Origin of the sequence: Maribacter sp. Asnod2-G09 (assembly GCF_045063795.1) — a bacterium.
Classification (GTDB): Bacteria; Bacteroidota; Bacteroidia; order Flavobacteriales; family Flavobacteriaceae; genus Maribacter.
In genome coordinates, this window is sequence record NZ_JBEFOA010000004.1 from 403,700 (window position 1) to 865,072 (window position 461,373).

A 461,373-nucleotide genomic window follows, 5' to 3' on the forward strand; every position below is an offset into this window, starting at 1 on the left:
CTAGAGCAATCTTTGCCATGTTTTTCCAACGTTGTGGTTTGTTATCTGTTACCGAAGCTTCCTTACCTAAAAAAATATTTCGTTTCAACCTTGAAACATTTTTTACAAAGAAACCAATACCTACTATTAGCAGGACTACAAAAATAATATTAGGGAGATATTGCATATAAATTAATCTTCTTTACTTCTCAATTGAATTTGCCGCTGGATCATCTTCTGGTACTTCGTAATCTTTCTGCTTTTTACCAAAAACGGAAACATTTACATACCTCTTCGGATTTAAACGAAAATCTTGTAACAGCAAATCTAACTCACGTGATGCACTATTTAAGTTACCATACAGTTCCTTATCATTCATAAGTAAACCAAGTGACCCATCGCCATTTTCGATTTTCTCTGTAACCTTGTCTAAGCTAGCCATAGTAGATTCTAAACTTGCTAAGGTTCTACCTAAGCCTGCAGAATTTAATGAATCTGAAAGTTTTGCAAAATTAGCGGTTAGTTGTTCAAAGTTCTCGAACGAGCTATTTAGCTTTTCTTTATTACCATCTAAAACAGAATTAAGTTGCGTTGCGCTACCGTTCAGTGTTGTAATCAAAGTATTTAAACCGCCAATTACCTCTTTAAGTTCTTTTTTGGTCTTTTCATCTAAAACAGAGTTTACATTAACCAAAACAGAGTCTGCACCAGAGATGGCAGATTCTACTTTACGTACTAACGGATTTAGTTTTTGCTGTGCCAAATCTGTAATACCAGGTCTGGTTTCTGTACGTAGTGTATCGCCTGATTGTGCAAAAGCTTCATCAAATATGGGTTTAATCTGTAGCCCTTTACCACCTATTATACCAGTATCGTACAATTCAACGGTACTATTTTTAGAAAATTTAAATTTATTACCAACCGTAAAAGTCACTAACAGATTTCCTTTATCGTCTAAAAATTTGATATCGTTAACCTTACCTACGCTAAAGCCGTTAATAGATACAGTAGTACCTGATTGTAAACCGCCAACATTTGGGTATACGGCAAAAAATGTTTTACTATTATCAAAAAGTGGAGTCGACTTTAAATAGCTGAATCCCATGATGAACAGTAATATGCCACCAATAACAATAATTCCTGTTTTTAATTCTCTAGATAGTTTCAAGCAATTATATTTTTAGTACTCTCAAAATTATGAATAATATTTACACTTTATGGTGTAAAATTAGAAACCTCGTCAATAGCATCTTGAATCGGAATTCTCTCGCCTAATTTATAGGCAACAATATATGCGGTTGCATAGCCTTTTTCTTGAGCTTGAGACTGCATCATTTTTGCTTCTCTATACGATCTTGTTTCACCATACATATAACGATACAAGTTCTTAAAAGGTTCTTGAGAAAGATTCGAAAGTCCTTTAAAATTACTAGAACTAAGCGGAACATTCTTACTACTTGCCATCAATTGAATTTTAAAGACAATAGAATTCGCAACTTCTTTTTCATTAATTGCCTCTTTAACCTTCACAACAGGTACTTCTGCTACAACTTCTTTAACTTCTTCAACCTTAGGTGTCGAAATAATTTCTTTAGGCTGCTCTACTTCAGCGACTACCTCTTTTACAGGTTCAAGAACTACTTCCTTTTTTTCTTCAACCTTTTCTATAACCGCTTCTTGTACCGGCGGTGCCTTTGGCTGAGTAACTGTAGTAGCTACAGATTGTGCTGTAGGCTGAACACCTTCTTTATAATGCAATATTGCCTTAGCAATAGCATCGCCCATATCATTCTGGCCCTTAGTGGAGTTTAAATAAGCCCCTTCATCTTTATTGGTTAAGAACCCTGTTTCAACTAAAACGCTTGGCATAAAAGTTTGATGCAATACAATAAAACCTGCTTGCTTTACTTTTCTGTCTGTTCTCTTTAACTGACTAGAGAAATTTTCTTGAATCATTGTCGCCAAAGCCACACTTTGATCTAAAAACTCTTCTTGCATAATCGTTAATCCGATAACAGATTCAGGAGAATTAATATCGTAATCAGCATATCTATTTTCGTAATTATCCTCTAAATATATTACCGAGTTTTCTTTCTTCGCTATTTCAAAATTCTGTTTATTGGCGTGAAGACCCAATACAAAGGTACCTGCACCATGCGCGTCTGAAGTATGAGAATCGCAATGCACAGAAACAAATAAATCTGCATTTGCTTTATTTGCGACCTCTCCCCTAACGTATAAATCAATAAACGTATCGTCTTTACGTGTGTAAATAACTTTAATATCTTTATTCTTAGAAAGTATCTCACCTACTTTCAAAACAATATTTAAAGCTATTTTTTTCTCTAAATAGCCATTTCCTAGGTTACCAGGATCATGACCACCGTGCCCTGCATCAAGCACAACAATAAAAGGATCATCTGATTTTATTTCCTCATCAGACACCGTAAAAGACAGAAGTAATAACGCTGTTGTTAAAACTAAAGAAATGCTAAAGAATTTTATTTTCATATGTGTTAGGGATTATATCGCCCTGATAATGGTTAAATTTATTGTAAGACCCTACATAGGGATTAAAAAATATATGTAAGTTTGACATCTTAAATAACGGCTCATTGGACCGCCAAACCTTTACAAAAATAGGATATATAGCATTGCAATCAAACAAACATTACTTACTTTTCCTATTCTTCGTCTTTGCCAATGCTTTTTACGCTGTTGGTCAAGAAGGTAAAATCACGACTCTTAATATCAAAGAAGAAAGAGAGGCAATAATCGCGCCATTGTTTCCGCCAACCGCCATAAGAGACTCCATTGCCAATGATTCTTTAGTAGCTGATTCTCTTAATCAAAAACCACCTTTATTATTAGATAAGATAAAATATAAAGCAAAAGACTACGTAAAGTTAAGTCAAAAAGAAAATAAAATTTACCTGTACAACGAAGCAGAAATCTATTATCAAGATACCGAACTTAAGGCAGGTATCATCATCATGGATTATATTAAAAATGAAGTCTACGCGGGTAGAATGGTAGATTCTTTAGGCAATTACACCCAATTACCATACTTCAAACAAGGTACAAATATTGTTATACCAGATTCTATACGTTTTAATTTCGATACTCAAAAAGCACTTATTTGGAATTCGAGAACAGAACAACAAGCGGCAGCAGGTGCTTTAGGTAGTGATGCCATGAAAGTTTATGCTGAAATCACCAAAAAGGAGAATGACTCGGTTTATTTTTTAAGTGAAGGAAAGCTGACCACATCTACAGATACTATAAATCCTGATTATTACATACGAGTACGAAAAGCGAAATTTGTTCCTAAAAAGAAGGTAATTGCAGGTTTCAGTAATTTATATATTGCCGACGTACCAACACCAATTGCGATGCCTTTTGCATATTTTCCGCTCTCTCAAGGTAGATCAGCTGGTATTTTAATGCCCTCATTTGGTAATGACCCTAATACAGGATACTTTCTACAGGACATGGGATACTATGTTCCTCTTGGTGACTATGCAGATGTTACACTTTCTGGAGATTTTTACACCAATGGTAGTTACGCATTTAGAACCGCTTCAATTTACACGAAACGATATAAATACCGAGGTAATCTTAACTTAAGATATGAAAACCAAGTAACAAGCCAAAAAGGCTTTAGCGACTATAGCTTATCCAGAAATTATAATATTCAATTTTCGCATTCGCAGGATACAAAATCGAGTCCGAATTCACGATTTTCAGCATCCGTAAACTTGGGTAGTAGTGAGTATTACCGAAATTCTTTACAACAACGAAATTTACCGAATACACAGAATAATACCTTATCGTCATCGATATCGTATTCAAAAACATTCCCAAATTATCCGTCGGTGAATATGAGTTTAACGGCTACACATTCACAATTAACATCAGCAACTGCCACAGAATCTGACACAGATAACATTACCATGACCTTGCCTACATTTCAAGCAAGTGTAGAGCGTATTTACCCTTTCGTAAAACGAGATGGCATAAAAAAGGGAATTATCGATAATATCAATTTTCAGTATAGCGTAAATGCACAAAATAGGCTTACTACTAACGACGATGATTTTTTAACCACCAAAATGTTTGATAATGCTCGCGCAGGTGTAAGTCATAGCATCCCAATTGCAACGAACTTTAAAGTAGCTAAGTTTTTTAGTGTTAGTGTTGGTGGTAATTATGAAGATGTTTGGTCTTTAGAAACCTATAACAGAAGTTATGACAATGAACTAGAAGAAGTCGTAATAGATACAGTTAGCGGATTTGACCGTTACAACACCTACAACTTCAGTGCAAGTGTAGGAACAACCTTATATGGAACATATGTTTTTGGTGAGGATAAAAAATTTCAAGCACTAAGGCACACAGTAAGGCCATCATTAAGTTATGGCTACGCACCATCATTTGAACAGTTTTATGATGAATATCTTATTGGTGATGATGTTGAAGTTCAGTATAGCCGATTTACAGGAACATTAAACGGAGCGCCATCGTTAGGGAAGTCAAACAGCTTAAGCTTCTCTTTAGCCAACACATTAGAGGCAAAAGTAAGAGATAAGGATTCCACCAAAACCGAACCCAAGAAAATATCGCTATTAAGCAATTTTAATATTTCTACAGGATATAATTTTGAATCAGATTCCTTAAAATTGAATCCGGTAAGTATTAACGGGGGAACTAATATTCTTGATAACAAAATGTCGATAAACTTCTCTGCCGGTTTAGACCCCTATGCTATTGATAACAACGGAAGAAGAATAGACACTTGGAATATTGATAACGGCGGAAGTCTTTTTAGATTAACCAGAGCAAACGCCAATGTATCATACTCCATTAGCAGCGAAATGTTCGGTAAAAAAGACGATAAAGACAGAGACGATGAAGAAGAGCTAGACCCCTTCGATTATGTAGCTCAAAGTGGCGGTAGAGATGATGACCTTTTTGGTAGAGCCGATGATTTCAATTCTAATCCCGTTAGAAAAGACGATAAGAATTCTGATGTAGAGAACCCTATATTCGGCACCAAAATACCCTGGAACTTTAGACTTGCCTATTCGGCTAATTATAGCAATTCAGCTCGACAAAGTGAATTTAGTAGTCATTCGCTAATGTTCTCTGGAGATATAGAACTTGCACCACGTTGGTCTGTTGGCGGATCCTCTGGTTACGATTTCAAAAACCAAGGTTTTACCTTAACCCAATTGCGTTTTCAAAGAGATTTAAAGAGTTTTACCATGCGCTTTAACTGGACACCATTCGGAACTTATAAAAGATGGTACTTCTTTATTGGTATAGATTCTTCGATACTTAAAGATCTTAAGTGGGAAAACAGAAGCCAAAACTAACACTAAATTTTATTGAACATGAAAAAAATCATCAATACAGTTAATGCTCCTGCACCTATAGGACCATACAATCAAGCAACTTTAAGTAATGGAACTTTATATATTTCTGGTCAAATTCCTTTAGACCCTATAAGCGGAGAATTAGTTTCTGGAGATATCAAATTAGAGACGAAACAGTCTATGGAAAATTTAAAGGCCATTTTAACCGAAGCTGAAATGACCTTTGAAAATGTTGTGAAGTCGTCTATTTTTCTTAGTGACATGAAACAATTCACTGAAGTCAACGAAGTATATGCTTCTTATTTTAATGCAGAAACTGCACCAGCAAGAGAAACAGTAGAAGTTGCAAATTTACCTAAGTTCGTAAATGTTGAAATTTCTATGATTGCCGTAAAATAAAATCTTACATATTAGATCGGTGAAAATCGACCAAACCTTCAATAGGTCTTTGTCTAATTACACCAACGATTAAATCATTTCTAAGCAATACAGAAGTTAATTCATCTCTTAGATAATGCGCAATACTACCTACAAAATTGATTGGAACCTTCGTCGCCAATTCAAATTGCATTACGTAGTTATTTATAAATTGCTGAAAGCCTTTATCTATAACACCTTTAGCATACGGGTGATCTTTGTTCTCTATTAAAAAACGAGCAAAGGTCGCTAAGTATGTATTTGGGTTAGGCTGCTTGTATAAGTTTTCTTTGATTACATCAGCATCCAAATCATGAGAAGCAGCAAATTTATGTGCTAAATCAGATGGCATTTTATGAAAATAGTAATCACGAATAAGCTTACGCCCAAAGAAGTTTCCACTACCATCATCCATAGGTATATACCCCAATGATGTTACTTTCTGAAATAACTGATTACCATCATAATAACTACAGTTAGAACCCGTACCCAATATACAAACGATACCTTGATGACCAACTTTTGTTGTAGCAAATATGGCAGCATACGTATCTTCTTTTACATCGGCTTTTGCATTAGGGAAATAATCTTTAAAGATTGCCTTTAAAAATAACTTCATACGATCAGTACCACAACCGGCACCATAGAAATAAAGGTGTGACACCTTTTCTCTATTTTTAGAAAGTTCAAAATTATTCGCTAAGCGATCTTCAATAACATCTTTCGTCAACACCTCAGGACTCAACCCTAAAGTTTGCGTTAAAAAAAGTTGTTCGCCACTTTCATCCAAAGCAATCCAATCTGACTTGGTTGCGCCACTATCTACTATTAAAATCATATACCGAATGTCTTTAAAAAATAATCCTGAAAATAAGGAAAAACTGCCTCATTTTCAGGATATATCTTTGTTATACTAAAATGAAGGTTATAAGGTATTAACGTGCTGCATTAAGTCTACCATTTTATTGGAGAAACCAGCTTCGTTATCATACCAAGAAATTAACTTGAAGAAAGTAGAATTTAATTCGATACAAGCACCTGCATCAAAAATACTAGTTCTAGAATCGCCAATAAAATCTTGAGAAACAACGCTCTCTTCTGTATAACCTAATACACCTTTTAATTCACCCTCTGAAGCTGCTTTAAAAGCTTTTTTAATTTCTTCTAAAGAAGTTGATTTTTTAACTTTCACAGTTAAATCTACTACAGAAACATCAGCAGTTGGCACTCTAAAAGCCATACCAGTAAGTTTTCCTTTCAATTCAGGTATTACTTTAGTTACTGCAACAGCAGCACCTGTAGAAGCAGGTATAATGTTCAACATTGCACTTCTACCACCTCTCCAGTCTTTTCTAGAAGGACCATCAACAGTCATTTGCGTAGCAGTAGTTGCATGAACAGTAGTCATCAATGCTTCTTCAATACCAAAGTTATCATTAACAACTTTAGCTAAAGGAGCTAAACAGTTTGTAGTACAAGATGCATTAGAAACAATAGTATCAGTTGCTTTAACATCTTTATGGTTTACCCCGACTACGAACATTGGCGCATCTTTAGAAGGAGCAGATATTACAACTTTCTTAGTACCACCATCAATATGATATTGAGCAGTTTCTAATGTTGTAAAAATACCAGTACATTCTGCAACAGTTGTTGCACCTACTTCATCCCACTTACAATTTTTAGGATCTCTCTCTGCAGTAATACGTACAGTTTTACCGTTTACGATTAAGTGACCATCTTTTACATCAACAGTACCATCGAATTTACCGTGAACAGAATCATATTTCAATAAGTAAGCTAAGTGCTCAACATCTAATAAATCGTTGATAGCTACTACATCTACATCACCACGCTTAATTGTAGTTCTGAAGACCAATCTACCTATTCTACCGAAACCGTTAATTCCTATTTTCAAATTTGACATTTTCTCTATTTTTAATTTTTAAAATTATGTAGTCATTATTTCTGAAACTCTTATGAGCTCCTTATCAATTTTTGTATGCCCTTTAATCGCCTTGTTGATAGGCGTTAATGTAAGTTTGTTATCTTGTATACCCACCATAAGGTTTGTCTTACCTTCTAACAAAGCCTCTACAGCCTTTACTCCCATTCTACTTGCTAGAACGCGGTCGTAACAAGATGGCGCACCACCTCTTTGCATATGCCCTAGTACAGAAACACGCACGTCATATATCGGCAAATGTTCTTCAACATATTCTTTAAGTTCGAATACGTTTTTACCAGATTTATCACCTTCGGCAACAATTACAATACTTGAAGATTTACCAGATTCTTTACTTCTTTTTAAAGATTCAAGCAATCGATCTAAACCTAAATTTTCTTCTGGTATCAAAATTTCCTCAGCACCTGCACCTACACCTGCGTTCAACGCTATATGCCCAACATCTCTACCCATTACTTCTACGAAGAAAAGTCTATTGTGAGAACTTGCCGTATCTCTAATTTTATCAATACACTCTACCACAGTATTTAACGCCGTGTCAAAACCTAAGGTGAATGTTGTACCGAAAATATCATTATCAATTGTACCAGGAATACCGATTACTGGAAAATCATACTCTCTATTGAAGATCATAGCACCTGTAAAACTACCATCACCACCAATTACGACAAATGCATCTATACCTGCCTTTAATAATTGTTCGTGAGCTGTCTTTCTACCTTCCGGTGTTCTAAAGTCGTCACAACGGGCAGATTTCAGTATCGTACCTCCTTTATTAATAATATTATTTACGCTTCGAGCGTCCATAGGTTTAAAATCCCCCTCTATCATACCTTGGTACCCTCTGTAGACTGCAACACAATCTACCTTCATGTAGGCACACGTACGAACAACTGATCTTATGGCTGCATTCATACCTGGTGAATCACCTCCTGAAGTCAGTACCGCTATTTTTTTTATTTCTGAAGACATTGAAAAATTTAAGCCAACGAAAGTAAGAAATCTTAGTCGAAATCGGAACAAAACTCAGTCGCATTTTAAGAAAAAATCAACGAAAAGGATTTCGCTGTAACAGATTAACAGTCAAATTCTTAAAATTTGTTATTTATTCACAAAGAGAGAAGTATTTACCTGTTAATTTAATGATTTTGGCTTATCGTAAAAACGGATTAAGCTATCATTACCCATGACAGAAGATGGGGTTTCAATTTCTTTTACAGGTTCTTCCTTTTCAACCGGCTTAGTGGCCAATATTTTTTGAAAGAGTTCTTTGAAATTATTGAAATCTACTTCATAGGATATACCCGCCCCTTGAGTAGAGCCCTGTTGATCAGATAAATATGCCTGTATTTCACTTTGTCTACTAAAGAAATTAGCACTTAGCGTACCTTCTTCGTTTAATAATACCTGTATTTCAAAATCACCCGCCACCAATGTTTCGCTAGAAGCACCCACCGGTACACCTACTTTACCATTAAATAGTATTCTATCTGATATTTGCGTAGATACCGTAACCCCAATTCTATCGTCGGTTTCTATATCTGCCGATCGATCAAGTATACCTTGTTCGTAAGAAAGTCCTAAATTAAATTTATCATTACCTCCACTCAAAATAGAATTTAGAATACTCGAAGCACTTTGTACTAAGTTACCCGTTATCGCCTGTTGGTTAATTCCACTTTGCGAATTCACAAAAGTACCTTGTGCTAATAAGAATATGGCATTCTTCTCCTCAACCGTTGGATCTTGCAAAGTATATTCTAACTCTGACTTAACTATTGAGCTCGTACCTGGGAATTCGATTCCAAAATCAATATCAGGACTTTGTAATTCACCTGTTAAACTAATAATAACATCTGTTGGTATTCTACGTGTAAATCCGGCATCATCAAGTAATGGCGCAGGGTTGGCATTTAAAGAATATACCGCCTCCATATCTAAGATTGCCTCCAAAGGCTTTTGATCCCAATTTATAGTTCCACCGGGTTTCACCTTAAACCTTTTATCAATTATTCCGCCGAACTTATAATTAAAGTCCCCTGTAACTACAACATAATCTCCATACATTTCAAACTTACCATTCGTATTGATCTGTATTAAAATAATACCTACTCCGGTACCTTTTAAAGAACTTCCTGTTTTAGTGTCCGTCACAATTTCAACCTCGGCATCAGGTGTAATATCTAAATTGAACTCCAACTCCAAGCCTTGATAATCTTTTAATTGACGCTGATTTTCAATTCTTTGCTTATCCTTCTTTTCTAAAAAATTAATGAAGGAGTAATCACCGACACTAGCTACATCACTTAAAGGTATTTTCAATGATGTACCTTTTGCGGTAGACCCATCAACAGTAATATTCAAAGCAGTTGTAGGACCGTAAATACGACCAGTACCATTTAAATACCCTGTACCATAGTACAATTCTCCCTCTTTAAACTCTGTATTCAGAATTAAAAATTTGTCTTTTTTGGTATCTACATTTAAGTCTAAAACCCAATCTTTAAAGAAACTATGTGTAATAGTACCATCTAAATTTGCCCGTGTGCCTTTTGCAACATCTTCTAAGGCTATATTTTCAAAATCAAATGTCTGATCTTTAAGAACTACCCGTGAACGCGGAGCGAAACCGTAATCAACATTTAAATAAGGTACTGCAATACCAGCATTATCTAAAGTCAGCAAACCATTAAAACTCGGATTATCTACATTGCCCTCAATCTTAACCCTACCATCGATATCGCCTCGTATATTATCTATTACCCCTTCGCCTAACGGACTAAATGGCTCTAAACCAAAGTTGTTGAAATTGGCAATTAGGTTTGCTTTAGGTATATCTCCTTTATTCTCTATACTGCCAACTACACTAAATTTTTCAACATTGTTATCAGATAATTGAGAATTTACCTGAAACTCAGATAAATCTTTATTCCCAATAATATTGATTGCTAAATCACCTAACGGAATATTATTAATTCCGAATTGATCGATATTTAAGTTCGATGATGGTAAATAGATTCCGTCTTTCTGTAGAACATTTAAAGTACCATTGACTTCCCCTTGCAGTTTCAAGCTATCAATTACCGGTGTTATTTTATCTAAGGATACAATTTTGAACTGAAGTTGAAGATCTTTGTACGTAGAATCTGCCAACTGCCCTTTTAGCCGTATTTGCTCTTTTTCTTCATTATTCATTACAATTTCTTGAATTGTAATACTATCTAAAGCCCTATTCAGTATAACTTTATTCTTGGTGTCGCCATCTTTGTTCAACACCCATTTATTGCCTTTAAAATTGACATCAGACGTTTTAAGACCAATGACAGACTTATTGTCCTTATTAAAAGTGTGGTAAAAATTCAAGTTATAAGAATCGTCAAAATCACTGCCTCCTTTAAATTCAGACCTAAAGAACAGCGTATCTTTTAATGTGGTATTAATTAGGTTGAAGTCTTTAAAATTATAATAAGGTGTATCTAACTCACCCACAGAAACGAATGTGTTAAACAGCGGATTCTTATTATCAATTCTAACTTCGATATTATCGGCAGCCGTACCAAATGCCTCAATACTAGGTGACTCAAAATTTAACTTAAAATCGCCTTCGTCTGCAACAATATTACCCTTTATGAAAGTATTAGGGTCAAACCGAACTTCAGGAAAAAACACATCTACAATTTTATTATAAATTTTAAAATTGAAAGAAAGATTTTGACCATCAGATATTTGAAACGGCCTGTAGTTTGTATAAATACTACCCAAAGAGTTCTGCACAAGTTTACCCAATTCTCGTACTTTAAAATTACCCTTCATAAAACCGGTAATAATATCTGGAGAATTTATATTAATTGTACGCTCACGATTTTCTCCAAAATTAGAGGTCACCGCAAAGTCTTCAAAATAATAGGTGTCGTTTACATTTTGATAGCTCGTTTGGGTAAAGTTTATATCACCAATGATATTATCTAAGGTGGTACCCGTAATATCCATACTAACATTTCCTTTAAAAATAGAAACGCTGTCATTTATGATATTCAATTTCTTTAGATCGGCATAATCTACCGAGGCAATAAAATTGAAATTATTTCTAGTTTCTGCAACATTCGCAAGACCCTTAAAGTTAAATTTAAAATTCTCGTCATTACTAATCAAAGAACCATCGAACAATTGATCTTTAATTAAACCCGAAACTTTTAAATCTTGATAATTATAGTTATTAAATTCAATAGAATATATTTGACCTATAACCTCTGTATTCAGTTTCTCTTTTACAAAACCCTTACCCTCGACATTAAAATCTAAAGTTGTTTTACCAAGATTTTTATTCTCGGTAAAATCACCTAAATCAAAATCAATTAAAGAGATGAAACCCTTGTAAGTTGCATTATCAATATTATTAAAATCACTTAAAACGATATCGGCATAACTACTACCAACAGCAGTATTTAAGTTCACTTTCGCATCTACCGAAGAATTGGTGATAAAGGCATTACCACGAATAGTAAATTGCCCCAATTTACTGAAAGAAGACGGCAAAGATTTACCGATTAAATTAGGCAACAAAGCATTTAATTGGTAATAACTACTAGTAACATTTTTCATTTCAGCATTTAAACTGAAGGGCTTTTGTTTGCTAAATAAGTTCTTGAAATTAAAATCGCCACGTATGCCAGTGTCATCAGAAAACAAGAAAAGATCATCTGTATTTAAATCATTTAAAACCCCGTTAACGTTAGCATTAAAGGTTACTTCTTTTCCTTTTCCAAATTCATTATACAGTAAATTAACCTCGTCAAAAGCGACTAAAGACTCCTTAAATTCTGCAACAACATTTACTTTATTTAAAAAATCTTTAAAATCTTCACGATTATAATTAAATACGAGATTACCATCTAAAGCAGAAAGCGGTGTTTTTATTTTCAAAGAATCGAAACGCATTTGCTGCTTCGTATACTTAAAATTTGTTGCCAATTTTTCTACTTTTAATCCTCGGTTGCTATAGAAAGACATTTCTTGTATATCTGTAGAAACCTCTGGACCAAGAATTAAAAAATCGGCTGCACCAATATTAAGACTATCAAAATTTAAAATAGTAGTGTTATTTAAATTTTCATCAATATACTTGAACCTACTATTTTCAATATCTACATACGATGAAGAAAGCCTAAAGGGCGGTGTACCAGGCGCCCGAGGTTTGCCATCATCAAGCTTATCTACAAAAACCTCAAGATTGGTATTCGTTTCTCCGAAATATGTCTTTAGCTTAAAGTTTAATTTATCAACCGAAATATCACCAAATTCTAAGTTACCCTGCACCAAATTATTGATACTTAAAATGGATGTTTTAAGCTCATTGACATAGAATAAAGTATCTTGTTTGTAGTCTTCGATAAAAACACCTTCCAAACCTGTATTCCAAGAAATCAACGAAACCTTTAAGCGCTCAATATTAATATGTGTACCGTATTGCTTGTTAATTTTTTTCGTAGCAAACTGCGCCAGTAAGGTCTGTACCACTGGCAACGAAAAAATGATAGTACCCAAAACACATATCAGCAAAAGCACCAATAATGTTCGAACCAATATTTTTCTCAGTTTTTTGATAGGTCTTTATGTTTTACCTTTGTTATTCAAATTTTATTCCAAATATGTCGGAACACGATACAATTTATATACTCGCTATAGAATCTTCTTGTGATGACACTTCTGCGGCAGTTTTAATGAACGATAAAGTGCTCAGTAATGTTGTCGCCACCCAGGCTATTCATAAAGAATATGGAGGGGTTGTACCAGAACTTGCATCAAGAGCACATCAACAAAATATAGTGCCCGTTGTTCATCAAGCCATAGCCAAAGCAAATATCGATAAAAAACAATTATCAGCCATAGCATTTACACGCGGACCTGGACTAATGGGTTCTTTACTTGTAGGCACATCGTTTGCAAAATCTTTATCATTAGGTTTACAGATACCGCTTATTGAAGTTAACCACATGAAAGCCCATATTTTAGCTCATTTTATAGATGACGAAACTATGAAAGCACCGTCATTTCCGTTTTTAGCTTTGACCATAAGTGGAGGTCATACACAGATTGTTCAAGTGAACGATTTCTTTGACATGAAAATTATTGGGCAAACTTTAGATGATGCCGTTGGGGAAGCATTTGACAAGAGTGCAAAAATTTTAGGGCTACCCTACCCTGGCGGACCTTTAATTGACAAATATGCAGCAACAGGTGATCCTCATAAATTTGAATTCACCATACCGAACGTAAAAGATTTAGATTTTAGTTTCAGCGGATTAAAAACGAACATACTCTATTTCATTCAGCGACAAACGAAAGAGAATCCTGATTTTATTAAGAACAACCTAGAAGATATCTGCGCATCAATACAGTATACTATTATTACTATATTGATGAAAAAGCTGAAAAAGGCAGTAAAGCAAACTGGTATAAAAGAAATTGCTATTGGCGGCGGCGTGTCTGCAAACTCTGGTATTCGGAAGGTTTTAACAGAAGCCCAGACAAAATACCAGTGGAAAACATACATACCCAAATTTGAATATTGTACAGATAATGCTGCTATGATTGGTATTGTAGGATATCAGAAATACAAGAACGAACAATTCTCTCAACAAGATGTTACGGCTAAAGCCAGATACATTATATCATAGTCAATAAAATAAACCATATGCAATTATTCTACAATCCTGATATTAAAGAAACTGACACTACTTTCATTTTCGACAGTAATGAAAGTAAGCATATCGTTAAGGTTTTGAGAAAAAAAATTGGCGATGAATTATTTATCACCAATGGCATTGGTTACTTATTTAAAGCTAAAATAATTAGCGACAATATAAAAAAATGTGAAGTTGAGCTTATATCCTCTAAAAAAACACATCCAAAATCTCATTGGTTACATATAGCAGTGGCACCAACTAAAATGAATGATCGCTTTGAGTGGTTCTTAGAAAAAGCTACCGAAATAGGCGTAGATGAAATAACACCTATAATTTGTGAGAGATCAGAACGCAAAGTATTAAAATTGGAGCGAATGCAACGCGTACTAGAGTCTGCCATGAAGCAATCTTTACAGACATATTTACCCAACTTCAACGACCCCATTAGTTTCTCTGAATTTTTAGAAAAACCCGCAGCTGAACTACAATTTATTGCGCATTGCGAAGACACAGAGCGCCATGAACTAAAAAGAAGAGTTGCGGCAGATAAAGATGTTACCATATTAATTGGTCCTGAAGGCGATTTTTCTCCTGAAGAAATTAAAAATGCTATGCAAAAAGGCTATGCACCAGTTGCCATGGGTAAAACAAGATTAAGAACCGAAACAGCAGCAATTGTTGCATGCACTATTATTGCGACGATTAACAACGGGTAAAGAACCTCTAAAAAACAGCTTCAATTTATCACAACCTATTTTTGTAGATTTGAATATGAAAAAAATTATTCTTGCCTTTCTCTTTTTCATATTGTTTTTTAGCATGTCTGTCAACGCCCAAGAAATAGCTATTTTAAAATATCAAGGTGGTGGCGATTGGTATGCCAACCCTACCGCATTACCCAACTTAATTAAATACTGTAATAATAATATTGACACAACTTTAAAAAATAAGCCAGAAACTGTAGAAGTTGGTAGCAGCGCTATTTTTCAATACCCCTTCTTACATATGACAGGGCATGGCAACGTGGTATTTTCTGATGAAGAACTAGAAAACTTAAGAACCTATCTTTTGTCTGGTGGTTTTTTACATATTGATGACAATTATGGTATGAAGCCCTATATCACTAGAGAAATAAAAAGACTTTTTCCGAATACGGAATTAGAAGAATTAGGAGCCGAACATCCTATTTTTTCAAATAAATACAGCTTCCCAAAAGGATTGCCAAAAATACACGAACATGATGGGCAGCGACCACAAGCATTTGCCATATCACATAACAATAGAATTGTCTTGCTATTTACTTCAGAATCAGATTTAGGTGATGGCTGGGAAGACCCTACAGTACATAACGATACAGCAGAGGTTAGAGAAAAAGCACTACAAATGGGTGCAAATATTATAACCTACGTTTTTAAAAATTAATCAATGACCTCAAAAACCATCTCCCAAGGTATACTAAGAGCAATAGGCGTATTAGTCGGTATTGCACTTTTACTCTATTTTTTATATACCATACAATCTGTAATAGCCTATTTAGCAATTGCAGCGGTCACCGCATTAATCGGCAGTCCATTAGTACGTTTTTTCAGGTTACGCCTTAAATTACCTAATATACTTGCAGTAATCATAACCATGCTTTTAATGGTGGGGCTATTGGTAGGTGTAGTCGCACTATTTATTCCATTATTATCAGAGCAAGGCAAAAATTTGTCGCTACTCGATATTGATGAGTTACAGACAAGTCTAAATACTTTATATCATCAAATTACTAATTACTTAGGACTTTCTTCTCACATTGTGGAAGACGTAATTGACGATGCAGGTTTAGAAAAAAATATTTTACAGGGACTAGATATTGGCTTTATACCTAACTTTTTAAATTCCTTTTTAAATGTTTTAAGTACAGCAAGTATCGGCTTGTTTTCCGTTCTTTTTATATCCTTTTTCTTCTTAAAGGACAGTAAATTATTTGAGCACGGTTTATTAATATTTATTCCAATAGATAAAAAAAAAGGCACCACTAATTCAATTGGTAAAATCAATGGGCTATTATCAAGATACTTTGTTGGTTTGTTACTACAAATATTTATTCTCTTCGTCATTTACACCATAGTTCTATTAATTGTAGGTATTGAAAATGCGGTCGTAATAGCATTTCTATGTGCCCTATTCAATATTATACCATATATAGGTCCTATAATTGGTGGTGTAATTATGTTGACCCTAACAATGACTAGCAATTTAGGTTCTGATTTTAGCGAGGTAATATTACCAAAAACAGGATATGTATTTATAGGATTATTAATTGGTCAGCTAGTAGACAACTTTTTCTCTCAACCATTTATATTTTCGAATAGTGTAAAATCTCATCCCTTAGAAATCTTCTTAGTAATAATTATTGCCGGATTATTATTTGGTACCGTAGGTATGATTGTTGCTGTACCTGGGTATACCGCTATTAAGGTTATTCTGAAGGAGTTTCTGTCTGACAATCAAATTGTGAAATCTTTGACCCATAATCTCTAGGCATTCGTGAATTCTAAAATATTAGCTAGTGATGCACAAGAGTTTATCAATGATAATTTAAACACTGATATTCATAAAATCCTTTTATCTAAATCAAAATTTGACGAGGTTTCTTCGAGAGAACTAGTTGAGCAAATAGAATCGAAATTAAAAGCAAAAACGAAATTACCAACTTGGTTTAACGCAGCTAACATCTACTACCCTAACAAATTAAATCTTTCGCAAACATCTTCAGAAATTACAGCGAACTATAAAGCCACATTAGTTCATGGTACTACGATTATTGATCTAACTGCTGGGTTCGGTGTAGATTCATTTGCCTTTAGCAAGAAAATGAAACATGTTATTCATATTGATAAAAATGAGGATTTATCAAAAATTGCACAGCATAACTTTGAACAACTAGACGCTACCAATATAGAGTGTCTTGCGGCTGATGGATTAGAATTCCTTAAAAATGCCAACAACCCTATTGATTGGATATACATTGACCCTTCAAGAAGAGATAAGGATAACAAAAAGGTCTATTACTTATCTGACTGCGAACCAAATGTTGTTAGCAACATGGATCTTTTATTATCAAAGTCATCTAACCTACTTATTAAAACTGGACCATTACTAGACCTTAAAAGCGGTTCAAAAGAATTGTCACATGTAAAAGAAATTCATATTGTAGCAGTAAATAATGATGTAAAAGAAATTCTTTGGTTAATTGAGAAAGATTATGAAGGTGAACCATTAATCAAAACATTAAATTATAAAGCAAAGGCATTACAAGAATTTCAATTCCGTTTAAGTGAAGAGCATATTACCGAATCGCAATATTCAAATCCACTTGGCTATATCTATGAACCAAACGCAGCGATTTTAAAATCTGGAGCATTCAAATTATTAGGAGAACGTTTAGGTGTTAAAAAATTACAGTCCAATTCTCACTTATACACCTCAGATGAATTTATTTCATTTCCTGGTCGAATATTTAAAGTAAAAGGCGTTTATGATTATTCTAAAAAATCGTTAAAAAAAGAAGGTATCATTAAGGCAAATATCACCACTAGAAATTTCCCAGATTCGGTGATTAAAATCAGAAAGAAATTGGGAATTAAAGATGGTGGAGAAAACTATCTTTTTTGCACTACAGATTTAGAGGAAAAATTGATCATAATTTCGTGTTTACAGATCTTTCAAGATCATTAGAAGATCAAAAATTGATTCATACTCATAGAATTTAAGACAAATTAAAAATACCTAAATTCGCAAAACTACAACGTTGTATATTAACTTTTGACGTAAATTTTACCTACATTTTAAATTGAAAATGTTAAAAATTTAACTTGTTAAATTCCAAATTTTTAAACAGCTAAATTATTGATTACTCAATATTTACGCCTATTAATACAGATTATTACAATAACAATACCTCTAAATGGTTTTATGACCTTCGAAAATTAACGTTGTTGAATTATTCATATTTAAAGGAAAAGTGCTATTATTATACCTGATTTTGATTTTTTTAACATTTAAACACTGCAACTAAAAATATTAAAAGGTCAATTTCTACACATTTAATTTAAACTAACAAACAACAACGATTATGAATCAAAAACGTGATTACACGTTGATGAAATCCAGAAAAAGGTCTTCCTTTATTAAGACTGGAGTTTTATCAATGCTTGTTTGCTTAAGTGCCCAATTGGCTCAAGCAAATGAAAACACAAGTACTTCAAACGAAGTTGAAGTAAAAACGCTTCAATCTACCATTACAGGAACCGTTCTTGATGACACTGGCCAACCACTACCTGGAGCTAATGTCGTAGAAAAAGGTACTACTAATGGTACGCAAACAGATTTCGATGGTAACTATAGCTTAAATGTATCTGATGGTGCTACATTAGTATTTAGCTATATAGGATTTAAAAGCACAGAGATTGCCGTAAACGGTCAATCAAGCGTTAATGCAACTTTAGCCGAAGATGCTGCCGCTCTTGATGAAGTTATCGTATTAGGGTATTCTACACAAACCAGAGGAGATTTAACTGGTTCAGTAGCGTCTGTAGATGTATCTGAGGCAACTAAAGCACCAGTTGTAAATGCTGCTTCTGCATTACAAGGTCGTGTAAGTGGTGTAACTGTAGTACAAAATGCAACACCAGGTAGCCCTCCAAAAATTAACATTCGTGGTTTTGGTACAAGTAACAATACCAACCCATTATTTATTATAGATGGTCTTCAAACAGATGATCCATTTGTATTGAATAGTATTAACCCGAACGACATTGACCAAATGAACGTTTTAAAAGATGGTGCTGCTGCTATATATGGTGCAAGAGCATCTAACGGTGTAGTAATTATCACAACAAAAGGTGGTGGTTACAACATGGATAAACCTGTTGTATCTGTTGATACCTATACAGGTTTCTCTACTGTAGCAAACACTCCTGATCTTTTAAACGCACAACAATTAGGTGATGTCTTATATCAAAGTGCCATTAATGATGGTACAGCATTCAATCATCCTCAATATGGTAACGGGTCCTCTGCAGTTGTTCCTTCTACTTTGAATGGCTACACAAGAGTTGTTTCTTATGACCCTATTACTAGAGGTCCTGCTTCTGCAACTGTTAACCCTAATGGTACAGATTGGATCGATGCTATTACAAGAACAGCAGTTATACAAAGTGTTGCGTTCTCTGTAGCAAATGGTGAAGAAAACAGTAAATACAGTCTTTCTGCCAACTACTTGAATAATCCAGGTAACCTTTTAGAAACAGATTATAAAATCGGACAAATTCGTTTGAATTCTGAATTTAAAATCGGAGATAAAGTACGTATCGGAGAACACTTCAGTACTGCTTACAGTAATTCTAAAGGTGGTAGCGGTGCACAATACGAAGAAGCAATAAGAAGTAGCCCGTTAATACCACTATATGATGACAATGGTAATTTTGCAGGTACTGGTGCTCAAGGTACTGGTAACTCTAGAAGCCCATTAGCTCAATTGAATAGACAAAGTGACAACTTTAATAAGACTGTTAGAATTTTAGGTGATGTTTATTTATCTGCACAATTAATGGACGGCCTTACCTTTAAATCAACTATTGGTGGTACTATCAACTCATTTAATACGCGTGGTTTTCAAGCATTAGATCCTGAACATAGTGAGCCATTAGGTGTTAATCAGCTACAAGAACGTAACCAAGATGGTTATTCTTGGACATTTACAAATACTTTAAACTACAAAAAAACATTCAACAACAGTAAAATTGATGCCTTGGTAGGTATTGAATCTGTAAAAGAGGGTGTAAAAGGAAAATTAGTTAGTCGTACAGATTTCTTATTCGAAACTCCTGATTTTTATTTATTAAACAATGGTAGTGGAGTTCCATTAGTGAATGAAGCCTACGATTCTGCATCATCGCTTTACTCTTTATTTGGTTCTGCAACATATTCTTATGGAGATAAATATTTTTTAACAGGTACCTTACGTAATGACACTTCTTCTCGTTTTACAGGAGATAACAAAAGTGCCACTTTCCCTTCACTTAGTGCAGGTTGGGTAGTAAGTAAAGAAGATTTTATATCATCTGATTCAGCTTTAAGTTGGTTGAAATTTAAAGGTTCTTGGGGTCAGTTAGGTAATCAATCACTACCAGCAAATAACCCAACTATCAATATCTCAAATTTAAATGAGCAATACGGTAACTATGCAATTGATGGTAATACTATAGCAACAGGTGCTATATTATCTTCTGTAGGTAACCCTAATTTAAAATGGGAAACTAGTGAAGCAATAAATGCAGGTGTTGAATTAGGTTTTTTCGATGATAAATTTAATGTTGATTTTGAATGGTTTAAAATCACTACTAAAGATTTAATTGTTCAAGATAATAGCTTGATAAGTACTACTGCAATTGATGCAGGTGCACCTTACGTAAATGCAGGTAATGTAGAAAACACTGGTTTTGATGTTACCTTACGTTATAAAGACGAAACAACTTCTGGCTTTAAATATGGTGTTGATGTCAACTTCTCTCACTACAAAAATGAAGTAACCGATTGGATTAGTGAATTTCAAGTTGGTGACGAAAGCTTCCGTGGTGGTGCAGTTTCAAGAACACAAGTTGGTGAAGCTATATCTACATTCTTTGGTAGAGAAGTAATTGGTTTTACAGATACAGGTAGATTTGAATATAGAGATGTTAATAATGATGGTGAGATCAATGATGATGACAGAACTTTTATTGGTTCTCCACACCCAGATTTCACTTACGGACTTAACTTTAACTTAGGTTATAATTCTTTCGATTTATCATTGTTCTTACAAGGATCACAAGGAAACGATATTTACAACTACAATAAAATCTATACAGATTTTCCAACATTTGCTGATGGTAACCGTAGTGTAAGAGTTTTAGATTCTTGGACACCAATTAACACTGATGCTACTTTACCAGCATTAAGTAGTTCTATTCAAAATAGTGAAACACAACCAAATTCATACTTTGTTGAAGATGGTTCTTACTTACGCCTTAAAAACGTACAACTAGGTTATGCTTTCTCTGATAAAGTTGCTAATTCAATTGGTTTAGATTCTTTCAGAGTTTACATACAAGGTACAAACTTACTTACCCTTACTGGATATGACGGATTCGATCCTGAAATTATCTCATCAGTAACCGGTAATAACCTAACAATAGGTGTAGACAGTCAGGTTGTTCCACAATCTAAAATTCTTACACTAGGATTTAATTTAAAATTGTAAAAAAATGAAAAAGAAAATAATATACTTATTCTCACTATTCGCTGCTTTAAGTGCATGTAGTGACGATTTTACCGAGCAACCTGCAATTGGTGCTCTTAGTGATGCTGCCGTGCAAAATGAAGATGGTGTAGAATTGCTTTTAATTGGAGCCTACTCTACATTAGACGGTATACGTAATAACCTATCAGGTAATGGATTTGCTGCAAGTGGAGACAACTGGTGGTTTGATGTTTTAGCTGATGATGCCCATAAAGGTAGTACTGATGGTGATCAAGCTGAACTTTTTGAAATGGAAACCTATAATTGGACTACAGGTAACCCTTATGTATTAGGAAAATGGTCATCTACTTTTGCAGGTGTTAACCGTTCTAATGCAGTTATTGCTTTAATTGCAACTATAGAAGATGCTGATTTAACTGGAAAGTTAGCTGAAGCTCGTTTTCTAAGAGGTCATTTCAATTTTGAATTGCAAAGAATCTACGGTAATGTTCCTTACATTTCTGAAGAGAACTATGCAAATACAGAATTTAATCAGCCAAACCCTGGACCTATCTGGGATCAAATAGAAGCTGATTTTCAATTTGCTGTTGACAATTTACCTGCTACTCAAGCACAATCAGGAAGACCATCTTCTTGGGCTGCTAAAGCTTACTTAGGTAAAGTTCATTTACAGCAATCTGAATGGGCTCCTGCTCTTGCTTTATTCGAAGAAATCATCAATGATGGTCCTTACGCTTTAAATCCTGAATTTGTAGCAAATTGGGAAAGTGCTGGAGAAAATAGTTCTGAAGCTGTTTTTGCTATTCAATTTACTGCGGATGATGCAGTATCATATAATGGAAACATTGGTGGAGTATTAAACTTCCCTAATCCAGGACCATTTGGATCTTGTTGTGGTTTTTACCAACCTTCTCAAGATTTAGTGAATGCATTTCAAACAGATGCATCAGGTCTTCCTTTATTAGATACTTTCAATCAAACTGATGTAGCAAATGATTATGGTAAAGAAGATGATGAGGATTTTACGCTTCACACCGGACCGTTAGATCCTAGATTAGATTATACAGTAGGTAGAAGAGGTATTGATTATAACCGTTACGGAACTTTCCCAGGTCATTCTTGGATTCGTGCAACATTCTCAGATATCTCTGGTCCTTACTTACCAGCTAAAAATGTTTACCAATCAGGTGATACCGACAATCAAGGTTCAGGTGCATGGGGACAACAACACGCTGGTATTAACTATCATATTATTCGTTATGCCGATGTTCTTTTAATGGGTGCTGAAGCAGCTGTTGAAACAAATGATTTAGCATCTGCGTTAACATGGACAAACTTAGTTCGTAACAGAGCTAAAAATATGACGTACATTCAAAATGAAGCTGGTGAAGCTGATGCGGCAAACTATGTAATTGAGCCATATACTGCTTTCGCTAGTCAAGATTTTGCTAGAAAAGCTGTTCGTCATGAGCGTCGTTTAGAACTTAGTATGGAAGGCCACCGTTTATTCGATTTAAGAAGATGGGGTAATGCTGCAAGTGTAATGAACGAATACATTACAAATGAAAGTCGTACGATACCAAACTTTGGTACTAAAGCTAATACGGTTGAAGCAAAGCACGATATCTTGCCAATCCCGTTAAACGCAATAGATTTAAGTGGAGGAATTCTACAACAGAATCCTGGGTATTAAATAAAACAGAATTATAAAATCTTATACTAAATAATTTAGATATGAAAACATTTCGAATATTAAGTATCACATTATCAATGCTTGCCTTAATCGGTTTCAGCTCGTGTGATGATGATGATATAGATGGTAGCGACACCTTAATTGGTCCGGGTACCGTCGACACTAGAATCAATACAATTGGTAGCCTTTCTAACTTAAATGCTGCAATTGAAGCAGCATCTGGTGACATTGCTACAACATTAAACGGTACTGGTCCTTTTACAGTATTTGCACCAAATGATGCAGCGTTTGAAACATTTGCAACTCAAGTAGGGTTTGAAGCTAATGACGATGATGGATCAGCAGCGGCACAGCTATTGTCTGCGGCTGATGCAGATTTACTTGCTCAGATATTAACCTACCATGTAGTTGCAGATAACATAGAAGCATCAGGTTTTTCTGATGGTCAAACATTAACTACAGTGCAAGGAGGTTCACTTTCTGTAGCAGTAGGAGATGATGTTTTTCTTTTGGATGCCTCTAATTTACCTGAGACAAACCCTGTTTCTAAAGTTACACAACCTAACTTTTATGCTGACAATGGTATAGTACATATAATAGACAAGGTTCTTTTACCTCAAGAGGCAATTGATGCCCTAGATTTTGACATCCGACCAACTTTATTGGACTGGGTTACTGGAACTGATGATTTAAGTTCATTAGCTGCAGCTGCAACAAAAGCAGGATTGGTTGACGCTATCGCCGATTTGGAATCAGCTAGAGTTTTAGCTCCAAACAACGAAGCATTTGAAGCTCTTTTCGATGCTCTTGGTGATGATTATAATGATCTTGATGATTTTGATAATTCTGCTGAAATCGAACTTCTTAGTCAGATTTTACTATATCACATTTTATCATCTGATGATGGTTCAACAGACTTAGTAACAGGACCAGCTATGACACTTTTAGAAGATAACACTGTAGATGTTGTAGATAATGCAGGTGCTTTCGAATTTGGAGATGTTACAGCTACCAACGCAACAATTGTTACCGACGGTATTGATTCTAAAAATGGTGTCGTAAGTGTAATTGATAAAGTTCTTTTACCACAAGCAGCTCTAGACTTTATTGCATTGCTTGGATCTGATGATTTAGCAACAACTGTTGTGAACGCACCATCATTAAGTACTTTAGAAGAAGCATTAATTGCAACTGATTTAGTAGATGTATTTGTTGACGCTACCAATATGGAAGATGAAGAGGCAACTAATTTTACATATTCTAGAAATGCAACAGTTTTCGCTCCGTCAAATGACGCCTTCGTAGACTTATTTGATGCATTAGGTGCTGATTATACTAGTATCGCTAGTTTTGATACAGAAGAAGAATTGGAGTTACTAACCAACATACTTTTATATCATGTGGTAGCAGGTAAAATTACTAGTGCAGATTTAGCAGCTGGTACATTGACAACTTTATCTGAAAAAGATTTAGAAGTAATCAGTGTTATTGGCTCAGAAAATTTCGTAATTGGTGATGCAACGAACGATGTAAATGCAAATATTACAACTCCAGATGTTTTAGCAAGAAACGGGGTTGCACATATTGTAGACAAAGTTTTATTACCACAAACGGCAATTACTTTTATTGACTCTTTAGATGACTAAAGCATCAATATAATTTAAATTTGGGTTACGTAAAAAATAACCTTAAAAGCAGGACATTTTTCAATGTCCTGCTTTTTTTTTGAGTAAAATTTAAAAACAATATTTTATAATGTAGTAATACAAGTAATTAGTAAATCATAATAGCATCTGTTCCTCTTTAGATTTAAAAAAACTCACAAAAGATAACAGGTTAAATCTTTAAGTAAGTACACAACTACTTGTGATATTCAGTACAAAAACACTATTTTGGTACTACAGAAATGCAGATCAACATTTGCGAACATAAGACACTTTATCACATTTTTCCTTTTCAATAAACTCACAAAAAATTGAACACTTCTTCTCTAGTAAATAGCACTAAAAATCCGGTTACCAGAATATTTTCGGTCTTAACAATTACATTACTTATAATCAGTATTTTTTCATGTAATCAAAAAGAATCGAACTCACTTTTTAAAGTGGTCTCTGCTTCTGAATCAGGAATTGATTTTAACAATAAAATTGTAGAAACTGACAGTTTCAACATTTTAACCAGTGAATACATATTTAATGGTGGTGGTGTTGCGATTGGCGATTTCAATAATGACAATATGCCCGATATATTTTTTAGTGGAAACCAAGTAGCTAATAAGTTATATTTAAATCAAGGTAATTTCAAATTTAAAGATGTCTCTAAAGAATCTGGTATAGAAGCACTAAACAAATGGAATACCGGTGTTGCTCTTGCAGATATTAATAATGATGGCTTTTTAGATATATATGCATGCTCTGCCATGTTAGACAGCGCTGAAGAAAAGAAGAACATTTTATATATAAATCAAGGTCTAAATAAAGATAACATACCCACATTTATAGATAAAGCTAGTGAATTTGGAGTTGAAGAATCTGCCAATAGTATGGGAGCATCTTTTTTTGATTATAATAAAGATGGGCTCTTAGATTTATACGTTTTAAACAATGTTGACATTCATGTTTTACCATCTAACTACAGAAAGAAAATTACTGATGGCTCTGCGTTGAGCAATGATAAATTATATAAAAATAATGGCGACGGTACTTTTACAGATGTCACCATAGAAGCAGGCATAACTATAGAAGGTTATGGTTTAGGGCTTTCAATTGCCGATTTAAATTACGATGGCTGGTCAGATATCTACGTAAGTAATGACTACCTATCTAATGACATTCTATATATCAACAATCAAGATGGTACCTTTTCAAATAAGATAAAAGAGAACACGAAACACCAAAGTAAGTTCTCTATGGGTAACGACATATCTGATTTTAATAATGATGGTTACCTAGATATCATCACATTAGATATGCTAGGTGAAACCAACGAACGGTTGAAAACAACTTTACCCGGAAACAAATACACCGAATATATATTAAATGACCGCTTTGATTATGAATATCAGCATACCAGAAACATGCTACAGAAAGGTAATGGAAACAATGTACCGTTTAGTGAAATAGGCTTAATGGCAGGCGTACCAAAAACAGATTGGAGCTGGTCTCCCCTATTTGCTGATATGGATAACGATGGTTATCAAGATATATTAATTACAAATGGATTTCCAAGAGACATTACTGACTTAGATTTTGGTGATTTCAAGTTTAACGTAAGTAGATACCTAAGTCCCGCACAAATTTTAGACTCTATTCCTAAAATAAAGATTCCTAATTACGCCTATAAGAATAACAAAAATAACCAGTTTACAGATGCGAGCGAAGAATGGGGAATAGGCATTCCCTCCTTCTCCAATGGTGCAGCATTTGCTGATCTAGATAACGATGGTGATTTAGATTATATCGTAAATAACATAAATGACGAAGCTCTTATTTTTCAAAACAATACGAATCAAAAAGATGGTCAACATAATTACCTAAGTATAGAGTTATTAGATACTTCTTCAAAATCGCTAAAGACAGGAGCAAAAATTGCAATAAAATTTAAAGACGGTACTTTTCAATACCAAGAACACCATACGTATAGAGGCTATATGTCTACCGTGGAAGATATAGCGCATTTTGGACTAGGTAATAAAAAACAAGTAGCATCTGTTGAAGTACTTTGGGCAGATAACAAGTATCAAAAAATAGAGAACGTTGAAGTTAACCAAAGGTTAATCATAAAATACGAGGATGCAATTTCGATATCTTCAGAAAATTTGAATTTTCCATTTGTTGCAAAAAAAGTAGCTCCAATTTTCAAAGAAGTTTCTAATGCTATTGACATCAACTATTTACATGAAGAAAAAGATATTGTAGACTCTAATATTCAACGAACTATACCACATAAATTAACGCAAAATGGTCCTGTCATAGCTACAGGAGACCTTAACGGCGATGGTATAGAAGATTTTATTATTGGTAGCTCTTCAGGTATGTCTCCACAATTATTTTTTCAAAACAAAGAAGGCAGCTTCATACAACAGACATTATTTAGTGATGATGAAAACAATATCTATGAAGAGGAAAGCATTGCTTTATTTGATTTAGAAAATGATGGCGATTTAGATATGTACCTAGTTTCTGGCAGTAATGAATTCAACTTAGAAACTACAAACTATACCGATCGATTATTAGTAAATGATGGTAAAGGAAACTTTACGGTTTCAACCGGTAAAATGCCACAAGTAAATGCAAGCGGCTCAGTCGTTACCATCTCAGATTTTGATAAAGACGGCTTCGTTGACCTCTTCATTGGTGGCAGAACCCCTTATTCAAAATATCCTAATGCTGAAAAAAGCTTCTTATTAAAAAACGAAAACGGCATATTAAAAGATGTAATAGATAGTCTTGCTCCAGAATTAAGAAACATAGGTATGGTTACCGATGCCATTTGGGCAGATATTGATTTAGACGGAAATGATGACTTGATTGTTGTTGGTGAATTCATGCCTATCACTATTTTCAAAAATAATATAACCAGTTTCAATAAACTAGATAAAACCGGAGTAGAAGAACTTTCTGGTTGGTGGGAAAGTATTGTAGAAACTGACATCGACAATGATGGTGATATTGATTTCATAGTAGGTAACTTAGGTATGAACAATTTCTATCAACCATCATCAGAAAGACCAGTTACCGTAATCGCGAAAGATTTTGATAACAATGGTACAATTGACCCTGTCATGTTTGCTTATTTTAAAGAGAGCTTTGATAATCCTACATACAAATCATTTCCAGTAAACTTTTGGGGAGATTTAAATGGTCAAAGCCCCCTATTTAGAGCGAAATTCAGCACTTTTAAAGAATACTCCAAAGCAACCATCTCAAGTTTATTTACCGATGAAGAATTAGAAGAATCAATAACACTAATTGGTAATTTCGACAAGAGTATAGTTCTAGAAAACATGGGCGATGGTACATTTAAATATAATGCATTACCTATAGAAGCACAAGTTGCTCCAATTAATGGAATTACGACATTAGATTATAACAATGATGGCAATGAAGATATATTGTTAGTAGGTAATGATTTTGGAAATGAAGTCTTCATTGGACGATATGAAGCTTTCAACGGTTTGTTATTAAAAAATGATGGTAAAGGCAATTACATAACTATTAATACTAATGAAAGCGGATTTCTTGTGCCAGGTGATGCCAAAAACATCATAAAGGTAAATAGTAATCTAGAAGACCGACCATACTTCATTGTTACTCAAAACAGAGATTCTGTAAGGGTATTTCAGAAGAATTAATTAGCTATTTCTGTTACCTCAACTCTTGATTCATAAACCAATCATATAAAGCTTCTGTTTCGTATGCCTTGATCCATGCGCTATGACCTACATTGGGGTATCTGGTAAATATAACCTCGTAGCCCATTTCTTTTAATTTAGCCACCATGGTCTCTGATTCGGAAAAGGGTATGGATTTATCTTTTTCACCATGAAAAACCCACATAGGCATTTTTTTATTTATCCATGAGGCATAAGGTAAAGGTGCCATACCACAAACCACAGCCATAGCTGCGAAAGTATCTGGGTATTGCACTGCTAATTCCCATGCTGCGCCACCTCCACGGCTTAATCCGGTTAAATAAATTCTACGTTTGTCAATTCTATTATTATCTACAATGGAATCTAGCAGTTGCTTTACTGCTCTCGTATTCCACCATTTTTTGGCGTTAGGGTTCTGCGGAGCCAATATTAAAAACGGAAATTTCTTACCCTGAACTATTAATTTAGGCGGACCATTTCTTTTCACCGTAACCAAGCTATCGCCCGATTCGCCACCGCCATGTAAAAACAATAATATCGGAAAGTCTTTTTCAGGCTCCTCCTCATAATCTTCTGGATAATATAAGTAATAGGCTAGATTCTCTTTTACATTCGTTTCCATTTCTGAATCTATCAGAATAGGTTTAGCTTGAGATGCACAACTTTGAAAAATAACCAGTAAAATAATATATAAAATTGACCTCATCTGTGAATGCAAAATTTTCTATCAAATGTACCTTAAAAACAAGCTCTTTTGAAGTAAAAGTGGTTTTAGGTCCATTTGTGTTCGAAACGTTAGACGAATAAGAATTCAAAAACTTAATCAATACATTCTAAAACAAAAAAAAAGAGGATGCAAAATGCATCCTCTTTTTTTTTGTTCTCTCTTTTAATTATCTGTATAAAGTAAAGTGACCAACATACTTAAGCGAATCGCTATTGGCATTTACTACATACCAATAATCTCCCGTTGGCACTTCTTTACCTTCATAGGTACCGTCCCAACCACTTACTTCATCTAATACAGCCACTACTCTACCGTAACGGTCATAAATTCTAACCTCAACGCCATCAAAAAGGTCTCTATTCTTAGGTGACCAGATATCATTTAAGTTATCTCCATCGGGAGTAAAGAAATTAGGGAATTCTAACATACCCGTAAATTCAAACGGTACACTCAACTCTAGTTCACAACCTCTTGCATCTCTTACACGTACATTCACTATTCCGCTTTCATTGGTTGTAAATGTAGTTTCCTCACCATAAGATTGTCCGTTGAAAAAGAATTCATATTCTCCGTAACCACCTTCGGCAGTCGCAAGAACTTCGTTAGGTCCGGTTTTATCTACTACCAAGCTTAAAGGCTCATATCCATCGATACTAAATTCAACCATATTGGTACAACCATTCTCATGATAAATGTACACGATGTGATCGCCAGCAGGCAAATCTCCCCAAACATATTGATCAGTAGCATTTGCAGTAATTGCATCAGTAGGATCAATAGGATCAAGTGCGAACATTAATTCTGACAACAAGTTGGTATTAGCCAACTGAATAGTAGATGTGCTTGTAGGGAATATACCTTCACAACCATATTGTACTTGAGGCTCTGCTGTTAAATCTACCCCTATATCTATAGTAAACAATTCTGATGCTGTACAAAAATTAGAATCTTGTATGTAAATTATATACGAAGCACCGCCCTGTAAATCTTCAATTATTTCTCCGTTATAAGGTGCAAATACTGCTGTTCCTGTTTCATCAACTGGATCAACCATTTCAATTTTATACTCAAAATACGGAGTAGGATTTACTAAAACATCATCAAAAGGAGTACCACCACTTATATCAAAAACCACTGTTCCATTATTAGCGCCAATACACAATTCATCTGTAGTCTCAATATTAATTACCTCTAACTGATCCGGCTCTTCTACAGTAATAAAATCTTTTTCAAAACAACCGTTGTCATCTTTTATTAAAATTTCATAAGTACCTGCCGCAAGCTCATCAAAAGTATATGTACCTGGATTATCAGAATCACTAAAGAATTCGTTGAAATTAGGTGCAATTGCAAATTGAATTAAGCCAACGCCACCTGCGCTTACAGAAATAGAAATCGACCCATCTTCTTCACCATTACAAGTAACATCAGTTGCTACAGCATCAAATATTATTGGATCAGGCCTAACTATTTCAAACGGACCATCTATAGCCTCACAAGTTAAACCGCTTGTAACACCAACCCAATATTCTGTACCTTCAGGAAGCCCCTCAAAAGTACCTTCCGATTGTGGACCTCTGAATATAGTTGCTGTTCCAATATTAAAACCATCTGTAGGTTGCCCTATATATAATGTAAACAAGTTATTACCTACACCACCACTTGCAAATGACTCTATTCTACCATCTAATTCAGATGCACAAGAAATAGGATCTACTGGGGAGTTTGGTAAAAATTCAAGATCAGAAGCATCTGTCATGGTAATACCATTAGAGCGTATTGCCGGACAAGCACCCGATGCATTAACCTTTCTTACATCATATTGATATGTAATACCCTGTACACCTGTTGCGTTAAAGGAAGTACCTGTCATTGGAATATAAGTACCAATGGTTACTCCGTTTTCAACTCTTAAATACTCATAGGTAAATAAAGGATCAGGATTCTCTACTGTCAATCTTATTTCTCCATCTCCTCCACAACCAGGTACTCTTATTTGAACCAAAACAGGTTGAATTGGTGGTGGTGGATCAACATAGTAGGCATCAGTTACAAATGAACATCCGAAACTTGAAGATACTTCTATTGCATACCAACCAGCGCTAATATAACCGCCACTATCACCAATGAAAGTAGGCGTATTTTGTAATCCACTTTCAGACACAACAGCTGTATTATCATCACCACTTAAATACAATAATGTATAGTTATACCCTGCACCAACAAAACCTCCACTTGCACCTGCAGTAGCTGTTATCGCGTCACCACTTGTAGTATCATAAGCTTCAAGCACTGCATTGTTACCATTAGGGCAATCTAGTGTTTGTGGTTCTCTAATACCGGCTATAATTTGTGGTACTTCTTCCAATTCTATTTCTACCGTATTTGTACAACCTTCAACATCAGTAATTTCTACTTCATAGAATCCGAAAGACAAACCTGTAAATTCATTATTATTTGAGAATGCAGCAATTTCAGTAGTATACGTAGCACCACCATCTGTACTCATTAATAATCTGTACTCATACGGAGTAGTATCCCACCCACCGGTACCGGTAGCTATAATTTCACCTGTATCGTTCGTACAACTTACATTGCCTATAGATTCTGCAGTTACTTGAAGTTCTCCATTCGGAGTTCTAATATTAGTAACATTACTTGTACCAGTACAGAATGGAATATCTGCAGAAACAACATCAACAATCAAGTTACCACCTGGTAAATTATCTATTCTAGCCTCAAATCCATTTACATCAGGGTAGTTAGTTGTATTAAAAATTTGAGAAGCTAAAAGTGTCGTTCTAGTTACATCTGTTGCTTCATAAACAAACACCTCATACTCTCCTGTATAATCACCTACAGTTATGAATAACGCACCATCATCGCCAGGTACTGCACAACTAACAGGTTTAGCCTCGCTAATTAATACCGTTGGTGCTATTGGTGTATTCACCGTATGCACTGGCATTGGGTATGTACAACCCACTGTATTATCGGTTACTTCGAATAAATAATCACCAACATCAGATAAGTAGACATCTACATAATTATTACCAGAAGTATTAGTTACTGCAGCTACCGGAGTAACCGAAACGGTATTCACGGTAAAATCAGTTGTACCTATAACTTGTATACGTACACGTTCGTCATCTCTACAGTTTAAAATATCCACATCAATAATTGTTGGAACTACATCTGTTGGCGGATTAATAGTTGGGACATCAAAAGTAGTCTGACAACCATTACCATCTATAGCATACACCGTAATATCCTGAGCAGAACCATCATCTATAATTTCAAATGTATTACCAGGTTGATAATTCTCAAAACCGGTAATACTGTACTGATATCCTGAACCAACAGTACCTGCATCATCAACAGTCACTGTAATAATCGTTGAACTATATCTATTTGCACCTGGCTCACATGCAAAATCTGCAGCACTAGCAGAAATACTAAATGCATCAGGATTTGTAATGGTATGTACAGCAGATAACACCTCACAATTACGTGCCGTCACTACCTGAACTTGATAATCACCGGCTGGCAAATCTGAAAATGCACCAGTATTATTTCTATCTTGTTCAGAAGATGTAGTTAAGTTATTTAGGATATAGGTAATTGGAGTATCTTGAGATGTGAATGGCACCAATCCATTTGCCGGACCAACTACTATCTCAATAGACCCATCATTTTCATCTCTACAGCTAATATCAATTGCTTCTTCTGAAACAATTGCCGGTTGTGCTGCTTGATTTAAAATAATGTTTGATACCGTTGTTTCACAGAAACCAGCGCCATCATTCACAATACGATCCGTAATTAATACTTCGTAAGTACCAGGCGTTAATCCTGTAAATATTGGATCATTAGTTTGTGTTATCGGTCCTACTGCGCTAGAGGCATAATCTGTACCGGTTAACTCATAAGTAAAATCTCCACTACCTCCAGTTGTTGAAATGGTAATTTCTCCATCTGCATCATTACACGTACTATCTGTTGAAAATCTACCCGTAGCCGATAAGAAATCGTAAACCGTAGCAATACCTTCACTAGTACAACCATTTGCATCTACAACATCTACAACATAATCACCAGGACTACTTACAATATATGTATACTCCCAAAAAGCACCGACTACAGTTGGTAATTGCTCATCACCACCCAAAGTAAATCTTGGCGTGTTTACAGAACTAGGTACTCTTACTGTAATATCAAAAGCAGTTGAAGTAGGATCACATTGATTTACTACTGCAAATGTTGGTACCGGTAAATCTGGATCTAAAGAAATAATCGTAGCAATATCAAATGAAGTACAACCACTTGCATCTCTTACATAAACATCATAGGTACCATCAGGTGCAGAGAATGTTGTATCGGTTGTCCAATCTGTAGCTGCTGGTGCAAAGCCATTATCCATAAAAGCAAAATCATATGGTCCCCCAGAACCACCTCTACCCTGTACGGTAACTTGACCAAAAGCATTACAATTTGCAGGTACCTCCTGTAAAATATCAATATCCGGTAAATTTTGAAGTATCGTAACCGGAGCGGCATCTGTACATGTATCGGTTAAATTTTCAACCAATATTTGATAGTTGCCCGGTAATTCTGCATATGTATCTGAATAAGGCAATGTTGTTGTGATTACAGAATTTTCAAGAATCAAACTTGAGCCATCTGAATTATCTATTAATGTAATTCTTAAAGCATCACCAATGGTATAACCAATAATGTCATAAGCTATTTCTCCATTTCTATTTACATCACATGCGCCAGGTGTTGAAGTTGCCGTAACATCTAAAGTCGAAGGTGCATCTATAGGAGGAATTTCCTGCTCATAAGTACAATTTGTTACCACGTCTAAAACAACCACTGTATATGCAACACCGTATTGAATACCATCTGCAGTATTACTAAACGTATGATCGTTTACGGCTGGCGTATCATTCAAGTTATAAAAACCTGGCTGATCTATTAATCTTATTTGATATGAACCAGAACCTCCAGTTACGGTAACAGCATAAGTAAATGACGTATCATCACAATCTGCTGGTGCTGGTGGCGGTATTGGTGTAATTACTACTTCGTTTGAAGTAATAGAAACAGTATCGATATCCGTACAACCATGAGCATCAATAGTAATAACCGTATAATCTCCCGTTACTAAAAGTGGATCAAAAATTTGTATTGGAAAAGCATTTTGATTTTCTACACGTGTAATTTCTACTCCTGTATTGTCCTCAACTATAATTGTATAATCAGGGGTTCCATCGGTTACAGCATCAATATTAATACCACCACTAACTGGTCCACTACCTCCACAAACTGCCTGTATCTCAGAAACTGTAGTTGCAGGCGGTGGTGTATTATCTAATATAATATCAAAAGTATCAGCTGGGGTTTCACAACCTCTAGCATCTCTTACCAAGTAAGAATACGTACCTACCGTTAAGTTGGAGTATACCGTTTCTGAAGCCCATCCCATTCCATTGACGTTAACTTCGTACGGTGGTACACCGCTTGTAGCATCTGGCGTTATAGTTACTGAACCATTGTTTGTTGAACTACAACTTACTGGTCTTGTCGTGTATGCAGCCGCTGCAATATTCTGAGGCGGATTTAAGGTTATAGAAACAGACTCTGCTACACAACCACTACTTGTAGTGTTATTATCTGTAATTCTGAAAACATAATCTCCAGGTACATTTGTATCATAATCAAACGTATTCGTAGTTAATGGAACCGCTGCTCCAAAAGTAGCTCCTCCATCAGCACTAACTTCATATTGTTTTGCTCCAGCACCAGAAGTATAACCACCGTTAACACTTACTCTAATTGTACCATCAGCTCCACCACAAGGTATTTCTGCCGTAATACTTGTATTTACTCTTAACTGAGGTGCGATAGTAATTGGAAGACTATCTGAACAGTCATTACCATCAACAACTTCAATCGTATAATTACCAGGCGAAAGTCCCGCAAAAGTTGCAGTTGGTTGAAGTGTACCTCCATTTATTCTATATTGATGTGTACCAATTAGCGCAGTACCCGCAGTAGAAGTAACCGCTACAGTAGCACCAGTACCTGCTACAAAACAGAAATCAGAAGATGGTCCGTCCAAAGAAATGCTTGGAGCATCAATAGGATTTAAATCGAACGAAAACGTATCTGTACAACCTTCAGCATCTTCAACAGTTAAAGTATATGTTCCCGCTGCAGAAAGATTACTAAACGTACTTCCTGATTTTGGACCAATTTGTGGTCCTACTGGCTGTGTTAAGGTATATCTGAATGTACCCCAACCACCAGTTGCATTTGCTCTAACAGCACCTAAATTTCCATTTGCACAGCTCATATCGGTAACCGTACTTGTTGCCAAATCTAAAACAGGAGCATCTTGAATATCAAAAGAAGTTGTATCAGTACAACCAGTATCAGCATCAGTAACTGTAATTGTATACGTACCTGCACCTGATAATGGTAAAACTACTTCATTAGTGCTTTGTGGTCCGCCTGTAAACAAGCCTCCGTTAATATCATATGTATAGTTATTCGCAAATCCGTCAATAATAAATGTTCCTGTACCATCGGTAGCTCCATTACAAACTCTTAAATCTCCTCCTGATTTTACACGAGCACGAATAGAACTTATCACTACAGGTCTAAATCCTTCAGTATATGAACAACCGTTAACATCTGTTATTTGAAAAATATATGCTTGAGTTGTTAGTAAACCTATAAACGTATCATTATTACCATTATCAAAATAAGCGGGACTAATAATTTCATATCTATTGATTGCAGCGTTGCTTGTTGGAGTCAACTGAACATCAGATGTACCAGCAGCACAACTAACATTACTTTGTGCAAAATCTAAATTTGTAGGTGGATCAACATCTAAAATGTCAATTGCAGTAAGATCTAAACGACAACCACCTGCATCTTTAATAATTGGGGTATAGGTACCCGCAGCTAAATCGGTATAAGAAGTTATTGCAGAGAAATTGACCCCATCAATACTAAAAACATATCCACTACCAGATCCACCAGAAAACGGACCAACAAAATCAATTTGTCCGCCAGTAGTTCCTGCTCCTGTACAAGTAACATCAGAAATTTTAGTTGCACTACCTGTTAATGAGCCAACAGTATCAACCGTTACAGAAGGTAAATCTAAAGTACATTCGAATGCACCTTGTTGGTATCTTACTTCAATATCATTATAAGTACCCGCAGCTACTGAAATTTGTGGTGTGCTTACCCAAGCGTCAGAAGCACTTTCTCTATAAGAAATATTATAACCTCTACCATTATTTATAGTAAACTCTAATTTTGCCCCACCGTTACTACACGTACCATCAATACCTGCAACTGTAACATCTGGCGGCAATAAATCTTCAACATCAGAAGAAGCATTTATAATACAACCATTACTATCGGTAATTACAAAGTCATAAGTTCCTGCAGATGATACTGTATATGTAGTTGTACCAGAATCTGTAGTCGCATCTCCAAATGCAGGTTGAACAGTGCCACCATTAACTGTAAATGTATAAGGTGCTGAACCTCCTGTTGTGTTTAAAGTAATATCTACACTAGAGATATCTGAACAACCAAAACTACTATTAACTTCAGTTGAGGCATCTAAAGCCGAAGCTCCAGCACCAATAGTTAAAGGGTTTCCGCTAGTATCTACATCTTGTCTTGGAGCGGTAATTCCGTTTAAAGGATCTCCTGTACATTGTTGTGTTTCTACCTGTACGGTATATGTACCAAAACCTACCGCAGAAAACGTATAAGGGTTTGTTGCTATATAAGCAGTAAACTCTTGGGCTACACCACTAGAGTTTAACAAAGTGTATTTATAAGGACCAGGAACATTAGAAGCAGTAACGGTAATACTACCGGTATCTCCGCTACATAATGCATCTACAAAAGTGGCAGAAATCTCAATTTCCCTTTCCTCTATAACAATAGGCTCATAAGGGTATTCACAAGTATTTGCCGTATTTTTTAATCTAGCTAGTATATTATAAGTACCCGGTGTTAGATTAGAAAATATAGCACCTTGCCAAGAAGTACCACCATTAATACTAAATTCATAGGCACTAGATAAATTGGTAATCTGTATTCTACCATCAACACCACATATATAATCTTGTTTTACATATGTTTGGGTAATAGTACTTTTCTTTACTTTAAAGTAATATGGTTGTCCATTTACTTCCACTTTATATTCAGCACCTGAAGTAGCCGGTATTGAACTGGCATCTAAACTAAATGTTTGTCCTGTTCCGACTTCGGTATAACAAGTATCTGTCGTGTTAGGACATTCAACATTTACATCTGCAGAACAAGAACCACCCAGTACCTGCCATGAAACTGAGCTATAAGGACCACCAGTTAAACTTATGATACGATCGTCAAAATCACCACATAAATTAAACCGAGCAATTGTAAACCCATTATCATTACAAGTTACCGTATTGTCTGCACCTACTATTGGTGTAGAAAACATTACCAGAGCCGCTAAGCTAGACTTAGGCGAAACTTTATTTTCTAATGTCGTGTGATTGTTGGTAGAAACCGAAACAGCCTTTTCGATTACATGAGCCACCTCTTCGTATAAAGTAGTTACTTTAGAGTTGGCTAGAGCCGTAGTACCAATTACTGAAAGAACAATCAGAAGAAGTACATACAGCGCATACCGCTGTTGTTTTGGAAGCATAGGTTAAGATTCGTTTTTAAGAACAAAGTTGATTTGGGATCTAATTAGTTCTTTGGTGTAATTTTTATACTTATATTTTATCTTTTAAATAATCATGTGTTCTATAACATAATTCTAACGCTTGTATATGAAAAATAGTATTATAATCAATCTTTTATTCGTTGTATCGCTAAATTTTTCGTGTGCCCAAAACACTGATAACAAAGTAACTACACCAAAAGAGTCTGTATTCACAACTGAGCTGTTCGTCGATGAGGTACAGATTCCATGGGGGTTTACCTTCCTTCCTGATAATAGTATTTTAATCACCGAAAAAGAAGGGGAATTGATTCATTTTGTCAATGGAAAAAAAACAATGATTAGCAATATTCCTGAAGTATATAATCGAGGTCAAGGCGGATTATTGGATATTGCTCTTCACCCGAAGTACAAAGAAAACGGATGGATCTACCTCACTTATGCATCAACGGAAGGAGATGAAAAGGGTGGACATACCGCATTAATGAGGGCAAAATTAAAGAACAATTCTTTGACTGAAACTCAAATACTATACAAGGCAGTACCTAACACTACAAAAGGACAACATTTTGGATCTAGAATTGCTTTCGACAATGACGGATATATCTACTTTTCTATCGGTGAACGTGGCGATAGAGATATTAACCCGCAAGATATTAAAAGAGATGGTGGTAAAATTTACCGTTTACATGACGATGGGCGCATACCGAAAGACAATCCGTTCATAAACGAAAAAGGCGCGAAGACTGCAATTTACAGTTACGGACACAGAAATCCGCAAGGATTGATAAAGCACCCAATAACAGGAGAAATTTGGGATAACGAACACGGACCAAGAGGTGGTGATGAAATAAATATTATTAAAAAAGGTGCTAACTACGGATGGCCTTTAGTTACCTACGGTATCAATTATGGCGGCACCCCAATTACCGATAAAACAGAAATGAGCGGAATGGAGCAACCCATTCACTATTGGGTACCATCTATTGCCCCTAGCGGAATGGAGTTTATAACAACCGATAAATACAAAAATTGGAAAGGGAGTCTTTTAGTAGGGTCTTTAGCTTTTCAATATTTACAAAGATTAGTAATGGATGGAAACAAAGTAACCACGCGTGAAAAATTAATGGACGGTTTAGGTAGAATACGTGCCGTAAAACAAGGTCCCGATGGATTCATCTATGTAGCCGTTGAAGGAAAAGGTATCTATAAACTAATTCCGAAAAAGTAGCATGATAGTAAGCTTACAAAATCAAAAAAGGTCTGTAATCAAATATGATTACAGACCTTTTTTATGCTAACATAAAAATTAGAAAAGCTACTTATCCCCTACCGGCATCAATTGCAAGCTTTACAGAACCATGTTCTTTCAACAATGCTTCAGCTGCGGCGTATTCAATATTCAGCCCTTCCATAATATAACGAGTTCCGCGATCAACTAACTTATCATTACTCAATTGCATGTTTACCATCTTATTCCCTTTAACTCTACCTATTTTAATCATTAAAGCAGTAGATATCATATTTAATACCAGTTTTTGAGACGTACCACTTTTCATTCTAGTACTACCAGTAAGAAATTCTGGACCTACATTTATTTCAATAGGAATATCTGCAATTCTAGCAATCGGTGCACCAGGATTGTTGGTAATTGCTGCTGTGAGGATGCCGTTTTTTTTGGCATCTTCCAAACCACCAATTACATATGGTGTACTACCAGAAGCAGCTATACCTACAACTACGTCATTCGCATTAATATCATGAGCTTTCAAATCTACCCATGCTTGCTTAGTTGCATCTTCTGCATTTTCAACGGCTTTTCTAATGGCAGTATCACCACCAGCGATTAAACCAACTACACGCTCATGCGGCATACCAAAAGTTGGTGGAATTTCAGAAGCATCTAAAATACCCAATCTGCCACTGGTACCAGCACCGATATAAAACAACCTTCCTCCTTTATTAAATCTTTCTGTTAAGGCATCTACAAGTTTCGTTACCTGCGGAATCGTTTTTTCTACGGCATCGGCAATCTTCTTATCTTCCTCATTCATTTTTTGAAGAATAGTAGTGGTATCCATCAACTCTAAATTATCGTGGTTCGACGGAGTCTCAGTAATTTTTTTGTAATCCATATAATTATAAAATTTTTATATCGTGGTTTCTAAAAGCCTTTAACAATGTATCATCAGGCTTTAATTCTGTAATCATCGTATTAATAGAATTAATATCGCACGTTTTATATCTGTGTTGAGAATTTAGTTTTTCTGAAATGGATAAAAGCACAGTCTTCTTTGAAGCTTTAATCACCGCTTTTTTGATTTGTACAATATCCCAATCAAATTCTGTTAATCCGTAGGTAGCATCAACATATCCTGTTCCTATAAAACTATAATCGAATCGTATTTCAGAAATATGGTGAATGGCATTTGCGCCTATAGCAATCTGTGCTTCCTTAGAAATTTGCCCACCAATAGAAATTACATTAATATTCGCCTTATGAGACAATTCCATAGCTACCGGTAAACTGATCGTAAAACAAGTAAGGTTTAGATTCTCAGGTATAATTCTGGCAAGTTCCATACAGGTAGTACCACCATCTAAAAAAATAACCGCACCATCTCGCAACATACTAACTGCCTTTAAAGCAATTGCTGCTTTATCTTCTATCTTATATATATTGGTATTTCTCGCACTATTGGTCATGTAACCCATAGAGATTGCACCACCATGAACTTTACGCAGTTTATTCTCTGCATCAAGTTCTTTGACGTCACGTCTAATAGTATCTATAGACACGTCTAAAGCCTCGGCTATATCAGTTATAAGTATTCTATTGTGTAGGTCAACCTCACTTAAAATAGTCTGTTGACGTTCTTCTTTTAACATTTAAAAGCACCTTTTTTACTTGTGAATGATACAAAGATAGGGATTTTTAACACATGCTGTTTTATGACGTTAATATAATGTAAACAGAATTTAAAGATAAATTAACAGCAAAATACAGCATAATTTATTGCACAAAACTGCAAATATTCAAAATAACGCATATATTTGCATGATTTAAAAATCCAAAAATCTACCACTACCTCATGAAAACAACCGTTAAAAATTCTAAGACCGACATCTCTCACAAGCCTATAGGTCAGTTTGAAGAAACACGATTCGAAAAAATACATAATGTCATTTTCGAAGACTCCAATGAAGCTTCAATAGTAGTAGCTCATGAAATTGCTGCTTTGATAAAAAAAAGACAAGGGCAAAAGAGAAATTGCGTTTTAGGTTTAGCAACTGGTTCTTCACCAATAAGAGTTTATGAAGAACTGGTTCGCATGCACAAAGAAGAAGGTTTGAGCTTCAAAAATGTTATCACCTTCAACTTAGATGAATACTTACCAATGGAGCCGAATAACATACAGAGTTATTTCTACTTCATGCATGAACATCTTTTTAATCATGTAGATATACCTGAAAAGAATATTCACATACCTGATGGTACGGTAAGTAATGAAGAGACCACGGCATACTGCTTAAGCTATGATCGCAAAATAAAAGAGCATGGCGGTTTAGACTTTCAATTACTGGGTATTGGTAGAACTGGGCATGTTGGTTTTAATGAGCCAGGATCACATTTTAATTCTGGAACACGGGTAATTACTTTAGACCATATAACTCGCGTAGATGCAGCACCTTCTTTTTTAGGAATAGCCAATGTACCTAGAAAAGCAATTACCATGGGGATTGCTACAGTACGAAAAGCCAAGAGAATTGTTTTATTGGGCTGGGGTGAAAACAAAGCGGGTATTATAAAAAAGACCATTGAAGGCGATATTTCATCACACGTACCAGCAACCTACTTACAAGAACATGACAATTGTACTTTTGTTTTAGATACTGGTGCAGGTAGCCAATTAACTAGAAATAAAACACCTTGGTTAGTAGATTCTTGCGAATGGAACGAAGAGTTAAAGGCAAAAGCCATGGTTTGGCTTTGTGAAACTACAGGTAAAACTATTTTAAGTTTAACCGACAAAGACTATAATGATAACGGTATGGCCGATCTTCTAGCCTTAGATGATTCTTATGATCTGAATATTGAAATGTTCAATAAATTACAACATACCATTACCGGTTGGCCAGGGGGAAAACCAAATGCTGATGATACCCACAGACCAGAACGTGCTACTCCTGCCAAAAAACGTGTAATCATATTTAGTCCGCATCCTGATGATGATGTTATCTCTATGGGCGGCACTTTTGATAGATTAGTGGAGCAAGGTCATGATGTACATATTGTATATCAAACTTCCGGCAACATTGCGGTTTCAGATACCGATGCTAGAAAATATGCTGAAATAGCCATGCAAATTAATCCGTCTGATGAGGCTAAAAATATTATTAAGTCTATAGCAGATAAAAACGAAACTCGAATTGATGCTCCAGAAGTTAGAAATTTAAAGGGAAAAATAAGAAGAGGAGAATCTTATGCAGCAACCAGGTATATGGGGCTTGATGATAAAAACGTACATTTTTTAGATCTTCCGTTTTATGAAACAGGTACTATTAAGAAGAAAAACTTATCTGAAGAAGATATTAAGATTGTTGTAGATATTATTAAACAGATAAAACCTCATCAAATTTATGCCGCTGGCGATTTAGCCGATCCGCACGGTACACACAAGGTTTGTTTAGATGCTGTATTTGCAGCATGCGAAGAATTGAAATCAGAACCTTTTATGAAAGATTGTTGGGTTTGGTTATACAGAGGTGCTTGGCATGAGTGGGATATTAACGAAATTGAAATGGCAGTACCGATGAGTCCGGGGCAAGTATTGAAAAAGCGATATGCTATTTTCTGTCACCAGTCTCAAAAAGACGGAGTAATGTTTCAAGGTGACGACTCTAGAGAATTCTGGATGCGTGCTGAGGAAAGAAACCGCGATACCGCTAATAAATACAAAGCAATGGGCTTATCATCATACGCAGCTATGGAAGCCTTTGTAAGACATAAATTCAACTAACAACTAAATTGAATTAAAAGGCCTATTTTTAGTTTTAAAATGGGCCTTTTTTACATTTATGACAAAACAACTAACACTACTCACCCTTCTACTTTTACTTCTTAATTCTTGCGGAGTTTTTCAATCGTATGAAAAATACCCAAAGAGAGAATTTAGAGGTGTATGGATTGCTACAGTCGTCAATATCGACTGGCCAAAAAATGGCAATGATACTTCTGAGAAACAAAAAGCGGACTACCTTAAAATTCTAGATTTTTACGAAAAGGAGAATTACAATGCTGTTATCGTTCAGGTTCGAGCGGCGGGAGATGCCTTTTATAAATCTGACTATGCACCATATTCCCGATTTTTAACAGGCAAAGAAGGCACAGCACCAAAATGGAATACAGATGTTCTTGATTGGATGATTAATGAAGCGCACCAACGTGGCATGGAGTTTCACGCATGGCTGAATCCGTACAGAGCAACTTTCGATGAAAATTTCGAAGTACTTTCTGAAACACATGACTACTGCACACACCCAGAATGGATTGTGCATTATGGTAAAAAGAACTACTACAACCCCGGGCTACCAGAGGTGCGCAAGCATTTTTCTAATATCATTGCAGAATTAGTTGCAACATATGATGTAGATGCCATTCATTTCGATGATTATTTTTATCCCTACACCATTAAAGATGCAGTTTTTAATGACTCTTTAGCATTTGAAACCTACGCACAAAAAGATCAAACTATTGATGATTGGCGACGTAGTAATATAGATTCTCTCGTAAGCCAATCTCATAAAACTATAAAATCGATTAAGCCTTGGGTACAGTTTGGTATTAGTCCCTTCGGAGTTTGGAAAAACAATTCGACAGACCCAAAGGGCTCCGATACGAAAGCAGGGCAAACTACCTATGAAGATTTATACGCAGATCCGCTACTTTGGATGGAAAAAGGATGGATAGACTACCTAGCTCCTCAAATATATTGGAGTATGGATTTACCTGTAGCGTCTCACACAAAAATTGTAGACTGGTGGTCTAAAAACAATTATGGCACTAACCTATATGTAGGTAACGGTCCGTATAAAATTAGAAACAACAGCGATAAAGCCTGGGACGATATTAAAGAGATTCCCAACCAACTAGAACTTGCCCGAGAGATTCCTGAAATTCAGGGTAACATCATGTTCAGCGCCAAATCTCTAATGAGTAACAATGATGACGTTGTTGAATATATTCACAAGAAATATTACAAGTTACCCGCTTTGAATCCTGTTTCTTCGTTGGCAAAAAATCATATTTCAATGACACCTAAACTTTTAGATGTTACTTTTGTTGATGATGAAGTTATTCTAGAATACGACGATTTAAGAGGCTTGCGTTACGCACTTCTATATAAGGCTGGCAGAAAAGTAAAAGAGGAATATTCTATTAAGAAATTACTCTCAAAAAATTTAGTAAAACCGAATTCAAATTCCATTCGCATATCAAAATCAGATTACCGTAAATCATTTTACAGTATCAGCTTTATTGATTTTTATGGCGCAGAAACGAAACCAACAGTCATCAACCTAAAGAACAGTCCTAAAAATGATTCAAAAAGATAAAGGCGCCTGGGCATGGGTTCCGGTTTTATATTTCACACAAGGGTTGCCGTATGTTTTGGTAGTTACCGTTTCGGTAATTATGTACAAAAAATTAGGTGTCAGCAACGAAGACATTGGACTATATACCAGTTTATTATATCTACCATGGGTTTTGAAACCATTATGGAGTCCGTTTGTAGATCTTAAAAGCACCAAGCGTAAATGGTTTTTAGCCATGCAACTATTAATTGCAATTTCGTTATTAGGCGTTGGTTTGACTTTACCAACCAATATGTTTTTCATATCATCATTAGCCTGTTTTTGGATGGCAGCTTTTGCATCTGCTACAAATGACATTGCCTCAGATGGGTATTATATGTTGGGCTTGACAGAAAAAAAACAATCTTTCTTTGTAGGTATGCGAAGTACCTTTTACAGACTAGCGATGGTAACCGGTGAAGGGTTAATTGTTGTCTTAGCAGGATTTTTAGAAAACAAATATGGTGACAACACCAAAGCCTGGAGCGTAACCATGTCGGCAGCAGCATTTTTAATGTTGATTATGACAGTTGCCAACTTCTTTGTTACTCCGAAATATGAATCTGAAAATATAGAGGACAAAGAAAAACCTGCTGGGTTCTTAGAGGTATTTACTACTTTTTTCCAAAAACCAGGCATCGGCATTGCGTTAGCGTTTATACTATGCTACCGTTTAGGTGAATCGCAATTGGTAAAAATGACATCTCCGTTTTTATTGGACTCTCCCGATAAAGGCGGATTAGGATATTCAACAGAACAGTTAGGAACCATTTTCGGTACAGCTGGAGTTATTTTTCTTTCTATAGGCGGAATTTTAGGAGGTGTTTTAATTTCTCGGGATGGATTAAAAAAATGGATGCTACCTATGGTACTTTCATTAAACCTACCTAACATCTTATATGCTGTATTGGCAATCACAAATACGACTAATATTTATGCAGTAACGGCAACTGTAATCTTTGAAAAATTTGGATATGGGTTTGGCTTCGCCGCCTTTTTAATGTACCTCATTTACATAGCCGATGGCAAGTCTAAAACATCACACTATGCCATTGCCACGGGTTTTATGGCGCTGGGCATGATGCTACCAGGTATGGTTAGTGGTTATATTCAGCAGTGGCTTGGGTATGACGGCTTTTTCGTTTGGGTAGTTATCGCAGCCTTACCAGCACTATTCTTATTAAAATTCATTTCTTATCCGGCAGATTTCGGTAAAAAAACAACAGCACCCAATGAATAATATGATACCTACAAAAGAAGCCATAGAAAAGCTCTCGTTAACCGAGAAAGTCGGACAGCTTTTTATGCCCGCAGCTTTTATAAATGATACTGAAGAAGAAATTCAGCAATTGGAAAAACTGATTTCTGAGCACCATGTTGGTGGACTCTGTTTCTTCCATTCAAAAGCAAGTGCTGCGACCAATTTTGAAGGCAAGAAGAAAGTAGTGGTAAACGAAAATAGTTTTGACACTTTAAAAAGCCTCATCAAGAGATATCAAAAAGCAGCAACATACCCCCTATTGATTTCTATTGATGCCGAATGGGGTTTGGCTATGCGAATTGAGAATACTCCGCAGTATCCATACGCTATTACTCTCGGTGCAAATATTGATAATGAACCCTTAGTTTTTGAAGTTGGCAAGCAAATTGCCAAAGATTGCAAAGCTGCCGGTATTCATTGGAATCTTTCGCCTGTGGTAGATGTCAACATCAACCCGAATAATCCCGTAATTGGGTATCGTTCTTTTGGTGATGACAAGAGTAATGTAGTTACGATGGCAACTGCATTTGTAAAAGGTACTCAAAGTGAAGGTGTACTTACGAGCATTAAACATTTTCCTGGTCACGGAGACACCGCTACAGATTCGCATTTGGGTTTACCAGTTATAGATAAATCGAAAGAAGAACTTATTGAAAATGAATTGTATCCTTTTCAAAAATTAATAGATGAAGGTGTAGATTCGGTTATGGTGGGTCATTTATCCGTTCCTGCGCTAACCAAAAATGCTAGTCTACCTTCAAGTATCAATAAAGATATTATTACCGGAATACTTCGTACGGAAATGGGCTTTGACGGTATGGTTATTTCAGATGCGTTAAATATGCATGCCGTATCAAAACATTATCCAGTAAAGGGAGAATTAGAATGGTTGGCTTTTGACGCTGGTAATGATGTATTATGTTTTGCCGAACATATAGAAGAAGGTATTCAGCTTATCTTAAAAAATGCCACTGAAGCTCAGATTAACAAAAGCATTGAACGCATTTGGCAGCTGAAAGAAAAAGCGACTACAAAAGAAGATTCAACTCTTGAACTGACCGACCCAAGTTCTTTAAACAGAAAGATAGCAGAGAACTCACTGACTTTACATCATGGTACTGCCGCAGATATCGCAGCATTTAAAACAACAAATTTCTCTACGTTAACCATAAAACGATTTGGCACCGACCAAACGAAGCAAGATATTTTAGATAATATCTTAGAAATGAAAAAAGAAGTTGAACAGGAAACCGAAATCTTACTTCTATTAACTCCGCCACAAATAAAACCGACCAACAAATTCGGGTTCTTTGATGAAGAAATTGATTTTATAAACAACCTGATAACAACTAAAAATGTTGTTCTGTATCACTTTGGTAATCCGTATGCATTAAAGTTTTTCAGTACCGAAAAAACAACTGCTACCGTAATAGCTTATCAGAACTTTAAAGAATTTCAAGATGTGGCAACCGAACATTTTCTAGGTAGTATTGAAGCAAAAGGTAAATTGCCATTTAATATTGAAAAAAGCATATGAATCATAATGGGTGGTTAAGAGTTTTAGCAATCATAATACCCTACTTTCTAATAGTAGGTTTATTTCAAGTTGCGGGTGCTTTACTAGCTGACGTACCTATGGGCGATATAGACTACCAAGAAACAACCATACAATATGTAATTATGACGGCCTTTTCTTTCTTCGGCACATTTCTACTCATTTGGCTATTTATGAAATTTGTAGATGACGAAAAGTTTATAGAAGTAGGACTTCAAATAAAAAACAGAAAAAAGGATATTGCGATTGGCACATTACTCGGGTTAACAATTATGACCATTGCCTATTTTGGTTTAGCAGCTTCAAAAGAGATTGTATTCTCGAAATTCAATTTTAATTTTCAAGAATTGTTTTTAACCGCATTGTTATTTATACTAGTAGCAATTTTAGAAGAAGTATTGTTTAGAGGGTATATTCAAAAAAACCTAATGCTCTCATTTAACAAATATGTTGCATTAATAGTTGCTTCTGCACTTTTCGCCTTAATGCATGGCGCCAACCCCAATATAAGCTTGTTTAGTTTACTTGGGCTTTTCTTGGCCGGTATGGCATTGGGCGCTTCTTATATGTATACAAAAAACTTATGGTACCCAATAGCATTCCATTTTAGCTGGAATCTCTTTCAGTCATTACTAGGCTTCAATGTTAGTGGGCAAGATATTTATAGTATTATTGAATTTACGGTTCCTGAAAACAATAAAATTAATGGAGGTCAATTTGGCTTCGAAGGCTCTATTTTTTCCCTACTCACCGAATTAATTTTAGTACTAGCAATCATCTATTATTATCAAATAAAAAAGAAACCCCAATTAATCGCAAATGAAAATATATAAAATTATCGGTCTTATGTCGGGCACATCATTAGATGGTCTTGATTTAGCCTATTGCCATATTTGGGAGAAAAATGGGGCTTGGGAGTTTGATATAAAAGAAACTAAAAGTGTCAAGTATTCATCAGAGATGTTGAATACCCTTAAAGATGCTATTAGTCTATCCGCAGAAAAACTTATTGAATTACATAACACTTACGGTACTTACCTAGGTGAGCAAACCTCAATATTTATAAACGAGAACAAGTTAGAAGTAGATTACATCGCTAGTCACGGTCATACCACCCATCACCGACCAGAAATGGGTCTTACTTATCAAGTAGGTTCAGGGCAACACTTGGCAAACGCTACAGGCATTAAAGTAATTGCAGATTTCAGAACAAACGATTTAGCACTTGGCGGACAAGGTGCTCCACTAGTACCTATAGGTGACCGCATGTTTTTCAATGAATATGATTATTGCCTAAATCTTGGCGGCATCAGCAATGTGTCTTTTGAAGTAAAGGATAAGAGAATAGCATATGATATCGGTTTGGCAAATATGATTCTAAACTATATCACCAGAAAAGTTGATTTAGAATATGACGAAGATGGTAAACTAGCACGTTCGGGTAAGATTAACACCAAAATGTTAGCGCAATTAAACAATCTAAAATATTACCTATTACCGCATCCAAAATCAATTGGCTATGAATGGTTTTTAGAAGAAGTGGTTCCTATAGTTGAAGATACCGATGACACCATCGAGAATTTACTTCACACAGGTATTCATCATATCTGCGGTAAAGTAGCGCAACAAATCAATCTAAATTTTAAACATAACAAGCAGCAATTGCTGGTTACAGGTGGTGGCGCATTAAATTCATTTTTAATAGAAACTTTACAGCAAAAATTGGGCGACAAAACAAAAGTAGTCGTACCAGAAAAAATAATCATAGAATTTAAAGAAGCATTGGTATTTGCTTTAATGGGGGTATTAAGGGTAGCGCAATTAACAAATGTGCTCTCATCTGTTACCGGAGCAAAAAAAGATTCTTCAAGCGGAGTATTGTTCATACCCAATTAAAGTTTTTTACCTAATTTACTCCATAATCGAGATTTAAAGACTCAGCATTTTATCGCTGAAGCACACTAATTTTTATTTGATATCCTGTGATAAACTCAAGGCTATTCAATTCATAAAAACCGAAATAGACATGTCAGAAAAACAAAAGAAAGCATCGGCTTACTGGAAAGAAAATGTTAGGTACCTATTCATTTTATTGGCTATTTGGTTCGTTGTATCCTTTGGGGCAGGCATTCTATTTAAAGAAGCTTTAGACACTATTAAAATCGGAGGTTTTAAATTAGGCTTTTGGTTTGCGCAACAGGGATCCATTTATGTATTTGTAGTGCTGATTTTTGTTTATGTAAGACTCATGAACAAGTTGGATAAAAAATACGGCTACAACGAATAATAGCACAACCATCAACCACCAAAAAACCACATTATGAGTGTTCAAACCTGGACGTATATTTTAGTAGGACTCACCTTTGCCCTTTATATAGGAATCGCTATTTATTCAAGAGCAGGATCCACAAAGGACTTTTATGTTGCCGGTGGCGGAGTTTCACCCCTTGCAAACGGAATGGCAACTGCAGCTGATTGGATGTCTGCCGCATCTTTCATTTCAATGGCAGGGATCATTTCCTTCGCTGGTTATGACGGCTCAGTATACCTAATGGGTTGGACCGGTGGCTATGTATTACTGGCGTTACTACTAGCTCCGTATCTAAGAAAATTTGGCAAGTTCACCGTTCCTGATTTTATAGGTGATAGATACTATTCAAAAACAGCACGTATTGTGGCCGTAATTTGTGCATTAATCGTATCATTTACTTATGTAGCAGGGCAAATGCGAGGTGTTGGCGTGGTATTCTCAAGATTTCTTCAAGTAGATATTGACACAGGTGTGATTATAGGTATGATTATCGTGCTTTTTTATGCTGTTCTAGGCGGAATGAAAGGCATCACCTATACACAAGTAGCTCAGTACTGTGTCCTGATTTTTGCTTTTATGGTTCCTGCTATCTTCATATCTATTCAAATGACCGGAAACCCTATTCCTCAATTAGGTATGGGATCAACTTTAAATGACGGCTCTGGTGCATTCTTATTAGATAAGTTAGACGGATTATCAACTGAACTCGGATTCAATGAATATACCGACGGCTCTAAATCTGTAACAGATATTTTTGCCATCACTTTAGCTTTAATGGTCGGCACCGCAGGATTACCCCATGTAATCGTTCGATTCTTTACCGTTAAAAAAGTAAAAGATGCTCGTAAATCTGCCGGATTAGCATTGTTGCTTATCGCTATTCTATACACTACGGCACCAGCGGTTTCTGTATTTGCAAAGACCAATCTTATTAATACCGTTAGTAACGAAGAATATTCTAGCATGCCGGTTTGGTTTAAAAATTGGGAAGAAACGGGATTGCTATCTTTTGATGACAAAAATGAAGATGGCAAAATTCAATATGTCGCTGATAAGACCAAAAATGAATTAACCATAGATAATGATATTATGGTATTGGCAAATCCTGAAATTGCAGATTTACCAGCTTGGGTAATTGCCTTGGTAGCAGCTGGTGGTTTAGCGGCAGCGCTTTCAACAGCAGCAGGTCTATTACTAGTAATATCCGCATCAGTTTCTCATGATTTGGTAAAGAAAGTATTTAAACCGAATATTTCAGACAAAGCAGAATTATGGGTGGCTAGAGGCGCAGCAACAGTTGCCGTAGTTATTGCAGGTTATTTTGGCATAAATCCGCCTGGGTTTGTAGCAGCAGTAGTAGCGCTGGCATTCGGTTTGGCAGCAGCCTCCTTCTTCCCCGCAATTGTTCTCGGTATCTTTTATAAAAAAATGAATAAAGAAGGAGCTATCAGCGGTATGGTAGTCGGCATCGTTCTAATGCTGTTCTATATGACCAAGTTTAAATTCGGTTGGTTTGGTGGCGGAACTCCGTCAGATTGGTGGTTCGGTATTTCGCCAGAAGGGTTTGGTAGTATCGCTATGATTGCTAACTTTATTGTAGCAATAATTGTTTTACAATTTACCCCAGAGCCACCTGAAGATGTTCAAGAAATTGTAGAAAATATTAGAATACCCAGTGGTGCAGGTGAAGCCACAGGCCATTAATTGAAACAAATCAACATTCAACAACAACCAAAGGATTTCAACACCCTTTGCATATTAAATTAACGCATACCATGAGTAATTACCACATTAAACATCTGGAGGAGTATTATCAAGTCTATCGAAAATCGGTCCGTAATCCTGAAGCGTTTTGGGAAGAAATTGCAGAAGAACATTTTGTTTGGCGTAAGCGCTGGGACAGTGTTCTTAGTTGGGATTTTAAAAAACCCGAAATAAAATGGTTCGAAGGTGCTAAATTAAACATTACCGAAAACTGTTTAGATCGTCATTTACCAACAAGAGGTGAAAAAACGGCAATCATATTCGAACCTAACAATCCTGAGGAAGAAGCACTTCATATTACCTATAGACAATTACATGAACGTGTTTGCCGTATGGCAAATGTTTTATTGGATCATGGCGTTAAAAAAGGGGATCGTGTATGTATTTATTTACCAATGATTCCTGAATTGTCGGTAGCACTTTTAGCATGTGCTCGTATTGGCGCAATACACTCGGTTGTATTCGCAGGTTTTTCATCTCATGCATTATCAACGCGTATCAATGATTCTGACTGTAAAATTGTATTGACATCAGACGGATCTTTTCGTGGTAATAAAGCAATCGATTTAAAAGGTATTGTAGATAAAGCGCTAGAGGCATGCCCTGGTGTAGCGAATGTTTTGGTCGTAAATCGTACAGGCTCTGATATTCATATGGAGCCAACAAGAGATAAATGGCTACAACCATTACTTGATGAAGCTTATGCAGATTGTGTAGCCGAAATTATGGATGCCGAAGACCCATTGTTTATTCTATACACTTCAGGGTCCACAGGTACTCCTAAAGGAATGGTGCATACCACAGCTGGTTACATGGTGTACACGGCTTATACTTTTAAAAATGTATTTCAATATACAGAGAATGACGTCTATTGGTGTACTGCCGATATTGGATGGATAACGGGTCACTCGTACATAGTGTACGGACCGTTAGCAAACGGAGCAACGACTTTGATGTTTGAAGGAGTACCTTCCTATCCAGATTTCGGTCGTTTTTGGGAAGTTGTAGAAAAACACAAAGTGAATCAGTTTTATACTGCGCCAACAGCAATAAGAGCATTAGCAAAAGAGAATTTAGAATACGTTGAAAAATACGACCTATCGAGTCTTAAGGTTTTAGGATCAGTGGGCGAGCCCATAAATGAAGAAGCTTGGCATTGGTACAATAATAATGTGGGTAAAAAGAACAGCCCAATTGTTGATACGTGGTGGCAAACTGAAACTGGTGGTATAATGATCACCCCAATACCCTATGTAACCCCTACTACTCCGACATACGCAACCCTACCATTTATAGGTATTCAGCCAGCATTAATGGACGAGAATGCAAAAGAAGTAAAAGGCAATCAGGTAGAAGGTAGACTGTGCGTAAAATTCCCATGGCCGTCTATAGCCAGAACTATTTGGGGTAACCACGACCGTTACAGAGACACTTATTTTTCAGCATATGAAAATATGTATTTTACAGGTGATGGCGCATTGAGAGATGCTGTTGGATATTACAGAATTACAGGTCGTGTAGATGATATTATCATCGTATCGGGTCATAATCTAGGTACTGCACCAATAGAAGATTCTATCAACGAACACCCAGCAGTAGCAGAATCGGCAATTGTAGGTTTCCCTCATGATGTAAAAGGAAATGCACTCTACGGATATGTAATTTTAAAGGAAACTGGAGAAAGTAGAGATCGCGATAACCTAAGAAAAGAAATAAACCAGCAGATTACAGAACATGTTGGTCCTATTGCCAAACTAGATAAAATTCAGTTTGTAAACGGACTTCCTAAAACACGTAGCGGTAAAATTATGCGTAGAATCCTACGTAAAATAGCCAGTAACGACACTAGTAACTTAGGTGATACAAGCACATTGTTGAATCCGGAAATTGTACAGGAAATCATGGATAATTCTTTATAGAAGAGTATTCAATTCTTAGGAATAAAAATTAAATCCATCAGAATCATTTAACCATGAATCTGATGGATTTTTATTTTCAAAGAAAAAAAACGACTAAAAATGAGTCTATGTTCTGAGATTTAAAAAAAATAAAATGCTGTGCTTAATTTGAAAATGCACGATTACTAGCAAAAAGAGGTCGCGTTTTAAAGGTCATAAACAGTATTACCGATATGAGTCCGCATACACCTAAACCAGCAAAAAGTGCCCAAACCGAATCTTCAATAAAACTACCCACGAAAATAGAAATCGGTATAGAAAGAATGGTAGAAATGAATCCGGTAATCGCTGCGCCTATACCTGCAATATGCCCAATAGGTTCCATGGCTATTGATCTCATATTTCCCCAAATAAATCCTAAGCACAAAAACTGAAGCGAAAGAAATATTAGTAAAATAGTAATACTAGGATCTTTATATCCGTAAAACAACATACTATATAATAGAGCTATAAACGTAAAAGCTACTAATGCAGTAAATGATAAATTACGCATACCGAAACGCAGTACCAAGGTACCATTCATTAAGGTAGAAAACCCCACAGATAACGCCAGCCCTGCAAATACATAAGGGAATGTTTCTTTGAGTCCATACAGTTCCTCAAAAACATGTTGAGCAGAACTTAAGTATACCAGAAAAGAACCGGTAATAAAGCCTGATATCATGGTACATGAAACCGTTTCTTTATGTCTAAAAATTTCTTTTGTTCCCCTAACAAATACATGAAATGAAAAAGGTACTTTATATTCTGGATGTAATGTTTCTGCCTGTCTTTTATAAAACCAAATTCCCACCACCAAAGCAAAAAATAATTGTAGATAAAAAATTCCTTGCCACCCTGTAATACCCATTACGGCTTTACCGATTGCAGGTGCTACAACAGGAACTAAAATAAAAAATGCGGTTACAAAAGACATAATTTTCGCCATATAATCGCCACGATACGTATCACGTATAATGGAGATACTTATAGTTCTAGGTGCTGATAAACCAATACCTTGTAGCACACGCCCAATAAGCATTATTTCAAGATTCGGAGCTAACAAACAAATGATACTAGCTATCAAGAAAACAGTAAAACCTATGTAAACAATTGGTTTTCTACCAAGACTATCTGAAAGCGGACCAAAGAACAACTGCCCTACTCCCAAACCCAAAAATATCATGGTTACCAGCAATTGATTTTGTGTAGGATCTAGACTGTTGATCGATATGCCAATATCTGCCATTGCCGGTAAAATTGCATCAATAGTTAACGCAACAATTGACATTAAAGAAGCCATTAAGGCGACAAACTCAAAATTCGGTTTTACCTGTTCATTCTGCATCATGCAAAAATAAGGCTTAACAATACAAGCAATGTTATTAAAAGTTGATATTTGAGTTTATGCATTTTTGAAATTCAAATATGTACTTTTGCATTAAATTACAATGTATGCTGATTATAGGTATTGCCGGTGGAACAGGTTGTGGAAAAACCACAGTAGTAAATCAAATTATAAATGAGTTACCAAATGAAGAAGTTGGGGTAATTTCACAAGATTCATACTATAACGACCTATCTCACCTATCTCTTGAAGAAAGACGCAAAACTAACTTTGACCACCCAAGTTCTATAGATTTCGCACTACTTGAAAAGCATTTAATTGCTTTAAAAAATGGAGAGTCTATCGAACAACCTGTATACTCCTTTTTGGAATGCAACAGAACCGCAAAGACTATACTTACACACCCTACTAAGGTTATCATCGTAGAAGGTATTTTAATTATGACCAATTCTGCTATTCGCAAAATGTTCGATATCAAAATATTCGTGCATGCTGACACCGACGAAAGATTGATCAGAAGATTAAAAAGAGACGTCAACGAAAGAGGATGGGATTTAGATGAAACCATAGAAAAATACCAGGCTGTAATTAAGCCAATGCACGAGCAGTTTATTGAGCCAACCAAAGAATATGCAGATATTATTATTCCGAATAATAAATACAATACTGTTGCCGTTGAAATAGTTAAGAGTATTATTAATGAAAAAATAATGCAAGAGTAATGGCATTCAAAGATTTGAAACAAAAAAAATGGTTTAAAATCATGACTAATATGTATGTATTGGTGCTGTCCGTTTTTCTTGTTTGGATGCTTTTTTTTGACACCAACTCCCTTCTAATCCATTTAGAATTAAGAAAAGAGATAAAAAAACTTGAAAAAACTCAAGATTTCTTGAAAGATGAAATTGCTAGGGATAAAAAAATTATAGAAAAATTATCTGACGAAGATGAGCTTGAGCGCTTTGCTCGAGAAGAGTATTATTTAAAGAAAAAGAATGAAGAAATCTATCTTATTGAATACGAGGATAGTTTAAAACTCAAGGATAAAGAATAGTTTTTCATATCATTTTAATAAGTTTTAGTCTTTCTACATACTACACAATAAACAGCGGCTTAACCATTTCATAATTAAAAGTTTAACGCTTTATTAAAGAAAAGTAAGTGCTTATTCACTTAGTGTTAACAAAAAGCTTTCATTAGCCCCATAAATAATTGTATTTTTACCACCTAACTTACTTTGAACATGGGCAAGATTATTGCTATAGCCAATCAAAAAGGAGGCGTAGGTAAAACTACTACCACAGTTAACTTAGCTGCCTCTCTAGGTGTATTGGAAAAAAAGGTTTTATTAATCGATGCTGACCCCCAAGCAAATGCAACTTCTGGGTTAGGTATTGATGTAGATGGTGTAGAACTAGGTTCATACCAGTTGATGGAACATACCAAAACTGCGAGAGAAACTATTATTCCTACAACCTCCCCTAATGTAGACCTCATTCCTGCACACATCGACCTTGTCGCCATTGAAATAGAATTGGTTGATAAAGATGAGCGGGAGTATATGATGAAAAAGGCTATTACAGACCTTAAAAACGATTACGATTATATCTTAATTGATTGCGCTCCATCATTAGGTTTACTAACCTTGAATGCATTAACCGCTGCAGATTCGGTAATTATACCAATTCAATGCGAGTATTTTGCTTTAGAAGGGCTAGGTAAATTATTGAATACGATAAAAAGTGTTCAAAAATTACATAATGCAGATTTAGATATCGAGGGCATGTTATTAACCATGTACGATTCTAGATTGCGATTATCGAACCAAGTAGTTGATGAGGTAAGAAAACATTTCGGCGATATGGTTTTTGAAACTGTAATTCAACGTAATGTCAGATTAAGTGAAGCTCCTAGTTATGGAGAAAGTATAATCAAATATGATGCTGCAAGTAAAGGAGCAACAAACTATTTGAACATGGCTAACGAGATAGTCAAAAAAAATAAGCAGACGGTTTAAGTATGGCAAAAGCGACAAAGAAACAAGCTTTAGGTAGAGGACTTTCGGCTCTTTTAAAAGATCCGGAGAATGATATTAATACAGCATCAGATAAGAATGCAGATAAAGTTGTAGGTAACATTATCGAGCTCGATTTAGAACACATTGAGGTAAATCCGTTTCAACCTCGTTCTAATTTTAATGATGAGTCAATAAAAGAATTAGCCGCTTCAATTAGAGAGCTTGGTGTAATTCAACCAATTACCGTAAGAAAATTAGGCTTTAACGAGTATCAATTAGTATCTGGAGAACGAAGATATCGTGCTTCTAAACTTTTAGGTTTAGACACCATACCTGCATATATACGTATCGCTAATGACCAAGAGTCTTTAGAGATGGCATTGGTCGAAAATATACAACGACAAGATTTAGACCCTATAGAAATCGCACTTTCTTACCAACGTCTAATAGACGAGATTAATCTTACTCAAGAAAGATTAAGTGAGCGTGTTGGTAAAAAACGATCGACAATTGCCAATTATTTACGATTATTAAAATTAGACCCGATTATACAAACGGGTATGCGAGATGGCTTTTTAACTATGGGTCACGGTAGAGCTTTGGTCAATATTGACAAAAAGCAGGATCAAATATCGCTTTACGAAAAAATCATCTTTGACAATCTTTCTGTTAGAGATACCGAAAGTGCCGTAAAAGCATACCATGCTGATGAAGTACCTACTGACGATGTAGTAAAAACAGTAAAAAAAGAAGCTTCTGTTTTTGTTCGTAAGGGCATAAAAGAGCTTACAGATGCCTTATCGGTAAAAGTAGATATAAAATCTGCCGATAATGCCAGAGGAAAAATAACCATACCATTTAAGTCTCAAGAGGAATTTGACCGTATCAAAAAATTGATAACAGGTGCGTAACTATCTTTCATTATTAAGTACTCTATTATTATTCATTAATTTTTCCTTTTCTCAAGAGGAACATGATTCTATTCCTAAAACTGAAATAGATAGTGTACAAACTGACTTGGCTAAAAAAGGAGTTGTTTTAAAAGATTCTGTTTCCTTCAAAAAAGCTAAAAAAGAATTCAAACCATTAGCACCAAGTAAAGCAGCATTTTACTCTGCAGTTCTGCCTGGCATGGGTCAAATTTATAATAAGCGATACTGGAAAACCCCTATTGTCTGGGGAGCTATTGGCGGAAGTGTTTACATGTACATCTATAACAATGATCAATATCAACGTTTTAGAACAGCATTCATAAGAAGGCAAGCCGGTTTTACAAATGATGAATTTAATGGCGAAGGAACATTACCATTATTTGATGTAGAAAGATTAGAATACCAACAAGAACGTTTTCAAAGCGATCGTGATCTTTGGCTAGTCGCTGCAATTGCGTTGTATGCTTTAAATATAGTTGACGCAAATGTTGACGCACATTTGAAACAGTTTAATATTGATGATGACCTTAGTATAGACTTTGAGCCCTATCTTGATTTAAATCAAGTGACCAATAGTCCTAATTACGGAATGGCATTAATTATAAAATTTTAAGAATGAGAATCGCACTTTTCGGATACGGAAAAATGGGGCAAATGATAGAAAAAGTCGCTATAAAGCGTGGTCATCAAATTGTTGCCAAAATTGACGAAAATTCTGAAAATATTGATTTTAGCACGATGGATGTTGCTATAGATTTCAGTATGCCAGAAGCAGCTTTCGGTAATATCACCAAATGTTTACATAACAATGTACCAATAATATCAGGCACCACTGGTTGGCTAGATAAATATGATGATGCTTTAACTCTTTGTAATGAAAAAAAAGGAGCATTTATATATGCTTCTAATTTTAGCTTAGGAGTGAATATTTTTTTCGAGTTGAATAATTACTTGGCAAAAATGATGCAAAATCTTCCTGAGTACAACGTAGAACTTGAAGAAATACATCACACGCAAAAACTAGATGCACCCAGCGGAACAGCAATCACTTTAGCTGAAGGTGTTATTGCAAACTCCAACTATAAGCAATGGAAGTTAGACAGTGCATCTAAAGAAGCTTTGAAAATTACATCAAAAAGAATTGGCACAGTACCAGGCACACACACCGTAGCCTACGATAGTATTGTTGACAGTATTGAGATAAAGCATACTGCTCACAACAGAGAAGGTTTTGCCTTAGGTGCAGTCACAGCTGCAGAATGGATTATTGGTAAAACAGGCGTTTTCTCTATGCGAGATGTGTTAAACCTAGGTTAAAAACGTAACAAAAATCAAACTCAAAGACTTATGAATTATTGATGACTTAATTAGCATCAAAAAATTCATTCTATTTCAATAAAAATTAAAGAATATGAACGGCACTCAATGGATTATTTTTATTCTCATTGTACAAGTAATACATTTTTTAGGTACTTGGAAACTATATGTAAAAGCAGGTAGAAAAGCCTGGGAAGCAGCAATACCTGTTTACAACGCTATAGTGTTAATGCAAATTATCAATAGACCAAAATGGTGGGTTATATTGCTATTCATACCTATAATCAACTTATTGATGTTCCCGGTAATATGGGTAGAAACCATAAGAAGCTTTGGTAGAAATAGTAAATTGGAAACTTGGATTGTTGTATTAACGCTTGGCTTATACATTTACTATGTAAACTATACGCTAGACGTTAAATACATTGAAGACCGATCTCTACACCCAACAACTGCAGCAGGCGAATGGGTAAGTTCAATTTTATTTGCTGTTGTTGCAGCCACACTGGTACATACCTATTTCATACAACCATATGTGATACCTACGGGTTCATTAGAGCGTACTTTAAGAGTTGGTGATTTTCTTTTCGTAAGTAAGTTTCACTATGGCGCCAGAACGCCGATGACGACAGTTGCCGCTCCAATGGTACACGATACGTTACCAGGTTTGGGAGTTCCTTCTTATTTAAAAAAGCCACAACTACCTTACTTTAGGTTACCTGGTTTTACAAAAGTGGAACGAAATGATATCGTAGTTTTCAGTTGGCCTGCAGATACCGTTCGTGTATTTTTCAAAAAAGAAAAAGGTGTTGATAAGCCTATTGACAAAAAATCTAACTATGTAAAACGTTGTGTTGGTGTACCAGGCGATTCTTTAGAGGTACGTAATGGTTATGTTTTTATAAACGGAAAACAATTAGAATTACCAAAAAGCGCAAAGCCACAGTTCGACTACGATATTTACAGCTCAAAGGGAGTATCGTCTAGAACACTTGATAATTTAGGTATTACCGATTTCATTAGAAAATACCAATCAAGTCCACTGACTCAAGATCAAGTAAATGGATTAAGTCCTTATATAATAGGCTTTAATCAAACCGAGAACGGTCTATTAGAGTTAGCCACAAAAGCCTCTGGTATTCCTGCTAAGGTGATATCTAAATATAGATTAGCATTAAAAGAAATAACCGATCGCAAACGTACTGTACCACTAACTGCTGATATGGTAAATTCGCTTAGAAAGGACCCAAATATAGATTCTGTAGTTCAAAAAGTTACGGCAATAGGCAGAAGAGGCATCAACTTATTTCCACAGAGTCCTGATTACCCTTGGAACTATAGTCAACTAGGACCAATTTACATTCCTCAAAAGGGAGCTACAGTAGACCTAAACTTAAAAGTAATTCCACTTTACAAAAAGATAATTAAAGAGTACGAAAAGAACGAAATTTCTGTATCTGGTAATCAAATAAGCATTAATGGTTCGCCAGCCACTACGTATACTTTCAAACAAGATTATTTTTGGATGATGGGTGACAACAGAGATCACTCTGAAGATAGTAGAGCTTGGGGCTATGTGCCAGAAAATCATATTGTCGGTACCCCTATTTTCATTTGGATGAGCTTTGACAATTTCACGGAAGGTATTAGCAACTGGAGACCTAGATGGGATCGAATATTCACTACAGTCAACGGCGACGGAGAACCACAATCTTATTTCAAATATTTTTTAATGTTACTCGTAGCCTATTTCGTAGGAAATTGGTTCTGGAAACGTAAAAAGGAAAAAAAGTGAAATTAATTCATCCCTCTTACTTTCCGAACATTCTTACGTTCAGCTATATTATGCACCACCCAATTTGCTGGGAGGTAAATGATAATTACCAAAAACAGACGTTTAGAAATAGAACCTATATTTCTAATGACCGAGGTAAGCATATATTGAGCATACCAATCATTCATGCTGGCAGGGCAAATGGCAGACAAAAATATAAAGATGTTTTAATAGACAATTCTTATCCGTGGCAACGCCAGCATTGGCGTACCTTAGAAACAGCTTACAGAACATCGCCATTCTTTGAGTTTTATGAAGACGATATTAAACCGCTTTACCATCAAACTTACGATAGCTTACTGGACTTCAATTTAAAGACCATAGAAACGATATTTGAATGTCTTCAGCTAGAAATGCCTACAGAAAAAACTCTTGCCTATGAGACTATTTCTGAGGGCAAAGAAGATTTCAGATTTTTAATAAGTGCTAAGTATAAACCTCAATTAAATATAGAGCCTTATACACAAGTATTTGGAGATAGACATGGGTTTACTCCTAATTTAAGTATACTAGACCTGTTGTTCAATTTAGGACCTAATAGCATACAGTATCTAAAACACGAGTTTATAGCCGCTGACAATGATTAGATTTATAGCGCATTATGGTATACATTTTATTGTACCCATTATAATTGCTATTTATTTCTACAAAGAAAATAAGCTCTGGGCTGCGGTAATATTATTATCTGCAATTGTAATTGATGTTGACCACCTTTTGGCTACACCAATGTTCGACCCTAACCGTTGCAGTGTAAATTTTCATCCGCTACATAGCTATTGGGCAATTGGTATCTATACCCTGTTATTCGCTTATAAGAAAACACGAATTATCGGTTTGGCTTTGCTCCTACATATTCTAGCTGATACCGTAGACTGTTACTTTATTCGCCAGACAATTTAAAAGTTGCCATGATAGGCTCATGGTCCGAAATATCGATTTTGTAATTTTTATGAGATAAGAAAGTAAAACTTGGATCACCCAAAATCATATCTATTCGAAAAGGAAATTTCCAAAACTTGATAGTTTCACCATACCCATGTCCCGATTCTAAAAAGCTATCGTTTAAATCTCCTTTAATATTAAAGTAGACTTTAGAGAATTGCGTATTATTAAAATCACCACCAACTATAACAAGATAAGGACTCGTATTAATGTGATTTCTAACGATATCTGATTGCCGTTGCTGCTTATCAAAAGAATCCCTAAGTCGAACAAACAGCTTGTCTGAACGCTCCTTTTTAAAATAATTTGGTCTTATGCTTAAAGATTCCAAATGCAGATTATAAAATCGAATGGTATCTTTTTTGAATACAATATCAGCATAAATCCCCTCATTATAGGTGTTAGGAAAATCCAACTCACCGTTATTGATTATTTTAAACTTAGAATAAATAGCTAAATCTTTACTAGATTCTTCATCCCCAACTTCAAATTTATTTGCTAAATATGGATAGCTTTTCAACATATCGCCCTTGACGTAATGAGGCTCGAATTCTTGAAAATAAATAATATCAGGATTCACCCCTTCCACAAACTCTATAACCTCGGGGCTTGTAATTTTCTCCCATTCACCATGATATTTACTATGAAAACCAAGTGCATTATAAGTTAATAATGAAATAGTTTCAGAATCAGCAATATTGTTTGACCTCCCATTAAACGCAATAAATGAACCCAAGGTAAAGTAACCGAAAACTAATATGGAAAGAGACAGCAGTAGATATATCTTTTTACCAATTAACCAATACAAGAAAAACAACATATTAATCAGAACCAAAGCAGGCACTGTTAAACTAATAAACGCCAAACTCGCTGAAGATGTATAAGGAACTATACAAGCCAAAAACAAACTAAAAGCAACAATCACATTTAAGAAAAACATGAACTTTTTAAAAAAAGACATTTTCTTCATGCTTAATTCTCTTTACCAGCTTTAAATAGAAAATCCTTCTCTGCTTTTGAAAGACTTTCATAGCCAGACTTGCTTATTTTATCTAGAATAGCATCAATCTTTTTTTGATGTGTCTTCTTATCATAATCTACGGCAGAATTACTATTACTACGAGTAGCACTCTTATTTTTATAAACTGTTTTCATGGGAGCCTTCTTCTCTGAAACTTTAAACAGATTTGCTATACTATCCATAAATTTAGAAAAGCCAGACCCTATATCGTTTCCTTTCGTTAACTGACTAGCATAAAGATATCCTAAAAATGCACCTCCTAAATGCGCTAAATGTCCGCCAGAATTACTCATAGGCAATTGAATTAAATCGCTAAGTACTAATACAGCACCGACCATCCAAAGCTTTACATTGAAAAATATAACCCGAACTTCTTGATTAGGTAAATAAGTACAAATAAATATCAAAACAGCACTAGCTCCCGCTGAAGCTCCTATTAATGATGCATTCGTATCAAAAAATGCAGGAAAAATATTATACCCTAACACAAAGAATAGTCCGCCTAAAATTACTCCGAGTATATAAACATTTAAGAATCGTTTTGCATCAAAGAGATTTAGAAATATTCTACCTACAAAATAAATCATCAACATATTCCAAAACAAGTGTCCGATGCCACCATGAAAAAAGGAATAAGTAACTATAGACCAAGGCTGAAAAGCGATATCGACAATATCATTAGGCAGCTCAAACCATTGAGCAATGGTATCTTTTTGCAGACCAAGTAAGAATGGTATTAAAGCATTTACAATAAACACCACTACATTAACCGCAATGAGCTTCTCTGCAATGTTTAGTCTACTAAATTGATATTTTAAATCTGGTTGAGCCATATTTTAGTTCCACCTATTATTATTAAACTGATTTTTTTTCCAATACCACATCATTAAGAAACCGAACAAAGCTCCACCTACGTGTGCAAAGTGAGCAATACCCTGCCCAAACAAACTGTACCCAGTAACGCCAGAAAACAAATCTAATCCGATTAAAACAGGAATAAAGAATTTTGCTTTAATAGGAACAGGCAGAAAAATAAGAAACAATTCGCTATTAGGATAAGACATACCAAATGCTACCAAAATACCATAAATAGCACCCGATGCACCGACTACCGGAGTATTGAAAGCACCTAAAAAGTTATCTATCGTCGCTTTACCTGCAATGGAATACCACTCTGTATTATACTGTCCGCTATTAATAATCTCTAGAATACTACTTTCAGAAATTCCCGAATCAACTAAAGCGCTCATGCCAGCATTGTAGTAATAATAATTAACACCTATATGAATTAAAGCTGCACCTAAACCCGCTGAGATATAGAAAAACAAAAACTTATTTCTACCCCACATACGCTCTAAAGGTGTACCGAAAGCCCACAGTGCATACATATTAAAAAGTATATGCATAAAACCACCATGCATGAACATATGTGTTATAATCTGCCATAGTTCAAAGTGTTCGTTCTTTGGAAAATACAATGAGAACCACTCGTACATTTGCTCGCCATACATTTGTGTAGCAACAAAAAACAGAACGTTGATAATCAGTAAATGCTTTATAGTATCTGTAATTCTTCCCATTTATATAAATTTTCGTTCAATATCGTTCTCTGTAACAGTAATGTATACTTTTTTGTTAAACGGACTAAGCGTGGTTTCCTTACAAGCGAACAGGTCATTAACGAGCTTTACTTGAGAAACCTCATCTAAGGATTCACCTGTTTTAACCGAAAGGGTTTTTGCCAAAGTTTTCGCCAACATATCACTTTGAGAAAAACTATCACCAGGTACTTCTTGTTGAAAATCTGAAATCAATTGCTCCATTATCATTTGAACTTCGCTTTCTACAACCAATACAGGTACACCAGAAATCTCTACTCCGTCTTCAGTTATTTCTCCGAATACAAAACCCACAGTACATAAATTCTCTTTTATCTCTTTTAAGATATTTATTTCACTTGTTGAAAAAGATAAAGTCAACGGAAAAAGCAATTGTTGACTTACAGCTTCTTTTATTGTAATATTCTTTAAAAAGTTCTCGTAAAGTACGCGTTGATGCGCCCTACTTTGATTAATTACCACCATACCAGATTTTATGGTCGTAATAATATACTTTTTACGCATTTGAAAAGTAGTGGTCGTATGATCAAAAACTTCTCTTTCATCATCAAAAATACTACTATTTACAACCTCTGACTCAAATTCTATATGACTTGCCCCACTATCGACAGTATTCTCTAAACCTACATACAAATTCTCCCAACCATCAACTTTTTGTTTTGAATAACTACCACCAGAAGAATTTCCTTTCGACGGTTGTACAGTTTCAAAAGGGTTAAAAGAAGAATCAACCACAACTTGCGGTATACCGACCTCTTTATTTTTATAAGAATAGGGCGTATCTAAATTTTGATCTTGCTCAAAATCTAAAGCCGGAACTACATTAAATTGCCCCAGACTATGCTTTACCGTAGATTTAAGCATTGCATACAATGTATGCTCGTCGTCAAACTTAACTTCTGTTTTCGTTGGGTGTATGTTTATATCAATAGTACCCGGATCAACTTCTAAATTCAAAAAATAACCTGGATGTGTACCCGGACGAATTAATCCTTCAAAAGCACCCAATATAGCGTGATGTAAATACGGACTCTTTATAAATCTATTATTAGCAAAGAAAAACTGCTCTCCCCTGCTCTTTTTTGCAAATTCAGGTTTTTGAATATAGCCAGATATTTTCACCACCTGAGTTTCTTCTTCAACAGGTACTAACTTCTCATCTGTCTTTCTACCAAAAATATGAACAATACGTTTTCTGAAATCGGTAGCCGGCAATTGAAAAACATCACTACCGTTATTGTAAAAATTAAATGCTACCTGCGGATGCGCTAATGATATTCTATGAAACTCATCTGCTATATGCCGGTATTCAACTTGATCAGATTTTAAAAAATTACGTCTAGCAGGAATATTAAAAAATAAATTCTTTACTAGCATTGAAGTTCCCTTTGGGGCAACAACAACTTCTTGAGTCACTATTTTACTACCTTCTATTTTAATCTTCGTACCAATCTCGTCATCTTCGGTCTTGGTCAGCATTTCTACATGTGCAATCGCTGCAATAGAGGCTAATGCCTCTCCCCTAAAACCTTTAGTATTTAAATTGAAAAGGTCTTCTGCCTTTTGAATTTTAGATGTTGCATGCCGCTCAAAGCTTAAACGAGCATCTGTACCACTCATACCCTTACCATTGTCAACTACTTGAATTAGTGTTTTACCACCATCTTTTATAATCAGTTGAATTTCGGTAGCACCTGCATCAATGGCATTCTCCATTAATTCTTTTACCACAGAAGATGGACGTTGCACCACTTCACCAGCAGCAATTTGGTTTGCTACATGGTCAGGTAATAATCTAATAATATCTGCCATTATGAAGTAAAGAAAATTGTGAGGTCAAAATCAATTATGTAAAGAAAAATAAGAAGCAATACCGCAATTATAATTACCATTCTAATTTTTAAGTTGCGATCTCCTTTTCTTTTGGAGTCTTCAATAGCACTATTAATCTTTCTTTTTAATCCTCGAGATGTATTTAATGTACTACGAAACTGGTCGAATTTAGGTTCCATTTTAAACGGATTCCCTTTTCCTTTGCCATCATAATACCTAGGATTGTATTCAAATGACCTATTTTTTCGTAACCGCGTTATTTTGCTCAACATCCCCATAACCTCAAAGTTACTTAAAATAGAAAAATAGGGCATGTTACCAATGCCAAAATTTGTTAACATCTTACGATACTAACCTAATACCCTTAAACTTATAAGAAAATAGAACTATTAAAAAGGCTGTTAACTACCTAAAACTGCCATTTTAATCGCAGCAATAGCGGCTTCTGTACCTTTATTACCATGCTTACCACCACTACGATCTATAGCTTGTTGCATGTTATTGTCTGTAAGTACACAAAAAATAACAGGCACATTGGTAGTAATATTTAAGTCTTTAATACCTTGAGCGGTAGCATCACAAACAAAATCGAAATGCTTTGTTTCGCCTTGTATTACACTACCAATGGCAATTACGGCATCAACCTTATGTGAATTGATCATTTTTTTTGAACCAAAAGTAAGTTCAAAACTACCAGGCACATCCCAACGGATAATATCTGATTCTTGTGCTCCACAATCAATCAATGCTTCAATTGCACCAGAAAACAAACCTTCTGTTATTTCTGAATTCCATTCTGAAACAACAATCCCAAACCGAAGTCCGTTCGCGTTTGGGATTGTTGCCTTATCGTAAACCGATAAATTTTTATTTACTGTAGCCATTACTCACCACTTTTAGCCATACCTATAAAAGCATCTATAGAATTGGCGTTTTCTGATTTTGGAAACTCGTCTTTTATTTTTTGGAAAAAACCTAAAGCTTTATCCTTATCTCCCATTTCTAAAGCAGTAACTCCCGCTTTATATAAAAATTTAGGAGCAGTATATTCGTTACCACTATGCTTCACTGCAGCTTCATAATAACCTAAAGCATCTGAAGCCTGGTCTAATTGCATAAAAGCATCACCCAAACCACCTTTTGCCAAAGCACCTAAAACAGCATCGTCAGAGCTAAAATCCTCTAAATATGTAATCGCTTCTTGGTAATTGTTCATATTCAAATATGCCATACCTGCACTATAATTTGCAAGGTTAGCAGCTTTTGTACCATTATATTCTTCAATGATATCTAAAAAACCATATTTACCTTCAGCACCTTCTAGTGCCAAAGTAAACAATGAATCTTTAGCAGTTGTAGCAACCAAAGCTTGGTCGAAATATTGTTGCGGGTAGTACAACTCATTTGCTGCACTAGCCTCTTTCGGCTTCTCTACGAATTGGTCGTAAGCTAAATAGCCCAAAACACTGATAGCAATAACACCTATGGCACCTAAAATGATATTCTGATTCTTAGAAACCCACTCTTCTGATCTAGAAGCGCCTTCATCTAAAGAACTAAAAACCTCTGCCGTTGTGCTTTCCTGTTCCTCAAATTCTTGCTGTTCAGCTTTCGTTTCAGGTTTATATCCTCTTTTCTTATATGTTGCCATCTGTAAATTTATTGGTCGCGCAAAAATAATGGTTTTATTGAAATCGCAAAGTGTATTTATTCGTTATTTTTGGATATTTTAAGCGAGTATACATTCTTCCAAATTTAAAATCCGATTTTATTAATGCTGCTGAGACAATTATCATTGATCAATTACAAAAATTTTGAGTCAAAAGAACTGACTTTCGATGCTAAAATAAATTGTATTGTAGGTGATAACGGAATAGGAAAAACAAACATTCTCGACGCTATCTATCACCTGTCATTTGGCAAGAGCTATTTTAATCCGGTATCTTCTCAAAACATTCGTCACGGATCAGATTTTTTTGTGATCGACGGTACTTTTGAAAAAGAAGGTAGAGAAGAAAAAATTGTTTGTAGCCTTAAAAAGAATAACAAGAAGATTATTAAACGTAACGGAAAAGCATACGACCGCTTTGCAGACCACATAGGTCTTCTACCCTTAGTAATAATTTCACCAGCAGATAGAGACCTTATAATAGAAGGTAGCGACACCCGTAGAAAATTCATTGATGGAGTAATCTCTCAATCAGACAAAAGCTATTTACAAAACCTCATTAACTATAATAAGGTAGTTTCTCAAAGAAATGCGCTATTAAAGTATTTTGCAGCCAATAGAACGTTTAATAAAGACAATTTAGCGGTCTACAACGAACAAATGAACACTTATGGCACAGAAATCTTTAAAAAGAGAACATCGTTCTTAGAAGCTTTTATTCCTATTTTTCAAGAACAATATAAATCTATTACTGGCAATACAGAAGATGTTTCGCTTTCTTACGATAGTAAGTTGAAAGATGATGATCTGCTTACGCTTTTAAATAAAAATTTAGACAAAGACCGCGCACTACAATATACCAGCGTTGGTGTTCATAAAGACGATCTTAGCTTTGAAATCAGTAACCACCCTATAAAGAAGTTTGGTAGTCAGGGGCAGCAGAAATCTTTCTTAATAGCTTTGAAATTCGCACAGTTTCATTTTATGAAATCGCAAAGTGGCACTACGCCTATATTAATTTTAGATGATATTTTTGATAAGTTAGATGAGCATCGTGTATCTCATATTATAACTTTGGTAAATGATGAAAATTTCGGTCAGATATTTATTAGTGACACCCATGCGGATAGAACCGAAAGTGTTGTTAAAAAAATTCATCAATCGTATAAAATCTTTAAATTGTAATGATGAAAAAACTACTAATCATTTGCTTCATATTTCTTGCTTCTTGTAGTTCTAAAGTTGACAAAAGTCAATTACATCTATTAAATGGCTATTGGGAAATAAAAGAAGTTACCTTTAAAGACGGAGCAAAAAAAGAGTACTCTATTAATAGTACGGTTGATTATATACAATTAGACTCTTTAAAAGGATTCAGAAAAAAAGTAGACCCAAAATTTAATGGTACTTTCGAAACTTCTGATGATGCAGAGCCTTTTCAAATTAGAATCTCTAACGATTCTATTTTCATGAGTTACACCAATAATTCGAATACTTGGGAAGAAGTCTTGATCAAACTAACTAAAGAAAGTTTCTCTGTAAAAAATAAAGAAGGACTTACCTACGAATACAACAGATTTGAACCTATAAACATAACCCCATAATGGCGAGTAGAGGCAACGATAATACTTCAATGAAAGATGCACTTTCTGCATTTATTCAGAAAAATAAATTAGAAAAAGGAATAGATAAAGTAGATGCAAGAACTGCATGGGCTAAACTTATGGGTAATGGTGTAAATAATTACACCACCGAAATTGAATTAAAGTTCGGCACCCTTTACGTGGCTTTAAGTTCTTCTGTATTACGAGAAGAGTTAAGCTTAGGCAAATCGAAAATAATTCGCATGCTCAACGAAGAAATCGGAAAAGAAGTGATTAAAAAGCTGGTTTTGCGATAGCTGTTGGCTGTTGGCTGTTGGCTGTTGGAAAATACTATAAAAAAAATGCCAGTTCTTTCGAACTGGCATTTTTTTTAACATCTAAACTATCTTACTTAGTAAATTTCTCTACCTGCAAAATGAAATGAACCTTCAATAGCTGCATTCTCATCGCTATCAGAGCCATGTACTGCATTCTCACCAATACTAGTAGCAAACATTTTACGAATAGTACCTTCAGCTGCATCTGCAGGGTTGGTAGCACCGATCAATGCTCTAAAATCTTCAACAGCATTTTCTTTTTCTAAGATAGCTGCTACAATTGTACCACTTGTCATGAATTCAACTAATTCACCAAAAAATGGGCGCTCGCTGTGTACACCATAAAATTCTTGTGCATCTCTTAAGCTCAATTGTGTATATTTCATTGCTACGATTTTAAAACCAGCAGCAGTAATTTTTTCTAAAATAGCCCCAATATGTCCGTTTTTAACGGCATCTGGTTTAATCATCGTAAACGTTCTATTCGTACTCATATCTTAATTTTTGCGCAAAAATACGTTTTTATACATATCTCACAACTATTCGTAGACTTGTTCTAGTTTCTCTAGCACTATTCCGTTATCTCCAACTATTTTAAAATCAACCTTTTTGGCATTAAAATCAAACTCTAAAATTCCGAAACTTTCTGTAAAAACAACTTCCCCTACTCTATATTTATTAGGCTCACCAGTAAAACCTCTATAAGCATGCGTTAGTCCGCTACTTGTAAAATCTACTAACGGATACTGCATACCATCAATAACTGTCTTTGAAAATTCAGAAATATGTCGATCACCAGATAATACAATTACTCCCGCTGCTTTAGAATCTGCTATTACCTTCGCCAATTTATCAACCTCATGCGGAAAATTACCCCAAGCTTCAAATCCGTGATCATCAGACAAGTATTGAACACTACTCACAATAATATTAAAATCTGATTTTGAAGTATTCAATTCATTTTCTAACCATGCCCACTGCACGTCACCCAACACAGTACCATCGCCATATTCATTTGGCTTAACTCTTTTAGAAGTTTCGGTATCAGGTGTTAATTGGGTTCTAAAATATCGGGTATCTAGTATGATAATATTTATAGAATGACCTTTGACTTCATATTTCTTCAAATTATATACTCCTTCCCGTTTACGTAGCGGACTATCATCTGGTACGTTCATAAAATTCAAAAACTCTTGCTGACTGGCATCTTTAGCTTCGAACTCTACTCCGCCATCGTTTAATCCGTAATCGTGATCATCCCAAGTACCTAAAATATCAGTAGTTTCTACTAACTTTTTATACCCTGTTTGCTCCTTTTGCTTATTATACATAGCCCGTAAGGCAACCATATCATCAGTATCGGCATAAATATTATCGCCGCCCCACACCCAAACATCGGGCTTGGTGTTTAATATATCATCCCACAAGAGGTTAGGCAAATCAACTCTATTACAAGAACCAAAAGCTAAAACGAAATCGCTATTCGTAGCTTTATTTTCAACTTGTTTTTTGTTCGACGAACATGACCCTAAAAAGAGTGCGCAAATAAAAAAGTATGTAATTTTCATATGAGATAGTTAAGTCTGGGTAAAATTAAGGCTTTCGCTTTAAAGCCTATATTATTAAATTGTATCTTTGCCGCCATGAATTTAGAGCACCTAAACGAGCTTAAAAAGTTACTTTCTTCATCAAAGAAAATAGCGATTATACCACACAAGAATCCTGATGGAGACGCCATTGGATCAACATTAGCACTTTGGCATTATTTGGTTAATACCGGTCATACGGCTAGTATTGTTGCACCGAACGACTATCCGAAGTTTTTAAAGTGGATGCCAGGATCAGATAAAATTTTGAATTTTGAAAAAGAAAATTCACAATCCAAATCATGCATTAACAATGCTGACATCATATTCACTTTAGACTTTAACCATCTTGGTCGTGTTGGTCAAATGAGCGATATACTAGAATCTGCTAAGGCAACTTTTGTAATGGTAGACCACCATCAAGAGCCATCAGATTATGCTAAAATCATGTACTCTGATGTAAAAATGAGTTCTACTTGTGAAATGGTTTATGTTCTGATCAATCAATTAGGTGATGAGAACAGTATTACCCCAGAAATGGCCAATTGCATATATACCGGTATTATGACAGACACCGGTTCTTTTAAATTTGCGGCAACTACCAGTAATACCCATAGAGTTATTGCCGACCTTATGGACAAAGGTGCTGAAGGTACAGAAATTCATCATCGTATATATGACACTAATTCTCCGAGCAGACTACACTTATTAGGTTGCGCATTGAAGAATATGGTCATATTAGAAGAGTATGCTACGGCATATATTACAATGAGTCAAGACGAATTAGACACCTATAACTATCAAAAAGGAGACACCGAAGGTTTTGTAAACTACGGCCTAACTTTAGATGGTATTAAATTTGCCGTCATATTCATAGAAAATAGAGAAGAAGGCATTTATAAAATTTCTTTTAGATCAGTCGGAGAGTTTTCGGTAAATGATTTCGCAAGAAAACATTTTAGTGGCGGCGGACATACAAATGCTGCAGGCGGAAAAAGTGATGATAACTTAGAAGAAACTATTACAAAATTTACTTCGTTACTACCTTTATATAAGAATCAACTACAGTCATGAGATTAGTTTCATTTTTATTTTTAGCCATTTTGGTCGTTAGTTGTGATGGACCTGAACCAAGAAAACCGATTCAAACAAAAAGCGGAAGTTTCTTTAAGGCATCTATTGAAAGAAGTCGCAAGCTACTTGAAGCTGAAGAAAGTAAAATTCAAGAAATTATAGCATTAGATTCTTTAAAACACTACTCGCACAGTAATTCTGGTTCTTGGTATCATTATTTAACGGTTAATGAAGAAAGTGATTACACACCTAAAACAGGAGATTTAGTAGCACTCAGCTATGACATATTAACTTTGGACAATGACACTATCTACTCAAAAGAAGAAATTGGCGTTTTCACCTATAAAGTTGATAAGCAAGAGCTATTCTTAGGTCTTAGAGATGCGGTTAAAATGTTAAAAGAAAATGAGCGCGCTACATTTCTTTTTCCTTCATCAATTGCCTTTGGTTACCATGGCGATGAAAATAAAATAGGAAGCAATGTTCCTTTAAAATCTACAATTACAATTTTACAAATAGAGAAACAAGAAGACAACACAGTAAATTAAAATGACCATTATGATTAAAAAAATGTACTTGCTTGCAGTTATAACCTTAGTTTTAGCTAGCTGCAAAACCGGCAAAAGAGCCGATTTAGGAGACGGTTTGTTTGCCGATATCAAAACATCTAAAGGCGATATTATCGTTCGTTTAGAGCAAGATAAGACTCCTGTTACAGTTGCGAACTTTATTTCTTTAGCAGAAGGAACAAATACCTTTGTTAGTGAAGAATATAAAGGTAAAAAGTATTATGACGGATTAACATTTCACAGAATTATGAAAGATTTCATGATTCAAGGTGGAGATCCATTAGGTCAAGGTACCGGAAACCCAGGTTATAAGTTTATGGATGAATTCAATGATTCATTAGTTCATGATAAAAAAGGGATTCTTTCAATGGCGAACTCTGGCCCAACCACTAACGGTAGTCAGTTTTTCATCACCCATAAAGAGACACCATGGTTAAACAACAAGCACACCGTTTTTGGTGAGGTTATTGAAGGCATGGATGTTGTTGATTCTATTGCAAATGTTGCAGTAGGCGCTGGCAATAAGCCAGTAGAACCAGTTTTAATGAACACCGTAGAAATCATTAGAAACGGTAAAGAAGCTCGTAAGTTCGATGCTGTTCAAGTAATGACCGATTATTTTGATGGTGAAGAAGATAGACTTGCTGCTATTGAAAAAGAGAAAGCTGAAAAATTAGCTGAAGTACAAAAAATAAAAGCTGAATTTGCTGCTGCTACCGAAGCTCAAAAAGCAAAAGCTCAAACTTTACCTTCTGGTCTTAAGGTATTAACTTTAGAAAGTGGTTCTGGTGACAAACCAAAAGTTGGTCAGAAAGTAAACGTAATGTACGCTGGTTATTTAATGGATGGTACTTTGTTCGATAGTAACTACGAAGAAGTTGCTCAGAAATATGGTATGTTCGATATTAAAAGACAACAAGGTGGCGGTTACATGCCAGTACCGATGGACTATTCTCCTGAATCTCGTTTAATTGCAGGATTTAGAGAAGGACTTTTAACAATGAAAGTTGGCGATAAAGTTCGTTTGTTCATTCCGTCTCATTTAGGTTATGGTCCACAAGGTGGCGGTCCAATTCCACCAGATGCAGATTTAATTTTCGATTTAGAAATTACAGGTATTTCTGAATAACAATCTCAAACAAAAAAGCCCTTTAGTTTTCACTAAAGGGCTTTTTTTATACCTGTAATTCTAATTTGTATTCTTCAAAATTTCTAATAGCAAACTCCAGAATTTCTGCACTGATGAAATACTCACTCTTTCATCTGGTGAATGAGCACCAAGAATAGTAGGTCCGAAACTTACCATATCCACATCCGGATAATTCTGACCTAAAATTCCACATTCCAAACCTGCATGACAAGCAACAACCCTTGGCTGCTCTTTAAACAAATTAATATATGTGTTTTTAGCAACAGTCAATATTTCAGAATTCGGATTCGGATTCCAACCAGGGTAAGAACCACTGAGTTCCACATCAAAACCACTAATCTCAAAAGCAGAACGTAAAGAATTCGCCAAATCTAACTTTGCCGTATCAACCGATGAACGCGTTAAACAACCAATCTTTATTTCTCCTTTTTTGACCTTTACAATAGCTATATTATTCGAAGTTTCTACCAAATCATCAATAGCACCACTCATAGCATAAACTCCGTTATGTGCAGCATAAACAGCCTTAACCAATTTTTCTTGAGCACCAAGTCCCATAACTTTTTTAGCTGGCTTAATATCTTCTATTTCAATTTGTAAATTAGGCTCTTGTACACTCAACTCTTCCTTAATAGCTTCAATAAGCTTATTAACTTCCTTCAAAAACTTATCGGCATGTTTTCTACCAACATTCAATTTACAAACACTCTCTCTTGGTATCGCATTTCTAAGACTACCACCATTCAAAGAACTAATACGAACATTATAATCAAGTCCTAAATAAAGTAATCGGTTCATAATTTTATTGGCATTACCCAATCCTTTATGAATATCCATACCACTATGTCCTCCTTTTAAACCTTTTACGGTAATCGCTACACCGGCATCACCATGTGTACCATCTTTTTCGTTGTAGGTTCTAGTTGCCGTAACATCTATACCACCTGCGCAACCAATATCGATTTCATCATCTTCTTCCGTATCTAAATTTAAAAGAATTTGACCTTGTAGAACTCCCGCTTTCAATTCAAAAGCACCGGTCATACCTGTTTCTTCATCAATAGTAAATAAGGCTTCAAGAGCAGGATGAGGAATATCTGTACTCTCTAAAAGCGCCATAATTGCCGCTACACCCATACCATTATCGGCACCTAATGTAGTACCATTTGCTTTTACCCAATCTTCATCAACATACATCTCTATACCTTGGGTATCAAAATCAAATACGGTATCTGCATTTTTTTGATGCACCATATCTAAATGACTTTGCAGCGTTATCATTTTCTTAGCCTCCATACCATTGGTCGCAGGTTTCCTTATGATAACATTACCAATGGCATCAGAGAAAGTTTCTAAGCCAAGGGCATTGCCAAATTCTAACATAAAGCTAATTACCCTTTCCTCTTTTTTAGAGGGTCTAGGTACCGCGTTCAATTTTGAAAAATTCTTCCAAACAGCCGTTGGCTCCAATTTATTAATATCCATACATTTTTTTTCACGGTTAGTGCTTGCAAAAATACTGATAGAAAAAGGATTTCGCTATTTTTGAGATAATGAAGATATCTTTTAAGAATGCCATTGCAATTTCATTGATTCCCCAAATCATTATTGTAAAATGGCTTGGTACACGTACCGATATAGTTGAGGAATATTACAGTAACGGATTATATCCTGTAATTTCAAAATTCTTTAGACTCCTATTTGGGTGGGTACCCTTCTCTGTTGGTGATATTATCTATTTCATTCTTATACTGCTCGCACTTATTTATGTAATTAAAAACCGAAAATATATTTGGCGCCATAAACTTCAGTTTTTACAGAATGTAGCAATGGTGCTCTCAGTTGCTTATTTTACATTTCATGTCATGTGGGGCATGAACTACTATAGAGAACCGCTATCAAAAAAGTTAGCGTTAGTACCCAACAAAGACTATCAAGATCTATTAGCATTCACAGAACGGTTAATTCTCAAAACCAATGTGTCACAATTTACAATTACAAAAGACTCCACATTAGCTGTTAAGATTCCGTATTCTCAGAAAGAAATTTTTGATAAAACCATTCAGGGTTATAATCATTTAGAAACAATTCATCCGTTTTTGGCTTACGATAGACCAAGTTTAAAAAAATCATTGTTCAGCACCGGATTAACATATATGGGCTACGCCGGATATTTAAATCCGTTTACCAACGAAGCTCAAGTTAATGACCTACTGCCCAACTTTAGATTTCCATTTGTTGCCGGCCATGAAGTGGGGCATCAATTAGGATACTCCGCCGAAAATGAAACAAACTTTATTGGTTACTTAGTAACATCTAACAATGAAGATGTATATTTTAAATATGCCGCCTATGCCTATGCTTTAGGCTATTGCTTAAATGATATAAGACGCACCGACGTTAAAGAATTTGATAGATTGATGCTATCACTTAACCCTGGTGTAAAAAGTAACTTTCAAGAAATGTCGATTTTTTGGAATTCTTACGAAAACCCGATGGAACCTGTCTTTAAAACTATTTTCGATACTTTTCTCAAAGCCAACAACCAAACCGAGGGTATTAAAAGTTATAGCGCAGTAGTATTATTTTTAGTTGCTTACCATAAAGATCATCCTCTTTAAAATAGGTTTAGAACTTCGCAATCTAAAGGCACTATAACCACCCTTCTTACAATATTTTAAGAAAATACTAACTATTCGTAATTACGATCCACTCAACTGTTAAACAAAAGTGAAAGAGACCGTGTTTACTGTAGAATCCGAGTATTTTTAAAACACTAATTCAAACCAAACGTAATGAAAAAACTATTCTTTGCGCTATGCCTACTCGGGTATGGCTCATTTTTAACTGCACAAGATTATTTCCCAGAAAACGCTGGGGTAAAAGTCAACAATAACAGTTACACGGCTTTTACAAATGCAAAAATCTTCGTAACCCCTACACAAGTAATTGAAAAGGGAACATTATTAATTCAACACGGCAAAGTCGTAAGTGCTTCAAACTCTGTAAGCATTCCGAAAAATGCTGTTGTTATCGATTTAGATGGTAAATCTATTTATCCTTCTTTTATAGATGTGTATTCTAAATTTGGCGTAGAACAGGCAAAGAAAAAACCAGGTAGAGGCAGATCTACCCAATATGAACCATCAAGAGAAGGGTATTACTGGAACGATCATATAATGCCAGAAAACAAAGCAATTGAAAAATTCACTTATGATGACAAGGAAGCCAAAATACTTCGTGAAGCTGGTTTCGGTGTCGTTAACTCTCACATTCAAGATGGTATTGCCAGAGGTACTGGTGTTCTTATTGCTTTAAACGGAAACGGAACTAATGCGAATAGAATTTTAGATGACCGTTCTGCGCAATATTTTTCTTTAACTAGAAGTATTGCCAAAGGGCAATCTTACCCAGGTTCATTAATGGGAACATTGGCGCTGTTGAGACAAATGTATAGTGATGCCGACTGGTACGGTAAAGGCAATGCCTCTACTACAGATTTATCATTAGAAGCATTGAACAATAATAAGAACTTAGTTCAAATTTTCGAAGCTAAAGATAAGTCTCATGATTTACGTGCCGATAAAATTGGAGATGCTAACGGAATACAGTACACTATACTAGGTGGTGGTAATGAATTTGAACGTATTGATGAAATAAAGGCTACGAATGCCAAATATATTCTACCGCTAAATTTTCCAGATGCGTATGATGTTTCTAATCCGTATGCTGTTGGCTATGTTTCTTTACAAGATATGCGTTATTGGAACCAGGCTCCATCAAATCCTAAAGTTTTGGCTGATAACGGAATTCAATTCTCTCTTACTACACATGACCTAAAATCAGTTACAAACTTCAAAGAAAAGCTAATGAAAGCCATTGAATACGGTCTTTCATCTACAAAAGCTTTAGAAGCACTGACTACGGTACCTGCTCAGATTTTAGGAAAATCAAATGAAATTGGTTCTTTAAAAACTGGTGCTCTTGCCAACTTCTTAATTACTTCTGGTGATGTTTTTGACAAGTCTACTACACTTTATGAAAACTGGGTTCAAGGCACAAAAAGTGTTGTAAATGCTATGGACTCGAAAGATATTCGTGGAGATTACAATTTAACCGTACAAGGTAAATCGTATGATGTTTCTATAACCGGTGAAATCTCTAAGCCTAAAATTGAGGTAAAACAAGACACTTCAAAATTGTCTTCTAAAATTGCCTATAAAGACAATTGGGTAACTATGTCATTTGCTACAGATAAAGGTGAAAAAACCTATAGAATGATTGGTGCGGTTACTAAAGCATCAGATAATTTATCGGGTCGTTTGGTTTTACCAGATGGCACTGAATCTCAATTCACGGCAACCAAATCTAAATCTTTCACAGAAAAAGAAGCAGAGAAAAGCAAAACTGCAGAAGCAATTAAGGTAATGCCGGTGACTTTCCCTAATGTAGGATACGGATTCGCATCTAAGCCAAAAGCACAAAACACATTGTTCAAAAATGCTACGGTTTGGACAAGTGAAGAAGCAGGAATATTAGAAAATACCGATGTTCTTGTTAAAAACGGAAAGATCGTCAAAATAGGAAAAGAACTAAGTGCTGGTGGCGCAACAGTTATTGATGCTACTGGTAAACATTTAACTGCTGGTATTATTGATGAACATAGTCACATTGCAGCTTTAGCTGTAAACGAAGCTGGTCAAAATAGTTCTGCAGAAGTAAAAATGGAAGATGTAGTTGATCCTGAGCATATGGGAATTTACAGATCTCTTGCTGGTGGTGTTACATCACTTCAATTACTACATGGTTCTGCAAACCCAATTGGTGGTCGATCGGCTATTTTGAAATTAAAATGGGGAGAAGAAGCAGACGGATTAATTTATGACAACTCGCCTAAGTTCATCAAATTCGCCCTTGGTGAAAATGTAAAACAAAGTAACTGGGGAAGCTTCTCTCGTTTTCCGCAAACACGTATGGGTGTTGAACAGATGTACATGAACTATTTTCAAAGAGCTAAGGAATATGACACCAAAAAGAAAAATGGTGAATCATATAGATATGATGAAGAAATGGAAGTATTGGCAGAAATCATAAACGGAGAGCGTTTCATCTCTTGTCACTCTTATGTTCAGAGCGAGATCAATATGATGATGAAAGTAGCCGAGCATTTCGGTTTCAGAATTAATACGTTCACCCATATTTTAGAAGGTTATAAAGTAGCCGATAAAATGGCTGAACATGGTGTTGGCGCTGGTACATTCAGTGACTGGTGGGCATACAAATTTGAAGTAAACGATGCTATACCTTACAATGCTGCAATAATGCAAAAGCAAGGCGTTGTTACCGCAATTAATAGTGATGACCGCGAAATGATTAGAAGGTTAAATCAAGAAGCCGCAAAAACTATTAAGTATGGTGGGATGACGGAACTAGAAGCTTGGAAAATGGTGACCATAAATCCTGCTAAACTTTTACATTTAGAAAATCGTGTGGGTAGCATTAAAGAAGGTAAAGATGCCGATTTAGTTTTATGGTCTGGTAGTCCGCTTTCAATATATACCAAAGCAGAAAAAACGATGATAGAAGGTGTTACTTATTTCGATTTGGAAACCGACAAGAAGAACCGTGAAACCATTAAGAAAGAAAGAAACGAGTTGGTTACGATGATGCTTAAAGAAAAAAGTGGCGGTAAAAAGACACAAGGCCCGAAACAAAGTGTAAAAAGAGATTTCACTTGCGAAAGCCTTTAATTCAATAAGCTATAGTTCAAAAATATAAAACAATACAAATGAAAAAATTTATAACCTTAATCATAGCCTTAGGTCTGGTCATACCAACTATGGCACAACAAACACCCGGTTCTAAACAAACCGAAGCCATTACCATTGAAGGTGCAACTGCACACTTAGGTAACGGCGAAGTAATTGAAAGTTCTTTGATTATGTTCGAAGACGGTAAAATCACTTTCGTGGGCGATTCTAAAATGAAAATTGCTAGAAAAGGTAAAGTAATCGATGCTACCGGAAAACACGTTTACCCAGGTTTCATCGCCCCTGCTAAAACATTAGGATTAGTAGAAATCGATGCCGTAAGAGCATCAAAAGATGAAGATGAAATAGGTGATTTCATTCCGCATGTAAGAAGTTTAATAGCCTACAATGCAGAATCTAAAGTAGTAGAAAGCATGCGCCCGAACGGAGTTTTGATTGGACAAATTGCCCCTTCAGGAGGTCGCATTTCAGGTACATCAAGTATTGTACAATTTGATGCTTGGAACTGGGAAGATGCCGCTATTAAAGTAGATGACGGAATCCATTTAAACTGGCCAAGTACTTTCAAGCAAGGTCGCTGGTGGGCTGGTGAAGACCCAGGATATCACCCAAATAAAGATTACGCAAAACAAACAGAAGCAGTAGTTACATTTTTCAAAAATGCAGCAGCTTATGGCAAATCCACTCCGAAAGAAGTGAATCCGGCTTATGCGGCAATGAAAGGTGTATTTGATGGTAGTCAAAAACTATATGTACATGCAGACGATGAAAAACAGATTATTGATGCTATCAACACTTTAAAGTCTAATGGCGCCAAAGAAGTGGTATTAATTGGTGGTTATCACGCCTATAAAATTCCTGAGTTTTTAAAGAGCAACAACATTCCGGTTTTAGTACAGTACACACACAACCTACCTGTATTTGATGATGATGATTATGACCTACCTTATAAATTACCGAAATTATTGGTAGACGCGGGTTTGTTGGTCGGAATTCAAAATTCAGATGCAGTGAACTTTCAAACTAGAAATTTACCTTTCTATGCAGGTCAAGCTGCGCAACAAGGTCTAGACAAAGAGATAGCTGTTCAATTGTTAACAGGTAATACTGCCAAGATTTTAGGTATCGATGATCTTTACGGAACTTTAGAGAATGGAAAAAGTGCTACACTTTTCATATCTGAAGGTGATGCTTTAGAAATGGCCGGCAATCAATTAACACATGTTTTTATTGATGGCAGAACAGTTTCTCTAGAAACACACCAAACCGAACTTTGGAAACGCTACATGGGTAAGTACGAAGGAAAGTAATACGTTTAAACTATTTATAAAAAGAGGCTGTCCAAAATTTTGGACAGCCTCTTTTTATTTACAATTATGTTGTATTTATTTCTTACCGAGCATGTAACCAACATACGCCATTGGCATGTAAGCCATTATAATATCTAGAGCGGTAAACCACATTGGTCCGCCAAGCATTACAATATTTGCAGTACCACCTATCAAGAAAAACAATCCCACTAATAATGCCATAGTCATTTTTCTGGTCGCTGCAATTTTTGTTGCTATAACTGCACCCACCAAAGTACCCAAAGCATGAGCAAGAAATGGAAAAACAAAATGTTTGGCTTCAAATAAGTGTATAGAAGCCTTTAAACCTTCCATAGTTGTATTATCTGCACCTTCTGGTGGCGGAATAATAGAACCACTGATCATTATAATTCCCATATTAATGATGCTACCAACAACAATTCCGGCTACGACCGCCAAAATATTCTTTACAACAGGATTCATATATAAAAATTTAATTGGTTACTATCTGGTCTTTATAAAAGGTACCACCTCCCCTACTTCATATTCTTCCGTTCTTGGTTCAAGGCAAATAAATCCGTCAGCCTTTGCTAAACTGGTTAAATCTCCAGAACCATTTTCAACAACAGGTGTTGCCCAGAACATACCCTCTTTTACTTCTGTACTAACCTGTATAAATCTGGTTAGCGGCTGTGTTATTTTAATTACTGCACTTAGCTTAATATACGATTTATCTCTTGAAATTCCCCATGAGGTTTGTAACCACGGTAAAAAATACAGGTGATAATTGGCAAATGTAGAAACAGGATTACCAGGAAAAGAAAAAATAACTGTCTTCAATTCCGGGTGAATTCCAAACCAAAATGGCTTACCAGGTCTTTGTAACACTCTATGAAATACTTTTTCAACTCCCAAAGATTCCATTACTTCAGGTATAAAATCAAACTTCCCTTTCGATACTCCGCCACTTAAAAGAAGGACATCATTTTCAGTTAAAGCTTTTTCTAGTTCTCGCTCAATTTCCTTTTTATCATCTAATAAATGAAGTGAACTGGCTTCAATTTTAGAGTTCAATAAGGCAGACTCAATAGTCAGCATATTCGATTTTCGTATTTGATGTGGCTCAGGAGTTTCATTTACAGCAACCAATTCATTACCTGTAGCAATAGTGCAAATTTTAGGATTACCCATAACCTTTACCATTGCTTTACCAACCGTAGCCATAACTCCTATTTCGGCGGGACTGATTTTGTTCCCTTTGGATAACAAAAGCGCACCCACTTTTTCATCGCTGCCTTGATAATGAATATTTTGACCTTTAGTCACTTTCTCATTGATAGTAACCATACCACCGTCAATAGTGATGTGTTCATACATCACAACGGTATCGCAATGTTCTGGCACTACAGCACCCGTCATTACCTCTAAACAATTACCTGTATCTGCCAAAACTTGCTGAACCACACCTGCAGCAGCTTCGCCTTCAATTGTGAAAAGGTGACCATTATTAACGAGAGTTGAATACTGAATTGCAATTCCATCTTTGGTGGCGCGATCAAACGGAGGAAAATCTCTATCGGCATAAATATCTTCTGCCAAAATTCTATTCAAACTATTTAAAAGTGACACATTCTCTGTACCTAAATCTAGAGGATGGGCTAACACTTTTTGGTATGCTTCTTTAAATGTAATCATAGAATTAAAGGTAAAACTATTACAAACTATAGCATTGAAGAATTGTAGCTATTTATTTTAAACTTCTAAAATAACCCGAGTCCGTTTACCAACAAGACTCTAATTCCCACAACAAACACCAATAAAGCTGTAACCCTTTTAATACCATTTGCAGACAATTTTTTAAGACTGATGCGAATACCTAACTGTCCGCCAAGAAGAACCGCTACAACCAAGCAAATAGTTTCTCGCCACGGCAATGACAATGAATCGCTAGTTATCAACCCAAATAATCCCGATACAGAATTTACGAGAATAAAGAAACTTGCAAGTGCTGCTATTTTTATGGCTTTGTTCCATCGCAAATGATTAAGAACGGGAGCTAGAAATATACCTCCACCGATACCTACCAATCCTGATAAGAATCCGATTCCTGCTCCCAACACATAACTTATATAGTTAGGATAGTCTTTCACTTCTTTTTTTGACTTATCAATTTCAAAAGTCTGAACAGCTAAAAACAATGCCGATAGAATAAGTGAGCATCCTAATATTATAAAGAATACACTTTCTTTCAATCGAAATGTAGCACCTAGATACGCTAGAGGAATACTCGCCAAAACAAAGGGTAGAAAATCTTTTAGTTTTGCGTGACCATTTTTAAAATACAGAAATGTACTGCCTGAAACTACCACCAAATTACAAACCAATGCAATAGAGCGAATGGCAAAAAAACTAGTTAAAACAAGCGTCAATAAAGCCAAGTAGCTAGAGCCACCGCCAAAACCTACAGAAGAATACAATGTGGCAATGATAAAAAATCCGATGCATAAAAACACCAATTGCTCAATAGGTATCAACATAATTTTTCATCTGGTTCATACCACCGGTAACATTGACAAAATCTTTACCCGATAATAATTCTTGTAACTTTACGATTGCCTTTTTACTACGAACTCCAGACTGGCAGATAACATAAACGGTAGTTTCTAAATCAACCTCAGCCACTCTACCTGTTAATTCACTTAAAGGAATATGCTTGGCTTCTTTTAAATGTTGCCTCTGAAATTCTTTATCGGTTCGCACATCTATCAGTTCAATAGGTTTACCTGAAAGCAATTGCTGAAGCTCAACAGCATCTATTGATTTTAAAGGAAGTTCACAGTCAAACTCGTAGCTAGAAGCCAGCATTTTTATCTCGTTGTTACCAGCCTGTAATTTAAATTTCATTCGTTGCGTACGTTGGCTCAGTGTATCAAAAAGTAACAAAACACCTGATAACACCTCTCCTATTTCCGCAATAACCTTTACTACTTCTAAAGCTTGCAGATTACCAATAATACCAGGCAAAATACCCAATACGCCATTCTCATTACAATTAGGCACAGCATCTGCCGCAGGCATGGTCGGGAACAAACAACGATATGTTGGTCCGCCTTTATAATTAAACACACTCACCTGACCCTCAAAAGCGTGTAATGCACCATAAACAAAAGGCTTATTTGCTATTACACAGGCATCATTAATTAAATATCTAGTGGGAAAATTATCGGTAGCATCAACAACGATATCATAATCTTTAATAACATCTAGTGCGTTAGCAATCGTTAAATAAGTTTGATAAGTATGTATTTGTGTAGTTGAGTTTTGAGCTAACAATTGTTTTTTTATCGCCTCAACTTTAGGCATACCTACCATAGTTTCGGTAAATAAAACTTGACGATGAAGATTAGATAACGAAACCACATCTGCATCAACAATACCCAACGTACCAATACCCATTGCGTTTAGATATGTCAATACGGGAATTCCGAGTCCGCCAGCACCAACAACAAGTACTTTGGCATTGTTTAGTTTTTGCTGACCTTCGGTTCCAAATCCGTCTAAAGTGATTTGTCTTAGGTAACGTTCCTCGTTCATGGTGCTATTTTTAGTAGCGCTTCTTCATATTCTGCTCTTGAATTTGCATTGAGCAATACTTCTTTTTGTTTCGGAAACACCAAGTTGACATCTGAATTTATGAGAAATTTTCTAGGGCAAGAACCATTACCTGCTTCTAAATATGCAACAGATTGTTTTAATGCTTCTGGTTCCCAAATAGCACAAAGTGGCTCTGGTAAGGGGTCTTCAGCATCTGCAAATGCACTTGCTATCTTATCTGAGTTTCTTGCAGCTATTAATTCTTGCAACGCCTTTTTATCCATTAAAGGTAAATCGCATGCCAGAACTAACCAAGCAGCTTCAGGGTGTGCTTTATGAGCCGATAGCAATCCATTATACGGACCACGATACTCATCTTTATCTATTATAGTTTTAAAAGAATTTGAAATCTCGTTTTCCTGGTCTTTACGAATACTCAAAAATGTTTGATCGCAAACCTCGTTCAACAATTGATATAAATGCTCGCGTTGCGGAAGATTATGATAGGTAATCAAACCTTTATCTTCCCCCATTCTTGTGCTTTTTCCTCCAGAAAGCACCAATCCGTATAACTTAGCGTTGGAAATCATTCTTCCCTCCTGTTTTTTGTTCTAATTGAATTGCACCTATTACAATATCTTGCGAAAGTGCTTTACACATATCATAAATCGTTAATGCTGCAATTGAAACTCCTGTTAAGGCTTCCATTTCAACACCTGTCTTTTCATTACATTTTACTGTACATGAAATCTGAAATGAATCTAAAGCTGGTTCAATTTCAACATTAATTTTAGACAGATTTATTTGATGGCATAACGGAATCAATTCCGCCGTTTTCTTTACTCCTTGTATACCTGCAATGACAGCCGTTTGCACGATGCTACCTTTTTTACCGACAAAATCTTGCTCAGACAAAGATTTGAAAACCTCTGGCGGAAATTTTATCGTTCCACTAGCAATTGCGGTACGTACCGAAGCTATTTTTTGAGAAACATCTACCATAGTAGCATTCCCAGATTCATCTATATGTGATAATTTCTTCTGCATCACCCTCCTATTGAAGTCATTGAATTACTAAAAACGTCTTTATATTTTTCTTGTGCTTCAAAACCTGTTTTAGCACGACTGCCTACAGCCTTTAAAATTTCTTTTTTAATATTTTCTTCCACATCATCAGCTCTCATAATATCTCTAAGGTTTGCACTTGCCTTGGCGTACAAACATGTAATAACATCACCTGTAGCCGAAATTCGTAAACGATTACAACTACCGCAGAAAGTTCTACTGAAGGAAGGAATTACTCCGAAAGTCCCTTTAAAACCAGGAATTTTATAATTTATAGAAGTTGATGTTTTTGGAGAGTCTAACTTATAATAATCTGGGTACTCACTTCTAATATGTTCGAGTATGGTTTTAAAATCCCATTTGATAGTTTGAAATTCTTTTGAACCACCATTAAATGGCATTTCTTCCAAATAACGTACCGACACATTGTAGTGCTTTGTAAGCTCTAGCATAGGCAGAATATCATCTGTATTCTGACCCTCTAAAGCAATAAAATTAATTCGAACATTGAAGCCTTCGGTGATTAAGCGAATCATATTATTATACACCACGTCGTAATGATCACGGCGCGTAATACGCTCAAAAGTCTCACGGTTAATAGCATCCATACTAACATTTATATTCTTAATGCCCAGTTCTTTCAACTCATCTATATGCGGACCAATTAAAGTTGCATTTGTAGTTACTGAAATATCATTTAGTCCGTCTAATTTTGATAAACTGCGCAGTAATACCATTAAGTCTTTCCGAACAAAAGGCTCACCACCCGTAATTCGTATTTTATCTATGCCTTGAGAAACTACAATCTCACTTAATTTCACCAACTCATCTATGGTAAACAATTTGTCATTTTTGGCAAAATTGATTCCCTCCTCTGGCATGCAATAATTACAACGAAGATTGCAACGGTCTGTAACCGCTAACCTCAAATAATTTATTGCTCTATTATGGTTGTCTACTAACATAGTTTCATTACAAATGCAAATTCAAAAATCAAGTTCAAGAGTCAAGTTCAAGTTCAAATACAAACTCAATTTCCTTTATTCTCTATTTTCTCTTTTCTATATTCTATTCTCTCTCTTCTAACTTCTCTTTTCCAAAAAAAAATCAAGGATGCGCCGAAACCCACACCGTCTTATTCTTAAATTTCTCTTTCTTCCAAATAGGAACCGTTTCTTTTAAAGTATCAATAAGAAATCTACAAGCTTCAAAACAAGCATCTCTATGCGCAGATGATGCACCAACAATTACTACTGGTTCTTCAACACCTTTTTCACCAACGGCATGTCTCATGACCACTTTATTCAACGACCATTTTTGCATTGCGGTGTCGGCAATCTTCTCCATTTCTTTTAACGCCATAGCTTTATAGGTTTCAAACTCTAAAGCAACTACTTCTTCATTGTTCGTAAACTCACGTACGGCACCCACAAAAACACAGATTCCGCCACTATTGGCATCGCTTAATTCAGCGTAAACCTTAGCAGTATCAATTACATCAACTATTTCAATTACTTTCTTCATTAGCCTCCGCTTACTGGTGGTATAATGGCAATTTCTTCATTGCCGTTCAATACTACATTATCATCAGCATATTCACTATTTACAGCTACTGCCAATGAATTCAATTTAGAAAATTCAGGATACGATTCAATAAGTTGTTTTTTTAGTTCAGCAACATTTGCAGGCTTAAATTCATCAGAAAAACTGATTTCAGAGCTACCTACAATATCTTTTGTTATGCCAAAAAAAAGTACATTCATATCCCTTTAAAATTAGATAAATTCCAAGTTAGGTATAAAAAATAAGGTGCCATAAAAATGGCACCTATTTTAAAAAAATTATATGATTTTGAGAAATGCCTTACTCTACAATTACGGCATTCTCAGGTTTAGCATAAAACTCCATTGGCTTAGCTTCTGTAAACAAACTAGCATTTTCAAAGTTCACCGTTTTAGCCGCTCCTTTAATTTCGCCTTCTTCTACTTTATGCCATGTAATTGATTTCGGTAACACAACAGCATCAACCTTTACCCAATCATTATAGTTGATCCAGTTAATTTTTGTTGAAGGCTCACCACTAAAATAGGTCATGGTATACCCCAACCATCTCATTTCGTATGTCTTTGCATCATAATGAATATAGTACTCATCTGTAGAAGACGCTCCTACTCCGCTATTATATGAAATCTTATATCCAGGGTATGAAACTCCGTCATAAACCAAAGCATCAACTTCTTCATATTTTATTCCGTCATCAGACAATACAAATGGCATTGCGTAGAAGTAGAACATTAAATTATGATAGAATTTTGGCTTGCCTTCATAGTTACCGGTGTTATCTAAAAGCCAAACTTCTCCGTTATAACCAAGTGTGTAATCTGGTGTAGAAATTTTATCGAATCTTTTATGTAGGTCAATTGTTTGTATTTCATTGAATTTCTCATTTGGCATTTCAAAATTCAATGTTTTATATCCCTTCCAAGCATTTAATCCGCCGTGGGCTTCAAATACTTTATTTAATTCAGTAGGGTATTTATCTAAATTCACCTGTACAGCTACTTCTTCAACAGCATCGGTAATCATTTCTTTTTTAGGCGCTTCTTTACATGAAAATATAGCCAAGGCTAAAACTAAAAGGTAAAATTTACTCATCATCTCAATTGGTTATTTATTGTTTTTTGAAATCGCTTAGTCGATAAAATATAACGGACTTACCAAATTGAACTATTTTTGCAGCTCATGCAAGAAACAAAACACATAAGCAGCCTACAAAACCAACTCATCAAAAAGGTTTTACTCTTAAAAGAAAAATCTAGAGAGCGCAAAAAAACGGGGCTTTTTGTATTAGAAGGTTTGCTTGAACTTCAACTAGCCATTGGTTCGCAGTATAAAATAGAGACTATTTTGTACTGCACAGACATTTTAGAAAACACCGATAACAATGCTATTTTAAAATCATTCAAAACCGAAGAACTGATTTCAGTTAGCTTAGAAGTTTATAAAAAAATAGCCTACAGAGACACTACCGAGGGTGTAATTGCAATAGCAAAAAGCAAAGACCACCAACTGTCTACCTTGAAATTCGAAACTAAAAATCCGCTGATTTTAATCGCCGAGGCTCCTGAAAAACCTGGTAATATTGGTGCATTACTTAGAACTGCAGATGCAGCAAATTTAGATGCTGTTTTGATCGCTAACCCGAAAACAGATTTATACAACCCTAATATTATTCGCTCTAGCGTAGGATGCATTTTTTCTAGAAATGTAAAAATGGGCAGCACTACTGAAATTATATCCTATTTAAAGAAAGAAGGATTTCAAATTTTCTGTGCAGCACTGTCAGCATCTAAAGATTATACGACAGTAGATTTTAAAGAACCTACCGCAATAGTTGTAGGTACTGAGCATTCGGGACTTAGTGATGAATGGCTAGAAAACAGCACTCAGAATATTATTATACCTATGGAAGGTCAAATAGATTCTATGAACGTTTCGGTATCTGCAGCAATACTTATCTTTGAAGCGAAACGACAACGAAAAATAAACAAGTAGTATTTATACTTTTTCTATTACCGTTTTCGTTTGCAACTACACTATATGGATAAAACATTCGTCTTTTATTGTATCCTTTTCATTTTGATCGCAGAATTCATACTTGCTACAGTTATGAATTATTTGAATGCAAAACGATTTAAAGACCCTATTCCAGAAGATTTAAATGATGTTTACAATGCTGAGGAATATGAAAAATCTCAGGCATATAAGTTAACCAATTACAAGTTTGGTGTTTTTACCTCTATTTTTTCGTTAGTATTAATTTTAGCCTTTTTATTTTTCGGTGGATTTTCTTGGGTAGATAATGTAGCCCAAAGTAACAGCGAGAATATTATTATACAGGCATTGATTTTCTTTGGTATTATTATGATCGGAAGCGATATTCTCAACATTCCGTTTTCATACTACCAAACCTTCGTAATCGAAGAAAAATTCGGATTCAATAAAACCACAAAAGGAACCTTTTTTCTTGACAAACTAAAACAATGGGCAATGACCATTATTTTTGGTGGTGCAATTTTATCGTTAGTTATTTGGTTTTTTGAATGGGCAGGCACTAACTTTTGGGTATATACCTGGGCATTTGTAGCGGTATTCACCTTATTCATGAATTTATTCTACAGTAAATTAATTGTGCCTTTGTTCAACAAACAAGAGCCTTTAGAAGCTGGCAGTTTAAAAGAAAAAATAGAAAATTACGCAGCTCAAGTAGGTTTCGATTTACAAAACATTTTTGTTATCAATGGATCTAAACGCTCTACAAAAGCAAATGCTTATTTCTCTGGCTTCGGAAAAGAGAAGCGCGTAACATTATATGACACTCTGATCAACGATTTAGAAGAGGAAGAAATTGTTGCTGTTTTAGCCCATGAAATAGGGCATTATAAAAGAAAACACATCATATTTAATTTAGCCACATCAATAGTACTTACAGGAATAATGCTATTTATACTGTCGTTATTTATAAATAATCCTGAAGTTTCTTTGGCAATCGGTGTAGACAGACCAAGTTTTCATGCGGCATTAATCGGCTTCGGAATCTTATACAGTCCCATTTCAGAAATCACCGGCTTGCTTATGAATCATTTTTCAAGAAAATTTGAATATCAAGCAGATGACTATGCAAAGAACACCTACGCAGCTTTGCCTCTGGTAACATCTTTGAAAAAGCTATCAAAAAACAGTCTAAGCAACTTAACTCCGCATCCAGCATATGTTTTCATGCATTATTCCCATCCGCCGTTAATCGATCGCATACGTAATTTAAAGGCATAATTTTTGTTGCCCATCATATAAGATTATCTTATTTTTAATCTAGTATGACACAGCCAGAAATAGAAGAGGAAAATAAGCTTATAGCTCACGAGTACAAAGAGTTACTTCGAATTAGTTATCAAACCTTGACAGATGAGGATAAAAAACTAATACGAAGCGCTTTTGAGGTTGCTGTTGATGCGCACAAAACCCAACGAAGAAAATCTGGTGAAGCCTACATTTTTCATCCAATCGCGGTAGCAAAAATTGTAGCATCTGAAATTGGTCTAGATGCCGTATCTATTGCATCTGCCCTACTACACGATGTTGTTGAAGATACCGAATACACCTTAGATGATATTGACCGCATGTTCGGTGAAACCGTGGCGCGTATTGTAGACGGACTCACAAAAATATCACACTTAAAGAAAGACATGAATATCTCTCAACAGGCAGAGAATTTCAGAAAAATGCTCTTGACTTTAAATGATGATGTAAGGGTTATCATTATTAAAATTGCCGATCGTTATCACAATATGCTCACCATGGATTCTATGCCAGAGCATAAGCAGGTGAAAATTGCATCTGAAACCTTATACATTTATGCTCCTTTAGCACATAGAATCGGGCTTTACAATATTAAATCAGAATTAGAAGATTTAAGTTTAAAATATACAGAACCCGAGGTTTACAATTCAATTAAGGACAAAATTGAAGAAAGCAAAGAAGAGCAGCAAGCCTATATTGATGCTTTCTCTGATACCATAGATAATTCACTTAAAAAAGAGGGACTCAATTATACGATTAAGGGGAGGATGAAATCTATCTTCTCGATGCGCAAAAAGATGATTGCCCAGAATGTCAGTTTTGAAGAAATCTATGACAAATTTGCCATTAGAATTATCTACAAATCTGATCTACAGAACGAGAAGTTTCTTGCCTGGAAAATATATTCTATTGTAACAGATCACTTTACCCCTAACCCGGTTAGGCTAAGAGATTGGATCTCATCCCCTAAATCTACAGGATACGAAGCATTACACATTACCGTAATGGGACCTCAAGGAAAATGGGTTGAAGTACAAATTAGAAGTGAGCGAATGCACGAAATAGCCGAAAAAGGTTACGCAGCGCACTATAAATACAAGCATGGAAATCAAAAAGAACAAGGTATAGATGTTTGGCTAAATAAGCTTCAAGAAGCTTTAGAAAATGCCAATACCAATGCCGTTGATTTTGTTGAAGAGTTTAAACTCAACCTATATTCAAAAGAGATATTTGTATTTACCCCAAAAGGGGAATTAAAATCACTACCAAAAGGTGCTACACCTTTAGATTTTGCATTTAGTATACACACCGAAGTAGGTATGCGGACAAGAGGCGCAAAAGTCAATGGTAAATTAGTACCCTTAAATACAACACTTTCTAGTGGCGATCAACTTGAAATAATCACCTCTGATCAAGCAAAACCAAATTCAAACTGGTTAGATTATGCTACCACGGCACGTGCAAGGGCAAAGATTAAATCTGTATTAAGGGAAGAGAAAAAATCTGTTGCAGAAGATGGAAAAGAGATTTTACGCCGTAAGCTAAAATCACAAAAAATGACATTAAATGAAGACTCCATTAATAAAATGGTTTCTTTCTTTAAACTTAAAACAAGTCTAGATTTATTTTATAGAATTGGTATTGGATCCATTGACAATACCATGATTAAAGATTTTGCTTCTTCTTACAACAATGCATTCATAAGTTTCTTTAAGAACAGAATGCGCAAAACACCTGTACCAGAAGATATCAACAAAGATGAGATTACGTCTAAGTATGATATGTTGGTTTTTGGTAAGGAAGAAGAAAAATTAGAATATAAACTTTCACAATGTTGCAATCCAATACCTGGTGACGAGGTATTTGGTTTTGTAAGTGTATCTGAAGGTATTAAGGTTCATAAAAAGAACTGCCCTAACGCCATCTCATTACAATCTAATTATGCATACCGTATCATTAGTGCGAAATGGATAGATTCATCTCAACAAGAATACCAAGCTGATATTGTATTGACCGGTATTGACAACTTAGGTCTTGTAAGTGATATTACAGAAGTTATATCTGATATTATGCACGTAAATATGCGTAATTTAAATTTCAGTACCGATGGTGGCACCTTTAAAGGAAAGATTACAGTAGTGGTCAAAAATAAAGCTGTATTGAAAAAGCTGACCGATAATCTTATGAACATCAACGGTATTGATAAAGTTACACGTATTTAGAAAAAGGAAATTAAAATTTAACTGTACCTTTGTGTATTAATGTAGCATATATGTCTTCTGATAAAAATCAAGAAATTGTAAAAAACGTCTTCACAACCTTTTTGGAGGACAAAGGACATAGAAAAACCCCTGAACGTTACGCGATTCTTCAAGAAATTTACGAAAGTGATGAGCATTTTGATATAGAGTCACTCTATATTAAAATGAAGAATAAAAACTATCGCGTTAGTAGGGCTACCTTATACAACACTATAGAACTTCTTTTAGATTGTAAATTGGTACGTAAACACCAGTTTGGAAAAAATCAGGCTCAATATGAAAAGTCATATTTTGACCGTCAGCATGACCACGTTATTCTTACCGATACCGGTGAAGTAATGGAGTTCTGTGATCCTAGAATTCAATCGATAAAGAAAACAATCGAAGAAGTTTTCGATATTACCATAAATACACATTCCCTTTATTTTTACGGGACTAAAAATACTCCTGCAAAAGATGCAGGCAAAAAAGAAATTAAATAGAACTAACCAAGTATATAATATTTAGATGGCAGTAGATTTATTGTTAGGCCTACAATGGGGTGACGAAGGAAAAGGAAAAATTGTTGATGTATTAACTAGAGATTACGACATTATTGCGCGTTTTCAAGGTGGTCCAAATGCTGGTCACACTTTAGAATTCGATGGTATTAAACACGTACTTAGAACTATTCCTTCAGGAATTTTTCATAAAAAAGCAATGAATGTTATTGGTAACGGCGTTGTTATCGATCCCGTTGTTTTTGTAAAAGAACTAGAAGGTTTAGACCAGTTCAACATAGACTACAAAGCAAAACTTATTATTTCTAGAAAAGCACATTTAATATTACCAACTCACCGTTTGTTAGATGCAGCTTCTGAAGCATCTAAAGGAAAAGCAAAAATTGGTTCTACATTAAAAGGTATTGGTCCGACTTATATGGACAAGACTGGTAGAAACGGTATGCGTGTTGGAGATTTAGAATTAGAATCTTGGAAAGAAAAATATCGTCATTTAGCAGATAAGCATGAAACTATGATTAGTTTCTACAATGTAGATGTACAGTATGATTTGGATGAAATGGAAGTAGAATTCTTTGAAGCCGTAGAGCGTTTAAAAGAATTAACCTTTATTGATAGTGAAGAGTATTTAAACCAAGCTATTAAAGCAGGTAAAACTATTTTAGCAGAAGGTGCCCAAGGATCGTTATTAGACATCGATTTTGGCACATACCCGTTTGTTACATCATCTAATACAACAGCAGCAGGTGCCTGTACAGGTTTAGGTATTGCACCTAATAAAGTAAAAGAAGTATATGGTATTTTCAAAGCATATACTACACGTGTAGGTTCTGGTCCTTTCCCAACAGAATTGTTCGATGAAGTTGGTGCAGAAATGGCTAAAGTAGGTCACGAATTTGGTGCGGTAACAGGTAGACCTCGCCGTTGTGGTTGGTTAGACCTTGTGGCATTAAAATACGCTTGTCAAGTTAATGGCGTTACACAATTAAATATGATGAAGGGCGATGTACTTTCAGGTTTTGATAGCCTACAAGTATGTACCGCTTACAAGTATAAAGGTGAAACCATAACTCATTTTCCATATAACATAGAACCAGAGAACTTAACTCCTATTTACACGGAGTTCGCTTGTTGGAAAGAAGATTTAACTAAAATGACTTCAGCAGACCAACTGCCGAAAGAACTTAACGAGTATATTGACTTTCTTGAAAAAGAATTAGAAGTGCCAATTAAGATTGTTTCTGTTGGTCCAGATAGAACTCAAACAATTTCAAGATAAACATCTAACGACCAAGAGCGGTTGTTCGACTTACAGGAATGGCGATATAGGGAAATACCTTTATCGCCATTCTTTTTTTTTGTATTTTCAAGTCTGTGTAAAATATACATTTTTACAATTCAACAACGACTTAAAATACAACTAAACAAATGAAAATAACCTCCTACGCTTCCCTCCTATTTTTTCTTGTTTTAGCAACAGCATGCAAATCTGAAAAAAAAGATAAAACAGGAGAACAAACCGTTACCGAGCAAGAAAACAAAGGGGAATGGTTAACTCTTTTCGACGGAACAACTACTAAAGGTTGGCGCGCTTATAACGGTAAAGAACTACCACCAGGTTGGATTGCCAAAGACGGAGAACTACAGTTTGATACCGAAATAGGTATGGAGCAAGATTACACCGGCGGCACTGATATTATTTATGGTGCAGAAGAGTTTGATAATTTTGAACTTTATGTAGAATGGAAACTACCAAAAGGAGGAAACAGTGGTATTTTCTATCATTTAAAAGAAGGTTATGATAGTCCGCCAGAAGTTTCACCTGAGTATCAATTGATCGATGATGAAAACTATGCCAGCATTCATGATATTACTGATTACAATATAAGTTTAGGTTACACCGAAAAGCCCGAAGAATTAAAGCCACTTCAACAGACCGCGTCTGATTATGCCATGCATGCCGCTAATCCCGAAGGCAAAATATTGCATCCGGTTGGGGAATGGAATACTACAAAAATCATTTTCACACCCGAGCAAGTTGAACATTGGCTGAACGGTAAAAAGGTAGTGTCATTTGTACCTTGGGATGAAGCTTGGTACGCAAAGAAGAATTCAGACAAATGGAAGAACAGTAAAGATTATGGCAAGTTTAAAACTGGCTATATAGGCTTCCAAGATCACTCTAGTCCCATCTGGTTTAGAAATATAAAAATCAAAAAACTTTAAAGACCACACCAATGAATAAAAGAGACTTTTTAAAAAACGCAGCGGCATTATCCACATTTGTATTATTACCATCTGGACTATGGTCTTGTAAAAAAGAGGTAAAAAAATTAACCAGACTTCGTACTGCACATATTGGTGTTGGTAATATGGGCGCAGCAGATTTGGAAGTCATTTCAACACATAGCAAGGTAGACGTAACTGTATTATGCGACGTTGATGCGAACAACTTAGCGGCGGCAAAAGAACTGCATCCAAATGCAAAAACATATACCGACTATAGAGTGATGTTAAAAGAAATGGGAGACGAAATTGATGCAGTGGTTGTATCAACTCCTGATCATACGCACGCACCTGCTTCTATGATGGCTATGGAAATGGATAAGCCAGTGTATTGTCAAAAACCGTTAACGCATTATGTATCTGAGGCTAGAGCAATGAATAAATTGGCTGCAGAAAAAGGCTTAGTTACCCAAATGGGAATTCAGGTACATTCATTCTACGATTATAAACTAGCTACCTTATTAATACAATCTGGCATTATTGGTAAAGTACATACGGTACGCGCATGGTCACCAAAAGATTGGGGCTATGACGGAACCGAACCGACAGGTTCTGACCCAATACCAGAATCATTAGATTGGAATTTATGGTTGGGAACTTCTGCAGAAAGACCATATAAAGAAGGGTTCTATCACCCAGGTAATTGGAGAAAATTAGTTGATTATGGTTGTGGAACTTTAGGTGATATGGGTGTTCATATTTTTGACACTCCGTATAATGCTTTGGACCTTCAAGTTCCTATGACCATTAAAAATGAATGTAGAGAACCAAATGGATTCGGTTTTCCACAAAACAATGTCGTGACTTATGAATTTCCGCAGACCGAATATACTACCGAAACATTAAAATGGGTTTGGTACGATGGTCCGGGTGCACCGCAAGATCATGAAGATTTAATACTTCCTGGAGCTAAGAAAACAAAAGGTTCAGAAGAAACTGCAGAAGATACTATGGAGGATAAAATGTCTCTAGAAACCAAAACTGCAGATAAAGGCACATTGCCTGATCAAGGCGCTATGTTCATTGGTGAAAAAGGAAGATTATTGTTACCTCACTTCATGCAACTACCAACTAAAATAGTAGACGGGGAATATGTAGATATATCTGCAGAAATAGAAGCTATAGAAAAAGCGAATAATATGGGTAAACCAATTCGTAATTATGATACGGAAGGAGCTAAACATTACCATCAATTTGTAGATGCCTGTTTAGGTACAGATGAAACGACCGCACCATTCTCTTACGCATCTAGACTTACCGAAACTATTTTACTAGGTGTCATCGCTGGCAGATTCCCTAATCAAGTTTTACATTGGGACAGTGAAAATGCAAAGTTCTCTGAAGATGAAGCCAACGCCTTCTTAGAAGGCGATTATAGAAATTTCTAATTCCTATTTAAAATAATAAAAACCACTTTCGAGTGGTTTTTTTATATCTATATTTAAAAGAACGAACTGCTATTGACTTGCTTAAAAGGACAACAATCTATACAGACATTTTTAGATTCCACAGTTGGTATTGGTTTCTCATCTAATTAAGTGCTAATCTAAAATTCCAATTAACAGAATATAAAACACGGAACAAAACGCACCACGAAATAAAAATTAGAGATTCAAACAAAAATGCATAAAAATCAAAAACCAGAGCATATACAGTAGTACTTTACTAAATGTATGCTAATAGTTTTATGCGCTCTTTTAAAATGTTCTATTTTTGAAAAAAAAGTAGATTGAAAACCTTTTACTTATCCTTCTTGTTATTTTTAACTTTTTCATTATTGGGATTAGCCCAAGATGCTGCAGCTGAAGAAGAATCAAAACAAATTAATATTGTTTATGGTGCCAACTTCACTAAAAACGAAGCTGAATACCCAGGTGCTTCTATATTCAGTAAAGATGACCGACAAGTACAGTTTGAACATCAAGGTGCCGATTTATGGTGCGATGTTGCTATATACTACCAACTAGAAAATCGATTAGAAGCTATAGGTAATGTTATACTTAAGCAAGGTGATTCGGTCGAAATGACCAGTAAAAAAATCAACTATTTAGGTGATGTAAAATTAGCAAAAGCTTGGGGCAATGTTGTTTTGACAAATTCGGACATGACCTTAAGAACAGATACCCTGCGTTTAGATCGTGAAAAGCAAGAAGCCTTCTACCAAGATAATGGTACTGTAGTAGATTCAGCAAATACCTTGACCAGTAAAAAAGGCAAGTATTTTATCGAGCTTAAAAAGTTACAGTTTTTAGATAGTGTACATATCAAAAACCCTAAATACACGGTAGATTCTGAGCAACTAGACTACTATCAAACATCTAAAAATGCTTATATGTACGGCCCATCTACCATTAACGGAGAAACATATAAACTATATTGCGAAAGAGGATTTTATGACACCAAAGTAGAAACTGGTTACGGAATTAAAAACACGCGTATAGATTATAACAACAGAATTATTGAAGGTGACAGCGTATATTTCAATAAAGTACAAGAATTTGCTTCGGCCACCAATAACATAACCGTAACAGATACTATCAATAACGGTATTATTAGGGCGCATTACGCCGAAGTATACAAGGCAAAAGATTCTGTTTTCGCTACCCGTAGAGCAGTTTCTATCTCGGTACAAGAAAGAGATTCACTTTATGTACATGGCGATACCTTAATGGTAACCGGAAAACCAGAAGATAGAATATTACGAGCCTTTAGAAATGCCAAATTCTACAAAACTGATTTAAGCGGAAAATGTGATAGTATACACTCCGCACAAAAGACTGGTATTACTCAATTAATTAGAAATCCGGTTATTTGGAACGGCGCCAACCAAATGACAGGTGATAGTATTCATCTAAAATCGAATTTAGAAACTGAAAAATTAGACTCTTTAAAAGTATTAAATAATGCCTTTATTATCTCTTTAGACAGTGTTAGCATGACGGGTTACAACCAAGCCAAAGGGATTAATTTGTACGGAAAGTTTATTGAAAACGAATTAAAACTTATTGATCTAGTACAGAATACTGAGGTTGTTTATTACATGTATAATGATGATGACGAACTTATAGGTATAGATAAAACGGTTTGTAGTAAAATTAGAATTACTATGGTGGAAAACGACATAGAAGACCTTACATTTTACACAGATCCTGATGGAGATATTTTCCCTGAAAAAGATTTACCTAAAAATAGCAGAATATTAAAAGGCTTCGTTTGGCGTGGCGATGAACGTATTCTCACTAAAGATGATATTTTCGATGAAGATGATAACAACCTAAAACTCGTTGTTATTAATGGAATTGATAACCCTATTGACATTGATGCCGAAGAACAACAACGTAGTCGAAACGAATCTGACCCTGTCAATAATATTCCTGTACAAAATAAAGCAACGGATCCTAAAAAATCTGTGAAGCCCAAAAAGGTGAAATAGCTTTTCACATGAACAAAGATTTTCTACAATATCAAGCTCAAACTTCTCCCTATCCTTTGGGTATGGAGGTTTCTCATGCCAGCGGTAGTTATATTTATGATACCAATGACAATCCGCATTTAGACTTTGTTGCAGGTGTATCTGCATGCACACTTGGTCATTGTCACCCAGAAGTGGTTGAAGCGATAAAAAATCAAGTAGATAAATATATGCATGTAATGGTGTATGGCGAATATTCGCAATCACCAGCGACTACGTATACCAAATTATTGGCAGACAATTTACCTGCTCCTTTAGAGGTTACCTATTTGGTAAATTCTGGTACAGAAGCTATAGAAGGCGCATTAAAACTTGCAAGAAGATATACAGGTCGTTCAGAAATTATAGCAGCTAAATCTGCCTATCATGGTAATACCATGGGTAGTTTAAGCTTAATGGATTTTGAAGAACGCAAAAGTGTTTTTAGACCCTTGTTACCAGATATTTATCATATTGAATTCAACAACGATAAAGATTTAGAGAAAATTACCACCAAAACTGCATGTGTAATACTGGAGACCATACAAGGTGGCGCAGGTTTTATTCTCCCAAAAAACGATTATCTAAAGAAAGTAAAAGCACGGTGTAAAGAAATGGGTGCTTTACTTATACTAGATGAAATACAGCCAGGTTTCGGTAGAACAGGAAAACTATTCGCCTTTGAACATTTCGAGTGCGTTCCCGATATTTTAGTTATCGGCAAAGGCATGGCATCAGGTTTGCCAGTAGGTGCTTTTACAGCAAGCAAAGAGATTATGCATACGCTGAGCGAGAATCCGAAAATGGGTCACATTACTACATTTGGCGGTAATCCTGTAATCGCAGCATCTAGTTTAGCTACTTTGAATGTATTATTAAACTCGAATTTAATCGCAGAAACTCTAAAGAAAGAAGCACTATTTAAATCGCTATTAAAACATCCGAAGATAAAAGAAATTAGAGGCAAAGGTTTAATGCTTGCTTTGATAATGGATACAGCAGAAACTGCTAATGAATTAGTGCTGCAAGCAAAAGAAAAGAACCTAATTCTCTTCTGGTTATTATTCGAAAATAGGGCCGTCAGAATTTCTCCGCCATTAACTATTTCAGAAAAAGAAATTAAAGAAGGCTGCGCTATAATTTTAGCCCTTCTTAACTCCATGTAAATCAACGTTGTTAACTAATTTGTTAATAATATCGATTCGTACAATGGCTGAAACCCCATACAAACACTTACTTTTAAAATATCTTGTAAAACCAAAAAGTTCCTATGGCGTTAGAATCTAACGAGAGACCGGACAAGCCAATTACAAAATTCGAATCAATGTTGAAGACAGACGATGTCTATTTCTTTGATGCCGAGGATTTTGAAGATATTGTGCACCACTACCTAAATCATGGGAAGGTTTCTTTGGCTAAAAAAGGAATTAAAATTGGTCTAGAGCAACATCCGGCTTCTATAGAATTAAAATTACTTCAGGTAGAAGTCATGGTTTTTGAAAACCAGATGGAAAAAGCTGAGGCACTTTTAGATGATTTACAAAGATTGGATAATTACAACGACGAAATTTATATTCAACGTGCCAATATATTTTCTAAGCGAGATGATCACGAAAGTGCAATAGAATTACTACAAAAGGCATTAAGCTTTACCAACAATAGTTTTGACATTTATAGTCTTTTGGGCATGGAATATTTGTTCATGGACAATTTCGATAATGCCAAAGAAAGCTTTATGAAATGTGTCGAATTCGACGAACAAGATTATTCTTCGCTTTATAATGTGGTGTATTGCTTTGAGTTTCTTGAAGATTACGATGGCGCAATTATTTACTTAAATAGCTATTTAGAAAAAAACCCATATTGCGAAGTAGCATGGCATCAATTGGGTAAGCAATACTATTATAAAGAAATGTTTACAGAAGCCTTGGGCGCTTTTGATTTTGCTGTTATTTCAGATGACACGTTTATAGGTGCATATTTCGAAAAAGCGAAAGTACTTGAGAAATTAGGTAGACATAAAGAGGCCATCGAAAACTACGAAACTACAATTGCTATTGAAGATCCTACATCTCATGCATTTTTAAGAATAGGAAAATGTTATGAAAAACTGAAGGATACCGAAATGGCGAAATACTATTTCTACCAAACAGTTCACGAGGATCCATTATTAGATAAAGGTTGGTTAGCTATAACGAATCTATATTTTAATACTAAAGATTTTGAAAAAGCCATCTTTTACATCAATAAAGCTTTAAACATAGATGGTGAAAATCCGCAGTACTGGAAAAAATGCGCAAATATTCACATGGCATTAAAGAATTATGACCAAGCAGATTTTGCATTTAAACAAGCGGTAGAACTAGGAAATTATGAATTGGACACATGGTTGAATTGGGCTGAAGTAGTTCATATTAATGGTGATGAACCCTCAGCTGTGCAAATTCTATCTCAAGGAAGAGAGTTTTATCCTGAAAGTTTGAAACTTTTGTATAAATCTGTAGGTTATCTACTACTTGCCGAAGACCCCATAAATGCACGTATTATGCTAATGGATGCATTGAAAATTGACAAAAAGCAGAAAAAACTACATTTGTTCACTGAAAACTTTCCGCAATACGGCAAGTCTGAATGGACACAAGAAATTGTAAGAAAATACAATAAAACCTCATAGAATAGGTTCTACATTTCATGGACAATAGAAAACTAAAAGATTATACATTCATATCTCTTAAAGGTATGGCAATGGGTATTGCAGAATTGGTACCAGGCGTATCTGGTGGCACAATAGCTTTTGTAACAGGTATCTACGAAGAATTCATTACTTCGATCAATAACGTTAACCTAACTACTTTAAAAGTTTTAAAAGAAGAAGGCTTTAAAAAGTTCTGGGAGAAATTAAATGGCAACTTTCTATTGTCATTGGTAATTGGTATGATGATCAGTATTTTCTCACTATCAAAAGTTATTGCCTGGTTATTAGAAGAGCACACTATAGTTACATGGTCATTCTTTTTCGGTTTGGTATTGGCAAGTGTCATTTTTGTAGCCAAATCAATTAAAAGATGGAATATTTTATCCGTAGTTTTATTTATAATTGGAACAGTTAGTGCTTTCTATATTACTACCCTACCCCCTTCTGCTAGTTCGGGTAGCCTACCGTTTATATTTTTATCTGGTGCTATAGCCATTTGTGCAATGGTATTACCGGGTATTTCTGGTTCTTTTATATTGGTTTTACTAGGTTCTTATAAAACAGTTTTAGAGGCCGTAAATGAAAAGGATTTTGGCATTATTATCACCTTTGCGTTTGGTGCTGCCTTTGGTATTTTAAGTTTTGCTAGAGTTTTAAAATGGATGTTTACCAATTACAAAGATGCTACGCTTGCTGTTTTAACGGGATTCATCTTAGGATCATTGAACAAAATATGGCCTTGGAAGTATGAAATTGAGGTAATTAAGATTGGTGAAAAAGAAATTGTAATCGACGAGAACATTTCACCTTTCGCTTTTCAAGGCGATAATCAATTAACCTTTGCTATTGTAGCCGCTGTAATAGGTTTTTCTCTTATTTTTATATTAGAAAAATCAGCTTCTAAGAAGTAACGCAAAAACCTACATGAACGAACCCCGATCCTTTACCGATAAATTTTTCTTGGTCGTAAAGGGACTTTGCATGGGTGCTGCCAATAAGGTACCTGGTGTATCTGGTGGTATTGTTGCATTTGTGGGTGGTTTTTACGAAGAATTTATTTATTCACTTCAAAAAATAAATGCTAAAGCTTTTAAGCTTCTTATTAATGGTAGACTTAAAAGTTTCTATCGGTATATAAATGGCACTTTTCTAACACTACTGATTTTCGGTATGCTTGTTAGCTATTTCAGCATTTCGAAAATATTAGACTATTTTTTAGTAACACATGAGCTCTATGTTTGGTCTGCTTTTTTTGGTATGATCCTCGGCTCTATTTATTATATAGGCAAAGATTTTGACTACTGGAAAAAGAAAACATTTACTGCTGCCATTATAGGTTTAAGTGTTGGTGTAGCCATTAGTTTTCTTAGTCCGGCAAAAGAAAACGACAACTTACTATTCATTTTTTTATGTGGTATGATCAGTGTATCGGGAATGACATTACCCGGACTTTCGGGTTCCTTCATATTAATACTTTTAGGTAATTATGTGTTGTTACTGGTAGACTCTGTAAACGCATTATATGATACGTTCTCAGAATTACTAGTAGGTGATTTTAGTTTTACTTCTAATACAGAAAGATTACACACACTTAAAATCTTAGCCGTATTCACCTTAGGATCGGCAACAGGTCTAGTTACTCTTTCACATGTATTGACCTTCGTATTAAAACACTATAAACATGTTACTACGGCAACCATATTGGGATTTATAACAGGATCCCTAGGAGTTGTTTGGCCATGGAAAAAAACTATCTTCAAAACAGGAATAGATGGTGAAAGCATTTTAGATTCTAACGGAAAACAAATAATAATGAACTACGAACGGTTTCCACCAGATATGACCACCGTAGAAAATTGGATAGCTATTATCTGTATTATATTTGGTATTAGTATTTTGCTACTTTTAGATTGGTATGGAAAAAACAGAAAAACAGAAAGCTAATTACGGCTTAATAGGTAAAGATATTTCTTATTCATTTTCAAGAGGATATTTCAAAAAAAAATTCGAAGATATGGGCTTGTACAATTGTTCGTATCAAAACTTTGACCTACAAGCTATTTCAGAATTTCCCACTATCTTCAAAAACACTGAAAATGTACAAGGACTTAATATCACCATTCCTTATAAAGAAGAAGTAATGGCTTTTTTAGACGATATCGATATTGCCGCTAAAAAAATAGGTGCTGTAAATACCATAAAATTTACTGAAAACGGTTTAGTCGGTTTCAATACTGATGCCTACGGATTTCAAAAATCACTAGAACCCCATTTAAAAGAACATCACAAAAAAGCACTAATATTAGGTACTGGCGGAGCATCAAAAGCTGTAGCATTTGTACTTGAAGAACTAGGTATTACATTTTCTTTCGTATCAAGAAGTGGTAAAAATAATGGTTATACATATAATAACTTGACCGATAATATCGTAGCTGAACATACCTTAATCATAAACTGCTCTCCTGTAGGTACATTTCCTAACATTGAAGAAAAACCTGCAATTCCGTATTCTAAAATTGGCAAAAAGCATCTTCTTTTCGACCTAATATATAATCCCGAAGAAACTGCATTTTTATCTACCGGTAAAGCCAATGGGGCTACCATTTGTAACGGACATAGAATGCTAGAGTTTCAGGCTGAAAAATCTTGGGAGATTTGGAACCGTTAAACTCACTACCTACAACTGATCTATAAGCTAGACATTGTAAATTATAGGTTTCCGTTAGATTACTCTTTTACCTTTTAACTAAAAAGACTAATCAATTCTTTGCCAGTCGTAGGGTTGTCACTATCTTGTAAGCATATAATTTAGGAATATGTCTGAGGATAAAGAACAACAATTACCAGAGAATTCAACAGAAGAAAATACTGTAATAGAATCTGCTGAAAATACAACAGCAGAAACAGTAAATACTACTGAAGAATCAACAGAATTACCAACAGCACCTTCAAATGACGCAAATGAAGTTGAAGAAGAGACTGATGTAATGAATGAGATTGACGATTCTAATGCTGAAGACGCTGAAGATACCGATACCGAAAAAAGACATGAAATACCTATGCCAGATTACCATGAAATGAGCATGGAAAATTTGGTGGGTGAATTACAACGCTTAGTTAAGAACGAAAAAGTTCAAGCGATAAGAAAACATGTTGACTCCATTAAAGACGAATTCAATCAGAAATTTGATGAGTTTCTAGAAGAAAAGAAAGAAGAATTTATCGCTAACGGTGGTAATGAGATTGATTTTAGATATAATTCTGTAGATAAACAACAATTCAACGAAGTATACTCAGAATACCGTGACAAGCGTAACCAACATTATAAAAGCTTAGAAAAAAGTCATAAAGAAAATCTTGCCTATAGATTAGATCTTATTGAACAGCTGAAAGCATTGGTGAATGTTGAAGAAGATATAAATACTACATACAACAACTTCAAAGATATACAGGCTAAATGGCGCCATGCTGGTGCTATACCTCGTGCAGATTATAACAATGTTTGGAAAACATACCACCATCACATTGAAATTTTCTATGATTTTTTAAATATTAATAGAGACCTAAGAGATTTAGATTTTAAGCATAATCTTGAAGAAAAAGGTAAAATAGTTGCTAGAGCCGAAGAACTATCAAAAGAACCAGATTTAAATAGAGCCTTTAGAGAGCTACAGGTTTTACACAAAATATGGAAAGAAGATTTGGGACCTGTAGGTAAAGATCACAGAGAAGAAATTTGGGACCGTTTTAGTGCAGCAACCAAAATTATCCACGAAAGAAGACAAGATTACTTTAAGAATCTTGATAAAATAAAAGAGGAAAATTTAGAGCGTAAACATGCAATTATTGCTGAGATAACTACACTTAGTGAAAATGTTTCAAGCAATCATGGTACACTTCAACAACAGATAAAAAAATTAGAAGAACTTAGAGAAGGCTTTTTCAAGGCAGGTCAAGTACCACAAAAAGTAAATTCTAAAACTTGGAACAGTTTTAAAGCAGCAGTTCGTGTATTCAATCAAAATAAAAATGCTTTTTACAAGAACCTTAAAAAAGACCAACAAGAGAATTTAGATAAGAAAAGAGCTTTACTAGAAATTGCAGTTTCAATTAAGGATAGTGACGATTTTGATGCAACTACTTCAGAAATGAAACGCATTCAAGGTCAGTGGAAAAAAATTGGCCATGTTCCAAGAAAGTATTCCGACAAATTATGGAAGGATTTTAAAGCTGCCTGCAATCACTACTTCGACAGATTAAATGCGCTTAAAAATGATGCATTTAAAGAAGAGGAAGCTAATTTCAAACTGAAAGATGAATTCCTTGTCCGTCTTAAGGCATTTGAATTAAGCGGTGACAAAGCTAAAGATTTAGAAGCCATCGAGAAATTTTCTGAAGAATGGAAAACATACGGAAGAGTTCCTTTCAAAAAGAAAAACATCAACCAGAAGTTCGATAAAATTATAGATGCGCTATATGAAAAATGTGGTGTGAGCAAGCAAGAATCTGAACTGTTGAAATACGGTAACAAGATTCAGCAGCTTAGCAATAACGACAATCAAGAACGTGCTATACAGAATGAGCGTGCATTTATCAGAAAAAAGATAGATGAAAGCAAAGACGAAATTAGACAGCTAGAAAATAACTTACAGTTTTTCTCTAACGCATCTGAAACTAATCCGTTAGTACAAGATGTTATCAAAAGAGTTAACCAACACAAAGAATCATTGGCTGCTTGGAAAGCTAAATTGAAAAAATTAAACATCTTAAAAAATACACTTCTCAAAGAAGACGAGGAAACAGAGGTTACAGAAGAGCCTACTACCGAAGAATAAGGATTTTTTAATATTGATGCACATATAACATTTATAACAATAGAGCGTTTAATATGTAAGAAATTACCTACTTAAAAATTAGCGATTAGTTATATCAAATATATGGTTCAGCCAGAAATACCAAAAAACGAACAACAGCGATTAGAAGCATTAAAAAGTTTTAATGTTCTTGATACTCTAGAAGAAAAAGAATACGATGCCATAACACGTATTGCAGCCGATATTTGCAATACGCCAATGGCATTAGTTTCATTAGTCGATGAAGACAGGCAGTGGTTTAAATCTCATCATGGCATAGATGCAACCGAAACTCCAAGAGACTTAGCTTTTTGCGCACATGCTATTAATACACCCGACTCTTTATTATTAGTAAACGATGCAAGTAAAGATGAACGCTTTTCTGATAACCCTCTAGTAACCGGCGGACCATCAGTGCAGTTCTATGCTGGTGCACCATTGAATACTAATGAAGGGGAATCTATTGGCACATTATGCGTAATTGACACAAAACCACGCGCCGAATTTACCGAGAGACAACAGGCTTCTTTAAAAGATTTAGCCGATCAAGTGATGGCACAGCTAGAACTTCGAAGACAACATATAAAGGAAAAGATTATTAATGAAGAATTACGCATAAAAAACAATCAATTAAAGCATTTATCATATCGAATGGCGCATGATATGAAAACGCCTCTTTTAGGCATTAGTTCTGTTATCGGGTTTATTAAAGAAGATTATTCCGATTTTTTTAAAGACACAGAAATCCCAAATTATCTTGGCATTATAAATAATAGAGTTGAGTACATGGAGTCTTTGATCAACGGCATTATTAATTACAACTCGATTACAAATGCTGAAATTAAAATAGAATCCTTTACTATTTCAAAAGAAATACAAGCCGTACTCCAAGATCAAGCTAATAAATCAAAAGTAAATTTAAAATTAGAAGGTTGCGATCAAACCATTAATCACTCCTTAAATAGTTTTCATCAAATATTTAGAGATCTCATATCTAACAGTATAAAATTTACCAATAAATCTGATATTGAAATAGAAGTATCATATAAAGAAAATGAAGATTTTCACTTTTTTGAGTATGAAGATAATGGACCCGGTATATCAGAGAAATATTGGGAAAAAGTTTTTGCTCTTTTCGAGAAATTAAGCATTGAAGATGCTAATGATACTGGAATTGGTTTAACCACCATAAAAGTATTAATAGAGAAGCTTGGAGGCACTATTGAAATTGGAAACCGAAAGGACAAAGAAGAAGGCGTACATTTCAGCTTTACTCTTTCTAAAAATCTCGTTTAATGCTAGTTAGTATATGAAATCAGTAATCTGGATTGTTTTAGTTATTACCACTTTCATTTCTCAACCATCTATAAACGAACAACAAATACCAGCATCTCAAACTAATACTACCAAACAAGATGCATATTCAGTATTAAATACAAAATGTAATTTTTGTCATTCCGTAAAAAAGAATAGAACCGTCTTTTCACTAGAAAATATGGATAACCTAGCAAAAGCGATAGAATATCAAGTTTTTATAAAGAAGAAAATGCCAAAAGGCAGAAAGAACAACTTATCTAGTTTAGAAAAAGAGAAATTATTGAAATGGATTAGTTCTCTCGATAAAACATAAAAAAAGCCTCTATAAATAGAGGCTTTAATTTTATACTATAAACTAAAATTACTTTGCTACATTGACAGCTCTTGTCTCGCGAATTACAGTAACTTTCACCTGACCAGGATAGGTCATATCCGTCTGTATTTTTTGTGAAATCTCAAAAGATAATTGAGCAGCTCTATCATCATTTACTTTTTCGCTCTCAACGATAACACGAAGCTCTCTACCCGCTTGTATAGCGTAAGCCTTCTGTACACCACTAAAACCAAAAGCAACCTCTTCAAGGTCTTTTAAACGCTGAATATAAGAATCTAACACCTGTCTTCTTGCTCCTGGTCTTGCACCACTAATGGCATCACAAACCTGTACGATAGGTGCAATCAAAGTTTTCATTTCAATTTCATCGTGGTGAGCACCGATGGCATTACATACCTCTGGCTTCTCTCCGAACTTCTCAGCCCACTGCATACCTAAGATAGCGTGTGGCGTTTCAATTTCATTTTCAGTATTCGGCACTTTACCTATATCATGTAAAAGTCCGGCACGTTTAGCAATTTTAGGATTCAATCCTAACTCAGCAGCCATAACACCACAAAGCTTTGCTACTTCTCTAGAGTGTTGTAATAGGTTTTGACCGTAAGAAGATCTATACTTCATTCTACCAACTGCACGTATTAACTCTGGGTGTAAACCATGAATACCTAAGTCGATTACAGTACGTTTACCAATTTCAACAATTTCAGCCTCTATTTGCTTTTCTGTCTTCTTAACTATCTCTTCAATTCTTGCTGGGTGAATTCTACCATCTGTCACTAACTTATGAAGTGATAGTCTTGCAACCTCTCGTCTAACAGAATCGAAACAAGAAAGTATAATAGCTTCTGGTGTATCATCAACAATAATCTCAACACCGGTAGCAGCTTCTAGAGCTCTAATATTTCTACCTTCTCTACCAATGATTCTACCTTTAACATCATCAGATTCAATATTAAATACAGACACACAGTTCTCAACTGCTTCTTCTGTACCAATTCTCTGAATGGTGTTAATTATAATTTTTCGTGCTTCTTGTTGTGCTGTAAGTTTAGATTCTTCAACAGTAGATTGAATGTAAGCCATAGCATCAGTCTTGGCAGTTTCTTTCAAACTCTGTACCAATTGATTTTTAGCTTCATCTGCAGAAAGACCAGAAATAACTTCTAATTGTTGAATTTGGCTTTTATGCATTTTATCCAACTCTTCATGACGTTTGTCAAAAAGTTCTTTTTTCTGTTCTACGTCTTTCAGTTTATTATCTAGCTGAGAGTTCATGTTCTTGTTTTTGGCAAGTTCACTACTTACTTGAGACTCTTTATCTCTCGTACGCTTCTCTGCTTCGTTTATTTTTCTGTCTTTACTATTAATAACCTTCTCATGCTCAGCTTTTAATTCTAAAAACTTCTCTTTCGCCTGTAAAATCTTTTCTTTTTTGACACTCTCTCCTTCTACATTTGCATCTTTTAATATGCGTTCAGCGTCTTTCTTTGCGTTTATTATGGTTTTAGAGGCTTTCCCTTTTTCCAAAAATTTTGCTATTGCAAAACCGATTGCCAGCCCAACTATTGCGGCAATAATTATCATTGTACTATCCATAGTGTAATTTATTAATAAAAAAAAAGCCCACATTGGAGAAGTTTTGATCAAACTCCGGTAAACAGGTTTAGGGCTAACAGACTGATCAAGGATCCCTATACAAGTAGGGCTTGCTTTTACAATCTAAACTCACCCTTTTTAAAAAAAATAAATGTTGAGTTTGTCAAAAGGTATTACCAATGTGGGCAGTAACTTAATGTATTTAAAAGAACGTTTTTATTTCAAAGCTAATTTAGATGACACCAAATCTTCTAGCGCTTGTAAACGCTCTTCAGCTTCTTTGGTACCTTCTGTTTGCTCTATGCCATTCTGTTCAATTTTAGACGCAAATTGTAAGGCACACATGGCCAAAACATCTTGTTTGTCTCTAACTGCATAATTCTTCTCAAATTTTTTAGCCAACTCTTCTATATTTTTAGCTGCTTTACGCAAGCCTTCTTCCTGAGCAGGGTCGATAGTCAATGGGTAGACCCTATCAGCAATAGAAAGTTTTATTTTGAGCTTTTCTGACATATTATTATAAACATTACTCCGACAATTGAGCTATACAATGGTCCAACTCTCGTATTAATGTATTTATTTTAAGCTTAGCTTCTGTTTTATTGGTATTACTGCCAAGCATTGAATTAGCAAGTTTGAGTGAATTATATTTTTCTTCCCATTCAGACACCGTCTTACTGGTATTTTCTTGTGAAGATTTTATATTCGTTAATTCTTTTTCCAATTCAATATTAGCATTGTTTAAAACCTCAAGTTTATGCAACAATTTGCTAATTTTATTTTCTAAAGAATCAACAATTTTAATTAACTCGCCCATACATTACAATCAATGCGATTTACACAAAGTTAACATACATTATATGACTTAGCAATAGTTTTTTGAAATATTCGTAAATCTGTTGTTCTTAATTTCAGAATAGATTACAATAAACTCTTTATTATAATTTTAGCGTCCTCAACTTCACGGAATTGTTATTGATTAATTATTTTCGCACTATTGCTGTCTACCTATGAAAAAAATATCCCTTGGTCTGTTATTATTATTTTGTTTTAATCTTTTCGCACAAGAAAATCATCCGAAAGATGCTTTTGGACCACCTATGGATATACCCATTATTCTAGCGGGTACATTTGGCGAGCTACGTTCTAATCATTTTCATTCTGGTGTTGATATTAAAACACAGCAACGCGAAGGTATTCCTATAAACGCTATCGGCGATGGTACTATTACCCGTATTAAGGTTTCTCTTTGGGGCTACGGCAAAGTTCTTTATATCGCTCACCCAAACGGATATACTTCTGTTTATGGGCATCTTCAGAAGTTCTCACCTACTATTGAAGCGTATATTAAAAAATTACAATACAATAAAAAGTCATTTGAAGTAGAGGTTTTTCCTGACTATGGAGAGCTGAAAGTGTCTAAAGGCGAACTAATTGCCTATAGTGGTAATACTGGCGGTTCTGCTGGTCCGCATTTACATTTTGAAATTAGAAGTAGTATTTCTGAAAAACCGACCAACCCTTTAATGTATGGTCTAGATGTTGCCGATGCTACAAATCCTATCCTAGAAAAATTATTTGTTTATCCGCTAACAGATAAATCTCATGTAAATAATAATTATGAACGAACACAGGTAAACTTCAGCAAACAGGCTGATGGTTCTTTTTTAGCAGATAAGGTTACTGCTCTTGGTGATATTGGAGTCGGTTTTATTGGTTTTGATAGGTTAGATATGGCCGCCAATAAAAACGGAGTTTATAGTGTTGAACTTAGTGTAAACGGAAAAATATATTCCCTTTACGATTTTGAGTCATTTTCATTTGGCGAGACTAGATATATAAATACGCTTGTAGATTATGATTACTATGGTAGAAATAGACAGAAAATACAGAAGAGTTTTAAATCGCCCGGCAACAACCTAAGTATTTATAAAGACTTATATAACGACGGTAAAATAAAAATAAACGAAGGTTTAAGTTATACCGCCAAATTATTGATCAAAGATTATGCAGGCAATAAGATCGAACTTAATATACCTGTTGAAGGGGTAAAGAATTTATTAGGCAACAAAAAAGTAATTGCGAAAACAGACAATTACGTGATTGCCAAAAAACCTAATAATTTTGATTTAGGTGGTGCCAAAGTTTATTTTCCAACAAACACTTTTTATGAAGATTTTTATATCGATTTAAAGAAGGGAAAAGACACCGTAACCATTCATCGTAACACAATACCGGCACACAAAAATTTCACGATAACTTTTGATGTTTCTAAATATTCAAAAGAAGAACAAAAACAATTATTTATAGCTCGGTTAGATTCTAAACTTAGACCAAACCATGCGAACACCTATAAACGTGGTAACGAATTTACAACGCGAACACGTAATCTAGGTACCTACACTTTAGCTAAAGATTCTGTTGCGCCCACTATTAGAACCAAGAATTTCAAAGACAAGCAATGGTTAAACAATTATAAATACTTGAGTGTACAAATAGCTGATGACTTAAGTGGTGTAGATAAATATTCTGCTACATTAAATGGCGAATGGATATTAATGGAATACGAACCTAAGCGTAATACTTTGACCTATAATTTTGATGATAAGATTGCAGATCAAACGCAATGTGTACTTGAAGTTACCGTTACAGATAATGTAGGGAATACGAACACCCTAACCACCTCTTTTTATAGAAAATAACATATTTGAAACTACCTAACGTTCTAAGCCTGATACTATTACTATGCAGCGCCATTGGTTTTGCACAGAATGCTACTATTTCAGGTATAGTATTAGGAAATGATAATGAACCCTTACCTAATGTAAATATTACTAGTAAAGATTTAGGGACCACTACAAATACTGACGGTTTTTACATTTTAGAAATTACCTCAGATGAAGAGAACACTATAGTTTTCTCTCATATTGCTTATTTAGATGTTGTTTTAGAAAATATTATATTAAACACGAACGAGACGTTTGAGTTCAATCCTGTCTTAAAAAGTGATGTCACCCAGATAGACGGAGTTACCGTTTCTGCCACTGGCGAAAAAGAAGTCAGCAATATTTTAAACATATCTCCAGAAAAAATCAGAAAGATACCAGGTGCAAATTCCGGAGTAGAAACAATATTGAAGCTATTACCTGGTGTATCGTCTAACAACGAATTAAGTACACAATATGCTGTACGTGGTGGCAACTACGATGAAAATTTGGTTTATGTAAACGAAATAGAAGTATATAGACCCTTTCTAATTCGTTCTGCACAACAAGAAGGGTTGAGCTTTGTAAATAGCGACTTAGTACAAAATGTAAAATTTTCAGCTGGTGGTTTTCAAGCGAAGTATGGCGATAAACTAGCTTCAGTTTTAGATATAAAATATAAAACCCCTACCCTATTTTCTCTTCGGGCTGATGCAAGTTTTCTTGGCGCAAGTGCTAGTTTAGAAACCGTTTCTAAAAATCAAAAGTTGAGTTCTGTATCTGGTGTGCGATATAGAAATAACTCTTTATTGGTTAATAGTCAGCAGACACAAAGCAATTTTAATCCAGCATTTACAGATGTTCAAAGTTATTTGACGTACCGTTTTTCAACTAAGTTTCAACTTAATTTTCTAGGAAACCTAGCTGTCAACGATTATAAAAATGAACCATTAAATAGACAGACTAATTTTGGCACCATAGATAATCCGCAGGCATTGGTTGTCTATTATGAGGGACAAGAAAACAATAAATACACTACCGCCTTAGGTGCTTTAAAAGGAAGTTACTTTTTAAATGATAAGACCACTCTAAAACTTATTACATCTATTTATCATACCATTGAAGAAGAATACTCAGATGTTGTTGCAGCCTATGAACTTGGTGATGTTGATAGCAATTTGGGTAGTGATAAGGCCGGCGAGGTATTAACATCTCGTGGGATCGGTTCTCAATTCAACCGTACAAGAAACGATTTAGATGCCCTAATATTCAATTTAGAACACAAAGGTTCTCACACCATGAATAATTCTATATTGGAATGGGGAGCAAAATATACTCATGAAGATATACGAGATCAGTTGAGAGAATCTGAGTTTATTGACTCTGCCGGATTCTCTATTAGACCACCTCGCCCTGAATTCATTAACAATCAACCTTCTGAACCTTTTGATGCTCCATTAGAAGCCTATACTGGGTTAAATGCTTTAAACTTTGTAAAAACGAATCGGTTTTCTGGTTATGTTCAAGTAGGAACCCAAAAAACATGGAACAACGCAGATGTATACTATAATATAGGTGTACGCTCACATCATTGGACGGTGAGCGGTACGGGTGTAGAGAAAGTATCACAAACTGTATTTAGCCCGCGTGCACAGTTCGCTATAAAGCCCGAATGGAAAAAAGATATGCTCTTTCGACTTTCTGCCGGAGTTTATCATCAACCTCCTTTTTATAGAGAATTACGCGATAATACCGGTACTATAAACCCCAATGTAAAGGCACAAAAAGCTTTTCATATTGTTGCAGGAAATGAATACAGCTTTCTGCTTTGGGACAGGCCTTTTACACTGATTAGCGAAGCATATTACAAGAAATTAGAAAATGTTAATCCGTATACCTTAGAAGATGTTCGCATTCGTTACGCTGCTAATAATGATACAGAAGCTTATGTCTATGGCGCCGAAGTTAGATTAAACGGTGCTTTTGTACCTGGCACAGAATCTTGGGTAAGTCTAGGTTATTTAAAAACTGAAGAGAACAGAAATAATAGAGGCTACATACCTCGCCTTACTGATCAACGCGTAAAATTTGCTATTCTTTTTCAAGATTACATACCTACAATACCAGATGTAAAGATGTATTTAAACCTAGTTTATCAAACTGGTGTTCCTGGTGGTTCGCCAAGTTATGCCGATCCATATATTTTTCAGAATAGATTAAGAGATTATAAACGTGCAGATTTAGGAATTTCCTATATTTTTGCAAATAAGGATAAACAATTTCCAAAAACACATTGGCTTCATAATTTTAAAGAATTGAGTTTAGGTTTTGAAATTTTCAATTTATTCAACAATCAGAATTCAATTACCAATACTTGGGTTAGAGATGCAGATAGCAAGAATGAGTATGCTGTACCAAATTATCTTACTTCTAGAGTGTTAAATTTAAAATTAGGGTTACGCCTTTAAACATTACAAATGAAAAGAATACTTTTCTTACTAGCACTTATTTCTTCTTTCGCCGTTGTGGCTCAGAAAAACATTTATGAAAGTCCGAGTTTTGATGCCTTGAGTGCTGATCATAATATTTTAGCTATTATACCTTTCTTGACCAATTTAGATTTAAATGAAAAAGTCTCTAAATCTGAACAAAAAAGGCTGGAAGAGAACGAAGGTTATGCTGTACAAAATGCTTTAGAGACGTATTTTTCTAAACGTAGTAAAAAGAAAAAGTTACCGGTAACCTTTCAGAACATCGAAAATACGGCTGCTATATTAGCAAAGAAAAATATTAGCTATGACAACATCGATGTCTATACTACCAAAGAGCTAAGTGAAATTTTAGGGGTAGATGGCATTATCAGTGGCACTTTAGATTTGAACATACTACTATCTAACGGCGTACCAACAGAGTTCAGTTTCACCGATTACTTCTCAGGCGGTGCTAATTATGGCCGTATTGGTATTAAGATAAGCGATGGTGGTTCTGGTAAATTACTTTGGAAATACGAAAAGGAAATTAATAAGAAAACTGGCAAAAATACCACCGACCTTATTGATCGTATGATGAAGTTAGCGATTAGAAAATTCCCCTACGAGAGAGAGCGTAAACGCGATCGTAAGAACTAACTACGCTTCTATAATATCTTTTAAAACTCCGATAGTATAATCGATTTCTTCTTTGGTAGTATACGTAGAAAATGAAAAGCGTACAGATGGCTTTTTCATATCTTCAGCAGACAATACTTGTGCAAGTACGTGAGAACCTGCATCGCTACCAGACTGGCAAGCACTACCTTTAGAACAGGCAATACCTTTCATATCTAAATTGAATAAAAGTAGCATTGACTTAGCTTCAGAAATAGGCAAACAAACATTCACTAAAGTATAAGTACTTTTATCTAAATCACCCGAATGTCCATTAAATTTGGCACCTGGTATTTCTTTATTAACCTGCTCGACGAAGTAAGATTTTAATCCCTCAACATATTTCTTGTCTTCCTCTAAATTATCATAAGCATGTTTAAAAGCTTCTTCTAACCCTACGATATTATGAAAAGACTCGGTACCAGCTCTAAGTCCGCGTTCTTGAGTTCCGCCAGATATCATACTGCTTAAACCAGAATTTTTACGAATAAAAGCAAAACCAATTCCTTTTGGACCGTGAAACTTATGCGCTGCGGCGGCTAAGAAATCTATAGGGAATGCTTTTACATCCCAATTAAAATGTCCGAGAGATTGTACCGTATCAGAATGAACTAAAGCTCCGTATTTCTTCGACAAAAGCGTAATCTCTTCTAAGTCTATTTTATTTCCAATTTCATTGTTTACATGCATTAAGCTAACCAACTTCTTAGAATCGTCTTTCTGCAAAAGAGTTTCTAAATGGGCAACATCAGGATTACCAAATGCATCTAAATCCACATATAATAATTGAATTGAGCCCTTTTGCTCTAACTCTTCTACCGTATGTAAAACTGCATGGTGCTCAATTCTAGTAGTAATAATAGTTTTTACATCTAAATCGCGAACAGCACATCTAATAATCATATTATCTGCCTCGGTACCACCAGATGTAAAAATAATTTCTGAAGGCTGTGCATTAATATACTTAGCAATAGTTTTACGAGCACTTTCAATGGCTGTCTTTGCCGTTCTACCAAAACTATGTGTAGAAGAAGGGTTACCATAAGTACCTAAGGCATCTTGCATTTTTGCAATAACATTAGGATGAATTTGCGTAGTGGCTGCATTATCTAAATATACATGTTTCATATAAGCCTACTCTTAAAATAAATAATGAACAAAAATAGTTAATTAACCCATAATTGACAGTGATGCTACAGACAGATTTCCAATTTTTAAATTAAATTTGAATTATGAAAAAATACCTCTTAATTGGTTGTTCGATTTTGTTCTTTGGATGTAATGATGGTGACCTTCAAATAGAAACTGTAGATTTTGATAGTATCGAAACTATTCAAAGCTGTAATGATGTTTTTGCGACGACCGAAAATGTACTGTTCAAGATAAATGGTGATGAGGCATTAATTTTGACCATCCCCAGCGGACTATTAAAAAATGAAGTAACGGTTTCTAGTTTAGAAAGTGCAGTACCTGGTAATTCGCAAATTAGTTATAGAATTTTCTCAGAGACTGTTACTAATGCATATTTCTGCGATTCGCCACCACCACTTACACCAACTGTTTTAGAAGAAATTGAAGCTGAAAGTGGTGATATAATTGTAACGACAACTACTGAAGACAGTATTACATTCACACATACCATTCAACTTAGCGGTATAACCTTTTTAAATGAAAACGGTAGTAGAATTACAGATTTACAAATAAGTGAATTTGGTACTGTAACTACAACTGCAGAGTAATCTAAAAATTCTGAAAAATATAGACTTCGGTAGCCCCTAGCCCATATTTTTGATAATCTGCATCGTAATATTTTACGTTATCGTATTTTCTGAACAAGTAGCCTAATTCTTCTTTTAATACACCTTCGCCAACACCATGTATAAATACAATTTTTTGTATTCGTTTACTAATGGCAAAATCTAACTGACGTTTAGCAGTATCTAACTGTAGGTTGAGCATATCGTACTTACTTACCGATTTAGGGTTTTTCATTAGTTGATTGATATGTAAATCAACTTCCATTTTTGGTGCAGTACGTTCTTTAGCCTTTAAAACTGTTGCCTTTCTACGCTTAGGTATTTCCTTTTCCTTTTTAATTTGAGCGATTTCATAATTAGAAACTCTAATATCGTCTGCAATTAAAACCAGCTCACTAGCAGCGAATGTTAAAGGAAAACCATCGTCACTTAACATGGTAATATTAGTACCATTAATAGATTCAACAACGCCTTTAATAACATCATCAATTGTTTCTACGGTATCGCCAATATTAAAATGAGACATGTTTTTGTTTTGAATACACAAAAATAATGGTAATTTTCGGACTATTAATTTATTTACAGATGCGCCTTAAGGCATTACTTATTTTTCTGGGATTAGAAAGTTTCATGCTACCCTGTTTTACCAAACAGTTATTGGGCGTAGATTGCCCTGGCTGTGGGTTACAGCGCTCACTATTATTTTTAATAAAAGGTGAGTTTATATCCGCTTTTCTAATGTACCCAGCTATTTACCCTATGCTATTACTCTTTGGCTTTTTAGGGCTTAATAAACTATACCCAATTAAACACTCAAATACAATTACAATTACGCTTATGGTAAGCACCGTAGGTTTTATACTAACCAATTATATTTTAAAATTCATCTAATAACTAAACCTTTAAATTATGGAACAACAAAAATTACCCAATGTAACGTTAGCATTAGTACTAGCTATTTTAGGATTTGTATGCTGCTGCTTTGGTGGAGTACCTGGAATTCTATTTGGCGGTATTGCTTATTTTCTAGCGACTAAAGACGAAAAAACATATAAAGAAAACCCTGACAACTATTCTAACTATAGTACTTTAAAAACTACTAAAACAGTTTCAATTATTGTATTAGTTATTGGTATTCTTTATTTAGCATATTCAATCTACGGTATCATGAGTATTGGTGGATGGGAAGCATATATGGAACAAGTTCAAATAATGACTGAACAATACTCTCAATAACTAAATGAACAATTCAGAGTACCAACAAATACCAGGTTCTAGCAACGCATTAACTTTTGGCATTTTATCTATTGTACTAACCCTTTTCTGCTGTGGTCCTTTTGGTGCCATATTCAGTTTTATTGGTTTAAGCAATGCTAAAACAGCAAAGAGACATTACGAGGCTAATCCTGGTAATTATAGAGGATATGAAAATATTAGTACGGGAAGAATTCTCTCTTATGTAGGTCTAGCTTTAGCCCTAATATATCTAGTGTTTTGCATTCTTTATTTCGGATTGATAATGGCTTTCTTTATGACAGCCGATTTTCAATAAGAAAATAATAATCAAAAAAAATCCCCGATTTACATCGGGGATTTTTTATTACTAGTTTTTAAACTCTTTCAGTGTTTTTATAATAATAGAAACACAATCTAAAAGTTGTTCTTTTGTCATCACCAATGGTGGCGCGAATCTTATAATATTACCATGTGTTGGTTTTGCCAGTAATCCGTTTTCTTTTAAGGCCATACAAATATCCCATGCAGTAGAACTATCTTCACTGTCATTAATAAGTATTGCATTTAAAAGACCTTTACCACGAACACTATTTACCAAATCGGTAGTCGGTATAAATTTATTGAGTTCTGCTCTAAAAAGTTCACCTAATTCAAATGCATTTTCTGCAAGCTTCTCGTCTTTTACAACTTCTAAAGCAGCCATACCAACAGCAGCAGCAATTGGGTTACCACCAAACGTACTACCATGATTTCCTGGTCGTATAACATTCATAATGGCATCATTCGCCAAAACAGCAGAAACTGGGTAAGCACCACCAGACAAGGCTTTACCTAATATTAAAATATCTGGTTTAATTTCTGGTGTACCACTACAATGCTTATCTGCACAAGAACAATTACCACAAGTAGCCAGTAAACGACCTGTTCTAGCAATACCTGTTTGTACTTCATCTGCAATAAACAATACATTATACTTTTCACATAATGCTTTAGCTCCGCTTAAATAACCTTCAGAAGGCACATAAACTCCCGCTTCCCCTTGAATAGGTTCTACCAAAAAGCCTGCTACGTTTGAGTTTGATTTTAAAACTTCTTCAAGAGCAGATAAATTATCGTACTCTATTTTAATGAATCCGTCAGTATATGGTCCGAAGTTCTTACGAGCTACAGGATCGTTAGAAAAAGAAATAATTGTAGTTGTACGACCATGAAAATTGTTCTCGCAAACAACAATTTCAGCCGTATTTTCTGCAATACCTTTTTCTTCATATGCCCATTTTCTACAAATTTTCAAAGCCGTCTCTACAGCTTCTGCACCCGTATTCATTGGTAATAACTTATCGAAATGAAAAGTCTCTGTTGCATATTTCTCATACTTACCCAACATATCATTGTAAAATGCTCTAGAGGTCAAAGACAATGTCTTGGCTTGCTCTGTCATTGCATTTACAATTTTTGGGTGACAATGCCCCTGGTTTACTGCAGAGTAAGCAGAAAGAAAGTCATAGTATTTTTTTCCTTCCACATCCCAAACATGAACACCTTCTCCTTTGCTTAATACAACAGGTAATGGGTGATAATTGTGGGCTCCGTGTTTTTCTTCTAATGCAATAGCATCCTTAGAAGTGATGTTTTCTAAAATTGACATGATAAAAATTACTTTAAATAAAACTTTAGCAATTCCTTCTATACCTTTTTCCTTTCAAATCCCGAAAAAGAAATCGGGGCGAAAATTCAGCGTGGGAGAGAAATCATCCTGTAGAATTACAAACATAATAAATATTTTTTTTGAACTACTATAAAATCTAAAAGAACCTATGAACTATGATAAAATGTGACCTTTAACAAAAAATTGTGTCCTAATACATAGAACCAATTTATTATAAAAAGAACACTATGAATTATTTAGAGAACATGATGTCTAGCCTTTCTAACTCAGTCGGCGATTTTTTACCCACCACAATCGGCGCAATACTAATCCTTCTTATAGGATGGTTTATTGCCGGATTCTTGAAAAGACTTATTACCAAACTAATTAAACGGACTAATATCGACAGTAAATTAGGGTCGGGTAAAGTTGTACTTTCTTCATTTATCGGAAAACTTGTATATTTCTTTATCATGATTTTTGTTTTCATGCTAGCCTTAGAAAAACTGGGTATGACAAGTGTTTTAGACCCTGTCAAAAATTTACTAAATGGCTTTACTGATTACATACCTAATATAGTAGGTGCAGGTTTAGTAGGTTATATCGGTTATATGCTAGCTACCATAGTTTCTGAACTAGTAGGTCTTTCTGGAGAAACCATACAAAGCTTTGTACCTAAATTAAAATTACCAGAAAATTTAAATTTAGTCAACATACTTAAAAAAGTCGTTTTCATTTTCATCTTTATACCTTTATTAATTACTGCATTGAATATTTTAAATATGGATGCTATCTCTGTTCCTGCAACTCATATGCTAGAACAGTTCTTTAATGCTATACCTAAAATAATCGTTGCTGTACTTATATTGTTGATATTCGTTATCGGAGGTAAATTTGTTGCTGGCTTGGTTACAGACTTATTAGAGAGTTTAAATTTAGATGGTATTGTTAACAGAATGAATTTAAGTAGCTTATCATCAAATACAAACCTTGCAAAACTTCTAGGTAATGTTGTTTACTTTTTCATTGTTCTTTTCGGAATTACCACTGCATTAGAAAAATTAGAATTTGAAAAACTTACTAATGTACTAGACACTTTAGTAGGTGTTTCTGGAAATATTCTTTTCGGATTAGTAATTTTAATCATAGGAAACTGGATAGCCTCTACAGCTCACAAAGCAATGGCTAAAGATGAAAACAGTCTTTTTGTTGCATCAATTGTTAGAATGTGCATTTTAGCTATTTTCTTGGCAATGGGTCTTAAAACTATGGGTATTGGCGATGAAATTATAAATATGGCTTTTGGTATTACCTTGGGTACCATTGCTGTAACGATTGCTTTATCATTTGGACTTGGAGGTAGAGAAGCTGCTGGTAAGCAAATGGAAAGAATTTTAAATAAATTCAATAAAACTAAATAGTAACAAAAAACTATTTAACTTTTTAGAGTCCGGAAATCTTACATCAAAGGTTTCCGGACTTTTTCATTTATATAAAAACAAATCATTTCTTATCTACTCTAATAAACTATCTTTTTTAACTAAATATAACAGCCCTACTATGTTTATTAGTTATAATAAATGCCAACGGATGCTTACTTTTGCCACATGCGAAAAAAGACAAAGCGAGTAGTTTTTGAAAATGTAATGGTAACCGATGCAGCTGCAAAGGGTAAAACTATTGGTAAAGCCCCAGATGGTAGGGTTATTTTCTTAAACAACAGTGTACCGGGCGACGTGGTAGATGTACAAACTACCAAAAAGAGAAAAGCTTATTTTGAAGGAACTGCTATTAACTTTCATAGTCTTTCAGACAAAAGAGTAGACCCGGTTTGTCAGCATTTTAATGTTTGTGGAGGCTGTAAGTGGCAAGATATGGGCTACGAACACCAACTATTTTATAAACAGAAAGAAGTAGAGAACAATTTAAAAAGAATAGGTCATTTAGATTTACCAGAAATGACACCAATTCTTGGCTCAGAGCAACAATATTTCTACAGAAACAAAATGGAATTTTCTTTTTCTGATAGTCGTTGGTTAACGCTCGAAGAAGTAAAGTCTGATAATCAAATTGAAGATAGAAATGCCCTAGGTTTTCATATACCTGGCATGTGGGACAAGATTTTGGACATCAAAAAATGTCATCTACAAAAAGACCCATCGAACGCTATACGTTTAGAAACCAAAAAATTTGCCGTTGAAAACGGATTAACATTTTTTAATCCAAGAAATCAATATGGCCTGCTACGTACTTTAATGATACGTACGTCATCTATTGGCGAAATCATGCTATTGGTGCAGTTTTTTGAAGACGATAAAGAGAAAAGAGAATTACTCTTAAATCACCTTGCCGTAACTTTTCCTGAGATAACATCTTTATTATACGTTATCAATCCAAAACAGAATGATACCATTTACGATCAAGAAATTATCTGTTTTTCTGGTAGAGACCATATTTTTGAAGAAATGGAAGGGCTAAAATTTAAGATCAATGCCAAGTCTTTTTATCAAACAAATTCAGAGCAAGCATACGAGTTATATAAAATTACCAGAAATTTTGCCGATTTAAAAGGTGATGAGTTGGTATATGATTTGTACACAGGTACTGGTACTATTGCCCAATTTGTTTCTAAAAAAGCAAAAAAAGTAGTGGGTATAGAATCTGTACCTGAAGCAATTTTAGACGCCAAAGAAAATGCTGAACGAAACGAAATTGAAAACGTCGATTTCTTTGTTGGCGATATGAAAAATGTATTCAACGAACAGTTTATTGCTCAAAACGGTGTGCCAGATGTTATTATTACCGATCCTCCGCGTGATGGTATGCATAAAGATGTGGTTCAGCAAATACTAAACATAGCGCCTAAAAAAGTAGTCTACGTGAGCTGCAATAGCGCAACACAGGCAAGAGATTTAGAGCTAATGAAAGAGATGTATGATATTACGAAGGTGCAACCTGTAGATATGTTTCCGCAGACCCATCACGTAGAAAATGTTGTACTTTTAGAAAAGAAAGTTTAAAATGAGAAGATTTCAAATCGGATTATTAATTTTTCTAGGGATTATTATCTCTTTATCATGTGAAAAAGATGATATCTGCGTAGAAGGGGACACTCCCCTACTGGTCATAGAATTTTATGATATTTCAGATACAGCTACCTTGAAAGAAGTACCAACTTTAAGAGTCGTTGGTGTTGGGCAAACGGTTACCGTAAATACCGTTACAGACCGCAGCAATTTAAGTACGATATCCATTCCATTAAAAACTGATGAAGACATAACTAGCTTTATATTAATAAAGAACTCTGCTGCCAATGATGACGGAGCAGAAACAGGTAACCTAGATACCATTAATTTTTCATATTCAAGAATTGAAGACTTTCTATCTCGTGGTTGTGGTTTTGTAGTTAACTATGATGAATTGGATGCCAATGTAACCGCTGATTCTGATAACTGGATTCAAGATATCGAAATAACACAATCGTTAGTCACTAACTCAGATTCTACACATGTCAAGATATTTCATTAATCTTTTATTCATTTTAATTACTTGTTCGGTATTTAGCCAAAGTAAGCCTATTGATCTAAACCCAAAAGATACTGTTGAGTACAAACAGTCATATGGCTTAGGTTTGGGTATTGACTTAAGTAGAATTATAACCGGAGCTTTAGATGATAATTATAAAGGCTTCGAAATAGTAGCTGATTATAGATTGACCCAAAATTTATATTTGGCTGCAGAACTAGGTACAGAAGAAAAAACGAGACAAGAAGATCTATATAATTTCACCACCTCGGGCAATTATATAAAAATAGGTGTCAACAAAAATAATTATGCGAACTGGTACGGTGAGCGCAATTTAATTTATATGGGTGGTCGCTTGGCATTTAGTACTTTCGACAATACGCTTAATAATTATCAATACTTCGATACGAATAGATACTGGAGTCCAGACGGATTTTCTAACGGTTCTGATGTACCTGAAAAATTCTCTGGTCTTAATGCCACATGGATAGAGGGCGTTTTCGGTACTAAAGTAGAACTGCTCTCAAATTTATATATGGGCACCAGCATACGCTTAGGTCTTATTTTGAGTCAAAAAGAAGATGAACGCTTTCCTAATCTTTGGGTACCGGGTTTTAACAAGGTAACTTGGGATAGTAATTTCGGTATCGGATATAATTATAGTATTTCTTATTTCTTACCGCTTTATAAAAAGAAAAATAAGATTAAGAAAAAGATTGAAGAATCTAACGAACCACAAGGTCCTCCAAAACCAAAAGAGCGCTTATAGAATTTTAAAGCCCTTAATAAAAATCCACTTCATCACAATTTTATCGACACCCTCAATTTTTGTTACAGCAAATTTAGGCGCTAAAAAAGAAGCGCTAATGGCAGCAATAGCAGATAAATAAAGAGAGTTCATTGTTACAGTAACGTATAAAATGTAACGAAATAAAACAAAGAGCACAGCGAAACTTAAAAAATTATAGATTAGAACCTTGTATTTTAACTTCATTCTTCAGTGTTTTTTTGATACTTCGCTTTCTTACTACCCTCGTACATCTCGTACTTTACCAAACGAGATTCTAAGTGGCTGTTAAACACTTTAATTTTACGAGAAGGTCTTAAACCTACAAACTTTAAAGCTGGCAGATTACTCGTTATAAACCATGCATTAGTACCTGGGTAACCTTGTTTTAAAGTATCACCGATAGCACTATAAAAATTTTCCAAATCAATATCTAAACGTTCTCCATATGGCGGGTTAAAACACATATGTAACGACCCTGCCGATTCTTTTTCTGTTTTGAAAAAATCTTTTCGCTCTACGGTTATATAATCTTCTAGATTAGCATTCTCGATATTATCTTGAGCTTTTCTTACCGCAGAAGGTGCTTTATCGTATCCGATAATTTTATAATGAAACTCTCTAGTTTTCTTTAAACTTGAATCAATGATTTTCTCAAATAGATCAGCATCAAAATCTGTCCATTTTTCAAAAGCAAAACTCTTTCTATTAATATTTGCCGGTATGTTACAAGCAATCATTGCTGCCTCTGTTAACATCGTACCACTACCACACATAGGATCTAAAAAGTCAGACTGACCATCCCATCCACTCAATAATAACAACCCCGAAGCTAAAACTTCATTTATAGGCGCAATATTGGTTGCCGTACGGTAGCCTCTTTTATGTAATGAATATCCAGAACTATCTAGAGAAACATTACAATCATTATTATGAATATGAATATTTATACGTAGATCAGGATCCTTAACATCTACATCTGGTCTTGTACCATCAGTATCTCTAAACTTATCAACTATCGCATCTTTTGTTTTTTGCGATATATATAATGAATGTGTAAACTGCTCAGAATTAACAGTTGCATCAATAGCAAAGGTTTCGCTGACAGAAAGATATTCTGTCCAATCCATTGCATAAATTTTCTTGTACAAATCATTTTCATCTCTAACTCGAAACGAATGTATAGGCTTAATAATTTTAATTGCTGTTCTTAAACATAGATTAGCTTTGTACATAAAACCAGTATCGCCTTCAAAAGCAACATTTCTAGTTCCCTCTACAACATTACTTGCTCCTAAATTTCTAAGTTCTTTAGAAAGCAGTTCTTCAAAACCAAATAAGGTCTTAGCGACCATTTTAAAATTATTACCCATATTCATCTTTTCTCGTACCGCAAAAATACGCTAATTTTGACGCCTGTTTAATTAATGACCTATTTCCTTTTTTAAAAGGTTTATCAGTATCTACATGATTTATATTTTACCTATTCTGGGAGTGCTTATTAGTTTTCTTTTTGTGGTCATTGCAAAACCACAAAAAAATGAATCGTTTAAACTATTACTAGCATTTAGTGGTGCTTTTCTTTTAGCACTTACCATCTTTGAAATGCTGCCAGAAATATATTCCACTGTCGATTCAAAGTCCATAGGCGTTTTTATAATGTTAGGAATTCTGTTTCAAATATTTTTAGAATTCTTCTCTAAAGGAGCTGAACACGGTCATGTACATATATCAAAAAAGAGTCAAAAATTTCCGTGGTTATTGTTTATAAGCCTTTGTATTCATTCCCTACTTGAAGGACTTCCTATAAGCACTAATGATACAATCATTTATGGCATTCTAATTCACAAGATACCAATCGCAATAATATTAAGCATATTCCTTTTAGCTTCAAACATTAAGCCAGTACAAGCCGGACTCTTTATGATATTATTTTCTATAATGACTCCCTTAGGCACTTATTTATCGCATACAATTGAATTATTTTCTACATACGGAGTATATTTAAACGCCTTAGTAATAGGTGTCTTTTTACATATTTCAACTGTAATATTATTTGAAAGTTCTGAAGGTCATAAATTCAATTTAAGGAAGTTACTAGTTATTATACTAGGTATAACAATCGCATATTTTTTATAAATGTTCAGTAAAGAAGACTCTAGAAAATTACGTGAAGAATTTTGGATCTCTTTTGGAAAATCATTTCCAAATAAATGGACCTTATATAAAACCAAGGTAAAAGGACTATCCTTTAAGTTTCATTTTGATTTAAAAATGGCAATGGTTTCCATTGATGTCGATTCAGATCTCGAACAACGTGTAAAGGTTTGGGATAAACTTGTAGCTCTAAAATCAATACTCATAGATGAATATCTTCCAGAAGCCATTTATGAAGATTTTTTTATACTAGATAACCAGAAAGACATTTCAAGGATTTTTGTTCAACTTAACGATGTTTCTATTCACAATAAAAATAGTTGGAGAGAAACCATGGAGTTCTTAAATAAATCAATGTTAGCTATAGAAACGTTTTACGAGGAATATCAAGATATTATAGATTCGTAGTTCACAAAACCACGAGCACCCTTTATATAACGTCTAAATAGATAAAAAACCAATGACAAATTGCACCAGCTAAAACAAAAAGGTGCCAGATAAAGTGATTGTAAGGTATTCTTCTTACCGCATAGAAAATAATACCAATAGTATAAAAAGCTCCGCCTAACATCAATAATTGAATTCCTAATTCAGATGTATTATCTACTAAATTTTGAAAATCAAATACTATTAGCCATCCCATTGCTAAATAAAGTAGTAATGACACAATTTCAAACTTACCAGTAAAAAACAATTTTAAAATAGTACCAACAGCAGCTATACCCCATACTGCAAAGAAAATCAACCATCCATTTCCATTTATAAGAGTTATTAAAGCTACGGGGGTATACGTTCCTGCTATTAGATAATAAATATTAATATGATCTAGAATTCTCATTCTAAGTTTCCATATTTTATTATCAACTGCATGGTATATCGTAGATATTGATAACATGCTTATTAATGACAAACTATATATGACTATTCCCCATGGTGCATATTCAGATTTATGATTGTTTCCTTGAATCAGCAACACCATACCTACAATAGCTAATAATGCACCTATACCATGAGAAATGGTATTGAACTTTTCTTCTTTCTCTAATGATTTTAAGTAAGACATTTAAATCTGTTCTTTTTAAATCGAACAATTGTTCAATCTATTATTTAATTAAATGATTATCCTTCTGAAGTTTATGGCAAAAATAGAACAAGAGACTAGAACATCAACTCCATCCTTAAATTTATGGTATAAAAAAAGCCCCTTACATTTCTGTAAAGGGCTTTCGAAAAAGGCGGCTACCTACTCTCCCACTTGGTATAGCAGTACCATCGGCGCAAACGGTCTTAACTTCCCTGTTCGGAATGGTTCGTCATCTTGTGCAAGCACAAATGTTACCCCTCGACTTGCATGTGTTAGGCCTGCCGCTAGCGTTCATCCTGAGCCAGGATCAAACTCTTCATCGTTGTTTTGTAAATATTCGTCCCAACGAAGTCCAAATCTCTCCCGGCCCCGACTCTCGATTCAATTCCTTATATATACCTTGCGATATACTAAATTGTATGTTTCCTTAATTCTTGTTCCTCTCATTCAGGTCCTCACCTGAACTCGATTCTTATCTCCACAATATTTCAATGAACTTCTATCCACTCAGCTCCAAATCTCTCGATTTCCCCGCCTCGTTTCCCTTAGGTGTTTCCCTAAGCGGCTGCAAATATACAACTGTTTTTTAACCTGACAACTTTTATCGAAAAAAATATTTTTTCTTTTTTTCGCCAAACCAAAACAACATATCTATGAACCTTTTTCCAACGCCCGATTCCAAATTAATCTTCCTCGTTTGCGGGGTGCAAATGTACACACTATTCTTAAAACTGCAACTATTTATTTAAATAAAATTAAAGAAAAATTTACATCAATATGCAACATCCTAATAAATAACACTTTACCATTTCTGCTAATAATAAACAGATCGAATTTTACTAAAAACAGCTATTCAGATATTTAAAAATGCCCAAAGAATATGATTCAATTACCGACACCCCACTACCCCACATCAACAACAAATAACCAATACTATATGTATACCCTACATTATAACATGAATCTATTGCGGACGTGAATAGTTCATATTATCTTTGACACCCTATAATATGTACACAAATGATTAAAATTACACTTCCCGACGGATCGGTTAAGGAATTTGAAAAAGACACAACCCCTATAGCGGTTGCTAAAAGCATAAGCGAAGGATTAGCACGTAATGTTATTTCTGCAAAATTCAATAATACCATTGTTGAAACAACCACACCATTACAAACTGACGGGAGCTTAATTTTATATACATGGAATGACAAAGAAGGCAAAACCGCTTTTTGGCATTCAACTTCACATATTGTTGCCCAAGCTATAGAAGAACTATACCCAGGAGTAAAGCTAACTATAGGTCCGGCGATTGATAATGGATTCTATTATGACGTTGAACTTCCTACAGGTTCTATTTCTGATAAAGACTTTCCTTCCATAGAAAAGAAAGCATTAGAAATTGCAAGAGGTAAGCATGATTATAAAATGAGAGCTGTTTCAAAAGCAAAAGCTCTTGATTTTTACAAAAACCAAGGTAATGAGTATAAAGTAGAATTGATAGAAAACCTTGAAGACGGTACTATTACATTTTGCGATCATGACACCTTTACAGATTTATGTCGTGGTGGTCATATACCAAATACCGGTATTGTAAAAGCCATTAAGATTTTAAGTGTTGCCGGTGCATATTGGAGAGGGAACGAAAACAACCCGCAACTAACACGTATATATGGTATCTCATTTCCAAAACAAAAAGAGCTTACTGAATATTTAGCACTTTTAGAAGAAGCTAAAAAACGTGACCATAGAAAACTAGGCAAAGAATTAGAGCTATTTACCTTCTCTCAAAAAGTAGGACAAGGTTTACCATTATGGTTACCAAAAGGAGCTGCACTAAGAGAACGCTTAGAGCAATTCTTAAAAAAGGCACAAAAGAAAGCTGGTTATGAAATGGTGGTTACACCACATATTGGTCAAAAGGAATTATATGTCACCTCTGGACATTATGAAAAGTATGGTGCAGATAGTTTTCAACCTATTCATACACCAAAAGAAGACGAGGAGTTTTTATTGAAACCAATGAACTGTCCGCATCACTGTGAAATTTACAACGCTAAACCATTTAGCTATAAAGAACTTCCTAAAAGATTTGCTGAATTTGGCACTGTATATAGGTATGAGCAAAGTGGAGAATTACACGGTCTAACCAGAGTTAGAGGGTTTACTCAAGATGATGCACATATTTTTTGCACACCAGATCAATTAGATGAGGAATTTAAAGAAGTAATAGACCTATCATTATATGTACTTGGTTCTTTAGGCTTTGATGATTTCACAGCTCAAGTATCGGTACGTGATTTAGATACTCCAGAAAAATATATTGGATCGGTAGAAAACTGGGAAAAAGCAGAACAAGCAATTATAAATGCTGCTAAAGAAAAAGGACTTAACTATGTAATAGAAAGTGGTGAAGCTGCTTTTTACGGACCTAAATTAGATTTCATGGTAAAAGATGCTTTAGGCAGGCAATGGCAATTGGGTACAATTCAAGTAGATTACAACCTTCCAGAAAGGTTCGAATTAACATATAAAGGCAGTGACAATGAGCTACACAGACCAGTAATGATACACCGTGCTCCTTTCGGAAGTATGGAACGTTTTATAGCATTATTAATAGAACACACAGGTGGTAATTTCCCTTTATGGTTAACTCCTGAACAAGCTATTATTCTCCCTGTTAGCGAAAAACATGAAAAATATGCTCAAAAAGTTTTAAAATCCCTAGAAAATAACGAAATTCGCGCCCTTATCGATAGTAGAAACGAGACGATTGGTAAGAAAATACGAGAAGCAGAAATGAGTAAAGTTCCATTTATGCTAATTGTAGGGGACAATGATGAAGTGGCAAACACCATTTCTGTGCGTAAGCATGGTGGTGAAGACTTAGGAGCGATAGACGTAACTATGTTTACAGACTTGGTCAACAAAGAAATAAATAGTACCTTAAAGACGTTTAAAGAATAGAAAGTTTAATTAAAATTATTTAGTCATAGCAATACGTAAAAGATTTAGACCACAACCTAGAAGGGAAAATAAGAATCCCCATAATATCAATGAAAAGATAACAGCCCCAAAAGTTAGGTTGGTAGGTGACAATGTTGAAGTAGGTGTATATCCTTTTCCTCAGGCTCTTGAGAAAGCAGAAGAATTAGGTTTGGATTTGGTGGAGATTTCACCAAAGGCTGACCCTCCTGTTTGTAAAATAATGGAGTATAAAAAGTTTTTATACGAGCAGAAGAAAAGAGACAAGGCCATGAAAGCGAAAGCTTCTAAGGTTGTTGTTAAAGAAATAAGATTTGGTCCTAATACAGATGATCATGATTATGACTTTAAAAAGAAACACGCTGAAAAGTTCCTTAAAGAAGGAGCTAAACTAAAAGCGTACGTATTTTTCAAAGGTCGTTCTATTGTCTATAAAGATCAGGGTGAAATTCTATTATTGAAATTAGCTTCTGAATTGGAAGAATTAGGAAAGGTAGAACAGATGCCTAAATTAGAAGGAAAGCGTATGACAATGTTCATTGCGCCTAAGACTAAGGGAAAATAAAATAACACTTCGGCTTCGCATTGCGACCGAATGTATTTATAAAATACTAAACGCTGCTTACAATTGTGGGCAGCGTTTAGCATGCAAAGTGAGATTAATATATAAACTAGGAGAAAATGCCTAAACAAAAAACAAAATCCAGTGCTAAGAAGCGTTTTAAGCTTACAGGTACAGGTAAAATTAAAAGAAAGCACGCTTTTAAGAGTCACATTTTGACTAAAAAATCTAAAAAGCGTAAGCTAAAGTTAACTCATGATGGATTAGTTCATCAAGCAGATGTTAACAGTATTAAAGAGCAATTACGTTTAAAGTAATTAACTCTTTAACAGGTAAAATTATTAACCATGGAGTTAGGCCTTAAAAGTTCCTTTAAATTATAAGGGCGCCTACTACAAAAAATTAGAAAAAAATGCCAAGATCAGTAAATGCAGTAGCTTCAAGAGCCAGAAGAAAAAAGGTAATGAAGCAAGCCAAAGGTTACTTTGGAAGACGTAAAAACGTTTGGACAGTAGCCAAAAATGCGGTTGAAAAAGCAATGTTATATGCTTATAGAGACCGTAGAAACAAGAAAAGAACTTTTCGTTCATTATGGATTACCCGTATTAATGCAGGTGCCAGACAACACGGAATGTCCTACTCTCATTTTATGGGAAAAGTAAAAGCTAATAACATAGAACTTAACAGAAAAGTTCTTGCAGATTTAGCAATGAATCACCCAGATGCCTTTAAGGCAGTTGTAGATCAGGTAAAATAAATTAATAACAATCTCACTTTTTGAAAAATCCGATTCTTACGAATCGGATTTTTTAATTTTAGATATTGCCGTTTTAAACTCTTCCCAATCAATCAACTCATCACCATTGTTATCATAGCCTTCAATTAGCTTTGAAGAAACAATACCTCTAATAAACCCACTTATTTCTGCATCTTTCAAAAGCTTAACAATTTCTGATTTTGTAAGCTTCTGATCATTATCCTTATCAAAAAAATTAAAGGCCATTTCAGGAGTTTGAAAATGATTGGTAATTAATATTTGAATTTTATTTAATATAGATTCTTCTGTTGTCATATTACTTTTGCTTTATATCAAGTTAATCAAAATTCAATTTCCCCACAACGTCAACACTATATTTCTACCAGACGCGTAATTTCTATGCTCACAAAGATAAATTCCCTGCCAGATACCCATATTTAGTTTACCATTAGTTACCGGTATTTGTACCGAAGCTCCCATTAATGATGCTTTAATATGTGCAGGCATATCGTCTGAGCCTTCATAGTCATGTTTGTAATACGGCGCATTTTCAGGAACTAATACATTAATATGAGACTCAAAATCATCACGAACCGTTGGGTCTGCATTCTCATTAATAGTTAAACTTGCAGATGTATGCTTGATAAATACCTGCAAAAACCCGCTATCTATTTGTTTAATTTCGGGGAAACTTTTAACCACAATATCTGTAATTATATGAAACCCTCTTCGATAAGACGGTAACGTAATCTCGTTTTGAAATAATTCCATTTTATATAAATTATTAAATAAAGGTAAAACTTTGCTTTTTAGCCACATTACTAAACTTGGTTGAAATATCTTTGTAGTAAAATACAAATACATGGATTTATCAAAGATTAAAATGGTTGTTTCTGATATGGACGGGACACTTCTAAACTCCGATCACCAGGTTAGCGATCAATTCTTTGACATTTTTAAAGGTCTGAAATCTCAAGGCATCACTTTTGTAGCAGCAAGCGGTAGACAATACAATAGTATTATAGATAAGTTAGCCGCTATAAAAGATGATATAATTGTCATTGCAGAAAATGGAGGTTTTGCCATGAAGCAGAATACCGAAATTCTGGCTACACCTTTAGATAAAAACCACGTACAAGATATTTTAAAAACCCTAAACGAAATACCTAATATACACCCAGTACTTTGTGGTAAACATCAAGCATACCTAACCGGTAAGTCAAATGAGTTTGTAAGCAAGCTCGCTGAATATTATACCGAGTTTGAGATTATAGATGACCTTTTAGCTTTTGATTCTGAAGTCATTAAAATTGCCATTTATCACTTCGAAAGTAGCGAACAATATATTTACCCTTTTGTGAAACACTTCGAAGGTGATTTAAAAGTTAAGGTATCAGGTGAAAATTGGTTAGACATCTCTAATATAAATGCACACAAAGGCTACGCATTAACTAAGGTTATGGAAAGTTATAATTTAAAATCTGATGAAGTAATGGTCTTTGGAGATTATAACAATGATCTAGAAATGCTAGCTTTATCTGATTTCGGATTTGCTATGGAAAACGCTCATCCTAATGTAAAAAAAGTTGCTAAATATAGTACATTAAGTAATGACGAAAATGGCGTCGAGCATATATTAAAAATGCTAATTAAATAAAGTTATAATCCCCAATTATTGCACTGCAGGTTTTAACTCACTTGGCACATACCCCATAGTTCTTTTAAAAGCGGTAGTAAAATGCTGCGGATTTGCATAACCAACTTCATACGCTGCAAAAGCGATGGTTGCCCCATCTTGGGTTATTAAACTCTTAGCAACCTCCATACGTAATGCTGTAATGTATTTAAACACCGTTACGCCATATATTTTTTTAAAATCTCTTTTCAACTTAGTGGCATTAAAACCTGCTATATTCGATAAATCTAAAATTTTCAATGGCTCTTTTAGATTGTTTCTAATGTGAGCTTCTACCTTTACAATAGCCAAATAGTCTGAATTCAACAACTTAATGTTAGTCTTAGAAAGCTTAGAAGTTTGCCTACCTAAAAGAAAATCTATCATTAAAACCGTCAATTTACTTTCTAAATATGTCTTTCTAATCTGCCCTTTATAAGGGCATTGTATTATCTCATTTATTTTGCTTCGAATTTGAGGAGGAATAAATTTGCTTTTATCCCACAAAACAAAAGAGTTTGAGTTAGCTATTGCAGATTTTAATTTTTCAAAAGAGCTTTCAAATTCTGTTCCCAACAAGCTTTGAAGTAAACTAGGTTTTACATAAATCTCAAATAGCTTAGCATTTCCTTTAAAAAAAATATCCCTACCCTCAGTTGTTGGGTAGTAAAACATATTACAGTGGTTTTCTGGAATTTGAACCAAATATTTAATGTGTCTAAGCGGTTGGTAGCAATAAGTTCCCTCTAGAGAAAAGTGAAGTTTTATTAAATGTTTATCGCTGGTTACACATATTTCTGAATCGAATTGATGAATTAGGTTTAGGTCAGAAAAGTCTGCACCTCTAATAAAAGAATTATTATCCTTAGTGGTTACCTCTACTTCATTGAACTGAACAGAGTTATTAATAAATCCGTTTTTAAACAACTCACCTACCCTTAATTCCTTTCGTAAAAACTCGCTATTCATATACTTTTCCTCTCCCTATTCAATACTTCCTTTTGCGTATGTTTAAATTCCTTTCTCGGTACTTGCCTTCTCAATCCTGCTTTAGATTTGCAAAACTAATTTATTTAGACTAAATCTTAATAAAGATAGTGACCTTTTTTAAACCAAATGAAAAATATCTTTTTTACTGTACTTTTCTTCATGTTCTTATTTGTTCAAGGGCAGCAAAATTCAGGTACAATTTCAGGTACTGTGCAAGACAACTCTGGCAAGTCTTTACCATTTGCAAGTGTATTAGTTGAAGGATTAAAACTTGGTGTACTTACCGATGATAATGGTTTCTATACTATCAACAATATTCCAAAAGGAAAATACAACCTAGTAGTTTCATTCGTTGGTTATGGTACGCGTTCGACACCTTTTGAAATATCAGAAAGCAACAATAAAGTTAATCTTGATTTCACACTACAAGAATCTACAGAGAATTTAGATGAAGTTACCATTAACGGTAAATCGCATGAAACGAAACTAGAAACAAAAGGTTTTGCTGTCAGTGCAATAAAAACAGAAGAAGCTAGCCTAAGAAATATACAAACCAATGAATTACTGAACACTACCGTTGGAGTAAAAATTCGTCAAAATGGAGGATTAGGTTCAGATGTTACTTATAGTTTAAATGGATTATCTGGTAACTCGGTACGTATATTTATAGATGGTATTCCGATTTCAACTTACGGTAATTCATTCAACCTAAATAGCATACCGCCTTCAATGATTAAAAATATTGAAGTTTATAAAGGCGTGGTACCTGGTTATTTAGCGGACGATGCGTTGGGTGGAGCTATAAACATAGTACTCCACAATGATGCTAAAACGAATTTAAATGCGTCTGTGTCTTATGGATCATTCAATACTACACAAGCCAGTGTCAATGGCTTATATCGCTTTGACAAATCAGGATTAACCGTTAAGGCATCACTTTTTCATAACTACTCTGATAATGATTATAAGGTATCGGGCAGAAGTGTCGTTGTCACTGGTTTAGGCGGCGTGCAAACACCTATTACAGCAAGAAGATTCAATGATGCTTATCGATCTACTGGTGGTAGAGCAGAAATCGGATACACCGATGTAAAATGGGCTGACCAATTTTTTATTGGTGTTACTGGATCAGATGATTATAAAGAAGTACAGCATGGAGCTTTTATGACCATAACCCCATATAAAGATCGGTTTTTAGAATCTGATGCTTTATTAGGAAGTATCAACTACCAAAAGAAAGATCTTTTTGCAAAAGGGCTTGATGTTAAAGTAAACGGTTTGTACGGTAAAAGAAACCGAGCCGTTAATGACACTGTTTCTTGGGCCTATAGCTGGAACGGAGAAAGAGCAATTGACTTTAGAGGAAATGAATATCAATACACCTGGAGGTCTCAACAAGAAGGAGGACCTACACTTGCTAAAATAAAAAGAAATGTAGCCTCTATTAGAAGTGGTGTTTCTTACGCCATAAACGACGATCATAGTATATCGCTAAATCATGTGTATAGCGGTATCGATCGAGAAGATAGCGATGCCCTAAGATCTGTATTAGAAAACACTTTTGTTGGCACAAGAGAATTGAAAAAGAACATATACTCCTTAACCTACGAGCTAACTGCTTTTGATGAAAAATTAAAGGCAAATTTGTTTGGCAAACATTACCAACAGAAATCTACTAGTGTTGACCCTACAATTGAATCAGATGCTGACGGAAATGATGTGGTCGTAGATGAAGTCGTTAGAAGCAACAAAAGTTATGATGGGTATGGTTTTGCTACTTCCTACGAGATTGTACCCAATATCACATTATTAGCATCCGCAGAAAAAGCAATTAGATTACCAGACGAAACTGAGATTTTTGGTAATGATGGTGATAATGTGGTAGCCAACTCAAGTATTGACCCAGAAAGTAGTGAGAACTTTAACTTAGGCTTCAGATTCGGAAATTTCAATATTAAAAAGCATGCTTTTACAATATCTACTAATGTTTTCACCCGAAATATAAAAGACAGAATTGGTCTACCTATTGAAACATCTTTGAATGTTGATGATGAATTAATAATATATGTGAACCAAGGTAGCGGCACCTCAAAAGGATTTGATGCGCAACTAAATTACGCTTACGATAACAATTTTGGCTTGAACTTCAATATATCCAGATTTGATTTAAAAATTGAAAATCAAGGAATAGAAATCGATGTACCCAATACTCCGTTTTTTACCATGAATGGTGGTTTACGCTATTCTTTCAAAGATTTAATTCAGAAGAAGTCTAGACTTAATGCTTTCTACAATGTGTATTTCACAGATGAGTTTTCTTTTCTTACTGCCCAAGGTAGCAACACCGTTGGTAATGAGTTTTTTACTGTACCCCAACAAATATCACAAGATTTCGGACTTAGCTATGCATTTCCAAATAACAAGTTTATAGTAAGTTTTGATATCAAAAATATATTCGACGAACCTGTTTACGATAATCTTTCTGTTCAAAAACCAGGAAGAGCTTTTTACCTAAAATTGAATTACGCAATTAATAAATTTTAATCTTTTAATTAATACTAAAAATGAAAAGAACGTTTCTAAATCTAAAAACCTTTGCTGCAATTATATTCACGGCTGGTCTTATGACCGCTTGCAGTAATGAAGACGATACTGTAGTAGCACCAGAACCAGATACAGAAGAACCAGATGTTGTTGAAGACCCAAGATGGATTACCGTTGCAGGAGCTAAAATGGGAGAAGAACCAGGTGATGGCAATGGCGGAACTTTAATCTATTCTGTTACAAGTGAAGATGCAAAAGATCCAACTGTTTCAATTGAGCCTTTTGAAAACGGATTTATAGCACCTTCTAACAGAACGGCTAGATTACAATCTTCTGAAGACGGTAATACTATTTTCAATATAAGCTACGCAGGTGATACTGGTGGTAATTATACCAAGTACACTGTTGAAGGTGGACAAACTTTTACCCCTGCAGGTTCAGAGGTTAGTATAGCACCTTACGTTGGTACCGCTCCAAGATGGATTAAATTATTTGACGGAGATCAAACTGGTGCTGCAGTGTATGTGAACAATGAAAATGAATTTGATGAGAATGATGTCTACACTCGTACTGAGGCTACTATTGGTGTAGTAACTTTAGATTTGGTTAATTCTTCTATTAAAGAATTTCAAGAGCATAGTGTAGCTTTAAGTGCTGAAGAAGAAGCTCAAGGATACTATGTTTCTAGAATTGATATGCCTACTTTAAATGCCGCAGGAGACAAGTTATATATTGGCGCTCGTTTAAGCAAAGTTGATCCTGCTACCGCTGAAAGTGATAGCGATTTTGAGATTTTAGGTTCTAAAACCATCATATTAGACTACCCTTCATTATTGAATCCGTCAGTTATTACATCTACTGTTGGTCATGGAAATACGAATGGTTACCGTAGTATCAATTCTTTCGAATACAACGGTAGCGTTTACCAAGCTAATCAAAGCGACCCTGAAGGTTCTCATATTCTAAAAATTGATGCAGATAATGAATATGATGACACCTACGATTTTAATTTAGATGATGCTTTAGGTATTGAAGGTGCATATATTTTAGCATGGAGACCAGCTGCAAATGGTAAAGCAGTATTAGCTTATCGTCATGACGGTTCTGCTGACGGTGTTGCTGGCTTACAAGGATTTTTCGCTTTAGTAGATATAAATGCTAAGACTGCTGTTAAAATTAATGACATTCCTTACGATCCAGATTTCTACCTATTTCAATACCAAGGCTTTGTTGTTGAAGGAACAGAAATTTACCTTACCCAAGGTGCTGTTGGTCAAAACGGAAATATCTATGTTGTAGAAACAGAAACTGGTGCAGTAACTAAAGGTGCTGAATTAGTAAATGTTGCAGGTAGCCACTTTATCGGGGTATTCTAGACCCAAAGAAGAAACTTATATAAAAAACCGTGATCAATACTTTCGTATTGATCACGGTTTTTTTATTTCAATTGAAACATAAAATAAAATCAGGTCTTTTGCTTCTTCTTTCTGGCTGCCGGAAATAATACATTATTCAATATTAAACGATACCCCGGTGAAGTTGGGTGCAACTCTAACTCTGTTTTTGGGTCCCCTACTCTATGTTGATAATCTTCAGGATCATGACCACCGTAGAAAGTAAAGAATCCCTTCCCCTTGATTCCGTGAATATATCTTGCTTCTTCGTTCAACTTATTTTCCCCTAACACTAATACTGTCGGTTTAATTTCAGAACGTGTAAAAGCAGTTGTCTGTCCCATAAATCCTTTTACCAAAGAGGTGTGGTTCTGGCAAAGCATCGTAGGCACCGGATCCCATTTTGCCGAGAAATCCATCAAAGAAAAGTAATCAGATTCCTTTGGTACATTACCTCTTTTATTCGTCATATCAATTGAAGAGAATTCATATTTCAACGGACTACGTTCCAAGATAAAATCGGTAAAGGCAAACGTTTTTCCGTAATCTAAGCTAGCTTGATAGTTAGGATCAGAAGCATCACCATCGAACATAGGCTCCACAATATCAATACCGTCAGCAGCTAAAGCAATATCAAAACTATCGGTTGCAGAACACATGGCAAACATGAAACCGCCACCAATGACATAGTTTCTAATTTTTAAAGCGACTGCTCTTTTTTCTTCAGATACTTTATCGAAACCTAATTTCTTGGCTAACTTTTCTGAATTCTTTTTTCCTTCAATATACCAAGGTGTTGCTCTATATGCTCCATAAAATTTGCCATATTGACCAGTGAAATCCTCATGATGTAAGTGAAGCCAATCATACAACGCTAACTTATCCCCTAATACTTCTTCATCATAAATAGTGGTATAGGGAATCTCGGCATAGGTCAAAGCCATCGTTACCGCATCATCCCAAGGTTGCTTATCTTTTGGGGAATACACTGCAATTCGTGGAGCTTTCTCAAGTATTACAGCATCTTGATTAACAGAAGGACTACTGATTTCATCTAGTATTCCGTTTGCTTGTGCATCAGATAAAATTTCAAAACTGACTCCCCGTATTTGACATTCTTTTCTAATACTTTCCCCATCTGGCAATAAAAAAGAACCACCACGATAGTTCAATAACCATTGTACTTTTTGCTGTTTTGCCAAAACCCAATACGTAATTCCGTATGCTTTTAAATGATTCTTCTGGGTATCAGAATCCATCGGAATCAAAATCGATGATGCGAATAGTTGTACAGAAAGTAAAAGGAAGAAGATTGTTGTTATTAATTTGTACATAAAGTATAATAAAAATATTGACTCAAAGATATAGTAAAATCTTTGGAGCACTATTTAAGGTACAGTTAAAGCTATTGTAATATAAGATAACATGATTAGTTGAAAATAAATTGATCCAAAACAAAAAAGTCTCCCAGAACAGGAGACTTTTTAAACTTATAATTATGCTTTTATTTAGAAAGGAACATCGTTATCCTCATCTAAATCAGGACTACTATTCATACTACTACCAAAAGCATCATCTGCACTTGGTAAGTTTTTCGTTGCAAACGGATTCTCTTCATTTGCATTCATTTTCGATTGGAATTCGAAAGGAGAGTCAAAATCATCAAGGTTATCGAACTTACCTTGATTACCGATAAACTTCAATCTAATATTTTCTAAACCACCATTACGGTGTTTTGCTACAATAAATTCTCCTTGACCTTGAGTTGGCGAACGTTCTTCATCATCCCACTCTTCTATCTTATAATACTCAGGTCTATAGATAAACGATACAATATCGGCATCTTGCTCGATTGCTCCAGATTCCCTCAAATCTGAAAGAATAGGTCTTTTACTACCTCCACGTGTTTCAACAGCACGCGATAGCTGAGATAATGCAATTACAGGAATATTCAATTCCTTTGCAAGCGCTTTTAAGTTTCGAGAAATTGTAGAAATCTCTTGTTCCCTGTTTCCTCCTTTTTGACTACCACCTGCTGTCATTAACTGCAAATAATCGATCATGATCATTTTTATACCATGCTGAGAAGCCAAACGTCTTGCCTTTGCACGCAAATCAAATATGGATAATGACGGAGTATCATCAATGAACAAAGGTGCTTTTTCTAAAGTTTTCACTTTAACATTCAATTGTTCCCACTCGTGTTTTTCAAGCTTACCGGTTCTTAATTTTTCTGAAGACAAACCAGTTTCAGAAGAAATTAGCCTTGTAATTAGCTGTACCGATGACATCTCTAAAGAGAAGAAAGCTACGGGTGTATTTGTATTTACAGCCATATTTCTCGCCATAGATAAGGTAAAAGCCGTTTTACCCATACCAGGACGTGCTGCAACAATAATTAAATCACTCGGCTGCCAACCCGATGTAAGCTTATCTAGTTTATCAAAACCTGAGGCGACACCACTCATACCCTCTTTACCGGCAATCTCTTCAATTCGTTTTTTGGCTTGTATTACCAAATCTTGCGCTGTCTCTGCAGAACGCTTTAAGTTTCCTTGTGTAACATCATATAATTTTGCTTCGGCAGTATCTAACAAGTCAAATACATCGATAGCCTCATCGTATGCCTCCTCAATAATTTCACCAGAAATTTTAATCAAACTACGCTGAATAAACTTCTGCAGAATAATACGGGCATGAAACTCAATATGAGCAGATGATGCTACTTTTTGAGTCAATTTTATCAAGTAAAAATCACCTCCACAAATCTCTAATTTACCAGATTTCTTAAGTTGTGAAGAAACGGTTAATAAATCGATCGGTTGCGACTCTTCAAAGAGAATGAAAATAGCCTCATAAATAAATCTATGCGCGTCTTTGTAGAAAACATCGGGGTGTAAAATATCGATAACTTCATCAACACCTTTTTTATCTATCATCATAGCACCCAACACAACCTCTTCTAAATCAATAGCTTGTGGTGGAATTTTACCTTTTTGAAGGCTTATAATATTAGATTTGTCAATCTTTCGAGCGACAAAAGGTTTCGTGTTCTCCATAGTGCGAAAGTATACAATTAACCTTTAGTTAACGTGAAAAACATCACTTTCGATGTTCACAGTTGACTAACAATTGACTGTTAATAAGTTACGATTTTCTGTTGATAACATAAAAAAACCGAGGAATAAAATCCTCGGTATATTTTTAAGAAGCCTAAAACGTAGATTAGCCGTTAAAAACGCCCATCTGCGCGTATTTATCCATACGCTGATTTACTAATTCTTTTGGTGATAACTTTTGCAAATCTTCAAAATGAGAAGAAATTTTATTTTTTACGGTTTCAAAAGTTTTCGGTCTATTAGCATGAGCACCACCTGCAGGTTCGCGAATGATTTCATCTATAAGTTTCAACTTTTTCATATCGGTAGCTGTCAATTTCAAAGCTTCGGCAGCTCTTTCTTTATACTCCCAGCTTCTCCATAAAATTGAAGAACAAGATTCTGGCGAAATAACAGAATACCATGTATTTTCTAGCATTAACACCTTGTCACCAACACCTATACCCAATGCACCACCAGAAGCACCTTCACCAATAATTACAACAATTACAGGTACTTTAAGGCGAGTCATTTCAAGAATATTTCTTGCAATCGCCTCTCCTTGTCCTCTTTCTTCTGCTTCAATACCTGGGTAAGCACCTGGTGTATCTATTAAGCAAACTACAGGCACTTGGAATTTTTCAGCAGATTTCATTAAACGTAAAGCCTTTCTATACCCTTCTGGGTTGGCCATACCAAAATTTCTATACTGACGAGTTTTAGTATTGTATCCTTTTTGCTGACCAATGAACATATAACTCTGATCACCAATTTTACCTAAACCACCGATCATGGCCTTGTCATCTTTTACAGTACGATCACCGTGTAGTTCCAAGAAGGTATTACCGCAAATAGCTTTGATATAATCTAATGTATAAGGTCTATTTGGATGTCTAGATAACTGTACTCGTTGCCAAGCAGTTAAATTCTTATATATATCTTTTCTGGTTTCGGTAAGTTTCTTTTCAATCTGTTTACAAGTCTCGGTAACATCAACATCGCTTTCCTCCCCGATTACCATGCACTTGTCCAATTGCTCTTCCAATTCTTTAATTGGAAGTTCAAAATCCAAATATTCCATATTTCTATAAAGTTTCTTTAGTTGCGGCTCAAAGATAAAACTTTAATACCTAAATCTTGGGTACCCTTTTTTTAATATTCGCTCTTTGCTTTAAAATACCGTTTGCGATAACCGTACTGAGTATGATTAAGGCGCCAACATAAAACATTGGTTTCATTTTTTCTTCGGACCCAAATATGAACCAAGCCAGCAGAATACCATATACCGGTTCTAAATTTGTTGTAAGCATTACGGTGTATGGTGTTAAAACCCGCATAATCTTCACCGATGCGATAAATGCATATGCTGTACAAATAAGGGCTAATACTATAAGGTAAACCCAATCCATTTGAGGCAGTGTTACCAATGACATATTAAAATCGCCTTTAAATAATAAGACTACAGATAAGAAAACCATACCCACACCTAACTCATAAAAAGAGATAACCGAAGGTTTATGGTTTTGCACCAATTTTCCGTTTATCAACGAAAAAACAGCCGCTAAAAATGCCGATATCAATGCGATTATCATACCGTAGACATACTCTGTCTCCACTTTAAAAATCAAATAGAGTCCTGCTACGACCATTAATCCGAAGAAAATCTCATAACCAATTATCTTTCGCTTGTACCAAAAGGGCTCCATTAAGGCTGTAAAAAAAGCTCCTGTAGACATCATAGCCAATGCCACAGATACGGTAGATACTTTTATGGCCAAAAAGAAGGTGACCCAATGTAATGCTACTACAATACCACCACCAATCAACCACCAAAGTGTTTTTCTTGAAACCCTTATACTGAATTTTGCAAAAAGAATGTAAATAGCAATAAAAAGCGTTGCTAGCCCCATTCTGATCCAAACTAACGGAAGCGAATCTATCGTAATTAACTTTCCTAAAATTGCTGTAAAGCCCCAAATAAAGACAATGAAATGTAAGTGCAGTAAATTAAGGACTCTATCTTTTTGCATTTTGAAGTAGATAAAATGCCAGACATCCAAAAACTACATTAGGTATTATGACAGCAAGCAAAGGCGAAAAGCCCGATTGCTCGGCGAGTACACCGAATACTTTATCAAAAAATATAAATATAAATGCAATCAAAATACCGAATGCCAGGTTAGCCCCCATACCGCCACGTCTTTTAACAGAAGAAACAGAAACAGCTATAATGGTCAAAATAAAGGCTGTTAATGGTAATGCCCAACGCTTGTACTTCACCAAGACATAGGTATTAATATTTGACGCACCCTTTCTTCTTTGATCTTTAATAAAAGTATCTAATTCAAAAAGGTTCTTTGTTTCCGCTACATATGATACGGGCGTTAAATCACCTATATCAAAAGCAAAAATAGTATCTAGTCGGCGTTTGCTTTCAATAATCGCCGTATCACCTAAAACCGTTCGCTTCTTGTACGACGTTAAGCGATAGCTAGAGTCTTTTTCGACCCATCGTATATTAGCTGCAGATATTTTAAAATCAAGCTCATTATTCTCGTCAAAACGCTCAAACGTAAAGTTATGACCTAATTGTCTAGCGGGATCAAAGCTGCTAACGTATATAAAATCGGTTTCATTCAACTGATTGAAAATGTTATTGGTGACCCGATCCTGTTTACCTTTTTTCAGGTATTTGTATTTAAATTCATTGAAGCCCACACTCGCGTTAGGCACAATAAACATGGTCATGAAGAACATTAAAACAGCAACCATTGAAGCCCCTATTATATAAGGTCTTAAAAAGCGCCCATAAGAAACTCCAGAACTCAAAATGGCCACAATTTCGGTATTGTTCGCCAACTTAGAGGTAAAGAATATTACGGAGAGGAATAGAAAAATAGGAAATAATAGATTACCAATGTAAATTGTAAAATTCACATAATACATTACTATTTCATTCAACGGTGCTTCGTTATCGATCATTTTACCGATCTGCTCTGCTAAATTCACCATTATACCGATGGGAATAAACAACAAGAGCATCAACGAAAATGTCGCTAGATACCGTTTTAGAATGTATTTATCTATTATTGATAGCATTATAGCCTTTTATCCATTTGTTTTACCATCATATCTTTCCAAGTTCTAAAATCACCTGCAATAATATGCTTACGAGCTTCTCGCACTAGCCACATATAAAAGCCTAAGTTATGAATTGTTGCAATTTGTTTTCCTAAATATTCATTAGCTGCAAACAAATGTCTTAAATATGCTTTAGAATACTCATGGTCTACAAAGGTAGTTCCCATTTCATCTATAGGTGAAAAATCATCTTCCCACTTTTTGTTCTTAATATTTATGGTACCATGTGCCGTAAACAACATTCCGTTTCTTGCATTTCTGGTAGGCATTACACAATCGAACATATCTATACCTAAGGCAATATTTTCAAGAATATTAATAGGTGTACCTACACCCATTAAATATCGAGGTTTATCTTCTGGTAAAATTTCACATACCACTTCTGTCATACCATACATTTCTTCTGCAGGTTCACCAACAGATAATCCGCCAATGGCATTACCCTCTGCCCCTGCATTAGCAATATACTCCGCAGATTGCCTTCTTAAATCTTTATAGGTAGACCCTTGTACGATAGGAAAAAACGTTTGTTCATAATCGTACTCAAAAGGTGTTTTTTCAAGATGATTTATACATCTATCTAACCACCTATGCGTCATATGCATTGATCTTTTGGCATAATTATATTCGCACGGGTAAGGTGTACACTCATCAAAAGCCATGATAATATCTGCGCCAATTACACGCTGAATTTCCATAACATTCTCAGGTGTAAATAAATGCATAGATCCATCTATATGCGATTTAAATTTCACCCCTTCTTCTTTTATCTTTCTATTCGCCGACAAAGAGTATACTTGGTACCCACCACTATCGGTAAGAATATTTCTATCCCAACCCATAAATTTATGGAGTCCGCCGGCTTTCTTTAAAATCTCTGTTTTCGGTCGAAGAAATAAATGATAGGTATTACCAAGAATAATATCTGGGTTTACCTCTTCTCTTAATTCTTTTTGATGCACTCCTTTTACAGAGGCTACCGTACCCACCGGCATAAAAATTGGGGTTTCAATGGTACCATGGTCAGTAACAATAGTACCTGCCCTAGCCTTTGATTGTAAATCGGTATTATGTAGTGTAAACTTCAAATTTTCTAATTCTAGCTGCAAATATAATGAACTGTGTGGGGGAAAAACTTAATAAAAAGCAAAGATGTTACTGAAAGTATTAAACTTAGATATTGGCAATTATAACTTCATAAAATAGAAATTGACCCAAAAACACCTGTAAACAATAAAGATATTTTACCTCCGTTCTGATGGTATAACGAGAAAGGGAACAATTGGTATTGTATTTGATACCAATTTCACTCAAAACAACAATGATTATGAAAAAAACAATTTTAGTTGCCTTTATGGCGCTCTCTGGGTTTTATGGAATAGCACAGAGTGATTCGGGATTTGGAGTTAAAGGGGGATTAAACTACAACGCTAATGGAGATTATTTTGAATCTGCAGGAGATGCTGCAAGAAATCCGGATAGAAACGTTGGATATCATGTAGGTGTCTTCGGAAAATTCGGAGCTTCTAAAGTATATGTAAGACCAGAGTTGGTGTACACCAAAACAAAGTCTGACTATGACGGAGCAGATTTTGACATGAGCAAATTAGACGTACCTGTACTATTAGGTATTAACCTAATTGGTCCACTACATGTTTTTGCTGGTCCTAGTTTTCAATATATCTTAGATACCGAATTTGATGGTGTTACTATTGATGACGTAGAAAATGATTTTTCAGTAGGGATGAATATTGGCGCCGGAGTTAACCTTGGTAAACTAGGGATAGATTTACGCTACGAAAGAGGATTTAGCGATAATGAAGCTTCTTTTATCAATACCAATATTACAAATCTAGGTCCGAGTAGAATCGACACAAGACCAGATCAACTAATATTGAGTCTGTCTTTAGCACTATAAACGAAACAACAAGAAATAAAAAACCTCTTAAGAATTCTTAAGAGGTTTTTTTTATGCTTTAAAATGAAATACTATAAATCATTATCAAGATGATCAGGTGTACCGTCACCATCGGTATCTAAGAAACCAACAAAATTACCATCTGCATCTAGTTCAATTTCATCAATCGTTAAAATACCATCGCCGTCATCGTCAGGATCCAAATAATTTGCAACATAGGTTCTAACATCAGCTTCTGCCTCTTCATTTGTATTATCGTCATTTAGAAATCCATTACCGTTTAAATCTTCCAAAATTGAAGGTATACCATCACCGTCTAAGTCTGAGTCAGGCTCATATGCAAATGCATCTACCTTAAAAATCAAAGGTGAATAAGTTGGTACATCAGCATTTGGCGATTCATCAAAATATGCTAAAGCCGCTGGAATAAAAATAGCTCCAATACCATAATTCTCATAACTAACAGTTCCATCACCATTTTCAATAGGTCCTGTGCCAGTTTGAAAATTTTTCATCCCATTACCAAAACCTCTTACCACAGAAGATAAATTAAAACGTATTGGTTGATTTGTTGAAGCATCGAAAAGTGTACCGTCTAACAATAAACCTTCATATCTAAGAATGGAAAAATCACCAATTGTAGGTGTACCATCTACAACACCTTGTCTAACTACAAGAGTATATAAAGTTTGATTAATTATCTCATCATCATCAGCTCTACCTAAATCTTCTGAATTAACAGAAATAGTTTGGGTAATTAAATTCGGACTATCAAAAAGCGATTGTTTTGAACTATTGTCACCAGCAATAGTATCAAACTTTATTTTAAAATCGAATCCTTCAGGTGGTGTTTCGAACTCATCTTCATTATAGAAGTGCGTCTTTAAAAATTCTATAATTTCTGCATCATCCTCAATGGTTACTTCACTTAATAACCTTGGCGGTACAACTTCACCGATAGCATCATCGTCATTCTTACAAGAACTTATTATTAGTAAACCAGCTATTAGCAAATAGGCATTTTTCAATTTCATCAATAATTTATTTTGAACGCGCAAGATACAATTTTCCCTTATTTTTGTTTGGAAGTTAACAAAGAAATACAACCCGTAATGCGCATAGATAAATTCTTGTGGAGCACACGTTATTTTAAAACCCGTAACATAGCATCTACAGCTTGTAAAAAAGGGCATGCAAAAATTAATGGTATTACCGCTAAACCTGGTAAAGAAGTTTTTCCGATGGATGAAGTTGTGGTACGCAAAAATCAAATAGATTATAAATTTACGGTTCTTGACATACCACCTAGTCGTGTTGGGGCTAAACTTGTAGACATTTATAGAAAAGATACTACGCCTAAAGAAGCCTTTGAACATAACGAGCTCTTACAATACTCTAAAGATTATTATCGCAAAAAAGGTATTGGTCGACCTACCAAAAAAGATAGAAGAGATATTGATGAGTATTTAGATGGTGACACCAATAATGATGAAGACAAAACTATAGCACCTGAGAATAAAAGTAAAGAAGTTGAAGATTAACCAAAACTTTTAAAAACATACCTATCTTTATTGTTTTAAGAACAGCACATGCAACAGACCATACTTTCACATCAACAAATACAACATAAAATAGAACGTATCGCATACCAAATCTATGAGGCGAATGTTTCTGAAGAAGAAATTATTATTGCTGGTATTGATGGCGGCGGACTAGCATTTGCAAAGAAAATTGTGGCGAAGCTTAAAAAGATTACCGAGGCAAAAATTGTACTGTGCAAATTGTCGATGGATAAAACAGACCCATTATCTAGCGGTGTAACCACATCATTGCCCGATGCTGACTTCGTTAATAAATCTGTCGTTATCGTAGATGATGTTTTAAACTCCGGCACTACTTTAATATACGGAGTGCACCATTTTCTAAAAACACCATTAAAGCAACTTAAAACTGCAGTATTGGTAAATAGAAACCACAAAAAGTATCCTGTTAAAGCAGATTATAAGGGCATTTCATTATCAACCTCGTTACAAGAACATGTAAACGTTCATTTTGAAACTAAAAACGATAGAGTCTATTTAGACTAGTTTGTTTACAATCATTTCAGCAATCTCAGTCGGAGTGTTATTATTACTTTTAACCTTTTGGTGTGCCTGATTGTAAAAGTAGCTTCGCTCAAATAAATGCTTCCCAATAAATTCTGTCAGCTCTTCATCTTGTAAATGAGAAATCATAGGGCGATGACTTTTTTCTTTTACCAGGCGATCAAAAAGTTCATTTATACCCACATTCAAATAGAAAGAATTAGCAGTTTTTTCATTTATAAAGGTCATATTAGTACCAAAACAAGGCGTACCACCACCTAATGAAAGCACAAAACTGTCTTCATTTGAAAAAATTTTATTTAAATATTCTATTTCTTTTTTTCTAAAATAGATTTCTCCTTTGGTATCAAAAATGGAAGCAATAGACATGGCTTCACCTTCTTCAATATAGTCGTCTAAATCTAAAAATTTAATATTCAAATGGTTAGCTACAATTCTACCAACCGTAGATTTGCCACTACCCATATACCCTAACAATACTATTTTCAAGTTTTTCATTTGTACAAAATTGGACTAATTAATACGCTTTTCAAAAAAAAATAAATTTATCTTGAAAAGGGTTTGTAAAATAAAGTAATCGACTTATATTTGCACCCGCATTGAGGGAATTATTTTCCAAATTTGCTTTTGACCTGGTAGCTCAGTTGGTAGAGCATCTCCCTTTTAAGGAGAGGGTCCTGGGTTCGAGCCCCAGCCCGGTCACCAATAAATAGTAGCCTCTTCACCAAAAAGAGGCTTTTTTATTTAAGCGTTCAAACTTATTTTATAAGTAATTAACGCTAACGTTCTTAAGATTTTTTGACCTGGTAGCTCAGTTGGTAGAGCATCTCCCTTTTAAGGAGAGGGTCCTGGGTTCGAGCCCCAGCCCGGTCACTTTTAAACCTTCAAATATTTATTATTTGGAGGTTTTTTTGTTTCTACTCATTTCTTCAAAAAATTATATTTCAAATTTCTTCAATAGTACTTATCTAAATTCTAGACATTTTTTGCATCCACTTCGACTGACACAAGTCATATACCAAACCTCGTTTATGAGATAACTTTACCCTTTTAATTAATTGAGGTTAATATTAATACTACCCTTGAATAACTGAAATAGGTAATTTCAATTTAAAATATGTCTCAAAACTTAGAAGCACCAGGCAAACCAGGTATAGATGCCAGATGGACATCTAGTACCAAGTCAGGTATTGGAAAGGCGCTCAACCCCGCATCAGATGTTACTTTCACCCTTAGTCACGGTATTCTTAACGAAGCCTATTATCCTCGTGAAGATATTGCTTGTCTACGCGATATGGGCTTTGTAGTTACAGACCGGCACGAGTTCTTCTCAGAAGAGAAACGAGATACAGAACATTTTATAGAAACCCTTAAAGATGGTATACCAGCCTACCGAATTGTAAACACAGATAGGTTTCAGAAATATCAAATTACTAAAGAAGTTATTGTTGACCCTTTTAGAAATACTATTCTACAACATATTGTTTTTGAACAAAAAGACCCAAATCTTCCATTACGACTATTTGCTTTGCTTGCCCCTCATTTAAATAATGAAGGTGGCAATAATACAGCGTGGTTAGGAAATTATAAAGGGGTAGATATGTTTTTTGCCGAGAATGGAGATATCGCATTAGCCATGGCATGCTCTTCTAAATGGGTAAAACGTTCTGTGGGGTTTGTAGGTACTTCAGACGGTTGGCGCGATATAAGGCAACACGGAGAATTAAAGTACCAATATAACACAGCTACAAAGGGGAATGTAGCGTGTACCGGAGAGATTGAGGTTACAGAAAAAGAATTTGTATTAGCAATAAGCTTTGGCAGAACACACATCGAAGCTGCTAACCATGCTAGAGCAAGTATTCTAAATGGTTTTGATACCGCTAAAAAAAGATACATACAAGAATGGCAAATTTGGCAGAATACATTACCCAAAATATCTGCAAAGAATTTTAAAATGAGTGCTGCAATACTACGCATGCACGAGGCTAAAAATTTTCCGGGTGGTATAATAGCCAGCTTATCTATACCATGGGGTGGTACTAAAGGTGATTCTGACAAAAGTGGATATCATGTTGTTTGGCCTAGAGATTTAGTAGAGACAGCAGGCGGGTTCAATGCTTTAGAGACAAAAGCAGATGTATCTCGAATTGTAAACTATTTAATGTCAACACAAAATGCAGACGGTAGTTGGCCACAGAATATGTGGCTTCAAGGAGAGCCAAATTGGACGGGGCTACAAATGGATCAAATTTCACTACCAATACTAGAGATTTTAAAAGGCTACTTACGCAATACCATGAGTAAAAGCCGACAAAAAAGGTATTGGCCATTGGCAAAAAAAGCTATTGTATTTCTTTTAGTTAACGGCCCTTATACCGATCAAGATCGCTGGGAAGAGGAAAGTGGATTTTCGCCTTTTACAATGGCTACCGAAATTGCTGCGTTATTGGCAGGCGCCGAACTGGCAGATTTAAATGATGAAAAAGATTTTGCTAACTATTGCCGCGAGACTGCAGATTACTGGAACGATACTCTAGATGACCGTACCTATGTCACTGGCACTCCCCTAGCCAAAAAACACGGAGTTGATGGGTATTATATACGCATAAATCCGTTTTCAGATATTGCCGCATCAGAATTAGGCGATAGAAGCATCAACTTAAAAAATCATCATGCAGACCATGGCAAAACCAAAATAAACGAATTAATAAGTGTAGATGCTTTGGCATTGGTAAGGTTTGGACTTCGTGATGCTAAAGACCCTAAAATATTAAACACTTTAAAGATTATAGATGAAGAATTAAAGGTAAGCACGCCCAATGGAGATTGTTGGTATCGCTACAACAATGATGGGTATGGAGAGCACGATAACGGAGAACCTTATAATGGTACTGGAAAAGGCAGAGCTTGGCCTCTATTAACTGGCGAAAGAGGGCATTATGAAATAGCTGCTGGTAATATTGAAAAAGCCCATAATTGTTTAATAGCTATGGAGGCATTCGCAAACAAAGGTTTAATACCTGAACAGGTTTGGGATGAAGATAATATACCAGAAAAAGGGTTATACCGTGGTGAACATACAGGTTCTGCCATGCCTTTAACATGGGCTCATGCAGAATATATTAAGCTTTGTATATCTATAGAATATAAGAAAGTTTTTGATATGCCAGTTAATACCTGCGAACGTTACCTTAGGAATAAAAAGAAATCTAATATGGTAATATGGCGTTTTAACAATGGTGCAAAAACACTATCAAAAGGGAAAATTTTACGAATTGAAACCTTAGCACAATGTAATGTTCTTTGGACGGATGACAATTGGGAAACAACCTATAAAGTAGTATCTAATGATTTAACCTTCGGATTATTTGTGACCGATATAAAGCTTAAAAATGAAGAAGCGACAGCAATACAATTCACATTTTACTGGAACCAAGCTAACAAATGGGAAGGACAAAATTATTCAGTTATAGTGACTAAAGATTAAAAAGAATATCGATACATTTTCTTCATTAAACTATAAAGTTCTGGGTGCTTTTCTTGAAATTCCTCAGGGTTATTAAAGAAATATTCGCTCGCGACACTCAAAAATTCTATTTCACTGGTTCCACCATACGGATTAATATCAGATTCATTTTCTCTGATATTTTCTATTTCTTTGTGCATCAATTTTAACCAAGGGGCTACATATTGTTTTTGCATAAGACTTTCAGGAATACCATCAACGGCGCCATCTGCCATATCTATTAAATGAACAAATTCATGAATACCAACATTACTAGATGAATTCTCATTCTTGAATCCTGCACGTAAGGCGGGCAATGACAAAATCATTAAACGATTCATATTGCCTTTACCTACTTTTCCTAAAATATTACGACCATCACCTTCAGTTTGGTGTTCATCATTAAAACTACCCTCATATAATAAAACCTCATTTATATTACGGTATCGTAATTCCGGAAATCCGAATAAGGGTATTACTGCACTTGCACCTACTAACAAGCGATCCGTATCATTAATTTCAATTTTCACACCTGTTATCGTTACATCATCAAAGAAGTATAATAGTTCTTGTTCAAAACGTAGCTTATCGGTCGCGGACAAATCTGCATAAAATGATACTTCTTTATTAAGAATGTTTCGCCAAGAAGGATTAAAGTTATTCAGGTTAATCGTTTTTTTGTAGAACCAAACCCTCCATACTATAAGAATAACAAAAAGCAACAAAGGAAAAAAAACGTAAAGGCTATTTGACATAGTCAAAGTTAAGAAGAATAAAAAAACAGACAGTAATAGATGTTCCCCAACCCTATTACTGCCTGTTCTATCAAAAACCAACCAATTAAAAAAATACCATTACTTAAAAAACTAATGGTATTTTTTCAACATTATACTCGTTTATGATGATTTAAGATTTTACCTTTTTCATTGGTGTGCACATGAATTTTCTTACCATGGTTCTCTAAAACCACTCGATACCTCTTTTTTGCTTTGTCATTACCCACTTGTACCATCTCATAAGAATCTTTTACTAGTTTCCAGTTCGGATATTCTTTTGCAATAGATTTACTTACTCTATATGGTAGAGCTACATTTTTAAAATGTTCTGTTAGTTTAATAAGTTCACCTTCCCTATCATAAGTTGCAGTAACTTCTTTGCTTGCCGTATGCATATCTATTTCAAAGGTGTCATAATCAGCATTAGTATCTATATTAGGATTTATATACACATCACCTTCTACATATTCTACGGGTACCGCAGTATACTCCACAATGGTAAAATCTGGAAAATCTTCTTCCAAAGCAGTTACCACTAATTCTGGCACTTCTTCAACTTCTAATTTTGCTCTAAAGAGCAAGTCTTGTGCATTAGATTGCAGGGTCAACCCCATTAATACTGCACTTAAAACTATTGTTTTCATGTTTATAATATTAAAAATGAACTTCAGTTATAATTATTTAATCTTTAAGCTTCCACAGGTTCTTCAGACTCCATTTCAATTTTAGTACCCGACGTGTCAGACATTATTTTTTTTGCTTTTTCTAATTCTTCAGTAGTACCATGAGCGATAACTAAAAACTTATCAGCTTTTAAAGCCGTCTCATATTGTAACACGCTATCTTTTGGTATTCCAATTCCAAAAAGGGCTCCACCAAGGGCAGATAATCCACCAACTACTACAGCTCCCTCAAGACCGCCAACTAATGATGATACAATGGGTCCTGCTAACATTACCGGACCTAAACCAGGTATCAAGAAAAAACCTGCCCCGAATACAAATCCCCAAATGCCTCCCCAGAAAGCACCTGCAGATCCCCAATTTTTCATTCTATCACCGGTATTATAAAAACCAATGACCTTATCTTCCTCATGATAATCTTTACCAACTATAGAAAGTTTTTTCATATCAAAGCCAGATTCTTGTAGTTCTTTAACCACCTTCTCAGCTTTCTCATGCGAGTCGCATATTGCAACAGTTACTTCTTTTTTCATATCATTCTATTTAGTAGTTAAACTTATATTTCATATTATGATAGGTTAAAAGTATATCGTTCTAAAAGCGACAACACTGACCTACATCAGTTCCATGAATATTAATATTATTTTAACAAATTGGTGATATAAATCTTAGCTGATAAAAAAAATTATAATCATTGTTTATTCAAAACCCGTTTTAGCAAAATTGAATAGATAGGACCATTACCTAAAATAGTTGTACAGACAGAAGCTGTTACTGCAGTAAAAATTAAGGGTAATATTAATTCATAATTCGCGGTCATCTCTACTGAAAGTGCCAACCCCGTTAATGGAGCTCGAATGGTAGAAGCAAAAATACCTGCCATACCTGCAACACCGAAAATAGCCGGATCAGTAACAATATCTGGAAAAAAATACTGTGCCAGCCCTCCAAAAAGCATCCCTGAAATAACCCCTAATGTAATCAACGGCGTAAAAATACCACCAGGCACACCCGAGCCATAACTAACAATAGAAAGGGCAAAACGAACCACAAATAATACTAAGAGAAATTTTAGCGTAAATGAATTTCTATACACATTGGTAATGGTACTATACCCTGATCCAATCATATCTTCAGAAAATAAGCCTACCCCGGTTATAACCAATGCTATGACCAAAGCTGTGATAACAAAATTCACTTTTAATTTTTTAAAAAAATCTAGCGATATAATTAAAAGCTTATTAAAAGCGAGCCCTACAACACTAAGCATCAGTCCGAAGAGAACAAACAACCAAATACCCGATAATTCATTAAAAGTAAAAATGGTCGTTTTAAGAACTGGACCACTACCTACTAGTAACCTAACAACCAAGTCTGCAGAACCTGCCCCGATCATGAGCGCTGCTAAAGAATAAAAATTGAATTTAAAATGCCCGTTCATCTCTTCAATAACAAAAATAATACCTGCAAAAGGGGCATTGAAAGCACTTGCCAGCCCGGCTGCGGCACCTGTACTAATTAAAGGGTTATCTTCTTCTGCCGGCTGCTTAAAAATATCTTCGGTCATCTTACCGACATTGGCACCAATTTGCACGGTCGGCCCTTCTCTACCGAGCAACAAACCACTGCTTAAAGAAAATAATGATGCTATAAACTTAACTGGTAAAACCTTACGCCATCGTATTGGTCTAAAACCATCTAAAGCACCTTCTATTTCTTGAATTCCACTACCCGCAGTCTCAGTCGCATATTTTTTCACCAAAAAAACGGAAAACCATACACCTATAAAAGTGAAGATTATTGGAAAAATCCAGTCAAGCCCATATTGATCTGTACCCACAATTTTCGAAATTGTTCGTAGTGTAGTTAAACGAGTAAGTAAGAGCCTAAAAAGTGAACTTAACAAACCTGTAACCAAACCTACTAAAAGAGCATACAATAGAACTTTGTTTCGACTTATGTCTACTTGCATTAACCTTTTAATAAAACTAATTTCTCTCTTACCTTTCATTTTGCTATATCTAAAGTGCATACTATTAAATATGTTATTACAATATTAATCAGCTCGCACAGCCTTTTGTATGACCCAAATCAGCAAAGGCAAATAATATTCAGTTGAAGTACAGATGACGCAAGTCATTCTTAGTGTGCGGTAGAGCGCATACTTTTGAACTTGTATATAGTTACAAATTCAAAAAAGTGAAACTCAAGATTCCAAAAAATATAAAGCAATCACTTATCGAATTAGGAGATCTCTCTTATTTCTCTAGTCGTTTCTTCAAAGAAGCGTTTCGACCGCCTTTTGAATTTAATGAATTTGTTAGGCAGTGTTATCAAATTGGGTATCGATCATTAACCTTAGTTTTGGTTACAGGCTTTATAATTGGATTGGTTTTAGATTTACAATCACGACCGACAATGCTTCAATTTGGTGCCGTTTCTTGGATGCCTAATATGGTCGGTATCTCAATAGTACGTGAGTTAGGACCTGTGATAACAGCTCTGGTTTGCGCAGGGCGTATTTCTTCTGGTATTGGAGCAGAATTAGGTTCTATGCGAGTAACCGAACAGATTGATGCTATGGAAGTTTCTGGCACCAATCCCTTTAAATATTTAGTAGTCACAAGGGTTATGGCATCAATATTAATGATTCCGTTATTGGTAATATTAAGTGATGCTGTTGCCCTTTTTGGTTCTGCATTAATTGAAAATATAAAAGGTAATGTTTCATTTCAACTCTATTTTAATACCGTATTCGATGTTTTGTCTTATTCAGATATTATACCGGCACTAATAAAAACTTTCTTCTTTGGTTTTGCAATTGGCATAGTTGGTTGCTTTAAGGGTTATTACAGTAAAAAAGGAACTGCAGGTGTTGGCGTAGCTGCAAATACGGCAGTAGTAATGACCTCTCTACTTTTATTCTTAATAGATTTTGTGGCGGTATTTATATCTAACATATTTTTTGATGCATAATGAAAGTTGAAAATAACATACACGCAGAAGAAAAATCTAATGATCATAAAGAAATCATTATAGAGATTAAAGATCTATATAAAACTTTTGGTGACAATACTGTGCTGAACGGATTTCATATGAAACTATACAAAGGTGAGAATCTTGTAGTCATGGGTAAATCTGGTTCTGGAAAATCGGTAATGATAAAATGTCTAGTCGGTTTAATGCAAGCAGACAGTGGGTATATTTCTGTTTTAGGAAAAGAAATAGACAAATTAGATCGAGAGGCTTTAGATAAACTTCGGTCAGATATTGGTTTTTTATTTCAAGGGAGTGCACTTTATGATTCTATGACCGTACGAGAAAATCTAGAATTTCCCATGCGACGTCACAGAGAAAAATTCGGTAAAATAAAAGACACTACCGCATTAGTAACCGATGCACTTGAAAGTGTTGGTCTAGTACATACTATGAATCTTATGCCTCAAGAACTATCTGGCGGTATGCAACGTAGAATTGCTTTGGCGCGTACATTAATTCTAAAACCTAAAATTATTCTTTATGATGAACCTACCACGGGTCTAGACCCAATTACATCTAAAGAAATCATTGAATTAATGCGAAATATACAGGTAAAATATGGCACATCTTCATTAATTATCACTCACGATGTTGATTGTGCACGAGTCATATCTGATCGAATGATTTTACTCGTAGACGGTATAAACTACATTGAAGGCAAATACACTGATTTAATACAATCATCAGACCCGAAGGTAGAAGCTTTTTTTAAAAAATAAATTATGGAAAAATCAGCATCTGAAAAATTAAGATTAGGCGTTTTTGTTCTTATCGGATCGGTCTTGTCGATACTTGTCATTTATTTAATTGGCAACAAGCAAAATATGTTTGGCAATACCTTTACCATCAATGCAACATTTAATAATGTAAGGGGACTGCAAAACGGTAATAATGTACGTTATGCAGGCATAAACATTGGCACGGTAAAAGACATAGAAATGATTAATGACACTACGATACAAGTAGGTATGTTAATTGACAACAAAATGCAGAAGCATATTAAAAATAATTCTGTCGCAAATATAGGATCAGATGGTTTAGTTGGCAGTATGATCATCAATATTGTACCTGGTATTGGCGAAGCCGCATATGTAAAACCTAATGATGAAATTAAGTCATTTAGTAATGTCGCTACTTCTGACATGATGAATACATTGAACGTCACAAACGAAAATGCAGCAGTATTTACAGCCCAACTATTAAACATAACACGTTCAATAAATGAAGGAAAAGGTACTGTAGGTCGTTTATTAAATGACACCGTATTAGGACATAATTTAAACCAAACGGTAATTAACCTAAAAAATACCACCTACAATGCTCAAAAAACGATGAAAAAACTAGATGATCTTGTAAAACATTTAGATAATAAAGAAAGTGTAGCAGCTACTTTATTTGGCGACTCGCTCTCAGGTAGAAAAATAAAAAACGTTCTCATAAATCTTGAAAACTCTTCTATTGAAATTGAAAAAACAACTAAAAATCTTAATGCTGTAATCGGCAATATTAATAATGGTGATGGCGCCATTAATTATTTATCTACAGATACTACTTTAGTTAACCAGCTTCAAAATTCAATGAAGAATGTTGATGAAGGCATCTTAAAATTCAATGAAAATATGGAAGCTCTTAAACATAATTTCTTGACCCGCGGATTTTTCAAAAAACAAGAAAAGCAAAAAGCAAAAAATCTAAAAGAGGTAGAAAACTAGCGAGGTTTAAAATTTAAACTTTCATGATTTGTATCATATATCATTTTTGAATACCACCATACCTTCATACTCTTAAAACAACAATGGGTTAGAATTAAGTACGCTCCACTATTGATTTTAATGATTTTCTTTAATGTAAAAGGAATAATACAATATTATAAATTCAATAAAATGAATTCAAAAATCACATCTATTTCAGCTTTAGAGATATTAGACTCTCGGGGCAATCCTACTTTAAAAGCATATGTAACATTAGAAGATGGTACCAAGGCTTCTGCCTCGGTACCATCAGGTGCATCTACTGGTCAAAATGAAGCTTTAGAATTACGTGATAATGAAAAGCGCTACCAAAGAAAAGGGGTGCAAAAAGCAGTAGATAATGTAAATACAAAAATAGCTACTGCCCTAAAGGGAATGGATGCCGTTTATCAAAAAAACATTGACTACACCATGATTGAACTAGATGGCACCGAAAATAAATCTAGGCTTGGTGCCAATGCTATTTTGGGTGTTTCTATGGCAGTTGCAAAAGCGGCAGCTATATCATCTAATCTTCCTCTTTATCGTTATTTGGGTGGTTCTAATACTGTACGCATACCAGTGCCATGCATGAACATTCTTAATGGTGGCGAACATGCAGATAACAGCGTAGATTTTCAAGAATTTATGTTAGTACCGCATGGTGCTCCAAATTTTAAAGAAGGACTCCGTTATGTTGCGGAAACATTTCACGTGCTAAAAAAAATATTAAAAGGAAAAGGTCTTACCACCAGTGTTGGTGATGAAGGCGGATTTGCACCTAATTGTGCTAGCAATGAAAGTGCTATAGAATTTATTATCGAAGCGATAGAACAAGCAGGTTATCAGCCTGGTATCCACTTATCTATTGCTATTGATAGTGCTGCAAATTCTTTTTCACCTAACCTAGACAACAAATACAATCTTACAAAGTCTGGTGCCGGTAAAATGACAACAGATCAATTAATTGATCTGTCTGGCGAATGGATTAATAAATACCCGATCATCTCTTGGGAAGACCCTCTTTCTGAAGGTGATTGGGAAGGTTTTTCAAAATTCACCAAAAAATTCGGAGATAAAATAGAAGTGGTCGGTGATGATATTTTTGTTACCAACAGAAAATATATCAGCAGAGGAATCAGTGAAAAGTCTGCCAATTCAGCGCTTATTAAATTAAACCAGATTGGGTCGGTTACAGAAACCATAGAAGCCGTACGCATGTGCCGTGAAGCAGGATGGCGCTACTTTCTCTCTCACCGATCTGGTGAAACCGAAGATACTTTTTTATCAGATTTTGCCGTGGCAATGGATGGCGGACATTTAAAGGCAGGATCAGCTTGTAGAGGAGAACGTGTAGCTAAATACAATAGACTACTTGAAATAGAGCACGAACTTAATGGTCGATCAGAATATCGCTGGAAATAGAACGTACTCCTTTACTACATAAGAAGAGACATATTATTAATAATACATAACACTAGTTATTAGAATTCATATTTATAACAAATCAGAATTATGACAGATATATCAGTTAGCGAAAGCACTAGTATTCTCAGAGAAAATTATAATGGTCATTTAGCATATATAGCAGATGGTAAACCCTACGTAATTCCCATAACCTATTTTTTCGATGCTGAAGACAATAGCATAATTAGCTATACTGCTGAAGGTCATAAAATTAATGCCATGCGAAAAAACAAAGATGTTTCTATGGTTGTAGAACAAATACAATCAATGGTAAATTGGGAATCTGCCCTTGTTCATGGAACTTTTGAAGAATTAGAAGGTAGTACTGCTAAAGAAAAGCTACATCAATTTACAGAAGGCATAAAGGCAATTATCCGTAGAAAGGAAAATAAAAATATTGAGTTTATCAATGAATTTTCAAGCAAATCGTATGCAAGAGGCACACCTATAGTTTATAAAATAAATATTGAAAAAGTTACAGGTAAACGTCGCGAGATATAATCTTGTTTCGGCATAGTATATATAATCTACTTATTGATTATATAATTATCAGAATTAGAAATAATAACAATTTAAAAAATCATAATGAGTGCAAAATCAAATAAAGTCGCAATGATTACTGGTGGCGGACAAGGAATTGGGGAAGCTATTTGTAAGAGGTTGGCAAAAGACGGATTCTCAATATCCGTTGCTGATTTAAACGAAATAAATGCTGCTAAAGTTGCCAAGGCAATTAATGAAGAAGGTGGTAGCGCAATTGCCGTTCAAGTAGATGTTGCAGACCGTGAGAGCGTATTCTCAGCTGTGGAAGAAACAGCTGCTAAGTTAGGTGGTTTTGATGTTATTGTGAACAATGCAGGCGTAGGTCCTATTACACCAATTGACACTATAACTCCAGAGCAGTTTGATAAGGTTTACAGAATTAATGTAGCCGGTGTGCTATGGGGAATTCAGGCTGCCCAAAAGAAATTTAAAGAATTAGGTCACGGAGGAAAAATTATAAATGCCACCTCTCAAGCAGGTGTAGTAGGTAACCCGGGCTTAGCACTATACTGTGGAACCAAGTTTGCCATAAGGGGAATAACCCAAGTTGCTGCTCGCGATTTAGCAAAAGACGCAATTACATCTAATGCCTACGCGCCTGGCATTGTAAAAACTCCTATGATGTTCGGCATAGCACATGACGTGGGTCAAGCAGCTGGCAAATCTGACGAATGGGGTATGGAAACTTTCGCTAAAAATGTAACATTGGGCAGATTATCAGAACCAGAAGATGTAGCTGCAGGTGTGTCTTTCTTAGCGGGTCCAAATTCAAATTATATGACTGGTCAAACTTTGATTATTGATGGTGGAATGCAATTTCATTAAACTGAATATTTAAGTCTAAAAAAAAGTACTCTAGTTCGTACTAACTGATTACACATATATTAAATAGTTCACCCAACAAGTGAAGTTCTAAGTACCATCTTTACATTCACATGTTGGGTTTTTTTTTTAAAAATCACTTTCACACACTTTTCTTTAGTATCAAAACACTTCTAAATAGATATAGAAATAAATAAGTACGGAGCTAATGCTATGTATTTATTTGATAAAAGTCACGCAATTTATTTTTTTACGATAATCTACAGCTACATGACCTGAATCATAAAGGAGGTGGAGCTAACAAGCTAGTTTTGTGTAGAATTAAGATTGTCTTCGGTAAAGACATCACATCATAAAAGTCTATATAAAATGAAACATTGTTCTATAATTTTATTGGTTATACTGCTCTTACCTGTAAGTTGGAGCTACGCTCAAACTTTAGAATTAGACTACTGCCAAGACAGAGCTAGATCTATTAGTCCTATTAAAAAACAAGAATTACTATATGAAGCAGAAGCTTCTATGAGCATCAAAAATTTAAATAGTTTTAACCTTCCACAATCACGGTTAAATGGTGAGTATAATTACTTGTCAGATGTTTTGGATATAGGAATTGATATTGCTGGTTTAGATATCGCAGAAATACCTCAAAACCAATACACACTATCCTTAGATGTATCTCAAAAAATCTATGATGGTGGTTATATAAAGAATGCCAAAAAAATGCAAAAAGCACAAATGGCTGCCAATATAAAGGGTATGGAGGTTGACTTGTTTGAGATAAAAGGAATGATAAATACGCTTTATTTTAATGCCTTAGTATATCAAGAAAACGAAAAGCTACTTTCAACGGTAGTTGATGAATTGCAAAAACAACTGCAGAAATTAATGTCTTTGGTTGAAAACGGTGCTATGTTAAAAAGTAACGCCAACATTCTTAAGCAGCAAATTTTACGAATTCAACAGCAAATTCTAGAAGTACAGCTAGGGCGGAAAGCAGTAATTGATATGTTAAGTGATTGGATTGGAGAACCCATAGCCCCAGACACCAAATTTAGACTCCCGTTAATAGCTGAACAAGATCTCGCCCAAGATATCAATAGACCAGAACAGCAATACTTTGATTTAATGAAAGACAATCTTGAATCTCAAAAAAAAGTATTAAACGCACAAGTTTTACCCAATCTATCTGGTATTGCTCAGTTGGGTATTGGGAGTCCTAATCCATTAAATTATTTTGAAGTAGACGCTACTGAATATTATGTTGTTGGAGCACGATTGAAATGGAATTTTTGGGATTGGAAACAAACATCCAGAAAAAAGAAAGTACTTGAAATTAATAAAGATATTCTGTCAAGCAAAAAAGAAGATTTTGAAAAGAAAATAAAAATAGCAGCTATTCGAGATCAATCCAGTATAGAAACCTACAAACAACTCATTGAAAAAGATAAAAAGATACTAGAGCTACAAGAAGATATTGTTCAAAAGAGTTATTCGCAATTTCAAAACGGTGTTATTACCTCAACAGATTACATCATAGAAATAAACAAAAGAACAGAAGCACAATTGAATCTTCAAATACACGGTATTCAAAAAATACAATCAGAAATTAATTATCTGACCACTAAAGGAAATTTATAACAATTAAATAAATATGAAAATGAAATATTTTATAGCCGTTATCATTTTAAGCTTCGGACTCATTGGTTGCTCTGGCGAAAAGTTATCTGATGCATATGGCAATTTTGAAGCTGATGAAGTTATTGTTGGCTCAGAAGGTCAAGGTAAAATTCTTGCTTTTAATGTCAAAGAAGGGGAGCAAATACAAGCGGGTACAATTGTAGGGTATATAGATACTATGCAGCTATCACTTAAAAAGCAACAGTTGATAGCTAGTATAAATGCTGTATCTGCACAGACCATAGACGTACAAAGTCAATTGAATATTTATAGGGAACAGAAAAACAATATTATACGTGAACAACGAAGAGTAGAACATATGTTGAAAGACGAGGCTGCTACCCAAAAAGAATTGGACAATATAAATGGAAACATTGAGGTAGTGGACCGTGAGATAGAAGCTGCCAGAAAAAAGTTAGAAACCAATAATAGAGGTATTCTAAGCCAAATAGAACCCATAGAAAGACAAATAGACCAGATCAATGATCAAATAAACAAAAGTCTAATCATGAACCCTATTTCTGGAACGGTACTTACCAAATATTCAGAAGAAATGGAGTTGGCGGGCTATGGAACCCCTCTGTATAAGATTGCCGGACTAGATGAAATTACACTCAAAGTTTATGTAAGCGGTGATCAACTTTCTCATATAAAAATTGGGCAAGAAGTTGAAGTATTGATCGATGACACTAAAAAGGAAAACCGTGCTTTAAAAGGAACAATAAAGTGGATAGCATCCGAGGCTGAGTTTACTCCTAAAATTGTCCAAACCAAAGACGAAAGGGTAGATATGGTGTATGCGGTTAAAGTATTGGTGCAAAATGATGGCTATCTAAAAATTGGTATGCCGGGCGAAATTAACTTCACGAGTAACTCGTCTGATGAAGAAAAATAAATATAACCACTAATAGGTAAAGATGACATCAATTTCGGCAGATAATATTGTAATGCATTATGGCAAGGTCAAAGCTTTAGACGCAGTTTCTCTAAAAGTAGAAAAAGGCGAATTGTTTGGGCTAATTGGTCCTGATGGTGCTGGAAAAACAAGTCTGATAAAGATTCTGGGCACTTTATTATTGGCTAATGGCGGTAAAGCCGAAATAGAAGGTATGGATGTTGTAAAGCAGTACCAAAATATACGGCGACAAATTGGCTATATGCCAGGTAAATTTTCATTGTATCAAGATTTGACTGTTGAAGAAAATCTAAATTTCTATGCCTCTATTTTTGGGACTACGTTAGAAGAAAACTATGACCTCATCAAAGGTATTTACCAACAAATAGAACCTTTTAAAAAAAGAAGAGCGGGTAAGCTATCTGGCGGAATGAAACAAAAATTAGCACTTTCGTGCGCTTTAATTCACAAGCCTAAAGTCTTGTTTTTAGATGAACCTACCCGAGGTGTAGATCCCGTTTCCAGACAAGAACTTTGGAATATGCTTCAAAGCTTAAAGAAAGAAAAGATAACCATTTTGGTTTCTACTGCTTATATGGAAGAAGCACTTCTTTGCGACCGAATTTCATTAATGGACCATGGTAAAATACTGGCTACGAACAGCCCAGAAGGACTCATAGCTGATTTTGAAAAACCGTTGTATGCTATACGCTCTGGCAATTCTTTTAAAATCATTAAAAAGCTAAAGACCTATGAGCACGCCAACTCTGTTTATCCATTTGGAGATTGGGTTCATTATACAGACCAACGTGATACGATTGATCCTACAGAAATAAAATCTTATTTGGAGAATAATGATACAGTCAATGTAGAAATAAAACAAATAAAAGCAACCGTGGAAGATTGCTACATGTCACTTACCTCTAAAAACAAAAGTTATGAGCCAGCCTGAAACAGCATTTAGCATTTATGTAGAAAATCTGACCAAAAAATTCGATGATTTTGTGGCGGTAGACAAAATTTCTTTCAATGTAAAAAAAGGGGAAATATTCGGGTTTCTGGGGGCTAACGGTGCTGGTAAGACTACAGCAATGCGAATGCTCATTGGTGTTTTAGAACCTACTAGTGGCAAAGGTGAAGTAGCAGGATATGATATTTTTAAAAACTCCAGAAAGCTTAAAAAACATATCGGTTATATGAGTCAAAAATTCTCATTGTATGATGATTTAACAGCAAAAGAAAACATGCGTTTTTTTGGAGGAATCTATGGACTTTCCAATAAAGAAATTAAAAATCGCACTAAAGAGCTGCTGACCCATTTTAAAATGGAACATATTGAAGAAGAACGTGTAAGCTCATTACCCTTGGGCTGGAAACAAAAATTGGCATTCTGTACTGCTTTAATGCATAAACCTGATGTAGTTTTTTTGGACGAACCAACTAGTGGTGTTGACCCTTCTATAAGAAGACAGTTTTGGGAAATGATTTATGAAACCGCAGAAGGCGGTGTAACCGTATTAGTAACTACCCATAATATGGATGAAGCTGAATATTGCCATCGAATATCTATGATGGTAGCCGGACAAATGATTAAAGTAGATACGCCACAAAATTTAAAAAATGAGTATAAACTAGAGACAATGGCAGAAGTATTTCTCCATTTAGCAAAAGGTTATGAAAAAGAACATGCGATTACTTAAAGCTAAATTGTTTTAGATCATTGAAGATATAAAAGAGCAAAATGAAAAATTTCAAAATATTCAAAGGACTTGTTCGTAAAGAGTTTCTCCATATTTTAAGAGATTGGCGTTCCTTAACAATGCTATTGGGCATACCTATTGTCTTGGTTTTACTATTTGGTTCTGTAATGACCATGGAAATTAAAGATGCCAATATTGCTATTGTAGATCATGCCAAAGATCACGATTCAAAAGAACTCATCAATTTAATTAGCACTTCAGAATTTTTTAAGTTGGTAAAATACCTAGATACTTCTGATGAGATTGATGAAGAATTTAAAAAAGGTACCATTCGTATGGCCTTTGTTTTTGATAAAGACTTTGGTTATAAACTTCACCATGAGGGTCATGCTCAAATACAATTAATTGCCGATGGTTCTAAAATTTTGACCTCCCCTAGCCTAATCTCTTATGGTAAGATTATAATCAATAAACATATCGCCAGTAAAAACCCGCCTAGCGCCGCCGGTTATTATATTATACCAACAGTGCGTATGATGTATAATAAAAATCTTAATGGTAGGTATATGACGGTACCTGGTATTATGTCAACCGTTATTTTATTGGTAGGCGCACTAATGACCTCACTTTCAATTACTAAAGAAAAAGAATTAGGAACTCTAGAGCTATTATTAAGTACACCCATTAATCGTTTTCTTATAATGTTCGCGAAAATAGTGCCCTACCTAGTCACTTCATTCATAAGCGCCTTATCTATAATTTGGGCGGCAAAATATGTATTTGAAGTACCGGTATCTGGTAGTATGGGACTTTTGATATTGAATACCGTTCTCTACATTCTTACAGCTCTTGCCTTAGGATTATTGATATCAACTTTCGCAAATTCTCAGCTTACTGCTATGATGATTACGATGACCTTATTAATGTTACCTACAGAAGTACTGTCGGGAATGACCTTCCCTACAGACAGTCTGCCAGTAGTATTACAATGGATGGGCAAATTATTGCCTTCAACTTGGTTCAACATTATAAGTAAGGGTATATTACTTCAAGGTGCTAAAGCAGATAATCTTTTATTTGAGACTACCATACTTGTGATAATGGTAATGGTATTTTATTTCTGGAGTGTAATACGTTTTAAACCCAGACTCCAATAACAATTAACAGTTAAAATACAGACCAATGCGTATCATAAGCTTCATTATTGTCAAAGAATTTATTCAGATTTTCAGAAATCCTCTGTTGGTACTCATTATTTTGTCTCAACCTTTTATACAAGTATTGTTATTAGGTACTGCGGGTGGTGACATTAACTATGCAAGTGTGTATGTTGTAGATGAAGATTTATCGTCTACTTCTAGAGAAATCATTTCTAAAATGGAGGGTTCAGATTTCTTTGATATCCGAGGGGCTTCTTTAACTATGGATGAAGCTTTTAAAGTAATGGAGTATAAGAACATTAATTTGATTGTACATTTTCCTCCAAATTTCGAAAAAAAACTACTTAAAGAACATAGCAGTAAAGTGCAATTGGTCACCAATGCCATTGATGCTATTACCGCCAGCCTTACCTATGCTTACTCAAGTGAAATTATAGGTGCAGTAAATAAAGATGTGGCAATAAAGTGGGGCTCAAAAAGCACCACCAATAAAGCATCAACCATTAGTATTCCATATTCTTACTGGTATAATAGAGCACTTATTAGCCAATATATAATGGTACCTGCGATGTGCGTTGCCATGGTTGTAATGATTACCATTCTATTATCAGGAATGAATATTGTAAAGGAAAAAGAAATTGGCACAATGGAGCAGTTGAATGTAACCCCAATGCGGAAAACTCATTTTATAATGGGGAAAATCATTCCGGTTTGGATTATTAATATTGTACTCTTGGGTATTGGTTTAATTCTAAGTAGAGTTGTATTTCACGTACCTGTAGTAGGTAGCCTTTGGCTAGTATTCTTTTTATCGGGTGTTGTAATGTTTCTACTTTTAGCGGTGGGAGTTTTAATTTCGGTAATATCAAATACGCAACAACAAGCCATGTTTTTTACTTTTTTCATCATAATGATATTTGTGATTTTTGGTGACTTTATAACTCCTATAGATAATATGCCTACATGGGGTAAGGCAATGGCCGAATTAAACCCTCAAGCCTATTATTCTCGTATGATTCACTTGGTAATAACTAAAGGTAGTGGCATAAAAGATATTTTACCTGACCTGTTAAAGGTCTCTGGATTAACCTTTGCTACTTTAGCCCTTTCCCTATACATCTTTAATAAAAAGGATTAAAAAATTTGACAGAGTTGACTTTTCACAGGTATCATCAATAGTATATACTTAGTTAAGCATAAAGCCGTAAATGCAAACAAAAAGGCTATCGTAACTTACGATAGGCTTTTTATTTAAACTTAACCTAAGATTTTAGTATTCGTCTTTCTTTAAAGCCGTAAATCCAGAAACAACATCAAAAAGTTCTTCATCAATAGAGCTTTGTCGTAATCTGTGGTAGGTATGCCCTATCTCTTCTAATAATTCTTCTATATTTTTCTCTGCACGTTGCATAGCATTTAACCTACTTAAATTTTCGCTAGCTAATGATTCTGTGCAGGTTTTATAAAGTGTAACAAAAAGATACTCTCGTATTAAACGATGTATAAGTACACCAACATCTCCTATTACTTCTGGCTGTTTTTTGGTAGGCCATTTTAACTGAGACTTTTCTTGAATCCATTTTTCATCTAGCGGAAACAGACGTAATTTCTGTTGATCATAAGAACCTTCATTAATCAAGTGGTTATGAAAAAGAAAGTATTCATCTATACTTCCGCTTCCACGATTTTTTTCTACTTCTACTAGAATTGAACCTATAAGAGAAGTAATGGCATTAATAGAATTTGGAAGTTTAAACTCCTTGGTCACCAACATCCCCATATCTTTTAATAATAAAGGAACCCGAACGCCTACGGTCCAAATTTCTAATGTACCCTCATGAGTAGATAAATAATCTTGAACATATTGCGAAAGCGCATCATTAAACTGCCCAACAAACCCTTGATCTGATCCAAAAACAATTGCGCAAATAGATTTTTCACTTTTATTAGTATTGGCGATTCTGCTATTCTGCTGATTATCTAATCTAACATGTTTTAAATAGGCTACTAAACCTAAAGAAACATTATTCCAATAATGACCTAAAGACTCCATTGCCATTTCATATTGACCAATATTGGCCGCAGCCATTGCCTTCATAGTACGCACTATAGAATTCAGATCTTTGGCTCCGGTAATTTGTCTTGTTAAGCTTTCTAACGAATCCATAGTTACATATTTATTTGATTACAATGCTTATTGAAATTCTTTGAGTGCAGCCGCTGTAGTCTTTAAAACAAGTTTTATAGCTGCATCATCTAAACCTCTATCGGTATACAAAGATTTATGAATAGTATCTGGTAAAGTGGCTATACTTTTAATAACCGCCTTTTCAGCTTTACTCATGTTTTCTATTGTTATGTCATCAAAGAATCCGTTTGTTAATGCTAAAAGAACACCTATTTGTTCTGCAACAGATAAAGGTTGAAGTTCATTCTGCTTTAAAATTTCACGAATACGCTTACCATGCTCAATAACCTTTTTTGTTTCCTCATCTAAATGAGAACCAAAACGGGCAAAAGTTTCTAATTCTTCGAACTGTGAAAATCCAAGTTTCAAAACACCTGCTATAGATTGATAAGCCGATAATTGCGCTTTACCACCAACACGAGAAACAGATTTACCTACCTCAACAGCAGGTAAAATACCTAGGTCAAATTGTTTGGGCGATAAATAAATTTGACCGTCGGTAATTGAAATTAAATTAGTGGGAATATATGCCGACATGTTCTGCGCTTCGGTCTCTATTATAGGTAGAGCAGTCAATGACCCACCGCCGAGCTCTTCACTTAAATGAGTAGAACGTTCTAATAATCTAGAATGTATATAAAATATATCTCCGGGGAATGCCTCTCTTCCAGGTGGTCTTTTTAATAAAAGGGATAGTTCTCTATATGCTCTAGCATGGTTTGTTAAATCATCATATACAATGAGCACATCTTTACCCATTTCCATAAAATATTCAGCGATACTAGTTGCTGCATAAGGAGCTATATATTGTAACCCAGGACTATTATTACCTTCTGTAACCATAACAACGGTATATGCCATTGCCCCATTTTCTTTTAAATCTGCAACTACCTTTGCAACCGCAGAAGCTCGTTGCCCTATAGCACAATAGACACAGATAACATCTTTATCTTTTTGATTAACGATAGTATCTATTGCAATTGCAGTTTTACCTGTTTGTCTATCCCCTAAAATTAATTCTCGTTGTCCCCTGCCTATGGGTATGAGTGCATCTATAACCTTAATACCGGTTTGTAGCGGCATGCTTACCCCAGAACGATCCATAATTGGAGTAGCATTTCGTTCTATGGGCAATCTTTTATCATAAGCAATAGCCCCTTTTTCGTCCATTGGTTCTCCTAAAGGACCTATTACCCTACCTATAAGGGATTTACCCACAGGAACATCCATAACCCTATTGGTACGTTCTACAAGGTCACCCGCATTTAAATCTGAATCTTCACCTAAAAGAATAGCACCAATTTCCTCTTCTTCAATACTAAAAGCAATACCATATAAATTACCAGGAAATTTCAATAACTCCTCATACCCAACATTGGGTAAACCTGATACTTTGACCACACCAGCTGAAACACTGGTAACCCGACCCACTTCTTTTGGGGCTAATTTAAACTCATGATCGGTTCTATTTTTAGCAAGCTCATTGAACGTATCATCTAATAAGCTTTTGTAGTCCGTTACACCCATATTATATAATTTTATTTGGTCGCTACTTCAACATCTTCTGCAAACGACCCTAAATATTCTGCAACGCTCCAAGACAATTTGTAACCATTTGTTAAAATTTCAATACCGTTAATAAGCTCTGGTTGTATTTTAAATTCAAAAATACTATCGGGTTTCAGCAAGCTACTTATCGCTTTTTTTACGAGAGCTCGTTGTTCCCCAGATAAAGCAAAGGCACTTTGAACCAGTATAGCTTTACCACCTCTTAAAGCTTCTGAAAATTTTGTTTTTTCATCAGCTTTTAGACCATTTAATCGTTTTAAAAAAACAGCAACAGTCTGATCTTCTAAGCTAACGGATGAAAGGTCTTTCAATGTTTTTCTTGCAATGTCAAGAACTTCACCTTTTAACCTTTTAGTCATGTTGTCATTTTTAATAGCTTGATCCTCGGCAAATGCTTTTTCTAAACTATTTTTAAGCTTGTTAGCTTCATCTCTAGCACTAGCTTTTAATCTATCTGCTTCTGCTTTAGCTTCATCAGCTGCCTTTTGCATTAATACATCTTTCTCTTTATTGAAAATTTCGTTTTTATGGTTGAATTCATCTTTAGCTTGGTCTGCTTCTTTCTTTTGAGATTCAGCAGCTAAAAGTTGTTTCTTAATATTCGATTCCCGTTCATCTATTGCAGATAAAATGGGTCGATAAAGAAATTTTTTCAATAACCACATCAACACCACAAAATTGATGATTTGAGCTATTACGGTAAACCAGTCGATTTTCATGTTTGTAGTATTATGCGATGAAATGGTTCCAGAACGGATTGGCAAAAATTAAAATCATTGAAATCACAAAACAATAGATTGCCAAAGATTCTAACATAGCCAAACCCACAAACAAAGTACGGGTTACAGTCTGACTTGCATCTGGTTGCTGCGCCATAGAACTTAAGGCGGTAGAAATAGATTTACCTTGACCTAGAGCCGGTATCATACAGCCAATTCCTGTGGTTAAGCCGGCAGTAATGATTGATACCATTGCTATTATTGTAGTATTATCCATAGTATTAAATTTTATAGTTTTTATTTTAAATTTTGAATTGAGATTACCTTCTTATTAAGTTTATTCTACTATTATTTTTTTAGCCTTATTCTTTCGCCGTAACTTCTTCTTGTCTGATTCTTCGGTTGCCGCAGCGATATAAACTGTTGCTAAAATGCTAAAGATGTACGCCTGTATAATTCCTGTAATTAATCCTAATACGGTCATTAACACCGGAAAAAACAAAGGGGCAATACTTAAGAGAATAGTGACAATCAAACCACCACTCATAATATTACCAAAGAGACGAACAGCCAATGCCAACGTTCGTGATATTTCGCTAATGATATTAAAAGGTAGCATGATGAATGTTGGCTCTATAAATGTTTTTAAATATTGTAAAACACCATTCTCTGCTATACCAAAAATGGGTGTTGCAAGAAAAACACATAGCGCCAAAGCTGCCGTTGTTGATAACGAACTTGTAGGCGGTTCATAACCAGGGAAAATGATACACAAATTGGCAAAAGCAATAAAAATGAACAAAGTGCCTATAAAACCAAGGAATTTCTCTGATTTCTTTAAACCCACTTCTTTTATCTGTTGGTTCATACCCGTTACAAGCATTTCTAAAATGCATTGCCATCGTGATATTTTTAAACCTGTTTGTAGTTTTCTGGTTATTAGAACAGCTGTAAGAACCAACACCAGCATCAATACCCAAGTGGTTACCAATGTTAGATTGATGGTTATAAAACCATTCTGCCAAAATATTGTTTCGTCTGGACTAAGTTCCATCTTACTATTGTTTGTCTATTGTTATAGGTTTCATCTCTTTTATTTTGGTCATACGAACAACAACAAACCGAGCTATTATAAAGCCTAAGAGACAAATCAGCATATACTTTAAACTATGCTGACCCATATAATAAAAGCCCAATAGCGTAATGCCTACTCGTATAAACAAACTCCCTATATACCAAAGTGCAGGATTTTTTGAATCAAGCATTTTCTTTGAAGTAAACCATAGTCCTCCAAAAAATAGGAGTCCTAGGCACGAGCCACCTAACAGTACCAATAAAGTCATAAGTAAATCATTCATTCTTTTTATTTTTATGTTCGTGCATTGATTTATTTTCTTTATCTATCCATTGCCAAGCAAGTGCGCAACCAATAAATAAACCGCCTATTAATAAGGTTAGCGTCCAGGAAAAAGTCTGCGGATAATCTTTATCTAACCAAACCCCTAATACGGCTCCAAATACGGTTGGTACTGCAACAGACCAACCCACCATACCAAAAGTTCCAAATCCTCTCCATTCACTTCTTTTCTCTTCATTTCTGGCATATAACATTTGCCGTTCTTTATTATCTACTTCATCTAAAAAGCTACTTTTTTTATTATCGCTAGTCTTATTCATTATTGATGAAGTTTTTTAATACCATGAATAAATTCACTTTCTAATTTGGCAACAGCCTTTCGCATATCTCTTTCCTCTTCATCTAAATTCACGAATTGGTTCGCTACCGCGTTTCTAAGTTGACCTAGGTCTGCCCCGGCTATAGCATTTCTTACAGATACCTCCACATAACCGTCTCGCTTTGTTAGAATACCTTCATCCAATGCTATAAAGTGTTCTTGTCCATTTTTTGTTTCATAGGTTAAAATACCAGGTACCAAAGCAGCTACACAATCTAACCTTTGCGGTAAAAACCCATAAGAACCAGCGTTGGTATCTACTACTATGCGCTGCACATCTGAGATTTTCAGAAATATCTTAAACGGAAGTAGAATATGTAGCTCCATTATTTTTGGTTTTAAGTCTATACTTTTGCTGTTTCTTTTTTATCAGCATCTGTGTTATTTTCTTCTTTCTTCTGTTCTTTTTTGGCTTTTTCTATTGCCTCTTCAATAGTACCGATCATATAGAAAGCAGACTCTGGTAAATCTTTAAACTCATCGTTAAGAATACGCTCACACCCGTTAAGGGCATCTTCTAATTTGACACCTTTTCCTTTAAGTCCACTAAACTGTTCTGTTGTAAAAAAGGGTTGTGTAAAAAAGCGTTCTAAGCGTCTAGCCCTATTAACCGTTGCACGATCTTTTACAGAAAGTTGTTCTAAACCAAGCATGGCTATAATATCTTTTAGCTCTTCGTATTGCGCTAGTGTTTGTTTTATTTGTTGTAAAAGGTGGTAATGACGCTCACCTATAACACCCGGTGTTGCCATTTTAGAGCTAGACTGTAATAAATCTATAGCAGGAAAAAGTCCTTCTCCAGCCCTCTTTCTTGATAATGTAATAGAGGCTGAAAGATGAGAAAAGGTATGTACAGCAGCAGGATCAGTTAAATCATCTGCTGGAACATAAACCGCCTGTATACTAGTAATAGCACCTGTAGTGGTATTCGCTATACGTTCTTCAAATTTTGAAAGTTCGGTACCCAATGTTGGTTGGTAACCTAGTCTTGATGGCATTTGCCCCATAAGACCAGAAACCTCCATACCCGCTTGAATAAACCGAAATACATTATCTACAAGTAAAAGAACATCGCGGTGCTCTTCGTCCCTAAAATATTCTGCCATGGTTAAAGCAGCGTGCCCTACACGAAAACGTGCTCCGGGTGGTTCGTTCATTTGTCCGAACATCATCACCATATCTTTCAATACATCGGCTTTTTTCATATCGTGATACAACTCATGTCCTTCACGGCAACGTTCACCAATACCACAAAACATACTTATACCTTGGTGATAGCCTACCATATTATGAATCATCTCTGTAAGCAGAACTGTTTTACCAACACCTGCTCCACCAAACAAACCTGCGTTACCACCATGTTGTAAGGGTACCATTACATCAATAGCCTTTATTCCTGTTTCAAAAATTTCTGATTTTGTAGATCGTTTTGATAACGGCGGCGGTAATTGGTGTACGCTATTTCGTTTCATTTCTGGCAACGCATCTCCATGATCTATGGCATTACCAAAAACATCGAACATACGCCCCATTATTTCCTTTCCAACAGGTACGGTCAACTGTCCTCCATTTGTCTGTGCCTGCATACCTCTTGCCAAACCTTGTGTTGGGGTCAATGCTATACCTCTAATTCTATTATCATCTAATTGAGATAGTACCTCAATAGCTATAGCATTATCCGGACCTGTATGGATTAATGTATTAATAGATGGTAAATTTTCATCAAACCAAATATCTACTACACTACCACGTACAGCAACTACTCTACCCAAGTTTAAATCACTATCATCAAGTTTTAAGGTCGTTGCCATAGTATTCTGTTCTTGTAAATAAAGTAGTAAAGGTATTTCTACATCAACCGATTGTAAATGACCTAGGTCAGTACTCTTTTTTTTTACGTATGACTCAGGTCATTTGCATTACTAATGAAACAGTTGAAATTCGTAATCAGAAATCTTGGTCTATAGACCTTATAAATCTTTAGCGATGAAAAATTACATACGTCATTTTAACGAAATCAATATTAACGATGTACCAACTGTAGGAGGAAAAAATGCCTCTTTAGGAGAAATGTTTCAAAAGCTGACATCTAAAGGAGTACAGGTACCTGATGGGTTTGCAACTACCGCAGAAGCATATTGGCATTTTTTACAAGAAGTGCATATTAAAGATGAGATTTTTGGTCTTTTAGAAAATTTAAATACTAAAGATTTCTCTAATCTTAAGGAAATTGGAGAAAGTGTAAGAAATGCAATTCTAGCAACAGAAATCCCTAAAGACATCCAAGATTCTATAAATGAAGGATATGATTTTTTAGCCAATAAATATAAAGGTGATATTTCTTTAGCAGTAAGAAGTAGTGCCACTGCAGAAGATTTACCAAGTGCAAGTTTTGCTGGTCAGCAAGACACGTATTTAAACGTAAAAGGGAAAAAAGATCTAATAGATGCCTGTAAAAGATGTTACGCATCTTTATTCACCAATAGAGCTATAAAATATAGAGAGGATAATGGTTTTGATCATACCAAAGTAGCATTATCTATTGGTATACAAATGATGGTACGTTCAGATTTAGCTGCATCTGGTGTCAATTTCACCTTAGATCCAGATACCGGTTTTGACCAAGTTGTAATGGTTTCAAGTATCTACGGACTAGGTGAAAATATTGTTCAAGGCAGTATTAACCCCGATGATTATTTTGTTTACAAGCCTAGTCTAAAAAACGGCATAGAACAACCTATTATTTCTAGACGTTTGGGTAGTAAGGAAAAAACCATGGTCTATGATAAAACGGGCAGTGGAATCATAAATCTTGACACTCCGTTAGAGAAACAAGAACAATATGTACTTACAGATGACGAGGTTGTTAAACTTGCAAAATGGGCGATGATCATTGAAGATCATTACCAACACCCTATGGATATAGAATGGGCAAAAGATGGAATTACCAATGAACTCTTTATAGTTCAAGCCAGACCAGAAACCGTTCAAAGCAATAAGAAAGACAAACTAAAAATTAAAACGTACACCTTACGCAACAAGAGTAAAGAAATTACTCAAGGTATGGGTCTGGGCAACAAAATAGCATCTGGCAAAGCACGCATATTACACAGTCCAAAAGAATCTGACAAGTTACAAGAAGGCGAAATTCTGGTTACGGAACGTACCAACCCAGATTGGGATCCAATTCTAAAAAAAGCAGCAGGTATCATTACTAATCAAGGCGGTAGAACTAGCCACGCGGCAATCGTTGCTCGTGAAGTAGGCGCTGCTGCTATTGTTGGTAGTAACAATGCAACAGAGGTTATAAAAGATGGGCAAGAAATTACCATATCATGCGCTGAAGGCGATACAGGTATAGTGTATGATGGTCTTTTAGATTGGGATGAAAAAGTAATTGACCTTTCTACTTTAGGAAAACCAAAAACACAACCAATGCTTATTCTGGCAGATCCAGATCAGGCATTTAAATTCTCTTTCTATCCTTCTGCAGGAGTTGGGTTAATGCGTATGGAGTTTGTCATTAATAATTCTATTCAAATTCACCCAATGGCTTTAAAACATTTTGATTCTTTAAAAGATCAGGCTGTAAAAGATAAAATTCAGAAGCTAACACACCACTACCCGGACAAGGCAAATTATTTTGTACACAAACTTGCGGAAGGTATCGGTACTATTGCAGCTGCTTTTTACCCTAAAGATGTTATTGTTCGTACCAGTGATTTTAAAACGAATGAATATGCAAACCTTATAGGTGGTACAGAGTTTGAACCTGTAGAATCAAACCCAATGCTCGGTTTTAGAGGAGCTTCTAGATATTACAATCCAAAATACCAAGATGCCTTTGCCTTAGAATGCAAAGCGTTGAAAAGGGTAAGAGAAACCATGGGATTCACCAATGTAAAAATTATGATTCCGTTTTGCCGTACGTTAAAAGAAGCTGACAAAGTAGTTGGTGTTTTAGAAGAAAATGGCTTAAAAAGAGGCGAAAACGGACTTCAACTTTATATGATGACCGAAATCCCTAATAACATTATACTAGCAGAACAATTTGCAAAATACTTTGACGGCTTTTCAATTGGCTCAAATGATTTAACCCAACTGACTTTAGGTGTAGATAGAGATTCTGAATTGTTGAGCGATATTTTTGATATTAATGATCCAGGGGTAAAACAAATGATTGCCATGGTGATTAAATCCGCAAATAAAACAAATACTAAAATTGGACTTTGCGGTCAGGCACCAAGTGATTATCCGGAATTTGCTCAATTTCTTGTTGAGACTGGGATCAACTCTATATCCTTTAATCCAGATGCGTTGATTTCAGGTATCAAAAACATAAACAAAGCAGAGGAAAATATAGTTGAATACGGCATGGCCGAAAGCAGCAATTAATGCCACTTTAGAATTTAAAAATGAAAATAGCAATATTCAACGTTCATAATTGGGAGAAAGATTATTTACAAAGTGCTAATCAAGATAAGCATGAACTTAAAATGTTTGATACTTATCTAACTTTAGATACTGTAGATTTGGCTAAACAGTGTGATGCCATTTGTATTTTTACCGAAGACAATGCTTCTGCTCCTATTTTAAATAGGTTACATGAACTTGGTGTTAAGTACGTAGCCTTGCGTACTGCAGGTTTTAATAATGTTGATGTGCCACATGCACAGAAATTAGGTATTCGTATAGCACGAGTACCCGAATATTCTCCCTATGCAATTGCTGAATTTACGGTAGGTGTCATGCTTGCGCTTAACCGAAAATTAGTAAGAACCCATTACCGAATCATGGAAATGAATTTTTCTTTAAATGGTCTTGTTGGTTTTGACATGAACGGTAAAACAGTAGGTATCATTGGTACAGGTAAAATTGGGAGCGTAGTAGCAAAAATTCTACATGGCTTTGGCTGTAAACTATTGCTATATGACATTTTTGAGAACAATGCCCTAGTTGAAAAATATGAGGCCACCTATACCGATTTAGATTCCTTAGTTGAGCAATCTGATATCATCACCTTACATGCACCTCTAAATAAAAAAACACATCATCTTATCAATGCCAATAGCATTTCTAAAATGAAAAAAGGAGTGATGTTAATCAATGCAGGTCGTGGAGGTTTACTCAATACCCAAGATGTTATAAACGGTTTAAAAAGTGGACAAGTAGGATACTTTGGTATGGATGTTTATGAGGAAGAAAAAGGACTCTACTTTGAAGACCACTCGGAAGATATTCTTCAAGACGATGCCATAGCGCGGTTAATGACACTTAGAAATGTATTGATAAGTAGTCACCAGGCATTTTTGACAGAAACTGCACTCCAAAACATATCAAGAATCACCTTTGAAAATCTAAAATGTATGGAAAAAGGTGATGCTTGTAAAAATGAAATTAAAATAACTTAAGATGGGTAGATTAGTATTGGTACGACACGGTAAAAGTTTATGGAACGTAAAAAATGTTTTTACTGGATGGACAGATATTGACTTGGCACCAGAAGGAAAAGAAGAAGCTAAAATAGCCGGAGAACTTATTAAATCTAATCTTATAGACATTGATATTTGTTTCTCCTCCTATCTAAAAAGAGCGATACGAACTGCTTTGATCTTATTGGAAACTGCAGAAATGATGCATGTAGACTGCAAGTATAGCTGGAAGCTGAACGAAAGACATTATGGAGATTGGCAGGGAAAAAATAAGGACGACGTATTAAAAGAAGTAGGAGAAGATTTTTTTCTAAGTGTACGAAGAGGTTATGATACCCCACCACCTAGCCTACCTGCATTTGACAAAAGAAGTCCTGAATATGATTCTAATTACAAGGCTTTAGATTCGTCTATTTTACCATTGGCAGAATCATTGAAAGACACTTCAAAAAGAGTCATCAACTATTTTTTTGAAGCGATTGCACCAGAATTAGCTCAAGGTAAAACCGTATTAATTGCTGCTCATGGCAACTCTTTACGAGCATTAATTGAGTTTTTAGAACATATTTCAACAGAAGATATAGCCAAGTTAGAAGTCGCAACAGGTATACCCCATTTGTATGAGTTTGATGAAAAATTAAATGTAATAGATCACTATAAATTAAAATAGTAGATATGGCCCGTATAATAACACTAACCGTAAATCCTGCAATAGATAAAAATACCACAGTAGCAGGAATAAGACCTAATTCCAAATTACGCTGTACCGAGCCTACTTTTGACGCAGGTGGTGGCGGAATAAATGTATCTAGAGCTATTCAAAACCTAGGCGGCTCATCACTCTGCAGTTACTTTGCAGGCGGACCAAATGGGGCATTCCTAAAACACCTATTAGATGAAAAAAACATAGAACAATCTATCATTGAAATAGAGGGTTTTACCCGTGAAAATTTAGCAGTTACGGATACAAGCACTAATCAACAATTTAGATTTGGAATGCCAGGTCCTTCCATTAAAAAGGTAGAATGGCAGAACGCACTAAAACAACTTGAATTACAGCTCGAAAAAGATGATTACCTGGTCGCAAGCGGTAAGTTACCGCCTAATGTACCTGATGACTTTTATATAAAAGTGAGTCATATAGCAGAAATTAAAGGAGCTAAATTTATTCTTGATACTTCTGGCGAACCTTTATTGAAAGCTGCCAATTCTAAAGTTTATATACTTAAGCCAAACTTGGCAGAACTTGGTATGCTTTGTAACGAACCCTCTATTACAGACTTAAAATTAAAATCATTGGCAAAAGCGTTTTTGGAGAATCATGATTGTGAAATTCTTGTTGTTTCACTCGGTCCAAAAGGAGCCTTACTTGCAACTAAAGATGAAATGGCACAAATACCTGCTCCTGTAGTTCACCAAAAAAGTACCATTGGTGCAGGTGACAGTATGGTTGCAGGCATGGTTATGAGTCTTATTTGGGAAAGATCTTTTAGTGACATGGTCAGATATGGTGTAGCATGCGGAACCGCAGCTACAATGCACCACGGAACACAGCTATGTTTTAAAAAAGATGTGGACAAATTATATGATTGGATTAAAAACCAAAAATCTATCTAAGGAACAAATTAAAATACGCGTAATGGAACTTGAAAAATATTTAAAAGAAGAAACCTTCTACTTACTGGATCATGAATGTACTACAATCCCTAAAAAAAATATTCACCTACCAGGTCCAGATTTTGTGGATAGGATAATGGCATCTACAGATAGATCCAATAGAGTATTAGGAAGTTTACAGCAACTATTTAATCATGGTAGACTAGCTGGTACTGGGCATCTTTCCCTATTACCGGTAGATCAAGGTGTAGAACATTCTGCAGGTGCTAGCTTTGCACCAAATCCAGCTTATTTTGATCCAGAAAATATTGTAAAACTTGCCATAGAAGGTGGTTGTAATGCCGTTGCTTCTACATTAGGGGTACTAGGTGCCGTTTCAAGAAAATATGCCCACAAAATACCCTTTCTAGTTAAACTTAATCATAACGAGCTACTTACGTACCCTAATACTTTTGATCAAATCTATTTTGCCCAAGTAGAACAAGCTTGGAATATGGGTGCTGTAGCTGTAGGTGCCACTATCTATTTTGGCTCTCCAGAATCTGATAGACAAATTCAAGAAACTACTAAAGCTTTTAGACGGGCGCATGAATTAGGTATGGCTACTGTACTTTGGTGCTACCTTCGTAATGATGCCTTTAAAACAGACAAAGACTACGCTGTAAGTGCAGATTTAACGGGACAAGCAAACCATCTTGGTGTTACCATTGAGGCAGATATCATAAAACAGAAACAGCCAAGTAATAATGGTGGTTTTCTGGCCTTAGATAATTTTGGAAAAACAAGTGATCTTGTTTATAGTAAGCTCACTACAAACCACCCAATAGATTTAACTAGGTACCAAGTTGCAAATTGCTATATGGGGCGCGCCGGACTTATTAATTCTGGTGGAGCTTCAGGAGAAGATGACTTCGCCGCTGCGGCAAGTACTGCCATAATTAATAAAAGAGCTGGTGGAATGGGATTGATTTCTGGTAGAAAAGCATTTCAAAGATCTATGAAAGATGGTGTACAATTACTACATCTTATACAAGATATTTATTTAGACCCAGAAATTACAATCGCCTAATTACATAATATGAAAACGACAGAAAGACTTTCTATACCTATAGGCCAAACATCTTTAATACCATTAGCAGTAGGTAATAAATATAAAATAAGCACAAAAAATAGTTTTGTACTAGCTGGTGACATTGGGGGAACAAAAACCAACCTTGCACTTTTTGAATATAATGATGGGCAACTATTTCAAATAAAGCAAAACTCATATAAAACCAAAGATTATACTTCGTTATTAGAAATCATCAAAGAGTTCGAAATAACTGAAATGAAAAAAATCGACAGTATTTGTTTTGGCGTTGCAGGTCCTATTACAAAGGGTAAAGTTCATGGCACTAATTTTCCTTGGGACATAGATACCGAAGAACTCATTAAAGCGCTTAACCTTAACTCTATTTATTTAATCAATGATATGGAAGCAAATGCGTATGGTCTCGCTGCGCTAGATGAAAAAGATTTAGACCCTTTAAAGTATGGTTCACAAATAGAAGGCAATGCAGTGATTATTTCTCCTGGTACCGGTTTGGGAGAAGCAGGCTTATATTGGGACGGTAAAGCGTATCATCCATTTGCTACCGAAGGGGGACATTGCGATTTTAGCCCTAGATATGATTTTGACCTTGAAATATGGAAATACTTTCAACAAAAATATGGTCATGTCAGTTGGGAACGTCTATTGTCAGGGCAAGGTATTAGAGATATCTACCAGCTTATACGAAATGTAAGCGGTGTCAAAGAAACCGATGATTTAATAGCTAAAATGGCTAAAGAAGATCCTGCTGCAGTTATTACCAAAACTGCATTGGCCGGGACTGATCCCGTCTGTGTGGAAACACTAGAGTTATTTATTCGATTTTTAGCCATAGAAACATCTCAACTTGCCTTAAAGTTTAAAGCAACAGGCGGTATCTATATTGGAGGTGGAATTATGCCAAAAATAATTAAGGGGATGAATCGGGAAGTATTTACCGATAATTTCATGCAATCCGGTAGACTGAATTCTCTTTTAGAAATGGTACCGGTAAATGTTATTTTAAATGAAAATACAGCATTGTTAGGGGCTGCTTATTTTGCTACAATGTCAATAGAATAAAACTTAAAACTACTTTAGGCTTTTCTTCCTAAAGTAGTTTTAAATTACCGTTTTTATAATTTAAAATTTATCGGCATTTACATCAAACTCAATGACTTTAAAAAGTTGTCTTCTATTGTTTTTCGTATTTGCAATAAATTGAACAATATCTTCTTCAAGCTCTTTATGTTCGCTTCTAAACGATTTAATTTCTTGATCTTCACTATCATCTATAACCTCAGCTAAATATGCCAAATGCTTTTTAATCCTTTGTAAGAGCTCATCACAATCTCTTGTATCTTTTAGAATACTTTCCCCTACCCTAGTTATATTATCTAAATTATCTTTAGCAGTTGTCCAGGTAAAATATTTATCTTCAAGATGTCGTAAAAATTTAAGATCGTCTTTATAAAATAACAGTTCAGATTGCCAGTGCTCTGTCAAAATATACAGTTCTTGCAAACTCCCATTATCCATAAAATCTCCCTTAGGTCTACTTCTTAAATATTCCATTTAGTTAATTAATTAGTACTAATTAATCCCTTCATTTTTATTCTTTTATAAGAATCTATTCTAAAATTAGTAACGGTACTTTAGATTTTAGAATGAGCTTTTGGGTTAGTTCAGCATCAGAAGGAATAGCATTTTTAGTATGGTTTCTAGGAAGTATTGTCACAAGGTCAATCTCATTCTTTACAGCGTAAGTATTTATACCATCTAAAATATCCTCATTTCTTATAAATGCTCGTTCTTTATAAAATGTTTCTAAATAATACGCTATAGCACTCTCGTTTTTATCTTCCTCTTCACTATACCCGTAGAGCACAGGTTCATTCTCAACAGTTAGCACATTAACTTTAGCATTACACTTACGAGCCAACATTAAAAGAGCCCCTAATTTTTTGGTATCCTCAATTTCTTCTTTACCAATAACCAATGCAATATTCTCTAGCTTATATTCATTGTAAGTTTTTGGAACAACCAAAACAGGACAATTACACGATAAAACAAGGTTTGCGGTATTGGTATGTTCAGTATCGCCCAATTTATCCTCACCCGAAGTACCCATTATAATGAGATCTATCTTATCCTTTTTCCTAATTTCCAGTAAAGTCTGAACAAATCTTCCATCCTGTATTTCCCACTCAAGTTTTTCCTGAAGTAAACCCGCATACTTCTTGCCTAACTTCTCAAAATTTTCTGGCGATAACTTTAGGTTACAATTTCCTGAAACATATGCCAATACAATTTTTATATGATCTAGCCTGCCTACGAATTTCACAGCATATTCAAGAGCATTTCTTGAAGCTTTCGTAAAATCGAATGGTATCATTATAGTTTTAATCTTTTCCATGATTTAAAAATTTAGAGATGACTTTTGTTAGTTATTTAATTAAAAATAGATTCTGTTTTTTAAATTTATAAAGGGCATTTATTGAAATATTGATCAAGTTAAAATCCAAATACCCAATATGCTTACTGCTCCAGTTTAGGTTTAACAATCTTCCATTTATTTGATCCATCTTTGATTTTTAATAAATCAGAAGAAATCATCTGTGCATGTAATTCAGGTAATTCATATAGCTTTTTTGACATGACAATGTTTTGTCTTTCTTGAATAGGCCACAAAAGTTCACCTGCTTCATTGACCACGATCTCGGTAAAGGCATAATCGTAAATATTCAATTGAAAAGAATTTTTACCGCGTAAAGATTTACTCTCATAGATACCAACAGCATAACCATTATTGAACTGGCTAACATTTAAGAATTCTGCAGCCACAACTACTTTACCTGTTTTATCTATAAAACCATATCTAACAATACCATCGTCTTGCACATTTTTAATAGAACAGACTCCATCCTTAAATTGAGGTAGCCCAATACTCTCCACACCAATATTCATAGTTTTCGGAGTTTCATTCCAAACTAAATCATCTCTAAACTCAATAACCAACTTACCTTCTTCATTTATAAACCCCCATTGGTTTCCTTTTTTAACAGCAGCTAAACCTTCATTAAAAGGCGCTACTTCATCTAGATTATCTACTAGAGGCTTATTAATCTCTTCAACAGATTGTGAAATGCCCATTAAGGGTATTAATAATAACAAAGCGATATTTAATATGTGTTTCATGATTTATAATTTAAGGTTCACTCAAAACTATGTACATCAAATTAAAACCGAAATGACTTGGGTCAGTTGCCTTATTTTATTTAAAGGAATCTTCAGAAAAGAAATATAAAAACTGTAGAATAATAAGCAAACGAGTAGTTCATCATATTTTTTTATTCATATTCAATACTACTGACCTAGGTCATCTTTAAGCCTAAAGATTTAGAATAGTTTTGACTGAGTTTAATTTTAAAATATTGAATCATGATAAAAGACCATTCTAAACATTATAATGATCTAGTTCATTTAATTGGGGAACTAGGTGAAAAAATACCTGAAACCATAGGTGGTTTCAATAGCCTGCATAAGGCTAGTACTGCAGAAGGTGTGCTATCATCAAAAACAAAAGAGCTCATTGCCTTAGGTATTGCCATTACTGTTCGTTGCGATGGTTGTATTGCATTTCACGTACATGATGCAATAAAAGCTGGTGCTAGTTCTGAAGAAATAGTGGAAACTATTGGTGTTGCCGTAATGATGGGTGGTGGACCAGCTCTTATGTATGGCTGTGAAGCACTTGAGGCATTAAACCAATTTATAGTATTAGAAGACTAATTAAAATATCTTATTATGAAAGCAACAATTAACAATTCAGATTTACATTTTGAACACAAACAATGGGAGTCTGAGCTAGCCTTTTGGAATGATGAACTAAAAACTTTCAATGACAGATTAGGTGAACTGGCAACTCGTTGGACAGATAAAGATGTACTAAAGCAACTTGAACATTATCAAAACGAATTTATTTTACATGGTAATGTAATAGAGGATCTACAAGAGAGTATTGAAAAACACGAATTAAATATTGCAAATCATGAATCTTCATTAGATATAACAATGACGAACACGCACATGGATGTTCGAAATAAAATGGAAGCCGAAAGACAAATTTATATTGATCTCAAAAAAGAGTTCTTTAAGTTTTTATCAAAATATATGTAAAACAACATAGTAAGGGTTGTGTTCAACAATCTTAACTAAAAAGGTTTGAAAAAAGCACGTTATTAGTTTCTATTCTAGAAATTAATAACGTGCTTTTTAAATTGAATTAATAGATCAATTTCATGCTATGCAATCTTGTTCAGATATATTTCAATAGTAGACTTTTTACTTAAAAAAATACTACACTCATTGCCATAGCAAAGTTTAGAAATCCAAAATAAAACAGCTTTTTTTCTTGCACCTGACCTAGGTCAGGCTATGCTACAACGTCTTACAATACATTTGAATATTGATTGAAACTCGAAGAGTTTAGATGAATAGAAATAAAAATCGTAAAACGAGAATTATGAACACAATATTAGATTCAGCTCAAAAGGCTATAAAAAACTGGTGGATATCCATTTTAATAGGAATTCTATATGTTGGTATTGGGGTGTGGGTTATGCAAACCCCTTTAGAAAGCTATATATCGCTAAGTATCATATTCAGTACGTTCATTCTTATATCTGGTATTTTCCAAATTGCTTTTTCCATTTCCAATAAAAGTGAAATGAAAGATTGGGGCTGGTATTTATCAGGAGGTGTTTTAGATTTATTAATTGGCATATTGCTCTTGACCCACCCAATGATGACCATGGCTATTTTGCCACTTTATATAGGGTTTTGGTTACTCTTTCAAAGTACATTATCTATAGGGCTCTCTTTTCAGTTAAAATCTTTTGGTATCCTAGGTTGGGGTTGGTTATTATTTTGGAGCATTATCACACTTTTGTTTTCATTTTTACTACTGTTTAATCCAATTTTTGCAGGTTTAAGCATTGTTTACATGACTGCCTTCGCATTAATAACTGCAGGAGTTTTTAGAATCTTTCTAGGAATCAATCTTAAAAAAATCGGTAAAAATCTATAAGGCATTTTTACCGAGCACCATAATGCAATGATTAGGGTGTTTTAGTATAAACTAATGATGTATCATAATCAAAAATAAAGTTAGAAATCATGGGAAAAATAACAGAGAAATTCGATAAAGTATTAAGCGCATCACCATTCCCAGGGCATGTAGATCATGCTCCAGATGCCAGTAAAGAAGTAGTACGTAATTCTAAGGATCAACCTATGCCTTTTGCCGATCTTACTGGGAACTACCAACGCAATAAAGGTATTCCTCCACAGTCATTTAAGGATAGTAAAGTATATATTGTAGGTACTGGTATTGCAGGTCTGTCTGCTGCATATTACTTTATACGTGACGGACACATTCCTGGAAAAAATATTATATTTCTTGATAAAGTAGCTGTAGAAGGTGGTTCTCTTGATGGTTCTGGAAATGCTAAAGAAGGTTATATTGTTAGAGGTGGTAGAGAAATGGAAATGACCTATGAGAATCTATGGGATATTTACCAAGACATACCCGCCATAGAAATGCCTAAACCGTATAGTGTCTTAGACGAATTTCGCCTATTGAACGATAATGACCCTAATTACTCAAAAGCCAGATTAATTCATAATAATGGGGCGGTTAGAGATTTTAGCAAATTTGATTTAGACAAATTAGATCAACTAGCAATTGTAAAATTACTTTTAAAAAAGAAAGAAGACTTAGATGACTTGACCGTTGAAGATTATTTCAGCACTTCATTTTTAGAAAGTAAATTTTGGATTTTGTTCCGTACTATGTTCGCTTTTGAAAACTGGCACAGTTTACTTGAATGTAAATTATACATGCATAGATTTTTACACCTAATAGATGGTTTCAAAGATTTGTCTTGCCTGGTATTCCCCAAATACAATCAGTATGATACCTTTGTAAAACCCTTGACAGAACATCTAAAATCTAAAGGTGTTAAAACTCAATTCGATACTTTGGTGAAAGATTTAGATGTACAGATCAACACTGATGGTAAACTTGTAAAAGGTATAATAACGGTACAAAATGACAAAGAAGTAATAATACCGATATCTGATAAAGATTTTGTAATTGTTACTACCGCATCCATGACCGAAGACACACGTTATGGTGATAATACACACGCACCCATAAAAGCTATTGAAAACTTAAAAAGTGGTGAAAGTACAGGTTGGCAGCTATGGAAAAACCTAGCTGCAAAATCTACAGAATTTGGTAATCCTGAAAAATTCTGTAGTTCTATAGGAAAATCTTCTTGGGAATCTGCTACATTAACTTGTCGCCCATCCGCTTTAACCGAAAAGATCAAGGAATACTGTGTAAACGACCCTTATTCAGGAAAAGCAGCTACCGGCGGTATTGTATCCATTACAGATTCTAACTGGTTAATGAGCTTTACCATTAATCGCCAACCACATTTTCCAGAACAACCAGATGATGTATTGGTAATATGGTTGTATGCATTGTATATGCATAAAGATGGTAATTATACTAAAAAAACAATGCCTCAAAGTACCGGTAACGAAATATTAGCAGAGTTATGTTTTCATATTGGCTTAGAAGATCAAATAGATTCTGTAATTAAAAAGACTATTGTTAAAACCAGTTTTATGCCATACATAACTTCTATGTTTATGCCTAGAGCTGCAGGGGATAGACCAAAAATAGTTCCTAACGGTTGTAAGAATTTAGGACTTGTAGGGCAATTTGTTGAAACCAATAATGACGTTGTGTTTACCGTAGAAACTTCGGTAAGAACTGCTAGAACAGCTGTTTACCAACTATTGAATCTTAATAAGCAAGTGCCTGATATTGCTGCTGGTCAGTATGATATTCGTCAACTATTAAAAGCTGCTAAAGCGTTAAACGATTACAAACCTTTCCCAGGGGAAAGCGTTTTAAAGCGTGTACTTAAAAATACTTACTTTGAACATATTTTACCTGAAGGAGTAGAAGACGAAGAGCAACATGATTCTTTTCTTTATGAACAGTTAGATAAAATTAAAGGGTGGGCAAAAGAGCTTACGCATTAACTTTTAAAATGGTTTAATTACCTTGTAAAAAAGGTAAATTCTATCTTATTGGTTTTTAACCATTTTCATGCAGCGATAAGGATTGCTTTAATCTTAAAACAATACTTGATTTGAAAATATACGATATTATAATTATAGGCGGCGGACAAGCAGGGTTATCCGTTGGCTATTTTTTAAGAAGAAGCTCGTTGAGCTATCTTATATTAGATAATCAAAAAGAAGCTGGTGGATCTTGGTTAAAAACCTGGGATAGTCTTAAACTATTCTCGCCTTCAACATACAGCTCCCTATCTGGTTGGGTAATGCCTAGGGGCAAGAATGAATATCCTTCTAAATCGGAATTTCTAGCATACATATCTGCCTATGAAAAAAGATATGAGTTTGCTATTCAAAGACAAACCGATGTTTTTAAAGTTGAAAAAAAAAATGGTCTCTTTAAAACCGAAACCAACAAAGGAGTTTTTTATTCAAAGACCATAGTAAGTGCAACCGGAACGTCAGGAAATCCGTTTACACCAGAATACCCAAAAAGGACAACATTTACAGGTATACAAGTACATTCTGTAGATTATAATAATCCGGATATTTTTAAAGGCAAAAAGACCTTGATTATAGGTGGAGGAAATTCTGGAGCACAAATATTAGCAGAAGTATCAAAAGGGACACCTACACAATGGGTAACATTAAAAGAGCCTCAGTTTCTACCTGATGATATTGACGGGCGCTACCTTTTTAATGAAGCAACACAAAAATTTCTAGGTAAATCAAAAGTCAAATCAGAAATCAATCATAGTATTTCCTTAGCTAATATAGTTATGGTAGCTAGTGTTAAGGAGGCAAGAAGTAGAAATGTGCTACATGCCGTTCGCCCATTCAAAGAAATTTACGAACATGGTGTTATCTGGCAAGACGGTACCAAAGAACAGTTTGATGCTATTATCTGGTGTACCGGTTTTAAAGCTAATTTAAAACACATAGAATCATTAGGGGTTGTAGAAAATAATAAAGTAGAGACTACCTATACCCGTTCAATTAAAGAGCCTAATTTATGGCTTGTAGGTTATGGTAATTGGACTGGTTTTGCCTCTGCTACCATTTACGGCGTGGGCAAAACAGCCCGCCAAACTGTAAAAGAAATCAGAGAATCACTTACTAATTCTGATAGCTGAAAAATCTATTTGAAGCATATTTCCGTTTCTGATTTCTGTACATTCAAAGCTTAGTCCTTTCTTTCAATAGTACTGTAATTGTAAAGTTTTCTTAAAAATCGATAACATGATTTGTATCAGTACAATCGTTTTTAAATCTCAATAACTTTGGTATATCGCATATAAAAATCTACAAAAATGAGAACACCGAACATAGGAATTTCAGAAGAAAATAGACAGGCTATTACTGATCAGTTATCAAAAATATTAGCAGATGAATTTGTACTCTATTCAAAAACGCTAAATTTTCATTGGAACCTAGAAGGACCTGATTTTCATTCGGTACACCTTTATTTAGAAACGTTGTATGAAGAGCAACAAGAGGTTGTAGATACCGTGGCTGAAAAAATACGAGCATTAGGTCATTATGTACCAGCAACTTTAAAAGACTACTCTCAATTAACGCATCTTACCGAAAAAACAAAAGGCGGAAATGATAGCCAAAGCATATTCGCAGAGTTATTAGAAGACCACGAGAGCATAATCATTTTTATACGGGAAGAAATTTCACCTATTGCCGACAAATGGAAGGCTGAGGGTATCAGCGATTATATTACCGGTTTAATGGAACAACATGAGAAAACTGCTTGGATGCTGCGCTCTCACCTTAAATAATATCAATTGACACCAGTCTAATAAAAAACTGATTAATTATTCTTTACAATTGGTACATGAAATAAATTAATAATAGCTTCTAATGTTCAGTTTCTGAAAATTAGAAGCTATTTTTTTTAGTCAATCAATGTAAAATCAGACGCCAACTGGGTGGTAGAACTTCCACCAATAAAAACTTTAAAGTCGCCCGTTTCAGATTCCCACTTATTATTTGCAGAATAAAATTCTAACGCCTTCGAAGTGATCGTAAAGCTCACATTTTTAGTTTCGCCAGGTTTTAGAGAAATCATTTTAAAATCTTTTAATTCTTTTACAGGTCTAGCAATACTGGCAAACAAATCTTGAATATATAGTTGTACTACTTCTTTACCTTCGTATTTACCGGTATTTGACAAATCGAAACTTACTTTCAACTCTCCGGTTTTGCTTAATGAATTTGTATTTAACTTTATGTTGTCGTAGGTAAATTCAGTGTAACTTAATCCATAACCAAACTCATACAAAGGTGTATTTACTTCATCTGTATAATGTGTCCAGAAAACAAGATCATTACCAGGGTATGTTGGCCTTCCTGTACTTAGATAGTTATAATACAGCGGTACCTGCCCAACACTTCTAGGAAAAGTCATTGGTAATTTTCCACTTGGGTTATAATCACCATAAAGTACTTTGGCAATAGCATCACCGCTAGTTGAACCCAATTGCCAAGCTTCTACAATTGCTGGTATATTTTCATCTGCCCAATTAATAGTCAACGGCCTTCCATTCATTAAAACCAAAACTATATTCTTATTGACCGCATACACTGCTTCTAATAATTCTTGTTGTAAACCCGGTAAATCTAAATTTGCTCTACTTCTACCCTCGCCTGATTGAAAACCATGCTCACCTAAGACCATTACCACTACATCTTTATTTTTAGCTACTGCTACAGCTTCTGCAATACCAGTTCTATCTGTAGTGTTTATATCAATTTCAAAGACGAAAGCTTCCTTACCCTTTACTAACTCCACTCCTTTCTCATGGTGCAGTTTATTTCCTTTGTATTTCTTTAAGCCTTCCATAACCGATACTGCAGAATTATCTTCAGCGGCAAGCCTCCAACCACCTAATGGACTATTCTTATCAGCTGCCAAAGGACCAATCACCGCTATGTTCATTCCCTTCTTTTTTAAAGGAAGCAACTGGTCATCATTTTTTAGAAGCACTATAGACTTTTCTGCCATATCAAGCGCTATCGCTTTATTTTTATCACTTCCTATTACTTCTTTTTCTCGCTCTTCGTTACAATATTTATAAGGGTCATCAAAAAGGCCTAGTTCATATTTTACCCTTAAAATTCTGCGAACGGCATCATCAATTTTGTCAACGGAAACTTTACCTTCATCTACCAAAGTTTTTAAATGCTTTACATATAAATAAGATTCCATATCCATATCACTACCGGCATTTGCAGCACTTTCAGCAGCAGATTTGCCATCTTTAGAATATCCATGAGCAACCATTTCAGCCATTGAACCCCAGTCAGAAACCACAAAACCTTGGTAGTCCCATTCTCCTTTTAAAACATCTCTTTGTAAAAAAGAATTTCCCGTAGCTGGTATTCCATTAAGTACATTAAATGAATTCATGAATGTCTTTACATCAGCTTCTATTGCTGCCATAAACGGAGGAAAAATAGTATTGTATAATGTTGACGTACCTACATCTACCGTATTGTAATCCCTACCCGCTTCAGAAAAGCCATACCCAGCAAAATGTTTAGCTGTAGCCGCTATAGTATTTGGTGCAGAAAGGTCTTCTCCTTGAAACCCGGTAATTCTTGCTTTTGCTATTTGACTACCCAAATAAGGATCTTCACCTGCGCCTTCCATTACTCTACCCCATCGTGCATCTCTTGATATATCTACCATTGGGGCAAAAGTCCAGTTTATGCCTGTTGCAGATGCTTCATCGGCAGCCATTGCAGCAGAAGCTTTTATTGCGTCCATATCCCAACTAGCAGATTCTGCCAATGGTATTGGACTCTGTGTTCTATAACCATGAATTACATCATAACCAATAACCAAAGGAATACCCAATCTAGATTCTTCAACTACAATCTTCTGTACCTTACGTACTTCTTCTACGCCGGTAACATTTAACATAGAGCCTACCCAACCATTTTTAAGATGCTGAAATTTACTAGAGGCATCACCTTCTTCTGGTACTGGACCCGTAACATTCCAAAAACCATTATACTGGTTCATTTGCCCAACCTTTTCTTCAAGAGTCATAAGACCCATTAAAGAATCTATTTTCTTTTCTATTACAACATCTAATTTTGTCTGTGCGTAATTTCTATGGCTGAACACAAATAAACAGAAGGTAATTAATATATATTTTTTCATGCTTTTTATTATAATGAAGAGTTTAATGGTCAATAAAATAGAACCATAGAAGATTCGAATTTACTCTAAAATTATGATAAATACCAAGAGTATTAAAAACACAAAATAAGTATGATAGTATGTGATTTTCTTAACCAAGTAAAACCTCATTTAACTTTTAGAAATAAGGTAAAATGTTCTTCATTTTTAAGAATAAAGAATTCGTAAAAAGTATTTTTTTAGATTACAATAAAATGGTTCTAATGGTTACAATCACCATTTAAGAACCGATCTAAAACCTTAAGTTGCCACCTACCAACTACAGAAAGATTTGTTTCTGCATTTAATAGAACAAGACCATACCCTAAACGAGATAGCTTGCAATCACTTATAACCTCGTTATTCATACTACTGAAAACCGGTTTAAAATGTTCTTTTAGATTTAGTTTAGAATTTTTAGCAACATTCATTGCCTTAGTAACAGCATCACTAATTTGTTTTGGCGAAAGTCCATCATACAGTAAATCACTTGCAAAATAATACAATCGCAATCCATAATAGAAATCCATAAAATTGTTGATACTATCCGTATATTTTTGTTCTAATTTATAAATGGAGACTTGCATAATAGAACCAGTTTTAAGAGATGAAAAAATTAATTAAAGAATTGCACAAACATTTATTTAAAAAAACTAATCTGCTTGAAGTAATTAAGATGACAGCTACACTGAATTTACTGAACAGTTCAGAATAGCCATCACCAAAAAAACAGAAACTAAAGACTTTTTATATAATCAAAAACCATTAGCTTAAACTGACGAAAATTACTTGTAAAGCTTTCCAGTCGTGCTTTAAGTTGACGATGCTTTTCTCTATAACCAGAATCAGACAAACCTCGTTCACCCATTTCTAAATATGACAATACTTTTTCATGCTCCATAATATCATGAGCTAGATAATCAAACAATTCTGAATGAACCTTATCTAGATCTTTAAGTATTTTTCCAAAAGATTTTTGCGCATCATCTTTCGGTTTATTTTTTTCTAACAAGTCAGCAAAAAATGTAGTTTCATACTTATAAAATGCAATGTTGCTTAACCATTCTTCACTTTCAAAATGAAGTACGTCTAAACCTGCACCTAATAATAATTCTGCTTTCGGATTTATTGTTTTTGTTTTCATAATATATAGAAGTAAACAGTTTACATTATTTGTTTAAATACCATATAAAAATGCAGATATATGAAAGAGAATACCATGACCTAGGTCAGTCTAACAAAAAAATATAAAATAATTGGTTTAGTTGCACTGGGTTAGAGAAAGTCTTTTGGTTTAGTTGACATGAGAAATCTTTTTTCAATCAACCAACATAGATGCAATTTTCTGAACGGCTCTATTATTTCCTCTAATGACAAGCAGGTAATTACCATTACTTATGTTTTTAACGCTTTCAGCTGCGTCTTGCTCACTTATGCCAAATCCTCTTAAAACACCATAAGGTCCACCAGAAAGTATACCTATATTACTTTTACCTACCGGATTGAGAAAAGTAGATACTAAAAATCCCGAGACAAACAAATGACCTAATTCGCGATTATAGAACGAATCAAATTCTGTTTCCTCTCCTATTATTTTGTTAAGTAATTGTTGAATGTCATTTTTATGTAATGCAAACTTATGGGAATCATCAGTATCGTTTGCATTGCCGATTACAGAAATACCGATGCTATCATCATTCATTCTGCGAATCGATAACAATGCATTTTCTAATTCTGAAAAATTAGTATAAGAATTTAGAAAAGTTTTTTTTAATTCTGATTGTGGGACATTCATTATGCTAACTATTTAGAGACATCAAGTTTTAAAATTGGTCATTCTCTATAGCTAAATTACAAGTACATAATATAAATAGTACTGACTTAGGTCAGTACTCTAAAAAAATATAGTAATTTTTAACGAATTAAAAAGGTCAAATACTATCGGTTTTTCTCAGAAAGATTCTCAATAATTAAACTATCCAAAATCTGCTACCTGCTGCAATTTTTTTCTATCTGACAATATAATACTCCTAGAAGTTCCTAATTGAATTATTCCCTTCTCTTTAAAACTAGAGAGTACACGTATGGCAGTCTCAGTAGCTGTACCAATTAGACCCGCAAAATCTTCTCTTGAAATACTAATACCTAAATCTTCGTCTTTAACGAGCCCTTTGTCATATAGTTCTAATAATGCCGTAGCTGCTCTTTTACGAACCGTGTCAAAGGCCATACCCATTAACTGCTCTTGCATGTGAAGTACATTATTAGACACCATACCAATAAATTTATTTGACACCTCTCTATTATTGAACAATAATTGCGTAAATTCTTTTTTAGGTATACAGCATACTTCACAATTACTAAGTGCTACAGCAGTTTCTGTATATAAACCTGAGCTACCTAAAACACAAAGCTGTCCAATAAAATCACCTGCTTTGAACATGCCCGTTATATACTCTTTACCATTTTCGTTATGCTTATATGTCTTGACTTCACCACTCTGTATAAAATATAAGTTATAAGCCATACCACCTTCAGAAAAAATCTCCTCTTTTGCTTTTAAATGAATTAGCTCTCGGTCTTCTGAAAGGTCTTTTAATTCTTGAAATTTTGAAGCTTCCTTTATAAACTCGTTTATACCTTTAGTATTTCTAGAAAACTCTTTACGTAAAAAAGAGCTCTTTTTAAGTCTTGCCTCTATAGCATCAATTAAATCTTCTGCTTCAAAAGGTTTTGTCAAATAATCATCTGCACCTAAAGTCATTCCCTTTCTTAAGTCTGACTTTTCAGATTTAGCCGTTAAGAAAATAAAAGGAATACTGGCTGTATTAGAATCTTCGCTTAATTGATTAAAAACACCATAACCGTCAAGTTCAGGCATCATTATATCGCAGAGAATAACATCTGGCATAAATGATTTTGCTTTTTCGACTCCAATTTTACCATTTTCTGCAGTAAGAACTTCATAATTTTCAAGTTCTAAAAGTTCTGCTGTCATTTCGCGTAAATCTAGATTGTCTTCAATAAGTAGTACTTTTTTCATTTTATAATAGATTTAAAGGGAGTTCAACAGTAAAAGTTGTTCCCTTGTTCAGTGAACTCTGAAAGCTTATAATACCATTCATTAAGAGAACGTATTGCTTAACAATATTTAATCCTAAGCCGGTACCTTCATAATTTGCAGCATTATTTGCTCTATAAAAACGTTGAAACATATAGCAATGATCTTCAGCAGGAATTCCGATACCTTGATCCATAACTTCAAAAAGAAGTTTCGAATTTTTGGTAGCTATTTTTAGGGTTATTTTTTTGTTCTCGTCAGAATATTTAATGGCATTTGACAATAAATTATGTACAATATGCCGCAATAGTTTAACATCAAGCCCTACTTCTATATAATGTTGGCTGTACATAATTTCTATAACTTGACCTTGCTTTTTAATGCCTTGAATTTCTTCTACTAAAGCTTGACAAAATTCAACGAAATTAAACAAAGTAGGTATTGCCATTACTTTGCCTTCTTCTAACTTACTTAGTGAAAGAAAATCATTTAAAATAGTTACCAAATTCTTTACGCTGATTTTAACCTTACTTATATATTTTAACCTTTTTTCTTCAAGACCATCACCATTTTGTCTTTCCATAAGATTTGTAGCAGATAGTATAGCACTCAAAGGTGTTCTAAACTCATGAGAAGCCATTGAAATAAAACGTGATTTTAGCTCATTTAATTCTTTTTCCTTCGTTAATGTATTTCTAATATCTATTTCTACCCTTTTCTGGTCTGTAATATTATTATAAACTATTAATGCATTTTCAACTTCTTGTTCTTCATTGAACAATGGTGTGGTATTTACTAAATACGGTTTATCCTGTATTATTAATTCAAAAGAACAGTGTTCACCTTCTATAGTTTTTAATAGCTTTTCCTTAACCTTTTCAAGTACTTCAGATGCTACTACCTTAATATCATCTATGGTATCGCCTATATGAATACTTTCTCTAAAACCAAGAATATCTAAATCTTCTCCTTCAAGAAATAGTATTTTCAGATTTAAATCAACTACACCAACAAAGCCTCCCGGAAAATTTTTAAAAATTGTCTCTAAAAGTTTACGGCTAGTAATGGCATTGTTTTCCGCCAACTTTGTATACTGAATTTGATCTTCTAAGCTTAAATTAGATTCAACCAATTTCTGAACTATTTCCTTTAGTTCTATGGTACGGTCATTAACCTTATTTTCCAAAGCTTCGGCATATGTAGCTAATTGTTGCCGGCTATTATCTAAAGCAACACCAACATTGTGCTGCTCAATTGCTACACTAATTGCTTGTGTTATGATATAGATAATCTCCTTTTCTGTGTCTAGAGGTTTTCTTGAAATAGGAAAATAAATTGCAAAAGTTCCTAATAATTCTTTATTAGATGAGAATATAGGAAAGGACCAACATGCATTTATATTATCTTTTAAAACTAATTCTTGAAAATTTCCCCATAAAGGATCACTTAGTGTATCTGTAACGATAACCTCTTTCTTGAAATAAGCTGTTGTACCACAAGAACCATTATCAGGCGCAACAAACATTTTTTCAATGGCCCTTGTATAACTTTCTGAAAGGCTAGGTGCCGCTAATTTTTCTAATTTTCCAGATTCTTTATTCAATAACAGAATTGAACTTTTACAATTATGTATAGCAGATTCAATAGTTTCTATAATTTTAAACGCAATACTTTTTAATGGCTCATACTGTATAATCATATCCATCACATGAGATTGTCCTATTTTAAAAATCTCATCGACTACGTGAACTGTAACATCACTTTGTATACCCACAAAATGTGTCAATACTTTTCTAGAATTGTAAATAGGAGTTATACTTATTTCGTTCCAGAACAATGACCCGTCTTTTCTATAATTTCTTAAAACTACTTTACACTCTTCCCCTTTTTTTATAGCATCAGACATTTTGCTAATTTCAGGCTGCCCCTTATCCTCACCTTGAAGAAAACGGCAATTCTTCCCTATAAAATCTGCTTGCTCATAACCTGTAGTTTTTGTAAAAGCCGCATTACCGTAAATAATAGGAAGATCTGGTTTTTGAGCATCACAAATAATAATACCATTAGCAGTTACCGCCAAAGCACGGTTACGAACATATAGCACATTTTCTATTACTTTTTCTTCAGTAATATCTCTTAAAATAGTTAAAACCTGATTTTTGTTCATAGGAACAATACGACCCTCGTAAAATTGCCTGCCGTTTTCTCCTTCAAAATCATATTCAATAAACTGAAGCTCGTCACTCTCAATGGTTTTATCCATTCCTTTACGCACCTCTTTATAAATATGACTTGGTAATACTTCTTTTATATTAGCTCCTATTAGAGTTGCAGGTGAAGCAAAGAGTTTCTCTGGTTCTGTGGCATAACAATCAATAAATTCACCTTCATGATTTAGTATAAACATCATATCTGGAAGCGCACCTAGTAAAGCTCTATTTTTAGACAAATTATCCTCTAATTGCTTTTCAGTCTCTTTTTGCTCCGTTATATCTTGAATGGTTCCAAACCATTCTAATGGCTTACCATCTTCATCATAAGTAGCTTTACCATTTGCAACAACATATCTTATTGAGCTATCTGCTCTAATTATTCTTTTTTTATTAATAAAAGAGGTGTGATTTTTAATAGCATATTTTACACCTTCTGTAGTAGTTTGACGGTCGTCTGGATGAATGAATTCTCTTGCATTTTCTGGTGTAAGTCTATCATCACCTGGCTCTAAACCACATATTCTATAAAACTCATCAGACCATTCTCTTTCATTTGTCTGCAAATTCCAAACCCAACTACCCACATGAGCAAGGCTTTGTGCCTCATTCATTTTCTCTGTATTTATTGCTGCTTTTTTTAAAGCTAACAGCCTTTCTGTTATATCATTTACAAATGCTACAACTACATTTTTATCATGTATTTTGGTAGGACTTAAACTTATTTCCAATGGTATTTGAGTACCGTCTTTTCTAATCCCCAACAAATGACCTCCTTTACCCATTGCTCTGGTTACCGGGGATTTAGAAAATTCTTCTCTATAATTTTTATGTGATTTTTTAAATTGATGCGGAATTAAATCTTCAACTATTTTATGAGTTAGTTCACCAGATTCGTAACCGAATATTTTTTCGACCGAAGAATTAGCCTTAATAATATTACCATCTTGACATACAACCAAAATACCTTCTACAGAAGATTCAAATATTCCCTTAAAGAGGTCATTATCTGAAAATTTTTCTGCCATTATAATTGATTTATAGGTTTTCTGAATGTTCTATTTCCATAGCATAAAAGAATTCTTATTGTGAAAAAATAATCCTTAAATAACATGTAAGTTATTTATTGTTTTAACAAAGAATATGAACTATTCAACTTTTCATTTAAATGAAAATCAATAATTAATTATTGACAAATGTATTATTGAGTACCCTACATAAATATGACCAATATCATGTTTATAATTATGTAACAAAAAAAGGGAAGGAGCTATGCTCCTTCCCTTTTCAATATGTCTTTGTTTATGTTGGTTACTCTACCACAATAAACTCTGACCTTCTGTTCAGTTGATGGTTCTCTTTGCTACAAGGTACACCATTGCTACAATCGTTCGTAAGCTCCGTTTCGCCATAACCCTCATATGAGATCCTATTGCTTGGGATACCCGCTGCTATGAGGTAATCGGCTGTTGCCTTTGCCCTGTTCGCGGATAAACGCATGTTGTACGCATCCTTAGCACGTGAATCCGTATGCGAACGTACCTGTACGTTTACACTTGGATATTCGTTCAAATATGCCAATACCTTTTCTATGCTGATCTTGGCATCTTCCCTGATGAAGTACTTGTCAAAATCGAAGTAGATCGGTTCTATGTTCAGGTATTTCGCAAGGTCGGTGCCTACAGGTGCCGATGGGTCTACCTGTGCCAGTACGATCTCTATCCCCATGGCGTCTTCTGCTTTGACGGTCATGAAGGTCTTGTTGCCTTCCTCGTAGTCCGCTTTGGTCGCCACTACTTTGTAACTTCCTTCTGCGCAGTTGCCTTCCATTTCGAATGCTCCGTTCTCATCCGTGCTCGAGCTAGATATCACTTTGTTATCCTTGTCGTATACTGTTACCGATGCATCCGTTAAAAGTGCATTGGTCTTCTCATCCTTTACGATTCCCGTAATATTTGTATGGCAGGTGAAGTCCAACGGGGTCATTTCCACAAAACCGTAGATATCGTCGTTGCCCTGTCCTCCTTTTCGGTTCGATGCGAAAAAGCCTTTCTTGGTCTCTTCGTTGATAATGTACGAGAAGTCGTCTTCCTCTCCGTTCAAGGGGCGTCCTACATTGTAGATCTCTCCCCTTTCGTTCTTTAGGTCCGTTGCGAAGACGTCAAGTCCCCCTAATCCCGGATGCCCGTCCGATGAAAAATATAATTTATCCGATTCCGTTACGAACGGGAAGGTCTCCCTTGCCTCCGTATTGATTCGTTCTCCCAGGTTCTGTGGTGTACCAAATGTACCATCCGTGTTGATATCCACAACGTAGATATCGGACTCCCCTTTCGTTCCCGGCATATCCGAGGCGAAGTATAGTTTCGTCTCGTCGCTGTTCAAGGTCGGGTGTGCTACCGAATAACTGTCCCCGTTAAAGGGCAGTTCCTCGATTTCGCTCCATTCGCCTTCCATCAATTTTGCCCTATATATTTTTAGTCTACTTACCCCTTCTTCGTCCCTTTCGAACTTGCCCTCGTCGGAATTGTTCCGTGTAAAGTACATCGTGCTTCCGTCATTGGTGAATGCCGTTGACGATTCATGGGTCTTTTTGTTCAGCTTCTTGGATAGCTTGTCTACATTGGTAAAGTTGCCCTGATCGTCCTGTGCCGCTTTGTATAGGTTCAAGAAAGAGCCGTTGTTCCATTTATGGATGTTCTTCGTTAATAGTCCGCTGTCCCTTGCGGTCGAGAACACCAGTACGTCTTCATAGAAAGAGGGCGCAAAGTCCGATACCTTCGAGTTCAGACCTATGTTCTTCAGTTCGTACCTCCCCGAACGTTCCTCGATCTGTTCCAGGTAGTCTTGGTTGTCGCCATATAGTACGCCACGTTGATCGTTAGATCTTGCGTTCTTGAACTTCTGCATCCATGTGTCGGATTCCGTATAGTTTTCCAACGACTTCAAGGTCTGTGCGTAGCGGTACATATACTCCGGATCGATGTCCGCACCTTCCAATGCGAACAGCTTGCCGTACCAGCTAGATGCCTCTTCGTAGTTCGCGTTCAAATAGTTTGCGTTCCCTAAATTTTTGTATACCTCTTCTTCGGTATACCCGTCCTTTACCAGTTGCTCGTACGATTGTATCGCAGAGGCATAGGCATAGTTCGTGAATTTTGTATCCGCTTTTTTGATCTTCTTGTCCTGTGCGCTTGCCATCATAGCCATTACCGCCAAGCCACAAAAAATATATCCTGTTTTTTTCATGTCGTTTTTTATTAAAAGAATCTTGGGGTGATCACTCGTTTGTACTTGTTCAAGAACTCATATCTCAGCATGATCTCGAAAGAACCGTCGTTGAACCTTGTCGCTCCAAGATCGGTCGTTTCCTTATCATATGCCAGGCCTATCATGAACTGGTCGTTCAGCTGAAAACCGAACAGTGCGCTGAGTGCCGCGTCCCATCTGTACGCCGCGCCCAAAGAAAACTTGTCGTTGAACAAAAAGTTCGCACTTAGGTCTACCTGTAAAGGTGCTCCCTTTACCGCCTTGATCAATGCCGCCGGCTTGAACTTTACGTTGTTCTTTAGATCGAACACATAGCCCGTGATCAGGTAAAAGTTCATACGCTCTTGTGCGATAAGGCTCGAACTGTTCGAATCGGAACTGTCGAAATGCTCGGTCTGTAAAAAGTTAGGTACCGATAGCCCCGCATAGAACTGATCCGTATGGTAATAGATCCCTGCACCGAAGTTCGGTGAGAACTTGTTATCGATGTTCGGCAGGTTCGTCTCCGCACCGTAGTTACGTAGCTTCGTAAAATCCACGTTGAACAGGTGTCCGCCGGCTTTTAGTCCGAAGGAAAGCTTTCCTTCCTCCGAGGTATTTACCGTATAACTGAACGCGGCATCGATATAGGTATCTTGATTGGTACCGTTACCGATCTCGTCGTTCACCACCGATAGGCCAAGACCTACATGGTCCGATACCGGTGTATGGAAGTTCAGTGTCTGTGTCGTCGGTGCGCCGTCAAGCCCCACCCACTGCGAACGGTGCAGTGCGGCGATGCTCAACACCCCTCGGGAACCTGCGTACGCAGGGTTCACCGATATCGTATTGTACATGTACTGCGTGTACTGCGCGTCTTGCTGGGCATGGCCCATGAAAAGTCCCGCAACGGTAATTATAATGGCTAGAAAATATTTGTTCATCGTATCTTTTTTAAGGGGAATTTTTTTATCTGTTTATGTATAGGTAACCCGACTTGTTAAGGTTGTTACCGTCATTCGCATATTTAATTACATAGAAATACACGCCAACTGGCAATTCTGAATCTTTACTTATCGTAGCTCTACCATCTGAAGACCCCACGAATACATTAGTTCTATTATCATAACCTGACATTTCATAAACAACTATTCCCCATCGGTTATAAATCTGTACTGTATTATTAGGGAATGACTCGATGTTCTCAATCCTGAAAAAATCGTTCGTACCATCACCGTCAGGTGTAATTACCTCATTGGCAACCGCTATACCTGAATCTACTACCTCAGCATTACAACCTGCCGCTAAAGTAGGTACCCCATTTAACGAGTCACATGGATTCAATGGATCAGTACCGTCTGTTATTTCTTGACCATCTGGTATTGTATCTCCGTCAGTATCGGCTTCATATGAATCTGTTCCGATTGCATCTTCTTGAGCAGTGGTTAGTCCGTCACCGTCACAATCACTATTTGGAAGTGCCGTACCACCAACATGATCACAATCATCTAAAGGATTTGTACCATCCAATACTTCCTGTCCGTCCAAAATACCGTCATCATCAGAATCAGAATCATTTGCATCAGTACCTAGCATAACTTCCTCACCGTCTAACAATCCGTCATTATCACTATCCGGATTATCGATATCAGTTCCTAGTGCAACTTCTTCGTCAGTTGTTAATCCGTCTTCATCACAATCGCTATCTGCTAATGGATATCCATTTACAGAACTACAATCATCTAAAGGATCTGTATTATCAACATTAACTTCTTGTCCGTCGTTAATTCCATCACCATCCGTATCAGGATTATTAGGGTCTGTGCCTATTGCAACCTCTTCGTTATCATTGATGCCGTCATTATCCGTGTCAACTGACACTGTTACCGCTCCTGTCCCTGTGTTTCCAGAAGGATCTGTAGCTGTAATATTAATTACATCTTGATCTACTAGAACTGGGAAGCTACCTGAATCTGGTATTGCCGTTTCCGTATCTAAACTCCAATCGCCACTGGCATCGGTAGTCACTGTATACGTTACATCGGGAATATTATCTCCATCTGTATCCAACTCAATTACTAAAATTTCATTAGCATTTCCTTGACCAGTTAATACCGGTGTAATATCTATAGTATCAAAACTATCGACCGTTGGATTTGCTAAATCAAGAGCTGCAGTATCTGTAGCACTATCTGGACCAACGTTACCGGCAACATCCGTAATAGTAGCCGTTACGACAATAGTACCTAAATCACCAGGATTCGTGATAACCACATCAATAAAGCCATTAGCTACATCAGCAGCAGTAAGCACCACATCTTGTGAATTACCATTACCATCAGTAACAGTTACCGTATCACCTGCAAATGTCTGAGCAGGAAGTGTTACACGTGCATCGATATCACCAGACAACTCATCAATACTGATCAATTCATCATTATTGGTATCTTCTGTAATTTCTATAATCGGTGCTAATGGATCTGTAAGGTCAAGTACTGCAGTATCAGTAGCACTATCAGGACCCACATTACCAGCAATATCTGTAATGTTTGCTGTTACTACTATTGTTCCTGAATCACCAGGATTAGCGATTATTACATCAATAGATCCGTTTGCGATATCAGTTGCTGTCAAGATTACATCTTGTGAGTTACCATTACCATCCGTTATAGTTACTGTATCACCAGCGACTGCATCAGGCGGAAGTGTAACCACTACATCTATATCACCAACCAGTTCATCTTCACTGATTAAGCCATCATTATTGGTGTCTTCTGTAATTTCTACCGTTGGTGCACTTGGATCTGTAAGATCAAGTACCGCAGTATCCGTAACACTATCAGGACCAACATTACCAGCAACATCTGTAATATTCGCAGTTATAACAATTGTGCCCGTATCACCAGGATTAGCGATTACAACATCAATGTATCCATTCGCAACATCAGCTGCAGTAAGCACCACATCTTGCGAGTTACCATTACCATCTGTAATAGTTACTGTATCACCAATTTCAACGTCTACAGGAAGTGAAACACGAGCATCAATATCGCCCATTAATTCATCTTCACTAATTAAACCATCATTATTGGTGTCTTCTGTAATTTCAACCGTCGGAGCCAAAGGATCTGTAAGGTCTAATACCGCAGTATCTGTAGCACTATCAGGACCTACATTACCCGCAACATCTGTAATATTTGCGGTGATAACAATCGTACCTGCGTCTCCAGGATTAGTAATTATTACATCAATAAATCCGTTCGCGATATCAGTTGCAGTTAAAACTACATCTTGTGAGTTTCCATTACCATCTGTAATAGTTACCGTATCACCAGCTACCGCATCAGGCGGAAGTGTTACCACTACATCAATATCACCAACCAATTCATCTTCGGAAATTAAACCATCATTGTTGGTGTCTTCAGTAATTTCTACCGTTGGTGCCGTTGGATCTGTAAGGTCAAGTACCGCAGTATCCGTAGCACTATCAGGACCAACATTACCAGCAACATCTGTAATATTCGCAGTTATAACAATAGTACCCGTATCACCAGGGTTGGCAATTACAATATCGATATATCCATTCGTAATATCAGTTGCAGTCAAGTCCACATCTTGTGAATTACCATTACCATCTGTAATGGTTACCGTATCACCAGCTTCTGCATCTACAGGAAGTGAAACACGAGCATCAATAGCACCCGTTAATTCATCTTCACTAATTAAACCATCATTATTGGTGTCTTCTGTAATTTCTACAGTTGGTGCCGTTGGAGCCGTTGTATCAAGTACTGCTGTATCCGTAGCGCTATCATCACCAACATTTCCAGCAACATCTGTAATAAATGCTCCTAATACTATTGTACCTGCTTCACCAGGATTAGCAATTATAACTTCTATGGAACCAGTTGCTATATCGGTCGCAGTCAAAATAACATCTTGCGAGTTTCCATTACCATCGGTAATGGTTACCGTATCACCAACTTCTGCATCAATAGGAAGTATAATTACTGCATCGATATCTCCAGACAATTCACTTGCACTGATTAAACCGTCATTGTTTACATCTTCTGCAATTTCAACCAGTGGCGCACTCGGAGCCAAAATATCGATTAATGCCGTATCTGTGGCACTATCCGGACCAACATTACCAGCAACATCCGTAAGGTTCGCAGTTACAACTATTGTGTTTCCATCACCAGGATTGGCGATTACAACATCAATAAATCCGTAAGCAACATCTGCTGCAGTTAATACCACATCTTGTGAGTTACCATTACCATCGGTAACCGTTACCGTATCACCTTCAAAAGTTGGTCCGACTAAAGTTACACGAGCATCGATATCGCCTGTTAATTCATCTTCACTGATGATACCGTCATTATTTGTGTCTTCGGTAATTTCTACCGTTGGCGCACTTGGATCGGTAAGATCAAGTACTGCAGTATCTGTATTACTATCAGGACCAACATTACCCGCAACATCAGTTACATTGGCAGTTACGTTGATAGTCCCTCCATCTCCCGGGTTAGGAATTACAACAATTATAAATCCGTTAGTAGCTTCAGCTGCCGTAAGTATTACATCTTGTGAGCCTCCATTACCATCTGTTATGGTCACCGTATCACCAGCTGCAATATTACTAGGTAGTGATATTGCGGCTTGAATATCGCCATCTAATTCATCTTCGTTTATTAACTCATCATCATTACCATCATCGATAATAATAACTGTTGGCGCACCAGGATCCGTAAGATCTAGTACTGCAGTGTCTGTAGCACTATCTGGACCAACATTACCGGCAACATCTGTTATGTTAGCAGTTACCACAATAGTGCCCATATCACCAGGATTGGCAATTACAACATCTACATATCCATCAGATACATTTGTTGCTGTCAAGACAACATCTTGAGAGTTTCCATTACCATCTGTAACCGTTACTATATCTCCTGCAAATACTGCTCCCACTAAAGTTACGCGGGCATCAATATCGCCGACCAATTCATCTTCGTTTATTAAACCATCGTTATCGGTATCTTCTGAAATTACAATAATTGGTGCAACAGGAGCTGTCGTATCAATTGTAGCAGTATCAGTTGCACTATCAGGACCAACATTACCCGCAACATCCGTTAGGTTTGCAGTTAATACAATAGTTCCGTTTTCACCAGGGTTGATAATTACGACATCTATACTGCCCGATGCAACATCTGATGCTGTAAGTATTATATCTTGTGAATTTCCATTACCCTCGGTTACCGTAACCGTATCACCAGCAACTGCACCAGCAGGTAGTGTTACTACTGCATCTAAATCACCTACTAATTCATCTCCATTAATTAATTCATCATCATTAACATCTTCAGTAATTTGAATTGTAGGAGCTAATGGATCCGTAAGGTCAAGTACTGCAGTATCTGTAGCACTATCAGGACCAACATTGCCCGCAACATCTGTAAGATTAGCAGTTACCACAATTGTACCTGTATCTCCTGGGTTTGCGATTACTACATCAACAAATCCGTTTGTAATATCAGTTGCTGTCAAAATCACATCTTGCGAGTTGCCATTACCATCGGTAACGGTCACGGTATCGCCTGCAACTGCATCAGCAGGAAGCGTTACACGAGCGTCAATATCACCAACAAGTTCATCTTCATTTATTAATCCGTCATCGTTAACATCTTCAGTAATTACTACTGTTGGTGCTAATGGAGCAGTTGTATCAAGTACTGCAGTATCTGTAGCACTGTCTGCACTTGTATTACCAGCAACATCTGTAATATTCGCTGTTACTACTATAGTTCCATTTTCACCAGGGTTGGCGATTATAACGGTTATATCTCCATTGCTAATATTAGTTGCCGTAAGCACTACGTCTTGTGAGTTTCCATTACCATCGGTAATAGTTACTGTATCACCAGCGACAGCATCGGCAGGTAGCGTTACTACTGCATTAATAGGTCCAGTAAGTTCAGAATCACTAATTAAACCATCATTATTGGTGTCTTCAGTAATTTCAACTATAGGAGCTATAGGAGCAGTCGTATCTATCGTCAACTCTAAGGTTGTAATATCTACTGTACTATTACCTGCTGCATCTGTGCTCGTTACCGCAACTTCATTTACACCGTTTACATTTGGAGCAAAAGTTCCGCTATCTGGAGTAACTGTTTCAGTATCTAGAGTCCAGTTTCCTGAAGCATCTGCTGTAGTTGTAAATACTGCACCGCCCACTTCTACGGTTACCGTAGAATTGGCTTCTGCAGTACCTGTAAGAACAGGTGTTGTATCATTTGTAATTTGACTATCGACTGTAGGAATCACAGGATTCGTAGTATCAATCGTTAACTCTAAAGTTGTAACATCATCTGTACTATTACCAGCAGCATCTGTACTTGTTACGGCTACCTCATTAGTACCATTTACATTTGGTGTAAATATTCCACTATCTGGAGTTGCCGTTTCCGTATCTATTGTCCAGTTGCCTGAAGCATCTGCAATAGTTGTATACGTTGCGCCATCAACTACTACCGTTACCGTAGAATTTGCTTCTGCAGTACCTGTAAGTACAGGTGTTGTATCATTTGTAATTTGACTATCAACCGTAGGAACAGCAGGCGGAGTAACATCTACCGTAAGCAAAGCACTATCTGAAGTTAAAGGAGAACATACAAAGCTAGTCTCTGTAATTATCACTCTATATTCAAAACCGTTTTCTGTAGTTGTTATACCTGTTAATGTCAGTGTTTCTGTGCTACTTCCCGAATAAATATCAGTTGCATTTGCGTCGTCAATATCAACGAAACCACCGCCCAATTGGTCATCTAATTGCCATTGATACAGTAAATCTGTACCGGTAGCAGTTACTGTAAATGTTTCTGGAGCACTTCCATTTGTCAATACATCTTGCGGTTGTTCAGCTGCTGTTGCTATGGTTGGCACAACACCTGGTTGTTGAAAATCGAATGCTGAATTTGTAGCACTATCTTCATTGTTAGGAGTTGTATATCCGTCAACTACGGTAGTACCGGTTACGATACCATTTGCATCAACAACTGTAGCACCGTCGCCCAAGATTCCGTCGCCATTAGGATCTGTAAATCCAGCTTCGATAACATCATTACATGCATCGCCATCAGCATCTAATTCCAAGAAATCAAAGATTCCATCGGGAGTAGTTTCAGAATCTGAAACCGTATAATTTACAGTTCCACTATTTTGTTGACCACTTGCTTGTACCGTATTTGGTATACCATCGGTACCCACAGCACCATCTACAACACCAGCTGTAAACGCTTGTCCACTTCCAGATTCTATCACATCATAAATACCATCATTATCGGCATCTAAATCAAAGTGATTCGGAACGCCATCACCGTCGGTATCGAAAATATCAACTATACCATCACCATTGGCATCAGCACCTAAATCGGTATCTCTATAATTTAATACTCCGTCAGAATCAGCATCGGCACTTGGATCAGTTCCAGATGTTTCATCCGTATCTAAAATACCATCATTATCATCATCTAAATCAATAGAATCTGCAATTCCGTCTAAATCATTATCATCAATACCAACTTCACGATAATCAACTTCTGGAGTTGTAGTTTTCGAAATATTTGGTAAATCTGAAGCTCCGTTGTCTTGATCATCATTGGTATCATAAAGAGCACCTGGTGTGTCAACATCATCATAATCATCTAAAAGACCATCACCATCATTATCTAAATTGTTAGATGCCAAAGTGAAACCTGCTTCACGTCTATCTGTTAAACCGTCTCCGTCAGAATCTAAATCTAAATAATCTGGAATTCCATCTAAATCTGTATCAATAGCTATTAAGCCTTCGTTACCCGAACCTTCATATGGATTCCCTAATCCATCGGTATCAGAATCTACTGTTCCTCTTGGCACATATGATGAAGTAAGTTGAGCCTCAACATTATCTGGAATACCATCATTATCAGAATCAATATCTAAATGATCTTCAATACCATCATTGTCACTATCAATACCTTGGTATATCGTATACTTTGGTGAAGAACCACCACCAGATGCAGTACCGTCAAGACTATTTCCTGAAGTTGTATTCGTAGTAGTGAATAATCCATTGATATCACAAGTTTGGAATAAAATAGATCCTAAATAATCTTGTGTAGCAAAACCTGTCTGTAACTGACCGGTAAAGGTTAAGTTAAGGTTTGTAGTTTCATAGTAGTTAAAATAAGCAGCTAACTTTGGTCCGAAATCAACTCCTGGCCACGTTTCGGCAGGACCTTCGAACGTTGCGGTACCTGTAGCTAAATTTTCTGTTACCGTAAGCAATGAATTACTATCTACAGCATATAAACCAGGTCGTGTAAGAGTAACACTCTCTTTCGTATTTGCACCATCAATATCATAAATGACACCACCAAAACGAATAAGGTTCACTTGAAAATCTGTACCGGTAGCTACCAAACGTATATTAAATGATATACTACCCTCTTCACCAGCAGCACTAGTACCATCGCCAACATCAAAGGTAGGCTGCCAAGCCTCATTACTACTACCTACTGGAAATGCATCTATAGAAGTTAAGGTTGCATTGTCAATATCAGTAATTTTAACAATGGCATCTAATACACCTAAAGATGATGTAACTACTGTTGAAAATCTATATTCTGCATTTAAAGTACCCGCACCAGAACCGGTAGCAGGTATATATGTACCTCCAATAAATGAACCTGCAGGTATACCACAAGCATCACCTTGCGTATCTGTAGGTTGGAAACCTAAAGATTCTACGTAATCTAAAATACCATCATTATCATTATCGATATCAACAAGATTATCAACCCCATCACCATCTGTGTCAATTGGGTCTAAATGCACATTTGCATCTCTAAAATCGACCTCACTTGTAAAAGGGTCTTGAGTATTTAAGAAAGTTGTTACATCTTGATTATTATTTGTAGCTCCGTTTGGATCTGCGATACCATTTGGTCCGGAGATACTTAAATCAAAAGCATCATCTAAACCATCATTATCAACATCATTTCCAGATGGCGGAAGAATCGGATCTAAGTTAACGTCATATCCATAAACCTCAAGTAAATCTTCTAAGCCATCATTATCAGAATCTTCATCTCTATAATCAGGTTTATCTGTACCATCTGAATTTGTTGGTTCATTGATAGATTCCCCAGAACCCGCAGGTGCAACTTCGTAATTATCAGCTAAACCGTTACCATCTGAATCTGCAGATGGAAAAAGATGACTTGAAGTTGATTGCCATTCAATATTATCTATTATACCATCACCATCAGAGTCAATATCTAAATAATCTGGACGACCATCTAAATCTGTATCTTCTGGTGAAGTTGTTAAGCTTCCGCCGTTATCAACATCAAAAGCATCATCTATACCATCATTATCAGAATCGTTTCCAGATAGTTGTACTAAAGCGGCATCTGTTTGACTTTCCACTAAATCTCTAATACCATCATTATCAGAATCGATATCTAAATAATCTGGACCAGCTGTCCCGTCAGAATTTACAGGAACAGTTGAAACACCAGCTCCATCTACACCACCATCTTCTAAAATATCTGGAATACCATTGGCACCCACACCACTTTCAGAACTATCTATATGCCCATTACCATTGGTATCTAAACTTCCATTTCCTGTTTCTACAAGATCCGGAATACCATCATTATCACTATCTAAGTCTAAACTATCTGGAATACCATCATCATCAAAATCACCCGTACCCTCTACTGTATCTGGAATACCATCATTATCATCATCTTCATCACAAGCATCTGGTAAAGCATCACCATCAGCATTTATTGCATCATCAAAACCTTCACATGCGTCTAAAGAATTTTGTACACCATCGCCATCACAATCACTTGTTGGTAAAGGACTACCTCCTATAGATTCACAATCATTTAAAGGATCTGTACCATCTGTATCTTCTTGACCGTCATCAATGCCGTCACCATCTGAATCAGGATTATATGGATCTGTACCATTGGTAACCTCTGTACCATTTATAATTAAATCACCATCACAATCTGCCGCTGCCCAAATTGGGTTTGTAGCATCATAACCTGTATAACCTGCTGCTTGTGCCGGACTACATGGATCTAATGGAGCAATATCTGTATCATCTGGAACACCATCACCATCAGTATCTGTACTATATGGATCAGTACCATTGGTTACTTCTGTACCATTTATTACTCCGTCGTTATCACAATCTGCCGCTGCCCAAATAGCATTAGTAGCAACATAACCGGTATAACCAGGAGCTTGAACTGGATCACAAGGATCAAGTGGATCATTGTCCACATCATCTTGAATTCCGTCACCATCAGTATCTGTATTATATGGATCAGTACCAAAAGTATCTTCTGTACCATTGGTAACATTATCACCATCACAATCTGCCGCTGCCCATATTGCATTCGTAGCAACGTAACCTGTGTAACCTGCTACTTGAACCGGATCACAAGGATCTAAAGCATTCGTATCTGTATCATCTGGCACACCATCACCATCGGTATCTGAACTATAAGGGTCAGTACCGTTTGTAACTTCTGTACTATTGATTACTCCGTCGCCATCACAATCTGCTGCTGCCCAAATAGCATTAGTAGCATCATAACCTGTGTAACCTGCTGCTTGTACTGGATCACAAGGATCTAAAGCATCTGTATCTGTATTATCTGGAACACCATCACCATCAGTATCTACATTGTAAGGATCCGTACCATTAGTAGCTTCGGTACCATTGGTAACTCCGTCGCCATCACAATCTGCCGACGCCCAAATAGCATTGCTAGCGTCATAACCTGTATAACCTGCCGCTTGTACTGGATCACAAGGATCTAATGGGTCAGCATCTGTAGTATCTGGAACACCATCACCATCAGTATCTGAACTATATGGGTCAGTGCCATTGGTATCTTCGGTACCGTTTAAAACACCATCACTATCACAATCTGCCGCTGCCCAAATAGCATTGCTAGCATCATAACCTGTATACTCTGCTGCTTGTACTGGATCACAAGGATCTAAAGCATCTGTATCTGTATTATCAGGAACACCATCACCATCAGTATCTACATTGTAAGGATCCGTACCATTAGTATCTTCTGTACCATTGGTAACTCCGTCACCATCACAATCTGCCGCTGCCCAAATAGCATTGGTAGCATCATAACCTGCATAACCCGCCGCTTGTACTGGATCACAAGGATCTAATGGAGCTGTATCAGTATTATCTGGCACACCATCACCATCTGTATCTGTACTATATGGATCTGTACCATTAGTAGCTTCGGTACCATTGGTAACTCCGTCACCATCACAATCTGCCGCTGCCCAAATAGCATTGGTAGCATCATAACCTGCATAACCTGCGGCTTGTACTGGATCACAAGGATCTAATGGAGCTGTATCAGTATTATCTGGCACACCATCACCATCTGTATCTGTACTATATGGATCTGTACCATTGGTAACCTCTGTACCATTATCTACATTATCAGCATCACAATCTTCTGAAGCCCAAACTGCATAATTTTCATCGCCTGGAGCACGCACTGTTGGTACGGTAACCTCACAAGGGTCTGATGGATCTGTACCGTTGGCTATTTCGAATCCGTTTGTTTCTCCATCACCATCACAGTCTAATGCATTCCAACTTGCTTCAGCGTTAGCTGCGACTTGATTTGTACTATATACACAAGGATCTAAAGGATCTGTATCTGTTGTATCTGGATCACCATCTCCATCGTCATCAAGATCACAAATACCAACCAATCCGTCGCCATCCAAATCTAAATCTTCAGTAGTTACTGCACTAACAGCACCTGTATTATAAGCAGCTGCCGCCACCAATCCGTTGGCTAATATTTTTCCTGAACCATCACTAACTGTTGCGGTATCGGCATCATTATATACCAAGCCATCACCATTATCGGCAGTACTACTTTCATATGCTTCATTGGCATCTGAACAACCATCTGCATCACTATCTAAATTTAAAAAATCTGGACTGCCCGTCGTAGTTTCCGTCGGAACTGTTCCTGTACCTGCTGTATTAGGGATACCTTCAGTACTTACGGCTCCATCTGCAATACCATTGGCATCTGCATCTGTACCACCTGATTCTACAACATCATAAATTCCATCATTATCACTATCTAAATCAAGCGTATTTGCTACACCATCATTATCATTATCACAATTTAAAACTGATCTAAATGCAAAACCTTCGTTTACGTGATTTGCACTTGAATTTATAGTACCATCTGCGAAATAACCAATATCCATAGGGAAAGTTATTCCTGTACTCGTATCTATCAATAAAGACCATTGCGAATCTGGCACCAATCTAGAAAGTCCGGCTGCATCAGGAGCCACTTGAAAAGGAGTTCCTGAAGTAATTACCGCACCATTTCCTAAATCTGTTTCACCCAATGGATCAGACAAAACTGCCGTACCGCCACCTGGCCATGTAATTGTAACTGTTTTATCTGCATTTTGAATTCCACCAACGTCACTGTTCGGCTCAAAAGAAGAAACCCTAATTGCATTTTGTACCGCATTTACTGGCTCTTGTAAAGTAAGTGTCATTTCTACGGTTGGATCTGTTCCTTGATTCCATCGTACTTGTAGACCATTATCGGCAGAACCGGTTTTATCTAAAATATTATATTCAGTAGATGTAATAGTAAACTGTTGACTTACTCCATTACCATTATTATATTCTCCTGTTAGTAATAGCGTATCATCTCCCGTTAAAACTGAGCCTTTTGCAGGAGTACATTCTAAAGCATTTGTTATACCATCATTATCATTATCCTCATCACAAAAATCGCCAACACTATCACCATCCGCATCATTATATAAGGGATGATTTGGTGAACATTGAGAACATGCATCTGACTGTTGTAAATTGTCTATAGATGTACCGGCTCCTTGAGAAGATCCCCCCGGAATACCAGCAGCATCTGCCGCAGCCGTAAGTTGAAAACTACCATCTATATCTGTATAATCATATGTTGCCGCACCTTCTAAAGCATCTGGGCAACCATCATTATCACTGTCTAAATCTAGATGATTATAAATACCATCATTATCTGTATCTAAATTATAGGCACATAAAATATTGACTGTCCACCCAATATTATCGGCATTAGCCGCATCCATCTGGGTGATTACAATTTTGTCTATTGGTTTATCGATATTAAATCTAAAGTTGGCTTCTTGACCACCTCCACCAATTATTGCGGCTATGGCATCTCCGGTAACAGGATCATAAGAAGCTCCCGACCCTATGGTTCCACTAAGTGCATAAATATCTGCCGGAAATTCTACTTGAACTCCATTATTAAAAAATCTAATATTTTGACTTTCATTATAAGATCCTGCTGCATTTCTAGCTAAACTTCTTACATTAAATTCTGTAGATAATATAAGTTCAGAAAATACAATTTCTGTTGAAGTACCTGTAACCCCAGAACTAGAATTACGGGTTTGCATATCTACCCTTACGGTACCATCTGTATAATTTGGGTTGCCAGCAGCAAAACTCCCTGAACCTATTGTAGTTGTAACAACTGCTGAAACACCACTATCAAAATCCTTTAAATAAGTAACTAAATCGCCATCATTACTATCTGCTGTTATTGTATTATAAGATGCATCTGTAAAATGAATATTTGTTGAAGCAGCTGCTCCACAGCCACTATTAGATTCATCAACATCTAAAATACCATCATTATCATCGTCTTCATCACAGGCATCACCAATAGTATCGCCATCAAAATCTGTAAACAACGGATGATTTGGAAGACATTCTGAACATGCAGTTGATTTTGCTAATTTGTCTAATGAAGTACCTCTACCCTGAGCAGAACCACTAGGTATACCATTGGCACCTACAGCTACAGTTAATCTAAGGTCACCATCTATATCATCATAATCATAACTTGCATCGCCCTCTAAAGCGTCTGGGCAACCATCATTATCACTATCTAAATCTTTACAATTTACAATACCATCACCATCGGTATCTGTAGTAGCTATTCTTGGAAATTCACCAATCTCCATTCTAAACTGTTGTGTACTTGGAAGGATATTATCATCCCAATCCATATAAAAATAAGTTGTACCATAACTCTCAGCAACGATTGCACTGGTTCCACCACTACCATTTGCCTCAATACTTGCATAACCAGAACCGTCATCTGTAGTAACTGTAACACTAGCCGGTGTATCACCATTAACATAATGCATTTGGCTATTTGACAAATACGTTTCAATCTCACCTGTACTGAATGCAACACCTGCTTCTGCCTCTCTTCTTATATCAACTGGCTCTGAGAATTCTAAAATAAACCCTGCATGACCACCCAATAAACTACCGGATGATGCACCCATGTAAAGTCGGGCATCATCTGGTTCATCAGAAACTGAAGTAATTGTTACGGTGATGCCTGCTAAATTTGCGTTTAAATCACCTAAATCGAATGTACCTATTAAGCCCCATTCATTATCACTACCAGTTCTACCAGACCAATAGGTTGTTCCTATTATTCTATTCCATTGAAAATCGACCCAGCTAACTGAAGTATCTTGAGTACCAATAACCGATACTGGTGGTGCTACACATTCATCTGTATCTAAAATACCATCATTATCATCATCTAAATCGCAACCATCTGGCACTCCATCATTGTCATTATCAGCACTATCGTCAAATCCTTCACAAAGATCTAAAGTATCTGGAACGCCATCATTATCATCATCTAAATTTTCTATGGTAATTTCTTCGGTAAGGTCGTCTATAGATGAATTAGAATCTGTTTGATCTTGAGTGTTAGAAATTGTATTTGTTATACTCTTAGTAGCGAACGGAGCATTAATATCATCGGCAGTAGCGACAATCACTAATGATTGCTTTTCACCTTTGACCATAGTGCCTAAATTCCATTCTGGATCTGTCCAAGTACCCCTACTTGGTGTTGCACTTGATAAAGTTAAACCGGTAGGCAAAACATCATTAATAACTAAGTTTGTAACATCATCTATACCTAAACTTTCTACCGTAATTGTAAATGTTATATTTTCTCCTTCTGAGTAGATTGTTTTATCTGCAGTCTTGGTCAAAACAATATCTGGATCACAGAAGAACATAGGTATTACATTAGAATCGTAAGAACAACCGCCCTTAGAAACTCTAACAAAAATATCCCCAATGGATGGAGGTGTAAAATCAATAGCATTTGCACCAGCTACAGCAATGCCATCTTGGTACCATTGGTAGGTATCAAAAGGTTCGTCTAGCGATATAGTTTCGCCTAAACACCCTAATCCAGAGATAGAGTAATCTACAGTAGGTAATGTATCAAAACCAGAAAAATACCCTCCAATGCCTAGTGCACCACTTAAACCAACAACTCCCACTGCTATGGGTCCAGAAGATTCTACCGAGATACTTCCTGTTAAACTAGGTAAATAAAAACTTTTCCACGGCAGCCCAGAGGCCATATTTGGTGTTGGTAATGTAACGACACCTGATCCATCTGTTACTACGATATTCGCATCTGGTGTTGTAGTAGATGCAATAATAGTTAAACCTCCATCAATATCTAAACCTACTAAATCTTCTATTTGAGCAATATTATTTAACGAACTCGGTAATAAACAATTTACCGGTGCAATAAAATTTAATCCATTTGTAGCCGGACTAGTACTACCCGCTAAACATTGGTATGCGTATACATTTTTAGAAGTAACTACAGTTACATTACTACCTGCCGTTGAACCTAAATAATTAGATCCTGGAATTAGAAAATAATCACCGTCGTTTATGGTTGCAATAGGAGTTGTAGCTCCGTTAACAAAAATCTCAGTACCATTTACGGTTCCAATTATTATAGGAAATTCAAGGGCATCAGACCCTCCTCCTCTAACAAAAACATATTCTCTTCCAAGTGTTTCAATAGGTACCGGTTGATCTATACCTGCATCTTGTGCACCGGACGAAGCGACTACTCCAACCAAAATATTTCCGTTACTAATGACAATATCTTTATCTGAAAGTACATCGGCACCTAACCAACCATCCTTGTTTGCATCTCCTAAAGCGCCTCTGTTCTCTACTACGTAACTTTGACCTTTATTCAGGGTTACCGTAATTGTATCAGCTGTTAGTCCATCAACATCTGTTCCGAGCCTAAATACACAATCCGGATTATAATCTGATATAGTAACCGTGGTATTATCTTCTGTAGCCATAATACCTAAGGTGGCATTATGTATACTTTTATTTCTAATTAATGGAGCGCCACCCCATTTAAAATGCTTCCCTATTGCAGCCCTACCTTTAGAAGTTAAAGAGGCACCCTGAACAGTATTTCTACCTCTATAATTCACATAAAACTTTTCCCCACCTGGAGCCTCAAAACGCAGTCCGCTAGAACTTAATACAACACCAACGTTTACATCATTAACCATGGTTATATCGTTCTGACCATTTGGCAATGTATAAACATAAGGTGCTAAGTTAGAAACGCTTACTACAGCCACTGGAGTAGTTAAAGTTCCTTGATAAATATTAACGGTAAAAGGTGTAATCTCTGGTGTAGATAAATAAACCGCTTGCTCGTTTAGATCGGCTGCTCTTTGTCGTAACGGTGGTAAGTAATGTAAATCACTAAGCTGTGCATAAGAACTTGCTATGGCAAAAAGCAAAAATACCAGCGATAATAATTTGTTCTTAAATTTAGAAGATTCTATTTTCATAATGCAATATTGAAGGGGGTGTTCAATGAAATAATATGGATGTATTGATAATTTTATCTCAGAACCAATTCGTTAATTTCTTTAACCTACTGAATATTTAAAATGATATTCTTAAAAAAAACCTAATCAGATTGAATAATTGACTCTTAAAAGACGTACACTACAATATCTATAGTTGAATAAATCGAAAGTGTCTGTGACTTATAATTTTACTCATAAATAAATAATCTCTTTTTACAAGCAATTATAGATCAAGTTGGTTTTGAATATTATTACATAAACAGTTTCATAAATTATAGCTCTTGGTTAGTGATAAAATTATAAATGTAGGGCTTAAGCTACACCATGATGGCAATTTTTCCTAAAAGTAGAAAGAGAACTCGATTAGTTGTCAACATATGTTGCCTGCCAAGACCATTTTGTTGTGAAATGACCATTTTTGTATACGAAAATTTATTAAAAAGATGCATTTCATCGATAACACTAGCAATTACAACGAATTCAAGGACTTCTATTTTTGTAAGAATTTCATGTTTTTGTAGTCATAAATTAGATCCTATTTCATCTTCTCATTTAAAAAATCGGACGAAATACACACGAGCTTTGTAGTCTTATTTTAAAACAAAAAAAGGGAAGGAGCTATGCTCCTTCCCTTTTCAATATATTTTGATATTTGTTATTTATTCCACCACAATGAACTCTGATCTTCTGTTCAGTTGATGGTTCTCTTTGCTACATGGAACACCATTGCTACAGCCGTTGGTAAGTTCCGTTTCGCCATAACCTTCGTATGAGATTCTGTTGCTCGGGATGCCCGCTGCTATTAGGTAATCGGCTGTTGCCTTTGCCCTGTTCGCGGATAATCTCATGTTGTACGCATCGTTCGCCCTTGAATCGGTATGCGAGCGTACCTGTACGTTGACACTTGGGTATTCGTTAAGGTATGCCAATACCTTTTCTATGCTGATCTTGGCATCTTCCCTAATGAAGTACTTATCGAAATCAAAGTAGATCGGTTCTATGTTCAGGTATTTCGCAAGGTCGGTGCCTACAGGTGCCGATGGGTCTACCTGTGCCAATACGATCTCTATGCCCATGGCGTCTTCTGCTTTTACGGTCATGAAGGTCTTGTTGCCTTCTTCGTAATCCGTCTTGGTCGCCACTACCTTATAACTACCTTCTGCGCAGTTGCCTTCCATTTCAAAAGCTCCGTTGGCATCGGTCTGTGAACTTGATACTACCTCGTTATCCTTGTCGTATACCGTTACCGATGCATCCGTTAATAGTGCATTGGTCTTTTGGTCCTTCACGATTCCTGTTATTGCGGTATGGCAGGTGAAGTCCAATGGCGTCATTTCTACAAAACTGTAGATATCGTCGTTGCCCTGTCCGCCTTTTCTGTTCGATGCGAAAAAGCCTTTCTTGGTCTCTTCGTTGATAATGTACGAGAAGTCATCTTCCTCTCCGTTCAAAGGGCGTCCTACATTGTAGATCTCTCCCCTTTCGTTGTTCAGGTCCGTAGCGAAGACGTCAAGTCCCCCTAGTCCCGGATGCCCGTCCGAAGAGAAATATAATTTATCCGATTCCGTTACGAACGGAAAGGTCTCCCTTGCCTCCGTGTTGATTCTTGGTCCTAGGTTCTTCGGTGTACTAAATGTACCGTCCGTGTTGATATCCACCACGTAGATATCCGATTCCCCTTTCGTTCCCGGCATATCGGAAGCGAAGTATAATTTGGTTTCATCGTTGTTCAGCGTTGGATGTGCTACCGAGTAGCTGTCCCCGTTGAAAGGCAGTTCTTCGATTTCGCTCCATTCGCCTTCTATCAATTTTGCCCTGTATATTTTTAATCTACTTACCCCTTCTTCGTCCCTTTCGAACTTGCCTTCGTCAGAGTTGTTACGTGTAAAGTACATCGTGCTTCCGTCCTTGGTGAATGCCGTTGACGATTCATGGGTCTTCTTGTTCAGTTTCTTGCTCAGCTTGTCCACATCGGTAAAGTTGCCTTGGTCATCCTGTTCCGCTTTATATAGATTTAAAAAGGAACCGTTGTTCCATCTATGGATGTTCTTCGTGAGCAGTCCGCTGTCCCTTGCCGTCGAGAAGACCAGTCCTTCTTCATAGAAAGAGGGCGCAAAGTCCGATACCTTCGAGTTCAGCCCTATGTTCTTTAGTTCGTACCTCCCAGAACGTTCCTCGATCTGTTCCAGATAATCCTGGTTTTCTCCAAAAGTGATGGCACGTTGATCGTTCGCTTTTGCACTCTTGAACTTGTTCATCCACTGATCGGATTCTGTATAGTTTTCAAGTGACTTCAATGTCTGTGCATAACGGTACATATATTCCGGGTCGATATCCGCTCCTTCAAGTGAGAACAGCTTGCCGTACCAGCTAGAGGCCTCTTCGTAGTTCGCGTTCAAATAGTTTGCGTTCCCTAAATTTTTGTATACCTCTTCTTCGGTATACCCGTCCTTTACCAGTTGCTCGTACGATTGTATGGCAGAGGCATAGGCATAGTTCGTGAATTTTGTATCCGCTTTTTTGATCTTCTTGTCCTGTGCGCTTGCCATCATAGCCATTACCGCCAAGCCACAAAAAATATATCCTGTTTTTTTCATGTCGTTTTTTATTAAAAGAATCTTGGGGTGATCACTCGTTTGTACTTGTTCAAGAACTCATATCTCAGCATGATCTCGAAAGAACCGTCGTTGAACCTTGTCGCTCCAAGATCGGTCGTTTCCTTATCATATGCCAGGCCTATCATGAACTGGTCGTTCAGCTGAAAACCGAACAGTGCGCTGAGTGCCGCGTCCCATCTGTACGCCGCGCCCAAAGAAAACTTGTCGTTGAACAAAAAGTTCGCACTTAGGTCTACCTGTAAAGGTGCTCCCTTTACCGCCTTGATCAATGCCGCCGGCTTGAACTTTACGTTGTTCTTTAGATCGAACACATAGCCCGTGATCAGGTAAAAGTTCATACGCTCTTGTGCGATAAGGCTCGAACTGTTCGAATCGGAACTGTCGAAATGCTCGGTCTGTAAAAAGTTAGGTACCGATAGCCCCGCATAGAACTGATCCGTATGGTAATAGATCCCTGCACCGAAGTTCGGTGAGAACTTGTTATCGATGTTCGGCAGGTTCGTCTCCGCACCGTAGTTACGTAGCTTCGTAAAATCCACGTTGAACAGGTGTCCGCCGGCTTTTAGTCCGAAGGAAAGCTTTCCTTCCTCCGAGGTATTTACCGTATAACTGAACGCGGCATCGATATAGGTATCTTGATTGGTACCGTTACCGATCTCGTCGTTCACCACCGATAGGCCAAGACCTACATGGTCCGATACCGGTGTATGGAAGTTCAGTGTCTGTGTCGTCGGTGCGCCGTCAAGCCCCACCCACTGCGAACGGTGCAGTGCGGCGATGCTCAACACCCCTCGGGAACCTGCGTACGCAGGGTTCACCGATATCGTATTGTACATGTACTGCGTGTACTGCGCGTCTTGCTGGGCATGGCCCATGAAAAGTCCCGCAACGGTAATTATAATGGTTAGAAAATATTTGTTCATCGTATCTTATTTTAAGGGGAATTTTTTTATCTGTTTACGTATAAATAACCGGCTTTACTTAAGTTATCACCATTATTATTATACTTGATTATATAGAAATATGTACCTACAGGTAACTTCGCGTCTGTTGAAATAGTTACCCTTCCGTTAGAAACGCCTTTAAAAGTGTTTGTAACATTATCGTAACCGTTCATCTCATACACTATGACACCCCATCTGTTATAAATCTGTACCGTGTTATTCGGGTAAGACTCGATATTATCTATTAAGAACTCATCATTGGTACCATCATTATCTGGTGTTATGATTTCATTGATAACAGAGATACCTGTTTCTACCAATTCTGGATCACAACCTGCCGCTAAAGTTGGCACACCGTTTAATGAGTCACAAGGATTCAATGGATCTGTACCATCTATAATCTCTTGTCCGTCAAGTATCGTATCGCCATCAGTATCTGGATTATCTGGATCAGTACCTATCGCTAATTCTTGAGAAGTGGTTAGACCATCTTCATCACAATCAGAGATCAAATAATCGCCACCTTGTTCAACGGTAATACTACCTTCATAATAATCGCAAGGATCTTCTGGGTTGGTATCATCTTCAAGCTCTTGCCCGTTAAGAACACCATCACCGTCACAATCTGCAACAAGATAATCACCTGAGAAATCAAGCGTAATATTCTCTATTACGTAATCACATGGGTCATTTTTATCTGTACCGTCTGCTTCTTCTTGCGTATCAAGAACACCGTCACCATCACTATCACCTATTTCTCTAAAGTTTACTTCTGGTGTCGTAGCATCGTCGTCATTGTCAGTACCATCGGCACCTGTATCCAAATCATTGTTTACATCGTTACCAGGAGTTCTGTCAAAGCCGTCATCTAGACCATCATTGTCAGAATCAACACCTGTAAAGGTACCTTCATCCGTTTCATCAATATCTAGCACACCATCATCTTCAGAATCAAGGTCTAAGTAATCTGGAGTTCCGTCACCGTCCGTATCTTCTGGAACCAATCCACCTGGATAGTTTGTATCCAATCCGCTTGCATCAAAAGCATCAGCAGGAACAACATACGCTAAGGTAGGCTGCGCTTCTACGTTATCTGGAATACCATCATCATCGGCATCAATATCCAAGAAGTTAGCTTCACCTGTACCATCGGTATTTGGTGGGGTCGTTCCTTCTGAACTATCTGCTTGACCGTTACCGGTCGTATCTGCAAACCCAGTATCGTTACTGTCGATAACACCATCATTATTCGTATCAAGTGCCCCGTTACCTGCTTCCACTACATCTACGATACCATCATTATCGGCATCAATATCAAAGTGGTTAGGAATTCCGTCACCGTCAAAATCGAACGCTTGTTCAGTTGTTCCGTTTACATTACCAACCAATGGATCATTAGGATCATCATCGGAATAGTTTGGAACACCATCGTTATCATCATCTGCACTTGGGTCGATTCCGTTAGCTTCATCTAAATCTGAAATACCATCGTTATCGTCATCAAGGTCTATATAATCAGGAATACCATCTTGATCGAAATCAAGGATATCTCTAAAATCTACCTGAGTTAAATCAGCATCATCTTCGTTATCCGTTGCAATGGCTCCTGTATTTAAATCATTGTTTACATCATTACCCGGTGTATCGTCATAAGCATCATTAAGACCATCTCCGTCAGCATCTGCTAATGGATCTGTCATAGTACCTTGACCTGCTTCTAAAGCATCACTTACACCATCTGCATCTGAGTCAGTATCGATATAATCAGGAATACCATCCATATCGGTATCTTCTGGCTCAATTCCGCCTGGGTAATTGGTATCTAATCCAACTGTGTCAAAAGCATCTGCCGGTACGACATACGCATCAGTAGGTTGTGCTTCAACATTATCTGGAATACCATCATCATCTGCATCGATATCCAAGAAGTTAGCTTCACCTGTACCATCAGTATTTGGTGGAGTCGTTCCTTCTGAATCATCAGCCTGACCGTTATCATTAGTATCAGCGAAACCAGTATCAAGACCATCAATAACACCATCACTATTTGTATCAAGGTCACCGTTACCAGCTTCCACAACATCTACGATACCATCATTATCCGCGTCGATATCAAAGTGGTTAGGAATACCATCACCATCAAAATCGAACGCTGGTTCAGTTGTACCATTTACATCACCTACTAATGGATCGTTAGGATCATCATCGGAATGGTTTGGAACACCATCGTTATCATCATCTGCACTTGGATCAACTCCGTTAGCCTCATCTACATCTGAGATACCATCGTTATCGTCATCAAAATCTACCGTATCTGGTATACCATCTTGATCGAAATCAAGAACATCTCTAAAATCAACCTCAGCCATATCTGCATCGTCTTCGTTATCTGTTGTAATTGCACCAGTATCCAAATCATTATTTACATCGTTACCTGGGGTATCATCAAAGGCATCATTTAATCCGTCATTATCTGCATCGGCTAAAGGATCTACTAGAGTCCCTTGTCCAGCTTCTAAGACATCACTAATACCATCGTTATCAGAATCATCATCCAAATAATCAGGAGTTAAATCTGTATCTGTATCCTCAGGTCTTAATCCGTTAGGGTAGTTCGTATCTACACCATTAACATCAAAAGTATTTGCAGGAACCACATAACCAGTTGTTGGTTGTGCTTCTACGTTATCTGGAATACCATCATCATCAGCATCGATATCTAAGAAATCTGCATTTCCTGTCGTATCTGTATTGATAGGCGTAGTCGTTTCAGAGCTATCAGCCTGACCATCGTTATCATTATCTTCAAAACTAGTATCAAGACCATCGATAACTCCATCATTATTCGTATCTAAAGCATCATTACCAGCTTCGTATACATCATAGATTCCGTCATTATCTGCATCGATATCAAAGTGATTTGGAATACCATCACCGTCAAAATCAAATGCTGGTTCAGTTGTACCATTTACATCACCTACTAATGGATCGTTAGGATCATCATCAGAATGGTTTGGAACACCATCATTATCATCATCGGCACTTGGATCGATTCCGTTAGCTTCATCTAAATCTGAGATACCATCGTTATCATCATCAAGATCTACCGTATCTGGAATACCATCTTGATCGAAATCAAGTACTGATCTAAAATCTACCTCAGCCACATCTGTATCATCTTCGTTATCTGTTGCAATAGCACCAGTATCTAAATCATTATTGACATCGTTACCTGGGGTATCATCGAAAGCATCGTTTAATCCGTCATTATCTGCATCGGCTAAAGGATCTACTAGAGTTCCTTGTCCAGCTTCTAAGACATCACTAATACCATCGTCATCAGAATCATCGTCCAAATAATCAGGAGTTAAATCCGTATCTGTATCCTCAGGTCTTAATCCGTTCGGGTAGTTTGTATCTACACCATTTGGACTAAAAGTATCTGCAGGAACAATATAACCTGTTGTAGGTTGTGCCTCTACATTATCTGGAATACCATCATCATCTGCATCGATATCCAAGAAATCTGCATTTCCGGTTGTATCGGTATTCAGTGGTGTTGTACCTTCTGAACTATCTGCTTGACCATCATTATTGTTGTCTTCAAAATTGTCATCAACACTATCGATAACACCGTCATTATTAGTATCTAAAGCATCATTACCAGCTTCGTACACATCAAAGATTCCGTCATTATCAGCATCGATATCAAAATGATTTGGAATACCATCACCGTCAAAATCGAACGCTGGTTCCGTAGTTCCGTTTACATCACCAACTAATGGATCGTTTGGATCATCATCAGAATGGTTTGGAACACCATCATTATCATCATCTGCACTTGGATCGATTCCGTTAGCTTCATCTAAATCTGAGATACCATCGTTATCGTCATCAAGGTCTACCGTATCTGGAGTACCATCTTGATCGAAATCCAATACCGATCTAAAATCAACTTCTGTCAAATCTGTATCATCTTCATTGTCGGTTGCAATAGCACCAGTATCTAAATCATTATTGACATCATTACCTGGCGTATCATCAAATGCATCGTTAAGTCCGTCTCCATCAGCATCAGCTAAAGGATCTGTTAACGTACCTTGACCTGCTTCTAACATATCTGAAATGCCATCATCTTCTGAATCTAAGTCTAAGTAATCAGGAATTAAATCTGTATCCGTATCCTCAGGTCTTAATCCGTTAGGGTAGTTTGTATCTACGCCATCTCTAGAAAAAGCATTTGCAGGAGAAATATACCCAGCAGTTGTTTGTGCTTCTACGTTATCTGGAATACCATCGTCATCTGCATCAATATCTAAGAAATCTGCATTACCTGTAGTATCTGTATTGATAGGTGAAGTAGTTTCAGAGCTATCAGCTTGACCATCGTTATCATTATCTTCAAAATTGTCATCAATACCGTCAATAACACCATCATTATTAGTATCTAAAGCATCATTACCAGCTTCGTACACATCATAGATTCCGTCATTATCAGCATCAATATCAAAGTGATTTGGAATACCATCACCATCAAAATCGAATGATGGCTCAACAATTCCGTTTACATCACCAACAAGCGGATCAGCAGGGTCATCATCTAAATAGTTTACGATACCATCATTATCATCATCGGCACTTGGATCAACTCCGTTGGCTTCATCTAAATCTGAAATACCATCATTGTCATCATCAAGATCAACGATATCCATAATACCATCTTGGTCGCGATCTAAAATAGATCTGAAATCTACCTCGTCAGTATCTAAATCATCTACATTATCTGTTGTAATTGCACCTGTATCTAAATCATTATTGACATCGTTACCTGAAGTATCATCAAAGGCATCATTTAATCCATCACCGTCAGCATCAGCCAATGAATCTGTGATTGCACCTTGACCAGCTTCTATGACATCTGGAGTACCATCAGCATCAGAATCTGCATCTATATAATCTGGAGTTAAATCTGTATCTGTATCCTCTGGTCTTAGACCATTTGGATAATTTGTATCAACACCATCTCTATTGAATGCATCTGCAGGAACAATATAACCTGTTGTAGGTTGTGCCTCTACATTATCTGGGATTCCATCATCATCTGCATCGATATCCAAGAAATCTGCATTTCCTGTAGTATCCGTATTCAGTGGCGTTGTACCTTCTGAACTATCTGCTTGACCGTCATTATTAGTATCTTCAAAATTGTCATCAACACTATCGATAACTCCGTCATTATTAGTATCTAAAGCATCATTACCAGCTTCGTACACATCAAAGATTCCGTCATTATCAGCATCGATATCAAAATGATTAGGAATACCGTCACCGTCAAAATCGAATGCCGGCTCTACAGTTCCGTTCACATCACCAACTAATGGGTCTGCAGGATCGTCATCTAAATAATTTACGATACCATCATTATCATCATCGGCACTTGGGTCAACCCCGTTAGACTCATCTAAATCAGAAATACCATCATTGTCATCATCTAGATCAACGATATCCATAATACCATCTTGGTCACGATCTAATATAGATCTGAAATCGACCTCAGCGGTATCTAAATCATCTTCATTATCCGTTGTGATTGCACCAGTATCCAAATCATTGTTTACATCTAAACCTGGAGTATTATCAAAAGCATCATTTAATCCGTCACCGTCAGCATCAGCCAAAGGATCAGTCAATGTTCCTTGTCCGGCTTCAATAATATCTGGCGTACCATCATCGTCAGAATCAGGATCCAAGTAATCTGGGATTAAATCACCATCTGTATCTTCTGGCGTTATACCACCTGAATATTGGGTATCTAAACCTTCAGCGTCAAAAGCATTATCTGGGGCAACATAAGCTGCCGTTGTTTGTGCTTCTACATTATCTGGAATACCATCATCATCTGCATCAATATCTACGTAGTTTGCACCACCTGTAGTATCTGTATTTAATGGGGCTGTACCTTCTGTAGCATCAGCTTGACCATTATCATTTGCATCTAAGAATACATCATCAGTACTGTCAATAGCACCATCATTATTGGTATCTAAAGGACCTGTACCATTTTCAACTACATCTAGAATACCATCATTATCAGCATCTATATCTAAGTGGTTAGGATTTGCATCACCGTCAAAATTATCGATTGGTAAAGCGGTACCTGGACCATCTGTAGCCGTAGGAGTTGTATTATCATCTGTATCTACGATATCTGAAAGTCCGTCACCATCTGCATCATCAATAGTTCCTGTTCCAATAACACCATCGTTATCTGGATCTGAACCACCAGCTTCTGTTACATCTGGAATACCATCGTTATCAGAATCAGTATCTATTCTATCATCAAATCCGTCACCATCCGTATCAGGATTTTCTAAAGGAGTACCAGGAGTAGTTGCATCTGCAGGATCAACACTATCTGCCAAACCATCGCGGTCTGTATCTGTAGCAAAGGTGTCTATAACACCATCGTTATCTGCATCTGGACCACCAGCTTCTGTTACATCTGGAATACCATCGTTATCTGAATCTAAATCTATTCTATCTTCAATACCGTCACCATCAGAATCTTCATCTGGTAAAGGAGTCGTTGCAATTTCATCTGCAAGTCCGTCATTATTGGTATCTGTCATAGAAGTTGGATCACCAGGAGTTGGGTAGTCTATATGACCATCGCCGTCATCATCAGTGCCACCAGCTTCAATAGAATCTGGAATACCATCGTTATCTGAATCTAAATCAATACTATCTGGAATACCGTCTCCGTCTGTATCACCTGTTTCATCGGTATCTAAAATTCCGTCATTATCATCATCAATATCAACGGTATCCATAATACCATCGTTATCTGAATCCAATATCGATCTAAAATCAACCTCAGCAGTATCTAAATCATCTACATTATCTGTTGCAATTGCACCAGTATCTAAATCATTGTTTACATCATTACCAGGGGTATCATCGAAAGCATCGTTTAATCCGTCATTATCAGCATCGGCTAAAGGATCTGTAATTGTACCTTGACCAGCTTCCTCTACATCACTAACACCATCATTATCAGAATCATTATCTAAATAATCTGGAATTAAATCACCATCTGTACTTACAGGAGTTAAACCAACAGGATAGTTAGTATCTAAACCGTTAGTAGCTTCAGCATCTGCAGGGGCAATATACCCAGCAGTTGTCTGTGCTTCTACGTTATCTGGAATACCATCATCATCAGCATCAATATCTAAATAGTTTACACCACCTGTACCATCTGTATTTGGTATTGGAAGTGGAGATAAAGCCGTAGCATCATCCCAACCATCTGTTGTAGCGGTATCATCAAAACCATCTACTACACCGTCACCATTAGCATCTGTACCACCAGCTTCAGTAGTATCTGTAATACCATCATTATCTGAATCTATATCTAAATGATTTGGAGCACTATCACCATCAAAATTATCTATTGGTAATGGAGTACCTGTACCATCTGCTAAGTCAGTTGTCGTATTATCATCTGGATCTACGATATCTGAAAGTCCGTCACCATCTGCATCATCTATTGAACCAGTACCGATTCTACCATCGTTATCAGGATCAGAACCACCAGCTTCTATAACATCTGGAATACCATCGTTTTCAGAATCTAAATCTATTCTATCATCTAAACCATCATTATCCGAATCCGGATTTGGAATAGGAGTACCTGGCGTAGTAGGACCAACTGGGTCAACACTATCTGCAAGTCCGTCATTATCTGTATCGGTCAGGAACGTATCAATGATACCATCACCGTCACCATCCATACCACCAGCTTCGATAGTATCTGTAATTCCGTCATTATCAGAATCTAAATCTAATCTGTCTAGAATACCGTCGTTATCAGAATCTTCATCTGGTAAAGGCGTAGTATCTACGCTATCGGCAACACCGTTACCATCAGCATCAACAAAACCATCTACAGCACCATCGCCGTCAACATCTTCGCCACCGGCTTCTAAAGTATCTGTGATACCATCGTTATCTGCATCTAAATCTAAGTAATCTGGATTACCGTCACCATCTGTATCAATTGGATCAATACCATCTGTATCTGAACCTACAGCAGGAATACCTGTTAATGGATCAATAGCACCAGGAGCAATAAAGCCGCTTATAGTCTGTGCTTCGACCGTATCTAAAATACCGTCATTATCACTATCTAAATCGTAAGCATTTAGTATACCGTCGCCATCAAAATCTCCACTATCATCAGTAGTACCATCTCCATCTGTATCAAAAACATTTGAAGTTGAGTTTACCTGAACACAACCATTTTGTGGAGTACAAGGTGCACTACCTTCCGGTCCGTCTGTAGTATCATTATCAACTACATCTGCAAGACCATCATTATCTATATCTGTAAGAATATCTATAACACCATCGCCATCTGCATCTATATTACCTGAACCTGCCTCAACAATATCAGTAATACCGTCATTGTCAGAATCTAGGTCTAATTGATTTGGAATACCATCGCCATCGGTATCAAAATTGATACATATACCGTTCGCATTTAATCCGCCACAAGTTGGGAAATCTGTATCATAGTAGTTCGGAGTACCATCACCATCTAAATCATCATCTGGATCAGGTAAGCCCATTGTTACACAATCCCATCCGTTAACACCATCAAAGGTTGCTGCACAGAAATCCGGATCTTCATAATCTAAAGTTCCATCACCATCTGCATCGCCATTATAAACTTCAATAACATCTGGTATACCATCATTATCATCATCTAAATCTAATGGAGCACCTGAAGCTACAGAAACAGGAATTAGGATAGCCTCGCACTGACAGTTTGTACTTGAAGGTAAAAACTCTACTATAAAGTTTGTACCTGTACAAGCGGCACCGGCAGTAGTGAATACAATTTCATCTGTAATTGTAGACGAATTAGGAATTGCATCAGCTATTGTACCCGTTGCGATAGCAGCGCCATCGATATCACCATTGACATCTGCACAGTATACACTATATGCATAACCAGCATCTGCATCTACAAGAGCCGTGTTTTCGATATCTAGAGATATGTGATATTCATAGTTATTGCTTGTGTCTACCGAAAAGAAACTATCATTTGGCGTTCCAACCAAAATTGGTTTTTCTAAAGGCATTACCTCATAAGAAGAACCTGTAGCTACTTGAAAGTCTGCACAATTAGTTGTAGAACAAGTTATTCCTGTAACCGTTACATAATTTACAATTTGTACTTCTGCAGTGTCATCACATATACCTTCATCTGTTGTTATAAAATCAAAATTGAATCTAATTTCAGAACCTGCAACAACGCTTGCCGGGTAGTTCAATATTAATTCTTGATGGTCTCCGACAGTTGCTATGCTATTGAATGTAGCTCCATCTGCACTTGCAAAGGTTGCATCAACATATTCTATACCAGATCTTAGTATTATTTTTCCAAAATCTGAGCTACCTGTGGTACCGCCCGTAATTGTAGTAACTATATTTATATTATCTGTTACGCCACAACCTTGGATAGGCGAACCAGGTAAGTAAATATTGCTTATTGCATTATAAGGAGCCACAGCACCATTTGCCTGAATAGGATTAGAAACTATTCTAGAACCATTACCAGCCGCAGGATCTCCACATGGCTCTTCACCGTATACCTTAAAGGTAAATTCAGAATTGGATATAAAATCACACTCCAATTGAATTTCAAGATCAACATGTGCGGTTCTTTCATTTATAGAGTTGACAGCAGGATTACCTTTTATACCATTTAAAGCAAGTATACCTGTATGCTCCAATAAATTTACTTTAGCTATACCGTTTTCTATAGTAACTGTTACCGCCTGAGTATCAGCTGCAACAGCAGACCCTTTAGGATAAGTAACATTTGTACTTACTATAGTAATACCATCAGCTCCACCAGGAATGGCAAACTGTAAAGATGGATATATTAAATCTCCCAATTGTGCACTAATTACATCAACTCCAATATTAAACGGAGTACATAAATCTTGTGCCGTACTAGGTTGATCAGTAATACCTACCTGTACTTGCGAACCTTTTGGCTCTAATGTTATAGAAGTAGAATTCTGATAACAAGTTGCTCCCACTCCCTGAAAATCTGAAGTATCTATGCTTGCATCTGGATAGCCAGGGTAACCTGAACAATCCCACCCATGCTCTACAAGAACGGTTAAATCTTGACAGTCAACAAAGTCTGCCTTGAATCGTATAGATTTTGTAGCACCTGTAGGAACATTACCAGCTTCAATCCATGTTTTATCACCCGATTGATAAAAATTAACTGGAGTTTCAGTACCGGCAGCGACAGAAAATGCACTAGTAATATTTATACCAACTGGAGCAGTAACTTGCAGCCAGTTATAATTAACATCTTCTGGACTGGTGTTACTGATATTCGTATCAAAATCTACTGTATATGCATCTCCATTAACCGTAGGTAGTGGCGATTGCACTATAAAAGTAGGTTGTGTATAAGTAAAAGTGTTAGTATAGCTATAACTTGCTGGTACTGGGGTTGCATATGCAAAATCGTCATAATTAACGGTAAAGTCATACTGCGCTGAAGCAGGTGACTCACAAGTACCCATAAACTCAACATATAATCGGGGTATTATTAAACTACCTTGATCTCGGTTTATAAAATTAGGACCAGGAGTAATAATTATTTGATCTCCACTTTCTGTAGCTATGAATTCTCCTGTAGCAGTTGAATATGCACCTTGAAACTGTATAGAGGTTATATTTCCGGTAAATCTAGCACCCTCTGGAATATCTACTACAGTAGATGTCCATAATGTCAAAGGTCTGTATTCATCTGCATGCATATCAGCCGGTGCCATATTTTTTATCATATTATATATGACACCGTTAGATGGTGTACAACCATTAGTAGCATGGGATAGGTTACCTCCATAAATTCTAGGGCGTGAATAATAAGCCCTATCTCCCCAAGTATCACAACCTACTCTATTTGGTGCTGTATTCGCAGGATAATCTGTAAAGGCATAGAATTCCCCTCTTAAATTGGTAAGTTCAAAATAAGCTATGTCTTGAAAAGTTTTACTAAATTCAAAAGTCAATTCAACTTCAACGATATCTCTATCAGTGACATCGCCTTCATATAAATAAGCGGCGCTTATTACATCTCTTTCATCGCTTAAATCAAAACTTAGCATGTGCTCCGTAGAACCATTAGTGGTTAAAATTGGAGCCGTAGTAATTTCACGCGAAGCAGAAGTACCTGCACTATTATCATTGATGGTTACTTTTGTATCTATCAATGTTATAATTCCCGCACCACCAGCAGCTAAACTAGCCGTATCATATGTTAGATCGAAATAAAGGTTATCTAAAGAAATATTGTTAATAGAAGCCGTAGTGGTAATCTTCATTTGATCACCTGCCAAGTATTTGTTGATACCATCTGTATTATCATCTAATACAACTTTAGTGGTCATGGTATCATCTGTCCAACCAGCAGTAAGTCTTCTAGCGGTAAAACCTTCAATTGCAGGACCGACACAACCACCTGGGCAATGCGTATAAATATTTACCGTACCACAATGAATATCTTGTGTCCAACAAACTCCGGCACCACTTGTTGCCGTATAATTTGTTTTATAAGGTATTGCTTGATTACCATTTGGGCCACATGTAAAAGTCATTGGAAAATCTACCCATTCTTTAAATCTTCCTGCATACATGTCTGTTGTAGAATACGTTACTTCGTTCCCACTTTGCGTAAAACCAGCCGGTAAAGGTGTTTGCAACGCCATACCCGTAGGCACTGTAAGTGTTATACTCCATACAGAAGAGGCATCATTAGAAAACATAGGGACACCATCTATTGTAGGCAAACCTGCCCCTCCAGCATAAAATGCCGGGGCGATACTTACCACAAAATCTTCATTATTAACAATATCTGTAGGCGCTTCTACCTCTGTTACATCTTGGTAATCTCTAATAATATTGAAATACCCGATATCTACACGTTCTGGAATGCGATCACTTTTACATTGATCTTTAAAATAAGTATCTATATAGTTATGCTCCCAACCCAAATAATCTAATCTAGCTACACCACAATCATCTTCTGGTGTTAATGTAAAGTCAAAAGATAGTTCTATAGCTTGGCCTGGCGCTAAATCATCGTAATATCCGTCATTATCCAAATCATCAAAACCTCCTGGTCCATCAGGATCAGAATTGAAAAAATCTGGCGGTATTACGTTCGTTGTCGTAGTTGCATAAGTATCACTTGCTAGATCATTAGGTGTAAAAGAAGGGTTTGTTCCAAATCTAAAATTTGAAAACTGTCGCGTTTCAAATCTCCCATAGCCCCATAAAGGATTAGAATCTGCTGTTGAAATCGGACTTCCATTTGCACCTCTACCAATATTAATACCTAAGTCTAAAGCCATAGAACCTACAGTGGTATTCGTATTTTCTATTTTAATAGTATAGGTAACTGCACCACATAAATCTGGCGTAGTAGAACCAACTTTTGTAATGGCTATATCTGGCACATTGGCACCAAAATTTAAAGAACCTGTTTGTGGTTCTGCTGCTTGGCAGGTTTCGCCAGGGCTACAACCCCAATAGGTATTATGCACTATAGCGGTATCTAAACAGTCATCTACCCTAAAGGCTTCTTGAAAAATAATTACTTCCCCATTATCAAAGCAATTATCATTATTGCCAACAGCCCCTGCAAAAGGAGCTACATTTAAATCTATGTTATACGTCAAAACCTGACCCGTTGTTGTAACAGGAGTTAAAAGTGTACCATTATATGATAGTGTGTAAATATCATCTACATCTTCACCTAAATCTACATAATATGTAAAAGTCTCCGTACAGCCATTACCACCTTGTGCCAGTGTAATATCTCTTGTATACGATTCGCCAACGTTTGCATCAACAGTTGGTATGGCAGAAATATTTAAAGAAGCTGCCAATAACGGATAAGAAGCTATAGTTACTTCCGTATCAGAATCTGAATTGGCTCCATTAATGTCTTGAAAGTTAATAGTATGAGCATCCTTAAAAAGTCCACCTGAATTAGAATGCGCTACCGCATCACAATTTGCACTACGTTCGAAAGTAAAAATTACTTCGTCCCCATTATCCCATGTACCATCACTAGGTCGCAAAATAGTAAAAATCGGGTCAGAGGGTGTTCCCCCTTCTCCGATTGAATATTGATTTGTAGCAATTGGATTACCAAATGAATTTATTTGCGAAGTTATAATTGCTGTCCCTGACACATACTCCACACCAGGCGGAAGGTCAAAAGTTATACTAAAGTCATGACACGTAGGGTTATTACCCCTTATGAAAACTTCTTCAAGAGAATTGTTGACACCTCCACAGGTAGCCAAATTTTGAGGTGTCAAGTTCACCGTGTATCGGGGACTATCGATTTGTGCTATACTAGTAGCAGAGTAAAATAGTATAAAGAATACTACTAAAAACTTAAGTTTCAATGAAAACTTCATAATGGGGGTTAGTGTTTACGTTTTTCTAGACTACCTTAAAAGTAAGTGTAGGACTACAAAACATTTGTTATAACCACAAAGTTAATTCAAGACCAAACTATGATATATTTTTTGTTGTGAAATGAAGATAGTTGTATGAGAATAGACGATTTCTGTATGTTAAAAATCTGAAAAATGAAGCTTTTTATCGATGAAGTCAAGTATAACAGTCGTTTCGAGAGCATGTTTTAAACAGGCGGACCTCTATAAAATGAATTTTTTAAGTTAAACCTAATAATAACGGGTCATACAAGCCTAAATATTCAAATTCTAATTTCACCCAAATCTTTGTTAGCAAGTGTAAAATTCAGGCGCACACTAAATTGGTCAACCAAAATATTCCTACAAAAAATTTATTAACAAGCTGCTAATTTAAACTTATCCTTCCTACAGAAATTCTACTCTCAGTATTTAAGAACTGACACTATCTTCTTCTTGACATTTATTACTTTACTTTGGGGTTTTCACCATACCAAATCTGTTAAAAGCATAGATTTAAAAGGAACTTATTTTCTAACTTCCTAAATATTGCTGAACTTTAGTTTAGAAATATAATCGGTATGAACACAGCAGAAGATAAATTAAAAGAGCGGGTAAAGGAACTTACTTGTCTTTACGAGGTTACTTCTATAATAGTAAATTCTGATTATGACCAATTAGATGCTTCGCTTGAAGCTATTGCTTATTGTCTTAAAAGAGCGTGGCAGTTTGAAAATGTAACCGAAGTCTTCTTAAAAACTAAAGAATACCAAGTGCAGACAGATGATTTTATTCCTGATATGGTCACTTTAGTTTCTAAAATTAAAGTCTTTAATAAGATAGAAGGTGAAGTATTGGTCGGTTATCCTTCTGGTACTTATACCAAGCAAGATTTTTTAATTGAAGAACAGACCTTATTGAATAACGTGGCCTTAGCTATTGGCAATCTGATGGAGCGTAAGCAAATTCGTGATAGTGAAGCCATTACCCGAAGACAAATGGAACGTACAGACCGTTTGCATATACTTGGTGAAATTACTGCAGGTATTGCCCATGAGCTTAATACTCCCCTTGCCAATATACTTGGCTTTGCAGAATTACTTTCAGAAAAAATTACAGATAAAGAGACCGTTAGAGACCTAGAAAAAATAATGGATAGCGCTATATTTAGCCGCGAAATTGTAAAAAAGCTTATGTTTTTTGCTTGTGAGATGCCACAAGAAATGAAGACCGTAAAACTGATACCGATAGTAATCAGTGTTATAAAACTACTTGAACCTTCTTTACGGTCAAAACATTTAAAACTAACTAAAGCTTTTGATAATGAAAATATTGAACTTAGGGCAGACACAGTACAGCTAACTCAGGTATTATTCAACTTAATTATGAATGCCATTTACTATTCTCCCGAGGGTGGCACTATTACCGTACATGTTTTAGAAACCGAGAGTCATATAAGTATTGAAATTTCTGATGAAGGTAAAGGCATACCAAACGAATTAGAAGACAAGGTGTTTGAACCTTTTTTTACGACCAAACCAATAGGTGAAGGTTCTGGCTTGGGACTTAGTGTTGTTCACGGAATTATTACCAGCCACAAAGGTAAAATTGAACACAAAAGTAATATACCGAAAGGGACTATATTTACCGTTGATTTTCCTAAATTGTAATTGATGGATTTGCGCAAAGAGAACATTCTTATTGTTGATGACGACATAGATATTCTAGAGCTTTTACAAAGGCACTTACAATCAATGGGCTATCATACTTATAAAGCAGTATCAGTAAAAGAGTCGCTGTTTATACTAAAGGATACTTTTATAGATCTACTCATTACCGATATACAAATGCCCGAAATAGATGGGCTACAGTTATTAAAATTCGCCAATGAGCATTATCCAGAAATTCCTAAACTAGTGGTTACGGGTTACCCATCTGTTGAAGGTACTTTAGAGGTTATAAAATCTGGAGCTACAGATTATCTTACTAAACCGTTTACCAAATTAGAACTTAAAGAAGCGGTTGAAAAAGCGCTGAAACAAAATAAAGCTCGTAAAAATCCTGTACCAAAATCAGCTAATCTTAAGCCGAATATCTATGCTGATATGGTTGGTGAATCTGAAGCTTTTAAAAAAGTTTCCAATATAATTGATCGTGTAAAAGATAATAAAGCTACCGTTATAGTTACTGGCGAAAGCGGTACAGGTAAAGAATTAGTTGCAAGAGCAATTCATTATTCTGGCAAGTTTTCTAGAGAACCATTCATTGCTGTCAACTGTGCTGCTATCCCAGAAAACCTTCAAGAAGCAGAGCTTTTCGGGTACATGAAAGGTGCATTTACCGGAGCAAACGAAAATAGAAATGGATTTTTTCAAGCAGCGAAAGGTGGCACCTTATTTCTTGATGAAATTGGTACGGCTTCCTTAGCCGTACAAACCAAGCTGCTACGCGCTCTTCAAGAAAAAGAGATTACCAGGGTTGGATCACAAAAAGTTGAAAAGGTTGATATTAGAATTATTGCGGCTACCAATACCAATTTAAGAGAAGATATTAAGAACAATACTTTTAGAGAAGATCTGTATTATAGATTAACCGTGGTAGAAATTAATGTCCCTCCCCTACGCGAACGTAAATCTGACATTGTATTATTAACAGAAAAGTTTCTTCGTAAATACGGAATAGAATTCAAAGACAGATTGCTTCGTATTTCTCCGGAAGCATTACAAATTCTTCAACGCTACAACTGGCCTGGTAACATTAGAGAACTTGAAAATATTATTCAAAGAGCTGTTATCATGTCCGATGGTATTGTCGACGTCAAAGACCTGCCAGATTTTTTAAAGTATCAAATTGATTTTTCTGAGAATGAGCTGCGTCCGCTTCGCGAAATAGAACGAGAATATGTTCAGCGTGTTTTAAATCATACAGATGGTAACAAGACCAAAGCAGCCGAAATTCTTCAAATAGATCGCAAAACCTTGCGCGAAAAACTAAAATAATACCGGGTAATTTCTCCCCAATTGAGGAATATATCCCCAGTTAAAATACTTTCCTAAAAATAAAATAATTTATTACTAACTAATATTCAATTAGTTACGGTTTTTGGTACGCTTTCCTTATATCACAGGCATACCAATTGCTATATAGACCATGAAAAAGAAATCTATTTCTAAAACTAGTACATATAGACCGTAATCTATATTCAAAGCGACTAGTAAAAGAAAGAGAACATGGAATCTTAAATAGCGATAAATGAAGTACGGCAGTCTGGTTTTTGAAGAAAATGAATTCTTGATGATTAAAAAATATCAAGAAGAGAATGTAACTATTGAAGACTATGCACACAAAAATGTGTTAGAGATTCTTAGTCAACACATGACAATAGCCATGCGTTTAAATGCAGAAGATATTCCGTTCGACATTATTACTATAAACTCGTTTATAAAAGTTAGCGGTGCTTCTGGTATTCGCCAAACTTTTCAAATAGTAGCTCCAAATGAAGTTGATATAAAACAAAATAAAATTTCTGTTATCAGCAGTTTAGGTGCTTCAGTTATTGGGCGCGCCGTAGGAGATAAAATTTCTTATGGATTACCTGGTGACCGCGTGTCTTTAGTAATCACAAAAGTTACCCAACCAAACTCAGCCAACAAAAACACTACTGAAGAAATAAAGACCAAAAAAGAAACAATTCATTAATTCTAAATTATTCAGTTATGTTAAAATACGCAATTACCCTATTATTTTCAGTAAGTCTATTAAACGCACAAAGCAACGACACAAGCCAAACCGAGGTTAACGTTGGTGATGTTTTTGAAATAGGAAAACCTGAAACGAATAAATACAAACACATAGATTTCCCTAGAGAAAACTTCATTATTAAACGTGGTGGCATTGCCAATTATAGGCGGGCCCATGGCGAAGAAGTTGTGGTTACGGCCGTAAAAGAGAAGAAAGACGGTACAACCGAAATTAAAATAAAACGCAATGATGGTGGTCGTTTCTTTAACAGTCATACTGTAGTTACAGCAGACTATAAAGAAGCCATTAACTCTGGCGAATTACAAGCTCTATAATTTTTTTTAGTTGATTGATAATCCACTTGGTCTCTATAAATAAGTTGGCTGATTTATTAAGAGTCAACCAAGTGGATTTCCTAACAGAAAATGCTACAGTATAATCACAAAACAAAACCCATGTTTACAAAACTTAAAACACCGCAAAGAATGCATGCTGGCTTTATATTAGCCATCGCATTCTTATTGGTTTTGGGTTCTAATAGATTATACCATAGACATTTTTCTACCCTACAGAACACGGTAAACTCTGTGTATGAAGACAGGGTTAAAGTTCAAGGTTACATATATCAATTGAACAATATTTTTCATTCAAAAAGGCTTCGGTTCATTACTGAAGATAATTTTACCTCAGTAGCAACTGAAAATGAAAAAGCAGAAAAATTACTATCTCAATTTGCGCTTACAGAACTAACTACAAAAGAGTATAGTGCACTTAACGAATTGAGCACACAATTTCAAAAACTAAAAATTTTTGAAAACAAGGTATTGGAATCTCAAGATAATCTTAGCAATGGGGTTACCATTCTATCACTACAAACACTAAAGAAAATAGATAATAAATTAGATGTACTGGCAACAATACAATTAGAAGAGAGCAAGCAAATGACGCAGCTATCTAATAAAGCTTTAGAGAGCAACTTACTCATGTCTAAACTATCACTAGGCTTTTTAATACTTATCGGTCTAGCCTTATTGGCATTAATTTTTTATCCCTTAAAAACAAAACAACCCGTCCTAAAGTAAGGGACACTAAAATACATCTTAATATGAGCTCGATGAAAAATTATATGCGGAGCATATGCTCGACCTGTACCCACGCCGCTTACTGTTCTTTAACAAAAGATAAAGATAGCATTTATGCGTGCAGCGAATATTTTCATTTTTTAGATCACAATAACGAACCCGTAATGGTGATATCTAATGAAATGTCTAGTAGTGAATTTAATAGAGAATTAGTCTTAAACTAAATATAATGATAGCAAAAGTAGCATCTAAAAAAGCGCCTAAACAAGGTATGCTTGAAAACGTAATGCGACAATTTGATAATGCCGCAGACATTATTGACCTAAACACCAATATTAGAAAAATATTAGAGGTGACCAATAATGAGATTGTTGTCCATTTTCCTGTGCGAATGGATAATGGTGAGGTTGAAATTTTTACCGGCTACCGTGTACAACATAACAATGCACTGGGACCATATAAGGGCGGACTACGTTACCACCCTACCGTTGATATCGACGCAGCAAAAGCATTGGCAATGTGGATGACCTGGAAAACCTCTTTAGCGGGTTTACCCTATGGTGGCGCTAAGGGCGGAATTCAATTAGACCCTAACAAATATTCTAATTCAGAATTAGAGCGTATAACTAGAAGGTTTACGTATGCGTTGGGCGATAATATTGGTCCGGAATTAGATATTCCTGCTCCAGATGTAAATACTAATCCGCAGACGATGGCTTGGATTCTTGACACCTATATGTCTACCAAATCACCTGCAGAACGATCTACCAATATGCACGTAGTTACAGGTAAACCTGTAGGTGCCGGTGGCTCAAAAGGTAGAGATAGAGCTACTGGTTTCGGTGTATTTCTAACCATTAAATTTTGGGCAGAAAGTCATAATGTAAATTTAAAGGACAAAAAATTCATAGTACAAGGTTTCGGTAATGTTGGGTATTGGGCTGCCTATTTCTTAGTTAACGAAGGTGCTATTTTAACAGCTGTACAAGATGCCTATGGCAGTATAACAAATGAAGAAGGTATCGATGTAGACCAGTTACTTACTTATTCTCAAGGTAATAAGGGTAGCATTCTTGGGTATGCAAAGGCAAGAACAATCGATAGCAAAGATTTCTTTTCATTAGACTGCGATATCTGTATACCGGCAGCATTAGGTAACCAGATTACACCTAAAAATGCCAACAAGATAAAAGCTTATTTAATTGCCGAAGGTGCCAACGGACCTACAGATGTAGATGCTGAAGAAATTCTATTGAAAAAAGGCATCGATATCATACCTGATATTCTATGTAATTCTGGCGGAGTAATCGGTAGCTACTTTGAGTGGTTACAGAACCGTAACGGCGAAATATGGTCATTAGATGAAGTGATGGAGAAGTTAGAAAAGAAAATGAAAGAGTCTTTTACCACTGTTCTCGAAACATCTAAAAAGAGAAAAGTAGATATGCGTACGGCAGCCTTTATAATAGCCATTGAAAGATTGGAAGATGCGTATGTACAACGCGGTATTTTTCCGTGATAAATAATACAGTATTTAAACGATGATAGTGATTTAAAAAAGTATGTAGTGAATACTGCCACGATGGGCGTGGTCGAAATTATTTGAAATAAGCTAGCCAATGTTCTCGGCTGCGCTTAAAATGGCAACGAACTATATTTTTAAACACATATCTCAATAAAAAAATTAGAAAATGAAGTACGGCAATCTGGTTATAGAGAAAAAGGAATACGTGGTGCTTAAAAGGTTTATGAACCTATCAGGCTACTATAAAGATGACACATTACGTAAATCTGTACAAAAACTGGTCGGTGAATTAGAGACTGCCATCATCTGCGATGCATCAGAAATGTATGAAGATGTAATTCGGTTCAATACTACGGTGACAATAGTTTCTGAAAACGGGTGGCATAAGAAATTTAAATTGGTGATGCCTACTGATAGTGATATTAAAAATGACAAAATATCGATTCTCACCCCAATGGGTGCAGCGGTTATTGGGTACAGCGAAGGTGATGCCATTATTTGGGAATTTCCATCCGGAGAACAAAAACTAACCATAGAAAAAGTAGAGCAAGAGAATGAATACATGAACATAAATATGGTACTATGATCGCATCTAAACATTTTTATCCGCATGAATCAGACAAAAGAGTCATGATGAAAAAGGATCGATTAGAAATTAATAACTGGACAGATGAGCTAGAGTTTTTAAATAAGGAAATCGAATTCTATTTAGACATTGAAGACAGTATGATACATAATTCGAAATTATACCAAGAGTTACATGGCATACGCAGAGAAAATGCATTGATGCTGGCGGCACTGTATCGCTATGATAGTGCAGTGGGCAAATCTATAGAATGTGACACTGTAGCATGTGATGCCTATTACTTAAACCATCATGAAAAGAAGAGAGATGCTTACTTGTCACTAATTCAAAATTACAGAAGTCTGAAACTAAAAATATTATCTCAAATACTAATAAATGCAAGAAGTTAAGTGAATTAGAAACTACCATTACATACCAAACCCAACCAAACCATCTAAAACATATCGACATGGAAAATAGAATATTATTACCAACAGATTTCTCAAAGAACTCATGGAACGCTATACAGTATGCGATAAAACTCTTTGAAGATAAAAAGTGCATTTTTTACATTTTGCATGCCCATTCTAAAGAAACCCATGGCTTAGATAGTTTAACCTTATTAGATCCCGATGAAGCTTTTAATAAATTATCTGAATTAAGATCACGACAAGGTTTAGGCGATATATTGGTACAATTATCGAAATTAAAAAATAATAAAAATCACGAATTTCATGTCGTATCAGAATCTAGCTTATTCTTAGATGCTGTAAAAAGCCTGAATGAAAAACTTCATTTTAAAATGATAGTTATGGGTGCAAAAGGTATTACTAACAAAAAAGGAGAATCGTACGGCAGACAAACTCTTGACATTTTAAAGCAAATTAGAAAATGCCCCATTTTAGTGGTGCCTGCAAAAGTAGATTTCAATCACCCGAAAGAAATTGTACTCACTACTAATTTCAATACTAAAATTAAATCATCTGAAATCAAATATTTGGTTGAAATCGCCAAACTAAGCAATGCCAGCATACAGGTATTGAGTTTATCACAACCAAATAAATTGAGCTTCTCTCAAAAAAGAAATAAGGTATTTATTCGTAGCCAGCTCAAAGGTGTAGACTACAAATTTAATACATTACGAAATGTAAAAATGGCAATCGCCCTAAGCTGTTTTGTTGAGATTAGAGCTTCTAATATGATCAGCTATGTAGATAAAAAACCTTCGTTTTGGGAACGTCTTGGCTTTGGTAAACTATCGCTGAGCAAGTTGGGTTACTACGCAAATGTTCCCGTATTGGCAATACATGCCAAATAGGTTTTTTAAGCTCACATTCGTCGTTTCTGGTTGTTGCATATCGTACCTTTGTACCGCAAAAATGAACAAGGACTATGAACGACGATTTTCACAGATTACTATATAACTACCTTGTAGAAAGCGGACTAAGCGAAACTGCGGCATCTTATTTGAACCTTGCCATTTTATTAGTTATCGCGCTAGTAGTTGCTTATTTCTTAGATCTTATAATTTGGAAAGTTCTGCGGTCGGTATCGCTAAAACTTGCACGAAAATCAAAAACTAATTTTGACAATTTTCTAGTAGCTAATAGAGTGCCAAGGTATATAGCACACATAATACCCTTGAGCATGTTGGTAGAGCTTGTACCCTTTGGGTTTATAGGTTTTGATTATGCCGAAAAAATAGTATTAAAGTTTTTAAATGTACTGTTTGTTGTACTTACGCTCTATGTCGTTAAAAGTGTATTTACAAGTATCAACGATTATTTAAAGACAAAAGCAAGGTTTAGAGACAAACCTATGGGCAGCTACATACAGGTATTTATGATTTTCGCCTGGGTAGTGGGTATTTTCACCATTTTCGCAATTATAACAGAAATACAGGTTTGGAAGTTCTTTACCGCCCTTGGTGCAGGATCTGCTGTAATACTATTAATATTTAAAGATTCTATTCTTGGTTTGGTCGCAAGTATTCAAGTGAGTATTAATGATATGGTTCGTATTGGTGATTGGATAAGTTTTGACAAATTCGGTGCCGATGGTAATGTTGTCGAAATATCGCTTGCAACGGTAAAAGTCCAAAATTTTGATAATACCATTACCACAATACCAACCTATGCGTTGATCTCAGATTCTTTTAAAAACTGGCGAGGAATGCAAGAATCTGGCGGAAGACGAATAAAACGTGCTCTTATCATTAGTCAAAAGAGCATTCGTTTTCTGTCTGATACCGATGTTGAAGAATTTCAAAAGATTCAATTAATTCAGCCGTATTTAAATACCCGAGCAGAACAGATCAATACCTACAACACAGAAAACAATATCAACAAGGACCTTGCTATAAATGGTAGAAACCTAACCAATATTGGGGTTTTTAGAAAATACGTAAACGATTACCTTCAAAACCATTCTGCAGTAAATAAAGGTATGACCTTAATGGTGCGTCAATTAGCACCCACACCGCAAGGTATTCCGTTAGAGGTGTACGCTTTTAGCTCTGACAAACGTTGGGAGAATTACGAGTATGTAATGGCAGATATCTTTGACCATCTATTGTCTTCCCTTCCCTATTTTCATTTACAGGTGTATGAAATACCGGTACCGGTTGCGACTTCTTAACTAGTTACCTTTTGTTTTCTTCGATTGATTTTTAATCTAATAGCGCTATTAGCTTTAATTGAAAATTGTATCTTTCTTTGATGATAATACCGCTGCACATGTTTTTGTGTTGGTTGTTATTAAAGAACTCTCATGCTAAAAGAAACATTCACAGAACTTCTGTTAAAATATACAGACGATAAACGTTTGATAAATGTTCGATGGACAGAAATAGAGAAAAACTACTCTGGCAAAAAAAGGCATTATCATACATTACAGCATCTTAACAATTTATTATCTCAGCTAACTATTGTAAAGGGGGAAATAAAGAACTGGGAAACCACCTTATTCACACTCTATTACCACGACATAATTTACAATGCTACAAAATCAGACAACGAAGAAAAAAGTGCTGAACTCGCCGAAAAACGTCTGAAGGAAATTTCTGTTTCTAGCAACATTATTGAACAATGCAAAAAACAAATTCTAGCTACCAAATCGCACCATAAATCAATCGACAGCAACACTAACTATTTTACAGATGCCGACCTTTCCGTATTAGGTCAAAGTTGGGAAACATACGCTCTTTACTACAAAAATGTTAGAAAGGAATATGCTATCTACCCTACTTTTATTTATAACCCTGGACGTAAAAAAGTTCTACATCATTTTTTATCAATGGACAGGATATTTAAAACTGACTTTTTTTACAACCAATTTGAAACACAAGCTAAACAGAACTTACAAAGAGAACTAGATTCGTTATGATAAAAGAAAATTGGAATCTGCTTTTGCAAATTATAAGGCGTAGATATTAATCTTTAATCAGTATTATTGAAAATAGAAATTAAAAAATCTGCAAAATTAAAATATGAGCATTTTTAGAAAAATTGATAAAGTACTTGGCGCTTTTGGCAATATAAAAGCACTAGAGCGAACACATGTTGACACGTTTACTGAAAACTTAATAAATAATATATCTGGAGAAAAAATTGCAGAATCTAAAAACGGACAATTATATGTAGAGTTTCAAGAATTAGCCGGATTTAGTTTTCTAGAATCTACCATTTTAAGTAGAGAAAATATTAAAACATTTAAAGGTGCTAAATTATCTTTTATTGGGGATGACGATGAACTGATTCTAGATTCTGATATTACTGAAATTGAATCCGATTATTCAAATGTTACCAATCGGTGGATGACCAAAGTTAGTTATGTGGTTACCAAAGATGATATAAAATTCATAACCGAAAAAAAGTCGAATACGATTGTGTTTGAATACAAAAGAAAGGCTATTAAATTGTATGGTATTAAATAGTGCAAAGAAGATTGCAAACTAATAATTCAGTGTAAATTCTAGTAGAAAATTTGGCATAATACATCTTAAAACCAAAACCATATGATCAACCTCTATCTAAAAGCAAAACATTGGCAACTATTCATTCTAATGTTGGGTATTCCGCTGGCATACCAACTATATACAATAGCTCAGTTTTTTGGACTACAAACGCATCCAAATTCAATATCAGAAGGTGGAGCTGGCGTAACTGAAGTTCTAAACGAAAACATCTTTTATTTCGACTATTTCCCGTATGTTATGGTTTTATATGTCATTATGTTCTTCGGCTGGTTTTGGTCTATAGCAATCGGACTTCAAAAAAACATTCCGTCAGAAATTAAAATGAAGGTTAAAAAGTTTAAGGTTTTATTCTTCATTCCCCTTATCTACATCACATCTATAATGCTTTTAATGGCCGGACTATTTTCTGGAATACGAACTAATAGTTTCTCACTTATCGGTTGGCCTTTGTATATTATTATTCTTCTTCATTTATTCTCGATGTTCTGTATATTTTACTCCATGTATTTTGTGGCCAAAACAATTAAAACTGCCGAATTAAAAAGGAAAGTAGAATTTGGAGATTTTACCGGGGAGTTTTTTCTTTTATGGTTTTATTTTATTGGCGTGTGGATAATTCAACCAAAAGTCAATAAACTTTATAGCGATGAAAACACAGCAACTAACAATAGTCAAATGCTATAAAACATACTAGTAATGAATATAAAGAACCTATCTGAACTAACAGATGAAGAATTAGTAGTTGAAAAAAAGAGACTAAAAAAGTCTAAAATTATTAATGCATTTGTAATTGGATTTCTTGCTAGCATAATAGGTATAGGAATTGTATCATCTATTTACAGCGAAAACTATGCAGTTCTCATTCCGTTATTATTTCCTATCTATTTTATATATCGAATAGTTAGTAACTCTAATAAAAATGATGAGTTAGAAGCGTTATTGATAAAGCGAAACATTTGAATCTATCAAAATAAAACTCAAAATCAACTTATCAATTCTGCTTAAAATAATCGAGCTACAATACATCAAACGCAAAAATGAAAAACAAACTCTCCTTCATATTATTACTTCTCTTAACTGCAATCTCTTGCAAAACAATTGACAAGAAAATTGATTCTAAAAACTCCATAAATATTGAATGGACGACTAATTTAAAAGGAGATTTTTCTTTTAAAGAAAACTGGAGTTATAAAGAAGGGATTTATAAAAACAGTCATGGTCAATTAAGTTGCGACGGCAGTTGCCCTTTAGCGATTGACCGAATGAAAGACCATACCGGCAAAATATATAAAGATTCGTTACAAGCATTTTATAAGTTAATAGATACTACCCACGTATACCATTCTTTAAAGTCAGAAAATAGAATGTATGAATATTCAGGTACAGATTTTATGGATTTCAAGAAACTAAAGAATGGAACTTTAAAAGGAGAATCTCAAAGCAACGTTTCTACACACAGTAATTTAATATTGGAACTAAAAAATGACTCATGTACTGCTTCTGTTTATTTTAACAGTATAAGAGATTTAGGGATCAATACTTTCCCTTTAAAAAGCGGAACTATCAAAATAGATAAAACACTATTTGAAAGCGGAATTATAAAAGCAGTATTCGATTTTGAGTTTGTAAATACTTTAGAAACAGATAATCAGTTATACTGGAAAGGGAATATTTACAGCAAAGTAATAACGGAATAAAGTACAACTCGCAATACAGCTTATTAAATGAACGAAGATTTTAAACAATACGAAGCGTCAATTAAGAAAAAGCATAGCATTCATTGGACTCCCAAATTTGAAGAGGAAATAAAAACTGATTTGAATAAAACAGTGATTATACCTATTGTGAATAAAACTTTTGAAAAGTTGGGTTGGGATATTGTTTACCATGATGAAAGAAATGCCGAAGCAAAAAGAAAAGGAGATTGGAACCGTTGGACCGAAAAAATTAATGTCTCTTTTGAAAATGGCAAATTAACTGTAAAAAGTATCTCTCTCGGCAACGAAATTTGGGACAATGGTCGAAACTCAAAAAGGGTTAAATTATTCATTCATGCATTTCAACAAACCGAAAAAGAGTTTGACCATGAAACATTAGCCGAACTTGAAAAGGAAATTGAAAAAGCAAACAATTGGGATGATTACGTTATACCAGAAAATTTACCAAAGCCTAAAAGCAGAAAAGAACCTCAAATTTGGATTCCCGTTGTTGGCGGTTTAATTACAGCGCTTATAGTAGGTGCTATTGTAGCATTTCTTTCTGTAAAAGGAATATACATTCTTGGGGTTTTTGAAGTTGTCGTTGCAATAATATTAGGGTACGTGCTTTCTAAACTAATTAAGATAAGTAATTACACATCTTATGACCCTTTACATTATCTACTTATAGCCATGATAATGGTTACTTATTTATCTAATCAATACTTTCAGTATCAAATTATATTGAACGAAAACAACTTTGAACCATTTAGCTTTTGGGAGTTTTTACAAGCGAGGTTTGATGCTGGTTTAACGATAAAAAATGCAAATACAGGTTGGATCGGTTTGATAATAAGTTGGATCGTTCAATTAGTAATTACCTATTACGTTGGTGTCTTAAGACTTGTTTCTGGCTTAACGGCCTATCAACTGGAAAGAATACCACCAGAGGTTGTTGATTTCGCCTATTATCATTTCGTAAAAGAAAAAACAGAGCATCAAGTTCGCACAGAATTATCAAAAATGGGATGGACAGATACTCAAGACCAAGATGAAGTTTTCGAATCGATCGACGCTATAGCAGGAGCTACAGAGTTAAATAGAATGGAATAGACAGTTTTATTACTTCACTTAATCATTAACGTTAGACTTCTGAATAAAATAGTATACGGAATGAATACAAAAGAAATTTTCAATATTGGTTGTCATAAAATTTATGAAAATTTTATCGAGTGCGGATTTAAAGCAATTAAAAAAGGTCAGGTATTAAAAAAGTCTTCTGATAATAAATTATTTGATTTCGTTATTACCTTTTCATCAACCACAAAAAACTGGAGTGGTTCTGTAGCTGTAAATCCATATATTTCTGTCGAATCAAAACAATTGAAAAAGTGGAGAAAAGAAAAGTATAATTCTGAAGATGTAAGTGCAATTATTTTTCGCACGAGTTTAGAAAGTATAACTCCGCTTAAAGGAAAACATAATGAGTGGAATATCGCAATAAATAATCAAGAAAACAGTATCCCTAAATTATCAGAAACGATTAAAACCTATGCTTTTCCTGTTTTTGAGAAATTTGAATATCTTGAAAATCTCGTAAATGAAATTGCTCAAAATGGATTACAATTAAATGACCATTTTGATACAAAAAATCAAAATTTACCCATAGACTTTCTTGTATACTATGGTGACATAAAAACCGCAGAAGTAGCTTTTAATAATTATTTGAATACTCAAAAATTAAGAGGAAGAGCAATAAGTTTTTACAAAAAAATTCAAGAAGACAAGAATACTGCATATGGTAATATGACAGATATTACTATGAAAAAGGCATTTCTAAACGAATTAGAAATTCACTCTTAAAATAAAAATACTAAACTTTTTAAACTCTATTAATGAAAGACGGCTTCTTTACCTCGTTAAAAAAACTAAGACAAGAAATTAAACCTCTTGACAATACTTCTGTTCTAGATGTTGAAAAAAAGTACAGTATTAAATTTCCAGAATCATATATCAACTTATTACAGTTTCAAAATGGTGGTTATTTAGACTATTCTAATTACCCCATAGAATTATTAAAGATTAAAGTACCTTTTTCAGATGATATCTTGACCATAAGAGGGCTATGTGGAATTAGAAATGAATCTAGAGATTACAATCTTGAAGAAAACACAGACCTTTTAGAAGAATGGGGTCTAGATAAGACTAGATACGTTGCATTAGATAACGATGGTCATTGGTGGGTATGTTTTGATAAAACACAACTGAACCAAAATGGAGAACCAAAAATTGTACATATTGAACTTGAATATGGCGACAGCCCTGTTATTACCATTTTAGCCGACAGTTTCCAAAGTTTTATAAGTAACCTACAACCAAAAGAGTTGTAAGCATCGCAGTTAAAAGATTAGAAACTAACAAACAAATTTAAATGGGGACTTTTGGCACAGGAATTTTAGATAATGATACTTCTGCAGAGGTTTATAATAAGTTTATTGAGCACTTAGAGAATGGAATCTCAATACAGGATATTATTAAGAAAATAAATATTGAGTTCTTAGATTATTCTAAAGGAAATTCTAAAACTGATTTCATTTTCGCACTTGGTCTTGCCTTATGGGAAAATTGCTCGCTTGATGAAAAAATGCTAAATCAAATAAAAGAGTTTATTGATTTAGAAGTTGATCTTGATAACTGGAGAAAACTTGAAGGAAGCGAAAAAGATATCAAGCAAAGAAAGCTGGTATTAAAAAAGTTTCTGAAGAAGATAGAAACACCAAGAAGCAAACCTTTAAAAAAGGTAAAAAAAGTAATCATTTACGAACCACCAATTTTCAAAACCGGAGATTGTTTAATATACAAACTCTCAAATGGCAATTATAGCGGAGCAATAGTCATCGGAGAACATAAAATTGACAAAAAGAAAATGGGGAGTAATGTACTTATGTCCACCAATATCAAATAATTAAGCAAACCCAATAAAGAAGAATTTGAAAAGGCAGATGTTCTTATTACGAATTTCGGAGATTTAAAAAATTGGGTTCAAATTAGCGAGTATTCCGCAGATTTTTTCAATGAATTTAATACCGAAATTGAAGTTGTAGATAACCTTGAAATAAAAGAAGAAATACAAGAATATTTCAGTATTAATTTTTGTGGCTACTCCCCTTGGAATTTTCTAATAACGAATATTGAAAATGAACAAACAAGAAAACCTGTTAGAAGAAAAATTAAAGTTTTAAGTATAGCAGATATTCTATTTGATTTAAAATTAAAAGAAACTCGCAATACATTTTAAAAAACCAACCATTCTATTACCTAATCAACCAACAAAACAAATTCACCTACAAGTACCAAAAATGAAAAATATAATAACCTTATTAATACTCATAGCAACTAGTTTCTCTTTTGCACAAAGTGAAGAAAATAAAGAAAAATTTAGAACATTAGAACCAGATATTTGGTTGGGCATTTGGGATAGGGAGAACTCAAGCAAAGAAATAAAAATAGATAGCCTAAACTATAATGAAATTCCGAAATCATTAGATTTTAAAGGCACCGTTGTTGAAGCGCTAAAATGGAAAGATGCCAATGGTGAAAATATACTAATACAAACGGTAACGGGCAATTTTACTTGGATGGACTATGAAAAAGATAGTACAGATTACATGCTTCAAGACAAAGCTGAATTGTACGCTTATTTATTTGTAAAAAGCAATACTCAACAAGAGTACAAGAGGCAATGGCGAGTATATGATTATATAGAATGTTTTGGGGTAGATTGGTTTATAGGCTTTGCACCAAAAGCAACCACTATAACCGATTTGGACAATGACGGCATTACTGAAATAGCTATGCCTTACGTAGCTATGTGCCGTGGAGGCATGGATCCTGGTATCATGAAAATAATCATGTTCGAAGAAAATACAAAATATGCCTTTAGAGGTGAAACTATGCTTATGTGTGGTAATAAAAATGCCTATGGCGGCGAATATGAAGCAAGTTCAAATTTAGAACAAGAGCCAAGTTTTAATGTTTTTCTTAAACAACATTGGAATAGAAATAAATGTGAAGAAGGAAAATACTACTAGACCGTAAGTATTAAAATCACATATAACAAACGAATTCAATGCCGGCATAAATACCGGTAACACACTTCTATTGCTCCACTTATAGCAATCAAAAGTATCGAATACAAACTAAACTACCACGTTTGTCAACTCGGTACAATCTTGGGCATTACATTACGATATATTTATACAGATATGTCAAATCCTTTTAAAAAGATTGTAAAAAATGCTAACGAAACCCAAAAAGATTGGGGAACGAATGCGACTTCTGAAACCAGTTCTCGTAAATGCGAAAACTGTGGCGCAGCTAGACCCAAAGACACCAATCTAACTACTTGCGACTATTGTGATTTTAAGTTTATGGATATTGACAACGAGATTAAAACCGATATATAATGTTTGGATTCTCTAAAAAAGACAGTAAAGAAGAAAGAAAAAACCAGCCTGAATATCTTGCATTGGTTGAAAAGTGGGATTCATTTTTAGCAAAAATGGAGGCGCGTTTTACAGAGTCTTTGGTTCATGCCGAAGAAGCCATATTAGACAATTTAGAAGCAAATAATTATGACATGTCTGCAAACATGACTGCATGGAGCGGAATTAAATCTCAGCTAGAGGGTTTAGGCGATAAAATAGAGCAAACGTTCGATGATAAAGTGCAACCCCAAATGTTAGATTATGTTGAACGGTGGGATATTATTGATCAAGACCAAAAAGGTTCAGAATTATCATATTCTTTTAGTAGAAGAATAGAACGTTTTGAGATTGAATTAGAAGGTAAAATTGCACAAGAATTTTACAACCATGCTATTCAATTATTAAATGAAGATTTTCATTGCTCGCAATGCAGTGGTAAGCTAGAAGTGAAGAAAGACATTTTTAGATCTCATTATGTGGGTTGTGGGTATTGCAATACGGTAAACACGTTTATACCTAGCGATAAAATTACAGAAATACGTTGGGTAGTCGATAATATAGCGAAACACAAAGTATTGAAAGAGTGGGATGAAAAAAATGCAGCCCATAAACATTGTCAAAGTTTTCGCAGTTTAAATAAAGGAGATGATAAAACACCTTTAGCAAAAGCCTATGATAACTGGGAAATTAAAGAAAATGCATTCTGGACAAACTATTTTACAGAAAGAGCAGCCTTTTTACCAGAATACCAAGAGACGATTAAACACGATGTAAGCGTAAAAATGAACCTCTATTTCTATGATAATAAAAAGAGGAGCGATTTAAATAAAAATTAAAGTTAAAAAAATATGGAGATTAACGGAGTAACTTTTAGAGACTATGCCTGTGCATCGGCGAATATGGCAGCAGGTATGCCTACAGAAAAAATTTGTGAAATTCTAGGTATAGAGTTGCCAGTTTGGGAAGACACTAAAAACCAATGGAACGGTAAAATGGCAGAATTAAGCCATGACGACATGAAGTTTTTTGGTGAAGTTTTCATGAATCCGAAACAAGGTAAGTTTGCCAATGCTGAAGGCGGTGCCGAAGGTCCGGAAGTAGCACTTGCGAAATATCCAAAATGGAGCGACCACATTAAAATGGAAAGACATTTTGCTATAGCTCAAGATGTAGGTATCGATATTGATTTTCAAGAAGAGTACGGTATCTCTATTACAGAGTTTTCTCAACTAGGCATGCATTGGGGCGGTCGAATTCAAAAAGCCATGCAAGAAGATCCTAATTCTGGTAAAATTCAGAAACTAATGAAAAAACAAGGAAGATTAACTGAAAAGTGGGAGGCACACTTTAATGAAATGTACCAAGGCCAGAGCGCCAATTTAAGCGATGATATTGATTTTTAAGATAATACATACTAACCATTTACTATAAGTAAGAGTAAGGCTGAATAATTTTATTCAGCCTTATTCGTTTTTGTAAAACAAGAATAAGCAATTGAATATTACATGACAAAGAGTATCAAAATAGTATTAATCTTAATAGGCGTTGTGCTTACCCTACTATTTGTATTCCAATTTGTTATGAGTAGCTATAAATTAGATAATGCAAAAAAGAAGACCACAGTTTCTACCATAACGAGGAAGGAATTAAAACCACCAGGACTTTACCCACAGCATTCTTGGGTAGGTAAAACTATGCATACAACAAACGTTCATAAGGGAAGAGATTTCTTAATTCATGTTTCTATAGATAGTAAAGAAGCTTCTTTTTCCGTTACTGAAGAAGCCTATAATCTGTATAAAATAAAAGGTACTGTAAATGTTGAATTTGTTGATGCTGGTATTTTTAGAGGGAATGTAGTAATAGGAGTTACCATAGAACAATTCTAAAACAACGATAATAAAAAATGTTTGCTATAATTATACTTTTCGCAATACCATCTATTTTACTTTCAATAGATTTTATTAGATTTCTTATAACAGGAAAGAGGATTTTCAATACTACTATAAATGGTATTATAGCCTTTATTTCAATTGTAATACTTCCGTTTATTTTTATATCAACATTTGATATGATGCCTAATGACTGCTGTACAGATAGCGCAGTTTTCTCACCAGATCATAGGATAACCATATACCTAATAATTGTATTGTGCATAAGCGCATATTATGTATCTCGATTCAATAAAACCATTACAAGTCCTATAATTGAAACATTAATTAACGCAGTCTTACTTGGCGGCATCGTGTTTAACGCATTTATTTTTGTTCAAGTAGGTGAAAGTTCTGGTATCGATGGCAACCTATTTGGGCTAATAGGTAACGTTCCTATTATGGTATTATTTATTTTTCAGTTAATTGAAAATCAAAAAAAAGTAAAAGAATACAGTGCTGATTACGACTATGAGGGCTTAAGTAAAATAGAGAAATTGGCATGGAACATACTTAACTCAAATCTATTTATAAAAATCCCAATTCTCTGTGTATTATGTTTACCTATACTAATAGTAGTATGTAGTTTTTTACTGCTTTTTGGTCAAAAACCAGATTCTATTATCAGGGCTTTTACAGACACGTATAAACATGGTTTTTCTCAATTAGATTATATGTGTGATAATGTACAATGTGGCGGGCATTTTTTGTGTTCTGTGGCAGCCAATGGTCATAAAGAGTTAGTAAGTCCTAAAAGATTTGGAGAGAGAGGAGGCAACAGAATTATGTGTAACAGACAGCTTTTAATTTCAAATGCCTTTGAAGAGCTTATGGAGGTTAACTATCCTAAAACCCACAGTTTTATTAGAAAAAATTATAACCAGGTAGGTAATGTAGTTCACAAATATTATGGTTTTTTCAATAATAAATTCATTGCAGACATCGTCTATGTTTTAATGAAACCTTTAGAATGGTTCTTTTTATTTACACTCTACATTTTTGACCAAAATCCTGAGAACAGAATTGCACAACAATATTTATCATTAGCAGACAGAAAAGCTATCGAAATGGATAGAAAACTGAACTATAATAATATTAATTAAGAATATACAAATGAAATACATACTAGCGATATATTTCTTAAGTCTAAGTGTAATGGTGGCACAGCAACCACAAATAAACTCAGTGAAAAACTCCAAAACTTTAGAAGGTTTCTATGATTTATCTGAAATGGAAATGCCGACTAAACTATATTTGTTAGACAATAATCTATTTCATTACTACGCCATTTTTGGTAGTGTAGATTTAGAAGTTTATGGTACTTATAGTATTAGTGGCAAAGAACTAAAATTAGAGCCCAGCAAAGAATTGGTGCAACCTTATGTATTATATGCAAGGCACAATGACCAATTAAAAGACACCATTTCATTTAATTATATAAGCCCAGAGTATCACAGAGAAAAAGTGTTTTTTAAAGTTGATGAAGAATGGGTTACAAACCCTGAAAGTACAGGTAGTTTTGACGAAGTTTCACTAAAGTACAACATTGCAACCGTAAAAAACATCAAAGTAAATCTTACCGCTAGTCAAATACGTGAAACCCCTACTTACAATACAGTAGAACTATACTCAGGTGCAGTCGCAAAAGGGTATAATGAATTTTTAATGGATAATAATCGTTTTTATTACATGAGACAGCGTTTAGCTAAAGAACCATTAGTAGTCGAAGGAGATAAAATAATTAGCGGAGGAAAAGAAAGAATACGAGAACCTTTACATGAATCTGATAAAAAAGCAATAACCAGGTACATTGCTACAGGTGGTTTTTTTAGGGACACGACAATTAATCGTGATAAAGAATTTCACAAAATCGACCTTATAAAAGAAGATGCTAAACCACTGCTGCATATATTGAAAAATGGTAAAATAAAGGAAGAAAACTAATATTGGATTTCTATTTCAGAAAAGCCTTTTTAAAACCTAGATACCAATGAAATTTACAATACTACTATTCTTTTTAATAGTCCCTATCTCGCAGTTTTCTTTGAGCGCTCAAGAAGTTCCTATTCTTGAATCTAAAATAGAATCAGACTATGATTTTGAAACAAAGAAAGATTTATGGTCTACTTGTAGTTTATTATTTACAGATATGAAAGTATGGAACAATTATGATGAAGGCAAAAGAAATAAATTGACAAACAAATGTGCAGAATTAGGTTACAGTGAAGCTTGTGAAGACATGTGGAGTATTGTTTGCGGTGATAATTGGACGGATGAAGGTTATAACATTCACAAGCTAGATAAACAAATCCCATTTTGTAGTGTTTCTTCTGCCCTAAGTCCACAAGAAAATAACAACTACAATCATACCAGTATAAGCGACTTAAGTTATGCTACTGCTTGGGTAGAAGGTGTAAAAGGAGATGGCATTGGTGAATATGTTGAATTTAATTTTCCGGCACAACATCCTCGTATTACAACCATTAAGATTGCTAACGGTTATGTAAAAGACAAAACTACTTGGCAAAATAACTCCCGTGTAAAGCAATTAAAAGTATGTGTCAACAATAAAGAATTTGCCATTTTAAATCTGAAAGATGTGTATGCAGAACAGATTTTTGAGATACCAACAATAGGCTATGAAATAACTTATAGAGGTGTTACCAAAGACGGTAAGAGTTATTATAAATATAGGGATGAAAAAGGCAATCAGTTCAAATCTTATAATAAAGAAATAGAATCAGGAGATACAATAAGGTTTGAAATCATAAGTGTTTACAAAGGTGATAAATACGATGATACTGCTATAACAGAAATATATTTTTCGGGATTAGATGTGTATTAATATATGAGATTAATTAGTAGCATATGAATAAGGAATTAAAGAACATACTAGGTAAGTTAGATAACCAAGATGCTAATCAGCAAGAACTAGGTTTTGAGGCTTTGGCAATTATAAAAGAAATATTAAAACAAAACCCTTTTGATATTGATATGCTAACGCTGCGTATGCGTTTAAATACTGATATTTTTGAAAACACATCTCAAATTATAGAGGACGCAACTTTTATAATAGAAAATGACCAATTTAAGCAAGATAAAATGGTTGGTTATGATTGGCTTTTCTGGGTCTATAATGATTCGCTTTCAATGCCAGATAAAGCTGCCGAAGTTATTGAGGAGCAATTGGTAGAAATACAAACTCTTTATAAGAAACGTTATATAAAGGATGATAAAGAAAGTGAGTTACTAGATAAATTAGCCCTTTTAAAGCATAATAATAAGCAAACAGATGTTGCGTTAGACCTATGGTATAAAGCTTATAAAAAATATCCATTTTTTTATAACAATGGCTTTGTGGGCTTAAAACATTTAGAAAAAGAAAATTATAAGATTGCAGAAGAAATTCTACTAACACATTACACTTGGTCTTTTGATAGCGAAGATGGTTATCGATTGCAATACGGCATCAAACTAAAAGAAATGTATGATGCTAAAAAGCTAGATAAAAACCCACAATTACTAGGGCTGCTATTTAATATTATTAGAAATGAAAAAAATCATTTTAAAATAACGGATAAACTAGATTTTTACGAAAAGTATTACCCTGAAGTAGAAAAGTGGTTAGAAATTTATCCAAACAATGCATTATTAGTAACTGCTATTGCAAATACACATTACTTTGATACAAAAAACTATGTAAAGGCATATGAAGCTTTTAAACTTCTTTTTAATTGCGAAAACCATACTGCTTATACAGATTTAGATAGAGTTAAAAAAGCGGCAAAAAAATCTAATAATGATTTTTTAAGTCTTCCTTTTAAATTTTCCGGTCCTTCTGTACATATGTACAACACATTATCCACTTTTACTATCCTATACAATAAAACCAAAAAAACCAAAAAGAAGAAAAAAATAGCACAAATAGCAATACAGTATGGTGAAGTAGGTTATCAGCAATATAAAGATTACCTGCTATTTGGTAAAGGAGACACTCACAACAACCAACCACATTTATTTGCCATGCTATGTAATAATTATGCAAATGCATTGGGTAATTATGCTGAGACTCTTAAATATGACAAAGAGAAAGAACTGCTGTATGACAAAGCTGGAAGCATTCACATAGAAGGTTTTCAAATGAGTCCATTTATGGAAAATATTGAAAATGCATCTTATGATTATTTTGAAGGTAAAAATTATCAAAAATCAATAGAAAGTACACAAACAGTTTTTGAGCAATATGGCAAAGAGTTAAGTATAAACGAGAGACAAAAATACTTTTTACGCTTAGTAAAATGTTATGTTGGTATAAAAGACCTCGAAAATGCAGAAGCAAATTATTATAAGGCAAAAAAACTTTATAACAAGATAGGACAAGGGGCTAAAGATGCTGCCCATTATGTAATATTTTCAGGGAAAATATTTTATGAATATGCTGTAACAGAAGAAAAAGTATATGATAAATATATACCAGAAATGGAATGGTTTCTTGATCAAGAAGTAATACAAGAACAAGAACCTAAAGAAGTAGGTTTGGTAGCTTATTATTTAGGTCTTTGCTATAATGCCACAAACCAAAAGGATAAAGCTGCCAAAGCGTTTCAAAAAACGGTAGACTATTTACAAGATATAGATGATTGGGAATTTTACGAAACAATATGTGAGGAAGCCGAAGATGCTTTAGATGACCTTGGAGTTAAGGTTATTAAAAGAAAGAAAAAAAATAACAAATCTGTTTTAAAAAAAATCGTGGATACTTTATTCTTTCCGTTTATGATTGTAGGTCTTATGGGTGCAGCCTTAGTCGCATTGGTTCAATTGATGATGAAAAAAGAAGAATAAGTATTATGAGAACCTCATATCACCATACTAATTCTCTTTTTTTCTATAATTATAACCAAACGAAAAAATTAGGTTATACCGCTAACTGTTGTTTTATAAATAAAAAATAATATGAAAATATTACAGTCCCTAATGCTATTATTAATCATTGTTCTACACTCCTGCAAAGGGCAAAATAACCAAGAAGAAAAACCACTTACAGGTTTTAACAAGGTAAAATTAATTCTAGATAATGAGTTTATCTCAAAAGATACCATTACCCAACAAAACACCAGTTTTTTAAATGCTACAACCACGCAAAATGTTTCTGTATTACATCATATAGAAGAAACAGGGTTTCATATGTATAATAGCTTAGCGTTCAAAAACAGGAATGTTGGGATTATTGTTGGCGGTGCTGGTTTAATAACCAGAATTACAAAAGATGGTGGTAAAACCTGGCTAGAAAATCGATTTTCTAGATTTGGTAATCCGTTTTATTCTGCAGCATTTTCAGGTGATAACATATTTGTAATTGGTGATAGTGAATACATTTTCACTACTCCAGATTTTGGAAAAAACTGGAGTGTATTTAATACCGAAGAACTATTTGAAAAAAGAGGACGTATTTCTCCCAAATACTACAAAACAAGGTTTGTTAATGACAAAATTGGTTTTATAGTAGGCTCTGGGTATATAAGTGGAGAAGAGAATAGCATTTCAGTTATTCTTAAAACCGTAGATGCTGGCAAAACCTGGACAACTATTGAACATATGGGCTTAGAAAAAGAAACTGAAGGAATCTCAGACTTTGTTGCCTTTTCAGAAAAAGAAATTATTGTAGTGACTTTTTCAGGTAGAAGTTATAAAAGTATTGACGGTGGTAGTAATTGGCAACTACTATTTGAGACGGACGGTGAAGATTTTGTAAACCTCAATTCCATTGCATTCTTAAACCCTAATATTGGTTTAATTGGTGGTTTAGGAGGCGATTTATTCTACACAGATAATAGTGGTTTAGATTGGCGTAAAATTGATATGCCAAAAGATGGAGATGGGTATAAAGCAAATATTTCTGATATTATTTTTACCAAAGAATCCGCACTCATAACCACGAGTATATCTTCAGATTATTACAGAGACACCTTTGTATACGAACTCAATATTGATGGAACCAATATAAGACCCTTCTTGACTTCCGATAATGAAGAGGTATTATTTACTGGTGAGTCATTCGGTATTCAGGCTATAGATGATGAAGTGCTTATTTTAGATAGGGACAATCTGTATAAAACAAAACCATCAAATAAGTAATATGCATTTTAGATTTAAAAACATACATATAATTATTATAATTCTATTTACAGCCTCTTGTTCAGATGCTGACGAAACCTATTACGAGATAAAGGGAGATGAAGTTCTATACCATTCCGTTTACAGACTCGGTCAAGAATATTACACCAAAGCACATACTTCTATTGATGTTGTTGAAGGGGCAGATGCGCAAACTTTTAGACAGCTGACAAAATATTACGGCGTAGATAAAAACAATGTTTTCAATGAAACCAAAAAACTGATTAAACGTGATCCGGCTACTTTTAAAGTTTTAAAAAGATACGTAACGGCTGATACATATGGTGTGTATTACAATAACGACATTATCAATAACAGTCATGGTTTAAGCTTTAGGTTTTTAAACAACAGATATGCTATTGATGATAATCAGGTGTATTATGAACCTTCTGACCTAAATAGCATTATCCACGGGGTTGACAAAAATACGTTTTCAATTATTGGTGATGATTACAGCGATTATGCTAAAGATGAAAACCATTTGTATTATAAAGGAAAAGTCATTGAAGATGCCCATATAAATTCATTTAGTATTCTAGAAAAAGACTTTTCTAAAGATGGCACTTCAATATTCTATAAAAGGGAAAAAATTAAGGAAGCCGACTATAATTCGTTTCAAATTTTGAGTTACGAAGAGGTTAAAGAGTACAACTATAAATTCATAGCGCAAGACCATATTAATTTCTATGGTAGCAATGGAGACCATATAAAACTAACCAAGAAAACAGAAGTTACAAATGAGCATTAAAAATCAACTTATCTTATTACTCTTCTTTTGTAGCGCAACCAACCTTATAGCCCAAAAAGACACCCTCTATTTTAATTCTCGATGGAATACAACAGACAAAAGCAATGCTGCTTTTTTTCGCCTTGTGCCGTTAGAAAAAGAAGGCGATTTATATAAGGTGAAAGACTATTATATAAATGGTAATCTGCAAATGCAGGGCTATTGGTCTAATTTAGAGAAAGAGACTTTACATGGCAAAGTTACTTGGTATTTTGAAGACGGAACAAAGTCCATAGAATCAGAATACAAAAATGGCGTTTTAGAAGGTGCGAATACCATTTACAAAAAAGGAGGTCAGGTAAGTTCTAAAGGCATCTACAAGAACAATGAGCCTTACTCGGGTAGTTTTATTGTGTATCGTCTTTTACAAACCTACGCCAATGGCATATTGAATGGCGAAGAAATCAGCTATGCTGAAAATGGCAAAATAGCCACTAGAGGGCTCAATAAAAACGGTAAACGATTTAGTGGAGAATTCACCAATACCCAAACCGAAAAAACCACTTATAAAGATGGAAGAAATGACGGATTTACAACATCATACTACGATTTAAATTTCACGCAGAAAAAGCAATCTTATGCTATTAGTAACGGCATAAAAGAAGGCGAAGAAATTTCCTTTTACGAAGATGGGAAAGAAAAAGCTAAAGGCATCAATAAAGCGGGCATGTCATATAATGGCTCATTTTACAATGAATATTTACGTACCATCACCACGTATAAAGATCGTGGTTTTCATGGTCCGTTAACTAAATTCAATGAACAAGGTAAAATAATTTCGGTACGTGAGTATAGTAATGGCAAGGTGTCAGGTAGGGTAATGAGTACAGGGCTTTTTGAGAATAAAATATGTGAATGTGAATATCGTGACCAAAAACCATTTAATGGTGAAGAATGTAAAGGTTATGACGTTTATGACTATGTAGATGGTCTATTGGTAAAGCTAACTTCTTACAATTCTGAAAATGAAGATGAAAAAATAGAAATTCAATTGTTTCAGGATAAAGAGAAAACTAAAAAACTCGTTAACCTAAACGGAGAAATATATGAGTTACTTTATAAAAATGGCAAAGCGTATTCCGGACAAGACTATGATCGTATATCTGGTAGCTTAACCACTTTTAAAGACGGTGCAAAAGAAGGTCCTTTCCGAATTAATAAGAGGTACAAGGGGTATATCGCATCTGGTAATTATAAACAAGAGGTTTACGACGGAAAAATAGAATTCGAGAATTTAGAAAGTAAGACAAGTACATTCTGTACGTACCAAAATGGAAAACCAATTGATGGCGTCGCAATTTACAAAGACACCATTGTATCTTATAAAAACGGACTTAAACACGGGTTAGAAACCCCTATGCGCACTTATGGTGCTTACAATGCTCCTTTTGATAGTATCAGCAGAAACTATAAAGAAGGTAAGCTACATGGACAAATTCAATATTTTGAAGAAAGTAAATTAATAGCTGAAGGATTATACCAAAACAACAAACCTTTCACGGGCGTATTTTATGAGTATTCTGGCGGAACTAATTACACCCGCAACACCTATAACAAAGGCGCACAATTAAAAGAGGAATATATTGCTCAAAAATTTAAAGCTATCTACGAGTACAAAGACAATAAACTTCAACAAGGAAAATTCTATTATAATGAGGAGTTAATCGCTGAGGGATTATACAAAAATGAGATTCCGTTTGAAGGTAGCTTTGCCACACTAGAAAAAATAGACAAGAACTATTTTCCTGAGAAGTACACACTTACTAGGTTCAAAAAAGGCAAGAAAAATGGAGATGAAACTGTGGTTAATTTCAAAGATAATACCATAGAAGAAGTAACCCAATATAAAAATGGAAAAACCCAAAGTAAAGCTATTTTCCTTCCTTTTAAAAATAAAACTAGCCTCGAAGGCACCTATAAAAATAACATGCCTTTTTCAGGAGATTTTTTAACTACTCTAGATATTAACCTACCAGATACAGATACCAATAGTAGCTATCAATCTGTAAGTCATTATGAAAATGGTCAAAAATCTGGCATGGAATACTTTACTACTATGGGATCTAATATGCAGGTTGTTTTAGATAGTGTAAGCTATAAAGACGGAAAACCATTTCAAGGCAATCTACTTGAAGTATACCATAGCGATACCCTACAACACCATTATGAAGAAGGAAATTTAGTACAGACTAATATTTATACATGGGGACTAAGCAAAAAACCAGATGCCATAGTCAAGAATACGAATAACGGCTATACGACTACCAATGAAAGTCTTTCTAGAGACATGACCAGCTATTCTAGCGAAGTAGTATATACAAATACCGACCCTAGTGAGGGAACTGCAATTATTACAGGTAATGGGAATGAAATGGGTAGATTTTCATTCTCAAAAAAAGGTATCTCTAATGCTTCATTTTCGTTTAAGGAATATGGCACAAACGTTACCATAGAAAGTATTTCTTTAAATAAAATAAATCTCGTTTTTGACTTAGAAAATATGCTGATTAAGTTTGAAAGCACACTTAAACCTATGAGTAATATAAAACCGAGTGATGTTCAAGATTGGTTACGGTTATTCTATTTCGGTGATGGTCCGGCAAGTTTTTATTTAGATGGTGAAGAAACTCCTATTGCTACATGTATGTATAAAGAGGGTCGAGAGTACAACGGTATTACCGCTAACATAAACCAAAATGGTAGCTATAACTATAATATGTTTGAGAATGGCGAATTGGTCGAACAGCAAAAAAATATAACTAAAGAGCAATTAATAGAACTAATTCAAACAAAGCAATAACTATAATGAAAAACATACTCCCCCTACTCTTTCTAGTTTTTAGTGCCCACATAACTGCACAAAAAGATACGCTCTATTTTGATGCTGACTGGCATAGAACTGAAAAAGCTAGTGCAGCATTTTTCAGACCGGTACCACTAGAAAAAGAAGGTGATTTGTATCATGTAAAAGATTATTTCATTAGCGGAAATATTCAAATGGATGGCTATTGGTCAAATCTAGAAGACGAAACTAATCAAGGAAAAGTACAATGGTACCATGAAAATGGTCAGCTTTTAGAGAGTAGACAGTATACTGATGATATTCTTAACGGAGAATCTATCGTGTATTCAAAAAACGGATTCTTAAGAGCAAAAGGGGAATATAAAAATGGTCACGGTTGGGAAGGCACTTTCATTCACCCTTGTTGCTTTAACGGATACATTCCTATATACAAAGAAGGAAAACATATTGGGCAGCAAATGTTTTATGAAAACTCTGACCAATTAGCGCAAGAGAAATTACAACAGAATGATAGTATTGACATCACGATATATTTTGATAAAAAAGGAAAAAAAATAGGTCGAAATGAATACGTAAATAGAAATATAAAAAACGGAATGTTAGCTACGTTTTTTATAAATAAAGAGGATGATGCCATAGGTTTAGAAGACTATATGCATTTTAAAAATGGCAAATTATATGGTGAGTATGCTACTTTTTCTGACGATGGTACATTGTTCTCAAAAGTTGATTATAAAGATGACAGACCGTATAACGGAACTGTTTTTAGCTATAGTAACTTAAAAACATATGTCAACGGAAAATTAGAAGGTAAGGAAATAGGCTACTCAAGAAACAAAGTAGCCATCACAAAAGGTATAAATAAAGATGGAGAACATTGGGAGGGTGAATTCGTAGATAATTATGAAAACATAATTTCAAGCTATAAAGAAGGGAGCTTAGATGGCAAACAAACTACATTTTATTCTGATAGCTTGAAGCAGGTGAAGGCATATGAACATATTCAAAATCACGATAAAAACGGGGAAAGTGCCTATTTCTTGAAGGACGGGAAAGAATATGCAAAAGGAATCTACAAAGACCATAAACCTTGGAACGGAACCTTCTATAACCCCTACAGCTTATTCTTTTCTTCTTATAAAGATGGAAAAAAACATGGTTCGTTCATTCAATACAACAGTGAAGGTGAAATAGAAGAACAACAAGAATATGAGAATGATTTACTTACTGGAAAGGTTTATAGTAACCTCATAGATGGAGACATTTGCGAATGTATTTATAAAAAAGGGGAACCGTACACGGGTCAAGTATGTAACAACTATACCAGAACGCACTATGAAAATGGGCTTACTGTTAAAATAGACGATTTTAAGTTTGATTATGAAAATGACAGCATCGTTTTTATTGGTGACACCTCATACGAAAACGGAATCATTAGTGCACAGACTGTAGTTGCAGAAGATAAAACCTACGCCATAACTTTTAAAGATGGTCTACCGTACAATGGCGTTCACTACATATCGTATACTAAAGAAATGACTACCTATAAGAACGGAATAAAAGAAGGTGTTTTTATTGAGCAAGATGAAGATAATAGAGATTTGAGTGTAGGGGGTTTTCATAAGAATAACGAACGCCACGGATCAATAGAATTTTATGAAAAGGATTTAGACAAGAAGACTACTTGCATCTATAAAAAAGGGAAGCCTATTAAAGGGACGGTTATAAATGACCATACATCTACAACCTACAAAAACGGTCTAAAACAAGGGATAGAAAAAGAAATTATTGAAACCGGGTTAGAAGAAGTAATAGGAAGGCAGGCAGAATACGATAAGGGAATTATTTTAACCGAATCATATCCTCAATTAAAAAATCCAAAAGGAGAAATTGCCAAAGGTGTGTACAAAAACGGCAAACCTTTTAATGGCGATTTTTATAAATTCGAACCTATACTAGCCTCATTTACCCATTATGAAAACGGGGAAATATCTGGTACACAATATTTGGGTTTTAATGACTATGAAACTCTTGTTGTTGTAGATTCTATGCAATATAAATCTGGCAGACCCTATCAGGGCAGGTTTATGGAACATACAGAAGACCGGCTACACTTTCATGAATATGACAAAGGAAAACTTGTAAAAACTATAGTAACAAAAGATGATGTAAATCAAAGAATACGAAATACAGTTATCTATTCTGATACCGGATTTAAGGTTGCTGAAAAAGATTCAGATCTGGTGATGTTCAGAGCTACGTATTTGAATGAAGAACACACGAAAGCTAAAGTAGAAGTATATTCTGATGTTGATGTGTCGGCAGGCACACTAGATTATCATGAAAATAAAATAACTGCAATCGATATTAATTATCATGAAGCACGCTATGATATTAATTATTCTTTAGATGATGACAAATTACTCATCACCTTGAAAAAAGAAGGAGTTTTATTAAAGGCATATCCTAGTTTAAAACATATTAAGCAGTTTACGTACAAAAACTTCCTTAACCCAGAAAGGCTGTTTGTTGATGGTGAGGTGACTATGTATTCTTATGTTGACAATAAGCTTTTAGCAACAGGTATAATTCTTAATAATGATTTTTACGACGGTGGTCATATTCGTTATGCTAAGGACAGTAAAACCTATACTTACTTAAAATATGATAAAGGAGAACGTTTAGTTTGGGAAACTAGCCTGACCAAAGAAGCCCTTTTAAAGCTATTCATTAAAGAATAAACCAAAAGACTCCGTTCATTTAATATTGCTAAATCCATTCTTTTAGATATCATTTTCTATATGAAAACGGACTAATATAAATTAGATAGATACGAATACAAATTAGTGAGATATTCTTAACAATAATCCTTTTTCTTAGAAGTTCAATCAACTACAACCAAGAAAAAAATTATGGGATTATTCAGTAAAAAAGATACAACAACAGTTTTATCTGAAAGATGGACAAAAGAAGGTAAACAATTTAAAAATCAACTAAATGCATTTTTAGATGCCATATATAAAGATGGTGATGGTCCAGAAGAGCCCCATGAAACTCGTGCAGATATGGCAGAGGCTGTTTACCATAAAGCCATAGAACTGAATAAGAATGGAGAGCATAAAAAACTACGTGAATTATTTCCGCCAGCGTATGAACCATTCGAGCAATTTTATGGCGGAATCTCTAGAAGTATAAACCAAGTTATTGTATTAAAAGATGATAAAATTGTAGTTCGTGCAGATGGTAATATTTATTTGGATGACGGCAATGTTTATTTATTAGAAGATGATAACGTAACCAAGCAAAAAGGAGTTCGTGCTATAGGAATTTCAGCAAACAAAGAATTTGTAGTTAAGGTTACTAAAAAAGAAGTACAGGTGTATAATGATTGGGATGCAGAACCAATACATATTTTCAAATACCCTAAAGGATACGGCAAAGCAACAGAAAACATAAAAGTTGCCAATTTTAAAAAAGAAGGTCTTATAGTTCTAAGTGCTAATGTTTTCAATGATGGCAAACGAGTGTTATTGGCGACTACGAACGGTATTTTTATAGTTGGTAATCAGGTTAGTGAATGTGTATTTCCAACACAAGAAATGCTTCCCCATTTTATAGAGAGTTTCTATGAAGAATATGATGAAGACGAAACTTTTGAAGTCAACTTAGATTATTTCCACGCTGCATTATCCCCAGACAACACTAAAATAGCTACTGGTTTTCAATCAAGTGAACATTTTATTTTAGAAGAAATAGACAGTCATTTTCAAACAACAGGTAAAGTTCAGGCACGTTCAGAATACCCACATACCGTAGCTTTTCATGATACTTTAAATCATATCGCCTTAGGTTCATGTCATTATCAACAAAGTGGTGTAATTGGTATGGACTTAAACCATTTACCAATAGAGGCAAATACATCATGGTATCAAGATTTTGATGAACGTTTTGATGTTATGAATGACAATCTTTGGGTCTTCTCTATACTGCCATTTAAAGACGGTTATTTATTAGGTTCCAATAATGGCTATATCTGGTATGTAAATCCTAAGAACCCACAGGACAAAGCCTATTTACATGTTGGAGGTACTATTATGAGCATGGATTATTCTGCTGATAAAACACACTTAGTAATTGGTACGTTCTCTGGTTACATTATAAAGTTTGACTTAACAGTAACAGAAAGAGACAAAACCTTAGTAACAGATATGAATGTAAAAGAAAGCAACCGTTGGGTTATTTGGCAAGATATTGAACCTTTAATTTGGTAAAAAACTATATGCAATTACTAGATAATCCATATACATTTTGGGGCGGCTTAATTGCCGCCAATATTCTTATGTATTTATGTACAATTGCAATTAGCTATACCTGGTCTAAAGTATACAACCACAAAACATTAACGCTTACGAAACCTGATATTATAAATAGTATATTAGTCGTACTTATTAATATTGTGATAGCCATACCTGGTTACTATTTATACATTAATGAATACATTAGGTTTACAATAGACACTAATTTTTTCCTGGATTTTGCTATACTCTTTTTCACTTTTGATTTGGTTATGTACTTACTACATTTGGTATCTCACTTTGTTTGGCCATTTAACAAGTTTCATAAAAAACATCATGCTCATAAATTTTTTAATGCTATAAGTTTATATGTTATGGCACCTTCAGAAACTTTTCTCTTTGGGTTGCTTTTAACGGTTTGCGCCTTTTTTATTCAACTCAACATTTATAGTTTTCTAGCATTCATATTTTTAAACTGGGCATTAGGTGTTATTGGGCATTTAAATACACAATCAACCAAGCAACCATTGCTGTTTGGCAACCATGTATTTCATAAAACTCATCACCAACAAGCCAATCAAAATTTTGGATTTTATACTGTAATTTGGGATAAAATATTTGGCACCTATTATAAGCCTCAATAATATTGTAATACAGATACTGCAAATTAATACAGGTTCAATGATTATAATTTTACTACTTATTATTGTTGGGTTACCTTTATTACTAATAATACTTGCCATAAGGGCGTTAATTAAAAAGAAGAAGAAAGCAGCCGTATGGTTGTTAAGCTGTACCATAGCATACGTACTAATATTTTATATCATTACGTGGTTAACAGATGGTAGTACAATGGCTAGATTTTAATGACATCTCCCTGCAAAATGTTTAAAGTAATGAAAACACAACATTTTAAAATAATAGTTCTAATACTATTGGGCGCTACCCTGCTCTACAGTTGTGCTAATACAAATGAAACAAAGAATATTTCTTTTTATCATTGGAAAGCTAAAGCAAAGTTTACTGATTCATATAAAAACGCCTTAATATTAGCTGATAGCAAAAAGGTGTATTTGCATTACTTCGACCTGAATTTGGTAGACGAAAATGATTTGCAAAACGATGGTATTTACCCTGTATATCTATTAAGAGAAGTTGATAAGGCGTATCATGATTTTGATATAGTACCCGTGGTATATATTACAAATAAAGTATTTAACGATGAAATTGACATTCAAGGTTTAGCGGAGCGCACTACCCGATTAATACATGAAATAAGTGAAAAGCAATTTCATAAAAAACTAAGCACAATTCAGATTGATTGTGATTGGACACAGACTACAAAGAATGCCTATTTTGAGTTTTTAAGATTAATGCAAAAAGAATTTGAAATATCTACCACAATTCGATTACATCAAATAAAATTTCAGAAGAAAACCGGTATTCCGCCTGTAAAAATGGGAACCTTAATGTTGTATAATATTGGTGATTTAAAAAACCAAAAAGAGAATTCAATTTTAGAAAACAGAATAGTTCAAAAATATATAAATACAGATACCAGTTACCCTTTAAAACTAAGCATTGGGTTACCTCTCTTTTCTCAAACGATAGTAACAAACACATCAAACAAAATAAAAATAATAAAAGATACAGAACGTTCTATTTTAGAGAATGATAGTCATTTTGAAAAAGTAGACGAGACTAATTTTTCTATTTTAAAAGATACTTTGTATAAAGGATTTTACTTAAGTAAAGGCTATAACCTAAAATTAGAAGAACTTTCTGAAAAAGAGATTATTACATCGTATAAAACAGTAAAAAATAGCAAGTTGAATATTGATGATGTCATCTTTTATCATTTAGATGACAATGCTTTGAACAGCTTAGATTTAGAAAAAATTATAATCGAATTATGAAAAATATACTCACGTTAATAACACTATTTTGCACATCAATTACCCTGGCTTGTGGTGGCGGAGAATGGTATGGTGGCTTTTATAATCTATTTAAGCAAACTAATATTTCTGCAGAAGAATTCTATCCTTTTTTGCGTGATGAATACAACCATTTTTATGAAGAGCATTATTACTATGATGCAAACGCTAAAAAAGTCTACCCAAAAGGAAATGTAAAACTTTGGGAAAGTATTCTAACCAAATGGACTACTAAAGAAATTGAGAAAGCGGTTTACAATTATGACCAGTTTAATTGGGAGAATAAGAACTCAGCCTTAGAAAAAAATGCAAAAACTTATTTAGCATTTGCTCAAAAATGTAGCGAAATGTTTAGCTATAGAAGTGCAAGAAGTACTTGGGATTATGAAAAAGCCTTATTGCAGTCAGAATATAAAGAACAAGATGCGCAAGCTTTAGTTGCTGAAGCGAATACTTTGTTAAGTACGATAACTAATGAGCAATTAAAAGCAAGGTATTATTATCAAATAATTAGGGCATTGCATTACACAAAAAATTATAGTGAGGCTATTACTTTTTTTGAAAATACGATCAAGAATAAAGTGACTAAAAATGAAATATATTATTACATATTAGATCAGGTTGCCGGTTGTCATTACTCTTCAGGCAATTATGACCTAGCAGCCTACTATTTTACCAAAGTACTTAACAAGAGTGTAGACAGAAAAAAAACTGCGTTTAACAGCTTTAATTTTTGCACATTTAAAAATGTAGATGGTGCGCACTATTCTAAGGGAATTGAAGATGAAAAAGACTTACTGTTAATTCGTAGTCTACGAGATTTTTCAGATGAAATTAACAACATTAAAAAATTTATTGCATTAGACGCAAATGATGCCCGCGTAGAATTACTATTTATGCGTGCATTAAGCAATGTAGAACGCGATGTTTGGGAAACCGACAGTTACGAGCATAAAAAGGAATTACCTTATCTAAAAGCTAATAATAAACATGCTAACTTATTACAGGTAGCAGAACAGCAAATAGCTTCGGGGGTAAAGAATAAAGATTTCTGGAGAATGGCTAGCTCCTATTTATCTTTTGTAAACAAAGACCTTACTGCAGCCAAGCACAAATTAAAAGAAGTAAAGACATTCTCTGATCAAAAGAAAATATTAAACATTGTTTATGAGGTATTTACTTGGGAAACTATTAGCCCAGAAAATGAAAATTACATTCATAAAGTTTTACTAGAAAACCCCATTAAGAAAGATGAAAGTGCAGAAGATTGGCGTTTAATCATTTTAGATAAAATAGCTCATACCTATTTAAACAATGGTGAAATCGCTAAATCGTTTTTAGTCCATAATAGTATCCAGAATACCAATAAAATACAATCATTAGAACTTTTAAATGATTTAGAAAAATTCTATTTAAAACCTAATAAAAGTGATTACGAAAAACAACTGATTCATATAAATACAAATAATAAAGTAAACTATTTAGACTATATCAATTACCAAAAAGGGCTGTATTATTTATATGAACAAAACCCTAAGCAAGCATTAGTATTTTTTAATAAAAACAAAACGTATGTAGGCAAGAAATCAATACCAGCATTAATTTTTAGTAACAACATAAAAGAATGTTTTGATTGTGTAGAAAGTGAGGTTATGGCAGATGAAGTGTATAAAGCCTTCCCATTTATCGCCACTACATTTAGCAGAAAACAACTAGCAGAAAATTTGATTGCTTTAGAGCAATTAAGGCAAGATGAAAAGCAATGGAAAGTTAAACTCGCCAATTATCTTTTAGGTAATTATTACTTCAACATATCTAACACAGGGTATTACAGAGGACTCTTAACCAGTAATTCTAACTGCTGTAGTTATAGTTACACCTTTAATGATCAAATTAAGGAAGCAGATGCCATAATTAAAAATAAAGAAAACTATAATTTATCTACCATATTTCTACATGACAAAAACTATTTTGATATGAGTTCTGTTGCCATGCAGTATTATCAAAATACCATAGACCTTTCTACGGATAGAGAGCTTAATGCACGCTGTTTATATCTAATGGCTAAGTGTGAATTAAATCGTTTTTATAATGTAGGCGTTTCAGCAACTTTTGAGGTAAAAGAGAATGAATATTATACATTTAAATTGCCTCAATATAAAAGCTTCAAAACTTTAGAAGAAGAATATTCATCGACCGATTTTTATAATATGATTATTGATGAGTGTAGCTATTTTAAACTTTATACATCGCAGTAAAATTTAGGCATTAGGAATTTAAAAAACTTAGTTATAAAAAGAGTTTACGATGTGTAAAAAATAAAGAGCAAAAACCTTAAATTTTGAGGATTTAGTTGATGATATGTTTACCGAAACTTTTAGTAAAAAACAATACTAAAAATTGTGAGTAAGAAGACCTTATTACATATTTTCTAAAATCATTACCTGAAGACAATATGTGACGCTTAAATCTTACTATTTACCAAAGGTTCTTAATAACACTCATAATTAACACATATTATTTACACTAATTTTTGGAATTAAAATACGACTCCCCTTACCTCATCTTCACACCTGTAAATTAAATAACTACGTATATAAATTGTTTATTGGTAAAAGAAATATAAATGTCATTTTAGGGTTATATATATCCAATTAATTTACAACCCTAAAAATAGTACCTATGTTAGAAATTTTAGCAATTGGTTATTTTACCAAAAAAATCAGATCAATAGCCGAAGAAAAAAATATAAAACCCAGTAAATGGATTTGGAGATTGGTACTTACTTGGTTCGGTGTAGAAATAGTCACTATAATTTTAATTTTTGCACTAACAAATACTGATATTGACGATGGTATTTTTATGGCAGTTTTACCTGCACTATTATTGGCAGCATTAAGTGCTTTCTATACAGTAGAACAGCTTAAAAAACAACCAGATCAATCTTCTGACAAAGTTAACACTCATGTAATTGAAGGTTAAATACCATGATAACCAAACGCTTTTTTGTATAAACTCATAATACTTACAAACTAGATGTTCACGCTTATCAATTGAAATTGTAGAACAAAAGAACTATTGCTATTATTGTTTTCAAAGACTCTTAATATCAAGAATTAAATGAATATAGCAAATCAATTTCGTTCAGTAATACAATGGGAAGATCTAAATGAAAAGGACCTTTTTATTAAGTTCACAGATAGAGGCAATGAAATTAAAAATGTATCAAAGCTAATACTTCAACCTGGTCAAGGTTGCATATTAACTTATGAAGGCAAAGTAGAGAGTGTTTTAGTTGAAGAAGGCATTTATGACCTTAAATCTGACAACACTCCTTTTTTAACTTCTTTAAAAAAGTTACTCTCTTTACGTGAGGGGAGTGAACATGTAGTGGGTATTTGGTTTTATCGAAAAGCAGATATTTTAAATATGCGCTGGGGCACTCGAGTACCTATTGCATATACCGACCCCATTTACACATTTCCAATTTTACTTTCTGCATTTGGCAATTATAGCATTAGAATAACAAAACCGCAATGGTTTTTTGAGAATGTGATAGCTGGTCAAGAAGTGTACTGTCACTCTCATTTAAAAGAAGTTTTCATTTCTAGGGTAACCCAACCCATTACAGATTATTTGGCAAATGCTAAATTCTCTTATGTTGACATTGACAGTAATCTAAATGTCATAGCAGTTGAAGCAAAGGAAAAAACAGCTTCAGTTTTTGCAGATCTGGGTTTTGAAGTATTGGATTTTAGAATAGAAGGCTCTCAGTTCGATAAAGAAACTGTAGACCGAATAGCAAAAATATCTGACGTACAAGCAGAAGTTTTAGCCGCTAAAATTGCCGGAGTGGAATACACAGAAATGCAACGTATTGCCGCAATGCGAGATGCCGCTAATAATGAAGCTGGTGCTGCAGGTGTTTTAATGGGTTTGAATGCTGGCACTCAAGCAAATTCAACTATAAACCAAGTATCTGAAAACCAAAAACCAGCAATAGATAGCCCTATGGTAAAACTAAAAAAACTAAAAGAACTGTTTGAGATGGAGTTGATTTCAGACAGTGAATATGCCGATAAGAAAAAAGCAATTTTAGATAGTATGTAATAATAGCATATCTTCAAAAAATCTAAATTTCTTTTTATTAATATGCACAGGTTATAAAAAAATGAAACAAACTAAATTGTTTATTCTTCTATTAATAATTGTTTCGTTTACCTGTTGCAAAAAAAGTAGTCAAAATAATACTTTAACGGATAGTGAATTTTTAGATTTCATATCAAATACAAACTTAAGACCATCCTTACAGAAAATTGATAGCCTAATTAAATATGAAAACTTATCAGATGAAAGAAGGGCTATTTTGTTTCATGAAAAAGGTAGGTTATTAGCAACGCTAGAAAAAGACGTTGAGGCAATAGGCAGTTTAAATGAAGCACTGTACTTATTCCATAAAGAATCTAACAAAGAATATTTAGCCAAGACAAATATGTTATTGGGCGATTCATATGCTATGCTTTCTAAGCAAGATACCGCTGCTATATATACCAATACTGCTTATAATTTTTTTCGTGAAATCAGCGACAGGAAAGGGGAAGCTAAAACATTGAACTCCTTAGGTCATCTATCTTTTTTAGCGGGAGATTATGATTCTTCTATAGTTCATGTAAAAAAAGCTATTGACCTTCAGATTGCCCTAGATGACAAAGAGACTTTGTCTGCTTCTTATAACAATTTAGGCTTCATATTAGAACAAATAGAAAATTTTGATGAAGCAATTAGGTATTATAAAAAAGCTATTGCACTTAATAAGGAAGTAGATAGATTAAATACAAATGCCCTAAGAAATTTAGGTTATGTTCATTTAATACAAAATGACCCTAAAAAATGTATTTCCATCTACAAGGAAGCATTGGGCATTGAAGAACAAACAGAGCACTATGTTATACAGCAAGAAATTTATGAAGTGCTTATAGAAGCTGCTGTAAAAGATGAAGATTTTAAAAGCATCCCAGAATTCATTAGAAAAAAAGATTCCGTCACTCAATTGCTCAATTCTTACGAAAGTGAGGAGAAAATGAAATTGATCAATAGAAAAAATGAACAATTCATTGAACAAGAGAACTTAAAAAAAGAGTTAGAACTAAATAAAAAGAACAAGATTATTTTAGGCGCAATTTTGAGCTTTTTACTCGCCTTTGGTTTGTATGTTTTTCAAAAGAACAGAAATTCTAGATTAGAATTAAAACAGCAGAAATTAGAACTAGAACAAAAGATACTAAGAACACAAATGAATCCACATTTTGTTTTTAATGCGCTTACAGCAATTCAGAAAACGTTTTTTGATGAAGACCCCATAAAGTCAAGTACCTACCTTACACGTTTTGCCAAGTTGGTTAGACAGAATTTTGATGTAGTGAATAAAAAGCAAATTACCTTAGAAGAAGACCTTGACATTTTAAAGAACTATATAGAAACGCAGCAGCTACGCTTTGAAAATAAGTTTAACTACGAAATAAACTTAGCTGATGACATTGAGGTTTCAATGATAAAATTACCGCCAATGTTACTACAACCTTTTATTGAAAATTCAATTGAGCATGGTCTAAAACCTAAAAATGAAAAAGGGTTACTTCAAATAAACATTACAGAGCAAGGCAAATATATCCATATAGAAATTATAGATAATGGTGTTGGCTATAACAAAGAAAAAGTCAGTGACAATCGTGAACACGCTATAGATATATTTATAAAGCGATTAAGATTAAGAGGCTTAGGAGAGGAGAAAAAGTTTTCTATACAAGCCTTAGAAAATAATAATGGAACCAAAGTATCTATCTTCTTAAACCTACACCAATGATTAAAATTGCAATCATAGATGATGAGATCAATGTTAGGGAATTGATTAAAAAAATGCTGAAATTAATTTCCAGCTCATATGTTGTAGTAGGTGAAGCTGCATCAATTTCTGGTGCAAAAGACATGCTTAACAATTGTAAACCAGACTTGGTTTTTCTAGATATTGAGCTTGAAGATGGCAGCGGTTTTAATTTGTTGGATCAATTGCCTCAAATACATTTTAAACTTGTTTTCATTACTGCTTTTAATGAATTTGCCATACGTGCATTTAAGTATAATGCTTTTGACTACATACTTAAACCCATTGCACCAGAAGAGTTGAAAAACACTTTAAAACGGGTAGAATCTATGGTATATGTAGAGAAAGAAACTAAAACCCAATTAAAAAACTTAAAAGAAAACAGAGAATCTACTATTCAAAAAATTGCTCTTAAAACAGCAAAAAAAATGTATCTTTTAGAAGTTGATGCTATTCTTTATTGCCAATCTGATGGGTCTTATACAAAAGTAGTCACAGAAAATGAGACTATACTAGTTTCTAAAAATCTGAAGCATTATCAAGAATTACTACCTGAAGATATTTTTATAAGAACTCATCAATCATATCTAGTAAACAAAAGACATATTCTTAGTCTTGAAAACGATACTATTCTTTTAAAAAACAACGAAACCGTTGCTATTTCTGCAAGGCGAAAGTCTGAAATAAAAGCCATACTCTCAAACGGATAAGCTTTAAAAGCAGCGAATATCAATTAAGATACGACACTTATCAATCGGGTTGACGCCAAAGCACTTTTTTAAGCTATTTCTTGTTATTTAGGTACCAAAACCAACAAAAGCCGCTTAGGCTTTGACCAACCTAACAATGACCAAAATCTATTTTAAGAAAGAGAATTTAATACTATGGTATTTTCTTTTTGCCATGGGTGTAGCTATACTAATTTTTGGTTGGCTGTTAATAGAGTATTTCGCCTGGCAAGCAATTTTAATCTTAAGTATTTCTATTTCTAAAATCATTGGTATTAACAAAAAACCGATAACCCCTATTTTAGAATTGAATGACGAAGGCATCACGCTACTTGGTTTAAAGGACCAACCCTTCTACCCTTTTGCCAATATCAATAAAATACATATAGATAGCCGTGCCTTAAACGGATACATAAAATTAAAGAATCCGAATAAAAAAGTAATACTAGATTCTGTTGCCATATCTATAAAAGATCAACGAGAAATCGCTGCTTTTGTCAACCTAAGATTATAACACCCACAATATGTTTAAAATAGCCACTAGTTTAGCCGCTAAGAAACCAATAGGGAGACAATATCTATTATTGCTCTTTTTTTTCATTGTGTCATTTTCCTTTAGCCAAGTAACACCCGCAGAGAAAATAGCCTTAGAAGCGGTTTATAATTCTTTAGACGGACCAAACTGGAATAGTCAGAACGATGCAGACACTTCCGATGATTGGGATTTCACTCAGCCCGTGACAGATGCATGGTATGGTATCGATGTGGTTGATGGTCATATAGAAAGGATATATTTAAGTCAGTTCAACGACCAAAACAATTTATCAGGAAGTTTGCCTCCTGAAATTGGTGATTTTCCTTTTTTAAAGACTTTAGAAATAGAATATGCAGATTTAACAGGAACTACAATACCTACCCAAATAGGAAATCTACTGGCGTTAGAAGAATTAGAATTAGGCTCTAATAAATTGAGTGGAACCTTGCCTACTACCTTGGGAAATCTAATAAATTTAAAAAAATTAAATATAGACCAAAACAGAGATATAACAGGTATTATCCCTACAGAAATAGGAAATCTAATCAACTTAACAACCTTAAGTTTTGTCAATAATGATTTAAGTGGTGCAATACCAAACGAACTTACGCAGTTAATCCAATTAAAATCTTTATACCTAGACAGAAATGGGTTTACCGGCGCTCTACCTTCTAATATTGGTAATTTAGTAAACCTTGAGTCTATTTCTATCCGTACAAATCAATTATCAGGAAGTATTCCTTCTTCAATAGGCAATCTTACCCAATTAATTTCTTTTTCGGCATATGATAACTTGTTTTCAGGTGTTTTACCATCCCAGATGGGTTCTCTGTCTAGTCTTAAAACACTTAACTTACAAAACAATTTACTTACAGGTGCGATTCCTATAACATTCGGCAACCTAACTAGTCTAACCTACCTTGCGCTATATGATAACCAATTATCAGGTAGTATTCCTTCTGAATTAGAAGGAATGATTAACGTGAGACAAATAAACCTTAGTAATAATTCACTTACCGGAACGATACCTCCAGAATTATCTAATTTACCAGAACTCTTTCACCTTTCTCTAGGTGGTAATCAACTAAGCGGTACAATACCGACTGCATTTGGTAACTTTGCTAAACTAACGACCTTAACTCTAAGCGAAAATCAACTTACAGCTCAAATACCGACGGAATTAGGGAATGTTGCAACGCTAGAAACTCTAAATCTAGGGGACAATCAATTATCAGGGACTATTCCAGATTTCACATCATCCCCTCAATTTAGTAGTTTCACATTCTCGAACAATCGATTTGAATTTGGACATTTTGAAACCGAATTCACTTGGTACGATACCAATCTATCTATATTTAGAGACTCTCCTCAGGCAAAAGTCGATGCCGTTGAAACAAGAGACTTAAACGCTGGTGACAACACTACCATCACAACCAATTGTAGTGGTACCCAAAATAAGTATCAATGGTTTAAAGATAATTCACCAATATCGGGAGCTACAAATGCTACGTTAACTCTAACCAATGTACAAACTACAGATACAGGTGTTTATTATTGTGAAGTAACCAGTGATATCGTTACTGATTTAACGATTGAAAGAAATGAAGTAACCATAAACATTACAGCTGGATCAAACCCCTTAGACGACTTCGTAACCACATGGAAAACCGATAACCCAGGTACATCCAATGCTACTTCAATAACCATACCTACTGCAAGTACTGGCTATAACTACGATGTAGATTGGAATAATGATGGTGTTTTTGATGAGATTGGACTAACAGGCAATGTAACCCATGATTTTGGTACAGCAGGTATCTATACTATAAGAATACAAGGAAATTTTCCAAGGATATATTTTGATAATGAATTAGATAAAGAAAAGATTATTTCCATTGACCAGTGGGGAGCTCAAGTTTGGAGTAGTATGCAAAATGCTTTCAACGGCTGTGAAAATTTAGACGGGAATTTTACAGATAAACCAGATTTATCAATCGTAGAAAATACAGCCTCAATGTTTCAAAGTTGTCTTGTTTTTAATCACGATATAGGGGATTGGGATGTTTCTAATGTAGAGAATATGAATGCGATGTTTTATCGCTGTTTTGCTTTTGATCAAGACGTTGGAGGATGGGACGTTTCTAATGTAACAGACATGGGGTGGATGTTTCAAAGTTGCACCGTTTTTGATAAAGAATTAGAAGATTGGGCAACAAAAACATCGCAAGTTACAAACATGGAGAACATGTTCCGATCTGCTAAAGCCTTCAATGGCAATATTACCAATTGGGATACTTCTGCCGTAACAGACATGTCCAATATGTTTTCAAGCACGGACAATTTCAACCAAGATATCGGAGGTTGGGATACATCAAAAGTTACTGATATGTGGCGAATGTTCACTGATGCTATAGCTTTTAATGAAAATATAGGAGGGTGGAATACAGGAAGCGTAGATAATATGGAACTTATGTTTTCTGGTGCTACGTCTTTTGATCAAAATATAGGGGCTTGGAATGTTACTAGTCTTGAGAATGCTGAAAATATGTTTCAGTCTGTAACATTATCTACTACAAATTATGATGCATTATTAAACGGATGGAATTCACAAACCTTAAAACCTGGTGTACCATTTTCTGGAGGTAATAGTAAATATTGCGATGGAGAAGCTGCAAGAAATACCATGACAGGAACGGATAGCTGGATAATTACTGATGGAGGAAAAGATTGTGGACCCTGTGTTCAACCTGCAGAACCGGCAACAGAATGCTGGGAAACCGCTACTTTTAATACTGCAACATGCTCATGGGAAGTAACTGGAACACAAGATTCAGAACCAACAACAGAATGTTGGGAGACCGCGACTTTTAATACTGCAACATGCTCATGGGACGTAACAGGAACGCAAGAACCAGAACCTACTACGGAATGTTGGGAAACGGCAACTTTTAATACTGCAACATGCTCATGGGAAGTAACTGGAACTCAAGACGCAGAACCCACTACAGAATGTTGGGAGACAGCAAATTTTAATAATACAACGTGCTCATGGGACGTAACCGGAACACAAGATCCAGAACCTACTACAGAATGTTGGGAAACGGCAACTTTTAATACTGCAACATGCTCATGGGAAGTAACTGGAACGCAAGACCCAGAACCTACAACAGAATGTTGGGAAACGGCGACTTTTAATTCTGCAACATGCTCATGGGAAGTAACCGGAACACAAGACCCAGAACCAACGGCATCATGTGGTCAAACAGTAACGTTTAATTCAACAACTTGTTCTTGGGATGTTACGGGAACAGCAGACCCAGAACCAGTAACTGAATGTTGGGAGACAGCGACTTTTAATAATGTAACTTGTTCATGGGACGTAACTGGAACACAAGACCCAGAACCCACTACAGAATGTTGGGAGACATCGACTTTTAATACTGCAACATGCTCATGGGAAGTAACTGGAACACAAGACCCAGAACCCCCTACGGAATGTTGGGAAACGGCTACTTTTAATAATACAACTTGCTCTTGGGAAGTAACTGGAACTCAAGACCCGGAACCAACAGCATCATGTGGCCAAACAGTAACGTTTAATTCTACAACGTGTTCTTGGGATGTTACTGGCACAGCTGACCCAGAACCTGAAACTGAATGCTGGGAGACAGCGACTTTTAATAATACAACATGCTCATGGGAGGTAACTGGAACGCAAGAACCTGAACCACCAACATCATGTGGTCAAACAGTAACGTTTAATTCTACAACGTGTTCTTGGGATGTTACTGGCACAGCTGACCCAGAACCTGAAACTGAATGCTGGGAGACAGCGACTTTTAATAATACAACATGCTCATGGGAGGTAACTGGAACGCAAGAACCTGAACCACCAACATCATGTGGTCAAACAGTAACGTTTAATTCTACAACGTGTTCTTGGGATGTTACTGGCACAGCTGACCCAGAACCTGAAACTGAATGCTGGGAGACAGCGACTTTTAATAATACAACATGCTCATGGGAGGTAACTGGAACGCAAGAACCTGAACCACCGGCATCATGTGGTCAAACAGTAACGTTTAATTCAATAACATGTTCTTGGGATGTTACTGGCACAACTGCCCCAGAACCAGAAACTGAATGTTGGGAGACAGCGACCTTTAATAATGCAACATGCTCTTGGGACGTAACAGGAGGTCAACCTCAAAAGCCAACTACAAGTTGCGGTCAAACAGCAACCTTCAACCCATCTACATGTTCTTGGGATGTATCAGGAACGGAAGCCCCTATAGTTACATACCCAACTGATGAAAGTACTGATGTTTCTATTAACCCAACTATTAACTGGCAAGCAGTAAATGAGGCAACAGCCTATAGAGTAATCATTGGAACTAGCTTAGGTGGAACAGAAATTGAAGAGACCATTGTAGAGAATGTCTTAGCATATACTGTAACTAATGCCCTAGAAGAAAATAGCACGTATTTTGTTTCTGTTTTTGCCATAACAAATACAGGAGAGTCAGAATTATGTTCCGCTAATGAATTTACCACAGAAGAAATTAACGAAGCAGAGCAAGAAGAAGCGGAAGAAGAAGAAGAAGAAGAGCAACAAGAAGAAGTTATCACTGAAGGTATTTCACCGTTTTTTACACCAAACAACGACGGGTATCATGATACTTGGAACATTGAAGATGTAGATAATACTATTGACTACATATATGTACTGGATCGATTCGGAAAAATCCTAAAACAAATCAGACCTGAATCCGAGGGTTGGGATGGTACATACAAAGGTAAATCAATGCCTGAAGATGATTATTGGTACGTCATTGTACATGATTCAGGAGAACAAAAAAGAGGACATTTTAGCCTAATTAAAAGATAAAAAATCATGCAAAAATCAATTTATCTTTTATTAGCAGGAATAAGTATGTTCTTAACTCAGTTTTTAGGAGCACAAGGCACACTGCCTGTCTATTCAGATTATTTATCTGACAATATATTTATGGTACACCCAAGTGCAGCTGGTATTGGCAATAGCGCAAAAGTAAGACTAACGCATCGTCAACAATGGAACGGAGTTAGTGGTTCACCGGCAATGCAAACAATAAGTATGCATGGCAGTATAGGAAACAACGCTGCTTTAGGCGGATTAATTTTTAATGATAAAAACGGATTTCATTCTCAGGTCGGATTTCAAGGGGCTTATGCCTATCATTTAAATTTTGGAAGTTATGAAGCATTAGACCAACTATCTTTTGGTTTAGCAGCTTCTTATGTTCTAAATAATTTAGATCAACGAACTTTTGCTGATTTTGATCCTATTGTTGCGCAAGTAATACGGTCTGAAGCCTATTTCAATGGCGATTTAAGCTTTGCCTATCACAAATTAGATGGTTTTACTTATCTCACTGCTAAAAATATTTTACTCAATACGCGAGAAGTAGAAAACTCGGAATTTAAGTCATTGAATCTTAGAAGATATCTTTTAAATGTTGGCTATTTTTTTGGTCGCGGACAAAACCTTCAATTTGAGCCATCAGCAATGTTTCAATATATAGAAAATACTGGCGAAAGTTTATTGGACATTAACGCCAAAGTGTACCAAACCTTTGGTGACACTGCAAGAGCATGGTTTGCACTATCCTACAGACGAAGCCTAGAAAAAAATGAAGTGAAAAATTTCAATCTAATTACACCTATAGCTGGTATTGAATTTGACCGATTTTTAATATCATATACCTACTCAAGTGAATTCGGAGGATTGGTTACAGGTAATGGAGGATTTCACCAAATCACATTAGGTGTTAACTTATTTTCAAATAGGCGTTCAAATCGTGGGTACAACTCTAGATATAATACCTTTTTATACAAGTCCAATAATTAACCCATTTGGTTTATCGTTCAAATACTTAGGTTCTTGCATCTAAAAATGCAACAAAGTATATTCGAATACGTTAGAAAATTAAACTTCAATAACAACAACAATATGGGGATATTCAAAAAACTATTCGGTTCAAAAGATAATGAAGAACCAAAAAAAGAAATTCAAAATAAGCCTTCTTTTAATTCTTATGATGACATTTCTTGGATGACTGACTTAAGAAGAGAAAATCTGGATATTTGTTTCAATGCCGGCTTTAAACCTACCATCTCGCTACCAACAGATTTAGGCAGACAATTAAGACCTTCTATAGAAATAGCAAATAGACTACATGCAATAAAAGCATTGGTACTATGGTTAATGGTACCTGAAGAAAATTTACCAAAAAAACACATCTTAAGTTTTATTGATAATAATAATCTTGAAGATTTCATGACCCAAGATGAAAAAGTAATCTTAGACACACCAAGAGATGATGAACAAGCAAGAAACGCTATAGGTTGGAAATTTGAAAACGCATGGCCTTTGGCTTGGTATTTTGGCTACATGGAACCTGAAATAACCGGGCAAATGATGTCAGGCGATCAAATGCAAGATATTTTAACAAACCATACATGTAAATTAGATGGCAGTATAGCAGAGTGGATAAAGGATAAGGAAATAGTCTCAAAAGACGATTTGATGCAGAAAGAAGACTTGTTCTACTGTTTGCATAACGCAGTTAGAAGTGCTCAATTAGGTAGTGATACAGTTCCTACAGGTTTTGACCCTATGGGTAATGGTGGTGTTATTCACGAAAGAAGACATTCTTTAACTTATATGGTTTCTAAAGATACCAGCTGGGAAGACACTGATTTGAGTACATAGAAAAATTAGCTGTAGTTAATCCTCTTCTTAGTAGTAGAACCGAAAATATTTACTGTTATCTTATAAATAAATCATTAAATGAAAATTCCTGAACCAATTGTAAGTTTCATAAATAAGAGCGTATTATTAGAAAACTTTTGTTTGCCACATTTCTATCCCAAAATAGATTCATTTGAAGAATTTCAAATAGGCTATAAGGTAAATGGTAATAGCGGCGAAAAAATTACTGGTGAAGCAGAAGGCGATTTTCATGAGAACTGGTTTGTAATTTGTTCTGGATATTCTAATGACCCCTTTTTTATTGATATTAATGAAGAAGAGGAAAATTTTCCTGTATATTTTGCATGGCATGGTACAGGTAGCTGGGTGCCCGTAAAAGTTTCTGAAACCATTTCGGAATTTTCTAATCAGCTTAATTTCTTAAAAGAGCTAGAAACTAACGAAGAACAAATACAAGAGAAATTAAAAACCAAAATTGATATAAAGAATAAATTTTGGGCAGAGGTATACAGTGAATATGAAGAATACGATGAAGATGAATAAAGAATTGTAATAATCCATATTAAACATCCTTGTAGACGCTATAAATAGGGTTATTGATGCAACTTTAAAATAGCACCAAAATCATACATTTTAGACCAAATATAATAACATACATAGTCTAATAACTAATAAGCTCTAGTCACTCGACTATCATCAAAATAAAAAAAATGAAATTATTTCCAATAATAGAAGAAGTATTTAAAGATCCGAAAGAGCATTATAAATATATCTTTTTTCCTTTATTATCTATTGATTTAAAAGAGCACGATCTAGGCGAAGGTTTAGTTCATTTTGTTTCAGTTTGGGGAAATGGAGATCCTGATGATGAACTAGATCCAGGAAATTTTGAATACAATTTCATTAAATTTAAACGTGACGGAAATAAATATATTTTCAATGGAAAACTAGATGGTATTGAAACCTTCGATAAGGTTGAGGGTTGGTATAATGAAGCTCTCAACGAATACCAAGAAAATAAAGCCGAGTATTTAAAAACACGAGATAGTAAAGAAGTTGAAGAAAGTGCTTTGAATAAAAGCCTTCAAAAAAGAAATGCTATTGATTTTGACTATTACCATTATGCGAAAGGACTTTTTAACTACTGGATAACTAGAGATAAATATTTAGAAACCAATAAATTTATTCAAGGTGGTTTTTATTCTGATGCAAACAGTGGTCATGAGCGGGAAATTTTTGAACAAATTGGAGGTGAAATTGATTATGACGAATTTGAATATTTCTTAGAATTACTAGAGAATACTAACGAAGTAAAAGAAGATAAAAAATTTATCGGTTCTGTAACGGGATACAATTATATAGGTTTTGGAGAAGATAGAATTCATTTATTCCTTGACGATGATAAAGATGAAGTCTTAGTATATGCCGACTGGAGCTAAATAAACAAAAAAACATTATGCCATTTCCTGTAGAAGAAAAATATATTGAGGAAACAGAATCTGAATTGAATGTAAAATTTCCACCCGACTATAAAAATCGAATGATAAAATCTAATGGTGGTGAGATAGATTCAGATGATTACTTTTTTCAACTCCACCCCTTTTTTGACAAATCTGATAAAAAGAGAATAAGCCGAACATGTAACCACATTGCACTTGAAACAAAAAATGCAAAAGGTTGGAAAGGATTTCCTGAAAATGCAATTGTAATTGGCGATGGTGGCTCTGGAGATCTACTATTTTTACAACATAATGGAAACGGAATTTTATCTGATGAAATTTATTTATGGGATCACGGAGAAATTGAAAAAATAGCAGAATCTATTAAAGAACTAGATGAATAGAAACAATAGGCTACTCATTAATTTAAATACAACACCTTAAATAAATTACCTTTTTTCGATTATTAAAAATACCCTCTCGAACTATAGATAGAGAAAATTAGGACCATTTTACAATAATTAACCATGACTATATTTTCTTATCATCTTGTCAAAATACCATTTGCTTTGGCAGTTAAGGGGATATTTACTAACCTAATAGATAAGAAAACAAAAGGTCTAATTCACTCTGAATATATGTCAGCGATGACATTAGGTTCACCCATTATTTCAACTTCTAGATTTCTAATAAACCAGGTTGCTATTTTTGCACAATGGGAAAATGAAGAGGCACTTGAGAACTATCTTAGAAATGAAAAGTTCGGTCAAATTTTAAACAAAGGCTGGCACGTTCGATTATTATTCATGCGCGAATGGGGAAAAATCACCGGATTCAAAATACCTCAAATAAAAGCGAAGTTAGAAAATGAATCATCTGCAGTAGTCGCTGTTACCATTGCTAGAATGAAACCCTTGGCAATACCAAGGTTCTTAAAATGGGGAAGACCTGTAGAGAAACTGGTGAGAGACCATCAAGGCACTATATTTTCATTGGCTTCAATTAAATTTCCTAACACAGTTTCGACATTTTCAATCTGGAAAACTGAAAAAGAGATGACCAATATGGTTCATGGACATAGTAATATGCCCAAACCTAAAAGACATTCAAATGCCATGAAAGAAAGGGATAGAAAAGACTTCCATTTCGAGTTTACCACCTTACGTTTTAAGCCTATTTCTGAATTTGGCATGTGGAAAGGAAAACAAAATTTTATTCCAACTGAGCAATTAAATAAACCCAGTTAAATGGAATTTGCACCTTTAAAACAAAACGTTCAAGACTGGATAACGCAACAATGGGTAATTCTATTTGGTAAAAAAATTAATGCTGACGAAAACAAATGGTTACTTGGTCCTTTCGGAGAAACGAACGGCATTGGCTTAAAATTCATTCAGCAACTAGCAAAAAAAGAAAACTTAGTACTAGATGACAAACAGGTAGACAAAGGTCTATTGCAGTCTATATATCAATTAAACTTACCAGAAAATCAACGTAACAAATTATCTAAAGACGTTATTGACTTTTACGAAAACACAAGCAATTACGATTTTGACTTGGGTGTAAAATGGAATCCGATTTTCAAAGTATTTGGAAGATTATTAAAAATCTTATTTAGTAATCGTATTCAGCAGCTAAATATCCCCATAGGTACCGGCAAACAATCCGAAGTTCTACAGAGTAAAATTATTCATTTAATAGATAAAAAAACGAAAGCAGTTAAACGAACGATATGGCTCAGAACTTTCAAGAAATCTGGTCAAGTTGTGTATTCTGGTGTATATGAACCGTGTACCCTACCGAATGGCACTGGTTGTATAAAAGCAATTTTTCCTTTGCCCAACGGTAGTGCAACCGTCATATTAAACCCCATAGTAGGTGAAAATGGTGAACTAATTTTAAACTCATCGGGCAAAAAGATTGGAGATAGCGGATTTTACTTCCTACTACACGACGCTAAAGGGAATTTATGGACTAAGTTTATAAAATCATTTAAAGATCAACTGGTTGTAAGTTCAGAACATGAACAAATAACTGCAATACAGACTTTAACTTTGTGGAATTTAAGAGTCTTACAATTCACCTATAATATCAAGAAACTACATACAATAAAACGATAATACCCTTCTTTAATCACTTCGAATTAAACCTATAAAAAGGCAAGAATTTATACCTTCAACAGAAGGATAAAACTAATTTTGTATAAGTACATTCAATTTAGGGAAATCTCTCATTAACCTAAATAAAATTCAGTTATTTGCCCTAAAGAATATTCATGAAATTAAAGATTGATAAGTTTGTCTTTTTTATAATTATAGCAATAGCTTTAGCATACCTATTTCCACAATGGGGAACACAGGAAAATAAATTCCCAATAAATGCAATTAGTAGTATAGGAATTTCACTTATTTTCTTTTTTTACGGACTCAAGTTAAGTCCAGAGAAATTAAAACAAGGGCTCAAAAATTGGAAATTACATCTGTTGGTGCAAGGAACTACTTTTTTACTTTTTCCTTTATTGGTTTTACTGTTACATCCACTCATTCAAAATGAAGAGCAAGAAAACATTTGGTTAGGCTTCTTTTTTTTGGCTGCATTACCATCTACTGTTTCATCTTCAGTCCTTATGGTTTCATTAGCAAAAGGTAATATACCAGCAGCAATTTTCAACGCCAGTATTTCTGGCATTATAGGCATTGCCCTTACCCCATTATGGATGGGACTATTTGTTAGTGACTTACAAACCGACTTCGATTTTACAGAAATTTATATTAAACTAATTGTACAAATAATAATACCTGTAATAATAGGCCTTCTTTTACATCGCTTTTTTGGTTCTTTTGTACAGAAACATAAAAGCAAAATAACACTGTTCGATAAATCGATAATTTTATTGATTATCTATAAAAGCTTTAGTGAGTCTTTTAAAAAGAATATTTTTAGTGCTGTCTCTATAGTAGATTTACTATTCATATTAATAGGTGTCATATGCTTGTTTTCTATTGTCTTTTATCTCACCAAATTAGTTTCAAGAAAACTACAGCTCAATACAGAAGACCAAATTACCGCTCAATTTTGCGGTACAAAAAAATCGTTAGTTCATGGTACCGTTTTCTCTAAAATACTATTTGGCAACATGGCATCTATTGGTATCATATTATTACCGCTCATGTTGTTTCATGCCATACAAATACTAATAATTAGTGTTGTAGCGACAAAATTATCGGTTAGAAAACTAGAAGAACTTTAGAAGTTCAATTAATTTTACTTCCCTTTTTAATTATTAAAAGAATATGTCAGTTTATCAGAAAGTTGAAGCATTAGCATCAAAAGTGTTTAAGAAAAATACCATATTTAGATATGGCTTTAATCTGTCGCCAATGTACAAAAGAAGTACCGCGAAATTAATTGAGGTGTCTGAAGATCTATTGCATGTAAAAATAATTTTACCATTAAGTTACAAGAACAAAAATTACGTGAACTCCATTTTTGGTGGTAGTATGTTCTCTGCGGTGGATCCCATACCAATGATTCAGCTATTAAGCATTATGGGAAACGACTATGTCGTTTGGGATAAATCTGCTGAAATATTCTTTAAAAAACCGGCAAAAGAAAATCTATATGCTGACTTTAATTTTTCTAAGGAAGAGCTTGCAGAAATTAGAGCACAAGTAGCCGAAAAGAAAGAAGTTGATGTTATTAAAACCACGCAGCTCACTAATAAAGAAAAAACCCAAGTATTTTGTGAGGTTAAAAAAACAATTTACATAGCTAACAAAGCGTATTTTAAAGAGAAGCGTAAGAAAAAACAAGTGGTTAGTGCTTAGTTGTTGGTTGTTGGTTGTTGGTTGTTGGTTTGGACAGTAAAATGTTTTTTTTTACAAAATATTTTACTTAATCTTTACCTATTATAATCGACTGAAATCGAGTTGCATAAATCTTATAAATTCCTGAAATTTTAGTTGAAATTTTAATCCAATAAAATTGCATTGACTGTGAGTATTCGAAGAAATAGTATCTTTATTTTTTCCCCATTATAACTCCAATATTTAGAGACCAAAAGTGGGTGACAATAAAATTAACAATATAAAATAGTATACAAACATGAAAAATTTATTCTTCCTATTAGCAATGACAGTAAGCTTTATCAGCTACGGACAAACAATTACCGGTCAATGGGAAACCTTCGATGAAGAAACAAACGAGAAAAAAGCACTCATTGAGATCTATAAAACAAACGATACCTATTTCGCCAAAATAGTGAATAGCTATAAAAGTGATGCAGACAAAGTTTGCGATAATTGTAAAGGAGCAAAAAAAGGACAAAAGATAAGAGGTTTAGTAATCATTGAAGACATTAAGAAAGATGGTGATGAATATAATGATGGCACTATTCTAGATCCAGAAAACGGTAAAGAATACAAGTGTTATTTAGAACTAGAAGAACCTAACAAATTGAAAGTAAGAGGTTATTTAGGCTTTTCATTATTAGGAAGAACCCAATACTGGATCAGAAAGCAATAAATAATTTGATGCAAACGATACTTGGGGCTAATGGTCAAATTGCTATAGAATTAGCGAAAGAATTAAAAAAGAAGTACACTTCTGATATAAGACTCGTTAGTCGAAATCCGAAAAAAGTAAACGATACCGACACGCTTTTTTCCGCTAATTTATTAGATAAGCAAAAAACCGAAGAAGCAGTAAAAGGGAGTGAAATCGCTTACCTAACTGTTGGTCTACCGATGAACACTAAAATGTGGGTTGATCAGTTTCCTACGATGATGCGCAATGTAATAGATGCTTGCAAAAAGTACCATACAAAATTGGTGTTCTTTGATAATACCTATATGTATGCGCAAAACGATACTGCGTTAACTGAAGAAAGCGGATTTGCAACTGTTGGAGAAAAAGGAAAAGTAAGAGAAGAAATTACTACCATGCTTTTAGATGAAATGGCTGCAAATAATTTAGAAGCAGTTATTTGCAGAGCCCCAGAATTTTATGGTCCTGATAAAACACAGAGCATCACCAACGCCATCATTTTTGATCATATAAAGCAAGGCAAAAAACTAAAGGTATTTATTAGCGATGCGACTTTAAGAACATTAATATGGACACCAGATGCCAGCAAGGCTATGGCTTTAATTGGTAACACACCCGATACCTATAATCAAACATGGCACTTACCTTGCGATGATTCTCGACTTACCTACAAACAGTTTATCGCTTTAATTTCTGATGTCTATGGCAAATCATTTACCTATGCTGTAGTGCCCAAAATCGCTTTTACAATAGGTGGTATTTTCAAAACGCAAATGAAAGAATTACAAGAACTGTTACCAAGGTATAATAGCGATAACATATTCGTTTCTACCAAGTTTAAAAACAGGTTTCCAGATTTTTCGGTAACTACTTATCAAGAAGGTATTGAGCAAATAAAGAACGAGCAATAACCTACCAAACTAAAAAATATTATAAAGTAAGTAATTGATCAAAAGCAAATTATAAGTAGTTTAGAAATAAATTAGTCAGCATTAATTTATTTTAAAAACCACCATTTATAATGCAAACCAAGCACTTCCTAAAAAATATATTCTCTCCTACTACTTTTTCAGAAAGCGAATTGAAAATCATTATTCCAAAATTCAAAAAAGTAAGCTTTCGTAGAAACGACTTTCTCTTAAAAGAAGGTAAAACTGAAAACCACTATTGGTTTATAGAAAGCGGTTTTGCCCGTTCGTTTGTTAATGACACCAAAGGCAACGATATTACTACTGACTTTTATGGGCAAGGCGAAATCGCAATAGATTGGTCATCATTTTTTCTTCGCAACCCTACGAGAGAGAATATTCAAGCCTTGACCGACATTGTTTGCTGGCAATTAGACTTTGAGACTTTTCAACAACTGTTTCATAGTATTGAACCCTTTAGAGAGCAGGGTCGTAAGAAATTGGTCGGTTCTTATTTTGCACTTAAAAATCAGCGAGTATCGTTCATTGCAGATGAAGCAAAAGAACGCTATTTACGATTGGTTCAAGAGAAACCACATATAATAAAAAACGTTTCGTTACAACATATTGCTACATATTTGGGCATTACCAAGTATTCGTTAAGTCGTATTCGAAAAGAAATAGTATCGTAAAGTCCGTTTTTGCCATAAGGCAATTTTTTAGTGAAAAGTGCCACATATATTTGTTTTTATAACCACCGCTGTTCAAAAGGCAAATAATATAAAACCACTTTATGAAAACAATATTTAATAAGAACTCTAATAGCGAATTAATTGAACGAATTAAAACTCTGAAAGAATCTGACAATGCAAAATGGGGAAAAATGGACCCATACCAAGTGCTAAAACATTGCACATTGGGCGAAGAAATGTTTCAAGGTAAAAAGGAGTATAAAAGACTTTTTATTGGCAGATTATTTGGTGGAATGGCATTGAAGGGAATAATAAAAAATGAACTTCCAATGAAGAAAAATCAGCCTACGCATCCGGAATTTAAAATATCTGGAACCGGAGATTTCAATAACGAGAAAGAAAAATGGATTGGTTTACTAAATGATTATAACGGTTATTCAAGTTCTAATTTTATTCATCCATTCTTCGGAAAAATGACCAACGACGAAATTGGCATATTTGTTTTCAAACATACAGACCACCATTTAAAACAATTTGGCAGATAATTAAATGTTATGCTAGAAGCCATATTCTTATTTATTGTACTATTGACCTTATTCTTGTTTTATATTGGAACAGGAAAAAACTTAAGGGCAGTACTTATTTTTTTTGCTTGGCAGGTAGTAATAGGGCTTTTGTCATTTTTTGAAGTCTTTAAAGAAAAGCCCCTATTGTTCCCATTGGCTATCATTGCCACTACCCTACTATCCATTTTGGGGTTTAAAATAATTTCAATTAAAGAGCTAAATACGCGCTATTTAATAGGAATACATATTGTAAGAATCCCAGTAGAATTATGTTTGTACCAACTTTTTATAAAAGGTCAAATTCCCGAAATAATGACTTTTACCGGTTGGAATTTTGATATTTTAATAGGACTCTCTGCACTTGTGATCTTAATTTATCAATTCGTAAAGAAGAAGAATTTAGCACGACAGTATTTTTTATTTTGGAATGTAATTGGACTATTGTTTCTTTCAGTCATTGTCATAATTGCCATATTATCTTCTCCGCTACCAATTCAGCAATTTGCATTTGAGCAACCAAATGTGGCTCTTTTTCAATTTCCATATTGTTTTTTACCGACATGTATAGTGCCCATCGTTTTTATCTCTCATTTCCTGCTTATTAAGCATCTTAAATAATTCTAAAACATTAATAATTAGTATTCCTGTTTTAACTTAATCTTTTCATTTTTTAAATAAAGGCGTAGTATTTTTAGCACAAACACAACCATTGCCAAAACATTTACTATTCATACTTATAGCAGTACTAGCCTCCTTTTTGGGGTTTGGTCAAGACAATTCTACTATATTAAATGGTAAGGTTTCAAGTTCTAAAAATGATGTCTCTAACGTATTAATCGTTAATCTCAATTCTAAAAAATCTACCATAACAGATTCCCTTGGTTTATTTTCTATTGAGGTGAAGTTAAAGGACTCGGTACGTATTACTGCAGTGCAATACCTACCAAAAAAAATAGTAATTAGCGAATCTCACATGAATAGTAGCTTAATAACCATACAACTCATTGATAATATTATTGATTTAAGCGAAGTTACAGTTACCCCCTATAATTTAACCGGTGAGATTGACAGAGATATAGATAGGCTACAAATAGAACCCACGGTAACATCATATTCCTTAGGGCTACAAAATGCTGATGTCACCAAAATGACCCAAAGCGAAAGGTTACTACAAGAAGCTGATAGAGGAAAATATGTAAGTCTCCAAACAATGGATGAGTACGGTAAGTTAAATGAAATTTTGAGTTATGTTGGGTTTGGGTTGAGTGTTAAGGTAAATACCCATAAAATCATGAACAAAGTTTCTGGCAGAACTAAATCATTAGAAGAAATGGTGGAGCGTGATGAAAACATGAATCTAGAAAAAGAAATTATTTATAAATTTTCAAAGCGAACAATAGCAGAACATTTTAACATACCAGAATCTAACGTCAACGGCTTTCTCACCTATTGCCTTTCTCAACCTGATTTCAATGAACTATCCGACTCAAAAAATATGGGTGAAATATGGGCTTACCTAGAAACAAAAAGTGTTGATTTTAAGAAGAACGATTTTTCCGAAGAATAGCCTAAACTAAATTCTTATCACAAACTTGAAGTCAACTTCATCATAGTAGAACTTAAGGAATACAACCAACGCAATTGTTCCCAAATAAGTTGTTCTTCTTGATGATTTCGTTTTAACGTACTGTTATCTTCTGCATTCAAATTCACATTTTCAGAATCGAACTTTGGCAATTGTTTTTCAAACGTAATTACCTCTTCAAAATTAGGCTCATTCCCACTATCAATGCTATTAGAAAGCGTTTGCATTACTAAACCAAGGTTTTCATCTATCTTAGAAACAATACTACTAAATCGTTCTGACGCCTCTGTCGTGGTATGGTGTTGAATATAAATACTTAATGATGCCAACGAGGATAAAAAGTTATGGTTCAGCTCTACTAATTCATAAATTTTATTCAGGTTCTTCTGCTTAGAATGTGGTTCTTGCGTCATGCGCTGAAATGCCGAACTTAAATTTGAAGTCTCTAAAAAAGCGCTTTTTCGTGCCAATCTATAGCTGGTAGGTACGTTGCCCTTGTTTACGTAAAAATCTGTAATTTCAGATAGGTACATTCTATTTGCCTCAACACTTTTAGTAACATCTTTTTGTATTTCTTGAAAGCTCCAGCTGGGCCATAAAAACAGAAATCCTACATATGATAATCCTGCGCCAACAAGCGTATCTAAAATTCGGTATTGAATTACGGTCATTACATCTGGCTGTAAAATTCCGTAGATAAATACAATACTTAAGGTTACATAGATTGCCGACAATTTGTAATTTTTCTGTAGCATTGACAGTGCAACAACAAATGAAATCAATGCCAATACTGCATATACATACACATCTTGCACTAAAAATACTATACCTGTAGCAATAACACCACCGATAATAGTACCTATCGTTCGGTCTTTAGATCGTGTTTTTGTAAGACCGTAATTAGGTCTCATGATTAATATAATGGTCAAAAGTATCCAATACGGATTCTGGAAAGCAAAAACATTACCCACCACAAATCCGATCATTAAGGTAACCGCTAAACGTAAGGAATGTCGAAATATAGTAGACCTGAAACTTAGGTTTCGTAATAATATACGCGGACTATAATCTTGAGATATCAAGAAACGTTTTAAAATTTCTTTATCTATAAATTCTTCTGATGCTACATCGTGATCACTAAGCAACCACTTCATTCTTTTAAGTTTGTCGAATTGTTTTTCTTGATATTCTAATAAATTCTGAAACATTATAAAAGCCTCGTAAGCCTTCGCATCTTTTACAGTACCGAGCTCAGAAATCTTAATTCGCAATTCTTCAAAATGCTCTGTAAGCACAACGTGCTTTGGCATTTGATTTGGCTTATTACCAATTTCTGAAATCAATTTCAGTTGATTGGCCATCTCAAAAGTCAGGTTTTGGAACAACTTAGTAAATTCTGGATACAGTTTAAACTGCGCATCCATCTTCGTATAGTTTACCGGATTCGCACCTGCCGTTTCTAACATTTCAATCAATTGCACCAATACCAGTACCCGCTTACCATTATAGGTAGACCTACCTGAGCTTTTACGAGATAGAATAAGAATTTCACGAAGTGTATCGTGTTGTTCTGTAAGCTCACTTTGGAGTAGAAACAACCGCTGCTGCAATTTTTTTCTGTTTGATTGTTCATCAATTAGCTGCGCACGTTTCTGCAAAAGTTTACCGGTACGCCCTATGGTATCATACAAAATTTCTTCTGTCTGCCCCTTTGGGTTTATTTTATACCACAATAAAGACAAGGCTAAATACCAGAGTCCGCCAAGACCTACTAGCAAAGCATATTCATAAATCTTCAATTTATCGGGAGTATGGGCAAAGCTTAAAATCAAAGCTAGAAGTCCTGAAAAACTTATAAGTGAAGCCCTAAATCCATAAGATGATATTAACGAAATAGCAAAACTTGCCACCCCTAAAATAATTAAGGCAAGCCAAGTAGCATAGTGTAAATAGCCACCGATGAAACTAACGACCATTATTAAAGCAGCCGAAAAAAGAATACCGTAGACTTTATGTTTTTGACTACCACTAACATCACTAGGGTTACACCAAAAAGCACCAAAACATATCGCCACACCTATTTCGGTATACCCAGTAGCAATACCAATTGACAGCGGTGTAATAACTGCAACCACGGTAAGTACCGACTTTGAGAAATTGGTACTACGTAGATACTGCAACAGTTCTTTGAAAGAAACAGATATAAAATTTTGAATTTTGTTCAACACCTATATAATCAAGTACAAAGATACACTTTGGTGGTAAGACGTATTAACTACATAAAAACAAAAGGTGCTGAGATAATGAAATCTCAACACCTTTTATACATCTTAAAAAATGCGAACCTAAATTTTAAGTATAATTATCTGTAATGAACAGCAATTTGCGCTAGTTGACCTACAATTTTAACGGAGTCCTTCATAGACAGTTTAGAACCATCGGCATGTATCCATCTTTTTAAAGGCTGTTCGCAAATCATGCTTTTGACTTCTGTTTTACCAAAGTACTTTTTCATTCGCATGAACAGCTCTACATCGAACAACCATTTGGTAACGAATTTCTTATTAAACATTTTAGAGGCAATCTCACGATCCATCACCTTTGCCCCACATTGGGTATCTTTAAAAGGCATGCCTAAAATAGTTTGAATGATTAAGTTGATCGTCATACTAATAACCTTACGGGCAGATTCTTTTGTAATGTTAGCGCCCATTCTTGCAATGCGAGAACCACTTACTATTTTAAAATCTGAGCTTTCGATAGTTTTAACTAAATCATCAAAATCTCTAAAATCTGTCGATAGATCGGCATCTAAAAATCCTATATAATCTAACTGTTGATCTTTTACAAGATGTAGAATCCCTTGCCTTACAGCTTCGGCTTTACCTCCATTTTGCTTGCAATTGTAAATACTTATGTTATCGGGATTATCTTTTTTTAATTTCTGAAGAACAGCTAATGTATTATCTGTACTACCATCATTTACAAAGCATAAATGATACCCAAGATTTTTATGAGCAAACTCTTTAAATTCTTCACTTAAAAGTCGCTCCTCTTCATTATAACAAGGTATAACGACACCAACACAATTCTTTTGTAGAATACGTGTATCAGATTTTTTCGCTGTAATTACGCCCTTATTTTCAGGTGCACCGATTATTCTTTTTACTCTTGCAGCCATTTCGTCAAGACTTACCGGTTTCTTCAAATAATCGTTCACCCCTAAAGCAAAATTTTCCATTATTAATTGCTCATCAGTGTTACCTGACATTACCAAGATAGGTGTATCGTTTTTCATAAATACACGAATATATTTTACCACTTCGGTACCGGTACACGAAACCAATTCAGCCCCAGACATTTCTGGCATATTCATGTCGAGTAAAACCAAATCGGGTTTAAATGAATTAAACAACTGTATACCCGATTCAATAGAATTGGCAGTTTGCACTTCATATCCTAATTCTGATAATCGTTTTTCAACAGAAAGTAGAATAAGTTTTTGGTCGTCTATGGCTAGAATTTTCATGCGTTTGGTTTTGGTTATATATAGTTTACGGTTACAAATTTACTTGCCAAGTAACGAGAATTGGGTTCAAACAAGATGGTTAACTGTTTACTGTAGACGAGCGGTTTATAACATTCGATAACGACCGTTTTATTAAATTTTGGTTCCTACCATTAGTACCACTTAATAATCACAGAACAGTATATTGTAGGTATTCTATTATTAAAATTTCAACTAATCGCTTTTTAATGTATTGATCATCTCATATATTTAATACCTTTATATAGAATTTGATTCTAATTTAACCTTTGGAGAAAAAAACCAATACCCTCTTAATATTAGCTTTGATCGTAGGGCTAGCTTTTCATGGTTCTGCTATTTTCTTTACATTAGAATCTACCTACGATGCATTAATCCATTTATTTTTCGCCGATCATTATGCCAATAGTTGGTTTGATCCGTGGGAATATCGCTGGTATACAGGTTTTACGGTACAGTCTTATCCGCCGTTAGTACATCAACTTATTGGTATTCTCTCTTACATTGGCGGCTTAAAATTCGGTATGTATACCGTTGCATTAATAGCAATAGTGCTTTTCATCACCGGTGCATATCGGTATACGTTGTTAATGACGGGTAGTCGCAGAATAGCGGGTTACGGGGCTGTTATGGCTGTTTTCTCATCGACCTTTGTAGAAACCCTTCATATTTTCGGACAGTTACCTAGTATATCGGCATTATCGATTTTACTGCATTCTATGACCGAAATATACCTATGGATCAAAACTGGTAAAACACGCTATTTTATTACATCGGCGACTATGCTGGCCGTAACGGTAACCTCGCACCATGTTACTCCTCTTTTTGGCATGGTCTTTTTTATCGCTCCTCTAATGGGTATGGCGGTAATGGATGCTGCTAGAGAAAAAGTAGAATCATACAAAGCACTTACATTTAAAGTATTCTGGGGCACCACTTTACAGCACTTTTGGCGTATAGCCAAATTTGGTGGTACCGCTATATTTCTGCTTGTTTTCTGTATTTTCCCTTATTGGTACAACTCTAAAAGAAACCCTATTACCCAGGTAGCCATACCGCATGGTTCACGAGATAATTTCTTGGAAATAACTTCATCCGGACTCGTTTTCTTCATAATTCCGTGGGGCGTATTTCTATTTATTCTGCCCTATTTCTTTTACAGATATTTTAGTAAAAGGTATGTGTTCTTCGGATTATCATTTGCGCTATTAACCATCTTAGGAACCGGTGGCACTACCCCTATTCCGCGTATGATGCTGGGTGAAATGGCTTTTAATATTCTTACCTTGGATAGGTTTACGTTATGGGCAACCATTATGGCACTCCCCATATTCGCAGAGTTTGCCTACCGGATGGTCGAAGGCGATTTAAAAACCTTAATTCAACAAAGGTTCGGCGGAGTTTACCATAGAGTTTTAGGCGGATTGATTGCTGGCGGTATGCTGTTTATGGTACTTTTTACCATGACTTTGGGGTATTTTAGACCCTCGCAGCCAGCTAAAATAAAGATGTTACCCATTGTCAACTTTCTAGGAGCAGATTCGCATGATTCTTGGCGGTATTTACCGTTAGGTTTTGGGGATCAAATGGCTTGGCTTTCTGCACAAACCGGCGCTATGACCGTTGATGGCAACTACCACTCTGCAAGGCGATTACCCGAATTGACCACTCGGGCTATTGAGCGCATAGAGAACTCCAAATTTAGAGGTGTTGAGGGTATTGGATCATTACAGCAGTTCTTGACCGTACCCGAAAAATATAATTTAAAGTACATTTTCTCGAACGATAAATTCTACGACCCCATTCTCTACTATTGTGGTTGGCAACGGCTACAGCAATTAGAAAACGGAATTATGGTTTGGGAAAAGCTGAATGTGGCACCCATACCGCAAATAATGCCCAAGCAAGATGTACCTACCATAATGAAAATTATGTGGGGTATCATTCCGCTATCGACAGTACTGATAGCCATTTTCGTAAATATTCAGATGATTTGGGTACGGCTTTTAAAGTCCAAAAAAGTACCGGTGCATTCTTTTATGAAACTAGAACTGCCGTATAATAAATTCCCATCAAAACTTTTAACCTTCTCACATTGGTGGGCTTTGCTCGTGCTAATTTGTATGGGCTATGGCATGTATATATTTTACGTAAAAAATGTCACGCAATTATCACCCAACAATGTAGTAGAGTCTTATTATGACGCCTTAGATTTTAAAGAATTCTCGAGAGCGCATTCGTATATAGATCCAGAGCAAAATATAGACATTGCCCAGTATATGTTAGAGGTATCAGTAACCGACGGAATCTTAAGTTCATATGCAAAACTAGATTCTTTAGGTATTGAAATTTACGATGAAACCGAAAATAGCGCAAAAGCGAAGGTCTCAACAAGGTGGATCACCCCATTAGAAAATGTTTTCAATAATGACCACCACGAACTGATAAAACGAAAAAATAAGTGGTACGTAAAATCATCAAAAGTTGATAATGACATTCCGCCAGATCAACTTTTTACTGCAAACGGCACAACCTATTACAACCACGGTAGACGAAAAATTACGACTCAAGAAACCTATCATGAAGATGTTTTAAAACAACCTGTTCTTGAAATTTTATCTGCTAAGTTGATAAAATACAAAGGGCAATATAGCATTATAGGTGAGCTACAGAATGTCGACAATACGCCCGCAGATATTGTTATTAAAGCAACCTTGTATAATGACGATAATAAGGAATTGGCGAATTATAACGCCAAGCATCAAATTAAGCATAAGTTGATGCCGAAAGAAACGACAACGTTCAAAATTAACTTTGAAGGTATTGCGTGGTCATCTACCAAAGACACCCTACCACCTACTTTCAATCCAGACGAGTTTACTCCTGTTAGTTTCGAAGAACAACCTACAAAATTTAACTTGCAATCTGCAGGTAACACAGCCAATACCGATTTGTACAAGCATGTCGCTTTACAAGATTTGGTATACACAGAGCAAGGTTTTAATGGTGTATTATTTAATTCGGGCGTGCAAGAAGTAACTATACCGCAACTTATAATCTCGTATTATGATGCAGAGGGCAAGTTGCTTTGGGTAGATCATAAGTTTGTAACCGAAGGGGTACGAATACAGCGTAAGCAGTTCTTTAATTATAAACCTTTAGATCTTGATAGTTTAGCCGTTGTAAGCAGTAGTTTAGAAAATTGCTTTGTAAACGGTTCGCCTAATAAAGCCATAGCCGATAAATTATTCCCCAATAGAAAATTGGAACATGGTATGCAGCAGGCACAGCCTTTTAAAGGAAAAGGATATGAGTACATAAAGTTTGAGATTAACAGTTATATCGGTAATCCTAAATAGTATGCGTATTAAAATTTTAATGATTTTAAGTCTTGTACTGCTTGGTTGTTCTAGTAAAGAGAAAGAACAACCAAAGGAAACGAACACCCCAAATACTACCTTTATTACAGCAACAAATACAAGTGTAGCAGGCGAGGCCATTACCCTAGCTTTCAACACAGATGTGCCAACTGCCAATTTTAAACTACAAGTAAAAAATGCCTATGGTAATGTGCTATTAAATCCTAATGATACAAGTGCTGAAAACATCACTTTTAACATCCCTACAAACTTTACCAGAATTGCTGGTCCGTTTCGATGGAAGCTATTATTAAATGGTAAAACCTTACGCAATGGCACTCATGAAATTACAACGAATGCACCTAAAGCTACCTATGTAGAATCGTATTTTGGACCACGTAGCGTTACCGCAGGCAGAAATGATTTCTCTATGCTGACCATATCACCTACCGATGCTTATGACAACCCCTTAGATGATGGCACCGAGGTAACGGTTAAATATCAATTTTTAGAGAATATCGACGAGCTAAAGATAACGACGGAAAGCTTTATAGCCTGGTACAATGTGGCATCAACCTTAAAATCGGGAAGAATATTAGTAACATCAGAATGTAACGGCACCACTTCAAAAGAACTGGCAACAATTGTTTATCCTGCGAATGCGGTCAACTTTAACATCAGTAGTTCTAGTGCGCACAATTTTGCAGATGGTAACCAAATTGCAACGTTCACATCAGATATTATAAAAGATGAGTTTGGTAATATGGTCACCAATGGCACCTTGGTAACTTTTGTTATTAAAAATGAAAACGATGCTTACCTATATACTATTGGCACTACTATAAATGGTATTGCAGAGGCAAAAACATTACACCCAGATAAAGCAGCATCATGGGAAATACAGGCATTTGTAACTGGTGCTGCAGAAAGTAATACTACGGCATTTGAGTTTAAAGCTGCGATAAAAGACTATCCTGTTCATTTCTCAAAAGGGAACAGAAATATAGATATTGGTCCGTTTGAGAGCTTCATGAAACAGCTTATTCCCGACGGACTCCTATTACAACTAGAAATTTATGATACCGAAGGTAATTTTATAGAATCTAAGATAACGACCACAAAAAGCGGAGTATGTAATATTTTCTTAGGCGAGTATTTTCTGCCGGATGGTGATTATATATTCAAAATAACGGCAGCAGGTATCACAAAAGAATTTACAAAAAGTATACATGGCGATACAGTTAAATAAAACATTATACAGAACCGTATTGATAGTCACCTTTTTGGCTATTAACGGACTTATTCTATACGGAATAGGAGCTGCATGGGCATTTATGAACACCGGCGCAGATAAAACTTCTATGTTGCATTTAGAAGTACCGATGGATGATGTGTATAAACCAAACGTAGAGTGGTCAAATTTAGATAACCCTGGGCGACCAATGGAAGAGCAAGCATTGGGCGAAATCACCAACGATTACATGAACGCATGGCACGTTCGTAATATCGCATTTAAGAAAAATGACCGTTACGGTATTGAAGATTTCTACACCGATAGCGCAAGAGCTAGACTGTACGATAACATTGACCTCAACAAAAAAAACAATCACTGGTACAAGCGTACAACCCTAAGCCATAAATCTGCTTTAGATTTTTATACGGCAGATGGTACTATGGTCGTCTTTAAAGATTATAATGTTGAAGAGTACCAAGAAACGTACGAAGGCGAAACACTTATACTTAAAGAAAAAGATACCACCAGCTACCAAGTCATGATGCTTTTAGAAGACGGCTTTTGGCGAATTAGACACTTAAAAGAAATACCGACACCTACAGATACAACTGAAGTAATTGAACGGAACATAGCACCCAAACTTGAAAAAATAAAGAACCAGAAAGGTATTAACTACTACCCTAAAGATTCTCCTTGGGATACTTTTGGTAAAAGATTCAATGATACTATTATTGATCAAGATTTTCAGATCATTCAAGATATGGGTTTAAATACGATACGTGTATTTCTACAATATGAAGATTTTGGAAAAAATAGAGTCGATGCCAAAAAACTTGCACTTCTAAACAAACTTTTAGACAAGGCTCAAGACCACGAATTAGATGTTCTAATCACTTTATTTGATTTTTATGGGGATTACGATATTTCTAACTGGACACTCACCCACCGACATGCAGAAGCGATTGTAAATGCGGTTAAAGACCACCCTGCCCTATTAGGTTGGGATATTAAAAATGAACCCGACCTAGATTTTGATTCTCGAGGAGAGAATACCGTCATTCAATGGTTGAATCAAATGATTTTAGAAATTAGAAAGTGGGATAAAAAGAACCCTATAACTATTGGTTGGTCTAACCCCGAAGCGGCATTGAACCTATCGAAAGAAGTAGATTTTATTTCTTTTCATTATTATAAAAAACCGCAATACTTTATAGAATCTTATAAGATTTTGAGGTATTTAACGCCCAATAAACCGATTGTTTTACAGGAATATGGCGATTCTTCTTATGATGGTATGTGGAGTTTATTCTCAGGCTCTGACGAAAAACAAGCTGCTTATTATAAAGAAATGCAGGGGTATTTGAAAGATGAGAACATTCCCTTTTTATTTTGGACGCTTTACGACTTTGAAAAAGTACCTAGTTCTGTTGCAGGTAGTCTACCCTGGAAAACCAAAAAACAACATTTCTTTGGTTGTATCGATTCTTTAGGTAATAAAAAACCGTCGTATTACGAACTGGCAATCAAAAAGTAAAAACTATTTTTCTGCGCTAGCTACTTCAATGATACGTCTCGAAAAATAAGGCATAAAAAAAAGGCTGGTAACCACACCAGCCTTTAAATACTAACCATATCAATTCTTAATGAACCAATTTCTTCTCCATAGTTGATATATCAATATTGAAACCGCTTTCTTTCGATTTCTGGATTGCCTTAAAATAATCTATATACATTTGAGTAATAGCCGACATTGGTAATGAACATGCCGCTTTATAATTTTGTTTTGCCAATTGAATTCTATAAGCATCATCGGTAATAATTTTCTCAATGGCATTTGCCAAAGACGAAGTATCATGAGCATCAAAAAATTCGCCTACATACCCCTCTTCCTTAACTAATACACTTAAGTCACCTAAATCTGGTAAGGCAACAGCGTTACCATAACTACCAGCTTGGTGCAATACACCAGAACTACCCGTTGTAGAAGTATACGGGAAAACCGTTACTGCGCTATCTCCGAATATTTTCGGCACATCTTCTTCTGCTACATAACCTGTGTACCTAATTTGAGGCACGTGGCTATATTTTTGTTTCATTTCTTCTAAATAACCAGGTGTATTTGGACTATCTGTACCCGCAATAACGATTTCTATATCTTCATTGGTTCGAGCTCGAATTTCTTCTACCGCCTCTATAAGTATTTCAACTTTTTTGTACGTACCGAACTTACCAAAAGCCATTACCTGTTTTGGACCAGCCGGAAGTTTAAAATCTGGCTCTGGCGGAGTTTCAAATGCGCCATGCGGAATTAAAGCTACATTCTTAACCTTGTATTTATCTTCAAGCGTAGTCACATATTTACTAATAGTAACCGCAAGAATATCTGATGCCAATACAAACTTCGTCAATGTTGTACCTATAAAATTATAGATACTTTGTAACAGCTTGTTTTTAGTAAAACCTGCATTTTCTAAATCGACCTGTTCTAAAATATTATGCAAAAGTGAAATAGTTGGTATTCCCTTAGACTTGCAAATAAATGGAAGCATTAGCCCTAATGCAGCCGGTATTTTCTTATCTCCGAATTTCAAAAACTGAAGATTGAACAATACGGCATCTGGCTTTGTTTGAGAAATAGTTTTGCTAATACCGAAGATATTGCTGTAGCTATTAAAACTCCAACATTCTTTTACCGTAATCTTACAACCGTTTTCTTCAAAGTTTAAATCTTTAGGTTCTTCGGTTCGATCGGTGATCAAAATTAATTCAGTCACTTCTTCTTGAAGTCTAAAGTGTTTTACCAAGTAATAACCGTACTCTGTTAAAGTTACTTTACTAGGCGGATAGGCGGTTACGATTGCTAATTTCATTTGAGCTAAATTTTAATATACAGGGTTATTTTGTGTTGGTATAGTCGTGCTAAACCAAATTATTTTGTTTTTTTAAGGCTGATGAATCCTTTTTATTCTTGATGATGAAAAATAATAACTGTGCTACCAATAGTATAATCATGGCAATAATTTGCATGTGAACTACTGTTTCAAGATTATCATGATAAAGCATGATTAGTGCCACTTGAGAAAAGCCTAACAATCCTGATAATATTACAGGTGAATATTGATTTAACGACAGAAAGTAATATGCAAAAATATTAGACACTGCGAATAGTGATGTCGCCAATGCATACTTCCAAAGTAAATGTGCAATAGATAAATAAGCATCACCGAACATTAACGTAATAATCAAATTCGGAAATAGAAAGCATACAAAAACTATAAAGGTCGATAAGCCACCAATAAAGAATACATACTTAAAAAGAACCGGAGCCGTTGGCTCACCATCTTTTTGTTTTTGAATGACGGTTGGCATCAAAAGCATTACGAACATCCAAGCAACAAAATACACAACCCTACCAATCAATGCCAATGATGAATACAAGCCAGCCTGTTTATCATCGAAATAATGTTTGACCAATAGAATATCGCTATTGTTTATAATAATCTGCGTAAGTTCATAACCAGCCGTAAGGCCAATAAAAATCCAGACTTGTTTTAATTCTACCGCAGCTAATTTGTCTTTAGAAAAAACTTGAACACCTTTAAAATCGGACGGAAAAAGTCCGAATACAAAAGAAAGTGCAATACCTGCTGATATTAAAATTCCCGGTTCAAAGGGCAACAATAACAGCAAAGCAAAAGTAATCAATAACCTACTCCACATTTCTGTCTGGTAGGTACCAGCTAATTTACCGAAGTCATGCTTGCCTTGAAATCTACCCCTGTTTACACTCATAACAAAGTATAAGGGTATGGCAACAGCGAATATCATGAACATGTAATGGTTCTGCGTATTAAAGAGTGCTTGTAGATTTTTAGAAAAAATGAGTACAAGAATACCCGTAAATACACCGAATACCAATGCATATCTATACATAGTATTCTTAAAAGCGATCCATGTATAATCTGTGAATAATACAGCAAATTTTGTGGTTGCCAATTGAAAAGTCATACCAACAAAAGACAATACTAAAAGCAATGTCACTAAAAGTGCCGCATCGGCAAAAGCCTCAGGTCCAAGTAATCTACCTAAAAGTAAATTGTATAAATAGTTACCACCATTTACCAGCAAAGCACTACCCATAAACAAATGTTTAGGGGAGATTCGCTTTAAAGCCAATTTAATTGCTGTCATGATTTTGATAGGGTTTTCGGGGGTTTGGTAGTATTAATTTATCTGTAGACGAAAGCGATTTTTGCCAACTGACCAACAATCTTTACAGAATCTTTCATTGAAAGTTTAGAACCATCGGCATGTATCCATCTTTTTAATGGCTGCTCACAAATAAGTTTTTTGGCTTCGGTTTTACCAAAGTATTTTCGCATTCGAATAAACATTTCAACATCGAACAACCACTTGGTAATAAAAGGTTTGCTAAAAAGTAAAGGAACTACTGAGCGATCCATCACTTTTGCTCCACATTGCGTATCATTGAACGGCATTCTTAAAATGGTTCTAATGATAAGATTAATGGTCATACTAATTATCTTACGAGCAGATTCTTTAGTAATATCGGCACCCATTCTACTCATTCTAGAACCACTAACAATTTTAAAATCAGAGTTGTCTAAGGTTTCAACCAAATCGTCAAAATCTCTAAAATCGGTGGAGAGATCGGCATCTAAAAATCCGATATAATCTAATTGAGGGTCTTTTGCCATGTGTAGCATACCCAATCGAACCGCTTCGGCCTTACCTCCATTTTTCTCACAATCGTATATACTAATATTACTTTCGTTGCCTTTTCTTAGTTCTTCTAAAACTTCTAGAGTTTTATCTGTACTACCATCGTTTACAAAACAAAGATGGTAACCAAGGTTACTATGAGCAAAATCTCTGAACTCTTTACCTAAAAGGCGTTCTTCTTCATTGTAACAAGGTATTACAACCCCCACACAATTTTTTTGAAGCATTCTTGCGCTACTAGACTCTTGAGGGTTCAGTTCTACAACTGGCGCGCCAATCAACCTTTTAATACGAGCCGCCATTTCAGACAAACTCACAGGTTTTTTCATATAATCGTCGATGCCTAAAGTAAAGCCATCTGTAATAATGGTTTCATCGGTATTACCCGACATCACTAATACCGGAGTAGTATTACGCTTGCCTTCTTTAATATGTTTAACAACATCTAAACCAGACATATCTGGCATATTTATATCTACAAGAACCAAATCTGGTTCAAATGAATCATATACTTCTATTCCTTTTTTACCAGAATCAGCTGTTTTTACATCATAACCTAATTCAGTAAGTCTTTTCTCAACAGACAATAAAATAAGCTGTTGGTCATCTATGGTTAGTATTTTCATGGTTTTACGTAAGTAAGATTTAACTTACATATAACGCTAAGTTTTGTAAAAATTGTAGTTTTAAAGTGAAAAACTATAATTTAATTTTCAAAAATAACACAGCTAAACCCCTGACAGATACCTAATAAACAGGGCTATCGTTGAAATACACCCTTTTAAAAATTTTAAAAAAAATTATTAAAATGTGTTCTTTATAGTAAAAATGTACAACTTGAAATAAAAAAATAAAAAGGGAGTAGCTAACCATACTACCCCCTTTTACACAAAACCTAACCAAAAATTTTATGCCATTAATTCTTTTTCAACCATAGGTACATCTAAAGTGAACCCTTTAAGTTTTGCAACTTGCAATACTTTAAAATATTCTACATACATTTTCGTAATATCTTCCATCGGAAAAGAACACGCTGCTCTATAATTAGCTTTTGCCAAATATGTTCTATAAGAATCATGCATTAATATATTTTCTATGGCATCTGCCAATGAAGATGCACTTTCAGGTTCGAAGAACTCTCCTTTATAACCTTCTTCTTTTACAAGTATACTAAGGTCACCTAAATCTGGCAACGCAACCGCTTTGCCATAACTACCAGCTTGGTTCAATACACCAGAACTACCCGTTGTAGATGTATATGGAAAAACAACTACAGCGCTTTCACCAAATAGTACCGGTACATCTTCTTCTGCTACATAACCGGTAAAAACTAACTGGTTTACATGCGCATATTTCTTTTTCATACTTTCTAAGTACCCAGGTGTATTTGGGCTATCTGTACCCGCAATTACGATTTCAATATCTTCATTAGTACGTTGTCTAATTAATTCGATTGCCTCGATCATAATCTCAACCTTTTTGTAGGTGCCGAACTTACCAAAAGCCATTACTTTTTTCGGTCCGGCAGGTAAGCTGTAATCTGGTGTTGGCGGAGTTTCAAAAGAACCATGCGGAATTATAGCCACATTTCTAGATTGATATTTGTTTTCTAATATAGTTTGATATTTGCTAATAGTTACCGCAACGACATCCGACGCTAAAACACATCTTGTTAAAACATTACCGATACCATTATAAATTTTCTGCAGCAATTTATTTGAGGTAATACCAGCGTTATCTAAATCTACCTGTTCTAATATATTATGTAATAAAGAAATAGTTGGTATGCCTTTTAACTTGCACATTAATGGTAACATTAACCCAAGCGCAGCAGGTATTTTTTTATCTCCGAATTTTAAAAACTGTAAATTAAAAAGTACAGCATCGGGCTTTGTTTCTGAAATAGCACGATTGATCTTAAAGATATTTTTGTAATCATTAAAACTCCAACACTCCTTAATCGTAATTTTGCATCCGTCTTCATTAAAACTAAGGTCTTTTTCACCTTCTGTCTTATCGGTTATCAAAATTATTTCTGTTACCTCTTTTTGAAGTCTAAAGTGTTTTACCAAGTGATAACCGTATTCGGTCAATGTTACTTTACTTGGTGGGTAGGCGGTTACAATTGCAAGTTTCATAGGTTAAGTTTTACTATACTATTGGGTTATTTATGCTACAAATATCTAACTATGATGTAGGATTTTGAGGTGGTTTTAGGTGGATGAAGCGTTACTATAGATGAATGGAAGAAAATACTAGTTAAGCCTTATTTAATTATCATACATCTTTAAATCAATCCATTACAAACAGAAAAATATAACCACTTAAAGTATGATAAATAAAAAAGCCCGAAGATGGGGGATTTCCTCGGGCCAGACTCACCTAACATTAAAGTATTAAGAGGTCTTGTTCAATATGTTATTATGAGCGAAATAAAGTAACTGTGCTACCAACAATGTAACCATAGCTATAATTTGAACCTGTACCACCATATATAAGGTGCTATGAAAGAACATGATCATAACAATTTGCGATATACCCAACACGCCAGAGAGTATTACAGGTATATATTTATCTAGTGATAAAAAGTAATAGGCAAATATATTTGAGATTGCAAATAAAGAAGTTGCCAGAGCATATTGCCATAACAACGGCGCCATTGAGGTATAAGCTTCGCCAAACATTAACTGTATTATTAGTTCAGGAAAAACGGCACAGCAGAAAATTATGCAAATAGCCAATACCCCAACATAACTTACATACTTCACTAATATTGGTGCAGTTGCCTCACCATCTTTCTGCTTTTGAACAACGGTAGGTAGTAGCAGCATTACGAACATCCAAGCGACAAAATATACGACTCTCCCAATCATGGCTAAAGAAGCATAGAGTCCGGCATTTACGGTATCGAAATAATGTTTCACCAAAAGAATATCACTATTATTTATTATAATCTGGGTAAGTTCATAACAAGCGGTCAGTACTATAAAACTGATTACTTTTCTTTTATTTTCTTTGGATAAGGTAACTTTTGCGGTGATGCTTTTTATATTAAAATCGGTAGGTATTAATCCGAATACAAACGACAATCCGATACCTAATGCTACCAAAAATGCAGGTTCAAAAGGTACCAACCATAGTAACCCGAGTGTGATTATTAACCTGCTCCACATTTCTGTTTGATAGGTAAGCGATAATTTCTGATAATCTTGTTTGCCTTGGTATCTTCCTCTATTGACCGACATAAAAAAATACAAAGGCACCGATACGGCAAAGGTTTTAAATAATAGAGAAGATTCTGTATGAAATAGTTCTTGTAAGCTATCGGCAAATGCGAATAGTAAAATACCTATTAGTGTACCAAAACCTAATGCATACTTATATAACAATTGTTTTAAAGCCACCCACTCATCATTGCTGAACAAAATTGCAAATTTTGCTGTAGCCAATTGAAAAGTCATTCCTAAAAAAGATAACACGAGTAGTAGGGTAATGAGTAAAGCGGCCTCACTATATGCTGCCGGACCAAGCAATCTACCCAATATAAGGTTATAGAGATAATTACCTCCGTTTACGACGAGCACACTACCCATAAACAATTTTTCTGGAGAAATTTTTTGTAGTACTAGTCTAATTGCTATCATAATCACGTTTTTTTTTAAGTCTCAACATTGACTTGGTTCTACATCAAATATCATAAAGGCTACCCTTATATTTTAGGGGCTTTAGGTCGATGACCAATTACTGTAGACGAATGGCAATTATCGTACTTCCGTAACGGCGGAGTCAATTTTATCTTTACAATATTGAAAAAGACAAATAAATCGCAATAATTACCGTTAGGTATTTGTAGTATTAATCTCACTTTGAATGATTCGTAAAGTAGTATTCCTTATTCTTTTAACCTCATCTTTCTTAAAAGCACAATCTGATATGACCAAAGGCTTTGGTCTTTTAGAGAAAGGTGACTTTCAAGAGGCAGAACTTTTTTTTGGTGAATACCTTAAAACTGACCCCGACAATAAAACGGCATTGCTTTGTTATGGGCGAGCCGTAGGGTTAAGTGGCGAGCCACAAAAATCAACTGGTTTGTTCGCAGATCTTTTAAAAGATTACCCTGGTGATTTTGAAATTTTAATTAATTACAACGAATCATATTTGTGGGCGAAAGAATATGAACAAGCAAGACCCTTGTATGCAGATTTGGTAGAAAAATTCCCGACGAAATTCGGTGCAGTATTGGGTTATGCCAATACCTTAAGTAATTTGAAAAAATACGAACTGGCATTAAGTTGGGTTGAAAAAGCAATTGAACTAGAACCAGAAAATGCAAGTGCAAAAGTCTCTAGAAAATTTATGCGTTTGGGTTATGCAAGCGAGTTTGTAAATAATCAGCAGTACGGTAAAGGAGAGCAAACATTAAAGAAAATTTTTGAAGACTTCCCTGAAGACAAAGATGTTCTTATAAACTTGGCGAACTTATATCTCATTATAAAAGAGGCGGACAAAGCAAAAGATATATATGTTAGATATGCAACGACCCCAAAAGATTCTATTACAGCTCTAAACGGTATTGCATTGGCAGAACATATCGATGAAAATGATAAAGAAGCACTTATTATCGCCAAAGGAGCAACGGTAAAGGTTGATAAAATTGATGATGTAAAACTTACCGAAAGTACTTATGATCGTTATGTTCAAGCCTTAATATGGAACAGAAAGTTTATTTCTGCCAGAAATAAGATTGATAGTTTAGAAGTGCACTACCCTAACAAAAATTGGATACTAGCTTTAAAAGCTACATTAGGTCTATACACTGGTGATGCAAAATCTAGTGTTGAAAGTTATGATAGAATTTTGGTTAATGACAGTGCTTCATTTGATGGTAATTTAGGCAAGGCAAATGCCTTGTTTGCATCTGACAAAATTATACCTGCATACAGTATGGCAAACCAGACCTTAAAATTCTACAAGAATCAAAAAGATGCCAAAGGCTTTATTGAGAAGCTGAACTTAATGCATACACCTACAATTGAAGAGCATGCTGCTTATACTTTTGATAATGGTAACAATACAGCCTTTTTTACGAATACTACTGTAGACGTACCTTTCTCTACAAAATTTAGAACTACAATTTCATATTTCTTTCGATCTACAGAAAATACGGTTACCGATAATAAAGCAACCTCGCATGTAGCATTGGTTGGTTTACAGTATAAGTTATTTCCGAAAACGGTTTTAAAATCGGTACTGGGTATAAACAATTCTAGATTTTTAGACGAAGCATATACCCAGCCTGTTATTGACTTAAAACTAGATTTACAACCTTTTAAACTACAGAACCTAACACTAGGTTACCAAAGAGAGGTTCAGAGTTTTAATGCCGAATTAATTGAAAGAGAAATTGTTCAAAATCATTACGGGTTAAATTATAATTTAGGTACGAATGTCAATTTTGGTTGGTATACACAATTAATGCATACACAACAGAGCGATGATAATGTTAGAAATTTATTGTTCACATCTCTGTATTACAATGTATTACGAAAACCTGCTTTAAAAATGGGGGTCAATTACCAGTACATTACATTTAAAGACCAAGTGCCTACCATATATTTTAGTCCTGAGAAATACCAGGCAGTTGAACTGTTCGCCGATATACGAGGTAAAATTTCTGAAAAGACTACCTATATGGCCAGTGCCGCAACAGGTATTCAAAAAGTCGAAGATGACCCTAATACCAATATTTTTAGAGCAGAAGCCTCAGTACAACATCAGTTTTCTAAACGATTTAGTTTAAATGTATACGGTAAGTATAGTAATATTGCCTCTGCCACTGCAGCTGGTTTTGAATTTACCGAAATTGGGTTAAAAGCTAAATGGTTGTTTTTAAAGAAACCATTATTTCACAAGAAATTGGACTTAGATCAATAAGTTAAATCGAACATTTTAAACCTTTTTACGCGCTATTATTTATCTAAAAAGCGATAGAAAGAACCTTATAGGTAATTTCTTGCTGCTCACTGGGTTTTATTAGGTAATTACACCATATTTCTTATAAAAAAATATGTTGATAATTTAAAAAATGTAAGAATTTTACTTATTTTAGCGTAAGTAAAAAAATTCCAAATTGAGCACAGGTTTATGAAAATGAAACTCTAACTGAACTTATATGTGGAAAAGAGTTTTAATGATGTTTATTGGCCTTTATGTGCCACTTTTTGTGCTTACCTTTTTTTTATATTTCTCCCAAAGGGCAGAACTAATTAAAAATATTACGGAACGTCAGATTCGTGCAAACACGATGAAGAAAGTTTCCTTTGAAGAAGAATGCCAATCTTTTTTACGTAATACCAATTATTGGGCTAGTCTAAAATATCCCAAGAATTTTGATCCATTAGTAGAGCATTCCTCATTCTTAAATTCTTATCTAGAACTCATTGAATATATTACTACTTATGATCAATTTCGCTTTATAGATTTAGAAGGAAAAGAATTTTTTAGAGCCGAACGAGTTGGAAACGATTCTATTATAATTAGCGCTTTACAAAATAAAAATCACCAACCTTATGTAAAAGCAGGATTACAATTAAAAAGAAATCAAATATATCTTTCTCAAATAAGCTTAAATAGAGAAAATGGGAAAATTGAAAAACCGTATAAACCAGTTATTAGAATTGTGGCTCCTATTTTTGATAATGAACAAAATCAAATAGGTTTAGTGGTCATTAATTTTAAAATGAAAAATGTTTTGGACCAAATGAAATCTACAGTTGAAGACAAAAATGTTTATTTGTTAGATGAGGATTACAGAATTATAAGTTCAAGTACTATAAAAGAAGATGTGCCATATGAATCTGGAAATGAAAATAGCACTTTAGACGGTATTTTAAAAACTACATTAATAAGCCATAATCGAGACAGCACTTTTGTTGAAAATGATCATATATGGTCGCAGCAATCTATTAATTTAAATGGAGCAACATTTACGTTTGGTTCTAAATCAAACTTACCAAAAGAAATAGTAACCCCATCTAATTGGCTTCTGGCCTTAGAAATACCTCAAAGAGTAGTAAAAGCCGAATTACAGCCTGTCTTTGAAAGAATGTTAACCTTTAATTTTATTTCAATTATTAGTCTACTAACGCTATGCTATATTTTTCAAAAAAAGAAAATTGAAAAAGAACAATTCTATACAGAGCTAGAAAATAAAAACATTCTATTAACAAGAAGTAAAGACAAATTAGAAGAGAATAATGTAATAGTCAATGAAATGAACAATAGCTTAGAAATTCGAAATAAGCAGTTAAGTGACTTCAACTATTTAATTTCTCATAACCTGCGCTCACCAGTTACCAGTATGTCGGTGATTGTTGAGATGATACAGAAAGAAAAAAATCCTGAAACATTAAATCAATTACTACCTAAACTAGATCAAGTAGCTAAAAGTATAACCAACCTAACCGAAGACATAAATGACTATGTAGCTATACTTGATACTAAAGAAATAAAAATAGTTGACATCGATTTAAAAGAATTGATACTTGAGGTTAAAAATGAATTTACAGAAACACTTTTAGATAATACTGGCTTTGAAGTTCAATTAAATTTAGAGGCTTGGAACCATATTTTATATTCTAAGTTCTATTTACAAAGCATCGTTCATAATTTTATTTCTAATGCTATTAAATATAAACGCGACAATGTCGATTCGTATATTCAATTTGAATCTGCAATAGAAAATAAACAAAAGGTGTTGTATGTTCGAGATAATGGAATAGGATTAAATCTAGAAAGACACGGCGATAATGTCTTTAAATTATACAAACGCTTTCATAGAAATATCTCTGGTAAAGGGATGGGACTTTTTTTGGTGAAATCTCAATTAGAAGCTCTTAATGCAACAATAACAATAAATAGCAAAGTAGGAGAAGGAACTACATTTAAATTAATATTCGAAAAATGAACACAAAACCAAACATTTTATTAGTCGATGACGACGAACTGTATTTGTATTTAATGCAAAAGACAATTCATCAAATATCAAAAGAATTGGTGGTATCCACATTTACCGATGGAGAACAAGCTGTTGAATATATTGCAAAATGTACTGAAGAGCAGGTAGAACTACCCGAGGTCATATTTTTAGATATAAATATGCCATTTTTAGATGGCTGGGGCTTTTTAAACGAATTCAAAAAACTGAAACCTAAAATTATTAATAACATTAATATTTACATGGTCAGCTCATCTATGCGCGAAAGCGATGTTAAAAGAGCTTCTAATTTTGAAGAGCTTACTGGGTACGTAGTAAAGCCAGTAAACAAAGTTCAGCTAGCAGAAATATTTAAAAAGATTTACCACGAAAATTGGTAATTATCACTTTAGAAAAAAACTTAAAGCAAATTTAAACGCCTCATTAATTCTGGGCGGTTAGAGCGGCTAATAGGCACCACATTTTTAGCTATAAGCACACTATTATCTTCTATATCAATAATTTTGGTAAAGTTGATAATGTACGATCGGTGTATTTGTAGAAACAATTTTTCAGGTAATTTTTCTTTTATTTTTTTCAAGGTAGTATGTACCCTGTGGTCTTCTTTCTCTGTTTTAACATCAATGTAATCGCCTTTGGCTTCGATAACCAAAATTTCATTGAGTTTCAATTTAATTAACCTTCGGTCTATATTAATATACAAATCTTCACCTTCAGCTGAATTTTGTTGTGTTGCTGCCTGTGCTTGTGGCTTTTTGACAGAAGTATTCTTAATTTTTTCTATACTTTTTTCAAAACGCTCTAGGGTAATCGGTTTCACCAAATAATCAACAATACATTCATATTCATAAGCGGCTATTGCAAAATCTGTATCAGAAGTAGTCATTACTACTTTTGGTGGATCTTTAAGTGTTTGTATAAAATCGACACCACTAAAACCAGGCATGTGAATATCTAGAAAAATAACATCAATATTCTGTTGATTTAAAAACTTGATTGCCGAAATGGCGTTGTCAAATTCTTCAATAACATCAAGCTCAGGTATTTTTGAACAAAGTTGCCTTACAACTAGTCTTGCCGTGGCTTCATCATCGATTATAATACAGTTCATTTAAATTGTTTTAATGTATTCTTCAATAGTTTCTAATACTTCAACGAATTTAGATTGACTATCGTGCTTTCCGTCCAATAATTCCATTTCATAGGCTACTGCTAGCTTATAAGAATTTTCCATTCCTAAAATATTGAACTTATGTTTTAGTTTATGAACTATTTCGGCAGTTTCTTTTACCCTTGTAGTCTTAACATGACCAAAATACTCTTCTTTTTCTAAAGGAAACTCGTTTTTAATAATATCAAGAAACTGATTTCTAAAAGAGATATCGTCACCAGCAAGCTCGTCTACATAATTAAGGTTAGGTTGTTCTATCATGAATTCTTTTTTAATGTGATATAAAACGTGGTACCAACGTTTTCTTCTGATTCTAACCGAACATCGCCTTCATAAAGTACCGCAATTTTCTTAACAATTGCAAGTCCGATGCCGGTAGCATTATTGGCTGTCTCCAGCTTTTTAAACATTTCAAAAATTCCTTTTTGATGCTTTTCAGGAATTCCCTTTCCATTATCTGAAACACTAAACTTCCAATAAGTGTCATCTGCCTCGTAACCAATTTTTATAACTCCTTTTTGAACATGTTCAGTTGCTGTTACAGCATTGGTAAAAAGGTTCATGAACAATTGCTCTAAACGTGCTCTTTCAAAGAACATTTCTGGCAATTCATTATCATACTCAAAGGTTATGTTTTCAGGTACGTATATTGTTTTTTCTATATCTCTAAGGCTATCTTCTAAATTAAAAGTGACTTTATGTTCTTCTGTTTCACCCATTGTAGCATGTTTCAGTATGCCGCTAATAAGCTTATCCATCTTGGTAAGGTTTTGAGATACCAATGTGCAATTTTCTTTACTTGTATCAGAAAATTTCTCTTTTTCATCTTCCATAATCCAACTCATCAACGCATTGATATTTCGAATAGGAGATTTTAAATCATGCGACACCATTTGCGCATAATTGTTTAATGATTCATTCTGGTTTTCTAAACTAGTAAGTAATTTATCTTTTTCTGCAGTCATCTCAGAAACCTGAGTTGCCAAATTACTTATATAAGATGCAAGCTGTTCTGTATTAAACTCTTCTTGAATCTTAATAGTTTTTTCATCATTCAAATTCTCTCTTAAACTAAGAATCGCATTTTCTAGAGAAATAAGAATACTCTTTTGTTGTAATGCTTCTTTCTGTAATCTTTTATTAGCTTCAAAAAGTTCATCTGAACTTATGGTAGATGCTCTATGAAGCATAGAAAATTTATCGTCAAAATTTTCATACGATTTTTCTATAGCTTCTAAAAAGTTTTCCATTTCTGGATGCACCTTTAGATCTTCAGGTAAATATTTTCGAATTTGTCTTTTTAATAGGGAATGCATTATTCGCTAAATAAGGTTAAAGTCATAGTCTGGTTGTGCAATTTACAACTATCTTGACCGCTAAAAGGGGCCATTTCGCCATAGGAGTAAAATCCGCTTATAACCGTATTATCACCAATTACCGATTTAACTTCTTCGATTTCTTCTTCTGTTCGTTGATCCATGACCAACTTTCTACCAATACAACTGATTAATAATGCCAACTCTGGAGAATTCTTTCTACCACCCATAGCGAGCTCTGCTGCATGAAATGCACCATTGGCAATATCATCTACCGACGACATCATTAATTGCACCCTTGCCCCTTCTGGAACGTCGCCAGCTAATGTCATTGTATTTTCTGCTTCATCAATATTTAGAATAGTTCGAACCAAGGGCTCTGCATCATCTGTTACCTTTACACTTAAAGGGTAAAGCAATGCCGACTTCGGCAATTCATTTGCTTTTTCACCTAAATAGGTCTTGTAAAGATCCAATGCAGGTTTACCATCTAACTCAAAAAGTAGATTACCTACAGATTTTGTAATAATACGTTCAGGTCCAAAAGTGGTCCATCCACCATAATTAGAGCTTGTTATTTCTAAGGTATCACCATAAAAACCTATGGCTATTATTTCACCTTCTTTCGGATTTTCGTTATAAGATGCCAATGTTCTTTCAAAACGATCATCATCACCACATAATCCGCCAGAAAGTCCAAAACTCGTATTTTTTAAATGTTCTAAACCTTCTATAAGGGCACTGCCATTAACAGTACTACCTTCAGATATTACAAATAAATGCTTCAAATTATCTTTAGGAAACTCAGCTATTAAACCTTCGCCTAGTTTTTTATCATCATTTTTAAAATCTACAACATTGTTTCTTTTTACCAAAATTGAACTCTTCTCAAATTCAATAGCAGTTAAAACAACGCATCCGTCTAAAACAGTATCATCTATAATTTCACCCGAAGTTGTACCAAAAACAATATGACCATCGGGAAATAATTCGCTTACCTCAGCATATATTTGATCATTTTCTAACATATATCGGTTACCAAAAACAAGAACTAAGGGTTCTTTTAATTGTTTTGAATCATTAAGTACAAAAGACTCATTTGTTTTTTTTATTCCTTGAACTATTTTCATTTTATGAATCTTTAGTTATGGTTTTTCTTTATTGTAAAATGAAATTGAGTTCCTTCCCCAACCACACTATCGATCCAAACTTTACCTTGGTAACGATCAATAATTTTCTTTACTATTGAAAGCCCGATACCGGTTGACCTTTCATTATTACCTATCGATTGAAATATGTCAAAAATCTTTTTATGATACTCTTCTGGTATACCTACCCCATTATCGCTAATGGTAAATTGCCAAAATTCACCATCGTCTTTATAGAGTACTTCAACCAGCCCTACTTCTCTTTCTATATGTACAACCGCATTACCGATTATATTTTGAAATACCTGATGAACCTTAATTCTATCTGCCATGATAATTGGCAAAGTCTCAGGAATGACCAATTTTACATGTTCGGGTATATATATGGTCTCGCCAATATCATTTATGACCTCATTTAAGTCTACTTTAGAATCATCTAAATCAGAACTATTTGCAGTAGAATATTCTAGAATACCATGGATCAACTTATCCATAGAGGCTACTTTCTCTTGCATAAGCTCAAGATTCTGTCTACCACCTTCATCTAAAACATCTTTATAATCATCACTTAGCCAAGTTGCCAAAGCACTAATACTTCTTAACGGAGACTTAAGATCATGAGAAACAATATGGGCATACTCTTGTAATCCTTGATTACTGTTTTCTAAATCTTTTAATAATTTCTCTTTTTGAAGTTCTAATAGTTTTTGATTGGTAATATCTAAATGTATACCTATAGAACCAATTACGGCACCAGTATCATCGTACCTAGGGGCTCCACTAATAAGCCAATGTCTAATTGCATTGTTTTTATCATATACTTCCACCTCATAAGATTCTGATACACCACCTAGTCTATTTTCATTTTTCTTTTCAATGAGACTACCATCTTTGAATTTTATTGTTTGAGAAGCAATTTGACCAATAAGGTCTTCTTTTGTAAAGCCACACATGCTACAAAAGCTTTGGTTGACCATTTGTATAACATCATCATTATCGACCTCAACAAGACCTAAGTTCATGTTTGCAATGATACTACTATATTTTTCTCGTTGGTTTTCTAAGTTCTTTCTATAATTTTTAGAAATGGTAATATCTTGATAAGCCCATAAGTGCCCCTTGTAATCACCATCATTATCTATTGGTATAAAATCTCTTGCCAAAATTCTGCCATCGATCATTTCAAGTTCATCTGCCAAAACGGTTTCTTTTTTAGCTAAAATTTCCTCTATTCTACTAACAAAGTTTTTTGGGCTCTTGAAATACTTTTTATACTCTTCTTCAGATTCTGCGCAGTCAACGCCTATAATTTTCTTTGGAGATTGTTTAATATGAAATAAATCACAGAACTTTTGATTGGTCAATGCAATTTTACCTTCCTCGTCTTCTAAAAGAACACCTGTTTGTAAATTAGAAATAAGAGCAGCCAATCTATTTTGAGATGCTTCTAGTTTTCTATCAGCCTCTAGTTGATGTGAAATATCTTCTATAATAGCCACCTGATAATCTTTTTTTCTATGATCATCATGTATCGCTGAAATTCTAGTTTTAGCCATTAGCGTAGAACCATCTTTTCTAGTAAACTTCCATATTTCAGTAAATTTTTCAATTTTACCGGCACACATTTCATCAAGTTGATTTAGTGTATCTGCCGCATTTTCTGGTTCTGAAATTGATTTGAAAGAAACGTTTTTGAGTCCGCCTTCTTGATAACCAAGCATTTCTACAAAAGTATTATTGGTTTTAAGAATTACTCCGTCAATGGCTAAAACAATACCTAAGGGAGAATTCTCAACTATAATATCTAATTGCGCTTTTTGTTCAGCAACAAGTCTCTTTACTTCGGTTTCTTGGGTAATATCTCTAATAATACCTTGTGCAGCAATAGGTCTTTGATTTTTATCATATACCAGACTTGCGTTAATTTGAATCCATTTTTCAGTTTTGTCTTCAAGAATAATTTTTGCACGATAATTTTTTAAGCTACCTACCTCGATCATCGACCGCATCGATTCTTGGGTATACGCTAAAAAATCTGGGTGTATAAATTGTGAAAGATTTACGAGCTTATCGTTATGATCAAACTGCAAAAATTCTTTAGCAGATCTGTTCATATTAATAACATTGAATTGTAGATCCATTACCACGTAAGGATCGATAATATTTATAAAAATACCGTCTAATTCAGATGTTTTTTCGCTTAGTAAATTTTCGAGTTTACTATTAGATTCTCTTAAATGACTGGTAACATCGTAGAGTTCCTTAGATTTTTCTTCTAAGATATTCTCTGCTTGTTTACGAGCCTTTTTCTGTCGTTCGAGCGCTTTTTTTAAGAGAAGAACTTCTTTATTATCCATGTTGAACTACATCAAATTTTACTTCAGTACCATCTTCTTTAAGAAGTTCGTAGGTAATATCGGCTTTACCGTTAAAATGTTCAAATGCTTTTTCAATTAAACCATGAGCCAATCTATATAAACCTCTAGATGAAGAATATATCATAGAAATAGAATTATCGGTCTTTTCAAGTATCTTAAATGTAGGTAGTTCTGCTTCTGGATAAAGCTTTTTTACATGAACGTGTATATGATCTTCTATAGAGTATAATAACCCTATTGGTGTTCTATAACTTTGAATAACTTCTGGGTGTGCATTTTTTAGACTAGAGAATAAGTAGAGTCCAAATGCGTAAATTAAATCTCCGGCCGGTAAATCTACCTCTTTACTTAGCTGGGTGATCAACGCTACCATTTCATTAAATTCGTAAGTAGCTACAGAGGTATAAATACCCTCTGATGGTAAGTTTGACTTCTCAATAATATTATCAACAGTCTCTAATCCGAATTCAGATTCGACCATTTCTAAAAACTCGGTAAATACGATTCCTTTCATTTGAATTTTTTAAATACACTCAAACGTAGGAAAATTAATACGTAAATAGGAAAAAATGTTGTGAAATGAGCTTTTTTGTTAGCCTTTCACTAGTTGATTAACGTTCCAGTACTCTAAAACAGCGTTTAATTTGTACTCGTAATCTTCATATTTCAATGGTTTGATAACATAACCAGCGATACCAGCTTGGTAACATTTCAACAAATCTGCTCTATTTTCTGAGGTTGTTAAAATAACTGTAGGCAAATATTGAAGTAATTCATCTGCTTTTAAAATAGCTAGAAATTCAATACCATTCATTCTTGGCATATTCAAATCTAAGAGAATAATATCTGGTAATTTTTCGCCAGACCTTAAATAGGTTAACGCCTCTTCACCGTTTTTTGCTTCTATAATTGAATGCTTTAAGTTAAGTTTTGAAACTGTACGTTTCAACTTCATAACTTCTATTAAATCGTCTTCTATTAATAATATGTCCATAGGTCGTTTATATTGATACGACAAAGATCAAAGATTAATCACTTATAAAATGGCTGCTATAGGTGAATGGCAGTTTACTGTCGGTGAATGGTAATTCTATGCCGACGAGTATTTTGAACAATCTTTAAAATGTGCGATCTGGGCTAAATGCCGCAATGTTCATAGACGTCTTAGTACCAGACAATAACTCTGAGACCAGCTTGCCTGTAGCGGGCCCTAAACTCCAACCCATCATGGCATGACCCGTGGCAATAGTCAAGTTTTTAATTCTTGTAGATTTACCGATGTATGGTAAACCATCTGGTGAAACCGGTCGCAATCCCGTTTTTACGTTTTTTATTTCGGTATCGTTAATATCAATATCTGGATAAAAGGCTTTTGCACCATTAGCAATTGCCGCCACTCTTTCTTTTCTTATAATGTCATTATTACCAGAAAACTCCATGGTACCCGCGAATCTTGTAAACCCGTTCATAGGTGTAGCCGCTATTTTAGATTCCATTAATATTGCAGGTATCGTAATACCCGTATCACGTTCTATATTTATTCTATACCCCTTACCACCTTGCAAAGGTAATATCAACTGCAATTTTTTAGCCAGCTCTCCACTCCATGAGCCCGCAGCTAAAATAACTTCTTCTGGTTTATAAGCACTCTTCTTTGTAACTACCTCTTTAATAGTGTTACCAGAACTCTTAATATCTAGAACTTCTTCATTTGTTCTTATAATAACACCTTGCTGCTTCAAATAAGCCACTAACTTGGGCATTATTTCTGTCGGAGTCGTGTGCCCATCACATTCATAATGTATGGCACCTTCGGCATCTATATTCACGTTAGGTTCTAGTTGATGTAATGCTGCCTTATTTAAATCAGATACCTCTAGCCCTTCAAAAGCAACTCTTTCGGCAACTTGTTTTTCATGTAAATAGCTCGCTTCGGTTTTGTATAGCATCAATAAACCTTTTCGCTCTAGTTGAAAATCACCTAAATCGCCCGAATTTTTTATATCGGCAAATAACTCCCTGCTAATAAGGTTGATGTCTTTAATTAAAGGAATCGCCTTTTCGACCTTAGCCAGAGTTGATGACTTATGAAAATACCATGACCATTTCAAAAAATCGGCATCTAGTCTTGGTTTCATGTAAAACGGACTAGCAGAATTGAACATCATCTTTATCCCCTTCGCAATCATACCTGGCGATGCTAATGGAATAATATGACTCGGAGTAATGTACCCTGCATTTACGAATGATGCACCAGAGGTAATATCACCTTTATCAATTACGGTAACCTCAAAACCTTCTTTATTTAAAAAATAGGCAGTGCTTAAACCTACAATGCCACCGCCAATTATAAGTACATTCTTCATTTTTTAGTACTAGAATTTAAATTACTTGAAATCCGTATGCATAGGGATCATCGTCATCTATGGTTATGGTGTTCTGACCATATATTTTTGCCCAACCTTTAATACTAGGTATTATGGCAGGTATATCAGTTATAGTCGTTTCTTCTTCTACCCTACCCACAAACTGAGACCCTATATAACTCTCATGAATAAAATCTTCTCCAACACCTAACTTACCTTTTGCATACCATTGCGCCATTCGTGCAGACGTACCCGTACCACAAGGCGAACGGTCAATAGCCTTATCGCCATAAAATACGGCATTTCTTGCGCTAGCAGTCTCAGAAATAGTATTTCCCGTCCATAATATATGACTCACATTTCTAATGGTTGAATCTTCTGGATGGATAAATTTATCAGGATATTTCAAATTGATTCTCTCCCGCAGTTCTTGACTAAATTGAATTAATTGACTAGCAGAGTAATCTTGAATTCCGTTAAAATTCTTTTGTGGATCTACAATAGCATAAAAATTACCTCCGTAGGATACATCAAAAACAACCTCTCCCAAATAAGATGATGCTATGGTTAAATCTGTCGCAGCCAAATACGACTTTACATTGGTCAATTTTACCCAATCTACTTTATTAGCCGTTTGTTGATACGATATATGTACTAAACCTGCCGGAGTTTCCATACGTACTTTTCCAGGTATTTTAGGTATAATCAATCCTTCTTCAATACCAATGGTAATAGCACCAATGGTACCATGACCGCACATGGGTAAGCATCCGCTGGTTTCAATAAACAATATTCCAAAATCATTATTAGGGTCGCTCGGTGCATAAAAAATACTACCACTCATCATATCATGACCACGAGGCTCGAACATAAGCCCTTTACGGATCCAGTCATATTCCTTTAAAAAATGCAGGCGTTTTTCACTCATGGTTGCGCCGACCAAATCAGGACCACCTTGTTTTAGTACCCTAACAGGATTACCACAAGTATGCGCATCGATACAAACAAATGTGCTGCTGGCCATATTAATAGTTTGTTATTTGTTTCAGTTTTTAGTGTATTCGCCTTCAACAAGTCTTGTAATTTTCAGCGGATTATCGTTTTGCAATGCCGCTGGCAACAATTTATTAGGCCAATCTTGAAAAGAAACAGGACGTACCCATCTTTTTATAGCAGAGGTACCAACAGAAGTAAAACGAGCATCTGTAGAGGCAGGAAAAGGACCACCGTGAACCATAGAAGAATTTACTTCTACACCCGTTGGTACGCCATTGAACAATATACGCCCTACTCTACTCTGCAGTGCATCTACAACCCCAGAATTATGCTCTAAATCTTCTTCAGAACCTAAAACCGTACCCGTTAACTGACCTTCTAAATGATTTAAAATAGCTTCTAATTCTGATGTACTTTCACATTCAACTACAACCGAAAACGGACCAAATACCTCTTTATGCAATTTTGTGTTGGCTAAAAAATCTGCCCCGCTAACTTTTAAAACTGATTGTTGTGCATTATTAGCTTTCGTTGGCTTATCATAATTTGCAGTAACCGTCACTCCTTTCTGTGTTGACAACTCATTTTTACCCTCTTGATATTTTGCATATATATTCGGGTGAAGCATACATGTTGGTTCTAATTTTAGAATTTCTTCGGATAAGGTATTTATGAAACTATCTAATTTAGCCCCCTTCAACCCTAACACCAACCCCGGATTGGTACAAAACTGCCCTGAGCCCATAGTTATTGAAGAAGCATATTTAGTTGCCCAAACATCACCATCGTTCTCTAATGCAGAAGGAAGCAATACTACAGGATTAATACTGCCCATCTCTGCAAATACAGGTATAGGCTCATCTCTTTCGTTAGCTAATTTATAAAGCGCAGTACCACCATTTATACTACCTGTAAACCCAACAGCTTTTACTTTTGGATGCTTCACCAACTGCTGACCCACTTCTATACCGCTACTATTCAAATTTGAAAATACCCCATTAGGCATTCCTGTTTTTTCTGCCGCTTTTATAATTGCCGATGAAACCAGTTCACCTGTCGCTGCATGCATTGGGTGACTTTTAACGATTACTGGGCAACCTGCTGCCAGTGCACTTGCCGTATCACCACCTGCTGTTGAAAATGCTAATGGAAAGTTACTTGCGCCAAATACTACTATAGGACCTAACGGAAATAACATTTTTCGTATATCTGACTTGGGCATCGGTTCTCTATTAGGCTGGGCTTTTTCAATTACCGCTTCTACCCAAGAACCCTCTTTCAACAAACTAGCAAAAGCTCGTAATTGGCCCATAGTACGACCACGTTCACCTCTTGCTCTACCATCTGGCAAACCCGATTCTTTGCAATAGGTCTCAATAAGTTCATCACCAATAGCTTCAATTTCATCAGCAATAGCTTCCAGAAATTCAGCTTTTTTAGCTCCTGAAAAATCTTTATAAACTTTAAAAGCATCAGTAGCTAAGGCTACTGCTTCATCAATTTCATTTGAAGATGCTTCGTAAAAAGTCCATTCTGTTTCTTTATTTTCTTTAGGATTAAAAGTCTTAAAAGTTTTATTTCCTTGCTTAGAAGATTTACTTCCGATTGCATTTGTACCGCTTATCATTTTTTATTTTTCTGATGTTACTCAAAAGTAAATAAAGAAGCCGAAACAAATTTCGATTCTTTCTTTACATTTCTTTATATACCCAGTAAACGTGTGGGGCATATAATAATGGTTCAATTAGTTAATACCTTTATAATCTGGCAATGTTGGCCTTGTAGCCATGCCTTGTTTTATAATCGCTGCTACTCTTTCGCGTTCTGCACCTACTAGTGGCAACCTTGGCGCACGAACATTCTCGGTACCAATACCAGTTGCAACTTCTGCCATTTTAATATTCTGTACTAATTGCGGACTAATATCAAGCTCCAATAATGGTAAAAACCATCTGTATATTTCTAATGCTTCTTTAATTCTACCGGCTCTTGCCAATTCGAAAACAGCACAAGTTTCAGCAGGGAAAGCACATACCAAACCAGCTACCCATCCATCAGCACCCATTAATGTGCTTTCTAAGCCTAAGGTATCTACACCAGTTAAAACATTTAGTCTATCTCCGAATCTTGTTTTTATACGCGTAATATTAGATATGTCTCTCGTCGATTCTTTTACCGCCTGTATATTATCGCAAACCATAAGTTCCTCTAACATATCTAGAGTCACCAAAATTCCGTAATCAATAGGGTTATTATAAATCATGATAGGCAAATCGGTACTATTCGCCGTTTCTTTAAAATACGTAACCGTTTCATGATCATTCGCTTTATAACGCATTGGTGGTAGCATCATTAACCCTGTTGCACCACATTCTTCGGCAACTTCAGCTGCATGAATAGCACCTTTCGTTGTTTGTTCAGCAATATTAATAATGACCGGCACCTTCCCTTTAACCAACTTTACGGTTTCTTTCATGAGAACCTTTTTCTCTTCATAGGTCAATGTACTCGCCTCCCCTAAGGTTCCGCCAAGTATAATTCCGCTTACTCCCGCATCTAATTGAGCCCTTATATTGATAGAGAACATATCTAAATCAAGTTCGTCTTTATCTGTAAATTTTGTGGTAACCGCTGGCATAACGCCTGTCCATGAAATACTCATTATATATTGTTTTTGATGATACCCAAATCTACAGGTAGTATTAGAAATAAATTGTTTTCATATTACCTACACATGGTACTATTTTACCACCTTAATCATATAATTACAATATATACCGCTAAATTAGATGCATATGAAGGTCTTCCCGTTTAAAATACCAAAACCAATAGATGAGCATTTAATTGTTCAAATAGATAAAGAACCTATCTTTTATAACAAGCTTCATCAACATGAAGAAATACAGATAAGCTACATTATAAACGGTAACGGCAAATTATTGGTGGGTGATAGTATTCATCATTTTTCAACAGGAGATATTTATGTGATAGGAAGTAATTTACCTCATGTTTTTAAAAGTATTGCAAGTAATAAAGATGCCCATATGCTAACCGTTTTCTTTACCGATAGCACCTTTGGTGCGCACTTCTTTCAGCTACCCTATTTTAAAGATTTACAATCTTTCTTTACAAATGCCGCTTCTGGGTTTAAAGTAATGTCAAACAAAAAGCAACTAACACAGCAAATCCTAGCACTACAATCTCTACAAAAACTACAACGCTTTACATCGTTTTTAGAGCTATTAGAATTATTAAGCAAAGTAGCTACAGAGCCTTTAAGCAAGTTTATTTATGCTAAAATCTTAAGTTCTAATGAGGGGGAACGCTTGCAAGAAATATTTGATTTTGTTTTTAAGAACTTTCAGCAGCCTATATTGTTAGATGACATTTCTAAAATGGCCTATATGACTCCAAATGCCTTTTGCCGCTTTTTCAAACAGCGCACCAACAAAACATTTTTTCAATTCTTAATTGAGCTTCGTATAGAACATGCGTGCCAGCTATTAAATTCGAAAAAAGATTTAAATATTAATATGATATCCGACCTATCTGGTTTCAACTCCATTTCTAATTTTAATAAGAAATTTAAAAAGATAAAAGGCTTAACACCAACCCAGTATCAAAAATCCCTAGTATTATAGAAAAGTTACCTTATTAATAATCATTAATATATTTTAAATTGAATGAGAGGTTTCTATATTTGCGCTTCATAATACTTCAAGTATGCCCACGTGGTGAAATTGGTAGACATGCTACCTTGAGGGGGTAGTGTTCGTAAGGACGTGCTGGTTCGAATCCAGTCGTGGGCACAAAAGGTTAGATTTAGGTCTAACCTTTTTTTATTTTGATAATTTTAACTATCAAGTACCCTAATACATTCTAATAAATTGTAGATTTGTTTAATCCTTTTTCAGAAAACATGAACAATGTAAAAAAACAGTTTAGTATTAGAGACCTTGAAAACCTCTCTGGCATTAAAGCACATACTATCAGAATTTGGGAAAAAAGATACAATCTTTTATCTCCTGAACGTACCGACACAAACATTAGAACCTATAGCCTTTCGAGCCTACAAAAGTTACTTAATGTTACACTACTCTATAATAACGGACACAAAATATCTAAAATCGCCAAGATATCTGATAAAGACATTCCATATGTAGTTCGCGAAATAGTAGCAAAACACAGTCATAAGAGTCAAGCTATCAATGCTTTTAAATTAGCAATGGTCAATTTTGACCAAACGATGTTCTTTAATACGTATAATGCCCTTTTAAGTGAAAATTCATTTAGAGAAATTTTTAAAGAGACATTTGTTCCTTTATTGAATGAACTTGGATTGCTATGGCAGACGGACACTATTAGTCCGGCTCATGAACATTTTATGAGTAGTTTAATTAAACAAAAGATTTTATTAAATACCGAAAAGCTTCAACATTTGGAACCTACAAAAAAGGACAAAGTATTTGTGGCTTTTTTACCTGAAAATGAAATACACGATATAGGACTATTGTATATTAATTACGAGATTATCTTAAAAGGTTATAAGTGTATTTATTTAGGTCCAACAATACCAATGGAGAACTTAGAAGATGTATTAAAATATTTCGATGACATCTATTTTGTTTCCTACTTCACTGTTTTCCCAGAAAAAGATAAGATTAACAAATACTTAGAAGATTTTTCTAAACTTGTTGCCGAATATAACGACCCTAATTTTTGGATTTTAGGACGACAAACAAATTTTATTGAAGAGGCAACAAAACCTAAATTTTGTAGAACGTTTACTTCCATCGATAACCTGGTTAACAATTTATAATCTCTTTGATACAAATGAATAAAAGTTGCATAGTAATTGGTTCTGGTTTTTCTTCACTATCAGCGGCATGTTACTTGGCAAAAGCTGGCTGGGATGTTTCTATATATGAGAAAAATGACACTGTAGGCGGTAGAGCTTCTCAATTCATAAAAGACGGCTTTACGTTTGATATGGGTCCGAGTTGGTATTGGATGCCAGATATTTTTGATAAGTTTTTTGCCGATTTCAATAAACAAACATCAGACTATTACCAACTAGATAAGCTGAGTCCTGCTTATAAAATATTCTTTAGTGACGATATTATCACCATTGGTGATAGTATGGATAAAATTTGTGAGGAGTTCGAAAGAATAGAACCTGGCAGCTCAAAAGCATTAAAAAAGTTTATCGATAAAGCACAAGAAAATTATGATATTGCCATTAACAAAGTAGTTCTAAGACCGGGACTTTCTCCTTTAGAATTGGTGACGAAAGAAACCATGTTAAAAGTTGACCAATTTTTTAAAACTATTAGTTCGCAAGTACGTAAGTCTTTTAAAAATCCGAAATTGGTATCTACCTTAGAATTCCCTGTTTTGTTTCTTGGCGCTAAACCGAGCAATACTCCGTCATTTTATAATTTCATGAATTTTGCAGATTTTGGCTTGGGTACATGGCACCCAAAAGGTGGTATGTATGAAGTAATTAAGGCTATGGAAAGTCTTGCAAAAGAACTCGGTGTTAAAATAAACACCAATTCGCCGATTGAGAAAATTCAAGTAACCAACGGTAAAGCGACCGGAGTTACGTGCAATGGAGAAACTCATAGCGCAGATGTAGTTTTAAGTGGAGCAGATTACCATCACTCAGAAAGCCTATTAGATGAAAAGTACCAGCAATATTCTCAAAACTATTGGGACAAAAAGGTATTCGCACCATCATCATTATTATTTTACATAGGGCTTGATACGAAACTAAAAAACGTTGAGCATCACAACCTATTTTTTGATACAGATTTTGAGCTACACGCTAAAGAAATTTACGACAGTCCAAAATGGCCAACCAATCCGCTATTCTATGCTAATTTCCCATCTATGACAGATGCTAGCATGGCACCAGATGGTTGCGAAACAGCATTTTTTCTGGTACCTATTGCTACTGCGCTTGAAGATACCGAAGCATTGAGAAATCAATATTTTGACCTTATAATGGATCGTTTTGAAAAAAGAACAGGACAAGACATTAGAAAAAATATTATATTCAAAGAAACATTCTGTGTAAACGATTTTGTTGAACGATATAATTCATACAAAGGCAATGCCTACGGTATGGCAAATACTTTAACACAAACTGCATTTTTGAGACCGAATTTAAGAAGTAAAAAAGTAGTTGATTTATATTTTACAGGACAACTGACTGTACCTGGTCCCGGTGTGCCACCCGCGCTAATCTCCGGTAAGTTAGTGTCAGAATTAATTATAAAAGATAATTAGTTAATTTATGAAAGATACTTTTGATCAAGTTTCATACCAATGCAGTAAGATTGTTACCAAACGATATAGTACATCTTTCGCATTAGCCACCAAGATGTTGCACTCATCTATACGTGGTCATATTTATAATATATATGGTTTTGTTCGCTTTGCAGATGAAATTGTCGACACCTTTCATGATTATGACAAAGAGGTGCTTTTCGATAAATTCGAAGAAGAACTTGAAGCTTCATTACGAGATAAAATAAGTCTTAATCCTATTTTAAATTCTTTTCAACATACCTATCATACCTACAAGATACCTAAGCACTTGGTTGATTCATTTATGAAAAGTATGCGAATGGATTTGGTGAAAAATATTTACAGAACCGATGCAGAATACAAAGAATACATATATGGCTCTGCAGATGTTGTTGGCTTAATGTGTCTTCAGGTTTTTGTAAAGGGTGATGTTGAAGAGTATAACCGATTAAAAGAATCGGCAATGGCATTAGGTTCCGCTTTTCAAAAAGTAAATTTCTTGCGAGATGTAAAAGCTGATTTTGAGGAACTGAATAGATCATATTTCCCAAACACGAACTTGAAGGAATTAGACGAAGCATCTAAAAAACGTATCGTTGAAGAAATAAAGGCAGATTTCAAAAAAGGATATGAGGGAATTGTAAATTTACCTACGGATGCAAAATTCGGAGTATACACAGCATATAAATATTATTACAAACTTTTGAATAAGCTACAAAGCACACCGTCTCTAGAAATTAAGAATGCTAGAATAAGGGTTCCTAATTATCAGAAATTTGGTTTACTAGCGCGTTCTTATGTTAAATTTAAAATGAACTTGGTATAATGAATATAGTTATTTGGATATTGATTTTTCTAGGAACATTCTTGTTCATGGAATTCATGGCGTGGTTTACGCATAAATATGTAATGCATGGTTTTCTCTGGAGTCTTCATAGCGACCATCATAAAAAAGATCACGACTCGTGGTTTGAAAGAAATGACCTTTTCTTCATCTTTTATGCGATTGTAAGTATGTCTTTGTTCTACTCTGGCACCACGGGTTTTTGGTACGGCTACCCATTAGGGTTTGGTATATTAGCTTACGGTATAGCTTATTTCTTGGTACATGATATTTTTATACACCAGCGCTTTAAATTATTTAGAAACGCCAATAACTGGTATAGTAGAGGTGTTAGAAGAGCTCACAAAATGCACCACAAACATATTGGCAAAGGCGATGGCGAATGCTTCGGTATGCTGTTTGTACCTTTTAAGTATTTTAAGAAATAGTAATCAGGTAAAACTACAAGCAGCTTATTCTGCTATAAGTTGATTTAGAAGTTTATCAACTTTATCATTATCCCAATCAGCAATAGCATTTTGGTGTATTACTATTGAACCGGTTTTATCTATTAGGTAAGATCCTGGCGGTTTTAATAATGAAATCGGACTTGGTTCACCAATTATTTGATAGGTTACTGGGAAGGTATACCCTTGCTCATCCATAAAAAGCTCCACAGGAGCTCTTTCTTCATTGGTAATTACGTAGAACTTCATCTTATCGCCGTAAGTATCGTAAAGGTACTGCACGTCTTTTAACTGCGCCTGAGAAGGCATATGCCATGAAGTCCAAAATGTAATGAATGCTACTTTACCTTTTGCCTCATCAAAATTAAAGAACTTCCAATTCTGATCTTTTAACTTCCAATCATAGTCCGTTACCTTTCCTCGATTTTCAGATTTGATAATTGTAGGGGAAGTGGCAAATGCCCTGTTAAGCATAATCTTGCTATAATCACCCAATGGGGTAACGAAAAAAGAAATTACAAAAGCAATGATCAATAAGGTAAAAACCGTTTGTCTGGTCATAAAAGTTAAATAGGGGTCAAAACTAAAAAACTCCTGATTAATATCAGGAGTTTTCCTTACAAATTTTGAGTTGTTGAATTATGAGGCGTTTTCCCTCTTAATAACGTTTAAAGCTGAACCTTCTCTATACCACCCAATTTGTGCGGCATTATAAGTATGGTTTACTTTGATTACATCTTTACTACCATCAGCATGAACAACCTCAACGGTCAATTGCTTATCTGGAGCAAATTCTGCTATATCTGTAAAATTGAATGTATCGTCTTCTTGAATAAGATCATAATCGCTTTCATTAGCAAAAGTCAACCCTAACATCCCTTGTTTTTTAAGGTTTGTTTCGTGTATACGTGCAAATGACTTTACAATTACTGCAGCAACACCTAAGTGACGTGGCTCCATTGCCGCGTGTTCACGTGAAGAACCTTCGCCATAGTTATGATCACCAACAACAATACTTCTAACACCTGCTGCTTTATAAGCTCTTGCAGTATCTGGTACACCACCAAATTCACCGTTCAATTGATTTTTAACCATATTGGTCTTATGACCAAATGCATTGACAGCACCGATTAAACAGTTGTTAGAAATATTATCTAAATGCCCACGGAAACGTAACCATGGCCCTGCCATAGAAATATGATCCGTTGTACACTTACCAAATGCTTTGATTAACAATTTAGCACCCATTAAACTTTCGTCTTTTATCGGTGTAAACGGCTCTAACAATTGTAAACGTTCAGAATCTGAAGCAACTTTAACTTCTACACCAGATCCATCTTCATCAGGTGCAAGAAAACCAGCATCTTCTACTGCAAAACCTTTAGGAGGCAATTCCCATCCTGTTGGTTCATCGAACTTTACTTCTTCTCCTTTTTCGTTGATTAGTGTATCCGTCATCGGATTAAAATCTAATCTACCTGCAATTGCAATTGCCGCCGTAATTTCTGGCGAAGCTACAAATGCGTGCGTATTAGGGTTACCATCTGCACGTTTTGCAAAGTTTCTGTTGAAAGAGTGAACAATACTGTTCTTTGGTGCATTTTTAGGATCACTATAACGCGCCCATTGACCAATACATGGTCCGCATGCGTTGGTAAAAATCTTAGCATCCAATTTCTCGAATATTCCAAGAATACCGTCTCTATCTGCTGTATATCGTACTTGTTCAGAACCAGGATTAATTCCTAATTCCGACTTCATTTTAATTCCTTTATCAATAGCTTGTTGTGCAATTGAAGAAGCTCTAGATAAATCTTCGTAAGAAGAGTTAGTACAAGAACCAATTAACCCCCATTCCACAGCTAATGGCCATTCGTGTTCAGTAGCCTTCTCTGTCATGTCTTTACCAACTTTCGTAGATAAATCTGGCGTAAAAGGACCATTTAATAATGGAGTCAATTCAGTCAAGTTAATTTCAATAACTTCATCAAAGTATTGCTCAGGGTTTGCATAAACCTCATCATCTGCAGTTAAATACTCTTTCACTTCATTTGCAGCATCAGCAATATCAGCTCTATCGGTAGCTCTTAAATAACGCTCCATAGATTCATCATAGCCGAAAGTAGAAGTCGTCGCCCCTATCTCTGCACCCATGTTACAAATTGTACCCTTACCTGTACATGATAAAGATTTTGCACCTGAACCAAAGTATTCAACAATCGCTCCTGTTCCACCTTTAACGGTAAGAATTTCGGCAACTTTTAATATCACATCTTTTGGCGCTGTCCATCCAGAAATAGTTCCGGTTAACTTTACACCTATTAGTTTAGGAAATTTAAGTTCCCAAGCCATACCTGCCATAACATCAACAGCATCTGCACCACCAACACCAATAGCAACCATACCCAATCCACCGGCATTAACTGTATGCGAATCGGTACCGATCATCATTCCACCAGGGAAAGCATAATTCTCTAATACAACTTGGTGAATAATACCAGCACCTGGTTTCCAAAAACCAATTCCGTATTTATTAGAAACAGATTCTAAGAAATCAAAAACTTCTGCACTTGTAGTGTTCGCCGATTTTAAATCTGCAGTAGCACCATTTTTAGCCTGAATTAAGTGATCACAGTGTACTGTAGTTGGTACAGCAACCTTCGGCTTACCTGCTTGCATAAATTGCAATAAAGCCATTTGAGCCGTAGCATCTTGACAAGCGATACGATCCGGAGCAAAATCAACATAATCTTTACCTCTTGTAAATGGTTTATCAGGCGTGCCATCCCATAAGTGAGAATATAAAATCTTTTCTGAAAGCGTTAGCGGCTTACCTACAATCTCTCTCGCCTTGTCTACACGTTCCGACATGGAAGCGTAAACTTTTTTAATCATATCTATGTCAAAAGCCATAAAATCTATTTATATAAATTATTAATCTATCTTATCTGTACAAGATACGAAATGTACAGAGATTTTAAGAGCGCATATGAAATTAAGAATGATTATAAAAAACTGAATGAAAGAAGCCTGATTTTGAGCACACAAGCTCCTCAAAATAGCAAATATCGCTATCAACTTTTATCATCAAATACATTAAACAACTTTTAAACTTCGCTAAAACAAGACTTTCAAAAGCAGCTTCATATGCTGTTATAATAGATGTTCTGGCAAAAATGAAGAAAATTTTACTTTATAATTTTAATGGATTTTTCTAAACCAATTGGGTTACTTCATGTATTTTACAAAAAATTAAAAATTTCATGAAATCACCTTTTCACTTATCAAAAGAAGAAATGCAATCTTATGGCTATAAAATTGTAGACTTAATTGTTGAGCATTATACAGAAATTGAGAATAAAAATCCCGTAAGTATTGCTTCTAGAAAAGAAATGGATTCTATTTTCTTACAAGAAGCTCCAGATAAAGGAATGCCTGCAGATAAAGTTTTAGACTTTGTTATGGATAATGTAATACCCAACTCAAATATTTCTGGTCATCCAAAATCATTTTCTTTTGTACCCGGACCAAGTAATTTTATAAGCGCTATTTCAGATTCTTTGGCAACAGGATTTAATATTTTTTCTGGCGGATGGATTGTTGCTCCCGCAGCGGCAGAATTAGAAATCGTCACTCTAAATTGGTTGTTGAAAATGTTCGATTTCCCCATAAAAAAAGGAGGGGGAATTTTTACAAGTGGCGGTTCTATGGCAAATTTAACAGCTTTAGTAACTGCAAGAAGAGTAAAATGTGGTGACGATTTTTCTAATGCCATTATTTATTTATCAGACCAAGCACACTCTTCAAACATTAAAGCAATTAGGGTCTTAGGTTTTAAGAAAGAACAGATTAAAATAATACCTACCGATTTAGAATTTAAAATAAGCATCAATAAACTTAAAAATGAAATTGCTAAAGATAAAATAGAAGGCAGAAAACCTTTTTGCATTATTGCATCTGCCGGTACCACAAATACTGGTACTGTAGACCCATTAGACACCTTAGCAGATATTTGTGAAAAAGAGAATCTTTGGTTTCATATTGATGGCGCGTATGGTGCAGCTGCTATTTTATCAGATAAAGGAAGTAAGGCTTTACGAGGTATTGAGCGTGCAGATTCTTTGACCGTAGATCCACATAAATGGTTTTTTCAACCTTATGAAATTGGATGTCTTTTGGTAAAAAATGCATCTTGGCTTAGTAATACTTTTAGTGAAAAACCAGAATATTTAAGAGATATAGAAGGTAACGAATCAGAAATTAATTTTTATGATTACGGCATTCAGTTAACAAGAAGGTTTAGAGCCTTAAAGTTTTACATGTCTATAAAAACGTATGGTTTAGACGCTTTTAAAAAAGCCATTACTTATAATATTGACTTAGCCGATAAAACAGAAGACCTGTTAAGAGAAAGCGGAAATTGGGAAATTGTTTCGTTAGCAACTTTGGCAATAATAAATTTTAGATACAATCCGTTAGAATCAAAATTATCTGAAGAACAATTAGATAAATTAAATCAACAAATTTCAGCGAGAGTTGTGGCATCAAAAGAAGCACTTTTAGTAACTACTGTTTTACAAAACCAAGTGGTAATTAGAATGTGCTTAATTAATCCAGATACTACATTAGATCACATAAAAGACACTTTAAATCAATGCGAAAAATTTGCTAAGCAAATTCTTTTAGATTGGAAAAATGCAGTCTAAAATCAGCTATGAATATGACTAAGGTCTAAAATGCTAATTATCTAATTTATATAAATTAAAACAAAAAATGCCTGAGTTAAAACTCAGGCATTTTTAATATAAAATAATTATTTCTTTTAATTATACTACCAATAATTTACTCGAAGGCTTGAACTTAGTAAGTACAATACCATCAACTGCAGCTTGGTATTCTTCTAAAGTAGGAGTTCTACCTAAAATAGTAGACAAGACTACTACTGGAGTAGATGACAATAAAGATTCGCCTTTTTTCTCACCTGTATCTTTTACAACTCTACCTTGAAATAAACGTGTAGAAGTAGCCATTACCGTATCTCCTGGTTCAGCTTTTTCTTGGTTACCCATACATAAGTTACAACCCGGACGCTCTAAGTATAACATGTTCTCATACTTTAAACGAGCTGCTCCTTTAGGGGCATCGTCATTAAATTCGAAACCAGCGTATTTTTCTAAAACTGCCCAGTCTCCTTCTGCCTTTAACTCATCAACAATATTATATGTAGGAGGCGCAACAACTAAAGGAGCTTTAAACTCTACTTTTCCTTGTTGTTTCTCAATGTTCTTTAACATTTGAGCTAAAATCTGCATATCTCCTTTATGAATCATACATGATCCAATAAATCCTAAATCCACTTGTTTAGTTCCTCCATAATAAGATAAAGGTCTAATGTTATCGTGTGTATAACGTTTAGATACATCTTCGTTATTTACATCTGGATCGGCAATCATTGGCTCAACAATCATATCCAAATCGATAACTACTTCTGCAGAATATTTAGCATCTGAGTCTGGTCTTAATGCCGATTTAATTCCCGTTTTAATTTCTGTGATACGGTTATTTGCCTTATCAACTAATCCTTTAAGATCTTGTTTAGGATTATCCATCCCTTTATCAATCATAATTTGAATACGATCTCTTGAGATTTCTAATGATTCAATCAAAGTATCATCTTCAGAAATACAGATAGATGCTTTTGCTTTCATTTCAGCAGTCCAGTCTGTAAACGTAAACGCTTGATCTGAAGTTAAGGTACCAATATGAACTTCAATTATTTTCCCTTGAAAAACATTCTCTCCGTCAAATTGGGTTAGCATTTGTTGCTGTGTGGCGTGAACCACATCACGGAAATCCATATAAGCTTTCATTTCACCTTTAAAGGTAACTTTTACCGATTCTGGAATAGGCATTGTAGCCTCACCTGTAGCTAATGCTAAAGCAACTGTTCCTGAATCTGCACCAAAGGCTACACCTTTAGCCATACGCGTATGTGAATCTCCACCTATGATTACATCCCAATCATCAACCGCAAGGTCATTCAATACTTTATGAATAACGTCAGTCATTGCATGATACTTCCCTTTAGGGTCACGTGCCGTAACTAATCCGAAGTCATTCATAAACCTCATTAATCTTGGAATATTAGCCTTTGACTTATCATCCCAAACGGAAGCTGTATGACACCCTGACTGGTAACCACAATCAACAATAGGAGAAATAACTGTAGCAGCCATCATCTCTAATTCTTGAGAGGTCATTAAACCTGTAGTATCTTGAGAACCTACAATGTTTACTTCAACTCTTACGTTTGAACCTGCATGTAATGTTTTACCCGGAGTAGAACCTACTGCATTTCTGTTAAATATTTTTTCAACAGCAGTTAAACCTTGTCCGTCAATAGAAACTTCTTTTGCTTCTGCATACACTTGAGGAACATCTATTCCTAAAACTTTACAAGCAAAAGTTTGTAATTTTTTACCAAAAACAACAGCATAAGAACCTCCTGCTTTAATAAACTCCTGTTTTGGAGGAGTTAAAGCCGTTGAGATATCTTTTACTACTTTACCGTCTTTAAATAATTCTTTTGTTCTTGTATTGATAGTAAACACTGTTCCTGTAGCTACAGAATATTCTTCTTTTAAGATTGCTTCTCCATCTGCATCTACTACAGTGTTTCCGTCAGCATCTTTTTGCTTTACCCAGTTTTTTAAATCAATTCCAATACCACCCGTTACACCAACAGTTGTTAAGAAAATTGGAGCGATACCGTTTGTACCTGCAATTACTGGAGCATAATTAATAAATGGTACATATTTACTAAAAGGAATCCCTGTCCATAACGCAACGTTATTTACACCAGACATTCTTGAAGACCCTACTCCCATAGTTCCTTTATCGGCAATTAACATCACTCTTTTATTAGGATGTTTCTTTTTTAATGCCAATAATTCGTTTTGCTGATCTTTATTATGCTCAAACATACATTGACCATGTAATTCACGATCTGATCTTGAATGTGCATCTGCACCTGGAGATAATAAATCTGTAGAGATATCACCGATACCTGCTACAAAAGTTACGATTTCTATTTCTTCATCAATTTCTGGTAATTTTGTAAAGAATTCTGCTTGAGCATAACTCTCTATCAATTCTTTAGCGATTGCATTTCCTGCTTTATAAGCTTTTTCTAATTGCTCTGTATCTGCTTCGTACAAGAAAACTTGCGTTTTCAATACTTTTAAAGCATCAATAGCTATGGCTGTATCATTTCCTAAAGCTAAATCTAACAACACTTCTACCGAAGGTCCACCCTTCATGTGAGACAATTGTTCAAGAGCAAAAGCAGGAGTAATCTCTTTTACGACTGATTCACCAAGAACTATTTCTTTTAAAAATTTAGCTTTAACACCGGCAGCACTAGTGGTACCAGGTAAAACGTTATAGATAAAAAAGTTAAGAGAACCTTCTCTATACTCGTTATCTACATCTTTAATTTGCTCAATAATTTTGCTAAGTAATTCAGCACCATCAATTGGCTTTGGGTGAAGACCTTGACTTTTACGTTCTTCGATCTCCTTAAGGTAATCTTTATAAATGCTCATTAAAAAGTAATTTGTTTGTTAATTTGGATGCAGACATGTAGTTCGATTTCTTATTTCTTTCTGAAGATTTGTCGATGAAATGAGAATCATTATAACCACAAATTAACAGATTGAATTGATTTTAAGAATATATTCTATTGAATAAGAACATTAAATATTCTTCTAAACTTACCAATGTCAAATGTCATCTGTTAATTAATATTAAGTTAACGCAATTCCGTAAAATTACGTAATATAGAACGCATTTAAAATTAAATAAGTATGATTAGGTGCTTTTTCTCAAATGAGGCAAAAAGTGAATAGATATCAAACAATAATGATAGCCATTTTGTTTAATTCTTTAGAAAAATGTAGAAAAGTGGTTGATTTTTAGAGTAACCTATCAATAATGTCCTCTTCACTGATACCTTCAGCCTCTGCTTTATAGTTCTTTATGATACGATGACGCAGTATACCTTTGACCACAGCATGCACATCTTCGATATCTGGAGAGAACTTACCGTGAATGGCGGCATTTGCCTTAGCACCCAAAATAAGGTTTTGAGATGCTCTTGGCCCTGCTCCCCAATCTAAATATTGCTTTACGTAATCTGAAGCCGAGTCTAAATTAGGTCTTGTACTATTGACCAATTTTACCGCATATTCGACAACATTATCTGCAACTGGTATTCTACGTACCAAGTCTTGAATAGCAATAATATCTTCTGAATTGAATAGCGGGTTCACTACTTGCTTTCTATCGGCCGTGGTATTTTTAACCACTTGAATTTCTTCTGCTATAGATGGGTATTTTAATTCTATTGCGAACATAAAACGGTCTAACTGAGCTTCAGGCAAAGGGTAAGTCCCCTCCTGCTCAATTGGGTTTTGCGTTGCCAATACAAAGTACGGCAAATCTAATTTATGCTGATGACCGGCAATGGTTACCGCGCGCTCTTGCATGGCCTCTAAAAGTGCTGCTTGCGTTTTTGGCGGAGTTCTGTTGATTTCATCTGCCAAAATAATATTTGAAAATATAGGACCTTTAATAAACTTAAAGTTTCTGTTCTGGTCCAACACCTCACTACCAAGAATATCACTTGGCATTAAATCTGGTGTAAATTGTATTCTTTTAAAGTCAAGACCTAAAGCTTGGGCAATGGTATTCACCATTAAAGTTTTTGCCAAGCCTGGCACGCCGATCAGCAATGAGTGACCACCTGTGTAAATGGAAAGCAGTATCTGTTCAATAACCTCATCTTGACCTACAATGATCTTGGCTATTTCCTTTTTAAGCTCAGCATGTTTTACTACTAGTCGTTCTATTGCTGCAACGTCTGACATATATTTATTCTTTTACCCAGTTATTAGCGAACTCACAATCTTTGTTCTCATCGTTTACACTAATATAGGTATCTTCAATATGTTTGTCCATCCATTTTTTAATGGCGTTGTATTTCTTTTCGGTAAGCGCTAATTCTTGAATTTTCGTATAATCTTTAGAGAAATCGGCAACATGCTCATCGTACCTGTTGGTAATCTTCAAAATTTTATATTTCGGTGCACCACCTCTAGGATCTTCTTCTAATACAGGATATGTAATTTCATTATCCTTCAAGTTCTGAACTTGGTTGTATAACGTAGGATCCATTTTAGTCAATTCAAATTTAGAATCAAAGTTTACCGGATTACGTAGTAAACCACCATCAAACTTCGTTTCCTTTTCATCAGAGAAATTTAAAGCAGCCTCGGCAAACGTAAATTCTTCATTAATGATTTTCTTACGAATACTATCTAATTCCGCTTTTGCTTCATCCAATACATTTTGAGATATTTCTGGAATAATCAAAATGTGTCTTAAATCTAGCTCTTGACCTCTAATCTTTTCTATATAAATTATATGGTAACCAAAAGCACTTTCAAATGGCTCAGAAACTTCACCTTCTCTTAAACTAAAAGCAACATCTTTAAATTTCTTATCAAAACCGGTGTCTTTCGTAATACTGTAAAAACCACCTTTTGACTTAGAACCAGGATCTTGAGAATATAAAATCGCTTTTACACTAAAGCTAGAATCGTTATCATCAACATCAGCTTTAATCTGATTCAACTTATCTATAACCTTTTGCTTTTCTTCTTCAGATGGCTCTGGCTCTTTAGTAATCTGTGCAATTTCTAACTCAGCACCAAATACCGGACGCTCATCTTCAGGAATCTTGTTAAAGAACTGACGAACCTCTTCAGGTGTAATTTCAATCTCTTTAATAATATCTTGTTGCATACGCTCAGATAGCATACGTAGCTTGTTAATCTTATAAAGTTCTTCTCTAAAACTAGTTTCGTCGGTTTTCTTATAGTACTTCAACACCTTGTCCATAGAACCAATTTGTTGTACCAAAGACTGTAATTGACGATCACCAGTAGCGTTTACTTCATCATCTGAAACCAAAATACTATCTTGAACAGCCTGGTTAGCGTACAAACGATCTTCCATCAACTTACCTAAAAGTCCGCAATGTGTAATATCTTCTGTAGATGCACCTTGACTTTTAAGATCAATAAGTGTTTTTTCAATATCAGAATCTAAGATTACGTAATCACCAACAACTGCGGCAATACCATCTAGTTTAACTCTTTTAAAATTAATTGAGGAGTCTTTCTTTACAGGTGCCGCTTCTGCGATAGCTTCCATTGGCTCAGCTTCATCAGCGGATACATTCGGTATAGAATCTTGCGCTGTTGCAATACCTGAGAACAGTAAAACTGCGCCTATGTAAATACTATTTTTTGTTTTCGAAAACTTCAAATTCATTATCCTTGATTGCTTCATCTAATAATTCAGTTTCTAATTTGCGTAGGTAGTCCATTTTTCTACGACTTAATAATACTTGTTCAATTGTAGGCTTAATAAAGGACAAAGGTGCAATGTCGTTAACATCTTTGGTTTCCTCTATTTTTCCCAAATATACCCCGATTGAATCCTCCAATTCAAAAAATTGTGAATTTTTTAAGTACTTATTGGCATTGTCTGCTGTTATCGGAGGTATTTCTTCGAATATTCTATTGTAACGCACCCAAATAGAATCATTAAAATTCAATTTAGTAAACTGAACACCAATAGAATCTAAATATCGAATGTCATCTTTTTTAAATCTTTTTAATCGCTTACCGACCTCATCTTGATCTAAAAAACCTTTCGGCAGAGCCACAAAACGAATTCTTGCAATTCTTTCTTTCAGTTTAAAATTCTCTTTGGCATTGTCGTAAAACGTATTTAACTGTACATCAGTAATAACTGAATCTGTAGCCTGTGCTACCAAAGCCTCTTTATAGACACTCGTGTACAATTCAGTTCTATAATCATCTACCAAGGCATTATATTCTGCCAGTTTTTCTTCAGATAGATTAATCTTAGCCTTTGATAACAACAATTGCTTAGATGCCCAATTGTTTATATAGTTGATAGCAAAAGAAGCACTATCGCCTTTGGTCATATTTTCAGTTAATAGCGGAGCTAAATCATCTTGATAAAGAAAAGACTCACCCACTCTAGCAATGACCTTTTTTTCTTCATCTTTCTTAAAAAGACCGTCGCATGAAATAAAGACAATAGAAATGAGCCCTATCGTTACAATAGGATAAAATTTGCGTAGTAAAAACATTGATTTCTTAAAAAACATCGAGCAAAAATAGTAATAACCAAATCGTGTGCAAATGCTTATTGATTTACTTAACACGTTTTTAGGGATTACAAGATATAACAAATAGCTAATAATCAATTAAAAATAGCAGTTCGCAAAATAGCAATGTCATTCGAAACTGGTTATAAACTGCCATTTTTTAGGTAAATTTGCCTACTTATTTTTATAATCTAACACTACATATTCTTGAACCGACAGATAAAACTAATATGGGATTTTAGAGGTCCTGCAGCATTAAAAACGGCAGAACATCATGTTAAGCACCTAAATGAATTCATCGCTTCTGAGAAAACCGCATTGAATATTACAGGTTTTAAAGAACTAAATGATATGTATAGCATTGCATTTATGGTTGTGGAAGAAAAAGAGATGATTGCAGTCAGAGATTTATTAAAACCTCACCGTGGCGAAGTCTACACCCCATAAAACTAACATAATAACATGAAGCACTTTCTTCTTTTCATAAGTTGTGTTCTTTTATCTTCTTGCGCTCAAGAAAAGCAGAATTTAAATTTTCTTGAAGTAGCCCTCTCTTCTGATGACGCTAGAATAAAAAGGGTTATGGACAGCATTGAAGACTATCAAGTTCAAATTAGATACACGCAAATTGACAGAAGAAATGATAGCGTCATTTTTACCGACTATGATTTTCAGGTAAACGACAGCATGTATTTTTATCCTGCGAGTACGGTAAAATTCCCAACTGCAGTATTAGCTTTAGAAAAGCTCAACCAAATAGACAGCTTAACTATAAATACCAAATATTATATAGAAGGCGACACTATTGAAAGCACGGTTGCCAAAGATGTATCTGAAATTTTTGCGGTAAGCGATAATTTAGCAAATAATAGATTGGTGGAGTTTTTAGGGTTCGAAGCCATCAATGAGAGTTTAAATAGCAAAGGAATAGCACCTGTTAGACTTAGTCATCGATTAGGGTATCATTCAGATGATTTAAGAACCAAACCCTTAATTATTTATTTAAACGACTCAACAACAGGCATCACGAAGTCTTTACTGAACAAAACACCTAAAAGGCTAGAACTGTTTGACATTGAAAAGGGAATAGGTTATTATGAAGACGATGAGCTAATTGATGAACCATTCGATTTTAGTCAAAAAAACTACTACCCTATTTCAGCTCAGCACAAGCTATTAAAAATAGTGGTGTTTCCGCAGAATTTCGATGCATCAGAACGTTTTGATATCAATCCTGAACAACAAGCTCTTCTCCTAAAAGCGATGCATACCGTACCTCAAGAGGTTGGTTATGACTCTGCTACCTATTATGATGGCTATTGTAAATTTTTCATGTATGGCGATACCAACAAAAATATACCCGAGCATATTGAAATTTATAATAAAGTAGGATTTGCTTATGGTACGCTAACCGACTGCGCATATATAAAGGACACAGAAAAGAATATAGACTTTCTTTTAACTGCAACAATTTTAGTAAACAAAGATGGTATCTTTAATGACGACGCTTATGAGTATGACCAAATCGGAATTCCGTTTTTAGCGCAATTAGGTCGAGAAATATACCAACAAGAAGTAAATCGAAAACAATATTAGAAACAGCAAGCTGACTATGCAAGACAATGCCAATAAAACCAGAATAAACAAATACCTCAGCGAAGCTGGTTACTGCTCACGTAGGGCTGCGGATAAATTGATTGACCAAGGCAGAGTAACTATTAACGGAGAAGTACCGGAAATGGGCACTAAAATTTCAGCTGGCGATGTGGTTAAGGTTGATGGTGAATTAATAAAAGAATCAAAAGGAAAATCTACCTATTTAGCATTCAACAAACCTGTAGGCATTGTTTGTACCACAGATACAGGAGTTGAAAAAGATAACATTATAGATTACATCAATTACCCGAAGCGAATTTTCCCGATTGGCAGATTAGATAAACCAAGCGAAGGACTCATTTTCTTAACCGATGATGGAGATATTGTAAATAAAATTTTACGCGCTCGCAACAACCACGAAAAAGAATATCTGGTAACGGTAGACAAACCAATTACGATAGATTTTTTAAATAGGATGCGAAGAGGAATACCTGTGCTAGACCAAGTAACCAGAGAATGTGAAGTTTTTGAAGTGAGCACCTATCAATTCCGTATTATTCTTACGCAAGGTCTCAACAGACAAATTCGTAGAATGTGCGAATATTTAGATTATCGAGTTAAAAAATTGAAACGTATTAGAATCATGAATGTTAAGTTAGATGTACCCGTTGGTAAATGGAGAGATTTAACAGAAGAAGAATTAAAAGAAATAAATAGATTGGTGAGTACATCATCAAAAACATTTGATGGTAATAAATAATTCATTCAAATTATAACTTTCACACTAGTAACGATTTAACAGAAAATATCACTTTAATTCGTTATAAATCACTACCTTAAAAAGAAAAGCTACTTCATGTTACAAGAGAACAATTTTTCAACAAAACATTATACTGCCAAGTATGTATTGGCATTTCTCCTTTTTATAGGAATCGGAGTTAATACTATGTTTGCACAAACTACTAATTACACCGAATATGCCGGTGAAGTTTTAGACGCTGATAGTAAGAAACCATTAATTTTCGCAACACTCACCGTAGACAATACCAATGTAACCACCATCACCAACTCAGAAGGCCAATTTTCTTTGAAAGTCCCTAATGAGTATACAGACAACAAACTAACAATTGCTTTTTTAGGATATAAAACAAAGCAAATTGCTATTACCGAATTAGAATTGAAGAAGAACAAAATCTTCATGAATGAATTTGTCATGGCATTATCAGAAGCTAGTATCGACGCCCCAAATGATGCAGAAGCCCTTGTGAAGGAAACTTTAAGCAGAAAGGGTGATAACTACCTAAATGAAAGCACTGTAATGACTGCTTTTTACAGGGAAACTATTAAAAAGAGACGAACTAACGTAAGCTTGTCTGAGGCTGTAGTAAACATTTACAAAACGCCCTATTCCTCTAAAAAGACTGATGCTCTTGAGCTTTACAAGGCAAGAAAAAGCACAGACTATACTAAATTAGATACGGTTGCATTAAAACTACAAGGCGGTCCGTTCAATACGCTCTTTGTAGATATGGTGAAGTACCCAAATTACATTTTCACACCCGAGACTTTAGCATATTATGATTTCTCTTTTGACACTTCTACACGTGTAAATGATCAACTGATATATGTTATCGATTTTAAGCAAAAGCCAGAAATAATTGACCCTTTATATAATGGTAAATTATATATCGATGCTGAAAACAAGATTTTAACCAGTGCTATTTACTCGCTTAACATTACAGATAAAAGATTGGCGTCTCAAATGTTTGTGAGAAGAAAGCCTAAGAATGCAGAAGTGTGGCCAACAGAAGTATCGTATCGCGTAGATTATAGAGAAAAAGATGGCAAATGGTATTACGGGTACAGCAATGTGTTATTAGAATTCAAAATTAATTGGGATAAGCGTTTGTTCAATTCAGTATATAGCATGAACTGTGAAATGGCTATTACCGATTGGGAAAAGAATATTGACAATACCTTCCCTAAATATAAAGATAGAATGAAGTCTTCTATTATATTAAGTGACGAAGCTATCGGTTTTGCAGATCCAGATTTCTGGGGAGAATACAATATTATAGAACCAGAAAAATCTATAGAATCTGCCATCAAAAAAATACAAAGACAATTACGAAAAGATAAATCTATTATAGGCGGCACCGCTGCACGTTAGAAAATTTTCAAAGCTTTAAGTAGTGTTTAGAAAAAATCCCTTTGCTATTCTAGTATTAGAATTACAAAGGGATTTTTATTATCAATAGTATGTTCTACTTATTTTGGCATTACCACACCATCAATAGCATGTATAACTCCGTTGCTAGCAGCAACATCAGCCATCACTACAGTTGCCATGGTTCCTTTTTCGTCTTTCAACAATACTTTATCACCATTCAATGATAAAACAATTGTACCACCTTGCACAGTCTTAACATCGAAAGAACCATTGTTATCTGTAATTGCTTTGATAACGTCTGCAGCCATATACTTACCAGATACTACATGATACGTTAACAAACCGCTTAAAGCATCTTTACTGCTTGGCTCTAACAAAGATTCAACTGTACCGGCAGGTAAAGCATCAAATGCACTGTTCACAGGAGCAAAAACTGTAAACAGACCTTCACTACTTAATGTTTCTACTAAATCAGCCGCAGTAACCGCTGCTACTAAAGTTGTAAAATTTTCATTTCCTACTGCTAAATCTACAATAGTTTCTGACTGAGCAGAAATAGTTGTTACGACTAACATTAAGACACTTAACATTGTAATTTTTAAAATTTTCATAGTTCTTTTTTTTAGATTTCTGTAAATGTAAGACGGAACTAAAATAGATTATCTTAATTTTTGTTTAAAATTTTAATAAAAAAGTTAAACAAAAATTAATTAACTGTAATTCAATCGATTAAGAACAATTATAATTCAATAACTGTGAATTAATCTAAAACTTGAAGCATAAAAAAAGTCTAGTATGAATAGAAAACAATTTTCTACTTACACTAGACTTCTAAAAATTCTATAATCAATAAACTAAAGCAGAATATAACCTAAGAGTATTCGTTTAGTTCGCTACTTCACTAATAAACTTCAATCTATACAGTCGCAATTCTTCTTCCTCATACTCACCATCAAATTCAGACATCGCTTCTTCTAAATCATCAGTATCAGATTCTAAAAAGTACTCATGAATTTCTTCTTGCTGATCTTCATCTAAGATATCATCAATCCAATAATTAAGATTCAACTTAGTACCACTGTATACGATCTGCTCCATCTCTTTGATCAAATCCGGAATTTCTAATCCTTTAGAAGATGCAATATCAGACAATGGCAATTTTCTATCGACATTTTGTATCACATACAATTTCAAGGCAGAATTAGCTCCTGTACTTTTGACCACAAGATCATCTGGTCTAATAATTTCGTTTTCTTCAACGTAAGTATTAATGAAGGCAATAAACGGCTTTCCGTATTTCTTAGCTTTACCCTCACCAACACCATGAACATTTAACATTTCTTCATGAGAGATAGGGTATTTCAATGCCATATCTTCTAAAGAAGGATCTTGAAAAACTACAAATGGAGGTACACCCAATTTCTTAGCCTGTGCTTTTCGTAAATCTTTTAGTTGCTTCAATAATTTCTCATCTGCAATACCACCAGATTTGGCAGCACCTACGATAGCGTTATCATTTTCAGCATTATAAACATGATCTTTGGTCATCATAAAAGATGATGGCTTACTTAAAAATTCTTTACCACTATCAGTTACATGTAATACTCCGTATTGCTCTATCTCTTTTCTTAGAAGTCCGGCAACCAAGGTCTGGCGAATCAACGCCATCCAATAGCTTTTATCTTTATCAGAGCCAATTCCGAAAAATTCTTTTTCATTAGTTTTATGAGAAGAGATAATAGCATTTGTTTTTCCACGTAAGGCATTTACAATCTCTTTCGACTTAAATTTCTCACTTGTACCCGTTACTACTTTTAGCAGCTTTTCAACATTATCTTTAGCTTCTTCTTTCTCTTTCGGGTTTCGGGTATTGTCATCCATTTCGGCACCTTCGCCGTTGATGTCATCAAACTCTTCACCAAAATAGTGAAGCATGAATTTACGTCTAGACATAGAAGTTTCGGCATATGCTACAACTTCTTGCAACAGTGCATTCCCAATTTCTTGCTCAGCAACCGGTTTGCCCGACATAAATTTTTCTAGCTTCTCAATATCCTTATAAGAGTAATATGCTAAACAATGCCCCTCACCACCATCACGACCAGCTCTACCCGTTTCTTGATAGTAGCTTTCAATACTTTTCGGAATATCATGGTGAATTACAAAACGTACATCTGGCTTATCGATACCCATACCAAAGGCAATGGTTGCAACAACCACATCTACGTCTTCCATCAAGAACATATCTTGATACTTTGATCTTGTTTTCGCATCAAATCCTGCGTGGTATGGCACGGCACTTACGCCATTCACCTGTAAAACTTGTGCTAACTCCTCAACCTTTTTGCGGCTAAGGCAATATATAATTCCTGATTTACCCGAATTTTGTTTTACAAAACGAATAATGTCAGCTTCAATATTTTCTGTTTTGGTACGTACTTCATAAAATAAATTTGGTCTGTTGAATGAAGCTTTAAATAACTTCGCCCCACCAATACCTAAATTCTTAATAATATCTTCTTGTACCTTAGGTGTAGCGGTAGCAGTAAGACCAATAATCGGAATATTATCTCCTAATCGCTCTACTATAGATTTAAGATTTCTGTATTCAGGTCTAAAATCATGACCCCATTCAGATATACAATGCGCTTCATCTACTGCTACAAAAGAAACGGTAACTGAGCGTAAGAATTCTACATTTTCTTCTTTTGTCAGCGATTCTGGTGCAACGTATAACAATTTGGTTATACCATCGGTTATATCTTGTTTTACCTGTTTTATTTCGCCTTTATTCAAAGAGGAATTTAATACATGTGCAACTCCTATTTCAGAAGACACACCACGAATGGCATCTACCTGGTTCTTCATTAAAGCAATCAATGGCGAAACTATAATTGCCGTACCCTCTTGCATAAGAGCCGGTAATTGATAGCACATTGATTTACCACCACCTGTTGGCATAATAACAAACGTATTATTCTGCCGAAGAACATTCTTGATTACTTCCTCTTGAAGTCCTTTAAACTTAGAAAAACCAAAATATTTTTTTAATGAGGAATGTAAATCGATATTGTCAAATTCTTTACTGTCAGTCACATTTTACATTTAAGGGGACACTACTTACTTTAAAATTTTATAAGCGAACAAAATTACAATTTGCCTAGCTAGGCGTTTCTAAATTATTATGCGATAATCGGCATTTAAAATTAAGTTTGTTTAATTTTGTCATCTTAAAGATAATACATTCTTTTAGGAATACAATCCATAATTTGAATAATAGATTGATTGCAACGGACACCATTATTGGCTTAGCGAAAAAAACCATTGAAACTGAGCGTGATGCTATAGCACAACTTTCCTCTCTTTTAACCGATGATTTTGCTAGTATCGTAAACTGCATTATTGAAGCAAAAGGGCGCGTTATCATTTCAGGTATTGGAAAGAGCGCTATCATTGCCACAAAAATTGTAGCAACTATGAATTCTACGGGTACTCCCGCAATTTTCATGCATGCTGGCGATGCTATACATGGAGACCTTGGAACCGTACAAGATAATGATGTAGTTATCTGCATTTCTAATAGCGGAAATACACCCGAAATTAAGATGTTGGTTCCGCTTATAAAAAGAGGCACAAACAAGTTAATTGCCATGACCGGTAACACCGATTCTTTTTTGGCAAAACAAGCAGATTTTATTTTAAATACACACGTTGATAAGGAAGCCTGCCCTAACGGACTAGCACCTACAACGAGTACTACTGCTCAATTAGTTATGGGTGATGCCCTTGCAATTGTGCTTTTAGAAATCAAAGGATTTAGCAGTTCAGATTTTGCAAAATACCACCCAGGTGGATCTTTAGGCAAGAGATTATATTTAAGAGTTGAAGACTTGGTCAGCAAAAACCAAGTGCCACAAGTTCAAAAAGATGAAGAGGTTAAAAAAGTAATTGTAGAAATCTCTAAAAAAATGTTAGGGGTAACTGCCGTACTTGATGGCGAAAAAGTTGTTGGTATCGTAACCGATGGCGATATTAGACGCATGTTAAACAAGCATGATAATATTAAAGGCTTAACTGCCGAAGACATCATGACAAAAAACCCTAAAACCATACCTGCAAACACTTTGGCTATTAAAGCTTTAGAGCACATGCAAAAAAAGGGAATATCACAATTATTAGCCATGGATAAAGATTCGTATGTTGGTGTTATTCATTTACATAATTTAATAAACGAAGGTATTTTATAATGAGTTCCAAAACTACCACGCCACCAAACGAGATGTCATTTCTTGACCATCTAGAAGAATTAAGATGGCACTTAATTAGATCCGTATTAGCTGTTGTCATCATTGGAAGTGTTGCATTCTTAATGAAAGGTTTCATTTTCGACACCATTATTTTCGGACCAAAAAACATGAACTTCCCCACGTATCGCTTTTTTTGTGATATCGCTACGTGGTTGAATCAAGTGCAATCTTTTACCGTAATAGATTCTTCTTTCTGTGCCGATGAATTTCCGTTCACGATTCAAAGTCGTGAAATGGGCGGACAATTTTCTGCCCACATATGGACCTCTATTTGGGCAGGTGTAATTCTTGGTTTTCCATACATTTTATATGAAATGTGGAAATTTATTAGTCCGGGGCTACATGCTAATGAGCGCAAGAACTCCCGTGGTTTTATACTAATTGCCTCCATCCTATTCTTTATAGGAGTTTTATTCGGATACTACATTGTAGCACCACTTTCTATAAACTTCTTAGGATCTTATGTAGTTAGTGACTCGGTTTTAAACGAGTTCGATTTAGACTCCTACATAGGTACATTAAAAATATCTGTACTTGCTTGTGGTATATTATTTGAATTACCGATCATCATTTTCTTTTTGACCAAAGTAGGTTTGGTTACACCTGAATTGATGAAGAAATACAGAAAAATTGCCTTGGTAGTTGTTCTTATACTTTCTGCGGTAATAACACCACCAGACGTTACAAGTCAGATTATAGTTGCCATACCGGTTATCGTATTATATCAGATAAGTATTTTTATATCTGCGATGGTATTGAGAAAAGAAAGAAAAAAAGCTGAAAAAGAAAAAAAAGCAAATAGAAATGTCAAACCAAATTGAAGAATTTAATGCCTACCGTTCTAAGATGAACGATAAGTTATTAGCTGATAATAATAAAATTGTAAAACGCATATTCAACTTAGACACCAACGCTTTTGCTGCAGGTTCTTTAGATGTAAAGACCAAAGAATTATTAGGTCTTGTGGCGTCTGCGGTTTTACGTTGCGATGATTGTGTAAAATATCATTTAGAGAGTTCTTACAACGAAGGTGTTTCTAAAGAAGAAATTATGGAAACGTTGAGTATTGCTACCCTAGTTGGCGGCACTATTGTTATACCACATTTACGAAGAGCTTACGAGTATTGGGAAGAATTAGAAAACCAACAAGGTTAAATAATCCCTAATTACTTTTCTAACAGACCAATAACCAATAGATTTGAAAACATGAAGTTACGTGCCGACAATATAATGAAGTCCTACAGAGGTCGTAGGGTGGTTAAAGGAATTTCTCTTGAGGTAAACCAAGGTGAAATTGTAGGATTGCTTGGACCTAACGGTGCCGGTAAAACCACATCCTTTTACATGATTGTTGGGCTTATAAAACCTAATGGCGGCAGCATCTATTTAGATGACATGGAGATTACAAAATTTCCAATGTATAAAAGAGCTCAAAATGGTATTGGGTACCTTGCTCAAGAAGCTTCGGTCTTTAGAAAGCTAAGTATTGAAAAGAATATTTTAAGCGTACTTCAATTGACAAAATTGAGCAAAAAAGAGCAACATATGAAAATGGAGTCGCTTATTGAAGAGTTCGGTTTAGGTCATATTCGTAAAAGCCGTGGTGATTTATTATCTGGTGGTGAACGAAGAAGAACTGAAATCGCACGTGCTTTGGCAACCGATCCAAAATTTATTCTGCTTGATGAACCTTTTGCAGGGGTTGACCCCGTGGCTGTAGAGGACATACAGCGTATTGTAGCGCAGTTAAAAGACAAAAACATTGGTATACTTATTACCGACCACAATGTACAGGAAACGCTTGCTATTACAGAACGCTCTTACCTTATGTTTGAAGGTGGAATTTTAAAATCCGGAGAACCAGAAGAATTGGCAGCTGATGAAATGGTACGTAAAGTGTATTTAGGTCAAAACTTTGAACTTCGTAAAAAGAAGTTAGATTTTTAGTAAACACACTTAAAAGCCTACTCTTTATACTTTTTAAGATTATATAATCCCCATCCAAAGAATAACAATTCTAAAAATAAGGCGGGAGTGAATAATGGCGATACTCCATCAAAGAGCGTACTTACTATTCTACCAAAAGAAATTCCACCCATAAAGAGCACATTACATAAGGTTGCAGCGTACCAAAGATTCGCTTTAATAGAGGCTAAAATCCAAAATAATCCTACTCCCACATAAATTCCCATTACGGCACGTAACATATTCTTTAGCTCTAAGTCAACCACTTCAAAACCTAAAAGTTCGGGCATAATGTACGTTGGGTGACCACCATAGACGATACCAGCTATAATTACGATAACTCCCGATACTAATAAATTAAGGTTCTTTTGATTCGTCATTGAATGGTTTGCCATAAAGTTGAAAATATCTCAACGCCGCTATTCCTCCAATAAATGAAAATACAGCTAGCATCCAGAATACATGTTGATGCCCTGTTAAACCAGGTGATGCATCTAATAAATACCCCATTGCCGGACCAGCAAAAATATCTGGCGTGTAGCCTATCAAAGAAATTAATCCTACTGCAGTACCTGTTAATACTAGCGGAATTTTACCACTCTGCATCACCGCAAAGTATAAAGAACGAATGGCATACACCCCTAATGCCACAATCATAATGGAGAATAGAAACATGAAATAAGAAACATCGGCAACCAAGCCAGATGCAAATATTAAAGACCCGATTAACGCAACCACAAAACCTATTAATAAAAACAGACTTGGTCTAGAACGGTCTGCTATAACTCCTATAAAAACACCGACTATAGGTCTTGCAAATAATAAAAATGTACCTACTTCTGCAGATTCCACCTCATCGTACAACATAACATCTTGAGCATAAAGCGAAAAAATATCGGTGATTTTATATCCTACATAGGCACATAAAATAATAATCATTAGAAGTAAAACCGAAGGTAAGCGCAGTACTTCTTTAATTTGCGAAACAGTGATTCTTTCAACGACAATATCATTTTCAAGACTTGCAGGTAATCGCATAAAAAACCAAACTAAAACACCTACAATCGATACTATAGCCGAAGATGTCAATATCACATACCGAAAAGCAAATCTACTTTCCTCTAAAGTGGCAACTTCTAAATCTGCCGACATAAAATGAGAAAAGACAAGAACGCCTAGAGTGCCAAAAAGTGCACCAACCAAACCTCTACCGCCATCTAAAAAACCAAAAGCTTTACCTTGAGAACCACTACCACCCCATACTCGAGTAGCTTTTATCATAGGTGACCAGAATAAGAAAATAGTAGTAAAACCCCAAAAGCCGTATAAAATCTGTAAAGTCAAATAATCTGGGAATGTGGCAAAAATCAATCCGCCTAATGCAGTCATCCAAAGGGCAATGGCTATTAATTTTCTAGGTTGATATTTATCTGCTAACGGTCCGCCTAACAGATACGACACCAAAGCAACGAAACCATAAACAGAGAAACAGAGTCCGAGAGAAACATTATCAAGTTCAAACACTTTTAAAACGGTAGGTCTAAAAACTCTCTGCAATACAAAAGGCAAAATAAAGACACTCTCACCTGCTAAAATCAGCAATAACAAATAATACCAGGGCGCTTTTTCGGGGTTTTTCATTTCGCTTTTATCGGAATCCAAACTTCTTCTTCTGAGTTAGGATCGTTGTTTTTGTACTTATCACCTAGCACTTCAAAATGCGGACGGTCATCTAAATTATAATCTGAATTGGGAATCCATTCCCCATAAATATATTGAAAAAATGCCTGAGCATCTTTTGCAGTCCCTTTGTAATTAAAAACAGCAAATAATCCGCCCTCCAAAATAAGGCTATTCATTTCTTCAGAAACAGAATCAAAATTCTTAACCTCAACGCAAGCCCACTTTACATACTTTTTAACAGGAGAAAACTCCTGAAAATAGTCTGCAGGGTATTCTTGTAACGAGATAAAATCATCAGACGACCTATTTGCAACTTCCTTACTACGCTGCCTAAAGCCTTTCCAAAGTTCTGGAGTTTTATTATCAATCAAACTCATTTCTTGAGAAAGACCTACAAGTTTCTTACTTTGTAAATCAATAATTTTAGGCATCATACTATCTATTTTAATTAAAGCACCAATAGTCCGTGGTCACGCAAACCTGTTACTTGCTTCGAGTACCAAAACAGCTCAAAATCTTCTAACTGAGATTCATAGTTCTTTTTTAACTGACCGTAACTAACAGGTTTATTTTCAGGTTTTAATTGTTCTAGTGTAGAAAGTAACCATTCGCCTTTATCTTTATCTACCGTAATTTCATAGATATCCGTTTTGGTATGAAAACCTAAATCTAGTTGTTGCCAAGTCATTCCTTTTTTCTTCTTAACACGTTCGGCAGTAATAGGCATCGGACCGATCCAAGCAATCTTTGCCGTCGGTTTTGTATTTAAAACCAATTCTTGTTGCAAGCAATTATAAATGTAATCTGCGGATATGGTTGAAGGCGGAATTTTAAAATCGAACCATTCTTGCAAGCTCATATCAAAACCGATACCGTGCATAAAGTTGAAAAGTGATTTCTTTAATCCGAAGCTGAACTTACTATGGTCAACTCCCGTTTTATCTTTAAAATCAATATCGTTGTTTGCAAAGGTGATGGATTTTAAATCTGGCATTACTCCGTATTCCTTCGGATGCAAACCAACCGGACTATGAGCTGTCAATGCAAATTGATGCCAAAATCCCGATTGTATAATTCCCAATTCGAACAACTGACGCACCATTTCTAAACTATCTACCGTTTCTTGAACCGTTTGGGTTGGATAACCGTACATTAAGTAGGAATGCACCATAATATTCGCTTCGGTGAAGTTTCTCGTTACCTGTGCTACTTGCTCTACCGTTACACCTTTATCTATCAATTTTAGTAGCCTATCTGACGCTACTTCCAATCCTCCAGAAACAGCAATACAACCTGATGCTTTCAGCAAAAAGCATAAGTCTTGCGTAAAGTTCTTTTCGAAACGAATATTCGTCCACCAAGTGATGGTCAAATTTCTTTTTAAGACTTCTAATGCAAAAGCTTTCATTAATGATGGCGGAGCAGCTTCATCAACAAAGTGAAATCCTGATTCCCCGGTTTGTTCCATCAACGTTTCTACGCGGTCAACCAATAAACTAGCCGCTACAGGTTCGTATATTTTTATATAATCTAAAGAGATATCGCAAAAAGTACATTTACCCCAATAGCAACCGTGTGCCATGGTCAATTTATTCCATCGACCATCGCTCCACAAACTATGCATAGGGTTCGCAATTTCAATGACCGAAATGTAATTGCTTAACTGTAGGTCAGCGTAATCTGGTGTACCAACATCTATTTGTTTATAATCTTGTCTAAGACTATCATTCTTGTAAACGACTTTATTGTCTTCTAAAATGAATGCTCTTTTTAACTCCCCTACCCCGTTTACAACATACTGATGCACTAATTCTAACGGAAGCTCCCCGTCATCTAAGGTTATAAAATCAAAAAACTCAAACACACGAACATCGGTAAGGCTGCGTAATTCTGTATTTGGGAATCCGCCACCCATAGCAATTTTTACATCAGGATAATTTGCTTTTATATATTGAGCACAACGAAAAGCACTATATAAATTACCCGGAAAAGGAACCGAAAAACATACCAATTTAGGTTGTATAGTTTTCAATTGTTCCGCTAACAACTCAAGCGTCAATTCATCAATAAACGTAGGTTCTTCGTTAAGATGATTATAAAGCTCATCGAATGAATTGGCACTGCGCCCCAATCTTTCTGCATACCTACTGAACCCAAAATTTGGGTCAATACATTCTACAATAAAATCTGATAAATCTTCAAGATATAAGGTTGCCAAATGTTTGGCTTTATCTTGCATACCCATATTACCAAAAGCCCATTCCAAATCATCTAACTGCTCAAAACGCGAAGCTTGTGGCAAAAAATTATCAGTACATAACTGTCTAGCTAGGGTATCATTTTTTCCTTGTAGAAAAAGAATAACGGCATCTAGTGTTTTCAGGTAATCATTACGCAGTGCATATATTCTTTGGCAATTTTCAGACAGAATAGCATCTGATGAAAAAGCCATGTCAAAAAGTTGCTGAAATGTATTTTTATTGAAAAGTGATAAAATAACCTCAATCCCTAAATCGGACTGAAAAGAAGAAATATGTTTCGTATTCAAAAACCCTTTAATGTAAGCCGTTGCCGGATACGGAGTATTTAATTGGGTAAAAGGAGGAGTTATTAAAAGAAGGTCTTTCACAAAGTTATTTTAAAACTATGCTGCAAAGATAACGGTTAGCTTATTCATTATTCAATATCTCACGTACCGCTTGCTGATATGCTTTTGGATTATTGGCCTTTTTTATTTTCTTGAATGCTTTGTGCGGATTGGAAGTGGACAACGCAAAATACTCCCAAAAGCCACGCATTTTCATTTTAATGGGCGTTGGTCCAGATAATGCCTCATCATATTGCTGATAAATAGTATCGTGAAATTCTGAGAAAATCTTCCATCGATCTTTCGGGTATTCAGTGGTATTATTCTTAATCATACTTGGCAGAAATGGGTCGGCAATTAATCCTCTTCCCATCATAAAGTTTTCAATTGTCGGGAAGCGCTCTTGCATTTCTTGAAACTTTGATACAGTAGTAATATCGCCGTTATAGTATAATGTATGTTTGGTACTTTCAACACACTTCTGAAAAGCATCAAGGTCTACTCCGCCTTTATACAATTGCTTTCCAATACGTGCATGAATAGCTATATTCTTTAACGGGTACTTATCTAGAATAGGAAAAACATCTAGAATCTCTTCTGCATTTTCGTAGCCCATTCTCATTTTCATAGAAACTACAACATCAGTTTCTTCATGAGCTCGTTTTAAAATATGATCTATTTTTTCGGGGTTACAAATGAGTCCGCTACCCATACCTTGTTTTGTTACCATTGGGTAAGGGCAACCTAAATTCCAGTTCAATTCCTTATATCCTAAACTTTGAATATACTTTACAACGAAAAGAAATTCATCGGCATCACCAGTCATTATTTGCGGAATAACTTCTAGGGTGGTATTATTTTCTGGCTGTAAATCTTTCTGATAGGAGTTCTTAATCACCATTTTACCATTAAGGCGAATGTATGGCGCGTAGAACGTATCGATACCTCCAAAATATTTATGGAATGCATTACGGAATCTAAAATCGGTAAAGCCCTGTAATGGGGATGATAATAAGGTAACTGACATGTATGTATTACTGCGTTAGGTGCAAACTTTTCAGTTTTGCAACAACAGATTCAGCTGCAAAAATAGCGCCTTCCATGTAACCAGAGTGATGTTTTGATGTTTCTGCACCAGAAATAAACAATTTATTCTCGAATAAGGGTTCCTGATACAGTGCATGTCCCCCATTTTGATGTGGAAATAAGTTATCTTCTTGCCTATTCGATTTGGTAAACTCTTCATTGTACCAAGGCGTCTCATGATACGATTCGTATTGCAAAGCTTCATCACCAAATACCATTTTCAACTGTGCTTCTATTTTCTCTATGCGTTGTTCTTTTGTAAAACGAGCACAACTGCCAGATGCGAAACCAACCAGCGCGTAAGAACCCGTTTCTAAATTAGATTGATCATAGAATTCAGTAAGCGGACCAACATTGCTAAATATCGTACCCGACTTACCTTGCGCTCTCCAAAACGGCTTTTTATAGGTTAGGGCAACTTTAATAGAATCTTGCATCCACGTGTGGGTTTGTTCTGCTAAAGAAACCAATTCATTTGGTAACTGAGGCGTAAATGTTATTTGATCTATTAATGTTGCTGGTGGCAACGTAGTAATAACAGTATCAGCATTTAATGTACGAGAATTGGTTTTCACTTCAACATCATCATCAATCACATTTACCTCATTAACCTCTTCATTTAAAAAGATAGTATTTGGTTTCAGTTTAGCAGCTATTGAATTCAGCAAATCAACAGTCCCGTTTTTAAATCGGTAACTCGGACTATCATTTGGAACCGCAATTTCTTGTGGTGGTACATTTGAAAATGTTTGAAAATAAGATGTACCGGTCATAAATTGTTCGAAATAAGGAACTTTAAATTCCTCTATAACATCTAATAAATGGTAGTGACTTTCATTAAACCAAGTAGCACCCATTTCAACTTTTGCCTTCCCAGATACTATAGTGTTAATTCTACCTCCAATTCTTTCTCGTGCTTCTAAAACCTTGACATCAAAACCTAGTTCTTGCAAACGATATGCAATTAACAAACCCGTTAATCCTGCGCCGATAATTACTACCGATGTATTCATGCTATTAAGTTATTCTTATTAAATTACGGACTAAGATATTTTTGATTGCAATACACTGGCAGTTACTAATAATTGCCCGATATGCCTTTGACTATGTTCCGCAGCATGAAAAAGGAGTCCGATTACTGTAGATGGCAATTTCTTTCTGCCCACCGTTCTTTTCTCGGTTAGTGAAGATTCTTGTATCGTTTTGAAGTATGCTAAAGCCTCCTCGACTTTTGCAGAAAATTGCTCTTGTAAATCAGCAACTTCAGTAGTTAAATTAAAAGCACCTTCCTTTTTTAGGAATTGAAATTGCTCATCTGATAACGATTTACCCTTGGCATAGGTCAACATTCTATCAAGTACACCTGTAATATGATTCATATGAAACCCAACAGAAGCCCTACCAGCCGTTTTTGCCCATAATAATTCTTTAGGGAAATCTACAGTGTATTTTTTTAGTTCACGTTCAGATTGCAACAATGCATGAGCTGCAGGTTGCAGCAAATCTGGCACACCTTTAATAGGTCCGCTTAACCAAAACTCATATTCTTCATTTTCCATAATCTTTCTTCCTAAATAAATCTACGTTTAAAGTCTCTCTTGTATGACAGAACTTACTACATAAAATAGAATAATTAAGGGAATAGCCATGAATTTCATGGTAACGATTAGCACAAGACTAATGATAAGAAAGATATAACGCATGGCATTATCCTTGAAGCTTGTATTCTTGAATTTTAAAGCAAATAGCGGCAAATTAGCATTTAGTAAATATGCACTCACCAATGTTAAGATAATCAAGAACCATTGATTAAGAATAATACTATTTAAAAAATCGTTGTTTTGATATAAAAGGATAAGTGGTAATGAAAGTATTAAAAGTGCATTAGCAGGTGTTGGCAAACCAATAAACGAAGATGTCTGATTTTCATCAATATTGAATTTCGCTAATCGATACCCAGAAGCCATTGTCACTATAAACCCTAAAAACGGAATCAAATGAATGTATTGAAATTTACCAGCTTCCATAAAAAAATGAGAACCATCTCCCCATCCGCTAGTTTGTGACATTGCCAATAATTGAAATATTACAATACCAGGTACTAATCCGCTAGTAATCATATCTGCCAAAGAATCTAGCTGTAGACCTAATTCGCTTTTTACATCTAAAACACGCGCAGCTAATCCGTCAAAAAAATCAAAAAAAATACCTAGTGCAACAAATATTGCAGCAAGTTCTAATCTATTCATAACAGCGAACATAGTAGCCACACAGCCACAAAAGACGTTCAAAAGGGTAATAAAATTAGGAATATGCTTTTTCATAATAGTCGGTCTAATATCATAAATGCAGAAAGGCACACTACCCCAGCACAATTATGGCTCTAAATTAATATAATTATGTGGTGGTAGCGGTATTACGCTATAAAAAGCACTAAGCTCACCAATATTTTGCGAGACTTCGAAAACTATTCTGCAAATTAAAGGGAAGACAACCGTCAAATTTACAATCACTTAGACATATCGTATTGAAATATAAACTACCTTCTCTGAGATCATATCACAAATTAGTTCTCAAATGAAAAATATTATGCATGCATAGTATTGTTTAGTTGATATTTTAGAATTAAATTATAGCCTTTGTAACAATTTCAGATAAAAAATGAAGTTTTATAACAAATACAGATAAACACTAACCATTAAATACAGTACCAAAAAATGAAAATTAAAAAGGTTTTAGTAGCCAATCGAAGTGAAATTGCAATTCGTGTATTGCGCGCCTGTTCTGAACTGAACATTAAAACAGTTGCCATTTACACCTATGAAGACCGCTATTCACAACACCGAAATAAAGCAGATGAATCTTATCAAATTGGTGAAGACAATCAGCCTTTAAAACCTTATTTAGACATTCCGCAGATTATAGCTTTGGCAAAGGCTAAAAACGTAGATGCCATTCACCCAGGTTATGGTTTCTTATCTGAAAATTCTGAATTCGCAAGACAGTGTGCCGCCAATGATATTATTTTCATTGGTCCTGACCCAAAAGTAATGGATGCCCTAGGTGATAAAATAACCGCCAAAAAAGTTGCTGTAAAATGTAATGTTCCTATCATTGAAAGCAATAAGAAAAAATTGACCTCGCTTAAAGTTGCGCTATCCGAAGCAGCAACAATTGGGTATCCAATAATGCTAAAAGCTGCCTCTGGTGGTGGTGGTCGTGGTATGCGTATCATAAGAAAAGACGAAGATCTAGAAATGAATTTCGATTCTGCTAGAAATGAAGCATTAAACGCTTTTGGCGATGACACCATGTTTCTAGAAAAGTATGTAGAAGATCCTAAACATATAGAAGTACAAATAGTTGCCGACAACCACGGTAATATTCGCCATTTACATGAGCGCGATTGCTCTGTGCAACGTCGTCACCAAAAAGTAGTGGAGATAGCCCCGTCACACAATGTAAGTGAAGATGTAAAACAGAATCTTTACAAATATGCAGTTGACATTGCCAAAGAGGTAAACTATAACAATATTGGTACGGTAGAATTTTTGGTTGACCCTAATGATAATATTTATTTTATTGAAGTAAACCCAAGAATACAAGTAGAGCATACCGTTACCGAAATGGTTACGGGTATTGACTTGGTTAAAACTCAAATATTCGTCGCAGGAAATTATAAGTTAGACAGTCAGCAAATCAAAATATATGGTCAAGAAACCATTGCCACTTATGGTTTTGCATTACAATGTCGTTTAACTACAGAGGATCCAGGTAATAATTTTACTCCCGATTATGGCACGGTAACTACGTATAGAAGTGCCTCTGGTATGGGAATTCGTTTAGATGCCGGTAGTATTTACCAAGGGTATCAAGTGAGTCCATTTTTTGATTCGATGTTAGTAAAAGTATCATCTCACGGTAGAACCTTAGATGGTGCTACTCGTAAAATGGTACGTGCATTAAAAGAATTTAGAATTAGAGGGGTTGAAACCAATATCCATTTTCTACAGAATGTAATTCAGCATCCTACATTTAAAGATGGTAAGGTAACTGTCAATTTCATTCAGAATACTCCTGCCCTATTTAAGATAAAATTACCGCAAGATAGAACATCGAAAGTGGTAAACTTTTTGGCAGAAGTAATTGTAAACGGTAATTCTGATGTCAAATATATTGATGAGAACAAAGTTTTCAGAAATCCGAAAGTTCCAAAATTCAATGCGTTAGAAGCACATCCGAAGGGAACAAAAGATATGCTGACCGAAATGGGTCCTGAGAAATTTTGTGCGTGGTTAATGGATGAAAAGAAAATTCATTACACAGACACCACCATGCGCGATGCGCACCAATCATTATTAGCAACAAGAATGCGTACATACGATATGTTGCGTGTTGCAGAAAGTTATGCGAAGAATCACCCAAACACCTTTAGTATGGAGGTTTGGGGCGGTGCAACCTTTGATGTTAGTATGCGTTTCTTACATGAGAGTCCGTGGACACGATTACGAGAACTTAGAAAAGCGGTACCGAATATATTGTTTCAAATGCTACTTCGTGGATCAAACGGAGTTGGGTACAAAGCATACCCTGACAACTTAATTGAAAAATTCGTTGAGAAGTCTTGGGAGAACGGCGTTGATATTTTTAGAATTTTCGATTCGTTGAACTGGGTAAAAGCGATGGAACCAAGTATTAATTATGTTCGTAATAAAACTGGCGGTATTGCCGAAGCAGCTTTAAGTTATACTGGCGATATATTAGATGTCAACGAAACAAAATACAATCTAAAATACTATACGCAACTAGCGAAAGATTTAGAAAATGCAGGTGCACATATGATTGCTATAAAAGATATGGCAGGTCTATTAAAACCATATGCTGCTACTGAATTGGTTTTAGCGTTAAAAGACACGGTAAAGTTGCCAATACATTTACATACGCATGACACCTCTTCGTTACAGACGACAACATACATGAAAGCAATTGAAGCCGGTGTTGATGTGGTTGATGTCGCTTTAGGCGGATTATCAGGATTAACTTCTCAGCCGAACTTTAATTCGGTAGTTGAGATGATGAAAGGTCAGCCACGAGCACATGAGTTCGATATGCCGAAATTGAATCAATTTTCTAACTACTGGGAAGATACAAGAGAATTGTACTATCCTTTTGAATCGGGATTAAAAGCGGGTACGGCAGAGGTATATTCACATGAAATACCTGGTGGACAGTATTCGAATTTGCGACCACAAGCAACTGCTTTAGGTTTAGGTGACCGATTTGAAGAAGTAAAAACGATGTATGCCGAGGTAAATAAACTCTTTGGTAACCTTATTAAAGTAACACCGAGTTCAAAAGTGGTTGGTGACATGGCGATATTCATGGTAACCAACGATTTAACTACTGAAGATGTTATGACACGTGGCGAAGAAATATCTTTCCCAGATTCTGTAATTAACTTCTTCATGGGAGATTTAGGTCAGCCAGTTGGTGGATTCCCTAAGAAACTTCAAAAAATTATTCTTAAGAACAAAAAGCCATACACGAACAGACCAAATGCACATTTAGCACCAACAGATTTTGACAAGGAATTTAAAGCCTTTAAAAAGAAGTTTCAAAAAGGCTTTACACGTGCTATTGAAATGGAAGATTTTCTTTCATACACCTTATACCCAAAAGTGTTTGAAAAAGCACATGAAAATTATAAGCTGTATGGCAATTTAGCATTGGTACAAACCAAGCATTTCTTCTACGGAATGAAACTTCGTGAAGAAACCTTAATTGAATTAGAACCGGGTAAAACAGTTATCGTAAGGTTGCTTTCTGTCGGTATACCTAATGAACAAGGTATGCGAACTGTATTCTTTCAGGTAAACGGAGAGAATAGGTTTGTTGATGTTCTAGATACTTCTTTAAACCTTAAGATCGAATCGAATGAAAAGATAGATCCGACAAACGATGATCAGATTGGAGCGCCGTTACAAGGGTCTTTGTACAAAGTTTTGGTCAAAAAAGGTCAAACCATAAAAGAGAACGATCCTTTATTTGTAATTGAAGCCATGAAAATGGAAACAACGGTTACTTCTTTTAAAGCAGGCACCGTTACTTCTGTGAGTTTAAAAGAAGGCAGCATGGTAAAACAAGACGATTTGATTGTGACTATTGAATAGCAATTGAAATCTATATAATGTATTTAAAAAGCCACCTCTAGAGGTGGCTTTTATATTTCTGGAAAATGTAGCAGTAAAACTAGTTTTTAACCAAGAAATCACATTTTTTCAAACTTCAAAATCATTTCGTTTGACTTTTTATTATCAGGTTCCAATTCTAACGCTTTTCTATAATTATTTAAAGCCTGTTCAATTTGCATATTTTTAAAATAAGCATCACCTAAACCACTATAAGATTTACCAGTAGGGTATTCAGAAACCATTAACTTATATACTAAAATAGCCTTCTCTAATTGATTTTCGTTTAAAATTCTTGACCCTAAAAAACCAAGCACTTCTTCAGATTCACTAGGTAATTCTGAGATTAATAATTCTAGTATTTTTATAGCCTCATCATTTTGATCTTTTTCGAATAATTTATATGATAAGCGTGCCAGCTCCCATTTATCTAAGAAATTATAAGTATCAAAACTAGAATCTTTCAACTTTCTATAAAAAGCAATTCCTTCTTCGACATCATTATACGTCTTTTCACGAATAGTTAAATACACAGATTTTTGGGGAATTTGAAAATCTTCATCTTTTAAAATATGAATTATAGCATCACTTATTTCACCAATTTTTAAACTCTTGCTATTTGTCATCAAAAATATAGAAGTTCTATCTTGAAGATTAAAATGAACAATAGATTCATAACTTAAAGATGAACCATGGTGTTCATAATTAATTAAATCGTTGTCTAAAAATTTACCAGTACCTAACGCAGACTGACTTTCATCTGAATAGGCTTTAAAAAGTGAATGTAAAGATTCCTTAGAAATAATTTTATAAGACATTAATTGGGACGTCCAGGAGGCAAGATCTTCGATTGTCGGGCAAACCCAGCCAGACATTTTAAGTTCCAAATCGTCATCATTGACGCTATCGCTATTAAAACCTCTAGCAAAGTCTGAGTTATGATATTGGTGATCAATTACCGAACTATCCATACCTAATGGATCTAAAATATCCTGCTGTAAAAACTCATTGAAAGTTTTACCCGTTATCTTTTCTACTATTCGTCGTTGAATAAATATATTATTATTGCTATACAGATATCCTGAACCTGGCTCAAATGCTAATGTACTTAGGCTTTTTAAATTTGCATTTATATCATCATCACCATGTATATTTTCCCAATCAATGACGGGCAAGCCACTACTATATTGTAAAAGATTTTTGATGGTAACTTTATTAGACCAATCTGAATATCCTAATTCGAATTTCGAAATTTTGTCATCAAGATGTATTAATCCTTTTTCCTTAAGCATCATAATGGCGACTGCGTTGAACTCCTTAGAAATTGAGCCAATATCGAAAATTGATTTTTCACTAAGCAGTTTGGTTTTGCTTCCATCAGAAAAACCTTTTGTTACTCTATAAATTATTTCCCCATCCGATATAACTAATGCGTTACCATTGAAAATACCACGTTGGTAACAGACCTCTAGCAAAGAATCTATTTGGCTTTTATGATTATTTTGACCTTGTGTTTGAAAAGTAAAAAATACAAACAAAACAAAAAAGGAGAGAAAAGACAGCTTCTGCATAATAAAATGATTGATTGATTGATTGATGAATTAACTAAAAGATGCTTTTTATAGCTATTTGTTACACTCCAAACCATAAAACCCTGTAATAGTTAATCTCCATAAAATTATAAAAAAGCAATATCTGTGAAGTCTGTTATTATTCGCATCTTTGCAGCTGCTATGCGCTAGTAAAAGTATGTTCAGAAAAATCACATTTTTAATTCTACTATTTACTGCATTTTGGGGACATTCTCAAAATGCACAACTATCTCCATTATCAAAAATTAGTTTATTAACCGTAGGTACTGGTGAAGATTTAGCAGCCAAATTCGGACATAGTGCTATTAGACTGCAAGATCCAACTTTAGGCATCGACGAAGTTTACGGTTACGGTACGTATGATTTTGAGGATCCTAATTTCTATTTAAATTTCACTAGAGGTAAGTTATCATACACCATTTCTAGAATTCCTTTTAAGTATTTCGATTACTCATACCAACAAGAAAAACGCTGGATCAGAGAGCAAGTTTTAGATGTAGACTTAGAACAACGCAACCAGATTGTCACTTTTCTAGAGCACAACCTACTGCCAGAAAACAAGAAATACAAGTACGATTTCTTATTTGATAATTGTGCTACGAGAATACCCCTGGTATTTGAAAAAACTTTAGGGAGCACATTTAATTTTGATTACGATTATTTAGAAAATCAACTCACATTTAGAGAGTTGATTCGGTTGAAGTTGAATCCGAATTCATGGTCCAATTTCGGTATTGACCTTGCGCTAGGTTCCGTAATTGACAGGGAAGCAACGCCTTACGAGCATTTGTTCTTACCAATTTATGTGTATGAACAAATGAAACATACCACACTAGACGGTAAGCCGATAGTCAAAAAACAATCTGTTATTTTAGATATTCCAGAACAAGAATATCGCTCTTTAATATTTCTAACTCCTTTATTTTGGCTTAGTATTCTGCTAGTTCTAGTTTGCTACATTACCTATACCGATTATAAAAACCTGCGAAGAAATAAATGGTTAGACTTCGGACTGTTCGCAGTTACGGGGTTAGCAGGAGCTCTAATTCTTTTTCTGTGGTTTGGTACAGATCATTTGGCTACCAAAGCAAACTTTAATTCGCTGTGGGCATTTGCCCCGAATATAGTTATAGCATTTATGATGATTAAAAAGCAGATTCCGGCATGGATGATCACTTACATCATATTTTTAACCATATTATTAGGGATCACTTGTATACTGTGGATATTTAAAATTCAAGTGTTTTCCATATTATTAATCATCGTATTACTAGCATTAGCTATTCGTTATTTATATCTGATCTATTATTTTAAAAGTAAGCATCTAACGAAAAAATAAAATCAAGTTACTTTACATGAATCTACTTACCGTTGAAAATATTTCGAAATCCTATGGCGAAAATGTTCTTTTTGAAAACCTATCTTTTGGTATCAATAAAGACCAAAAAATTGCTTTAATCGCTAAAAACGGTACAGGAAAAACTTCTATACTTAATATATTGTCAGGAGCCGACACTCCCGATTCTGGTCAGGTCAACTATCGTAAATCTACACGTGTTTCCTTTTTGGCTCAAGAACCGGTAATGGATCCGAACTTAACTGTAGAAGAAACTATTTTCGCTTCAGACAATGAAGTATTGACTGTATTGGCCAATTACGAAAAGGCATTACTTAACCCCGAAGATGCAGATGCCTACCAAAAAGCCTTTGATGCGATGGATCGTTTTGAAGCTTGGGATTTTGAAACACAATACAAACAGATTCTTTCGAAGCTAAAACTAGATGACTTAGATGCCAAAGTAGGTAAACTCTCTGGTGGACAAAAGAAACGTTTGGCACTTGCCAATGCCCTAATTAACAAACCAGACCTTTTAGTTTTAGATGAACCGACCAACCATTTAGATTTAGAAATGATCGAATGGCTGGAAGAGTTTTTTGCTAAAGAAAACATGACCTTATTTATGGTAACGCACGACCGTTACTTTTTAGAGCGTGTATGCAATGAAATTATTGAGTTAGAAAACGGAAAGCTTTATCCATATAAAGGAAACTACTCCTACTACTTAGAAAAGAAGGAGGCCCGTATAGAGCAAGAAGCTACAGAGCAGCATAAGACAGAATTACTATTTAAAAAAGAGTTAGATTGGATGCGTAGGCAACCAAAAGCCCGTACAACGAAATCTAAATCGAGAATAGATGACTTTGCCGTCATTAAAGACAAGGCAAGTCAGCGTAGAAAAGACCACCAAGTTCAGCTAGAGTTAAATATGGAACGCGTAGGAAGTAAAATTCTTGAACTTCATAAGATTTCTAAGTCCTTTCCTAACAAACCTATTCTAGACAAATTTGAATATGTTTTTCAAAAAGGAGAGCGAATTGGTATCATTGGTAAAAACGGTACCGGCAAATCTACCTTCTTAAATATATTAAGTGGTCGCGACCAACCAGATAGCGGTAAAGTAATTGTAGGTGAAACGATCAAGTTCGGTTATTACACCCAAAAAGGAATTGAAATAAAAGAAGGTCAGAAAGTAATTGATGTTATTCGTGAGTTCGGTGATTATATTCCGCTAATGAAAGGCAGACAGATTTCTGCACAGCAATTATTAGAACGTTTTCTATTCGACAGAAAAAAGCAATACGATTTCGTTGATAAACTAAGTGGTGGTGAGCGAAAGCGACTATACTTATGTACCATATTAATTCAGAATCCGAATTTCTTAATATTAGATGAGCCTACCAACGATTTAGATATTGTAACACTAAATGTATTGGAAAGCTTTTTAATGGATTTTCAAGGATGTCTAATGGTAGTATCTCACGACCGTTACTTTATGGATAAGATTGTAGATCACCTATTTGTATTTAGAGGTGATGCGGTTGTAGAAGATTTTCCAGGTAACTATTCAGATTACAGAGCATACGAAGACAGTCAAGTATTAGAGAAACGCGAACAGAAAGAAGTTCAAAGTGCCCCTAAAACTAGTTGGAAAGAACCAGATGCTTCTCCGAAAATATCTTACGCAGACCAACAGGAGTTTAAAAAATTGGAGCGCGAAATTCAAAAATTAGAAAAGAAGAAGGTTACGCTACAAGAGAAGTTTACCGATGACTCATTAAGTGGTGATGATATTAAAGACCTAGGTATAGAACTTAAAGAAGTAACCGATACTATTGAAAGCAAGACTGAACGTTGGTTTGAGCTTTCAGCATTAATGGAAGGCTAGACCCCATTAACACGTTAATTTCCGAATACATTTTACAACTACATTAACTGTAGACGAATGATTTTTACCATTCGTCTATAGTTAAATGCTGCCCGACTACGAGCGGCGAAATAGGTTTGTTCATCCCTGTACTTTAGCAGTGTAAAACAAATATTATGAAATCAATTATTCTTTTAACCGCTCTTTTCTTCTCTACTTTCTTGGTACAAGCGCAAGCTAACAACGAGAATGTTTCTCTAGAGATCGAAACTATACAAGTAGAGATGGTTCAAACAATTGAAAGTAATGATATCGTTGTTCCAACAATCGAAACTAAAAACACAATCGAAGTTGCTAGATTGTACAAGAACAAAAACAACAGAGTAATCAAGGCTTTAAAATTCACAACAAAATTAAATAGCGCTAAACTTTCTTAATTCTATTTTCAAATATCCTTTTCGTCCCAAATCTTATACCTACCCCATTTCTTACCATTACCTACTTTTAAATACAAACTCAAAAAGCAAGTTCAAGTTCAAGAATCAAATACAAACTCAAAATTAAAAATCATATTCTAATAACCATTCAACCTTATAGTATACATGCTATCAATAGTTAGCTTATAACAAAAACATAGCTATCAACACCAATACCTACGGTAATTGAGTACCCTATTAAGTTCTAGATCCGTCTCCTATTTCACCTTCTATGAATTTAATAACCGAAGTCTATTTACCATTCGTCTATAGTTAAATGACGCCCAACGACGAGCGGCAAAATATGTTTGTTCATCCCTGTACTTTAGCAGTGTAAAACAAATATTATGAAATCAATTATTCTTTTAACCGCTCTTTTCTTCTCTACTTTCTTAGTACAAGCGCAAGCTAACAACCAGAATGTTTCTTTAGAGATCGAAACTATACAAGTAGAGATGGTTCAAACAATTGAAAGTAATGATATCGTTGTTCCAACAATCGAAACTAAAAACACAATCGAAGTTGCTAGATTGTACAAGAACAAAAATAACAGAGTAATCAAGGCTTTAAAATTCTCTACAAAATTAAATAGCGCTAAACTTTCTTAATACAATTATAAATACTCTTTTCGCCCCAATCTTTTACCTACCCCATTTCTTACCAAAACCTACATTTTAAGTTCAAGTTCAAAAATCAAACTCAAGTTCAAGTTCAAGTTCAAGTTCAAGAATCAAATGCAGGTTCAAAATTTAATACTAAATCGAATTCATTCTCAGGTCAACATAACCATTCAACTGTATATCAATATATTTCTGTAATAGTTAGTTTCGGTATAATTCAGAAGTAGGCAACATCAATACTTAAGGTTACTGAGCTTGCTATCACATGTTATATCTGCTTCATTTTTCACCTTCTATGAATTTAATAACCGAAGCCTATTTACCATTCGTCTATAGTTAAATGACGCCGAACTACAAACGGCAAAATATGTTTGGGCTTGCCTGTACTTTAGCAGTGTAAAACAAATATTATGAAATCAATTATTCTTTTAACCGCTCTTTTCTTCTCTACTTTCTTGGTACAAGCGCAAGCTAACAACGAGAATGTTTCTTTAGAGATCGAAACTGCACAAGTAGAGATGGTTCAAACAATTGAAAGTAATGATATCGTTGTTCCAACAATCGAAACTGAAAACACAATCGAAGTTGCTAGATTGTACAAGAACAAAAACAACAGAGTAATTAAGGCTTTAAAATTTTCTACAAAATTGAATAGCGCTAAACTTTCTTAATACTGTTTTAAAGACCCTTTTCGCCCCAATCTTACTCTTACTCCACTTCTTACCAGTACCTACATTTTAAGTTCAAGTTCAAGAATCAAATACAAACTCAAATTCAAAAATCAAACTCAAGTTCAATGACAATCTTTACTTTTGCCAAAATTTGAAAAAGTAACTAGTGTTTCGTTTTATATCTCATATTAAATTTATTCTTACTTCAAACAATCAGCACGGAATTCATTCCCCTTTCGTGTATGATTATATTACCAAGTGCCTTTATCAGAAAAAAGAATTAAAGCTTCCGGCAACTCTAAAGGTGCTTATTAAGAGTATTGCCTATTTTAAATATGATTCCATCTATTTAATAGGAGATTATAAAGCATCCGAAGAAATTATAAAACAACACTACGCAAGCATTTCAATCACAGAGCATAGTGCCGATATTATCGTTTGTAGCATATCTGACTTTAGCGACACTTATATAGATATCAACACTTTGTCAAATGATTGTATGTTACTTTTAGATGGCATACACACCAGTAGTGAAAACTTTAAAACATGGAAACTTCTTAAAGAATTAAAGCACGTTCGTGTTTCTATAGATATGTTTTATTGCGGAGCCCTATTTTTTAGAAAAGAACAAGTAAAGGAAGATTTTAAAATACGGATATAAACCAGTAATTTTAGACTAAAGCAAATTTTTAATGAGCAGTAATACAATTTATATTACCCTAGGTGTCGTTTTCGCTATTTACTTAGCTATACGTATTACCAGTAAAGGTAAATCTAGCGAGCGAAAATCAAGAAAATTCATGGGCGATTACGAACGTAAGGACAAGAAGGAGAATTAACCTTTCAAATTTTTTACCACAATAATTCTCACTATCTATTATCAAATAATCTACACCCCTACTTTCTACAATTTATAAAATGAAAATATATACCAAAACAGGAGATGACGGCACTACCGGACTTTTTGGAGGCACCCGTGTACCTAAACATCATATTCGTATTGACAGTTATGGTACGGTCGATGAATTAAATTCTTGGCTAGGTCTGATTAGAGATCAAGACATCTCACCAATTTACCAACAACAACTTACAGCAATTCAAGAACATTTATTTGCTGTAGGCGCTATTTTAGCTACGGATCCAGAAAAAGAAATACTCAAAAACGGTCAAGAGCGATTAAAAATTACGAAGGTAGGTACTACTGAAATCAATTTTTTAGAGCAGGTTATAGATGAAATGGATAGTCAATTACCACCTATGACTCATTTTATTCTTCCGGGTGGTCATACAACAGTGTCATACTGTCATATTGCCCGTACGGTTTGCAGAAGAGCTGAACGAATTTCAACTTTATTATTTCAAACCGAGCCATTTGATAAAAATGTGCTATCTTTTATCAATAGGCTTTCAGATTATCTTTTTGTATTGGCACGAAAATTATCTCATGATTTACAGGCGGATGAAATAAAATGGATTCCTAAAAAAAAGGACTAATAATTCTGTAATTTATTCGTTATCAATAAACAAATGCAAAAAAAGTACGAGATAAATATGAAATTTATTATTAATTTCTTTGCTGTCTCAATTTAAAAATTACTTTTGCAAAAAATTAAAATTAAACAATTACTATGTATTGGACATTAGAATTAGCATCTTATTTAAGTGATGCACCTTGGCCGGCAAGTAAAGATGAGTTAATAGATTACTCCATCAGAACTGGAGCCCCTCTTGAAGTCGTAGAAAATTTACAATCTATGGAAGAAGAAGGTGGCGAAATATATGAATCTATCGAAGAGATCTGGCCTGACTATCCAACGGAAGAAGACTACCTCTGGAACGAGGACGAATATTAATATTCGATATCATAATAACTACTAAAAAGTCTCTTCGGAGGCTTTTTTTTTATGTAATTTTGGCAGGTTATTAGGTTAAACTGTCCAATTATCAAGACTGGAATACCTTTTGCTCTTAAACAGCATCGATTATAATTGTCGAATATAAAATATTTTGAAAGCTATTCTTGCTAGAATAATAGTCAGAAAAGCTTCAATTCTAATAGTTTAAAATATATGAGTTTCATTAATTCCATCCTAAAGGCATTCGTTGGTGATAAGTCACAAAAAGACGTAAAGGAATTACAGCCTTTAGTTGACCAAATAAAGTCATTCGAATCGAAGTTAGAATCCCTAAGTCACGACGAACTTAGGCAGAAAACAATAGATTTCAAGAAGGCTATTCAAGAATCTATTAAAGAGAAAACAGATCAAATAAGTGCTTTAGAAGAAGAGGTTAAAAACTCTACCGACATTGACAAAAATGAAGATCTTTACACAGAAATAGATAGATTAAAAGAAGAATCTTATACCATTTCTGAAGAGACTTTAAATAAAATACTTCCTGAAGCTTTTGCTGTTGTGAAGGAAACTGCCAAGCGTTTTGCAAATAATGAGACTTTAGAAGTGACAGCCTCTGAATATGACAGAACGTTGTCAGGTTCGAAAGAATATGTCACTCTTGAAGGCACCAATGCAATTTGGAAAAATTCTTGGGATGCCGCAGGTAAAGAAGTTACTTGGGATATGGTACATTATGATGTACAACTAATTGGTGGTATTGCCATGCACCAAGGTAAAATTGCAGAGATGCAAACTGGTGAAGGTAAAACTCTTGTTGCAACCCTACCTTTATATTTAAATGCCTTAAGTGGCAACGGTGCGCATTTAGTAACCGTTAATGATTATTTAGCAAAAAGAGATAGTGCTTGGATGGCACCTATATTTCAATTTCACGGACTTTCTGTAGATTGTATCGATTATCACAGACCAAATTCTGATGGTAGAAGAGCAGCCTACAATGCCGATATTACTTATGGTACCAATAATGAATTCGGTTTTGATTACCTAAGGGATAATATGGCGCATACGCCAAAAGATTTGGTACAACGCCCACATAATTATGCCATGGTCGATGAGGTCGATTCAGTTTTGGTCGATGACGCTCGTACACCATTAATTATATCTGGTCCTGTTCCAGAAGGTGATCGTCATGAGTTTAATGAACTAAAACCAAAGGTTGACGAAATTGTAAGAAAGCAACGTCAGCATTTAACGGGTGTTCTAGCAGAAGCTAAAAAATTAATTGCAGAAGGTGACACGAAAGAAGGTGGATTTCTTTTATTACGTGTATATCGTGGTCTACCAAAAAATAAAGCATTAATTAAATTCTTAAGTGAAGAAGGTGTAAAACAACTACTTCAAAAAACAGAGAATTATTACATGCAAGACAACAACAGGGAAATGCCAGTTGTTGATGAAGATTTATTGTTTGTAATCGATGAAAAGAACAACCAAATAGAATTGACCGATAAAGGGGTTAATTATATTTCGGGTGAGCAGGATAAAGATTTCTTCGTGATGCCAGATATCGGTGGAGAAATTGCCAAAATTGAAAATCAAAATCTTGAAATTGAAAAAGAAGCTGAACTTAAAGAAGAGCTTTTTAAAGATTTCACGATAAAAAGCGAACGTATACATACCATGAGCCAATTATTAAAGGCTTATACCCTATTCGAAAAGGATACGGAATATGTGGTAATGGAGAATAAAGTAATGATTGTAGATGAGCAGACCGGTCGTATTATGGACGGTCGTAGATACTCTGACGGTTTACACCAAGCAATTGAAGCAAAAGAGAATGTAAAGATCGAAGCATTAACTCAAACTTTTGCAACGGTTACTTTACAGAACTACTTTAGAATGTACAGCAAACTTGCGGGTATGACAGGTACTGCTGTTACAGAAGCTGGCGAATTCTGGGAAATCTACAAGTTAGATGTAATGGAAATTCCAACCAACAGACCTATCGCTAGAGAAGATAAAAATGATCTTATCTACAAAACGAAAAGAGAAAAATATAATGCAATTATTGAGGAAGTAACCAAAATTAGTCAATCAGGCAGACCTGTATTGATCGGTACAACTTCTGTAGAAATATCAGAATTACTATCTAAATTATTGAGTGTTCGTAAAGTGCCACATAATGTACTGAACGCGAAACTTCACAAGAAAGAGGCAGATGTAGTTGCTGAAGCTGGTAATGCAGGTATTGTAACTATTGCAACCAACATGGCTGGTCGTGGTACCGACATTAAGTTGTCTGATGCTGTTAAGAAAGCAGGCGGATTAGCAATTATAGGTACAGAAAGACATGATTCTCGTCGTGTAGATAGACAGTTAAGAGGTCGTTCTGGACGTCAAGGAGATCCAGGAAGCTCTCAATTCTACGTTTCTCTAGAAGATAACCTAATGCGTTTATTCGGTTCTGACAGAGTTGCTAAGATGATGGATAAAATGGGCTTAGAAGATGGTGAAGTTATTCAGCATAGCATGATGACCAAATCTATTGAACGTGCCCAAAAGAAAGTTGAAGAAAACAACTTCGGTGTACGTAAGCGTCTTTTAGAGTATGATGATGTAATGAACGCACAACGTGAAGTTGTATACAAAAGAAGACGTCATGCATTACAAGGTGAGCGTTTAAAGCTAGATATTGCCAATATGGTTTATGATACCTGTGAGGTAATCGTGGAAAGCAATAAAGCTGCAAGTGATTTTAAGAATTTAGAATTTGAATTGATCAAATACTTCTCTATCACATCACCTGTAGATGAGGCTGAATTTGGTAAAATGACAGCTCAAGAAATTACCGGCAAAATCTACAAAGCTGCATACGAGTATTATAATGACAAGATGGAGCGTAATGCTGCAGCAGCTTTCCCAGTAATCAAAAAGGTACATGAAGATAACGCCAATAACTTTGAGCGTATCGTAGTTCCTTTTACAGACGGTATAAAAAGCTTGAATGTAGTAACTAACCTTCAAGAAGCATATGACAGTAACGGTAAGCAATTGGTTACTGACTTTGAGAAAAATATCTCATTGGCTATTATAGATGATTCGTGGAAAACACATCTCCGTAAAATGGATGAGTTGAAGCAATCGGTACAATTAGCGGTTCACGAGCAAAAAGATCCTTTATTAATTTATAAGTTCGAAGCATTTGAACTTTTCAAATCGATGATCGAACAAGTAAATAAAGATGTTGTCTCTTTCTTATTTAAAGGTGAATTACCTTCTGAAAACCCTAATGCTATTCAAGAAGAAAGAAACGTTCAACGTAAAGAGAATTTACAAACGACGAAAGAAGAAATTCCTAATAGCGACGAGTTAGCGGCACGTAGTAGAGCGGTTAGTCAAAATCAAGCTGAACGCCCTGCAGTGACAGAAACCATTACTAGAGAACAACCAAAAATTGGTCGAAACGAGCGCGTTACCATTAAAAATGTAATGAGCGGCGAGAGTAAAACGGTTAAGTTCAAACAAGCCGAGCCACTTTTACAAAATGGTTCGTGGGTGTTGACTCAAGATTAAATTATATAGAAATTATAAGTTTTAAAAAGGCATCCTATCGGGTGCCTTTTTTGTTTTCTTATGCTAACCAGCTATAAATAAACCTTATAGAAACTATTACTAATTGAATCCTTTTTTCAAGATTATTTACTGAATTGCCTAATTAACAATTGATTTAATATTTTTAACCATTATTTAGGCAAAAAAAATATGTAATTCAGAAAAATAATAATGGCTTTTATCATACTAAAGCAGAAAATACTAGTATAATGATAAAAACATAATTAGATTTACATTACGTAATTCGTATATTTTATAGTACCTAAATAATATCTATGCCCGGATTTACCATTGACAAAGAACGTCTTCAGGATAAAACCAAACTTTTCTTAAGGGTAAATTATACCACTAGCATTATCTCCATCCTTTTTGGAGCTTTATGCTATTTCATATTGAACATAATCCAAGTAATACCTTTTTTACTTGTAGGCTTCGCAGTTTTAAATATTATAAATCTTTTATATTTCAAAGTTCATAAAAACATAGTTCCCACTTTTAATTTTTCATCAATTATTGGTTTAATTACAGCTGTATTTGTCACCGTTTATAGTGGCGGAATTAACAGTCCATTTATATTCATGATTCCGTTAATTGCATTTGGCGGATTCATAAATAGTACAAGGTACGGTCGCGTATATTTTAATATCATAACGGTACTGATCCTTTTAGTATTCACACAGTCCATACCTGAGTTACGTATTACAGAAAATTTAGTTCCAGAAGAATCAAATTCAGTATTTAGCCTTGTATCCATATTATTTGCTGTTTTTATTTTAGGAAACACCTTAGGCAAAACCCTTCTAAAAACCTATAATGCGATGTACAGTTCAAAAAAGGAACTGTCAAATCAAGTACACGAGAAAGAAAACCTATTAAAAGAAGTACACCATAGAGTAAAGAACAATTTACAGACCGTTTCAAGTTTATTAAGCCTACAATCTAGAAATATTGAAACAGGACCAATGAAAGGTCTTTTAAAGAGTACTCAAAATAGAGTAATCGCCATGGCTATGGTACATGAAATGTTATATATGCGTAACGATATTAGCCACATCGAATACAAATCTTACGTGCAAGAATTAAGCGAATATTTAATTCGTTCAATAAAAGGAAATGATAATAACGTAGATTTAATAATTGATATACCTGATATTAAATTAGGTATAGATACCGCCATTCCATTAGGTCTTTTGATTAATGAAACTTTGACCAATGCCTTAAAATATGGAATTGAAAGTGATAAAGAAGGGGCTATTAGTATCAAGTTACAAAAAGATCCTGAACAAGAAAATTGTTATATTCTAGAGATTGGTGATAATGGTATCGGCTTTCCAGAAACCATTAATTACAAAACCACAAAATCTTTAGGTTTAAAACTAATACACAATCTTACACGACAATTAAGAGGAACAATTCAACGCGATGATGCTAAAAAAGGAACTAACTATATTATACAGTTTCAAGAAATAAAGCAACAATTATCTCCAACAGCATAAATTAATTAATCAATTATTATCACTATCATAATAATAAAAGCCAAGCATACTAATGCTAGCTAATCTTTATAGTAATACTTATATTTAAGCGACTAACATTCAAACCTCGCTTAATGATCAAAAAATTACTACTATTGGCAGTCCTTTATGGGAGTACCATTTCAGCACAAGATTATTTCTACCAAAAATTTCAACCCTTCAATTCTGAGATACCGACTCCCGAGACATATTTAGGTTACGGTATAGGTGAACACCATACTAGACATGACCTTATTGTGGCCTATTTGGAAAAGCTAGCCGAAGTTTCGGACAGAGCATCGATAGCAGAGTACGGCAGAACGCATGAGGGACGCAAACTGGTTATGTTAACCCTTACCGATCCAGAGAATCTAAGCAACCTAGATCAACTGCAAGAAGACCATTTAGCTTTTACCGATCCTGCAAAATCAGTTTCCAATTATAATGACGTTCCAATCTTCATCAATTTAGCTTACAATGTTCATGGTAATGAACCTTCTAGTTCAGAAGCTGCTTTGCTTACAGCCTATACATTTGCCGCTTCAGAAAATCCTGAAATTTTAAATTATTTAAAAAACGCTGTCATCTTTATAGACCCAACAATTAACCCCGATGGTCGAGATAGACATACGCAATGGGCAAACACATACCAAGGAAGTCCTGAAGTTGCAGACCCACAAGATGTTGAACACAATGAGTATTGGCCAATGGGAAGAACAAATCATTATTGGTTTGACCTAAACCGAGATTGGTTATTAGCAATAAATCCAGAGAGTAGAGGTAAATTAAATTGGTACCATAAATGGTACCCAAATGTTGTTACAGATTTTCATGAAATGGGTACGCAAAGTACCTATTTCTTCGAACCAATGAAAACTAACGCATCGTTTGACCCTATAATGCCTAAAGAAAATTATGAGGATTTGAATACACTCTTTGGTAACGAATTTTCTAAAAGTTTAGATAGTATTGGATCACTTTACTTTACCAAAGAAGTATTTGACGGTACCTACCCAGGGTATGGGTCTTCATATCCAGATCTTCAAGGTGGTCTTGGGCTATTATTTGAGCAAGCCAGTTCTAGGGGTCATAGACAAACCACCGCATTCGGCGAAATTACTTTTGCTTTTACAATCAGAAACCAATACGTCTCTGGCATTACCACTGTAAAAACAGCAGTGAACAACAAAGAATATATGCGTAAGTATCAGCAAAAATTCTTTAAGAGTGCGCTAACCAATGCTGCTAAAAGCAAAGTTAAAGGCTATACTTTTGGCGATGTTCATGACAAAAACAGAACAAAAGCTTTTATAGATAAGTTATTGCTTCATAAAATAGATGTTTATCGCTCTGGAGATTCATTTACAGTACCTACAAAACAGCCGCAGTACAGAATGGTACAGACTATGTTTGAAACCTATAAAAAGTATAGAGATAGTGTCTATTATGATGCCTCTGCATGGTCAGTAGCAAACTTTTATAATATGAAGTACAAGTCGGTAAAGGCACTTAACCTTGGCGATAAAATTACCGAAACAGATAATTTAATTTCTATAAGTCCCGTTCAAAAATCAAACTACGCCTATGTAATGGACTGGGATGATTACAATGCACCTGCCGCACTTATCTATTTACAGAAAAAAGGTATTGTAGCATCTTCAGCTGCAAAATTATTTAGTATAAAAACCAAAAAGGAAACCAAAAATTTCAATTATGGAGCGGTCTTAGTTCCTGTAAGCTTACAAAAAGGAGATGCAGATGCAGTGTACGAAAGCATTAAAGAAGCACAAGTAAAATTCGATGTTCCTATTTATGCAGTAGATTCTGGACTTAGTTTAGAAGGTGTCGATTTAGGAAGCGGTAATATTTCGCCTATCAAAAAAACTAAGGCCGTAATGTTGATAGGCGATGGTGTAAGCTCTTATGAAGCTGGAGAAGTTTGGCATTTGCTAGATACTCGTGTTCATATGCCTATTACTAAAATACCAATGCGCAATTTTAACAAGATTAGTTTAGACAAGTATAATACCATGGTTATGGTTTCTGGAAAATATAATATTACAGAGAAACAATTGTCCAAAATTAAAGATTGGACTAGCAAAGGTAACACCCTTATAACTGTAGGTACAGCTAGTAAATGGGCCATTGAGAAAAAGTTAGTAAAAGAAACACTTATCAAAACAGAAAAAGATTCTACCGAACTCGCCGTTAGAAAACCATACGGAGATGCTCGTGAAAATATTGGTAAAGAAAGTCTTGGCGGGGTCATCTTAAACGTTGACCTAGATATTACTCACCCATTAGCCTATGGGTATAGGGATAACAACATCCCTGTTTATAAAAACAACTCGGTTTGGCTATCCCCTAGTAAAAACTCATATGCTACAGTTGCTAAATATTCTAAAAGGCCACATATCGATGGCTTTATTACCGAAAAGAATATGCAAGAAAACATATTGAATGCAGCATCTCTAATTGTTAGTAAATTAGGCAGTGGTCGTGTAGTTCTTTTTGCAGACAATCCTAATTTTAGAGGATCATGGCATGGAACTAATAGATTGTTTTTAAATGCACTTTTTCTTGGAGACAAAATAAAAGTACCTTCTGAAGATTAACATCAATTCACTAATAATTAATTCATACGGTAAAATGATAAAAATAAAAGCACTATTACTATTGGTTTTTGTCTTTTTAATGACAACACCCATATTCGCCCAATCATTACAAGGTGATGGTCCACATTCACAATTGATCATTAGAGGCGTTATGCTTATTAACGGCAATGGCGCACCACCACAAGGTCCTATAGACATTGTAGTAGAGAATAATATCATAAAAGAAGTAAAAGTTGTTGGCTACCCAGGTGTCGCTATCGATGACGCTAAAAGACCACAATTAAAAGCAGGTGGTAAAGAATTAGATTGTACTGGCATGTATTTAATGCCTGGTTTTATAGATATGCATACCCATATTGGCGGTGATGCTCAAGGTGCAGACCCAGATTATGTATTTAAACTTTGGATGGCTCACGGAGTTACAACCGTACGTGAAGTTGCAGGAAGAGGTATTGATATTGCGATGGATCTAAAACATAAAAGCGAAAAAAACGAAATCATCGCCCCGCGAATTATTTCATATACTGCTTTCGGGCGAACGAGTAAATCATTTAATCCATTGAACGATATTCCGATTTCTACACCCGAGCAAGCAAGAGAATGGGTACGTGCCAATGCTAAAAAAGGAGCTGATGGAATTAAATTCTTCGGAGCCGAACCGGCGATTATGGCGGCAGCATTAGATGAAAACAAAAAGTTGGGTTTAGGATCTGCATGCCACCATGCACAAATGAGTGTTGCCCGTTGGAATGTGCTACATTCCGCCAGAGCGGGATTAACCTCTATGGAGCATTGGTATGGTTTACCTGAAGCATTATTCGATGATAGAACGGTACAAGATTTTCCGTTGGACTATAACTACCAAAACGAGCAAGATCGCTTTGAAAATGCAGGAAAATTATGGGAACAAGCAGCAGAACCATATTCTGAGCATTGGAATAATGTTATGAATGAATTATTAGCGCTGGATTTCACCTTAGATCCTACTTTCAATATTTATGAAGCTAGTAGAGATTTACAGCGTGCTAGAAGAGCTGAATGGCATGAAGATTATACATTACCTTCTTTATGGGAATTCTATCAGCCCAGTAAAGTATCTCACGGTTCTTACTGGCATGACTGGGGTACAGAGCAAGAAGTTGCCTGGAGAAAAAATTATAAGCTGTGGATGACCTTTATCAATGAATATAAAAATAGAGGTGGAAGAGTAACCACGGGATCAGATTCCGGATTCATATTCCAACTATACGGCTTTGCGTATATACGAGAATTTGAACTTATGCGAGAAGCAGGATTTCATCCGTTAGAAATTATACAATCGGCAACTTTAAACGGAGCTGAAGCATTAGGTATGGATGACAAACTAGGTTCAGTAACCATAGGCAAATTGGCAGACTTTGTTATTGTAGAGGAAAATCCGCTTCAAAATTTCAAAGTACTGTATGGTACGGGAGCTATAAAACTGACCGATGATAATGAGGTGGTTCGTGTTGGTGGTGTAAAATATACCGTTAAAGACGGAATCGTTTATGACTCTAAAGCATTATTGGCAGATGTCAAAAGACAAGTAGATGAGGCTAAAGCTAAAAGTAACTATACTATAAAGCAGCCTGGTATAAAGAATTAAAACTTACGTTTGTTTACCGGCACTTTAATTGGACGTACTTTTTTCTCGTTCTTAGATGAAGTGAATGCAATAGTTGCAATAACAATAAGTGCTGGTATTATAATTAAAAGTAACATCATAATTAAAAATTTATAAGGTGCTTCATTGCACCTTTTTATATAGGGCAAAGATTATGCCAACTTACCGTATGACTTTTTGGTAGCGAACGCTAATTCTTTGTTAACTCTTGCATTTGCGTATCGGTACAAACGTGCTACTGACGTTTCATCAGTAATTTGAATCTTTTTTTCGTCGCCAGTATTGTCAGAGCTATCAACCAAAACAACACCCACTTCAGTAGTGTTAATTTTATCATCTGTTTGGGGAGTTTGTGCTATTGCTAATGCGCCAGCGAAAATTATTATTAGTAAGGTTACAAGTGCTTTCATATCGTAATGTTGAACAATGTAAAAGTACTTTGAGGTCTACGATTAAGCATCTTGACCTCGCCGAACTGCTATAATTTTCGGCTAGTGTAAAAATCTGAGACGAATCGACAATAAGTGTCGACGAACGGTTTTTGACCAAAAAACACCACACCGACTTGGTGTGTATTTCATCGGTATTTTAAATATGTAAAATTTACAATACCTCTGAAATTGGGGTCCAAAAGACTAACTATATGTAGGAAATAGAATGAATAAAAGTGAAGCTTACTTTTTGTGTCTTCCGCGTTTACCGTAGTTCTTATCGCCGCGTGTTTTCGATTTTGTGTATTTCTTTTTAATGATACGCTTATACGAACCACCTTGATTTTCCTTTTTATTCTTGTCAGACTTTTCGTGAAAACTAGCTCCACGTTCCTCTTCATTAATATTTAAAGGATTCTCATGCTCTTTGTGTTTAGGTTGCTCGTCGAAAGTAAGTTGCGTTGCAATTTGAACATCATTAGGCAGCGGCAATAAATTGACTTTATGCGACATTAAATCTTCAATGGCATCTTTAGCCTCTTCTTCTTTCTCTGTAAATAAAAGAATAGAAGTCCCTTCTTTCTCTGCCCTACCCGTTCTACCGATTCGGTGCATATAGTTTTCAGGAAATTTAGGCGTGTCAAAGTTTATAACGTGAGATATCTCTTGTAAATCCAATCCGCGAGCCATAACATCTGTAGTTACCAAAATACGGTTCTTACCCTCGTCGAATTGATTAATAGAACGTAGTCTATAGTTCTGTGTTTTGTTCGAGTGAATAATACATATTTCTTCACTGAAAAATTCTGCTAACTCTTTAAAGAGTAAATCGGCACTTCGCTTACTTGAAACAAATACTAACACCTTGTGGTACGTTTCTTCGTTTTGTAATAAATTGACCAACAGATTTACTTTCGTATAAAAGTTAGGTGTAGCATACCCGTATTGGGTAATATTTTCTAGTGGAGTTCCACTAACGGCAATCGCAATTTTCTGAACGCCCGTAAAGAAATCGGTAATGAACAATTCAATATCATCGGTCATCGTAGCCGAAAACATAATATTCTGTCTCTTCTGTGGTAAAAGTTCAAAAATATTTACCAGCTGAAATCTAAAACCTAAATCTAGCATTACATCAACCTCATCAATTACAAGTTTCTTCACTTGTTTTAATTGAACCGCTTTAGTAAGAATTAAATCATACAATCTAGCTGGTGTTGCTACTAAAACATCTGTACCTAATGCTAGAGCCTCTTTTTGGCGCAACATACTTTTACCACCAAATACACCCAGAACACGAATTCCGGAATATTTAGCCAGTTTCTCAGCCTCTTCTACAACTTGTACCACCAACTCACGAGTAGGCACAAGAATAATTACCTTCGGATGAATTTCTTTAGAAAACTTAAGGGTATTTAAAATAGGAAGCAGATAAGCAAATGTTTTACCGGTACCTGTTTGAGCAATACCAACAACATCGCTACCACTCATTACAATAGGGAAAGCTTTCTCTTGAATTGGGGTTGTATTTTCGAAACTTAAATCAGCCAGAACTTTCTCTAAGTTTCTAGAAATCTTTAAATCGGTAAACAACGCCATAACAATCACTTTTGTAATTAAAGCGCAAAGCTATGTCGATTAGTTGACAAATCACGTAAAGTGAGAGATTTATCGATAATTAAGTCAAAAATGGCTTTTAATTATAAAAGGATAAAGGGCATTTCCATTTAAGTGGACATATTGAAATAGTTTACTTTGAAACTATTAATTGAATACAACATAAATTATTATATTTCAAATAGAACATATTACTCTTATCTAATGAAATCAAATACAATCCTATTCGTATCGATATTCCTTTTATTTCTGAATGAAATTTCTGCCCAAATGACTAATAAGACATATGATGAAGCAATTAATAACGCCATTGCCAAACAATACCCAGAATACCACACAGCACTACTAAAAGTATTAGATGATTTTGAACAAGAACTTATTATTAAAAAAGTAATTTCAGATAATAGCTATGAAAATTATGTCAAAGTCTTAACCAAAATAAGCAAGGATAGCACTTATGAAGTAGTTAGTGATTTTGCTTTAGGAGATTCGCTAACACTAAATTCTCAGCGCTATAATTACGAACTCATAAATATTATGAAGTCAGTACCTTTAATAAATTATAGAAATAAAGTTCAAGCAAAAAGTATTCTATTTAATCAACGGGTATCTGAAATTACTACAAAAAACGGAGGTTTTTCGCGTTCAAATTATGCATCACTTTTATTAGAAGTATATAACGAAGAAGACTTTCAACTACCAACAATACGAACACAGCTGTATCGATTTCTTGATCCCAATACAAATCATATACATTATATTTATATGGGTAAACCTACTCAAGGCGAATAGACATTAGGTGTTAAATCAATCAGCTTTTGTTCTTTTCTTATCAGTATATTTTATATATCACCTATTAGTATCTAAATCATTATTGTACATCTTTTTACCACCAACATAAGTCTCCAAAACTTTTACATCTTTAATAGTTTTAGCATCAATTTGAAAAATATTTTCATTAAGAATAACAAAATCAGCCAACTTGCCTGGTTCTAATGTTCCTTTTATGTCTTCATCAAAAGAGCTGTAAGCAGCATCTTTTGTATATGCAGCTAATGCTTGTTCCACATTAATTTTCTGCTCAGGAACCCAACCATCAGGATTGTTATCATCTAAGGTTCTTCTAGTAACCGCTGCGTATATACCATATAATGGAGAAGCAGGTGCCACGGGCCAATCACTACTAAACACTAAAGTTGTATTTGCATCTAATAGAGACTTAAAAGCATAGGTAGTTTTAATTCGCTGATGTCCGATAAGCTCTTCTGCCCATCTACCATCATCAATAGCATGATATGGCTGCATGCTGGTAATAACATCTAGTTTAGAAAATCTATTGATATCTTCTACATTCAAATGTTGCGCATGTTCTATTCTTAATCGTCGGTCATTTTTACCATTATTTTTAACTACACTATCATATATATTTAGAATAGTACTGTTTGCTCGATCACCAATAGCATGAACGGTAATTTGAAATTGCTTTTTATCGGCATTAGAAATCCAGCTACCTAAACTATCTACATCGACAATAAACAGACCCTTATCATCTTGCTTATCTGAATAGGGTTCATCAAAAGCTGCCGTGTGCGAGCCTAAAGACCCGTCTACAAAACCCTTCATGAGTCCATTTTTCAACCATTTTGAATTTTTTGTATCCTTTGCAACTGTTTTCCAATACTTCAACGGATCGGCAGCATACACTCTCACCTTCAGTTGTTTATTAGAATTCATCTTATCTAAAATCTCGTAACCACCTAAACTATCTACATCATGTACGGTGGTTACGCCCTGAGAAGCTAAATAATCTTGGGCTGCACTTAGGGCTTCTTCTTTTTCCGAATCGGTAAGCTTAGGTATTTTATTTAAAACTAAATACATTGCTTCACTTTTAAGAATACCGCTTGGAGTATCATCAGGATTTTTAACAATTTCTCCGTTTTCTACATCGGGACTATTTTCATCTATACCCGCAATTTTGAGTGCTGCTGAATTGGCTAAAATCATATGTCCGTCCATTCTATAAATCGCAACAGGATTATCACCTGTAAATTCATCTATCCAGTCTTTATTAGGTAACTCTCCTCCCCAAAGGGTGTGATCCCAATTTCCTTCAACAATCCACTGACCAGATTTTATTTTTTTAGCAAACTCAGATATTCTATCAATAAATTCCTGCTTTGTGCTAGCATCTCTTAATTGTACACTTAAAAGGCTATTACCACCCATTAATAAATGCACATGAGTATCTATAAAGCCTGGGCTGATGAATTTTCCTCCTACATCTTTAATCTTAGTACTTGATCCTTTATACTTTTGAATATCATCTAAAGAGCCAATAGCCAAAATAGTATCTGCCTTTATAGCCATAGCCTCGGCTTTTGAAGATTTAGTATTACCTGTCCAAATATTGGCATTAGTAATTATCAAATCTGCTTTTACACTATCAATACTACAAGAGCAAACCAATAATGTAGTCACGAATAAAAAGAATAGTTGCTTTTTCATGCTATTAAAGGTAGAAAAGTAAAAATGTAATTGTTAGCATTTCCATTGAAAAATACCTTCTTAATTACCCTCTTTTCGCAACACCTGCAACGGCGGACTATTCAAGACCCCTCTACTATTCATTAAACCGATGGCAAGAACTAATAACGTAATACCAGGTAAAACAATTAAAAATGGTACCCATGAAGGCACAAATGGTGTGTCGAAAATGAAATAAGCCAGTAAAAAACTACTCACTAAAGAAAGTAACACTCCTACTCCGCTGCCCAAAATACCAAGAAATAAATACTCTAAAGCATTAATTTTTAATATTTGTTTACTCTGAGCACCAAGTGTTCTTAGTAAAACACTTTCACGAATTCGTTGGTATTTACTGTTACGAACAGATCCTATCAACACAATAATACCTGTTAGAATACTAAAGAAAGCCATAAAAGATATGACCCATGAAATCTTATCTAAAATATCTTCAACCAAGGTTACTACCTGTCTTAAATCGATTATGGAAACATTGGGGAATTTCTTTACCAACTCTCGCTGCAGATCAGCTGAAGACTTTTTATCTGGTGCATTGGTGGTTATCACATGAAACTGAGGTGCATTTTCCAATACTCCTTTAGGGAATACAATAGAGAAATTGAGTTGCATACGTGCCCAATCTACTTGGCGAATATTACCCACTACCGTAGTCATAAGTTTCCCTTGAACATTGAACACCAAGGTGTCACCGATAATGACTAAAGCATCATTGGCCACATTATCTGACAATGAAATAGGTATTACTTTGGCATTAGGATCAACAGAAGGTATCCAATCCCCTTCCAGCAACTTTTCAGAACCTATCATTGAATCTCTATAAGTGGTTCTAAACTCGTGGTTAAGAATCCATTTGTTCATTCGTGTGGTAGTATCTAATCGAATATCATTAACATCTCGATCTTTTATACGCTCTAAACGCATAGTAACAATCGGTATGTTATCTATGACAGGTAATCCTTTCGGAGTAATGGTATTTGCTACTTCATCGCGTTGATCTGTCTGTACATCGAATAATATCAAATTCGGACTCTCAGCACTCGCTTCGAACGAGGTTTTTGCAAGAAGAAAATCTTTTGTAAAATATAATGTACTGATTAAAAACGTACCAATCCCAATAGCTAAAACCAATACTACAGTCTGATTATTTGGTCGGAATAAATTCAACAAACTTTGTCTGGCAGCAAAACTCCATGACTTGGGGAAGTAGCCTTTTATCAATCGCATAAATAAAATTGACACTCCCGCTAAAATGGAAAATGTCACCAAAATTCCTGCTACGAAACTTAATGCGAACTCCCATCTGCCCAATAACCAAAAAGCGAATAACAATACAAACAGTACAATGGCAACCACTACCCAAATTTGATAAGGTCTAGCCTTTTTACTTGTATCTTCTTGCACACGTAATACCTGTAAAGGTGAAACAAACCATGTATTTACTAATGGTGATAAGGCAAATAAAACCGACATGCATACACCTAATAATAAGCCGACAAATATGGCTTGAAATGATGTTGATATCTCAACTTCAAAAGGTAAAAACTCTTGAAGTATAAGCGGAAAAGTCTGTTGTAACAACAATCCTATTACCGTACCAATGAGTCCGCCCAACAATCCCATACCTGCAATTTGAATCAGGTATATTAAAAAGGTTTGTTTACGTGTAGCACCTAAACATTTTAGCACTGCAACCGCTTTTAATTTCTCTTTTATATAAATATGAACAGAGCTAGCAATTCCAACGCACCCCAAAAGAAGTGCAATAAATGCAACTAGATTTAGAAATCTACCTACATTGTCATATCTACGACCTAATCGCTCGCTAGTATCGGTATGGGTATCCATATCTGCATTTTCGGCATCTAATAATGGATCTACATTTTTACTAAGTGCTTCTAAATCTGCCTTATCATTATTGAAATAGTAATTGTAGCCCAAACGGCTACCACGTTGCAAGAGTCCGCTTTCTTCCATAAAACGAAATGGAACAATAATAGGTGGTGCAGCTGTCGCACCAATACCAGTACTACCAGGTGCCGTGATTAAAGACCCAACAATAGCAAATGTGGTTGTACCCAATTTTACACTATCGCCTGGTTTTAAATTATATTGAAGCATTGCGGTGGCATCGACCAACGCTCCGCCTTTTTCTAAATATTCTTTTGCAGCTGAGGCAGGTTCAGTTTCTAACTCCCCGTAAAAAGGAAAGTCCCCTTCAATAGCGCGTACCTGTACCAGTTTTGTAGCTAGACTTTTTGGGAATGCCGCCATTGAGGCAAAATTGACCTCACGGGCATCATATCCGCCCAAAGAATCCATTAATTCTGTTACCCTTTCATTTGCAGGCTGATTGCTATCTATAAGAAAATCGGCACCCATGAGTGCTTTTGATTGCAACCCGATATTATCTTTAAGATTATCGCTAAAAGATTGAATAGACACCACTGCTGCGATACCTAAAATAATGGAAGCCATGAAAAGTAACAAGCGTTTACCACTTGCCTTACCATCGCGCCAAGCCATTTTCAACAACCAATTAAATGATGCTTTTGATGTTCTCTGTGTTAGATTCAAGATATAGAAGTGGTTTCGTTGATTACTATTTTACCACCTTTAAGTCGTAATACATGTTTGTTCAAGTTTGCCAGCTCTAAATCATGAGTAACAATGACCAATGTAGTACCCATTTCTTTATTAAGGTCGAATAAAAGTTTGATGACCTTTTCACCAGTTTCCTCATCCAAATTACCTGTTGGCTCATCTGCAAAAAGAATAGAAGGTTTGTTTGAAAACGCTCGTGCCAAAGCAACCCGCTGCTGTTCACCACCAGATAATTGAGATGGGTAATGATCATGACGATCACCCAAACCAACTTTAGCCAACAACTCCATCGCATCTTTAGAAGCATTTGCTGCACCTTGTAATTCCAGGGGTACACTAACATTCTCTAAAGCCGTTAATGTGGGCAGTAATTGAAAGTCTTGAAAAATAAATCCCACTTTTTCATTTCTTAAAAGCGCACGTTGATCTTCGTTCAAGGCACTCAAATCTTCCCCACAAAGTTCTATTACGCCTTCGTTGATTTCATCTAATCCGGCACAGAGTCCTAATAATGTGGTTTTTCCACTACCTGACGGACCAACAATAGCAAAAGTGTCGCCTTCTTCAATAGAAAAAGTAATATCATCAATAACTGTCAAATTCTTAGATCCGCTTGAATACGTTTTCTTTAGATTACGTACGTTTAATATCTTTGTCATAAATCATTTTGGTACAAGACAACAAAATAAACAAATGATTTTGAATCTAATAAGTTAAGACTATGTTGAAAGTATTAAAGTTTCGTTATTTTTTAGTGGTGTTGTTGTTCGTTGGATGTGGAGAAACTCCAGAAAAGAAACCATCTGACACCCAAAAAGAAGCTGTAAGTAGTGTTGAAAAGGAAGCTATTTCTGCGGATGACAAAGTGATTTTGTTCTACGGAAACAGCCTTACCGCTGCCTATGGCTTAGATACAAAGGAAGGATTCCCAAATAGAATTCAACAACGATTAGATTCTTTAGGCTTGGATTATACGGTGATAAATTCCGGATTGAGCGGTGAAACTACCTCTGGCGGATTAAACCGATTGGATTGGGTACTAAATCAGCCGGTAGATATTTTTGTTTTGGAATTGGGCGCCAATGACGGATTGCGAGGAATACCCATTACAGAGTCTATGAATAATTTGCAATCGATGATCGAAATGGTCAAAGATATAAACCCTGAAACACAAATAATATTGGCAGGTATGCAAATACCACCAAATATGGGTGCAGATTATGCTTCTCAATTTAAAATGATGTATCCTGCCTTGGCAGAATCGAATAATATAATGTTGATTCCGTTTTTACTGGAAGGTGTTGCCGGTATTCCGAAATTGAATTTAGAAGATGGCATTCACCCAACTGCAGAAGGGCAGCGAATAGTAACCGAAAATGTTTGGGAAATTTTAAAAACTGTCGTGTTACCTAAAGGGGGAACGGAGGTAACCGAGGAACTTGTAGAAGAATTAAACTAGGCAAGAGATACTGTTCGTACTCTTGTTTTAAAAAGTAAGGCTTGTTTAACTCTTGCATTTTTGATTTTGTAAAACCTTGCAGCTGTTTGAAAACCCTGAGCGTTTACGTCAGATTTTATTGTTACATCTGCCATGGGCATAACAATAGTCTGTACTTTGGTGTCTGGTGACTTCGATTGTGCTTGGGACTGGGTTCCCAAACAGATAACAAGGAGTAAAAAAATAATTGTACGCATAATAAAGTAGGTAAATTTGGTTTATAGATAACCATCTACTTGTAAGTAAACGTATTTCGAATTCGACAAGAGGTACGGTTTTTACGATGAAAAGATTGCTTTTCGATGTATTACTTCTTTTTGTAGTCCGTTTTCCTACAAAAAAATCTTCCACTAGACCCCGTATTTGTGCATTTCATCGATTTAATACGTTTTTTCTTACAAAAATTTATTATTGATATATGGAGGGACTACAGGAAGGTGGTCTATAAAAGAGAATTGAGAGAATAGAATTGAGAAATTAGATTTTGGTTGTCCGTTGTCCGTTGTCCGTTGTTAAACACAAAATCAATTTAGATTCGCTAAATTCTCTCTTAAAATTTATTACGAAGTCTCTTTTCTAACTTCTATTTTCTAAAAACCGATATACACCATCTACTTAGTACTTTGTACTCCGTACCTATTACTTAATACTCTTTACTAAATACTAAATACTAAAAAACTAAGCCATTTTAGGCTTGTTCGCTTTCGTTAAGAAGTTTAAATCTCTTTTTATTCTTGAGTTTTTGAATTTGTATAATCTAGCCACTTCTAAAGTAGTATTAGCTTCTACATCATATGTAGTTTCAGTAACGATGCTCATCTCAATAGTTTCAACCTTTACTTCTTCAGTAGAGTTCTGTGCTTGAGCAGTGAAGCTTAAAAAGATGATGAAGATTGTTGCTATTATTGTTTTCATGACTTGCGTTTGTTACAATAATAGAACGCCGCAAGCCTTGTATTACTAGGTGATGAATCGCTGAAAAACCCCTAATTCTCGTTACTTGACACAACTTCAGATGAAGTGCAAAATCGCATCGATAAACGACAACACCTCTAAAAACACCTTACCGATAATTGATGTCGTTAACCGAGAAACTGAATTATAAAAAAAGAAAAGAGAGGATAGAATAGAGAAAATAGAGGTTGGTTGATGGTTATTGGTTGTTGGCTGTTGGTTGTTGGTTGTTGGTTGTTGGTTGTTGGTTGTTGGTTGTTGGTTGTTGGTTGTTGGTTGTTGGTTGTTGGTTGTTGGTTGTTGGTTGTTGGTTGTTGGTTGTTGGTTGAGTATAAATTTAGCCTTGCAAAATTTATACTCAACCATGGCACCCTTAAAAGTCTATTCTCTATATTCTAATTTCAATATTTCCAACTTAATACTTAATACTTTTTACTCTTCACTAAATACACCTAACTTAAATAGAAGATTCGGATCAGGACAGTTCTCTTTATAAAAGGATAGCTGCCCTTCAGCACATACACCTGGGTAATCGCCTTCGTTACCTTTTAAGTCCTGTATAATTTGAAAATGAAGGTGTGGGGCATAGTTTACATTAATATCGGGTGTACCAAGGGTGGCGAGAACATCTCCTGCTTTAAAATCCTTCCCTATATATAAGCCCGATAAAGAATCTACGGCTAGGTGACCATATAAGGTATAAAAGGTAATATCATTTAAAACATGTTTAAGTATAATGGTTGGTCCATAATCACCAATAGTGGTATTGTTTTTAAAGCTATGAACCTTTCCGTCTAACGGCACAATTACTTTGGTACCGGCATCACACCAAAAATCAATTCCTAAATGAATATTTCGAACAGGTTTATTGCTAGAGGTAAAACCTTCCTTATCATTATACAAGTTTCTTTGTTCTAAATATCCGCCGTAGGCGATAACACCTTGTTTAGTTTTTAGCACACTATCGATATAAGTTTGACAAACGACATGATTGGTAATATCTAAATCAATCAAATCATCATTGTGTTTAGAGAGGTCTAAAGGCACATATGCCTCTGAAGGAATAGTGGAATCTAATATACAGATAGATTCTGTCGAGTAAGATTTAAGGGCTAGAGCTAGTGTATTCATTTCTCAAAAATATAGCATCCATTAATGTCCTTAACATTTTTTAACCCTTTTCCTCGTAAGGTCTTTGTAAATTACCTACAAATTGCTAAAAGAAAATTGTTATGAAATTATTACAAATCACTTTATTGGCCTGCGCGACCTTGATTGCGACCAGTTGCCAATCTAAAGTCAAGAAAAATACCATTTCTGAAAACACAGAAATGGCAGAAACGGATCATGAAGATATTGAGGAAGAAGTAAAATTGAGTCCGCAACAATTAAGTAAATACGAAACCGCTTATTTTGCCAGCGGATGTTTTTGGTGTGTAGAGGCTATTTTTGAGAGTGTAAAAGGAGTTAAAGAAGTGGTCTCTGGTTATGCAGGCGGTGAACAAAAGAACCCAACATACGAAGAAGTAGGTTACGGTAAAACTGATCACGCCGAGGCAGTAGAAGTATATTACGACCCAAATGAAATTTCATTCACCCAATTGGTTCAAGTATTCTTTGGTTCTCATGACCCAACTCAATTAAATAGACAAGGTCCGGATCGTGGCAGGCAATATCGTTCCATCGCTTTTTATAAGAACGATGAGCAAAAGAATATCATTGAAAGCTATATTCAGGCACTTACAGATAAAAAAGTGTATGATAATGATCCAATTACCACAGAAGTCGTACCTTATACTATATTTTACAAGGCAGAGTCATATCATCAAGATTATGAAAAGAATAATCCTAACAACTCATATATTAGAAACGTTTCTATACCGAGATTAAATAGATTTAAAGAGAACTTTGGAGATTATCTGAAGAAGAGTGCCCATTAAAAGATCTCCCAAAAATTTTCATAAAAAAGCATTCCGTTCGGGATGCTTTTTTTGTGCAACAGACTGTACAATAATAACAAAGCACTTCAGTTAACCTAAGAATAAGTAGGTTCTTTTTATTTTATTATATCTTGTCGCCACTTAAATAAGTACTATTTATCTTACATAACTTAAGAAAATAGTATTTTTGAACCATAGATTCCAAACCAGTATTATGAAATGGACTATTTACCTTTTACTTCTTTTAGGCGTATTTTCATGTGCAGAAGTTAAGAACAAGAAAAATTCTCAAGCTACCCCAGTTTCGTATATTAAAGATGCCCCTACCCTAGATGGCAGAGCTATAGAAAACTATTGGAATTTATTGGATTGGAAACCTATTGATCAAAATTGGATCGGTGGTCCTTTTGATCATGATGATTATAATGGTAGATATAAAATTGCTTGGAACGAAGACGGACTGTACCTTCTTCTAGAAATAGTTGACAATACTATTCTAGATAAAACCGAAGACCCCTTAAAACTTTGGTGGAACGATGATTGTGTGATTGTTTATGTAGATGAAGATAATTCTGGCGGACAGCACCGATTCAACCATAATGCTTTTACCTATCATGTAGCTTTAGATGGTAATGTAGTTGACTTAGGTGTTGATGAAAAACCGACATTATACAACGATCATATTACATCTAAACATCAAACAGAAGGTAATACGACATATTGGGAAATGTTTGTAAAAGTATACCCTGGTATATATAATGATGACCCGAACATAAAGCCGGTTGTGCTTACCGCGAATAAGAAAATTGGTTTTGCTCTAGCTTATGCAGATAATGATAGTAGCGAAGAGCGCGAGAACTTAATAGGTTCTGTATTTGTAGCAGGTGAGAATAAAAACAAGGGATGGATAGATGCCAATGTGTTTGGAACCTTACAATTGGTAAAATAACTATTGTAGCACAACTTCACTATAATCTGATGTGATTATAATAGATCGATTACTATTATTTTTTAAGTGATGCCCTTTATGAATAGTGGTTGTTCCGTTTTTAGTTTCTACGATCTGTAAACCTGTTGGTAATTTCAATGTCGATGAATTGCCTTTTACATAAACATTGGTAGCCACCTTTGGCATTATTACCGTTAACTCTCCATTTCTTACGCTTATATCTAATTCTTCAAAGTCATTACCCATTTCAAGAATGTGCACTGCCCCAAAATCATTCTTTACAAAGGCATTTTTGAATAACTTATTGATAGTAACCTCAGACGAGGTTGCCTGTAATTGTAATTGAACGACCTCTGACAATGATATTTCTTCTGAATATGATGTACTCAACTGACCGTAGTTCCATTTCTGAACAGTAACCGGAGAATATGAGGCAGAAACAGTAGTTTCTTCGCCATCTATAGTAACTGCCCAAAGGCTTGAATGCGAAAGCTTCGCATTCAAGTTTTTGGTATTCTCAGCTAATTTAACCTCACCGTGGCGTACATCCATTTTAATTCTGGTTGACTTTGGTAAGCTAATTTTTATGGTCTTTTTAATTTTAAAATTCTTTTGCTCCCCTTCATTTGAAAAGTAAAATACATTAGGTACATCTGCTGCATTACTACTAGAAGAACTTATAAAAGTTCGAAGTTCTTCTCTTTCGTTCTCTGCATGAGCACGCTTCTCTTCTAACTCTTCTAATCTTTGTTGTAAATCTTCATGACGTTGTTCCATTACCTTCTCTCTTTCTTCCATTAATTTTTCACGTCTCTCCTTATACTTTTCGCGCTTTTCATTGTCTAAAGATTTTTTCACACTTTCAGCCCATTCTTGTAATCGTTTTTGATGTTTTTTATCAAAACTCTTCTCAAAATTCTTTTGCCATTTTTTCATGTACTTATCTCCATCTTTTTGATACTCTTCATAATCAAATGTATAGGCTTCGGTTAATGGTAGTGGCGGCATTTCTGGAAAAGGAGCTATCTGAGGTACACTTACTACAAACGATGCAATCTCTGGAACCTCTATTCGCATGCCACCATGATTAAAGATGTTTTCAGAATCAAAACTTGTAAAGAAGTCATTGTTCTTAGATTTTGAAGATATTTTAATCTCTTTACTATTACCTAATATTTCAATAGGGCTATTCTTAAAATAGTTCTCAGCTTCCTCTTTTGTGGCTCCTTCTAGGGTAATGGTGGCTGTAATAGCCACCTCATCCTTATCCCAAGTTTCAAATTCAATATCGGCATAGCTGGTATTGATATTTACCACGGCATCTTCTGCCACAATAAATCGCTCTTGAAATGTTTTACTTTCTTCTTGCGCCAAAATCGACGTAGAAGTTAATAGTCCCAATGCAATGATGAGTTGCTTAGATACTGTTGTCAATGATCTGTTCATTTTTTGATAATTTTAATTCGTTTAACTTTCTTTTTAATTTCTGTAATAATTGTAATCGTAATTGTAAATTCTCTATCAGTGCCGTAATGGTTTGGTCATTAGGTCCTAATTCTTTTAACTCTATGTTTAACGTCTTGTATTCAATATTTAAATTATTGAGCTGTTCCATAAAACTGTCGATTAACTCTTTAGTATCTGGCGACACCTCTAGTTTTGCCAGCTCCATATTAATATTGGCTACATAATAGCTTTCTACCTTTTTTAAATCTGGCGAAAGATCTCCGAATGTGAATTCAGATTTTTGTTCCTCTGTACTAGCATTATCAACCACAGTTGTCGTGTTATCTGCATTTTTATTGAAATACAAGAAACCCAAACCGATACTTATGATTATTGCAACAGAAGCCGCTATTTTCAACCAATCTTTATCAGTTTTCTTTTGCACGGGTGTGGATTCTTCTAACTTCTTTAAAAAGCGCTCTTCATGACCATGCTTAATAGTATGCTTTTGCTCTTCTCTATCCTTTTTGAACATTTCCCTAAGATCCTGTTCCATATTTTTTTCCTTTTAATAGTTCTTTTAAATGACCTTTACCGCGCGATAATCTTGTTCTGCAGGCAGATTCTGTAATTTCTAATACCTCTGCTATTTCTTGATGGTCATAACCTTCGACCAAAAACATAAGCACTACGTATTTGTATTTATCTTGTAATTCATCAATTGCACATTTAACCTGTTCAATACTAATTGCTGCTGGTACATTCCAATTATCATCTTCTGCAACAACCTGCATATAACCTTCCTCTAGCGAAACCTCTTTATCTTTTTTTGATTTGAGAAAATCGATACTCTTATTCACAACTATGCGTTTTAACCATGCTCCAAAAGTTACATCGCCACTAAACTGATGTATTTTTTGAAAAGCCTTAATAAACGACTCCTGTAAAACATCTTCTGCATCATCTCCATTTTTTACAAAACGCATTGCTACAATGTACATGCCGTCACAATACTTCCTGTACAGCTTCATTTGTGCCGCACGGTCATTTGCCTTACATTTCTCTACAATACTGCTTTGAAACATGAATTAATTAGATTGGTTTTGGTTTGTTGCTATAATAAGGACGATATAAAAAATAGAATGTTGCAAAAATTTTTATTTTTACACCACACTATTAAATATTTCCTTTGAAACAAGTTACAATTTCCAATGCCTATTTAACACTCATGGTGCTTGATTATGGCGCTACCATTCAAAAGTTACTTGTAAAAGGTGCAGATGGCGAGTACAATAATGTGGTTGTTGGTTACAACCACCCGAGTAGATATCGTTTAGATGATAATGTTTTAGGAGCCAGTGTAGGTCGATATGCAGGAAGAATTTCTAATGGCGGATTTGTAATCGATAGAGCTCGTTACGATGTGTTTCAAGAAGATGGAGTTCACCTACATGGCGGCAAAGAAGGTTTTCATCAAAAATACTGGACGATAGATGAAGTAGATCAAAGCGATAAACCTTTCGTAAAATTGAGCTATATAAGTAAACATTTAGAGGAAGGTTACCCCGGAAATTTATCTGTCAGCGTTACCTATAAATTAATGGATAACGCATTACAAATTATTTATGAGGGAATTACGGATAGAAGTACGGTTATAAACCTTACCAATCATTCTTATTTTAAACTAGATGATAACCCGTACATAGATGATTATGAATTACAATTAAACTGCCCTTACAAATTAGAAACCAAAGAAAACTTATTGCCAACAGGCGATATTATACCTGTTCGCAAAACGGAATACGATTTTCTTTTACCTCGAAAAATAGGTGTACAAAGGTTAGACTCTATATTTGTTAAGGATATTGGTAATGAGAAAGTTGCAGAAATACAATCAAAGACTTCTGGCATTAATATGAAGGTGTATACCAACCAACCAGCTTTGGTAGTATATACTCCGCCAGATTTTCCAGGAATTTGTTTTGAAGCACAGAACTACCCAGATGCACCAAATCAACCAGATTTTCCTAAAAGCCTCTTAAGACCTGGCGATATCTATAATAACATATCTATCTTTAAATTTGATATTGTTACTCCTAGCTAACCATAGTTTGGGTATATTTTTTTCTTAAATGAAGCTATTAAAAAAAATAATTATAGGTATAATAGTATTGGTAGCTCTTGGCTATTTGGTAGTGATACCTTACATACACAGCGAAGCCAAAAAATTTAGTCCCGCTAAAACAACGCTCTTAGATTTAGAAGGTAGTAAGCTAGAAGTAGATTACTCAAGTCCGTCAAAAAAAGGATGGGTTGTTTTCGGAGAATTAGTACCGTTTGGCAAAATTTGGCGTACAGGAGCAAATGAACCCACAACTTTTACAACAACCCAACCTATACAAATTATTGATAAGACACTGCCAGCTGGCAAGTATTCTTTATGGACCATACCAAATCGAGATAGTTGGAAGGTGATTTTCAATTCAAAAATACCCGATTGGGGTGTTACCCGTGTTGATGGCAACCAAACTACTCATGAAGATAAGTTTGATTACCTGACAGTAGAAGTGCCCGTAAAAAAATTAGTAGAGCCAGTAGAATATTTATCTATCAATTTTGAACATATAAACGAGAATCAAAAATCTCAAGATTTTTTAAGTCTAGAGTGGGACGCTACCAAAATTATGGTTCCTATTAACAAATAGTACCTTTATACCACTTACAATTATATAAGTAGTTACAATGAATTTAGCCAATCTTACCACATCAGAATTTCTTGAAGGTATTTATGCCAATAATGTTGCCATAGTAAGTAAGGCTATCACCATAGTAGAAAGTACCAAGCCAGAGCACCGCATAATCGCTAATGAAATAATTGCCGGTTGTATTTCAAAAAAACATGATTCTATAAGAATTGGAATAACCGGAGTACCAGGTGCCGGAAAAAGCACATTTATAGAACAATTTGGTGGCATACTTACCGGTTTAGGTAAAAAAGTGGCTGTGCTTACCGTAGACCCTTCTAGCAGCAGAACAAAAGGTAGCATATTAGGTGACAAAACTCGTATGGAAGAGTTGGTTAAAAACCCTAATGCATATATAAGACCTTCAGCTTCGGGTTCTTCATTAGGTGGTGTAACCCGTAAAACAAGAGAAAGCATTGTCATTTTAGAAGCTGCAGGTTTTAATTGTATTCTCATAGAAACTATTGGCGTTGGACAAAGCGAAACAGCTGTTCACGATATGGTAGACTTCTTTCTATTATTAAAATTAGCTGGTGCGGGTGATGAGCTACAAGGTATAAAAAGAGGTATTATTGAAATGGCAGATGCTATTGTTATTACCAAAGCAGACGGTGATAATATAAAACGAACCGATTTTGCGAGGATGGAATTTACCCGAGCATTACATATGTTTCCGCCCAAAGAAAATGGTTGGACTCCAGAAGTGCTGACTTGTTCTGCAATTGAAAACAGGGGTCTAGACGAAATTTGGCAGTTAATAGATACCTATTGCGAAGACATGAAGGCATCCGGATATTTTAATGCTAATAGACAACAACAAAATGAAAATTGGTTGATTCAATATCTAGAACAAGAACTATTAACTGAATTCTACCATCATCCGAAGACCAAAGAAATGCTACCGCAATTAAAAAAAGAAGTTATTAGCGGCAAAATCTCCCCTTTTTTGGCTGCAGAAAAGCTCTTGAAGGCTATAAAACAGCACTAAACCGTTTAGAATGTTACTCACATTCATGTACATTATCTTAAGGATAAAAAACATAACTTTGCACCTATTCAAAAAACAACCCAATGCAACCTGTTACCACTTCCCTACTTTCGGTAGTTGTTCCTTTATATAACGAACAAGACAATGCGGCTCTTCTTACACAGAAAATCCACGAAAGCTTGGTTGGCTACAATTATCAAATTATTTATATAGATGATTTCTCGACCGACAACACAAAAAAAGTAGTAAAAGGTCTTAAAGATGAGAAGGTTCATTTAATTGAATTGAAGAAAAATTACGGACAGAGTTTAGCCCTGGCTGCAGGTCTTGACTATGCCGAAGGAGAATATATTATTACGATGGATGGCGATTTGCAAAACGACCCGTCTGATATTCCTCAAATGCTGACCTATGCCGTTAGTGGAGAATATGATGTAGTAACGGGTATTCGTCAAAAACGAAAAGATTCTCTTGTTAAAAAAATACCCTCTAAAATTGCTAATTTTCTGGTACGCCGAGTTACCAAATTAGATATAAAAGACAATGGTTGTGCCTTAAAAGTTTTTACTAAAGATATTGCCAAAGACTTAAATCTATATGGTGAAATGCATAGGTTTATTACCCTACTGGCATTTCTTGAAGGCGGTCAAATAAAGCAAGTACCGGTAAAACACCATGCACGTCATGCAGGGGTTTCTAAATACGGACTAGAGCGCGTTTTTAAAGTAGTTGCAGATATGATGTTATTACTTTTTATTCGCAAATACTTTCAACGCCCAATTCACCTATTCGGTATTTCAGGCTCTTTAATGATTCTTGTAGGTATTTTTATCAACATTTACCTAATGATTGTTAAGTTCGGTTTTGGTGAAGATATTGGCACAAGACCTTTGTTAACGGTAGGTATGATGTTTATTTTTGCAGGTATTCAATTATTCACCATAGGTATAGTAATGGAGTTATTAATACGTACTTATTATGAATCTCAGAACAAGAGACCGTACCGCATTAAAAAAGTAAGTGTAGGTGGCGAAGTTAAATAAGAAAGTAACCACCGGATTAAAAGTACTGATCAGTGCCGTTTTAATTTATTTCATTTTTACTAAAATAAACGTAAGTGAGATAAAAGACATACTGATTAAGAGTAATCCGCTTTACTTAGTCTTAGCAGCCATTTTCTTTATACTTTCTAAGTTCATTGGGGCAATACGCCTAAATCTATATTTTCATAGGCTTAACATCATGCTTACAAATGCAAGCAATTTTAAGCTGTACCTGTTGGGTATGTTCTATAACCTGTTCTTACCTGGTGGTATTGGCGGCGATGCATACAAAGGCTATATTCTAAAGAAAACTTTTGATGTCAAAACCAAAAGAATGGTGAGTGTGCTAGTCCTAGATCGTCTTGGCGGACTATTATTACTATTCATATACGCCTGCGCATTATTGGCTTTTCATAATGCTGATATTTTAAATGGCTATCGTTGGATTTTCGTTTCTGCAATACCAATATCAGTTATTGTATTTTGGTTATTGAACAAGAAGTTTTTTAATTATGTACTGCCCATATTCTGGAAAACAACAGCGTTATCTGCTCTCGTACAATTGGCACAATTAATTTGTATTTGGTTTATTCTACTTGCCTTAAATATTGAAATGAATCAAATTTCATATCTCATCATTTTCTTGATTTCATCTATTGTAGCAGTGGTACCGTTAACATTAGGTGGCATAGGAAGCCGCGAAGTAACCTTCTACTATGGCGCCAAATTATTGGGGCTAGATCAAAATATCTCTGTTGGCGTTAGTGTGCTGTTCTTCTTAATAACAGCTATGGTTTCATTTATTGGCGTATGGTATCACTTTAAGAAGATTAAATTAGAATTGGCACATACTTCAAACCAATCAGCCAACGAATAGGGTTTAATAAATATGCAATAAGTGCATTTTACGAGTTACTTTCTTACGTGTATTCGGATTTAAGAATTTGCCTTGCAAACGTGTTATTCTAAATTGATCAACAGAGAGCTGAGAATCCCAATCAAAACCTTTTTCCTCTAGCATAACCATTTCATCATCATTGACATATACCCAAACATCTTTTTTAGTTTTCAAACCTTCTGTGGTCGTAATTTGAACAGGAAACTGATTATAAAAGTCTAAAGACCACGTGTAGTCTTTACCTACTTTATAAACTCGATCTACAGGAATATTTTTTTCTGCAATGACTTTAGACATTGAAGACCCACCTTGGTAGTCCAATAAATTAGGATAAAAATGTAAGTTCAAAACTGCATTTAAAAGTAAAGATGCACAAACCGAAATCGTTATCAATTTTACGTATACGTTTTCTCGCTTTAAAGCATAATAAACTACCATTAATGCCGCTACTACCAAACATATATAAGCCAAAACGCTATGTAGTTTAAAAACATAAAAACAAATTAAAGCAGATGCAATAAATACAATACTTAAAACAAAATACTGCCCGAACATTAATCTCTTTACTGTTTGCAACTTGCTGTTAGCATAGAGATTATAGATATAAGCAGCGGTTATAACTGCAAAAAGAGGAATAGTAATATTTAAATAATGTGGCAATTTAAATTGCGCAAAACTGATAATAATAAAAATTAAAGTGATTCCGCCAACAGTTAAAAATTCAGAATCTTGAACGTTCTTAAATTTATGTTTTATAAATGCCTGTATTTTAGTATAAAATGCCGCGATTCCTAATATCGTCCAAGGAAGAAAAACCCATAAGAATGTATGAAAGAAGAAAAAGTAATCGCTACTATTCTTACCAATACCTTCACCACTTAAACGTTCAAAGCTTTGTTCCCAAAAAATGAAAAATATTCCACTACGATGATCTTTACCACGTATCACTTTTTCTGGATGCAGATCAAATTGCAAATAGTAAGCATATAACATGGGTGTTATAGTCACTGCAAATACTACTAACGCCAAAAGCACCTTCCAGCTTAAAAACGCTTTCCATTTACCTGTATAAAATAGATGACAAAGTATAGGCAATCCTATTACTAACAGAGCGATTTGCCCTTTGGTGGAGAAAGCGATACCTGCTGCAAAAGCACCAATTGTAATAGCCGACACACTACCCTTCTCAATATATTTTGCCAGTTGCCAAATTGCTAAAATACTGAAGCCAGTTAAAACGGCATCTGTACGAACGTCTATAGCACCTAAAACAATAGTCTGTGCAGTCATAAAAACTAAGGCCGCAAGTTTACCAACATGTTTATTATAAAGTAGACTACCTAAGCCATAACAACTATAGGCTGCTAATAAAGTGGATAATATGCCAGGAATACGGTAAGACCAATCATGAATACCGAATATTTTATAAGATAAGGCTGCTAGCCAGTAATGCATGTGCGGCTTATCCAAATACTCTTCAGGACCTTTAAAGAGGCTAAAAAAATCATTCTCTTGCACCATTCTCATGGCCATCACAGAAAACTGTGCAGAATCATTTTCGAACAACGTTACAAACATACCTGCAACGTATACCAAGAAAATTAAAAGAATTAAAAACCAGTACCTTAGATTAGATATCATAGGGAGAATTTGCGAAGTGCAAATATAAATAACTTTACAAACAACCAGCCGAATAGCGAGCCAATTACAGCACCAGTAATAATATCAAGTGGAAAATGTACTCCGATATATACTCGGCTAAATGCTACCAAGGCTGCCCACAGTACTAAAAACACGCCTAAATATTTAATGCTAGATTTTAAAATAATACCAAAAAATACTGCTATTGCAAATGAATTTGACGCATGGGCAGAAAAATAACCAAATTTACCACCGCAGTAACTTTTGACTAAACGCATATAAGGTTCAACTTCTGGGTCATGGCAAGGTCGCAATCGAGCCACACCATACTTAAAAAAATTACCTAGCTGATCTGTAACCGTTATTAAAAGCGCAATAGAAACTAAGAGCACCATTGTTTTCTTAGCTCCATATTTCTGAAACGAAACAATCAGCAAGAATATATAGAGAGGTATAGCACTCAGTTTATTGGTAATGAACTGAAAAAAAGTATCCCATTGGGGCGTACCTAATCCGTTTAGGTATAAAAAAAAGTCTTTATCTAACTGTAAAAGCGCTTCAAGCATAATCGTTAATCTTCGTATCTAGACACTTCTCGATCGTAAAATGCAGTTGCATCTTTAATTAAGTTTTCGGCTTCTTCTTCCAATTCTTTTTCATCTTCCTTTGAGAATTCTTCAAGCCACTCTACCTCATCATCTTCAAGGTTGATAATAAACCTTGGAAACTCGGTATGTACTACAAATATTGCTGTCGGATAATCTGTATTATCACCTAATAAAAATTTTGGAAATTCCATAAAAATTGTAATCTATAAGTTGAAATATAATTGTTGACAATGATCATAAGCAGACCGTTATGCAGCAATTAATTTTTTAGTTAAATAATTAAATCGAAGATACAACATAATAGCCGATGCCGTTAGTCCGGTCAATAAGCCGATCCAAATTCCGGTGCTCTTTAAATCTGTATAAAGGCATAAATAATAGCTCACAGGGAAACCGATTAGCCAATACGAAATAAATGTTATTACAGTAGGTATTTTTACGTCTTGCAACCCACGTAAGGCACCTAAAACAACTACTTGCACTCCGTCAGATATTTGAAAGAAAGCCGCTACCAATAATAGTTCTGCAGCAATAACCAATACTTCGGTATTATCGGTGAAATTGGTCATGTCTTCAATATCTAAATATAACGAAGGAAACCAATGTCTACCAATCAAGAAAAGCGCTGCAAATACAATTTCGAGTAAGAAAGTTAATAGAAATATAGACTGTGCAATTCGTCGTAATTCTTTAAAGTTTGATAATCCCTTTTGATTACCTACCCTTATCATTGCTGTAACACCAAGACCCATACCGAACATAAAGGTCATACTACTTAAATTAAGTGCTATTTGGTTTGCGGCTTGAGCGTTTTTACCAAGAACACCACTTAACCAAACTGCCGATGTAAAAATACCAACCTCAAAAAACATCTGTAAAGCAGAAGGAAAACCTAATTCTACAATCTTTTTCATCACCGTTTTTTCAATTTTTGAAAAATTAAATCCGGTTACGTAGTACTTAAATTTTTCTTTTGTTTTTAAAATAAACCAAAGATAAAGCACCATAAAAACTCTTGACACCAAAGTACCAATAGCAGCACCTACAATACCCATTTCTGGAAATCCGAAATTACCAAAAATTAAGAGGTAGTTTAAAACAATATTAATAACGTTAGCAACGATAGTTGCATACATAGGGTATTTGGTCTGAGACAAGCCTTCAGAAAACTGCTTAAATGCTTGAAAAATTATTAAAGGTACCAATGAGAAAGCCACCAAATCTAAATATGGCAATGCTAATTCAACTACCTCAATAGGTTGCTTCATGGCATACATGATAGGTTTTGCCAATAAAATGAGTGCGAATAATGATAACCCTAAAACAGTACATAATAATAGGCCATGCTTTAAAGCGCTTTTAGCATTTTCTTTAAGTCCCGCTCCATCGGCCTCGGCAACCAAAGGTGTAATTGCTGTAGAAAAACCGATACCTAAAGACATAGCAATAAAAACAAAACTATTACCTAAAGATACCGCAGCCAGTTCTGCAGTACCTAATTGACCGACCATAATATTATCTGCCAATTGTACAAAGGTGTGACCCAACATTCCTAAAATAACAGGAACAGAAAGCTTAATATTATAACGAAATTCTTTGGTGTAATTCTGTAACAAAACCTAAACTAAAATTTTTGGCAAAGGTACCGTTAATTGAACAATTAACATTCGCTAAATTGAGGTTATATAATCAGTAATATGATATATTACATATCAATTTAACTAAGTTAATTTGAGGGAAATTCAGCTAGTAATCAAAAGCCTACGGAAATAATTTGATTAAAAAACAAGCAGAGAATCTATATTAAAATGCTGTAAATCAATACTATAATAAATAAATTAGAATAAAAACACACATAAATACAATCTATTTACACTTTTAAATTGTTCATCTACACATTTTACAGATACTATTATACTAAAACCGGCCGTTATTAATACAAACACACCAAGTACCATTAATTACAACTATTATGAACCAAGAACCATTAGTTTGGGTTATCGACGATGACGATATATCCAAATATGTAATGAAACGATATCTTAATCAATTGTCAATTACTAGAATTATAGATTTTCCAGATTCGGTACAACCATTAAAATTGATTCAAGATAAGTATTCTTCTTTAGACGAACTACCAGATATTATTTTCCTGGATTTACACATGCCCATTTTAAACGGATTTGATTTTGTTAAAGATTTTCAAACCGTAGCAACAAAGATTGAGAAGAAAATAAAAATTATCATGTTAACCTCGTCTATAAATGGCGAAGATGTAGATCACGCCAAAACATATGCAGAAATAACAGATTATTTTATAAAACCGATTAAGCATAGAGATTTGGCGAGAATTATGAATGTTGAACTAAAGCAATAAAAACTACTCTTTAGTTTTTGCTTCATTCCAATATACATCCATTTCTTCTAAAGACATATCTTTCATTTCCTTACCATTTTCTTTTGCCTTACTTTCAAGGTATTGAAAACGTTTTATAAACTTTTTATTGGTTCGTTCTAGAGCATTTTCAGGGTTGACACCTAGAAATCTAGCATAATTAATCATAGAGAAAAGTACATCACCGAACTCCGCCTCAATTTTCTCCATATCACCAGCTGCTACTTCTACTTGTAGTTCGCCAAGCTCTTCTTGCACTTTCTCAAAAACTTGTTGTGGCTCTTCCCAATCAAAACCGACACCAGAAACTTTATCTTGAATTCTATTTGCCTTTACCAATGCAGGTAAACTTTTTGGAACTCCCTCGAGAACGCTTTTCTTACCTTCTTTTAACTTTATTTGTTCCCAATTTCTTTTTACGTCTTCTGCATCAATAACCTTTACATCACCATAAATATGCGGGTGTCTGTTCACTAGCTTGTCACAAATAGCATTTGCTACATCGGCAATATCAAAATCATTGGTTTCTGACCCTATTTTTGAATAGAAAATAATATGTAGAAGCACATCACCCAATTCCATCTTTACCTCATTTAGGTCATTATCTAAAATAGCGTCGCCTAACTCGTAGGTTTCTTCAATAGTAAGGTGTCTTAACGATTGCATGGTTTGTTTTTTATCCCACGGGCACTGCTCACGCAATTCGTCCATAATGGTCAATAGCCTATCTAAGGCCTCCAATTGTTCTTTTCTACTATTCATGCCTAATCTTTTTACAAAAATACACAACCACTAATTGCCGTACTAAAATGCTGTTTAGTTTTCGTACATTTAAAATCACAATATTATTTAATACTATCAGCATTACTCAAGCGAATTTCAGATAGCTTAAAAAATCAAACAACAACATTACATACAACAACAATGAATACAAGACGAAAATTTATAAAAAATGCTGGCCTATTAAGTGCAGCTACAGTTCTACTACCACAAATAACAATGGCTACTACTAGAAATTCAAGCTATGGCGTTCAGTTATATTCTTTTAGAGATGACATGCTTGCCGACCCTATGAAAACGTTAGAAAAAATTGCAAGCCTAGGTTTTAAAGAAATTGAAAGTGCCGGATCACCTAAAGGATATTATTACGGATTGACACCCGCTCAAATGGGTAAAACCTGTAAAGCACTAGGCATGTCACTCACCAGTGGTCATGTACATTTAGATGATAAATTTGAGCAAACCATGGCAGATGCGGTTGCTTCTGGTCAAGAATATTTAATATGTTCTTCAATGCCATCTGACGGACAAACAGTAGATAATTACAAGAAAGTAGCAGAGCAGTTTAATAGAGCTGGCGAAGCTTGTAGAAAGCATGGTTTAAAATTTGGCTACCACAACCATGAGTATGAATTTGAGTCTGAAAACGGAGAAGTACTTTATGATGTGCTTATGGATAATACCCAAAAAGAATTAGTACATATGGAACTAGATTTGGGCTGGGTGGTCATTGCCGGAAAAGACCCGTTACACTATTTCAAAAAATATCCGCAAAGGTTTCCGCTTTGGCATTTAAAAGATATGGATATGCATGAAAAAGTAAGTACAGAATTCGGTAAGGGTATTCTTGATGTGCCTTTAATGCTTGAAATGAAAGAACTATCTGGTGTTAAACATATTTATATAGAACAAGAAGAATACGCAAGTACCCCTTTTGATAGCATGATGCATAACATGAACTACTTAAAGAATTTATAGTCGCATATATGAAATTTTATAACCGATTAATTTTCGCTTCCCTGCTATTGATAGCTGTAGTTTCTTGTAAATCTCAACATAAGGCACTGATTACCGATGGCTCTGAACTAGTGCAAGTTGCTAATAGTTTCAGCTTTACCGAAGGCCCGGCATCTGACAAAAATGGTAATGTATATTTCACCGATCAGCCGAATAATAAAATTCTAAAATGGAACCAAGCCGACAATTCTATAAGTACTTTTATGGAATCGTCAGGTAGGGCAAATGGTTTGTATTTCGACAATGATCAAAATTTATTGGCAGCTGCCGATGATAAAAATGAATTCTGGAGAATTCATAAAAATGGTAAAATTGACACCTTGATTACCGATTTTGAAGGCAAAAAATTAAACGGACCAAATGATATTTGGGTCGATACAAAAGGTGGAATCTATTTTACAGACCCTTATTACCAAAGAGAATACTGGACAAGGACCGAAGCTGATATAAAAGAAAAAAATGTCTACTATATTTCGCCAGATTTAAAAAACATCTCAATAGTTGCAAAAGGTTTAGCACAACCTAACGGAATAATTGGAACACCAAATGGCAAAACACTCTACGTTGCTGATATAGGTGACAAAAAAACATACTTCTACTCCATTCAAGAAGATGGCACTTTAAGTGACCGTAAACTTTTTACAAACATGGGCTCAGATGGTATGACGATTGACAACCTAGGTAATATCTACTTAACAGGCGAAGGTGTTACCATTTTCAATTCAAAAGGTGAACAGTTAAAGAATATACCAATCAATGAAAATTGGACAGCCAACGTTACTTTTGGCGGTAAAAATCAAGATATATTATTTATTACCGCAATGGGCTCGGTGTATACCTTGCAAATGAATGTACATGGTGTTAGATATTAGATTTATTGCTTTGTGAATTTTCTATTTAAAACTCCTGGCAAATCTTCATTTACGCCTTCGGTTAAAACAGATGAATTTAAAACCATGGTACTAAAATTAGTTGCGTTTAAATCAAGCACACTACTTTGAAAAGTCCACTTACCGGTGAAGGTATCAGTTCTACCACAGCGAATAGCATAAAAATCGCCGGTTACACTGGTAATATCTAGTGCTACCAAATCAAGATCCCATGTACCGTCTGCATTAATTTCTAATGTACCGTTTAAGCAATCGAGTTCATCTAACATATTATTCGAAGCAGTACCATCTTCATCAACATCTTGGGCGACATTCACATTTATTTCGGTCAAGCTATACGTACCTATAACTAGGGCACTATCGTCAGTTGTAGTAGTATCATCATCAGATGAGCAACTTACAAAAAGTAGCATTAGACAAGTAAAAAGAGAAAAGGTATATTTTTTCATGAGCATAATAAAATCGGTTAAATCGACATTGAAGGTAGGCAAAACAATTTATAATATGTCGATAGCATCACGCATCCGATTTTTAAAAATCTCTCTAAATTTCGATTCTTATGGAAGTTTCCAAATATAATTCTGATAGACATTATATTGAAATTCACACAATTACATAGTTATAATTATCAATTACTCAACAAAGGGTTTTATTTCTTATTAATTCCTTGATTTTAATTATCTTAAACGACTTAAAATCCAACCAAACTATGATTACGTATATTTTTGAATTTATCGGTACTGCAATGCTAATTCTTATAGGAAATGGAATTGTTGCCAACGTTGTATTAAAAGGAACAAAAGGAGCTGATGCCGGGTGGACGGGCATTTCTCTTGCATGGGGTATCGCCGTATTTATTGGTGTGTATATTTCAGCTGACGGCAGTGGTGCTCACCTTAACCCTGCAGTAACCGTAGCGCTTGCCGTTGCCGGAAAATTTTCTTGGGCAGCAGTACCAGGCTATATAGTAGCACAAATTTTAGGTGCCATGATGGGCAACTTTTTAGTATGGCTTAATTATAAAAAACAATACGAAGCCACCGAAGATACCGATGCAATTTTAGCCACCTTCTCCACTTCACCGGCTATTAAGAGTCCGTTTTGGAATTTAATGACTGAAATTATTGGAGCCTTCGCCCTTGTATTTGGCGTATTTTATATAGCCGGCGGCACTATGGGTGACAGTGCAGTTTCATTAGGATCATTAGACGCGCTACCTGTTGCATTATTGGTTATGGGTATTGGCTTTGGATTAGGTGGACCAACGGGTTACGCCATCAATCCTGCACGTGATTTCGGTCCGCGTTTACTACATTCTATTCTTCCTATTAAAAATAAAGGAAATAGTAATTGGGGCTATGCATGGGTACCTATTGTAGGACCAATAATTGGCGGAGTTTTAGCTGCCTTAGTATTTATGCTTATTCAAACCCTTCAATAAAATCAACAACTATGAAGCGTCTTATTCTACTTACTTGTATTTTTACCTCTATGAACATACTTGCCCAAAAAATGGTAGACTTACCGTTTGAATCTGATCCAAATGTAAATTGGTCGACAGCTGAAAAAGAATACTACTCAGATATTTGGGAAACAAATGTAATCACCAACGTAGCTATACCCAGGTTAGAAGTTTTTGAAGCAGACCAACCGAATGGCACCAGTGTTATTGTTGCACCTGGCGGCGGACTTTACGGCTTAAGCATTGAAAGTGAAGGTCGAGATGTGGCAAAATGGTTGAATAAAAAAGGAATTACCGCATTCGTTTTAAAATATAGGTTGGTACCGACTGGCGTTGACGGCATACAAGAAATATCTGATGAAAGCGTGAATAACCCAGCGAAGATCGGAGAAAGGGTCACACCAGTTTTACCACTGTCAATTGCAGATGGTCTTGCTGCTATTACATATGTTAGAACCAACGCAGCAGATATGAAACTTGACCCCAATAAAATTGGATTTATGGGTTTTTCCGCAGGTGGCGCAGTAGCAATGGGTGTAACATTTAACTATACAGCAGCAAACAAACCTAATTTTATAATACCTGTTTACCCTTGGATGACCGTTATTGGCGATTATACCGTACCTGAAGATGCACCGCCAATGTTAGTTATATGTGCTTCGGATGATCCATTAGGATTAGCAAAGCCAAGTGCAGATTTATATTCGGCTTGGTTGACAAATGGAAAGATAACCGGGATGCATATGTACTCTAAAGGCGGACACGGTTTTGGCATGAAAATGCAAAATCTAGCATCAGATGATTGGATATCTCAATTTTACCAATGGGCATTAACAGAAGGTTTTACAGTAGCGTCGAATAAATAACATAGTATCAACTACCGCAGATGAAAAGCTTAAACTCAATTGCAATACTTACATTTTGCACCTTTTTATTATCAAATGCGAGTTTCGCACAAACAGAAAATGTATTTACAAATGAAGTAAAAAATATCACTGTTAAATACGACAGCATTTGGGACTCCAGCAAAGAAACCATTGTATTCACCGGTAGTTCTAGTGTACGACTGTGGAGAAAGTTAGAACAAGAATTTCCGAACCATCAAATTGTAAATAGTGGATTTGGAGGCTCGCAAGCATCAGACTTATTGCTATTTATGGATGAATTGATCTTATCCTATAATCCAAAAAAAGTATTTATTTACGAAGGTGATAATGACTTATGGGCAGATAAAAGTCCTGCTGATGTTCTTGATACGACTGCAGAGATCATCCGTCGAATAAAATCTAAAAATCCTGCTACTGAGGTTATATTAATTGCGGCAAAACCAAGTATCAGCAGATGGAAGATTCGAGGAAAATATAAGCGGTTGAATAGAAGAATGGAACGTTTTACTAAAAACGACCCACAATTGTTTTACGTAGATGTATGGAAACCTATGTTAAACAAACGAAAGCTAAAAACCGATATATTTATTGAAGACGGCCTACATATGAACCAAAAAGGTTACGATATTTGGTATGAAGCCATGAAAGATTTAGTAAACCAACCCTAATTACACTACATAATGAAGACCTTTTGTATTCGAAGTCTATTTTTTGCAAGCTTAACACTCTTACTAATTGCTTGTGGTGAAGAGAAGAAAGAGCGTATTGCAATGCCATCGACAGATTTATCTAAGGCTAGCTTAATACCTAAGCCTCTAAAGATCATACCCACAAACTCCGCTTTTGCTTTAGATCAATTTACGGCAATTTACACCTCTAAAGATGCTACAGGTTTTGAAGAAGTAGGTACTTTTTTAGCTGATAAACTAAAAGATAAAATTAACCTGACCATACCTGTAAATACTGAAGGCGCGAATACTGTAGAGCGAGTTATTTATATTAACCAAAGCGATAGTACAGATCTGGCAGCGCCAGAGGCTTATCAATTGTATATTAATCAAGATTCTATCATTATAAACTCAAACACAGCAGAAGGTGCTTTTAGAGGAATACAAACCTTAAGACAATTAGTACCCTTAGAAAGCAACGATACTTTAGCGTTGCAGAAAATATGGCCAGTACCCTCGGGTAAGATTACCGACAACCCTAATTTTGAATATAGAGGCTCTATGTTAGATGTGGCACGACACTTTTTTAGTGTTGATGATGTTAAAAAGTATATTGACCTTTTATCTTATTACAAAATAAATGTGCTTCACCTACACCTTAGTGATGATCAAGGTTGGAGAATTGAAATTAAATCGTGGCCTAAACTTACAGCGGTTGGCGGTAGTACCGAAGTTGGTGGTGAATCTGGCGGATTCTACACTCAAGAAGATTACAAAGAGATTGTACGTTACGCAGCAGAAAGGTACATGACCATTATCCCTGAAATTGATATGCCCGGTCATACCAATGCGGCATCTGTATCTTACCCTTTCTTGAATGGGAATGGTAAAACGCCTAAACTATACGAAGGTATGCGTGTTGGCTTTAGCACCTTTGATACTCATAAGGATACTGTTTATTCTTTTATAGACGATGTAGTTAGAGAGATTTCTGCGATCACTCCCGGTCCATATTTTCATGTTGGTGGCGACGAAAGTCACGTTACTAAAAAGAAAGATTACATCTACTTCATTAATAAGGTAGAGAAAATAGTACAGAAGCACGGTAAGCGAATGATCGGTTGGGATGAAGTTGCCATTGCCGATGTAGATTCTACTTCAATTTCTCAATGGTGGGCAAGTGAAGAGAATGCTAAAAAAGCAGTTGATAAGGGAATGCAAATTATCGTCTCTCCGGCTAAGAAGGCATATTTAGATATGGAATATGACACCCTATCTAAATTCGGGTTACACTGGGCCGCTTACATACCAGTAGATACCGCATACATTTGGACACCCGAAGAATACGGAATTCCTATGGAAAATATCTTAGGCGTAGAAGCACCACTTTGGTCAGAAACCATAAGTAATATAGATGAGCTTGAATATTTAGCTTTTCCAAGAATTATCGGTTATTCTGAATTAAGCTGGAGTATAAAAGAAAATAGAAATTGGGAGAACTACAAAGTACGATTAGCCGACCAAGCACCATTTCTTGACAGAATGGATGTAAAGTACTACCCTTCTAAATTAATAGATTGGAAGAAGAGCGACTACACTTACGAGGTCATAAAAAAAGACTAAAAACATCATACACTGGATAATAAAAAGCCTTGATTTAAAAAATCAAGGCTTTTTAATTACAACTCAACTTTTTTCGATTTTAACTTAGCAAGAACAGTATTTAAATGCTGAAAATTTATAGGTTTTTCTAAATACTCTATAATATTATGATAGCCATCTGCCTTTAATTTATCATCATTTCTAAATGACGATGTAGTTATAACAACGGGTATATCTGAACATAGGTTCAATTCGTTAACCTTATCAAGAAAATCCCATCCGTCTAAAACAGGCATATTGATGTCCAGTAAAATTATATCAGGACAGGCATTTGTTTTTAAATGATCAAGTGCTAATTGACCGTTTAAGGCTATAGTAATGTTTTTATATCCAAATTTCTCGAGATTTGTTTTAGCTATAAAATTCGTTACCTCATCGTCTTCAATTATTAATATTCGTATCATTTTGTAGGGTTTTAATTATGGTTTTGATTATTTATTTTAAAAAATTACGATAAACTCTGTTCCTTTATTTACTTGACTTTTTACATCAATTGCACCATCGTTTTCACTAATAATAATTTTCATGATGTACAGCGCAACACCCAAACCATCAACATGGGTATGTAGACGTTTAAACAAGGAAAATATTTTATCAGAAAACTCCTGGTCAAAGCCTAGTCCATTATCCTTAAACGATAATTGAACTTTACCATTGACTTCTTTTGCTTCAATTTTGATGCTTAATTTTCTTTTAGGGTGCCTATACTTAAGAGAATTCGACATAAGCGTTTGAAGAATAGTCTCTAATTGTAACTTGTTATAATTGATTGTAGGACAACCTGAATAGTCTTCCTTTATTATCGTTCTACCTTCTATAATTTCTTTAGAATAACTAGTTTTTAATTTACCAACTACATCTGAAAATTCTAAAGTTGTTTTAGGTGCTCCAAAATTAGACTTTGTAGCAATCACCATATTCAATGCGGTAATTTTATCGCACATTACTTTGGTAACCACATTCATTTTTTCAACGATTGGCATAACTTCATTAGGGCTAATATTAGTCTCTAAAGCCATTCGCAATAGACTCTTTAAATTGGTAAGCGGGGCTCTAAGATCATGTGCTGCTACATATGAAAAATCTTCTAACTCTTGATTTTTCTTTTTCAAATTTTCATTGACCTCTATTAATGAAGTTTTAGTACTTTTTAATTTCTGAACGGTATCAATTACATTCGTTACATCTAAAGTTGTAATACCTAAGTAATCTCCAATTTTAAATGCCCTAGACATAAATGTCATTTCAGTAAATTCACCTTTAAATAACAACTCATCATAACCTAACGGCACGCCTGTATCTATAACATTCTTATAAGCGTCGTACCGCTCTGTCCCCTCTAAATAAGGGAATATGTCTAGCATGTTTTTACCTATGAAATTTTCTTTCTCAATACCAATAGTATCAACACTAGCTTGGTTTACATCAACAAAATTCATATCTCTGTCTAAAATCACAAAAGGTGAATATGCATTTTCGAAAAAAGCACTTTTTAATTCACAATTAATTTCAAAATCATTTAAAATCATATCACTCAAATTTTGTTAAAGCTATTTAGCTACACCACAAATTTGCAGCATTAAATATCTTATTTCAATTGATATATGATGGATAAAAGAAAGGTATCGATGAATAGTAAAAAGCTATAGATGAACAGTTTAATTACACACATAACCTTAAGTCTGAAACAAAAAAAAAGCCCCATAAGGGCTTTTTTTATTTAAATAATGTAAGAAAGATTACTCCTCTTCAGAAGCTTCTTCACTTTCAACCTCTTCACTAGAAAAGTCTGTAATCTTGTTTTCTGTTAAAATGTTATACCATTGAATAACCTTTTTAATATCACTAACGTACACACGATCTTCATCATAATCAGGTAGTACTTCAAAAAAGTATTCTTCTAATTTAATTTTCTCCTCTTTATGGCCTATAGATGTTTTACCTCCATTTTCCTTCTCTTGTATTTTCTTGAAGACATCTCTTAAAGGCACTTCTTCTTCAAGCGTATAAATAGCTATTTCAGACAATACACTAACGCTACTGCGTAAGCTTACTGTTATTCTTTTTCCATCTAACAAAGACTCAGCCACAAAACCTGTTCTGGTTTGTGTAATCAATTTATATAAACCTGGTTTTCCTGCAACTGATAAAATTTTCTCTAACCCCATAAACTATTTTAAAATTTTAAGTGGACAAATATTACACTTTTCTATTAATAATAAGGGCATTTTAACGTCCTTTTTTCATCGCAGGAAATTTCATGCGATAATCAACATTAATCTTTCCTTTAGAAATATTGGTTAATCTTCCTTTTAACATTCTCTTTTTTAGCGCAGATAATTTATCGGTAAACAACACCCCTTCTATATGATCGTATTCATGCTGAATTACACGAGCCAACAAACCATCAAAGGTTTTTTCATGCTCTTTAAAATTCTCATCTAAATAGGTGATTTTAATGGTACCCTTTCTGCTTACATCTTCACGAACGTCTGGTATACTAAGGCAACCTTCATTGAAAGCCCATTCATCACCAGTTTCTTCTTCGATAGTAGCATTGATAAACACTTGTTTGAAACCGTCTAACTGTTTTTGTTCCTCTTCAGTTAAATCTTCATCCCCTGAAAAAGGAGTCGTATCAACCAAAAATATACGAATTGGTAATCCTATTTGTGGTGCTGCAAGACCTACACCACTAGCGTTATACATGGTCTCCCACATGTTAGCCAACAACTCATTCAGTTTTGGATGGTCTTTCTCAATATCATCCGCTACTTTTCTTAATACGGGATCACCGTATGCAATAATGGGTAAAATCATTTATAATGTCTTTAAAAAATCTTGTAATATAATAGTTGCACTAATCTCATCGATTAATGCTTTGTTTTTTCTTTGTTTCTTCTTTAACCCGCTATCAATCATGGTCTGAAAAGCCATTTTCGAGGTAAAACGCTCATCATGTCTTTTAATCGGTATGGTTGGAAATTTCTCTGCCAGCTTTACCAAAAATGGAGCAATATGTACTTCAGATTCAGATGCGGTATTATCCATTTGTTTAGGCTCACCTACAACAATGGTCTCTACCTTTTCTTTGGAAATATAATCAGATAAATATTCAAAGATTTCGGCAGTGGCAACAGTCGTTAATCCGAATGCTATCATTTTCATATCATCGGTAACCGCTAAGCCAATACGTTTTTCTCCGTAATCAATTGCAAGAATCTTTCCCAAACTTAATTTTTGGCAAAAATAAAGGATAATTTGTTATATGTGCCCTTGCGCATGGCTAATTACTGTACTTCAACTTATATTTGAGAAAATTTTATGAAAATGACAGAATTAAGAGCACAAATAGAAAAAGCATGGGACAATAGAGACCTTTTAAAGGAATCTGCAACCCAAGATAGCATTAGAGAGGTTATTAACCTTTTAGATATCGGAAAATTAAGATGTGCCGAACCAACTACAAACGGATGGCAAATTAACGAATGGGTAAAGAAAGCAGTAGTTATGTATTTCCCTATTCAAAAAATGGAAACTTTAGAAGCGGGTATTTTTGAGTACCACGATAAAATGCCTTTAAAAAGAGGATACAAAGAAAAAGGAATTCGCGTTGTACCAAATGCGGTAGCAAGACATGGTGCTTATATTTCTGCTGGAACCATTTTAATGCCTAGTTATGTAAATATTGGTGCATATGTAGACGAAGGTACTATGGTCGATACTTGGGCAACTGTAGGTAGTTGTGCGCAGATCGGCAAAAACGTTCACTTAAGTGGTGGTGTTGGTATTGGTGGCGTTCTTGAACCTTTACAAGCCTCACCAGTTATTATAGAAGATGGTGCCTTTATTGGTTCTCGTTGTATTGTAGTAGAAGGTGTTAGAGTTGAAAAAGAAGCAGTACTTGGAGCCAATGTTGTTTTAACGATGAGCACCAAGATTATTGACGTTACCGGTGAAACTCCCGTAGAAACAAAAGGTGTTGTACCTGCACGTTCAGTAGTGATACCTGGTAGTTATACCAAGAAATTTCCGGCAGGTGAATTTCAAGTGCCATGTGCATTAATTATCGGAAAAAGAAAAGAAAGCACAAACAAAAAGACATCATTGAACGATGCACTTAGAGAGTATGATGTTGCGGTTTAATCTTTAAACCAATTCTACTACTTTAGTAATAGCTTGAGAAAGGTAATGACCAGAGGCAACTTTGGTTTTTACCTTTTCTACATTAGAAACCATAGCTGCATAATCTTTAGGATCAAGGTTTGCTAAAATAGCATCAAGTTCATCTAAAGAATTTAAGGTGATACCAATCTGTTCTTTTTCAATAAATTTGGCAATAGCTGCTTTTTTCCAAACAATAACAGGTAGTCCACACAAGAGATATAAAGATGTTTTATGCGGATTATTATATAATAGATACTTTCCAAAATCTGCTGAACATTCATTTAGTGCATTACCGTTCCAAATTAAACCAAACGAACCTTGTATTTCATCAATTACCTCGTCTGGTGAGAAAACACCTTGGTAGTCTAAAATAGAATTATCTCTTTCAGCATCGGCCGCATTAAAACCGTTACCATATAACTTGAGTTTATAATTTGACGGATTTAGACTTTCCATACTATATAAAAATTCACTTTTCTCTTTCCCCAATCCGCCGGCAAAAACTACATCATAAGGTGTGTTGAGTGTTGCATGCTTATTACTTGCATGTATGTAATCGAACAATTCTAAACTTACCAATTGTGCAGTACATCCATTTTCTTGAAACCACTTTTTCATAGATTCGTTATGAACGATGATAAAATCGGCTTTATTGAATTTTGCCATCTCACCCTTCAAATCAGTAGATTTTCCCATTAAAAATTTAACATCATGTATAATTATGATGAGGGTGCATTTCTTTAATGAAACAATATTAGTAATATAACCGAAAAACTTGCTTAACGGATATTGCATACAGAAAACAGACTTTCTAGGTAATAGAAATAACCCTTTTGTTATTCCGAAAAAACTGATAACAGCACCTATTGCCGAACTAGGGTGATTACTTTGCTTAAAACCTAAATTCTTGAATCCGTTCTTTTCTAGAACCGTCTCGCAGTCCATCTTTGGTTTGGAAGCTGCGTTCTTTGAAAATTTATAATTCCTAGAAATAAAATAGAGATTATCAGAATTCATTCAATTATTATTTATGGTTTAAGCATTGCAATTTTAACGATATAAAACTACATATGAAATATTAAATTTCAATTATAGTAAACCTTTTCGTGTTAACCAATTTCCATCACAAACTGTATCTTTGATCTTTTAATATTGAAAAATGGTATCAACTAAAAAGTATGATTTTCTTATTGTAGGCGCCGGTTTATACGGAGCAGTTTTTGCCCATGAGGCAAAAAAAAGAGGAAAGACTTGTTTAGTAGTAGATAAAAGAGAACATATTGGTGGAAATACCTTTTGTAAAAAAATAGAAGATATTAATGTGCACGCCTACGGAGCGCATATTTTCCATACCAATGACAAGAAAATTTGGGACTATGTAAATGACTTTGTTACGTTTAATAGATACACCAATTCTCCGGTTGCCAACCACAAAGGTTCATTGTATAATTTACCTTTTAATATGAACACCTTTTATCAATTATGGGGTACTAAGACTCCCGCAGAGGCAAAATCTATTATTGATGAACAAAGCAAGAAGTATCAAAAAAAACAGCCACAAAATTTAGAAGAGCAAGCACTTTCGCTTGTTGGTGAAGATATTTATTTCAAACTGATTAAAGGGTATACCGAAAAACAGTGGGGAAGAAAAGCTACAGAATTACCTGCATTCATAATTAAACGCCTACCCTTAAGATTCACATTCGACAACAATTATTTCAACGATAGCTACCAAGGCATACCTATTGGAGGTTATAACGAATTAAGTGGCGGACTTTTAGAAGGTATAGACGTACAACTTGGCGTCAACTATTTTAAAGATAAAATAGCGCTTGACAACATGGCTCATAAAACTGTTTTTACGGGTAAAATTGACGAATACTACAACTACGAATTTGGTAAATTAGAATATCGAGGCTTGCGTTTTGACCATGAAATTTTAGACATTGAAAATTACCAAGGTAATGCGGTAATTAATTATACCGAAGCAGAAATACCATATACAAGAATTTTAGAGCACAAGCATTTTGAATTCGGGCAACAAAAGAAAACAGTCATTACCAAAGAATATCCGTTAGAAGCTTCAACCGATTCTGAACCGTACTACCCAATCAACGATGACAAGAATAATAACAGGTATTTACAGTATAAGAACAAGGCTGCCAAAGACTTAGTAATATTTGGTGGTAGGCTAGCAGAATACAAGTATTACGATATGCACCAGGTTATTGGCGCAGCGTTAGCAAAAACTAAAAAACTTTTTGATAATTGAACGCAACCATTCTAAAATACGCCCTCTTATAAACTGAACCATGCTATAACGTTGGATTTCAATTGTGTAAGAATTTTACTGCTTAACACAATTTTTTAATTCTTTTTTTGTTATAACTTTGTTCGCTCCGATTAGAGCAAACCTATCAAATTGGATTGTATGATTACCAAAAAAGAACAACTTACCGCATTAGTAATTACGTATAACGAAATTGGGTACATTGAAAAGTGTATTGAATCAGTTTCTTTTGCCGATGAAATTATTGTAGTTGATTCTTTTAGTACCGACGGAACTTATGAATATTTAAAGGATAACCCGAAAGTAAAAGTCATTCAAAATCCGTTTGAGAATTTTACCGCTCAAAAATCATTTGCATTAAAACAAGCTACCAATGACTGGGTTTTATTTTTAGATGCTGACGAAATAGTTTCTGATGCTTTACAAAATGAAATTTCAGAGACAGTAGCTAGTGATACTGATATTGCAGCTTTTTGGTTTTATCGCCAATTTATGTTCAAGAATGAAAAATTGAATTTCAGCGGATGGCAAACTGATAAAAACTACAGACTTTTTAGAAAAAGTAAAGCTGTATTTTCTGACTGTAAAATTGTTCATGAAACATTAGACGTTGATGGCGCTTCTGGTATTTTGAAAGAAAAACTGACGCACTACTGTTACAAGAACTACGAAGATTACAAAGGTAAAATGCTGAAATATGGTCGTTTAAAGGCTATTGAATCGTTTTACAAAGAAAAGAAGTTTAGCTATGTAATGATGGTTTTAAAAACTGGTTGGAAATTTTTCAACCATTACATCTTACGTCTTGGTATACTAGATGGCAAAAAAGGTTTTATTATTTGCTACCTTAATTCATTAGGTGTTTTAGAACGTTATAATGAACTTAAAAGACTGGAACAAAAAAATGAGCTTGCGTATTACTTAGTAATGCCGTAAAACGTCCACACGCTTTTTTCCTTTTTAGTAGCATTTCTTATTCCCACATTCTTAGCAATAGATTCTGGTGTCTTATACCCTCTTTTATGGTCTAAATGCACACAAACTGCACTATAGCGTAGTTGCTTAGACTTTAAGCCGAAATTGAACAAACGTTCACCTAGCTCTCTATCTTGACCACCATATTGCATGCGCTCATCGAAGCCGTTTACATTTTCAATATCCTTTTTCCACCCAGAAGAATTATGTCCGTTCCAACTTGCATTGGTCGGTGTAACCCTATTTAAAATTTTAGAAATAAATCCTTTAGCTGTAAGCTTGTTATTTTTAAAAGTCTGCGGTATTCCTTTATCCTTCAACCATTGAATATTAAAGCATCGTTGATTTTCAATATCGTCAAGAGTAATTAATTTAGAAATATTCATGGGTAGCATGTAATATCCACCAGAAATAAAATAACCCGGTTCTTTATTGATGTAATGCACCTGAACAAAATCTTCTCGAGGTATACAATCACCATCGGTCATGATAATATAATCTGCAGAACAGGCAGTTACCGCTTTATTTAATATTCTAGATTTTTGAAAGCCATCGTCTTCTTGCCAAACATGCACAATTGGGTAATGCACCTTTTCAGCCATCTCTGCCAATAATTCTTTAGTAGGTGCTTTGGACCCGTCATCAGCAATAACAACTTCAAAATCTTTGAATATTTGTTGCTCAAAGCCCCATAGTACCTTCTTTAGCCACTCTTCGGCATTATATGTACTAACGATGATACTTATTTTAGGAATCTCCATGCTACGTTTCAAATTACTGCAAAAATATAAAACTCTTATCTATCTTTGAGCTAGAAAAGACGGTCTCTTAATAAAGGGACAAATTACAGCATTGTAAAATGAAGTTAAAAGAAATTCCTGTATCAATTTACAATTCGGTTAAACTTTTAGCCCTTTCGTCTAAAAGTATGATAACCGAGAATAAGACAGAAATACCGGTAATTGTTTCTTTAACCTCCATTCCATCAAGGTTAGGCACACTTCATCTTACCATAAGAAGTCTCTTAAATCAAGATGCGCGACCAAAGAAAATAATTATATGGTTACATCATTCGTTAAAAAATAAAATACCCAAAAAGCTAGCGACTTTAGAAAGTGATTTATTTGAAATCATGTATTCTGATTTAACTTGTTCTCACAGAAAGCTCATTCATAGCTTAGAATTATTCCCTAATGATATAATTGTTACTTGTGATGATGATATGCTTTATAGACCAAACTGGCTTCGACTATTGCATGAAGAACATCTATCACATCCAAAAAAAATTATCGCGAATCAGACCAGATATATTACATATAAAAAGACTGGAGAATTACAATCGTATAAAAGTTGGGTCTTTGATAGATATTCAAAATTCAAAAGCTCTGCCGTAATACCAATTGGTGCCGAGGGTGTTTTATATCCACCGAATAGCCTTTCTGAAAAAGTAACCGATTCAACATTATTTTTAGAATTGGCTCCGAAAGCAGATGACTTATGGTTTAAAGCGATGGCTTACTTAAAAGGTACCGAATCTATGCAAGCAAATAATAAAGCTAAAACACCTATTCCCATTATCGGGTCACAAAAGCAATCTCTAAAAAAGTTGAATATTGGAGGTGATAAAAACAAAACCCAATGGTTAGCAATAACTAATTACTTCAACATTACTCCAGAAAATTTTCTATAATACAAGCCAAAAACAAATGACAGAGGAAATCAACAAATGCATAGAAGTTCTAGAAAATGGCGGACTCATACTCTACCCTACCGATACCATTTGGGGTATTGGTTGTGATGCTACGAATGAAAAAGCTGTAGAAAAGGTGTTTAAATTAAAACAACGCGACGACAGCAAAGCATTAATATGTTTAGTTGCCAATGATGCTATGCTCGAAAAGCATGTCGAAAAGGTATCTGATCTTGCTTATGACATTATTGACCTTTCTACAAAGCCGACGACTATAATATTCGATAAACCTCGTGGTGTGGCTAAAAACTTAATAGCAGAAGACAATACTTTAGCTGTAAGAGTAGCATCAGATAAATTCTGCCAATACCTAATTGGTAAGTTTAAAAAGCCAATTGTTTCTACATCTGCCAACATTTCTGGACAAAGCACACCAAAATCTTTCCAAAATATAGATTCAGCCATTTTAAAAGGTGTAGACTATGTGGTAAATTTGCATCGTGAGAAACAGAATAGCTCCGCCTCTTCAATTATTAGATTAGCTAATGATGGTACGGTGAAGATTATTCGAGATTAAGAACATGCAAGAGAGCTATACAGACGCTTTAAACAACCCAATTTTCAATATTATTTCAGAAGCTGCAGAAGAACTTTCTGTAGACTGTTATGTTATAGGAGGTTTTGTAAGAGATTATTTTTTAAAACGTAACATACCTAAAGATATAGATGTTGTTGCAATTGGCAGTGGTATTAAACTTGCCGAAAAAGTTGCTTCTAAATTAGAGGGCAAACCCCAAGTATCGGTTTTCAAGAATTTTGGTACTGCCATGATCAAAAGTAATGGTATTGAACTTGAATTTGTGGGTGCACGTAAAGAAAGTTATCAGCGCGATAGTCGCAAACCTATCGTTGAAGATGGCACTTTAGAAGATGACCAAAAAAGACGCGATTTCACTATAAATGCTTTGGCGCTTTCGCTGAATAAATCGAATTACGGAGCCCTTCTTGACCCTTTTGGCGGTATTGCTGACTTAGAGAGCAAGATTATAAAAACTCCGCTAGAACCAGGTATTACCTATTCAGACGACCCTTTACGTATGATGCGGGCCATTCGTTTTGCTACACAATTAGATTTTCAAATAGCACTACCCTCTTTACAGGCGATTGCAGAAAATAAAGACCGTCTAAAAATTGTTTCTAATGAGCGAATTCTAGATGAGCTTCATAAAATTATGCTGTGCAAAAAACCTTCTTTAGGCTTTTCGTTACTTCATAAAACAGAATTACTAGAGCTAATTATACCAGAGCTTACCGCATTACAGGGTATAGAAGAAATTGAAGGTCAAAAACATAAAGACAACTTTTGGCATACTTTAGAGGTAGTCGATAATATATCTGAAGCTACAGATGACCTTTGGTTACGCTGGGCCGCACTTTTACATGATATTGGTAAAGCCCCTACCAAAAGATTCCATAAAAAAATTGGTTGGACATTTCATGGACATGAATTCGTAGGATCCAAAATGGTATTCAAATTATTCAAACGTTTACGAATGCCATTGAACGAAAAAATGAAATTCGTTCAAAAGATGGTTTTAATGAGTTCAAGACCTATTATACTATCTGAAGATTATGTAACAGATTCAGCGGTGCGTAGATTGGTTTTTGATGCAGGTGACAATGTTGAAGATTTAATGACTTTATGTGAAGCGGATATCACGACTAAGAATCCAAAGAAGCAGCGTAAATACCGTCAAAACTTTAAAGTTGTTCGCCAAAAAATTGAAGAAGTAGAAGCGCGCGACCATGTTAGAAACTTTCAACCACCTATTAGCGGCGAAGAAATAATGGAAACTTTTTCTCTGAAACCATCAAAGGAAATCGGAATTATAAAAGAAGCGATTAAAGAAGCTATTTTAGAAGGAGAAATTCCGAATGAATATAAAGCGGCTCAAGATTTTATGTATCTTAAGGGTGCTGAATTAGGACTACAAAGTACAAAATAGAATGGATATTATTTATGGATATTACATTTAGAAAAATTGCCAAAATATCTTTGGTGTTAGTTTATTTAGTGATTGTCGCAGGTGCCGTAGTTAGAATGACAGGTAGCGGCATGGGTTGCCCAGATTGGCCCAAATGTTTTGGTTACTATATACCACCAACAGAGGTTACAGAAATACAATGGCAACCAAATCGATTATTTGAAAAAGGTCAGGTAATTATTTATCGTGAAACCTTACAGGTTTCTAAAGAATCATTTACTACAAAAGATGCTTTCAATGTCGCTAATTGGGAGCCTTATACGAAACATGATTACGCAGAATTTAATCCGTGGCACACGTGGATCGAATATATAAATAGGCTTTTTGGTGCCTTAGCCGGTCTCGCCACACTACTGCTTGCCATAATGTCTATTAAATTCTGGAAGAAGAAAAAGCGTATACCCATACTATCTTGGTTGGTGGTTGTAGGCATGGTTTTTCAAGCTTGGTTAGGCGCAACGGTTGTATACTCTGTTTTAGAGCCTGCAAAAATTACTGTTCACATGCTTATGGCATTAGTAATCGTTGCGATGTTACTTTATGTTATCTATTTAGCAAATGAAGAGAACAAACGTATTAAGTATGATAAATTAGTATTGAATATCAGTATTGTAGCAATTGTATTGACACTTGTTCAAATTGCTATGGGTACTCAAGTACGACAATTTATAGACGAGCAAATAGACATTTTCGGTTACAATGCTAGAGATCATTGGTTAAAAAACCCAGAACTACTATTTTATATACACCGTTCATTTTCTATCCTAGTCCTATTAATAAACGCATTCTTAGCATATAGAATTACAAAATTAGATTTAGGACACTTTAAAATTTACTGGGTCTTGTTTTTACTGGTAGTTGAAGTATTTACGGGTATTGCCATGAACTATTTAGATTTCCCGTTTGCTAGTCAGCCGTTACATCTTGTTTTAGCTTCTATCTTATTCGGAGTTCAATTCTACATACTTTTAGATGCATTAATGCCTAGAAAAGATTCGAAAACTTCGTAACTTTGCCCTCCCACAAAAATTAAGGTATGATTTATAAAATTCGTATAATTCTAGACGCTGAAGAAGATATTTTCAGAGATTTAGAAATTGAGTCCCACAATTCATTAGAAGAATTTCATAATGCCATTACTCAGGCGTTTGGTTTTTTAGGTAATGAAATGGCGTCTTTTTACACCTGTGATGAAGAGTGGAAACAAGACGAAGAGATTGCTCTTTTTGATATGAGTGAATCTGGTTCTGATGTACGATTAATGAATGAAACCTTTTTAGAGGATATCATGACCGAGAACAACCCTAAACTGATCTACGTTTATGATTTCATGAACATGTGGACGTTTTTCGTTGAGCTTGCAGATATTCAAGAAAATGAAGATGGTCGCGCCTACCCTAATGTTCTTTTTACATTTGGTGAGCTACCAGAAACTCCGCCGGAAAAGAATTTTGAGGCAGAAAACAGTGCATTTGATTTTGATGATACTTTTGACAATTACGACGATTTAGATTTCGATGAAAATTGGAACTAAATTTCAGTAAATGAACTTGCTAGTCCTCGAGGTATCGAATTGAAAACATAATTTATATTTCGACGCAAGCGTCGGAGCATTAAAATCTCGATTATCGAGTTAAAAACACATTTTCGCTTACTAACCATTTAATTTAGAACATTTTATGATTAATCTTTATGCTACCCAAATTGAAAGTATATCTATACATAGAGTTGGTAACAAAAATAAGAATGAAGGCGTTTTTCTTTCAGAAGAACCATTTAGACTTAACGATGAAACTACTGGTTTATTAAAAGAATACTTTTTTAAGCCTTTCAGAGAAAAAGAAGAAAACTACTATAAACTAGCTAATGAAGTTGATGTTGAATTCAACGAATTATACAAAATTGTAAGTGAAGTTTTTGAAGATCCTTCAAAAGCACATTTAAATTCAAAAAAAGTAGCTTCTTTATTATTCGAGCAATCTAACCACCCACATATTAAAAGTGGTGAGGTATATGTTGCCTTCCTTTCTGGGTTGCTTTTAGACAACAAAAAAGTAGATGCCATTGGTATTTTTAAGAGTGAGTTAAAACACGATTTTATTCAGTTCGAAGAAAAGAACAGCAATTTAGATATCGTTATTCAACAAGGTATCAATATCAATAAATTAGATAAAGGGTGTTTGATCTTCAATGTCGAAAAAGAAGAGGGTTACAAGGTACTTTCAGTAGATAGCAATAAGTACGATACTAAATATTGGATAGAAAACTTTTTAGGTGTTGAACCACTTTCAGATGATAACTTTAAGACAAAAAACTACTTGAAATTTTGTCAAGACTTTGCTAAAGAGGTGGTTTTACCAGCAGAAGACAAGCAACAAGAGGTTTTATTCATGAACCGTGCGGTAAACCATTTTGCAAAAAATGATGCTTTTGAAGAGTCTACTTTTTTGAACGAGGTGATGGAAAATCCGGAATTGATACCTGAATTTAAACATTACAAAGCAGAGAAAGGTCCGAAATTTAGTATTGAAGATGTTTCTACCTTCGACATTGCCAACAAAGCAGTATCAGATGCTCGTAAAAAGATAAAGAACGTTATTAATTTGGATACCAATATTCAAATTAAAATGGATTTCATTAACCCAGAATCTGCAGAGAAATTTGTTGAAAAAGGTTGGGATGAAGAAAGACAGATGTATTACTATCTAGTGTACTTTAATAAAGAACAAAAAAGCTAGTTTTTCGTGAATTCGCTGAACTTACAACAAGTAAAAAGCCCATTATTTTCTTAAGAAAATAATGGGCTTTTTAAATATTAACTAGTCAATTACACTCTAGTTATTGATTTTAATATTGTGTTCTATAATCTGTTTTACACTTACATCTTCATAATTTCTACGAACAAAATTCAATGCTAAATCCAATACCTCTCCCATTGTAGTACAGTTCTGAAAGTCCATATCCATAGTAAGAACTTCAATCTGTTCTCTTAACATCGCTATATTTTCTGGAGTAGAAATTTCATCAGTTTTACAGATAGCGCGTAATTTTTTAATTCTGTTTCCTGAACTTAAAATTCTCTTCGCCACCATAGAACGTTCTTCTAATTTATATTGATCTACAGAATCATGTGTTAGTTTTTTACGAACCAACTCAACCATTTGAAAATTTTCTTTAAAAAACTGAGGTCTATAGACTTTTAGTTTTCCTTCAAAACACTGTTGATCAAAATCTATAGCACGTATTTTATACACTACATGGTCAAAATCATGCGTAGGCACAATTACATAGTTATATGACCTCATATCGCCTAGTAATCGAATCATGCAACGTTCATTGAATTTTACAAATTCTTTTGCCAGTTGCGCTTTTTCTCTTGGGGTACATTTCGGTAAATTATGCTTTATAAATTCATCACCAGGTATACCTGCAATATGCTCCTCAATTAAAGTGTCTTTATACACCAAAAAGTTAAGGTTGTAAGGTGAAAGCATATGCTCTAATTCTAAGCCATAAATACGAGATGCATCCGTCTTTTTTACGTAGAAATAAGTGAAGTTATCGTTCAATATATTTCTTACCTTAATTCTAAAAGGTTTAGAATTACCGAACGTACAGAAATCTACAGCATCAACATTCAAATATTGATGAATATTATCGCTTCCATCAGAATGTAAAATAGAATAAACTTTCTTTAAACTATCGTCTATTTCTTTTCTATCAAATTCTGAATAATAAGCACGTACCCAAAGGGTATCTTCATCATTTTTATCATACACGACAACCGACCCAGAAAACCGAAGTAAATCGTCATAAAAAATGGGAATTTCAATTTTTCTGCTATAGTGTTCCAAGTAGCCATCTAAAGCCTCACTTACAGGGTAAGCAGGTTTTTTCTTTGACATTAATCTTTCTTCTGACATGCTTCAAATTTACTTACAAAATAATCATTTCACTTCAATAATTTTTACCAAGCATATAGAATTAACGCTTACAGCAACATAATTAGCCGGTATACAACATTTTTTTAGCCAAGAGCAAAAAGGTCGCTTTATTTGTTTTAGTACTACTTGAAACCATACCAATGATTACTCAGACTAAAACGACAATTAAATTCTTACTGTATTTTCTAATTGCATTCAGCTCTTTTTTGGGTTCTGCGCAATTAAGCGACCTTCATTATTTACCACCAATGAAGCAAGGTCAAAACAAACAAGCTATAGAAGACCAAGCGATATATTTGTCTACTCCAGAAACCACACCTTTCAACGTTTACGCATATCAAGGTACTTCTAATACTATCGTTAGAACGATTACCATCGACAGACTCAACCCCGGTGTATGGACTTTAGCTGATGGTGACAACAATATTACCCTTGTAACCAATGCAAACACTGGTACGGTACTTACCAATAGTGGTTTACGTTTTATTTCTGCAGGTGGAGAAAAATTCTATGTCAACTACAGAGGTAACTCTGGTGCACAAGCTGCATCACTAACAGCAAAGGGTAGACAAGCAATGGGTACCAATTTCAAATGGGGAGGCGTACCTAACAAAGGTGCTCAAGTATCTAAATCTAACACCCTTGGTATTATGGCGACAGAAGACAACACCACAGTGGTCTTATCTGGTTATGATCCTGGTTGTGAGTTTAGAGTAGGTAATAACAGAGCCGGTATAACTGCTAACTCACATACCATAACATTAAATGCCAATGAGTCTTTTGTGTATGAAACTTATATAGGTACTTCACCAACACAGGCTCACGAAGATGGTTGGATCGGTGCTTCTATTGTGGCTACAAAAGATATTGTAATTAGTAATGGATCTATGAATTTTGGTAGTCAAGATGGTCAAAGCCATAGAGATGCCGGTATAGATCAACCAGTACCTATTAATAAATTAGGTAAAGATTATGTATTTATAAGAGGTAATGGTTCTTCTAGCGGACTTACAGAATTCCCTTTGGTAATTGCTACCGCAGATAACACCCAAGTATTTGTAAATGGCAATACTACAGCGATTGCTACTATTGATAATGGCGAATATTTCAAAATACCTAGCACCTATTATTCAAGTAATTCTGCAGGTGCAAATATGTTCGTTCAAACTTCTAAAGATGTTTATGCATACCAAAGTTTAGCCGGTGCAGCAGCAAATTACACCCAAGGTTTAAACTTTGTAGCCCCTGTTAACTGTTTATTACCAGATGTAATGGACAATATTCCAGATATTAGAAATATGGCCGGTACCGATGTTACTGGTGGTTTGACAATTATTGCTTCTGTTAATACTACAGATGCAAATATAAAAGTTTATGAAGATGGTGTAGAGGTTTCTAAACCCGCTTCTGACCCGGTAGCCGGCTCTGATGATTGGAAAACATTTTTCATACCCAATCTTGATGGTGATATTAATGTAACCTCAACCGGACCAATGGCTATTGGCTTTTTTGGTTTTCATGGTGCGCGTGGTGTTGCCGGTTATTTCTCAGGATTTGATACCGTACCAGAAGTTGTTTTACAAATTAACGGAGGTGTTGAAGGTGAATGTTTTTCGGGTTCAAGTATTTTTGAAGCATCAGATGATAATTTTGATGCCTACCAGTGGTTTTTTGATGGTGTTGCCATCCCTGGAGCTAATGCTTATGATTATGCTGCAACCATTGCGGGTGATTACTATGTAAGAGGTACAAAAGGACCTTGTACGTACGACTCCCAAACCATTAAAATTTTCTATTGTGAGCCAGATGTTCAAATTATAAAAACAGTTGACAAACCTGAGATTACAGAGGGGGAAACTGCAACATTTACCATTAGAGCAGAGAATTTATGGTATTTACCAATTACTAATCTTCAGGTAACCGATAATATTCCTGCAGGGTTGACCTTAAAACAGGCTTCTACTATAACAGGATCTTGGAATGGAAGTGTTTGGAATATCGGCACATTGGCACCTGGTGAAGTTGCATTTTTAACTTTAGAAGTAACTGCAGACGAAATAGATATCTTGCCTTTACTCAACCTCGTTAATATAGCTACCAATACTCAAAACCAAACGGACGCCAATATCACAAGAGATGAGCCCTCGGCTCGAATAATAGTACATAACGATTTTGATAATGACGGCGTTGTAGATAGCGTTGATTTAGATGATGATAATGATGGTATTTATGATTCCATTGAACAAATGTGTATCATATCTAATGATGTAAATTTCACTTCACCATCAAGCACTGTACAAGGTGGTACTGCGATAACAGAAATTTTCACCAATTCTTATGGTTTTTGGAGAAGTTCTACTACTTCAATAAATCCTGTTTTACCAAACTTATCACATGAATTATTGGCATTCACCTCTGGCGGAACAACTTTTACCACTGGTGTTGCCGACGATAATCTTTATGACTCTAACGGAAATGGTTTATCAGATGGCATAGACTCAAATAACGATGGAATTTCAGATATTTCAGCCACAGAATCTACCTGGATGGCTTTACCACCTTCAAATACCATCTATAACGAAGCTACATTTGAGGCTAATTTAAATGATGGTAATAATGATAATTCTCTGGGATTAACCATTGTAAATGACCCATCTACAGACCCATTGAATCCGTTATTGACTCACGGGCAAAACGGACTAGATCTTGGTAGTGGTATTGTTAATATTGGTGATACATGGACTTATGAAATAGACCCTATCGTAGCGACTAACGTTGGCGATGGTATACCAGATATATTATTAACCCAAGTTGCAGACCCAAGTGGTGTCGGTCATGTTGTAAGTCTTTATGATGCAACAGGTGCTCCACTAGGTAACTCAGTACGTGTACAGGCTTACAGCGGCGGAGCACTTGCTAATGTTGTAGGTAGGTATCGACTAGATATTTACCACGCAAACGGAAGCATCTTCTATAATAATACCACTAGAGATTACCGCTTGGCAACAGTAGAATTGTCAGAATTTGGTATTCCAGCTGCTAGTTTAGCAGACGTTGCTTATTTACGATTACAACTAAGTTCAAATGCAGATGTTGCCTTTTTATCTTACAATACAGCATCTTTTTCTGGATTTTGTGCCAATCTAGATACCGATATGGATGGCTATCCTGATCATTTAGATTTAGATAGTGATGATGATGGGTGTAGTGATGCCAATGAATATTATAAAGATGACGCAACTGACGGCGGTGATGGTGGCGAATATGGAACGGGAGTTCCTGCAGTTGACCCAACCGATGGTACTGTAAATGCAGCATCTTATACTCAAGTATTTGCACCGGTAATTGTATTGGGTAACACTTCTGAATTATTGGGTGGTACAGATATTAATGGCGAAGATGTAGATTTAGGTGATACCTACAACTATGTATTAAGATTTCAAAATACGGGCGATGATCATGCAACTGGTTTTACGATCAAAAATGTACTACCAGACAATGTAAGCTTAGATGATATAAATATTGATGATGCACCAGGTGTAACCAGTAGTTATGAAGAAAGTACTAGAACCATAACATTTACCATACCAAATACTTTAGTTGAAATTGATGACCCCGAGTATAAGATAAAAATAACGGTTTCTGTTGCAGGCGACTGTTCTGAATTCGTAGCAGCTTGTGCCTCTCAACTAGAGAATCATGCATATGCCAACTATTCTGGAACATTAAATACCAATACTTTTTCAGACGAAGATGGTAGTAACCCTGCAGGTGCATGTACCACAACTTTAGAAGTAGCGGCCAACAATGTATCAGATGCCTTGGCAAATTGTAATGTTGCAAGAACAGTAGAACTTTGTGGCGCTAGCGGAACACTTTCTGCCGGTATTGGTTTTGACACCTACACTTGGGCAATTGACACCAATAATAATGGTTCAATAGATTCTGGAGATACTATTTTAGATGACGGTACCTCAAACACGTTGACTGTAACTACTGTAGGTAACTATATCGTTGAGAAAACATCAGGTTCTGGTTGTGCCAACCATACAGAATTAATCACTGTAGAGCGTTATGGTGAAACACAGACCAACCCGATCATCAGTTACTTTAACCAAGTTAATGGCGACAGTAATCCTGATAATGATATTCAAGGTGAAATCGTAACTTGTTCAAATGACAACAACTCAATGCCACATATATTTCTTTGTGGTGATACCGATAGTGCATTTATTCAATTAGGGATAACCGATGCTTTGAGTATTAAATGGGAAAAACTTGACGAAACCAGTTGTAATGTTGCTACTTGTGGCGATGTAAGCGATGATTGTGCAAATACAGCTAGTGGTTGGACATGGAACGAAGAAACAGATGCAGATAATTTTACTGTAACCGATAGTGGTAAATATAGAGTAGTTATAGGTTATGAAGGCGGATGCTTTAGTAGATTCTATTTCAACGCATACCAAAATACCTTAGACATTCCTGAACCAGATTCATCTGATATCATTTGTGATACCGAAGGTTCAATAAGAGTAATAGATTTAGGTAGTGGTTATGGCTACCAGTTATTCGATGTAGAAAATAACAATATAGCAGTACCGTTCAGCGCTGCTCAAGGTCCTAACTTTGCTATCACAACTAGCGGTACTTATAAAGTACAGATTACACAACTAAATCCTTCAACAGGTGCACCAATTGAAAACAGTTGTGTGTTCGAAACCGAAGAAATTGGTATTGCAGAAAGAATTTTTGAAACAAAGCTTAGTACAACTCCATTTGATTGTACCGATGCAGGAACAATTTCTATACAGGCATTGAACGTTTCACCAGAATATAGCTATGAACTTTACTTCGATAATGGTAGCGGCGGCAAAGGAGCCCTGGTAGCTAATAATTTACTTTCTTCTGACAATACGCATACGTTTACAGGTCTTTCAGCCGATGATTATGTTATCGTAACTACTACAACAGATGGTTGTAGTGACGAAAGTACTATTACGGTAGACGAAATTCCTGAACTGAGGTTAACAGCAACTAATCAAGATAATATTACATGTACTCCCGGTGTTATTAATTTAACGGCAACCGGTGGTACAACAGGGTTCGAATATGCTATCTATAGTAAAGATGGTGTTGCTCCATACGCTGATGAAACTACCATTCCAGATTCAGATTTTACATCTAATCCATCCTTTTTATTCGGATATGAAGGCACCCCTTCAACATATGTACCTAATGAAGATGGGGAATATGTATTTGTAATTAGAGATGATAATGGATGTTACGGATTATCGAATATCGTACAAATGGAAGATTTGGGTACTATTACAATAAGTGCTTCAAATACTGATATTATATGTGCCGATTCAGCTACTTCTGTATTAACCATTACCGCATCTGGTGGAAATGCACCATACCAATATAGTCTTGATGGTGGCGCAACGTACCAAACGGAAAACTTCTTTAATAATTTAGCTGCTGGTACTTATACCATTACAGTTATGGACACCAATAGTGATCCTGGTAATGCATGTACAGAGAATTTAGAGTATGAAGTTACCCAACCATTTCTTTTGACGGCTTCACCTTCTATTATAGAAGATGCTTCATGTGATACATCTGGTGCGGCAACCCCTACTGCTTTAATAAAGATTTTAAATGGTAGTGGCGGTCAAGCACCTTACCAATATAGTTTTGATGGTGGTATCACGTTTACGGCAGTTGACGAGCAACGTTTAACACCTGGTAACTATCAATTAGCAATAAAAGATGCTTTAGGTTGTGAGACACCTTTAGAAATCACCGTACCTACAGCTGCTATAGATCCTACTTTTACGAATGATATTACGTATGAGTGTGATGGAGACGGCGTAGTTACAATTACCCCTTCTAACACAACAGACTTTACCTATACTTATAAATTAAACGGTACAGATAACACACCATTAGATAGTAATATTTTCAATAATGTTGCTTCGGGTACTCAAACAATAACAGTTGGGTACACAAGTTCAATTGCTGCTTCTCAAAGCACATTATTCCTTGAGGATTTTGGAGCTGGTGTAACTACACAGATTGCAGAAATAGGTCCAGGATATTGCTACGAACCACAAGATGGTACAGATACGGACTGTAATTTAGGTCCTGCCGGTATTCTTGTAAATGCTGAATATGCAGTTACGAACAGAATAACCAACCCGAATGCTTCTTGGAGAAGTCCTAATGACCACTCAGGTATAACTGATGGTAGATTTCTGGCAATTGGTGTAAGTACCTCTGCAGGTAATAACAATGTTCTATGGTCAAGAACAGGTTTAGAAGCACTTGCTAATCAAGAAATAACGATATCATTCTACGCCTACAACATATTAATTGATAATGCTTCGGGTAACGACCCAGAAATATTGGTAGAATTGGTTAATGGTTCAGGTACTGTAATCAGTAGTCAAGCAACTGCCGCTATTCCACAAAATAACAATGCAGACGACTGGCATTTAAGAACGGTAACGTTTAACCCTGGTGCAAACACTGCCGTTGGTGTTGTTTTACGTACCAACCTTGATAGTGACAATGGTAACTTCTTGGTATTAGATGATATTCAGGCGTCACAGACTCCAGAATTATGTGAACAAACACAAGATATTTCAGTAATTGTAGAATCTGGAAAAACTTTTGAAGTAGCCATTTTAGGTAGTACCGATCCTACATGTAACGGTAGTGATAACGGTAGTATTCGTTTTGAAGTTTCTAATTTCGATCCTGCATTCGGATATCAATATTCTGTAGACGGTGGTACAACTTGGACAACGGAAACGACATCTCCAATAACTACCCCTTCTACCCTAACAGATGGTACATATAACATTATGGTCGAAAAAATTGACGATAATACATGTACGGCAACCTCAGCAAATTCAGCAACGTTGACATCACCAAATGCATTAACGGCAGATCTTCAACAAAAAGCAGAATTTACATGTTTTAATACAGGTGCTACTTTGCAAGCATCTGCAACTGAAGGCACACCTGGTTATGAATATCAATTAGAATTAACCGATAATACTATTATTAGAGCCTTTACTCCGTCAGCACAATTCTTAAATGTGCCTGCTGGCGAGTATCATGTTAGGGTTAGAGATCAGAATAACTGTGAGGTTATTTCAACAACAACAGTAAACGTAATTCAACCAGATACTATAGCTTTTGATTTAACAGCTACACAATGTTATGATGGTCTAAGCAACGGTACGGTAACAGCTACTGTAACCGATGGTAATGGTAATTATTCATTTAGAATTAACGGCGGAGCATGGCAAACACCTTCTCCTATAACAGCGGTAACGTATACGTTCAGTAATTTATCTGAAGGAACTTATGATGTTGAAGTAAATGACCAATACGGTTGTGCTTCAGCTATTCAATCAATAACAATAGCACCTACAATTTCACTAAGTGTAGTACCTGTAAATGCAAGTGTATGTGCCGATGGTAGTTTAACTGCAACAGCTTCAGGTGGAGACAATAATTTTGTCTATGCTTTCATTCCTTCTGGAAATACAGTTACTGATGCTGATTTCTCAGCTATTAATACTACTAATATTCTTTTAGCCGATATAGGACCTTATGATATTTATGTAAGAGATAAAGCAAATGGTACTGATGCTTGCCAAACTATGGTTACCGAAACTATTTCGGCAAACCCAGTATTGGATATCTCAGCAGTAGCCACAGACCCAGATTGTCATGATGGCACCGGTACTATTGAAGTTACTATTAACGACGGACTTTCTCCTTTCGATTACCGATTGGTAGATGTGACTAACGGCACACCAGATCAAGTACAAACTAATGTTGTAGGAACTACTAAAACATATTATAACCTGGCACCAGGTGAATATGACGTTGTAATTACAGACGAAGCAGGATGTTCAGAAACAGAAACGGTATTGATTACTGCACCAGCAGAACTTACATCTGATATACTTTTAGCATATGCAAGTGATTGTTCAGGTGGAGCTACAGAATTTGGCTTTGACTTTACCAATGTAACTACAGGTCTTGCGGGTACGCTTGAATATAGTGCTGATGGAGGTGCAACTTGGCAGCCATCAACAGTATTTAGAGGGTATACTTCAGGTGATGAAGTTTTCCCTTCTATACGTACAAAAGATGGTAGTAACAATTTAATCTGTCAGACAGATTTACCAAGAGAAATCATTCCTTATCCATTAGATGATTTAGATATTACTACATCATCGGTTGTTGAAAACTGTGATGAGCTAAAAGTTAAGGTTCAAGGTGGTGAAGGTGTACCTGGTTATGAATATGCTTTTTCTAATGATCCATCAAACTTTGACGAAAGCACAGCAATCTGGCATCCAGGAGGCAGTGTTCATTTAGATGGCAGTGCGGTATCAGCAGGGCATGGTATGTATGAGTTCACTAATTTAATACCAGGTAGAACTTATGTATTCTATGTTAGAGATAATAACACACCAAGTACTTGTATAAGACAAAGTACTGTTAATGTAAACGAAATTGCTGGTGGTCTACCAATGACTATTACACCAGAAATTGATCCTTCTTGTAATTTAGCGAACAACGGTGAAATCACATACACCATAGTTGATGAAGACGGTTTGACTGAACCTAGCATGCAATGGACGTTATTTGATACCGATAATAATATTATCGATCAAAGTGCAGGTGTTGTAACCTATAGCAATACGATTACCGTTACGGGACTTTCTGCAAATGAATACTATATTCAAGTAACACAAATAGATAGCGGTGGTGCACAGCAATGTATCAGCGCCAGTGAAAATGCTATTTTAGATGAATTAGAGATTATTACAGGAGTCGCAAAATCTGATCAAGATATTTCATGTGAAAACCCTGGATTAATTTTAATCGAGAATGTACAAGGCGGTGGAGGTTCTTACTTCTATACTATTACAGGTCCTGCAACTTTCACTACTATTACAGCAACAGGTGATAACCCTATAGAAATACCAGCAGGTTCGCCTGCAGGAACTTATACCGTTAATGTTGAGGATCAATATGGTTGTTCGTATGCTCTTAATGATGTAAATATGAGCTTTACAGCCGCGCCAATTATTGTTGATGTAGTCATTGCAAATTGTGATACAAATGCATCGGTTACAATAAATGCTACAGGTGCTGGAACTATTCTTTATTCTATAGATGGTGGTAGTACGTATCAAAACAATGGCGGAGTTTACAATACCGTAGCAGCTGGCAGCTATACTATATTTGTAAAAGATGCTACCGGTTGTACCGAAGACACAAATATAGTTGTACACCCTACCCTACAGGCATCAGCTAGTTTAGACAAACAATTAGGTTGTGATGCCGGTTTTGAGGCCGAAATTGCTATTGAAGGTATTTCAGGTTCTGGAAATTATGAGTTCGAAATTCTTGACAGCTCATCAGCAGATGTTGAAACAAGACAAACTCTTACAGGTGGAGCAATGAATGTACCAGTAGGCGTTCCGGATAATACTATAGATACATATTATACGGTTAATGTTTATGACATTGGTACCGCTTCTCCAAATTGTTTTAGAACTTTTACGGTAACCATACCTGCGGCTATTCTTCCAGATTTTACGGCTACTCCTATTGAGGTAAGTTGTTCTGGTGCTAATGATGGTAGTATTGAATTGGTACAAGTAAATAACGGCAACAATCCGTTGACCTATGTTTTAGACCCAATGCCGGCAAGTGCTTCATGGGATGCAGCTACACAATCATTTATTGGTTTACCTGGTGGTTCATATGATGTAACCGCAAGAGGTCCGAATAACTGTCCGACATTAAAAACAGTGGTTGTAGATGAAAATACAGCCGTAACATTTACTGCTCCGGTTCCAGTACAATTTGGTTGTGCAAACGGAAATGATGGTGATAATGCCACAATAACAATAGACATAAGTTTAATCAATGGTGGTAGCGGAACATATGATCGTTTTGAATTCATTGATGATGCAACTTCTACCGTACTTCAAAACAGCAGTAATTTAACCTATACGCACACGGATGCGGCTGGTGGTGATATTATTGTTCGTGTATATGATGACGAAGGTTGTTCTGCAGAACACATAGTTACCATAGACCCTTATGATACATTTATTGATGCAACTACAACTGTAATTGTAGATAGAGATTTAGATTGTATAAACAGTGGAGAAAACATTACTATTAATGTAAATAGTACAGTTACCAATACGACTGCAAATCTTGCTAATTATGAGTTTAGAATATTACCATCTGCAACATACCAAACAGGTGATAACGTATTTTCGAACTTGGCAATTGGCACCTATACTATTGGTATTAAAAATGTAACTACTGGTTGTGAAATAACACGAAATCATATCGTAGAAGACCCAAATACATTTAGTATTGAAGTCAATAAACTTTCTGATGTAGTATGTTTTGGAACCGATGGGGCTATTGAAGTAACTTTTACAGATGCTACCTATACAGGTGATTTCAACTGGGAAGTTATAAATGCTGATGGAACAGCTACTACACGTACAGATGATGCTGATACATTTACAGGAACAGGTACAACAGCTTCTATTCCGGTAGCTGCGGGTAGTTATATTTTAAGAGCGTCACAAGTTGGAACTCCTGAATGTATTCAAGAAAGATCATTTACGATTACATCACCTAGTGCTGCAATAACATTAGCGACCATAGCAACCACAGATGTAGGTTGTAGTAATGATATGGGTACTGCAAATGTTACACCTAATGGTGGTGAAGCACCGTTCAATATTGTATTGACACATGTTAGTTCAACAACAACTTACACGGCAAATCAAGTATACGGTAATTTATTTACGGGGCTAAGTGATGGTCAATATACGGTAGAAGTAACTGATAGTTTAGGTTGTACAGAAACCTTTACTAATGTGTTTACCTTAACTCCGCCAGAACCGATTGTTTCAAATATTCAATCTGTTGTAGGTTTAGAATGTGAAGGTGATTCGGACGGAATAATTACTGCAGCGTTTACGCCAAGAGTAGTATCAACAAATTACAGATACATTCTTAAAACGTATGATGGTGATGGCCCAGGTGCTAACCTTTTACAAACATCTAGTTCTCAGACCACAGCAACATTCATGAATTTAAGGTCAGGATTTTATAGTGTAACTATTCTTGATGACTTGAACTGTTCTGATGAAACCAGTATTGTTGAAATTGCCGAACCGGTTGAGGTTAGAGGTCAATTAATCACTGAGCAAAGAGCAACGTGTTTAGATGATGCGCAACTTTTATTAACTGCTTCTGGCGGTACAGGACCATATATGTGGAATACCGATGGTACATCTGCTTTCAATGCAATGAACGAAACTAATGGACCAAACACCCATTTATTTACAGGTGTTCTGCCAAATACATATCAATACTATATTCAAGATAGCTTTGGTTGTGTATCAGTATTAAGTAATAGTGTTACAATTAATCCGATTATACCGTTAACCGTTACGCTAGATAATGACAACCCAACTATTAGCTGTAATGGTGATAATAGCGGAGTCATAAATGCAGAAGCGCAAGGCGGATTAGGTAACTATCAATATGCCCTATTCTCTGAAGCAAGTTTCACCAATGAAATTCGTGCAAATCAACCAACAGGTCTGTTTACAGATTTATTGGCAGGATCTTATTATGTAAGAGTTCAGAGCGATGATTGTGAAGTATCATCTTTGTTGATTTCGATTACCGAACCAGACGAACTTCTTATTGACACGGCTAACACTACAATTAACGATGTTACTTGTAATGGACAAGAAGATGGTGTTATTACAGTGCATATGCTTGGTGGTTCAGGTACATATCAATATGCTATTTCACCAAACTTAGATCGTTTTAGTGATGACAATACGTTTGACGAATTGGCACCTGGTGATTATATTATTATAGCACAAGACACCAATGGTTGTTTTGAACTTATTGAAGCCACTATTGAAGAGCCAGAAGTGTTAGAAATTACAACTGCAACCACTCCTGAAATTTGTGTAGGTGAAGCAGACGGTACAATTGATTTAACAATAATCGGCGGTACTGCTCCATATAGCACTCGTTTAGAGAGTGAAACAGATTTTGTTCAAGACAGATTAAGTTTCACCAATTTGGCTGCCGGTGATTACATCATTTATATAGAAGATGCGCAAGGTTGTGAAGAAACTATTATAGTTACCATTGACCCAGGTGTAGATCTTGGAGCTACTGTTGAGCCAGTTTACGGTTGTAATGGTACATTCCCTAGCAACTATGTAAATATTATTCTAAATGATTTAAGTATAGAAGATGATGTACTATTTGGTTTAGATACTGTAGATCCATTAGAAATGCAGTTAACACCGATTTTCAGAGATTTGACTCCCGGTACTCACTACATCAGTATTTCTCATGCAAATGGTTGTTTAACCACATATGATGTTGAGATATTGGCATTTGACCCTCTTGAACTGACCGTTGAAGAAAGTAACATTAATCAGATAACTGCGACAGTTGCGGGTGGTAGAGAAAACTACACCTTCTATTTCGAAGATGAAAATAGAGGTTCTGAAAATGTGTTCTATATTACCGAGACTGGTACGTATGCAATTACTGTTGTTGATGAAAATGGATGTGAAGTAACGGCAAGTATATTCATTGAGTTCATAGATATCGAAATTCCTAATTTCTTTACTCCGAATGGTGATGGTCAAAACGATTTTTGGATGCCAGATAATATAGAAGTTTATCCAGAAATTTTCATCAGTATCTATGACAGATACGGTCGTTCAGTCTTCACTTTTAAGGATAATGAAGACGGTTGGGACGGATTCTATCAAGAAAATGAGCTGCCAACAGGAGACTACTGGTACGTCATCAAATTAAATGGTGCTGCAGATACCAGAGAGTTTGTAGGTAATTTCACACTATATAGATAAGTAAATTAACAGAGGTAGCTAATTCGGCTACCTCTGTTTTTTAACCAATAACCACTTAATACAAGGGTTTTACAACTAATAATTGTGATTTTATGGTGATTTAATTTTCTTTACCTCAATGACCCCCATAAGCTTATAATGAAGCAAAAGTTAATTTTATTTATAGTATTCATGATGGTTTCCGCAACTGGTTTTTCCCAGTTGAGCGACCTACACTATTTACCACCATTAAAACAAGGTGGTAACAACCAAGCTGTTACTCAACAAAGTCTTTATTTATCTACCCCAGAAACAACAGCGTTTACCGTAAATATTTATCAAGGTACATCTACCACCCTATATGCTACTGCATCATTATCTAAGACTACACCTCAAGAAATAACTTTGGGTAATGGTGATAACAACATCACTATGATGAGCAACGCCAATACTGGAATTGTTCTTACTAGTGGTGGTTTACGATTAGAAGCTCCAGGAGGCGAAAAATTCTATGTAAATTATAGAGGTAGATCCGGGTCACAAGCTACTTCCCTTACAAGTAAAGGAAGACAAGCTATGGGTACTCATTTTAAATGGGGCGGAGCTCCGAATAAAGGCACACAAGCTAGTTTAACAAACTCTTTAGGCATAATGGCTACCGCTGATGGTACTACAGTAACACTTTCAGGTTATGATCCAGATTGTGAATTTAGATTAGGAGCCGACCGAGACGGTATATTAGACGATAGCTATACTATAAATTTAGATGCAAATGAGTCTTTTGTATTCGAAGCTTATGTTGCCGAAACTCCAGCAAATGCTGATGGCTGGCTAGGTGCAGATGTAATTTCGAATAATCCTATAGTTATTAGCAACGGTGGTCTTAATACAGGTGCTAGGGTAGGTTACTCTGGTAGAGATGCTGCCATTGACCAACCAGTACCTCAAAACAAACTAGGAAAAGAATATGTTTTCATAAGAGGTAACGGTACTAGTGAAACAGAAATACCTATCATCATAGGTACACAAAACGGTACTGCAATTTATGTAAATGGTTCTGGTACACCTATAGCTACTATTAACAATGGTGATTATTTTGAAGTTCCCGAAAGTAATTATTCTGTTTCTTCCGCCGGAGGAAATATGTATGTAACCACGTCAAAAGATGCTTATGCCTATCAATTAATGGCAGGTGCAAGTGCCATTTATACACAAGGTCTAAACTTTATTGCTCCCGTAAACTGCTTGTTACCAGATACCGTTGATAATATTACACATATAGAAGATGCAGCCGGAGTTACCATGACCGGTGGTGTAACCCTTATTGCTTCTACAACAACACCAGATGCAAATATTACAGTAGAAGATGGCAGCGGACCAGTAGCCCTACCCGCCTCTTCTGCCGTAGCAGGCACCACTTTATGGAAAACATATTATGTTCCAAATCTAACAGGCGATGTAACCGTAGAATCTACTGGACCAATAGCCGTAGGTTTTATAGGTTTTAGTGGCGCAAGAGGTATTGCTGGCTATTTTTCAGGTTTTGATACTGTACCAGAAGTTGACCTGCAAGTAACTGGCGGCGGATGTCTACCAACCGCTGAAGTTGAAGTAATTGATCCAAATTTTGATGATTACCAATGGTTTGAAAATGGATTGTTAATTGCTGGAGCAAATAGTGCAACTTATACACCAACACAAGCTGGCGATTATTATGTAAGAGTTACAAAAGGTGGTTGTACTTATGATTCTCAACCCTTGACCGCTTATTATTGTGACCCAGATGTGGTCATTAAAAAAGTAGCCGACCAGAATACAGTCAGCGATGGTGAAACGGTAACTTTTACCATTACAGTGGAAAGTTTTGGGATAAATTCCGTTTCTAATCTTGTGATCACAGATGTTTTACCTGATGGTATTTCATTGATATCATCATCAGTTTCAAAAGGGAGTTTTTCTTATCCAGACTGGTCTGTAGGTGGTATGGACAGCGGAGATTTAGAAACTTTGACTTTAGTAACACGGGTTACTTTACCAGATGTTAATACGCAAACTGCAACATACACCAATAATATTAGTAATTCTCAAGATCAAACCGATACTAATATTACTACAGATGACCCGTCAGAGACGGTAACTGTGAATTTTAATACCCCAACAACGGTAATCACTAACAGAAGAATTACTTTCAGAGCAACAAGAAATTAATTTCTTTTGTAACATTCCGTCAAGTTTATCGTCAAGTATACGTAACCAATCAAAAAACACTTGACGTGAGTACTATTCTAACAGTCAATCATCTTACCAAAAAATTCGGACACCTTACCGCTGTAAAAGATTTATCGTTTACTATAGAAAAAGGTAACGTGTACGGAATTCTAGGTCCTAACGGTAGCGGCAAATCAACTACCCTTGGCATTGTATTAAACGTCGTCAATAAAACCAGCGGAGACTTCGCTTGGTTTGGCGGTGAATCTTCAACGCACGAAGCACTAAAAAAAGTGGGTGCAATTATCGAACGCCCAAACTTCTACCCGTACATGACGGCTTTGCAAAACTTAAAATTAGTCTGTAAAATCAAAGATGTATCAGAAGATAAAATTGAAGAAAAGCTAGATTTAGTCGGACTCCTAGACAGAAAAAACAGCAAATTCCGGACTTTTTCCCTTGGGATGAAACAGCGCCTAGCTATTGCCTCTGCCCTACTGAACGATCCAGAAATATTAATTCTTGATGAACCTACCAATGGTTTAGACCCTCAAGGTATTCATCAGATTCGAGAAATCATAAAGACAATTGCTGCAAAAGGAACAACAATTCTATTGGCATCGCATTTATTGGATGAAGTAGAGAAAGTATGTTCTCATGTTGTTATTTTAAGAAAAGGAGAAAAATTGTACGCGGGCAGAGTAGATAGCTTGCAAGCTAGTTTCGGCTTTTTCGAATTAAAATCTGATGACTTAGAAAAACTAACATCGTACTTGAGCACTAATGAACATTTTGGAAGCATAAAACAAGAAAATGGTTTGATCACGGCAATTTTAACTTCAGAACTAGATGCACAATCATTGAACAAACTACTTTTTGATAAAGGCATTATCGTATCTCATTTAGTAAAACGAAAAGAAAGTTTAGAAGAGCAGTTTCTTGCCTTAACTAAAAATGCTAACGCCTAACACACCACCAACATGATACGATTACTTCAAATAGAATTCATAAAACTATGGAATAACAGGGCTAGCAAAGTGCTAATTATTTCATACTTCGCACTTTTAACCTCTATCGCACTAGTAGCCGCTATAAAATTCGATATCGGCCCCATAAAGTTTCATTTAGCAGATCAGGGTATTTTTAACTTCCCGTATATCTGGCATTTCAACACATTTATCACCGCATTTTTCAAACTATTCTTAGCCATTGTTATTGTTTCAATGATGTCTAATGAATACAGTAATAAAACGATAAAACAGAATCTAATAGACGGACTCTCAAAGAAGGAATTCATCCTTTCAAAATTTTTGACCGTCATTACTTTTTCACTAGTTTCTACCATATTCGTTTTTATAGTTTCTTTAATTCTGGGGCTTGTTTACTCTGATTTTAATGAATTATCTATCATTTTTACCGATTTAGAGTTCCTTTTAGCCTTTTTTATAAAACTAACAGGTTTCTTTTCTTTCTGTCTTTTCTTAGGTGTTTTAGTAAAAAGGTCAGCCTTTGCACTTGGTTTTCTAATTCTATGGCAGGTCTTCGAAGGTATTTTCAGAGGTATCATTCGATGGAAATTTTTTGATGGTGAAACTACAGATGTTATCATGGGCTTTTTTCCATTACAGGCAATGTTCAATCTTATAAAAGAACCATTCTCTAGATTAGGTGCCGTACAATCTGTTGCCAATCAAATGGGAGAAAAACTTGCATTAGACTATTACATACATTGGTATGAAATTGTGATTGTTGTGGCATGGATAGCCATTTTCATTTATGGATCTTACGCAATTCTGAAAAAGCGAGACCTCTAAATCGTCTGTGCGATCAGGTAATTCATTCTAATTAACAGGGTTCTGAAAGTCTAGATTTTGAATTTGTAGTATATTGTATTGTTTACGAATATGTTATGAAAAAGAAATGGGACATAAGAATACCCCAAATATTGGATGCGCCAATATTTTTCATAGTCCTGTTATTTACAATTTTTAAAACCTCGGCACAAGAATGTCCCGCTTTAGTTAGTCCTGTTGATGGCACCACCTTGGTTCCCGTAGATGCTACCATTAGTTGGGAAGCTGTAACAGGAGTGCCTGGTTATATCATTTCTCTAGGAACAACTGCTGGAGGTAATGATATTTTAAATGAAAGAAATGTTGGTACAGCCACAACTTTTACCCTAGAAACAGGTTTACCTGAGAGCACAGAAATATTTATAACCATAACTTTATTCTTTTTCAATCAGCCCAATATTGTATGTGACAGTCAAAGTTTTACGACAGCTGCTTTGAGCGAAGTACCCCAGTGTATACTATCTACTTTTCCGGCAAACGATGCTATAGACGTTAATTCAGCCACAAATATTTCTTGGAGTGCTGCACCAAGTGCAACAGGGTATTTTTTATCCCTTGGAACAACATTAAACGGAAGTGAAATTCTTACGAGTACAGATGTTGGAAATTTCCTTAACTACAATCCACCAACAGATCTACCGGCAGAAGCAGAAATTTACGTTACTATAATTCCGTATAACAGAATAGGCGTAGCTTCTAATTGTAGCACATTTATGTTCACCACGGCACCAGAAGCTGTTCTACCCTTATGTACCACGATGATTTCTCCTGTTAACGGAGAAACAAACGTACAGTTGAGTCCGACACTTGAGTGGAACCCTGTACCCAATGCATCAGGTTATAGGGTATCTATAGGCACTTCTCCGTTTGAGACAAATATTTTAGAAGATGCCATCTTTTTTAAAACATCTACGGTAATTATAGATTTTGAACCTAACCGAACCTTCTTTATCTCCATATTTCCGTTCAATGATGCGGGTGAAGCAATCGGCTGTACACAAGAAACTTTTTCTACAGCATTAGGTTGCGGACCATATTTTGACCCTTTAAGTGGCGAATTGTTGGTTTTAAATCCTGTTTTGACCTTTCCAGATACCATTACAATATGCTTAGAAAATGAACTTGATGTAATTAGGGCTACTGATGAAGCAGACGGCTACAGATGGTACAAATTAGATGAAAGAGGCAATGAAAACTTACTATCTACTACTGCAGAAGTTACGCTAGATAAAGAAGGTGAATACTTGTATGAAGCCTATTTAAACATAGAAGATTCGGGGCAAATATTCGAATGTGCCAGTTCAAAAACATTTCAAGTAGAAGTATCACAAGCACCAGAAATAGAAGATGTAAAAATTCAAATTAGCACAAATTCACTCATCTATGAAGTAATTACCACTAAAAATGGCAATTATGAATACGCAATAGATATACCGGAAGGTCCTTATCAAGATACTAATCGTTTTACCAATATCTCATTACAAAACCACACAGTGTATGTTCGTGATAAGGGAGGATGCGGACTTGCGACAAGATTAGTTGAGCAAGATTTAACCGTAAAAGGATTTCCCAATTTCTTTACTCCAAACGGAGATGGCATCAATGATTATTGGCAATTTATACCAACTCTCGAAACCGGTAAAAACAATGTATCGGTAATCTTTATATTTGATAAATATGGATCACTTTTAGCACAAATAGCACCAAATACAACTGGTTGGAACGGAAATTTAAATGGCAAAGCACTTCCGGAATCTAATTATTGGTTCAAAGCAATAGCTACCAATAATAAAATTATCAAGGGTCATTTTAGTTTGAAACGATAAATTAATTTATACAAAATGAATATTAAAAAAATGTCATTCTTCTTGAGGTTGTTATGCCTCTTTTTGACAAGTGCATTTTTACATGGTCAAGATTGTACAGAATTTACTTTCCCAAACAACGGTGCAGATAACATTGAAGTAAACACAACACTAACTTGGACCGAAGTATTAGGTTATAACGGCTATTTACTTTCTATTGGCACCACTCCGCAAGGCACTGACATTTTAGACAGAAAACCTATTGGCACCAACCCTTTCTACACTCCGCCGTTAGGTTTACCAGACGACACCACAATGTACGCGACATTAAGTTTAGTTCCGTATGACGGTCCGCCAATCAGCTGCGACGAACTAGTGTTAACAACGGTAGAAGTTACCACAGCCCCTACTTGTTCTGTATTGATTACCCCAGATAATAATGCAGGTAGTGTAACTATTATTACAGATATTGAATGGGATTATGTGCCGACAGCAACGGGTTACTATTTATCTATTGGCACGACACCGAATGGTCATGAAATAGTAAATAATTTAGATATCAAAAATGAACTGAGTTACGACCCCCCTGAAGATTTACCACAAAACTCAAATATTTATGTAAAAATCGAACCTTATAATGATATCGGCATTGCCACATCTTGTACTGAAGAAATATTCACTACTAGTTTTGCCGTTTATGTTTGTGACCCCTATATTTCTGAAACTACCGGCGAGTTAATATATAGGGCTCCAATTATTAATTTACCAAATATTGTAGGTATATGCAGTGACGAACTACCCTACACTATTTCATCGAACGATGTCGCCGATGGTTTTAGATGGTTTTTAACAAATAGTGGTAGCGAAGAAACGTTACTATCAGAAACACAAAGTGTTGCTATTTCTGCACCAGGTAAATATCGGTTTGAAGCATATAATAAAATTACTACCGACGCGGGCGATATTGAATGTATAAGTTCTAAACTTATAGACGTAGTAGCATCGGAAAAAGCTACAATTACAGCAATAAATGTCACCAACTTTCCTTTAGGAAAAACAATATTAATTTCCGTAACCGGTGGCGGACAATATGAGTATTCATTAACCGGCCGAGATGGTCCTTTTCAAGATTCTTCAATGTTTACAGAAATGCCAACTCGTAATTACACGGCTTATATTCGAGATAAAAACGGTTGCGGAACAACAGAAAGATTGGTAGACAGAGATATTTCCAAAAAAGATTTTCCTTCATTTTTTTCACCAAATGGCGATGGAATAAATGATCATTGGCAGTATATACCACCCGTTGAAAATTTTGAAGCTGTCATAGATGTAATACATATTTATAATCAATTTGGCAGTTTAATACAACAAATCAACCCAAATAGTATTGGATGGGACGGTACATTTAATACTAAACAAATGCCACAATCTGACTATTGGTATAAAGCTAGCTTTCTTAATCAGCAACCCATAATGGGTCATTTTTCACTAATTCGATAGACTTAATGTTTCTTTTTATTGAACTCTTTTAAATGCCTCTTCTTTCGTAATTTTGTAGCATGAAATTCAAAGTAGTATCAGAATTTAAACCCACTGGGGATCAGCCGAATGCCATTAAAGAATTGGTAAAAGGTATAAATGATAAGGAAAAGTTTCAGACATTACTGGGTGTAACCGGTTCTGGTAAAACGTTTACCGTAGCCAATGTCATCGAAGAAGTACAAAAACCGACATTATTATTGGCGCACAACAAAACCTTGGCTGCCCAGTTATATTCAGAGTTTAAGCAGTTTTTTCCGGATAATGCGGTAGAGTATTTTGTATCATACTATGATTACTACCAACCAGAAGCATTTATACCTACAAGTGGAGTTTACATTGAAAAAGATCTTTCTATTAATGAAGATATTGAGAAATTACGTCTAAGTACTACCTCTTCGCTACTTTCAGGAAGGCGAGATGTAATCGTTATTGCTTCAGTTTCTTGCTTATATGGTATTGGTAACCCCGTTGAATTTCAGAAAAATGTCATCTCCATTAAAAAAGATCAAGTAATTGCTAGAACCAAGCTAATGCACCTATTAGTGCAATCGTTATATTCTAGGACTATGGCGGATTTTAAAAACGGTAATTTTAGGGTAAAAGGTGACGTTGTAGATGTATTCCCTAGTTATGCCGACCATGCCTATAGAATTCATTTTTTCGGGGATGAAATTGAAGAAATAGAAGCTTTTGACCCATTTAATAATAATATTATAGAAGTCTACGAGACACTTACTATTTACCCAGCAAATATGTTCGTAACCTCTAAAGATGTTTTACAAAATGCCATTCATAGTATACAAGATGATTTGGTTAAACAGATAGACTACTTTAAAGAAATTGGAAAGCCACTAGAAGCCAAAAGATTAGAAGAGCGTACCAATTTCGATTTAGAAATGATACGTGAACTTGGATATTGCTCAGGTATAGAAAACTATTCTAGATATTTAGATGGTCGAGAACCGGGCACCAGACCTTTCTGTTTGTTAGATTACTTTCCCGATGATTATTTAATGGTTATTGATGAAAGTCACGTTACCATACCTCAAGTACATGCCATGTATGGTGGTGACCGTTCTAGAAAAGTAAACTTAGTAGATTATGGTTTTCGATTACCTGCTGCAATGGATAATAGACCATTAAAATTTGAAGAGTTTGAAGCATTACAAAATCAGGTTTTATATGTTAGTGCAACACCTGCAGATTACGAATTACAATTGAGTCAAGGGGTATATGTCGAACAAGTAATTAGACCAACCGGACTTTTAGATCCGATAATCGAAGTAAGACCGAGCTTAAACCAAATTGATGATTTGGTAGAAGAAATTCAAATTCGTGTTGAAAAAGATGAGCGGACATTAGTCACCACTTTGACCAAAAGAATGGCAGAAGAGTTGGCAAAATATATGGACAGAATCAATATTCGATGCAGATATATTCATAGTGATGTTGATACTTTAGAGCGTGTTGAAATCATGCAAGATTTACGAAAAGGTATTTTCGATGTGCTTATCGGAGTGAATTTATTACGAGAAGGATTAGACTTACCAGAGGTTTCTTTAGTGGTTATTTTAGATGCCGACAAAGAAGGATTTTTACGTAGTAATAGATCGTTAACACAGACCGTTGGTAGAGCTGCAAGAAACTTAAATGGTCGTGCAATTATGTACGCAGATAAGATAACGGCAAGTATGCAAAAAACCATCGACGAAACAAATTACAGAAGACAAAAACAGATACAATACAACACCGATCATAACATAACACCGAAGGCTTTGAATAAAAGTTTAGACAGTGTGCTTTCCAAGAATTCAGTCTCTACATATCACTTCATAAAAGAGGAGTTAAGAGCTGCTGAACCAGACATGGATTATCTTACAAAAGAGCAAATAGAGAAGCTCATAAAAGATAAAAGAAAGGCGATGGAAAAAGCAGCGAAAGAATTAGATTTCATGCAAGCAGCGAAGTTAAGAGACGAAATAAAGTCGTTACAAGAGCAAGAATAAGCCAAGTTTAGGCAATTTAGATTAAAATAGGATTTACGTATATTTAAACTTTACCTAATAACACATAAACTACTGGTTAATAAATATTTATATTAAATTTTTAGATAAGACTAAAAATATAATATTCTTGTAAAAAATGAATTTAAAGGTATTTATAAGCTGAATTTTATTCAATTCTAAAAAAGCTTCTCGTTCCTATTCCGTAGTATTCCAAAGTGAGAAACAACATTCATTAATTAAGAAATCAATCAAGCGGATATTACGAATTTACGTTATTTTTTTGAACAATAAAACTGTCGATTTCACACACAAAAAAACAGTCTTTTTTTAGCGTAAAAAAATCTATATACAAGACTGTGAAAACGCATTTTTTTAGGAAATAAAAAGCAACAAACCTCTACTCTATTCTAGAAAAATATTCTCTAAATTTCAATGAAAATATTATAATTTATGAGCAAAATAAAAGCGTAAAAATCTACACTAAATTTTGCTCAAATGAGTTAATTTAATAATTATTAAATTGATTATTCATGTTCATTTTTAATTGAAAAATAAAGCTCAAAACAACAAACAAAAAAATCTCAAAAATCATAAAAAAAAGAGTGCTTTGATTTCTCAAAGCACTCCAACTAAACAACTCAAACCAACCTAAAAAAATTTACTAACCAAAACTTACTTTAACTCAATCATTCTTTTTGGCTTTGGTAAAGCCTCTTCTTTTTTCGGAATATTAAATTTTAAAACTCCGCCTTCATAGGTTGCTTCAATTTTATCTGTCGCAACTGTCTCAGGTAATGTAAATGCTCTTTTAAAAGATGTAATACTAAACTCTTTACGAGTAAAATTTTCTTTCACCTCTTTATGCTCTTCCTTAATTTCTGCAGAAATTGATAACACAGTATCATCAATCTCAATTTTAAAATCATCTTTCACCCTACCAGGTACAAAAAGTTCTAATTCAAAATCTTTCTCATTTTCCTTTATGTTTACTGCCGGTAAAGATGAACGTGAATTCTCAGTTCCACCAAACCAATCTGGTCTAAAAATTTCATTCATTAATGCTGGGAACAAAACGTCATTTTTCTTTGTTAAACTCATAATCGTATTTTTTAAATAAATTAATTTAATAGTCGAAATGAATAGAACAAATCATGTACCAACCAAATTAATATGTCATTATGGCGTATTCACAGTTTAAGATAATGACATTTTGTCGTTTTTTAGCTATACGAGCCTGTAATTTTAGCATATCAGACACTTACCTGCAGTCTCATTCACTAATTTTATGAAGAGAATTTATAAAATGGATAGACTAATCAACTTTTTTGATCAAATACGAACCAGAATCGCATTTTACCCTACCATTATATCTTTAGCAGGACTATTATTGGCATTTTTAATGATTTATCTAGAGCAAAAGAATATTTCTGCTTACCTAATCAAAGTATCTCCCGCTTTAGTAATCGATGATACCGACACTGCTAAAACGATTTTAAGTACACTTATAGGTGGTTTAATCTCATTAACTGTATTTAGTTTCTCTATGGTAATGGTGCTATTAAATCAAGCTTCTAGTAACTTCTCCCCAAGAGTATTACCAGGCATCATATCTGATCAAAAGCATCAAATCGTTTTAGGTCTATATATAGCTACCATACTTTATAACATTTTTATTCTTATCTCTATTGAACCGACAGAGAATTCTTATCAAACTCCCGGGTTTTCAGTGTTATTGGGTATTATACTAGTAGTGGTATGTTTGGCTGCCTTCATCTATTTTATTCATCATATATCACAAGCAATACAGGTAGGTAATATTCTAACAGCAATTCACTCTAGAACAAAATCGGAAATAACATCAATTATAGAAGAACAAGAGATGAATACCTTCGAGTTTCCAAATCATGAACATTGGGAAAAACATGAAATTACCGAAACCGGTTATTTTTACGGAGTTCTTAACGATGACTTACTAGAGTTATGTAAAGAGAACTCAATGAAAGTTATCATACAATTATATAAAGGGCAGTTTATTCTAGACGGTACCATCGGGTTTAAAACTGAAAAACCTTTAAGTAACGAATTAAAGAAAAAGATAACGAGTACGCTACTTTTTAGTAACGAAGAACTTATCGGAGAAAATTACATTTATGGATTTAGACAAATTTCTGAAATCGGCGTAAAGGCAATGTCGCCGGGTATAAATGACCCCGGAACAGCATTAAACACCATTGACTATTTAACTTCACTCTTTTTAGATTTAATGCGAAAGGCAGATTTTGAATACATTACCGATACCGAAAAAGAAAATTGGACACGAATTAAATGTGCGAAATTTTCTGAAGTTTTATTTAATGTCATGGCGACCTACAGATTATACTGTAAGCATGATATTACGGTAATGCGAAAATTGATGCATATGTTAAAAACACTAACCACTCAAGTATTAAATTCTAATCAGTTAGAAGTTATTGAGAAAGAAATAGAAGAATTAAGGTTAGATGCCAATAGTAATATCGAGAACAAAAGAGACCTTAGTAAATTGGATGCCGACTTTATATCTTGGTCTTAATTGTAATGAGCTTTGAAAATAGAAATTAACACTTCTGGTGGCACTATTTTATTCGGATACTTATGCATTATAGAAAGTACCTGCTGAATGGCACCTGGTGGTAAGCCCATGTTTAAACCGATATCATAAATTCTTTTAACCTCATTGACATCTTGATCATCGTCGACATTCATTAGCAAAATCAACCTATGAAATTGCAATAACCGTTCTGATTGTGATTTAGGGATCACATGTTCAACGTTTGAAGTAAAGAGACTATCAAAAGTCTTTTTACTTATTTCTAATTGCTGGGCAACCGAAAAAAGAAAATCATACTCAGATTCTTTCACCTCGTTATTGACTTTCGCAAACGAAATCATTTCTGATAAAATACTCAATTTTTCTTTAGTAGTAGGCATATTCTTACGTAACAAATTGATATTCAGCTGCTACATGTTTTTAACGTAAAAGTCAGCTGTTTTATTTCATTAAAGATTCTCCATGAGGCAAAAGCTAGTTAAATCTCTAAAGTATTACTTTGAAAAATAACTTTTGATGATTTGCTCTCCTTGGGAATAATCTCCACAAAAATGAATATCGTACAAAAACTTTCTAATGATCTTTTGAGGTAAACCTAACTCTATTCCTTGCCTGTAAGATGCTCTTATCCATTTAAAGTAACTTTTACATAAATTTTTATCATGCAAAGCTGTTTTATAAAACTTTAAGACCCTACTTTCCCTAGATACGGGAAGAATAAAAATTTCTTGATTCTCGATATATTCATCAACAATATCTTGATTCAACCCCAGTTGTTGACTAACACAGCATATAAAATCATATTCTATTTCATCAAGACCATTATTGACCATAGAAGATTGAATCATGCCAGAGATTATCTTTAACTTCACATTTTCTTTCCTCATAATCTTAAACTGTTAGATAAACATTATCATTTACGAATCAATTTTTTATTTAAAACTTCTATATTTTAATAACCAAATAACTTAAACGTACAATACGTTTTCAGTCAGAAATATTCTTAACACTTTTATTAAGTAAGGTTTGAATATGTTATGCATTAAAATCTGATCTTCAATACTTAAAATAAGGTTGCACAATTCATTTTCCTTCTTATTAAATTTAATGTTTGAAGGATTATTCCTACAATTATAACATTGCATTTCTGTTATTATTATATTTTACTTTATGGATTAGAGAATAATCGACGAAATACCATAAGTACCATTATATGAAGTAGTTACCATAAACTAGCGATTAACAATCTTTAGAAACTGTAAAATGTACCACTGTTATACTACTGCAACAAATACATTCATTTTTATCTTTTAATGTCATAGTGATATATAAACGAAATCTATTAATGGCAAACAGCAACCAACAGGTCATATTTTTATAATAACTTGCAGTCCTTAAATTTGCGGTATGACTAATAATGATATATTTAAAAAACTAAGAGTAGCGTTAAAATTCAGAGATGACCAAATCGTTGATATTTTACAGCTTGTAGATTTTAAAATTTCTAAAAGTGAATTAGGTGCTTTCTTTAGAAATGAAGATCATCCTAATTATATGGAATGTGGAGATCAAGTGCTACGTAACTTTTTAAACGGATTGGTTCTTCATTTACGCGGAACAAAAGATTCCCCTAAAATACCGGGCGAAGTTTTATTGGCTATGGCTACCAGCACCAAAAGACCGACACAAAAAAACAATGAAAGAAAAGATTTTAAAACAAAGCAGATGAATAAGGTAGATACTGCCGTTAGCGCTGTGAAGTATAAAAACAAGAAAAAATCTTAATACACCCCTGTGTACTAAGATTTTTTTATGGCATAATTAAATGAATTAAGCCTCTATTCGTACAGGAATGGTATATACTTTACCTTCCTCTACGTCTGTCAAATTAACTTTTTGATAGTTTAATTTGGCTTTGACAAAACTTTCCATTTTATCAAATTCAGAATTTACAGATAACACTACAATTTCCCCATCTGCATTCAAAGTAAAACGAACCTGAGCTGTTAAATCGTTATGTTCTTCAGAGAAATTATTCTCCGTTAACATTTGTGAAATCTGTGTTGAAAGATTTTTAGAAGGGTTTTCACCTTTAACATCGTTCGCTAATACATTACCTGTTGCAAGTAGCATTGCAGCTACGACTACTAAACTTAATTTTCTCATGACTTTTTGTTTTTTACCTCAGTTTTTCTGAAGTATGATTAATAATTGATTGATGATGAATTACTAAAAAGACGATTGTAAAATAAGATTGTTACAATTTAATCTCATTTTAACATCTCTTTAATACTAATTCCTCAATTATACATCCCAAATTTAGAAATAGAAATCATGCGAAAAACATGATTGTGTAGTCTTAACCATTATTTCATTTCCGTAACATAAAATATAGATTTGCTCCTTTTATAATTACGATTACTTAAAACAAAAAAGACAATAAATACCTAATAACCTGATATTTCAATATTGATTCACAAAAAAAAAGAACGCTAAATAAGCGTTCTTTAAAAATGGTAAGTAGTAATTCTACTAGTCAGCTATTTCTATTGGAATAACGTAAACTAAATCTGTATTGCCTGGTTCAAGATTTTTAAAATCAATACCGTTCTTCAAAAATTCTTTTAATTGACTATTGGTAGATTTAATTGATAACAACCTGTACATACCATCTTCTGCAACGGCAATTTTAATTTCAGCCTTAGCACCTCTTATTTGATCAGGTATATCCTCATCGGCTAACATCTCATGAATTTGAGCAGTTATCCACTTTGTTCCTTTATCATCTTTCGACTCAATATCATGAGCCGTAACAGTTCCAATCCCAAATGCTAACATTGCGATTAAAATAATTTTGACTTTTTTCATACTATATATTTTAAAGGTTCGAAATTATACGTCCAAATTACATATACCACAAAATAACGGATTTAAAATATCAATATGATAATTTTAACATCTATTTAATATTATATTGATAAAATATGCAGATTTTCATACTATAAACTACATTTTCAATAATACTAAGATGTAAAAGGGTAAAAAAAAAGACCATTCAATATGAATGGTCTTTATATACTATGAAAAGCAAACTTGTTTAAGCCAATACAGCTTTTACTTTATCTGCAGCCTCTTGGAACTGTACAGCAGATTGTACTGCAAGTCCTGAGTTATCAATAATCTCTTTTGCTAATTCAGCATTAGTACCTTGTAATCTTACAATAATCGGCACTTTCATTGAATCACCCATATTCTTATAAGCATCAACAACACCTTGTGCTACACGATCACAACGAACGATACCACCAAATATGTTAATTAGAATTGCCTTAACATTAGGATCTTTTAATATAATTCTAAACGCCTCTTCAACTCTTTTAGCATCTGCAGTACCACCAACATCTAAGAAGTTAGCTGGCTCACCACCTGCCATTTTAATTAAATCCATAGTTGCCATTGCAAGACCTGCACCGTTAACCATACACCCAACGTTACCGTCAAGATCAACATAGTTAAGACCAACTTCTCTTGCTTCTACTTCAATAGCATTCTCTTCTCTAAGATCACGCATATCAGCATATTGCTTTCTACGGTATAGTGCATTATCATCGATAGAAACCTTAGCATCAACAGCCATGATCAAATCATCAGATGTTTTTAATACTGGGTTAATTTCGAACATATTAGAATCACTTTCTACATATGCCTTATATAATGATGCAACGAATTTTGTCATCTCTTTGAACGCAGTACCTGAAAGACCTAAGTTAAAAGCAATTTTTCTTGCTTGAAAACCTAACAATCCTGTAGCTGGGTCAATTTCTTCTGTAAAAATTAAATGCGGAGTACTTTCAGCAACCTCTTCAATGTCCATACCACCTTCTGTAGAATACATAATCATATTCTTACCAGTAGCTCTGTTCAATACAACAGACATATAGAATTCACTAGTTTCGCTCTCGCCTGGGTAGTAAACATCTTCGGCAACCAATACTTGGTGTACTTTTTTACCCTCTGCAGAAGTTTGCGGTGTAATTAAGTTCATACCAATAATCTGGTTTGCTATCTCTTCTACTTCTTTAAGGTTTTTGGCTAATTTTACACCACCACCTTTACCACGACCACCTGCGTGTACTTGCGCTTTAATAACGTGCCATCCAGTTCCGGTTTCAGCAGTTAATTGCTTTGCAGCCTCAACAGCCTCTTTTGCATTTTGGGCAACTATTCCTCTTTGGATGCGCACCCCAAAACTTGCTAATATCTCTTTTCCTTGATATTCGTGAAGGTTCATATATATGGTGAATTTAATTGTTAAGCAAAAATAGGAAACAGGAAGTAATAATCTAAAAATACTGGTGATTAATTAGAATAACTAGTATAATTAATCTGATAAACACACAAAATTCTTCTAATGTGATTGTATTTTGTAGCTAAAAAACGACCTAAATCTCTAAATCTTTAAAATCTAAAGGATCAAAATTTTTAAAATGTCCGTTAAGTTCGATTGTTTTTTTGGTTCTATTTACTTCTGACAACACAGTAATCGTAGAAGTTAAATGCAGACTTATAAAATTAAGCCGATCATTTTCTGTGGGTATTTGTAATAGTTGATACTCTTGCTCAAAAGACAATCCGATCTTGTGCGCTAGGGTAAAACTATTGAATCCTTTTACATTCAGTTTGGTATAAGGCACATCCATAATAGCATATAACTGTTCTATACCATTAATTATAGTTTGCTTTTTTTCTTCGGATGCTTCATAGTCGTACTCCAACAACTTTACAATACCACCGGAATAAAGCTTATTTTCCATGATATTATCAAAAGCGAGTAATTTAAATACTTGCCTCGCTACACAGACTACATCCATCTCTCCCGTTTCATACGTTGTTACCACTTCTACCAGCTGTACCTCAACACCATATTCCATCTTATTATTTATAAAAACAGGAATACCAAAAGTGATGGCTTCTTCTCTACAATCTTGTATTAGTTGTTTGTAGCGATCTTCAAAAACATGAAGCGGCACGGTTTCACCCGGAAAGAAAATGGACTGTAACGGAAATAAAGGTAATTTCATTTGCTAAATGTACAAAGCAGATTATATAGCGCCAAAATAAATCAGCTTCTCTAATGTTACAAATATCACAATTTGTTATTTTTAGCGTTTTTATGTTATTATTTTTGTTCTTAATAAATTAGAAAAGTAAATTCGCCTTAAAATTAGATAGTATGAGAAATGAGGATTTATTGCAAATCGCAAAAACCTATGGTGATCCGGTGTATGTTTACGACTCGGAAAAAATAGTTTCACAGTTCAATAGATTGACCAAAGCATTTGGTTCTGTAAAGAAATTGCAACTTAACTATGCTGCCAAGGCACTTTCTAATATTACTATTCTAAGATTAATGAACAGTCTTGGTAGTGGTCTTGATACCGTTTCTATACAAGAAGTACAATTAGGTTTGTTAGCTGGTTTTAAACCAGAATCAATCATATTTACCCCTAACGGAGTTTCTTTAGAAGAAATTGAGCAAGCTGCCAAATTGGGTGTTCGTATCAACATAGACAACCTTTCAATATTAGAACAATTCGGTAGTAAGCATCCAAATATTCCGGTATGCATACGTATCAATCCGCATGTAATGGCAGGTGGAAATTCTAATATTTCTGTAGGTCATATAGATTCTAAATTCGGAATCAGCATTCATCAAATTCCGCATTTACTTCGTATTGTAGAATTAACTAAAATGAATATCAACGGTATTCACATGCATACAGGCAGTGACATTTTAGATATCGACGTATTCTTATATGCTTCTGAAATTCTTTTTGATACTGCTCGTAATTTTAAAAATCTTGATTTTATAGATTTCGGTAGCGGCTTCAAAGTACCTTATAAAGAAGGTGATATTGAAACTAATGTTGAAGAGCTAGGTAAAAAACTAAGTACTCGTTTTAATGAGTTCTGTAAAGAATATGGCAAAGATTTGACATTGGCTTTTGAGCCTGGCAAGTTTTTAGTGAGTGAAGCAGGTGTTTTTCTTGCAAAAGTAAATGTGGTTAAACAAACGACATCAACAGTATTCGCAAGTGTAGATTCTGGTTTTAATCATTTAATTAGACCAATGCTTTACGGCGCTACGCATACCATCAATAACATTTCTAATCCAAAAGGCAGAGAACGTTATTATTCTGTTGTAGGGTATATCTGTGAGACCGATACTTTTGCCAGTAATAAAAGAATAAATGAAATTACCGAAGGTGATATTCTTTGCTTTAAAAATGCAGGTGCGTATTGCTTTACCATGGCAAGTAACTACAACTCAAGATTTAGACCAGCAGAAGTTCTTTGGCATAAAGGAAAAGCAATTCTTATACGCGAAAGAGAAACTTTTGAAGATTTAATTCGTAACCAAGTAGATGTAAAAGATTTATTCGCTGTTAAAGAAACAGTAAAAGTGAAATAAAGCATTTGAAAATACGTTAGTTTTGGTATAATAGTTGGACTAAACACTCAAATTAAACTCATGAAGACGTATTCTTTATCTTTTTCCAAATCATTTTTATTTTTAGCCGTGCTCTTTGTTTCGGTTGCTAGCTATGCACAAGAGGTTAATTGGATTTCTTGGGAAGAGGCTGCCGAATTAACGGCAACCGACACAAACCCAAAGAAAGTCTTTATTGATGTGTA

379 protein-coding genes, 3 tRNA genes and 1 other RNA gene (2 of these 383 only partly in view) are annotated in these 461,373 nt (G+C 35.1%); 234 read left to right on the forward strand and 149 right to left on the reverse strand.

The features are described 5' to 3' along the window. The 3 genes in view from ACJJVT_RS08840 to ACJJVT_RS08850 are tightly spaced (at most 47 nt apart) and all read right to left on the reverse strand, a layout consistent with a single transcriptional unit that may run on beyond the window. On the reverse strand, positions 1–166 hold the 5' end (the start) of the coding sequence (locus ACJJVT_RS08840; RefSeq protein ID WP_405398016.1) for a 4Fe-4S dicluster domain-containing protein. 1,160 nt of this gene lie to the left of the window's left edge; 166 of the gene's 1,326 nt are visible here — the first part of the coding sequence; it begins with the start codon at positions 164–166; the stop codon falls past the left edge of the window. A 15-nt stretch (positions 167–181) separates the two neighbouring features. Continuing rightward, positions 182–1,147: an MlaD family protein gene (locus tag ACJJVT_RS08845; protein ID WP_405398018.1), complete on the reverse strand. Its 966-nt coding sequence runs from the start codon at positions 1,145–1,147 to the stop codon at positions 182–184. Positions 1,148–1,194: 47 nt separating this feature from the next. After that, positions 1,195–2,490 carry an N-acetylmuramoyl-L-alanine amidase gene (locus ACJJVT_RS08850; RefSeq protein ID WP_405398019.1) on the reverse strand — a complete coding sequence of 432 codons (1,296 nt, stop codon included), beginning with the start codon at positions 2,488–2,490 and terminating at the stop codon, positions 1,195–1,197. A 104-nt stretch (positions 2,491–2,594) separates the two neighbouring features. Here ACJJVT_RS08850 and ACJJVT_RS08855 point away from each other — a divergent pair, with 104 nt between their 5' ends. Together ACJJVT_RS08855 and ACJJVT_RS08860 are read left to right on the forward strand one after the other, a co-directional pair. Then, positions 2,595–5,354, forward strand: coding sequence for a putative LPS assembly protein LptD (locus tag ACJJVT_RS08855; RefSeq protein ID WP_405398022.1), 2,760 nt, complete (start codon positions 2,595–2,597; stop codon positions 5,352–5,354). Between the two features lie 18 nt (positions 5,355–5,372). Further along, positions 5,373–5,753: a RidA family protein gene (locus ACJJVT_RS08860; protein WP_405398024.1), complete on the forward strand. Its 381-nt coding sequence runs from the start codon at positions 5,373–5,375 to the stop codon at positions 5,751–5,753. A 4-nt stretch (positions 5,754–5,757) separates the two neighbouring features. Here the strand turns inward: ACJJVT_RS08860 and ACJJVT_RS08865 are convergent, their stop codons facing one another. The 4 genes from ACJJVT_RS08865 to ACJJVT_RS08880 form a co-directional block, all read right to left on the reverse strand. Beyond that, entirely contained in the window at positions 5,758–6,609 is an 852-nt protein-coding gene (locus tag ACJJVT_RS08865; protein WP_405398026.1) for an N-acetylglucosamine kinase, read from the reverse strand. Positions 6,610–6,696: 87 nt separating this feature from the next. Next, positions 6,697–7,698, reverse strand: coding sequence for a type I glyceraldehyde-3-phosphate dehydrogenase (gene gap / locus ACJJVT_RS08870; RefSeq protein ID WP_405398028.1), 1,002 nt, complete (start codon positions 7,696–7,698; stop codon positions 6,697–6,699). 24 nt (positions 7,699–7,722) lie between these two features. Beyond that, complete coding sequence (pfkA, locus tag ACJJVT_RS08875; protein ID WP_405398030.1) at positions 7,723–8,709, reverse strand: 6-phosphofructokinase; 987 nt, start codon at positions 8,707–8,709, stop codon at positions 7,723–7,725. Positions 8,710–8,871: 162 nt separating this feature from the next. Then, positions 8,872–13,281, reverse strand: coding sequence for a translocation/assembly module TamB domain-containing protein (locus ACJJVT_RS08880; RefSeq protein WP_405398031.1), 4,410 nt, complete (start codon positions 13,279–13,281; stop codon positions 8,872–8,874). A gap of 104 nt (positions 13,282–13,385) precedes the next feature. Here ACJJVT_RS08880 and tsaD point away from each other — a divergent pair, with 104 nt between their 5' ends. The 9 genes from tsaD to ACJJVT_RS08925 all read left to right on the forward strand — a co-directional run bounded on the left by tsaD (position 13,386) and on the right by ACJJVT_RS08925 (position 28,757). Beyond that, complete coding sequence (gene tsaD, locus ACJJVT_RS08885; protein ID WP_405398033.1) at positions 13,386–14,414, forward strand: tRNA (adenosine(37)-N6)-threonylcarbamoyltransferase complex transferase subunit TsaD; 1,029 nt, start codon at positions 13,386–13,388, stop codon at positions 14,412–14,414. Between the two features lie 17 nt (positions 14,415–14,431). Continuing rightward, complete coding sequence (locus ACJJVT_RS08890) at positions 14,432–15,139, forward strand: 16S rRNA (uracil(1498)-N(3))-methyltransferase (protein WP_405398034.1); 708 nt, start codon at positions 14,432–14,434, stop codon at positions 15,137–15,139. Positions 15,140–15,194: 55 nt separating this feature from the next. After that, positions 15,195–15,845, forward strand: a complete 651-nt coding sequence (locus ACJJVT_RS08895; protein ID WP_405398035.1) for a DUF4159 domain-containing protein — start codon at positions 15,195–15,197, stop codon at positions 15,843–15,845. A gap of 3 nt (positions 15,846–15,848) precedes the next feature. Continuing rightward, on the forward strand, positions 15,849–16,949 hold the full coding sequence (locus ACJJVT_RS08900; RefSeq protein WP_405398037.1) for an AI-2E family transporter: 1,101 nt from the start codon (positions 15,849–15,851) through the stop codon (positions 16,947–16,949). 6 nt (positions 16,950–16,955) lie between these two features. Then, on the forward strand, positions 16,956–18,146 hold the full coding sequence (locus ACJJVT_RS08905; protein WP_405398038.1) for a class I SAM-dependent methyltransferase: 1,191 nt from the start codon (positions 16,956–16,958) through the stop codon (positions 18,144–18,146). 397 nt (positions 18,147–18,543) lie between these two features. Then, positions 18,544–21,711, forward strand: coding sequence for a SusC/RagA family TonB-linked outer membrane protein (locus tag ACJJVT_RS08910; protein WP_405398039.1), 3,168 nt, complete (start codon positions 18,544–18,546; stop codon positions 21,709–21,711). 4 nt (positions 21,712–21,715) lie between these two features. After that, positions 21,716–23,404, forward strand: a complete 1,689-nt coding sequence (locus ACJJVT_RS08915; RefSeq protein WP_405398040.1) for a RagB/SusD family nutrient uptake outer membrane protein — start codon at positions 21,716–21,718, stop codon at positions 23,402–23,404. A gap of 41 nt (positions 23,405–23,445) precedes the next feature. After that, the gene (locus tag ACJJVT_RS08920) at positions 23,446–25,050 is read left to right on the forward strand and encodes a fasciclin domain-containing protein (protein ID WP_405398041.1); all 1,605 of its coding nucleotides are present in this window, start codon (positions 23,446–23,448) and stop codon (positions 25,048–25,050) included. A gap of 329 nt (positions 25,051–25,379) precedes the next feature. Continuing rightward, positions 25,380–28,757, forward strand: coding sequence for a VCBS repeat-containing protein (locus tag ACJJVT_RS08925; protein WP_405398042.1), 3,378 nt, complete (start codon positions 25,380–25,382; stop codon positions 28,755–28,757). A 13-nt stretch (positions 28,758–28,770) separates the two neighbouring features. Here the strand turns inward: ACJJVT_RS08925 and ACJJVT_RS08930 are convergent, their stop codons facing one another. Together ACJJVT_RS08930 and ACJJVT_RS08935 are read right to left on the reverse strand one after the other, a co-directional pair. Further along, positions 28,771–29,484, reverse strand: coding sequence for a prolyl oligopeptidase family serine peptidase (locus tag ACJJVT_RS08930; protein WP_405398044.1), 714 nt, complete (start codon positions 29,482–29,484; stop codon positions 28,771–28,773). Between the two features lie 187 nt (positions 29,485–29,671). Beyond that, positions 29,672–38,236, reverse strand: coding sequence for a T9SS type B sorting domain-containing protein (locus ACJJVT_RS08935; protein WP_405398046.1), 8,565 nt, complete (start codon positions 38,234–38,236; stop codon positions 29,672–29,674). 127 nt (positions 38,237–38,363) lie between these two features. On the opposite strand from ACJJVT_RS08935, the gene ACJJVT_RS08940 reads away from it, so the two are divergent. Beyond that, positions 38,364–39,485, forward strand: coding sequence for a PQQ-dependent sugar dehydrogenase (locus tag ACJJVT_RS08940; RefSeq protein WP_405398048.1), 1,122 nt, complete (start codon positions 38,364–38,366; stop codon positions 39,483–39,485). 91 nt (positions 39,486–39,576) lie between these two features. Here the strand turns inward: ACJJVT_RS08940 and murQ are convergent, their stop codons facing one another. Further along, positions 39,577–40,389 carry an N-acetylmuramic acid 6-phosphate etherase gene (gene murQ / locus ACJJVT_RS08945; RefSeq protein WP_405398050.1) on the reverse strand — a complete coding sequence of 271 codons (813 nt, stop codon included), beginning with the start codon at positions 40,387–40,389 and terminating at the stop codon, positions 39,577–39,579. A 4-nt stretch (positions 40,390–40,393) separates the two neighbouring features. After that, on the reverse strand, positions 40,394–41,143 hold the full coding sequence (locus tag ACJJVT_RS08950; protein WP_405398052.1) for a DeoR/GlpR family DNA-binding transcription regulator: 750 nt from the start codon (positions 41,141–41,143) through the stop codon (positions 40,394–40,396). A gap of 203 nt (positions 41,144–41,346) precedes the next feature. On the opposite strand from ACJJVT_RS08950, the gene nagB reads away from it, so the two are divergent. The 9 genes from nagB (at position 41,347) to acs (ending at position 53,697) form a co-directional block, all read left to right on the forward strand. Beyond that, on the forward strand, positions 41,347–43,275 hold the full coding sequence (gene nagB, locus ACJJVT_RS08955) for a glucosamine-6-phosphate deaminase (RefSeq protein WP_405398054.1): 1,929 nt from the start codon (positions 41,347–41,349) through the stop codon (positions 43,273–43,275). A 58-nt stretch (positions 43,276–43,333) separates the two neighbouring features. Continuing rightward, positions 43,334–44,869, forward strand: coding sequence for a glycoside hydrolase family 10 protein (locus ACJJVT_RS08960; RefSeq protein WP_405398056.1), 1,536 nt, complete (start codon positions 43,334–43,336; stop codon positions 44,867–44,869). Beyond that, positions 44,853–46,127 (forward strand): AmpG family muropeptide MFS transporter, encoded by a 1,275-nt coding sequence (locus tag ACJJVT_RS08965; protein ID WP_405398058.1) that lies wholly within the window; start codon positions 44,853–44,855, stop codon positions 46,125–46,127. The genes ACJJVT_RS08960 and ACJJVT_RS08965 overlap by 17 nt, the downstream gene beginning before the upstream one ends. Continuing rightward, a complete protein-coding gene (locus ACJJVT_RS08970) occupies positions 46,120–47,685 on the forward strand; it encodes a glycoside hydrolase family 3 protein (protein ID WP_405398060.1) in 1,566 nt (521 codons plus the stop codon). Before ACJJVT_RS08965 ends, ACJJVT_RS08970 begins: the two co-directional genes overlap by 8 nt. Next, positions 47,682–48,536: a CPBP family intramembrane glutamic endopeptidase gene (locus ACJJVT_RS08975; protein WP_405398062.1), complete on the forward strand. Its 855-nt coding sequence runs from the start codon at positions 47,682–47,684 to the stop codon at positions 48,534–48,536. Before ACJJVT_RS08970 ends, ACJJVT_RS08975 begins: the two co-directional genes overlap by 4 nt. Further along, on the forward strand, positions 48,523–49,599 hold the full coding sequence (locus tag ACJJVT_RS08980; protein WP_405398064.1) for an anhydro-N-acetylmuramic acid kinase: 1,077 nt from the start codon (positions 48,523–48,525) through the stop codon (positions 49,597–49,599). Before ACJJVT_RS08975 ends, ACJJVT_RS08980 begins: the two co-directional genes overlap by 14 nt. 130 nt (positions 49,600–49,729) lie before the next feature. After that, on the forward strand, positions 49,730–49,990 hold the full coding sequence (locus ACJJVT_RS08985; protein WP_405398066.1) for a DUF4212 domain-containing protein: 261 nt from the start codon (positions 49,730–49,732) through the stop codon (positions 49,988–49,990). Between the two features lie 33 nt (positions 49,991–50,023). Then, the gene (locus ACJJVT_RS08990; RefSeq protein WP_405398068.1) at positions 50,024–51,718 is read left to right on the forward strand and encodes a sodium:solute symporter family protein; all 1,695 of its coding nucleotides are present in this window, start codon (positions 50,024–50,026) and stop codon (positions 51,716–51,718) included. Between the two features lie 71 nt (positions 51,719–51,789). Beyond that, complete coding sequence (acs, locus tag ACJJVT_RS08995; protein WP_405398070.1) at positions 51,790–53,697, forward strand: acetate--CoA ligase; 1,908 nt, start codon at positions 51,790–51,792, stop codon at positions 53,695–53,697. 142 nt (positions 53,698–53,839) lie between these two features. Here the strand turns inward: acs and ACJJVT_RS09000 are convergent, their stop codons facing one another. Beyond that, positions 53,840–55,063 (reverse strand): multidrug effflux MFS transporter, encoded by a 1,224-nt coding sequence (locus ACJJVT_RS09000; RefSeq protein WP_405398954.1) that lies wholly within the window; start codon positions 55,061–55,063, stop codon positions 53,840–53,842. A gap of 107 nt (positions 55,064–55,170) precedes the next feature. Here ACJJVT_RS09000 and udk point away from each other — a divergent pair, with 107 nt between their 5' ends. The 9 genes from udk to ACJJVT_RS09045 all read left to right on the forward strand — a co-directional run bounded on the left by udk (position 55,171) and on the right by ACJJVT_RS09045 (position 62,063). After that, positions 55,171–55,785, forward strand: a complete 615-nt coding sequence (gene udk / locus ACJJVT_RS09005; protein ID WP_324028018.1) for a uridine kinase — start codon at positions 55,171–55,173, stop codon at positions 55,783–55,785. Continuing rightward, on the forward strand, positions 55,785–56,117 hold the full coding sequence (locus ACJJVT_RS09010) for a septum formation initiator family protein (RefSeq protein ID WP_282050941.1): 333 nt from the start codon (positions 55,785–55,787) through the stop codon (positions 56,115–56,117). Before udk ends, ACJJVT_RS09010 begins: the two co-directional genes overlap by 1 nt. A gap of 189 nt (positions 56,118–56,306) precedes the next feature. Further along, on the forward strand, positions 56,307–57,080 hold the full coding sequence (locus ACJJVT_RS09015) for a ParA family protein (RefSeq protein ID WP_405398073.1): 774 nt from the start codon (positions 56,307–56,309) through the stop codon (positions 57,078–57,080). 2 nt (positions 57,081–57,082) lie between these two features. Further along, positions 57,083–57,991: a ParB/RepB/Spo0J family partition protein gene (locus ACJJVT_RS09020; RefSeq protein ID WP_405398074.1), complete on the forward strand. Its 909-nt coding sequence runs from the start codon at positions 57,083–57,085 to the stop codon at positions 57,989–57,991. After that, on the forward strand, positions 57,984–58,625 hold the full coding sequence (locus tag ACJJVT_RS09025) for a DUF5683 domain-containing protein (RefSeq protein ID WP_405398075.1): 642 nt from the start codon (positions 57,984–57,986) through the stop codon (positions 58,623–58,625). The genes ACJJVT_RS09020 and ACJJVT_RS09025 overlap by 8 nt, the downstream gene beginning before the upstream one ends. 2 nt (positions 58,626–58,627) lie before the next feature. Continuing rightward, positions 58,628–59,329, forward strand: a complete 702-nt coding sequence (gene dapB, locus ACJJVT_RS09030; RefSeq protein WP_405398076.1) for a 4-hydroxy-tetrahydrodipicolinate reductase — start codon at positions 58,628–58,630, stop codon at positions 59,327–59,329. A 94-nt stretch (positions 59,330–59,423) separates the two neighbouring features. Next, positions 59,424–61,124, forward strand: a complete 1,701-nt coding sequence (lepB, locus tag ACJJVT_RS09035) for a signal peptidase I (RefSeq protein ID WP_405398078.1) — start codon at positions 59,424–59,426, stop codon at positions 61,122–61,124. After that, on the forward strand, positions 61,121–61,750 hold the full coding sequence (locus ACJJVT_RS09040; RefSeq protein WP_405398080.1) for a WbqC family protein: 630 nt from the start codon (positions 61,121–61,123) through the stop codon (positions 61,748–61,750). The genes lepB and ACJJVT_RS09040 overlap by 4 nt, the downstream gene beginning before the upstream one ends. Further along, positions 61,743–62,063 (forward strand): DUF6122 family protein, encoded by a 321-nt coding sequence (locus tag ACJJVT_RS09045; protein ID WP_405398081.1) that lies wholly within the window; start codon positions 61,743–61,745, stop codon positions 62,061–62,063. The genes ACJJVT_RS09040 and ACJJVT_RS09045 overlap by 8 nt, the downstream gene beginning before the upstream one ends. Here the strand turns inward: ACJJVT_RS09045 and ACJJVT_RS09050 are convergent. Genes ACJJVT_RS09050 through ACJJVT_RS09080 form a run of 7 tightly spaced genes read right to left on the reverse strand, consistent with a single transcriptional unit; the run spans position 62,044 to position 68,229 of the window. Beyond that, a complete protein-coding gene (locus ACJJVT_RS09050) occupies positions 62,044–63,066 on the reverse strand; it encodes an endonuclease/exonuclease/phosphatase family protein (RefSeq protein ID WP_405398083.1) in 1,023 nt (340 codons plus the stop codon). The two genes, ACJJVT_RS09045 and ACJJVT_RS09050, sit on opposite strands and share 20 nt — an antisense overlap. 11 nt (positions 63,067–63,077) lie before the next feature. After that, positions 63,078–63,959: a rhomboid family intramembrane serine protease gene (locus ACJJVT_RS09055; protein WP_405398084.1), complete on the reverse strand. Its 882-nt coding sequence runs from the start codon at positions 63,957–63,959 to the stop codon at positions 63,078–63,080. Between the two features lie 3 nt (positions 63,960–63,962). After that, positions 63,963–64,706 carry a rhomboid family intramembrane serine protease gene (locus ACJJVT_RS09060; protein WP_073246156.1) on the reverse strand — a complete coding sequence of 248 codons (744 nt, stop codon included), beginning with the start codon at positions 64,704–64,706 and terminating at the stop codon, positions 63,963–63,965. After that, entirely contained in the window at positions 64,707–66,557 is a 1,851-nt protein-coding gene (gene mutL / locus ACJJVT_RS09065; RefSeq protein WP_405398085.1) for a DNA mismatch repair endonuclease MutL, read from the reverse strand. It lies immediately after the preceding gene. Next, positions 66,557–66,919 carry a riboflavin synthase subunit beta gene (locus ACJJVT_RS09070; RefSeq protein WP_341777685.1) on the reverse strand — a complete coding sequence of 121 codons (363 nt, stop codon included), beginning with the start codon at positions 66,917–66,919 and terminating at the stop codon, positions 66,557–66,559. Before ACJJVT_RS09070 ends, mutL begins: the two co-directional genes overlap by 1 nt. Positions 66,920–66,979: 60 nt before the next feature. Next, a complete protein-coding gene (gene ribH, locus ACJJVT_RS09075) occupies positions 66,980–67,462 on the reverse strand; it encodes a 6,7-dimethyl-8-ribityllumazine synthase (protein WP_405398087.1) in 483 nt (160 codons plus the stop codon). Further along, on the reverse strand, positions 67,462–68,229 hold the full coding sequence (locus ACJJVT_RS09080; protein WP_405398088.1) for a tetratricopeptide repeat protein: 768 nt from the start codon (positions 68,227–68,229) through the stop codon (positions 67,462–67,464). The genes ribH and ACJJVT_RS09080 overlap by 1 nt, the downstream gene beginning before the upstream one ends. A 123-nt stretch (positions 68,230–68,352) precedes the next feature. Here ACJJVT_RS09080 and recF point away from each other — a divergent pair, with 123 nt between their 5' ends. The 3 genes from recF to ACJJVT_RS09095 are packed head-to-tail and all read left to right on the forward strand — an operon-like array spanning position 68,353 to position 70,147. Next, entirely contained in the window at positions 68,353–69,432 is a 1,080-nt protein-coding gene (gene recF, locus ACJJVT_RS09085) for a DNA replication/repair protein RecF (protein WP_405398090.1), read from the forward strand. 2 nt (positions 69,433–69,434) lie between these two features. After that, positions 69,435–69,851: a lipocalin family protein gene (locus ACJJVT_RS09090; RefSeq protein ID WP_405398092.1), complete on the forward strand. Its 417-nt coding sequence runs from the start codon at positions 69,435–69,437 to the stop codon at positions 69,849–69,851. Next, positions 69,851–70,147, forward strand: coding sequence for a DUF721 domain-containing protein (locus tag ACJJVT_RS09095; protein ID WP_282050929.1), 297 nt, complete (start codon positions 69,851–69,853; stop codon positions 70,145–70,147). Before ACJJVT_RS09090 ends, ACJJVT_RS09095 begins: the two co-directional genes overlap by 1 nt. A gap of 95 nt (positions 70,148–70,242) precedes the next feature. Here the strand turns inward: ACJJVT_RS09095 and ACJJVT_RS09100 are convergent, their stop codons facing one another. Both ACJJVT_RS09100 and ACJJVT_RS09105 read right to left on the reverse strand, forming a co-directional pair. Beyond that, positions 70,243–70,662, reverse strand: coding sequence for a nucleoside-diphosphate kinase (locus ACJJVT_RS09100; RefSeq protein WP_073246135.1), 420 nt, complete (start codon positions 70,660–70,662; stop codon positions 70,243–70,245). A gap of 45 nt (positions 70,663–70,707) precedes the next feature. Beyond that, positions 70,708–71,736 carry an alkaline phosphatase D family protein gene (locus ACJJVT_RS09105; RefSeq protein WP_405398094.1) on the reverse strand — a complete coding sequence of 343 codons (1,029 nt, stop codon included), beginning with the start codon at positions 71,734–71,736 and terminating at the stop codon, positions 70,708–70,710. 75 nt (positions 71,737–71,811) lie between these two features. Here ACJJVT_RS09105 and ACJJVT_RS09110 point away from each other — a divergent pair, with 75 nt between their 5' ends. The 3 genes from ACJJVT_RS09110 to ACJJVT_RS09120 are packed head-to-tail and all read left to right on the forward strand — an operon-like array spanning position 71,812 to position 74,526. Beyond that, the gene (locus ACJJVT_RS09110; protein WP_405398096.1) at positions 71,812–72,828 is read left to right on the forward strand and encodes a bifunctional oligoribonuclease/PAP phosphatase NrnA; all 1,017 of its coding nucleotides are present in this window, start codon (positions 71,812–71,814) and stop codon (positions 72,826–72,828) included. After that, entirely contained in the window at positions 72,825–73,376 is a 552-nt protein-coding gene (gene gldI, locus ACJJVT_RS09115) for a gliding motility-associated peptidyl-prolyl isomerase GldI (protein ID WP_405398098.1), read from the forward strand. The genes ACJJVT_RS09110 and gldI overlap by 4 nt, the downstream gene beginning before the upstream one ends. Positions 73,377–73,389: 13 nt before the next feature. Further along, entirely contained in the window at positions 73,390–74,526 is a 1,137-nt protein-coding gene (locus ACJJVT_RS09120; RefSeq protein WP_405398956.1) for a peptidylprolyl isomerase, read from the forward strand. Between the two features lie 60 nt (positions 74,527–74,586). Here the strand turns inward: ACJJVT_RS09120 and ACJJVT_RS09125 are convergent, their stop codons facing one another. After that, on the reverse strand, positions 74,587–76,032 hold the full coding sequence (locus ACJJVT_RS09125) for an aminoacyl-histidine dipeptidase (protein ID WP_405398100.1): 1,446 nt from the start codon (positions 76,030–76,032) through the stop codon (positions 74,587–74,589). Between the two features lie 68 nt (positions 76,033–76,100). On the opposite strand from ACJJVT_RS09125, the gene ACJJVT_RS09130 reads away from it, so the two are divergent. The 3 genes from ACJJVT_RS09130 (at position 76,101) to ACJJVT_RS09140 (ending at position 81,628) form a co-directional block, all read left to right on the forward strand. After that, positions 76,101–77,168, forward strand: coding sequence for a DUF3810 domain-containing protein (locus tag ACJJVT_RS09130; protein WP_405398102.1), 1,068 nt, complete (start codon positions 76,101–76,103; stop codon positions 77,166–77,168). Positions 77,169–77,342: 174 nt separating this feature from the next. Continuing rightward, positions 77,343–80,297, forward strand: coding sequence for an amidohydrolase family protein (locus ACJJVT_RS09135; RefSeq protein ID WP_405398104.1), 2,955 nt, complete (start codon positions 77,343–77,345; stop codon positions 80,295–80,297). 38 nt (positions 80,298–80,335) lie between these two features. Then, positions 80,336–81,628, forward strand: coding sequence for an amidohydrolase family protein (locus ACJJVT_RS09140; RefSeq protein ID WP_405398106.1), 1,293 nt, complete (start codon positions 80,336–80,338; stop codon positions 81,626–81,628). A 75-nt stretch (positions 81,629–81,703) separates the two neighbouring features. On the opposite strand, the gene ACJJVT_RS09145 is transcribed toward ACJJVT_RS09140, so the two are convergent. The 10 genes from ACJJVT_RS09145 to ACJJVT_RS09190 all read right to left on the reverse strand — a co-directional run bounded on the left by ACJJVT_RS09145 (position 81,704) and on the right by ACJJVT_RS09190 (position 88,942). Further along, positions 81,704–82,111, reverse strand: a complete 408-nt coding sequence (locus ACJJVT_RS09145; protein WP_405398108.1) for a hypothetical protein — start codon at positions 82,109–82,111, stop codon at positions 81,704–81,706. A 21-nt stretch (positions 82,112–82,132) separates the two neighbouring features. Further along, positions 82,133–83,323 (reverse strand): molybdopterin molybdotransferase MoeA, encoded by a 1,191-nt coding sequence (locus tag ACJJVT_RS09150; RefSeq protein ID WP_405398109.1) that lies wholly within the window; start codon positions 83,321–83,323, stop codon positions 82,133–82,135. A 65-nt stretch (positions 83,324–83,388) separates the two neighbouring features. Beyond that, positions 83,389–84,165 carry a sulfite exporter TauE/SafE family protein gene (locus ACJJVT_RS09155; protein ID WP_405398110.1) on the reverse strand — a complete coding sequence of 259 codons (777 nt, stop codon included), beginning with the start codon at positions 84,163–84,165 and terminating at the stop codon, positions 83,389–83,391. Next, a complete protein-coding gene (locus tag ACJJVT_RS09160; RefSeq protein WP_405398111.1) occupies positions 84,149–85,222 on the reverse strand; it encodes a ThiF family adenylyltransferase in 1,074 nt (357 codons plus the stop codon). Before ACJJVT_RS09160 ends, ACJJVT_RS09155 begins: the two co-directional genes overlap by 17 nt. Further along, positions 85,219–85,812, reverse strand: a complete 594-nt coding sequence (locus ACJJVT_RS09165; protein ID WP_405398113.1) for an NTP transferase domain-containing protein — start codon at positions 85,810–85,812, stop codon at positions 85,219–85,221. The genes ACJJVT_RS09160 and ACJJVT_RS09165 overlap by 4 nt, the downstream gene beginning before the upstream one ends. Continuing rightward, the gene (gene moaC, locus ACJJVT_RS09170; protein ID WP_405398114.1) at positions 85,796–86,269 is read right to left on the reverse strand and encodes a cyclic pyranopterin monophosphate synthase MoaC; all 474 of its coding nucleotides are present in this window, start codon (positions 86,267–86,269) and stop codon (positions 85,796–85,798) included. Before moaC ends, ACJJVT_RS09165 begins: the two co-directional genes overlap by 17 nt. After that, positions 86,269–87,252 (reverse strand): GTP 3',8-cyclase MoaA, encoded by a 984-nt coding sequence (moaA, locus tag ACJJVT_RS09175; RefSeq protein WP_405398115.1) that lies wholly within the window; start codon positions 87,250–87,252, stop codon positions 86,269–86,271. Before moaA ends, moaC begins: the two co-directional genes overlap by 1 nt. Positions 87,253–87,394: 142 nt before the next feature. After that, entirely contained in the window at positions 87,395–87,811 is a 417-nt protein-coding gene (locus ACJJVT_RS09180) for a molybdenum cofactor biosynthesis protein MoaE (RefSeq protein ID WP_073246107.1), read from the reverse strand. Beyond that, positions 87,811–88,050: a MoaD/ThiS family protein gene (locus ACJJVT_RS09185; protein WP_405398116.1), complete on the reverse strand. Its 240-nt coding sequence runs from the start codon at positions 88,048–88,050 to the stop codon at positions 87,811–87,813. Before ACJJVT_RS09185 ends, ACJJVT_RS09180 begins: the two co-directional genes overlap by 1 nt. A 100-nt stretch (positions 88,051–88,150) precedes the next feature. Next, on the reverse strand, positions 88,151–88,942 hold the full coding sequence (locus tag ACJJVT_RS09190; RefSeq protein ID WP_405398117.1) for a hypothetical protein: 792 nt from the start codon (positions 88,940–88,942) through the stop codon (positions 88,151–88,153). Between the two features lie 87 nt (positions 88,943–89,029). On the opposite strand from ACJJVT_RS09190, the gene ACJJVT_RS09195 reads away from it, so the two are divergent. The 16 genes from ACJJVT_RS09195 (at position 89,030) to ACJJVT_RS09270 (ending at position 108,823) form a co-directional block, all read left to right on the forward strand. Next, positions 89,030–89,842, forward strand: a complete 813-nt coding sequence (locus tag ACJJVT_RS09195) for a TrmH family RNA methyltransferase (protein ID WP_405398119.1) — start codon at positions 89,030–89,032, stop codon at positions 89,840–89,842. 45 nt (positions 89,843–89,887) lie between these two features. Beyond that, positions 89,888–91,120, forward strand: a complete 1,233-nt coding sequence (locus ACJJVT_RS09200; RefSeq protein WP_405398120.1) for a M48 family metallopeptidase — start codon at positions 89,888–89,890, stop codon at positions 91,118–91,120. Between the two features lie 44 nt (positions 91,121–91,164). Then, entirely contained in the window at positions 91,165–93,369 is a 2,205-nt protein-coding gene (locus ACJJVT_RS09205; protein WP_405398121.1) for a RelA/SpoT family protein, read from the forward strand. Between the two features lie 50 nt (positions 93,370–93,419). Continuing rightward, on the forward strand, positions 93,420–93,890 hold the full coding sequence (locus ACJJVT_RS09210) for a Fur family transcriptional regulator (protein ID WP_133673572.1): 471 nt from the start codon (positions 93,420–93,422) through the stop codon (positions 93,888–93,890). A gap of 25 nt (positions 93,891–93,915) precedes the next feature. Further along, on the forward strand, positions 93,916–95,187 hold the full coding sequence (locus ACJJVT_RS09215; RefSeq protein WP_405398123.1) for an adenylosuccinate synthase: 1,272 nt from the start codon (positions 93,916–93,918) through the stop codon (positions 95,185–95,187). A 149-nt stretch (positions 95,188–95,336) separates the two neighbouring features. Next, positions 95,337–96,134: a DUF1080 domain-containing protein gene (locus ACJJVT_RS09220; RefSeq protein WP_405398125.1), complete on the forward strand. Its 798-nt coding sequence runs from the start codon at positions 95,337–95,339 to the stop codon at positions 96,132–96,134. 11 nt (positions 96,135–96,145) lie between these two features. After that, positions 96,146–97,582: a Gfo/Idh/MocA family protein gene (locus ACJJVT_RS09225; RefSeq protein ID WP_405398127.1), complete on the forward strand. Its 1,437-nt coding sequence runs from the start codon at positions 96,146–96,148 to the stop codon at positions 97,580–97,582. Between the two features lie 389 nt (positions 97,583–97,971). After that, positions 97,972–99,627, forward strand: coding sequence for an OstA-like protein (locus ACJJVT_RS09230; RefSeq protein WP_405398129.1), 1,656 nt, complete (start codon positions 97,972–97,974; stop codon positions 99,625–99,627). A gap of 8 nt (positions 99,628–99,635) precedes the next feature. Further along, on the forward strand, positions 99,636–100,811 hold the full coding sequence (locus ACJJVT_RS09235; RefSeq protein ID WP_405398130.1) for an aspartate aminotransferase family protein: 1,176 nt from the start codon (positions 99,636–99,638) through the stop codon (positions 100,809–100,811). Positions 100,812–100,915: 104 nt separating this feature from the next. Further along, positions 100,916–102,319, forward strand: coding sequence for a tetratricopeptide repeat protein (locus ACJJVT_RS09240; protein WP_405398132.1), 1,404 nt, complete (start codon positions 100,916–100,918; stop codon positions 102,317–102,319). Positions 102,320–102,336: 17 nt separating this feature from the next. Continuing rightward, positions 102,337–103,251 carry a DUF368 domain-containing protein gene (locus ACJJVT_RS09245; RefSeq protein WP_405398134.1) on the forward strand — a complete coding sequence of 305 codons (915 nt, stop codon included), beginning with the start codon at positions 102,337–102,339 and terminating at the stop codon, positions 103,249–103,251. A 13-nt stretch (positions 103,252–103,264) separates the two neighbouring features. Further along, positions 103,265–104,284: a DUF368 domain-containing protein gene (locus ACJJVT_RS09250; RefSeq protein WP_405398136.1), complete on the forward strand. Its 1,020-nt coding sequence runs from the start codon at positions 103,265–103,267 to the stop codon at positions 104,282–104,284. Next, on the forward strand, positions 104,256–105,008 hold the full coding sequence (locus ACJJVT_RS09255; protein ID WP_405398137.1) for a shikimate dehydrogenase family protein: 753 nt from the start codon (positions 104,256–104,258) through the stop codon (positions 105,006–105,008). The genes ACJJVT_RS09250 and ACJJVT_RS09255 overlap by 29 nt, the downstream gene beginning before the upstream one ends. Before the next feature lie 148 nt (positions 105,009–105,156). Then, on the forward strand, positions 105,157–107,175 hold the full coding sequence (locus ACJJVT_RS09260; protein WP_405398139.1) for a DUF349 domain-containing protein: 2,019 nt from the start codon (positions 105,157–105,159) through the stop codon (positions 107,173–107,175). Positions 107,176–107,277: 102 nt separating this feature from the next. Further along, the gene (locus tag ACJJVT_RS09265; protein ID WP_405398141.1) at positions 107,278–108,489 is read left to right on the forward strand and encodes a GAF domain-containing protein; all 1,212 of its coding nucleotides are present in this window, start codon (positions 107,278–107,280) and stop codon (positions 108,487–108,489) included. 13 nt (positions 108,490–108,502) lie between these two features. Next, positions 108,503–108,823 (forward strand): hypothetical protein, encoded by a 321-nt coding sequence (locus ACJJVT_RS09270; RefSeq protein ID WP_405398143.1) that lies wholly within the window; start codon positions 108,503–108,505, stop codon positions 108,821–108,823. A 48-nt stretch (positions 108,824–108,871) separates the two neighbouring features. On the opposite strand, the gene rny is transcribed toward ACJJVT_RS09270, so the two are convergent. From rny to ACJJVT_RS09290, 4 genes are all read right to left on the reverse strand, one after another. Next, complete coding sequence (gene rny, locus ACJJVT_RS09275) at positions 108,872–110,440, reverse strand: ribonuclease Y (protein WP_405398145.1); 1,569 nt, start codon at positions 110,438–110,440, stop codon at positions 108,872–108,874. 49 nt (positions 110,441–110,489) lie between these two features. Beyond that, a non-coding RNA gene (ssrS, locus tag ACJJVT_RS09280) (6S RNA) lies at positions 110,490–110,600 on the reverse strand. A 56-nt stretch (positions 110,601–110,656) separates the two neighbouring features. After that, positions 110,657–110,953, reverse strand: coding sequence for a cell division protein ZapA (locus tag ACJJVT_RS09285; protein WP_324028072.1), 297 nt, complete (start codon positions 110,951–110,953; stop codon positions 110,657–110,659). A 13-nt stretch (positions 110,954–110,966) separates the two neighbouring features. After that, positions 110,967–111,257, reverse strand: a complete 291-nt coding sequence (locus tag ACJJVT_RS09290) for a hypothetical protein (protein WP_073246065.1) — start codon at positions 111,255–111,257, stop codon at positions 110,967–110,969. Between the two features lie 193 nt (positions 111,258–111,450). Here ACJJVT_RS09290 and ACJJVT_RS09295 point away from each other — a divergent pair, with 193 nt between their 5' ends. Genes ACJJVT_RS09295 through ACJJVT_RS09305 form a run of 3 tightly spaced genes read left to right on the forward strand, consistent with a single transcriptional unit; the run spans position 111,451 to position 116,273 of the window. Then, positions 111,451–113,142: a M23 family metallopeptidase gene (locus tag ACJJVT_RS09295; protein WP_405398148.1), complete on the forward strand. Its 1,692-nt coding sequence runs from the start codon at positions 111,451–111,453 to the stop codon at positions 113,140–113,142. A gap of 5 nt (positions 113,143–113,147) precedes the next feature. Continuing rightward, positions 113,148–115,613, forward strand: a complete 2,466-nt coding sequence (locus tag ACJJVT_RS09300) for a carboxypeptidase-like regulatory domain-containing protein (protein ID WP_405398149.1) — start codon at positions 113,148–113,150, stop codon at positions 115,611–115,613. Positions 115,614–115,622: 9 nt separating this feature from the next. Then, a complete protein-coding gene (locus ACJJVT_RS09305) occupies positions 115,623–116,273 on the forward strand; it encodes a hypothetical protein (RefSeq protein ID WP_405398151.1) in 651 nt (216 codons plus the stop codon). Here ACJJVT_RS09305 and ACJJVT_RS09310 read toward each other — a convergent pair whose 3' ends face one another. Continuing rightward, positions 116,274–117,419 carry a cysteine desulfurase family protein gene (locus tag ACJJVT_RS09310; RefSeq protein ID WP_405398152.1) on the reverse strand — a complete coding sequence of 382 codons (1,146 nt, stop codon included), beginning with the start codon at positions 117,417–117,419 and terminating at the stop codon, positions 116,274–116,276. A 104-nt stretch (positions 117,420–117,523) separates the two neighbouring features. Here ACJJVT_RS09310 and ACJJVT_RS09315 point away from each other — a divergent pair, with 104 nt between their 5' ends. Next, on the forward strand, positions 117,524–118,030 hold the full coding sequence (locus ACJJVT_RS09315; RefSeq protein ID WP_405398153.1) for a hypothetical protein: 507 nt from the start codon (positions 117,524–117,526) through the stop codon (positions 118,028–118,030). 1 nt (position 118,031) lies between these two features. Here the strand turns inward: ACJJVT_RS09315 and ACJJVT_RS09320 are convergent, their stop codons facing one another. Further along, on the reverse strand, positions 118,032–118,574 hold the full coding sequence (locus tag ACJJVT_RS09320) for a Smr/MutS family protein (RefSeq protein WP_405398154.1): 543 nt from the start codon (positions 118,572–118,574) through the stop codon (positions 118,032–118,034). 104 nt (positions 118,575–118,678) lie between these two features. Here ACJJVT_RS09320 and ACJJVT_RS09325 point away from each other — a divergent pair, with 104 nt between their 5' ends. From ACJJVT_RS09325 to ACJJVT_RS09335, 3 genes are read left to right on the forward strand one after another with little or no spacing between them, the layout of a single operon-like run. Further along, a complete protein-coding gene (locus tag ACJJVT_RS09325) occupies positions 118,679–118,939 on the forward strand; it encodes a DUF2752 domain-containing protein (RefSeq protein WP_299325220.1) in 261 nt (86 codons plus the stop codon). An 18-nt stretch (positions 118,940–118,957) separates the two neighbouring features. Continuing rightward, positions 118,958–119,284 carry a CCC motif membrane protein gene (locus ACJJVT_RS09330; RefSeq protein ID WP_405398155.1) on the forward strand — a complete coding sequence of 109 codons (327 nt, stop codon included), beginning with the start codon at positions 118,958–118,960 and terminating at the stop codon, positions 119,282–119,284. Positions 119,285–119,288: 4 nt separating this feature from the next. Next, positions 119,289–119,600: a CCC motif membrane protein gene (locus tag ACJJVT_RS09335; RefSeq protein ID WP_073246047.1), complete on the forward strand. Its 312-nt coding sequence runs from the start codon at positions 119,289–119,291 to the stop codon at positions 119,598–119,600. A gap of 51 nt (positions 119,601–119,651) precedes the next feature. Here ACJJVT_RS09335 and rocD read toward each other — a convergent pair whose 3' ends face one another. Next, entirely contained in the window at positions 119,652–120,932 is a 1,281-nt protein-coding gene (rocD, locus tag ACJJVT_RS09340) for an ornithine--oxo-acid transaminase (RefSeq protein WP_405398156.1), read from the reverse strand. Between the two features lie 248 nt (positions 120,933–121,180). Between rocD and ACJJVT_RS09345 the strand changes: the two genes are divergently transcribed. The 4 genes from ACJJVT_RS09345 to ACJJVT_RS09360 all read left to right on the forward strand — a co-directional run bounded on the left by ACJJVT_RS09345 (position 121,181) and on the right by ACJJVT_RS09360 (position 125,226). Beyond that, positions 121,181–122,353 carry a mechanosensitive ion channel gene (locus tag ACJJVT_RS09345; RefSeq protein WP_405398157.1) on the forward strand — a complete coding sequence of 391 codons (1,173 nt, stop codon included), beginning with the start codon at positions 121,181–121,183 and terminating at the stop codon, positions 122,351–122,353. 186 nt (positions 122,354–122,539) lie between these two features. Next, positions 122,540–123,952, forward strand: coding sequence for a 23S rRNA (uracil(1939)-C(5))-methyltransferase RlmD (gene rlmD / locus ACJJVT_RS09350; protein ID WP_405398158.1), 1,413 nt, complete (start codon positions 122,540–122,542; stop codon positions 123,950–123,952). A gap of 1 nt (position 123,953) precedes the next feature. Further along, positions 123,954–124,460 carry a DUF6452 family protein gene (locus ACJJVT_RS09355; RefSeq protein ID WP_405398159.1) on the forward strand — a complete coding sequence of 169 codons (507 nt, stop codon included), beginning with the start codon at positions 123,954–123,956 and terminating at the stop codon, positions 124,458–124,460. After that, complete coding sequence (locus ACJJVT_RS09360) at positions 124,441–125,226, forward strand: DUF6048 family protein (protein WP_405398160.1); 786 nt, start codon at positions 124,441–124,443, stop codon at positions 125,224–125,226. The genes ACJJVT_RS09355 and ACJJVT_RS09360 overlap by 20 nt, the downstream gene beginning before the upstream one ends. Before the next feature lie 221 nt (positions 125,227–125,447). Here ACJJVT_RS09360 and ACJJVT_RS09365 read toward each other — a convergent pair whose 3' ends face one another. Beyond that, positions 125,448–126,617 (reverse strand): class I SAM-dependent RNA methyltransferase, encoded by a 1,170-nt coding sequence (locus tag ACJJVT_RS09365; RefSeq protein WP_405398161.1) that lies wholly within the window; start codon positions 126,615–126,617, stop codon positions 125,448–125,450. Between the two features lie 94 nt (positions 126,618–126,711). On the opposite strand from ACJJVT_RS09365, the gene ACJJVT_RS09370 reads away from it, so the two are divergent. Then, a complete protein-coding gene (locus tag ACJJVT_RS09370) occupies positions 126,712–127,383 on the forward strand; it encodes a ZIP family metal transporter (protein WP_405398163.1) in 672 nt (223 codons plus the stop codon). Then, positions 127,384–127,809, forward strand: coding sequence for a DUF4268 domain-containing protein (locus tag ACJJVT_RS09375; RefSeq protein ID WP_405398164.1), 426 nt, complete (start codon positions 127,384–127,386; stop codon positions 127,807–127,809). A 22-nt stretch (positions 127,810–127,831) separates the two neighbouring features. Here ACJJVT_RS09375 and ACJJVT_RS09380 read toward each other — a convergent pair whose 3' ends face one another. Continuing rightward, on the reverse strand, positions 127,832–128,464 hold the full coding sequence (locus ACJJVT_RS09380; protein WP_405398165.1) for a hemolysin III family protein: 633 nt from the start codon (positions 128,462–128,464) through the stop codon (positions 127,832–127,834). 1,041 nt (positions 128,465–129,505) lie between these two features. Between ACJJVT_RS09380 and thrS the strand changes: the two genes are divergently transcribed. The 4 genes from thrS to rplT all read left to right on the forward strand — a co-directional run bounded on the left by thrS (position 129,506) and on the right by rplT (position 132,789). Next, positions 129,506–131,452 (forward strand): threonine--tRNA ligase, encoded by a 1,947-nt coding sequence (thrS, locus tag ACJJVT_RS09385; RefSeq protein ID WP_405398166.1) that lies wholly within the window; start codon positions 129,506–129,508, stop codon positions 131,450–131,452. A gap of 25 nt (positions 131,453–131,477) precedes the next feature. Then, positions 131,478–132,035, forward strand: a complete 558-nt coding sequence (infC, locus tag ACJJVT_RS09390) for a translation initiation factor IF-3 (RefSeq protein WP_084135105.1) — start codon at positions 131,478–131,480, stop codon at positions 132,033–132,035. Positions 132,036–132,151: 116 nt separating this feature from the next. After that, entirely contained in the window at positions 132,152–132,349 is a 198-nt protein-coding gene (gene rpmI / locus ACJJVT_RS09395) for a 50S ribosomal protein L35 (RefSeq protein ID WP_027064530.1), read from the forward strand. A 95-nt stretch (positions 132,350–132,444) separates the two neighbouring features. After that, positions 132,445–132,789, forward strand: coding sequence for a 50S ribosomal protein L20 (gene rplT, locus ACJJVT_RS09400; protein WP_405398168.1), 345 nt, complete (start codon positions 132,445–132,447; stop codon positions 132,787–132,789). Between the two features lie 36 nt (positions 132,790–132,825). Here the strand turns inward: rplT and ACJJVT_RS09405 are convergent, their stop codons facing one another. Both ACJJVT_RS09405 and ACJJVT_RS09410 read right to left on the reverse strand, forming a co-directional pair. Then, entirely contained in the window at positions 132,826–133,104 is a 279-nt protein-coding gene (locus tag ACJJVT_RS09405) for an EF-hand domain-containing protein (protein ID WP_405398170.1), read from the reverse strand. A gap of 33 nt (positions 133,105–133,137) precedes the next feature. After that, entirely contained in the window at positions 133,138–133,560 is a 423-nt protein-coding gene (locus tag ACJJVT_RS09410) for a secondary thiamine-phosphate synthase enzyme YjbQ (protein WP_405398172.1), read from the reverse strand. A 91-nt stretch (positions 133,561–133,651) separates the two neighbouring features. Here ACJJVT_RS09410 and ACJJVT_RS09415 point away from each other — a divergent pair, with 91 nt between their 5' ends. Beyond that, positions 133,652–134,446: an HAD family hydrolase gene (locus tag ACJJVT_RS09415; RefSeq protein ID WP_405398173.1), complete on the forward strand. Its 795-nt coding sequence runs from the start codon at positions 133,652–133,654 to the stop codon at positions 134,444–134,446. Positions 134,447–134,461: 15 nt separating this feature from the next. On the opposite strand, the gene ACJJVT_RS09420 is transcribed toward ACJJVT_RS09415, so the two are convergent. Further along, positions 134,462–135,433, reverse strand: coding sequence for a helix-turn-helix domain-containing protein (locus ACJJVT_RS09420; protein WP_405398175.1), 972 nt, complete (start codon positions 135,431–135,433; stop codon positions 134,462–134,464). Between the two features lie 147 nt (positions 135,434–135,580). Here ACJJVT_RS09420 and ACJJVT_RS09425 point away from each other — a divergent pair, with 147 nt between their 5' ends. Beyond that, positions 135,581–137,998, forward strand: coding sequence for a TonB-dependent receptor (locus ACJJVT_RS09425; protein WP_405398176.1), 2,418 nt, complete (start codon positions 135,581–135,583; stop codon positions 137,996–137,998). A 20-nt stretch (positions 137,999–138,018) separates the two neighbouring features. Continuing rightward, on the forward strand, positions 138,019–139,374 hold the full coding sequence (locus tag ACJJVT_RS09430; protein WP_405398177.1) for a hypothetical protein: 1,356 nt from the start codon (positions 138,019–138,021) through the stop codon (positions 139,372–139,374). A gap of 89 nt (positions 139,375–139,463) precedes the next feature. On the opposite strand, the gene ACJJVT_RS09435 is transcribed toward ACJJVT_RS09430, so the two are convergent. The 6 genes from ACJJVT_RS09435 to tgt form a co-directional block, all read right to left on the reverse strand. After that, entirely contained in the window at positions 139,464–140,726 is a 1,263-nt protein-coding gene (locus tag ACJJVT_RS09435; protein ID WP_405398179.1) for an asparagine synthetase B, read from the reverse strand. Between the two features lie 174 nt (positions 140,727–140,900). Continuing rightward, positions 140,901–142,451, reverse strand: a complete 1,551-nt coding sequence (gene dnaB / locus ACJJVT_RS09440) for a replicative DNA helicase (RefSeq protein ID WP_073247471.1) — start codon at positions 142,449–142,451, stop codon at positions 140,901–140,903. 166 nt (positions 142,452–142,617) lie between these two features. Next, positions 142,618–143,571, reverse strand: coding sequence for an acetyl-CoA carboxylase carboxyltransferase subunit alpha (locus tag ACJJVT_RS09445; RefSeq protein ID WP_405398181.1), 954 nt, complete (start codon positions 143,569–143,571; stop codon positions 142,618–142,620). A 49-nt stretch (positions 143,572–143,620) separates the two neighbouring features. Beyond that, positions 143,621–144,520: a DMT family transporter gene (locus ACJJVT_RS09450; RefSeq protein WP_405398183.1), complete on the reverse strand. Its 900-nt coding sequence runs from the start codon at positions 144,518–144,520 to the stop codon at positions 143,621–143,623. After that, a complete protein-coding gene (locus ACJJVT_RS09455) occupies positions 144,507–145,589 on the reverse strand; it encodes an LptF/LptG family permease (RefSeq protein ID WP_405398185.1) in 1,083 nt (360 codons plus the stop codon). The genes ACJJVT_RS09450 and ACJJVT_RS09455 overlap by 14 nt, the downstream gene beginning before the upstream one ends. Next, positions 145,589–146,719 (reverse strand): tRNA guanosine(34) transglycosylase Tgt, encoded by a 1,131-nt coding sequence (gene tgt / locus ACJJVT_RS09460; protein ID WP_405398186.1) that lies wholly within the window; start codon positions 146,717–146,719, stop codon positions 145,589–145,591. The genes ACJJVT_RS09455 and tgt overlap by 1 nt, the downstream gene beginning before the upstream one ends. Positions 146,720–146,958: 239 nt before the next feature. On the opposite strand from tgt, the gene ACJJVT_RS09465 reads away from it, so the two are divergent. Next, positions 146,959–147,549: a porin family protein gene (locus ACJJVT_RS09465; RefSeq protein ID WP_405398188.1), complete on the forward strand. Its 591-nt coding sequence runs from the start codon at positions 146,959–146,961 to the stop codon at positions 147,547–147,549. Positions 147,550–147,620: 71 nt separating this feature from the next. On the opposite strand, the gene ACJJVT_RS09470 is transcribed toward ACJJVT_RS09465, so the two are convergent. Next, positions 147,621–148,583: an FKBP-type peptidyl-prolyl cis-trans isomerase gene (locus tag ACJJVT_RS09470; RefSeq protein WP_405398189.1), complete on the reverse strand. Its 963-nt coding sequence runs from the start codon at positions 148,581–148,583 to the stop codon at positions 147,621–147,623. 78 nt (positions 148,584–148,661) lie between these two features. Between ACJJVT_RS09470 and ACJJVT_RS09475 the strand changes: the two genes are divergently transcribed. Together ACJJVT_RS09475 and ACJJVT_RS09480 are read left to right on the forward strand one after the other, a co-directional pair. Continuing rightward, positions 148,662–149,090, forward strand: a complete 429-nt coding sequence (locus ACJJVT_RS09475; protein ID WP_405398190.1) for an RNA-binding S4 domain-containing protein — start codon at positions 148,662–148,664, stop codon at positions 149,088–149,090. A gap of 48 nt (positions 149,091–149,138) precedes the next feature. Further along, complete coding sequence (locus ACJJVT_RS09480; protein ID WP_405398191.1) at positions 149,139–149,636, forward strand: phosphoribosyltransferase family protein; 498 nt, start codon at positions 149,139–149,141, stop codon at positions 149,634–149,636. On the opposite strand, the gene ACJJVT_RS09485 is transcribed toward ACJJVT_RS09480, so the two are convergent. Next, positions 149,628–150,143 carry a shikimate kinase gene (locus ACJJVT_RS09485; RefSeq protein ID WP_405398958.1) on the reverse strand — a complete coding sequence of 172 codons (516 nt, stop codon included), beginning with the start codon at positions 150,141–150,143 and terminating at the stop codon, positions 149,628–149,630. The two genes, ACJJVT_RS09480 and ACJJVT_RS09485, sit on opposite strands and share 9 nt — an antisense overlap. Before the next feature lie 140 nt (positions 150,144–150,283). Here ACJJVT_RS09485 and ACJJVT_RS09490 point away from each other — a divergent pair. From ACJJVT_RS09490 to ACJJVT_RS09500, 3 genes are all read left to right on the forward strand, one after another. Next, a tRNA-Lys gene (locus tag ACJJVT_RS09490) sits at positions 150,284–150,359 on the forward strand. A gap of 95 nt (positions 150,360–150,454) precedes the next feature. Next, positions 150,455–150,527: transfer RNA gene (locus ACJJVT_RS09495), tRNA-Lys, on the forward strand. Between the two features lie 244 nt (positions 150,528–150,771). Further along, positions 150,772–153,144 (forward strand): glycoside hydrolase family 15 protein, encoded by a 2,373-nt coding sequence (locus ACJJVT_RS09500; RefSeq protein ID WP_405398192.1) that lies wholly within the window; start codon positions 150,772–150,774, stop codon positions 153,142–153,144. On the opposite strand, the gene ACJJVT_RS09505 is transcribed toward ACJJVT_RS09500, so the two are convergent. The 4 genes from ACJJVT_RS09505 to clcA all read right to left on the reverse strand — a co-directional run bounded on the left by ACJJVT_RS09505 (position 153,141) and on the right by clcA (position 156,632). Beyond that, on the reverse strand, positions 153,141–153,917 hold the full coding sequence (locus ACJJVT_RS09505; RefSeq protein ID WP_405398193.1) for a zinc-dependent peptidase: 777 nt from the start codon (positions 153,915–153,917) through the stop codon (positions 153,141–153,143). The two genes, ACJJVT_RS09500 and ACJJVT_RS09505, sit on opposite strands and share 4 nt — an antisense overlap. 131 nt (positions 153,918–154,048) lie before the next feature. Further along, positions 154,049–154,582, reverse strand: coding sequence for a hypothetical protein (locus tag ACJJVT_RS09510; RefSeq protein WP_405398194.1), 534 nt, complete (start codon positions 154,580–154,582; stop codon positions 154,049–154,051). Between the two features lie 44 nt (positions 154,583–154,626). Next, complete coding sequence (locus tag ACJJVT_RS09515) at positions 154,627–155,154, reverse strand: general stress protein (RefSeq protein WP_405398196.1); 528 nt, start codon at positions 155,152–155,154, stop codon at positions 154,627–154,629. A gap of 158 nt (positions 155,155–155,312) precedes the next feature. Beyond that, complete coding sequence (clcA, locus tag ACJJVT_RS09520) at positions 155,313–156,632, reverse strand: H(+)/Cl(-) exchange transporter ClcA (RefSeq protein ID WP_405398197.1); 1,320 nt, start codon at positions 156,630–156,632, stop codon at positions 155,313–155,315. A gap of 188 nt (positions 156,633–156,820) precedes the next feature. Between clcA and ACJJVT_RS09525 the strand changes: the two genes are divergently transcribed. From ACJJVT_RS09525 to ACJJVT_RS09580, 12 genes are all read left to right on the forward strand, one after another. Beyond that, entirely contained in the window at positions 156,821–157,597 is a 777-nt protein-coding gene (locus tag ACJJVT_RS09525; protein WP_405398198.1) for an MlaE family ABC transporter permease, read from the forward strand. Next, the gene (locus ACJJVT_RS09530; protein ID WP_405398199.1) at positions 157,597–158,379 is read left to right on the forward strand and encodes an ABC transporter ATP-binding protein; all 783 of its coding nucleotides are present in this window, start codon (positions 157,597–157,599) and stop codon (positions 158,377–158,379) included. The genes ACJJVT_RS09525 and ACJJVT_RS09530 overlap by 1 nt, the downstream gene beginning before the upstream one ends. A 3-nt stretch (positions 158,380–158,382) precedes the next feature. Beyond that, positions 158,383–159,372: an MlaD family protein gene (locus tag ACJJVT_RS09535; RefSeq protein ID WP_405398200.1), complete on the forward strand. Its 990-nt coding sequence runs from the start codon at positions 158,383–158,385 to the stop codon at positions 159,370–159,372. A gap of 171 nt (positions 159,373–159,543) precedes the next feature. Next, positions 159,544–160,815, forward strand: a complete 1,272-nt coding sequence (gene eno / locus ACJJVT_RS09540) for a phosphopyruvate hydratase (protein ID WP_405398201.1) — start codon at positions 159,544–159,546, stop codon at positions 160,813–160,815. Positions 160,816–160,905: 90 nt separating this feature from the next. Further along, complete coding sequence (locus ACJJVT_RS09545; protein WP_405398202.1) at positions 160,906–161,358, forward strand: pyridoxamine 5'-phosphate oxidase family protein; 453 nt, start codon at positions 160,906–160,908, stop codon at positions 161,356–161,358. A gap of 84 nt (positions 161,359–161,442) precedes the next feature. Further along, positions 161,443–162,225 (forward strand): (S)-acetoin forming diacetyl reductase, encoded by a 783-nt coding sequence (locus ACJJVT_RS09550; protein ID WP_405398204.1) that lies wholly within the window; start codon positions 161,443–161,445, stop codon positions 162,223–162,225. A gap of 366 nt (positions 162,226–162,591) precedes the next feature. Then, positions 162,592–163,863 carry a TolC family protein gene (locus ACJJVT_RS09555; RefSeq protein WP_405398205.1) on the forward strand — a complete coding sequence of 424 codons (1,272 nt, stop codon included), beginning with the start codon at positions 162,592–162,594 and terminating at the stop codon, positions 163,861–163,863. 19 nt (positions 163,864–163,882) lie between these two features. Then, positions 163,883–164,797, forward strand: a complete 915-nt coding sequence (locus ACJJVT_RS09560; RefSeq protein WP_405398206.1) for an HlyD family secretion protein — start codon at positions 163,883–163,885, stop codon at positions 164,795–164,797. Positions 164,798–164,819: 22 nt separating this feature from the next. Continuing rightward, positions 164,820–165,749 carry an ABC transporter ATP-binding protein gene (locus ACJJVT_RS09565; RefSeq protein ID WP_405398208.1) on the forward strand — a complete coding sequence of 310 codons (930 nt, stop codon included), beginning with the start codon at positions 164,820–164,822 and terminating at the stop codon, positions 165,747–165,749. Then, positions 165,736–166,497 carry an ABC transporter ATP-binding protein gene (locus tag ACJJVT_RS09570; RefSeq protein ID WP_405398209.1) on the forward strand — a complete coding sequence of 254 codons (762 nt, stop codon included), beginning with the start codon at positions 165,736–165,738 and terminating at the stop codon, positions 166,495–166,497. Before ACJJVT_RS09565 ends, ACJJVT_RS09570 begins: the two co-directional genes overlap by 14 nt. A gap of 41 nt (positions 166,498–166,538) precedes the next feature. Further along, positions 166,539–167,654 carry an ABC transporter permease gene (locus tag ACJJVT_RS09575; protein WP_405398210.1) on the forward strand — a complete coding sequence of 372 codons (1,116 nt, stop codon included), beginning with the start codon at positions 166,539–166,541 and terminating at the stop codon, positions 167,652–167,654. Positions 167,655–167,679: 25 nt separating this feature from the next. Beyond that, positions 167,680–168,795, forward strand: coding sequence for an ABC transporter permease (locus ACJJVT_RS09580; protein WP_405398212.1), 1,116 nt, complete (start codon positions 167,680–167,682; stop codon positions 168,793–168,795). Between the two features lie 132 nt (positions 168,796–168,927). Here the strand turns inward: ACJJVT_RS09580 and ACJJVT_RS09585 are convergent, their stop codons facing one another. From ACJJVT_RS09585 to atpD, 9 genes are read right to left on the reverse strand one after another with little or no spacing between them, the layout of a single operon-like run. After that, entirely contained in the window at positions 168,928–169,824 is an 897-nt protein-coding gene (locus tag ACJJVT_RS09585; RefSeq protein WP_405398213.1) for a F0F1 ATP synthase subunit gamma, read from the reverse strand. Positions 169,825–169,851: 27 nt separating this feature from the next. After that, on the reverse strand, positions 169,852–171,372 hold the full coding sequence (locus tag ACJJVT_RS09590; protein WP_405398214.1) for an alternate F1F0 ATPase, F1 subunit alpha: 1,521 nt from the start codon (positions 171,370–171,372) through the stop codon (positions 169,852–169,854). 11 nt (positions 171,373–171,383) lie between these two features. Beyond that, on the reverse strand, positions 171,384–172,133 hold the full coding sequence (locus ACJJVT_RS09595; protein ID WP_405398216.1) for a hypothetical protein: 750 nt from the start codon (positions 172,131–172,133) through the stop codon (positions 171,384–171,386). A 10-nt stretch (positions 172,134–172,143) separates the two neighbouring features. Beyond that, complete coding sequence (locus ACJJVT_RS09600; RefSeq protein WP_165748493.1) at positions 172,144–172,410, reverse strand: F0F1 ATP synthase subunit C; 267 nt, start codon at positions 172,408–172,410, stop codon at positions 172,144–172,146. A 60-nt stretch (positions 172,411–172,470) separates the two neighbouring features. Beyond that, a complete protein-coding gene (locus ACJJVT_RS09605; RefSeq protein ID WP_405398218.1) occupies positions 172,471–173,187 on the reverse strand; it encodes a F0F1 ATP synthase subunit A in 717 nt (238 codons plus the stop codon). Between the two features lie 4 nt (positions 173,188–173,191). Further along, complete coding sequence (locus tag ACJJVT_RS09610) at positions 173,192–173,491, reverse strand: ATP synthase subunit I (RefSeq protein ID WP_405398219.1); 300 nt, start codon at positions 173,489–173,491, stop codon at positions 173,192–173,194. After that, positions 173,484–173,810 (reverse strand): AtpZ/AtpI family protein, encoded by a 327-nt coding sequence (locus ACJJVT_RS09615; RefSeq protein WP_405398222.1) that lies wholly within the window; start codon positions 173,808–173,810, stop codon positions 173,484–173,486. The genes ACJJVT_RS09610 and ACJJVT_RS09615 overlap by 8 nt, the downstream gene beginning before the upstream one ends. Next, entirely contained in the window at positions 173,810–174,196 is a 387-nt protein-coding gene (locus ACJJVT_RS09620) for a F0F1 ATP synthase subunit epsilon (RefSeq protein ID WP_405398224.1), read from the reverse strand. Before ACJJVT_RS09620 ends, ACJJVT_RS09615 begins: the two co-directional genes overlap by 1 nt. A gap of 17 nt (positions 174,197–174,213) precedes the next feature. Continuing rightward, positions 174,214–175,680, reverse strand: a complete 1,467-nt coding sequence (gene atpD / locus ACJJVT_RS09625; RefSeq protein WP_405398227.1) for a F0F1 ATP synthase subunit beta — start codon at positions 175,678–175,680, stop codon at positions 174,214–174,216. Positions 175,681–175,855: 175 nt separating this feature from the next. Here atpD and ppsA point away from each other — a divergent pair, with 175 nt between their 5' ends. From ppsA to glk, 6 genes are read left to right on the forward strand one after another with little or no spacing between them, the layout of a single operon-like run. Next, positions 175,856–178,264 (forward strand): phosphoenolpyruvate synthase, encoded by a 2,409-nt coding sequence (gene ppsA / locus ACJJVT_RS09630; protein WP_405398229.1) that lies wholly within the window; start codon positions 175,856–175,858, stop codon positions 178,262–178,264. Positions 178,265–178,284: 20 nt separating this feature from the next. Further along, the gene (locus ACJJVT_RS09635; protein WP_405398230.1) at positions 178,285–179,280 is read left to right on the forward strand and encodes a 2-hydroxyacid dehydrogenase; all 996 of its coding nucleotides are present in this window, start codon (positions 178,285–178,287) and stop codon (positions 179,278–179,280) included. A 1-nt stretch (position 179,281) separates the two neighbouring features. Further along, entirely contained in the window at positions 179,282–179,971 is a 690-nt protein-coding gene (locus ACJJVT_RS09640) for a 2,3-bisphosphoglycerate-dependent phosphoglycerate mutase (protein ID WP_405398232.1), read from the forward strand. A gap of 5 nt (positions 179,972–179,976) precedes the next feature. Next, positions 179,977–180,918, forward strand: coding sequence for a 1-phosphofructokinase family hexose kinase (locus ACJJVT_RS09645; RefSeq protein WP_405398233.1), 942 nt, complete (start codon positions 179,977–179,979; stop codon positions 180,916–180,918). Between the two features lie 22 nt (positions 180,919–180,940). Continuing rightward, positions 180,941–181,987 carry a class I fructose-bisphosphate aldolase gene (locus tag ACJJVT_RS09650; protein ID WP_405398234.1) on the forward strand — a complete coding sequence of 349 codons (1,047 nt, stop codon included), beginning with the start codon at positions 180,941–180,943 and terminating at the stop codon, positions 181,985–181,987. A 9-nt stretch (positions 181,988–181,996) separates the two neighbouring features. Beyond that, complete coding sequence (gene glk / locus ACJJVT_RS09655; protein ID WP_405398236.1) at positions 181,997–183,070, forward strand: glucokinase; 1,074 nt, start codon at positions 181,997–181,999, stop codon at positions 183,068–183,070. 60 nt (positions 183,071–183,130) lie between these two features. Here the strand turns inward: glk and ACJJVT_RS09660 are convergent, their stop codons facing one another. The 3 genes from ACJJVT_RS09660 to ACJJVT_RS09670 all read right to left on the reverse strand — a co-directional run bounded on the left by ACJJVT_RS09660 (position 183,131) and on the right by ACJJVT_RS09670 (position 185,185). Further along, on the reverse strand, positions 183,131–183,562 hold the full coding sequence (locus ACJJVT_RS09660; protein WP_405398238.1) for a hypothetical protein: 432 nt from the start codon (positions 183,560–183,562) through the stop codon (positions 183,131–183,133). A gap of 55 nt (positions 183,563–183,617) precedes the next feature. Continuing rightward, on the reverse strand, positions 183,618–184,403 hold the full coding sequence (locus tag ACJJVT_RS09665) for a universal stress protein (RefSeq protein WP_405398239.1): 786 nt from the start codon (positions 184,401–184,403) through the stop codon (positions 183,618–183,620). A gap of 122 nt (positions 184,404–184,525) precedes the next feature. Beyond that, the gene (locus ACJJVT_RS09670; protein ID WP_405398240.1) at positions 184,526–185,185 is read right to left on the reverse strand and encodes a WG repeat-containing protein; all 660 of its coding nucleotides are present in this window, start codon (positions 185,183–185,185) and stop codon (positions 184,526–184,528) included. Between the two features lie 243 nt (positions 185,186–185,428). Between ACJJVT_RS09670 and ACJJVT_RS09675 the strand changes: the two genes are divergently transcribed. The 6 genes from ACJJVT_RS09675 to ACJJVT_RS09700 all read left to right on the forward strand — a co-directional run bounded on the left by ACJJVT_RS09675 (position 185,429) and on the right by ACJJVT_RS09700 (position 190,929). Next, positions 185,429–185,779 carry a carboxymuconolactone decarboxylase family protein gene (locus tag ACJJVT_RS09675; RefSeq protein ID WP_405398241.1) on the forward strand — a complete coding sequence of 117 codons (351 nt, stop codon included), beginning with the start codon at positions 185,429–185,431 and terminating at the stop codon, positions 185,777–185,779. A 15-nt stretch (positions 185,780–185,794) separates the two neighbouring features. After that, positions 185,795–186,166 carry a hypothetical protein gene (locus ACJJVT_RS09680; protein ID WP_405398243.1) on the forward strand — a complete coding sequence of 124 codons (372 nt, stop codon included), beginning with the start codon at positions 185,795–185,797 and terminating at the stop codon, positions 186,164–186,166. 346 nt (positions 186,167–186,512) lie between these two features. Continuing rightward, positions 186,513–187,076 (forward strand): HdeD family acid-resistance protein, encoded by a 564-nt coding sequence (locus ACJJVT_RS09685; protein ID WP_405398244.1) that lies wholly within the window; start codon positions 186,513–186,515, stop codon positions 187,074–187,076. Between the two features lie 89 nt (positions 187,077–187,165). Beyond that, complete coding sequence (locus ACJJVT_RS09690) at positions 187,166–189,106, forward strand: oleate hydratase (RefSeq protein ID WP_405398246.1); 1,941 nt, start codon at positions 187,166–187,168, stop codon at positions 189,104–189,106. 110 nt (positions 189,107–189,216) lie between these two features. Continuing rightward, on the forward strand, positions 189,217–190,275 hold the full coding sequence (locus ACJJVT_RS09695) for an ArsO family NAD(P)H-dependent flavin-containing monooxygenase (protein WP_405398248.1): 1,059 nt from the start codon (positions 189,217–189,219) through the stop codon (positions 190,273–190,275). 177 nt (positions 190,276–190,452) lie between these two features. Then, on the forward strand, positions 190,453–190,929 hold the full coding sequence (locus tag ACJJVT_RS09700; RefSeq protein ID WP_405398249.1) for a Dps family protein: 477 nt from the start codon (positions 190,453–190,455) through the stop codon (positions 190,927–190,929). A gap of 116 nt (positions 190,930–191,045) precedes the next feature. Here ACJJVT_RS09700 and bglX read toward each other — a convergent pair whose 3' ends face one another. The 12 genes from bglX to ACJJVT_RS09760 all read right to left on the reverse strand — a co-directional run bounded on the left by bglX (position 191,046) and on the right by ACJJVT_RS09760 (position 235,778). Next, positions 191,046–193,319, reverse strand: a complete 2,274-nt coding sequence (gene bglX, locus ACJJVT_RS09705; protein ID WP_405398251.1) for a beta-glucosidase BglX — start codon at positions 193,317–193,319, stop codon at positions 191,046–191,048. Positions 193,320–193,558: 239 nt separating this feature from the next. Then, positions 193,559–193,924, reverse strand: coding sequence for a hypothetical protein (locus tag ACJJVT_RS09710; RefSeq protein WP_405398253.1), 366 nt, complete (start codon positions 193,922–193,924; stop codon positions 193,559–193,561). Between the two features lie 149 nt (positions 193,925–194,073). After that, positions 194,074–194,481, reverse strand: coding sequence for a hypothetical protein (locus tag ACJJVT_RS09715; protein ID WP_405398254.1), 408 nt, complete (start codon positions 194,479–194,481; stop codon positions 194,074–194,076). A gap of 174 nt (positions 194,482–194,655) precedes the next feature. Beyond that, positions 194,656–195,132, reverse strand: coding sequence for a hypothetical protein (locus ACJJVT_RS09720; RefSeq protein WP_405398256.1), 477 nt, complete (start codon positions 195,130–195,132; stop codon positions 194,656–194,658). A gap of 180 nt (positions 195,133–195,312) precedes the next feature. Next, a complete protein-coding gene (locus ACJJVT_RS09725; RefSeq protein ID WP_405398258.1) occupies positions 195,313–196,380 on the reverse strand; it encodes a response regulator in 1,068 nt (355 codons plus the stop codon). A gap of 1 nt (position 196,381) precedes the next feature. Then, positions 196,382–199,636: a PAS domain S-box protein gene (locus tag ACJJVT_RS09730; RefSeq protein WP_405398260.1), complete on the reverse strand. Its 3,255-nt coding sequence runs from the start codon at positions 199,634–199,636 to the stop codon at positions 196,382–196,384. 283 nt (positions 199,637–199,919) lie between these two features. Beyond that, positions 199,920–201,857 carry an OmpA family protein gene (locus tag ACJJVT_RS09735; RefSeq protein ID WP_405398262.1) on the reverse strand — a complete coding sequence of 646 codons (1,938 nt, stop codon included), beginning with the start codon at positions 201,855–201,857 and terminating at the stop codon, positions 199,920–199,922. A gap of 11 nt (positions 201,858–201,868) precedes the next feature. Further along, positions 201,869–202,801 carry a type IX secretion system membrane protein PorP/SprF gene (locus ACJJVT_RS09740; RefSeq protein ID WP_405398264.1) on the reverse strand — a complete coding sequence of 311 codons (933 nt, stop codon included), beginning with the start codon at positions 202,799–202,801 and terminating at the stop codon, positions 201,869–201,871. 25 nt (positions 202,802–202,826) lie between these two features. Next, positions 202,827–218,672, reverse strand: a complete 15,846-nt coding sequence (locus ACJJVT_RS09745) for an Ig-like domain-containing protein (RefSeq protein ID WP_405398266.1) — start codon at positions 218,670–218,672, stop codon at positions 202,827–202,829. 680 nt (positions 218,673–219,352) lie between these two features. Next, on the reverse strand, positions 219,353–221,290 hold the full coding sequence (locus tag ACJJVT_RS09750) for an OmpA family protein (RefSeq protein WP_405398267.1): 1,938 nt from the start codon (positions 221,288–221,290) through the stop codon (positions 219,353–219,355). Positions 221,291–221,301: 11 nt separating this feature from the next. Continuing rightward, positions 221,302–222,234 (reverse strand): type IX secretion system membrane protein PorP/SprF, encoded by a 933-nt coding sequence (locus ACJJVT_RS09755; protein ID WP_405398268.1) that lies wholly within the window; start codon positions 222,232–222,234, stop codon positions 221,302–221,304. A 26-nt stretch (positions 222,235–222,260) separates the two neighbouring features. Further along, the gene (locus ACJJVT_RS09760; protein ID WP_405398269.1) at positions 222,261–235,778 is read right to left on the reverse strand and encodes a gliding motility-associated C-terminal domain-containing protein; all 13,518 of its coding nucleotides are present in this window, start codon (positions 235,776–235,778) and stop codon (positions 222,261–222,263) included. Positions 235,779–236,377: 599 nt separating this feature from the next. On the opposite strand from ACJJVT_RS09760, the gene ACJJVT_RS09765 reads away from it, so the two are divergent. The 58 genes from ACJJVT_RS09765 (at position 236,378) to ACJJVT_RS10050 (ending at position 294,411) form a co-directional block, all read left to right on the forward strand. After that, entirely contained in the window at positions 236,378–237,466 is a 1,089-nt protein-coding gene (locus tag ACJJVT_RS09765) for a sensor histidine kinase (protein ID WP_405398271.1), read from the forward strand. Between the two features lie 3 nt (positions 237,467–237,469). Then, entirely contained in the window at positions 237,470–238,795 is a 1,326-nt protein-coding gene (locus ACJJVT_RS09770) for a sigma-54-dependent transcriptional regulator (protein ID WP_405398272.1), read from the forward strand. 253 nt (positions 238,796–239,048) lie between these two features. Continuing rightward, entirely contained in the window at positions 239,049–239,495 is a 447-nt protein-coding gene (locus tag ACJJVT_RS09775) for a GreA/GreB family elongation factor (protein ID WP_405398273.1), read from the forward strand. 17 nt (positions 239,496–239,512) lie between these two features. Further along, a complete protein-coding gene (locus ACJJVT_RS09780) occupies positions 239,513–239,872 on the forward strand; it encodes a hypothetical protein (protein ID WP_405398274.1) in 360 nt (119 codons plus the stop codon). 120 nt (positions 239,873–239,992) lie between these two features. Beyond that, complete coding sequence (locus tag ACJJVT_RS09785; RefSeq protein WP_405398275.1) at positions 239,993–240,619, forward strand: hypothetical protein; 627 nt, start codon at positions 239,993–239,995, stop codon at positions 240,617–240,619. 229 nt (positions 240,620–240,848) lie between these two features. Next, positions 240,849–242,138: a Glu/Leu/Phe/Val dehydrogenase gene (locus ACJJVT_RS09790; protein ID WP_405398277.1), complete on the forward strand. Its 1,290-nt coding sequence runs from the start codon at positions 240,849–240,851 to the stop codon at positions 242,136–242,138. Positions 242,139–242,310: 172 nt separating this feature from the next. Then, entirely contained in the window at positions 242,311–242,730 is a 420-nt protein-coding gene (locus tag ACJJVT_RS09795) for a GreA/GreB family elongation factor (protein ID WP_405398279.1), read from the forward strand. Continuing rightward, the gene (locus ACJJVT_RS09800; protein WP_405398281.1) at positions 242,727–243,119 is read left to right on the forward strand and encodes a hypothetical protein; all 393 of its coding nucleotides are present in this window, start codon (positions 242,727–242,729) and stop codon (positions 243,117–243,119) included. Before ACJJVT_RS09795 ends, ACJJVT_RS09800 begins: the two co-directional genes overlap by 4 nt. A gap of 59 nt (positions 243,120–243,178) precedes the next feature. After that, positions 243,179–244,027: a universal stress protein gene (locus ACJJVT_RS09805; RefSeq protein ID WP_405398282.1), complete on the forward strand. Its 849-nt coding sequence runs from the start codon at positions 243,179–243,181 to the stop codon at positions 244,025–244,027. 74 nt (positions 244,028–244,101) lie between these two features. After that, positions 244,102–245,346: a mechanosensitive ion channel family protein gene (locus ACJJVT_RS09810; RefSeq protein WP_405398284.1), complete on the forward strand. Its 1,245-nt coding sequence runs from the start codon at positions 244,102–244,104 to the stop codon at positions 245,344–245,346. Between the two features lie 132 nt (positions 245,347–245,478). Continuing rightward, positions 245,479–246,093, forward strand: a complete 615-nt coding sequence (locus tag ACJJVT_RS09815) for a hypothetical protein (protein ID WP_405398286.1) — start codon at positions 245,479–245,481, stop codon at positions 246,091–246,093. 103 nt (positions 246,094–246,196) lie between these two features. After that, positions 246,197–246,643, forward strand: coding sequence for a hypothetical protein (locus tag ACJJVT_RS09820; protein ID WP_405398289.1), 447 nt, complete (start codon positions 246,197–246,199; stop codon positions 246,641–246,643). Between the two features lie 81 nt (positions 246,644–246,724). Then, positions 246,725–247,369 carry a hypothetical protein gene (locus tag ACJJVT_RS09825; protein WP_405398291.1) on the forward strand — a complete coding sequence of 215 codons (645 nt, stop codon included), beginning with the start codon at positions 246,725–246,727 and terminating at the stop codon, positions 247,367–247,369. A 12-nt stretch (positions 247,370–247,381) separates the two neighbouring features. Beyond that, on the forward strand, positions 247,382–247,645 hold the full coding sequence (locus ACJJVT_RS09830; protein WP_405398292.1) for a hypothetical protein: 264 nt from the start codon (positions 247,382–247,384) through the stop codon (positions 247,643–247,645). Between the two features lie 77 nt (positions 247,646–247,722). Continuing rightward, on the forward strand, positions 247,723–248,382 hold the full coding sequence (locus tag ACJJVT_RS09835; protein WP_405398293.1) for a hypothetical protein: 660 nt from the start codon (positions 247,723–247,725) through the stop codon (positions 248,380–248,382). Positions 248,383–248,409: 27 nt separating this feature from the next. Beyond that, on the forward strand, positions 248,410–249,495 hold the full coding sequence (locus ACJJVT_RS09840) for a hypothetical protein (RefSeq protein ID WP_405398294.1): 1,086 nt from the start codon (positions 248,410–248,412) through the stop codon (positions 249,493–249,495). A gap of 60 nt (positions 249,496–249,555) precedes the next feature. Further along, complete coding sequence (locus ACJJVT_RS09845) at positions 249,556–250,245, forward strand: hypothetical protein (protein WP_405398295.1); 690 nt, start codon at positions 249,556–249,558, stop codon at positions 250,243–250,245. 32 nt (positions 250,246–250,277) lie between these two features. Then, entirely contained in the window at positions 250,278–250,772 is a 495-nt protein-coding gene (locus ACJJVT_RS09850; RefSeq protein ID WP_405398297.1) for an SMI1/KNR4 family protein, read from the forward strand. Positions 250,773–250,813: 41 nt separating this feature from the next. Next, positions 250,814–251,347, forward strand: coding sequence for a hypothetical protein (locus tag ACJJVT_RS09855; RefSeq protein ID WP_405398299.1), 534 nt, complete (start codon positions 250,814–250,816; stop codon positions 251,345–251,347). A gap of 394 nt (positions 251,348–251,741) precedes the next feature. Then, complete coding sequence (locus tag ACJJVT_RS09860; protein WP_405398301.1) at positions 251,742–252,473, forward strand: M949_RS01915 family surface polysaccharide biosynthesis protein; 732 nt, start codon at positions 251,742–251,744, stop codon at positions 252,471–252,473. A gap of 174 nt (positions 252,474–252,647) precedes the next feature. After that, entirely contained in the window at positions 252,648–252,848 is a 201-nt protein-coding gene (locus ACJJVT_RS09865; protein WP_324028183.1) for a hypothetical protein, read from the forward strand. Beyond that, on the forward strand, positions 252,848–253,705 hold the full coding sequence (locus ACJJVT_RS09870) for a hypothetical protein (RefSeq protein ID WP_405398305.1): 858 nt from the start codon (positions 252,848–252,850) through the stop codon (positions 253,703–253,705). The genes ACJJVT_RS09865 and ACJJVT_RS09870 overlap by 1 nt, the downstream gene beginning before the upstream one ends. A 12-nt stretch (positions 253,706–253,717) precedes the next feature. Continuing rightward, entirely contained in the window at positions 253,718–254,272 is a 555-nt protein-coding gene (locus tag ACJJVT_RS09875) for a DUF6620 family protein (protein WP_405398306.1), read from the forward strand. 177 nt (positions 254,273–254,449) lie between these two features. Further along, complete coding sequence (locus ACJJVT_RS09880; protein ID WP_405398307.1) at positions 254,450–254,758, forward strand: hypothetical protein; 309 nt, start codon at positions 254,450–254,452, stop codon at positions 254,756–254,758. Between the two features lie 17 nt (positions 254,759–254,775). Continuing rightward, the gene (locus tag ACJJVT_RS09885; protein ID WP_405398309.1) at positions 254,776–255,903 is read left to right on the forward strand and encodes a DUF6688 family protein; all 1,128 of its coding nucleotides are present in this window, start codon (positions 254,776–254,778) and stop codon (positions 255,901–255,903) included. Positions 255,904–255,913: 10 nt separating this feature from the next. After that, entirely contained in the window at positions 255,914–256,744 is an 831-nt protein-coding gene (locus ACJJVT_RS09890) for a hypothetical protein (protein ID WP_405398311.1), read from the forward strand. A gap of 46 nt (positions 256,745–256,790) precedes the next feature. Further along, complete coding sequence (locus ACJJVT_RS09895; RefSeq protein WP_405398312.1) at positions 256,791–257,645, forward strand: NADase-type glycan-binding domain-containing protein; 855 nt, start codon at positions 256,791–256,793, stop codon at positions 257,643–257,645. 23 nt (positions 257,646–257,668) lie between these two features. Next, positions 257,669–259,645 carry a hypothetical protein gene (locus tag ACJJVT_RS09900; RefSeq protein WP_405398313.1) on the forward strand — a complete coding sequence of 659 codons (1,977 nt, stop codon included), beginning with the start codon at positions 257,669–257,671 and terminating at the stop codon, positions 259,643–259,645. Between the two features lie 111 nt (positions 259,646–259,756). Continuing rightward, the gene (locus ACJJVT_RS09905; RefSeq protein WP_405398315.1) at positions 259,757–260,938 is read left to right on the forward strand and encodes a WD40/YVTN/BNR-like repeat-containing protein; all 1,182 of its coding nucleotides are present in this window, start codon (positions 259,757–259,759) and stop codon (positions 260,936–260,938) included. A 1-nt stretch (position 260,939) separates the two neighbouring features. Beyond that, complete coding sequence (locus tag ACJJVT_RS09910) at positions 260,940–261,725, forward strand: DKNYY domain-containing protein (protein ID WP_405398317.1); 786 nt, start codon at positions 260,940–260,942, stop codon at positions 261,723–261,725. Beyond that, the gene (locus ACJJVT_RS09915) at positions 261,715–264,564 is read left to right on the forward strand and encodes a toxin-antitoxin system YwqK family antitoxin (protein ID WP_405398318.1); all 2,850 of its coding nucleotides are present in this window, start codon (positions 261,715–261,717) and stop codon (positions 264,562–264,564) included. Before ACJJVT_RS09910 ends, ACJJVT_RS09915 begins: the two co-directional genes overlap by 11 nt. A gap of 5 nt (positions 264,565–264,569) precedes the next feature. Next, positions 264,570–267,308: a hypothetical protein gene (locus ACJJVT_RS09920; RefSeq protein WP_405398320.1), complete on the forward strand. Its 2,739-nt coding sequence runs from the start codon at positions 264,570–264,572 to the stop codon at positions 267,306–267,308. Positions 267,309–267,479: 171 nt separating this feature from the next. After that, complete coding sequence (locus ACJJVT_RS09925) at positions 267,480–268,838, forward strand: hypothetical protein (RefSeq protein WP_405398322.1); 1,359 nt, start codon at positions 267,480–267,482, stop codon at positions 268,836–268,838. 8 nt (positions 268,839–268,846) lie between these two features. Then, the gene (locus ACJJVT_RS09930; protein WP_405398324.1) at positions 268,847–269,506 is read left to right on the forward strand and encodes a sterol desaturase family protein; all 660 of its coding nucleotides are present in this window, start codon (positions 268,847–268,849) and stop codon (positions 269,504–269,506) included. Positions 269,507–269,543: 37 nt separating this feature from the next. Next, positions 269,544–269,729 carry a hypothetical protein gene (locus tag ACJJVT_RS09935; RefSeq protein ID WP_299795839.1) on the forward strand — a complete coding sequence of 62 codons (186 nt, stop codon included), beginning with the start codon at positions 269,544–269,546 and terminating at the stop codon, positions 269,727–269,729. A gap of 29 nt (positions 269,730–269,758) precedes the next feature. Next, positions 269,759–270,778 (forward strand): hypothetical protein, encoded by a 1,020-nt coding sequence (locus ACJJVT_RS09940; protein ID WP_405398326.1) that lies wholly within the window; start codon positions 269,759–269,761, stop codon positions 270,776–270,778. Continuing rightward, positions 270,775–273,054: a hypothetical protein gene (locus ACJJVT_RS09945; protein ID WP_405398327.1), complete on the forward strand. Its 2,280-nt coding sequence runs from the start codon at positions 270,775–270,777 to the stop codon at positions 273,052–273,054. The genes ACJJVT_RS09940 and ACJJVT_RS09945 overlap by 4 nt, the downstream gene beginning before the upstream one ends. Before the next feature lie 424 nt (positions 273,055–273,478). Beyond that, a complete protein-coding gene (locus ACJJVT_RS09950) occupies positions 273,479–273,778 on the forward strand; it encodes a hypothetical protein (protein ID WP_299795848.1) in 300 nt (99 codons plus the stop codon). A gap of 138 nt (positions 273,779–273,916) precedes the next feature. Continuing rightward, a complete protein-coding gene (locus ACJJVT_RS09955; protein ID WP_405398328.1) occupies positions 273,917–274,906 on the forward strand; it encodes an SPFH domain-containing protein in 990 nt (329 codons plus the stop codon). Positions 274,907–274,967: 61 nt separating this feature from the next. After that, entirely contained in the window at positions 274,968–276,659 is a 1,692-nt protein-coding gene (locus ACJJVT_RS09960) for a tetratricopeptide repeat protein (protein WP_405398329.1), read from the forward strand. Then, a complete protein-coding gene (locus tag ACJJVT_RS09965) occupies positions 276,656–277,387 on the forward strand; it encodes a LytR/AlgR family response regulator transcription factor (protein WP_405398331.1) in 732 nt (243 codons plus the stop codon). Before ACJJVT_RS09960 ends, ACJJVT_RS09965 begins: the two co-directional genes overlap by 4 nt. Before the next feature lie 136 nt (positions 277,388–277,523). Further along, the gene (locus ACJJVT_RS09970) at positions 277,524–277,919 is read left to right on the forward strand and encodes a hypothetical protein (RefSeq protein ID WP_299795859.1); all 396 of its coding nucleotides are present in this window, start codon (positions 277,524–277,526) and stop codon (positions 277,917–277,919) included. Between the two features lie 10 nt (positions 277,920–277,929). Then, on the forward strand, positions 277,930–282,828 hold the full coding sequence (locus ACJJVT_RS09975; protein WP_405398332.1) for a BspA family leucine-rich repeat surface protein: 4,899 nt from the start codon (positions 277,930–277,932) through the stop codon (positions 282,826–282,828). A 6-nt stretch (positions 282,829–282,834) separates the two neighbouring features. Beyond that, positions 282,835–283,830, forward strand: a complete 996-nt coding sequence (locus ACJJVT_RS09980) for a type IX secretion system membrane protein PorP/SprF (RefSeq protein ID WP_405398333.1) — start codon at positions 282,835–282,837, stop codon at positions 283,828–283,830. A 102-nt stretch (positions 283,831–283,932) separates the two neighbouring features. Next, positions 283,933–284,694: a DUF4272 domain-containing protein gene (locus ACJJVT_RS09985; RefSeq protein WP_405398335.1), complete on the forward strand. Its 762-nt coding sequence runs from the start codon at positions 283,933–283,935 to the stop codon at positions 284,692–284,694. 78 nt (positions 284,695–284,772) lie between these two features. Beyond that, a complete protein-coding gene (locus ACJJVT_RS09990) occupies positions 284,773–285,237 on the forward strand; it encodes an SMI1/KNR4 family protein (RefSeq protein ID WP_405398336.1) in 465 nt (154 codons plus the stop codon). A 167-nt stretch (positions 285,238–285,404) separates the two neighbouring features. Continuing rightward, positions 285,405–286,133 (forward strand): hypothetical protein, encoded by a 729-nt coding sequence (locus tag ACJJVT_RS09995; protein ID WP_405398337.1) that lies wholly within the window; start codon positions 285,405–285,407, stop codon positions 286,131–286,133. 17 nt (positions 286,134–286,150) lie between these two features. Then, positions 286,151–286,537: an SMI1/KNR4 family protein gene (locus tag ACJJVT_RS10000; protein ID WP_405398339.1), complete on the forward strand. Its 387-nt coding sequence runs from the start codon at positions 286,151–286,153 to the stop codon at positions 286,535–286,537. Between the two features lie 123 nt (positions 286,538–286,660). Further along, a complete protein-coding gene (locus ACJJVT_RS10005) occupies positions 286,661–287,380 on the forward strand; it encodes a hypothetical protein (protein ID WP_405398340.1) in 720 nt (239 codons plus the stop codon). Next, positions 287,381–288,253 (forward strand): hypothetical protein, encoded by an 873-nt coding sequence (locus tag ACJJVT_RS10010; RefSeq protein ID WP_405398341.1) that lies wholly within the window; start codon positions 287,381–287,383, stop codon positions 288,251–288,253. 155 nt (positions 288,254–288,408) lie between these two features. Then, the gene (locus tag ACJJVT_RS10015) at positions 288,409–289,383 is read left to right on the forward strand and encodes a bile acid:sodium symporter family protein (RefSeq protein ID WP_405398343.1); all 975 of its coding nucleotides are present in this window, start codon (positions 288,409–288,411) and stop codon (positions 289,381–289,383) included. 43 nt (positions 289,384–289,426) lie between these two features. Further along, entirely contained in the window at positions 289,427–289,960 is a 534-nt protein-coding gene (locus tag ACJJVT_RS10020) for a DUF4442 domain-containing protein (RefSeq protein ID WP_405398345.1), read from the forward strand. A 277-nt stretch (positions 289,961–290,237) separates the two neighbouring features. Then, positions 290,238–290,657, forward strand: a complete 420-nt coding sequence (locus ACJJVT_RS10025) for a DUF2147 domain-containing protein (RefSeq protein ID WP_405398347.1) — start codon at positions 290,238–290,240, stop codon at positions 290,655–290,657. Between the two features lie 8 nt (positions 290,658–290,665). After that, positions 290,666–291,589, forward strand: a complete 924-nt coding sequence (locus ACJJVT_RS10030; protein ID WP_405398348.1) for an NAD-dependent epimerase/dehydratase family protein — start codon at positions 290,666–290,668, stop codon at positions 291,587–291,589. 110 nt (positions 291,590–291,699) lie between these two features. Next, positions 291,700–292,278: a Crp/Fnr family transcriptional regulator gene (locus ACJJVT_RS10035; protein WP_405398349.1), complete on the forward strand. Its 579-nt coding sequence runs from the start codon at positions 291,700–291,702 to the stop codon at positions 292,276–292,278. A gap of 101 nt (positions 292,279–292,379) precedes the next feature. Further along, the gene (locus ACJJVT_RS10040; protein WP_405398350.1) at positions 292,380–292,823 is read left to right on the forward strand and encodes a DUF1569 domain-containing protein; all 444 of its coding nucleotides are present in this window, start codon (positions 292,380–292,382) and stop codon (positions 292,821–292,823) included. Between the two features lie 9 nt (positions 292,824–292,832). Continuing rightward, a complete protein-coding gene (locus ACJJVT_RS10045) occupies positions 292,833–293,462 on the forward strand; it encodes a hypothetical protein (RefSeq protein ID WP_405398351.1) in 630 nt (209 codons plus the stop codon). 91 nt (positions 293,463–293,553) lie between these two features. Further along, complete coding sequence (locus ACJJVT_RS10050) at positions 293,554–294,411, forward strand: hypothetical protein (protein ID WP_405398352.1); 858 nt, start codon at positions 293,554–293,556, stop codon at positions 294,409–294,411. 17 nt (positions 294,412–294,428) lie between these two features. Here the strand turns inward: ACJJVT_RS10050 and ACJJVT_RS10055 are convergent, their stop codons facing one another. Further along, the gene (locus ACJJVT_RS10055; protein WP_405398354.1) at positions 294,429–296,657 is read right to left on the reverse strand and encodes an FUSC family protein; all 2,229 of its coding nucleotides are present in this window, start codon (positions 296,655–296,657) and stop codon (positions 294,429–294,431) included. Positions 296,658–296,791: 134 nt separating this feature from the next. Then, entirely contained in the window at positions 296,792–297,958 is a 1,167-nt protein-coding gene (locus ACJJVT_RS10060) for a glycosyltransferase (protein WP_405398356.1), read from the reverse strand. Between the two features lie 287 nt (positions 297,959–298,245). Here ACJJVT_RS10060 and ACJJVT_RS10065 point away from each other — a divergent pair, with 287 nt between their 5' ends. The 3 genes from ACJJVT_RS10065 to ACJJVT_RS10075 are packed head-to-tail and all read left to right on the forward strand — an operon-like array spanning position 298,246 to position 304,103. Continuing rightward, positions 298,246–301,335, forward strand: coding sequence for a hypothetical protein (locus ACJJVT_RS10065; protein ID WP_405398358.1), 3,090 nt, complete (start codon positions 298,246–298,248; stop codon positions 301,333–301,335). A 1-nt stretch (position 301,336) separates the two neighbouring features. Continuing rightward, entirely contained in the window at positions 301,337–302,584 is a 1,248-nt protein-coding gene (locus ACJJVT_RS10070; RefSeq protein ID WP_405398360.1) for a hypothetical protein, read from the forward strand. After that, positions 302,565–304,103 carry a glycoside hydrolase family 2 TIM barrel-domain containing protein gene (locus ACJJVT_RS10075; protein ID WP_405398362.1) on the forward strand — a complete coding sequence of 513 codons (1,539 nt, stop codon included), beginning with the start codon at positions 302,565–302,567 and terminating at the stop codon, positions 304,101–304,103. The genes ACJJVT_RS10070 and ACJJVT_RS10075 overlap by 20 nt, the downstream gene beginning before the upstream one ends. A 106-nt stretch (positions 304,104–304,209) precedes the next feature. On the opposite strand, the gene ACJJVT_RS10080 is transcribed toward ACJJVT_RS10075, so the two are convergent. From ACJJVT_RS10080 to ACJJVT_RS10100, 5 genes are all read right to left on the reverse strand, one after another. Continuing rightward, on the reverse strand, positions 304,210–305,439 hold the full coding sequence (locus tag ACJJVT_RS10080; RefSeq protein ID WP_405398364.1) for a glycosyltransferase: 1,230 nt from the start codon (positions 305,437–305,439) through the stop codon (positions 304,210–304,212). 49 nt (positions 305,440–305,488) lie between these two features. Next, positions 305,489–306,760: a sugar isomerase gene (locus ACJJVT_RS10085; RefSeq protein WP_405398366.1), complete on the reverse strand. Its 1,272-nt coding sequence runs from the start codon at positions 306,758–306,760 to the stop codon at positions 305,489–305,491. A gap of 38 nt (positions 306,761–306,798) precedes the next feature. Further along, positions 306,799–307,938 (reverse strand): response regulator, encoded by a 1,140-nt coding sequence (locus ACJJVT_RS10090; RefSeq protein ID WP_405398367.1) that lies wholly within the window; start codon positions 307,936–307,938, stop codon positions 306,799–306,801. A gap of 282 nt (positions 307,939–308,220) precedes the next feature. Continuing rightward, positions 308,221–309,450, reverse strand: a complete 1,230-nt coding sequence (locus ACJJVT_RS10095; RefSeq protein ID WP_405398369.1) for a glycosyltransferase — start codon at positions 309,448–309,450, stop codon at positions 308,221–308,223. Positions 309,451–309,708: 258 nt separating this feature from the next. After that, a complete protein-coding gene (locus tag ACJJVT_RS10100; protein ID WP_405398371.1) occupies positions 309,709–310,956 on the reverse strand; it encodes an oligosaccharide flippase family protein in 1,248 nt (415 codons plus the stop codon). Positions 310,957–311,182: 226 nt separating this feature from the next. On the opposite strand from ACJJVT_RS10100, the gene ACJJVT_RS10105 reads away from it, so the two are divergent. The 3 genes from ACJJVT_RS10105 (at position 311,183) to ACJJVT_RS10115 (ending at position 315,688) form a co-directional block, all read left to right on the forward strand. Beyond that, entirely contained in the window at positions 311,183–313,246 is a 2,064-nt protein-coding gene (locus ACJJVT_RS10105; RefSeq protein WP_405398373.1) for a tetratricopeptide repeat protein, read from the forward strand. Positions 313,247–313,484: 238 nt separating this feature from the next. Next, positions 313,485–315,278 (forward strand): ATP-binding protein, encoded by a 1,794-nt coding sequence (locus ACJJVT_RS10110; protein ID WP_405398374.1) that lies wholly within the window; start codon positions 313,485–313,487, stop codon positions 315,276–315,278. Continuing rightward, on the forward strand, positions 315,275–315,688 hold the full coding sequence (locus ACJJVT_RS10115) for a response regulator (protein WP_405398376.1): 414 nt from the start codon (positions 315,275–315,277) through the stop codon (positions 315,686–315,688). The genes ACJJVT_RS10110 and ACJJVT_RS10115 overlap by 4 nt, the downstream gene beginning before the upstream one ends. 20 nt (positions 315,689–315,708) lie before the next feature. Here ACJJVT_RS10115 and ACJJVT_RS10120 read toward each other — a convergent pair whose 3' ends face one another. The 11 genes from ACJJVT_RS10120 to ACJJVT_RS10170 all read right to left on the reverse strand — a co-directional run bounded on the left by ACJJVT_RS10120 (position 315,709) and on the right by ACJJVT_RS10170 (position 327,345). Continuing rightward, on the reverse strand, positions 315,709–316,419 hold the full coding sequence (locus tag ACJJVT_RS10120) for a LytR/AlgR family response regulator transcription factor (protein ID WP_405398377.1): 711 nt from the start codon (positions 316,417–316,419) through the stop codon (positions 315,709–315,711). Next, the gene (locus tag ACJJVT_RS10125; protein ID WP_405398378.1) at positions 316,420–316,740 is read right to left on the reverse strand and encodes an Hpt domain-containing protein; all 321 of its coding nucleotides are present in this window, start codon (positions 316,738–316,740) and stop codon (positions 316,420–316,422) included. Next, entirely contained in the window at positions 316,737–317,795 is a 1,059-nt protein-coding gene (locus tag ACJJVT_RS10130) for an ATP-binding protein (protein WP_405398379.1), read from the reverse strand. Before ACJJVT_RS10130 ends, ACJJVT_RS10125 begins: the two co-directional genes overlap by 4 nt. Beyond that, positions 317,795–318,925, reverse strand: coding sequence for an FIST signal transduction protein (locus ACJJVT_RS10135; RefSeq protein WP_405398380.1), 1,131 nt, complete (start codon positions 318,923–318,925; stop codon positions 317,795–317,797). The genes ACJJVT_RS10130 and ACJJVT_RS10135 overlap by 1 nt, the downstream gene beginning before the upstream one ends. An 11-nt stretch (positions 318,926–318,936) precedes the next feature. Beyond that, entirely contained in the window at positions 318,937–321,300 is a 2,364-nt protein-coding gene (locus ACJJVT_RS10140) for a PAS domain S-box protein (RefSeq protein ID WP_405398381.1), read from the reverse strand. After that, positions 321,293–321,835, reverse strand: a complete 543-nt coding sequence (locus ACJJVT_RS10145; RefSeq protein WP_405398382.1) for a heme NO-binding domain-containing protein — start codon at positions 321,833–321,835, stop codon at positions 321,293–321,295. Before ACJJVT_RS10145 ends, ACJJVT_RS10140 begins: the two co-directional genes overlap by 8 nt. 78 nt (positions 321,836–321,913) lie before the next feature. Continuing rightward, positions 321,914–322,315, reverse strand: a complete 402-nt coding sequence (locus ACJJVT_RS10150) for a response regulator (RefSeq protein ID WP_073243514.1) — start codon at positions 322,313–322,315, stop codon at positions 321,914–321,916. A 124-nt stretch (positions 322,316–322,439) separates the two neighbouring features. Next, positions 322,440–323,687 (reverse strand): NAD(P)/FAD-dependent oxidoreductase, encoded by a 1,248-nt coding sequence (locus tag ACJJVT_RS10155; RefSeq protein WP_405398384.1) that lies wholly within the window; start codon positions 323,685–323,687, stop codon positions 322,440–322,442. A gap of 16 nt (positions 323,688–323,703) precedes the next feature. After that, entirely contained in the window at positions 323,704–324,711 is a 1,008-nt protein-coding gene (locus ACJJVT_RS10160; RefSeq protein WP_405398387.1) for a 4-hydroxyproline epimerase, read from the reverse strand. A 21-nt stretch (positions 324,712–324,732) separates the two neighbouring features. Next, entirely contained in the window at positions 324,733–326,310 is a 1,578-nt protein-coding gene (locus tag ACJJVT_RS10165; RefSeq protein ID WP_405398390.1) for an aldehyde dehydrogenase (NADP(+)), read from the reverse strand. A gap of 117 nt (positions 326,311–326,427) precedes the next feature. Continuing rightward, the gene (locus tag ACJJVT_RS10170; RefSeq protein WP_405398392.1) at positions 326,428–327,345 is read right to left on the reverse strand and encodes a dihydrodipicolinate synthase family protein; all 918 of its coding nucleotides are present in this window, start codon (positions 327,343–327,345) and stop codon (positions 326,428–326,430) included. A 133-nt stretch (positions 327,346–327,478) separates the two neighbouring features. On the opposite strand from ACJJVT_RS10170, the gene ACJJVT_RS10175 reads away from it, so the two are divergent. From ACJJVT_RS10175 to ACJJVT_RS10200, 6 genes are all read left to right on the forward strand, one after another. Then, complete coding sequence (locus tag ACJJVT_RS10175; RefSeq protein WP_405398394.1) at positions 327,479–328,324, forward strand: AraC family transcriptional regulator; 846 nt, start codon at positions 327,479–327,481, stop codon at positions 328,322–328,324. An 84-nt stretch (positions 328,325–328,408) separates the two neighbouring features. Next, positions 328,409–328,492: transfer RNA gene (locus tag ACJJVT_RS10180), tRNA-Leu, on the forward strand. Between the two features lie 110 nt (positions 328,493–328,602). Beyond that, a complete protein-coding gene (locus ACJJVT_RS10185) occupies positions 328,603–329,502 on the forward strand; it encodes a MerR family transcriptional regulator (RefSeq protein WP_299319982.1) in 900 nt (299 codons plus the stop codon). A gap of 14 nt (positions 329,503–329,516) precedes the next feature. Next, positions 329,517–330,974, forward strand: a complete 1,458-nt coding sequence (locus tag ACJJVT_RS10190; RefSeq protein WP_405398396.1) for a phytoene desaturase family protein — start codon at positions 329,517–329,519, stop codon at positions 330,972–330,974. Between the two features lie 7 nt (positions 330,975–330,981). Continuing rightward, complete coding sequence (locus tag ACJJVT_RS10195) at positions 330,982–331,821, forward strand: phytoene/squalene synthase family protein (RefSeq protein ID WP_405398398.1); 840 nt, start codon at positions 330,982–330,984, stop codon at positions 331,819–331,821. Then, positions 331,821–332,267 (forward strand): beta-carotene hydroxylase, encoded by a 447-nt coding sequence (locus ACJJVT_RS10200; protein ID WP_405398400.1) that lies wholly within the window; start codon positions 331,821–331,823, stop codon positions 332,265–332,267. The genes ACJJVT_RS10195 and ACJJVT_RS10200 overlap by 1 nt, the downstream gene beginning before the upstream one ends. A 24-nt stretch (positions 332,268–332,291) precedes the next feature. On the opposite strand, the gene ACJJVT_RS10205 is transcribed toward ACJJVT_RS10200, so the two are convergent. Both ACJJVT_RS10205 and ACJJVT_RS10210 read right to left on the reverse strand, forming a co-directional pair. Beyond that, entirely contained in the window at positions 332,292–332,846 is a 555-nt protein-coding gene (locus ACJJVT_RS10205; protein WP_405398402.1) for a TlpA family protein disulfide reductase, read from the reverse strand. Positions 332,847–332,924: 78 nt separating this feature from the next. Then, positions 332,925–335,198: an aconitate hydratase gene (locus ACJJVT_RS10210; protein ID WP_405398404.1), complete on the reverse strand. Its 2,274-nt coding sequence runs from the start codon at positions 335,196–335,198 to the stop codon at positions 332,925–332,927. 350 nt (positions 335,199–335,548) lie between these two features. Here ACJJVT_RS10210 and ACJJVT_RS10215 point away from each other — a divergent pair, with 350 nt between their 5' ends. After that, entirely contained in the window at positions 335,549–336,991 is a 1,443-nt protein-coding gene (locus ACJJVT_RS10215; RefSeq protein WP_405398405.1) for a pyridoxal phosphate-dependent decarboxylase family protein, read from the forward strand. A 120-nt stretch (positions 336,992–337,111) separates the two neighbouring features. On the opposite strand, the gene ACJJVT_RS10220 is transcribed toward ACJJVT_RS10215, so the two are convergent. The 4 genes from ACJJVT_RS10220 to ACJJVT_RS10235 form a co-directional block, all read right to left on the reverse strand. Further along, positions 337,112–339,889 carry a bifunctional aconitate hydratase 2/2-methylisocitrate dehydratase gene (locus tag ACJJVT_RS10220; protein WP_405398407.1) on the reverse strand — a complete coding sequence of 926 codons (2,778 nt, stop codon included), beginning with the start codon at positions 339,887–339,889 and terminating at the stop codon, positions 337,112–337,114. 369 nt (positions 339,890–340,258) lie between these two features. After that, complete coding sequence (locus ACJJVT_RS10225) at positions 340,259–341,212, reverse strand: AAA family ATPase (protein ID WP_405398409.1); 954 nt, start codon at positions 341,210–341,212, stop codon at positions 340,259–340,261. A 4-nt stretch (positions 341,213–341,216) separates the two neighbouring features. Beyond that, positions 341,217–342,680: a peptidylprolyl isomerase gene (locus tag ACJJVT_RS10230; protein ID WP_405398411.1), complete on the reverse strand. Its 1,464-nt coding sequence runs from the start codon at positions 342,678–342,680 to the stop codon at positions 341,217–341,219. Next, positions 342,649–343,530, reverse strand: a complete 882-nt coding sequence (locus ACJJVT_RS10235) for a peptidyl-prolyl cis-trans isomerase (RefSeq protein WP_405398412.1) — start codon at positions 343,528–343,530, stop codon at positions 342,649–342,651. The genes ACJJVT_RS10230 and ACJJVT_RS10235 overlap by 32 nt, the downstream gene beginning before the upstream one ends. Positions 343,531–343,755: 225 nt before the next feature. Between ACJJVT_RS10235 and ACJJVT_RS10240 the strand changes: the two genes are divergently transcribed. The 4 genes from ACJJVT_RS10240 (at position 343,756) to ACJJVT_RS10255 (ending at position 347,314) form a co-directional block, all read left to right on the forward strand. Beyond that, entirely contained in the window at positions 343,756–343,995 is a 240-nt protein-coding gene (locus ACJJVT_RS10240) for a hypothetical protein (protein ID WP_324028284.1), read from the forward strand. 15 nt (positions 343,996–344,010) lie between these two features. Beyond that, positions 344,011–345,144 (forward strand): serine hydrolase, encoded by a 1,134-nt coding sequence (locus tag ACJJVT_RS10245; RefSeq protein ID WP_405398414.1) that lies wholly within the window; start codon positions 344,011–344,013, stop codon positions 345,142–345,144. A gap of 16 nt (positions 345,145–345,160) precedes the next feature. Continuing rightward, entirely contained in the window at positions 345,161–345,904 is a 744-nt protein-coding gene (gene rluF / locus ACJJVT_RS10250; RefSeq protein WP_405398416.1) for a 23S rRNA pseudouridine(2604) synthase RluF, read from the forward strand. A gap of 96 nt (positions 345,905–346,000) precedes the next feature. Next, complete coding sequence (locus tag ACJJVT_RS10255; protein WP_405398418.1) at positions 346,001–347,314, forward strand: carboxypeptidase-like regulatory domain-containing protein; 1,314 nt, start codon at positions 346,001–346,003, stop codon at positions 347,312–347,314. A gap of 98 nt (positions 347,315–347,412) precedes the next feature. On the opposite strand, the gene ACJJVT_RS10260 is transcribed toward ACJJVT_RS10255, so the two are convergent. Further along, the gene (locus ACJJVT_RS10260; protein WP_405398420.1) at positions 347,413–347,925 is read right to left on the reverse strand and encodes a fasciclin domain-containing protein; all 513 of its coding nucleotides are present in this window, start codon (positions 347,923–347,925) and stop codon (positions 347,413–347,415) included. A 274-nt stretch (positions 347,926–348,199) separates the two neighbouring features. Beyond that, positions 348,200–350,410: a DNA helicase RecQ gene (gene recQ / locus ACJJVT_RS10265; RefSeq protein WP_405398422.1), complete on the reverse strand. Its 2,211-nt coding sequence runs from the start codon at positions 350,408–350,410 to the stop codon at positions 348,200–348,202. A 173-nt stretch (positions 350,411–350,583) separates the two neighbouring features. Here recQ and ACJJVT_RS10270 point away from each other — a divergent pair, with 173 nt between their 5' ends. The 4 genes from ACJJVT_RS10270 to lptB are packed head-to-tail and all read left to right on the forward strand — an operon-like array spanning position 350,584 to position 353,568. Further along, a complete protein-coding gene (locus ACJJVT_RS10270) occupies positions 350,584–351,561 on the forward strand; it encodes an SIS domain-containing protein (protein WP_405398424.1) in 978 nt (325 codons plus the stop codon). Continuing rightward, positions 351,561–352,442, forward strand: a complete 882-nt coding sequence (gene tatC, locus ACJJVT_RS10275; protein ID WP_405398427.1) for a twin-arginine translocase subunit TatC — start codon at positions 351,561–351,563, stop codon at positions 352,440–352,442. The genes ACJJVT_RS10270 and tatC overlap by 1 nt, the downstream gene beginning before the upstream one ends. Continuing rightward, positions 352,426–352,776 (forward strand): carboxymuconolactone decarboxylase family protein, encoded by a 351-nt coding sequence (locus tag ACJJVT_RS10280; protein WP_405398429.1) that lies wholly within the window; start codon positions 352,426–352,428, stop codon positions 352,774–352,776. Before tatC ends, ACJJVT_RS10280 begins: the two co-directional genes overlap by 17 nt. A gap of 51 nt (positions 352,777–352,827) precedes the next feature. Beyond that, the gene (gene lptB / locus ACJJVT_RS10285) at positions 352,828–353,568 is read left to right on the forward strand and encodes an LPS export ABC transporter ATP-binding protein (protein ID WP_027064458.1); all 741 of its coding nucleotides are present in this window, start codon (positions 352,828–352,830) and stop codon (positions 353,566–353,568) included. Positions 353,569–353,585: 17 nt separating this feature from the next. Here the strand turns inward: lptB and ACJJVT_RS10290 are convergent, their stop codons facing one another. From ACJJVT_RS10290 to ACJJVT_RS10325, 8 genes are read right to left on the reverse strand one after another with little or no spacing between them, the layout of a single operon-like run. Continuing rightward, positions 353,586–353,966 (reverse strand): DUF4345 domain-containing protein, encoded by a 381-nt coding sequence (locus tag ACJJVT_RS10290; protein WP_405398431.1) that lies wholly within the window; start codon positions 353,964–353,966, stop codon positions 353,586–353,588. Beyond that, a complete protein-coding gene (locus ACJJVT_RS10295) occupies positions 353,944–355,227 on the reverse strand; it encodes a nitrate/nitrite transporter (RefSeq protein WP_405398433.1) in 1,284 nt (427 codons plus the stop codon). Before ACJJVT_RS10295 ends, ACJJVT_RS10290 begins: the two co-directional genes overlap by 23 nt. Further along, entirely contained in the window at positions 355,224–355,703 is a 480-nt protein-coding gene (locus ACJJVT_RS10300) for a GyrI-like domain-containing protein (RefSeq protein WP_405398435.1), read from the reverse strand. Before ACJJVT_RS10300 ends, ACJJVT_RS10295 begins: the two co-directional genes overlap by 4 nt. A 14-nt stretch (positions 355,704–355,717) precedes the next feature. Continuing rightward, positions 355,718–357,898, reverse strand: a complete 2,181-nt coding sequence (locus ACJJVT_RS10305; protein ID WP_405398438.1) for a B12-binding domain-containing radical SAM protein — start codon at positions 357,896–357,898, stop codon at positions 355,718–355,720. Positions 357,899–357,938: 40 nt separating this feature from the next. Beyond that, positions 357,939–358,883, reverse strand: a complete 945-nt coding sequence (locus tag ACJJVT_RS10310) for a tRNA dihydrouridine synthase (RefSeq protein ID WP_405398440.1) — start codon at positions 358,881–358,883, stop codon at positions 357,939–357,941. A gap of 7 nt (positions 358,884–358,890) precedes the next feature. Further along, complete coding sequence (locus ACJJVT_RS10315) at positions 358,891–359,955, reverse strand: flavin monoamine oxidase family protein (RefSeq protein ID WP_405398442.1); 1,065 nt, start codon at positions 359,953–359,955, stop codon at positions 358,891–358,893. Positions 359,956–359,985: 30 nt separating this feature from the next. Further along, positions 359,986–360,501 (reverse strand): DinB family protein, encoded by a 516-nt coding sequence (locus tag ACJJVT_RS10320; protein ID WP_405398445.1) that lies wholly within the window; start codon positions 360,499–360,501, stop codon positions 359,986–359,988. Between the two features lie 27 nt (positions 360,502–360,528). Then, positions 360,529–361,266 (reverse strand): CDP-alcohol phosphatidyltransferase family protein, encoded by a 738-nt coding sequence (locus tag ACJJVT_RS10325; RefSeq protein ID WP_405398448.1) that lies wholly within the window; start codon positions 361,264–361,266, stop codon positions 360,529–360,531. Positions 361,267–361,659: 393 nt separating this feature from the next. Between ACJJVT_RS10325 and ACJJVT_RS10330 the strand changes: the two genes are divergently transcribed. After that, positions 361,660–365,112 (forward strand): pyruvate carboxylase, encoded by a 3,453-nt coding sequence (locus tag ACJJVT_RS10330; RefSeq protein WP_405398450.1) that lies wholly within the window; start codon positions 361,660–361,662, stop codon positions 365,110–365,112. A 98-nt stretch (positions 365,113–365,210) separates the two neighbouring features. On the opposite strand, the gene ACJJVT_RS10335 is transcribed toward ACJJVT_RS10330, so the two are convergent. Next, positions 365,211–366,605 carry a serine hydrolase gene (locus ACJJVT_RS10335; protein ID WP_405398452.1) on the reverse strand — a complete coding sequence of 465 codons (1,395 nt, stop codon included), beginning with the start codon at positions 366,603–366,605 and terminating at the stop codon, positions 365,211–365,213. Positions 366,606–366,879: 274 nt separating this feature from the next. Between ACJJVT_RS10335 and ACJJVT_RS10340 the strand changes: the two genes are divergently transcribed. From ACJJVT_RS10340 to ACJJVT_RS10400, 13 genes are all read left to right on the forward strand, one after another. Then, positions 366,880–368,061, forward strand: a complete 1,182-nt coding sequence (locus tag ACJJVT_RS10340; RefSeq protein WP_405398454.1) for a DUF4105 domain-containing protein — start codon at positions 366,880–366,882, stop codon at positions 368,059–368,061. Between the two features lie 16 nt (positions 368,062–368,077). Further along, a complete protein-coding gene (locus ACJJVT_RS10345) occupies positions 368,078–369,949 on the forward strand; it encodes an ABC-F family ATP-binding cassette domain-containing protein (RefSeq protein WP_405398456.1) in 1,872 nt (623 codons plus the stop codon). 155 nt (positions 369,950–370,104) lie between these two features. Continuing rightward, complete coding sequence (locus tag ACJJVT_RS10350; protein ID WP_405398458.1) at positions 370,105–370,365, forward strand: hypothetical protein; 261 nt, start codon at positions 370,105–370,107, stop codon at positions 370,363–370,365. A gap of 386 nt (positions 370,366–370,751) precedes the next feature. Continuing rightward, the gene (locus ACJJVT_RS10355; RefSeq protein ID WP_405398460.1) at positions 370,752–371,012 is read left to right on the forward strand and encodes a hypothetical protein; all 261 of its coding nucleotides are present in this window, start codon (positions 370,752–370,754) and stop codon (positions 371,010–371,012) included. Positions 371,013–371,434: 422 nt separating this feature from the next. Next, complete coding sequence (locus ACJJVT_RS10360) at positions 371,435–371,695, forward strand: hypothetical protein (RefSeq protein WP_405398462.1); 261 nt, start codon at positions 371,435–371,437, stop codon at positions 371,693–371,695. A 166-nt stretch (positions 371,696–371,861) separates the two neighbouring features. Then, complete coding sequence (locus tag ACJJVT_RS10365) at positions 371,862–372,356, forward strand: hypothetical protein (protein WP_405398464.1); 495 nt, start codon at positions 371,862–371,864, stop codon at positions 372,354–372,356. 31 nt (positions 372,357–372,387) lie between these two features. Continuing rightward, positions 372,388–372,534, forward strand: coding sequence for a hypothetical protein (locus tag ACJJVT_RS10370; RefSeq protein ID WP_166638546.1), 147 nt, complete (start codon positions 372,388–372,390; stop codon positions 372,532–372,534). A 79-nt stretch (positions 372,535–372,613) separates the two neighbouring features. Further along, positions 372,614–373,189 (forward strand): cob(I)yrinic acid a,c-diamide adenosyltransferase, encoded by a 576-nt coding sequence (locus ACJJVT_RS10375; RefSeq protein ID WP_405398466.1) that lies wholly within the window; start codon positions 372,614–372,616, stop codon positions 373,187–373,189. Positions 373,190–373,323: 134 nt separating this feature from the next. Beyond that, positions 373,324–373,548 (forward strand): DUF2795 domain-containing protein, encoded by a 225-nt coding sequence (locus tag ACJJVT_RS10380; RefSeq protein WP_027064442.1) that lies wholly within the window; start codon positions 373,324–373,326, stop codon positions 373,546–373,548. Positions 373,549–373,764: 216 nt separating this feature from the next. Beyond that, positions 373,765–377,124 (forward strand): preprotein translocase subunit SecA, encoded by a 3,360-nt coding sequence (gene secA, locus ACJJVT_RS10385; RefSeq protein WP_405398468.1) that lies wholly within the window; start codon positions 373,765–373,767, stop codon positions 377,122–377,124. 314 nt (positions 377,125–377,438) lie between these two features. Then, positions 377,439–378,659, forward strand: a complete 1,221-nt coding sequence (locus ACJJVT_RS10390; RefSeq protein WP_405398470.1) for a sensor histidine kinase — start codon at positions 377,439–377,441, stop codon at positions 378,657–378,659. A gap of 113 nt (positions 378,660–378,772) precedes the next feature. After that, positions 378,773–381,292: a M14 metallopeptidase family protein gene (locus ACJJVT_RS10395; RefSeq protein ID WP_405398472.1), complete on the forward strand. Its 2,520-nt coding sequence runs from the start codon at positions 378,773–378,775 to the stop codon at positions 381,290–381,292. A 34-nt stretch (positions 381,293–381,326) separates the two neighbouring features. Beyond that, a complete protein-coding gene (locus ACJJVT_RS10400; protein WP_405398474.1) occupies positions 381,327–382,919 on the forward strand; it encodes an amidohydrolase family protein in 1,593 nt (530 codons plus the stop codon). On the opposite strand, the gene ACJJVT_RS10405 is transcribed toward ACJJVT_RS10400, so the two are convergent. From ACJJVT_RS10405 to ACJJVT_RS10415, 3 genes are all read right to left on the reverse strand, one after another. Then, a complete protein-coding gene (locus ACJJVT_RS10405) occupies positions 382,916–383,038 on the reverse strand; it encodes a hypothetical protein (protein ID WP_405398476.1) in 123 nt (40 codons plus the stop codon). The two genes, ACJJVT_RS10400 and ACJJVT_RS10405, sit on opposite strands and share 4 nt — an antisense overlap. 51 nt (positions 383,039–383,089) lie before the next feature. After that, entirely contained in the window at positions 383,090–383,347 is a 258-nt protein-coding gene (locus tag ACJJVT_RS10410; RefSeq protein ID WP_405398478.1) for a hypothetical protein, read from the reverse strand. Between the two features lie 264 nt (positions 383,348–383,611). Further along, positions 383,612–384,967: a DEAD/DEAH box helicase gene (locus tag ACJJVT_RS10415; protein ID WP_405398480.1), complete on the reverse strand. Its 1,356-nt coding sequence runs from the start codon at positions 384,965–384,967 to the stop codon at positions 383,612–383,614. Between the two features lie 288 nt (positions 384,968–385,255). On the opposite strand from ACJJVT_RS10415, the gene ACJJVT_RS10420 reads away from it, so the two are divergent. Beyond that, positions 385,256–385,777: a hypothetical protein gene (locus tag ACJJVT_RS10420; protein WP_405398482.1), complete on the forward strand. Its 522-nt coding sequence runs from the start codon at positions 385,256–385,258 to the stop codon at positions 385,775–385,777. Between the two features lie 57 nt (positions 385,778–385,834). Here the strand turns inward: ACJJVT_RS10420 and ACJJVT_RS10425 are convergent, their stop codons facing one another. Genes ACJJVT_RS10425 through ACJJVT_RS10435 form a run of 3 tightly spaced genes read right to left on the reverse strand, consistent with a single transcriptional unit; the run spans position 385,835 to position 390,792 of the window. Beyond that, on the reverse strand, positions 385,835–387,493 hold the full coding sequence (locus ACJJVT_RS10425) for an amidohydrolase (protein WP_405398484.1): 1,659 nt from the start codon (positions 387,491–387,493) through the stop codon (positions 385,835–385,837). A 60-nt stretch (positions 387,494–387,553) separates the two neighbouring features. Next, on the reverse strand, positions 387,554–390,055 hold the full coding sequence (locus ACJJVT_RS10430; RefSeq protein ID WP_405398960.1) for an ABC transporter permease: 2,502 nt from the start codon (positions 390,053–390,055) through the stop codon (positions 387,554–387,556). Between the two features lie 47 nt (positions 390,056–390,102). Next, positions 390,103–390,792, reverse strand: coding sequence for an ABC transporter ATP-binding protein (locus ACJJVT_RS10435; RefSeq protein ID WP_405398486.1), 690 nt, complete (start codon positions 390,790–390,792; stop codon positions 390,103–390,105). A gap of 62 nt (positions 390,793–390,854) precedes the next feature. Here ACJJVT_RS10435 and ACJJVT_RS10440 point away from each other — a divergent pair, with 62 nt between their 5' ends. Beyond that, positions 390,855–391,592, forward strand: coding sequence for an arylesterase (locus ACJJVT_RS10440; RefSeq protein WP_405398488.1), 738 nt, complete (start codon positions 390,855–390,857; stop codon positions 391,590–391,592). On the opposite strand, the gene ACJJVT_RS10445 is transcribed toward ACJJVT_RS10440, so the two are convergent. From ACJJVT_RS10445 to ACJJVT_RS10460, 4 genes are all read right to left on the reverse strand, one after another. Then, on the reverse strand, positions 391,589–391,828 hold the full coding sequence (locus ACJJVT_RS10445; protein ID WP_405398490.1) for a hypothetical protein: 240 nt from the start codon (positions 391,826–391,828) through the stop codon (positions 391,589–391,591). The genes ACJJVT_RS10440 and ACJJVT_RS10445 overlap by 4 nt on opposite strands. 481 nt (positions 391,829–392,309) lie before the next feature. Next, on the reverse strand, positions 392,310–392,546 hold the full coding sequence (locus ACJJVT_RS10450) for a hypothetical protein (protein WP_405398492.1): 237 nt from the start codon (positions 392,544–392,546) through the stop codon (positions 392,310–392,312). Between the two features lie 96 nt (positions 392,547–392,642). Next, positions 392,643–392,951: a hypothetical protein gene (locus ACJJVT_RS10455; protein ID WP_405398494.1), complete on the reverse strand. Its 309-nt coding sequence runs from the start codon at positions 392,949–392,951 to the stop codon at positions 392,643–392,645. A gap of 66 nt (positions 392,952–393,017) precedes the next feature. Continuing rightward, on the reverse strand, positions 393,018–393,716 hold the full coding sequence (locus ACJJVT_RS10460) for a peptidoglycan DD-metalloendopeptidase family protein (protein ID WP_405398495.1): 699 nt from the start codon (positions 393,714–393,716) through the stop codon (positions 393,018–393,020). A gap of 101 nt (positions 393,717–393,817) precedes the next feature. On the opposite strand from ACJJVT_RS10460, the gene msrA reads away from it, so the two are divergent. Together msrA and ACJJVT_RS10470 are read left to right on the forward strand one after the other, a co-directional pair. Continuing rightward, positions 393,818–394,525, forward strand: coding sequence for a peptide-methionine (S)-S-oxide reductase MsrA (gene msrA, locus ACJJVT_RS10465; RefSeq protein WP_133686908.1), 708 nt, complete (start codon positions 393,818–393,820; stop codon positions 394,523–394,525). A 214-nt stretch (positions 394,526–394,739) separates the two neighbouring features. Further along, positions 394,740–395,474: a sugar-binding protein gene (locus ACJJVT_RS10470; RefSeq protein WP_405398496.1), complete on the forward strand. Its 735-nt coding sequence runs from the start codon at positions 394,740–394,742 to the stop codon at positions 395,472–395,474. Here the strand turns inward: ACJJVT_RS10470 and ACJJVT_RS10475 are convergent, their stop codons facing one another. From ACJJVT_RS10475 to ACJJVT_RS10485, 3 genes are read right to left on the reverse strand one after another with little or no spacing between them, the layout of a single operon-like run. Beyond that, positions 395,475–396,920 (reverse strand): hypothetical protein, encoded by a 1,446-nt coding sequence (locus ACJJVT_RS10475; RefSeq protein WP_405398497.1) that lies wholly within the window; start codon positions 396,918–396,920, stop codon positions 395,475–395,477. It abuts the gene before it with no gap. Then, positions 396,892–397,476 carry a hypothetical protein gene (locus ACJJVT_RS10480; protein ID WP_405398499.1) on the reverse strand — a complete coding sequence of 195 codons (585 nt, stop codon included), beginning with the start codon at positions 397,474–397,476 and terminating at the stop codon, positions 396,892–396,894. The genes ACJJVT_RS10475 and ACJJVT_RS10480 overlap by 29 nt, the downstream gene beginning before the upstream one ends. After that, positions 397,460–398,005 (reverse strand): RNA polymerase sigma factor, encoded by a 546-nt coding sequence (locus ACJJVT_RS10485; protein WP_405398500.1) that lies wholly within the window; start codon positions 398,003–398,005, stop codon positions 397,460–397,462. Before ACJJVT_RS10485 ends, ACJJVT_RS10480 begins: the two co-directional genes overlap by 17 nt. A 104-nt stretch (positions 398,006–398,109) precedes the next feature. Between ACJJVT_RS10485 and ACJJVT_RS10490 the strand changes: the two genes are divergently transcribed. From ACJJVT_RS10490 to ACJJVT_RS10510, 5 genes are all read left to right on the forward strand, one after another. Next, positions 398,110–399,024 (forward strand): aldose epimerase family protein, encoded by a 915-nt coding sequence (locus ACJJVT_RS10490; RefSeq protein ID WP_405398502.1) that lies wholly within the window; start codon positions 398,110–398,112, stop codon positions 399,022–399,024. A 28-nt stretch (positions 399,025–399,052) separates the two neighbouring features. After that, the gene (locus ACJJVT_RS10495; RefSeq protein WP_405398503.1) at positions 399,053–399,625 is read left to right on the forward strand and encodes a DUF2911 domain-containing protein; all 573 of its coding nucleotides are present in this window, start codon (positions 399,053–399,055) and stop codon (positions 399,623–399,625) included. Between the two features lie 37 nt (positions 399,626–399,662). After that, on the forward strand, positions 399,663–400,652 hold the full coding sequence (gene meaB, locus ACJJVT_RS10500) for a methylmalonyl Co-A mutase-associated GTPase MeaB (RefSeq protein ID WP_405398505.1): 990 nt from the start codon (positions 399,663–399,665) through the stop codon (positions 400,650–400,652). 83 nt (positions 400,653–400,735) lie between these two features. Then, positions 400,736–401,695 carry a glycosyltransferase family 2 protein gene (locus ACJJVT_RS10505; protein WP_405398506.1) on the forward strand — a complete coding sequence of 320 codons (960 nt, stop codon included), beginning with the start codon at positions 400,736–400,738 and terminating at the stop codon, positions 401,693–401,695. Then, the gene (locus ACJJVT_RS10510; protein WP_405398508.1) at positions 401,679–402,572 is read left to right on the forward strand and encodes a lysylphosphatidylglycerol synthase transmembrane domain-containing protein; all 894 of its coding nucleotides are present in this window, start codon (positions 401,679–401,681) and stop codon (positions 402,570–402,572) included. Before ACJJVT_RS10505 ends, ACJJVT_RS10510 begins: the two co-directional genes overlap by 17 nt. Before the next feature lie 3 nt (positions 402,573–402,575). On the opposite strand, the gene ACJJVT_RS10515 is transcribed toward ACJJVT_RS10510, so the two are convergent. The 4 genes from ACJJVT_RS10515 to ACJJVT_RS10530 are packed head-to-tail and all read right to left on the reverse strand — an operon-like array spanning position 402,576 to position 406,458. Then, a complete protein-coding gene (locus ACJJVT_RS10515) occupies positions 402,576–404,234 on the reverse strand; it encodes an ArnT family glycosyltransferase (protein WP_405398509.1) in 1,659 nt (552 codons plus the stop codon). After that, entirely contained in the window at positions 404,231–404,800 is a 570-nt protein-coding gene (locus tag ACJJVT_RS10520) for a phosphatase PAP2 family protein (protein WP_405398511.1), read from the reverse strand. Before ACJJVT_RS10520 ends, ACJJVT_RS10515 begins: the two co-directional genes overlap by 4 nt. Positions 404,801–404,805: 5 nt before the next feature. Continuing rightward, positions 404,806–405,033: a hypothetical protein gene (locus ACJJVT_RS10525; RefSeq protein ID WP_073243390.1), complete on the reverse strand. Its 228-nt coding sequence runs from the start codon at positions 405,031–405,033 to the stop codon at positions 404,806–404,808. A 57-nt stretch (positions 405,034–405,090) separates the two neighbouring features. Beyond that, positions 405,091–406,458 (reverse strand): MATE family efflux transporter, encoded by a 1,368-nt coding sequence (locus ACJJVT_RS10530; protein WP_405398513.1) that lies wholly within the window; start codon positions 406,456–406,458, stop codon positions 405,091–405,093. A gap of 356 nt (positions 406,459–406,814) precedes the next feature. Between ACJJVT_RS10530 and ACJJVT_RS10535 the strand changes: the two genes are divergently transcribed. Next, entirely contained in the window at positions 406,815–407,219 is a 405-nt protein-coding gene (locus ACJJVT_RS10535) for a two-component system response regulator (RefSeq protein WP_405398515.1), read from the forward strand. A 3-nt stretch (positions 407,220–407,222) separates the two neighbouring features. On the opposite strand, the gene mazG is transcribed toward ACJJVT_RS10535, so the two are convergent. Then, positions 407,223–407,999, reverse strand: a complete 777-nt coding sequence (mazG, locus tag ACJJVT_RS10540; protein ID WP_405398516.1) for a nucleoside triphosphate pyrophosphohydrolase — start codon at positions 407,997–407,999, stop codon at positions 407,223–407,225. A gap of 162 nt (positions 408,000–408,161) precedes the next feature. Between mazG and ACJJVT_RS10545 the strand changes: the two genes are divergently transcribed. Further along, positions 408,162–408,995: a sugar phosphate isomerase/epimerase family protein gene (locus ACJJVT_RS10545; protein ID WP_405398517.1), complete on the forward strand. Its 834-nt coding sequence runs from the start codon at positions 408,162–408,164 to the stop codon at positions 408,993–408,995. 8 nt (positions 408,996–409,003) lie between these two features. Further along, complete coding sequence (locus tag ACJJVT_RS10550) at positions 409,004–409,906, forward strand: SMP-30/gluconolactonase/LRE family protein (RefSeq protein WP_405398518.1); 903 nt, start codon at positions 409,004–409,006, stop codon at positions 409,904–409,906. Between the two features lie 2 nt (positions 409,907–409,908). On the opposite strand, the gene ACJJVT_RS10555 is transcribed toward ACJJVT_RS10550, so the two are convergent. Further along, the gene (locus tag ACJJVT_RS10555) at positions 409,909–410,373 is read right to left on the reverse strand and encodes a hypothetical protein (RefSeq protein WP_405398520.1); all 465 of its coding nucleotides are present in this window, start codon (positions 410,371–410,373) and stop codon (positions 409,909–409,911) included. A gap of 230 nt (positions 410,374–410,603) precedes the next feature. Here ACJJVT_RS10555 and ACJJVT_RS10560 point away from each other — a divergent pair, with 230 nt between their 5' ends. The 4 genes from ACJJVT_RS10560 to ACJJVT_RS10575 are packed head-to-tail and all read left to right on the forward strand — an operon-like array spanning position 410,604 to position 414,564. Then, complete coding sequence (locus ACJJVT_RS10560) at positions 410,604–411,365, forward strand: MIP/aquaporin family protein (protein WP_405398962.1); 762 nt, start codon at positions 410,604–410,606, stop codon at positions 411,363–411,365. Between the two features lie 11 nt (positions 411,366–411,376). Continuing rightward, positions 411,377–412,252 (forward strand): alpha/beta hydrolase, encoded by an 876-nt coding sequence (locus tag ACJJVT_RS10565; RefSeq protein WP_405398522.1) that lies wholly within the window; start codon positions 411,377–411,379, stop codon positions 412,250–412,252. Positions 412,253–412,272: 20 nt separating this feature from the next. After that, positions 412,273–412,941: a GDSL-type esterase/lipase family protein gene (locus tag ACJJVT_RS10570; protein WP_405398523.1), complete on the forward strand. Its 669-nt coding sequence runs from the start codon at positions 412,273–412,275 to the stop codon at positions 412,939–412,941. Between the two features lie 12 nt (positions 412,942–412,953). Continuing rightward, entirely contained in the window at positions 412,954–414,564 is a 1,611-nt protein-coding gene (locus tag ACJJVT_RS10575; RefSeq protein WP_405398525.1) for a family 20 glycosylhydrolase, read from the forward strand. A 56-nt stretch (positions 414,565–414,620) separates the two neighbouring features. Here ACJJVT_RS10575 and ACJJVT_RS10580 read toward each other — a convergent pair whose 3' ends face one another. The 5 genes from ACJJVT_RS10580 to ruvX all read right to left on the reverse strand — a co-directional run bounded on the left by ACJJVT_RS10580 (position 414,621) and on the right by ruvX (position 417,834). Continuing rightward, positions 414,621–415,007 carry a response regulator gene (locus ACJJVT_RS10580; RefSeq protein ID WP_405398526.1) on the reverse strand — a complete coding sequence of 129 codons (387 nt, stop codon included), beginning with the start codon at positions 415,005–415,007 and terminating at the stop codon, positions 414,621–414,623. A 36-nt stretch (positions 415,008–415,043) separates the two neighbouring features. Next, positions 415,044–416,132 carry an ATP-binding protein gene (locus tag ACJJVT_RS10585; RefSeq protein WP_405398528.1) on the reverse strand — a complete coding sequence of 363 codons (1,089 nt, stop codon included), beginning with the start codon at positions 416,130–416,132 and terminating at the stop codon, positions 415,044–415,046. Positions 416,133–416,342: 210 nt separating this feature from the next. Then, positions 416,343–416,771 carry a DUF5606 domain-containing protein gene (locus ACJJVT_RS10590; RefSeq protein WP_073243370.1) on the reverse strand — a complete coding sequence of 143 codons (429 nt, stop codon included), beginning with the start codon at positions 416,769–416,771 and terminating at the stop codon, positions 416,343–416,345. A 61-nt stretch (positions 416,772–416,832) separates the two neighbouring features. Further along, entirely contained in the window at positions 416,833–417,423 is a 591-nt protein-coding gene (gene def / locus ACJJVT_RS10595) for a peptide deformylase (RefSeq protein ID WP_405398529.1), read from the reverse strand. Further along, positions 417,424–417,834: a Holliday junction resolvase RuvX gene (ruvX, locus tag ACJJVT_RS10600; RefSeq protein WP_405398531.1), complete on the reverse strand. Its 411-nt coding sequence runs from the start codon at positions 417,832–417,834 to the stop codon at positions 417,424–417,426. It lies immediately after the preceding gene. Positions 417,835–417,933: 99 nt separating this feature from the next. On the opposite strand from ruvX, the gene ACJJVT_RS10605 reads away from it, so the two are divergent. After that, positions 417,934–418,749, forward strand: coding sequence for a 2,3,4,5-tetrahydropyridine-2,6-dicarboxylate N-succinyltransferase (locus tag ACJJVT_RS10605; protein ID WP_405398532.1), 816 nt, complete (start codon positions 417,934–417,936; stop codon positions 418,747–418,749). 3 nt (positions 418,750–418,752) lie between these two features. On the opposite strand, the gene ACJJVT_RS10610 is transcribed toward ACJJVT_RS10605, so the two are convergent. Beyond that, positions 418,753–419,787 (reverse strand): beta-1,6-galactofuranosyltransferase, encoded by a 1,035-nt coding sequence (locus tag ACJJVT_RS10610; RefSeq protein ID WP_405398533.1) that lies wholly within the window; start codon positions 419,785–419,787, stop codon positions 418,753–418,755. 142 nt (positions 419,788–419,929) lie between these two features. On the opposite strand from ACJJVT_RS10610, the gene glf reads away from it, so the two are divergent. Together glf and ACJJVT_RS10620 are read left to right on the forward strand one after the other, a co-directional pair. After that, positions 419,930–421,042: a UDP-galactopyranose mutase gene (glf, locus tag ACJJVT_RS10615; protein ID WP_405398535.1), complete on the forward strand. Its 1,113-nt coding sequence runs from the start codon at positions 419,930–419,932 to the stop codon at positions 421,040–421,042. Positions 421,043–421,201: 159 nt separating this feature from the next. Continuing rightward, the gene (locus tag ACJJVT_RS10620; RefSeq protein WP_133686877.1) at positions 421,202–421,996 is read left to right on the forward strand and encodes a glycosyltransferase family 2 protein; all 795 of its coding nucleotides are present in this window, start codon (positions 421,202–421,204) and stop codon (positions 421,994–421,996) included. On the opposite strand, the gene ACJJVT_RS10625 is transcribed toward ACJJVT_RS10620, so the two are convergent. Next, positions 421,978–422,796: a glycosyltransferase family 2 protein gene (locus tag ACJJVT_RS10625; RefSeq protein WP_405398537.1), complete on the reverse strand. Its 819-nt coding sequence runs from the start codon at positions 422,794–422,796 to the stop codon at positions 421,978–421,980. The genes ACJJVT_RS10620 and ACJJVT_RS10625 overlap by 19 nt on opposite strands. A gap of 98 nt (positions 422,797–422,894) precedes the next feature. Here ACJJVT_RS10625 and ACJJVT_RS10630 point away from each other — a divergent pair, with 98 nt between their 5' ends. The 6 genes from ACJJVT_RS10630 (at position 422,895) to ACJJVT_RS10655 (ending at position 428,508) form a co-directional block, all read left to right on the forward strand. After that, on the forward strand, positions 422,895–423,725 hold the full coding sequence (locus ACJJVT_RS10630; protein ID WP_405398539.1) for a glycosyltransferase family A protein: 831 nt from the start codon (positions 422,895–422,897) through the stop codon (positions 423,723–423,725). Positions 423,726–423,741: 16 nt separating this feature from the next. Beyond that, positions 423,742–424,302, forward strand: coding sequence for an L-threonylcarbamoyladenylate synthase (locus ACJJVT_RS10635; protein WP_405398540.1), 561 nt, complete (start codon positions 423,742–423,744; stop codon positions 424,300–424,302). A gap of 4 nt (positions 424,303–424,306) precedes the next feature. After that, positions 424,307–425,731, forward strand: a complete 1,425-nt coding sequence (locus ACJJVT_RS10640) for a CCA tRNA nucleotidyltransferase (RefSeq protein ID WP_405398541.1) — start codon at positions 424,307–424,309, stop codon at positions 425,729–425,731. 14 nt (positions 425,732–425,745) lie between these two features. Beyond that, a complete protein-coding gene (locus ACJJVT_RS10645; protein WP_405398542.1) occupies positions 425,746–426,780 on the forward strand; it encodes a COX15/CtaA family protein in 1,035 nt (344 codons plus the stop codon). A 26-nt stretch (positions 426,781–426,806) separates the two neighbouring features. Further along, the gene (locus ACJJVT_RS10650) at positions 426,807–427,304 is read left to right on the forward strand and encodes an IS1096 element passenger TnpR family protein (RefSeq protein ID WP_405398543.1); all 498 of its coding nucleotides are present in this window, start codon (positions 426,807–426,809) and stop codon (positions 427,302–427,304) included. Positions 427,305–427,449: 145 nt separating this feature from the next. Continuing rightward, complete coding sequence (locus ACJJVT_RS10655) at positions 427,450–428,508, forward strand: nucleoid-associated protein (protein ID WP_405398546.1); 1,059 nt, start codon at positions 427,450–427,452, stop codon at positions 428,506–428,508. A gap of 96 nt (positions 428,509–428,604) precedes the next feature. Here ACJJVT_RS10655 and ACJJVT_RS10660 read toward each other — a convergent pair whose 3' ends face one another. Then, positions 428,605–429,693, reverse strand: coding sequence for a hypothetical protein (locus ACJJVT_RS10660; RefSeq protein WP_405398547.1), 1,089 nt, complete (start codon positions 429,691–429,693; stop codon positions 428,605–428,607). Between the two features lie 161 nt (positions 429,694–429,854). On the opposite strand from ACJJVT_RS10660, the gene ACJJVT_RS10665 reads away from it, so the two are divergent. The 7 genes from ACJJVT_RS10665 (at position 429,855) to uvrB (ending at position 452,087) form a co-directional block, all read left to right on the forward strand. After that, the gene (locus ACJJVT_RS10665) at positions 429,855–442,691 is read left to right on the forward strand and encodes a T9SS type B sorting domain-containing protein (protein ID WP_405398548.1); all 12,837 of its coding nucleotides are present in this window, start codon (positions 429,855–429,857) and stop codon (positions 442,689–442,691) included. A gap of 138 nt (positions 442,692–442,829) precedes the next feature. Further along, complete coding sequence (locus ACJJVT_RS10670; protein WP_405398550.1) at positions 442,830–444,878, forward strand: DUF11 domain-containing protein; 2,049 nt, start codon at positions 442,830–442,832, stop codon at positions 444,876–444,878. A 65-nt stretch (positions 444,879–444,943) separates the two neighbouring features. Continuing rightward, positions 444,944–445,846: an ABC transporter ATP-binding protein gene (locus tag ACJJVT_RS10675; RefSeq protein ID WP_405398552.1), complete on the forward strand. Its 903-nt coding sequence runs from the start codon at positions 444,944–444,946 to the stop codon at positions 445,844–445,846. A gap of 12 nt (positions 445,847–445,858) precedes the next feature. Then, complete coding sequence (locus ACJJVT_RS10680) at positions 445,859–446,692, forward strand: ABC transporter permease (protein ID WP_405398553.1); 834 nt, start codon at positions 445,859–445,861, stop codon at positions 446,690–446,692. A 95-nt stretch (positions 446,693–446,787) separates the two neighbouring features. Further along, positions 446,788–448,557 (forward strand): T9SS type B sorting domain-containing protein, encoded by a 1,770-nt coding sequence (locus tag ACJJVT_RS10685; RefSeq protein ID WP_405398555.1) that lies wholly within the window; start codon positions 446,788–446,790, stop codon positions 448,555–448,557. A 15-nt stretch (positions 448,558–448,572) separates the two neighbouring features. Continuing rightward, on the forward strand, positions 448,573–450,039 hold the full coding sequence (locus ACJJVT_RS10690; RefSeq protein WP_405398557.1) for a T9SS type B sorting domain-containing protein: 1,467 nt from the start codon (positions 448,573–448,575) through the stop codon (positions 450,037–450,039). A gap of 59 nt (positions 450,040–450,098) precedes the next feature. Next, a complete protein-coding gene (gene uvrB, locus ACJJVT_RS10695) occupies positions 450,099–452,087 on the forward strand; it encodes an excinuclease ABC subunit UvrB (RefSeq protein ID WP_405398559.1) in 1,989 nt (662 codons plus the stop codon). Positions 452,088–452,759: 672 nt separating this feature from the next. Here uvrB and ACJJVT_RS10700 read toward each other — a convergent pair. After that, complete coding sequence (locus tag ACJJVT_RS10700) at positions 452,760–453,185, reverse strand: Hsp20/alpha crystallin family protein (RefSeq protein ID WP_405398561.1); 426 nt, start codon at positions 453,183–453,185, stop codon at positions 452,760–452,762. 205 nt (positions 453,186–453,390) lie between these two features. On the opposite strand from ACJJVT_RS10700, the gene ACJJVT_RS10705 reads away from it, so the two are divergent. After that, positions 453,391–454,659, forward strand: a complete 1,269-nt coding sequence (locus ACJJVT_RS10705) for a DUF2254 domain-containing protein (protein ID WP_405398562.1) — start codon at positions 453,391–453,393, stop codon at positions 454,657–454,659. Here ACJJVT_RS10705 and ACJJVT_RS10710 read toward each other — a convergent pair. Both ACJJVT_RS10710 and ACJJVT_RS10715 read right to left on the reverse strand, forming a co-directional pair. After that, positions 454,656–455,057, reverse strand: a complete 402-nt coding sequence (locus tag ACJJVT_RS10710) for a TerB family tellurite resistance protein (RefSeq protein WP_405398563.1) — start codon at positions 455,055–455,057, stop codon at positions 454,656–454,658. The genes ACJJVT_RS10705 and ACJJVT_RS10710 overlap by 4 nt on opposite strands. A gap of 114 nt (positions 455,058–455,171) precedes the next feature. After that, entirely contained in the window at positions 455,172–455,564 is a 393-nt protein-coding gene (locus tag ACJJVT_RS10715) for a hypothetical protein (RefSeq protein WP_405398565.1), read from the reverse strand. Between the two features lie 520 nt (positions 455,565–456,084). Here ACJJVT_RS10715 and ACJJVT_RS10720 point away from each other — a divergent pair. Beyond that, on the forward strand, positions 456,085–456,462 hold the full coding sequence (locus ACJJVT_RS10720) for a DUF1456 family protein (protein ID WP_405398567.1): 378 nt from the start codon (positions 456,085–456,087) through the stop codon (positions 456,460–456,462). A 45-nt stretch (positions 456,463–456,507) separates the two neighbouring features. Here ACJJVT_RS10720 and ACJJVT_RS10725 read toward each other — a convergent pair whose 3' ends face one another. From ACJJVT_RS10725 to ACJJVT_RS10740, 4 genes are all read right to left on the reverse strand, one after another. After that, the gene (locus tag ACJJVT_RS10725) at positions 456,508–456,843 is read right to left on the reverse strand and encodes a hypothetical protein (protein WP_405398568.1); all 336 of its coding nucleotides are present in this window, start codon (positions 456,841–456,843) and stop codon (positions 456,508–456,510) included. Between the two features lie 366 nt (positions 456,844–457,209). Further along, complete coding sequence (locus ACJJVT_RS10730) at positions 457,210–457,545, reverse strand: hypothetical protein (RefSeq protein ID WP_405398569.1); 336 nt, start codon at positions 457,543–457,545, stop codon at positions 457,210–457,212. A gap of 229 nt (positions 457,546–457,774) precedes the next feature. After that, positions 457,775–458,968 carry an ADP-forming succinate--CoA ligase subunit beta gene (gene sucC, locus ACJJVT_RS10735; RefSeq protein ID WP_133686854.1) on the reverse strand — a complete coding sequence of 398 codons (1,194 nt, stop codon included), beginning with the start codon at positions 458,966–458,968 and terminating at the stop codon, positions 457,775–457,777. Positions 458,969–459,119: 151 nt separating this feature from the next. Then, the gene (locus tag ACJJVT_RS10740) at positions 459,120–459,758 is read right to left on the reverse strand and encodes an LON peptidase substrate-binding domain-containing protein (protein ID WP_405398570.1); all 639 of its coding nucleotides are present in this window, start codon (positions 459,756–459,758) and stop codon (positions 459,120–459,122) included. A gap of 152 nt (positions 459,759–459,910) precedes the next feature. Between ACJJVT_RS10740 and lysA the strand changes: the two genes are divergently transcribed. After that, positions 459,911–461,149 carry a diaminopimelate decarboxylase gene (gene lysA / locus ACJJVT_RS10745; RefSeq protein WP_405398571.1) on the forward strand — a complete coding sequence of 413 codons (1,239 nt, stop codon included), beginning with the start codon at positions 459,911–459,913 and terminating at the stop codon, positions 461,147–461,149. A gap of 60 nt (positions 461,150–461,209) precedes the next feature. Next, on the forward strand, positions 461,210–461,373 hold the start of the coding sequence (locus tag ACJJVT_RS10750; protein ID WP_405398572.1) for a thioredoxin family protein. It continues 373 nt past the right edge of the window; 164 of the gene's 537 nt are visible here — the first part of the coding sequence; the start codon lies at positions 461,210–461,212; the stop codon falls past the right edge of the window.

What these genes read in the sequence shown, in the direction of transcription:
- ACJJVT_RS10625 (WP_405398537.1), bottom strand. Translation starts at nt 422,796, where the DNA reads ATGGAGATTCCTAAAATAAGTATCATCGTTAGTACATATAATGCCGAA.
- ACJJVT_RS09415 (WP_405398173.1), top strand. Translation starts at nt 133,652, where the DNA reads ATGGATTTATCAAAGATTAAAATGGTTGTTTCTGATATGGACGGGACA.
- ACJJVT_RS10090 (WP_405398367.1), bottom strand. Translation starts at nt 307,938, where the DNA reads ATGAAAATACTAACCATAGATGACCAACAGCTTATTTTATTGTCTGTT.
- ACJJVT_RS10705 (WP_405398562.1), top strand. Translation starts at nt 453,391, where the DNA reads ATGGATAGACTAATCAACTTTTTTGATCAAATACGAACCAGAATCGCA.
- ACJJVT_RS09405 (WP_405398170.1), bottom strand. Translation starts at nt 133,104, where the DNA reads ATGACAACAGAAGAATCTATATTAAATAAAATTCAAATATTAATTACC.
- ACJJVT_RS09850 (WP_405398297.1), top strand. Translation starts at nt 250,278, where the DNA reads ATGAAAGACGGCTTCTTTACCTCGTTAAAAAAACTAAGACAAGAAATT.
- ACJJVT_RS10155 (WP_405398384.1), bottom strand. Translation starts at nt 323,687, where the DNA reads ATGAAGAATGTACTTATAATTGGCGGTGGCATTGTAGGTTTAAGCACT.
- ACJJVT_RS10000 (WP_405398339.1), top strand. Translation starts at nt 286,151, where the DNA reads ATGCCATTTCCTGTAGAAGAAAAATATATTGAGGAAACAGAATCTGAA.
- ACJJVT_RS10260 (WP_405398420.1), bottom strand. Translation starts at nt 347,925, where the DNA reads ATGAAAATTTTAAAAATTACAATGTTAAGTGTCTTAATGTTAGTCGTA.
- murQ (WP_405398050.1), bottom strand. Translation starts at nt 40,389, where the DNA reads ATGGATTACAAAAAAATTACTGAGACTCCGTCGAACCACGATAATTTA.
- ACJJVT_RS10200 (WP_405398400.1), top strand. Translation starts at nt 331,821, where the DNA reads ATGAATATAGTTATTTGGATATTGATTTTTCTAGGAACATTCTTGTTC.
- ACJJVT_RS09745 (WP_405398266.1), bottom strand. Translation starts at nt 218,672, where the DNA reads ATGAAAATAGAATCTTCTAAATTTAAGAACAAATTATTATCGCTGGTA.
- glk (WP_405398236.1), top strand. Translation starts at nt 181,997, where the DNA reads ATGAAAACGACAGAAAGACTTTCTATACCTATAGGCCAAACATCTTTA.
- ACJJVT_RS08960 (WP_405398056.1), top strand. Translation starts at nt 43,334, where the DNA reads ATGACAAAACAACTAACACTACTCACCCTTCTACTTTTACTTCTTAAT.
- ACJJVT_RS10010 (WP_405398341.1), top strand. Translation starts at nt 287,381, where the DNA reads ATGGAATTTGCACCTTTAAAACAAAACGTTCAAGACTGGATAACGCAA.
- ACJJVT_RS09910 (WP_405398317.1), top strand. Translation starts at nt 260,940, where the DNA reads ATGCATTTTAGATTTAAAAACATACATATAATTATTATAATTCTATTT.
- ACJJVT_RS09505 (WP_405398193.1), bottom strand. Translation starts at nt 153,917, where the DNA reads ATGTCAAATAGCCTTTACGTTTTTTTTCCTTTGTTGCTTTTTGTTATT.
- ACJJVT_RS09180 (WP_073246107.1), bottom strand. Translation starts at nt 87,811, where the DNA reads ATGAAGAAAGTAATTGAAATAGTTGATGTAATTGATACTGCTAAGGTT.
- ACJJVT_RS10225 (WP_405398409.1), bottom strand. Translation starts at nt 341,212, where the DNA reads ATGTCAGACGTTGCAGCAATAGAACGACTAGTAGTAAAACATGCTGAG.
- ACJJVT_RS09240 (WP_405398132.1), top strand. Translation starts at nt 100,916, where the DNA reads ATGGCGTTAGAATCTAACGAGAGACCGGACAAGCCAATTACAAAATTC.
- ACJJVT_RS09205 (WP_405398121.1), top strand. Translation starts at nt 91,165, where the DNA reads ATGACACAGCCAGAAATAGAAGAGGAAAATAAGCTTATAGCTCACGAG.
- ACJJVT_RS10160 (WP_405398387.1), bottom strand. Translation starts at nt 324,711, where the DNA reads ATGGCCAGCAGCACATTTGTTTGTATCGATGCGCATACTTGTGGTAAT.
- ACJJVT_RS09730 (WP_405398260.1), bottom strand. Translation starts at nt 199,636, where the DNA reads ATGGCAGAAAAATTTTCAGATAATGACCTCTTTAAGGGAATATTTGAA.
- ACJJVT_RS09310 (WP_405398152.1), bottom strand. Translation starts at nt 117,419, where the DNA reads ATGAAACATGTATATTTAGATAATGCAGCCACTACGCAAATTCATCCT.
- ACJJVT_RS09445 (WP_405398181.1), bottom strand. Translation starts at nt 143,571, where the DNA reads ATGGAATATTTGGATTTTGAACTTCCAATTAAAGAATTGGAAGAGCAA.
- ACJJVT_RS10135 (WP_405398380.1), bottom strand. Translation starts at nt 318,925, where the DNA reads ATGAAAATAGTTCAAGGAATAAAAAAAACAAATGAGTCTTTTGTACTT.
- lptB (WP_027064458.1), top strand. Translation starts at nt 352,828, where the DNA reads ATGAAGTTACGTGCCGACAATATAATGAAGTCCTACAGAGGTCGTAGG.
- mazG (WP_405398516.1), bottom strand. Translation starts at nt 407,999, where the DNA reads ATGAATAGTAGAAAAGAACAATTGGAGGCCTTAGATAGGCTATTGACC.
- lysA (WP_405398571.1), top strand. Translation starts at nt 459,911, where the DNA reads ATGAGAAATGAGGATTTATTGCAAATCGCAAAAACCTATGGTGATCCG.
- ACJJVT_RS10580 (WP_405398526.1), bottom strand. Translation starts at nt 415,007, where the DNA reads ATGATACGAATATTAATAATTGAAGACGATGAGGTAACGAATTTTATA.
- ACJJVT_RS09365 (WP_405398161.1), bottom strand. Translation starts at nt 126,617, where the DNA reads ATGGGTAATAATTTTAAAATGGTCGCTAAGACCTTATTTGGTTTTGAA.
- ACJJVT_RS10520 (WP_405398511.1), bottom strand. Translation starts at nt 404,800, where the DNA reads ATGCTTGAAGCGCTTTTACAGTTAGATAAAGACTTTTTTTTATACCTA.
- def (WP_405398529.1), bottom strand. Translation starts at nt 417,423, where the DNA reads ATGATTTTACCCATTATTGCATACGGTGATCCCGTATTAAGAAAAGTA.
- ACJJVT_RS10230 (WP_405398411.1), bottom strand. Translation starts at nt 342,680, where the DNA reads ATGAATTTGAAGTTTTCGAAAACAAAAAATAGTATTTACATAGGCGCA.
- ACJJVT_RS09590 (WP_405398214.1), bottom strand. Translation starts at nt 171,372, where the DNA reads ATGGGTGTAACGGACTACAAAAGCTTATTAGATGATACGTTCAATGAG.
- ACJJVT_RS10670 (WP_405398550.1), top strand. Translation starts at nt 442,830, where the DNA reads ATGAAGCAAAAGTTAATTTTATTTATAGTATTCATGATGGTTTCCGCA.
- ACJJVT_RS08850 (WP_405398019.1), bottom strand. Translation starts at nt 2,490, where the DNA reads ATGAAAATAAAATTCTTTAGCATTTCTTTAGTTTTAACAACAGCGTTA.
- ACJJVT_RS09930 (WP_405398324.1), top strand. Translation starts at nt 268,847, where the DNA reads ATGCAATTACTAGATAATCCATATACATTTTGGGGCGGCTTAATTGCC.
- ACJJVT_RS10495 (WP_405398503.1), top strand. Translation starts at nt 399,053, where the DNA reads ATGAAGCTATTAAAAAAAATAATTATAGGTATAATAGTATTGGTAGCT.
- dapB (WP_405398076.1), top strand. Translation starts at nt 58,628, where the DNA reads ATGAGAATCGCACTTTTCGGATACGGAAAAATGGGGCAAATGATAGAA.
- ACJJVT_RS09895 (WP_405398312.1), top strand. Translation starts at nt 256,791, where the DNA reads ATGAAATTTACAATACTACTATTCTTTTTAATAGTCCCTATCTCGCAG.
- ACJJVT_RS09665 (WP_405398239.1), bottom strand. Translation starts at nt 184,403, where the DNA reads ATGGAAAAGATTAAAACTATAATGATACCATTCGATTTTACGAAAGCT.
- ACJJVT_RS09985 (WP_405398335.1), top strand. Translation starts at nt 283,933, where the DNA reads ATGGGGATATTCAAAAAACTATTCGGTTCAAAAGATAATGAAGAACCA.
- ACJJVT_RS09535 (WP_405398200.1), top strand. Translation starts at nt 158,383, where the DNA reads ATGGAAAAATCAGCATCTGAAAAATTAAGATTAGGCGTTTTTGTTCTT.
- ACJJVT_RS10700 (WP_405398561.1), bottom strand. Translation starts at nt 453,185, where the DNA reads ATGAGTTTAACAAAGAAAAATGACGTTTTGTTCCCAGCATTAATGAAT.
- ACJJVT_RS09980 (WP_405398333.1), top strand. Translation starts at nt 282,835, where the DNA reads ATGCAAAAATCAATTTATCTTTTATTAGCAGGAATAAGTATGTTCTTA.
- ACJJVT_RS10710 (WP_405398563.1), bottom strand. Translation starts at nt 455,057, where the DNA reads ATGCCTACTACTAAAGAAAAATTGAGTATTTTATCAGAAATGATTTCG.
- ACJJVT_RS09640 (WP_405398232.1), top strand. Translation starts at nt 179,282, where the DNA reads ATGGGTAGATTAGTATTGGTACGACACGGTAAAAGTTTATGGAACGTA.
- ACJJVT_RS09185 (WP_405398116.1), bottom strand. Translation starts at nt 88,050, where the DNA reads ATGAATGTACTTTTTTTTGGCATAACAAAAGATATTGTAGGTAGCTCT.
- ACJJVT_RS08930 (WP_405398044.1), bottom strand. Translation starts at nt 29,484, where the DNA reads ATGAGGTCAATTTTATATATTATTTTACTGGTTATTTTTCAAAGTTGT.
- ACJJVT_RS09465 (WP_405398188.1), top strand. Translation starts at nt 146,959, where the DNA reads ATGAAAAAAACAATTTTAGTTGCCTTTATGGCGCTCTCTGGGTTTTAT.
- ACJJVT_RS10565 (WP_405398522.1), top strand. Translation starts at nt 411,377, where the DNA reads ATGAAGCGTCTTATTCTACTTACTTGTATTTTTACCTCTATGAACATA.
- ACJJVT_RS10610 (WP_405398533.1), bottom strand. Translation starts at nt 419,787, where the DNA reads ATGAATTCTGATAATCTCTATTTTATTTCTAGGAATTATAAATTTTCA.
- pfkA (WP_405398030.1), bottom strand. Translation starts at nt 8,709, where the DNA reads ATGTCTTCAGAAATAAAAAAAATAGCGGTACTGACTTCAGGAGGTGAT.
- ACJJVT_RS09805 (WP_405398282.1), top strand. Translation starts at nt 243,179, where the DNA reads ATGGAAAATAGAATATTATTACCAACAGATTTCTCAAAGAACTCATGG.
- ACJJVT_RS09470 (WP_405398189.1), bottom strand. Translation starts at nt 148,583, where the DNA reads ATGAAATTGAAAAATGCCTATTTGCTAATAGCTGGTTTACTAATAATA.
- ACJJVT_RS09045 (WP_405398081.1), top strand. Translation starts at nt 61,743, where the DNA reads ATGATTAGATTTATAGCGCATTATGGTATACATTTTATTGTACCCATT.
- ACJJVT_RS10040 (WP_405398350.1), top strand. Translation starts at nt 292,380, where the DNA reads ATGAAAACAATATTTAATAAGAACTCTAATAGCGAATTAATTGAACGA.
- ACJJVT_RS09110 (WP_405398096.1), top strand. Translation starts at nt 71,812, where the DNA reads ATGAATTTAGAGCACCTAAACGAGCTTAAAAAGTTACTTTCTTCATCA.
- ACJJVT_RS09580 (WP_405398212.1), top strand. Translation starts at nt 167,680, where the DNA reads ATGCGTATCATAAGCTTCATTATTGTCAAAGAATTTATTCAGATTTTC.
- ACJJVT_RS09725 (WP_405398258.1), bottom strand. Translation starts at nt 196,380, where the DNA reads ATGAAAAAAGTACTACTTATTGAAGACAATCTAGATTTACGCGAAATG.
- ACJJVT_RS09455 (WP_405398185.1), bottom strand. Translation starts at nt 145,589, where the DNA reads ATGCTATCAATAATAGATAAATACATTCTAAAACGGTATCTAGCGACA.
- ACJJVT_RS09325 (WP_299325220.1), top strand. Translation starts at nt 118,679, where the DNA reads ATGCTACCCTGTTTTACCAAACAGTTATTGGGCGTAGATTGCCCTGGC.
- ACJJVT_RS08965 (WP_405398058.1), top strand. Translation starts at nt 44,853, where the DNA reads ATGATTCAAAAAGATAAAGGCGCCTGGGCATGGGTTCCGGTTTTATAT.
- ACJJVT_RS09575 (WP_405398210.1), top strand. Translation starts at nt 166,539, where the DNA reads ATGAAAAATTTCAAAATATTCAAAGGACTTGTTCGTAAAGAGTTTCTC.
- secA (WP_405398468.1), top strand. Translation starts at nt 373,765, where the DNA reads ATGAGTTTCATTAATTCCATCCTAAAGGCATTCGTTGGTGATAAGTCA.
- ACJJVT_RS09290 (WP_073246065.1), bottom strand. Translation starts at nt 111,257, where the DNA reads ATGGGCGAGTTAATTAAAATTGTTGATTCTTTAGAAAATAAAATTAGC.
- ACJJVT_RS10360 (WP_405398462.1), top strand. Translation starts at nt 371,435, where the DNA reads ATGAAATCAATTATTCTTTTAACCGCTCTTTTCTTCTCTACTTTCTTG.
- ACJJVT_RS09865 (WP_324028183.1), top strand. Translation starts at nt 252,648, where the DNA reads ATGTCAAATCCTTTTAAAAAGATTGTAAAAAATGCTAACGAAACCCAA.
- ACJJVT_RS10620 (WP_133686877.1), top strand. Translation starts at nt 421,202, where the DNA reads ATGATTACCAAAAAAGAACAACTTACCGCATTAGTAATTACGTATAAC.
- ACJJVT_RS09990 (WP_405398336.1), top strand. Translation starts at nt 284,773, where the DNA reads ATGAAAATTCCTGAACCAATTGTAAGTTTCATAAATAAGAGCGTATTA.
- ACJJVT_RS09420 (WP_405398175.1), bottom strand. Translation starts at nt 135,433, where the DNA reads ATGAATAGCGAGTTTTTACGAAAGGAATTAAGGGTAGGTGAGTTGTTT.
- ACJJVT_RS09855 (WP_405398299.1), top strand. Translation starts at nt 250,814, where the DNA reads ATGGGGACTTTTGGCACAGGAATTTTAGATAATGATACTTCTGCAGAG.
- rplT (WP_405398168.1), top strand. Translation starts at nt 132,445, where the DNA reads ATGCCAAGATCAGTAAATGCAGTAGCTTCAAGAGCCAGAAGAAAAAAG.
- ACJJVT_RS10375 (WP_405398466.1), top strand. Translation starts at nt 372,614, where the DNA reads ATGAAAATATATACCAAAACAGGAGATGACGGCACTACCGGACTTTTT.
- ACJJVT_RS10410 (WP_405398478.1), bottom strand. Translation starts at nt 383,347, where the DNA reads ATGAAAGCACTTGTAACCTTACTAATAATAATTTTCGCTGGCGCATTA.
- ACJJVT_RS10310 (WP_405398440.1), bottom strand. Translation starts at nt 358,883, where the DNA reads ATGTCAGTTACCTTATTATCATCCCCATTACAGGGCTTTACCGATTTT.
- ACJJVT_RS10555 (WP_405398520.1), bottom strand. Translation starts at nt 410,373, where the DNA reads ATGAAAAAATATACCTTTTCTCTTTTTACTTGTCTAATGCTACTTTTT.
- ACJJVT_RS10295 (WP_405398433.1), bottom strand. Translation starts at nt 355,227, where the DNA reads ATGAAAAACCCCGAAAAAGCGCCCTGGTATTATTTGTTATTGCTGATT.
- ACJJVT_RS10445 (WP_405398490.1), bottom strand. Translation starts at nt 391,828, where the DNA reads ATGCGTACAATTATTTTTTTACTCCTTGTTATCTGTTTGGGAACCCAG.
- ACJJVT_RS10255 (WP_405398418.1), top strand. Translation starts at nt 346,001, where the DNA reads ATGTTACAAGAGAACAATTTTTCAACAAAACATTATACTGCCAAGTAT.
- ACJJVT_RS10105 (WP_405398373.1), top strand. Translation starts at nt 311,183, where the DNA reads ATGATTCGTAAAGTAGTATTCCTTATTCTTTTAACCTCATCTTTCTTA.
- ACJJVT_RS09060 (WP_073246156.1), bottom strand. Translation starts at nt 64,706, where the DNA reads ATGGGAAGAATTACAGATACTATAAAGCATTTACTGATTATCAACGTT.
- ACJJVT_RS09770 (WP_405398272.1), top strand. Translation starts at nt 237,470, where the DNA reads ATGGATTTGCGCAAAGAGAACATTCTTATTGTTGATGACGACATAGAT.
- ACJJVT_RS10450 (WP_405398492.1), bottom strand. Translation starts at nt 392,546, where the DNA reads ATGAAAACAATAATAGCAACAATCTTCATCATCTTTTTAAGCTTCACT.
- ACJJVT_RS10630 (WP_405398539.1), top strand. Translation starts at nt 422,895, where the DNA reads ATGAAGTTAAAAGAAATTCCTGTATCAATTTACAATTCGGTTAAACTT.
- ACJJVT_RS08975 (WP_405398062.1), top strand. Translation starts at nt 47,682, where the DNA reads ATGAATCATAATGGGTGGTTAAGAGTTTTAGCAATCATAATACCCTAC.
- ACJJVT_RS10195 (WP_405398398.1), top strand. Translation starts at nt 330,982, where the DNA reads ATGAAAGATACTTTTGATCAAGTTTCATACCAATGCAGTAAGATTGTT.
- ACJJVT_RS09875 (WP_405398306.1), top strand. Translation starts at nt 253,718, where the DNA reads ATGGAGATTAACGGAGTAACTTTTAGAGACTATGCCTGTGCATCGGCG.
- ACJJVT_RS09360 (WP_405398160.1), top strand. Translation starts at nt 124,441, where the DNA reads ATGTCAAGATATTTCATTAATCTTTTATTCATTTTAATTACTTGTTCG.
- ACJJVT_RS10145 (WP_405398382.1), bottom strand. Translation starts at nt 321,835, where the DNA reads ATGAAAGGAATCGTATTTACCGAGTTTTTAGAAATGGTCGAATCTGAA.
- moaA (WP_405398115.1), bottom strand. Translation starts at nt 87,252, where the DNA reads ATGTTAGTAGACAACCATAATAGAGCAATAAATTATTTGAGGTTAGCG.
- rocD (WP_405398156.1), bottom strand. Translation starts at nt 120,932, where the DNA reads ATGTCAATTTTAGAAAACATCACTTCTAAGGATGCTATTGCATTAGAA.
- ACJJVT_RS09295 (WP_405398148.1), top strand. Translation starts at nt 111,451, where the DNA reads ATGAAAAAAATATCCCTTGGTCTGTTATTATTATTTTGTTTTAATCTT.
- atpD (WP_405398227.1), bottom strand. Translation starts at nt 175,680, where the DNA reads ATGGCAACGACCTTAAAACTTGATGATAGTGATTTAAACTTGGGTAGA.
- ACJJVT_RS09755 (WP_405398268.1), bottom strand. Translation starts at nt 222,234, where the DNA reads ATGAACAAATATTTTCTAACCATTATAATTACCGTTGCGGGACTTTTC.
- ACJJVT_RS09900 (WP_405398313.1), top strand. Translation starts at nt 257,669, where the DNA reads ATGAATAAGGAATTAAAGAACATACTAGGTAAGTTAGATAACCAAGAT.
- ACJJVT_RS09845 (WP_405398295.1), top strand. Translation starts at nt 249,556, where the DNA reads ATGAATACAAAAGAAATTTTCAATATTGGTTGTCATAAAATTTATGAA.
- ACJJVT_RS09315 (WP_405398153.1), top strand. Translation starts at nt 117,524, where the DNA reads ATGAAAAAATACCTCTTAATTGGTTGTTCGATTTTGTTCTTTGGATGT.
- ACJJVT_RS09690 (WP_405398246.1), top strand. Translation starts at nt 187,166, where the DNA reads ATGGGAAAAATAACAGAGAAATTCGATAAAGTATTAAGCGCATCACCA.
- ACJJVT_RS09250 (WP_405398136.1), top strand. Translation starts at nt 103,265, where the DNA reads ATGAACGAACCCCGATCCTTTACCGATAAATTTTTCTTGGTCGTAAAG.
- ACJJVT_RS10095 (WP_405398369.1), bottom strand. Translation starts at nt 309,450, where the DNA reads ATGAAACTTGCAATTGTAACCGCCTACCCACCAAGTAAAGTAACATTG.
- ACJJVT_RS10485 (WP_405398500.1), bottom strand. Translation starts at nt 398,005, where the DNA reads ATGTTTCAAAGCAGTATTGTAGAGAAATGTAAGGCAAATGACCGTGCG.
- ACJJVT_RS09965 (WP_405398331.1), top strand. Translation starts at nt 276,656, where the DNA reads ATGATTAAAATTGCAATCATAGATGATGAGATCAATGTTAGGGAATTG.
- ACJJVT_RS09140 (WP_405398106.1), top strand. Translation starts at nt 80,336, where the DNA reads ATGAAAAAATTTATAACCTTAATCATAGCCTTAGGTCTGGTCATACCA.
- ACJJVT_RS09585 (WP_405398213.1), bottom strand. Translation starts at nt 169,824, where the DNA reads ATGGATTCGTTAGAAAGCTTAACAAGACAAATTACCGGAGCCAAAGAT.
- ACJJVT_RS08940 (WP_405398048.1), top strand. Translation starts at nt 38,364, where the DNA reads ATGAAAAATAGTATTATAATCAATCTTTTATTCGTTGTATCGCTAAAT.
- ACJJVT_RS10725 (WP_405398568.1), bottom strand. Translation starts at nt 456,843, where the DNA reads ATGAGAAAATTAAGTTTAGTAGTCGTAGCTGCAATGCTACTTGCAACA.
- ACJJVT_RS10430 (WP_405398960.1), bottom strand. Translation starts at nt 390,055, where the DNA reads ATGGCTTGGCGCGATGGTAAGGCAAGTGGTAAACGCTTGTTACTTTTC.
- ACJJVT_RS09830 (WP_405398292.1), top strand. Translation starts at nt 247,382, where the DNA reads ATGAATATAAAGAACCTATCTGAACTAACAGATGAAGAATTAGTAGTT.
- ACJJVT_RS10435 (WP_405398486.1), bottom strand. Translation starts at nt 390,792, where the DNA reads ATGACAAAGATATTAAACGTACGTAATCTAAAGAAAACGTATTCAAGC.
- ACJJVT_RS09370 (WP_405398163.1), top strand. Translation starts at nt 126,712, where the DNA reads ATGATTTATATTTTACCTATTCTGGGAGTGCTTATTAGTTTTCTTTTT.
- ACJJVT_RS09425 (WP_405398176.1), top strand. Translation starts at nt 135,581, where the DNA reads ATGAAAAATATCTTTTTTACTGTACTTTTCTTCATGTTCTTATTTGTT.
- ACJJVT_RS09645 (WP_405398233.1), top strand. Translation starts at nt 179,977, where the DNA reads ATGGCCCGTATAATAACACTAACCGTAAATCCTGCAATAGATAAAAAT.
- ACJJVT_RS09740 (WP_405398264.1), bottom strand. Translation starts at nt 202,801, where the DNA reads ATGAACAAATATTTTCTAGCCATTATAATTACCGTTGCGGGACTTTTC.
- ACJJVT_RS10395 (WP_405398472.1), top strand. Translation starts at nt 378,773, where the DNA reads ATGATCAAAAAATTACTACTATTGGCAGTCCTTTATGGGAGTACCATT.
- ACJJVT_RS10115 (WP_405398376.1), top strand. Translation starts at nt 315,275, where the DNA reads ATGAACACAAAACCAAACATTTTATTAGTCGATGACGACGAACTGTAT.
- ACJJVT_RS10325 (WP_405398448.1), bottom strand. Translation starts at nt 361,266, where the DNA reads ATGAAAAAGCATATTCCTAATTTTATTACCCTTTTGAACGTCTTTTGT.
- ACJJVT_RS10640 (WP_405398541.1), top strand. Translation starts at nt 424,307, where the DNA reads ATGCAAGAGAGCTATACAGACGCTTTAAACAACCCAATTTTCAATATT.
- ACJJVT_RS10210 (WP_405398404.1), bottom strand. Translation starts at nt 335,198, where the DNA reads ATGGCTTTTGACATAGATATGATTAAAAAAGTTTACGCTTCCATGTCG.
- rluF (WP_405398416.1), top strand. Translation starts at nt 345,161, where the DNA reads ATGCAAGACAATGCCAATAAAACCAGAATAAACAAATACCTCAGCGAA.
- ACJJVT_RS09305 (WP_405398151.1), top strand. Translation starts at nt 115,623, where the DNA reads ATGAAAAGAATACTTTTCTTACTAGCACTTATTTCTTCTTTCGCCGTT.
- ACJJVT_RS09970 (WP_299795859.1), top strand. Translation starts at nt 277,524, where the DNA reads ATGACCAAAATCTATTTTAAGAAAGAGAATTTAATACTATGGTATTTT.
- ACJJVT_RS09160 (WP_405398111.1), bottom strand. Translation starts at nt 85,222, where the DNA reads ATGAACGAGGAACGTTACCTAAGACAAATCACTTTAGACGGATTTGGA.
- ACJJVT_RS09885 (WP_405398309.1), top strand. Translation starts at nt 254,776, where the DNA reads ATGTTTGCTATAATTATACTTTTCGCAATACCATCTATTTTACTTTCA.
- ACJJVT_RS10590 (WP_073243370.1), bottom strand. Translation starts at nt 416,771, where the DNA reads ATGGGGTTAGAGAAAATTTTATCAGTTGCAGGAAAACCAGGTTTATAT.
- ACJJVT_RS10165 (WP_405398390.1), bottom strand. Translation starts at nt 326,310, where the DNA reads ATGATAAGCGGTACAAATGCAATCGGAAGTAAATCTTCTAAGCAAGGA.
- ACJJVT_RS09860 (WP_405398301.1), top strand. Translation starts at nt 251,742, where the DNA reads ATGAAAAATATAATAACCTTATTAATACTCATAGCAACTAGTTTCTCT.
- ACJJVT_RS10320 (WP_405398445.1), bottom strand. Translation starts at nt 360,501, where the DNA reads ATGGAAAATGAAGAATATGAGTTTTGGTTAAGCGGACCTATTAAAGGT.
- ACJJVT_RS10570 (WP_405398523.1), top strand. Translation starts at nt 412,273, where the DNA reads ATGAAAAGCTTAAACTCAATTGCAATACTTACATTTTGCACCTTTTTA.
- ACJJVT_RS08990 (WP_405398068.1), top strand. Translation starts at nt 50,024, where the DNA reads ATGAGTGTTCAAACCTGGACGTATATTTTAGTAGGACTCACCTTTGCC.
- ACJJVT_RS09150 (WP_405398109.1), bottom strand. Translation starts at nt 83,323, where the DNA reads ATGATTACATTTAAAGAAGCATACCAAAAAGTGTTAGCCCATCCTCTA.
- ACJJVT_RS10100 (WP_405398371.1), bottom strand. Translation starts at nt 310,956, where the DNA reads ATGATAGCAATTAGACTAGTACTACAAAAAATTTCTCCAGAAAAATTG.
- ACJJVT_RS10080 (WP_405398364.1), bottom strand. Translation starts at nt 305,439, where the DNA reads ATGAAATTAGCAATCGTAACCGCCTATCCGCCTAGTAAAGTAACTTTA.
- ACJJVT_RS09605 (WP_405398218.1), bottom strand. Translation starts at nt 173,187, where the DNA reads ATGGAACTTAGTCCAGACGAAACAATATTTTGGCAGAATGGTTTTATA.
- ACJJVT_RS09500 (WP_405398192.1), top strand. Translation starts at nt 150,772, where the DNA reads ATGTCTCAAAACTTAGAAGCACCAGGCAAACCAGGTATAGATGCCAGA.
- uvrB (WP_405398559.1), top strand. Translation starts at nt 450,099, where the DNA reads ATGAAATTCAAAGTAGTATCAGAATTTAAACCCACTGGGGATCAGCCG.
- ACJJVT_RS10280 (WP_405398429.1), top strand. Translation starts at nt 352,426, where the DNA reads ATGTCAAACCAAATTGAAGAATTTAATGCCTACCGTTCTAAGATGAAC.
- ACJJVT_RS09810 (WP_405398284.1), top strand. Translation starts at nt 244,102, where the DNA reads ATGAACGACGATTTTCACAGATTACTATATAACTACCTTGTAGAAAGC.
- ACJJVT_RS09600 (WP_165748493.1), bottom strand. Translation starts at nt 172,410, where the DNA reads ATGGATAATACTACAATAATAGCAATGGTATCAATCATTACTGCCGGC.
- ACJJVT_RS09945 (WP_405398327.1), top strand. Translation starts at nt 270,775, where the DNA reads ATGAAAAATATACTCACGTTAATAACACTATTTTGCACATCAATTACC.
- ACJJVT_RS10215 (WP_405398405.1), top strand. Translation starts at nt 335,549, where the DNA reads ATGAAATCACCTTTTCACTTATCAAAAGAAGAAATGCAATCTTATGGC.
- ACJJVT_RS09515 (WP_405398196.1), bottom strand. Translation starts at nt 155,154, where the DNA reads ATGAAAAAAGAAGTAACTGTTGCAATATGCGACTCGCATGAGAAAGCT.
- ACJJVT_RS10545 (WP_405398517.1), top strand. Translation starts at nt 408,162, where the DNA reads ATGAATACAAGACGAAAATTTATAAAAAATGCTGGCCTATTAAGTGCA.
- ACJJVT_RS10350 (WP_405398458.1), top strand. Translation starts at nt 370,105, where the DNA reads ATGAAATCAATTATTCTTTTAACCGCTCTTTTCTTCTCTACTTTCTTG.
- ACJJVT_RS10120 (WP_405398377.1), bottom strand. Translation starts at nt 316,419, where the DNA reads ATGAACTGTATTATAATCGATGATGAAGCCACGGCAAGACTAGTTGTA.
- ACJJVT_RS10575 (WP_405398525.1), top strand. Translation starts at nt 412,954, where the DNA reads ATGAAGACCTTTTGTATTCGAAGTCTATTTTTTGCAAGCTTAACACTC.
- ACJJVT_RS10645 (WP_405398542.1), top strand. Translation starts at nt 425,746, where the DNA reads ATGGATATTACATTTAGAAAAATTGCCAAAATATCTTTGGTGTTAGTT.
- ACJJVT_RS09155 (WP_405398110.1), bottom strand. Translation starts at nt 84,165, where the DNA reads ATGTTGATACCTATTGAGCAATTGGTGTTTTTATGCATCGGATTTTTT.
- ACJJVT_RS09570 (WP_405398209.1), top strand. Translation starts at nt 165,736, where the DNA reads ATGAGCCAGCCTGAAACAGCATTTAGCATTTATGTAGAAAATCTGACC.
- ACJJVT_RS10045 (WP_405398351.1), top strand. Translation starts at nt 292,833, where the DNA reads ATGCTAGAAGCCATATTCTTATTTATTGTACTATTGACCTTATTCTTG.
- ACJJVT_RS09245 (WP_405398134.1), top strand. Translation starts at nt 102,337, where the DNA reads ATGGACAATAGAAAACTAAAAGATTATACATTCATATCTCTTAAAGGT.
- ACJJVT_RS09190 (WP_405398117.1), bottom strand. Translation starts at nt 88,942, where the DNA reads ATGAGTAAATTTTACCTTTTAGTTTTAGCCTTGGCTATATTTTCATGT.
- ACJJVT_RS09870 (WP_405398305.1), top strand. Translation starts at nt 252,848, where the DNA reads ATGTTTGGATTCTCTAAAAAAGACAGTAAAGAAGAAAGAAAAAACCAG.
- ACJJVT_RS09735 (WP_405398262.1), bottom strand. Translation starts at nt 201,857, where the DNA reads ATGAAAAAAACAGGATATATTTTTTGTGGCTTGGCGGTAATGGCTATG.
- ACJJVT_RS09920 (WP_405398320.1), top strand. Translation starts at nt 264,570, where the DNA reads ATGAAAAACATACTCCCCCTACTCTTTCTAGTTTTTAGTGCCCACATA.
- ACJJVT_RS10660 (WP_405398547.1), bottom strand. Translation starts at nt 429,693, where the DNA reads ATGTCAGAAGAAAGATTAATGTCAAAGAAAAAACCTGCTTACCCTGTA.
- ACJJVT_RS10635 (WP_405398540.1), top strand. Translation starts at nt 423,742, where the DNA reads ATGACAGAGGAAATCAACAAATGCATAGAAGTTCTAGAAAATGGCGGA.
- ACJJVT_RS09685 (WP_405398244.1), top strand. Translation starts at nt 186,513, where the DNA reads ATGAACACAATATTAGATTCAGCTCAAAAGGCTATAAAAAACTGGTGG.
- ACJJVT_RS09010 (WP_282050941.1), top strand. Translation starts at nt 55,785, where the DNA reads ATGGCATTCAAAGATTTGAAACAAAAAAAATGGTTTAAAATCATGACT.
- ACJJVT_RS10140 (WP_405398381.1), bottom strand. Translation starts at nt 321,300, where the DNA reads ATGGATAATAAAGAAGTTCTTCTCTTAAAAAAAGCGCTCGAACGACAG.
- ACJJVT_RS09095 (WP_282050929.1), top strand. Translation starts at nt 69,851, where the DNA reads ATGGCGAGTAGAGGCAACGATAATACTTCAATGAAAGATGCACTTTCT.
- ACJJVT_RS09720 (WP_405398256.1), bottom strand. Translation starts at nt 195,132, where the DNA reads ATGAATGTCCCACAATCAGAATTAAAAAAAACTTTTCTAAATTCTTAT.
- ribH (WP_405398087.1), bottom strand. Translation starts at nt 67,462, where the DNA reads ATGGCTACAGTAAATAAAAATTTATCGGTTTACGATAAGGCAACAATC.
- ACJJVT_RS10355 (WP_405398460.1), top strand. Translation starts at nt 370,752, where the DNA reads ATGAAATCAATTATTCTTTTAACCGCTCTTTTCTTCTCTACTTTCTTA.
- ACJJVT_RS09330 (WP_405398155.1), top strand. Translation starts at nt 118,958, where the DNA reads ATGGAACAACAAAAATTACCCAATGTAACGTTAGCATTAGTACTAGCT.
- ACJJVT_RS09270 (WP_405398143.1), top strand. Translation starts at nt 108,503, where the DNA reads ATGAAATCAGTAATCTGGATTGTTTTAGTTATTACCACTTTCATTTCT.
- ACJJVT_RS09235 (WP_405398130.1), top strand. Translation starts at nt 99,636, where the DNA reads ATGAACAAAGATTTTCTACAATATCAAGCTCAAACTTCTCCCTATCCT.
- ACJJVT_RS10415 (WP_405398480.1), bottom strand. Translation starts at nt 384,967, where the DNA reads ATGGCGTTGTTTACCGATTTAAAGATTTCTAGAAACTTAGAGAAAGTT.
- ACJJVT_RS10730 (WP_405398569.1), bottom strand. Translation starts at nt 457,545, where the DNA reads ATGAAAAAAGTCAAAATTATTTTAATCGCAATGTTAGCATTTGGGATT.
- ACJJVT_RS09555 (WP_405398205.1), top strand. Translation starts at nt 162,592, where the DNA reads ATGAAACATTGTTCTATAATTTTATTGGTTATACTGCTCTTACCTGTA.
- udk (WP_324028018.1), top strand. Translation starts at nt 55,171, where the DNA reads ATGCTGATTATAGGTATTGCCGGTGGAACAGGTTGTGGAAAAACCACA.
- ACJJVT_RS09785 (WP_405398275.1), top strand. Translation starts at nt 239,993, where the DNA reads ATGTTTACAAAACTTAAAACACCGCAAAGAATGCATGCTGGCTTTATA.
- ACJJVT_RS09975 (WP_405398332.1), top strand. Translation starts at nt 277,930, where the DNA reads ATGTTTAAAATAGCCACTAGTTTAGCCGCTAAGAAACCAATAGGGAGA.
- ACJJVT_RS09375 (WP_405398164.1), top strand. Translation starts at nt 127,384, where the DNA reads ATGTTCAGTAAAGAAGACTCTAGAAAATTACGTGAAGAATTTTGGATC.
- ACJJVT_RS10515 (WP_405398509.1), bottom strand. Translation starts at nt 404,234, where the DNA reads ATGATATCTAATCTAAGGTACTGGTTTTTAATTCTTTTAATTTTCTTG.
- meaB (WP_405398505.1), top strand. Translation starts at nt 399,663, where the DNA reads ATGAATTTAGCCAATCTTACCACATCAGAATTTCTTGAAGGTATTTAT.
- ACJJVT_RS10005 (WP_405398340.1), top strand. Translation starts at nt 286,661, where the DNA reads ATGACTATATTTTCTTATCATCTTGTCAAAATACCATTTGCTTTGGCA.
- ACJJVT_RS09710 (WP_405398253.1), bottom strand. Translation starts at nt 193,924, where the DNA reads ATGCAAGTCTCCATTTATAAATTAGAACAAAAATATACGGATAGTATC.
- ACJJVT_RS09080 (WP_405398088.1), bottom strand. Translation starts at nt 68,229, where the DNA reads ATGGCAACATATAAGAAAAGAGGATATAAACCTGAAACGAAAGCTGAA.
- ACJJVT_RS10075 (WP_405398362.1), top strand. Translation starts at nt 302,565, where the DNA reads ATGGCGATACAGTTAAATAAAACATTATACAGAACCGTATTGATAGTC.
- tatC (WP_405398427.1), top strand. Translation starts at nt 351,561, where the DNA reads ATGAGTTCCAAAACTACCACGCCACCAAACGAGATGTCATTTCTTGAC.
- ACJJVT_RS09800 (WP_405398281.1), top strand. Translation starts at nt 242,727, where the DNA reads ATGATCGCATCTAAACATTTTTATCCGCATGAATCAGACAAAAGAGTC.
- rlmD (WP_405398158.1), top strand. Translation starts at nt 122,540, where the DNA reads ATGCGAAAAAAGACAAAGCGAGTAGTTTTTGAAAATGTAATGGTAACC.
- ACJJVT_RS08935 (WP_405398046.1), bottom strand. Translation starts at nt 38,236, where the DNA reads ATGCTTCCAAAACAACAGCGGTATGCGCTGTATGTACTTCTTCTGATT.
- ACJJVT_RS09835 (WP_405398293.1), top strand. Translation starts at nt 247,723, where the DNA reads ATGAAAAACAAACTCTCCTTCATATTATTACTTCTCTTAACTGCAATC.
- ACJJVT_RS09765 (WP_405398271.1), top strand. Translation starts at nt 236,378, where the DNA reads ATGAACACAGCAGAAGATAAATTAAAAGAGCGGGTAAAGGAACTTACT.
- ACJJVT_RS09760 (WP_405398269.1), bottom strand. Translation starts at nt 235,778, where the DNA reads ATGAAGTTTTCATTGAAACTTAAGTTTTTAGTAGTATTCTTTATACTA.
- ACJJVT_RS10505 (WP_405398506.1), top strand. Translation starts at nt 400,736, where the DNA reads ATGCAACCTGTTACCACTTCCCTACTTTCGGTAGTTGTTCCTTTATAT.
- ACJJVT_RS09225 (WP_405398127.1), top strand. Translation starts at nt 96,146, where the DNA reads ATGAATAAAAGAGACTTTTTAAAAAACGCAGCGGCATTATCCACATTT.
- ACJJVT_RS09775 (WP_405398273.1), top strand. Translation starts at nt 239,049, where the DNA reads ATGAAGTACGGCAGTCTGGTTTTTGAAGAAAATGAATTCTTGATGATT.
- ACJJVT_RS09750 (WP_405398267.1), bottom strand. Translation starts at nt 221,290, where the DNA reads ATGAAAAAAACAGGATATATTTTTTGTGGCTTGGCGGTAATGGCTATG.
- rpmI (WP_027064530.1), top strand. Translation starts at nt 132,152, where the DNA reads ATGCCTAAACAAAAAACAAAATCCAGTGCTAAGAAGCGTTTTAAGCTT.
- ACJJVT_RS09565 (WP_405398208.1), top strand. Translation starts at nt 164,820, where the DNA reads ATGACATCAATTTCGGCAGATAATATTGTAATGCATTATGGCAAGGTC.
- ACJJVT_RS10130 (WP_405398379.1), bottom strand. Translation starts at nt 317,795, where the DNA reads ATGCATTCCCTATTAAAAAGACAAATTCGAAAATATTTACCTGAAGAT.
- ACJJVT_RS10535 (WP_405398515.1), top strand. Translation starts at nt 406,815, where the DNA reads ATGAACCAAGAACCATTAGTTTGGGTTATCGACGATGACGATATATCC.
- ACJJVT_RS09675 (WP_405398241.1), top strand. Translation starts at nt 185,429, where the DNA reads ATGATAAAAGACCATTCTAAACATTATAATGATCTAGTTCATTTAATT.
- ACJJVT_RS09255 (WP_405398137.1), top strand. Translation starts at nt 104,256, where the DNA reads ATGGAAAAAACAGAAAAACAGAAAGCTAATTACGGCTTAATAGGTAAA.
- ACJJVT_RS10085 (WP_405398366.1), bottom strand. Translation starts at nt 306,760, where the DNA reads ATGACAGCAATTAAATTGGCTTTAAAGCGAATCTCCCCTAAACATTTG.
- ACJJVT_RS08980 (WP_405398064.1), top strand. Translation starts at nt 48,523, where the DNA reads ATGAAAATATATAAAATTATCGGTCTTATGTCGGGCACATCATTAGAT.
- ACJJVT_RS08970 (WP_405398060.1), top strand. Translation starts at nt 46,120, where the DNA reads ATGAATAATATGATACCTACAAAAGAAGCCATAGAAAAGCTCTCGTTA.
- ACJJVT_RS10190 (WP_405398396.1), top strand. Translation starts at nt 329,517, where the DNA reads ATGAATAAAAGTTGCATAGTAATTGGTTCTGGTTTTTCTTCACTATCA.
- ACJJVT_RS09780 (WP_405398274.1), top strand. Translation starts at nt 239,513, where the DNA reads ATGTTAAAATACGCAATTACCCTATTATTTTCAGTAAGTCTATTAAAC.
- ACJJVT_RS09410 (WP_405398172.1), bottom strand. Translation starts at nt 133,560, where the DNA reads ATGGAATTATTTCAAAACGAGATTACGTTACCGTCTTATCGAAGAGGG.
- ACJJVT_RS08915 (WP_405398040.1), top strand. Translation starts at nt 21,716, where the DNA reads ATGAAAAAGAAAATAATATACTTATTCTCACTATTCGCTGCTTTAAGT.
- msrA (WP_133686908.1), top strand. Translation starts at nt 393,818, where the DNA reads ATGAAATTATTACAAATCACTTTATTGGCCTGCGCGACCTTGATTGCG.
- ACJJVT_RS10460 (WP_405398495.1), bottom strand. Translation starts at nt 393,716, where the DNA reads ATGAATACACTAGCTCTAGCCCTTAAATCTTACTCGACAGAATCTATC.
- ACJJVT_RS09145 (WP_405398108.1), bottom strand. Translation starts at nt 82,111, where the DNA reads ATGAATCCTGTTGTAAAGAATATTTTGGCGGTCGTAGCCGGAATTGTT.
- ACJJVT_RS09790 (WP_405398277.1), top strand. Translation starts at nt 240,849, where the DNA reads ATGATAGCAAAAGTAGCATCTAAAAAAGCGCCTAAACAAGGTATGCTT.
- ACJJVT_RS10340 (WP_405398454.1), top strand. Translation starts at nt 366,880, where the DNA reads ATGTTCAGAAAAATCACATTTTTAATTCTACTATTTACTGCATTTTGG.
- ACJJVT_RS10380 (WP_027064442.1), top strand. Translation starts at nt 373,324, where the DNA reads ATGTATTGGACATTAGAATTAGCATCTTATTTAAGTGATGCACCTTGG.
- dnaB (WP_073247471.1), bottom strand. Translation starts at nt 142,451, where the DNA reads ATGGAGAACACGAAACCTTTTGTCGCTCGAAAGATTGACAAATCTAAT.
- lepB (WP_405398078.1), top strand. Translation starts at nt 59,424, where the DNA reads ATGAACGGCACTCAATGGATTATTTTTATTCTCATTGTACAAGTAATA.
- ACJJVT_RS10125 (WP_405398378.1), bottom strand. Translation starts at nt 316,740, where the DNA reads ATGATAGAACAACCTAACCTTAATTATGTAGACGAGCTTGCTGGTGAC.
- nagB (WP_405398054.1), top strand. Translation starts at nt 41,347, where the DNA reads ATGAAAACAACCGTTAAAAATTCTAAGACCGACATCTCTCACAAGCCT.
- ACJJVT_RS10150 (WP_073243514.1), bottom strand. Translation starts at nt 322,315, where the DNA reads ATGGACATATTATTAATAGAAGACGATTTAATAGAAGTTATGAAGTTG.
- mutL (WP_405398085.1), bottom strand. Translation starts at nt 66,557, where the DNA reads ATGGCAGATATTATTAGATTATTACCTGACCATGTAGCAAACCAAATT.
- ACJJVT_RS10680 (WP_405398553.1), top strand. Translation starts at nt 445,859, where the DNA reads ATGATACGATTACTTCAAATAGAATTCATAAAACTATGGAATAACAGG.
- ACJJVT_RS10420 (WP_405398482.1), top strand. Translation starts at nt 385,256, where the DNA reads ATGACTAATAAGACATATGATGAAGCAATTAATAACGCCATTGCCAAA.
- ACJJVT_RS09950 (WP_299795848.1), top strand. Translation starts at nt 273,479, where the DNA reads ATGTTAGAAATTTTAGCAATTGGTTATTTTACCAAAAAAATCAGATCA.
- ACJJVT_RS10685 (WP_405398555.1), top strand. Translation starts at nt 446,788, where the DNA reads ATGAAAAAGAAATGGGACATAAGAATACCCCAAATATTGGATGCGCCA.
- ACJJVT_RS10220 (WP_405398407.1), bottom strand. Translation starts at nt 339,889, where the DNA reads ATGAGCATTTATAAAGATTACCTTAAGGAGATCGAAGAACGTAAAAGT.
- ACJJVT_RS10330 (WP_405398450.1), top strand. Translation starts at nt 361,660, where the DNA reads ATGAAAATTAAAAAGGTTTTAGTAGCCAATCGAAGTGAAATTGCAATT.
- ACJJVT_RS10455 (WP_405398494.1), bottom strand. Translation starts at nt 392,951, where the DNA reads ATGGTTGAGTATAAATTTTGCAAGGCTAAATTTATACTCAACCAACAA.
- ACJJVT_RS09880 (WP_405398307.1), top strand. Translation starts at nt 254,450, where the DNA reads ATGAGTAGCTATAAATTAGATAATGCAAAAAAGAAGACCACAGTTTCT.
- ACJJVT_RS10650 (WP_405398543.1), top strand. Translation starts at nt 426,807, where the DNA reads ATGATTTATAAAATTCGTATAATTCTAGACGCTGAAGAAGATATTTTC.
- ACJJVT_RS09345 (WP_405398157.1), top strand. Translation starts at nt 121,181, where the DNA reads ATGAATTATTTAGAGAACATGATGTCTAGCCTTTCTAACTCAGTCGGC.
- moaC (WP_405398114.1), bottom strand. Translation starts at nt 86,269, where the DNA reads ATGCAGAAGAAATTATCACATATAGATGAATCTGGGAATGCTACTATG.
- ACJJVT_RS09070 (WP_341777685.1), bottom strand. Translation starts at nt 66,919, where the DNA reads ATGTTAACAAATTTTGGCATTGGTAACATGCCCTATTTTTCTATTTTA.
- ACJJVT_RS09200 (WP_405398120.1), top strand. Translation starts at nt 89,888, where the DNA reads ATGGATAAAACATTCGTCTTTTATTGTATCCTTTTCATTTTGATCGCA.
- ACJJVT_RS08890 (WP_405398034.1), top strand. Translation starts at nt 14,432, where the DNA reads ATGCAATTATTCTACAATCCTGATATTAAAGAAACTGACACTACTTTC.
- ACJJVT_RS09435 (WP_405398179.1), bottom strand. Translation starts at nt 140,726, where the DNA reads ATGTACAAATTAATAACAACAATCTTCTTCCTTTTACTTTCTGTACAA.
- ACJJVT_RS09195 (WP_405398119.1), top strand. Translation starts at nt 89,030, where the DNA reads ATGCAAGAAACAAAACACATAAGCAGCCTACAAAACCAACTCATCAAA.
- ACJJVT_RS10525 (WP_073243390.1), bottom strand. Translation starts at nt 405,033, where the DNA reads ATGGAATTTCCAAAATTTTTATTAGGTGATAATACAGATTATCCGACA.
- ACJJVT_RS09265 (WP_405398141.1), top strand. Translation starts at nt 107,278, where the DNA reads ATGGTTCAGCCAGAAATACCAAAAAACGAACAACAGCGATTAGAAGCA.
- ACJJVT_RS09890 (WP_405398311.1), top strand. Translation starts at nt 255,914, where the DNA reads ATGAAATACATACTAGCGATATATTTCTTAAGTCTAAGTGTAATGGTG.
- ACJJVT_RS10110 (WP_405398374.1), top strand. Translation starts at nt 313,485, where the DNA reads ATGTGGAAAAGAGTTTTAATGATGTTTATTGGCCTTTATGTGCCACTT.
- ACJJVT_RS08860 (WP_405398024.1), top strand. Translation starts at nt 5,373, where the DNA reads ATGAAAAAAATCATCAATACAGTTAATGCTCCTGCACCTATAGGACCA.
- ACJJVT_RS09915 (WP_405398318.1), top strand. Translation starts at nt 261,715, where the DNA reads ATGAGCATTAAAAATCAACTTATCTTATTACTCTTCTTTTGTAGCGCA.
- ACJJVT_RS09430 (WP_405398177.1), top strand. Translation starts at nt 138,019, where the DNA reads ATGAAAAGAACGTTTCTAAATCTAAAAACCTTTGCTGCAATTATATTC.
- ACJJVT_RS09615 (WP_405398222.1), bottom strand. Translation starts at nt 173,810, where the DNA reads ATGAATAAGACTAGCGATAATAAAAAAAGTAGCTTTTTAGATGAAGTA.
- ACJJVT_RS10400 (WP_405398474.1), top strand. Translation starts at nt 381,327, where the DNA reads ATGATAAAAATAAAAGCACTATTACTATTGGTTTTTGTCTTTTTAATG.
- ACJJVT_RS09560 (WP_405398206.1), top strand. Translation starts at nt 163,883, where the DNA reads ATGAAATATTTTATAGCCGTTATCATTTTAAGCTTCGGACTCATTGGT.
- ACJJVT_RS09510 (WP_405398194.1), bottom strand. Translation starts at nt 154,582, where the DNA reads ATGAAAACAATAGTTTTAAGTGCAGTATTAATGGGGTTGACCCTGCAA.
- ACJJVT_RS09825 (WP_405398291.1), top strand. Translation starts at nt 246,725, where the DNA reads ATGATCAACCTCTATCTAAAAGCAAAACATTGGCAACTATTCATTCTA.
- ACJJVT_RS09125 (WP_405398100.1), bottom strand. Translation starts at nt 76,032, where the DNA reads ATGGATATTAATAAATTGGAGCCAACGGCTGTTTGGAAGAATTTTTCA.
- ACJJVT_RS09545 (WP_405398202.1), top strand. Translation starts at nt 160,906, where the DNA reads ATGACAGATATATCAGTTAGCGAAAGCACTAGTATTCTCAGAGAAAAT.
- ACJJVT_RS10235 (WP_405398412.1), bottom strand. Translation starts at nt 343,530, where the DNA reads ATGTTTTTACTACGCAAATTTTATCCTATTGTAACGATAGGGCTCATT.
- ACJJVT_RS10025 (WP_405398347.1), top strand. Translation starts at nt 290,238, where the DNA reads ATGAAAAATTTATTCTTCCTATTAGCAATGACAGTAAGCTTTATCAGC.
- tsaD (WP_405398033.1), top strand. Translation starts at nt 13,386, where the DNA reads ATGTCGGAACACGATACAATTTATATACTCGCTATAGAATCTTCTTGT.
- ACJJVT_RS10245 (WP_405398414.1), top strand. Translation starts at nt 344,011, where the DNA reads ATGAAGCACTTTCTTCTTTTCATAAGTTGTGTTCTTTTATCTTCTTGC.
- ACJJVT_RS10665 (WP_405398548.1), top strand. Translation starts at nt 429,855, where the DNA reads ATGATTACTCAGACTAAAACGACAATTAAATTCTTACTGTATTTTCTA.
- ACJJVT_RS09635 (WP_405398230.1), top strand. Translation starts at nt 178,285, where the DNA reads ATGAAAATAGCAATATTCAACGTTCATAATTGGGAGAAAGATTATTTA.
- ACJJVT_RS10605 (WP_405398532.1), top strand. Translation starts at nt 417,934, where the DNA reads ATGACAGAATTAAGAGCACAAATAGAAAAAGCATGGGACAATAGAGAC.
- ACJJVT_RS10060 (WP_405398356.1), bottom strand. Translation starts at nt 297,958, where the DNA reads ATGAAAATTCTAGCCATAGACGACCAAAAACTTATTCTACTTTCTGTT.
- ACJJVT_RS10655 (WP_405398546.1), top strand. Translation starts at nt 427,450, where the DNA reads ATGATTAATCTTTATGCTACCCAAATTGAAAGTATATCTATACATAGA.
- ACJJVT_RS09000 (WP_405398954.1), bottom strand. Translation starts at nt 55,063, where the DNA reads ATGCAGAATGAACAGGTAAAACCGAATTTTGAGTTTGTCGCCTTAATG.
- ACJJVT_RS10720 (WP_405398567.1), top strand. Translation starts at nt 456,085, where the DNA reads ATGACTAATAATGATATATTTAAAAAACTAAGAGTAGCGTTAAAATTC.
- ACJJVT_RS09320 (WP_405398154.1), bottom strand. Translation starts at nt 118,574, where the DNA reads ATGTCTCATTTTAATATTGGCGATACCGTAGAAACAATTGATGATGTT.
- ACJJVT_RS09020 (WP_405398074.1), top strand. Translation starts at nt 57,083, where the DNA reads ATGGCAAAAGCGACAAAGAAACAAGCTTTAGGTAGAGGACTTTCGGCT.
- ACJJVT_RS10185 (WP_299319982.1), top strand. Translation starts at nt 328,603, where the DNA reads ATGAACAATGTAAAAAAACAGTTTAGTATTAGAGACCTTGAAAACCTC.
- ACJJVT_RS08985 (WP_405398066.1), top strand. Translation starts at nt 49,730, where the DNA reads ATGTCAGAAAAACAAAAGAAAGCATCGGCTTACTGGAAAGAAAATGTT.
- ACJJVT_RS10205 (WP_405398402.1), bottom strand. Translation starts at nt 332,846, where the DNA reads ATGACCAGACAAACGGTTTTTACCTTATTGATCATTGCTTTTGTAATT.
- ACJJVT_RS09650 (WP_405398234.1), top strand. Translation starts at nt 180,941, where the DNA reads ATGGAACTTGAAAAATATTTAAAAGAAGAAACCTTCTACTTACTGGAT.
- ACJJVT_RS08920 (WP_405398041.1), top strand. Translation starts at nt 23,446, where the DNA reads ATGAAAACATTTCGAATATTAAGTATCACATTATCAATGCTTGCCTTA.
- ACJJVT_RS09700 (WP_405398249.1), top strand. Translation starts at nt 190,453, where the DNA reads ATGAGAACACCGAACATAGGAATTTCAGAAGAAAATAGACAGGCTATT.
- ACJJVT_RS10740 (WP_405398570.1), bottom strand. Translation starts at nt 459,758, where the DNA reads ATGAAATTACCTTTATTTCCGTTACAGTCCATTTTCTTTCCGGGTGAA.
- ACJJVT_RS09135 (WP_405398104.1), top strand. Translation starts at nt 77,343, where the DNA reads ATGAAAAAACTATTCTTTGCGCTATGCCTACTCGGGTATGGCTCATTT.
- ACJJVT_RS10405 (WP_405398476.1), bottom strand. Translation starts at nt 383,038, where the DNA reads ATGATGTTACTTTTAATTATAATACCAGCACTTATTGTTATTGCAACT.
- ACJJVT_RS09620 (WP_405398224.1), bottom strand. Translation starts at nt 174,196, where the DNA reads ATGGAGCTACATATTCTACTTCCGTTTAAGATATTTCTGAAAATCTCA.
- ACJJVT_RS09820 (WP_405398289.1), top strand. Translation starts at nt 246,197, where the DNA reads ATGAGCATTTTTAGAAAAATTGATAAAGTACTTGGCGCTTTTGGCAAT.
- ACJJVT_RS09935 (WP_299795839.1), top strand. Translation starts at nt 269,544, where the DNA reads ATGATTATAATTTTACTACTTATTATTGTTGGGTTACCTTTATTACTA.
- ACJJVT_RS09105 (WP_405398094.1), bottom strand. Translation starts at nt 71,736, where the DNA reads ATGAAAATTACATACTTTTTTATTTGCGCACTCTTTTTAGGGTCATGT.
- ACJJVT_RS09925 (WP_405398322.1), top strand. Translation starts at nt 267,480, where the DNA reads ATGGGATTATTCAGTAAAAAAGATACAACAACAGTTTTATCTGAAAGA.
- ACJJVT_RS10035 (WP_405398349.1), top strand. Translation starts at nt 291,700, where the DNA reads ATGCAAACCAAGCACTTCCTAAAAAATATATTCTCTCCTACTACTTTT.
- ACJJVT_RS10470 (WP_405398496.1), top strand. Translation starts at nt 394,740, where the DNA reads ATGAAATGGACTATTTACCTTTTACTTCTTTTAGGCGTATTTTCATGT.
- ACJJVT_RS09960 (WP_405398329.1), top strand. Translation starts at nt 274,968, where the DNA reads ATGAAACAAACTAAATTGTTTATTCTTCTATTAATAATTGTTTCGTTT.
- ACJJVT_RS10440 (WP_405398488.1), top strand. Translation starts at nt 390,855, where the DNA reads ATGTTGAAAGTATTAAAGTTTCGTTATTTTTTAGTGGTGTTGTTGTTC.
- ACJJVT_RS09715 (WP_405398254.1), bottom strand. Translation starts at nt 194,481, where the DNA reads ATGAAAACAAAAACAATAAATCCGAAAGCAGAATTATTATTAGGTGCA.
- ACJJVT_RS10170 (WP_405398392.1), bottom strand. Translation starts at nt 327,345, where the DNA reads ATGAGTATTTCATGGACAGGCGTTATGCCAGCGGTTACCACAAAATTT.
- ACJJVT_RS10585 (WP_405398528.1), bottom strand. Translation starts at nt 416,132, where the DNA reads ATGATTTTAAATGATTTTGAAATTAATTGTGAATTAAAAAGTGCTTTT.
- ppsA (WP_405398229.1), top strand. Translation starts at nt 175,856, where the DNA reads ATGAAAAATTACATACGTCATTTTAACGAAATCAATATTAACGATGTA.
- ACJJVT_RS09530 (WP_405398199.1), top strand. Translation starts at nt 157,597, where the DNA reads ATGAAAGTTGAAAATAACATACACGCAGAAGAAAAATCTAATGATCAT.
- ACJJVT_RS09940 (WP_405398326.1), top strand. Translation starts at nt 269,759, where the DNA reads ATGAAAACACAACATTTTAAAATAATAGTTCTAATACTATTGGGCGCT.
- ACJJVT_RS08865 (WP_405398026.1), bottom strand. Translation starts at nt 6,609, where the DNA reads ATGATTTTAATAGTAGATAGTGGCGCAACCAAGTCAGATTGGATTGCT.
- ACJJVT_RS09680 (WP_405398243.1), top strand. Translation starts at nt 185,795, where the DNA reads ATGAAAGCAACAATTAACAATTCAGATTTACATTTTGAACACAAACAA.
- ACJJVT_RS09220 (WP_405398125.1), top strand. Translation starts at nt 95,337, where the DNA reads ATGAAAATAACCTCCTACGCTTCCCTCCTATTTTTTCTTGTTTTAGCA.
- ACJJVT_RS09285 (WP_324028072.1), bottom strand. Translation starts at nt 110,953, where the DNA reads ATGTCAGAAAAGCTCAAAATAAAACTTTCTATTGCTGATAGGGTCTAC.
- ACJJVT_RS10690 (WP_405398557.1), top strand. Translation starts at nt 448,573, where the DNA reads ATGAATATTAAAAAAATGTCATTCTTCTTGAGGTTGTTATGCCTCTTT.
- ACJJVT_RS08895 (WP_405398035.1), top strand. Translation starts at nt 15,195, where the DNA reads ATGAAAAAAATTATTCTTGCCTTTCTCTTTTTCATATTGTTTTTTAGC.
- ACJJVT_RS10175 (WP_405398394.1), top strand. Translation starts at nt 327,479, where the DNA reads ATGAAGGTCTTCCCGTTTAAAATACCAAAACCAATAGATGAGCATTTA.
- ACJJVT_RS09090 (WP_405398092.1), top strand. Translation starts at nt 69,435, where the DNA reads ATGAAAAAACTACTAATCATTTGCTTCATATTTCTTGCTTCTTGTAGT.
- ACJJVT_RS09130 (WP_405398102.1), top strand. Translation starts at nt 76,101, where the DNA reads ATGAAGATATCTTTTAAGAATGCCATTGCAATTTCATTGATTCCCCAA.
- ACJJVT_RS09165 (WP_405398113.1), bottom strand. Translation starts at nt 85,812, where the DNA reads ATGATTTCCAACGCTAAGTTATACGGATTGGTGCTTTCTGGAGGAAAA.
- sucC (WP_133686854.1), bottom strand. Translation starts at nt 458,968, where the DNA reads ATGAACCTTCACGAATATCAAGGAAAAGAGATATTAGCAAGTTTTGGG.
- ACJJVT_RS08910 (WP_405398039.1), top strand. Translation starts at nt 18,544, where the DNA reads ATGAATCAAAAACGTGATTACACGTTGATGAAATCCAGAAAAAGGTCT.
- ACJJVT_RS09550 (WP_405398204.1), top strand. Translation starts at nt 161,443, where the DNA reads ATGAGTGCAAAATCAAATAAAGTCGCAATGATTACTGGTGGCGGACAA.
- ACJJVT_RS09210 (WP_133673572.1), top strand. Translation starts at nt 93,420, where the DNA reads ATGTCTTCTGATAAAAATCAAGAAATTGTAAAAAACGTCTTCACAACC.
- ACJJVT_RS10480 (WP_405398499.1), bottom strand. Translation starts at nt 397,476, where the DNA reads ATGGAACAGGATCTTAGGGAAATGTTCAAAAAGGATAGAGAAGAGCAA.
- ACJJVT_RS09100 (WP_073246135.1), bottom strand. Translation starts at nt 70,662, where the DNA reads ATGAGTACGAATAGAACGTTTACGATGATTAAACCAGATGCCGTTAAA.
- bglX (WP_405398251.1), bottom strand. Translation starts at nt 193,319, where the DNA reads ATGAAAAAATATATATTAATTACCTTCTGTTTATTTGTGTTCAGCCAT.
- gldI (WP_405398098.1), top strand. Translation starts at nt 72,825, where the DNA reads ATGAGATTAGTTTCATTTTTATTTTTAGCCATTTTGGTCGTTAGTTGT.
- ACJJVT_RS09215 (WP_405398123.1), top strand. Translation starts at nt 93,916, where the DNA reads ATGGCAGTAGATTTATTGTTAGGCCTACAATGGGGTGACGAAGGAAAA.
- ACJJVT_RS10020 (WP_405398345.1), top strand. Translation starts at nt 289,427, where the DNA reads ATGTCAGTTTATCAGAAAGTTGAAGCATTAGCATCAAAAGTGTTTAAG.
- ACJJVT_RS09955 (WP_405398328.1), top strand. Translation starts at nt 273,917, where the DNA reads ATGAATATAGCAAATCAATTTCGTTCAGTAATACAATGGGAAGATCTA.
- ACJJVT_RS09815 (WP_405398286.1), top strand. Translation starts at nt 245,479, where the DNA reads ATGCTAAAAGAAACATTCACAGAACTTCTGTTAAAATATACAGACGAT.
- ACJJVT_RS09795 (WP_405398279.1), top strand. Translation starts at nt 242,311, where the DNA reads ATGAAGTACGGCAATCTGGTTATAGAGAAAAAGGAATACGTGGTGCTT.
- ACJJVT_RS10070 (WP_405398360.1), top strand. Translation starts at nt 301,337, where the DNA reads ATGCGTATTAAAATTTTAATGATTTTAAGTCTTGTACTGCTTGGTTGT.
- recF (WP_405398090.1), top strand. Translation starts at nt 68,353, where the DNA reads ATGCTGCTGAGACAATTATCATTGATCAATTACAAAAATTTTGAGTCA.
- ACJJVT_RS09050 (WP_405398083.1), bottom strand. Translation starts at nt 63,066, where the DNA reads ATGTCTTTTTTTAAAAAGTTCATGTTTTTCTTAAATGTGATTGTTGCT.
- ACJJVT_RS10345 (WP_405398456.1), top strand. Translation starts at nt 368,078, where the DNA reads ATGAATCTACTTACCGTTGAAAATATTTCGAAATCCTATGGCGAAAAT.
- ACJJVT_RS09610 (WP_405398219.1), bottom strand. Translation starts at nt 173,491, where the DNA reads ATGAATGATTTACTTATGACTTTATTGGTACTGTTAGGTGGCTCGTGC.
- acs (WP_405398070.1), top strand. Translation starts at nt 51,790, where the DNA reads ATGAGTAATTACCACATTAAACATCTGGAGGAGTATTATCAAGTCTAT.
- ACJJVT_RS10015 (WP_405398343.1), top strand. Translation starts at nt 288,409, where the DNA reads ATGAAATTAAAGATTGATAAGTTTGTCTTTTTTATAATTATAGCAATA.
- gap (WP_405398028.1), bottom strand. Translation starts at nt 7,698, where the DNA reads ATGTCAAATTTGAAAATAGGAATTAACGGTTTCGGTAGAATAGGTAGA.
- ACJJVT_RS10300 (WP_405398435.1), bottom strand. Translation starts at nt 355,703, where the DNA reads ATGATGCCTAAAATTATTGATTTACAAAGTAAGAAACTTGTAGGTCTT.
- ACJJVT_RS10390 (WP_405398470.1), top strand. Translation starts at nt 377,439, where the DNA reads ATGCCCGGATTTACCATTGACAAAGAACGTCTTCAGGATAAAACCAAA.
- ACJJVT_RS09260 (WP_405398139.1), top strand. Translation starts at nt 105,157, where the DNA reads ATGTCTGAGGATAAAGAACAACAATTACCAGAGAATTCAACAGAAGAA.
- ACJJVT_RS09380 (WP_405398165.1), bottom strand. Translation starts at nt 128,464, where the DNA reads ATGTCTTACTTAAAATCATTAGAGAAAGAAGAAAAGTTCAATACCATT.
- ACJJVT_RS09905 (WP_405398315.1), top strand. Translation starts at nt 259,757, where the DNA reads ATGAAAATATTACAGTCCCTAATGCTATTATTAATCATTGTTCTACAC.
- ACJJVT_RS08950 (WP_405398052.1), bottom strand. Translation starts at nt 41,143, where the DNA reads ATGTTAAAAGAAGAACGTCAACAGACTATTTTAAGTGAGGTTGACCTA.
- ACJJVT_RS10425 (WP_405398484.1), bottom strand. Translation starts at nt 387,493, where the DNA reads ATGAAAAAGCAACTATTCTTTTTATTCGTGACTACATTATTGGTTTGC.
- ACJJVT_RS09480 (WP_405398191.1), top strand. Translation starts at nt 149,139, where the DNA reads ATGCAACAGACCATACTTTCACATCAACAAATACAACATAAAATAGAA.
- ACJJVT_RS10475 (WP_405398497.1), bottom strand. Translation starts at nt 396,920, where the DNA reads ATGAACAGATCATTGACAACAGTATCTAAGCAACTCATCATTGCATTG.
- ACJJVT_RS09055 (WP_405398084.1), bottom strand. Translation starts at nt 63,959, where the DNA reads ATGGCTCAACCAGATTTAAAATATCAATTTAGTAGACTAAACATTGCA.
- ACJJVT_RS09670 (WP_405398240.1), bottom strand. Translation starts at nt 185,185, where the DNA reads ATGAAACACATATTAAATATCGCTTTGTTATTATTAATACCCTTAATG.
- rny (WP_405398145.1), bottom strand. Translation starts at nt 110,440, where the DNA reads ATGGATAGTACAATGATAATTATTGCCGCAATAGTTGGGCTGGCAATC.
- eno (WP_405398201.1), top strand. Translation starts at nt 159,544, where the DNA reads ATGAATTCAAAAATCACATCTATTTCAGCTTTAGAGATATTAGACTCT.
- ACJJVT_RS10290 (WP_405398431.1), bottom strand. Translation starts at nt 353,966, where the DNA reads ATGACGAATCAAAAGAACCTTAATTTATTAGTATCGGGAGTTATCGTA.
- glf (WP_405398535.1), top strand. Translation starts at nt 419,930, where the DNA reads ATGGTATCAACTAAAAAGTATGATTTTCTTATTGTAGGCGCCGGTTTA.
- ACJJVT_RS08900 (WP_405398037.1), top strand. Translation starts at nt 15,849, where the DNA reads ATGACCTCAAAAACCATCTCCCAAGGTATACTAAGAGCAATAGGCGTA.
- ACJJVT_RS09840 (WP_405398294.1), top strand. Translation starts at nt 248,410, where the DNA reads ATGAACGAAGATTTTAAACAATACGAAGCGTCAATTAAGAAAAAGCAT.
- ACJJVT_RS09475 (WP_405398190.1), top strand. Translation starts at nt 148,662, where the DNA reads ATGCGCATAGATAAATTCTTGTGGAGCACACGTTATTTTAAAACCCGT.
- ACJJVT_RS10315 (WP_405398442.1), bottom strand. Translation starts at nt 359,955, where the DNA reads ATGAATACATCGGTAGTAATTATCGGCGCAGGATTAACGGGTTTGTTA.
- ACJJVT_RS09450 (WP_405398183.1), bottom strand. Translation starts at nt 144,520, where the DNA reads ATGCAAAAAGATAGAGTCCTTAATTTACTGCACTTACATTTCATTGTC.
- thrS (WP_405398166.1), top strand. Translation starts at nt 129,506, where the DNA reads ATGATTAAAATTACACTTCCCGACGGATCGGTTAAGGAATTTGAAAAA.
- ACJJVT_RS09660 (WP_405398238.1), bottom strand. Translation starts at nt 183,562, where the DNA reads ATGGAATATTTAAGAAGTAGACCTAAGGGAGATTTTATGGATAATGGG.
- ACJJVT_RS09995 (WP_405398337.1), top strand. Translation starts at nt 285,405, where the DNA reads ATGAAATTATTTCCAATAATAGAAGAAGTATTTAAAGATCCGAAAGAG.
- clcA (WP_405398197.1), bottom strand. Translation starts at nt 156,632, where the DNA reads ATGAAAGGTAAGAGAGAAATTAGTTTTATTAAAAGGTTAATGCAAGTA.
- ACJJVT_RS09355 (WP_405398159.1), top strand. Translation starts at nt 123,954, where the DNA reads ATGAGAAGATTTCAAATCGGATTATTAATTTTTCTAGGGATTATTATC.
- ACJJVT_RS10030 (WP_405398348.1), top strand. Translation starts at nt 290,666, where the DNA reads ATGCAAACGATACTTGGGGCTAATGGTCAAATTGCTATAGAATTAGCG.
- ACJJVT_RS09015 (WP_405398073.1), top strand. Translation starts at nt 56,307, where the DNA reads ATGGGCAAGATTATTGCTATAGCCAATCAAAAAGGAGGCGTAGGTAAA.
- ACJJVT_RS09335 (WP_073246047.1), top strand. Translation starts at nt 119,289, where the DNA reads ATGAACAATTCAGAGTACCAACAAATACCAGGTTCTAGCAACGCATTA.
- ACJJVT_RS10715 (WP_405398565.1), bottom strand. Translation starts at nt 455,564, where the DNA reads ATGAGGAAAGAAAATGTGAAGTTAAAGATAATCTCTGGCATGATTCAA.
- ACJJVT_RS10370 (WP_166638546.1), top strand. Translation starts at nt 372,388, where the DNA reads ATGAGCAGTAATACAATTTATATTACCCTAGGTGTCGTTTTCGCTATT.
- ACJJVT_RS10550 (WP_405398518.1), top strand. Translation starts at nt 409,004, where the DNA reads ATGAAATTTTATAACCGATTAATTTTCGCTTCCCTGCTATTGATAGCT.
- ACJJVT_RS09595 (WP_405398216.1), bottom strand. Translation starts at nt 172,133, where the DNA reads ATGAAAATCGACTGGTTTACCGTAATAGCTCAAATCATCAATTTTGTG.